A 388,685-nucleotide genomic window follows, 5' to 3' on the forward strand; every position below is an offset into this window, starting at 1 on the left:
CCGCCTCTGGGGGGTCTCGCTCTTTAAACTGGATATTGCAGTCTGCGTGATGTGCGGGAAGCCTTGCTGCATCTGGGGTCTGGCCGTTTGCGTATGATATGACGCGGTGGACTCACCTGATGCCCCAAACAGTGCAAGCCTTCCGCCGGGTGGACCCGACGATGACGATAACAAGATTCGGCAATCTGATCACGCAAAACAGCGACAGGGTGAGGGGCGTCCGACCGGTAAAGTTACCAATGATGTTCAAAATGCGCGAGCCTCTGATATTTATGTTCAGCCTGAAAATGGTAGATTTGTTGTACGTGGACCAGGTGGAAGAGAGCATATTTTGGAAGGGAATGGTGAGCATGTAACTACAGTAACTGGTCGATCGAATTCTGCGCATTTAAATTTGGTGCGAAATGGTACGAGAGTTCCTGCAACTGAGGAGCAGGTAAAATTTGTTAAATCGTTAGTTAGATAGGAATCGCTTTGGATAATTGCGCACAACTATTAGAAATGACAAAGTATGAAAAGTATGTATTAAAGCTGCTTGATACACAGCTAGGGATGTGGCAATCGGTTTGTGATTCCGTCGAGTCTTTAAAATTTCAAATCGATCCTATTGAAAATACGATATATGCATCATGGTTGCCCTCTCCTTGCGGGGAAGATGGATATGTTTTTATCATATTTTATGATATTGAATCAGGCGAAAGCATAACAGCTGAATATAATGCGGGTCGCCTCAGGCGAGCATATTCTCAAGACTGAAACCCGCATCCATAATGTCATTCTGTAGCCTAGATTAGGCCTTATCGCGGCGTAATCCGGGTGCTGGGCGGTTGCCTGTTTCGTGCATAAACCCAGCTCGGTAGGGCGCAATAACCGAAGGGCATTGCGCCATTAACCTTTGTTATTCTATTCAGCCCACCCATTGCATGGCTGGGCGGCTGATTTGGGGCTGGCCGGACTAAATTCCCCATGGAGCACCGCATGAGCGGATACATCACCCTCCAAGACCTGAAGCGCACCGCCAAACACTGCCTGCGCCTCTACTTCGCCCCGCTGACCGGTGCCATCCGTGGAATCGTGCGGGAATATCGCCTGATTGAGCGCGAGGCGCGCAGGGGCGGTTGATTCGGGAGAGATCAGCGCCTGGTTGTCGGTGATCTTGAAGACTTTGGGGGGCTGGGGTGGGTGGTTGCGTGTTTCCTGCATCTTTTCTGCATCCAATGTTGGCTGAGCTGCTTCCGGCATGGCGCATGCATGTACGCCCCAGTTTTGGGGACTTTATCATTCAAAAATGCACACAAGCGAATTTGCGTAGGTGTAAAATGGACAAATTAGCTAATTCATCCATTTGGAGTTGATCATGCGCACCATGACCTCTGCTCACGCCCAGAATCATTTCGGGGAAATGCTCGACGTGGCCAGACGTGAGCCGGTGACCATCACTCGGCGTGGCCGTCCGGTTGCGGTGGTGGTGTCCATCGAGGATCTGCGGGACTTGGCCGCAGGCCGGGCGCTGGATGCGCTGACGCGCTACCGCCAAGCAGCGGATCAGGATCAGCGAGAGGCGATCAGTGAAACCGATTTGCTGGATCTGATTGCGAATGCACACTAAACGCCATTCTGTGGTGTTTGACACCAGTACATTGGTGAGTGCCGCCATCTTGCCGCATTCGCAACCTGCCAAGGCACTGGAGCGCGCCTTCCATGACTGCACCCTCTTTGCATCTGATGCGACGCTGGCAGAGCTGCGGGAAGTGCTGGCACGCGACCGATTTGATCGGTATCGCTCACCGGCATTGCGACAAGCGTTTTACCAGCTGATCAGTGACGCAGTAGAACGGATTGAAGTGCATGAAGACGTCCAGGATTGCCGAGATCCCAAGGACAACAAGTTTCTTGCGCTGGCCAAGGCTGCTGAGGCCGAAGTGATCATCAGTAGCGATGCTGATCTGCTGACGCTGCATCCATACCATGGCATCGAGATACTGACCCCGGCAGTCTTCCTGAACTGGGGTGAATCGGTGGTCTGAAGCGGTTCAAGCCACGCCATATACCTCCATTCTTAGCCGCCTCCGGGCGGTTTGCTATTTGTAGGCCTGTCGGTCGTCCTCGGCGGTCGGATAGCCTGCGCCCATCCTTGATGCAATTACCGCTGTATCCTGCGCGTGTACGTTCGCTTTGGGCGTGTCCGGACTGGTACACTACAAGCCTAAAACCCGCATCAGGGGGTCTCGCTCTTTAAACTGGATATTGCGGTATGCGTGATGCGCGGGAAGCCTTGATGCGTCTGGGGTCTGGCCGTTTGCGTGTGATTGGGCGCAGTGGACTCACCTGATGCCCCAGGCAGTAGAGCGAGTGCTATTCCTCCAAATGGTGGTGATCACGACAAAATTGACAAAAATAGTGATCCAAAGTACACGACGTCCCCTCGGATACATCACCCTCCAAGACCTGAAGCGCACCGCCAAACACAGCCTGCGCCTCTACACCGCACAAAATCCATGACGCCCAAGGCGCCCTCCCATCCAAAACACAATGGGCTACGACAAGTGTTCAATTTTTACCAATTTCGGTGAAAACACTTGGCCGTGATCTGGTGCAACTTTACAATGCGCGGTCCTCTGGACTGCCCGTAACCGGTCGTTCAGAGTCTGTTTCGATCAACCTGATTCACAAGGACTCAAGCGCATCATGTTGCTTTGGTTTGTCATTGCCTACTGGATCATCTCTGTAGCGATTGGTCTGTGGGCTGCGCTGCGTGTCAAAAGCTCGGCTGACTTTGCCGTGGCTGGCCGCCATCTGCCATTTTTCATGGTGACTGCGACCGTGTTTGCGACCTGGTTCGGCTCCGAGGCGGTACTGGGGATTCCGGCCACCTTTATTGATGGCAATCTGAAGTCCATCGTGGCTGACCCGTTTGGTTCTTCGCTTTGCTTGATCTTTGTGGGGCTGTTCTTTGCCGCCCCGCTGTATCGTATGCGATTGCTGACTATCGGTGACTTCTATAAACGCCGTTATGGCCGTAAGGTAGAAGTGCTGACCTCGCTGGCCATTGTGGTGTCCTACCTTGGCTGGGTGGGGGCGCAGATTACCGCACTGGGTCTGGTGTTTAATGTGGTGTCCCAAGGGTCCATCAGTCAGGAAATGGGGATGTGGATTGGTTCGGGTACGATTCTGATCTACACCTTTTTCGGTGGGATGTGGGCGGTAGCCATTACTGACTTGGTGCAAATGGTGGTGATCGGACTGGGGCTGCTGTATATCGGGGGTGAAGTGTCTGGCATGGCTGGCGGAGTCGGGGCTGTTGTTCAGCATGCGTCTGCCGCAGGTAAATTTACCTTCCTGCCCAATATGGATCTGAAAGAAGTGATCGCCTTTACCGCGGCGGCCTGCACAATGATGCTCGGTTCGATTCCGCAGCAGGACGTTTTCCAGCGTGTGCAATCGGCTAAAACTGAAAAGATTGCCGTGTGGGGTTCGGTGCTGGGTGGTGGCTTGTATTTCCTGTTTGCATTTGTCCCCTTGTTCATCGGCTATGCCGCAACGATGATCGCACCCGACATGGTCAAGGGTTTGGTCTCCAATGGAGGAAGCCAGCTGATTCTCCCGCAATTCGTGATGCAGCATATGCCGTTTGTGGCGCAGGTGCTGTTCTTCGGGGCGTTGCTGTCGGCGATTAAGGGCTGTGCGTCGGCCACCTTGCTGGCACCGTCCGTGTCGTTCTCCGAGAATATTCTCAAGCCCATGCTGCCCAAGATGGACGACAAACAGCTGCTAAAGATGATGCGGATTGTGACGCTGGTATTCACCGCGCTGGTGATGACCTACGCCATGAACTCCAAATCCAGTATCTTCGGCATGGTCGAAAGCGCCTACCAGGTCACCCTGGTGGCGGCCTTTGTCCCGCTGGCATTCGGCGTGTACTGGCGTCGCGCCACCAATCAGGGTGCGTTGCTGGCGATTGCTGCAGGCGTATCGGTGTGGCTGGGTATGATGTGGTTTGGCCCGGAGAGTCCGCTTATTCCCGCGCAGTTTGCCGGCTTGATGGCCAGCATCATCGGGATCATTGTCGGTTCGCTGATGCCACAGTTTGTCGAGCACAACCACGAGGTGCACGATCAACTTCATCGCGGCGAGCATGCGCACGAATCGCTGAACTGATTGCGCGTGACGATACAAATATAAAAACCACAGTGACACCAAATCACTGTGGTTTTTTCTTGGATGGCCGCAAGCCGGCTTATTCTGCCTTCAGTAAATCCTTAGGCAAGGAAAACACGACGTTTTCTTCAATGCCTTGTAGCTCGGTCACGGATTCGGCACCAAACGAACGAATACGTTCGATGACTTCCAGTACCAGTGATTCGGGGGCTGACGCGCCAGCACTCAGACCAATGCGTGATTTACCTTCAAACCAGGCAGGATCAAGCTCACCTGCGTTGTCGACCAGATAGGCGGGCAAGCCAAGATTGGTAGCAACCTCGCGCAGGCGGTTGGAGTTGGAGCTATTCTGCGAGCCCACCACGACCACCACATCGGTTTCATGACTCAGCTTTTTGACTGCATCCTGACGATTTTGCGTGGCGTAGCAAATGTCGTCCTTTTTCGGGCCAACAATATCTGGAAAGCGCGCGCGCAGTGCATTGACCACTGTTGCCGCATCATCCACGCTCAGCGTGGTCTGGGTCACATAAGCGAGCTTGGTGTCGGCTGGCACATCAAGTGTGGCAACATCATGCGTATCCTCAACAAGATACATATTTGCCGCACCCTGACCCATGGTGCCTTCTACTTCAGGGTGGCCTTTGTGGCCAATCATCACAATACGGAAACCCTGATCATGCAGGCGTTTGACTTCAAGATGCACTTTTGTCACAAGCGGGCAGGTTGCATCAAATACACGCAAGCCACGCTTTTCCGCTTCCTCTCGCACGGACTGCGGCACGCCGTGTGCAGAAAAAATGAGGGTCGCGCCTTCGGGCACATCGGGCAGATCCTCGATAAAGATTGCGCCCTTTGCGCGCAGGTTTTCTACAACAAATTTGTTATGCACAACTTCATGGCGTACATAGATCGGCGCACCAAAGCGATTTAATGCTTCCTCTACAATGGCAATGGCACGGTCAACGCCGGCACAGAATCCTCGAGGGTTCGCGAGAATGACTTGCTTGTGCATATTCGTTCCTGAACAGTCAATCATGATGACTGACTTTGAAAGTCAAAATAAGAAGGTGATTCTACCTGAGAACCGGTGTAAAGAGATGATATGAAGCTTGTTTGAGGCTGGCCGGAGGCGTAGAGTTCGACGCCTTATCGAGATCTCCCGTGAATGGGAATAACAACGCTAGAAAGCGGGGTGCAGAATGTTCGCCTACTTTAGAGGCTCCTTTATTTTTGCTGCATTGGCTGTTGCCGCAGGCGCTTGGCTGGGTGGTTTGCAGGGCGCATGGATTGTGCTGGTGTTAGCCGCACTTGAAACCAGCCTGAGTTTTGACAATGCAGTGGTCAATGCCAAGGTGCTGGCGGATATGGACCCGATCTGGCGCAAGCGCTTTCTAGTGTGGGGGATGCTGATTGCCGTATTCCTGATGCGCCTGATTTTTCCGCTGCTGATTGTAGGCGTAGTTGCCTCAATGGGCCCGGTCGAGGTGCTGCGGCTTGCCATCTTTGACGAACATAAGTATGCAGCCATTCTGACCAGTGCTCATCCGCAGATTGCTGCATTTGGCGGCACCTTTCTGATGATGGTGTTTCTGACATTCTTTATCGATCAAAGCAAGGAAGTACACTGGCTGGGATTTGTGGAAGATCGTCTCTCGCGGCTCGGCCGGCTTGAATCGATCCAGATGGCACTGACCCTGATGGCGCTGATGGCAGCCTCGACCGCACTCCCGACGGAAACGCGCCTCGCCTTTATCGAGGCAGGCTTGTGGGGGATTGTGACCTATGTTGCTGCGGATGGCGTAGGTGCCTTGCTGGGCGGTGAAGAGGGCGCGGCAGCGGCCGGCAAACAGGGGTTTGCAGGCTTTATGTATCTGGAAATACTGGATGCATCCTTCTCTTTTGATGGCGTGATTGGCGCATTCGCGCTGTCGCACAATCTGTTTGTGATTGCCCTGGGCTTGGGCGTGGGCGCAATGTTTGTACGCTCATTTACATTGATGCTGGTTGAACGTGGCACACTGGGCGAGTATCGCTATCTGGAGCATGGTGCATTCTGGGCGATCGGCGCCTTGGCCATCATTATGCTGGCGGGCGTGACCATGCATATTCCTGAGGCACTCACAGGCAGCATTGGCTTGGCGCTGATTGCGCTGAGTTTCTGGAGTTCACGTCAGGCGGCCAAGGCCGAGTAACTATAGGCCGGTTGAGCAATCAAAAAATAGGATAGATGTCGATGGCAGTTTGGCTGGCGTTAGCGGTGATTGGAACTTTAGGCGGCTGGATCATTGGACGAATGCGGGTGAGTCGGCTGGAGCGTGATCTGGCCGTTACACAAAGCATGCATGCGGATCTTGAGTTGTCCCTTGCCAACGAGCGTGAGCGCGTGGCCGATTCGGTGCGGGAAGCGACGTCTCTTCGAGAGCAAGTGCTGGCGCGCGCCCAGCGAGTGGCTGAACTGGAGACGCGGCTTGCAGGTTTGGATGAGTTGAGTGCGCAACTCCGCTTGCGTGAGGAAGCACTAAAGCAGGTTCAGGAAGAACGTGCCCGTCTGATGGAACGTCAGGGTACGCTGAATGGCGAAGCGAGCGCACGTGACACTCAACTCACCCGCCTGCATAGTGAATTGCAGCAAACTACGCAGCGCGCCAATCAACTTGAGCAGGTCTTGTCTTCGCTTAAAGCGCAGCATGCCGAGTTGCAGGCGATGCGTGATGCAGATCAGCGCCAGTTCGAGGAAAAGCTAGCCTTGCTGCGCGATGCACGCGAGCAAATGGGGGCGCAATTCCACCAGCTTGCCACCCAGATTCTTGACGAGAAATCCAAGAAATTCACGGAACAGAATCAGCAGCAACTGGGTGGATTGCTCGCACCTTTGCAGGAGCGCATCAAGGAATTCCAGCAGAAGGTTGAGGAAACCTATGACAAGGAATCCAAGGAACGCTTTAGTCTCGCCAATGAGGTCAAGAAACTGGCCGATTTGAACCTGCAGATGCGTGAAGACGCCGTCAATCTGACCCAAGCGCTGAAAGGAAATAACAAAGCGCAGGGTACGTGGGGCGAAATTGTACTTGAGCGTGTGCTGGAATCATCCGGTTTGCGCAAGGGACAGGAGTACGAGGTGCAGGCCAGCATGGAGCGTGAAGATGGCGGCCAGCATCGTCCCGATGTCATCATCAATCTGCCGGAAGGCAAGCATCTGATCGTTGATTCCAAAATGACGCTGGTTGCCTACGAGCGTTACGCCAGCGCGGAAGATGATGCACAGCGTGCCGATGCGCTCAAGCTCCATCTTGCTGCCGTGCGGAATCACGTCAAGCAGCTAGGGGACAAACACTACCATACGCTGCATGGTGCAGGCGGCTTGGACTTCGTGCTGATGTTTCTGCCGGTTGAGCCTGCATTCATGCTGTCGGTGACCGAAGATCCCTCGCTGTTTGCCGACGCATTTTCACGCAATGTATTGCTGGTCAGCCCCAGCACCTTGCTGGCGACCTTGCGTACCATTGCCAATATCTGGCGTCAGGAATATCAGAATCGCAACGCCCAGGAGATTGCGGCGCAATGCGGCAAGCTATACGACAAATTCGTGGGATTTGTAACCGATCTGGAAACTGTGGGTCAACGGCTGGATCAAACGCGCACAGCTTATGAGGCCGCTAGAAACAAGTTGGCAAGCGGCCGTGGTAATTTGATTCGTCAGGCAGAGCAAGTACGCAAACTTGGCGTCAGGCCATCCAAACAGTTGCCGGCCAGTGTGCTGGATCTGACAGAAGATGAAGCAGAACAGGATGAGTCTGTAGATGCATAAAAAATGGCCGCACTGATCGCGGCCATTTTTGTAACATTGCATGGAAAGTTACCGCGCATTAATCTGCAGCGCATCTTCCAGCGCATTTTCCAGCTTGGCCAGTGCCGCCGGATCATCCAGATTCGGGCCGGAGACAGTAAAGGTATCCTCGGCGCGATCACCCAATGTAGTGATCTTGGCGGAGTGGATGGTGATGTGGTGTGACGATAGCACACGGGCAATCCTTGATAATAACCCCGGCTGATCCCCTGCAACCAATGACAGTACAAAGAGTTTGTGACGTTCATCTGCACGCAGCATGACTTGTGGCGGCAGCGGGAAATGCTTCAGTACGCGGCTGAGTCGGCCCGAGGCGGGCGGGGGCAGGGGAGCTGCATCACCGATCTGTTTGGCCAGTTCGTACTCGATAAAACCAATCAGATCACGATAGTGTTCGCCACGCCCTTCCGGGATGAATACGTAAAAGCTGTCCAGCGCGTAGCTATTTTTCGTGGTGTAGATTTTGGCATCGAAGATGCTGTAGCCCGAGCGCTCAAAGAAGGTGCAGATACGCGCAAACAACTCTGGCTGATCCGGCGAATACACCAATACTTGCAAGCCTTCTTCGGTATCGGAAACGCGCGCGCGCACAATCGGCTCCGGCTGCCCGAATCGCCCGAACAGCACCCGCGCATGCCACGCAATTTCCCGTGCTTCATGGCGTAGAAAATATACTGCGTCCAGCGTCTGCCAGAAGGCCTTGTGTGCATCATCACGAAGCCCGTACAAGCGCATCAGGCGCAATGCTTCCTCCTGACGCTCGTCCAGCCAGCTATCTGCACTGGCCGCGCCACCATGCAGATAGCGGCGAGTAGCCTGAAAAAGGTCTTCGAGTAATTTGGCCTTCCAGTTGTTCCACACTTTTGGACTGGTGCCGCGAATATCCGCGACGGTGAGCAAATAGAGACTCGTTAGATGGCGTTCATCACCGACTAGAGCCGCGAACTTTGCAATGGTCTCTGGGTCGTATACATCCTGCTTCTGTGCCACACCTGACATAGTCAAATGGTGCTCAACCAGCCAGCTTACCAATGCAGTGTCTTCCGGTAAGAGCGCATGCTCTTCACAGAATTCACGCGCATCCACTTTACCCAGTTGTGAATGGTCTCCACCGCGACCTTTACCGATATCATGGAAGAGTGCCGCAAGGTAGAGCACTTCCGGACGTTCGAATGACTCGATAAGGCGCGAGCACAACGGGTATTCGTGATTGAATGCGGGTGTTGCAAACCGGCGCAGATTACGCAGCACCATCATGATGTGTTCATCCACGGTATACACGTGGAATAGATCATGCTGCATTCGACCCACAATTTCGCCGAACGCAGGAATATAGCGCCCCAGCACGCCATAGCGATTCATGCGCCGCATCACCCGCGTGGTGCCGGAGGGCTGGCGCAAAATCTCCAGAAATAATGCTTTGTTCACTGGATCCTTACGGAACTGCCCATTTATCCGTGGCCGGGCATGCCACATGGCGCGCAAGGTATCGGCCCCGACGCCAGTGAGTTGAGGATGCCTTTGCAGGACGAGAAACGTTTCCAGAATGGCAGAGGGATGACGTTCATACAGCTCGGGATCGTTGATCTCCAGCAGCTCGCCCCGCGCATGAAAATGCTCGTTGATTGGCGTGGACGGCTCCAGCATGTCGCCCCACAGGCAGCGCCGAAACGCCTGAATCAAGATGGGTTGCAACTGTACAATGATCCGAGCCGATAAATAGAACACTTCCATCAACTGCTCGCTGGCACGCCGGCCTGCGATATCGCTGTAGCCAAAACGCTGGGCTAGGGCATTTTGATAGTCGAACAGAATGCGGTCTTCGCGACGTTTGGCCGTGAGGTGCAGGGCGATCCGGAAGGAGCACAGCATGCGTTCAGCACGCACCAACTTGCGCATCTCCTGACCGGTCAGTAAGCCCGCCTGATGCATCTCTTTCCAGCTGCTGCCCTGCTTGCAGGCACGGGCAAGCCACAAAAGCAGATGCAAATCACGTAAGCCACCCGGGCCTTCCTTTACATTGGGCTCAAGGGTATTGATTGATCCCTGATGGCGCTCATGCCTGCGCTGTTGCTCCAGAATCTTGGCATCGAAAAAACGCTGAGGATCGAGTGCAGTGTCGATCGCTACTACGAAGTCGAGATATTGCGCGTGATTACCCGCTAGCAGGCGTGTTTCCAGCAGCGTGGTTTGGACGGTGATGTCCTGCGCAGCTTCCTCAAGGCAATGCGTCAGCGTGCGCACGCTATGGCCGACTTCCAGGCCGCAATCCCAGAGGGTGGTGATCAGGCTCTCCAGTCGAGAAGTTGTATCTTTACAGGCGTCTTCCGGCAAGAGGAAAAGCAAATCGATATCCGATGCCGGAAACAGTTGGCCACGCCCGTATCCGCCAACAGCAATTAACAGGATATTCTCCGGAATGTCCGCTGCTGCCCAGCGATCACGCAAAAAGCCATCAACCAGTGCTGACGTCTGCATCAGAAGGTTCACTGCCTGTTCAGGGTCGTGATAATCCTCATACAGCGCTTGACGCGCCTTTTGCAATGACTGGCGAAGTTCGGTGATATTTTCGGACATGATTAGACTCGATCCGGCTTATGGTCGATTTGATTAACGATGCGCAACGCGCCTTTTAGCAGGCGTATGCTTCACAGGCTTGCCCTTGGCGGCAGATTTGCCCGTGTGCTTCCCTGCGGGCTCGGGCGGGAGCAAATTCGGATCTTCCCAGGCAGCGCGGATTGCGACGGCGAGTTCCTGTACGGCTTTCGCGTATAGCGTACTTCGGTTGTAGCGGGTAATTACATAGAAATTATTCAGACCCAGCCAATAGTCGAACGTGCCAGGCTCCCGCTCCAGAGGCGCCAGGACCGCCTGCGGATCGCCTTGCAGTGGCGCATCTGGGACAACATTAAATTTTGCTAGATCACTTACTCGGTAGTGTAGATTAAACTTGTCCTCCGCCAGTGTCTTCCAGCCGTCGCCGTCTACCTTTGCCGGAATCACCACGGGCGCACCTTGTTGCCAGCCATGCACAGCAAGATAGTTTGCTACGCTTGCTAGAATATCGGCCGTGTTATCCCATACGTTTCGCCAGTTATCGGTTCCCCAGCTTTGCGCGTACGCCCTTACGCTTGAAGGCATAAACTGCGGCGCACCCATTGCGCCTGCATACGAGCCGAGAAAGCTAAGCGGGTCGCGTCTTTCTTCTCGTGCAAGCAGCAGGAATTCGCGCAGTTCCTTCCGGAAAAAATCTGCGCGGCGCGGGTAGTTGAATGCGAGCGTTGTCAGTACATCCATCACGCGGTATCGCCCGGCCTGCTTGCCCCACATGGTTTCGACGCCAAGGATCGTGACCATGTATTCCGGATCGACGTGGTAATGCCGGCTGATTGCTTCGATCAGATCAGCATGTTCTCGCCAAAACAGGACGCCCGCGCGGATTCTGACCGGATTCACGAAGCCGGGTCTGAAGACATACCACGGACGGGATGTGGATGGGCGTTCCAGAATGTCGATGATTTCCAGCCGCTCGTGTACCGATGCAAACACAGCCCTCAGCCATGCCTCATCAAACCCATCTTGCGAAATGAGCGATTGAATAAACTGCTCCTGTGAGACGCCAATGACATTGCTGACCGCAGGGGTGTCTTCTGCGCAGGCAGGGGAGAATCCGGCGGGCAGGACTGCGCATGCGCCCATCAACAGGGCGCTTGCTAGAGTGAAAAGTCGGGACATGGTTCGCTGAATTTCTGATTAGGATCAGCCTTGCTGATGTGACAAGGCGGAAGAAAGTAGTTTTGCCGTGATATCAACGATCGGGATCACGCGTTCGTAGGCCATTCTGGTCGGACCGATAACACCGAGTGTGCCGACAATCTGACCATTGACCTGATAGGGCGCGGTGACGACGGAGCATTCATCCAGTGGATGAATGCCAGCTTCTTGGCCAATGAACAGTTGTATTCCTTCTGCCCGCTGCCCTGAATCAAGCAATTGCAGCAAGGCGGTTTTCTCTTCGAAAACCGAAAAGAGCTGGCGTAGCCGGTCTACATTTGATGAAAAATCATCAACACGTAAAAGATTGGTTTCACCCGCGATAACTACGGATTCGCCTCCCGCATCAAACGGATTGCCACCAGCCTTGATGGCCGCACTCATGAGCTGACCAATATCTGTCTGCAAGGATTCAAGATCCCCTAAAACAGCTGTTCGCAACATGTCCAGGGACTTTCCGGCACAGTGCTGGCTGAGATAATTACTCGCTTCGATCAGCTGGGCTGGCGTGTAATCTCGCTCAGTCAAAATGATACGGTTCTGCACATCGCCATCTGCTGTCACCAGTATCATCAGAATGCGGCGCTCGCTGAGGCGCAAAAACTCGATTTGCATCAAGGATGGTACGCGGCGGGGCGAGATTACGACGCCTGCGAATTCGGTTAACTGCGATAGCAGCTGAGACGCCGCGGTGACCGCAATCGAAGGACTGTGCGCCGGAATTTGATCCTTAAGCTCACGAATTTCCACCTGAGCGAGTGGCTTGATCGTCAGGAGCGAATCGACAAAAAAACGATAGCCCCGTGTCGTCGGAATCCGGCCGGCAGAGGTGTGCGGGCTGGCGATAAATCCCAAATCTTCGAGATCGGCCAGTACATTTCGAATCGAAGCAGAAGAGAGATCCAGCCCCGAAAACTTTGAGAGTGTGCGTGATCCAACCGGCTGGCCGTCGGCAATGTAATGCTCGATCAGCGTTTTGAGAAGGATTTGAGCGCGTTCATTCAGCATAGCTTCAATTCTACCGGCTCATGCGCTGGGAACAAGCGAATTTCGTGGGAAAGTGTGGGTGAAGTGACACGCTTTTTGATGATCTGTGGTTTTTTACTTGTTTCATTGTGGTAATAACGGTACACATATGCATACACAATTATCCTGCAAACAAAGCAGGTTCGTTTCGGTTTACTCAGGGAGATGGTTGATGAAACGTATTTGGGCGGTCTTGTTTTGTCTTGCCTTGAGTGCAGGGTGCCAGGCTAGTGAGTTACGCATCGCAATGGAAGGCATGTTTCCACCTTTCGAAGAGGTCGATGCCAAGGGTAATCTCCGCGGTTTCAATGTTGATCTGGCCAATGCGCTGTGCGAACGCATGAAAGAGAAATGCAAGTTCGAGCGTTTCGGGTGGAATGATCTTGTACCCGCTTTAAATGACAAGAAGACTGATGTGGTGCTGGCCTCCATGCCCATCACTCAGGATCGCAAAAAGCAGGTGGACTTCACTGATCCCTATGCCTTGCCGCCCGCACACTTTATTGGCAAGGAACGACGTTTCCCTTACGTGCGGATTGAACCCCGCCACTTGGAAAAAATGAAGATTGGCGTGACACAGGATACCACCTACGATCGCTATCTGACCGCCCGCTATGAAAAGGGTAGCACCATTGTGCGCTATGCCGATGGACAGAAGATGTATGCTGCGCTGGCGGCGGGGGAACTGGATGCGGTACTGGATGATGGTGTGGTGGCTTACTATAACTTCATTCAGCGTGGCGGCGGCGAAAAGGGATTCAATCTGATTGGTGCACCGCTGGTTGATCACAAGTACCTGGGCGATGGGCTGGGTATTGCAGTCAAGCTGGGCAACACCGAGTTGCGCGAAAAGCTGAACAAGGCCTTGAAAGAGGTCTACGAGTCGGGCGAATACAAGACCATTGCTCAGCGTTACTTTGTGTTTCCAATCTACGATCGCTAATACCAGCGGTTAATTTTGTGAGGGCGGCCTTGAGATTCTGGCTGCCCTTGGTTACATTGGCGTATGACTATGCTATTCAAGAAAGTCGCGCTGGTTGCTCGAGCCAATAGCCAGCGCATTCATGCGCCTCTCCGCTCCTTGGTCGCCTTACTCCAGCGCGATTGCATGTCTGTGCTGCTTGATGCAGCGACAGCGGAAGAATATGCCATTCCCGGCGTTGAGATCGTTGCCCGCGAGAATATCGGCAAAATTGCCGATCTAGTGATCGTACTCGGCGGCGACGGCACGATGCTATCCGTTGCCCGCTTATTGGCACCTTATCGCATTCCACTTGTGGGTATCAATATTGGTCGATTGGGATTCATGACCGATATCCCGATTGATGACATCGAGCATGTCATTCCTAGAATGCTGGGTGGTGACTTTGTGCCGGAAGAGCGCTTCCTGCTGCAGGCGAGAGTCATTCGCGACGATCGTGAAATCCACGGCGCGCTGGCCTTCAACGATGTGGTGTTTAGCCGTGGATCGCTCGGGTCGATGATCGAGTTCGAGATTTTCATTGATGACCAGTTTGTGTATAGCCAGCGATCCGATGGCTTGATTGTCACCACGCCCACAGGTTCAACCGCATACTCGCTTGCATCTGGCGGGCCAATTCTGCACCCAACTGTCCCGGCTATTTCACTGGTGCCCATTTGTCCGCAAACCATGAGCGCCCGGCCTATCGCCGTTTCCGATAGTGCTACGGTAGAATTCATGTTGTTGCGGGGGCAGGAAACTAAAGTCCACTTTGACGGACAATCCCACTTCGATCTGCGGGAGATGGATCGTATTACCATCAAACGCTACCGGAACTCTCTGCGGATACTGCATCCCGTCGGATACAACTACTACGACATGCTGCGACAAAAGCTTCACTGGGGCGAACGCCTGATTTAAGTGTTGGCCGCGCCAGTTTAACGCTGTCGGCAGATGTATCATCTGTCGCTGTGTGTCTTGAATAACTCTTCGTAACCAGTTTCTTAGAAAACGGGACAACCATGCTGTTGACGCTGCGTCTGCGTGATTTTGTCATTGTCGATTCAATTGAACTCCATTTTGCTACTGGCTTCTCGGTTCTAACCGGTGAAACCGGGGCGGGCAAATCCATTCTGATTGATGCGCTTGGACTATTGCTGGGCGATCGTGCCGATGCAGGCGTGGTTAGGCACGGCGCGGAAAAGGCCGAACTCGCAGCCGAGTTTGGCATAGCCGAGGACGATGCACTACATGCGCTGCTGGCAGAGGCCGGTCTCGAAGGGGATGCTGATTTATGCCTGTTGCGCCGGACGATTGATGCCGGTGGGCGATCAAGAGCCTGGGTCAATGGTCATGCCGCTACAACTGCACAACTGAAGCAGATTGGTGAATATCTCGTTGATATTCATGGTCAGCATGCACACCAGCGTCTAGTGCGCCCGGACGCACAGCGTGAACTGCTTGACGCGTACTGTGGCGCAAGCCAACTGACCCGAGCCATGCGTCAGGCATGGCAAGCTTGGAAACATGCGCTGGAAGCCGTTGCCGCCGCTCGTGCAAACGCGGAATCCATGGCAAGCGAGCGCGAACGATTGCTCTGGCAAATTGGTGAAGTTCGCGCGCTTTCACCTCAGTTAGGTGAATGGGAAGCACTGCAGCAAGAGCATGCAAGGTTGAGTCATGCACAGAGTTTGCTCGCAGGCACGCAGAGTAGTCTGGATGCACTGATCGATGGTGAGGAAAACCTGTCGGGCAGACTGGGAACTGTCCTTGCTACCATTACCGACCTGCTTGCCCATGATCCACAGCTAGGTGAGATTCATGATTATCTGCAGGCGGTGGACGCAAATCTGGATGAAGCTATCCACGCGCTGCGTCGCTACGCGGGCAGGGTGGAGTTAGATCCGGAGCGGCTTTCCGAGCTAGATCGTCGCATGGATGATCTATACAGGATGGCGCGTAAATATCGACTAAAGGTGGAGGAGCTGCCGGAAAGCCTCGAGAGCTGGCAACATCAACTGGAGGCGCTTGATCGCGGCGCTGATCTTGATGCACTTGAGCATGCGGTTGTGCTTGCGAAGCAGCAATGGCTTGACATTGCAAAGCGCGTTTCGGCATTGCGGCATGCCGGTGCCCATCAGCTCTCCACGCTGGTGTCGACCGAAATGCAGCAAATGGCAATGGCAGGTAGCCGCTTCGAGACCACACTGCTTCTGCAGGATGAGCCAACCCAGCATGGACTCGAGGCCATTGAATTCCGCGTAGCTCCGCACGCTGCCGCTGAAGCCCGTTCATTAGCCAAAGTTGCATCCGGCGGGGAGCTGTCGCGCATCAGCCTGGCACTTCAGGTAGTTGCCAGCCAGAGTGCGCATGTGCCTACCCTAGTTTTTGATGAGGTCGATGTCGGTATTGGTGGACGTGTAGCAGAAACGGTCGGTCAGTTGCTGGCTCGTCTTGGTGCGCGCCATCAGGTGCTGTGCATTACACATCTGCCTCAGGTTGCAGCCTGCGCGACCCATCAGTTTCAGGTTCGCAAGCAGATGAATGAGCAGGGCGTATCAAGTCATATTGACGCGCTGAATCAGCAGGCGAGAATTGAAGAGATCGCCCGGATGCTGGGCGGTTCCGAAATCACTCACACCGTCCGCCAGCATGCCGCCGAGATGCTTGCGCCTGTTCTGGGTGAGCGATGAGCATCCCGCTTGACGAACATCAGCGCGATATCTGGTTTATGAAACTCGCGCTGGAGCAGGCAGACATTGCCCGCGCAAATGGCGAAGTGCCTGTCGGGGCAGTGCTGGTCTATCAAAATGCGGTGATTGCAACCGGCTCCAACGCCCCGATTCTGATGAATGACCCGTCCGCGCACGCCGAAATGCGGGCGCTCCGCAGCGCAGGGCAGATACTGCAGAATTACCGTATGCCGGGTTGCGAGCTATATGTCACCCTGGAGCCTTGCGCGATGTGTGCAGGCGCCATTATGCATGCGCGTCTGGAGCGCCTCGTATTTGCTGCGCCCGACCCCAAAACGGGCGTCGCCGGAAGCGTCTTAAACCTGTTTGACCTGCCTACCCTAAATCATCACACCCGTGTTGTAGGGGGGGTTCTCCAGGAGGAGGCTGCATCGCAGTTGCGACGCTTTTTTGCGGACAGGCGAGCAGCCACTAAAGCCGCCCGCGCTGAAGCTCAGGGAAAGATGTCTGATATTAAGGGTTAATAGCGCTACTACTGGGCGGCGGCGCATTGTTTGGCCAAATCATCCATACTTCGCCCTTCTGCTTCATTCTGCCGGCTAGCAACCCTGCTTCTGGTCCGAATCCCCAAAAATAATCCAATCTGACCGGACCACGAATGGCGCCGCCGGTATCCTGTGCGATCACCATGCGCTGCAATGGACGGCTATCGTCATTGGGCCAGGTTGATGACAAAAACAAGGGCGCACCCAGTGGCACGTAGCGACGATCGACAGCTACGCTGACTGCATCGGTGAGCGGCACCCCAAGTGCACCCAGCGGCCCCCCGGTTTGCTTGGGAAGCTCACGGAAAAATACATAGCTGGGGTTGGTATTCAGGAGCTCCTTCAGGCGTTCCGGATGTGAGCTTGCCCATGCCTGAATGCCCTGCATGGACGCCTCGGATGCTTTTAATTCCCCTTGCTCAATCAGCCATTTGCCGATGGATTTGTATGGATGTCCATTTTGATCGGCATAACCCACGCGCAGCATCTTGCCATCTTCCAGCTTGATGCGTCCGGAGCCCTGTATCTGTAGAAAGAACAACTCAACAGGGTCGTCTATCCAAGCCAGTACCTTGCTGTTCAGTGGTGCTTTACCTTCCTCGATATCCGCACGACTCCAGTAAGGTACAACCTTATTCCCGACAAGTCTGCCCCGCAAGCGCATATTTTTGAGGTCAGGGTATAGATTGCCAAGATCAATGGTCAGGAGATCATCGGGTACGGCATACAGTGGAAAGCGGCCTTTACTATTTGACCTGCTGCCCGTCAGCATCGGTTCGTAGTATCCAGTGATCAACCCTTTTGTGCCGCTCGGTTCGCTTGAGCTGATCTGCCATGGCTTAAAATTTGCCTCGAAATAGCTCCGCACATCCAGCTCTGTCTTGGGGCTCAGCGCCTTCGCATCACGACAGGCCTGTGTCCAGGCACTTTGCTTCTCCAGTACTTTGCACGACTCTAGCCAGGCGGGCCATGCTGCCAGCAGTCCACTGCCAGTCCAGCCGGGCAATGAACTCCACGCCTGGGCTTCGTATTGGGCAGTCACTGGTTGCGGCTTGACTGGGGGTGGCACGGGTTCGGGGATGTCAGTCATTGGGCTGCGGGTGGCACAACCAAATAGGGTGATAGCCGCGATGCTGGCCAGTGCCAGTCTGATGGAAAAGTGGGGCATGTGGTGTGCATTCAATGCATGCATTTGCAGGCACGTAGAGAGTCGAGAAAGGAGATTCGCAGTATAAAGAAAAACGGGCGAGTCGAGGACTCACCCGTTGATATCTACGTATCGAAACCTGCGCTAGGCAGATTCAGATATTAGAAGTCGTGACGAACGCCAACCGAGAAGATGCTCGGTGTCAGGCCGCCCATTGCCTTTGCTGTCTTCGGATCCAGTGCCAGGTCGGACTTGGATTCCAGGAAGGTGTACTTGCCTGCTGCGCCGTTCTGAATGCGGGTGTAGTACGCAAACAGAGCAGTACGCTTGGTCAGGTTGTATGCCAGCTCAGCGGACAGGCCACGTGCGCCGTCGTCCTTGTTGTCTGCAGTTTCGTTTGCACGAACAAATGCTGCACGCAGATTCAGGGAGTCAGACAGCTTTTGAGCCACGGTGAAGGCCATCACGCGACGCTTGGTAGCGGCGGTGGTTGCGTAGCCATCGGTATCGAACTTGGAGTAGATCACGCCAACAGTTGTGCTGTCGATGGTGTAACCAACGGCACCCTTGATACCTTGCACGCCAGCACCGGCAACCAGTGAATCCGGACGTGTTTCGTAACCCAGACCAGCGTACAGGCCGTTGGCGTTGTACTCACCAGCCAGGCTCAGTTGACGGGCGTTCTTGGTGTTGGACTTGGCTTCATCAGGAGCGAAAGCTGCCTTGAACTGGAAGCCGCTCATGACCGGCGACCAGTATTGAACCGAGCTGGTATAGCGGGTGTGGAAGTTAGCTTGAGCTGCGGTCAGACCTTGAGTCAGAGCGCCGCCACCGTTGTTCACGAAGTTTTCCGAGATGTTGGCGTTGTTGTTACCGCTCACATCCAGGGAGCCACCGACAACCTTGAACGGGGTGTCGTAACGACCCAGCAACACGGTACCAAAGTCGCCACCCAGACCCACGAATGTGTTGCGGGTGCCCAGAGTGTTGCCACCTTGGTCGACGTCAACTTGCTGTTCGACTTGGAACAGAGCCTTCAGGCCATCACCCAGTTCTTCGGTGCCCTTGATGCCGAAGCGGCTCTTGTAGCTTTCCACGCGGGTGGTGGTGATCGCGCCGTTGTCGAAAGCTTCGACGCCAGCATCAATGTGGCCGTACAGGGTGACGGTGTTGTCAGCTGCGAAGGCCGGGGCAGCCAGCGCGCCGAGAACGGCGACAGCAATCAGGTGCTTCTTCATGGAATTTGACTCCAGTCTTGTTGTGAAATCGGATTCTGCCTTGGTTAAGTTGTGGCAGAAGTGACGATACCCTAGGGGCCTCATACGCTTTTATATCGCAACCATGTTACAGAAACATTAGAAAGTTGTATGAGGGCAGGTATGAGTTGCTTCTTAAGCATCTTTTGCGCAACGGTACTGTAGCAATACCTTCTACTCTATGCATTTGCGCAACATTTTTACCAATAACGGTTGCAAATGCAAGTGGAAGAATTTACGCGCTGAATTTGAACAGTTGACCGAGCGTTGTACCTGGTGAAGGTTGACGCATAAATGCTTCTCCAACCAGGAAACCATAGACATCGTGATCCCGCATTCGAAATACGTCCGACTCATTCAGAATGCCAGACTCGGTGATAACAATTTTATCCTTTGGAATCATGGATAAGAGTGATATTGTCGTTTCAAGCGAGACATCGAATGTACGCAAATTACGATTATTGATACCGATCAGGGGCGTATTCAATTGCAGCGCAAGTTCAAGTTCGGCTGCATCGTGCGACTCGACCAGAACTGACATGCCGAGTGATTGAGCCAATTGTTCAAAGGCACGCATTTGCGGGAGATCCAATGCGGATACAATCAGCAAAATGCAATCAGCTCCCATCGCTCGGGCTTCGTAAATCTGATATTCGTCGACAATGAAATCTTTGCGTAAAACCGGCAATGAGCAGGCAGCGCGAGCGGCCTTCAGATAATCTGTATGTCCTTGAAAGTATTGCTGATCTGTCAGGATGGACAGACAGGCTGCACCGTGACGCTCGTAATCTCTAGCAATGTCAGCCGGATCAAAATGTTCCCGCAATATCCCTTTTGAAGGGCTTGCCTTCTTAATTTCTGCGATCACGGCATTTTGTTGGGCGTTGATCCGCTCAATCATGGCCTGAGCAAATGGGCGAATCACCTCACCTTGTTCTGCAAGGCAACGCATGCGCGACAGTGAGATAAGGGCTTGCCCTGCGGCTACTTCTTCAAATTTAGTTGCCAGAATGCGTTTGAGAATATCGCTCATGCTTATGACAGAGTATCCGGTGAAATGTGCAACGATTAGATGAGGTAGCTACGCGATTTTTCAACTAAATCGGTTAACTTTTTTTGCGCTGCACCGCTGCTAATCGCCTGCTCGGCGGCGGCAAGGCCAGCCGCAAGGTCGGGCACAACGTCCGCAGCATAAAGTGCTGCGGCTGCGTTCAGAATGACAATATCCCGACAGGGGCCCGGCTCATTTGCGAGGACTTGAGTCACCTTATGCCTGCTCTGATCTGGGTTGCCAGCAAACAATGCTGCTTTGTCGCATAGGGAGAAACCATAGTCTCTGGGATCAATTTCGTATTCGTGAATCGACCCTTCTTTCAGTTCGGCGACCAGCGTTGGTGCAGTGAGGCTGATCTCATCAAGACCGTCCTTGCCGTTCACTACAAGCACATGCTTGCTTCCAAGCTGCTTGAGTACATGCGCTTGAATGCCAACCAGATCCGGATGGAAAACGCCCAGAACCTGAGAGTCCGCCGCTGCCGGATTGGTGAGTGGACCCAGAATATTAAAAATTGTTCTGACGCCAAGTTCGCGACGAATCGGCGCGACATTCTTCATTAGATTGTGGTGTGCTGGCGCAAACATGAACCCAACACCAATTTCGTCGATACAGGCACCCACCTGTTCCGGCGTTAGATTGAGGTTAACACCCAGTGCTTCCAAGACATCGGCAGATCCGCTGGATGATGAGACGCTGCGGTTGCCATGCTTGGCTACGCGCGCCCCGGCTGCGGATGCCACAAAGGCAGCGGTAGTGGAAATATTAAAGGTGTGCATGCCGTCGCCACCCGTCCCGCAGGTATCCACCAAATGCTCACGACGCTTAACGGCCACCTTGGTAGACAATTCACGCATCACTGTGGCTGCGGCAGCAATTTCTGACACCGTTTCCACCTTCACGCGCAGTCCGATGAGGATGGCGGCAGTTTGCACCGGGGTCATTTCGCCAGTCATGATCTGGCGCATCACCTGAAGCATTTCGTCGTAGAACAGTTCGTTACCGTCAATCAATCGATTGAGCGCGGTCTGGGGCGTAATCATCTGCTTATCTCAGGCATGTGCTTTGAGGAAGTTATCGAGCATGGCGTGGCCGTGCTGAGTCAGAATGGCTTCAGGATGAAACTGAACACCTTCAATCGGCAATGTTTTGTGCCGAACACCCATAATTTCGCCATCCTCAGTCCACGCTGTAATCTCAAGGCATTCGGGGCAGGTTTCCCGTTCAATGGCAAGGGAGTGATAGCGCGTAGCCGTAAAGGGGGAGGGGAGATCCTTGAACACACTCGTATTGGTGTGAAATACGGGCGACGTTTTACCGTGCATCAAGGTTTTGGCATGAACAATTTTTCCGCCAAATGCCTGCCCTATGGACTGATGTCCAAGGCACACCCCTAAGATCGGCAACTTGCCCGCGAAGTGGTGAATGGCCGGTACAGAGATGCCCGCTTCATTTGGCGTACAGGGACCCGGAGAAATGACCAAATACTGTGGAGATTTGGCCTCGATTTCTTCAAGGGTAATCTCGTTGTTGCGATATACCTCAACCTGCTGCCCAAGCTCGCCGAAATATTGAACCAGATTGTAGGTAAATGAGTCGAAGTTATCGATCATCAAAAGCATGGTCTGCGCAACCTCTTGATTTTATTTGGTAATAAATGCCTACCATTGCTTCTGCACGCGCAATTTTTTGTGGTGTGCTTGGATGCATATGGGCTTATATGGGCTGTCGAGATTACCACAGCAGAATGCTGTTGAGGCAAGAATATATAGCTGTTTGCAAAACCTCTCGGATACGGGGGCGCTCGCGCATCGATTCAAATGTAATCATTATTTGCTGCGCTAGACCACCTCGTCTCATGAAGGCCGAATTGCAATGAGCTGGTTCCAGGCGACTGGAAGATGGCGGGCGTCTTCATTTGCCTGCGAGAAACAGGATAGGCGGCATTCATTCATGCTACCTATATGTCTTGGAAACAGAGGTCAAAGCGGCTGAACTCGGTATTTATTTGTTTTTTTCCGTAGGAAAAGCGGTCAAAATGCAGGTTTTGCAGAGGATGATCTGAGTAAGGTCGTGTTAAAAGACTTGATGCGCCGATCAGTTCGGGTTTGGCGTTGGGCGGATGTTGGAGGTTTCTTTGCTACATCGCTGGCATGAAGAGGCGTGGCAGGCATTAATGGCTCAATCGGGTCGAATGCATCATGCGCTGTTGATTACCGGAGAGGCAGGAATTGGCAAGCTGGCCTTTGCACGGCACCTTGCCCAATCGTTGCTGTGCGAATCGAAGGAAGTGCAACCCTGCGGCCAATGCGATGCATGCCATTGGTTTCTGGCGGGGCATCACCCCGATTTTCGTGAACTTACGCCTACTCCAGCGGAGGAGGGCGAGGAAGATGGCAAACTCAAGAAAAAGGCCGCTACCCATATCACCGTCGAGCAGGTTCGTGACCTCGCGCAATTCGTGAACCTAACAGCACATCGAGGCGGCAAGCGGGTCACACTCGTTCATCCTGCGGATGCGTTGAATGTGGCGAGTGCAAATGCCTTGCTCAAGACGCTTGAGGAGCCACCAGAGGGCGCCATGTTTATTCTGGTGAGCAGCCATTGGCAACGCTTGTTGCCTACTATTCGCAGCCGTTGTCGGCGCTTCCCGTTAAGTAAGCCTGTATTTGCCGAGGCTGAGCAATGGCTGGCAGATCAAGGCTTGGAGCGAGCCGCGGCCTATCTCGCTGAAGCTGGTGGTGCGCCATTGCTTGCACTTGAAAGTGCCGATCCGGCGCGACATGCTGCTCGGGACGCATTTCTCGGACATTTGCTGGACGTGCGCAAACTCGACCCTCTGGCGCTCGCAGAGCGGCTAGACAAAGATAAAGTTGAGCCTGCGCGTGTTGCGGATTGGCTTGCGCGCTGGGTATATGATTTATCTAGTTTGAGGCTGACGGGCTCAATCCGTTATCATCCTGATCATGACGCCAGTTTGCGCGCACTTTCTGCGGCACTGGATCCAGTCAAGGTCATGCGATTCCACGACACGCTGCTTGATGCGACTCGTCTTGCGGGGCATCCCCTTAATGCACGGTTGGTATTCGAGCAGTTGCTGATGGCTTATCAGCAAATGGCCCGTTCAGCGACACGATAGGAAACATTGTTAATGTCAGATTTGGCACGCTCAGCCCCCCGCCCAGGCGGTGTCCTGTCATTGAGTATCAAAGAAAAGGCTGCGCTATACGCCTCCTACATGCCGTTTATTGTGGGCGGTGGCGTGTTTATCCCTACGGCTAAGGCTTATGCAATCGGCGATGAAGTCTTCATGCTATTGCAACTCATGAGTGATCCCAATCGGATCGCTGTATCGGGACATGTAGTATGGGTAACACCTGCCGGATCACACGGTAATCGCACGCAAGGTATTGGCGTACAGTTTGCAGCGAATGAGGCAGGCAAGCAGGCGCGTGACAGAATAGAAGGCATTCTTGGCGGTGCGCTCGAACGTAGTCGCGCGACCCATACCATGTAAGTCATATCGATTTTGCGGGTCAGTGCAAAGCATGAATCGCCCGGCTCGGCCGGGCATTTTGTTGTGTCATTTCAGGAGTCGTCATGTACAAGCTTAGGCGCGTAGCGCTTGGCGTGGTTGGTTTGTGTCTAGTGCTGACATTGATTCTTGCGGCACTGTTTTGGGCGGCGCTGCATGCAAGCTTGCCTGCAATTGATGGAACGATAAAGTCTGCGCAAGTCAGTGCTCCGTTGCGTATCGTGCGTGACAGGTTGGGCATCGTTACTGTTGAGGCCGGAAATCGGGCTGATGCGGCCTGGGCGCTCGGGTATGCACATGCGAGCGATCGCTACTTTCAAATGGACTTGCTGCGCCGAAATGCTGCAGGTGAAATATCCGCATTGATTGGTGCGGCGGCGCTGCCAGTTGATCGAGAGCATCGCCTGCACCGACTCCGTGCGCGTGCGCATCAGGCGTGGCTGGGTCTGCCGGCTCAGGAAAAGGCCTTACTTCAGCACTATGCTGACGGAGTGAATGCAGGGTTATCCGCACTAAAGGGACGCCCCTTCGAATATTGGCTTTTACGCAATTCGCCTAAGCCGTGGTTGCCTGAAGATTCGTTACTGGTGATTTACACCATGTATTTTGAACTGCAGGGACATCAGGCTGATCGTGAGTTATCACGCGGCTGGCTGGTTGAGAATTGCAATGATGCTCAGCTGGAATTTCTTTTGCCTGAGTCAAGCAAGTGGGACGCCCCTATAGATGAAAGCATTCAAGCACCGGGGCATGTGATACCGCAATCGGCGCCACTCTGGTGGCGTGGCGCGACGACGCAGGCCGGGCTTAAGCCCCTGCAGGAAAATTTCCCTGGTAGTAATAATTTTGCTGTATCGGGCAAGCGAAGCCTCAGTGGCTCGGCCATTCTCGCTGATGATATGCATCTGGGCATTCGATTGCCCAATACCTGGTATCGGGCTGTGTTGCGTTGGCAGGAGCGTGCTCATGAAGTTGCCCAGATCAGTGGCGTCAGTCTTCCGGGTGCACCCGCTATTGTTGCCGGCAGTAATGGCCGTGTGGCGTGGGGGTTCACAAATAGTTACGGAGACTGGCTTGATCTTGTCAGGCTGGAACGTCACCCGGAAGATCATCTTCGCTACCGTGGGCAGAAGGAATGGGAGCAGCTGGTTCCTCATAAGGAGGTCATAGAGGTTAATCATGGCAATGCCGAAACGCTCACGGTTCTGGAAAGTCGCTATGGTCCTGTTCGGGTGGTGGGGGGCGAAAGTTTCGCTATGCGCTGGGTGGCTCATGACGCCGGTAGAGCAGTCAATCTCGGCCTGATGGGGATGGAACATGTTCGCACCGCAGAGGAAGCGCTGGCTGTGGGGCAGCGATCGGGCATTCCTGCACAAAACTTGCTGGTAGCAGATCAGTCGGGTCATATTGGCTGGACCATTGCCGGCCCTATGCCTAAACGGGTAGTGTGGGGCGAGCGCAATACGGTGCCTCTGGCTGTCGATACGCCACATCTGGGATGGGAAGGCTATCTTGCGCCGACGGCGTATCCGCAATTGCTTGATCCACCTGCCGGCCAGTTGTGGACGGCAAACAGCCGACAGCTGGCAGGAGATCAATATGCACTGATCGGGGATGGTGGCGCTGATTTGGGTGCCCGATCGCGCCAGATTCGCGATGATCTCACCAGCTTGCATCGTGTCACAGAGCGCGATCTATTGAATGTTCAGCTGGATGATCGTGCCTTGCTACTGAATGGCTGGCACGATCGGCTGATTGCCTTGCTGGATGCGGATAGTTTGCGAGGCAAGCCAATGCGTCGTGAAGCGCGTGAGCTGGTTGCTAGTTGGACGGGACGGGCGGCGCCAAGCGATGCCGGATATCATATTGTTCGTGCCTGGCGGGACTCAATTTATCAGGGCATGTTTGGCCGACTGGATGAAGAGTTGCGCAAGGTTGATCCGGATTTGCGTTACAACCTTGCCAATCCGCGCTGGGAAGTGGTGGCGGAAACCTTGCTTGATAAAACGCCTGAGGCATGGTTACCCCTTGGCTATCAGGACTGGCAGCAATTCCAGCTTGCCCAGCTAGATCGGGTGCTGGACACGCTGCTCAAGGAACATAAGCAGCTTAAGCTCGCCACCTGGGGGCAGGCCAATCGCAGTGAAATTGCCCATCCGTTTGTAAGATTTATGCCGTGGATGAAATGGCTACTGGCTACGCCCGCAGATGAACTGGCCGGGGATAAAAACGTGCCTCGCGTGGTGGGTAGTGATTTTGGTGCGTCAGAACGGCTGGTGATCAGTCCCGGTCACGAAGAACATGCCATATTCCATATGCCGGGCGGACAGAGCGGCAACCCTCTGTCACCCTTCTTTTTGGCCGGGCATGAGGCATGGGTGAAGGGAGACCCCTCGCCGCTACTGCCGCAGGGTCGTGCCTATGTCTTTAATATCGAGCCTTCACCCGCCAAATAGGGCGGTTGCCTTGTGCCCGGAAAGGCGCAACTTGGTGTATCGTTGCGCCTTTGTATGCATTGAGTTTGTGTGCCGCCATGTTTATTGATTCGCACTGCCATATTGATTTCCCGGAGCTGGTTGAGCAAATCGACGACCTTCGCCTGAACATGCAGGCAAACAGGGTGACGCATGCGCTTTGCGTATCAGTCAATCTGCCAAAATGGCCAAATGTGGTTGCACTGGCCGAGCGTTTCCCGGAAATCTGGGCGTCAGTCGGCGTACATCCTGATTATGAGGATGAGGCAGAGGCCAGCGTCGACCAGTTGTGCGAGATGGCGCAACATCCTAAAGTCATCGCCATTGGCGAAACCGGTCTGGATTACTACCGGCTGACGGGTGATCTCGAATGGCAGCGCGAACGCTTTCGTACCCATATCCGCGCCGCGCGCCAGTGCAGCAAGCCACTGATCATTCATACCCGCAATGCCGCTGAGGACACGCTGCGCATCATGAAAGAAGAGGGAGCGGATGAAGTGGGCGGTGTGATGCATTGCTTCACCGAGACCCGTGAAGTCGCCGAGGCCGCACTGGATTTGAACTTTCACATTTCCATGTCTGGCATTGTCACCTTCAAGAATGCCAAGCAGGTGCGCGAAGTGGCGACCATGGTTCCCCTTGATCGCCTGCTGATTGAGACGGATTCGCCCTATCTGGCACCTGTTCCGTTCCGAGGCAAGCTCAACCATCCGGCGCTGGTCAAGCATGTGGCTGAGTGTATTGCTGACTTGCGCGGCATTCCGGTGACCGAAGTGGCTGCTGCAACGACAGCTAACTTTGTGCGCCTGTTCAAGCTGGAAGGCAGGCTGGCATGACCGCCGTAGACGTACTGATGCTGGGAGTGGGATCGAGTGGCGGGTCACCCGCCATTGGCTGTCATTGCCCTACCTGTACGTCGACTAATCCGCGAAATGTCCGCACGCGCTCATCCACCGTATTGCGGGTGAACGGACTGACGTTCCTGATTGATACAGGCCCCGATCTGCGCCAGCAATCTTTGCGCGAGGGGCTGACCAGTGTGGATGCCGTGCTGTATACGCACCCGCACGCCGATCACCTGAATGGCATCGATGATCTGCGCGCCTTTTGCTATGTGCGTCGCGCCGGGATTCCGGTATTTGGCAATGCCTTCATGATGGAAGATATCGCCAAGCGATTCTATTACACCATCCTTCCACCCGGCCCGCACTGGGATAAGCCCGTGCTGGAACTGAACACGGTAGAGGGACCGTTTACCTTTAACGGCGTAGACATCATTCCGGTGCCGGTCATGCACGGGAAGTGGCCTATTCTGGGCTATCGAATCGGAAATGTGGCTTATCTGACCGATGTATCCGAGATTCCCGAGTCCAGTTTACCGCTTCTCGAAGGACTGGATATCCTGATGCTGGACTGCCTGCGCAACGAACCGCATTTCACCCATTTCGGGGTGGAGCAGTCGATTGCGGCCGCGCAGCGCATCGGCGCAAAACGTACTGTCTTCTTCCATATGACACACGAGCTGGAGTACGAGGCGCTGTCTGCACGATTACCTGCCGGTATCGAAGTCGGATACGACGGCATGACCCTGCGCAGCGGACCGGCATCTGCCTGATTCATTCGTCCCGCTGATAATCCCTTGTCATCTATAAACAAAGTCCGGTATGATGCTGGACTTTTCACCCTTGCCTCACCGCTCGCATGGCGGGAGGCTTAATGATCCAGAAGGAGATCACATGCGACACTATGAAATCGTGTTCATCGTGCATCCCGATCAAAGCGAGCAAGTGCCCGCCATGATCGAGCGTTACAAGTCGATGATTACCAGCCAGAGCGGTAACATTCACCGCCTGGAAGACTGGGGCCGTCGTCAACTGGCTTACCCGATCCAGAAGATCCACAAGGCTCACTACGTTCTGATGAACGTGGAAATCTCCCAGGGCACCCTGGACGAACTCGAACACGCCTTCAAGTTCAACGATGCAGTTCTGCGTCACCTGACGATCAAGGCTGATCGTGCAGTGACCGAACCGTCACCGATGATGAAGGAAGAGAAGTCCAAGTCGCTGACTCCGGCCGCTGAAGGTCGCGAGGCTGCTTAAGCCCATTGGGCGTGTAACGCCTGGTGTAAAACTTTTTGTGTGAGAACAGCTTGAGTGCCCGCAATACGGTGGTAGCAAGCGGCAAAGCCGGAGAATTCTCCGATCTGCGCTATACCCCGGCAGGCATTCCGGTCTACGAGTTCAGACTCTTTCATGAGTCGGAACAGACAGAATCAGGATTCAAACGACAGGTGCAATGCGAATTCATCTGTCAGGCAATCGGCGAACACGCCGTGGCACTCACGAAGGTCTCCGAAGGGACGACCCTGATCGTGAAGGGATTCATGGCTGCTCGCAGCCGGCGACATCCCGCCAGCCTGGTCCTGCATGTCACGGACTGGAAAATCGATCCTGAGCTTGCACATCACGAATTCTGAATCGAGAGGTCATTATGTCCCGTCATTTGTTCAAGCGTCGGAAATTCTGCCGCTTTACCGCTGAAGGCATCAAGGAAGTTGATTACAAGGATGTCAACCTGCTGAAGGATTTCATCAGCGAAAACGGTCGTATCATCCCGGCACGTATCACCGGTACCAAGGCTCGCTATCAACGCCAGCTGTCCACCGCGATCAAGCGTGCTCGTTTCCTGGCTCTGATGCCTTACACAGACCTGCACTAAGTCGGGCGGAGGAATTTAACTATGCAAATCATTCTGCTCGAAAAAGTTGCTAACCTGGGTTCCCTGGGCGACATCGTTAAGGTTAAGGACGGTTACGCACGTAACTTCCTGATCCCTCAAGGCAAGGCAAAGCGTGCTACTGAAGCCAATCTGAAGGCTTTCGAAGCTCGTCGCGCTGAACTGGAAAAGCAACAAGCTGACATCCTGGCTCAAGCTCAAGCCCGTGCTGAAAAGCTGGAAGGCCTGACCGTGACCGTGGCTCAGAAGGCTGGCGTTGACGGTCGTCTGTTCGGTTCCGTGACCAACCACGATCTGGCTGCTGCTGTTGCTGCTGCTTCGGGCGTGGCTGTTGCCAAGACCGAAATCCGTCTGCCGGAAGGTCCGTTCAAGACCATCGGCGAATACGACCTCGTGGTTGCTCTGCACCATGACGTGCTCGCCAACATCAAGGTCACCGTGGTTGCTGAATAATTCAGTGATCGCTTGATCTGCTGCGATCCTCGGGGATCAGCAGCGTTAAGTTTAAAAAGCCAGTCTTCGGACTGGCTTTTTGCATTTCCGCTGAATCTACGAGTCTGGATATGGGCCTGTCAGACATGCCATTCGGCGAATCATCGGGTGAGATATCCGATGTGAGGCGCGAGTACCCGGATCTCCTCCTATACTGGCTTGGATACATCAAACCGTCAGGTTGAGTAGGTGAGTCATGCATGGTGGGCATAGTCGGGAAGCAGTCGCGCAAGAGGTGATCAATCAGCTGATAGCTGAAGGGATTTCCATATCGCCCGACACCTTTCGTGAGCGCTTCTTTCACCTGATTGGCAGGCAAATGCCGGCACTCGTGCCGTGGTCTGGGCTGATTGAGGCATTAATTCGGCAATGGGATATCCGCAATGCCGGATTTTCCCCTGTGCGTAAGCGAGAAATGCTCAGTTCGATGCTGCGGCGCTACGCGCATGATGCAGAAGGCCTGAATGAAAACCTAAATGGAATGATTGAGCGCTGGGAAGAGGCGGTCAGAACGTCGCGTCCCATCGAAGTCGCTGCAGATGAGGCACCCCAGGTTGAGAAACCGGTGCAATCCGAAGGGTGGCAAGCACTGAGCCTGCGGCTGCTCGACGCCTTTGCGCAAAAGGGTGCTTGTCCATACCCCGAACTTGAACCATTGATTCAATCCCTATTGCAACAGGCACAGCAAGCCATGTCGGCCGAGGATGTGCAGAAAGTAGAGGCGGGGATTTGGGTTATTCTGAAGCGATTAGACCATCTCTTAAGGCAGGATCAGCGGGTAAGCGCATCGATGCGCAATCTATTTGATCTAATGCTGGATAATATCTCTGTCTTATCGGGGAATGATGCCTGGATGGATGGGCAACTGGCCTTGCTCAGGGGCGTACTTGAACCCCCGGTCAAACCGATGCGTTTGTATCATGCCGAACAGACTTTGGGGCAGTTGGTGAATCACCAGCGTGAGCGTCGCCAGGAGCTGGATGCCGCGCAACAGGAAATGAAGTCACTCATTGCCAGCATGGTGGATCGTATCGGGCAAATGGCAGCCTCGACTGGGGGCTTCGGTGATCGGGTACAGCACTATGAAAGGCGTATTGCTGCCGCGCGGGAACTGGCAGATATTCGTGATGTTTTGCAAGATTTATCCGTGGATACCCGTCGCATCCACGGTGAAATTGACCGGTCGCGGGTAGAACTTGATCTGGCGCGCGAGCAGGTACAGCTGTCCCGGGCACGTATCGATGCACTGGAGGCTGAACTAAAGAGCATGAGCGAAAAGGTAAGAGAGGATCAACTTACCGGGGCGCTTAATCGTCGTGGATTCGATGAGGCTTTTGGATCAGAGCTTGCGCGCATGCAGCGCACGAGGTCCAGTCTGACGATTGCCATGCTGGATATCGATAACTTCAAGATGTTGAATGACCGCTTGGGGCATCATGCGGGTGACGACGCATTGAAGCATCTGGTTAAAGTGGTCAAGGACGTACTTCGGCCATCCGATGTGGTTGCTCGCTATGGTGGGGAAGAGTTTGTCATACTGTTACCTGAGACCCACGAGGTTGAAGCTGCCGCCATCATGCAGCGCGTGCAGCGTGATCTAACCCGCAGATTCTTTATGCATAATCGGGAAAAATTGCTGATTACGTTTAGTGCGGGCGTCACGGCATACCGTCCCGGAGAACCGCAGGACGATGCAATAGAGCGTGCGGATCTGGCGATGTACCGCGCTAAAAAGGCAGGTAAAAATCGGGTGTTTGTCGCCGAGCAGCATGAAGGAGGCACGCCTGCCCAGATTGTCGATTCAACGCCTGGCGGGCAACAAGTGCCTGATCAATAAGCGGCTTTATGCTTCTTGCTAAAGCTGGCCACCGGCAAATCCATGCTGACGCCAGGCTTCAAATACGGTAACGGCTGCAGCATTGGAAAGATTCAGGCTGCGATTATCCGGCATCATTGGTAGCTTGATTCGACGATCTTCCGGAAAGCTGTTACGCAGCTCTGCCGGAAGCCCTGCAGATTCGCGTCCGAACAGAAAAGCATCGCCGGGCTGATAGGCGACTTTGTCGTAACGTGTTGATCCATGCGTAGTCATGGCAAAGATGCGCCGACCATTCAATGACTGTGCACAATCTTCCCAGCAATCATGCACCTTCATTTGCGCATATTCGTGATAATCCAGTCCTGCCCGGCGCATCTTCGCATCATCCAATGGAAAACCAAGTGGCTTAACCAAATGTAGCTCGGCGCCCGTATTGGCACACATGCGGATAATATTACCCGTATTGGGCGGGATTTCAGGCTGGAACAGGATAACGGCGAACATGGCAACTTCCGTAATTAAGCGGAGATTTTAGGTGAAATCCGCCCAACTTGCATGGCTATCCTCATACGGACTGTCCGCGCGAGCCAGAACAAGGCAACGAATCTCACCCGCGCCCGCACGACGAAGTGCTGCAGATACGTGCCGCATGCTGCTGCCAGTTGTCAGGACATCATCCACAATGACTACCGATTCTCCCTGCAATGGGCGTGAAACTGAGAAGGCCCCGGCTAATGCACGTATGCGCGCATCTGCTGAGCGGTGCGATTGCATGCCTGTTTGCCGGGTACGTGTCAGTAGCTGGGATTGAGCATGTTTTTTCCACGGTGCAGGGAGGTAGCGAATCAGTTCCCAGGATTGATTAAAACCTCGCTCGCGCTCGCGGCTGCTATGAATGGGCATGGGTACCACGATGTCTGGCAAAGGAAGTCGCCTGGCTGAATTGTGAAGTAAATATCCAAGTGACCTGGACAGGCGAATATCAGGCCCATATTTCCAGTGTTGAATCAGGTTATCCAATGGCCAGCGATAATGGCATGCGGCTTCCGTCGCGATGAATGGCGTATCGAGCTCACCGCAGGCATTGCAGCGCGCATCCTGAGGCATGTCGACCGCGCAGACCGGGCAGGCCGGACCATATTTGCGGGGGATGAGTAGCTGGCACCTGGCACAGAGGCCGTTGCGGGCTTTGGCTGCCTGGCACAGTACGCACTGCTCCGGCAGTAATCTTGACAGGATAGGCGTCATGTAAATATAAAAAATATAAAACGTCATCTTACTGAATTAATGACTGAAAAGTCGTTTAATTTGCAGGTGGTTAAAATTTGACAAGTCTGTAGCTTGCAACCATCATGCGGGTTGTACCCAAATACAATCTAAGCAGAATCCCCATGAGTGAAATCACCACGAGTCAAGCTGTCACCTTTCACAAAAAGTCTGTGCCGCATCCGGAAACTCAGCGCTGGACGGTTGAGGCAATCGAAGCCCTGTTCAACCTGCCATTCAACGATCTGCTTTTCCAGGCTCAGACGGTGCATCGTCAGCATTTCGATGCCAATAAGGTGCAGTTATCGACGCTGCTATCGATCAAGACTGGCGGTTGTCCGGAAGATTGTGGCTACTGCCCGCAATCCGTCCGCTACGACACTGGCGTGGAAAATCAGGCGATGCTGCCGCTGGACGATGTACTTGCCGCAGCACGTGCCGCCAAGGATGCTGGCGCCTCACGCTTCTGCATGGGTGCCGCATGGCGTGGCCCCAAGCAGCGTGATCTGGATGAAGTGAAGAAGATGATCGCCGGTGTGAAATCACTGGGTCTGGAAACCTGCGCGACACTCGGTCTGCTGAAAGAAGGCATGGCTGGTCAGCTGAAAGACGCCGGGCTGGATTACTACAATCACAATCTGGATACCGCACCGGATGAGTACGGCAATATTGTCACGACTCGTGAGTACGACGACCGTCTGGATACGCTGCGCCAGGTGCGCGAAGCAGACATTCATGTCTGCTGTGGCGGTATTGTGGGCATGGGTGAGGAAACCCTTGGCCGTGCTGGCTTGATCGCGCAATTGGCCAACCTTGATCCCCAGCCGGAGTCGGTGCCGATCAACAATCTGGTGCAAGTTGAAGGTACGCCACTGGAGGGTACTGAACAGCTCGACTGGACCGAATTCGTGCGCACCATCGCGGTTGCCCGTATTACGCTGCCAAAGAGCTTCGTACGTTTGTCCGCTGGCCGTCAGCAGATGCCGGAAAGTGTACAGGCACTGTGCTTTCTGGCAGGCGCCAACTCGATATTTTACGGCGACAAGCTGCTAACCACTGGCAATCCGGAAGTGGAAGGCGATAAGGCACTGTTCAACAAGTTGAATATCACACCGCTGTAACGGGCGTATGTGCCTTGTCAGGATAAGGACTGACAAGGCACAGCGTTCTGCGCGCAGCTATTCCTTTTCTAACCGCTTTGCCTCTTCGAGCACATCTAATTTTACCCAATTCTGGGCGCGTGGCGGTGCAGTCATTCGACCTATACCGTACTTCATCATGAGGTCGGTGGTGATTTGAATGTGAGATTCGCTCAGATCAAGCGAGTAGGGTGCATTGGCAATGGCCGCCTCATAATCATCATGGCTGACCTGCCCTTTGAATAAGGTATGACGCACATACCGTTCTGCCATATGCGGATGCTTTTGGAACATGCGTGTCGCACGCACGAAGCATTGCATGAATTTTAAAGCGATGTCGCGTTTCTGATAAAGCGACTCTGTCATGACCAGCGCACGAACCGGTTCGCCTAGCGGCGTGTCGTACGGTTTCATTACCTCTATGCCCAGCTTTTTGTTGATTGCCTGGGCAGAATAGGGCTCTGATTGCATCATGGCATCAATCTGACGTGCAGCTAGCGCCTGATTCAGCTCGGAAAAACCCAGATAAATGATGCGCACATCGGAGCCAGCCTGATCCGACCATGTTAACCCCGCCTGAGCCAGTTCCGCTGCGAGCAGGAGTTCGTGTGCGCCACCGCGTGTCACGCCAACCGTTTTACCCTTTAAGTCGGCAAGTGACTGAATGGGTTGATCTGTGCGAGCGACTAATCGCGCTCCCCCCTTTGAAAAACCCGCCACTGCATAGATCGGTGCGCCGACAGATCGGCCAACAATTGCAGCATCACTTGCACTTGCGGCCACGTCGAGTTCGCCCGCGAGGATGGCGGGTAACATGTCGACACCTTTTGAGAACAATCGCTCTTCCACCCTGAAGCCACATTGCGGCGCAATTTCCTTGATGTAAGACACGGCACCATAGTGCGCAAACTTCAGGTTGCCCAGCCGGATAAGGTCTTCTGCATGTGCTGCTAGGCAGATGATGCTGAGTAAAGTGGATGTGATAATGCGCATGGTATGAGAATTGGATGGGGCAGGCTGCATTATGACGTCATCCTGCCATTTTTTGATAGCGCCTGCACAAATCAAAAAATCAGCGTGAAGCCTGTTCTGCTCCGTCTGCTCATGCGACACTGCGCATTCTCAAACCTCACTCACATCATCGTTATGCAAAGAAACTGGTCTGAATTACTTCACCATTCAATACCCCTCGCGCAGGCCATGCAGGTTGGGGTGGTTGCTGATGAGGATGGACTTCACCTAGTTGCGCCGCTTGAGCCCAATGTAAACGACAAAGGCACCGGGTTTGGCGGGAGTTTGTCTGCATTGGCGACACTTGCCGGCTGGTGCGCCTGCTTGCGCATACTGGATAAGCATGATGCAGGACACGGTGTCGAGATCGTCATTCAGCGCAGTACGATTGAGTACGCCCTGCCGGTCACGGGAAAAATGATCATTGTCCCGCGAGCGATTGATGGAGATGCTCAGGCGCGTTTTGTGCGGATGCTGTCGCGAAAGGGTCTCGGCAGACTGGCGGTTGTTGTCGAGGTGCGCGTCGCAGATGAAGTCTGCGTGACGTTCCAGGGGGAGTATGTTGCGCGCAAAGTTTGATGCGAACTGGCGATGTGTCTGGCTCAATGAGTCCGCTTGTACGCTTGAATGGCTGGGCGTTGTTGAGATCAATGTTCAGCAGCGGATATGGGCGCTTGCAGACGCAATACGCTTGCAATCCGGTGTGCGTGATGTCGTACCCGGTATGAATAATCTAACGGTGATGCTGGATCCGTTGCAGTGTCATGAGCACGAGGTGGAGACTTGGCTGTCCAGCATACGAGACATACAGTGTGATGAGCATGCAAACGGCAGGCTGATTGACATTCCAGTTCAATATGGTGGCGAGTTCGGACCTGATTTGTCTGAGGTCGCAAGTCTTACACGCCTGAGTGAGGCTGACGTCATTCGCCTGCATGGAGAGCCAATCTATACAGTATTCTTTTTGGGGTTTATGCCGGGCTTTGCCTATCTGGGGGGGATGGACGAACGTATATCCTGTCCTCGCCGCGGGACTCCGCGACTGACAGTGCCCTCGGGCGCCGTGGCGATTGGCGGGAGTCAGACGGGGATCTATCCGCTGGCCTCACCCGGTGGCTGGCAAATCATTGGTCGGACGGCTACGCCGCTCTTCGACCCTGCAGCCAATCCGCCTACGTTGCTGCGACCGGGTGATTGCGTCCGGTTTGTGCAGGCGGGCGGGCGAACATGATCACATTACTCAAATCACCCGTGCAAGCGCTGATTCAGGATCATGGCCGGTTTGGATATCGCCACGTCGGTGTCACATCAGCGGGGGCGATGGATGCACTTTCGATGAGGCTGGCGAATATGCTGGTCGGAAATGGCGAGTACGAAGCGATTCTAGAGTTTACGATGCCGCCTTGTGCCATACGGTTCGAATCGCCTGCCACGATTGCCCTGACCGGAGCTGAATGCGGCGCAACCTTGGATGAACATCCCGTTCAGCGTGGCTACACGCTATCTGTTCGTGCCGGACAAATTTTGCGTCTCGGACCTGCCGGCACGGGATGTCGCGCTATTCTTGCAGTCGCGGGAGGGTTCGATGTTCCTGTGTACATGGGCTCGAAAAGTACCGATGTGCAGGCCGGATTGGGGCAGATGCTGAAGTCGGGTGCGCAATTGCGCTTATCGGGCGCTACGTACATGGCCTCCCCCGGAAAAATACGACTGCCAGAGGCTCGCACGGTGCTGCGCGTACTGGAGGGGCCCGAGTGGAATCAACTGGGTACCACAGGGCAGCGCGCGCTTTTGGGCACCGATTGGAAAATATCGCCTCACGCTAATCGGATGGGGTACCGGCTGGAAGGGGCGCAGATCACGATGGTTGACCGGCCTGAGATGCGTTCACATGGCGTGATGCAGGGCGTGATTCAATTGCCGCCTGATGGATTGCCTATCGTACTCGGGGCAGATGCGCAAGCCACTGGCGGATATCCGCGTATTGCATCTGTGATTGAAGCGGATTGGTGGTGCATGGGGCAATTGCGTCCGGGACAGCGTATCCATTTCGAATGTTGTAGCCGCGATTCGGCATTTGCAGCTTTGCGCATGCAGCAACACTGGTTGAATAAATTAGCAAAAGCACTGGCTCGTCCAACATGAATGAACTTCACATGACTTCCCCCCATTCGCCTGACCGTACAATCGACCTGAATGCCGATGTGGGAGAGGGCGCAGGCTATGATGTTCAGCTGCTACAGTATGTGTCCTCGATCAATATTGCCTGTGGCTGGCATGCCGGGAGTGCAATCCAGATGCAGGCGCTGGTTCGTGCTGCGATTCAGGCGGGGGTGGCGATTGGCGCGCATCCCGGCTATCTCGACCCTGAGCATTTTGGTCGCAGGGAGATGCAGCTGCCACTGGATGAAGTACGTGCAGGTATCCTTTATCAAGTAGGCGCGCTGCAGGCGATTGTTAATGCTGAGGGCGGGAGACTCACCCATGTGAAACCGCACGGTGCGTTATACAATCAGGCCGCACGCGACCCCGCTCTCGCGAAATGTATTGCCGATGCAGTCGCGGATATCGATCCGATGCTTGCGGTAACGGGGTTGGCTAACAGTGTCATGATAGACGCGATCGAACATGCAGGGCTGAAGCCTTTGAGCGAAGGATTTGCGGATCGCGGCTATACCGAATCGGGTCACCTGGTACCGCGTAGTCAGCCCGGGGCATTACTGGCATCCGATGAAGCCATGCTGATGCAGATGCTCTGTATGGTGCGGGATGGCTGTGTTCACACTCGGTCTGGAACGGATATACGGTTGCAGATTGATACAATCTGCCTTCACGGTGATGGGCAGCATGCGTTGCAATTCGCACAACGAGCGAAAGACACGCTGCTGGCGGCAGGCATTCGGATCGCGTCCCCGCACGATAAGCGGTAATTCATCTGCCCGCCTTGTATCGGAAATGAAGTGGTTTCCCGCGCATCTTCCGGTAAAGTAGTTTTCGAATGGCAAGATGACACATTCTCTCCATCTTTTTGAGGGGATTGGAACGCGATGCGCATCTCTTCTATGACACAGCCTGTGCACTCACAGGCAATAACACCCCCTGCTTCTCCGGCACCTCGTCCGCATGACGAGCTCACCCGCGCTTTGCGTGCAAGCGTAGTGCAATATGATGCACATGGATTAATGAATGCATCCATGCCTGGAGCGGCGGGCGAGGTGGTAAATGCCGTTCGCTTTCATACAACCGCTTGATGCTTGTCTCGTCAATCCCTTAGCATAAATCTGTCGTTTCATTGGCTTTCAGTGGCTTTACGAATAGGTGCCATTGTCCAAACCAGATAGAATGCGCCCATAAAGCAATCAGGGAGCAGGTTTTGGAGGTCGCAGTCAATTTATGGCCATTGATCGGCATTGTGCTGATCGTGATCGGATTTATTCTCAGGTTTAATCCCCTGCTGGTGGTCGTCACCGCCGGCGTTGCTGCCGGTCTAGCCTCGGGCCTGCCCTTCACCGGCATTCTCGAAGCGCTGGGCAAAGGCTTCACCAAAACTCAGAATCTCACCCTGATTCTTTTGCTGCCACTGGCCGTAACCGGCCTGATGGAGCGCTATGGCCTCCGTGATCAGGCGCGCAATTGGATCAGTAAGATTGCGGGCGCCACCGCCGGACGCCTGCTGGTGGTGTATCTGGCTTTCCGTGAAATCACGGCAGCGCTGGGGCTCACTGGCGTCGCGGGGCACGCGCAGACCATCCGCCCGGTAGTGGTGCCGATGATTGAAGGCGCGACAGAGCGTGCGCATGGCGAGCTAGATGACGCGACCCGTACCCATCTCCGCGCAATGAGTGCGGCGACAGATAATGTCGGCCTCTTTTTTGGGGAAGATGTCTTTGTGGCGTTCGGTGCCGTGATTCTGATGCATACGTTCCTGAAAGAGAGCGGTATCCCAACCAACCCGATGGATATTGCCTTCTGGGGGCTGCCCACGGCCTGTTTTGCCTTCTTGCTGCATGCGGTGCGCTTGCTGCGTATGGACCGGACGCTCGCCCGCATGCAGGGCGGGAAGGGTGGCCAGCCATGATTAAGATCGAATTCTTTTACGTGCTGGCTGGGCTGGCACTCATGCTGGTTGGCGTACTGGCGTGGCGGGATAGCAGTAATCCGAAGCGTCATACCAGCGCACTCTTCTGGGGTGTCTATGGCGCATTGATGGTGTGCTCGACCTGGTTGCCGCCCGCGTATTCGGGTGCGCTGGTCTTACTGCTGGCCCTGCTGGGTGGATTAGGCGGAGTAGGCAAGGGACAGGAGCATGCGCCTGATGTATCGGAGCGTCTGGCTCATGTCGCCCGTCTGGGGAACTGGCTATTTGCACCCTCGCTGCTGATTCCCCTGTTGACTGTTGTGGGTGCGGTACTGCTCAAGGATATGCACTTTGGCGGCAAGCCACTGCTGGATCAGGGTAATCTCACCATGGTGAGTCTGGGAATCGGCTGCCTGATTGCGCTGGCCTGGGCCCACCGCCTGACGGGGGCGCGCCCGGCGCAATCTGTACACGAAACCAAACGTCTGCTCGAAGCCATGGGCTATGCCGTGATTCTGCCGCAGTTGCTGGCCATGCTCGGCATGCTGTTTAACGATGTGGGCGTCGGCAAGGCGGTCGCGCATCTTGCCACCCAGTATCTGCCGATGGACCAGCGCTGGGCTGCCGTCGGCACCTACGCGGTCAGCATGACGCTGTTCACCATGATCATGGGCAATGCGTTTGCGGCTTTTCCGGTGATGACGGCGGGCATCGGAATACCGGTACTGGTGGGCCAGTACCATGGTGATCCGGCTGTGATGGCGGCGATCGGGATGTTTTCCGGCTACTGCGGCACGCTGATGACGCCCATGGCTGCAAATTTCAATATCGTGCCCGCCACCTTACTGGATCTGGAAGACCGCAATGCCGTGATCAAACGGCAGATTCCAACTGCGCTTGGTATTCTGCTGATCAATATTGTTCTGATGAATTTACTGATGTTCAGGAAATAAACCATGCCTCATACCCGACCCGCTACCATCCTGCTGACCGGATTCGATCCATTCGGCGGTGAAACAATCAATCCATCCTGGGAAGTGGTGCGCAGCTTGCACGGTTCGCGCATTGGTGATGCAACTGTCGTCGCGGTACAAGTACCCTGTGTATTTGGCGAGGCTATCCGGGTGATGCGTGAGGCCGTTGCAGCTCACCAGCCGGTGCTGGTACTGGCCATGGGACAGGCAGGCGGCAGGCCGGATATCACGCTGGAGCGTGTTGCCATCAATGTGGACGATGCGCGCATTCCCGACAATGCCGGCAAGCAGCCGATTGACGAACCGGTGAACGCATCCGGCCCGGCCGCCTACTTTTCTACGCTGCCGATCAAGGCCATGGTTGCCGGACTGCGCGCTGCGGGTATCCCGGCATCTGTTTCGCAATCAGCTGGTACCTTTGTCTGCAACCATGTGTTTTATGGCCTGATGGATCTGCTTGCTGGCAGAACAGATTGTCGCGGCGGCTTCATGCACATTCCCTTCCTGCCGCAGCAAGCCTGCCAGCACCCCGGCGCCCCGAGCATGAAACTGGAAGACATGATCGAGGCGGTGCGGGTGGCGCTGAGCGTTGCACTGGTTCAGCGGGGGGATGTGAAGGTTGAGGGCGGGGCGGTGAGTTGAGAACTGGTATCCAACCAGTTCTCACCAATCATTGCTTCAATTTCAAGACCTGGGCCTGTGCACTCATTTCGGCCAAGGAAGGTCACATCGTAAATATTTATCCTATTGCGATGAAGCTTGAGAGCGAATGCGAATTTGTCTGATGCATGACCCAAGCAGTAGCGAAGTAAAGCCAGCTGTTCACCATTCGGTTGGCTACTTTCCAGCACATCCTGAAAATCAAATAGAAATTGAGCCATCTGCGCGACTAACGCTGCATTTGGGTAACGCTTAAAAAACAATGAAGGCCATCGGTCTTTTGGATGCTTAATCTCCAATAACTTCCTTGCGACAACACCGGGCGGCAGTCTGGACTGATAATATGCCCGCAATTCTTGGTGATCGTGGCAACGATGCAATGAATGGCTAGCCTGACAGGCATAGATGGATACACCTGCCAGGAATGTTTCATGTTTGATATGCATGACTTTGGGGATCAGTCGCTTGTAACCAGCCTAACCCCAAATCCACCCCCCGTCGTTTCCAGCGCAATCAGACGATCGATATTGGGATGCTTGCCGGGATGCTGGCGGGCATCTGCCGTGTGTTCGCCATACAGCCACTGACCCAGACGTGCAGCCTTGGGCGTAATCGCACCGAATCGCTGGAACAGGGCATGGTAGACCGCTAGCGAGCCTGCCTGACCGGGCTTGTTTTCGATGACGGCCTCCAGCTTGCCATCGCGCCACAATTGCAGAGCCGATAGCTTGTCCACCTTAGGCAGCGTGCTGAGCACTTCGGCAAAGCTGAGCGCGGGCGGCGCCATCAGCAGGCGTTTGCTGGCTTCCCTGAAATGCGGCGCCTTGGCATCACGTACCCATTCGAACAGCGCCATTTCGCGGGAAATAACGGTGACGCCAGCTGCGCGGGCGCGATCCAGTGCCATCAGGCGATCATCATCGTTGCGGGAGCCAATGGCATCTGCCACCAGAAACACAGCATGACCGGCACTGGCGAGTTCCAGTGCAGTTTGCATCACGCAGACATGCGCTTCCATGCCGCACACTACGATCTGCGGGCGCGACTCCCAGGTTGTATCGGGAATGCATTGCGCAGATACGCAAGAGAAAGCCGTTTTGGCGACAACCTGTGCCTCGGGCGCGGCATTGCGCAGCAGCTGAAGTGTGCCGCCCAGCCCTTGCGGATATTGCTCGGAGAACAGCACGGGGACTTGATTCAACACAGCCGCATCAATCAGCCACTTGACTGCGGCCACCATGCGCGGCGCTTCGTGAATGCCGGGAACGAGCTTGTCCTGAACGTCTACCACCAATAGCACGCTTTGTTCGGCGTGGAGCAACATGGCATTTCCTTGCAGAAAGTCGTGAAGCCCCAATTGTGGCAGACCTCAGGGGAGGTGGGTCAAGTATTCAATCTGCAGGGGTTGCGTGATTGATGCGCTTGATCATGGAGAAGATTATTCCGCCTCATCCATCCAGCAAAGTTGAATCGCCTCGAGAATTTTCTCGCCGCAATGCTTGGCATCGTCCTCGAATCCGTCCAGCTCCATCACCCATTTCATCAGATCGGTGAAGCGTACGGTTTTGGGGTCGATATCGGGGAATTTATCCGCCAGTTCGATGGCGATATCGCGGGAGTCGGTCCATTTCATGATTTACACTTCCCAGTCGCTGTCATGGCCTTCGCGGGCATGATTGATGGTGTACTTGGGGATTTCAACAACCAGATCCTTGTCTGCCACCACTGCCTGACAGGACAGACGCGACAGGGCGGTCAGGCCCCAGGCCTTGTCCAGCAGGTCTTCTTCGTCCTCTGTCGCTTCATTCAGGCTATTGAAGCCCTCGCGCACGATGACGTGGCAGGTGGTGCAGGCGCAGCTCTGTTCGCAGGCGTGCTCGATGCGAATGTAATTGTGCAGCAGGATTTCGCAGATGGTCTTGCCCGATTCGGCATCCAGCTGTGCGCCTTCCGGACACAAGGTTGCGTGCGGCAGGACGGTAATTTTTGGCATGATCTTCCTTCCGGAACCGGGCTTAGCCCAGCTCGCTCAAATACTGGCCCGCCAGGCCGCGACTCACGGCGCGATCCATCCGGCGGCCTGCAAAATCGGTACTGGCCTGATTCAGGGCATCGGTAGCATTACGGATCGCTGCGGCATCATCATCTTGGGTTGCGGCAGACAATGCGTGCATGCTGGCGGCGAGCACATCGGCCTCTGCGTCATTCAGCAGGTCGCGGTCAGCGGCCAGCGCCACTTCAATGGCCTGCAACAGGCTTTGCGCTTCGACGCGCGCTTCAGCCAGCGCACGCGCCTTCATATCGTCAGACGCGTGGCTCATGGATTCCTGCAGCATGCGGGCGATCTCATCATCACCCAGGCCGTAACTTGGCTTCACGGCGATACTGGCTTCGATTCCGGTCGATTGTTCGCGCGCAGACACAGACAGCAAACCGTCGGCATCTACCTGGAAGGTGACACGAATACGCGCAGCACCTGCAGCCATCGGGGGGATGCCGCGCAGCTCGAAGCGCGCCAGTGACCGACAATCGGACACCAGTTCGCGCTCGCCCTGTACCACATGGACAGCCAGTGCAGTCTGGCCATCCTTGAACGTGGTAAATTCCTGAGCACGGGCAGTCGGAATCGTACTATTGCGCGGCACGATCTTTTCGACCAGACCACCCATAGTTTCCAGACCCAGCGATAGCGGAATCACATCCAGCAGCAGCCAGTCATCTTCACCACGATTGCCAGCCAGCACATTGGCCTGCATAGCTGCACCGAGCGCCACCACTTTGTCCGGATCGAGATTGGTCAGGGGCGGCATGCCGAAAAAGTCGGCTACGGCCTGACGCACGTGCGGCATGCGGGTTGCACCGCCTACCATCACTACACCCTTGATATCTTCCTTGCCCAGCTTGGCATCGCGCAGGGCTTTGCGCACCGGGGTAATCGTTTTCTGTACCAGATGCGCGGTGATGTCATGCATCACGGCAGAGGTCAACACCAGATCGATGACTTCACCATCGCTCAGCTTGGCGGTAATGCGGGTTTCGGCGTGATCAGTTAGTGCTTCCTTGGCCTCACGCGCACGTGACAGCAACAGACGCATATCGTGATCATTGACCAGTGACAAACCTGCCTGTTGAATGATCCAGCAGTAGATCCGATGGTCGAAATCATCGCCACCCAGCGAGGCATCACCACTGGTAGCCACTACTTCAAACACGCCACGGCTCAACTTGAGGATCGATACGTCAAACGTACCGCCACCCAGATCGTACACGGCAAAGGTGCCTTCGGCTCCGTTGTCGAGTCCATAGGCGATAGCGGCAGCGGTCGGTTCGTTCAGCAGGCGCAGTACATTCAGACCGGCCAGCTTGGCCGCATCCTTGGTGGCCTGACGCTGGGCATCATCAAAATAGGCCGGAACAGTAATCACGGCACCTGTCAGATCGCCACCGAGGCTGAGCTCTGCGCGCTCGCGCAATGTACGCAGGATATCGGCAGAGACTTCTACCGGACTCTTGTCGCCCGCAACGGTACGCAGCTTGAGCATGCCCGGCGCATCGACAAAGCGGTAGGGAACAGTGGCTGCATCCGGCAGATCATGGACACCACGGCCCATGAAGCGCTTCACCGAGACGATGGTATTGTGCGGATCTTCGGATTGGCGGCGCTGGGCGGCGTGACCCACCGTGATCGTGTTGTCGCGGCCATAGTGCACCACTGAAGGCAGCAGGCTGCGGCCAGCATCATCGGGCAGCACTGTTGCGGAACCACTGCGCACAGTTGCAACCAGCGAATTGGTGGTGCCGAGATCAATCCCCACAGCCAGACGGTGCTGGTGCGGGGCGGCACTCATGCCGGGTTCGGAAATCTGGAGAAGGGCCATTAGCGTGAATTCAAATCATCAAGCCTGCCTGAGCAAGCTTTTGTTTCAGGGAGGCCAGACCACCCTCGTATTCCCAATACATCTGGCGACCAGCAGGACCCGTCACCAGAACGTATTTCTCGGTAGCGGACAAAATGCGGTCAAGCGCCACAACCTTTTCTGCGGGCTGTTCAACCTTTACTTCTTCAATGATTTCCGCATTGTTCTCATCGTAACCATGGAAAATCAGAAAGTTGCCAACAGTCAGTGAGATGAAGCGCATGAAAGGTTGTCCGTAGGGCAGGGGTGCTAGATTTTTGTATCAGTCCAGCAATGCGCCAATCGCATCGCTGATTTCCTGTTCGAGCTTTTCCATAAATCGCAGCTTGCGAACAGTCAGCGCAGCGAGCGCGGCATTATCTGCCTGATTCAGCGCGGCGCCAAGTTCTGCTTCCAGTGATTTTGCGGCCTTGCGAATCGCGGCGGCCAGATCTTCTAGTCCATCAACATCGCCTGTCGAGCGCGCGTCACTGACCGTTTCGCGCCATTCCATCTGCTGCATCAGGAAATCAACCGGCATCGCCGTGTTGGTTTCTTCCTGAGTATCCACGCCACGCAGCTTCAGGATATAGCGTCCGCGAGCCAGTGGAAGCTTCAGTGTTTGCCAAGCTTCATTGACCTGAGTCGCGGCCTGCAGGGCAAGACGTTTTTCTGCGTCACCCAGACTGGCGGCACGATCCGGATGAAACCGGGACTGAAGCTCGCGCCAGGCTGCTTCGAGCTTGCCGGCGTCAATATCGAAATCAACAGGCAGCCCGAACAGCTCGAAATGATTCTGCGAGAAATCAAATTCCATCAGACGTTAAAGCTCTCGCCGCAGCCGCACTCATCCTTGACGTTCGGATTACGGAACTTGAAGCCTTCATTCAGACCTTCCTTGACGAAGTCCAGCTCGGTGCCATCGATGTAGGGCAGGCTCTTGGCATCGGTAAAGACCTTTACGCCATTGCTCTCGAATACCACATCTTCGTCGGCTTGTTCGTCGACGAACTCCAGCTTGTAGGCCATGCCTGAACAGCCGGAAGTTTTGACGGCAAGGCGTACGCCCAGACCTTTACCTCGGCGGGCGATGTAGTTGCTCACATGGCGAGCGGCAGAGGGAGAAAGCGTCAGTGCCATAATGGCCTCCGGTAAATCAGTGCTTGGCCTTGTAATCTGCAACCGCTGCCTTGATGGCGTCTTCGGCCAGAATCGAGCAGTGGATCTTCACCGGTGGCAGTGCCAGTTCTTCAGCGATCTGGGTGTTCTTGATGGCGAGCGCTTCATCCAGCGTCTTGCCCTTTACCCATTCGGTGACCAGCGAACTGGACGCAATCGCCGAGCCACAGCCGTATGTCTTGAATTTAGCGTCTTCAATGCGGCCGTCTTCGCCCACGCGAATCTGCAGTTTCATCACATCGCCGCAGGCCGGTGCGCCGACCATGCCGGTACCTACCGCATCATCACCCTTTTCGAATGAACCCACGTTACGCGGATTTTCGTAGTGATCGATGACTTTATCGCTGTATGCCATTTTTGATGCTCCAGATATTGCTTAGTGTTCTGCCCACTGCACCGTGCTGAGATCGATGCCTTCTTTATACATATCCCACAGCGGGGAGAGGTCGCGCAGTTTGCCGATCTTTTCGTGGACCAGCTTGATAGCGTAGTCGATCTGCTCTTCAGTGGTGTAGCGACCAATTGTAAAACGGATCGACGAGTGTGCCAGCTCGTCCGAACGACCTAGTGCGCGCAGCACATAGGAGGGCTCCAGACTAGCCGAAGTACAGGCCGAACCGCTGGATACAGCCAGATCCTTCAGCGCCATGATCAGCGATTCACCTTCCACGAAGTTGAAGCTGACATTCAGATTGTGCGGAACACGCTGTTCCAGATCGCCATTCAAGTGCACTTCTTCGATGGCGGAAATACCGGCCCAGAAACGATCACGCAGCTTCTTGATGCGGGCGTTTTCGGTGTCCATTTCTTCTGCAGCGATGCGGAAGGCTTCGCCCATGCCGATGATCTGGTGGGTGGCCAGTGTACCTGAGCGCATGCCACGCTCGTGGCCGCCACCATGCATCTGTGCTTCGAGACGAACGCGCGGCTTGCGGCGAACGTACAGGGCGCCAATACCCTTCGGGCCGTAGGTCTTGTGCGCCGAGAAACTCATCAGGTCAACCTTGAGTTCGCTCAGATCGATTTTCACCTTGCCCGTCGCTTGAGCTGCATCAGCATGGAAGAAGATACCTTTGCTGCGGCACAGTTCGCCAATGGCGGCAAACGGCTGAATCACGCCGATTTCATTGTTCACCACCATGATGGAGACAAGGATGGTATCCGGGCGTAGCGCGGCTTCCAGTTCGGCCATGTTGACCAGACCGTTTTCCTGTGGCGCGAGGTAAGTGACCTCGAAACCTTCGCGTTCCAGTTCGCGCATCGGATCGAGCACAGCCTTGTGCTCGGTCTTCATGGTGATCAGGTGCTTGCCCTTATCCTTGTAGAAGTGGGCAATCCCCTTGATGGCCAGATTGTTCGACTCGGTGGCACCACTGGTCCAGACGATTTCCTTGGCGTCGCAGTTCACCAGTGCTGCAACCTGCGCACGGGCATTTTCCACGGCTTCCTCGGCTTCCCAGCCAAAGGCATGCGAACGGCTGGCCGGATTGCCAAAGTGTTCGGTCAACCAGGGAATCATCTTTTCGGCGACACGCGGGTCGACCGGGGTGGTAGCAGAGTAGTCGAGGTAAATCGGCAGCTTCATCGGGTGCTCCATGTGCGCAGATGCGCGTATCTTTCATGCCCTTGGGGCGGTATCAGGCCTGCAGCGCTTCCAGCGGGGTGCCGCGCTTGTCGTGCAGCACGTGGCAGGCGGCGTTTTTCGCCAGCTGCTTGTCCATCAGTTGACCCAAGGTCACCGAGGCGAGGTATTCGTGAATGGTTCGGTTGAGGTCGGACCACAGGTCGTGTGTCATGCAGCGACCATCATCCAGGCAGTTTTCCTTGCCGCCGCATTGGGTGGCGTCCATTGGCTCATCCACAGCGGCAATGATGTCTGCGACGGAAATGATGCCTGCGTCGCGCGCGAGGCAATATCCACCGCCGGGACCACGGACGCTTTCAACGAGCTGATTGCGGCGCAGCTTGCCGAACAGCTGTTCGAGGTAGGACAGTGAAATCTGCTGGCGTTCGGAGATGCCGGCGAGCGTCACCGGGCCTTTGGCCTGGCGCATGGCCAGATCCAGCATGGCAGTAACGGCAAATCGACCTTTGGTAGTGAGACGCATGCGTGCTCTCCAATCAAACCTGAGCCTCAATCATACAATACCCGAGTTTTTTGATCAATTATTTATCCGACTAAAAAACTCGGGTAATTGTGTGGGCTTAATCAATGATGCGATTGAGGTGGCTGGCGTTGAAATTGTCGACTTTGGCACGCTCCTCTGCGCAATTGACCCCGAGTTTTTCGAGGTGCTGCAGAATCAGATCGATACGCTGGTCTATGTTCGCGCTGTGATCAATGAGGCCGTGAACCGCTTTGACCATAGGATCATCCATATTTTCCGAGATGGCGTAGGCAGAAAAGCCCAGCTTTTCGGCTTGCTCTTCACGCGTGAAGGCACTTTTTTCGACCTTGCGCGCCAGATTGGCCACCATGATGGCACCGGCCTCGACATCCTTGATCACCACGGCGTTGGGGCCAATTTTGGCGCCTTCCCCGATGTCGATCGGGCCGATGACTTTGGCGCCGGCACCGACCACCACGCCTTTGCCGAGCGTGGGGTGGCGTTTGCCCGGTTTGGAGGCAAGCCCCAGACCGCCCAGTGTGACCCCATGGTACAGCGTGCAATCATCGCCAATTACCGCATGTTCGCCAATGACGATACCCATGCCGTGATCGATAAAAACGCGGCGGCCGATGGTCGCGCCCGGATGGATTTCGATACCGGTAAAAAAGCGGCTGAGGTGGGAAACAAAGCGCGCCAGCCATTTGAAATTACGACGCCATAGCCCATTGGCGAGCTGGTGGCAGGTGAGGGCGTGCAGACCCGGGTAACAGGTCAGGACTTCCCAGCTTGAACGAGCGGCAGGGTCGCGATCGAACACGACACGAATGTTCTCTCTGAGGCGCGTAAACATGGGTCATCCAGACATAGTGTGGTTGATCATTTTACTCGGTTATTTTGCAGTGCAAAAGAGCGATGTCGCGGGCATAAAAAACAGCCCCGGTTTGACCAGGGCTGTGTATTGAACCACCTGCAAATCATCACTGAGATACCGTCATTACTCGTCAATTGGATGATTCTGTTGGTGGGGGCGCAAAATGGTCACGCTACCTGAACCGAGTTTACTTTGATCATACAGTCGCCAACCCTTGGGGGCTTCAATGTCGATTAACCAGCGAATCGGCTGCAGGCCATGTTCCAGCGTACCTGCATACATTCCGCTACTATCGGGTTTGAGCGTAATGATCTGGTCGCGGCCGGCTGCCGTCGGGTGCGAAAACTTGATCTTGAGCGATTCGGGCTGATCCTTGCCTGCTGTGATAATGGCGTGAATCTGGCGGCTATCATCGCCGACCATCAACTGGATATTCATACCAAGCTTTAATGCCATGTCGTCGCGATGAAAATCCTCTTCAATGGCGAGACCTTGCTTGTAATAGTCATCGGTGATGACACCGTCGTTCGTTTTGGCTGCGACCCACATCAGCATAATGCTAGCGATGACGGCTGTCGCCAGTAAAACCAGCAAAAGCCAGACAAATGGCACGCGGTACCAAAGTACCTTTTCCTGTGTGACTGCTGTTGTCATGGTTGAATCTCTCCCTAGCGGCCGATAAAGGCAGCTTTTTCAGTAATGGTGATGGCAGGATCATCCACTGACGTAATGATCAGTTTGATCTTTTTTGAGCCACGGCTTACGCTTTGCGGATCTGTTTGCAGGCGCAAACCCAGGTTGATCGAGCCATTGCCCGGAATATGGACGGTATTTTTCCCGATTTCGGTATAAAGCTGCAGCGCCGGAATACCCTCGGCTGTGATGGTGTAATCGTGCGGCTTCTCGTCGGTATTCTGAATCTGCAGGCGGTAGGTATTTTCCAGCAAGCCATCGTCGGTTTCGCGAACCAGTACGCTGCGATCGCGGAAGATGTTGGCGGATAAGGGCACCTTCCGATAGAGCGACACGCACACAGACGTCAGCACAATGATCAGGATGGCAATGTATAGCACCACGCGAGGGCGGAAGACATGCTTCTTGATCTCGCTTTCGGGATACTTATGCGCCAATGCATTTTCGGTGGTGTAGCGAATCAGCCCACGCGGATAGTTCATCTTGTCCATGATGGAATCGCACGCATCAATACATGCGCCGCAGGCGATGCATTCATATTGCAAACCGTCGCGAATGTCGATGCCAACAGGACACACTTGTACGCACACCGTACAGTCAATACATTCGCCGAGGCCTTGAGACTTAAAGTCGGCCTCTTTGCGTCGTGATCCGCGCGGCTCACCTCGTTCGACGTCATAGCTGATAATCAGCGTGTCAGGATCGAACATGGCGCTCTGGAAGCGTGCATACGGACACATGTACTTGCACACTTGCTCCCGCATCCAGCCCGCATTGCCGTAGGTGGCGAAGCCGTAGAACAGAATCCAGAAAGACTCCCACGGCCCAAAGTCCAAAGAAGGTAATTTGACTGTCAGTTCGCGGATCGGCGTGAAATAACCCACGAAAGTGAATCCTGTCCAGAGCGCAAATACGATCCATAGTAGATGCTTGGATAGCTTGATCCGCAACTTGCGCGCAGACATTGGCTGCTGATCAAGTTTCATGCGGGTAGGGCGATCGCCTTCTACCCATTTTTCCATCCAGAGGAAGATTTCGGTGTATACCGTTTGCGGGCAGGCATAACCACACCACAATCGCCCTCCAATCGATGTCCAGACGAATAGCCCGAATGCAGAGCAGAGCAGGAGGGCTGTCAGATAGATGAAATCACCTGGCAGGAAAACAAAGCCGTAGATGTAAAACTTACGATTTACCAGATCGAACAATAGCATCTGGCGGTCATGCAGGTCGAGCCAGGGCATGCCGTAGAAAAAAATCTGGGTTGCGACCACCCAGAACCAGCGCCATTTGGTAAAGGTGCCGGTAATCCAGCGCGGATATACCTTCTTCGCAGACTCGTACAGCAGAATCTGCTGTACCTCGGGTTCGTCATCCGGGGTAGGATCAGGTGGAACAACCTTGATCGGAATATGCTTGAAGGTTTTGCTCATGGGAACTCGCTTCAGAAGAGTGCTTTCCGCAATCGGTATATTGATACGAAGAGGTATCTGATACAAGACTGGGGAAAGGCCTCTCAAGGCTTCGCATGACTGATGCCCGGAAAGCATCCGGGCATCAGGGTAGCGTAAGAAAACGGCTGTTTTCTTACCGCAGATTAGCGATCTGCAGCGGGACCAGTGGTATCTGCGCCTTCACCGTGGGAGCGGTTGTACACATAGGCGGTCAGCAGGTGAATCTTTGCTTCGCCCAGTGCATCCTTCCAGGTCGGCATCTTGTTGGTGCGACCGTTGGTGATGGTTTCGATGATGGTTGCCTTGGAGCCACCATACAGCCAGTGCTGGCGATTGGCCAGGTGCGGTGCACCCAGATCCTTGTTGCCGTTACCGGTAGCGCCGTGACAGGCCACGCACACTTGCTGGAAGGTAGACTCACCGCGAACTGCGCGTTCCGGATCATATTCACCCGCACCGACGCCTGCCTTACGGCCTGCAATCTTCAGTACGTAGTTGGCTACATCAGCAACCTTTTCTTCACCAAAGGCAGCACCGAAGGCCGGCATTTGTGCCTGACGACCATTGGTGATGGTTTCCTTGATCTTCTCTGCCGAATTGCCATACAGCCAGCTATTGTTGTCGGCAACGGTCAGATTCGGGAAGCCCTTGGCGCCACGTGCGTCGGAACCGTGACACTGCACGCAGTAGGTCAGGAACAGCGACTGCCCCGTCTTGAGTGCTTCGGTATCCTTCGACAGAGCAGCCACATCCATCTGCATGTACTTGTCGTACAGCGGCTTGATGGAGGCATCCTTGGCAGCTACTTCTTCATCGTACTGGCCATGTGAAGACCAGCCCTTGATGCCGCCAAACGCGCCCAGACCCGGGAAGAGGATGAAATAACCCACACCGAAAAACAGGGTGATGTAGAACATCATCATCCACCATTTCGGCAGCGGATTATTGTATTCCTCCAGGTCGCCATCCCAGACGTGGCCCATGGTCTCTACCTTCTGGCCCTTTGGAACCTTCAGGTGACTCTGTGTGTAGAGCACGTAGCCCAGCCACACAAAAGAGGCCACGACGATGGCAGCGATCCAGTAAGCCCAGAAACTGCTGATAAAGTCGCTCATCATTTACTCCTTTGACGTAGGCACGGTGTTGTCGTCGTCATCCAGCATGCGCTGGGCGGCTTCTTCAAACCGTGCTTTGGTCGATTTTCCGTAAGCCCAGATCAGGATCAGTAGAAAGCTCACGAAGCCTGCCACTGTTACTGCAATCCGGACGATATCGGTTGTATCCATGGTCGCGTCCTAGCGCATGGTTCCCAGTGCTTTGCCCAGCCCTTGCAGGTAGGCAACCACTGCATCCAGTTCGGTCTTACCGTCAGCTTCAGCCACTGCACCAGCGATATCTGCATCGGTGTAGGGGACGCCAACAGTACGCAGAGCCTTCATCTTGGTTGGCAAGATGGCAGCATCGACCTTATTGGCAGCAAGCCACGGGAACGCTGGCATGATCGATTCCGGCACAACATCTCGCGGATTGATCAGGTGGGCACGTTGCCACTCGTCAGAGTAGCGGCCACCCACACGGGCAAGATCCGGACCGGTACGCTTGGAACCCCATTGGAACGGGTGGTCGTATACCGACTCGCCGCCCACGGAGTAGTGACCGTAGCGTTCTGTTTCGGCACGGAACGGACGAATCATCTGCGAATGGCAGACATAGCAGCCTTCGCGGATGTAAACGTCACGGCCAGCCAGTTGCAGTGCGCTGTAAGGCTTTACACCTTCAATGGGCTGCGTCACGGACTTGGAGAACACCAGCGGCAGAATTTCTACCAGCATGGCCACGGAGATCACCATGAACGTAAAGACGATCAGGTAACCCACATGTTCTTCGATCAGTTTCTGAATTTTTTCCATCATGATGGTCTGCTCCTTAGTGGGCCGCTTGTGGCGCCGGAATCGGGGCATCCACAGCCTTGCCTTGACCGATGGTGCGGGCGACGTTGTATGCCATCAGCAGCATGCCAACCAGATACATTGCACCACCCAGTACGCGGATCATGAAGTAAGGCATGCTTGCCTTGACGCTATCGATAAACGCATAGGTCAGCGTACCGTCAGCATTGGTTGCGCGCCACATCAGACCTTGGGTCACACCGGCAATCCACATCGACGCGATGTAGAGCACCACGCCAATCGTTGCAATCCAGAAGTGAGCTTCGATCAGGGAAACCGAGTACATCTTTTCACGGCCAAACAGGCGCGGGATCAGGTAGTAGATGGAACCGATAGAAATCATGGCCACCCAGCCCAGGGCGCCGGAGTGAACGTGACCAATCGTCCAGTCTGTGTAGTGCGACAGCGCATTCACAGTCTTGATGGACATCATCGGGCCTTCGAAGGTGGACATACCGTAGAAGGACAGCGCGCAGATCATGAACTTAAGGATCGGGTCGGTGCGCAGCTTATGCCATGCGCCGGACAGGGTCATGATACCGTTGATCATGCCGCCCCAGCTTGGAGCCAGCAGAATCAGGGAGAACACCATGCCGAGTGACTGGGTCCAGTCAGGCAGTGCGGTGTAGTGCAGATGGTGAGGACCGGCCCACATGTAAGTGAACACCAGCGCCCAGAAGTGCACCACGGACAGGCGGTAGGAATATACCGGACGACCTGCTTGCTTCGGCACGAAGTAATACATCATGCCGAGGAAGGCGGCTGTCAGGAAGAAGCCCACAGCATTGTGACCGTACCACCATTGCACCATTGCATCCACTGCACCTGCGTACACGGAGTAGGACTTGAATGCCGACACCGGGATAAAGGCGCTGTTAACAATGTGCAGCAGGGCAACGGCCAGAATGAACGCACCGTAGAACCAGTTTGCCACGTAGATGTGCTTGATCTTGCGGGTTGCGATCGTGCCGAAGAACACGATTGCATAGCACACCCAGGTCACGGCGATGGCCAGTTTGATTGGCCATTCCAGTTCGGCGTATTCCTTACCGAAGGTAATACCCAGCGGCAAAGTAACAGCGGCCGATACGATGATCAGCTGCCACGCCCAGAAGGTAAACTCGGCAAGTGGCCCGCAGAACAGGCGCACGCCGGAGGTGCGTTGCACAACATAGTACGACGTTGCGAACAGCGCACAGCCACCGAAGGCAAAGATCACTGCATTGGTATGCAGCGGACGCAGACGGCCGAAATGGAACCATGGACCGAAATTCAGTTCAGGCCATGCCATCTGGGCGGCGATAATCACGCCGACCAGCATGCCGACGATCCCCCACACCACGGTCATCACTGCGAACTTCCGCACGATCCCGTAGTTGTAGGTTTCCGTTCCCGAGGTATCGGGACCAAGCACAGAAGTGGCTTGCATGGAAGTCTCCAAGATTGAACAAAAATCACTTTGGCTACCGGAATCCGGTAACCGGGCTATGTCTTTTATTGCTTGGCGGGCTTGAAACACCAGACCACCAGTCAACAATAGCGAACAACGATGACACTTTACTGAGCGTTTGCGCTACTCCGCTTGATGTGAATCAAGTCCAGACGAGGTAGGGCAGGGTGCGTATCCTTTTCGCGGCAGCGTTTATGCGCTGGTTGCATGAGGTAACACCGGAATGGGCAATGTGCTGCAAAGCACAAAATTTTAGCGCCTTTTCTCTGCCCGGAGCAATCATGAAAGACGTGCAAAGCCAAGCTGGCTGCGGACTTGCTCATCTAATTCTCTGACATTGGTTATAGTCGCAAATGTCAAAGTTGTTAATGAACAAATACTTGGCGTGTGATTAATTCGTGAAGATGGCGCGGCAGGCTTCCGCGAAGCGCTTGTGAAAAATTTAGTTGTACACGTGTTGTATATTGATTTTCCGCAAAATTGGCATTATTCCTGCGGCGGCCTGGGATCGTCATCATCTTGCAGGATGCGATGGGCAGGCCCTTCCAAATCATCGAATTGTCCGCTGCGTGTGGCCCACCAGAAAAGCAAAGCGGCGCCGCCAGCAACTAGCAGTGAAATGGGGATAAGAATGTAAAGGCTTTCCATACCTTACCTTTAAGTGAGCTGACGGCTGGTCGTGTGCTTAACGGGAGGCGCAAGTCGGATCGCATTCATCACCACCAGTAGCGAACTGAGTGCCATACCCAGGCTGGCCAGCCAAGGCGTAATCCAACCTGCCATTGCAACAGGAAGGGCAATCGCATTATATAGAACCGCCCAAATTAGATTCTGACGGATGACTTGGCGAGACTTGCGAGCCAGCTGCAAGGCATCTGTAATCATGCCGATACTGCCAGACAGTACGGCATCTCCTGCGGCTTGTGCAGTTTCAGTGCCGGTGCCGATGGCAATGGAAGTATCGGCAGCGGCAAGCACCGGCGCATCGTTGATGCCGTCACCCACCATGAGCACCACGCGACCGTCGTGCTGCAGCCCTTGTACGTAGGCAAGTTTGTCGTCCGGCGTGGCACGCGCTCGCACGTGATCAATGCCCATTGTGGCAGCGAGCTTTGCTACTGCCCCTTCGCTATCACCACTGAGCAAATGTACGCGAAGACCTTGTTGCTTCAATTGCATGATGAGTGCAGGGGTCTCCTGGCGAGCCGTATCCCCAAGGGCAAAGGCAGCAATCCATTCCGATGATGTCCCCAGATAGACGACTGTAGCGTCACTCATCCAATCCGAAAAGGGAAAGGCTGCAGTGCAGGTGGGTGCGACAAATTGAAATGTTCCAAGGCGATAGACAGCACCATCGATGGTGGCCGAAACGCCGCTCCCCGGAATATTGCTAAAGTCTTGCGCATGGAGCGTGGCGGGAGGCGCATGTTGACGAATCGCGTGCGCAATCGGATGCTCCGATGCGGACTCAAGGATTGCAGCCAACTCATGCGCGTATGCCTGGGTGATGCCGGCTCGGACGGAAATCGACTGGATGGCAAGCTTGCCTTCGGTGAGCGTACCGGTCTTGTCGAATACGATGTCGGTCACGCGGGGCAGAGTATCAAGTGTGTGTCCGCGCGTGATTAACAGACCTAGACGTGCCATGTGGCCTGTTGCTGCCGTCATGGCAGCCGGGGTGGCGAGCGAAAGCGCGCACGGGCAGGAGATGACGAGCACGGCAACCGTGATTGGCAAGGCACGATCCGGGTCGATTTGATACCACAAAGCGAAAGTGGCGATTGCAGCCAGCAGTAGCAGCCCAACAAACCATGCTGCAACCTTATCCGCCAAGATTGCTGCTCGCGGCTTTTCGGCGAGCGCTTTATCCAGTAGGCGGACAATTCCGGCCAGGCGCGTGGATTCTCCGGTTCGTTCTATTCGGACAACTAAAGGCGCATCCTGATTCAGTGTACCTCCGGTCACCTCTGCGCCAGCCGACTTATCAATTGGCCGAGCTTCTCCGGTCATCAAGGACTCATCAGCATGACTGGCGCCCTCTAGCACAACGCCATCAGCCGGAAAGGACTCACCCGGCTTGACTAGAATCGTATCGCCGGCAAGTAGACGCGCGACCGGTGTTGCTTCAGTCTCACTTGACCCAGGCCATCGCACAAAGCGATGCGCGAATGCCGGCATCAGTTTGACGAGTGATTCTGCCGCCTCACCTGCGCGCCTGCGTGCAACACCTTCCAGATAACGGCCACCCAGCAGTAGAAAGACAAACATTGACACGGAGTCGTAGTAAATGGCGCCATGTCCGGTCCAGTTGGCGTACACACTTGCGATAAAGGCTGCCAGTACGCCAACGACGACGGGCACATCCATGCCTGCGCGCCCCGCTTTCAGGTCGCGCCACGCACCCTGATAAAATGGCAGGCAGGAATAGAACACCACGGGCAGCGTCAGCACGCAACTTGCCCATTGCATGAGCTGTTCCATTGCAGGCGTGATGGTTTCAGGGTCTGCCATGTAAATTGGCACCGCATACATCATCACCTGCATCATCGACAGACCGGCAATCCATAGTCGCGTAAGGGACTTTTTGCGGGCGGCTTCATGCAATTGCTGGCTTTTGCCCGGATCGTAGGGATGGGCGCGATAGCCGATGGCGGCAATTTGCTCCAGAACAGTAGAGAGCTGAATGCGACCATTATCCCAGCGCAGGCGGGCACGGTGAGTGGTGTAATTGATGCTGATTTCAAGCACACCGGGTAGGCGACTAATGTGACGCTCATTTAACCAGATACAGGCTGCGCAGGTAATGCCTTCAAGGATTAGTGCCGCTTCACGCACATGATCGGCATCAACATGAACAAAGCTGGCTTGTAACTCGGGGGTGTCAAAGAGCTTGAGCGAGGCTTGCAGCTCATCGGGTAGCGCCTCCGCGCGACCGGCAGGCGCTTCTCGGCTTTCGTAATACGAATCCAGTCCTGCATCGATAATGGTTTTGGCGACGGCCTGACATCCTGTGCAGCAGGTCGCGTATTCGGCTTTGCGCCAGCTGACCGGATAGCGTGCCGGGTTCAGATCATCGGGGGCGACAGATTCGCCGCAATGAAAGCAAGTCGTGTTCATGGGGCGGCATTCTAACTGGGAAATGCCGCAGAAGATTTGCGTTGGCGCAATCCGATTGCGTCAAGGCTGATTATTTTGGGGCATTAGCGAGTTTGTAAACCGTTTTGCCTACGAGTGAAAACAGGTGGTTGGCTTGGTACAAGTTTTCCGAATGCCCGACAAATAGCAATCCATGAGGTTTCAGCATGGGCATAAAACGCTGCAGAATATTCAATTGTGTCTGACGGTCAAAGTAGATCATGACATTCCGGCAGAAAATGGCATCCAGCGGACCCCGAACTTGCCAGGTTGCATCGATCAGGTTTTGTCTGCGGAAGGTAATCAGGCTTCGCAGCTCCTGCTTGACCTGAAATTGCCCGTCGGGAAGCACATTGAAGAAGCGCTGCTTTTGCGCGGGTGTAATCTTTTCGAAGCGATCGGCTGGGTAGATGCCTGCTTCCGCAATCTTGAGTACATTGGTATCTAGATCGGTCGCGACGATACGGACATTGGGACGTAATGTATCGAAGGCTTCGCAAGCGGTCATCGCCAGTGTGTAGGGTTCTTCCCCGGTACTGGATGCAGCACACCAGATATTCAGTTGACCATCGCCCTTGTGTGCTTTCAGCAAGTCTGCGAGCACAGGGAAGTGGTGACCTTCACGAAAGAAGGAGGTGAGATTGGTGGTTAGCGAATTAATAAAGGCTTCCCACTCTGCCGCATTTCCACGCTCCAGCATGCTCAGATAATCGGCAAAGGAAGCCAGCTTATGGTGGCGCAGTCGCTTTGCCAGCCGACCGTAAACCATATCCTGCTTGCCGTCACTTAGCGCAATCCCCGCATAGTCGTAAATCATTTTTTTCACCCGATCAAAATCCTGATCGGTGAATTTGAATTCACGAGAGGTCGGGGGAAGAGGGGCGAGCGGAGGAATCTGCAGGCTCGTTAATTTGGGGGGATTATGCTGATCACTCATGGTGCTTTGATCATAGCAAGCAAGAAGAGGTGCGCAAGCGCTGCAAGCGATCATGGCATGTTGCTGGACGAGTGGTATTCGCCAGCCATTCCTTTGCCGCATGCAGTTATGACACGCCCTACTTCATGCAACGAGTCGACAGGCGGCAAACGGTTCAGGCTCGATTTGATGCAAACATGCAATTTGCATGAAATCTATGCCTGGCGCCGCGTTCCGTGGCATTTATACTACGGAGCAAGTGCTTGATTTGTATTGAAATGAGGCATCTGAGGAGGTGAATCTCAATAAATCGGTTAAACGATTGTTTGAAAAACGCATCATTGCTGATACGATTGTCCCATGAACTTGCTGGATGACGGGTCAGTAAGCGTCAAACCCCATCCAGAGTCGATTACAGAGGAGATGTGCATGGCTACGTATCGCGCCCCATTGCGGGATATGCAATTTGTACTGCATGAACTTCTGCAGGTTGAGCAGACGCTGGCGACTTTGCCAGGTCATGAAGAAGTCAACCGTGATCTGATCGACTCGGTACTGGAAGAAGCAGCAAAGTTTGCCGAAGGCGTGCTGTTCCCCCTCAATCGCAGTGGTGATGAGGAAGGTTGCACACTGAAAGACGGCGTGGTGACTACGCCCAAGGGTTTCAAGGAAGCCTATCAGCAGTTCTGCGAGGGCGGCTGGACCGGTCTGGATTGCGATCCGGAATATGGTGGTCAGGGCCTGCCGAAGACGCTGAGTTTTCCGGTTTCGGAAATGAATATCGCCTGCAATATGGCGTGGTCGATGTATCCGGGTCTGAGCCACGGTGCATATGCAGCCATCCATGCTCATGGCTCGCCAGAGCAGAAGGCAACCTATCTGCCGAAGCTGGTAGATGGCACCTGGACAGGCACCATGTGCCTGACCGAGCCGCACTGCGGTACGGATCTCGGACTGCTGAAAACCCGTGCTGAAGCAGCAGGGGATGGTAGCTACAAGATTACCGGCACCAAGATTTTCATTTCGTCGGGTGAGCACGAGATGAGCGATAACATCATTCACTTGGTGCTTGCGCGTTTGCCGGACTCACCCAAGGATATCAAGGGCATTTCGCTGTTTATTGTGCCCAAATTCAAGCTCGATGCTGAAGGCAACGTGGCTGAGCGCAATGCGGTGAGCTGCGGCTCGCTGGAGCACAAGATGGGCATCAAGGCGAATGCCACTTGTGTGATGAATTTCGATGGCGCGACTGGCTATCTCATCGGTGAAGTGAACAAGGGCATGAGCTGTATGTTCACCATGATGAATGCGGCGCGTCTAGGGGTTGGCCAGCAGGGTCTGGCCATCAACGAAGTAGCGTATCAAAGCGCCCTGCAGTACGCAAAAGACCGCCTGCAAATGCGAGGCATGAATGGTGCAGTTCAGCCAGAAAAACCAGCTGATCCGATCATCGTGCATCCGGATGTGCGCCGCATGTTGCTGACGATGAAGGCTTACGCAGAGGCTGGTCGTGCATTGTCGACCTGGCTGGCTGTGTTGCTGGATGTTGAAGAACGCTCGACGGATGCCGAAGCGCGTCAGGATGCGGCTGATCTGGTTGCGCTGCTGATTCCGGTAGCCAAGGCTTTCCTGACTGATAACGGGTTTGAAGCGGCTAATCACGGTGTTCAGGTGTATGGCGGCCACGGTTTCATACGTGAGTGGGGCATGGAGCAGTTTGTGCGCGATGCGCGGATTGCCCTGCTGTATGAAGGCACCAATGGCATTCAGGCACTGGATCTAATGGGTCGCAAGGTGCTGCTGGATCAAGGTGCCAAGCTTCGTAAATTTACTAAGCTGGTGCACAAGTTCTGCGAAGCCAATCGCGACGTAGACGGTATGAGCGAGTTTGTGACACCACTGGCTGCACTGCTGAAGCAGGTGGGCGATGTGACGATGAAGATCGGCATGGCTGCCATGAAGAACAAGGATGAGGCGGGTGCTGCGGCAAGCGACTACCTGCGTCTGATCGGGCATCTGGTGTTTGGCTGGTTCTGGGCACGCATGGCGCTGATTGCGCTGGGTAAGTCTGACGAGCCGTTCTATCAGGCCAAGCTGGCAACAGCACGTTTTTACTTCGCCAGAGTCATGCCCGAAACGCATGCACTGGCAGCCAAGATTGCAGGTGGCGCAGCGCCCCTGATGGCACTGGACGCGGAGTTTTTCGCGTTCTGATTTAACGAATCTCCACCGCCGGCGCGGTAGGCACGTCGTCCTTCGGGATCCAGTGCGTCGACGGTTTTTGGGAACTTGCCAGATTTTGTTCGGGCAGGTTTGACGGTGTGGTTCTGCCTACACTTGGGTACTTGGCGCTCCGGAGCAATCCGGGGCGCATTTTTTTTCGAGAGTTTTGCCCGATTCTCTGAAGGAAGAAGTATCTGCCGGAAACGAAAATTCAACGCATCGCGTTGGAGCAAGGTAAAATCCGGCCTTTGAGAACATGGGCAATGCACTAAGCGGCCCATAAAATCGGTTTAGTGGAGGCATGCATGGCAAAACAGCCTGCACCAAAGAGTTTCGAAACCGCGCTGTCCGAGCTGGAAACCTTGATCGCCGATATGGAACGTGGCGAGATGACGCTAGATGCGTCGCTATCTGCCTACCAGCGGGGCGGTGAACTGGTGCGCTATTGTCAGGGGCAGCTGGAAGCAGCGGAACGCCAGGTAGAAGTGCTAGATGGCGACATGCTCAAGCCGCTCGATACCGCACCTGCTCAGGAGTCGTAAAGGATGCAAGATTTCAAGACCTGGTCGTTTGCCATTCAAAACCAGATGGAAATGACGCTGGGTGCAGTATTGCCTCCGGCCGATCACGTGCCGCAGCGACTGCATGCGGCCATGCGATACGCCGTATTGGGTGGCGGCAAGCGTGTGCGGCCGCTGCTGGTATTTGCTGCGGGTGAAGTGGTGGATGCACCTGTCGAACGGATGCAGTATGCAGGTGCGGCGGTTGAACTGATCCACGCCTATTCGCTGGTACACGATGATCTGCCCTGCATGGATGATGATGTGCTGCGCCGTGGCAAGCCAACCGTACATATCGAGTACGATGAAGCGACTGCCCTGCTGGCAGGGGATGCCTTGCAGACTGCCGCATTTGAAGTGCTGTCAGGTCATCCGGTTGCCGATCGCGCTGAAGATCATGTCCGCATGCTGCAGGTGCTGGCCAATGCCTCTGGCGCGGCTGGCATGGCAGGCGGGCAGGCCATCGATCTGGCTTCTGTCGGGCTGCCGCTGACATTGCCCGAACTGGAGCACATGCACATCCTGAAGACTGGTGCACTGATTCGTGCATCGGTGCTGCTGGGTAGCTATTGCGGCACACCACTGGACACAGATGCACGCCAGCGTCTGGATCGCTTTGCCAAGCTCGTTGGGCTCGCTTTTCAGGTGGTCGACGATATTCTGGATGTGGAAGCGGATTCCGCGACGCTGGGCAAAACGGCAGGCAAGGATGCAGCCAACGACAAGCCAACCTACGTGTCGCTCATGGGCTTGAAGGATGCCAAAGCCCGCGCCAGAGAACTGGAAGAAGAGGCACTGGATTGCCTCACAGTCTTTGGTGACAAGGCGCAGCGACTGCGCGAACTGGCACATTATATTGTTCACCGGGCCAATTAAGCCTAGGTTAACCACGCAAGCGAATTTGAATACCCATGGCATACCCCTTACTTGATACCGTTCATACGCCTGCAGACCTGCGCAAGCTTGATCTGCCCAAGCTCAAGCAACTGGCGGACGAACTGCGTGCGTTTTTGCTGGAATCCATCAGCCAGACCGGCGGCCACTTTGCCTCCAATCTGGGGACGGTCGAGCTGACTATCGCGCTTCATTACGTCTTTGATACGCCGGAAGACAGGCTGGTGTGGGACGTGGGTCACCAGACTTATGCGCACAAAACCCTGACCGGTCGCCGCGAGCGTATGAATACCATGCGCAAGTACGGTGGGCTGGCTGGTTTCCCCAAACGTGATGAGAGTCCTTACGACACGTTTGGCGTGGGTCATAGCTCCACCAGTATCGGTGCTGCGCATGGTATGGCAGAGGCTGCACGAATCAAGGGCGAATCGCGCCGCGCAGTTGCCATCATCGGCGATGGTGCAATGACGGCGGGACAGGCATTTGAAGCACTGAATCATGCCGGTGATAAGACCTCCAACGTGCTGGTGATCCTGAACGACAACGAGATGTCGATTTCGCCGAACGTGGGTGCATTCAACAGCTATCTCGCCAAATTGCTGAGCGGCAAGTTCTATCAGGGCTTCCGGAATACCGGCTCCAAGGTGCTGGAAGGCATCAAGCCACTGCACGAACTGGTTCGCCGCAGCGAAGAGCACGTAAAGGGCTTGTTTACGCCTTCCACGCTGTTTGAAGAGTTCGGATTTCAGTATGTGGGGCCGATTGACGGTCACAATCTGGAATCGCTGATTACCACGCTGCAGAATCTCAAGGCTCTGGATGGTCCGCAGTTCCTGCATATCGTCACCAAGAAGGGGCAGGGCTACAAACTCGCAGTGGACGATCCGGTCAAGTATCACGCCGTGACACCATTTACACCAGCAGATGGTATGGCTGCCAAGGCCGCTAGCAAGCCGACCTACACCCAGATTTTCGGGCAATGGCTGTGTGATATGGCCGAGATCGAGCCCGCACTGGTCGGCATTACGCCAGCGATGCGCGAGGGTTCCGGTCTTGTTGAGTTCGAACGCCGCTTCCCTGATCGTTATTACGATGTCGGGATTGCAGAGCAGAACGCCGTCACCTTTGCTGCTGGCCTTGCCTGCGAAGGGCTGCGTCCGGTCGTGGCCATCTATTCCACCTTCCTGCAGCGTGCATATGACCAGCTGGTGCATGATGTTGCGTTGCAGAATCTGCCGGTCGTTTTTGCGATTGATCGCGCTGGCCTCGTGGGGGCCGATGGTCCGACACATGCGGGCAGCTTCGACATCAGCTTCCTGCGCTGTATCCCCAATATGGCCGTGATGACACCAGCCGACGAGAACGAATGCCGGCAGATGCTCTATACAGCCGCCACCTTGCGTCAGCCCGTTGCCGTGCGCTATCCGCGTGGTACAGGGCCGGGTGTAGCAGTCGAAAAGGCGTTTACTGCCGTTCCGTATGGCAAGGGCGAAATCCGTAGGCAAGGCGAGCGCGTGGCGATTCTGGCGTTTGGTTCGATGCTTGCACCAGCATTGCAGGCTGGCGAAACACTAAACGCAACGGTAGCCAACATGCGCTGGGTGAAGCCGCTTGATGAAGCACTCGTGCTAGAGCTGGCCGAGTCTCATGATCTGCTTGTGACCATTGAAGAAAATGCCGTCATGGGCGGTGCGGGAAGTGCCGTACTAGAGGCAATGCAGGCTGCCGGTGTGCTGAAACGCGTGATTCAGCTGGGTCTGCCGGATCGCTATGTCGATCATGGAGATCCAGCCCGCCAACTGGCTGAATGCGGTCTGGATGCAGACGGTATCATTGCGGCAGTGCGAAAAGTTCGCAACTGACCCGATCGATGGATACTTGAAAAATTGATCAATCGACACCATTAATCAATTCAATCACGTTAGCGCTGATATTTGTTTAGACTAACGTCCATTGAACAAGTCAATTTGAATAGGAAACGCGCCGATTCGACAGGGTCGGCGTAATTCGCAAGATGCCATGCTCGCGCTCGTGGGCATGGGTTTCCCCACAGGAAGTTTTCATGACTGCGCCTCACCCCGTTTCACCGGCCATTGCAGACGTACAGAATACGCCGGACACTCGCAACATTGCGATCAACAAAGTCGGTATCAAGTCGATCCGTCACCCGGTCAGCGTGGCTGACCGTGCCGATGGCGTGCAGCATACGGTTGCTACCTTTGATATGTACGTGTTTCTGCCCAAGGACTTCAAGGGCACGCACATGTCGCGTTTTGTGCAGATTCTGAATAGTCACGAAAAGGAAATTTCGGTCGGATCCTTCGAGCAGATTGCCCGCGAGATGGTCGAGAAGCTGGAAGCGACTTCTGGCTATCTGGAAATGCGTTTCCCGTTCTTTGTGAACAAATCCGCGCCGGTATCAGGCGTGAAAAGCCTGATGGATTACGAGGTCGCGCTGATTGGCGAGATCAAGGATGGCGTGTTTTCGCAGAGCGTGCGCGTATTGGTACCGGTGACCAGCCTGTGCCCATGTTCGAAGAAGATTTCAGCGTATGGTGCGCATAACCAGCGTTCGCACGTGACCATTACTGCACGTATCAATCAGCAAATCTGGATTGAGGAAATTATCCGTCTGGTTGAAGAGGAAGCGTCGTGCGAACTGTTTGGTTTGCTGAAGCGTCCTGATGAAAAGTATGTTACCGAACGTGCTTACGACAATCCGAAGTTTGTCGAAGATATGGTTCGCGATGTGGCCGCCCGGCTAGATGCCGAAACCCGCATCGATGCGTATGTGGTGGAAGCTGAAAATTTCGAGTCCATCCACAATCACTCTGCCTACGCACTGATCGAGCGTGATAAGCAAGTGTAATAATTGCAGGTGCATGGATACAACAAAAAGACCACTTGAGCAGTGGTCTTTTTTTATGCATTCTCCGGAGCTTTCACCTTGCAAGAGCGCACTGGCAAAGATCGGCATGACAGACAATTGGCGACATGTCGCAAAAATGTCGGATGCGTGCTTACTTGGTGAACCCGCAAAATACGTCACGCATCATGCTGACAACTTCAAGTGTTCTGGTATCACCTACGCGGTAGTAAACCCGATTTGCATCCTTGCGGGTACGTAGCACGCCTTTTTCACGCATGATGGCCAAGTGCTGGGAAATATTGCTTTGAGAGGTGCCAACGGCATCCACGATGTCTTGTACGCTAACTTCCTTATCGCCAAGTACGCATAGGATTTTCAGACGTAACGGATGGGACATGGCTTTCATGGCGCGCGACGCTTGTTCGATGTGCTCGTCGTTCTGTATAAGCTGGAAGGGTTGCATTCGATTGTCGATCTTACAAAATTGAATCTGGCCGATGGAACGGCCGCGAAAAAACGAGGATGAAAATGTGTCTAATGAACTGGCTGAAGATGATAGCCATAACTAAGTGGTAGAATCTTAATCGCTGCAGTGAAACCTGTGCAATACCTGCAGCAAATTATCGACTGACTCGTTTCAAGTGAGCACTATGTCTACGGTTACACCTGTCCTATTTCTGATCCTTGACGGATTTGGTCATCGCCTCGAGGGTGACGACAACGCCATTCTTCACGCTAGAAAGCCTAATTGGGACAGACTTGTCGCAAACCATCCATATACAGCGATCAATGCATCCGAGCAGTTTGTCGGTTTGCCCAAAGGACAGTTTGGTAACTCGGAAGTGGGACACTTGAATATCGGGGCTGGACGAATTGTTCAGCAAGATATCAGCCGGATTGATTGTGATGTGGCGGATGGCTCGATGGCCAAAAACCAGGTGCTGGCGGCGGCGATTGAGTTAGCTCGCGATCAGGGAAAAGTGCTCCATGTGATGGGGTTGATGTCTGATGGTGGCGTACATAGCCATGAAAATCATATTCATGCCTTGATACGTGCAGCGCATGCGTCGGGCGTCAAGCAGATTCATGTGCATGCATTCCTGGATGGTCGTGATACCCCACCGCGAAGTGCCGAGCTGTACCTGAGTCGTCTGCAGTCTGTATGTGACGCTTGCCCGGGTGCGCGTATTGTTTCTGTTGTCGGCCGCTTTTTCGTAATGGATCGTGACAAGCGCTGGGATCGCGTGGAGTCTGCATACAAGCTCGTGGTGCAGGGAGAAGGTGCGTTTGTAACCGTTACAGCGCTCGATGCCTTGAAAGATGCCTACGAACGTGGTGAAAATGACGAATTTGTTCAGGCCACCCGCGTTGGTGAGGCTACGTCAGGCATCTGCGATGGTGATGCCGTCATCTTCATGAACTTCCGTGCCGACCGCGCACGTGAGATCAGCATGGCGATCAACGACGATGCCTTTGATGGTTTTGTGCGCGCCAAGCGAGTAAAGCCCGGCATGTACGTGACACTGACTCGCTATGCAGATGCCTATCCTTATCCGGTTGCCTATGAAAAAGCCAAGGTGCAGAACAGCTTTGGCGAATACATAGCAAGTAAGGGTTTGAAGCAACTGCGTATTGCCGAGACTGAAAAATATCCGCATGTCACCTACTTTTTCTCAGGCGGCGAAGAACAGCCGTTTGCTGGCGAAGATCGGATTCTGGTCGCATCGCCGAAAGTCGCAACCTATGATCTGCAGCCAGAAATGAGCGCACCAGAGGTGGCCGACAAGATTATTGAAGCCATTCAGTCGCGTAAATACGATGCAATTATCTGCAATTTCGCCAATGGCGACATGGTGGGGCATACAGGCAGTTTCGACGCCGCCAAGCAGGCGATCGAGGCTCTGGATGCATGCGTTGGACGCTGTGTCGAGGCCATGCGCGCAGCCGGGGGCGAAGTGCTCATCAGCGCCGATCACGGAAATGCAGAAATGATGTGGGATCCGACGTCGGGTCAGCCTCATACCCAGCACACTACTGACCTTGTGCCAGTACTCTATATTGGCCGCCCGGCTCACATTGAAGCGCTTGGCAAGGGGGCGTTGCGCGATTTGGCACCCACACTGCTGGCCATGATGGGGCTGGATCAGCCAGCAGATATGGATGGCAGCTCACTGATCAGGTTCATCTGAACGTGCGTCGCGCTCTGATTCTGATCATGATTGGCGTGTGCGGCCCGGCAGTCTGTGCTGCAAAAGAGCCGCCTGCCAGGCAGGATGTCGATGCGATCCGTCAGAAAATAGACGAGGTCAAGCGCGAGCTCATGGCCAATGAGGCCAATAAGGCTGATGCTAGTGATGCGCTGCGTGAGTCCGAAGTGGCGATTAGTGACGCAAGTCACGCCATGTCGCAGCTCGATAAGGAACAGCAGATATCGCAGGCCGAGCTTTCGCGGATCAATGCGGATATCTTGCGGATTCGACGAAATCTGGATGCAAGTGCGCAGCGAATCAAGCGCATTCTGAAAACCCGATATCAGAATGGCCGGCATGAGGCGATGCGTCTGGTGCTTGAGGGGCGCGCACCTGCACATATCGCGCGTCAGCTCGAATATTACCGGTATATCGCACAGGCTCAACAAAAGCTGGTGAATGAATTAAGCGCTCAGTTATCGAAGTTGAATGAGCTTGCGGAAGCAATCAAGCAAAAAAGTGAGGCGCTTGCGCGACTCGCGGCCGAAAAGCGAAAGCAGAAAGCAGTACTTGAAGCAGGACAAGCAGAAAAGCAACAGGTTCTGAGTCGCTTGTCAGGCGAGATTTCGCAACAGCGTAAGCAAATTGGTAAGTTGCAAGCCGATGAGAAAAGCATGACGCAACTGGTTGAACGCATTATGCGCGAGACCAAGGAGCGCGAGGCGCGTGAAAAGCAAGCGCGAGATGCGCGGCAGGCCGCCACCCATCTGCCCAAGAAGAATGGCGTTACACCCGTGGTCAATGATCGCCTCCCGGATGCCTCGATTCAGGGTGACTTTGCGTCGCTTAAAGGGCGTCTGCGCTTACCGCTCAAAGGGGAAATCCTTGGGCGCTTCGGGCAAGCCAAGGCGGATGGCCTCAACTGGAAGGGTGTATTCATCCGATCAGATGCGGGCAACCCTGTCAAAGCCATTGCTGCGGGACAGGTCGCGGAAGTGGGCTGGATACGCAACTTTGGTAACGTCATTCTGGTCGAACACGGAGGTGATTACATCACTGTCTATGGCGCAGCAGAATCCATTTTGAAGCGAAAAGGCGAAAAGGTCAGTGCGGGCGAGGACATCGCCACGGCTGGCAATAGCGGCGGGAACGCTGAAACGGGCATATACTTCGAACTGCGGCACAGAGGTCAGGTGGTTGATCCGATGACCTGGGTACGCTGACGGATGACATCAAGAACATAAAAGGAATCTCATGCAGCCCAAATTTCAACGTGCGAGCTGGGTATTGGTAGGAGTGAGCTTTGGCGCACTCTTGATGACGGGCGTGCATGCGCTTGCCGAAAAGGAAAGCGTGGATGGCGTTCTGCCAATCAATGAGCTAAGAACCTTTGCCGAGGTATACGGACGCGTCAAACGGGACTACGTAGAACCCGTCGATGACAAAAAGCTCATCGACGAAGCCATTAAAGGCATGATTACTGGTCTCGACCCGCATTCTGATTACATGCATGGCGAAGCCTTCCACGACTTGCAAGTCCAAACCAGTGGCGAATTTGGCGGCCTGGGTATCGAGATTGCAGCCGAAGACGGATTGGTAAAGGTCGTTGCCCCGTATGACGACACGCCCGCTTTCAAGGCTGGCGTCAAGTCGGGAGATCTGATCTACAAGATCGATGACACGCTGGTGCGCGGCCTATCGCTTACCGATGCAGTGAAGCGTATGCGCGGCAAGCCAAAAACCAAGGTTGTGCTGACGATATTGCGCAAGGGCGAAAGCAAGCCGCTGGTGCTGACCTTAATGCGCGACATCATCAAGATTCGTACCGTGCGTTCGCAATTGCTCGAGCCGGGATATGGCTACGTGCGCCTGAGTCAGTTCCAGGAACATTCGGCGCAAGATCTTGCCGTGGCCATTAATGGCCTGTACAAGGAAAACAAGGAGGCTCTCAAGGGTCTGGTGCTTGATCTGCGTTCCGATCCGGGCGGCGTACTCACCACCGCTGTGGGCGTGTCCTCCATTTTCCTCCCAGAAAACAAGCTGGTCGTATATATGGATGGCCGCACGGCTGATTCCAAGGCTAAATTCTTCTCCAATGACAAGCTGTACTGGGGTAGTAAGGATGATCCGTTTAAGCAGGCTAGTGGCGATATCAAAAACGTACCGCTGGTTGTCCTGATCAATGGCGGTTCTGCATCTGCCTCGGAAATCGTTGCGGGCGCACTTCAGGATTACAAGCGCGCGATCATTGTCGGCACCCAGAGCTTCGGTAAGGGCTCGGTGCAAACGATTATGCCAGTCGGTAAGGAAGCGGCAGTCAAGCTGACCACTGCTCGTTACTTTACGCCAACGGGACGTTCGATTCAGGCCAAGGGTATTACGCCGGATATCGATGCGCCGGAACCGATGATTAACGGGATCGATCCAGATACCTACCGCGAACGCGAAGCGGATCTGGAGGGGCATTTGAATAATCCGCAGGGTGGTTCGGAGCGTGGTGCCCCTAAAAAGGCTGCGGCAGACAAGGCTGTCGAGCAGCCCAAGGTTGAAAAGCGCAAACCCGCTGCGGAAGAAACCCCGGATGATGAGGCTGACACCTCACCGGAGCGTGCCAAGCCAAGCATCGTTAACCTGAAGCGTGATACCCAGCTGCAGCAAGGCTTGAATGTATTGAAGGTGCAGCAGGTCATCACACGAAATGCGGCTGCAAAGTGAAATAAAAGTGTATATGGACAGTTAAGACACCTTTGATCGTCCAGACTTGCACACAATGCCCTGCGTTCTATAAAGAGTGCAGGGCATTTTTGTTTTCATGGGGTAGTGCATTTGTACTACCGACATCATGACAACGCGATTTTCCGGGCCGGATCATGCATGACGCCAATCTTGTAATGAATCTGTACAAGTTGCTTGCCGATGGCAAACTCGACAAGCCCAAATTTTGTCAGATGCTGGTAAGAGCACTTGTGCAGGAAAGCGGATCCTCCAGAGCTTCAATCTGGTGGTATAGCGGCGAGCTGCGCGATGAAATTGTCTGCCAGACCTTGTTCGATACCGCGGACAATGCATGGGTAGATGGCGCGGTGCTGCGCGAAGACGAATATCCGGAATACTTCCAGGCCATGCTGGGAGATCGCCGGATTGTAGCGCCCGATGCAAGAAATCACCCAGCTTGCATGTGTTTCAATGAAAACTTTCAGGAACCGCTTAATATCTATTCCCGTGTAGATATGGCCATCGGCGATCAGGATGCCGAATTAGGGATTCTGACCTGCGAAATGGCAGGCTCTCCGAAGATCTGGACGGATACGGATGTGCTGTTTATCCAGCAGGTTGCAGCCATGATTGCCATGGGGTGCCGCAAAGGACTGCTGAACTAGTCCTTTTGAATGGCTGACTTCCTTGGCCGCTTCGCTTACTATGCCCGTTTGCAAGAATCTGGCGGGTTGTCATTATGTCTCGTGATTTGTCTGACGCCGATTTGCTGCGTTATGGCCGTCACATCCTCCTGGATGAAATCGGAATCGAGGGTCAGCGTGCCCTGTTGGATGCACATGTCCTGATTGTGGGCGCAGGGGGGCTAGGCTCGCCTGCTGCGCTATATCTGGCGGCATCGGGTGTAGGTCGTTTAACGATTGCTGATGATGACACGGTGGAGCTATCCAATCTTCAGCGGCAAATTATTCATGCCACTGCAGATCTGGGACGCCTAAAAGTGGACTCGGCGCGCGATCGTCTGCATTCGATCAATGATGCCGTCATTGTTGAAACGATCGCTGAACGACTCAATGGGGAGGCCTTACTCAACCGCATTGCTTTGGCCGATGTGGTTCTGGATTGCTCGGATAATTTTTCGACGCGCCACGCAGTCAACCGTGCATGTGTCGCTACTCAAACGCCACTTGTATCCGGCGCTGCCGTACGATTCGATGGGCAGTTTTCGGTGTTTGACGCACGCCTGGCTGATAGCCCTTGCTATCGCTGCCTGTTTCCCGAAGAGGGCGAAGCAGGAGATGGCCCGTGCGCAACGTTTGGCGTACTGGCACCGTTGGTGGGCATTATCGGTAGTATGCAGGCGGCAGAAGCTGTCAAAATTTTGATTGGTATGCCTGGCACGCCTATTGGGAAACTGGTGACCTTGGATTTGCGCCAGCACGAATGGCGGACGTTACGCTTTAAGCGTGATTCACAGTGTCCGGTGTGCGGGCAGGGCGCAATCCCAGCAAATTAGCAGCGTTTGACGTTGTCACTTGGGCGATTGTCTCGATTGATTCACCCCGCAGCTCTGCAAGCTGCAGCGCGATACGCTCAAGGTACGCTGGTTCGTTGCGTTGCTGACGCGCCCATTCGGGGGGCATATCAGGCGCATCTGTTTCCAGAACAATTGATTCGAGCGGCAAGGCTGCCGCCAGCCGCCGGATGTTCTGCGCACGTGGATAGGTTAGATTTCCGCCAAATCCGAGCAACAGACCCTGCTTGATATACGCATCCGCCTGCTGCGGACTACCGTTAAACGCATGCGCAATCCCCCTGCGAATCCCAAACCGGCGCAATTGCGCCAGCACCTGATCCTGTGCCTTGCGCACATGCAATAGCACGGGCAGGTCAAACGTGCTAGCCAGCTTCAATTGAGCAGTTAACCACTCGAGCTGAGACTGAGCGTTTAAGCCGGTAGCGAATAAATCCAAGCCTATTTCGCCAACCGCATGCGGGCGTTGCGCCTCAATCAGTGCGGCCAGTTCGGAGAGATGTGCCGGGCGATGTGATCTTTCGTAGACGGGATGCAAGCCCAGTGCAATCGGACAGCCGTATCGCTCGCGCATGGCAAGCGTGCTGGCAAAGCTTGCCTGATGCACAGAAGGAACGACAATGGTATTGACGCCCCGATCTCGGGCTCGCTGTAATGCCGCATCGCGATCCACATCGAATTCACCGGCATCCAGATGACAATGCGTATCGATTAAGTGAAGCGATGTGGTGGTAATCATTCGTTGGGTGCGCTAATCAATGCCTGATCATTGGCATCGTACAGGGCAAAGCTGTGTTTGCCACGCTGTTTCGCTTTATACATTGCCATATCTGCATGGCGGCGCAAGGTGGTGGCATCTTCACCGGCGCCGGGGCACAGTGCAATGCCGATGCTGGCTGTGATACGCACTTTGTTTTCGCCAAGCGTGATCGGCGCATCCAGTACAGCAAGCATCTTGTTTGCGATCTGGGTTGCGTCATCCGGGTGCTGCAGGTGGGTTAGCAGCACCATGAATTCGTCGCCGCCCTGACGACTGACCGTATCCGAACTGCGCACGCAATCGACCAGACGGCGTGCGACGATGCGCAGTAAGTCATCACCTGCGTCGTGACCCATACTGTCGTTCACACATTTAAAATCATCTAGATCAATAAAAAGGAGTGCCAGACTCGTATCCGTGCGAGAGCGTAAGCGCAATGCCTGATCAAGTTGTTCGGCGAACAGAAATCGATTAGGAAGGGCCGTTAGCGTGTCATAAAAGGCCAGGTACAGAACCCGTTCTTCATTGCGCTTGCGTTCGGTAATATCGGCAACGAGCGCAAACAGGCTGGTCACCCGGCCATCTTGATCACTGACCGCACTCAGACTGATTTCCACCGTAATGGGGGGGCGGCTGAATGGCAATAATTCAAGCTCGAAACGATGATGCGGTGCAGGGCCCCAGCGAAGGCTTTCCTCTTTGATCTTGGCAATCGATTCCGGACTGAGAATATCTTCCGGCGCAAGTCGGAGCAATTGCTCTTCGGGATAGTTAAGCAGATCGCAAAGCGCCTGGTTAACCTCCAGCAACTCGGCGGTCTGGGCATCGAAGAGTGCATACCCTTCGTTCGCTGCTTCCAGTACACGACGATGGCGCAGATCACTTTCAAGCAGCGCATCTTCATTGAGGCGTCGCTCATGGATATCGACAATCGATACCACGAGGTGATGGCCGTTCCCCGTTTCTACCAGTCGGGCCGCCAGAATCACCCAGACGCGCTGACCGCCGGCCAATAGCAGGCGCGCTTCAAATTGCCGGACGAAGCCATTGCCACGTGCGATGAGCAGAAATTGCCGGGACATACTCGGATTGTCGAAAATGTCGCGCAAATGCGGTGAGTCAGGATCTAGCCCGAGCGTTTCGCGAGCCAGCCTGTTCATAGAGATGATGGCCCCATGCTCTGCCTCGACCAGTAACAGTGGTAAAGGCGCCTGCAAGGCCATCAAGCCGAAATCAATTTCGGGGTCGGATGTGGTCTGAAGTGCAGAAGTGTTCGCGCTGTCCATCCTGTCGTTCCTTTTTACCTTGTCAGCAGCGGGACGGCCTGTAGCCGTCCTATCAATGTAGACTAAGCAGAAAGTATGCCGAAAGGAATGAACGGTGTACGCGGCCTATTTGATACGTTCGTAAACCACAAAATGATAGGTAAACGATTCGTTTTGATGAGTTTGACGACTGGTTTCGCGAAACTGGTCTTTCGGCCAGACTGGAAACCAGGCATCTCCTTCAATCTCGGCGTCAATCTCGGTCAGGTACAGGCGGTCTGCGAAGGCGAGCGCCTCACCGTATAAAGTGGCGCCACCGATTACAAAAATTTCGCCACTGCCAGCCTTGGCAATGGCTTCGTCCAGTGTATGGACAACATCAGCCCCTTCGGCGCGCCACTCAGGGTTCCGCGTAATCACGATATTGTGGCGATTCGGAAGGGGTCTGCCGATGGAGTCCCACGTTTTGCGCCCCATGATGATCGGATGGCCGCTCGTGGTGGCCTTGAAATACTTCAGGTCTTCCGGCAAATGCCAGGGGAGTCGGTTTTCGATGCCAACGGTGCGATTGCTGGCAAGGGCGGCGATCAGTGAAAGCATGTGTATCCCAGAGTAAGTACGCAGAGTGCGGCGTGAAAGCGCAAGTGCGAAGCTTACACCAGGTTGGGCAATGCCTCGCGATATTCGAAGTGTTCGAAAATCGATGAAAGCGAGATCAATACGCCGGGGTGAGGCGCAATGGGCATTTGCTCTGGTAGATAGGCTTGTTGCAGTGCATAGCGCTTAACGCCACGTACGGATAATTCGCGAGCGAGTTCCAAGAGTTCCAGCTCACTGAGCCAGTCTGGATGCCATGTTGTACGGCACTCGAAATTGGGGTGACTATTGATCAGGAGTTCCAGCGCAAAGCCGGTTGGCCAATGTGAGTTGGATTTGCCGGTCAATGAGTCGTGATGTGCAACGGTCGTTTTGATATCCAGCGCAACCCAGTCAAGATGCGCAAGCAGCGGCGCCATTTGCCCCGGAAATATTCCCGCAGTGTGCAAGCCCGTTTGAAATCCCAGCTTCCTTGCGGCGAATAGCATTTCAGGAAAACGCGGGTCACCCAATGCTTCACCACCCGAAAACACAACCGAATCGAGGTGCTGGCGTTGCACTTTGAGCCAGTCGAGCACCTCGCTTCGCTGGTAAGCAACGGTTCGCTGTTGTAGTTGCGGATGACAGCAGTAAACGCATCGCCAGGGACAACCGGATACAAACACAACGGCCGCACGCCGTCCCGGCCATGCGTGCTCGGAGCATGCAAGCAGCGTAGTGACCGCAGCAGCGGGTTGCTGCATGGCAGGCTGATCGGTGTCCGTTCTTGGGACGAAGGAGGCTGGCTTGGACATGGGCCGGTATAAAAATTACAAATCGACAGACAGGCTGTTTGACAGTAAGCGGATGCTATCACCGGGCACGCCGACGGAAAGGGCTAAATGGGAGGGGGTTGATCAGGATCAAATGGGCCACAAGGTCAGCACAGAAGCAAAACGGGGCTGAATAAGCGCCCCGTTTTTGTGCAGTTTACCTGATAGCGTAAACGGAAATCAGCTATCCAGCCCGCGCTGGGCCAGCTCCGCCGCACGCACCACGGCGCGCGCCTTATTCATGGTTTCTTGCCATTCGGATTGCGGGACAGAATCAGCCACGATACCCGCACCGGCTTGTACATACAGCACCTTGTTTTTGATAACCGCTGTGCGAATGGCAATGGCGAGGTCCATATCGCCATTAAATCCGAGGTAGCCAACTGCACCTGCGTAAATGCCGCGTTTGGTAGGCTCGAGTTCGTCGATGATTTCCATCGCCCGAACCTTGGGTGCGCCAGAAACCGTTCCGGCAGGAAAGGTGGCTTTGAGGACATCCAGATTGTCAAAGTTACCTTTTAGCTTGCCTTCTACACTCGATACGATGTGCATGACGTGCGAGTAGCGCTCAATCACGCGGTCGTCGGTCACGCGTACGCTGCCTGTCTCGGCAATACGGCCTACATCGTTGCGACCAAGATCCATTAGCATGACATGCTCGGCTACTTCTTTGGGGTCTGACAGTAGTTCTGCTTCGAGCGCGAGGTCTTCCACTCGATTTTTACCACGCGGACGAGTACCTGCAATGGGTCGCACCGTGACTGTGCCTCGTTCTTGGCGAACCAGAATCTCGGGCGATGCACCCACGATATGCGTATCGCCGAGGTTGTAATAGAACATGTAAGGCGATGGATTGAGCGTGCGCAGCGAGCGATACAGCGTAATAGGTGACTGCTCGAATTTCATCTGCATGCGCTGGCTGAGCACCACCTGCATGATGTCGCCTTCAAGGATGTATTGCTTGGCCCGTTCAACAGCTTGCTTGAAAGCGGTTTCGCCAAATTCGGATTTTGGCGTGGTGTGTGGCGTCGGCTCACAGCGCGGCAGTCTAGCGGGTTCGCGAAGCTGCATGCGCAATTCATGCAAGCGTGAATTGGCTTTGGCAAAGGCATTGGGTTGCGCTGGATCGGCATAAACCACTAGATAGAGTTTGCCGCTCAAATTATCGAAAATGGCAATTTCTTCGGATAACAGCAACTGAATGTCAGGCGCACCAATGACGTCGGCTTTATCACCGCGATCGAGGCGAGATTCGATCAGTTTGATGGTTTCATAGCCAAAGTAACCAACCAAACCGCCCGTAAATCTGGGGAGGCCTTCGTGCGGCGGGACATGGTAGCGCGACTGAAACTGACCAATAAACCCGAGAGGATCGCCTTCGTGTGATTCCACCAAGACCCCATCAGTATGTACTTCTACCGTTTTTCCGCGCACCGTCAGTACTGTTTTGGCGGGCAGACCAATGAAGGAATAGCGGCCAAAACGCTCACCGCCGACAACGGATTCCAGCAGGTAAGTATAGGGCGCATCTGCAAGGCGCAAGTAGGCAGAAAGCGGTGTGTAGAGGTCTGCGAGACCTTCTTGTACAACGGGAATACGGTTATAGCCTTGACGCGCCAGTGCGTCGAATTCGAGTTCGGTCATGATCACTGCTCCAGGTTCAATCGGTTAAATAAAGACGGGGGCGAGCGATCAACGCCATCGCCAGGCCGAGCGAATCTGAAGTGAAATGTGACGCATGTTCAGGAATTTATTGGCTGTTTAACAAAGTGGAGTTCGCATTCTTAACGAATTCGGCGATCTCGACAAGACTTGTCGCCTTTAAATCTGGTGAGAGCGGGCCGATGTCTTCGTATCCGTAGTCGAAAAGCGCACATCGCGCATTCGCTGCGCGTGCCGCATCCAGATCATAGTGGGAATCTCCAACCATCAGCAGCTGACTGGCAGGCAGGCCAAAATGGGCGCAAGCATGCAATAAGGGCAGGGCGCTTGGCTTTTTCTCGGGGAGGCTATCCCCTCCCAGTACTAAGGAAAAATACGATGCAAGCCCGGTTTGTTCGAGTATGGGCACGCTAAAGCGATACGGCTTATTGGTGATGCAGGCCAGTTGAATGCCTTGAGACTGGAGTAGCGCCAACCCCGACTCAACACCCGGGTAGGGACGGGTGGTCGCGGTGAGTAGTCGCGTATAGTGCAGATCGAACGCAGCCATACCCTTATCGTGAGTATCGGGATCGACTTCTCCGTGTCGGCTATCGGTCAGAGCGCGGTGTACCAGTCTGGCCATGCCGCCTCCCACGTAGCTTTCGAGTACGGCTTGAGGCAGCGGAACACATCCGAGATCTTCCCGCATTGCATTGGCCGCTGCGGCCAGATCGCCAATGCTATCCACCAGCGTGCCATCCAGATCGAGTGCGACGAGTGTGATGGACGTTGTCATGCAGAACCGCCCGGAAATGGAGCCCGGATGTCGGCAATGGCATCTTGCCCGAAGCGTGCGTCATGCAGATAGGCAATCAGTTTTTCAGCGCATACTTCCGGGGACGTGAGCTGGCCCGTTTCCTTCATGTTGATGAAGTATTCCAGATTAGGGAATTGATCGGTCGTCGACTGACGGATCTGCGACTGCATACCGGTGTCAATGATGCCGGGGGCAATGGAGACCATGCCAATTCCATCATGGCTGGCTTGTTCCTGTGCAGCCGTCAGGGTAAACATATCAAGCGCCGCTTTACTTGCGCAGTACGTGCTCCATCCCTCGGATGGACGCCGTCCGGCACCGGAGCTGATATTCATGATGCGCCGATCGAAGCGATGCGGGCCAAGATGACGAATAAACGCATTGGTCAGCAGCATGGGTGCAGTGACATTGATCTGGACCAGCCTCACGATCGCCGCATCGTCCAGCGTGCCACTCGGTCCAATGGGATCAATCACACCCGCATTGTTGATGAGTGTCAGCGATTCCCAGGCGATACTGGCGAGCGAGCCAAATACTTCATCGGCAAGATCAGGGAGAGCGTGCATATCGGACAAGTCACAGGCAACGAATCTATAGCCGCGGCCTTGTTCGGCCAGCGCCCTGAGCTCGGCACTCTCGTTGCGTGCCAATGCAATCAGGTGACCACCCTGCGCAATCACGGCTTGCGCAAGCGCGAGCCCAAGTCCGCGCGCAGCGCCCGTGATGACGTATCCCCGCATGATCTCTCCCTTTAATTTGCTCAGACCTTGGCCAGCTCTGCGCGCATGGCGTCGATCGTGGCTTTGTAGTCCGGTGTGTTGTAAATCGCCGAACCGGCAACAAAGGTGTCTGCGCCTGCTCGGGCAATTTCGGCAATATTATCCACTTTGACGCCGCCATCAATTTCAAGCCAGATCTCGCGTCCGGTGCGCTCGGTGTAGGCATCAATGCGCTTGCGTGCTTCGTGCAACTTATCGAGTGTCGCCGGGATGAACTTCTGTCCGCCAAAGCCCGGATTAACAGACATCAGCAGAATCATGTCCACCTTGTCCATGACATAGTCGAGATAGCTCAGTGAGGTGGCTGGATTGAATACCAGGCCAGCCTTGCAACCCTGTTCGCGGATCAGCGAAAGGGAGCGATCTACGTGCTCGCTGGCTTCCGGATGGAAGGTGATGATATTGGCGCCTGCCTTGGCAAAGTCGGGAATGATACGGTCGACTGGCTTGACCATCAGGTGTACATCAATCAGTGCTTCGGTGCAGGGGCGAATGGCTTCGCAAACCATCGGGCCGATGGTGAGATTGGGAACATAGTGATTGTCCATGACATCAAAATGCACAATATCTGCACCCGCAGCAATCACATCCTGAACCTCCTGGCCCAGTTTGGCGAAGTTTGCAGACAGAATGGAGGGGGCAATGCGGAAAGTCGGCGAGCTCATGGCGGATTTTGGGCGGATCAAAAGTATGATTGTAGCGCGAATCGAGACAGGACTTGTCCTCCGCACTAATTTGGCGTGTAATCTGCGTTCGTTTGACGGTGCAGTGAGCCCATGGCTGAATCCACAAAATACGAGATGAGCGTCTCGGTAACAACCCACTACTTGGCCGAACAGTCTGATACTGAGGCGCAACGGTTCGTTTTCGCCTATCAGATCAAGATCCGCAATACCGGTACGGTAGCAGGCCAGCTATTGAGCAGGCACTGGGTGATACGGGATGGCGAGAGTCAGGTACAGGAAGTCCGGGGGATGGGCGTGGTGGGAGAGCAACCCAATATCCAGCCCGGCGAGGAGTTCGAGTATGTCAGCGGCGCAGCACTGACCTCGCAGGTAGGAACGATGGAGGGGAGTTACCAGTTCATAGCAGCTGACGGTGTCGAGTTTCAGGTGATGATCGATCCCTTTGTGTTATCTGTCCCGCGCGTGCTGCACTGAGATTTTTGTGATTTGCAAGTGATCATGATGGAATTTTTCCAAACTTGCACGGTCATAGTTATGGCGTGGCTGGATTCGGTTAGAATCCGTGCTTTCGATATTCAATTGTTGCTCGGAATCGCCCCATGTTGACAGGCAGTCTGGTTGCACTGGTAACCCCCATGTTCGAGGATGGCAGTCTGGATTTTGCCAGCCTGAAAAAACTCGTTGATTTTCATATTGATGCTGGCACGGCGGGGTTGATTGCGGTTGGCACCACTGGCGAATCGGCTACCGTCGACGTGCATGAGCATCTCGACATCATTGCTAAAACGGTTGAGTTTGCAGGTGGCCGCGTACCTGTCATTGCTGGCACGGGCGCCAATTCGACCAAGGAATCAATCGAACTCGCTGCCGAAGCGAAGCGTGCGGGTGCCGCAATGTCACTTTCGGTGGTGCCGTATTACAACAAACCCACGCAGGAAGGCATCTATCGTCACTATAAGGCGATTGCCGAAGCAGTGGATCTGCCGGTCATCCTGTACAACGTACCGGGTCGAACCGTTGCGGATATGAGCAATGAGACGGTGCTGCGCCTGACCGAGGTGCCGGGCATCGTCGGGCTCAAAGATGCAACCGCTGATATTGCGCGGGCAGCTGACCTGTTCAAGCGTGCGCCAAAGCAATTCGCACTGTATTCTGGTGATGATGCAACTGCATTGGCGTTTATGCTGCTTGGCGGCCACGGTGTGATCTCTGTTACCACCAATGTTGCGCCTGCCCTGATGGCCGATATGTGCCGCCATGCACTGGCTGGCAATATTGCTGCTGCACGTGAATGCAATGACCGCTTGCAAGGACTGCACAAGCATCTATTTGTTGAAGCCAATCCGATTCCGGTTAAGTGGGCTGTTCAACAACTTGGCCTGATTGGCGAAGGCATTCGTTTACCTCTGACCCCGCTGTCTGTGAGCGCGCAACCGATTGTTGCTGCCGCCATGCGCGAGGCCGGTCTCTCCGTTTAACCAACAAGCTCCCGACCCTCAGGGCAGGAAAACACAATCTCCATGAATTCGAATCAACGCAAATTGTCGCGTCCGATCGCTGTGATGAGCCTGGCCATGTTTGCGGCCGGTTGTGCGCATATCCCCTTTGTTACCAAGAGCGAAAGCGATGCTGACAAAAATTCGTATCGTCAGTCACGTGAATCGCTGAATCAAAAGCGGCTAGACATTCCGCCCGAATTGACTGCGCCAGAGTCTCGCACAGCGTTTGATATCCCCGGTGTGACATCCAAACAGTTATCGGCAGAAGGCAAGAAAGCCATGGAAGCCGGTACCGTTTCTGCCAAATTTACCAAGGTGAGCCTGCAGTCCGATGGTGCGCAGCGCTGGCTGGTGGTAGACGCGTCTGTCGAGCAGGTATGGGGGCAGGTACGGCAATTCATGCTGGATAAGGGCTTTGAGCTGACTGTCGATAACCCGGTTGCCGGTTTGCTGGAAACTAACTTCGCCCATCGTAAGTCAGCCGTGCCCGATGGCATGTTCCGCAGTGCCATTACGCGTGTGTTCGGGAATGCCTACTCAACTGATTTTGTAGATCAGTATCGTGTACGCGTTGAGCGAAGCGCAGATGACAAGCGTACCGAGGTCTTTATCAGCCATTCGGCAATGAAGGAGGCTGAACTGGGTAGTCTTGAAAACTCGAATGTTCGCTGGATGGCCGTACCCAACGATCCTGAGTATTCAGCCTTTATGCTGAAGCAATTGCTCGTTCGTATTGGCGCAACAGAGGAAAATGCCAGCGCTGTGGCAAGCGATGCAAGCAAACCAGTTGCTGCGCCTGCGCCCGCACAGACAGCCGGTAAGGACGGCGCCAAGAAGCGCGTCCAGGCTGTGAAGATTGATGGTGTGCGTGGTCTGCAACTGTATGAAAGCTTTGATCGTTCGTGGCGCCGCGTTGGGCTGGCTGTTGAGCGTGCAGGTTATGCGGTTGCCGATCGTGATCGCCGTCTGGGTGTGTACTACATCCGCAAGGGTAAGCCAGACGATCTCGCCAATAAGAATGAAAAAGGCTTTTGGGAAAAGCTGGCATTCTGGCGTGATGACAAGGCTGACAAGATCGACAATAACAAAACACCTAAGGGTACAGAGTATCAGGTGGCCGTTTCAGCCTATGGCAGCGATACCTTGGTGAAGGTGACTGGCAAGGATGGCAATACGCTGAATGAAAAGATGACAGAAGAATTGTTATCGAATCTTGAGTCCGAGTTGCAGTAAAGTATCTCGGCCAATCTGGTCAAAGGCCGCCTATTCAGGCGGCCTTTTCATGTATGCAGGATGACCTGCCTTGCGTTTGTTCGCACAGTGTCAGGGCTGGATCTGGACGATTCGAGTATTTAATCCGTCACTCAAGCCAATCTCAAGTCGACCACCTGCAGTGTACGGGACATCAAGCTTTCCGCCGCTCGCGCGTAATGTCATCACCTTTCGCCCCTCTGTGCCCAGTGAAACTACGCTTGCATACGGCCAATTGCCATGATCCCATGTGATGTGTAAGCGATTACCGCTCTTATTCCATTGAATACTGGGCGCTGCAGCTTGCCTAATGGCTGTCAGGCTCAGCATCCGCCCCGGCGCCAGCGCATTTTTCGACTGAATGCGCGAGGCGCTTGACTGGGAAACGGCGATGCGTGCGATGTCTCCTGGATGCGGAATGCGAATGCTAAATGACGCGCGATTGTGCGGGTCGTCCGCAATCGACATGGTTCGGAGCGGGTAAACCAGCGTGCGACCATCTGCGGTTTCAAGTGTGAGCTGATAGCTCCCGCTGACCAGTATGTCCGGCCGTCCTATGAATGCAATACTAGGGAATAGCCGGATGCCTGATTCTGCGATCTCGCCACTCACCTCTAGCAGGGCGATATCTGCAGATTCCATTGCGTTCATCGTTCTGGCCGTATCACCCGAGGCACCGGCTTCGAGCGATTTTTGAATCAGGTTAATGTGGTAGTCCGAAAAATAGCGGCCTTTGCAGTATCCCATCACGTCGGTGTTATCACCAATGTCGGTGGCAATGGCACCGGTTTCGGTGTTGGTGACGGGAATTGGCCCGAGCGTGCCTCCTGCATAGGGGAAGTTGGGATCAGGGTTGCCGGCACTGCCACATGGGGCATGCTCAAGGGATAGATTGTGCCCGAGCTCATGGATGTAGGTATTGACTGCGCCAGCAAGATCCGCGTTAGCCTCCAGTCCAATCGCGGTACTGGCATAGTGTCCGGGTGAGGGAACGTAGCCAAGTCCACCCCAGGCAGGCTTGATATTGCTGGGGCGGGGCACCCAGCCGTAGTAATTTTTCTTTCCAGTTGGATCTTCGGTTCGCCGAAGACTATTGACTTCGGAGAGTGCCTGCGACCAGTTTTCTCCGTCCTCAAATTGGCTAATCAAGGACACATTGCTCATTTTGTACGTATCGCGCGTTGAGACTTTTGCGTTCACCGGGTTCAGGGGGAATCGGCGTACCATTGCATCCTGAACCTGCGCTTCATCGGGACGCTTCATGGGGAGAACCTCAGTCCCAACGGCATCGACCAGGCTGAGGGGAACCTGAACTACATGCATTTGCGTAGCCGAACCAATGACAGGCGAAATCACTTTTTGGTCGCCGGTACTGACCGTATGCGAAGGATCTACCTGGATAGTGAGTGTCAGACCGGATGCGATCCAATTGGGAGGGATCATACCGTTAAACGTGGTGCTGTAGTCACTGTTGCCGGTTGAGGCCGGCAGTTGTGCCGGACCGGTAACCGTGACGTTACCAAGCGGTTTACCTGCATTACTGGCAGTCACTGTGACCGGAGCATCTTTCACCATCTGTGATGAGAGGACATGGATTCGAATCAGTGCCTGCTTACCCGGAACCAATCGCTGACCGCCAGCACCGATGGCTTGCAGATGATTCTGTGCCACCTCAACCTTATTGATCGAAACCACAGGTGTTTGTCCGGTGTTCTGGAAGGTACCCGCCTCTACTGATTGCCCGAGTGGACCCGTCAGAAGAATTTTGCCATTCCCCTTAGCGGGCACCGCAAATCTCAGGGTTGTCGAATCTTGCGATGTAATCGTGGCAACCGTGCCACCAATCGTGACGCCTGTGACGTCATTCATTTCCGTGCCGGTGACCGACAGGTAGGTTCCATCGCTACCACTGGCCTGAAGCGGAGTACTGACAGTAATCGGCAGATAAAGCTTGAGGCTGCCTGCTTGTGTGGCCTCGTTCTTGTCGTCAGTTAGGACAACATTGTAGGTTCCCTTTTTGAAACCCGCAGGCAAACCAGCTTCCAACGATGCGTCGGAGCGGGTGCGAATACTGAGCGTGCTTGAGCCCAGTGTGATTTGCTGAACCTGATTGAGATACGATCCGGTGAGTGTGACGACCCCGTTTACCGCAAGCGCTTCCGATTGCGTACTCGCCAGTCGAGGGTAGGGGGCAATCTGGATCGTCTGAGCCGTTGGAATCTGCAGTCGTTCGCCGTACAACAATTGCAACACGCCATTTAACGCCGTATCCGGCATCTTGACGTCTACGTGGGTATCACTGGCGCTGCTCACTGGGATGCTGACGAGCCCAATCAGGATCGCCTTGACCCCTGATAGATTGCTGCCATCAATGCCCAGTATTTTACCGCCGCGCACAATGGGGGAGGACACGGATGTCACGACGGGATTGCCGAGTACGGTTACGCGCGTGCTAATGGTGATGCTGCTTGAGCCATTGATCTCGATGTTACCTGAGGTGGCATTATCCGGCACAGTCAGTGTGAGTTGCTGGGCGCTCTGAATGGTAAACGTGGCCGCTACGCCATTGAATCGGACAGAGGTCACGCTGTTCAGATTGGTGCCAGTCACAATCAGGACGTCACCCGCATAAACCTTGTCTTTGGATAGCCCTGACACGCTCATCTGTACCACGGGGGCTGAGCTGCTCTCGCTCCCACCACCGCCACCCCCACAACCACCCAGGCCCAACGCGAGCACCACACTTGCGGCAACGAGAATATTTTGGCTCATTGAGCGCCCCCTCTCCTTCAATCGTTCTTAAGCCAACTTGTGGCCATCTGACCTGCGCATCGGCACAGGGATACATTCAATATAAATCCCGATTTTCAGACTGCTCGCTGATTTTTGTGTCAGGCGCTGTCGCGCGCCGATGGCACCCACCCATCCTTGCCGCCCGGATTGCTTGTGCAGGTCATACGCGGCAAATCCTGCCGACCTTCAGGGGTATCGCCACACAGACACCCAGATCTGCCAAGCATTTCCGCTATTGGCATGCAATCTGCTTGAAGGCTTGCGTCAATCAATTTCCATGGCGAACGCAGATCATGCTCTCCAAACTCGACAAGTATTTTTCTGGTACCGAAAAGTCGATGCAGTTGCGCAGCCTTCGTCAGGAAGTGCTGGCCAGCAATATCGCCAATGCGGATACACCGAACTACAAAGCCCGCGATTTCGACTTTGGTTCTGCATACAAGCAAGCATTGACGAGCAAGCGGGCAAGTGGGGACAGCCTAAGTCTGGCTAGAACAGATACCCGTCATATTGCGGCGAATAGCACCAGCTCAAATGGAGAAGGCGAATTGCCATTGCTATATCGCAATGACGTGCAGCCCTCGATTGATGGCAATACGGTCGATATGAATATCGAAATGGGACACTTTACGGATAACGCACTGCGTTATCAGGCAGACATTACCTTCATGCAACAGCGAATCTCGCTGTATAAGGCTGCTCTGCAGAATCAGTAAGATCTGACGAATATTGCCAGACTGGATAATGAACACGGTGAACTGGGGTAAATCATGTCGCTATTCCGCGTATTTGATGTGGCGAGCACAGGAATGACAGCTCAATCCATGCGATTGAATGTCGTGGCCAGTAACTTGGCCAATGCAGATAGTGCAACCAGTGTGAATGGTCAGCCATATAAAGCTAAACAGGTTGTATTTACTGCGACCCCAATCGTTAAAGGTGAGCCGCAATCTGTTGGTGTTGCAGTGACCGCCATTTCTGAAGATCAATCTCCCCCGAAATTGGTATACGACCCCCATAACCCGCTAGCAGATGAAAAAGGGTATGTGGCCATGCCCAATGTCAATCCGGTCGAAGAAATGACCAATATGATTTCTGCATCACGGTCATATCAAACCAATGCAGACATGATGAATACCGCCAAGACATTGATCCAGCGAACTCTATCGCTCGGACAAGCTTGATTGAAGGAGTAAAGCGCCATGGCTACCAGTACTGCATCTAGCTCAACCGCCGGCACAAATCCTTACCAGAATTTGAACCAGGCGGGTCAAGCGACCAAGGCAAATGAGGATGCAACCTCTGCCAGCAACTTGCAGGGACAGTTCCTGAAAATGCTGCTGACGCAGCTGCAGAATCAGGATCCGCTCAACCCGATGAATAGCGCAGAAACAACCAGCCAAATGGCACAAATCAGTACGGTCAGCGGTATTCAACAATTGAATACGACGATGACTGCACTGAGTGCAAATATGACAGCTGGTTACTCATATCAGGCTACTTCGCTGATTGGGCACTCGGTGCTGGATAGCGGAAGTCAGCTGATCAGTGATGGCAAGAGCCAAGCCAGCTTCGGGGTAGATATTCCGGTTGGTACAGCCCGGATGAATATCATCATTAAGGACAGCAATGGCGTAGCGGTGGATGCATTCAGTGTTGATGCCCCCGCTCCGGGTAATCAGCAGTTAATGCAATGGGATGGCAAAGACGGCGATGGAAATTTTCTGCCGGCAGGAAAGTATTCCATTGCCACCAGTATGGTTGGTAAAGACGGTACAACCCAGACGGGTGCGACCTACACATTTAATCAGGTGGCAAGCATCTCATTTGGTGCGAATGGCGTCACCCTTAATTTGGCAAATGGAAATCAGGTTCCATTTACCAAGATCACGCAAGTGATTTAAGCAAAGTACATATAAGAATAGCTGGCAGGAACGGACACAGTAAAAATCGAGCGCATGGAGTAGAGCATCATGGCATTCCAGACAGCACTGAGTGGATTGACAATTTCTTCGGCTTTCCTAAACGTGATTGGCAATAACGTTGCTAACTCAAATACGGTAGGTTTCAAGTCGTCCGCAGCAATCTTTTCGGATATGTTCAGCAGTAATCTGAATGGCAGCTCAATTCAGGTGGGGATGGGGGCCAATACCGCTACCGTTGCACAGCATTTTAATCAGGGATCGAGTACTGCTACCAATAATCCTTTGGACATGATGATTGCCGGAAAGGGTTTTTTTGGGGTGATGACCGGGGTAGGCGCCGATCCTTCCAATCCGCAAACGTCCGCGCAGATGGCGTACACACGTAATGGCCAGTTCCAGATCAATCGTGATGGCTACGTTGTCAATAGTGGAGGGTACCTGCAAGGCTACGGCGTAGATGACAATGGCAATGTATTAAGTGGTGCAACCAAAGCCATCCAGATCACCAGCAATCAGACCATGATTCCAGCTCGCGCTACGGGTGCTTCGACCCAGAACAATGCAGGGTTGAATATGGCACTGAATTTGCCCGCTGATGCGCCAGTCATTAGCCAGGGTACAAAAAATGTCTATATCAATAGCCTGGTTCTGGATCGCAATAGTCCGCCGCCCGCTCCGCCTGCCGCAGCTTACCAAATGCGCGTGAGTGATCCGCTTGGTAATTTCCACACCCTGTATGTCGGGCTGCAACCAAATGCAACAGATACCAATGGCTGGGATGTGTTCACCTCCATTGATGATCCGAATCTGCCTACTACACCAAACGATAGTCTGAAATTTAATGCGCCACCGTCGCCTGCATCCACATCGCCCACATCGGTGACCAGTGCGACCGAGGCACAAAAAATTTCATTCAAAATCGCACCCATTTCGCAGGCCTACGACAATACCACGTTCAACTTTAATTTGAACTTTCCGGCTGCCCAGCAAATTATCCCGGGTGGATCGGGGAGTGCAAATACAGGTTCAATCAGTGGTGATGATAATTCGGCATTGCATACATCCGTCTCGATTTACGGCAATACCTTATCTACCACCAATCAAAGTTTCAATGGCTCGTTTCTTGATCCCAATGGTCAGGTTCACAATCTGACTGTCAACCTCACCTATACCCCGCCGACGCAATCGGGCCCGGGTACCTGGAGTGGTGACTACTCTGTGATTGATCCTGCCACCGGCAATGTCGAATTGGGGCCAACCACCATTCCGGCATTTCTTGCCGGTAATAAATCGCCATTGTCCTTGGTCGCATTGCCGACCATTAATGGCGGAACAGTGGATACCACACTGGATCTGGATGTAAATGGTTTGAGCAATATGGCAACTGGTCAGCAAACTGCGACGATGCTGGTTCGTAATAATCCGCCGGTGACGCTAACAGATGCCAAGACTTTCACGAAGAGCAATCCGGAAACGGTGTACGACTCGCAAGGTAATGCGCAATTGCTCACGCTGTATTACATCAAAGTGGGCACGAATACCTGGGAAGTACAAACCAGTTTGAATGGCAAGCCACCCGTGACCCAGCCAGGTTTCATCACCTTTGGCGCAGATGGGAAGATGACCAAGGTGGGGGTCAATTCGGTACCTGTTCCCGGTACGAATAATGCTAGTACAAATCCATCTTTTTATTTTACGGCACCCAGCCCGGCGGATGGCGCTTCAACCTTGTCATTTAACGTCAATCTGAGTGGCACCATTCAGTACGGTAGCCAGTTTGCGGTGTTGAATGAAAATCAGGACGGGTTTGCAGCGGGGACCATTACCGGTGTATCGGTGGGGAGTGATGGCACGATTCAGGGCAATTACTCCAATGGCCAGACGCGTAATGTCGGTCAGATTGTGCTGTATTCCTTTGTCAATGAACAAGGGCTGGCTTCAATCGGGAATAACCTCTGGACGGCAACATATGCCTCTAATGCGGCAATCGGCCCGGGCATTGCCGGTACGGCGACACTGGGCACCATCAAGTCCAACGCAATCGAAGCATCCAATGTGGATGTAACGCAGGAACTGGTGGCCATGATTACCGCGCAGCGCAGTTATCAGGCCAATGCGGAAACGATCAAGACCGAAGACCAATTGCTGCAGACAATCACCAATCTGCGTTAATGAATTGTCGGTGTGACTGAACTGATTGATTAACCGGGAACACACCGGGGAGTATGAAAAATGGATAGGCTGATTTATGTGGCGATGACAGGCGCCAAGCATTCAGCGTATGAGCAGGCAACGATTGCCAATAATCTTGCCAATGTGAATACGCCCGGGTTCCGCTCGCAATTGACTGCATTCCGGGCCGTACCAACCGAAGGTGGCGTGGGCGTACCGACACGTACCTTTGTAGTAGATCAGACCACGGGCTCTGACTTCACTCAGGGCGCCTTGCAGACAACCGGGCGGAATCTGGATGTTTCCATGACATCCGCAGGCTTTCTGACGCTGCAAACCCCGGCAGGTGAAGCGTATACCCGCAATGGCAGCTTGCAGCTGGATACCAATGGCACGCTGATAGGTACAAATGGCTACCCGGTCATTGGCGATGGTGGCCCCATTGTTATTCCGCCTAACAGTGTTGTGACATTCGGGTCGGACGGCACCGTCACCGCAGCTCCCTCCAATAATCCCGCCCAAACTACCGCAGTTGGCCGTATGAAGCTGGTTCAGCCAGACGAACGACTACTGGATCGGGGTTCCGATGGCCTGTTCCGTACCCGCGATGGTTCACCGGTGGAAGCCAGCCCCAATGCGGCCATGATGAGTGGCGCGCTGGAGGCGAGTAACGTCAATCCGGTCAACCAGCTTGTGTCCATGATCGCCTCCCAGCGGCAATACGAGATGCAGGTACAGTTATTGCAAGAAGCTTCGCAGAACGCCAAGGCGGTCTCGCAGATCATGGTGCTGAGCTAATCATCTCTCGGATCTGAACCAGACGGCGTATGAATGAAACCGATTAATCGGGTGGCGGTGCAAAAAGCCGCCAAGGTACGGGAGTCATCATCATGATGCGAGCTTTATGGGTGGCCAAAACCGGGATGGACGCGATGCAGCTGAACATCGACGTCATCTCCAATAATTTGGCGAACGTCAATACCACGGGCTTCAAGGCTTCGCGGGCGAATTTTCAGGATCTGATCTACCAGACCATGCGTCAGCCGGGCGGCAGTACCACTCAGCAAACCCAACTGCCAACGGGATTGCAGCTGGGTACGGGCGTGATGTCGGTGAATGCCGAACGGATTTTTACGCAAGGTAATCCGCAGCAAACCAATGCACCGCTGGACATGCAGATCAATGGGCAGGGCTTCTTTCAGATCACCATGCCTGATGGCAGCACAACCTATACCCGTGATGGCAATTTTCAGTTGAACAATCAGGGGCAGGTGGTGACTGCTTCCGGTTATCTGCTGAATCCGGCGATCTCGCTGCCGCCAAATGTCACAAAGGTGACGATTGGCACCGACGGCACGGTGTCGGTGAACTTGCCCGGTCAGACCAATCCTACCCAGGTAGGGCAGATCCAGCTGGCTAATTTCATCAACCCGGCAGGCCTTGCCAGCATCGGTAATAACCTCTTTCAGGAAACAACTGCATCTGGTACGCCGCAAGTGGGTACGCCGGGACAAACAGGGCTGGGCAATATCAATCAGTCCTATGTTGAAGCGTCCAACGTGAATATTACCGAAGAGCTGGTGAACATGATTCAGGCGCAGCGTGCCTATGAAATGAATTCCAAGTCGATTCAAACCGTCGACCAGATGCTGCAGCGCCTGACGCAATTGACGTAATGACGCAGCCCGCAGGCGATCGCTAAGAGACTGACAGGAGTCTAATCATGCAAAACAAAATGATCATACTTGCCGCAGTGGCAATGCTTGCCGGTTGTGCCACTCAAGTGCCTCGCACCATTGTGACCGGACCCACGACCGTGCGTCCGGCGGCGCGCTCTGAGACCTTGCCGGCGAATGGCAGTATCTATCAGGCGCGTGCGTCCAGAGGCCTGTTTGAAGACACGCTTGCTCGCAATGTCGGTGATCTGGTCACGGTTCAGATAGAGGAAAGCGTCAACGCCACCACTAAAGCCGACAATTCCGCTGAACGAACCTCGACGGTCAGCAATGCGCTGTCCGCCGGCGCTACCTCCGACACCATTAATGGCCTGATGAAGGGCTTTAATGTAGCCAACTCGGGCAACAACAAGTTTGGCGGCAAAGGCTCAACCACAGCCAATAATTCCTTTAACGGCACCATCACCACGACGGTAAGCGATGTCCTGCCTAACGGAAATTTGCTGATTGCAGGCGAACGTCAGGTAAATATTCGCGGAGAAGTCAGCTACGTGCGTCTTTCCGGGGTGATTAATCCAGCGGACATCAAGAATGGCGTGATCTCTTCAACGCGCGTATCAGAAGCGCGCATCGAAGAAGTGGGGTCCGGCACGGTCGCTCAGGCCAATAAGGCGGGCTGGCTGCAGGATGTGATGATGCGGTTCTTCCCATTCTGAGAGGTGCATCATGCGTAAATGGATCATGCTGTTGGCTGCGCTAATGATGCCGATCGCGCAAGCGCAAAAGATCAAGGAAATTGCCAGTGTCGGCGGAGTACGCTCGAATCAGCTGGTTGGGTACGGGATTGTCGTCGGGCTGGATGGCAGCGGTGACCAGACCGCACAAACCCCGTTCACCGTGCAGAGTGTCATCAATATGTTGACGCGACTGGGGGTTCAGCTACCCAGTAACACGTCCTTGCAGTTGAAAAACGTAGCGGCGGTCTCTCTCACTGCAACGCTACCGCCATTTGCCAAAGCAGGGCAGCAAATCGATATCACTGTTTCATCCATCGGCAATGCGAAAAGCCTTCGAGGGGGCACCTTGCTGATGAGCCCGTTAAAAGGGGCGGATGGTCAGATATATGCCATGGCACAAGGTAATGTGGTCGTTGCCGGAGCAGGGGCATCGGCGGGTGGATCAAGCACGCAGGTGAATCAGTTGTCGGTAGGTCGCGTGCCGATGGGAGCAACTGTCGAACGTGAGGTGCCCGCTAAAGTAGGGGAAGCCGATACGATCGAACTGGCCTTGAACCAGTCTGATTTCACTACTGTCAACAATATGGCGGAGCGCATCAACAAGGATTTTCCGGGCAAGGCACGTGCGGTTGATGCGAGAACCGTGCTGGTTGAAGCACCCGAGGATGTGTTTGCCCGTGTGAAATTCATGGCGAAACTGGAAGAACTGGATGTCACACCCGCGCAGGCAGCGCCCAAGGTCATCATTAATGCCCGAACTGGCTCGGTTGTCATGAACCAGACGGTTTCGCTCGATCCCTGCGCGATTTCGCATGGCAGTCTGACGGTGGTGATTCACGCCAATAACACCATTAGCCAGCCGAATGCGCTCTCAAATGGCAAAACAGAAAAGACCGAGAACGCGCAGGTCGAAATCAAGACAGAAAAAGGCGGCGTGACCACCTTGCCAAAAGCAACCAACCTGAATGATGTGGTGCGGGCATTGAATCAGATTGGCGCCAGTCCGCAAGACTTGCTGGCTATATTGCAGGCCATGAAGGCCGCAGGTGCGCTCAAGGCAGAGCTGGAAGTGATCTAAAATTGCAGGAAACCCGGTCGGTTCAGCCTTCCGGGTACTCCAGATACACCTCAAGAATTGCATCACGGTTGCGGACAAACGCATCAATCACCTGGGGGTCGAATCGGGTGCCCTTGCAGGACAGAATGTAGGCTTCCGCATCTTCAAATATCCACGGTGATTTGTAGCAGCGGTGACTCAGCAACGCATCCAGTACATCGGCTACAGCTACAACGCGCCCAGCCAGACTGATTTCCTCACCTTTTAATCCTAGCGGATAGCCACTGCCATCCCAGCATTCGTGATGTTCACCTGCAATACTGGCACCTAGCCTCAGCATGGGACTGTCCGATTTTTTCAGCATGTCCTGCCCGATTGCCGAGTGGGTTTTCATGATTTCCCATTCGTGTGGATCGAGTTTGCCGGGCTTATTGAGAATGGCATCCGGAATGCCAATTTTTCCCAGATCATGCAAGGGTGCTGCCTGGCGGATAAACTCAACATCGCGAGTGGAGATATCGAAATCAGAAGCCAGAATCGCACTGATTTCACCCACCCTCAGCACATGCACGCCGGTTTCCTTGGATCGCTTTTCCACTGCTTCGCAAATCAGCATAATGGACGTGTGCTGACCGGATTCAATCTCCTCGCGCGCCAGCAAATACTCGTAGGTCATGATCACATTTTCAGCAAAAATGGTTAGGTATTCTTGTGCGATCGAGTCATGCTTAGGGTCAAACACAATATGTAAGACGCCCTCCGCCGAGCCCCCGCAGCTAAAATAGCCGATATAGCGATCCTCCCGCATCATGGTTTGCCGGGAAGCAAAGGCGTGATTGATTTCGGATCGGATCGAATCGGGAAGATGTGTGGGCGCCCCCATGCTATTGGAGCGACTAAACAGCCCATCCGTGAGTGCGATCACCGTCATTTCGCTGTTTCGATCATTGCGTGCAGCAACGTGAGCACTCAGCTGACTTGGACTCGCATGATCCGTTTCAACCCCCAATACATGCTTCAACTGCGTCATCAGTAACGATGCAAAGGAAAACAAGTTCTGTGAGTCGCGGATGGTGGCGATGGCATCAATCGTGCGGCACAGGTTCTGGCGGGCAGATTCGATGCGCATCAAATCGCGATATCCGCGAAACGCCGAAATAAACATGGTTTTCAGCTTGCGTTCGGTCAGCTCGGACTTTTCCTTGTAGTCATTGATATCGTAATCACGAATCACATGCTCTTCGGGCGCATGCCCCGGCTGACCTGTGCGCAGAATAATGCGGGGAAACGCATTTTTCAGATCTCGTCGTAGATAGGAAGCGACGTGCAGTCCTGCATCATCCGTTTCCATCACGACATCCAGCACAATCAGCGAGAAGTCAGGCTCTTGCGCCAAAACCTGTTTAGCCTCGACGCCGCTGTACGCATGCCTGAACGCCAGTGGGCGGTTCTCGAATTCGAACCCTTCCATGACGAGTTCCGTTACTTCATGAACACTCGGCTCATCATCGACAATCAACACCCGCCATGGCGCGCCTTTAGGAGAGTCACATGGCGGCGCCGCTGCGGGATCGTCCTCAATGATCCAGTCATCAGCCGGGTCGTCTGCCCTGGCAGCTGTGTGCTCGGGCTGACGGTTATCAGGCCTGCTGTCCGGATCAATTTGATGTGTCATATGCGCTCCCGCAAGGCGATTCCCGCCTAGTTACTATATGACATCTACTGATTGCTGAAGGAGGGAGTCTGTCCATGACGGACAAGCGGCACGCCTGCACGCAGCCGCTTGCTAAAGTCAGGTGTGTTCGGGTGCATCAGGGGCGACCAGAGGAAGGGTGATCGTAAAGGTGGTGCCGTGCCCCAGTGTGCTTTCGGCCTCAATTTTCCCGCACAGCACAGTGGCGATTAAATTAAAGACAAGATACAAACCCAGACCACTTCCGCCTTGCCCAAGCTTGGTTGTAAAGAATGGCTCGAATATGCGATGGAGCGCATCCGCAGGAATGCCTTTCCCGTTATCGATATATTTAAGGACAACGAAGGTATGCTCTTTGCGAGCCCAGATGGTAATTTGTCCATGTTCAATACCATCAAAGGCGTGAAGCAGGGCATTGGCAACCAGGTTGTCGGTAATTTGCTCGAGTGGCCCGGGATGGCTGTCCATCAGGATGTCAGGTGAAATATCAATGTGAATACGGTGACTGGTCTGTTTCAGACGCGGTGTCAGAATGACGACCATTTGCTCAAGCAACTCTTTCAGATTGAACTGACGCCTGCGATTGCTGGCCTGATCCACTGCCATCTGTTTGAAATGACTGATGAGGTGAGCGGCCTTGCTGCTGTTGTACTCAAGCTGGCGGGAAACCTCGCCGCATAGCCGGTTGAATGATTCGACCTGACTCTTGCGTACGGCACCTTGCTCCAGCGCGTGACCGAATTCGGCGACGCGCTCACCCAGGGTTGAGCTCACCACACGGATATTGCCAAGAGGGGTATTGAGTTCATGTGCCACACCGGCAACCAGGTCACCTAGCGCGGCGAGCTTTTCTGATTGCGCAAGTTGACGCATGGCTGCTTCAAGTTCCAGCGTGCGTTCAGCTACTCGCCGTTCCAAGGCCCGGTTATGCCGGCGAATCGATGTGATGCGCAACCACACGCCCCCTACAAGCAGGCCGATCGAGCCACACAGTGTAAGCACAATAAACCATGGGGCGAGCCAAAACGGAGGATGCACAATGACATCGAGTCTGGCCTCGTGAGGGCTAAAAATACCATCGGCATTGCTGCCCTGAACACGCAGGGTATAGCGGCCGCCTCGCAGGCTGGAGTACCGGCCAAAGGGTTGATTACCTGCCTCGTACCAACCTGTATCCCAGCCTTCTAGCATAAACCGGTATCGATTCTGGTCCGGATGCGTAAAGTCCAGTGCAACCGCACTAAATTCGAAGTAGTTGTGCTGCCAATCCAGCTCGATCGCTTTGATCCGTTCTGGTGCAAGCGTCTGGATGATGGGTTGTCCGCCTTGCGTGATGGCTGTGAAACGGACAGGGGGCTGACGGGGATTGTCGCGTATCTCGCGCGGATCGAATGCGTTGATGCCGTTCCCGCCGCCAAACCAGATACGACCCTGGCAATGCGTATAGGCCGCACCAAATGCTGCCCCCGTCTGAACACCATCACCGGCGCCATATTCCCGAAACTGGCCATTGTCCGGGTTAAACCGGATGATTTTTCCACCCGGTACATTCAGCCACAGATCGCCATCGGCATCTTCCGTCACATTGACCGCTTTATCGTCGGGGAATTTACCGTTCAGTTGGCTGAAGTGGGTAAATCGGCCGCTGTTAGGGTCAAACAATTCAAGGGCACCCCCCTTGGCCATGACCCAGAACTGACCTTTCCTTGTCTGCACAAAGGAATACACGATATTGCTGGCAATACTGTCGGGGTGCGCGTCGTCGTGTCGGTAGCTGGTAAATGTCTCCCGTTCTACGTCGAAACGGATCAACCCGCCACCGGGTGAGGCCGCCCACAGGATCGTCGGGTCTCGAACATCAAACGCAAGCTTCCAGATCACATCGCTGCCAATGCTCTCTGGCCGCTCCGGATCATGCTGATAGAAGGTGTATTGATGCAGCTGAGTGTCGAATCGCGCAATACCGGCCTTTCTGGTCGCAATCCAAACCCAGTCATGATGCCGGGGATCAAGTACCGCACTTTGGTTGGGGCGATCCTTGGGGAATGCCCATTCGCCTCGAATGATGCGCTTGTCCGGATCGTACAGAAACATGGCTTGATGATTCTGCTTTCCTGTCCCACCGCCAAACCAGAATTGCCCATGTGCATCGACAAACATGGGACGGTGCGGCGCATGCGGCTCTGGAATGACGTCGAAGTCATCTGTTTCCGGGCGATATAGGGCGAGTCCGTGTTCAAATGCATCGATCCAGAGTTGCTGGTCTGGAGCACAGTAGAGCGAAGAAACCGAGTTATAGGGCAGGCTATTGGGATTGTCCCGATTGTGCTGATACAGGCTGAATTTACTGCCCAGCGGGTCATACTTGTTGAGCTGACTGTCATAGTCAGCAATCCACATGACCCCATCGCGATCCTGCATGAGCGCGGCCAATTGCCGGCCACGAAGATTGGATTCATCCCCCGAGATCAAGCGCTGATACTGATGGTTTGCGGGGCTCAGAATCGTCAGGTAGCGATCACTGTGAACCATCCAGATCCGATGCTGAGCATCTTCGGCAAGATTGCGAATCCCGATATTGGCGCCCAATGTGGTTGGGTGGACAACTTCATATGCGTCATGCATGAGCACATGACCATCACCATCGAAGTGATAGAGCCCGTTTCGTTCCGTGCCCACCCAGATTGTCTGGTCGGCGGCGAGTAGAATGTCATTGATTCTACCTGCCACAACATGCGTAAAAGTATGACGAACAGGGTCATAGCGATCCAGGCCTGATTCAGTACCAATCCAGGTGTGGTTGTGATGATCGACGGCTATCGTGCTGACCCCATTGGCAATGAGGCTTGCATCGTTCCCGGACTCATGCAGCCAGCAACGGAAGTTTTGGCTGACCTGATCTAGTCTGCACACACCATCTTCGCTGGTTCCCACCCAAATGCCGCCGTTTCGATCTTCCGCAATCGCATGCGGACGAAAGTCCTGCCCCACGTGGTCGCTGGCAAGGCTGGCCGGATTGTTCTGCTGATGTCGATATACCGTGAATTGGTGTGTGGATTTATCGTAGCGATTGAGGCCACCACCTCCCGTTGCAATCCAGATGATGCCTTTACGATCTTCAAGCAATCCGGTCACGCTGAGAGAACTGAGGCCGCTGTTGCGCGTATCAAAAACCGTGAGCTGCTTGCCATCCCATTTACCCAGACCCGCCTGAAGGCCGATCCAGATAAAGCCATCGCGATCCTGAATCAAGCCTGCACCAAGGGCAGGGCGCTGTAGTGGCACATTGAAAAAGCGACTTACCCGAATTTCATCATCGAGACGTCCCCTGGGCAAAGTCGTTCCCGACGCAGCATTGCAGAGCAATAGCGCCAAGCAGTGCAGGTGAAATAGCCAAAGAAATAACGTGCGCGTGTTCAATGCCGACTCCAGATGCGCACAAGGGGGCAATCTGCCTGTCTGCGCAACGCATATTTGTATTCTGGATGATGGGGTTGTAGAAGCTAAATCTGGTGGTGACTCCCCGATAAGCGGCATTGCAGGTGCGACGGATGTGGACTGTACGCACACGCAGCAGAAAGCGTGAAATGCGCATCTAAATGATAAAAATGATAGAAAGAATAAATTTGATGATATTGCCTCGCTCGGTTAGAGTAAAGTCATCTACCGGCCTCTTAATGGAGGTGTGCCATGAATCGCTCAATGCAACTTTTGTTCGACAGCTTGCATGATGGTGTGATGGTTGTCGGACGGCACGGGGAGATGAAATACGCTAATCAGGCTGCCCGAAGCATATTTGGGCATGATGCATCCTCTGGTTTGCAACACCCGGCCATTCTTCGCAATCTGGCAGGAATCGAGTCGGGCTATGTCGCGCTACCGGTTTCTTTGACGCTGGATCGAGAGTTTGAACGCGATCTGGAAGCCAAATTGCTACCCAGTCCGGTCGGCGATGACATCATGGTGGTCATCCGCGATGATACCGATGAGCATCTATACCGAACCACCATACAAAACCTGATGAGCCTGTTCCATCGTGTGTGCCATGATGAAGCTCTTCGCTGTTTAAACGACTGCTCGCTACTGCTCAAATCACCGTCTGAAGCGACCCTGAAAATGGCGGGTGAGAGCTGGGGTCATTTCTCGTCGCAACTGCAAGAAGTGATCCAACTTGCCAGTGTCCATGCGGGGGTACAGATTCAAAATGGAGAGCGCCTCGACATCCCTCGCATTGTCTCCAGATTGACTGAGTCACTGACGCCGGCCTGTCGTCGCTATCAGGTGAGCTTGGCTTTCAATGGGATAGCCAGTGAGCTTCCGCCTGTATACGGCAGCGAAACATGGCTGGTAAATGCACTTGCCGCGCTCTCTAGAGCATTGATCGCGCAAACCCCGAAAGGGGGGGAGATCATGCTGGCTTGCTTACAGCACGGTGCCCATGTGTCGTTCAAATTCACCTCCAACAATATGCCGATTGCAGCACACCTTCGAGAACGAGTCTTCCTGCCGTTTTCGGCCGGGGTGATGGCTGGCGCTGCGTCCGCCGAGCTGCAGCCGAATCTGTTCATCGGTTTTGCACTGTGCAAGGCCATTCTGGAAATGCTGGGTGGACACGTGCGCTGGGCCGATCATGATGCACTCGACATTGTAATCGAGCTGCCAACTGGCGCGCCCAATCAATCCAGTCCGCACAACGAGGTCGATGCCGTGCAGATGGAGCGTTATGCACGGGATCTTGGTCGACTACTCGCATCTCGTGGCTAGCACGAGGCAAGGAGGCATCATGAAACCGCTGATTCTGATCGTTGAAGATCAAGCCGATATCCGAAAGCTCATCCGCATGACGCTGCAATTTGGGCCATACGAAGTACAGGAGTCTGATCATGGCTTGCTGGGTTTAAAGATGGCTCAGGCCAGCCAGCCCAAGCTTATGTTGCTGGATGTAATGATGCCGGGTGAGCTGGATGGCTATCAGGTATGTGCAAAGGTGAAGCAAGATCCTGCGCTAAAAGATACCTGCGTCATCATGCTGACTGCACGTGGTCAGCAGTCCGATTTCGAAGCAGGACGGGCGGCAGGCGCGGATGCTTATCTGACAAAGCCTTTCAGTCCACTTGAGTTGATTGATACCGTTCGCCAGCACATCGGACAGCAACCGGGTTCGGCAATGGCCGCGTGACGGTCGACTCCTCCCGGGTGTGATGCTTCAGGCAATTGGCAAGCCGAATTAGGCAGCGAATGCTGCAGAGGAGATTGCCATGGAAAGAGACGCGATAGCATGGCGCGTGGATGAACTTCCCTGCGAGTCGATTGAGATTGGCTTGCCACAAGCGCCTGTCGAGTGTGACGCAGCTCCACCAGAAAATGTTCGCCACGTGTATGGCCAACTGTTTCGGGTTGTCGAAGATATGCATTCAGCACTGCATGAGCGCGATCAAGCCAGAGCGGCCTTACTGAAAGTACAGCGCGAGCTACTCATCCGGCAAACCATGAAGTCTGACCGGTACCAGCCTGTCCATTATGTTCGCACGGGACTCCTGAGCGCCATGCTGGCCTACTGGCTGGGCGTATCCTCGGATCAATGCGATGCTTTGTTCTGCGCAACACCTGTCTTCGAGGTAAGTTACATCGACCCTAACGGCCGACCAGGCGGCTTGCTTGCAGAGTCAGTTCCCCTTGTCGGTCAGATTGTTGCACTGGTGAATTTCTGCACAGCACTACAAGCGAATCAATCCGGCACGTACTCACCGTTCGGACAAACGCAGCTAGATTCAATTCGACAGCATCGCGGTACGTTATTTGATGCCCAGTTGATTGATACGTTCATTGCCCACATTGATGACATTCATCAAGCCTGTGAGGCAATCGATGCGCTGCCCACAAATACGACCACACTCAACTTACCAAAGGACTTCTGGATGCAGTTTGCCCAGCGGCCTGCATCGCAGATTTTGCGGAGGATGCCATCATGAGCGAAGTAGATAGCTGGCTGCTGGATGATGCCGATGAAAATGGTCTGGCGGACACCCCTGCGGCACAGGCACGCTGGAAGATTGCAATCATTGACGATGAGCCCGACGTGCATCTGATGACTCGCCTCGCGCTGAAGGAGGCGAACTATCAAGGCCGCGGAGTAGAACTGCTTTCTGCCTACTCCGGTGAAGAGGGCTTCCAGCTCCTGCGCAATCATCCTGACACTGCGCTGGTTTTGCTGGATGTCGTCATGGAGTCAGATGATGCCGGCTTGAAGCTGGTCGATCGGATTCGCAACGAGCTGGGCAATCGCCGGGTCAGAATCGTCCTGCGAACAGGTCAGCCGGGGCAAGCGCCTGAACGCATGGTAATCAACCGGTACGATATCAATGACTACAAATGTAAAACGGAGCTTACTTCTGAGCGACTGTACACCACAGTCATTGCCTCCCTGCGTTTGTTTGATTTGCTTCATGAAATCGAGTCCAAGTCGGATCAACTGGCAACCATCATGCAACTCAGTTCGAGTGGTGTTGCCTATTTCGATCCCGAACGCAATCTGGCTTACTGCAATGCATCCATGCTGATGCTTTTCGAGCGGAGAATGTCCGACGTTCAGGATATGCCACTCATGGAAGTATTGAATCTGCTGGTGAGCCGGGGCGCCCGACTCGAACGGACACATCAGCTGCTCAATGCAGGACAGCTTCTTAATCAGGCCGAAGCATCGCCTGAGGGCATCATTCTCGAAGTCTGTCATCCGGTGTCAGCCGTTTTCTCAATTAAGGCAAAAGCGACCCCAGATGGGGGGCTGGCGCTCTACATGCGCGATATGACGCGCGAAAACCAGGTCGAGCGAATGAAAAGCGAGTTCTTGTCGATGGCTGCGCACGAGTTACGCACGCCAATGGCCAGCATTCGCGGATTTTCTGAATTGTTGCTGCATATGGAGATCGATCCCTCGCAAATGCGCGATATGCTGGAAACGATCAATCGTCAAAGCGTTCGTCTGACTCATTTGCTCAATGACCTGTTGGACTTGGCGAAAATCGAGGCCGGGGGTGCCAATGTTCTCAAGCCAGAGGTCTGCAGCATTGATACCTTCATCCAACCTGCCATCGATGCCTCGTTTACACCGGACAAGCGCCCCCGACTGGTTATGCAGCACGCCGCCCGCAGCGCTCAGGTACGGGTTGATATCGGCAAAATGCAGCAAGTGATGCTGAATCTGCTCGGGAATGCCATTAAGTATTCATCCGAGGGCAGCGCAATTGAACTTTCAACGCGCGCCCTGGGTGAAGACGAGGGCGGTGGCGTCAACATCGTCGTGAGAGATCACGGCATTGGCATGAAGCCGGAGCATGTTGCACGTGCATTTGAACGATTTTTCCGTGCGGATGAGTCGGGTCATATTCCGGGAACAGGGCTTGGGCTTTCGATTGCCAAAGAGATTGTCGATTTACTGGGGGGGCACGTGACCTTAAGCAGTGAGTTTGGCAAAGGCACGACGGTGACTGTCTGCTTGCCTGCCGTGTCCAATGGGTGATGTATATGTGACGTAGCAGCCTGATTCGCCGAAGGAGGCTATCATGCTTACGATATCCCGACGTGTAGGTGGTTTAGTTACTCTGGCCGTGGTCGCCATCGGTGTGACCGGCTTGTTTGGACTGATTCAGCTGAACAGAGTAGATAAACAGGTTCGTAAACTGAATCACGAAGCCACCCCGCTGATTATCTCCAGCGCAGAGCTGGGTATAGCTTTCAAAACCATCCCGCCGATATTGATTAGTCAGCTAAACGAGACGGATACGTTTCTCCGTGAAGGATTCAGTCGCAAACTGCATGTAGCTGAGCAACAGCTGCAAGATGCCTTGAATGCCCGCAAACGGCAAACCCATCCGGACGCCATGGCCTCTCATGACGAACTGATGTACCAATTGATACAGCAGTATATTCAGGCCATGCATCAGGCGCTCGAGTACACCAGGGCAGGCAACAGTGCAGATGCCTTTGTTGTGCTGTATTCAACGATACTGCCACTGAACGATAAGATTGACGAGCTGCTGCGCCAGGACAGAGAGGCCGGTAAACACGCACAGCAACAAGGTGAGGCAAATATCGACGATACATTTAATCATGTCATGACAGCCTATCTTGGTATTGGGCTGTTCTCCATGATCATGCTGAGCGTGAGCGGATGGTTGCTGTATCGCCGTATCGTTCATCCGGTTCATGCAATGCAGACCACTGCACTGGATATTGTCAGTTCGCAGGATTTTTCGCGACGGATGCCAGTGTATGAGCTGGATGAGGTGGGTGAAACCAGCCTGGCCTTCAATTGCCTGCTTGATAATGTGGTAGAGGCCAAATCGTCCGCCGAAACCGCGCTGGACGAATTGAAAAGTACGCAGGCCTCGCTCGTCGAAGCCGAGAAAATGTCTTCACTGGGGGGGCTGGTCGCGGGCGTTGCCCATGAGATCAATACGCCTCTGGGTATCGCCCTGACTTGCTCCACCCACCTCCATGAAGCCTCCAAAACCATTCATGACGCGCTCACGGCGGGTAGCCTGCGTAAAGCAGATCTCCAGTCATTTATGGATGATGCACTCGAATCCACCCAGCTCATTCATAACAACACTAACCGAGCAGCGTCATTGGTGCAAAGCTTCAAGCAGGTTGCGGTTGATCAGGCCAGCGAAGCACCACGCATCTTTGATCTTGAGCAGTACCTGCAGGAGATACTAACCAGTCTCGGACCGCGCGTTCGCAAGGCACATGCATGGATTATTCTGCAGGTTGAAACGCCCGTCTCCATCCATAGTTATCCTGGCGCGTTTGCTCAGGTCATCACCAATCTGGTGATTAATGCGCTGGTGCATGGTCTGGATGACAGGGAGGGGGGAGAAATCCGGATCGTGGCAACTCAGTCAGCAGAATGGGTCACGCTGGATGTGAGTGATAACGGCAGAGGCATTCCCCAGGAACATATCGGCAAAATTTTCGAGCCATTTTTTACGACCAAGCGCGGGCAAGGTGGTAGCGGTCTCGGATTGCACATTGTCTACAACATCATGCGCAATCAGCTGGGGGGCGATATAAAGGTAGAAAGTACCCAGCAGGCCGGAACAGTGTTCCACTTAAGCCTACCGGTCACCGCCCCCAATCTTGCGGAAGCTGGCGCTTTTCCCCTTGCTGCATGATAACGGGTGAACGGACGCGATATACATTCAATGAAGCCACGCTGCAGCGTAAACCGTTGTGCATACGCCTGAATGCGTGTGCCTGATTTGGGAGGCGAACATGCGAATCGAACCTGGAAGTACACAGCCCAGCCGAAGACGTGGCACTCAATCCCCGGCGGGCGACCCTGCCATGCTGTTTCAGCGGGCGCTATCCTGCAGTCACAATGGTGTTGTGATCAGCGAAGTGTGCGATGGCCATGAAACCATCATCTTCGTCAATCCGGCTTTTTTGAATATGACGGGTTATCAATCAGCAGAAGTCATCGGTAAAAGTTGCGCCTTTTTACAAGGCCCACTGACTGATCAGGAAGAAATTGCCTACATACGCGCTTCGCTTGCAAAAGGCGAAGGCTGTGAAACCACACTCCTCAACTACCGGAAGGATGGCGAAACTTTCTGGAATCACCTCACCATTACGCCGGTACCTGATGCAGATGGCGTTATTCGCCATTTTGTAGGTGTACAAAGCAATGTCAGCGATATTCATGCCCGGGACGAAATGATTCGCGATATTATCTGTCGACAAGAAGTGATATTTACACTCACGCCAGACGGTTTTGCTACGTTTGATGAAGGTGGGTATCTGAGCTATGCAAACCCGGCCTTTGAACGCATGACGGGATGCATGATCGGAGATCTGTATGGCATTTCAGTGGCGGAGCTCGAGCATAAAATTAACGCATTACTCAGGCCCACCACGAACCAATTAGATATCAGTAACTGGCAGGGACAAGAACAAAAGCTCGCTGTTCTAGAAATGCTGATTCCAAGGCAGCGCTTTATTAAGCCCTATGTGTTAAATGGGGGATCTGCATCAGCTGCGATTGTGCTGCATCTGCGTGATGTTACCCACGAGCATGAAGTTGACCGCATGAAGAGCGAGTTTCTTACAACTGCGGCGCATGAATTGCGAACACCTATGGCATCGATTATGGGTTTTGCCGAGCTGCTCAAGTTGCAGGAATTTCCGCAGGACATGGTGCAAGACATGCTTGATACCATTCACCGGCAGTCGCAACGTCTGACAAGCCTGTTAAATGAATTACTCGATCTTGCCCGGATTGAAGCGCGGCGAGGGGTGGACTTCAAGTGCGTACCGGTTTCGCTTGTTAATCTCATCAATAACACCATTCAGGCATGCCCACGAGAGGATTATCCGGCTCGCATTATTCTGAATGATCTGCCCGATATTCAAGTGTTTGGCGACTGGAATAAATTGCAGCAGGCTGTGATGAATGTGATTGTGAATGCGCTCAAATATTCACCCAGCGGAGGGAGTATCCATATCAGGAGCTGGATCGAAGGGGATATTTGCAGTATCGAAGTGAAAGATCAGGGAATTGGCATGAGCCCGGCACATCTGGAGCGGGTATTCGAACGATTCTTTCGTGCCGATGCCTCAGGCAATATTCCGGGGACAGGATTGGGAATGTGTCTGGTGAAAGAGATTATCGAGTTACATCGGGGCAGCGTACGTGTGAGTAGTGCACTGGGAGAGGGGACAGTTGTATGCTTAACACTTCCCGTTTGTAAACTATCCTCTGTGCCGGGGTAGTGGGTGGCTGGCATAATTCCAAATATTGTTTATGGTATATGGCGTGGTATAGTAATCAACCAACAATAGTGGAGTGCTTTGCGAGTTTATATGCTGAAATACTTAGCCGCTATTTTATTTGGCGTTTCTATGCTCAATTTGACACATGCTGATGAATCTATACGGTTTTTGCATTATGGAATTGAATTGCCAGATGGGTATAACCTTGTCAACAAAACATCGTTCATGATGGAATACGGTTACTTTGAAATATTTGACCCCGGTGGTGTTAAGAAAGCAGGGATGTTTGTAGGTAGGCAATCAGGTTTTCGCTGTGGATTGAATGCATCCGAGTTTGCCCGATTAATGAAACAAGAGGGTTATTGTGATTTCCAGACACCCAACCTTGCATTTCAGGGTTTCAGGATGTTTTCGGGGTTGTCGTACAAATCAAGCCAGGACACACCTTGGGGCACAATCCATTTTTGGATTGAAAAGCGAGGATTGGATGACGAAACGGCGCTTGTCCAGTCTTTCAGGAACATCACAGTGGAAAAACAGCATATTGAGTAACTTTATGCCGCTGAAGCGGCATCTACAAAGCTTGGCTACTTTGAATGCCCTATCCGGCAGCTCCTGAAAGAAAGCACGATACCTGACTATGAACTGGATGACCGACGCCCAACTCGAACTCCTAATTGGCGTCTCAGTTTGCGGCCTGCTGCTAATGGGGGGTGTGGTGGTGCTTTTTGGGGCTGACCGGCTTCGACTGGGCGCAACGCGATGCGCTAGTTCTGCAAGGAAGAAGCGTTCTACAAAGCAGCCCGCCCGTCGCCCCAGGAAAAAGATTGCATGCCGCACACCTTAGTGCGACATGCACCTTTTCATCACGTATTACTGCTCATCACTTTTGCTTCATCCAGTGTTGGATCCGGCAGATCTTCGGTGGCAGACGAGCCGCGTACTGGAATGGTACCTAGTCTGCGCTTGAGTGATGTTTCACCATAGCCAAATGTTCGGGCGTAAAACACAGAATTGGCCATGACTTTTTTGACATAGTCACGGGTTTCAAAAAACGGGATCGTTTCAATGTAGATTGCACCATCCAGCGCGCGCTCGTTGTCCTGCCAGGCTCTCGCCCTGCCGGGGCCAGCGTTATAGGCTGCGGTGGCAAGAACAGGTTGATTCCCGAGACTGCCTAACACATGTTTCAGATAGTAAGTGCCTAGCTGGACATTGGTACCCAGCTCATTAATGGCACTCGGACTCATTGAACCCAGGCCGAGTTTTTTGGCCAGCCACTTGGCGGTAGCCGGCATCACCTGCATTAATCCCCTCGCACCTACGCCTGACTTGGCGGCGCTGACAAAGCGACTTTCCTGACGTATCAGGCCATATACCCAGGCCTCATCAACGCCAGCCTGGCGAGCGTAGACCTGTGTGACATCGCGGTAGGGGCTTAGATAGCGCAGGTTGAAGTCGTGAATGGTGCGCGTTCGCTCTGCCGAGTATATTGCGCGATCGTACCAGCCATTCTGACGGGCGATATCGGCCGCGGCAATAAGCTGACGGTCATCCATGCCGCGCATGGCCCAGTTCCACTCACGAACAGCCTCGGTGCGCCAGTCCAGTGTATAAAGGGCAAGTGCACGCTCGATACTGTGGCGACTGCGCACAGCCTGCAGCTCATCTTCATTTGGGCGGTAACGGCCGGTTGTGACATCGGCGACCGCGCCAAGTTCGTCTCGCGATAACAGTCCGTAATAGTCAAAGCTTCCGGATAGTGAGGCGTAGATAGCATTGGCTTCGAGTCGATGTCCTGTTTCTGCCAGCATGCGCGCTCGCCAGAATTGCCAGGCCGATTCATTTTGCTTTGCAGGCGGCAGGGCATTCAAGGCGTAGGCAACGAACTCCCATTTTCCCGATCGCAGGGCCGCACGTACACGCCATTCTGCGTCCTCGGTTGCTACTTGTGACGCAGGTAGTCCCTTGGCGAACCAGGACAAACTATCTGGCATACGCTGGCGTGCCGCATAAGCGGCGAGTTTGGTGTACATGTACTGGCGGTCGGATTGACCAAGATGCTTTTCGTACTGCAGAAAATGCGACATGGCATCCTGGGCATCTTTTCGCGCAACCAGTATGGTTGCATACATGGCCAATTCTCGGCTTCCTCGTGAGGAAAGATCGAGCTTTGCCAGGAATTTGCTTGTTTTCTGCGTAGCCAAACGCATCCGCTTGACATCCAGTCCATCAGCTCGCTTTAGACGCGGGAGCAAGGCTTCAGCAAAGTCGGCATGATTGGCCGCCAGGGCTAACCTGATACGACTCCAGACATCGTCTTGATCGAGTACCCCTCGAGCAAATAACTGATCAAACAGCGGCGCACACGGGTCAGGCAGACCTTTATCGCTAAACCAGAGTGTTTTGGCGGTCTGGATGGCATCCTGCTCATTATTGGCTAAACCCATTTGCAGGCGGTAGCAATGTACATCCGACCCCACATCCCATTGCTGCAGGCGAGGCCACTCCTGTGCAAAAGTTGGCCATTTACGCTTCATGCCCAGATTGCGCAGCCATTCACCACGCAATTTCTCGGCAAGCCAGCTATCGGGGTAGCGGTCTAGAAACTGACGGATTTCTTGATCAGGCAGGGTGTCGATCTGTAGGCTGACTTGCCAGTATTCAGGGTAGATTGCCAGTGCAGTGCCACGAAGCCGGTTGGCAATGTCATCCAGCCTGGTAATCTGGCGGTTTTGCGCAGCCTCCTTGGCGGCGCTCATATCTTCCAGGACGCTTGCCTGAACAGATGCTAAAGAAAACAGGCCAATTGCAAGCGCGAATGCGGCGCGGAGAAAGGTGCGGTTCTGCATAAATGCGGGTAACTCTTATAATTCCCTCTGAGTTTTGAGCTTAACACATCAGGGAAGGAATGCTGTCAATGCCGGTTTATTCCAGCGTTAAATTTGTCAGCCCACGGCTTCAATCAGAGCTTGAAGCAAAGGCAGAGACAGAAAGTCTGCTAATCGACCTTATTCGGCCTCTGGTGATTGAAGGACAGCTCCCACTATATTGGCGATGCGGGCATGGAACCTGCGGGGCCTGTCTTGTCTATATCGAGCATGCTGGTAGTGGGCATGCTGCGATGCAGTATTCAGGCAAAGAGTACAATGTACTGAAGCGCCAAAATCGCATTGCACCCGATATGGCATCCAATCACCCCTGTGCAGATACGGCAACATTACCCCGTTTGGCGTGCCACGTGCGAATTCCTGCTGGCGACGTGGTCGTGAAGTTTGATTGAATACTCACCACTGAATATGCAGGGTTCGATCCGCAGCAACCGCAATAAAAACGGTCATACCGACATAGTTGTTATCCAGGAATGCGCGAAAGCAATTCTGTCTATCCCGTCCGCGAATGTGCTTGTATTGCAAGGCAATTAGAAAAGCCGCGATCAGCATCCCTGCATACCAGAGCGGACCACTGCGCAACAGGTAACCGCAGATGCCCAATCCAATCAGAAACAGGGCGTGAAAGAACATGACCCATTCAGCATCCCGCTCGCCGAATGTAATGGCCGATGTTTTCATGCCAATTTTGAGGTCGTCCGGCTTATCTACCATCGCATATTCGGTATCGTAAGCAATCGTCCAGCATAAGTTTGCGGCCATCAGAACCCATGCAACGGGGGGGATATTGTTAAGCGTGGCAGCAAAAGCCATCGGAATACCAAAGCTGAACGCGAGTCCGAGCCAGGCTTGCGGAACAGGAAAAAATCGTTTGAAAAATGGATAGCTGGCGGCAATGACAGCAGCCGGAATGGTAAGGAGTAGCGCAAATCGATTTAGCGGCAGGGCGATGAGCAGAGCGCAAAGGGCCAGGCCCGCCGCAAGGAGGAGCGCCTCGGTTCCGCCCACCTCACCGGTAATCAGCGGTCGGTGCCGCGTCCGTTCAACGTGACCGTCGAATTTGCGGTCGGCCCAGTCATTGATCACACATCCTGCGCTGCGCATCAACACTGTGCCTAACACAAATATCCACGCGATCAACCAATCGGGATGGCCACTAGTGGCGATCCAGACGCCCCACAGCGTGGGCCACAACAGCAACAGAATGCCGATTGGCTTGTCCAGACGCGTCAATCGTTCGTATGCGTTTAGTTTGGTTTTCAGCGTGGTCAGATTCATGGCGGCGAATTCGGTTCAGTCCAGTGTGCTTGACTAGTCTGCGTGGTCAATTGCAGGCAAAAATAACTCAGTTACCAGCAGGCGTGCTGCGCCAAGGGTGAAGCAAGAGCGCCGCGCCCACAGTGGCTTGACCAGATCGGGAACGGCATGTTTTGCAGCATGCCAAAGCGGATGACGCGGATCAATCCGGCTGAAGGTTAATATGCCACGCCTGACCTTGGGATTGGCAAATAAAGTGGCACCCAGCGGACGCGTGCCCTGACCCGCAACATGCCTGAATCCAAGACGCAGCGCATCCCTGACCATCACGGAATGTGCAAATACGAGCGGAGTATCCCCGCTCATGAGTACAACATCCCTCACGATTGCAGGTTCACGGGCAGATGCGCTGATCAGGCGGAATTCATCCTCGAATGGATGTCCGACCGTTTGGTGGATGAGCTGAACCCTGAAGGCTGGAAACCGCTGTTTGAGTTTGGCTGTCAGCGAAGCCGGATCGGTTAGCCAATCCTGCATATGGATGGGCGCCCGAAACGCGGGATGAGTCCAGCGGGCCTCATGTTTATGCAACATGCGTCTCACGGAATGTCAAAAACTGGCGGATTATGCCATATGCGCCCGATTTTCCGCGCAGCAATACGATATTTAGTTGTACGCGTGTATGGACGATTGCTGCAACACCCGACGATCTGTCGCTTGTGATGGGGAGGTGGCTGTAATAGAGTCGCTAGCTTAATTCAGGAGAATCGGCGTGAAGACCAACCTGGAGCGCACTGCGCTCGAAATAAGCATTCTGACCTTGTTGTCGGAGCGAGATTGTTACTGGTATGAAATCTATGGCGAGTTGGTTAAACAACATGCCCTGGAGGAACGGCTGATCTATCCCTTATTGAGACATATGCAGGCCGATCTGCTGGTATCGAGTTATCTTGTGAATTCTCCGTCTGGATCGAGGCGATATTTTAAGTTGTGCGATTCTGGGCGAACGCTACTCGGTGAGCAATCCGCCATTTGGCAAAGTGTAGGTATACGTCTAGGCGGTCTGTCTGGAGGAGCAGCATGACAACGGATGATTATTTGCTGGAATTGCGCAAGTCCCTGAAAGGGATGGATCACCATGCCATTGACGACATTGTTGCCGACTACACGCAGTATTTTGCGGATGCGAAAGCGGCAGGGCGTGATGAAAGCGAAGTAATTGCGTCATTTGGCCCGGCGGCTTCACAGGCCGCACTTTTTGCAGATATCAAAGTCCCTGCATCCAGAATAAATGAGTCAGATCAGCAGGATATCGGGATTTTTCGCACCATCATCGCCGTGATTGGCATGGGTACACTGAATGCGCTATTGGTATTACCCATATTGTTAACGGTGGTGATGCTTGTGGTGACATTATGGTTTGGCGCTGCAGTCACACTTTTTGTCGGGCTGTCAATGTTGCTTTTCCACGTGGCGGACTTGAATTTAGGACAGTATATTGTAATTGATATTGGCGGTACCGTTGTCGAGAGCGGCCCTTTGCTGAGCGTGCTGGGGTTCGGCTCGCTGTGTATGGGTCTCGTTTGGCTTTGGTTAAACTACCACGTCACCCGCTGGATTTCCCGCGGAGTTGCGCGCTATGCACAGATAAACCTACGTATCGTGACACGCAAATCAACTCTAACTTCCTGAATACCTTTTCGCGGTGATACAGATTGCCAACCCCTCCCTGCCTGATTCCGATCTGATTGGTGAAATTGCCGATCAGATCGAATGGGCGCTTGCAGGCCGGATGTTGGGGGCTCAGGCACGTGATTGCCTAGTCCCTTACTGGACGGCGCTTTTGTGCGCGGCAGCCAAAAAAATGGGAGAGTACCCCAAGGCTTACGCGCTTGCCGTATCCAACATGCTGTCATTGATTCGCATCATCGAAGAGCGTGACGACTATTGTCCGGTTGATGACATCATTACCCAGATCAGTGCGGTGTTCGAGCACATGCAGGTGCTGGCGGAACTGGTTGATGTCAGCATCCCAGATGCTCGCCAATTGCTGAGGCTCATGATGCGGCAGTGGGCCTGCGGGCAGGGTGCTTCAATGCTCCGGCGAGAACGAGCCGGGCAGTGGAAGTACGGTAGCTACGCGTCCGCAGCCCTGGGGCAACTGTCGGTTGGCGTCATTGCCAGGTTGAATGAGCACGGTACTCAACGTGTGCTGGAGCTGGCCTGGCATGATGAGTCCGGTGAATTATTTGTATTTGCGGATTGTGTCAGGTTGTCATTGGTTGCATTACACGCTGAACGCATTCTGACATTATTCAAACTAGGCGCATTGTTAATTGAGCAGCATCCCTCAGCAGAGTCGTTTACTCACCGTGCGAAGTAGTTGCGCAAGGTAAAACGTGCACCTATTTTGATTTTGCCGCCAGTCTATCGAGTACTTCGGTCATTCGCGCCGACTCACCCATAAACATCAGCGTATCGCCTGCTTCAAGCCGTGTATCGCCGGGCGGATTAAATAGATGCGTCTGGCTTTGTGCCCGCTGTAGTGAAACAAGTGCCACGCCAGACATCGACTGAAGTCCCAGATCGGAAATACGCTTTCCGATATGAACGGAATCGTGTGGCAGGCCAATTTCCTCCGCACGAACAGATTCACCATGCGAAGGCAGCATCATATCCAGCAGGGTAACAAACGAAGGACGAACGAGTTCCGACACCATTCGTAAACCGCCGATAAAGTTTGGCATGACCACACCATCTGCACCAACGGTACGCAGTTTTTGGCGAGACGGCTCTTCAATCGCCTTGGCAATGATGCGCATGGTGCCATTTAGCGCCTTGCCGGAGAGTACGACAAAGACGTTGTCAGCATCGGTATGCAATGATGCAATGAGCCCCTTGGCGCGCTTTACGCCAGATGCCAGCAAGCTATCGTCAACTGTGGCATCACCCTCGACACACAATACATGACGTTCCCGCAATTCACGTAACTTGGTCGGGTCTGTTTCAATCACTACGAACGGTGTGCCTGTCTTGAGCAGTTCTTCCACCACGTAACGACCGGTCGATCCATACCCGCACACGATGACATGGTCGGTCAGACGATCAATCACGGTTTGCATGCGTATCTTTCTCCATTCGTCTGCCAGCTTACCTTCTACAATCACCGCGGTGAGTGCTGCGATGGCGTAAAGCACTACACCGGTACCGAACAGAATGAGCAGCATCGTGAACATTCTGCCGGCATGCGACAGCGGGTGAACCTCACCATAACCAATGGTGGCAACGGTAATGACGGTCATGTACAGGCCGTCAAACCAGTCCCAGCCTTCGATCATCATGTATCCGACCGTACCAAAGCAGAGCGCCAAAAACACCAGCAATGTTAGATTGACGATCTGTTTGATGATGCGCTGCATCGTACGTTCCGCAGTAGGGTGAAGGGTAGATAGACTTAGTGTCTGGTATCGTTTGCCGAGACCGGAGTGGTGGCAGTAAAGAGATGCGCAACATCTACCGCATCAAAGCCATAGTGCTGATTGCAGAAATCGCAATGGATATCCACCGACCCGCGCTCTGCAATGATGGCGTCAGCCTCTTGCTTGCCAACCATTTTCAGCATATCACCCACTTTTTCACGGCTGCAGCGACAGCCAAAATGGGGATGATCTTCGGCCATCACCCGAACGGTTTCCTCGTGGAAAAGTCGGTGCAAAAGATCCAGCGGCGGCAGGGAAAGTAATTCATCCGGCTTGATGGTGTCGCCCAGAATCGTCAGGCGGTTCCACGCATCCGGGTCTCCCTGTCCGGCAGGCAATTTCTGCAGCATGAAGCCGGCGGCGGTATCGTTATCGCAAGCGAGCCACAGGCGTGTATCAAGCTGCTCGGATGTCTGCATATAGTGCTCGATAATCGCTGCGATACTGGTGCCGGATAATCCGACGATCCCCTGGTAGGTCTGACCGCCATCACGCGGATCAAGCGTAATCACGAACTTTCCATCGCCCAGTAATTGTGCGAGTGGCAGGTCGGGAAAATCTTGCTCCTCATCCCATCGGGCAGTGGCGCGGAGCGTCAGATCTGACTCGCATTCAACAACCGCCAATTTGAGATGACCGTTGCCATGCAATTGCATGACGATGGAACCATTGAATTTCAACATGGCAGACAACAATGCGGCAGACGCCATCAGTTCGCCCAATATGGTTTGCAGGGGCTGTGGATATTCGCGCCGACTTTGTACTGCCTGCCAGGCAGATTTGAGCTGGACAACTTCTCCACGCACCGGGGCAGAATCGAACAGAAAGCGTTGCAGGGTATCGTGAGACATGAGGACTGAACCTGTAGCGGTGTGTGGTGATAATCAAAGTTTAATCGAGTTCGCGCCTTGCGCTGCCTCAATCGTGCGCCTGAATGACGGCGATTTCGTGCAGAGTCATGGGCAGAGATGAGCTGACATCGAATACGCAGCCGGTTTCAACGCCTGCGCGGGCAATCGAACTTGCCGTTGAATCTGCAAGGTGGTAGACGGCGTGCATGGCACCTATGGCGTAATCGCGGCCGCTGCCAATCGCCCAGTATTGCTTGTATTCATACACTTCACGCATCGAATACACGCCAAATATCCCGTGAGGGTTGGCGATCAGTACGGTCATCTGACTGGATTCGTACGGGTCGTCCTCTTCCTCTTCGGTTTTGAGAAAGTAATCTTCCTTCAGCTTGGCGTGTAGTTTGCGGAAGCTCTCGAAGATGGCGGCGCGACTGCTGAAATCAAGCCCGCGCGTTTTGCCGAGTATCGATTGCATCACCAGATCGTGCGCGGCTGAGCCTGCAATCGCAAAGAAGCTGCCGTGTGATTCAAATATTTTGTTCGGGCACGCGTCAAATGCATGACTCATACGCGTTTCGCCGAATGTAGACTGCGTGTCGCCACAAATGGCGATTTGATCGTGTTTGCGCACGACAACAATAGTGGTCATTCAGCCTGCTTCCTTTTGTGCGAGGGCAATCAGGGTTGAAAGCGCGTGATGGATGGTTGCGGTACGGACAGCATGACGTGACCCCGGAAACTGCAGAGTTTCACAATAGGCATGCGTTGGGGTGACAAATCCGAAGCAAACGGTGCCGACCGGTTTGCTTGGCGTGCCGCCACCCGGCCCCGCAATGCCGGAGACTGCAACCGAAAAGTGTGCACCACTGAGCCGTTGCGCAGCGCCCGACATGGCGGCGACCACGGGTTCGCTGACCGCGCCATGCTCAATCAGCACATCTTCCGGTACACCCAGCATCGCGGCCTTGGCTGCGTTGGAGTAGGTCACCCAGCCTGCATCGAACCAAGCCGAACTGCCAGCTGTTTCGGTGATGGTCGCCGCAATGCCGCCACCTGTACAACTCTCGGCTGTCGTTACCCGCCAGCCTTTCGCGCGCATATGGTCGCCAAGTTGTGCGGACAGGACCAGCAGGTCGAGTGATGCCTGATCGCTCATGCCATTTCCGATTAAGCGTGAATAAAATGCTCGCGGTAGTATTTCAGCTCATTGATGGATTCATATACATCGGCCAGGGCTTCATGCTTGCCATGCTTGGTGACACCCTTGGCAATGGCGGGAGCCCAGCGTTTGCACAGTTCCTTGATCGTGCTGACATCAATATTACGATAGTGGAACCATGTCTCGAGTTCGGGCATCCAGCGCACCATGAAGCGACGATCCTGATGGATGGTATTGCCACACATCGGAGAAACACCCTTCGGGCAATGTGCAGCGATGAAGTCAATAACCTGCTGCGCTGCCTGCTGCTCGGTCAGTGTGCTGGCTTTGACTCGGCCAATCAGACCCGAATTGCCATGCGTCTTTTTATTCCAGTCATCCATTGCATCCAGTACGCTGTCTGGTTGATGGATGACCAGCACGGGACCTTCCGCGACTGTTTCAAGCTGAGAGTTGGTGATCACCAGCGCAATTTCGAGAATGCGGTCGGTGTCGGGGTTGAGGCCGGACATTTCCATATCCAGCCAGACAAGATTGTTTTGGTCTTGTGCCATAGCGTCCATCACTGTGCGAGCGAGTCCTGAAAAAGGTTCAAGACAGTTCAAAGTGTAATTGTACACGGCAACGATCACGAAAACGAAAACAGGCCGCGTATACGGCCTGTAAACTCGGCGGATATCCGATTAGCCGATGCTATTTTTTGATTGCGGGTGCCTGAGCAGGCATCTCCAGAATCTGAATAGACTGGCCGTTTGGCATGTCGAGCGGTGCACCGGCGGAAGATCCGCCTGTGCTGGCCGTGAATCCTGCGGCGTCTGCCGAGAATTGGTAGTTTTTGCAGACTTCATTGTGATCCGGCGTATATACACCGTACCCCCAACCGGAGGTAATCGACGAAGTTTGACCTGTCGCTGCATCGCGATATCTGATATTGCTGAAGTGAGCCGTACGTGTTGCGGTCTTCAGGCAACTGGATTGTCCATTACCATAATCCTCAACGAAACTATTCGCGCCCAGCATGGCATATGGTGATGAGGGCGTATAGCGCATGGTTGCTACTTTGAAGCGATTAGCACTGCCTGAGGTGTCTGTAACGTAGATACTGACGTCCAGCATGCCGTTGGCTGCGGCCCGGGTTTCTGCGTCAAAGTGGTATGTCACTCCCGCCTTGGGTTTGTAAGGTGTAAAACATTGAATCCCGGTGCCTTCGCCGCCAAAGCCCTGACATGTCGAGCCTGCCTTGTCGATGACGATCGGATCTACACCGTTGATCGCCCAGATTGAAAACAGGATGCGATCGGGCTGGATGCCGGAGTAGCCATCATTCCAGCCGATCGCCATGTAGTAGGTACTTGCAGGAAAACTCTGCGGCGTGACATCTATTGAAAAGCGATCCCAGCTTGGCGAGTAGTAACCGATATGTACCGAGTTGGCACGCGTGGTATGCGCGGCAACATTACCCTGAATCATGGCAGTCGATGTCGTGCCATTGGCGCGGGTCATTGTTGCATTGATCGCCTGCCAATTATTCGAACCCGCAATCCACCATGCACTAACGGTGCCATCTTCTCCGGTTACCGGGCTGTCCGGGTAGACCCAGCCTGATGCGGCACTGCCGTTTGAGGGCGAAAAATTCACGGCGCACCCGACCACCGCCTGGCCGCGCGCACTGACCCTTACTTTGATTTTCTGAGGGTTGTCCGTTGTGTTGTTACTTGAATAAGCCGGGTTGTACAGCGTCGAACCAAATGCTGCCCCCATTCGTGCCCAACCGGCTTGCGGGGTGACCGCAGTGAGCGTGGCATTGTTCGGGCAGGAGGCAGCAGCTCGCACGGGAGGCGCATACAGTCCCGACAGGCAGGCAAGCAGAATGCTGGCGTGAAACGAGTAGGAGCGAATTCGGGCTATGAGATGCTTCATGTGCGAACCTATTTGTTAAGCGAAACGATTCGACAGTTTTAACATGGGATAAAACGAAATGAAAAAGTGAACTTGTATAGAATATAATTTTGGTTGCATTGTCGCCACCGCAGCACACACGCCGGATGATGCGCCGTAGGGCGCGGTTGAATGTCTAATCGTGTATAGTCGCGCGTTCGAGGCGTTTTCATGCCTGTGCTGATAGGCTTGGTCCCTTAGTCTGCTTCATGGAACCTAATGATTTTATGGATGTAATGCAATTCACCCAGATATTTGTTGGCGCGGTGGCCATCAACATATTGCTGCAACTCTGGTTAAAAACCAGGCACATCCGGCACATCAGTGCACATCGGGAGGCTGTTCCCGTTGCCTATGTCGGCAGCATCGATCTCGAACAGCATCAAAAGGCGGCAGACTATTCCATTGCAAAGGCAAGGTATGCCCGACTCGCGCTGGTCTGGGAATCCGCACTTCTGATTGCCTTTACACTGGGCGGGGGGATTGCCTGGCTCGATAATGTGTCGCGTAGCATGCTGGGTGACGGGATTGCGGGCGGACTCGGGCTATTTGCGCTTCTGGGGCTGGCCAATGGGCTGCTGGATTTGCCGTTCTCTCTTTATCAGACATTTGTGCTTGAGACTCGATTTGGCTTTAACAAAGTTACCCCGGCATTGTTTGTCACCGACTTGATCAAAGGGACTTTGCTCGGTGCAGCAATCGGCCTGCCTTTGCTCTCGGTCGTACTCTGGCTCATGAGCCAGGCAGGCTCGACATGGTGGATCTGGACCTGGGGAGTGTGGACGGGATTTGGCCTGCTGATGATGGCCATCTATCCAAAGTGGATCGCCCCCATATTTAACAAATTCTCGCCACTTGAAGATGCATCGCTCAAAACCCGTATTGACGCATTGCTGGTTAAGTGCGGTTTTCAGTCCAATGGCGTATTTCTGATGGATGGCAGCAAGCGCTCCAGTCATGGAAATGCCTATTTCACCGGCTTCGGTAAAACCAAGCGAATCGTATTTTTCGATACCCTGATCGAACGACTGACGCCAGTCGAAATCGAGGCTGTGCTTGCACATGAGCTGGGACATTTTGCCTGCAAGCATATCGTGCAGCGTATGGTCGTGTCGTATGTGCTCGGGTTTGTAGTGCTTGCCCTGATGGGCTGGATGAAAGATGCAAGCTGGTTTTATGCTGCGCTTGGCGTACCGCACCCGTCAACGGCCGCTGCACTGGTCTTGTTCTTCCTGGCCTTGCCGGTGTTTACCTTCCCGTTTGGCTGGATCGGCAGCTTTATGTCGCGCAAGCATGAATTCGAGGCGGACGCGTTTGCGGTTGCCCATTCGGATGGCGCAGCGCTGGAAAGTGGGCTGATCAAGCTCTATCGTGACAATGCATCCACGCTGACGCCTGATCCGCTGCATTCTCTTTTTTATGATTCCCATCCGCCTGCATCGCTGCGTATTGCGGCGCTGCGCGGAAGCAAACAATAAAGCACAGGAGCGTACCTATGTCTTTGGTAAATGAACGTTGTGGCGCTGTCGTACCGGCACTGGATCAGGCTGGCATTGAAGCGTTACTGAAGGAAGTGTCCGGCTGGGCGTTCGAAGGCGGCAAAATCGTCAAAACTTTCCGTTTTGCCAACTATCACGAGTCTGTGGCCTTCGTGAATGCAGGCGCATGGATTGCCAACAAGGAAGATCATCACCCCGAAGTCTTCCTGACCTACAATACTGTGCGCGTGGCGTTTGATACGCACTCCTGCAATGGCATCAGCCGCAATGATTTCATTTGCGCCGCCAAATACGACGCACTGGTAGCTTGATCGTGTCAGTGGTGCGTGCGCGGGTGGTAGAAGGTCATGGTAAGTCCTTTATCGTGGAAGTGGAGGGCAGCACGCGCTACATCGCGACTGCTCGCAAGAAAAAGACCGACTTTGCAGTGGGTGATCATGTCGAAGTACTGATTTCTAATGCAGAGCAGGCTGTCATCGAGTCGGTGCTGCCGCGCACCAGTCTGCTCTATCGCTCCGATGAGTTTCGCGAGAAGCTCATCGCCGCCAATGTGACCCAGATCGGGATTGTGCTGGCTGCCGTGCCTTCATTCTATGAAGAGCTGCTGAGCCGCTGCCTGATTGCCGCCGAAGATGCGGGCATCCGTGCACTCATCGTATTGAATAAGTGTGATCTGCCCGAGACAGAAGCAGTGCGTCCTTTGCTGGCACCCTATGTGGCTATGGGCTATCCATTGGTTGAGATCAGTGCGGCGCAAAATATCGACCCCATCCTGCCGTACCTGAAAGATCAGGTCACCGTGCTGGTTGGACAAAGCGGGATGGGTAAATCTACGCTCATCAACGCCTTGCTGCCCGAAGCGTGTGCCCGGACGAACGATATTTCCGTCGCGCTCGATTCCGGCAAGCACACCACCACGCATGCGACCCTGTATGGGCTGTCTGCGGGCGGCGAGCTGATTGACTCGCCCGGTTTGCAGGCATTCGGTTTGCGCCATCTAAAGATTCAGGACGTGATTCACCTTTTCCCTGAGTGCCGAGAGCTGGCTGGCGGGTGCCGTTTTTCCAATTGCCGCCATGATCGCGAGCCTGACTGTGCCGTGATTGCTGCGGTCGAGCAGGGCAGCCTGCTGCCGCAGCGTCTGGCGCTGATCCGCGCACTGCAGGCCGAATCTGGCGATAACAAGCGCTACTGACAGCAAGGGGTGTGCTACATGCCTGATCGAAAAATCAGGCGCTTGCACATCTTCTGTCGGTCTGCGAGTCCTTGATTTGTCAGCAAAAAGAAAAGCGTTGTATAATCGTGGTTCACTCGGGCATCCGCCCGAATTTTTTAATAACCTTTCTTTTAGAAAGTAGGATTGATATCCATGCCTAGCGTACGCGTCAAGGAAAACGAGCCGTTCGAAGTGGCCATGCGCCGTTTTAAGCGTTCTGTGGAAAAGACTGGCCTTCTGACCGAACTCCGCGCTCGCGAGTTCTACGAAAAGCCAACCACCGAGCGCAAGCGCAAGCTCGCTGCGGCCGTGAAGCGTCATTACAAGCGCCTGCGCAGCCAACAGCTGCCGCAAAAGCTGTACTAAGACGCTTCCCGCGTAACTTCGCACACAAGGCCGCGCAAGAGTCATCTTCGCGGCCTTGTGCTATTAATGCCTGCTTCCGATTCGCGATTGTGACCACATAGAGTGTGGCCATTGTTGCCGGGGCAGTGAAAGCGCTATCATCAGACGTCTTCTGACACTCGGGCTGACCGTCATCTATCGGTCGGCCTTTGCTTTTGCAATCAAATGCGTGTGTCCGAGCCTCTTCTTCCATTCCGAGTATTCACGAGAATCGCCATGAGCCTGAAAGAACGAATTACCGAAGACATGAAATCCGCCATGCGTGCCAAAGATACCGCGCGCCTGGGTACCATCCGCCTGCTGCTGTCGGCCATGAAGCAGCGTGAAGTGGACGAGCGGATCGAGCTGTCCGATGCGGATATCGTTGCGATTGTCGAAAAGGAAGTAAAGAAGCGTCGTGACTCGGTGACGCAATATGAAGCAGCAGCGCGTCAGGATCTGGCTGACATTGAAAAAGCGGAAATCATCGTACTGCAGGATTACATGCCGCAGCAAGCTGATGAGGCTGAAATTGCTGCTGTGATTGATGCAGCGGTGGCTGCACATGGTACGACCGTGGCCGTGATGGGCAAAATCATGGGCGAGGCAAAGGCCAAGCTTGCCGGTCGAGCTGATATGTCCAAGGTGTCAGCTGCGATCAAGGCACGCCTGAGCTGATTGCATGGCCCGTTTGCCGGAAGACTTTGTTCAGGATCTACTTCATCGAGTCGACATTGTCGAAGTGGTGGAGCGCTACCTGCCGCTTAAGAAGGCAGGGATGAACTATGCAGCGTGCTGTCCGTTTCACAAGGAAAAGTCACCTTCTTTCACGGTCAGTCCAACCAAGCAGTTTTATCACTGTTTTGGCTGTGGCGCGCATGGCTCGGCAATTGGCTTTGTCATGGAGTACGAGGGCATCGGTTTTCAGGATGCAGCCCTCAAGCTGGCCGAACAGGTGGGCATGCAGGCGCCGAAAATGGAGACTTCTCCTGATGCGCCGCGCCAGCATGCGCGCCATGCCAGCCTGGTTGACCTGAATCGTGAGGCTATGCAGTTTTACCGCAACTCGCTTAAGGCATCGCCCCGCGCAATTGATTATCTGAAGCGACGGGGATTAAGCGGGCAGATTGCTGCGCGATTCGGCCTGGGGTTCGCCCCAGAGGGTTGGCATCCACTTGCTCAGGTTTTCTCCGACTATGCAACACAGCCGGCATTGGCTGAAGTAGGGCTGGTGATTGACTCCGAGGATTCCGGTCGGCGCTACGATCGCTTCCGCGACCGAATCATGTTTCCGATCATTGATGGCAAGGGTGTTGTGATCGGCTTTGGCGGGCGCGTCATCGATAAGGGGGATCCGAAGTACCTCAATACGCCTGAAACACCACTGTTCCATAAAGGCTATGAATTGTACGGCCTGCCACAGGCACGTCAGGCGATCCGCGAAAAGGGACGTGTGATGGTGGTGGAGGGTTATATGGACGTGGTAGCCCTGGCTCAGTTAGGGGTTGAATACTCGGTGGCCTCGCTGGGGACAGCCTGCACGCCGGATCACATCAAGAAATTACTGCGTCTGGCAGATGAGGTGGTGTTCTGTTTCGATGGCGATGCTGCTGGCCGTAGGGCTGCGTGGCGCGCACTGGAAAACAGCCTGGGTCAGGTGAATGATGGCAAGCAACTGAATTTCCTGTTCCTGCCGGCCGAGCATGATCCCGATAGCTATATCCGTGCATTTGGAAAGGATGCGTTCGAGTCCTTCATGGCGGAGCAGTCGGTGGGGCTCGTGGCATTCCTGACGCGAGAGCTTGCTTCTCAGTACGATCTGGGAGGGGATGCCGGCAGGGCGCAATTTCTGCATGCATCCAAGCCATTGGTCGAGCAGGTAAAGGCCCCGGCTACCCGTCTGTTACTGCGTAATCGCATTGCCGAAATGGCTGGTTTGGCCGGTGAGGATGCGGGTGAGTTGCTTGGTGTGCGCGCACCTGCAAGATCAAAGGAATCGTCGCGATCGCGCGAATATGAGTCCGGCGGCGGTAAGTTTAAGGGCAAGAAAAAGCGCGACGGAGATCGCCCCCAGTGGGTGGAGCGTCGGCCGCGCACATCGACCGATTTGGGGCGTGAGCTCTTGCAGTTGCTTATGTTTGACCCCAACTATGCGTGGCAGATGCCTGAAATGGATGTGCCTGCGGAGTTAATGACGTCCAATATCGATGCACTCTGGCAGGTGGTTGATCGTGTGCATCAACTCGGGCGCGCACCGCTGGGATCGCACCTGCTGGAAAGTTTCCGGGATGATGATGTGTATTCTCTTCTGGAGCAGGCGCTGAGTACCGGTGATGAGCACTACAGTAAGTCTGACGCAAAAGATGTAGCAAAGGCCTTTGCGGATGGATTGCAGCGTTTTCTTCTCCAGGTGGAGCGGCATATGGGCGAAATCCGCCGTCGCGAGCTGGAAGAAAAGGGCATTGCAGCCATGAGCGATGCTGAAAAAGATGAATACCGTCGCCTGGTCTTCCTTGCAGTTTCGGGGTGACGCTGGTCAGGTCGCACTGTACCTGAATTCAGGCCGGGGCTACGCTGAATTCCATGCGAGTGACGGGAACAAAGTGGTGTGGATGTGGGTCAAAGCAGAACAACGCTTTGCTTTTCCACGGATTTTCAACCGGGAAATACCATGAGGATTGGTTTTGTGCTAATATTCACGGTTTACCCGTCTCAGCTTTCGAGAAAGAGATATGGCGGCTGATCAAGAACTCGATAAGTCCAAATCCGACACCAAGAAGGGCGATGGAGAACTTCGCCTGGATACTGAAGCGCGCAAGGCTCGCTTCAAGACACTGATCGTGCTCGGTAAAGAGCGCGGCTATCTGACATACGCCGAGATCAACGATCACCTTCCCGAAGATATGCTCGATGCAGAGCAGATCGAAGGCGTGATCAGCATGATCACCAATATGGGCATTCAGGTTTACGATGAAGCGCCTGATGCCGAGCAGTTGCTCATGTCCGATGCAACCCCGGCGGTTGCAGATGACGACGCCGTTGAAGAGGCGGAAGCAGCACTGTCCACTGTGGACTCCGAATTTGGCCGCACCACTGATCCTGTCCGCATGTACATGCGCGAAATGGGAACGGTTGAGCTGCTGACGCGCGAAGGCGAAATTGAAATCGCCAAGCGTATCGAAGACGGCCTGAAGCACATGATTCAGGCGATCTCCGCATGCCCCACAACCATCTCCGATATCCTGGCGATGGTCGATCGTGCGCTGCTCGACGAAATCCGTATCGACGAAGTGATCGATGACTTCATCGACCCGAATGCGGTCGAAGAAGAAGAGCCTGTCGATCTGCCCGATCCGGAAGCTGAGGACGATGAAGCGATCTCCGATGGCGCGGATGAAGAGGAAGAGGACGAAGATGGCGGCGCTGCTGCGTCGAATGCCAACCTCGAAGAACTCAAGGCCAAGGCTGCCGAACATTTTGCGGTGATTCGCCAGTTGTTCGAAAAGGCTGTTGCTGCGCTGACTAAGGACGGCGTGCAGTCCAAGGAGTATCAGGAGCTGCAGGCTCAGATTTCAGCCGAGTTCTTGAAGATTCGCTTCTCTGCCCGTCAGGTTGAAAATCTGTGCGACAAGCTGCGTAATATCGTCGATGAGATTCGTGGCTTCGAGCGCGAGATCATGGACATCTGCGTGCAGAAGGTTCGTATGCCGCGGGAACACTTCATCAAGGTGTTCCCCGGTAACGAAGATAACCTGGACTGGGTGCGTGGCGAAATTGCTTCGGGCAAGGCTTATGCAGTTGTCCTTGAGCGCTACCAGCACGCCATCATGGAGAAGCAATCCAAGCTGGCCGAGCTGCAGAAAAACGCACTGATCCCGATTCGCGATCTGAAGGAAATCAACCGTCAGATGAGCACGGGCGAAGCGAAGGCTCGCCGTGCAAAGCGCGAAATGATCGAGGCCAATCTGCGTCTGGTGATTTCCATTGCCAAGAAGTACACCAACCGTGGACTGCAATTCCTGGATCTGATTCAGGAAGGCAATATCGGTCTGATGAAGGCCGTGGACAAATTCGAATATCGTCGCGGTTACAAGTTCTCGACCTATGCCACCTGGTGGATTCGTCAGGCCATTACCCGCTCGATCGCCGATCAGGCACGCACCATCCGTATTCCGGTTCACATGATCGAAACGATCAACAAGATGAACCGGATTAGCCGCCAGATTCTGCAAGAAACCGGTGTCGAGCCGGATCCGGCAACGCTGGCTGAGCGCATGGAAATGCCGGAAGAGAAAATCCGCAAGATTCTCAAGATTGCCAAAGAGCCAATCTCTATGGAGACGCCGATTGGTGATGATGATGACTCCCATCTGGGCGACTTCATCGAGGATCAGAACAATATGGCTCCGGTTGATGCGGCGGTCTATGCCAGCTTGCGCGATGCAACTCGCGAAGTGCTGGATACACTGACCACGCGCGAGGCCAAGGTGCTGCGGATGCGTTTCGGTATCGAAATGAATACGGATCACACACTGGAAGAAGTCGGCAAGCAATTTGACGTGACGCGTGAGCGGATTCGTCAGATTGAAGCTAAGGCGCTGCGTAAGCTGCGTCACCCGACTCGTTCCGAGCGCCTCAAGAGCTTCGTGGACAGCCAGGGCGGCGGGGAAAGCTAGTATTTCAGGTGTTTGGCCATTTGATTTGCTTATGGCCTTCTGATATATTCCTCCCCTTCCTGTATGGGCCTGTAGCTCAGTTGGTCAGAGCAGAGGACTCATAATCCTTTGGTCCAGGGTTCAAGTCCCTGCGGGCCCACCAGTAGATTAAGCATTTAACCCGGTTCACTCGACCGGGTTTTTTGCATTTCGACGGACTGGTTTGTGCAGCGTTCTGTGGTGATAATCACTGCCTATAAAACAAATCAGGCGCATTCCTGCTGGAAGTGCGCCTGATTGATATCGGATGTCACCGTCTGGATTGCTTGACTGTGTACTAGCGGTAAGACTGCTGTCGAGCGACCCCTAGAATGGGAAGTGCCTCGATTGCACTGTGCAGGATTACCCGCGACTCATCGTGGCCTTTAACTTTTGTGAGCGCCTCAGTCAGGGCAAGCAAAGCCTGGCGCAGTTCGACTTCCGTATCTGCGTTGCCAATTCTACGGCGGAGTAGCATGCCTTTCAGGCCAAGATGCTGCTCGACGATGTTGCGCATGTCCATTGCAACTGCCTGCAGATGTTCCGGTAATTTGCTGGATACTTTGGATGCGGGGGTGGCAAGCTCTTCGTTGCTCGCAATGGTGTCTGCAATATCCATCTGTGCAGGCATCAGTTGCGTAGGCTCCCCCTCGGCAAGGATGGTAGGGGCATCATTGCCGTCAGAGACAAGCTCAATGAACTGCTGGCTGATCAATTCGTCTACCAGGCTCTCATTGTTTCCAAGTGAGACTGAGAGAGTCTTGATCTCTTCAAGGGACTTGCTGCCGTCGATTTGCAGCAATAAGGTGCGCTTTCGCATTGGCAGCTTGTGTTCGCCCTCGCGAACTTGTAAAGCCGCAATTCCAGCATCGGTTTTGCGGAGCATGGTACCCACCTTCATTCTCCCCTATATATCTTGTATTGTTACGTAGCCGCCAACATTAGCACAAAAGCATACTCCCGCTGTGAAATATTGGACAATAGGCGTAAAACTCGGCGCTTGTGTTGCAATGCGACAAACAATGCTGAAGGGTTTGATTACGGCAGGTACAATTCAAGAATGAATCATCAATTCACATCTGAAATGAAATGGCATGACTAGGCAGATAGTGCTCAGTAATTCGCCACGCATTCTGGTCTTTGCTACATACCATTTGGGTCAGCTCATCCATTCGGTCGTGTCCGCCCATGCGCCCCGTGTTGTGCTGAAGGTCGTGAAAGCAACAGCAGACGAGTTGCAGCAACGCATGAAGCTGGAAGCGGATACATTTTTGCCTGACGTAGTGCTGGCTGCAGGAAGAGGGGCTGATTGGATTCGGGCGCATGCGGCTGTGCCGGTCGTGGTGATTGAGGCGGGTAGTTTGGCGTTGCTGGAAGCAATCGCCAGAGCACGCCAGAGCCACGCCAAAGTTGTCGTGGTTGGTCGCGAGCGGCTGCATACCCAGTTCCAGCGGCTTGCCGGATTAATCCCCGATGAGGTGGCGTATTTCCGTTACGAGCTAGATTCGGATGTAATGGAGATGCTGGCGTCGCTTGAGTGCGCGACTGATGTGGCAATTGTAGGCTCAAGCCGAATTGTCGAGCTTGCTGGCGCACATGCGTTGCAGGGCGAGCTGGTGTATTCGATTGAATCGGTGATGCGGGCATTGCAGAGTGCTTTGGAGCTGGTTCGTCTAGCGCATCTTGAAAAGGCGCGTCGCGAACGAATCGATAGAATTCTCGAAGGGTTGGCTGAAGGGGTTGCTGCGGTAGACATGCAAGGGCGTCTTCAGACCGTGAATCCTGCATTGGCCCGCCTGCTTGGTACTACACCAGCTTGGGCGGAAGGCAGAATCTTGTCAGAAATGGCAAGTGATCTCGCGATGGATGCAGTATTGCGCACAGGTGATCCAGTACGTGATACCGTGGTACAGTTGTCTGGAAAGACATTACTGGCACAAAAAATTCCGCTCTACGAGGCTGGCGTACAGGTGGGCGCCGTCCTCACCTTGCAGGCGACTGCCTCGATTGAGCGCGCAGACCGAAGTTTAAAGGCAAGACACAGGACAAACCGGTTCCGCGCCAAATATACACTTGATCAAGTGGTGGGAGAGTCTGCTGCCATCAATCAAGCCAAATCATTGGCAAGATTGTATGGCGATAGTGATGCGTCCGTGTTAATTATTGGCGAATCAGGTACGGGCAAGGAATTGTTTGCTCAGGGAATCCATCGAGCTTCCGCACGCTGTAATGAGCCATTTGTTGCGGTAAATTGTGCTGCCTTCCCCGAAACGCTGCTCGAATCCGAATTGTTTGGGTACGAGGAGGGCGCATTTACGGGCTCAAGACGTGGCGGTAAGCCTGGATTATTTGAAGTCGCAGAGGGTGGAACGCTGTTTCTCGATGAAATAGCGGATATGCCGGTGACGCTGCAATCCAGATTGTTACGCGTATTGCAGGAGCGTGAAGTGCTGCGTTTGGGGGCGACAGACCCCGTGCCCATTGATGTACGCATTATTGCCGCAACGCATGCCAACTTGCTGGATGCAGTACTGGAAGGTACATTTCGCCGGGATTTGTATTACCGGCTAGCGATTCTGACGCTTCACATTCCGCCGCTTCATGCGCGTGTCGAGGATATTCCGCAGATCGCCCGGGCCATGCTGAACGATATTCAGTCTCGCTTGGGCAAACAGTGGCAAATGGCGAGATTAATTCAATGGTTAACCGAAAATACAGCACATTATATGTGGCCTGGCAATGTTAGAGAGCTTCAGAATATTTTGGAGCGATTGTCTGCCTTTGCTGCTATCCATGGTGACATGGATGAATCCCAATTCCGTTTGTTAGTGCCGGAAATCGAAAATCATGAAGCAGTTGAAGGTGTGCTTGCCGGTAAAATCAATCAATTACGGCGCGATGAAGCGATGAGTATGGTCGCACTGTGTGGTGGTGACCGAGTGGCAGCTGCAAAGCGGCTAGGCGTATCGCGTACGACACTTTGGAGACTTTTGCGATAGTGGTATTGGCGAGTGCGTCTTGTTCCGTTAAGCTCCGTCATGAACGATTGTGCATCCACAATATGCCCCATGCATACTTCTGAAGATAGTTTTAAATGAGTGAATTTCATCTGATTACCCTAGGCGTGGCGCTGGCAATAGTAGCAGCCGTATGGGGCTTCAATATTTGGCAGGAGCACCGTTTTAAAAAACGTGCCGCTGCTGCGTTTTCGCGCAATCATCCCGATGTTTTGCTCGAAACGCCAAAAAACAACGTACGGCCAGGCGAGTCTGTCAGGCGCGTGGAACCGTCTATGGGCGCTGGCCAGGCTGCAATAGAAGCATCCAATGTCCCTGTGCTGAACGACCAAATTTCAGTTGTGGCAGACATGGTAGAGGTGGATTCGCCTCTGGCAATCGCTGCAGCCATGCTGGATCCTGCATATGACTTCATTGGTGACGTGCATTTCGGCGAGCCAGTCTCTGCCAAAGAAATCCCTGCGTTTGAGCTGGGGCGCCGCGTATGCGTGCTCGGCCTGTCCGAACGAGACGAGTGGGAAATTGTCAGTACTGAGGGGCGATATGAAGATTTGCGCGTGGGCGTACAACTCGTAGATCGTCAGGGTCCTTTGAATGAAGGGCATCTTGCAGTGTTCTGCGAACAGGTTAATGCATTCGCTGAAAAGCACGGCGGCGTTGCCACCTTTCCTCGCCGCGAAGACAAATTGCGCATTGCTCGCGAACTGGATCGCCTGTGCGCACAAATGGATGCCATTATTGGATTAAATGTGGTGTCCAGCCGTAATCCGTTTCCGATCTCCCGCGTGCAGGCATGTGCCGAAGGTGCGGGTCTGAAAATGGAATCCGATGGCGTGTTTTATGCCAGAACCGAATCAGGGCGTAAGTCATTTGTGCTGATGGATAGGCATAATCGTCCGCTTGATTCGCTTGAGGATACGCCTTCCGTTACGCTGCTTCTGGATGTACCTCGCGTCGCTGGCGGACAGGACGCCTTTGACAAGATGACGGATCTGGCTCAGCAACTGGCTCTCACGCTTGGCGGTGACCTGGTTGACGATGAAAGCCGTTCGCTCAATCCTTCGGATTTGGCTAGTATCCGTAAAAAGCTCGGACAGATTGAAATCATGATGGATGAGCATGGTATGCCATCTGGTGGGGTGGTTGCCTGCCGCTTGTTCAGTTAGCTTGGTTGTTAAATGTTAATTTTGAGCGGTGCCGCAATACTTGCTGCACCGCTTTTCATTTGGATGTGATGAATGGCCTCTCCCGCTGAATTGATCGCTGCCTTGTCTGCGCAATTGAATCAGTATGCCCACGAGTATTACGTACTGGATACACCGTCGGTACCTGATGCCGAGTACGACCGACTGTTCAATCAGTTGACTGCACTAGAGGCGGAATACCCCGAACTCAAGCGGCCGGACTCGCCGACACTGCGTGTCGGTGGCAGGGCATTGGATGCGTTTGCTCCCGTCACCCATGACATCCCGATGCTGTCGATAAGAACGGAAACCGATCATGGCCCGGAGGGCGCGCGGCAATTTGATGCACGTGTTCGCAAAGAGCTCGGCGTGCAATCGGCCGATCTACTGATTGAATACGCAACCGAACTCAAGTTTGATGGCTTGGCGATTAGCCTCCGCTACGAGTCCGGGGTGTTGGTGCGCGCAGCGACACGCGGTGATGGCCAAACCGGCGAAGATGTAACACACAATATTCGTACCATTGGCCAGATTCCGCTTCGCCTAACCGGCGTGACTTGCCCTGTACTGGAAGTAAGAGGTGAGGTTTACATGCGTCGCGATGACTTCGATCGCATGAATGCCGCACAAATTGCAAAGGGCGAAAAGACATTCGTTAATCCGCGCAATGCCGCGGCAGGGGCTGTACGCCAGCTGGATCCCAAGATTGCGGCCACGCGACCACTCAGTTTCTTTGCATATGGATTGGGCAAAGTAGAGGGGTGGGATGTGCCTGCCACTCATTCCGGCATGCTGGATGCCCTGCAAGCGATGGGGATGCCGGTATGCGCTGATCGAGCTGTCGTGCAAGGGGCTGACGGTCTGATTGAATTCCATCAGTGTATTGCTGGCAAACGTGATGAGTTGCCATTTGATATCGATGGCGTGGTCTATAAGGTGAATCGGCGAGACCTGCAAAATGAGCTTGGGTTTGTTAGCCGAGAGCCTCGCTGGGCTGTGGCTCACAAATATCCTGCACAGGAAATGCTTACCGAGGTTGAGGCCATCGACATTCAAGTCGGTCGGACAGGGGCGTTGACACCGGTTGCCCGCCTCAAGCCTGTATTTGTGGGGGGCGTGACGGTGACAAATGCGACCCTGCACAATTTAGATCAAATCGAACGCTTGGATGTGCGCGTGGGCGACACCGTCATTGTACGACGGGCGGGAGATGTGATTCCTGAAGTTGTGGCTGTCGTATTGGAAAAGCGACCCATGGTAGAAGAAGTCATTGATTTGGTGACCTCTCGTTCTGTGCCGCAATATTCGCCGTTTGTGATGCCAACGCATTGTCCGGTCTGTAATTCGCATGCTGTGCGCGAAGAAGGTGAGGCAGCTTTTCGCTGTCAGGGCGGGCTGGTATGTCCTGCGCAGATGAAGCAGGGCTTAATCCACTTCGTAGGCAGGCGCGCCATGGATATCGAGGGGTTGGGCGACAAACTGGTCGAGCAACTCGTAGATGCCGGCAAGGTGGGTTCCCCTGCAGACTTCTATTCTCTTGGCATGATGGATTTGCTAGGCCTTGAGCGCATGGCGGAAAAGTCGGCTGCCAATGTCCTTGCTGCGATTGATAAAAGTCGTCAGACGAGCCTGCAGCGACTGATTTATTCGCTGGGTATCCGCAATGTAGGGGAGGCAACGGCGAAAGATCTAGCTCGGCATTTTGGTTCGCTGGACGCTATGGTTCAAGCTGCTACCGGTATCGACGAAGAAGCCGCAGTGCTTGCGCTGCAGGCAGTACCGGATATCGGCCCCATCGTTGCGCACTCGATTCGTGATTTCTTAATGGAGCCGCACAATATTGCCATCCTTAATGCTTTGCGGGAGAGAGGGGTGATCTGGGCGGAAGGCGAGCCTGCTGCGAGTGCTTCGGGGGCGTTAGCTGGTAAGACATTTGTATTGACCGGGACATTGCCAACCCTGTCGCGGGATGATGCGACTACTTTGATTGAACGGGCTGGTGGCAAAGTAACAGGGTCAGTCTCGAAGAAAACCGATTTTGTGGTGGCAGGCGAGGCGGCTGGTTCTAAACTAGAGAAGGCAAATACCCTTGGCGTACGTGTATTGGACGAGACGGCATTTCGTGAATTATTAGGGAAATGATGCGGCTGATACTTATATTTGCCACGTTTTTCCAATAAGATGTGCCGGATGTCGAAAATCGACAGATTCAGAACGACAGGGAATTTGAACAACCTCGTCTACGTTTGAAAGTAGACGTACATGGCTAGATGGAATTTGGATAAGGATGCAAAACGTCATGCGTAAGGTTACTAAGGCGGTTTTTCCGGTAGCAGGTCTGGGAACTCGTTTCCTGCCGGCCACTAAGGCCAGTCCTAAGGAAATGTTGAATGTTGTAGATAAACCTTTGATTCAATATGCTGTTGAAGAAGCTGTTGCAGCCGGTATTACCGATCTTATCTTTGTGACTGGTCGGAACAAGCGCTCCATCGAAGATCACTTCGATAAGGCATACGAACTGGAAAACGAACTCGCCGCTAAGAACAAGCAGGCGCTGCTCGACATGGTGCGCAATATCATCCCGAAAAACGTAACATGTGCGTATGTCCGCCAATCTGAAGCCCTGGGCCTGGGGCACGCCGTGCTGTGTTCACGTCCTTTGGTGGGCGATGAGCCATTTGCGGTTATTTTGGCTGACGATTTGATCGATGCCGATGTGCCGGTCATGCGCCAGATGGTTGATCTCTACCATGACACCCATAGTTCGGTGATAGGGGTAGAGGAAGTGCCGCACGAAGATACAAGCTCATACGGTATTGTTTCCACAGAGCTGAATGACAAGGGGCTGCAGAAGGTTGTTGGCATCGTCGAGAAGCCAAAGCCAGAAGAAGCACCTTCGAATCTGGCTGTGGTTGGCCGTTATGTGTTGTCGCCCCGCATTTTCAGGCATCTGATCAATGCCAAGCCGGGTAAGGGGGGCGAAATCCAGCTGACTGATGCAATTGCAGCACTTCTGGAAGAAGAACGTGTCATTGCACATCCATTTGCTGGACAGCGCTTTGACTGCGGCAACAAGCTAGGGTACCTTCAGGCTACGCTGTCTTACGGGTGCAAGCATCCGGAAATCGGCACTGAGTTTTCAAACTTCCTCAGCGATTTCTGCCGCACCCACGTGCTGTAAACGCGGTTATCCCCGTTTCCCAAACCCGCGTCAGGCTGCGTGCCTCACGCGGGTTTTTTATGGGGACTATCAATTTAACCGTTCATGAAAGAGTATTCGAATGCTGGCAATTTTGGGAGGCACTGGCCTCGCACGATTAAAAAACCTCAATATTACGCATCGTCAGGTAGTGCGGACGCCGTATGGCGAGCCCTCTGGCGCACTGACTTTTGGTGAAGTAAATGATCACCATGTGGTATTCCTAGCTCGACACGGCTACGGACATACCATTCCTCCGCACCAGATTAACTATCGCGCCAATATCTGGGCGCTTGCCGATCTGGGGGTGAAGCGCGTCGTCTCCATTTGTACGGTGGGGGGGATTCGTGAAGATTTGGCACCGGGTACGCTGGTGGTACCCGATCAACTGATTGATTACACATGGGGACGTGCGCACACCTTCTTTGACGGTGGCGAAAAGCCGGTGACACACATCGACTTTACCGAACCCTATTGCCCTAAGCTCCGTGCGCGAATTTTGAAGGCTGCACGCGGTGCACATCAACGCGTGATGGATGGTGCGGTATATGCGGCAACGCAAGGTCCGCGTCTTGAGACGGCCGCTGAAATCAACCGGTTGGGACGCGATGGCGCAGATATCGTCGGGATGACTGCAATGCCCGAAGCCGGTCTGGCGCGCGAGGCAGGTTTGAGCTATGCGGCGATTGCCGTCGTGGCAAACTGGGCAGCTGGTCGTGGCGATAGCCGTCAGCATGTTGACCTTGGCGCAGCTGAATCAGTCTATGGTGAAGCCATGGAAAGTGTTCATAGCATTCTCGATTTATTGGTGAAAGTCGATGGCGATTAAACCTGTCACCCGCATGGGGGCTGCGGTATTAAGAGAAACGGCAGCACCGGTTACACAGTTTGGCTCTGATGATCTCCTGGCGATCGTTCAGGATCTGAAAGATACGATGGCTGCTGAAAATGGAGCAGGCATTGCTGCGCCACAAATTGGCGTGGGCATCCAGCTTGTGATATTCGGTGGCTTCAAAAGTAGTCGCTATCCAGATGCCGAAGACATCCCATTTACTGTTCTATGCAATCCAACCGTGACACCACTCGATAATGATATCGAAGAGGCATGGGAGGGATGCTTGAGCGTGCCGGGTATGCGTGGTCTGGTACCACGTCATGCCAGCGTGCGCTATCAGGGCTTTGATGAGTTCGGGCAGGTAATCGATCGCACCGTAGCGGGATTTCATGCGCGTGTGGTTCAGCACGAATGTGATCACCTTTTTGGTATGTTGTATCCTATGCGGGTGCGCGATTTGCGCAATTTCGGCTACGAGCAGGAATTGTTTCCGCTCCGCTGATATCGTTGATTCATGATTGGTTCACATTCACCGGCGTAAATTCTGTCTCTAATGTCGACAAAGCCGAACCAAAGGGATTTGCGTCAATCTAAACAGACGTAGGTTGCCATCTTGGCTGACTTGAAACGCGTCAGGAGGACTCAATCATGAATCGCAGCAAAGTATGGGCCACACTTGCTGGTGTGGCGCTCGCTTCTTCGGCATTGTCGGCGCATGCTGCCCACTGGCATGGCCATTTTCATCATCGCGATGTCACAGTCTGGCGGGGTGGATACTGGCACCACGGGCCGCACCTTGGGCGGGATGGATGGTGGTGGGTAGTGGGGAGTGGCTGGTATCTGTATCCGGATCCAGTGTACCCCTATCCGGATTTTTATCGCCCACCTGTAGTGGTTGAGCGCGTTCAGATTGAATCCCAGTCGCAATCGCCATCTCTGCTTCCGCAGCAGCAGTATTGGTATTTCTGTGAAGATACCAGGCAATACTATCCCTATGTGTCGACATGCAGTAGCGGGTGGAAGCCTGTTCCCGTGACGCCGCCTGTAGCTGTCGATACGCCAGCAACACCCAATACAAACAAATGATGTAAATCTAAGGGAGGAAAACTAGATGAAACGATTAATGGCATGTATTCCTGCAGCGGCTATCATGCTGGGCGGCTGTGCAACGCCGCGTGTGCCGACAGGCCCGACTGTTGCAGTGATGCCCGCGCCTGGCAAACCTTATGAAGTTTTCCAGGATGAGGAGCGGCAATGTCGCTCCAATGCATTAAGTGCGGCAAATGGTATGCAGAATTCGGGTGCCGATGAAAAGGTCGCAGCATCGATGATTGCGGGCGCTGCATTGGGCGCTGCGGCTGGCGCGCTGATTGGCGATAACCACCAAAGTGCAGGTGCAGGGGCGGGTGTGGGTATGCTAATGGGTGCTGTCAGTGGCGGGTCGTCGATTAGTCAGTCAAATCACGATGCGCAGTGGCAGTACAATAATACGTACAAGCAATGTATGTATGCGAAGGGGAATCAGGTACCGGGCTATGCCGCACCCGCGTTGCCGCCGCCCCCACCGCCAGCAGGGCCTGCTCCAAAGCCTCCCGCTACACCACAATAATCATGACATTGTTGTGACGTAATGCAGACAACGCCGGATATCCTCCGGCGTTTTTTCTTGTTGAGTCGATTGCTGCTGACTATGGTAAATCATAAGGCCAATTGAACATACAAACAGGCTAATCGATATCGAGGGAAGTTTTTCAACTAGCGGTGATTCTCCCACTGCGTCTTTCCCGCCTATCTGATTGGTCTGGCCTGAATATTGCTAAAGAACTTTGGGCGGCGCGTTTTGCCGACTGGTTTGAATAATGCGACGGGAAGACAAGCATGAATAATCTGGGTCAGGCGGTCATCAAACGAATTGAGGCGACATATCAGGCCAATTATCTCTGGCTGGAATCAGCCGCACCAGAGGTGTTTCAGGCCTTGGAACATCCATCTCAGCGTACGGTCGACTTGGCACCGGATGAGAAAGGGACAATTCAGATCGTACTGAATGATCCCGATTTTGGTCGTGTGGATGTACCCCTTGCGGCATTATGGGGTGCAACCGCCATCCAGATTAAAGAGATGGAGGGTCCGCTGCGCTCTGTCGTTCGTGTTAATAGCACATTCGATGTGAACCCTGATGAAGCTTCTACAGCGAATGGCGGCAACCGCGAGCGCTCGTGGCTCGAAAACATATATGGTCAGGATATCTCGCGCGGGCCAACTATGGCATTGCGACAGGCGTTCGCAAAAATTCGCCCGGATGAAATACCCACTTACCCTCAATTTGGGAAGGGATTTATCCCGATTTTAATCGTGATCGGCGTGGGCGATGGTTGGCAACTGGAACGGCTGATTGACCGTTTTGATGTACGCCATCTGATCGTTGCAGATTACGATCCAACCGGCATGAAAATGGCGATGTGTTTTACCGATTTTATCGGACTGGCTGATCGTTGTGCTGCAGAGAATCGTCAGCTGACCTTGATTCTTGAGCGCAGTCCAGAGCAACTGGCGCACAATATTACCAGTAGCATTGTTAAATACTGGCCGCCCTATTTTGTACATGGAGCAGCATTCTTCCATGGCGTTCAGGTGCTTGAAGATACCGAACAGCTTAAGAACCGTCTGGGTGATGCCATGCGTATGGTTCACATTGGCTGGGGCTTCTTTGAGGATGAATTGGCTTCGCTGCGCCACTCGTGGTTTAACTTGCGTAAAAATCAGTTCCCCATTTGCCGCAGGGTTGAAAAAAGCGGCAAAGCTTGCCGGGCAATTGTCTGCGGGGCAGGGCCCTCGCTTGATTACATGATTCCCTTCATCAAGGAAAATCAGGATGAAATGGTGGTTATTTCGTGCGGCACTGCGCTGAGGGCGCTTTACCGGAACGGTATCAAACCAGATCTCCATATTGAAATTGAACGACCGGCTAGCCAGATCGACACCTTTAAGCAACAGGCGCCACTCGACTATTTAAAATCACTGACAGTGGTGATACCGCCACTGCTCTATCCGGAAATCGCTAATGTCGCAGGTGAAGTGTTGATGCTTGGTAAGGCCAAGGACACTGCATCTCACGCCTTGCTTGGGGATCAACTGCAGTTTGTGACCGGACCTACCGTCACCAATGCAGCAATCTCGCTCTGTTCTGCGTTCGAGTTTGCCGAAGTAGTGCTATGTGGTGTTGACTATGGCTGGATTGATGCGGACAAGCATCATGCTGACGATACGATCTACCACAACGATGAGCAGTACCAATACGGTAAGCAAGGGGCGACCATGAATATGGCCAAATGGAAGCCCGAGGAATCGAGCATCCCGGTAAAGGGAAACTTCCGCGATCAAGTTATGACCAGTGTGGTATTCGATGCTGCGCGGCGTACAGCTGAATCGGTGATGGTGAATTGCCCTGCAACGCGATTCTTTAATACGGCGGATGGTGCTGCGATGACAGGAACATATCCGCTGAAACTCGATAATCCAGGTATTAAGTTACGCTCGCTCGGCGGAGATAAGTCGGCATTCATGGCAAGTTTCCGTAGCTGCTTCGAGCAAATGGACGTTGAAACGCTAGATCAGCGATCGGTCGCATTTACCCATAATGTCGATGCCTACATTGATTATTTGCTATCACAAATCCCCGAGCAGATTGATTCGCGAGAGGATCTTCTGGGCATGCTTGCGACACTGCGGGTAGATCGGGAGCCGGATAACCCTGAATATCGTGCGGTCTGGGTTGCAATCAGCGGCAGCCTGCTGGTTTATTTCAGATTGGTATATGCAATGAGTTGCGGGTTGGAAGAGGAGGCAAAGATTCGGGAGTTGGCAGTAGCAGCCATCGAGAATCTCAAGCTTTTCCTATCCCGCATGAAGGAAGAGCTGAAGCACTGGGAAACATGGCCAGAAGGCTTCGAGCCTCAAATCGAGCATGCTGAAGAGGGTCTCGCATATGTTTGATAATAAATCGATTCTCGTCACTGGCGGCACGGGCTCATTTGGACGTCGTTTTGTCCGGCATATGCTTGAGCGATACGATGTGCGCAGACTCATTGTATTTTCTCGCGATGAACTCAAGCAATATGAGATGCAGCAGGAGTTCAATGCGCCATGCATGCGCTATTTTATTGGCGATGTTCGCGATGGCGAACGCTTGCGTTATGCCATGCGAGATGTGCAGTTTGTAGTGCATGCCGCTGCGCTAAAGCAGGTGCCTGCTGCGGAATACAATCCGACTGAATGTGTTCGTACGAATGTGACAGGCGCGGAGAATGTTATCAAGGCAGCAATTGAAAATGGCGTAGAGAAAGTCATTGCCCTGTCTACAGATAAGGCTGCGAGCCCGATCAATCTATATGGCGCGACTAAGCTTGTTTCGGACAAATTGTTTGTTGCAGGCAATAATATTGTTGGCGCACATAAAACACGGTTTTCGGTGGTACGTTATGGCAATGTGGTCGGATCACGCGGATCTGTCGTGCCATTTTTCCGAAAACTGATTGCCGAAGGGGCGCGAGAGCTACCGATTACCGATGAGCGTATGACCCGATTCTGGATCACCCTGGATCAGGGCGTGGAGTTTGTCATCAAGAATTTCGCTCGGATGCACGGTGGCGAAACGTTTGTGCCCAAGATTCCGTCCGTGCGTATTACGGATCTCGCCCGTGTAATGGCGCCTGATTTGCCATTTAAGCTAATCGGGATTCGTCCCGGCGAAAAGCTGCATGAATTGATGGTGCCGGTTGATGCGGCGTTCCAGACCTTGGAGTTTGATGATCACTATGTCATCAAGCCTACGATCCAGTTTTCCGACCGAGTCAATTATCTGTTGAATCAGATTGGGGAGCGGGGTGTGCCCGTCGATGATCAGTTTGAATATAGCTCGGCGACAAATGCCTGGTTTTTGAATGACGACGAAATTCATGCATTGAACGAGTCGCAAAAATGATTCCCTATGGCCGGCAATCAATTGATCAGGCAGATCTGGATGCGGTGCGTGCCGTTCTGGAAAGCGATTTCCTGACCCAAGGGCCGGCGGTACCTAGCTTTGAACATGCACTCAGTGCACTCTGTCAGGGGGCGCATGCTGTTGCGGTCAATAGTGCGACATCGGCGTTGCATATCGCTTACCTCGGATTGGGCGTTTCGCCCGGCAAGCGGGTCTGGACGAGTCCGATTACATTTGTGGCCACAGCAAATGCAGCGCTGATGTGCGGGGCAACGGTAGATTTTGTGGATGTGGACTTTGCTACGGGCAATCTATCTGTCGAGGCGCTGACTCAAAAGCTTTCGCAAGCCGAAGTAAATGGCACGCTGCCGGATGTGGTGGTGCCGGTACACTTTGCAGGCGTGCCATGTGATATGGCGCGCATTCACCAGTTGGCACTTAGGTACGGGTTTAAGATTGTTGAAGATGCATCGCATGCAATCGGGTCAAGCGATACACGTGGCCCCACTGGCGCCTGCTGTTTTTCTGATGCAACCGTATTTAGCTTTCACCCTGTGAAAATCATTACAACGGGTGAAGGTGGCGCTGTGCTGTCACGGGATCGTGGCTTGACTGAGCGAATGGCAAGTTTGCGTAGTCATGGCATTACCCGCGATGCCAATCTCATGCGGGGCGAACCTGATGGCGCGTGGTATTACCAGCAACTGGAATTGGGTTACAACTACCGGATGACAGATATCCAGGCGGCACTCGGCCTTAGCCAGATCAAGAAAATAGATACCTTTCTAACCCAGAGACGGTTTTTGGTTGAGCGCTATCATCGATTGCTTAAGCAATTGCCTGTGCAATGTCCGGCCATCGAAGGGCTGAATCAATCCGCCTGGCATCTCTACACTGTTCAGTTGCATGATGCATCCATTCGAGGGAAAACTTTCGAGGCACTTCGACTGGCTGGCATAGGGGTAAATGTGCATTACATACCTGTATATTTGCAGCCGTATTATCAGGATTTGGGATTCAGGCCAGGGCATTGCCCGGTCGCCGAGCGCTTTTATCAGGCCTCGATTACGCTTCCGCTTTTTCCGGCCATGACCGAGTCCATGCAAGATCGCGTGGTTGCAGCGCTCAAGGCTTCTTTAGACACCGTGCCTGCTTAGTTTCATAGTCAGTTAAACCGCGCCAGATTTTTATTGTCGGCAAACCTGTGGACGGTGAACGCAATGTCCCATGTCGCGATTATTCCTGCTCGAGGCGGCAGCAAGCGGATTCCCCGCAAAAATGTTCGTCTGTTTCATGGTAAACCCATGATTGTGTGGTCAATAGAGGCGGCAAAACAAAGCCACTGTTTTGATCGAATCGTGGTATCAACGGATGATGAGGAGATTGCCGGGATTGCGTTGCAGGCAGGCGCTGAGGTACCTTTTTTGCGGCCTTCCCATCTGGCCGATGATCATAGTGGAACGGTTCCTGTTGTAGCGCATGCCATGGCCGAGCTTGGCAATTTGCCTACTGATGCGCTGATCTGCTGCATCTATGCAACCGCGCCCTTCATCCTGCCGGAAGACCTGAGACAAGGCTGTGCTTTAATGCTCGAACGCCAGGCAGACTATGCATTTCCGGTGACGACATTTCCTTTCCCAATTCAACGTGCACTGAGGCTTGATCCGCAGAGCGGTGCAAGCATGTTTTGGCCGGAGCATGCCGGAACGCGATCTCAGGATTTACCGACTGCGTGGCATGATGCCGGACAATTCTACTGGGGTACCCAGCAGGCATGGACAAGCGGGATTCATCCGTTTCAAGCGAATGCGGTTGCCGTACCCATTCCCCGCCATCGTGTGCAGGATATTGATGTGCCAGAAGACTGGAAAAGAGCAGAGGTACTGCATCGGGTACTTGCGGATATGGATACAGTGGGAGTACCGGACTGATGAGCATGCGCATTGCCATTCGCGCGGATGCGTCCGGGTGGATAGGCACCGGGCATATCGTACGGTGTGTCACGCTCGCTCAGGTGCTTCGCGCGCGCGGACATGTTGTGGCGTTTGTCTGCCGAACGGATATGGGGCATCGTTGCGACTGGATCGAACAAGCCGGCCTGGCGGTTTATCGTTTGCCCAGCCCAGCACTCAATGGTGATTGGGTCATCGGATCTCCGCAGTCTTTAGACTGGGAGACGGATGCACGCCAGACGATTGACGCACTGCGAACCTTTGCCCCTGATGTGCTGATTGTGGATCACTATGGACTGGATGGGCATTGGGAGTCCGCTGTCAAAGGTGCTCTGGGGGTATCCAATCTCATGGTTCTGGATGATTTGGCCAATCGCCCACATGCATGCGATCTCTTACTTGATCAAAACTTGCTGGATGATCAGAACTCCCGCTACATCAAATTGGTTCCAGAGGCGTGCCAATTGTTGCTCGGCCCACATTTTGCCATCCTGCACTCCGACTATGTGCAATGTCGTCAGCAGCGACAAAAACGCATGAAGGAGCGGCGCCAATCAGATCCTCTCCAGATGATGGCTAGCTTTGGCGGTACAGACCGGTGGCATCTCTGTCTGAAGCTGGCAAAGGCATACGCTGAACTAGCGCCATCCAGTTTACAGATGGATATCATCCTGTCCCCGACTCATGAGGACTGGGCTGTGCTTCTTGAACTGTCTGAACATGTTCCCGGATTGAATCTTTTGCCGCCACAAGCAGGCTTGGCACACATAATGGCCGCATCTGATGTGGCGATTGGAGCGGGCGGAACCACTACATGGGAACGGCTTTGTATGGGATTGCCGACACTGGTGGTTACGGTGGCGGAAAATCAGAAAGTGATTGCAGCCTGGCTAGACAGGCTAGGGCTGATCAAACTGCTTGGTTCGGCAGATGAGGTAAGTGAAAAAGATTGGCAAGTAGCACTCACTGCCATTCGCGATACGCGCGGATTAATTCTGAGTCACACGCCCGAGCAGCTTATGGGTGTAGTGGATGGGCTGGGTGCTGAGCGTGTAGCGTATGCGCTTGAATCAGCATGCGCCATATCGCTTGAACAGGTGCGCTAGCTTGGCACGAGGAGGAAGTATGCGGATAGGGACGCGACAGATAGGCTCAGATCATCCCCCCTTTATCATTGCGGAGATGAGTGGAAATCATAATCAATCGCTCGATCGAGCGCTGGCTATTGTCGATGCAGCAGCGGCGGCTGGTGCACATGCGCTCAAGCTGCAAACCTATACAGCCGACACCATGACGCTTGATCTGGACGAAGGTGAGTTCCATATCAGTCAGGGCGATAGTCTGTGGAAGGGGCAGTCGCTTTATTCGCTATACCTGCAGGCATATACCCCTTGGGAATGGCATGCACCCATATTCGAGCGCGCCAAGTCATTAGGCATGCTGGCGTTTTCGACGCCATTTGATGAAACGGCCGTCGATTTTTTGCAGAGTCTGGATGTACCTGCCTTCAAGATTGCCAGTTTTGAAAATACCGATTTACCGCTTATTCGTAAAGTAGCGGCAACGGGTAAGCCCATAATCATTTCCACTGGTATGGCGACGGTTGCCGAGCTGGATGAGTCTGTTCGAGTCGCTAGGCTGGCAGGCTGTGAAGACATCGTACTGCTTAAATGTACCAGCACGTATCCGGCCTCCCCTGTACACACCAACCTGCGAACCATCCCTCATCTACGCGAATTATTTGGGTGTGAGGTCGGTCTATCTGACCACACCATGGGAGTAGGGGCATCGGTCGCGGCTGTCGCGCTCGGCGCAAGCGTGATCGAGAAACATTTCACACTAAATCGAGCCGATGGGGGAGTCGATTCAACCTTTTCACTTGAACCGCAGGAATTATCCGCACTGGTCACAGAGTCTCTTCGTGCGTGGGAGGCGATGGGCAAGGTGGTGTACGGTCCGACATCGGTAGAAAAGGCTTCTTTGGCCTATCGCCGCTCACTGTATGTCGTTAAGGATATTGCTGCGGGAGAGACCGTGACGGCGGATTGCGTGAAGGCGATCCGTCCCGGACACGGATTACCGCCGGGGATGATTGAAATGGTACTCGGTAGAAAGGCTGCGCGCGCGATTAGGCGCGGCACACCCGTCTCATGGGACTTATTGAGCTAAGCACTCTCGCGATATCTAGGTACGCATCCTCTGGCGAGCCGCACTGTTGTGCGGCTCGAGTCATTTAAGGGCGGCAAAGGCTTCCATGCCGGACGGCAAAAATGACCATTGGTCGGATTGAAGCCCTCGACGGTAAAAATTGCCGCTCTGCGCCTAAAGTTTGCCGCCCCACTGACGATAAGTGGCCTAGGAAGTGGTCTGAATGGCCACCCGTTGAAAGGTCCAGGCAGGCAATCATTGCCGACCCGAATTCGACAGGTAGCGCAGAACATGGATTTACTGGCTCCGGACAGGCAAGTCGAGCCTTCACACTCAGGAGATTGTCATGGCTTTAGTGCTTAACACCAATATTGCCTCCCTCCAGGCACAGTATGCGTTGAACAGCTCGCAGATGGGGCTGCAAAAATCCCTTCAACGTCTGTCAACTGGCCTGCGTATCAACAGTGCGGCTGATGATGCTGCCGGACTGGCCATTTCGGATGGGATGACTGCACAAATAAACGGCTTGAACCAAGCCGCCCAAAACGCCACAGATGGTGTGTCGCTGACACAGACTGCAGGTAGCGGCCTGCAATCGATCGGCAACATTCTGCAACGTATGCGTCAACTGGCTGTTCAGGCATCTAACGGTACCAACACCGACTCGAACCGTCAGGACATCCAAACAGAAATTTCCCAGCTCTATTCGGAAATCGACCGCATCTCGAGCTCCGCGCAGTTTAACGGGATTAACCTGTTTTCTGGCACCACAGCGACCAAGCCGATTACCTTGCAAGTAGGTGCAAATGCAGGACAGCAAATGAGCTTCACGATTGGTGAAGTCAGTACTAAGACATTATCGCTGAATTCCACCATTAGCTCTGGATCACTGACCTCCGGCCGCCTGGGTGCCTTCTCTCAAGGTAGCACACTGGGTATCGTGCTGAATGGTATTCAGGTATCGTTCTCTTCCAATATTGTGGGCGGTGGTGGTCAACCGGTTGTCTCCAATATTGTGTCGCAGATCAATGCCTACTCAGGACAGAGTGGTGTGACCGCTTCAGCGTTTAACAACGTGCAGGGCGCAACCGCGACTGTATCGGTTAATTCGACTGTCAGCGGGCTGCAAATCAAAGTGGGTGGCGGCACTGCAACCACCATCAACAATGCGTCTACCCTGTCGCAATTGGTTGATAATATCAATCAGCAAGTGGCGGGTGTGACGGCAAGCATTGGCCAGAACGGCAACCTGGTGCTGAATAACACCACGGGTGATCGAATTGAAATTGGCGGCAATGTTGCTAACTCCGGTATGACCGCCGGCACATACGAAGGCTATCTCTCCTTCAAGAGCGCAGGCGGACAGCCGATCTCTGTTGCTGCAGGTATCAATCCTTCCTCGGGTAGTTCGAGCAATGTAACTGGCAAGGACAGCCTGAACGCTCTGGGTCTGAATCAAACTGCAGGCAATGGGGTGGTAGTGACAGGGTCGCGTGTCTTCAAGGAAGGTTCTGGATACACTATCTTCTCCAAGAGCTCCGGTGGCTCTGCTGTATATGACCCGACAAAGAACACCACTGATATCGTCAAGATTAATGGGGTACTGGTTGGTGCCGCCAATACTCGTGCAGCATCTGACATGGCACAGGCAATTAACCAGATATCCGGTCAGACTGGTGTCACTGCATCGGCCTCTACTTCGGTTGCGCTGAGCTTGCGTCTGAACAAGTTGTCTGGTGGTATCACCATCAACGGCAACAAGATTGCGTTCTCGGCGATGTCTACCGACCACAGCGATCTGGCAAAGGTTGTTCAGAAGATCAACAATTCCGGTCTGGCTGGTATTGTGGCAAGTGCAGATCAGACATCCGGTCGTTTGGTACTGACTTCGTCGTCCGGTGTGGATATCAAGGTGCAGAATACCTCTACCAACTCCGGTATTACAGCCGCTTACCGCAAAGCGTCTGATACGACCGCCATGGTGTCCGGTATCACCAGTACCTTCGTCGTGATTCGCGGCGAGATCTCGCTGAAGGGTGTAAATGGTCGTTCGGTTCAGATTGATGGCGCAGGCACCGAAGGTACCTTCAGTACCTTCTCCAAGGCTCTGTCGATTCTGTCACCCTACAACAACAGTGGCTTGAAGAAGTTTGGTCTGGTGTCGGAAAACAGTCAGTCTGCAACGGGTGTGGGTTCGGCAGCTGCTGGCTTGAGTGTGACGACAGTGGAAGGTGCAAACGCTGCCCTGACTGCCATCGATAATGCAATCAAGATTGTCGATACCAAGCAGTCTGAGCTGGGTGCACTGCAAAACCGCCTCACAGCAACAGTGTCTAATCTGCAAGTCACTTCGCAGAATATGGCCAAGGCACGTAGCGGCGTACAGGATACCGACTTCGCATCGGAAACTGCAAACATGACTCGTCAGCAGATTCTGCAACAAGCCGGTACGGCAATGTTGGCTCAAGCCAACTCCCTGCCAAACAGCATCCTGAGCCTCTTGAAGTAAGCTGAGCGGGGCTAGGGTGACAGGTCCCTGACCGCTGGTAAGGGAAAGGGACCAAAAATGTAACTTCAAAGCCCCGGTACGTTAAACTCGTATCGGGGCGAAGTTGCGAGGAGTAAAAACCATGCAATTAAATGTCAATGGTGTCGCTGCGGTCGCAGCAACTCAGGATCTGGCAAGCAAGAGCGGGACTGCAACAGCACAAACGGGTGCCAATATTGCAAACCAGCTTCAGGAAGCATCGGCTTCCGCGCATGCAGAGGCCAGTCACCGCACAGGTAGTGCGGGCGCTACGGAATCCGCCACGTCTGGCGCGGTGAATGAAGCTGTATCCAAGCTAAATAGCATGACATCGGCGCTGAATGTCAGTTTGAAATTCTCGGTCGATCCAGAGTCCAAAAAGAATATTGTCCGGGTGGTGGATTCAGAGAATCAGCAGGTGATTCGGCAAATTCCCTCGGAGGAAGCGGTGTCTATCGCCAAGGCGATTGATCGCTTCCAGGGGCTGTTGATTCGTAGTCAGGCTTGATGGCGCACAAATTGCTTGCATCGAGTCCAGTTTAGCTGCTGGAGAAAGCATCATGACTACTTCGTCTACCGGATCAACAAGTTCAAGCACGTCTAGCTCGGTTGCAAACACCCTTGCATCCAATCTTATTTCGAGCTTGTCAGGCAATAGCTCGTCCAGTTCGGGCCTCATTCAAGCCCAAGGGATTGGTTCAGGCTTGGATATCGGCAGCATCATCAGTAAATTGATGACGGTTGAGAGCTTGCCACTGACCATGATTCAGCAGAGATCCAGCGAGCTCGTGAAAAAGAATCTTGCTTACACCGCTATTCAAACAGCGGTCGCATCATTCGAGAAGGCTAGTACCGCCATGAGTGCGACTAGTCTGTATCAGAATTATTCGGCAACAGTAGCAAATAGCTCATTAGCCAGTGTGACCGCCACCTCTGCGGCGAATATCAATTCGTTTTCGCTTGAAGTCAACTCATTGGCCACCTCGCAACAATTAGAGAGCGGCGGGTTTGCAAGTGCCAATGCAACTGTTGGAACGGGAACCCTGAATATTTCGCTGGGTACCACAACGGGTACTTTGAATAACGGACAATATAGCGGTGGCGCGTTCACCGCCAATGCGAATGCCAATACTATCTCAATTAAAATTGACAGTACGAATAACTCATTAACGGGTGTAATGAATGCAATTAACGCCAGTAATTCTGGCGTGAAAGCCAGTATTCTGTATGATGGTAGTCAGTATCACTTGGTGATGGCGAGTCCCACTGGTGGTAATAATTCTATGAAGATTTCTGCGCTCGATAGTAATGGTAATGCGCTGACGAGCGGTAGTAATTTATCGCAAATGGCTTTTGATCCAACTGCTGCAGTGGGTAGCGGTCAGAATATGTTGCAGAACACTTCAGCTGCCAATGCCGCCCTAAAGATTAATGGCGTACCCGTGAGCTCTGCTAGTAATACGGTATCGAACGCATTGTCAGGCGTGACCATTAATTTGCTACAGGCATCGACGGGTAATCCTACAACGGTTTCCATTAGTCAAAACCAGACAGCAATTACGACTGCAGCGCAGAATTTTGTCAGTGCTTATAATAATGTCGTGAGTGTGATTAACCAGTATTCATCATTTGATGGCGCCACTGGTACGGCGGGAATTTTAAATGGTGATTTTTCGATCAAGCAAGTGCAAAGCCAGATTTCATCTGTCTTGAATACCTATAACGGTAGTGGCTCTTATAATTCGTTTGCAACTTTGGGATTCAATCTGGATGACCAGGGTAGTGGTCAGATGACGCTGGATACGGCTGCCTTTAATGCTGCACTGAGCAAAGACCCTAAATCAGTTGCATCTGTCATGTCTCAAGCGGGGAGCACCAGTACGACCCAACTTCAGTACATGAATGCATTGGCTGGTGTCCCAAGCGGAAGCTATCCGGTAAACGTCACGCAGCTGGCTACCCAGGGCAGCATTTCCGGCGGGGCTATCCCGAGTACAACTTTCGATAAAGATGGTTCTGGCAATCCGCTTTCATCCATTACAGTTCCGGCAAGCGGCCTGTCATTCGCGATCAATGTAAATGGTGTCAATTCAGGCACGATAAATATGCCAGGCGGTACGCATTATAGTGACGGAAATGCGCTGGCCAGCGATTTGCAGTCTAGAATTAATGCTGATTCTGTCTTGCAGGGAAATCTCGCAAGTGTGCAGGTCAGTTGGGATAGCGGGACTCAGGCACTCAAGTTTACTTCTAATTCGTACGGTACAACATCGGGCATCTATTTTCCATCCATTAATGGTCAATATTCAGCGTTTGCCAACATGCTTGGGCTCGCTAATCCAACACGGGTAAATGGTGTGGATGTGCAGGGAACAATCAATGGACTGGCTGCCAAGGGAGTGGGGCAGGTGTTGACGGCCTCAAGTGGTAATATTCAAGGTTTGCAGGTTAGAGTGTTAGGCCCTGATACAGGATCGGTTGGTTCCGTTAGCTATAGTGGCGGAACAATGAATCAATTGTCAAAATCACTGCAAGGTATGCTTTCAAAATCGGGCATCTTTGCAAATGCAACAAACTCCATCACTGATCAGATTAATCGTTTGAAAAGTGATGCGACAGATTGGCAAAGCAGATTGGCTAGCATAAAGTCAAACTACGAAAAGCAATTCACTGCGATGGATACTCTGGTATCGAAACTGCAAGCGACAGGAAATCAGCTAACACAAGCGATCAGTAGTTTAAATAAATCAAATAGCTAACAGAGCGGAGCACGCTGATCCAGACTTTCTGGAAAAGGACTTGACCAATATGCGCAATGCGGCAGGACGATATGCGGAAGTAGAATTGGCTACCCGGGTGGCCAGTGCGAGCCCTCATCAGCTCATTATAATGTTGTATGAGGGAGCCATTCAGTCTGTCATGCAGGCCAGGACTCATATGCAGGCCGGGCAACAGCAGGAAAAGGGATTGGCGATCAAACGGGCGATGTCTATTATCGAAGAGGGCCTGAGGCTGTCTCTGGATAAAAATGCCGGTGGCGAAATTGCGCAGAACTTGGACGACTTATATACATGGATGACGTTTCGTCTATTCTTTGGCAATGCTCAGAACGATGAAGAAAAGCTAAATGAAGTGTTAACTTTACTGGGGACATTGAAAAGTGCCTGGGAAGAGCTTGATTCTCGAGAGAGCAAAGAAAAAAACAAATCGCTTGACCAGATCATGGATTTGATCCCACCAGTTGAACGAAGTAGTCCAGCCAAAACATGGGGGCATGCCTAAATGTCGCTGCCGACCAAAAAATGCGCCATTGGCGCATTTTTTGCTTATAAAGCATGGGATTAGCGTGCTCGAGGATCATCATGACTCAGGATGTACAGACAGTAATGGATACCTGCCAGCGCTTGCTGGAAATTTCCCGCGAAATGATGGAAGTTGCGATGTCGGAAAAGTGGCAAGAATTGCCGGTTCTGGCGGAAGCTCAGGCAGAATTGTTGTCACAACTTAGATTGACGGATGCAGATATCGCCGAAATGCCCGATTCTGTTAGGCAGGAGATACAGGGTATTCTGTTTAAGATCAATGATGTGCATATAGATGCAACGCGTCGGGCAACCGCATGTCGGGCAGCATTGGCGGAAACGCTTGTTGAGATCGATCATTCATCTACAAGGAACCGTCGCTTGGGTATGACCTATCAGACCCGCTAGTATGAATACAGCGGGCCTGCTGTCCAGGCGCAATATGAGATCGAGGTAAGACATGAGTGCAATCGTGATTTCCTGGACGCAGTTGATCGTGCTGGCGGTAGTATTGGTGGCCGTGTACGTAGCGGAGGGATTGTGGTTCGCCAATCGAATGAATCGCCGCTCCAGTACGGATGTAAAAGTACAAAATGGTTCGCATGAGCTGATGCGGCAAGAGCTGAATGCGCTGCGCAAAGAGGTTCAGCAAATCAAGTCTGGACTCACGCCTGTTTCCATCGGCGTACATCATCAGGAGTCAGCCAAGCTGACTGAAGAACCTTCAGCCTACAATCAGGCCATTGTGCTGGCGAGACAAGGCCTGGATCCTGCAGCAGTGGCTGCAGGGTGTGGCATCTCCAGAGGAGAGGCTGAACTGATTATCGCGTTATATCGTTCAACGCGCTCATCCTGATCCGGGAGCCGACTGGCTCCCTCACTGGAGCTATAGGCATGATCCCGCAAACAACTCAAAGTAACTTGCTTCAAAGTATCGTTGAGCCTGTTCAGCCTGTTCCCGTTAAGGCTGATGATGATACCAGTGCCCAAGTTCGCCAATTGTTCTCTGTAGGGGAACAGTTGCATGCCATCGTCACGGGCCAGCTCCCCTCCGGCAGATTTTCTGTTCAGATCAAAGATCAGATACTGGATATGAATTTGCCACCGGATACGCAAAGCGGCGATCAACTTCAGCTTCAAGTCACCGAGAATGGGCGCGGCTTGGGATTTGCATTGCAATCGCGTATGCAAATCACTCAATCCGGTGCCATGGCTTTAGCCGAGCAAAGTCAGGCGTTGTTAAGCGCTGAGGGTTCCATCATTGGCCAGTTGTTGGATCATGATACGCCTGACATTCAGACTGGCGTCATGCAACTCTATGGCGGGATGCCGGTCATCCAGACCGGCAAAGAATTGTCATCCCAAATAGCCGGCGTATTACAGCAAGCGCTTGAGCAAAGCGGTCTGTTTTACGAGAGTCATCTTGCCCGTTGGATATCGGGAGGCTATAGCCAATCTGACCTGTCTAAAGAGCCTCAGTATGCATTCAGTCGTGAACTGCCGAACGCCCTGCCAGGAGAAGAAGCTAAGACATCATCACAATGGTCAAGCATCCAGGCGCCGCGCACAACTCAGGTGGGCGATCATTTAGGTAGACTTGTGCCTGATTCATTTGCGCCGCACGAGAACGCATCGGTAGAGGAATTACCGATGTCAGAACAGCCTCATGTGGCATTGCCGCCAGATGGTCATACCGAATTTACTGTGCAGAGTCATGCGGCTCTGAATCCGTCCAAACTAACCCAGAGTTACCAACCGGCATCGAATTCGAATGCTGCTCTTATTTTGGCACACACGAATTCAACACCAGATTCACCGGCGCAAGCGGGTGTAGAGCCATTGATTGCATTTTTGCCGCAGCACGCGGAAATGGCGGAAAGTATTGCCATTGCAACGGGCACTGAGTCACAACTGAATAGTGCGCCGCCAAGCGTATCCCCGCGGGCGCAGTCATTCGTGCATGAGCAAATGGGGCACGCCGAGAGTGGGCATGAATCAAATGGCCTGCGTAGCAGCTCGCCCGGCAAGGACGATGTGCGCGTGAGGGCACTCGAGCAAGGCATGGTGCGCGGCAGCGGCGTTGACGAAAGCGGACTGGATGCCAAGCATGTAACCGATAAGCAACCGCTTATCGCACTCAGCGAAATCTCACGTCCCATTGTGCAGCGGCAACTTGACCAGATTGATCAGCAGCGCCTGGTTTTTCAAGGTCAAGCATGGCAGGGTCAACCCTTCGAATGGCAGGTTGCGCGCGATGGAAAACACGAGCACGCCGAGGCAACTGAGCACGATGCATGGTGGAGCAAAGTTCGTTTGACGATGCCTGTGCTGGGTGAGGTCAGTGCAACCGTGCGTTTGCAGGGGAATCGGGTTAGTGTCCATTTTGCGTCGGTTAACGATGAGACAGCTCATACGATACGCGAGGCCGTTGAGCAACTGCAGCTCAACATGCACGCTGCCGGACTGGAGCTAGCTGGCTGCCAGATTCGTTCGCAGTCCGAGGGATAAACATGGATAAAGTACGCAGACCCCCGGAACTTGAAGTGTCCAAACCCTACAAGCCTACTCAGGCTGCAGTTGCACTAGCCTATCATGATGGTCTCAATGCGCCACGGGTTGTTGCAAAGGGTAGGGGATTGATTGCCGAAAGCATTATCGAACGGGCAAAGCAATCTGGTGTCTTTGTGCATGAGTCTGCTGCATTAGTTGCCTTGTTGATGCAGTTGAATCTGGATGAGCACATTCCCCCGGAGTTGTACCGTGCAGTGGCTGAGGTGTTAGCTTTCCTGCACTCGCTCGAAAAAAAGTCAGGCCAGTCGGATGTATTGAGCCAGTTAAAGCTGCCTACCTCCGCCGGAAATAGCCCTGAATAGCATTCCTCCCTCTCGGCAATGTCTGCCGCCTGATTGTTCATATTTTGCCGCGCGCAATCGATTTCTCCGGAAAATGGCTAGAAATCAGCCTTTTACACAGAAAAGTCATATTCAAATCCCTGTTTTACAGTTGGCACGCTTAATGCTTTGATAGTGGCGTCCGAATGCCTGCAAGGCGACTCTCTAATGGTGTATCGAGGATCGATGGGCAGGGCCGGTGGCGGCATTGCATGGAAACCCCGGTGTCGGCGAACGCGCGTAAAGCGTGAGTATGTTCGCGTGATGCAAGGACCATGTGCGTGGTGGGCCGCGTACATGACCGGGTCAGCTGGATTCGTCCGGATTGAGCCGGTCGAGACTGACCTGAACATCGGGGCCAAAGTACAGGAGATGAAATCATGCTTGTAATCAATACCAATATCGCGTCCCTGCAAGCGCAACAGGCGCTGAATTCTTCGCAGGGATCTTTGCAGACCTCGTTGCAACGATTGTCAACCGGTCTGCGCATCAACAATGCTGCGGATGACGCTGCGGGCCTTGCGATCTCTGACGGTATGACCGCACAGATCAATGGCTTGAATCAGGCCGCCCGGAACGCAAATGACGCCATTTCCTTAGCCCAGACGGCGGAAGGCAATTTGCAGAGCATCGGAAACATGCTGCAGCGGATGCGACAGCTTGCAGTGGAGGCCGCGAACGGTACAAACAGTACCAGTGATCGAGCCAATCTGCAGAACGAAGTCGATCAGATTTACTCGGCCATTGATCAGGTTGCACAGAACGCACAATTCAATAATGTGCCATTGTTTACCGGGCCAACCGCAGCATCTCCGTTTAGCTTCCAGATCGGGCCAAATGCGGGTGACTTCATTTCATTTACAACAGGTGAAGTGAATACCCAGACGTTAGGATTGAACTCTAATGTTCCACTGGGGACGATGGTGTCTTCCCGCATGGAATTGGCATCCATGTTCGGATCTGCAAGCGGACCCAAGGCTGGTGATCTGGTAATTAACGGGATTCAGATTGCAGGGATGTCTGCGGCGGTGTCCCTGTATGCGGCCGGCCAGTACTCGCTGAACAAGCTGTTTATGTCCACGCTGGTGACGGCAATTAATACCGCATCCGGGCAGACAAATGTCACTGCCACTGCATACAACAATTTGCAGGGTTCGCCTGCGACTGTTGACGCGTCGCACCCGATTACCGGCTTATCGATTGCTGTCGGGACGACTGCGCCTGTGACGATTATTACGTCGAGCAGCCTCACGCAGCTTGTGGATAATATCAATCAGCAAGTCGCTGGCCTGACCGCTACCATTGGCTCGAATGGCAATCTTGTTCTGTCCAACAATACGGGGCAGCCTATTACCATTGGCGGCACGCCTGCCAACTCTGGTTTGGTGACCGGGACATACAACGGATACCTGGCGTTTTCGTCGTCTAATGGACAACCCATTAATTTTGGGACGTCGACCAATACGCCAGCAGCCAATCTGCACAAGCTCGGACTGAATCAGGCAAGTGGTTCTACCATCGTGGTGGCCGCTGGTGTGATTTATACTGGATCGGCGGGGGGTACCTATTCCACAATGAGTGCCGGTAGCCAGTACAACCCGGCGAATAACGCGAATGATGTCGTCCGGATCAATGGCGTAATGGTTGGCACCTCTGCCACGCGCCAAGCCGCAGACATGGCCGCAGCAATCAATGCGGTACAAACCCAGACAGGGGTGACTGCCACCGCATCGACCACACTGGGGCTGACGCTTTCGCTCTCCTTGATGGCCCCTGCAACCAATGCAATCGCCTTCACCGTGAATGGTGTGGCTGTGCAGTTCTCGACACAGCCAAGCGATCTGGCTGCAGTGGTGGCGAAAATCAACTCGACCGGTATCGCGGGGGTGGTCGCAACAGCCGATACAACCACAGGTCGACTGGTTTTGAGTTCGACTTCAGGCGTCGATATCCAAGTCAAGAACAGCTCATCAACACCCGGCTCTGTGGTAGGTGCCTACCTGTCACCGACTCAGCTGACCCCGACGATCACAACTGTGGGTACGCAGATTATTGCCCGCGGTACGATTCAGTTGCAGGGCAAGGACGGGAAGTCTATCTCTGTGCAGGGTAATGGTTCGCCAAGCAATGGAACCGGCCTGACCAAGTTCGGATTGGCTGGTCAGAATGAAGAGGCCACCAAGGGAACTGTTGGCTCGGGGATTAGCATCATGACTGCTGCTAGCGCGACAGCTGCGATGACGGCAATTGATCATGCGATCAAGGTCATTGATAACCTGCGCTCGAAATATGGCGCCATCGAAAATCGCTTCACCGACACCATTTCAAATCTGAATACGACGTCGACCAATGTGTCGGCAGCGCGTAGCCGGATTCGTGATACGGACTTTGCATCGGAAACTGCAAATCTGACGCGCTCGCAAATCTTGCAGCAAGCAGGTACTGCAATGCTGGCACAAGCCAATCAGGTTCCGAATCAGGTGCTGGCTCTACTCAAGAGCGGCTAATAATGATCCTGTCGCTGCTGCGCAATTCGGAGTTTCCGTTCATCGTGCGGCAGTTTTGTGGCCGGCAAGTCAGACTTGCCGGCCTTTTTTATTGCTGTATCAGATGCTTATTCGTAACGCAGTGCTTCGATCGGATCCAGATTGGCCGCCTTTGATGCCGGCATAATGCCGAATACCACACCAACAAGCGCACAAAACAATGCGGAGCCTACCGAAATCCAGATTGGAACTGAGGCAGGTGGGAAGTCTGGGATCAATGACGATATTCCATGTCCAAGCCCAATCCCCAGAATGATGCCAATAACACCGCCAATCAGTGACAGAAGAGATGCTTCGATCAGGAACTGAATCAAAATGTCACGGCGGGTGGCGCCAATGGCCTTCAGGATGCCTATTTCACGTGTACGCTCGGTTACGGATACCAGCATCACCGTCATAATACCAATCCCACCTACCAGCAGTGAAATACTGACAATCCCGCCCAGTACTGCCGTTCCGGTGTTCGTAATATTCGAAATCATCTTGGCGACCTCCTTGGAGGTCTCAATTTCGAAATCATCCTTATCCGGATTGGTAATGTGATGCGCTTGCCGCATGACTCTGCGGGCGCTATCCAAAGTGGCATCCATTTTGTCGGGGTCACTGATTGCAAAACGCACCAGGAAGTTGGCATTTTCCTCACCGGTGAGGGACATGCCTACCTCAAAGGGGACATAAATCAGATCATCCTGACTCATGCCTAGGAAGTCACCGCGTTTATCGAGCACGCCAACGATTTTGAACCAGTTATTGCCGACCTGAATAAATTCACCGATCGGATTGGCAGGCAAATTCAGATCGGCCCGCAATTTATCGCCAATCACGGCAATATGGCGACCGGTTATGTCGTCATTGGCTGTTAGAAATCGCCCTTGTGCTGTGAAGCGTGTTTCAACAAAAGAAATTTCATGCGTGGTGGCCAGAATCTGAGGTGTCGAACTCTTGCCTTTGTAAGAGACTGCACCAAAGTTTGCATACAGAACGGGTGAAACATGCGATATTCCCGGCACACGGTAACGCAGCAGATCGATATCGGCGCGCTTGAGCTGATTCCATTTGCCGGTACGCCAGTTGCTGCGATCATTCTTGGCATTCAAACGAGCAGATGAACCCCCGAAGTCGGATAGTTGCCCTTTAATGGAGTCACCAAAGCCATTCATCAGTGCGACTACAGCAACAACCGATGCGGTGCCAATCAAAATGCCCAGCATGGTCAGTGCGCTACGCAGGCGGTTAGCCAGAATGCTGGCCAGTGCCGATCGAAACGCCTCCAGAATCACGTAAATCATGTCGCGGCCTCCAGTACAGGCATACGGCGGTGCGGATTCTCTCCATCGTGAACGATCTTTCCGTCATGCAGGCGCACGCTTCGATGGCAGTAGGCGGCAATATCGGGCTCATGGGTCACCACGATTACGGTTTGCCCCTCAGCGTGCAGTTCGTCAAACAGCGCCATGATTTCTTCCGATGTTCTGGAGTCCAAATTGCCTGTTGGTTCATCGGCCAGGAGAATGGATGGCTTGCCGACCAGGGCTCGAGCAACTGCAACCCGTTGGCGTTGGCCGCCGGAGAGTTGATTCGGTCGGTGATTCAGCTTGGTACCCAATCCGACACGCTCGAGTGATTCAGCCGCAAGGCGTCTGCGGTCCGATGGAGACATGCCCCGATAAATCAAGGGTTGAGCCACGTTGTCTAGTACTGACATACGCGGAAGCAGATGAAAACTCTGAAACACAAAGCCGATTTCCCGATTGCGAATACGTGCCAGTTCGTTATCGTTCAGGGTGGCAACATCAGTACCGTTGAGCAGATATTGCCCACTTGTTGGCGTGTCGAGGCAGCCGAGTAAATTCATCATGGTGGACTTGCCGGAACCCGATGGACCGAGCAGGGCAACATATTCATTGCGCTGTATAGTTAGGCTGACATCATCCAGCGCCATGAATTCAGCCTCGCCCATGACGTAGCGTTTACGAATATGGATGAGGTCAATCATGCGCTATGTCCTGTCGTTGCAGCGCTGCTCACTTGAACGGTGACGCCGGATTTATCGCTCTTGCCCACCTCGCGCGGTTTGGTTTTTACCGCATCACCTGCTTTCAGTTCGCGCAAAGATTTACCAGGACCAGCAATCACTTGTTCATCTGCTTTCAGACCGGTTTCAATCGCCTGCCAGCGATCATCAGCGAGACCTGTTTTAACAACGCGCTTTTCAGCTTTTCCACCGGATGCAATCCAGACGTAGGTTTCAGGCTGCTTCTGGCCTGACTTTTCCTCCTGCATGACCGCTTCAACAGGGACGGCCAGCTTTTTCTCGTCATTCCCCAGCATGATTTCCGCGCGGCAGCTCATGCCTGAACGCAATTGCACCTCCTTGCCCGGCTCGAGCATGACGGTTACTTTATATGCGCGGGAGGTTTGAGTCGGGTTGATGATCGGAGCAAGCGCGATGGTGCTGACCTTCCCGGTGAGTGGCTTATTAGCGTATGCAGCGGCAAAGATTTCGACGCTCTGTCCCAAGCTAACGTGCGAAATATCACCCTCATCGACCTTGAGTTCGGCTTTGATGGCAGTGGTGTCCGCAATGGTTAACAGTTGTGCGCCGGCCATGCTTTGCATGGACGGGATAGCGGTTTCACCGATCTTGATCGGCAGCGCCACCACGCGACCCGCGATGGGCGCGCGAATTTCGGTACGTGCGAGATTCTTGCGGGCATCCTTCAATGCACTGTCGCTGCGCAGAATGGCTTCCTCGCTGGATTTGAGTGCAACTTCCGCCAGTGTCAGCTGGCTTTTTGCGTTGTCATACTTGGAGCCATCGATCATCTTTGCTTCATAGAGGCGCTTTGTACGATCAAACTCTCGGCGTTGCAGCTCGAGTGAAGCCTTTTTCTGTTCGATATCCAGACGAGCCTGGCGAAGGCCAGCCTCATTGAAATCAATGGCATTGCGGTAGTTCTCAGGCTCGAGCTTGATCAGCACCTGGCCTTTATCAACCATATCGCCTTCTTTGACCAAAATATCCGCTACCTTTGCGGTTAATTCCGAGCGGAGGTCGACCTCAGTACCAAACGCTAGCGTACCGGATGCAAGAATGGTTGGGTGAATGGTTCGCATCACCACTTTATCCGTTTCAACTTCGCGTCCGGCTTCACGGGTATTGGACTTAACAACAACGGGAATGCCGATGATGCCTGCAATCAACACCAGAACCAGCCACTTTTTCTTGCTTTTCAATGCCATGATTTCCTGCCTCTATTGAGTCATGTACTACGCGACTCTGATGATGAATTCAGTTTGATTTCAATGCTTTGCCACGATGACGGCTGCCCAGACTCCGTAGATGACAACATATGGAAGCGCGCATACCACGATTGCAGTCATCCGACTGCATCGGGTCCAGACTTGCAATCCTATTGTGCTCAATGCGATAGACCATATGCTCATCAGGTCAGCTGCGCCTGCAAAGGAGCGCCATGGAGAATCGATCGGCAGATGCAATACCAGAGCATCGACAGTGGTGACCCGGAGTGTTTCCATTGCGGTTTGTGGCGACATTGTCACCACGGCGACAATAGCAGCAATGGAACTGATCACAGCCGGCATCGATGCCCACGCTGAAAAGTTGAACCACTGCTTAAAGCCCTGATTGGCACCGATGAGTTTGCCTGCCAGCAAGAGATAGATAGCGGAAAGTGCAAACAGAAGTGCGACGCTGATCGGCGCACCAATGATTCCGCCATATTTCATGCCGGTGATCGAAGCTTGCATTTGTTCTACAGTAACTTTGGATGCGCCAGAGGTGCTGGCTTGTCGTACCAGTTCCTGCGCCAACCACTGCGAGTCAACGTTGGAGAAATACAACCAAGATGATGCGACACCTAGAATCGAAACGAGCAACCAGGGCAGCCAGCCCTGTCCCTTATCTTGAATGCGTTCAAAGACTGCGCGCGGTTCCGTGAAAATTTCGATGATGTTCTGCACGACGTTCTCCCAGGATAATTCTATTTGTATGGTTTGCTGCATAGCGAATGACTGATGCGTAGCCAGTATCCTCCGGCTAAACGCAGATTTGAAATCGTAATGCGATGAACCCCGCGAAACGTGGGTTGAAAACAGATTTTGGATGGACTACCCGCAACAAACTGCTTACTGTTTGCGCGGCGCAATCCCCATCCAAAGCAAATCTACGATACGTGGCATGATTTCCGCCATCCGTACATGTAGCGGGTTGACAATCCAGGCCATGATCAATCCATCCATCAGGGCGCTCCAGAAAATCGCCATGAGTTCGGTATCGGCAGGTGGTTCGTCACCTCGCACGCGATACATATGATCAATGAGTTGAGCGGACATTTTGTAGGATGCTAGATAGGCATCACCCAAGCGCCTGCGCACTTCATTTTCCCTGGCCTGACCCATAAACTCCAGCAGGAGACGGGGCCAATCCGGGTCATGTTCCAGACGATCAACGACGCCTGACAGTAGATCGAGCAAAGCCGCTTTGGCATCAGCATTTGCATCGTGCGCTTCAAGTTCGGTCGGTAGCAGTTCCTCGAATTGTGTTTTGAAGCGTGAGTCTAGCAGCGCAAAGAAAAGTTCATTTTTGCTGTCAAAGTGCCAGTAGACGGCGCCTTTGGTCATGCCTGCGTCAGCAGCCACTTCATCGAGCGTTGCGGACAAATAACCCTTACGCGCAAAAACACGTGCCGCGCTTTCAATGATACGATCACGGGTGTCCAGTGGCTCCGGCGTGTTGTCGTCCAGCCAAATGTTCAGCTGTTCACGCGGGCCCAGTACCCGCTTGATGGTTTGCCAGGGTAAACCTGCTTCGGTGGCAATATCACCGTAGTTTATTTCTGCAAGAGGACGCTTTTCTGCCAGCACGCGAAGTGCCTGAACGGCAAGTTTTCGCATGGCGGCTGGATCTTCCTTCTGGGTTTGAGCTGCAGCCTTCAATTTGGGTCATCCATCAATTGACATACTGATTGGTATTTTATTTGGCTTTTGCCAGATTTGCAAAGTATGCTGACCTTAAGTCGTATTCTTGCGACGGATGGCTCACATTGTCACTGTATTGACATCTTATCCCGCTAGCGTGCGACCACATTAATCAAGAATTGAGTGGGGTCTTGCGTGCGGATTCTGATGGTATCGGATGTCTACTTTCCTCGTGTCAACGGGGTATCAACCTCTATTCAAACTTTCCGCCGCGAATTGCCGCGATTAGGCGTGGAAGTCGATCTGATCTGTCCTGAGTATCCGACTGACTACGCCGAAGGTGGCATTACCCGGATTCGTTCGCGCTATCTCCCGTTTGATCCGGAAGACCGGTTGATGAATCGGCGTGATCTCATGCTGCAACTGCCCTCGCTTGCTGCGCGAAATTATGATTTGGTACACGTTCAAACGCCCTTTGTTGCGCACTACTCAGGCATCAAGTTAGCGAGACAGTTAGGTGTCCCGGTGCTGACGACCTATCACACGCTTTTTGAGGAGTACGTCGAGCACTACGCCAAAATGATTCCATCAGGGTGGACTAAACCCATCATGCGCAATTTATCGCGTTCGCAATGCAATGCTACTGATGGCGTGGTGGCGCCTAGCGTGCCCATGAGAGATACCCTATTAAAGTACGGTGTGACCGCACCCATCGATGTCATTCCCACGGGGATTCCGCTCCAGCAGTTCTCATCCGGACATCGCACCGCATTCCGAGCGAGGCATGACATCAGCGAAGAGCGCATCGTAGCGCTATTTGTGGGGCGTGCGGCGCACGAAAAGAACATTGATTTGCTGATTTATGCTGCAGACCGCATTCGTCATGTGCATCCAAACTTCCTCTTATTGATTACCGGGGAAGGTCCTGCGGAAGACCATCTACATACGCTCGTGAAGCGCCTCGATCTGGATCACCATGTGCGGTTTCTTGGTTATCTCGATCGCAATACCGAGTTGCCGGATTGTTATGCTGCCGCAGATATCTTCACATTTGCATCGTTGACCGAGACACAGGGGTTGGTTGTCATTGAGGCCATGGCGGCAGGCTTGCCTGTGGTCGCTATTCCGGCGATGGGCGTGGCGGATATGGTGGATGGATGCGCAGGCGCATTGGCATCCAGCAATGATCCAGAAGCATTTGCGTCGAGCGTGCTTTCCGTCATTGCATCTAAAGAACGATTATCCTCCATGTCAAAGGCGGCGGCAGCACATGCCCAGGCCTGGGGGGCTGAACTGAATGCCGAAAAGCTGCTCCGCATGTATCGGCGCACCTGCGAGGGGCGTCGTTCATTGAATACAATTCAATCTGACGCTTCTTGATGCGGCTCAATGTCTCGCGTTTAAAACGCTGTCAGACTGCATGCCAATTTTGATAAAAGGCGGGGCAGACTATGTGGTATCGACAATTGCAGTTGGCAGGCAAAGAAGTGTTGCCAATTGTGCAGGGTGGAATGGGCGTTGGTATTTCCGCTCACAAGCTGGCTGGGAGCGTCGCAGCTCAAAATGCTGTCGGTACTATCGCAAGTGTCGACCTCCGTCATCACCACGATGATCTGGTCGAACGAACCAAGCGTTGTCGTGACAAAGCCACTATCGATGCCGCCAATCTGGAAGCGCTGGATCGCGAAATCGTTGCTGCGCGCAGGTTAAGCAATGGCAACGGCCTGATCGCCGTTAATGTCATGAAAGCGGTGGGCGAGCATCAGGCGCTGGTGCGCCAGTCCTGTGAAAGCGGCGCCGACGCGATTGTAATGGGCGCAGGCCTGCCGCTTGACCTGCCGGAAATGACTGCCAATTTCCCGAAAGTAGCACTCATCCCGATTCTGTCCGATGCGCGTGGTGTGGGCGTGGTACTCAAGCGCTGGATGAAAAAGGGACGCCTGCCCGATGCGGTGGTAATCGAACATCCGGCGCATGCGGGTGGTCATCTGGGCGCTGCACAGGTGGGCGATCTGCGTGATGAGCGTTTCGATTTTGCCCGTGTGCTGGATGAAGTAAAGACCCTGTTCCGCTCGCTCTACCTGCGCGAAGACGAAGTACCGCTGATTCTGGCTGGTGGCATTGATAGCCATGAAAAGGTACGTCACTGGCTGGGGGAAGGCGCATCCGGCGTGCAACTCGGCACCGCCTTCGCCGTAACGGAAGAAGGCGATGCGCATCCGGCGTTCAAAAATGTGCTGGCAGGCGCCAAGCAGGAAGATATTGTTGAGTTTGTGAGCGTGGCTGGTCTGCCTGCGCGCGCGGTCATGACGCCTTGGCTGAACAATTACCTGAATCGCGAAAAATCGCTGCAATCCAAGGCTCAGGCCGATCCGCGCCGTTGCACTCAGCGGATGGACTGTCTGGGTACCTGCGGCCTGCGTGATGGTATCGCGCGCTTTGGCCAATTCTGTATCGATTTGAAGCTGGCTGCCGCTGTGCGTGGCGAAATCGACAAGGGTCTGTTCTTCCGTGGTAATGGTTCGCTGCCGTTTGGCACTTCCATCCGCCCGGTCAAAGAGCTGATCGACTACCTGCTAACGGGGCAACGTCCGGCATTGGCCTAATCTCGCCTCATCAAATCGCCCATCCCCAAGTCCATTCTCTGTCTGTATCATCAGGGGATGGACTTTCTTCATCGCCTTCACGCACTGCTTCCGGCAGATGCGATTATCACCGCCCCTGACAAACTGGCATCCCGCCTGCAGGATGAACGCAAGCGCTTTCATGGGCAGACGCTGGCAGCTGTTTTGCCGGATTCTGCGCAGCAAACCGCAGCGGTGGTGAAGCTCTGCCGCGAATTTAAAGTGGCCATCGTGCCTCAGGCTGGCAATACCGGTTTGGTAGGTGGCGCGACCCCGCTTGCGCATCACTCCATCATCATCTGCATGGACAGGCTGAATCGCATTCGCAGCATTGATGCAGCAGGGTATTCCGCGATCGTGGAGGCAGGCGTGATTCTGTCTGAACTCAAGGAGCAAGTGGCGGCACAGCAGCGCCTGTTTCCGATGTGGTTGGGCTCGGGGCAGAGTGCCCGTATCGGCGGACTGATTTCGACCAATGCGGGTGGATTGCAGGTGTTGCGCTACGGCAACATGCGTGAACTTGTGCTTGGGCTGGAGGCCGTAATGGCGGATGGCTCGATTCTGAACACGCTGTATGCACTGCGCAAACGCAATGCGGGTTACGATCTCAAGCAACTGCTGATTGGCGGAGAGGGGACATTGGGCATTATTACCGCTGCCAGCCTGCGGCTGATGCCGGCAGAGCGCGGGCGCGCTACGGCCTTGGTCACTGTCTCCGATGTACATCAGGCATTGGCATTGTTTGAACACGCACGGACTTGTGCGGGCGAAGTATTGACAGCGTTTGAACTGATCACCCAGGCAGCCATGCAGCTGATGGTGTCGCATCATCCCGAAGTGCGCATGCCATTCGAGTCAGCATCCAAAGTGACGGTATTGATTGAATTGGCCGGTAGCGATACTGACGAAGTGCTGGCGCAAAAGCTATCGGAAGTCCTTGATTTTTATGATGTACAGGATGGGGTAATTGCTCAGGATGTTGCTCAGGCCGAAAATCTGTGGGCGTTACGAGAGCGAATTCCATCAGCACAGCGTCGTGCAGGGCCATCCATCAAACAAGATCTCGCCTTGCCCATTTCTGCCATCCCTGATTTCCTGATTTCGGCCGAAGATGCCATTCGCACTGCGATGCCCGATGTGATGCCGATTGTGTTCGGGCACATGGGAGATGGCAATCTGCATTACAACTTGACCCTGCCACATGCGCTCAAGTCTCGCTTTGCCGAGCTGGAAGCGCAGTCAAACGACATTCTCTTCCCCCTGGCCAGGCAATTTGGCGGCGATATTTCCGCCGAGCATGGTATTGGCCGCCTACGTGTTGCTGCGGCTGATCAGTATCATGATCCGGTCGAACGTAGTCTAATGCGCGCAATCAAACAGGCACTTGATCCGGATGGACTGTTCAATCCCGGTGTGACGGTCTGATTTTCGTTACAATCTGGCTGGTCATTTCCAATCTCATCCTGAATCAAGACAACCTGCATCGTGCGCCTCACACATATCAAGCTTGCCGGATTTAAATCCTTCGTTGATCCAACGCACATCCCTGTCCCCGGCCAGCTTGTTGCCGTGGTCGGGCCGAATGGGTGCGGCAAGTCGAATGTGATTGATGCCGTGCGCTGGGTGCTGGGCGAGTCCTCTGCCAAACAATTGCGCGGCGAATCGATGCAGGATGTGATTTTTAATGGCTCGAATACCCGCAAAGGCGCTGCGCGCGCCTCTGTCGAGCTTATTTTTGATAATGCCGAAGGGCGTGCTGCAGGGCCGTGGTCGCAATACGGCGAAATCAGCATTAAACGGATTCTGACCCGGCAGGGGGAGTCGTCCTACCATATCAACAATCAGCAGGTGCGCAAGCGCGACATTGCCGATCTGTTCCTGGGAACCGGCGTAGGCACGCGCGGCTATGCGGTGATCGAGCAGGGCATGATCTCGCGCATTATCGAGGCGCGTCCCGAAGAACTAAGGGCGTTTCTCGAAGAGGCGGCAGGCGTCTCCAAATACAAGGAACGCCGCCGTGAAACAGAATCGCGCATGGGCGATACCCGCGACAATCTGATGCGGGTGGATGACATTCGCCGCGAACTCGATGCCCAGCTGGAAAAGCTGTCTGCGCAGGCTGAGGTGGCGGAGCGCTTTAATCAGATCAAGGAATCGATCAGCCAGAAACAGAATCTGCTGGCCTTGCAGCGCAAGCTGGATGCCGAGCGCGAAAGCAATAAATGCCGCGAGGAAATCACCGCAGCGGAACTGGCGCTGGAATCGCAAACGTCCCGCCTGCGCGAGACTGAAGCGCAGATCGAATTGCTGCGGGAGGCCAACTATACCGCCTCTGACGATGCCCAGCTGGAACAAACCCGTCTTGCCGATGCCGCTGCAACGGTGGCGCGGCTCGAGCAGCGCCTGCTGCACCTGAAAGAAACCCGCCAGCGTCTGCAGAACCAGATGAATGAGGCCAAAGCCCGTCTGGACACTCTGAACAGACAGGCTAGCGATCTGGCGCATGAGCAGACAGAGTGGCAGTTACAGCTCGAAGAAGCCGGGCTGGCACATGAAGATGCCGTCATGTGCGTATCGGAAGAAGAGGGCGGTGTACCTGAGCTGGATGTCGCGGCAGAGCAGGCCAGCGCGGCGCTCGAAGATGCGCAGCTCGCGTTCTCTCATGCGCGGCAAACGAAACAACTGGCCGAACAGCAGGCCCAGCATCTCGATCGCACGCTACATACCATGCGCGCACGAGCAGAACGCCTTGAGCAAGACCTGCGCGGCGTCGATCAACATGATGATGACGCGCTGGACACTCTTCAGTTAGAGCTGGAAACACTGTCCATGGCGGTGGAGGAGCTGCAGGTATCGCTCGAATCCCACGAAACCGCCATTCACGATCGTGAAAACGAGCGAAATGACGTTCGCCATCAGCTTGATCAGGCGCGTGCGCAAGAAGTCAGCCTGCTGGCGCGCAGGGATGTGCTGAAGCGTCTGCTTGCCAGCATCGGGAGCGATAAGGCGCTAGACCAGTGGGTAAAATCACAGGGGCTGGAGGGCGCGGAGCGTGTATTTCAGTATCTGCGGATCGAATCCGGCTGGGAGCGTGCGCTTGAATCCGTGCTGCGGGAACGTATGCATGGCTTGATTGTCGATTCGCTGCCAAAAATGCCTGCGCCGGCGCGTCAGGTGGTGGTGTTCGGGTCGGGCAGTCAGTTCAGTGCTTCAGCGAACAGTCTGCGGGCTAAAGTGCGCAGCGAGCAGTCAGCGGTCGAATCAGCACTCGATGCGTGGCTGGCGAACGTCGTGTGCGTGGAAGACGATATAGCGCTGGATGAATTGCAATCGCCTGACGGACAGACGATCTGGGTGACGCGATCCGGACATCTACGTACAGCCAATAGTTTGATCTGGTTTGCGCCGGACCAGGCAGGGGGCGTACTTGAACGGCAGCAGGAGCTGGAAGAAATTGAGTCCGCGCTTGCGACAACACAGCCTGAAATCGAATCGCTTCGTGCAAGGCTTGCCAACGTCGAGGCGCAACTGGCGCAGGCGCATGGCGAGCTGCGACATATCCGGCAGCGACTTGATGCCACCCGTCAACAGCGCGGCAGTAAGCAGGTCGAACTGGCGCGTCTGACGCAGGCCAGAGATGAGAAATTGCGCCGTCAGACTTCACTTGCGTCTGATCTGGAAGAGCTGACCGCGCAGATCGCTGATGCGGTGATGGAGCTGGAAGCTTCAAAAATCGAGGCCAGCGAAGCAGCTGCGCAGATGCCGGTACTGGAAGAGACCGTACAAACCGCGCGCCTCAACAAGGCGGAGGCCGAAACAGCCCGTGACGTCCATCGCAGCCGTCTCGCGGAGGCGCAACGTGCAGCGCAGGCGGCTGGTTTTGCAAGGCAGCAAGCTGAATCGCGCTTGGGCGAAATCGAACGCCGCCGTGAAGCGCTTGGCCAGCAGCAGGAAGAAGTGCGGATGCGCTTCGAGGAAGCGGCATTTGACCTGGAAAATGTCGATGAAGGTGAGTTCGACATAGGGTTCCAAGATGCACTCGATGCCCGTGCTGCATGTGAGCGTGCCGTTGCTGCTGCGCGCGACCGATTTAATGCATCGACCAATGCCTTGCGTGAAAAAGAGCTGGAGAAGAGTCAGATCGAGCAGGGCTTCGATCCGGTGCGCGATCGCATCGGCGAGTGGAAACTGAAGGAACAGGAGGCACGGCTGTCGCTGGAGCGCTTTACGCAGGAGTTGATAGAGGCTGGTGCTGATGAGGAATCCTTACGCCCTCTGCTGGGTGAAGGGATGAAGGTACAGAGTCTGGTTGGGGAAATCGGCCGCCTCACCCAGCAGATCAATCAGCTTGGCGCCGTGAATCTGGCTGCGCTGGATGAACTGAATACCGCACGTGAACGCAAAGGCTTTCTGGATACGCAGGCCGATGATTTGAATGCGGCGCTGGAGACACTCGAATCGGCTATCCGCAAGATCGATCGCGAAACGCGTTCTATGCTGCAGGACACCTTTGATAAGGTAAATAACAGTCTGCAAGAGCTTTTCCCGACCTTGTTTGGTGGCGGTCAGGCCGAGCTGATTCTGACCGGAGACGAAATTCTGGATGCCGGTATCCAGATCATGGCACGTCCGCCCGGCAAGAAGAACAGCACGATCCACTTGCTTAGCGGCGGCGAAAAGGCGCTGACGGCGCTTTCGCTGGTGTTTTCATTGTTCAGGCTGAATCCCGCGCCATTCTGCTTGCTGGATGAAGTGGATGCTCCGCTGGATGATGCCAATACCAGCCGTTTCTGCGAGATGGTGAAGCGAATGGCGGAGCGTACTCAGTTCCTCTACATCAGCCACAACAAGCTGACGATGGAAATGGCAGATCAATTGGTGGGGATTACCATGCAAGAGCAGGGTGTCAGCCGCTGCGTGGCGGTAGATATTGCCGAGGCGCTGGAGATGAGAGAAGCGGCACCTGCGTAACGGGATGTACTAGAAACGGAAACGCCCCGACAAAGCGGGGCGTTTGAACGGAAGCTCCGGTCAATCAGGCGCCGTTGCGATCCAGTTGATCCAGCTTGCCTTTCACTGAAGCCCACTGCTCGTGATCCGGCAGCGGCTCTTTCTTCTGAACAATCGGCGTCCACTTCGGCGATTTGGACAGATCGGCATTCAGCTGGATGTAGGCTTGCTGATCGGCAGGCACATCATCTTCGGCGTAAATGGCTTCGACCGGACATTCGGCGACGCACAGGGTGCAGTCGATGCACTCGTCAGGGTCGATCACCAGAAAATTCGGGCCTTCGCGGAAGCAATCGACCGGACAGACGTCCACACAGTCGGTATATTTACACTTCACGCAGGCATCAGTCACAACGTAGGTCATTTCAGATTCCTCAACAATGCGGCGACAGCAATAAATGCAGCATTGTAGCAGACCGAGAGGCATCTCCGCGCACACCATGGCTATTTCCATATATCCCGAACATCTGACAGATTCGCGCAAATATCGAGGGCGCTTTGCACCCAGTCCGACCGGTGCGCTGCACATTGGATCACTCCTGGCTGCCGCAGGTAGTTACCTCGATGCCCGCTTCCACCAAGGTGAGTGGCTGGTTCGAATGGAGGATCTCGACCCGCCGCGAGAGCAGCCCGGCGCGGCGGATGACATCCTGCGAACCCTTGAAGCATTCGGGTTTGAATGGGATGGAAAGGTGATCTACCAAAGCGACCGGCTTGATGCATATCAAGATGCGCTCAATGAGCTGATCCGGATGGGTGCGGTGTATGGATGCGGATGCACTCGAAAGGAGATCGCTGATTCGTCTATTCGCGGAATTGATGGCCCGGTATATCCGGGCACATGCCGGAACGGCCTGGCGCAGGGCCGCGTTGCGCGTGCATGGCGAATTCGCGTGGAAGAGGGTGAAATCACCCTGTATGACCGTTTACAAGGGATATACCGTCAGGATATGGCGCGGGATGTCGGTGACTTTGTATTGCGTCGTGCCGACGGCTTTTTTGCCTATCAATTGGCTGTGGTGGTGGATGATGCCTGGCAAGGGGTAACGGATATCGTGCGTGGTTCCGACCTTCTGGATTCAACGCCGCGACAAATGTATCTGCAAAAACAATTCCTTGCGCCTCTCCCTCGCTATTTGCATTTGCCGGTTCTTGTTAATGAAAATGGCGAAAAACTCAGCAAACAGACGCTCGCTCAACCAATATTCAAACAAGGACAAAGCGAGAGAGTGGAGCAATTGCTCATTGTCTTTACTTGCCTTGGAATGGCACCGCCGATTTCACTGCTGAAAGAAGATTTAAAGGCAGTTTGGATGTGGGCTATACAGCACTATCACCCATCGCATATTCCTGCAAAAAGAATGTGCTCGGTGCAAGAGTGATGTATTGACGCAAATGCTGGAAAGCGTGGATTTTACGCCAATGTCATGTATCATCTTGAAATTCAAGCGAGCGTTTGCGCTAAATGGAAACACGTAACCAACACGACCCATTGGCGCATGGTGTGCTCGCTTGCTTCCGGATAAGTCCGGATGCTATTTTGTCGGTCGAAATCAAATTTGCCTATGAAGGTGGAAGCTGTGCGGATGAAATCTAAACTCAAGGCCTGCGCAATTGCAGTATCGTTAACAGCACTGCCGCTGTTTGCCGAATCTGCGGGTCTCGGTCGACTCAATGTCCTGTCTGGGCTGGGTCAACCGCTCAGGGCTGAAATCGATCTGGTTTCAGTTCAACCGGGTGAGGTGGAGTCCCTCAACATTGCCATGGCGTCTCCTGAGGCCTATCAAGATGCACATGTTGACTATCCTTCATCTTCCCTCGGCATCAAGTTTGCACTCAACAAGCGCGATGACGGCCAGTACTACATTGCCGTGCGCTCGTCGCAATCAATTAACGAGCCTTTTCTCGATTTCCTGATTGAAGTGAAATGGGATGGCGGTCGCGTGTTGCGTGAGTACACCGCTTTGCTCGATCCAGTTGGATATACCCCGGGCAAGACAATCGCGCCAATTGCTGCGCCTGAGGCCGCCAAGCCGCGTGAAACCAAACCTGTTGTGACCACGCCGGCACCGAAGCCTGTCGAAGCGCCGGTTAGCAAGGTAGAAACACCCAAGGTTGAAGCGCCTGTTCGTAAAGAAGTGGCAGCACAGCCCAAGAGCGATACGACAGGCGAGTATACGGTCAAGAAGGGCGATACCCTCGGAACGATTGCACGCAATCAAAAGCAGGATGGCGTGAGCGTTGAACAGATGCTGGTAAGCCTGTACCGCAATAACCAGGATGCATTTGACGGCAACAACATGAACCGTCTGAAAGCCGGTCGTGTGCTGAAGGTGCCGGGTAAGGATGAAGTCGCCAGCATTTCTGCCGGTGAAGCGCACAAGGAAATCGTTGCGCAGGCGGAAGACTGGAAGGCCTATCGCGATCGTCTGGCCAATGAGGGTACGACACGGCCCGTTGATCATGACAAGGCCGCATCCCAGGGCAAGATCACAGCCAAGGTAGAAGAACCCAAGCCGGCAGGTGCAGCTGAAAACAAAGAAAAGCTGCAATTGTCAAAGGGTGAAGGCAAGAGCATCCAGCAAAAGATGCAGGCTCAGAAGGAAGAGTCGTCTGCTCGCAAGAAGGCACTGGATGATGCACAGCAACGCGTGTCTGACCTTGAGCAGAACGTCAAGAAGATGGAAAAAGTGCTGGCGATGAAGTCGCAGCACGGTAACGATATGCAAACTCAGGCAGAAAGTACCAAGGCCTTGAGAGAGCAAGCAAAGGCACTGGAAAAATCAGGTGCAAAGGAACCTGTCAAACCCGTTGAGCCGAAGCCAGCGCCCGAAGTGAAGGCGCCAGAGGCCAAGCCGGTAGCGGATAAGTCTGCGGAACAGGCAAAGGCACCCGAAAAAGAGGTTGTAGCCGCGAAGGAGGAGCCTAAGGTTGCGGCGCCTGAGCACAAGGAAGAGCCAAAAGCCGAAAACAAAGCGGCAGAGCATCCGGCAAAGCCTAAAAAGCCGAAATTTGAACTGCCTCCTGAGCCGAAGGAAGAGTCACTGCTTGATAATCCGCTGGTTCTGATTGGTGGATTGGCCGCGGTTGTTGCAGGGATTGGCGGCGGCTTGCTTGCGTTCCTGCGTCGCCGTAAGGGTGGATTCCAGGATAGCATCATTACGGGTTCAGATCTGAAATCCAACACCGTACTCGGGAATACCGGCGGTGGTGTGATTAGCACCGGCGTCACCGAGAATTCATTCCTGACCGACTTTAGTCGTGAAGGTCTGGGCACGATCGATACGGATGAGGTAGACCCGATTGCCGAAGCCGAGGTCTACATGGCCTATGGCCGTGACGCTCAGGCCGAAGAAATTCTGAAGGACGCCTTGGCTCGCGACGGCAGTCGTCAAGAGGTTCGCCTTAAGCTGCTCGAAATCTACAATGGGCGCAAGAATGTGTCTGCGTTTAATTCGGTTGCTCAAGATCTGCATTCCGCCACTCAGGGCGCGGGCTCGCTGTGGTCTGCTGCTGCGGAAATGGGTCGCTCCCTGGATCCGGAGAACGCGCTCTATCAGGGCACCTCTGCAATTGGTGACACCGTGCCCAATATGGCGGGTGTAGACGATGATATTCTGGCGACCGCACCGATCGACACCGAGAGTGCTCCGGAATTGGAAATCGAACCGCCTGCAGAGTTTGAACTTCCGCTAGACGAAATTGCTTCGGCTGATGGCGGTGTAGATGATGCAGTTCGCCAGGCAATTGCTTCGCAACTGGATGAGCCGCTGACTCTGGATGTCGAGCCCGCCGTCCCTTCGCTGGATGCCGCGCCTACCGAGGAGACGAATGAGGCTCCCGAGTTTGCGCTCGACTTCGATGTACTGGGTGATGTGGCTGATGCCGGTAGCGAAAAAGCCGTGGACGTAGCAGAAGAAGCCGCAACGCTCGACTTTGATGTCCAGCTGGATCTGGATTCGCCTGCGGCGGAAGAAAAGCTCGATTTTGAGTTTGAATTGCCTACTGAAGAAAAGCCTGCACAGGTCGCCGCAGAAGAGGTAGCGCCGTCGCTGCCTGAGCCGGACTTTAGCCTGGATCTCGAAGACCCGATTGATATTTCGGTTGAAGATACGCCACTGGACTTTGAGCAGGATATTGATGATCCCGTCTCTACCAAGATCGACCTCGCACGTGCTTACATTGACATGGGCGACAAGGAAGGTGCGCGTGAAATTCTGGAAGAAGCGCTCAAGGAAGGTAATGAGGAGCAGCAGGGCATTGCTAACGAGTTGCTGAGCAAGATTTGACGGTATAATCCGCGAATCGTGGTCAAAGGGCTGTCCACCGGGACCGCCCTTTGTTTTTTCTGAGCTGATATAAGCAGGCGGGTATGACGCGGATAGCGATTGCGCTTGAATACGATGGCAAGGCCTTTCTAGGGTGGCAATCGCAGCCCCACGGACAGTCCGTACAAGATGTATTAGAGCACGCGCTGATGCGATTGGGGGGCAAGCCCATTCGGGCACATGCTGCGGGACGTACGGATGCGGGTGTGCATGCAAGCAAGCAGATCGCTCACTTTGACGTGGATGTCAATCGCCCCATTACTGCCTGGGTACGCGGTGTAAACAGCTTCCTGCCCGACGGCTTGGCCGTACTCTGGGCGAGGGAAGTGCCCGAGACTTTTCATGCGCGATTTTCAGCCATGGCACGGCATTATCGCTACATCCTGCTGAATCACTCGGTTCGACCGGGCATTCAAGCAGGCAAGATTGGCTGGCATCACACGCCGCTGAATGTGGAAAACATGCAGGCAGCGGCAAACCATCTGCTGGGAGAACATGATTTCTCGAGTTTTCGCGCTGCAGACTGTCAGGCGAAAAGTCCGATCAAAGTCATGCATCAATTCGATCTGCAGCGGGTAGGGGATTTAATCATTTGTGACACCAGTGCCAGTGGTTATTTGCATCATATGGTGAGAAACATCATGGGGACGTTGGTGCATATTGGCAAAGGTGCACAGCCTCCAGAGTATATGAAACAACTCATTGCCGTGCGAAATCGAACCATTGCACCGCCAACTTTTATGCCGGATGGATTGTATTTTACGGGGGTGACTTACCCGGACAGCTTTGATCTGGACACATTGCCGACATTCAGGCATGGTTTGATCTGATTGTTGAAAGTCTGAAATGAACTCAAGCAAGTCGTTTTGCCGCATTAAAATTTGCGGCATCAAAGATCCGCAAATGGCGGTCGACGTCGCAAGGCTCGGGGCGGATGCGATTGGTTTGGTATTTTATCCGCCAAGCGTCAGAAATCTGGACGTGGGACTGGCGCGGGAAATTGCTTTGTCAGTGCCGCCATTTGTGTCTGTCACAGGCCTCTTTGTTAATGCCGCAGCAGACACGATCGGCTCAGTATTGCAGCACGTGCCGCTCGATGTATTGCAGTTCCACGGTCAGGAGTCCAGGGACGAGTGTGAACGCTGGGGAAGGCCATATCTCAAAGCTGTCAGCGTCAAACCCGACCTGAATTTGGTAGAATATGCTCGGCGGTATCCCTCTGCACGTGGACTTTTGTGCGATACACCGTCAATTGTGGCACCGGGAGGAACCGGCGAATGCTTTGACTGGGGCCTGATTCCTGATGATCTGCCCTTGCCTTTGATCTTGTCCGGGGGATTGCACCCCGGCAATGTAGGGGATGCGATTGCGCAAACCCGACCCTGGGCGGTAGATGTGTCAAGTGGAGTGGAACGCGTCAAAGGCGTCAAGGATATTTCATTAATTGCCCGCTTTATTGAGGCGGTGCGCCAATCCTGAATGAGTGGTGGCCGATTGGCCGCATAATTCCGAGAGATTTTCAATGCAAGCTGCTGACCTGCAGATTCCTTCGCAATACGATTTGCCAGATGCACACGGACATTTCGGTCCCTATGGCGGCACGTATGTAGCTGAAACCCTGATGGCCGCGCTGGACGAATTGCGCGACGAATATCTCCGTGCAAAGGCTGATCCGGCATTCATGGAGGAATACCGGTACGAGCTACGGCATTATGTCGGGCGCCCCAGCCCGATTTACCATGCGAAGCATTTGTCCGAGAAGGTAGGTGGCGCGCAAATTTTCCTTAAGCGGGAAGACCTGAATCACACCGGCGCTCACAAAATCAATAACACTATTGGCCAGGCCTTGCTTGCTCGGCGGATGGGCAAGAAGCGCGTGATCGCAGAAACCGGGGCAGGTCAGCATGGCGTGGCATCTGCAACGGTTGCGGCTCGCTACGGTATGGAGTGTGTGGTGTACATGGGCTCGGAGGACATAAAACGTCAAGCTGCCAATGTATATCGCATGAAACTGCTTGGTGCGACTGTCGTGCCTGTAGATAGTGGCAGTAAGACGCTGAAAGATGCGCTGAACGAGGCGATGCGCGATTGGGTCACCAATATCGATTCCACATTCTACATACTGGGGACGGCTGCAGGCCCACATCCCTATCCGATGCTTGTGCGCGATTTCCAGGCAGTGATTGGCGAGGAATCCAAAGTACAAATGGTCGACCTGGTGGGGCGACAACCTGATGCGGTTGTGGCATGTGTGGGCGGTGGCTCGAATGCAATCGGTATGTTCTATCCCTACATTCAGGTACCAGGCGTTCGTTTGATTGGAGTCGAAGCTGGCGGCTCAGGCATCGAATCCGGCAAGCATGCTGCGCCGCTCAGTGCGGGTCGTCCCGGTGTGCTGCATGGCAACCGTACTTACCTGATGCAGGATGCCGCAGGGCAGATTATCGAAACCCACTCCGTTTCGGCAGGTTTGGATTATCCGGGTGTCGGGCCGGAACACAGCTACCTGAAAGACATCGGCCGTGTTGAATATACTGCCGCAAATGATGATGAGGCTCTGGCAGCATTCCACGAGTTGTGTCGTCTTGAAGGGATTATTCCCGCACTGGAATCCAGTCATGCAGTTGCTGCAGCGCGCAAGCTTGCGGCAGGCATGTCAAAGGACCAGATTGTATTGGTGAATTTGTCGGGTCGCGGTGACAAGGATATCAATACCGTCGCTCAGGCATCTGGTATTGAGCTGTAAGCCTGAGAATATCGAGGAAAGCATTCGACATGACACGCATTGAAGACACATTCTCCAGGTTGAAGTCGGCAGGCAGGCAGGCGCTGATCCCATTCATTACCGCTGGTGACCCTCATCCGGCGGCAACGGTCGGGCTGATGCATGCTTTGGTGACGGGGGGCGCAGATATCATCGAGCTGGGTGTTCCTTTCTCGGACCCGATGGCTGACGGACCAATCATCCAGCGTGCCGGTGAGCGCGCACTGGCGCACGGCGTGACCCTGACTGACGTGATCGGGATGGTACGCGAATTCCGTCGCCGCGATACAACGACACCTGTCGTGCTGATGGGCTATGCCAATCCCGTAGAAGCAATGGGCTACACGGTCTTTGCCGAGCAATCGGCAGCGGCAGGTGTGGATGGGGCGCTTCTGGTTGATTTGCCGCCAGAAGAAGCGGGTGATTTGTCCGCTACGCTCAAGGCTCACCAGCTTGATTTGATTTTCTTGCTGGCTCCGACTACGCCCGACCATCGAATCAAACGGGTGTCAGAGCTTGCGACCGGCTATGTTTACTACGTCTCCCTTAAGGGGGTGACCGGGGCTGCAACGCTCGATCTGTCCGATGTATCGGTTCAGCTCGATCGCTTACGCTCGGTGGTTACGCTTCCTATCGGTGTGGGTTTTGGCATTCGCGATGCGGCCTCCGCTCAGGCGATCTCTCGCATGGCCGATGCTGTTGTGATTGGCTCACGCTTGGTTCAGGAAGTTGAGGAGCACGGCGCGGATGCTGCACCAAGACTGGTAGCACTTTTGCGCGAAATCCGTACTGCAATGGATGCTGGTGCGAAGTAACGCGTGTCACCCGATCATTGATGAAACGGGATGCGTTCGGGTAAGCTGTCGGGTTCAGAGCATAAACAAATCATGATGCAGCCCGATTCATCGAGGTAAAAGCATCAAGCATGTACCCGCGTGCCACACTACGATCAGGCATAGTCTGATCGCCAGGAGAAGTTGATGAGTTGGTTTCAGAAGCTGTTGCCGCCAAAGATCAAGGCCAAGTCAAGCGGCCCATCGAAGTCGGTGCCAGAAGGTTTGTGGAGCAAGTGTCCTGCCTGCGAGGCAGTTCTGTATCGCACAGACCTCGACAATAATCTGGATGTCTGCCCCAAGTGTAGTCATCACATTGGCATTAATGCCCGTCGTCGTCTTGATGTATTGCTTGATCAAGAAGGGCGTTTTGAGATCGGTGCCGATGTGCGTCCGATCGATATCCTGAAGTTTAAGGATTCGAAGCGTTATCCCGACCGTCTTGAGCATGCTCAGGAAGTGTCTGGCGAAGATGATGCAATGGTTGTGATGCAGGGCGCGATTCATACACTCCCCGTTGTTGTCGCTGCATTTGAATTCAAGTTCATTGGCGGTTCGATGGGGTCGGTAGTTGGCGAGCGTTTCGTGCGCGGCGTGAAAGTTGCCATGGAAAATCGCTGCCCCTTTATTTGCGTAGCTGCATCTGGCGGCGCGCGGATGCAGGAAGGCCTGACCTCACTGATGCAGATGGCCAAGACATCCGCTGTGCTGGCAAAGTTGGCTGATGAAAAGCTACCGTTTATTTCCGTCCTGACTGATCCGACCATGGGTGGTGTGTCAGCGTCATTTGCTTTCCTGGGTGATGTGGTTGTGGCTGAACCCGGTGCATTGATTGGTTTCGCGGGTCCGCGAGTGATCGAGCAAACCGTACGCGAAACGCTGCCAGAAGGCTTTCAGCGTGCCGAGTTCCTGCTTGAAAAAGGCGCGATTGATATGATCATTGATCGCCGCGAAATGCGTAAGCGACTCGCCGGACTGATTACCTTGCTGAGTAAGCAGCTCTCTGTAGCCTGATATTGGCGTATTGTGATCGTGAACATGCCTTGATAGTGGAAGCTGTCAGGGCATGTGCGCTTTTGGTACGTCCGAATTGCCTGAAATTCTGCTCGAATGAAGTCCGCTGCCATGAAAATCGAAAACCGCATGACGCTTGCTCAATGGCTAACCCATTTGGAAGCCATCCATCCGATTACCATTGATATGGGACTCGAACGAGTCCGCCGTGTGCGTGATGTCATGGTACTCAGTCCCGCCTTTCCGGTGGTCATTGTTGGCGGCACCAATGGGAAGGGATCAACATGTGCCATGCTGACTGCCATCTTCAGGGCAGCTGGCTACAAAGTTGGGACATACACCAGCCCACATCTCATTCGATATAACGAGCGCGTGTGTATTAATGGCTTACCTGCTGGCGATGAAGACATCGTTGAGTCATTTTCCGCGATTGAGGAAGCGCGTGGCGAGACTTCGCTGACCTACTTTGAATTCGGCACACTGGCGGCGATGCACCAATTTGTGAGCGCAAATGTCGATGTTGCAATTCTCGAGGTCGGGTTGGGCGGTCGGCTGGACGCCGTGAATATCTTTGAGCCGGATGTTTCTGCCGTGGTCAGCGTCGACCTCGATCATCAAAGCTATTTGGGCGATACGCGTGAGGCGATTGGCTTTGAAAAGGCGGGCATTTTCCGTTCAGGTAAGCCTGCTATCTATGGTGAGCCACATCCACCCGCGACCTTGGTTGCACATGCCCAGTCCATCGGCGCCGATCTGTGGTGTATCGGACGTGATTTCGGTTTTGTGAACGAAACAACGCAGTGGCGCTGGACAAGTAAAAATGGCAACAAACCGGGTTTGCCATTCCCGGCATTGCGGGGTGCGTTCCAACTGGGTAATGCAAGTGTCGTGATTGCCATCCTGGAGCAATTGCGGGATCGTGTTCCAGTCTCAATGGGCGATATCAAACGTGGACTGGTTGAAGTGGAATTAGCGGGGCGTTTTCAGGTATTGCCGGGTCGGCCATCCGTTGTATTGGATGTTGGCCATAATCCGCACGCAGCCAAGTCACTCGCAAACAATTTGCTCAATCAGGGATTCTTTGAATCGACCCGTGCCATTTTTGGTGCGATGGCCGACAAGGATATCGCTGGGGTCATCGAACTGCTCAAAGACCAGATTGATATCTGGCATCTTGTTTCACTACCCATGCCTCGTGCGGCCTCAGCGCAGGCAATTGCCAGCGTCTTGGCTGCTTCGGGGGCAAAGGGCAGGGTGATTTTGCACGATAATATGAGCACAGCATGGGAGGCAGCCTGTAAGGATGCCGGCGAAAATGATAGAATCGTGGTATTTGGGTCATTCGTGACTGTTGCAGAGGCAATGGTTGCGCGTGGTCAGGGCTAATTGATTCATTATTTTCCGGGATTGACTTGCTGATGGCCGAAGCACCGATCAGTGAAGAACTCACACTGTTGAAAAAACGCGCGAGACGCCGTCTGGTTGGCGCTTTCGTGCTGATGCTTGCCGCGCTTGTCGTGCTATGGACTGTCCTGGACGATAAACCCCCTCAGGCTCTGCTCAATCAATCCGTGTCCATTTTGAGCAGTAAACCGCTGGTGAGTGCGGGTCATAATGCCACATCCGATCAGCCAGCTACTCCTGGTGCCGTGGATCGTGCACAGGCTGCCGCACGTAACGCGCCTTCTAACTCGCCTGTTGAAGTGACAGATCAGCCGAAAGTGACGCCCGCCGTGCTACCTGCCACGGCTGCGCTGCCTGCCTCCGAAGTGAAGCAGGCGCCTCTGGTAGCTGATAATAAGCCTGCCGTTCAATCCAGTCCGGCGGTTTCAAAGCCGAATATCGATGCCAAGCCGGTCGATAAGCATGATGCTAAAATCGATGTGAAGCGGGATGTGAAGCCACATCAGGACGTCAAACCATCTCACGATGATGAGAAGGCACGCAAAGCAGAGCGTATTCTGAATGGCCTGGGTGACGTTTCAGCAGCAGCCGCTCATAAAGACGCAAATGCACATCCTTCCGTGGCTGCTGATTCTGTCAGTTCGGTTTTCCTGCAGATTGCGGCCTTTGCTGATAAATCCAAAGCATCAGCGCTTGCTGATAAAATGAAATCAGCAGGCGTTCATCCAGTCATGGCGACCGTCGAAAGTGAACACGGCACCTTGACGCGATTACGTGCCGGGCCTTTTGCATCCAAGGATGCCGCCCAGTCAGCCAAGTCTAAACTGCAAGCCATCGGCATCAGCAGTCAGATCGTCGGCGCTAAATAATGCATGCAGGGAGGAGGCCAAGATGACAATGTTTGATTATGCGGTGCTTGTCATCCTCGGGCTGTCTGTCCTTCTCTCTGTTATCCGTGGCGGCGTGTCTGAAATGATCTCGCTGGGGGCGTGGCTGCTTGCTTTTGTGCTCGCACAGCATTTTGCGGCGCCACTATCAGCTCATCTTCCTCAGGAAATTCCCACTGAACCCCTGCGTATTGTTGCGGCGTTCGTCGGGATCTTCCTGGGTGTCTGGTTTTTTTCTGCCATTGTAAGAATCACTCTTGCGCAATTTATCAAGGCAAGTGGTCTTGCACCGCTTGATCGCTTGATTGGCGCACTGTTTGGTCTTGCAAGAGGTTGTCTATTGTGTGTGGTGCTCGTGATTGTTGCGGGTATGACCAGCCTGCCCAGACAGCCTGTGTGGCGAAATGCAATGTTCAGCCCGCCTTTGGAGGCGATGGCGACTGTGATCAAGCCTGTCTTGCCTGAAGCACTTTCGAGGCAGGTCAGGTACGAATGACTCTTTAGCAAGGAAGCAACATGTGCGGCATTCTCGGTGTGGTTGCGAAAACACCTGTCAACCAACTTCTCTATGACGGACTGCTGGTACTGCAGCATCGTGGGCAGGATGCTGCCGGTATTGTGACAGCGCAAGAGACTGGCGTTATGCATATGCATAAAGGGCAGGGGCTGGTCAGCGATGTGTTCCGCACCCGCAATATGCGGAGCCTGATGGGTCATGTCGGTATCGGTCACGTTCGCTATCCGACTGCGGGCTCTGCATCTTCCATGGCTGAAGCACAACCGTTTTATGTCAACAGCCCCTTCGGCATTGTGCTGGCACACAACGGTAATCTGACCAATCATGTGCAACTGAAGGAGCAGATGTATCGCAATGATTTGCGGCACATTAACACCAACTCCGATTCGGAAGCGCTGCTGAACGTCTTTGCCTATGAGTTGCAGCAGCGAACTCGTGGTTTCGAGCTGGCTCCGCAAACCATTTTTGATGCGATTGCCGCAGTGCATCGACGTGTCAAGGGTGCGTATGCTGTCGTCGCGATCATCGCAGGTTACGGGCTTGTGGCATTCCGTGACCCGAATGGTATCCGGCCGCTGGTATTGGGTGAGCACGAAACTGCTGACGGCACTGAATTCCTGCTGGCCTCTGAATCGGTGGCGCTCGATACGCTGGGCTTCAAGATGACCCGTGATGTAGAGCCGGGCGAAGGCATCTTTATCACTTTCGATGGTAAGTTCCACAGCAAGCAATGTGCTGATAAGCCGAAGCTCGTCCCCTGTATTTTCGAGCATGTGTATTTCGCACGGCCAGATTCGGTGATGGATGGCATTTCGGTGTATCAGGCACGCCTGAATATGGGTGATAACCTGGCCGATAAGATTCGTTCGGAACTGACGGATTTTGACATCGATGTGGTCATTCCGATTCCGGATACCAGCCGACCCAGCGCATTGCAGCTCGCCGAACGTCTTGGTCTGCCATATCGTGAGGGCTTCCAGAAGAATCGCTATATCGGCCGGACATTTATCATGCCGGGTCAGGCGACGCGAAAGAAATCCGTTCGCCAGAAACTGAATCCGATTGCGATTGAGTTTGCAGGCCGCAATGTTCTGCTGGTGGATGATTCTATCGTGCGTGGTACGACATCCAAGCAAATCGTTACCATGGCGCGTGAGTCTGGTGCAAAGAAAGTCTACTTTGCCTCTGCTGCTCCGGCTGTACGTTTCCCGCATGTGTATGGCATTGATATGCCAACCCGCGCCGAGCTGATTGCTACCGGCCGCAATGAAGCCCAGGTCGCAGAAGAAATCGGTGCGGATGCCGTATTTTACCAGGATCTGGATGCGCTCAAGCGGGCGGTATCGGATGCCAGTAATGGCAAGGTCAACGAATTCGAGGCCTCCTGTTTCTCGGGTGAATACGTGACGGGTGATGTGGATGAAGCCTATCTTGATGCCATTGAAAACCGTCGATCCAGCCCGCTGTCTAAAGGCGGAGAGGCAGGATCAGTGGTCGACCTGAACGTCGGTGTGGCGGAACAAAACCTGATGTAAAGCGGGTTCTCGCACTGGCAAATTGAAACCCTGCTTGTCAAAGGCAGGGTTTTTGCTTATGGTGGCTAGAAAATATATATCTGCAGCCACCCAAGTCAATACAGCATATCGCCATGTGCATGGGTACCAAGCCCCTGCATCGCAGAACAAGGAAACATGATGTTTGAAAATCACGGATACGATCTGGATACCCTAGCCATTCGTGCAGGCCAGGAACGCAGTCAGTTTGGTGAACACGCCGAAGCCATGTATCTCAGTTCCAGCTTTGTCAGTGAGAGTGCCGAACAAGCTGCTGCGCGTTTTATTGGGCAGGAGCCCGGATTTATTTATTCGCGTTTCAGCAATCCGACCGTGACCTTGTTTCAAGAGCGTTTGGCTGCGCTTGAAGATGCAGAAATGTGTATTGCTACCGCCTCGGGCATGGCCGCCATTCTATCGCTCTGCATGGCGCACTTGAAGGCAGGCGATCATATCGTAGCGTCAAATGCCCTGTTTGGCTCGACCATCCAGTTCTTTAACAACTATCTTGCGAAGTTCGGCGTGACAGTGACCTATGTGTCGCCAGTGGATTTGTCTGCATGGCAAAGCGCGGTCAAACCGGAAACCAAGCTGTTTTTCCTGGAATCTCCGTCTAATCCACTTACCGAAATCGCTGATATCCGCGCCATATCGGATATCGCCCATGCGCATGGTGCACTGGTCGTGGTTGATAATTGTTTCTGTACACCGATTTTGCAGCAGCCATTGAAGCTTGGCGCAGATTTAATTGTCCATTCTGCAACCAAATATATCGACGGTCAGGGGCGGGTGTTGGGGGGGGCAGTGCTGGGCGCAAAAGCACTGGTTGATCCGGTGTACATGTTCTTGCGAACAGCCGGTCCGACCATGTCAGCTTTTAATGCATGGGTACTGGTGAAAGGTCTCGAGACACTCAAGCTGCGTATGGATGCACATTGCGCAAATGCACTGGAGTTGGCGACATGGCTTGAAAGCCGCCCGGAAGTCGAGCGCGTGTATTACCCCGGATTGCCTTCCCATGCGCAACATGAACTGGCGATGCGGCAGCAGCGTGCCGGGGGTGGGGTGGTAAGTTTTGTGGTGAAGGGTGGGCGTGAAGCGGCATGGAAGTTGATTAATGCCACGCAAATGTTGTCCATTACAGCAAATCTGGGTGATGTTAAAACGACCATTACGCATCCAGCCACAACCACACATGCACGTGTTACACCGGAAGCACGCGCCGCTGCGGGTATTGTTGAAGGATTGATTCGAATTGCAGTTGGCATCGAATCCATACAGGATATCAAGCGCGATCTGCTACGCGGATTCTGATTTAGTACACATGAATGTGCGCTCAATGCGCATACCTCAAGGGATTCAGAGGGATGTATGATATAGTCATAGACCTCTGACTCCCCTACTTGCCTCTTGCCAGCCTGATTCATGAAGTTCTCATCGATCTCTTTAGTATCTCCTCTGTCGCGCCCAGCGTTGTTGACTTTTATTGCACTGAGTACTTGGTCGATTTACTGCCGTTCAGATGATGCACCCGCTATGCCTGCGCCTTATGAAATATCGGCAGGGGCAATTCAGTTTGGCGGGCAAAATGGCCACCTAGGTATCGGTTATCAAAATGGCGGACACTTCCGCCTTGAGGGGATGGGCGTGTTTGCTGAAAGTAAACGCTCGGCCTGGACCCTCAATGGCTGGTTGGGTGATCGTGCGGGTGGTGGTGTTCAGCTGGGCTATCAATGGCTGCCTGCCGGTCAGACCGACTCGGTCTGGAAGACGTTCGCGGCGTTTGATCGTAATGCCAGCGGATTTGCAAAGGCAACATTCGGGGCGGGCGTAGAACGCGAACAGTGGTCGGCTTCACTTGCGCTATCCCATAGCGTTTCCGGTAGACAATTGACTGCAGAATCGACAGTAGTCGACAGTGTGTCAGTCAATGGCAATTTGGCAACAGGACAGCCATTTATTGATACGACTACCACACTCACCACCACCCGTGCTTTTACTCAGGCATATGAGCAAGGGGTTGGTGCGCGAGTCGGACGGTTCGATCCTTCCACACTGATTCGATTGAGTGGTGGGCTGGATTATGAATGGGGAAAATCCGCCAACCATCAGGTGACTGCATCAGTTGATCTAGAAAAATACTTTGAGCAGTCACCGCATAGTCTGGCATTGCATTGGGAGTTCGGGCGTAAGTCTGGCGAGTTTGTAGAGCATACATCCGAGCACCGCGCACAACTGGTTTGGCGTTATGCACTCGGCGGCCATGGATTTGCCCGCCAAAAGCAGATTCGTATGACGCCTTACATCGAGACCGTACCGGCACGCATGGGTTCTAAGCCGGAGACAGTGCTGGTCAAGCACGCGATTACCATCAATACAGATGCATTCTTCGATTACGGAAAATACGTGCTCCGTGACGATGCGCTGGCGTCCCTTGCCAAGTTGACGCAGTCGCTTAGAAAGGCACAGCTCGACGGGATGGTCAAAATTACGGGGCATACCTGTGATCTGGGATCGGACAAGTACAATCTTGCGCTCTCAAAGTATCGCGCGGATCGAATCAAGCAGTTCCTGATCGAGGCACTGGTGGTTCAGCCTGATCAGGTGATGACCGAGGGGAAGGGTAAGCGCGAGCCGAAATATCCATCGGATAAAGATCATCGCCATTTAAATCGTCGCGTCGATATTGAGTTTGTGACGGTAGAGCCGCGCGAGGAGTTAAGGCAGGTTGACGTACCTGTTCCGGCGCAGACCCACATTGCGTGGCGAGAGGAAGAAATCGAGACACTACCTACGTGGGCTCGGCAATCCTTACGGACAAGTGTTTCATACAAGCAATCTGTGGATACGTATGTGACCAAGGAGGTCAGTTCATCGTCGTCCACCACGCGTAAGTGGATCTACCTGCCACCTCAGACATCGAGCAAGACATTTGCAGTTAAGCAGTCGAGTGTGACCTCTCTGGATGTTTTGCAAAGTGTGACAGACCCGAACGGCGATACGGTAAAGTTGGTATCAGTGTCGCCTGCCGCGCGGGGCACCATTGAATGGTCGGGTAAGCAGGTTGTATATACTGCCCCTGACGCCTATCTAGGCTCGGATAGTTTTACCTATGTGGTTGAGAATGCACATGGCAAGCAGGCCACTGGCCTTATTTATCTGGATGTCACTGCTAAGCCAAAGCCTCCGGTAGCGAATGAGGATGCGGGTACGACTATGGAGTCGCAGCCGAAAGATGTAGCCGTTCTGGCAAACGATTCAGACCCGGACGGGGGCACACTGCTAATTACATCTTTATCGACTCCAGCACATGGACAGGTCAGCATTGCTAACGGAAGCATGGTGCGTTACACCCCAGCAGCAGGTTTCACTGGTACGGATGAGTTTACATACACTATCCGGAATGGCGATGGCATGACCGCTTCTGCCAAAGTACTGATGAACGTAATTGCTAATCCGGCGCTCGGTGAGTTGATGGCGCGTAATGATCTGTATTATGTGCCTAGCACCCGTCCGAGTACGCTCAATGTTCTGCTAAACGATCTTAATTCAGGGCAATTTCCGCTTCGCATTGTGGCCTTGACTCAACCGCAGGCAGATTTAGGTGCAGTATCCACGGATGGGCAAACGGTGACGTTCACGCCAACGGGTAAAGTGTTCACCAGTGATGTTTTCACCTATACCATTCGCGATAGTAACGGCCGCACCTCGACTGCGACCGTTACGCTGATTGATCCATGAGTGAGGCATTAGCGAGCGCTGAACCAGACACTATCGCTTGAGCCACCGATGACCCGCTTTTGGGTGATACGCGCCATTGCGTGGAGAACCAACGCGCCAGCAAGTGCTGTGGCTTCTATTGCAACGCTGGAAGATAAGGCATCTGGGTATGTAATCAGGGTACTTAGAAGCCACGTGATTGGAATGGCCGCAGTCAGCCACGCTGCAAGGTAGAGTAGTTCAAAAGCCGCCCGCGCAGCGCCTCGCCAGAATGCCCAGCCAATACAGGCGCAGAAGGCGCCATAGTAAAGCCAGTCATGCAGATGGACTGCACCACCCAGGATGCTGGGTAGCCATTTGCTACCCAGCAGCATAAATGAAATGCCGCAGATGCATCCGAGACAGACGCCAATGGTTGCGGATGCGATCAGCAGCGTGTCGCGGCGCTGAGCCGGATTAGACTGATCTTTACTTGCCCGTTTGCGACGACTTTCAATCCACAGCAGATTGCCACTGTAGAACAACCACGCACCGGCCAGCGCGAGCAGGAAGTAGAGCCATTTGATTGCCATTCCTCCGAACGATGCCATGTGCAGGGCAAAGAAGCTACTGATCACGAGGTTGGCTGTTGGCTGCTGTCCGGGGAGAAAGTCGCGATTGCGCTCTTTGCCTGTATAGGGATCAAACGCAATAAAGCCACCACGTGCACGTGGATTGACAGCTGTCGGATCTTCGCCCCAGATGCGGACAATAGATCGGGGTTGACCAATCTGCTGAAATTGCAAGCGACTGACATGCAGGGAGGGTGCGACTGCGTGCGCCTGCTTCAGCAAGGTTGCAAGGGGAATCAGCGTGGAAGCCAGGGCAGGCGTGGGCGTAGGCTTGTGGCCGCCGCGTTCTGAATGCTGGCGGATACTTTGATTGTGCAGGAGATGATCTTGAGCCGCATAGATGACGTCATGAAACGCAAATACGGCGGCGGTGATGGCCATCACCAGGTGAAATGGCAAGCTGAATAGCCCGACAACATTGTGCGCATCCAGCCACATGCGCTTGAGATTCTTGCCCATGCGCAGGGCAAAGCAATCCTTGATGAGCGTGGGTAGCAGAACAATCACGCCGGAAATCAGCGCCAGCGCATACAGCATGGCGATGATACCCATGATCCAGCGAGCAGGATCGTTATCGACAGGCAGGCCGATTACTCTATGAAGCGTATCAATAAAGTCTGCGACCGGAGAGGGGTGCATCGCCTCGACCTGGAGTCGGCCCTGAGCATCGAACGTACTGATCCATTGTGATTTGATTCCCGATTCCTCTTCCTCTTCGTCAGTGGATGCAGCCCAGCGCAAGGCTGCAATCTTGTCCTGATCCTCTGACAATTCGATCATAAAGTCGCGAGCAGCATCAGGACGTGCAGCTAGCGTCTGATGAATCAGTTCGGGTGCTGCGGATAGCGGAACGGCCTGAATGTGCGAAGGTGGACTGAGCCAGCGTGCAATCGGCTCCTTGAATACGGTAAAGGCCCCTGCGTAAAACGCGATGAACAGAGCCAAGCCGGCAATGATGCCGGTCCAGGTATGCAGTGTTTTATACAGCCGCAGAATATCCGAGCGAATCATTGGGAAAATACCTTACAGATAGCGAAGTAGTGCGCACAGTGCGGCGAGGACGGCATTGATAGTACTGAGCCAGAGCCATGCGCTGCGTCCGTTTTGAAATAAATAGCTTGTGCTTAGTACGATGATCCAGACCGGTACAACCATCCACATACACAGTTGCGAGCGTGTGGAAAGCGGCATGCCGGTGGCGAGGGTGTTGAAGATCGCACTGACAGCCAATGCGGCCCCCAGTCCAAGCAGCGTGCCTGCCAGTGACTTGGATAGCCAGTCGCGCTGTATCGGAGTAGCTGCAGCTTGACGCATGTCAGGCCTCCTGTGGGCGCGCAAAAAGATAAACCGGAGCAATCAGTCCAACCATGGTGGCGGTGAGCCATGTGTACACCGCAGTGGCGGGATGCATGCTCAGGCAGAAGCACATCAGACTGACCAGCCATATCATGAGTGCCAGGCAGCGCAAGGGCCGGGCAGGGAGTTGCGTGTGGCGGACACGCTGGTGCGGGGACGCGAGATAGGCGATAAAGCAGGCCACGCCGCTTAATGCGAAGCCGGTAAAAATATGAATCAGCATGCGTGTGAACCTGTCTAAAAGAAAAAGCACCGCCAGCAGAATGGTTCCGCCGGCGGCAAAGTGCGAAGCTTAGAAGTTCACCGTGGCTGAGGCCGTTACACTACGTGCGGGGCCAAGTGTGGCAATGGGCGTGCTGTCGCTGAAGCTACCCGAGTAGAAGTGGCGGTCAAACAGATTGCTGATATTTAGCCGCAGGACAACTTGATTCTGATGGATGCGCATGTTGTAACGCATACCTGCATCAAACTGGCTCCATCCGGGAATGGACTGTGTATTGGCTGCATCGACATATTGGGCGCTGGTTGCGGTCAGACGACCATCAAGCGTCAGCCCACTCACCCAGGCTGTATCCCATTCAGCGCCAAGTGTGCCCTGCCAGCGCGGTGCACCGACGGCATCCTTGCCGTTGTAAAGGTTGTAGGCAGTTCGGGTTTGCTCACCACGACTATAGGTGGCACCCGCTAGTATGCGCATACCGGGATGTATTTCGCCCGCGCTGGCCCATTCCAAACCACGTACTTGCTTTTCACCGTCATCCGAATAAGTGGGCTTCGAACTACTACCGAGGGCAATCAACGTCGGTTTGCGCAAATCAAACAGGCTGAAAGTATGCTGAAGCGCACCGTCCTGCCACTTCACGCCAATCTCTTTCTGGCGGGTCTGGTATGGTTTGAATACCTGCTGGTAGTTGGTGGCAGCCGTATCGGTGACCGTCTCTCCGGGGCTGAGTCCTTCGACTGCGTTGGCGTACAGCGAGATGTCTGATCCAAATGGCTGGTAGACCAGCGCCAGTGCAGGTGTCAGGCGCTGTTCGTCGTAGCTGGCGGTAATCTTGCCAGCATTGAAGCTTGTGGTTTTCACCTGTTGCTGGCGAGCGCCCAGCGTCACAGACAGTTGCTTGTCTTCCGTGGAAATCGTATCAATCAACGCGAGGCTGCCGAGTCGGTTTTCCCCCGTTTTATCTGCCGGCGCGGGGATAGCCACCATGCCGGCTACGACTGGACGGTAGATGTTTGAAGTAAAGCGAGCCCGATTCACATTGGTGCCGCTTTCCTGATTCAGGCGTGAAGCATGAACCAGCAACGCATGCCGTATGCCTGCGGTTTGCAGTGACGCGCGCAAGCCAGCTTCGGCCGATACGCTGTCCTGATACCCGTTCTGGCCAACCATGACGCCCCAGAAGTCGCCATTGGCCTGAATTTCACGTGCATGCGTACCATTGATAAAGCCACTGAAGGTGTGCTTGTGTGCTCCCGCGCCAGCAAATACGGACACCTGCTCGTTTAGCATCCAGTCTGCACGGGCAATGATTGCGTCCGACGTAAGATTGCCGTATCCGGCGCGAAAAGGATTGAGACGAGGATCCGGTGCGGCAGGCACTGGCGTACTGGCAAACCAGTACATGGCGGGCGTACCCCCTTTGAATGACTCGTTGCTGTGGTAAGCGTCTACTGTCGCGAGCAATTCTGCACTGCGATAGTCAAAGGCGGATGAAAGAAATTGCCGCTGCTTGCTTTGACCATCCAGCGTGGTGTCGCCATTGCCGGTTGCAGCATTGATGCGTAATCCGTACGCCTGATTGTCGCCGAAGCGACGCCCGACATCGGCGTGCGTAAACACGTGCGCATCGGATTGGATACCCAGTGTGAATTGCGTGACTGGATCATCCTTGGCGCGCTTGGGTACGATATTGATGACGCCGCCTACGCCACCGGCGGGCGGCATGCCGCTGAACAGTGCGCTCGGGCCCTTTAACAGCTCTACACGTTCGATGAATTCAGCGGGCACATGTCCAACCGGGGTCAGGCCGAACATGCCATTCAGTGATATGTCGCCTGCATTGACATCGAAACCGCGAACGCGGAAGTTTTCATACATGTGGCCGTTACTGGTCGTGAATCTGACGGAAGGGTCTGCTGCGAGCACATCTGCCACTGTGCGTGCCTGTTTGTTCTGGATGAGATCGGCAGTGTAGGCAGTCACGCTGAACGGGATCTCCATGACATCCTGATTACCCTTGGCGCCAAGTTGTGCGCCACTTGCAATCTGACCACCCGCCTGTGCTTTCGAGAGATCGGTCGGCGAATCTGATTTGGCCTTGATCCTGACCACCGGCAGGGTTGAAGACGTATCCGGTTCGGCTTCGTCTGCATATGTTACGTGGGAAATTGAAGCCAGGCTCAGGGCCATGGCCAGCGGGGTCATGCGCAGCTTCATTTGTTACTCCGGTTCTGAATAACACTGGCTGGCGACGGCTGGCTTGTGTGCTGTTTACGTACTCAGGTATGCCCTGAGCTTGAGAGTGTGACATATTGTAAATGGGAATCATTATCATGAAAAGTAGGCAAGTTATGTGCAGAGGTGTGACAACAAACATATTGCAAATACGAATCGTTATCATTTAGTATGTGCGGATGAATACATGGACGATTGATGAAACCAAAGAGCAGTGTGCCCAAAGCGCTCATCTCGCCAGAAGCAACACCAGTGGACGCACTCCGCGCATAAACAGTGATTGCTTGCTGGGTGCGGACGGTATGCTGGAGATTATGCACAACGGCAGTGTGTACCAGCTTCGGCAAACGTCGACCGGCAAACTGATTCTAACCAAATAAACGATTCCTAAAAGCACAAGCCAGCCATCGCCAGCCAGTGCATGTATCCGGAGAGATTGACATGCGGCTGTCGCCCATTGCGCTGGCATTGAGCGCCCATATTGTGTCTGCAGACCTGATGGCAGCAGACATACCGACCGAGCAAGATACGCAGCAAGCCGATGTCGTGGTAAGTGCCACGCGCGGCAAGCGAGAATTGCAGCGAGCCCCGAACACTGTTACATCCAAAACCGGAGAAGTTGCATCCCGCACGGGGGCTACAACCCTTAAATCCCTCGTGGATGATGAGGCTGATCTTTCGGTACGTGAGTCGGTTGTGCGATTCACGGCAGCAGGTACCGCCACCGGACGCGCCGGCTCTGAAGGCTTGAATATTCGAGGGCTGGAAGGGAATCAAGTGCTGATGCTGCAGGACGGTATCCGTCTACCCGCTGCATTCAGTTTTGGTGCCTTTGCTACAGGGCGCGGGGACTATCTCGAACTCGAAGGCATGAAGGATGCCGAAATCCTGCGTGGACCGGCATCTGCGCAGTTTGGCAGTGATGGTCTGGCAGGCGGCATCAGTCTTCGCACGCTGGAACCGGTCGATATTCTGAAAGGGCGCGATCTGGGCGGGTTTGTACGGGGGCGTTATAACAGCCTGGATCGCGCCTGGACGGAAACGGGCGCAGTCGCAGCCAGTGAGGGCGCCTGGCAAGGACTGGTACTCGGGAGTGTGCGTCAGGGGCATGAAACACAGAACCACGGTAGCAACGACAGTCTGAATGTCGACCGCACCACGCCTAATCCGCAGGATGTGCGAAATCGCTATCTCCTGGGTAAGGTGAGTTATGCACTGGACCCTTCAGAGACCATTGGCGCAAGCCTGGAGGTGCTTCGCAGAACCAATGATACCGAGGTCTACAGCGCGCGCAGCAAATCACCGCTTGTATCGACGAGCACGCTGGATCTGGATGCGCACGATACTATCAAACGGGATCGCGTCTCACTGGACTATCTCCTGAATGATCTGAATGGCGAGTGGGTGCAACGTGCAGAAGTGAAGGTCTACTGGCAGCGCGCACAGGTCGCGCAGCATGCCGTCGAGGATCGAAACACAGCTGCCGACCGCATCCGGCACAATACTTATGACACCGATAGTACAGGTATCTCGCTTCTGTTTGGCTCCAGCTTTGCTGGTGTATTTAGCCAGCGCCTGACCTATGGCGTGGATTGGCATCGCGATCAGATCAGTACCTTGCGTGATGGCACTGTACCTTCTCCGGGCGATACCTTTCCAAGCAAACCCTTTCCGGATACCCGATACGATCTGACGGGTGCCTTTCTGCAGGATGAGATCGATCTGGCCAGTGTCAGCGTCATACCCGGCCTTCGGTTCGATCACTTTTCACTCAAACCCGATGGGGCGGGCTTCACCGGTAAGACAGTCAGTCTATCCGATCATGCAATCTCGCCGCGTCTAGGGGGCGTATGGCGGGTAACGGAGTACTTTGCGCCGTATGCTCAATGGGCAAAAGGCTTCCGTGCGCCATCGCCAGATCAAGTGAACAACGGATTCACCAACTTGACCTCTGGTTACATGAGTATCGGCAATAACGCGCTCAAAGCGGAAAGTGCTGATAGCTTTGAAGTAGGCATTCGCGGTCGCGTCGATACAGTGCGATACGCGCTGACCACTTATGACAATCGGTACAAGGATTTCATCAGCCAGCAAATGATCAGGGGTACAGGCACGCCTGCCGATCCGATGGTCTTTCAGTACATCAATTTGAGCGATGCCCATATTCGCGGATTCGAAGCGCGGCTTGACTGGTCGTTTGCCTCTACCTGGCTCGCAAGTGCATCGTTTGCACAGGCAAGTGGCGACTCGGAGACTGCAGGCAAACGCACGCCGCTCGATTCTATCAATCCGCGCAAATGGGTGGTCACGCTGCGACATGATGCTGCTTCCCTGAGCGGGTTTGCGCGTTTAATACATGCCAATGCCAAAGACAGTGACCGCATTGCTCCGGCCGCCGTGAAGCCATTTTCCGCGCCTGCCTGGACGGTGCTGGATCTTGGCGCGACCTGGAAGGCGGGCAAGGCAATGGATCTCAATCTGACCCTGAATAACGTATTTGATCGCCACTACTGGCGTTGGTCGGATGTGCGGGGGCTAGCCGAGAGTAGCGCAGTGAAAGATGCCTACACCGCGCCGGGTCGAACGATGCAGATATCCGCCCGATATAGCTTTTAACCGATCCGAACCCATTGACGGAAGGGGAAATTGATGTCCGATACCACAGTGCAATTCGATGCAATCCATGCGGATGCGCGTGCGTTTCCAATGCAGTTCAGCACGCTGCATCTGGCCACCAGCAACGCGCAAGGACGAGCCGAGTGCAGCTATGCGTCCTTTATAGCGGTAGAGGGAGACTTCCTTATCTACGTCAGCGAACTGGCAGCACATACTGCAAATTTGCTGGAAACCGGCCTGTGTTCGGCCATGTTTATCGAGAGCGAGGCCGATGCGCGCCATCTCTTTGCTCGTAAGCGCCTGACACTGCAGTGTGCCGCCGAAGAATGCCTGCCGGCTTCCAAGGAATATACGCAGGTGATGACAGCGTTTACTGATCGATTTGGCAGCGTGATGGATATCTTGAAGGGATTAAACGATTTCCATCTCATCCGTTTGCGTCCTTTGCGCGGCAACTTTGTAACCGGGTTTGCCAAGGCATACACACTAGAAGGCGATGAACTGGCGCAAGTTCGCCACCGGAATGAAACCGGGCATCGCGGTACTCCCGCGAGCGTCGAGCCAATGCAAGAGGGCGCGCTGCAATGAATACACCAATGAGATCTTTTGTGGAGATCAGGCAGGCGTTTACGCTTGCCAGACAAGAACAGGGGATGCGGCATCGCGAGATCGCGACCATGCTCGGAATCGGCGAGGGGCAATTGATTGCCGCGCATGCGGGGCCAAATGCCGTATCCCCTGGCTGTACGCTCACAGCTATCCGATTGCGTAGCGAATGGCCGGCGCTCATCGCATCACTTTCTTCACTGGGAAGCGTGATGGCGCTGACACGTAATCACGGCTGCGTACATGAGAAGGAGGGCGTATATGCGCCAGTCAGCTCAAGTGGCGAGGTCGGATTGGTGCAGGGTACGGACATCGACTTGCGCTTGTTCTACGCGCAGTGGGCGGCAGGATTCGCAGTCGAAGAGCAGACAAGCAAGGGTAAACAACTCAGTTTGCAGTTCTTCGATGCACAAGGACAAGCTGTGCATAAGGTGTTTTTGCGGGAACAGAGCAATATCACTGCTTGGACGCAGCTGCTGGAACAATTTGCTTCCGATGATCAGACGCCGGGCATGGTTGTACGGGCACGAACGGCCAGATCCCGGCCTAATGACGATGCTGCGGTAGACATTAGCCAATTGCGCGCTGCCTGGGCCGCCTTGCGCGACACCCATGACTTTCACGATATGTTGCGCGATCAGGGTGTAGCGCGATTGCAGGGATTGCGGCTGGTCGGGCAGGACTTTGCCCAGCCTGTAGACATCTGCAGCGTACACGAAGTGCTGACATGCGCCGCTCAGGCAGGATTGCCAATCATGGTGTTTACCATGAATCACGGCGCAATCCAGATCCACTCCGGCATGGTCAGGCGAATTGTAGTGACCGGCCCATGGATCAATATTCTGGATGCGGGCTTTAATCTGCATCTGCGTGAGGATGCGATTGCCAGTGCCTGGATCGTACGCAAGCCTACAGTAGACGGCATGGTGAGCTCGCTTGAATTGTTTGATTCAGAGGGCGAATTGCTGGCCATGCTATTTGGTGTCCGTAAACCAGGGCGGCCCGAGCAGTGCGAATGGCGTGCGCTACTGGATGCACTGCAGCCGGAGGTTACGCCATGCGCAGCATGAAAAGCCCGGATACGCCACACACGCTCTTCCGGCCTGATCGTCGACGGATGATGGTTCAGATTGGCGGATTGGTGGCTGGTCTGATAACCGCACCCGCCTTGGGTGGCGCTGGTCAGGGTAAGCGCATTGTGTCAATTGGCGGAGCTCTGACCGAAATTGTGTATGCGCTGGGCGGACAGGCGACGCTGGCGGGTGTGGATTCCACATCCTTGTTCCCCGAAAGCGCGACGCGATTGCCGAACGTGGGCTATGCAAGGAGCCTGTCAGCCGAAGGCATCCTGGCGCTCGCCCCCACGCACATCATTGTAACGGAAGACGCAGGTCCGCCTGCAGTCATGCGCCAGCTGGCGCAGGCGGGTATTCCACTCTCAGTGCATCCCGGCAATCATCGTTTTGAAGGACTACTCGAGCGTGTCAGCAGCGTAGGATCGGTAATCGATCGTCAGCCACAAGCCGCCGAACTTGTTGCCAGTCTAGGTGCACGCTGGCAAGTCGCTCAGCAGCAGATCGTCGCATTTTCGCAGCGACCCAAGGTCTTGTTTGTGCTCTCGCACACGCAAACACAGATCATGGTCAGTGGCTCGGCCAGCAGCGCTGATGCAATGTTGACCTACGCGGGTGCAAGTAATGCCGTGAAGGGATTTTCAGGTTTCAAACCGCTGACCCCCGAGGCGGTGATTGCGGCTGCACCGGATGTTGTACTGTTCACCCGGCAGGGACTGGAAGCCATCGGGGGCATCGAGGGCGCATTGCGTCTGCCGGGTATCGCCCAGACACCTGCAGGGCGTGCCCGACGCATCATTAGTCATGAAGCCATGTTCTTGCTGGGATTCGGCCCGCGCCTGCCAGATGCCCTGATTGCATTGCATGCATCCATCCGGGGAGCACTGCAGACATGAGCACCCTGGCGATGTCACAACAATCCGTGCGTGTCCGGAGCTGGTTACGTAGCAACCCTCTGCATGCGCTTGTGCTTGCCTTGCTTGGACTGACCTTGCTTTCATTGCAAGCCGGGGCTGTACCGATCGGGCTTTCAGACTGGCTTGCGCCTTTTCGCCAGCAAGACGATGCGACGCTGACTGGCGGCGCCTGGGTGCTCTGGCACCTGCGCATGCCCCGCCTGCTGCTGGGCATATGCGTGGGCGCGATGCTGGGTGCATGCGGCGCGCTGACTCAGGGACTGTTTCGCAATCCGCTCGCTGATCCCGGCTTATTGGGCGTGCAAAGCGGTGCCGCCTGTGCCGTGGCACTGATTCTGGTGGGCTTGGGCAGCCTGGGGCTGGCTCTGCCTGACTCTGCCCGATTCTGGACCATCCCCGCAGCTGCATTTACGGGTGGACTAGCGGTATGCGTGTCGCTGGATCGCCTGGCGCGCTGGCTGACGGCGGGTTCGATTGCAGGGTTGCTGCTCACTGGTGTTGCACTGAATGCCATTGCTGGGTCGGTCATTGGCCTGTGCACGTATCTGGCCACTGATGAACAGCTTCGCAGCCTCACCTTCTGGACGTTAGGATCACTGGCGGGTGCAAACTGGCACATCACCCTGCTCGGCATCGGACTCTTGCTTGCAGCGATGTTTCTCATGCGCGAACTGGCCGGGCATTTAAATGTGCTGGCACTGGGCGAACAGGTTGCTGCGCATGTAGGGGTAGATGTGCGCATGATCAGGCAACGTACTGTGCTCATTGTGGCGCTTCTGGGCGGATTTTCGGTGGCGAGCTGCGGCATGATCGGATTTATTGGCCTGATTGCGCCCCATATTGTGCGTACCTTGTATGGCGCGGATCAGCGCGTGGTGGTGCCTTTGTCCATGTTGCTTGGTGCATGCCTGCTGTTGACTGCAGACACACTCGCGCGCGTGGTGGCTGTGCCTGCCGAAGTACCCGTCGGCATTTTCACGTCGCTGATGGGCGCACCATTTTTCCTCTTGCTATTGCAGCAAATGCGAAAGGCGGGTTGGGCATGATGACCGCATCATCCACGGTGCTGGCACTGGATGCCGCGCAAGTTCGCCTGGGAGAACGCGTTTTTGGTCCATTCTCAGTGCAACTTTCTCCGGGCGAGCGTTTGGCTATTCTGGGGCCAAGTGGCGCCGGCAAGTCGACCTTGCTGAAGCTCATGTCAGGGGAAGTGCGACATCAGCGGGGCGAAATCAGGCTGGACGGACGCGACCTGCGCAGCCGGTCGATGTCAGGTCTGGCCATGCGGCGGGCAGTATTGCCGCAATCGCATGAAGTAGCATTTGGTTTGCCTGCCGAGCTGGTGATCCGACTTGGACGGGCAGCACGACTGCGTGATGCCGGCGTGGATCGCATCATTTATCTTGCTGCGACGCTCGCACAGGCAGAACATCTGCTGGAGGCACGCTTTGATTCGCTCTCTGGCGGCGAACGTGCGCGGGTGCAATTGGCGCGAATATTTGCACAGATGTGGGATGTGGCAGCGGGCGTCATTTTTGTGGATGAACCGCTCGCAGCGCTGGATCCGGGGCTGCAATTGCATCTGGCTTCGGCAATCGATGCGTTTGCACGTGCACGCAATCACGCCGTAGTAGCGGTCATACATGATCTGAATCATGCGCTTGCCAGATTTGATCGGCTTTTGCTAGTCAAAGACTGCCAGCAGGCGGGATTACTGAATGCCGATATTAAGGCGATTCCGGCACTGGAACAGCTGTATGGCATTCGATTACATCATACGCAGGTAAGCGGCCGTCCGGTGGTAATGAGTGTGGGTTTGCAGGCAGCATGATGGGACATGACATAATTCGCCCCTCCACTCGTCAAATGACGGCAATCGTCGCGGGTAGCTGTGCTGCACATATTGCCGGCGTGATGCTCCTGCTGGCTCACAGCGCACCGGCGCTGCCATCCGGTAAACACCTGAAGATGTCCTTCCGTATGCTGGACGCGAGCGAATACAGATCCCACCCGAATAGGGATGCTGATTCCGAGCCGGTCTTAACCTGTTGCCAGCATGATCATGTAGTTAAGCGCGCGCGTGACAAGCCCGATCACCCTCAAGACAGGGGACATGATGCAACCCGTGGCGAGGCATCAGGCGTGTCGAGCGAAGCAGATATTTCTGCGGCAAATCATATGATGCCCGCAACGCCAGATCATGGCGACGATGCGACTCCTCGCACCTCTTCCACATCTGAGAAGGTGGCTGATCTACAACCTCGGCTAATCGAACACGCGCAGCCTGTCTATCCCTCGATGCTGCGAGAGCAAGGCATTGAGGGACGTGTCATCTTATTGCTGGAAGTGGATGAGGCAGGGCGGGTAAAGACCGTCAGTATTACTCAGTCGAGTGGCTACCGACTATTTGATCAGGCCGCACTTCAAGCGGCACGGCATTGGCGGTTTCAGCCCGCCAGACGCGATGGTTTACCCATTCAGGCCCGTACAACCGTACCGGTCAGATTCGAACTCGGCGATCCTCAGGCGGGCTAGTTGCCCACCCGAACCTCTCGCTCGCCACTGACGATGCCGGTAATGGTCGATCCGGACTGCGTACGCACGGTGACACTCTGTCCCTTACTGGCATTGCCGAGCGATCTCCCTTCGGACGTAATCTCGAATCCCGCGCTGACATTCAGGATCTTCACGGTTTCATTGGCTTTTACAAGCCAGGGCGCCCGCAAATGATCGGCATTTAACGGCACACCTGCCATTTCTCCCGCTAAGGTGACGCGACCAATAGCATCTTCCGGCTTGCTGACGACCGAGCTTGGCAGGGCCGCAGCATCACCTGATTCCTCGCGAATATCTGTTGCATCAATGGTGTGATTGGGCGGCAATACTTTGGTGGTGACCCAGTAACTCACCGTCAGACGAATCGTGGCGGGCACCATGACAGTCCAGCGCGCGGCATCTTCGCAACGTACGCGAATCCATGTTTGACCCACCAGCCGATTGCCTGGCGGCAGGCTGGCAGTCAGGCGCTTGCATGGCGCCAGTTTATCGAGTGAGGCGGGCGTACCCATCTCAAATGAGGCGCGCTCACCGTGATCTGCAAGCTTTGCACTGAGAAAGTCGTACGCGGATCTGACCACAACATGCATAGCCGCAACATCCTGTTGCGCGATTGCGTGCTCTATGGGCAGCAATGCAACAAGCAATGCGATCTGCCTGAATTTATTCATCAACATGGTGACTTGTGTATCCGCTGACTAATATGAAAACACAACGAGGGAAAGCATCAGTACCACAAATCGTGCCTATCGCACTCCCTCCCTTCATATTGCTTCAAGTTGCGCGGGTAGACAAACATGATCGAGTCTATGTTCGGCATTGTGACAATTGTGGTCCTTTTAGCCGGTATCGTGATTTTGCAGCGGATGGGTAGCCTGACTGCTGCCATGCGCTTGATGGCCGACCAGCAGGCGCAAACTATGGAAAATCAGTACCGCCAGATGCAGAATGAACTGCGAGCGGGTCTGGAGCGTCAGATGGAAAGCATGGGCCGCGGCTTTGGCGAGCAGGGCGACCGCGTGCGCGCAGCGATTGGTGAATCTGGCGATCGTTTAAGGGATAGCGTCGGGAGCTCGTTCGATCGATTGCGTGAGTCGATTGCGGGCGAGCTTGCCAATACACGCAATGGTTTGGAAGCCTTGCGGCATGCGCATCTGGAATCCGCTCAGGCTTTGCAGATTTCGATTTCCGGCGCATTAAGTACCATGCAACTGGCACAAACAACCGCGCTTGCCGATAACCGCGAAGCGGTGGTCAAACAGCTTGGCGAGATTTCTCTGGCCGTTCAGGAAAAACAGGACGAATTGCGCAACGAGATCCTGCAGACTGTTGAGCGACTGCTGCGTGAACAAGGCGAGAATAATACGGCTGAATTGCGTCAGGCACTGAAACGTACCAGCGACCAGTTGACGATCGCAATGGGCAAATTGATCAAAGTGGTTGAAGCCCGGCTCGACCAGATTTATGGCAAGGTCAATGAGCGACTTGATGAAGGCTTCCGCAAAACCAATGAAACCTTCGCATCCGTGATGACCCGTCTGGCAACCATTGATGACGCGCAGCGCAAAATCGACAACCTGGCCAGCAATGTAATCAATCTGAACGAACTGCTGGACGACAAACGCACCCGGGGTGCAATCGGGACGGTGCAACTGGAACAACTGGTTTCAAACATGTTGCCGGAAGGCAGTTTCAAGCTGCATACCATGCTGGGTAACGGCGTCCGTGCCGACTGCCTGTTGCGGCTGCCTGAGCCAACGGGTCTGGTTGCAGTGGACGCTGCGTTTCCGCTGGAGGCCTATCAGGAATATCTTGCAGCAGGCCGAACCGAAGCCAAGCGGGAGGCTGCGAAACGCGCATTCCGCGAGGCGGTGCGTAATCATATCGACCGGATTGGTGATCACCTGATCGTCGAAGGCGAGACATCAGATGGCGCGCTGATGTTCCTGCCGTCAGAAGCCATGTTTGCCGATATTCATGCAGGTCATGCCGATCTGGTACGTCATGCCATGGAGCAAAAGGTCTGGATAGTGTCGCCAACCACAATGATGGCCGTGCTCAATACCGCTCGCGCAGTCATCAAGGATGTGGAAACCCGCCATCAGGTCAATATTATCAAGTCAGCCATTGGTAAACTGAGCGAGGATTTCCGTCGTTTCGATCAGCGTATGCGCAATCTGGCCGATCACATCAAACAGGCTCACGAAGACGCGCAGCAAGTGCAAATGAGCAGTGAGCGCATCAGCAAGCACTTCGGCGAGATCGAACATGTGCGCCTAGTACCGGGAAAGGTGCAGATTCCCGAGTTGCAGGCGGGTTAACACACATCAGGCAAATTTGCGGCGGCTGCGCATGATCTTGCCTTCCGCTGCACGTTTCCTGCGAATCTCTTTGGGGTCAGCAGTGAGCGGGCGATAAATTTCGATGCGATCGCGGTGACGCAGCCGTGTATCGAGCTTGCAGGGATGACTGTATATACCGACACGATTCACGCCTAGATCGATTTCCGGGAAGCGTGTCAGGATGCCGCTGAGGCGAATTGCAGCTTCTACTGTTGTACCCGGTTCGACTTCCAGCGTCAGTACACATTGCGCATTAATCGAGGCATAAGCCACTTCGATGCTTAGCTTCTCGCTCATTTCATGATCCTGTCGGCCTGCTTGACGAACGCATCGACAAATGTCGAGGTGATCTTGTTGAACACTGGCCCGACCAGTGTCTCCAGGGTTTTACTGGAAAACTCGTAATCGAGCTCGAATTCGACCTTGCAGGCGTCGGTATCCAGCGGCGTGATGCGCCAGATGCCATTCAGACTTTTGAACGGACCATCTTTAAGATGCATCTGGATTTCGCCGCCGATTTTGCGGTTTTCGGTGCTGAAGCTGGACTTCACCCCTAGATAGTCGATGCCAATGGAGGCATGTGTCCATTCATCATTCCGAAGGTGGACTGTGCCGTAACTGCACCAGGGCAGGAAGTCAGGATAGTGTTCCACCCCGTCGATCAGATCGAACATGGCTTGCGCGGGATGGAGGACGAGAACGGATTTGCGTATTTGCTGCATGTAAGTACCGCTCAGAGAGTAGAATACACCCTTTGTATCCCAGACTCCGGCCTGTAAAAAATGACCGACGATCGTACCCTTGAGTCGCCCGATGTGCAACTCGACTCCATCCGCACCCCGCCTCACTCGATGGAGGCAGAGCAATCCGTTATTGGCGGCTTGCTAATTGATAATGGTGCATGGGACCGCATTGCCGATATCGTCAATGATGCCGATTTCTACCGTGATGATCATCGCGTTATTTTCAGGCATATCTCCAAGCTGGTGGAATCCGGGCGTCCCGCAGATGCGGTGACGGTGGGCGAGTCGCTCGATAATGCAGGGCAACTGGGGTATGTGGGCGGCCTCGCTTATCTGGCGATGCTGGCGCAGAACGTGCCGAGTGCGGCAAATATCCGCCGCTACGGGGAAATCGTCCGCGAACGGTCGGTGATGCGGCAACTGGCCGCGATTGGTAACGAGATTGCCGATCTTGCCTACAACCCGGCTGGCCGTGAGGCAGCGGAATTGCTGGATGCGGCTGAAGCGCGGGTATTTGAGATTGCGGAACAGTCTGCGCGTGGCAAGCAGGGCTTTCTGGATATGCCGGGCTTGCTCAAGCAAGTCGTTGAACGGATCGACGAGTTATATAGTCGTGATAACAATGCGGGTATTACCGGTGTGCCAACTGGTTTTGCCGATCTGGATGCGCGTACGTCCGGTTTGCAACCGGGTGACATGATCGTTGTGGCGGGTCGCCCATCCATGGGTAAAACCGCATTTAGTGTGAACATTGCTGAAAACGTTGCCATTGACGCCGGTTTGCCCGTTGCCATCTTCTCTATGGAAATGGGTGGCGCGCAGCTGGTGATGCGGATGGTGGGCTCTGTCGGACGTCTGGATCAGCATAAGATCAAGACAGGCAAGCTGGAAGATGATGATTGGCAGAAGCTGACCTATGCCGTGGGCAAACTCAGTGAGGCCAATATCTTCATCGACGAAACGCCCGGCCTGACGGCGCTTGAGCTGCGCGCCCGCGCTCGTCGACTGGCCAAGCAGTTTGGCGGTCAGCTTGGCCTGATTGTCATCGATTACATCCAGCTGATGCAGGGTAGCGGTCGCGATCAGAATCGCGCGACCGAGCTGGGTGAAATCTCGCGCTCATTGAAAAGTCTGGCCAAAGAATTGAAGGTGCCGGTGATTGCGCTGTCTCAGCTGTCGCGGACAGTGGAGCAGCGCCCCAACAAGCGCCCGATGATGTCTGACTTGCGGGAATCCGGTGCGATCGAACAGGATGCTGACTTGATCATGTTTCTGTATCGCGATGAGTACTACAACCCGGACTCACCCGACAAGGGCCTGGCGGAAGTCATCGTGGGTAAGCACCGTAACGGTCCGACCGGCGTGGTGAAGCTGACCTTTATCGGCCATTTCTCGCGCTTCGAGAACGCTGCCGTAGGTGGCTGGGCGGATTTGGAGTAATTACTCCCGAACAATCTGGCGGCCGAGTTTCATGGACAGGCCGCCAGCGCCGCCACCATTTGTTACATGGGTATATCCCATCTGCACCAGCAGATTCCTGGCACTACCCGATCGCATGCCGGATGCACAGCACAGAATCAGCGCCTGATCCTTGTCTGGACATGCCTGCGCAATACGATGCTGCAGCACATCCAGCGGTATATTTGTTGAGCCTTCAATGTGGCCACCAGCGTACTCGGCAGGCGAACGCACATCGATGATAACGGCGCCCTCTGCCAATTCAGGCGTATCAGGTGCAGATTCCTGACCAAATAACCTACCTAACCAGTTCATCTTGCTTGCTCCCGAGTCTTCATTGACGATACTTGAATCTATTATTTGCATATGTATGCAAATTGTCAATGGTGGCTTGCATGGGCGATGCGTACTCGGGCATAGTGGGGCGCATTGCTGATAGCCGGGAGATAAAAATGACAAGGGGTATACATGTGCTGGCACGCTGTCTGGCCATGGCCGGGCTGATGTTGGGACTAAGCGCACCAGTCAGCGCAAGCACCGCCGAAGATCAGGTACGCACGATGCTTGCCACTCAGCAGCTTGCCTGGAATCGTGGTGATATCGACGGTTTTATGCAGTTTTACATGCGCAATGAGTCATTGCGCTTCGCAAGCGGCGATCGTGTGCGGCTGGGATGGCAAGCGACGCTGGACGGCTATAAGCGAGGATATGCTGACGCTGCAAAAATGGGTCAGCTGGACTACAGCCTGATCGAGGTGAAGGAATTTTCAGCGGACATGGTGTATGTGTTTGGTCGCTGGCATCTTGCCCGTGCTAACGAGTCGGAGAGCGATGCGCCACGTGGCCTGTTTACGCTGATTGTCGAGCGGAAGGATGGGGAATGGGTGATTACCCGTGATCATACGTCCGCAGCAGACAAGTAAGGCATGAGATTCACGTAGTACAGACATGAAAAAACCCGGCCAGAGCCGGGTTTTTCTCATCAACGCAATTAAGCAGGCTTGATGTTCGATGCTTGCTTGCCCTTCGGGCCGGTGGTCACGTCGAAGGTAACCTTTTGGTTTTCAGCCAGCGACTTGAAGCCGTTGGATTGAATTTGGGAGAAGTGTGCGAACAGATCGTCACCACCATCATCCGGCTTAATAAAACCAAAACCCTTAGCGTCGTTGAACCATTTTACGGTACCGGTAGCCATGTTACTGCTCCAAATAAATTGATTTGTAAAGTGCTGACGATCAACCAAAGGAGAGGCGAATCGGAAAAACCGCAAAGGGCACGAAAACAACCGTACTGCCTTGATGAGTCGGCAATCGCGTTTATACACCACTTACACAGGGGGAGCAAGGAATGAATTGAAATAACGGGTATAATCGCCACATTACAGGGTGTGTGTTACATCTAAAATCAAGCAGTTGCGAGTTTCCTAATCGGCATTCGTCTTCTGAAAGTCTTTATCTATCAAGGTCTTGGGTCTCAATGTCCATTATTGATAACAAAAAAGCATTCCACGACTACTTTATTGAAGAGCGCTTCGAGGCCGGACTGGTGCTTGAAGGCTGGGAAGTGAAGTCCATCCGGGCGGGTCGTGTGAATATCAAGGAAAGCTATGTTCTGTGGCAGAAGGGTGCCTTCTGGCTGATTGGTTGCCATATTACGCCGCTGAACTCCGCTTCGACCCACGTATTGCCGGATCCGACCCGCTTCCGCAAGCTGCTGCTGAATCAATCCGAAATCAATAAGCTGATTGGCAAGGTCGAACGGTCAGGTTACACCCTGATGGCTTTGAACCTGCACTACAAGGCGGGGCGCATCAAGGTGGATATCGGCCTTGCACGCGGCAAGAAGCAGCACGACAAGCGTGATACCGAACGTGCACGTGATGCTGATCGTGAAATTGCCCGCGCAATGCGAACCAAGCAAAAGGGCGACTAGTGTGGAAGGCGGGTGAAACGTGAAATGTGGCGCGCATCTTTCACCGATCACATTTCACGAATCACATTGCCTGTTTCACACTCAAAGTATTTCCGCTGCATGATCGGCGAGGCGTGAGCGTTCGCCGCGTTGTAGCGTGATGTGGCCGGAATGCCCCCAGCCTTTGAATCGGTCAACCACATAGGTCAGGCCGGAAGAGCCTTCGGTGAGGTAGGGGGTGTCGATCTGGGCGATATTGCCCAGGCAGACAACCTTAGTCCCCGGGCCTGCGCGGGTGACGAGTGTCTTCATCTGCTTGGGCGTAAGGTTCTGCGCTTCATCAATGATGAGATATTTGTTGAGGAAAGTCCGGCCGCGCATGAAATTGAGCGATTTGACTTTGATGCGTGAGCGGATCAGGTCCCGCGTGGCAGCACGCCCCCATTCGCCGCCTTCGCCATCAGACTGATTCAGTACATCCAGATTATCTTCTAGCGCGCCCATCCAGGGTGCCATCTTTTCTTCTTCCGTACCGGGCAGGAAACCGATGTCCTCACCAACAGGCACCGTGACGCGCGTCATGATGATTTCGGTGTAACGCTTTTCATCCAGCGTCATAGCAAGGCCAGCCGCGAGCGTGAGGAGCGTTTTGCCGGAGCCCGCCTGTCCCAGTAGCGTGACAAAATCAACATCGGGATTCATCAGCAGGTTCATCGCAAAATTTTGCTCGCGATTGCGCGTGGTAATGCCCCAGACCGAGTTTTTGGGATTGCTGTAGTCCTTGATGCTTTCCAGTACTGCAGTTTTGCCCTTAACTTCTTTCACCATTGCCATGAAGGGCTTGTCGCTGTCTGTCTGGTACAGCATCTGATTGACCAGCAGGCCGGGGCAATCATTCCCCTTTACACGATACAAAGCGCGGCCGCCTTCCTGCCAGCTCTCCATATCCTTGCCGTTGCGATCCCAGAAGGCGGTATCGATTTCACGGGTGCCGGTGTAGAGCAGATCGGTATCTTCGAGAACCTGATCATTGAAATAGTCTTCGGCAGCCATGCCAAGCGCACGGGCCTTGATGCGCATATTGATGTCTTTCGACACCAGAATAACCTGCCGCGACGGGTGAATATGCGCCAGATGCATGACCAGGCCGAGAATCTGGTTATCCGCTTTGCCAACTGGAAAGCTGGCCGGCAACTCGTTGCTTGCGCCTTGAGTTTGCAAAAGCAGATCGCCGGTGGCAATGCCCTTGGACGGACCTTCGAGTTCAATACCGTTGCCGATTTCTGCTTCCCGATCTGCCACGATTGAGTCGAGCAGGCGGCTAACCTGGCGCGCGTTGCGTGCAACCTCGCTCATGCCTTTCTTGTGGTTGTCGAGCTCCTCCAGCGTCACCATCGGCAGGAAGACATCATGCTCTTCGAAGCGGAAGAGCGAAGTCGGATCGTGCAGCAGCACGTTGGTATCGAGGACAAACAGCTTGGTGGTCTTAGCTTTACGAGCGGCCATGTGTGTATTCCCGAAATGACATCCACAAATGAAAAACGCCCGCTGAATAACGGGCGTTCGCTTTGCTTTACTGACGCTTTAGTGTCCTCACATAGGTGAGTACTTCCTCAACGTGGCCGGGCACCTTGATCCCGCGCCACTCCTTGATGATTTCCCCTTCAGTGTTGATCACGAATGTACTGCGCTCAATGCCGCGCACTTGTTTGCCGTACATGTTTTTCAGCTTCATGACGCCAAATGCTTCGCACAGGACTTCTTCAGGGTCGGACACCAGATCAAAGGTGTAACCCTGCTTGCTACGGAAATTCTCGTGGGATTTGATGCTGTCGCGGCTGGCACCGAATACCTGCACGCCTTCGTCCAGAAAGCTGTTCAGGTGATCGCGGAAATCGCCGCCTTCAACGGTACAGCCGGGTGTGCTGTCCTTGGGATAGAAGTAGAGCACCCATGTTTTGCCTTTGAGTGCCGCGGTGTCGAATTGCTTATCACCGGTCATATTGAGCTGGATTGCAGGTACGCTCATCTGGCTCTCTCCTCGTTATCCTGATTTTGTTGAAAACCACCGGCAGCCACAAGCGGTGATACCGATGAAATTACTAAGTTGCTGATTCATATGGTTATGGGCTGTGGCACATCTGCACCAGAAGCTTACCCACGATGCATTACCGTAATTCGTTCAGCAATTCCTTGACGCGTACCGCCCGCATGACCGGTTCGGCCAGTGTGATCTCCACCCTGAGTTTGTCCTGACCCGCCAGCTTGTAGTTCCGCTTGGTCTGGATCAGCTGGATGATTTTGATCGGATCGATGCTGTTCTGTTTGGCGAATTGCAGCGTAATGGCCTGATCCGATGCATCCAGCTTCTGCACACCCAGCGGTTTGGCGATGAGACGCAAGCGGTGCGAATCCAGCAAGACTTTGGCAGGTGGCGGAAGCAACCCGAAGCGGTCGATCAGCTCCTGCTGCATATCGTCCAGCTCGTCATCGGTTTCGCAGTTCGCAAGTCGCTTGTAGATGACTAGTCGTTCGTGCACATCCGGGCAGTAGTCTTCCGGCAAGAGTGCAGGCGCGTGTAGATTGATTTCCGTGGCGACACCCAGCGGCGCATTCAGATCGGGCTCGATGCCCTTTTTCAGCGATTTAACCGCTTCGTTCAGCATGGCGGAATACAGGCTAAAGCCGATTTCCTGCATCTCGCCTGATTGAGAGTCGCCTAGCACTTCGCCCGCCCCACGGATCTCAAGATCGTGCATGGCCAGATAGAAGCCGGAACCCAGTTCTTCCATCATCTGGATGGCTTCCAGACGCTTTTGCGCGGCAGGTGTCAGGCCTTTCAGATCCGGTACCAACAAGTAGGCATAGGCTTGATGGTGGCTGCGACCGACGCGGCCACGCATCTGGTGTAGCTGTGCCAGACCAAACTTATCCGCGCGGTTCATGATGATGGTGTTGGCGTTGGGGATGTCGATGCCGGTTTCGATGATGGTGGTACACAGCAGCACATTGAAGCGCTGCTGGTTGAAGTCTCGCATCATGTGTTCCAGTTCGCGCTCGCGCATCTGGCCGTGCGCCACGCCTATGCGGGCTTCCGGCAGCAGTGCGGCGAGCTTTTCGCGCATGTTCTCAATGGTGTCGACTTCGTTGTGCAGGAAGAACACCTGTCCGCCGCGCTTCAACTCGCGCAGTACGGCTTCGCGGATGATGCCGTCGCTCCAGTTAGCGACGAAGGTCTTGATCGCAAGGCGGCGCGATGGCGCAGTAGCAATCACCGAAAAGTCTCGCAGACCTTCCAGACTCATCGCCAGCGTGCGCGGAATCGGTGTCGCGGTGAGCGTCAGCACATCCACTTCGTTGCGCAGTGCCTTGAGCTGTTCCTTGTGGCGCACGCCGAAACGGTGTTCTTCATCGATGATGACGAGACCAAGATTGGCGAACTTCATGCCATCCTGCACCAGCTTGTGCGTGCCGATCACGATATCGATCGTCCCTTCGGCCAGCCCCTTGAGCGCGGCGTCGATTTCCTTCTTTGAGCGGAAACGGCTCAGTTCGGCGACTTTTACCGGCCAGTCGGCAAAGCGGTCGGAGAAATTCTGGAAGTGCTGCTCGGCGAGCAGGGTAGTCGGCACCAGCACGGCGACTTGCTTGCCATCGGCAACCGCGACAAAGGCGGCACGCAGCGCAACTTCGGTTTTACCAAAGCCCACATCGCCACAGATCAGGCGATCCATTGGCTTGCCGCTCATCATGTCCGCTACCACAGCCTGAATTGCGCCTGCCTGATCCGCCGTTTCTTCAAAGCCGAATCCTGCGGCAAAGGCTTCGTAATCATGCGGATCGAGCTTGAAGGCATAGCCTTCGCGGGCGGCGCGGCGTGCGTACAGGTTGAGCAATTCGGCGGCGGTATCGCGCACCTGTTCGGCAGCCTTGCGCTTGGCTTTGTCCCACTGACCGCTGCCCAGCTTGTGCATGGGGGCACTATCTTCGGCGCCACCAGCGTAACGGCTGATCACATGCAGCTGCGCGACGGGTACATAGAGCTTATCGCCACCGGTATACTCAAGCAGCAGCATTTCCGTCATGCCTTCGCCCAGATCCATGCTCACGAGGCCCTGATAACGGCCGATGCCGTGCTGCTCGTGCACCACCGGATCGCCTACCTTCAGCTCCGATAAATCACGCAGCATGCCTTCGCTATTGCTGCGCTTTTGCTGCTTACGGCGAGCATTGGTGGTGAGCTGGCCGTAGAGGTCAGATTCAGTGATCAGTGCAATATTGGTTTCGCGCGCAATAAAGCCGTAGGCCAGCGGCCCCACACCCAGTACCACGCGGGCACTTTCATTGCGGAAATCCTCCCATGTCTCGCACATCGGTACAGAGAGGCCGTGGCTGGAAAAGTACTGCGACAGTGTTTCGCGACGACCGAGCGATTCAGCCAGCAGCAGAATCCGCCCTTTGAAACTATCGATAAAAGCCTGCAGACGGGCAATGGGATTCTCGGCGCGGCGATCAACACGAATATCAGGGATTGCCAGAATGCCGTCACGCCATGCCGCTTCGGATGCGTCGGCAACCTCGGGCGTGCTGCCCTTGAGCTCGACACGGCGGTAAGGCTTCATCGCGCCGAAGAAGGTCTCGATGGTGACAAAGAGGCTCTTGGGCGGCAGCAGCGGCCTGTCCTTATCACCCGCCAGCATGGTGTAGCGACTCTGCGTATCCGCCCAGAATTGCTCGCAGGCGGCCATCAAGTCGCCGTGCTGCACCAGCAGGGTTTCTTCGCCAATGTAGTTGAACAGCGTGGCCGTCTGATCGAAAAACAAGGGCAGGTAGTATTCGATACCCGGCGGAATCAGTCCGTTACTAATATCCTTGTAGATACGCGACTTGGACGGATCGCCTTCGAATTCTTCGCGGAAACGCTGGCGGAACTTGGTGCGACCACCGTCATCCAGCGGGAATTCGCGCGCAGGCAACAGGCGGATTTCCGGCACTGGATAGATACTACGCTGAGTGTCGACATCGAACGTGCGAATCGTCTCGATTTCGTCATCGAATAGATCGAGACGATAGGGCAGGGTAGAGCCCATCGGGAAGAGATCAATCAGCCCGCCGCGGATCGAAAACTCGCCCGGACTGTAGACCTGTGTCACATGGCTATAACCGGCAAAGGTCAGATCACTGCGCAGCTTTTCCACGTCCAGCTTGGATTTAGCCTTGAGGAAGAAACTGTAAGCAGTCAGGTATTCCAGCGGCGGTAGCGGCATCAGCGCGGTTTGCACCGGCACAATGATGACGTCGGCCGCCTGATTGCGAATCTGCCACAGGGTGGCAAGACGTTCGGAAATTAGATCGTGATGCGGTGAAAAATTGTCGTAGGGCAGGGTTTCCCAGTCCGGCAGCAGGGCGACGACCTTTTCAGGCGCAAACCAGGTGATTTCATCCTTCAGGCGGCTGGCTGATTGTGCATTGGCCGTGAGAATGGCAAGCGGACGAGATTGCCCAGTCAACCAGGCAATCACTGCCGCATCTGCTGACCCCGGCGGCATGGCGCGCTGGGTGCGTTGAGCAGGCTTGGGCATGGGCAGATCGGGCAGCAGGGACATGGGTACACGCCAGACAATTCGTCATGAAGTCGGTGATTATAGCGACTCTTGCGCGGAACCGTTTGTGCGCAATTGCACGCGATCTACATGAATAATTCGAGCAAGTGCTAGAATGAATTATTGGCCGTCATACTTTTACTTCTTCAACCCTCCGGATTCTGTCGTATGAACAAGCAGTTACCCTTGCATTTCAGCCATGCCAATGGCTTTCCTGCCGGCAGCTACCGCAAGTTTCTGCGCGCGTTCGAGGCAGATTTCGACATCGGGTGTATCGACAAGTTGGGGCATGACCCGCGTTTTCCGGTCACCGATGGCTGGCCGCATCTGATTACCCAGACAATTGAATTCATCGAACAACGCTACGATCAGCCTGTCATCGGGCTTGGGCATTCGCTAGGCGGTTTTTTGTCGTTTCTGGCGGCGATCAAGCGGCCAGACTTGTTTCGCGCGGTGGTGATGCTGGATGCGCCCGTGTTCAGCAAGCGCGTCTCCACGATGCTGTGGTTGTCCAAGCGCATTGGTATCATCGATCGCATCACGCCCGGACATGGCACACTGACGCGCCGAAGTGCTTGGGCAAACAGAAAAGAGACTCTGGCGCATTTTCAGGCCAAGCGTAATTTCTCGACGTTTGATCCGGATTGTTTGCGCGACTACGTCGACTCCGTTACCCGCGAGACGACTGACGGTGTGGCGCTCAGTTTCGAACCTGTGGTGGAACATGCGATTTATTGCGGCCTGCCTGATTATTTCCCGCAATTGCGCGGCCAGTTGAAGACGCCAGCGGCTTTTATCGGGGCGACAGGCTCGACCTATGTGCGATCAGCCGATATCGAGCATATGAAGCGGCACTTTGGCATGAAAGTGTCGATGTTTGAAGGCGGGCATTTGTTTCCACTGGAGAAGCCAGAAGCGGCCGCAATAGCTGTCCGAGCGACGATTGATGATTTGCTTGGTGCCAATGGCAAAGTACACTGTCCGGATTGAACAGACAGAAGACCTGTGTGACGACACCACTTCCCATTCGCGATGGCATTGCGCCCAGTTTTGTCAATCTGCCTGCCGGAAGCTGGCGGACGTTGGGTGAGTTCCTGACTGCGCGATTCCCGCATCTGCCTGCAGAGGCTTTGCTGGATAAACTGACGCGTGGCGAGATTATAGACGATATCGGGCAGACGCTTGCGCCTGAGCAACCCTATCAGGCTGGCGGACGACTCTGGTATTACCGCGAAGTGCCGCCTGAGATACCGGTTCCCTTCGAGGCCACCATTCTGTATCGCGATGATCGGATTGTGGTGGCGGACAAGCCGCACTTTCTGCCGACGACGCCGGGTGGGAAATACCTCAAAGAGTCTCTGCTATACCGGTTGCGCAACGAACTCGGTTTACCTGATCTAACGGTTTTACATCGACTGGATCGTGAAACGGCCGGGATTGTGGTGTGTTGCATCCATCCCGAGCATCGGGGCGCGTATCAAACACTTTTTGAGTCGCGAGCAGTACAAAAAACCTATGAGGCCATTGCACCTCTGCCTGACCATGGACGGGATGAATGGACTCGCCGAAGCCGCATTGAGACTGGCGACCCTTTTCATGTCATGCGTGAAGTCGATGGAACGCCCAATGCCGAAACACACTTCAAATTGATCGAAGCGGATGCTTCAATGGGCCGATACCAGTTATCGCCATTGACCGGTAAAAAACATCAGCTACGGGTTCATATGGCGGCCAGCGGAATTCCGATATTGCACGATAGTCTATATCCAGATGTGTTGTATCGAGAGGACAGTGATTACTCACAGCCATTGCAGCTGCATGCGTGTTCAATTTCATTCAAAGACCCATTTAACGGGGTATTACGTAATTTTGTAAGTATGTACAAATTACCGCCCATCTAATTCATCTGGCATTAATATAAGTAACTCATGTAATAATTCTGGATTGGTTTTCCGGATGACTGCCTGCGTCTGCGATTTTGGAACGCGGGTGTATGTCATGTTTGTACTAATTTACAGTTTTAGGCTGCATCATGAAAAGAATGCCGGGCATCGCATGGATTATTCCTGTACTTCTGTCTTTGATTACATTCGGCCAAGTAAGTGCTGAAAGTGGCATTACAGAGAATGAAATTATTCTCGGCCAGTCCGCGGCACTCACCGGACCGGCAGCAGAACTTGGCAAAGGTGTATCCAGAGGCGCGAAGGCCTATTTCGATTGGATTAATCAGAAGGGCGGTGTAAATGGCCGTAAAATCCGATTAATCAGCTTTGATGATGGCTATGAACCAGAGCGGGCTGAGGCAAATACTCGCCGTCTCATTGAGCGGGATGGCGTATTTGCGCTATTTGGCTATGTGGGGACCCCAACTTCAAATGCATCCTTGCCGCTGGTTAATCAGGAAAAAATTCCGTTTATTGGGGCGTACACAGGTGCGGATAGTCTTCGCAATCCCTTCAATAAATACATCTTTAATGTTCGCGCGGGATATAAGGATGAAGCCGTACATGTGGTGAATTCGTTGATACAAATGGGTTTGAAGTCTGTCAATGTCTTCTACCAGAACGATTCCTACGGTAATGCCGGATTAAAAGCGATTCAGTTGGCAGCTGTCGGGAAAGATGTGCAGATCAATGCACTTGCAACCGTGCAGCGTAATAGTGTCGACGTCGCAAAGGCGATAGATGAACTGATTGTTAAGCGACCCGCTCAGGCAGTTTTCATGGTGAGCTCGTACAAGTCATGCGCTGCATTTATTGCAGCCGCTCGCGCAAAAAACTTTATCGGCCCATTTTACAATGTCAGTTTTGTGGGAACGGAAGCGCTGATTGATGAACTGCATAAGGATACCAGTGGTGTGATGGTAACTCAGGTGATGCCGTCGCCTTATAATCCGACGCTGCCCATCACCATTGAATACAAAAAAGTATTGGCGGCTGCCGGAATGACCAAGGTCGACTACATGAGCCTTGAAGGATTTATTGCCGCAAAAGTAATGGTTGAAGGATTGAAGCGATCGGGCAGAGGGGTGACACGTGAGCGCCTGATTTCTGTCATGGAAACCTTATCAGACTACGATCTTGGCGGCTTTCGCATAAAGTTCTCCAATTCCAATCATAATGGATCGCAGTATGTGGATTTCACCATTCTGGATAAGGATGGACATATCCATAGTTAATAAGTTGCTGTAGTTATCGTGATCGCTGCAGTGCGTGTCCGGAATCAATTGAGATCTGCTCGTTGTAACGCATGATAAATATGAAAGCCCTGAATCAATCAGGGCTTTTTAATGCGCTTATGGCGCAAGCTACATCAATTCAATCAGCCAAATAAAGCCAGTGTCTTGATGATGGTTTGCTTGATGCCCCATGTGAGCGGGGCGAGTACCAGCAGCCACAAGACCAGTCCTTTGAGATGTCGACTCATCATACGTTCTCCGATGAAACATGACGGGCATGCACTGATTTAACGCATGCATTGCAGATACAACCAACCAGCAGTAACCCCGCCATTACGAACATGGTGGTGTTATAGGCTTGTGCTTTGGCAACGCCCTGAGCAAGTTGATAATCGCGCATGTAATTGACAATGACCGGGCCAAGCACCCCGGCAAGCGACCAGGCAGTCAACAGGCGGCCGTGAATTGCGCCCACAAATCGTGTACCGAACAAGTCGGAAAGATAGGCGGGAATACTGGCAAAGCCGCCGCCATACATAGATAGAATCAGTGCATACAGACCGACAAACAGGGCAACATTACCCGAAGCACCGGCACCTGGTACCAGTGCATACAAGGCAGCACCCAGCACAAAGAAGATCATGTATGTCGATTTGCGCCCGATTTTGTCAGAGAGACTCGACCACACGAAGCGACCACCCATATTGAATAATGAGAGCAAACCGACAAAGCCCGCAGCGGCCGCAGCCGTCACAGTGCCTTTGAACACTTCCTGAATCATCAGCGAAGCCTGTCCCAGCACACCAATGCCAGCAGTTACATTCAGGCAGAGTACGCACCATAACAGCCAGAACTGTGGCGTTTTGTGTACATGATCGACATGCACGTAATCGGTATGCGTCAGCTTGTTGGTTTCCACCTTTGGCTCAAAGCCGGCTGGCTTCCAGCCTTCAGCGGGGATTCGCACCGTAAACGCACCAATCACCATATAGACGGTATAAATGAGACCCATGGCGATGAAGGTTTCGATCATGCCCGGATGATCAGCGGACTTGAAATGGTCCATTAGCATGACTGCAAGCGGCGCCCCGATCATTGCACCACCGCCAAATCCCATGATGGCCATGCCTGTTGCCATACCGCGACGATCCGGAAACCACTTAATCAGCGTGGAGACAGGAGAGATATACCCCAGTCCAAGACCAATCCCACCCAGTACGCCATAACCGGCATACAGCAGCCACAGTTGCTTCAGGTGCATGCCGAGTGCAGACACCATAAAGCCGCCACCAAAGCAGAGTGCAGCAAGAAACATGGCTGCACGGGGCCCGACTCGTTCCAGCCATTTACCGCCAACTGCTGCAGATAAACCCAGAAAAACAATGGCAATCGAAAAAATCCATCCCAAATCGGGTATAGACCATCCGAATGCTTTATTAAGCGGCGAATTAAACACTGAAAAGGCATAGGCCTGTCCAATGGAAAGGTGAATTGCCAGCGCAGCTGGTGGAATAAGCCAGCGATTAAAATCGCTGTCGGCAACACTGTGCCGTTTGTCGAGTAAGGCAAACAGAGACATGAGACAATCACTTATGATTTTTTGATTCAGCAAACGGACGTACAGGGAAGCGTTCCCTGACTATCCCCAACCGCTGACAGAGATGCCAGCGTGGGTAAGCATATCCAAATATCTGTGATTGAGGATAATCTAATATTTCAATTGCCACATTCCTGCGACATTTGACTTAATTCCCGTACAAATGTACGCATAAATGCAGATTATTGGATAAATGTAATAATAATGAGTGGCTAGGCTTGAAAGAGTCGGGATGCCTTTCCTGATACGCATATTATATTTGTAATTGTGTACAGGAAAGGCCTTGAGACTGTTAATCCATCTCTTTGATAACGTCCAGATAGGCATCAACCACGAGTGGGTCGAATTGTTTGCCTTTACGCTCGATCAGATAGGCTGTCGCATCTTCCTTTGACCATGGCTCTTTATATGGGCGCTTATTAATCAAGGCATCGAACACATCGACTACCGCCACGATTCTGCCGGACAGCGGAATATCGTTACCTTTTAGTCCGGCAGGATAACCATTTCCATCCCAATGCTCATGATGGGTCTGGGCGATTTCAGCACCTAAACTCAGGTATGTGGTTCCTTCGACCATTTGTGCGGCTTTGCTCAGAATATGGCCGCCAACGCGCGAGTGTTGCTCCATGATTCTCCGTTCCTCCGGATCATGTTTGCCCGGCTTGAAGAGAACATGGTCAGGCGTACCCACTTTCCCGACATCGTGCAATATGCTGGCTGTGCCCAGCAGATCTATATAACCTGGCGTCAGAATATGAGCATAGTGCCCATTTTCAAACAATTTGCGCGCGGTCAGGCTGGTCAGTGTTTTCACGCGCAAGACATGTTCGCCGGTATCAGTATCTCGATATTCTGCTAAATCTGCGAGGGCAATCACGGTGGCTTCAAGTGCACTCAGCATTTGCGAATGGAAAAAGAGATTATCAAATGCGGCTGAAATGCGGTCGCAGAATATTTCAAGCAAATGCTTGTCTACTTCTGAGATGGAGGTTTGACAATTAAAATATACGACAAAGTTTTTACCCGCTTTCGTCGATAGATAAAGCACCTCGTGTGGATAATTAAAAGTTGAATGCTGCTTTTCGAGTCCATCCAGCATGGGATTATAAGCTGGGTGATGAGCGGGAATCAGATCACATTCCTGCAGCCCGTTATATACGCCTGTTGCTGCGAGTACCTTGAGATTAACATGTTGCCCGATATCCGTTTCCGTAACGCAGATGATCCCCTGTGTCCCTACATTCAATAATGCACTGACCTGATCGAGTACCCCCGAAGCAAATTCTTTCAATGAATGATGCTGATATAGATTACTTGTACCTTCCAGTATGCAATTCAGGCCACGACGGTTGCGTTCAATGGCGACCATGCTTTCATAGGAGCGCAGTGAGGCAATGACGCTAGTAAACAGCTTCTGCACAGATAGCTCTGTCTTGGACTTGTAGTCGTTAATATCGTATGACAGGATGACATCTTGTTCGGGCGCCTGTCCGGGTTGACCCGTCCGCAGGACGATTCGCACCAGATGATTCTTCATTTCCTCTCGGATCACTTTGACCAGCCTGAGTCCCGAGTCATCCTTTTCCATGACCACATCAAGCAGAATCAAGGCGACATCGGGTAGCTCCCGCAATTTTGCGATGCATTCGGGCTCGTTAAAGGCAGAATGAAGGCGAAGTTTACGGCCTTTGTACTCAATGCCACTAATCGCCAGGCGGGTGACGTCATGGACGCCGGGGTCATCATCCACAATCAGCACATCCCAGCCGGCCTTCACTTCACCGACGTCTGCTTTGTCGGTGCTGTCATCTTCGAGCCAATCTTCATCATCGCCAGATGCTTGGGATTCGCCGGTTTTCTTTTTGAGGAAGTTGGCCATGTTGCACCTCGAATAGTGTGTAGGCAGACTGGCTACGCTGTCGCCGGCATGGTGATGGTGAACCGGGTGCCATGCCCGGGACTCGACTCAACGGCGATGTGACCACCCAGTTGTTTGGTCACAATGTTGTAGACAATGTGCAGCCCCAAGCCACTGCCACCTGCATTACGTTTGGTGGTAAAAAAAGGCTCAAAAATCTTTTTCAGGTTTTCCGAAGGGATGCCGCATCCGTCATCACTGACGGATAATTTGATGCGTTCGGCTTCTTGCACGCCGCATAAGGTCAGATTGCCTGATGCATGATCATCAAATGCATGCATGCTGGCATTGACCATCAAGTTGGTAATGACTTGCGCGATGGCGCCCGGATAACTGTCCATATGGATGCTTTCTTCGCACTCAATATGTACGTTGATCGGCAGCTTTTTGAGTTTCGGCCTGAGGCTTTCAACCACTTCGTGCAGATATTCATCAAGCAGAAATGCTCTGCGCATCTCGCTGGTTTGATCAACCGCCACTTGCTTAAAGCTTTGAACAAGCTGAGCGGCTCGCTCTGTGTTGAGTGTGATGAGCCGCGTTGACTCTGCAAACGTGCTTAACACGTGTTCCAAATCTGATTTTTTTAATTTGCCACTTGTCATGGATGCCTGAATTTCATCCAGACTTTTTTGCAGTACGCTCGCGCTGGTGAGGGTAATTCCAAGTGGCGTGTTGATCTCATGCGCTACCCCTGCAACGAGGCCGCCCAGCGCAGCCATTTTTTCGTTTTCAACCAGAATGTCCTGCGCTTGCTGAAGGTCTGCCAATGCTTTACGCAATGCTTCCTCACTGGCAATCCGGTGCTGGATATCGCCTTCCAGCCGCTTCGCAATGACATTCACCGATCGCCGCAGGGCACTGAACTCGTTATCCACCTCGTCCTCAAGCAGTTCAACGTGTCCACTGGTAATGCGGGCGTTGTCGTCGAGTGCTTTGCCAAAGCGCCGAAGTGGCTCAAACACCAGTTGTTGCATGCTGATGTACAGCGTGAACAAAATCAGTACATCCAGCAGCGCAATCTCAGCAACCTTCTGCATCACGGCATCGCGAAGTTGAATATCCCGTGCCAGATAAGACATCGCAAAGTGTACGTCGCCGATTGCTTCGGCGCCCTTGCTGGTTGTGTAATGTAGCGGAAAGCGATACCAGTAGATGTGCTCAGCATCAGCCTTGGGATGCTGACCTGCATGAATTCTGGCCTGCGCCGCTGTGAGCTTGACTTCAATCGCGACGATATCTGCTCGAATTTCCGGCGCAATAATTTCCGCAACAGTTTGGGTATCCAGCTCCCATGCTGGAAGGATCAAACTCTTTCGGAGACGCTCGGTCAGATCATGCTTGGTGCGCAGGTATTCTGCTTCAAGTCGACTGGAGGTCTGGTAGTAGGAATACCCACCCGATAGGCCAAGCGACAGGCTGATTACGGCCAAAAAGATGGCATACAGCCTGTACTGAATCTTTCCCGTCATCGGTGTTACCTGTGCTGGAAGGATCGCGAAATCAAAAACGATTATCAGTCACAGGTATAGTGAAGGAAGAGATGCATCGCCAGTGTGCGCTGCCAGACGGACAGCGCCAAAAGCCACATGGTTAGTAGGATTATTTTGAGGCTGTGAGTACTGCGACCATTTGATCTGTAGTCACGCCCCAGCCTTCGTGAAAGCCCATTTACATATGTGCAGCGCGACTTTCTGCCGTTGCATGTCTGCATCAGGCATGTTCAAGTATCTGCCTATAAAATCGTCCGCCTGCCTGTAAATCAATCAGGCACTAATCCGCGCCATATGGTTCTGGGCAGACCGGTTTGGCAAGGATGTCGGGGTAGTCCCATGCTTGCCTGATGGAGCATTTGCTGACTGGCGAGATTCCTGACTGCATGAGTCGATGGCCATGCGCTGGATCAAACCCTGTATTCCGGAGGCAATGTACCCTAATGGGGTACTTGGATTGGAAATAACTCGCTTCGAGGTGGTACGTATCCTGCGCAGGCGAAAGGGATGGATGATTTTTTGAAGGTGCTGCAATAACGAAGGGTGAACAGCATGGCAAATCAATATCATCTACTACCCAAAGATCTGGCCGCCCTGAATCAATTGGTGGCGGATGGCATTGTCGGCATGACGGATGTGGTTGAAGCCATGCATTGCGCCATCTCTCCGGCGCAATCGCTTCGATCTACGCCGTCGACAAATGCGTCCGGCATCACGGGGCTGGTTTACCACTCCGTGCGTGGGGTGAGCCGTCTGGTGGCAGGTGCAATCAATGTCCTTGCCCATCCGATTGCTCGTTATCTACCCGAACCCGCATCTAGCTATCAACGTGAAGCCGTGGTGGCCGCGATGAATGGCGTGCTGGGCGATCATCTCGACGCAACCGGCAATTCGCTGGCAATCACGATGCAGCTTCGTGCAAATGGCGTAGTGATAAGCGATTTTGCAGGTTTGAACGATCATCTCATGGTGTTCATTCATGGCTTGTGCATGAACGATCTGGCCTGGCCCCGAGATACGCACTGTGCGGCTCTTGCAGCTGCCTGCGGCGCTTCCCCGTTATATTTGCACTACAACACGGGTCGGCACATATCTAGTAATGGCCAAGCGTTCGCATCCTTGCTTGAGGCGCTGACGAAGCATGGGCGCCCGCCAGTCAAACGCATTACGCTGGTCGGCCACAGTATGGGAGGGTTGGTCGCCAGAAGTGCCGTATATGCGGCTAGAGTCCAAGCGTTCATCTGGCCTGAATTGCTGAGCAATATGGTGTTTCTGGGCACGCCCCACCATGGTGCTCCGCTAGAACGGGGTGGCAACTGGATTGATCTGCTGCTGGGCCGCTTTGCCTATACCGCCCCTCTGGCGAGACTCGGGCAACTGCGAAGCGCAGGCATCACCGACCTCCGTCATGGAAACCTCTTGGATGTGGACTGGCAGGGCGCTGGCCGGTTTGAACACGCGCACGATCAGCGTCAACCTGTACCATTACCTGAAGGCGCTGATTGCGTTGCGATTGCGGCTACACTTGGTCGTGAAAACTCACCCGATCTCTATCATTTACCGGGCGATGGACTGGTACAGATTGATAGTGCTTTGGGCAGGCATACCGACCCGACCAGGCATCTGGCAATAGCGGATGATCATTGCCGTCTGTTTTATGGCATGAACCATTTTGAGCTGATGCGGGATGAGCGGGTGTTTGGGTGGATAACAGATTATCTCACACAACAGCATGCAGAGCGGTTTTGCTCAAATTGAGCTTACCCGGCACTGCCACCGCAGATGAGTGCCGAGGCGTCTACGCTCCTGCCATTTTCCTTGGATGTCCAAAGCGCTAGAAAAGTTCGATGCGGCTGCCGCTATCCAGTGACGCCTCGCTGGCACCCTGCAATTCCTGCTGTAGCATGGCATCCATGCCTTCACCAAGTGATTGCATGATGGAATCGGTTTCAACAAATTCCTTATTCAGCGTCTGCGCCTGTCCGATTGCATCGCGCGCCAGCTTTTGTAGCTGCAGTTCTTGGGTTTCGCTCAATCCCATGTAGACAAAAGCATCCTCAATATCGTTGACCAACTGGTTCAGGATATTTTCGCTGGCCTCCCGCTGGCGTCGCTGGCGTTGCTCGATGTCGCGCAATGCGGACGCGCTGCGATGCACGATATTAAGTAAATCATCCCCGCGTTTAATCGTATCAAAGGTAAAGGTCAGCGACTGCATGTGCAGCTCGATGATTTCCACCACGATGGCGGCGTTATCTTTGACTCGGGCGTACTCCATGGGGTCATCGCGTGGCATATTGCGGATGATGATGGTTACATGTGGAAAGTTGAACGCGGAACGCTTTCCCAGATCGACAATTCGGCCGCAGGTGGCCATATTGGAAAGCACCTGTTCTTCTAGTGGCGAACAGATTCCTTTAATCGTCTTCGACAAACATCCTTCATGAGACCGGAGTTGGATACTGGCATCGAGACCTGCATCTTCAAATAGTCGCAAGCTGGCTTCGGCGATATCACTGTAGCCGGTGACACTTACCGTATCGCGCAGAAAGGTGAGAATCCGGCCTACATCACCGAGATTAATCAATGCGGTCATGGCCGTTTTGGAGGCTGCTTGAGCCTTTTCTTCTAGCGACCGCTTTTCTTCAAGGAAACGCAGGAAGATGGTGATCTTCCGTCGAAGCAATTTGGGATCGAAGGGTTTGACAATGTAGTCAGCCCCCCCACAGTCATACCCCTTCAGAATGCTATCCGGATCATCGTTTGCTGAGATGAAGATTACCGGTAGATCGGCAGTGGCGGGATCGCTTTTGAGGATGCCGCAGACCTCATAACCATCCATTCCACTCATTTCGACATCCAGTAAGATGAGCTGGGGCTGAATGGCGTGCGCCATTTTCAAACCTTCCTGCCCGCTGTCTGCATGCTTGACCTGAAAGAAGTCTCCCAAAACGGCAGTCATCAGGCTGACGGTATACGGATCATCGTCAATGATCAGAATGGACTTGCTCATGATATTCGCTTCCCGACGTCAATAGCCTGATTATAGAAATCGAACTGAAAGATTGAAGCAGTCGAGCGTGCCTTTTGTCTGCTCAGGTATGCCACTTTTGAGCAAACGCAAGTGCAAACTATTTTGTTCTGAAACTTGGACGTTGCGCTGGCTTTACCGCTAAGGCGGGTCTATCTCTAATGAAGGACGACGATGCAGTAGCAATCGACGGAATTGTTCTCGCTTTCATTCAGGTCGGTCAGGAACCGGTCAGCCCAAGAAGGAGCAGCACCGATGGCACTCGTGAAAAAACAGACCCCTGTAGCAGCGTCTGCTGCACCGGCTGAGGCAAAAACAGCCAATGCTCAGGCTGCTCGCGATGCAGAGGCACAGCGCCGCCGGGCGCGTACGCTGGGTAAGCAGCAGCAGGCCGCTGAACGTATCGCTGCGGCAACGGGGCAACTGTCATCGGGGATTGCTGAAGCTGCTTCGGCTGCAGAAGAGCTGAAACGTGCATCGGACCAGATTGCGACGGGTGCAGAGCAGGCATCTGGCGCCGCACAGGAGTCGCTCACCGCATTCAAACTGGTGGGAGACAATATCACCCGCCAGCTGCAAGGTGCCGACGTTTCGCAGACCAAGGCGGAAGCGGCTCAAGGCTTGGTTGCTAGAACCGGAGCGGACATCGGGCTACTCATTACCAACGTCAGTGTGGCCATGCAACGCCAGACTGCATCGGTTGAAATGGTGAGCGAACTGGAGCGGCAGGCCGCCAGCATTGGCGATATCGTAAAAGCCGTGGCCCGGATTGCGGATCAGACCAATCTGCTGGCATTGAATGCTGCCATTGAAGCCGCCCGTGCCGGGAAGCATGGCAAAGGCTTTGCCGTGGTCGCGGATGAGGTCCGTACACTGGCAGAAACGTCGGAAAAGAGCGCCAAGCAGATTTCCGATCTGGTTGGTCAGATTCAGCGCGAAGTGAAAGTCATTGCGGATGGTATTGGCGACTCAGCTAAAACCATCGGTGGCGAGGTGGAAAATGGCAAGACGATTACTGCTCAGCTTGAGCAGATCAGAAAAGATGCCATCGAGATTGTAAAAGGCGTACGCGAGGTGGCGAGTGGTGCGCTGCAGTCTAATACGGCGGCTCAGCAAGCCCTGAAGGGGGCTCAGGATATTGCAACTGCTGCCGAACAGCAATCGGCAGCGGCCGAAGAATCGGCTAAAACAGTTGCAGAGCAATCGCAGGCGCTACAGGAAAGTGCGCAGGCCGCACAGAATCTGTCGGAAATCGCCGACGAGCTGCGAAGCTCAACCGATGTAGCCAAGAGCGCGGAAGAGGTGGCACTGGCTGCAGAGGAATTGTCTTCTGCAGTTCAGGAAATCAATCGCTCAGGTGCGCAGATCATGGCTGCCATCGAGCAGATTCGTCGTGGTGCCGAAGTTCAGTCTGCAGGCACCGAGGAATCTTCTGCCGCAATTTCCCAGATCGAAAAGGGTCTGGAACTTGCACAATCCAGAGCCACAGCCGGGGTCGACCGGGTGATTTCTATCAAGGAGCTGCTGGGTGTCAATAAGGTTGCGGTAGACAGCCTGATTGCCGGGATCACCTCATCGACTGAAGCATCTCGCACCAGTATCAAGCAGATCAAGGATCTCGAACTGATTTCCCGTCGTATCGACAAGATTGTCGATGCCATTACTACCGTCTCGATTCAAACCAATATGCTGGCAGTGAATGGTTCGATTGAAGCTGCACGTGCGGGTGAGTTTGGTAAAGGTTTCGTCGTGGTCGCAACGGATATCCGCAATCTGGCTCATGATTCGGCTGAAAATGCGGATCGCATCAAGGATATGGTGAAAGGGATTCAGGATCAGATTGGCGTAGTCGGCCGTGATCTGGACGAAATCCTAGGTGCAGCCTTGAGCGAGGTAGAGAAAGCCAAGGCCAGTACGGCTAACCTGGTAACAATCGAAACGGACGTCAACGACCTGGAAACAGGCATGAAAGACATTCTCGCTGCTGCAAACGAAATCGCCGCCGCCATCGCACAAGTGAAGAAGGGCGTGGAACAAATCGCATCGGCGGCAACAGAAGCAGACAAGGCCGCATCCGAGGCAGCCTCTGCCGCCAAGCAGCAATCGCAGGGTGCGGAAGAGCTTGCCGCTGCTATTGAAGAGATCGCTTCACTTGCTGATGAACTGCAAAGTGCTTGATGAGCGGCCATCAGCGAGGAGTGTGCGATGAGTAACGAGGTGATGGACAAGCCGTCTGCTGACGGTGCGATGGATGAAATTGAATCGGATACCCGGCAGTTTGTGACTTTTATTGCCGGAAATGAAGTGTTTGCAGTGGATATGGCCCCAGTTCAGGAAATCATCCGGGTGCCGGATGTCGTGCGTGTTCCGCTCGCGCCGCGCTCGCTGGATGGGCTCGCCAATCTGCGGGGCAAAGTGCTGCCGATCATCTCGCTGCGCCGCATTTTTGCCTTTGGTGAACACGAGTATGACGATGCAACGCGGGCGCTGGTGATCGATATCGGGCAACCACTGGGGTTTGTAGTGGATCGGGTCGCCAGTGTGATCGGTGTGGAACCCGGGCAGATCGAACCCGTGGAAACAATTAGCGGCACCGTACGCACAGACCTACTCTCCGGGATTATCAAGGATGCAGGCGGCCACGCCATGATCATGGTGCTGGATTTTGCCCGGTTGATCGAGCAGGAATTCGCCGAGATCGGTGCAATCGCCCGTCAGGCTGCGGCCGGCAGTATTGCGCTCGATGAAGCGTCAGATACGGAGGCAGATAGCGATGAACTGCAGCTGGTGAGCTTTGATGTGGCCAGCCAGGAATACGCCATCGCCATCGAAGATGTGCAGGAAATTGTGCAGGTGCCCGAGCACATCATACACGTGCCACGTGCCGAATCACACGTGCTGGGCATCATGACCCTGCGAAACCGCCTGCTGCCTCTGGTGAGCCTGCGGCGTATGTTCTCGCTGCCCGAGCAAAGCGCAGATGAACATAGCCGGATTGTGGTGATCGCACTGGGGAGCGCTTCGGTCGGCGTCGTCATGGATAACGTGAACGAGGTACTGCGCGTACCGAAGACGCTGGTTGATGCGATGCCGGGCTTGCTGGTACGCGATGGCGATCTGGCCGAAATATCACAAATCTGCCGGCTGGAAGAAGGCAAGCGGCTGGTGTCGATTATCACGGCGGCCAATTTGTTTGACCATGCCGCCATCAAGGAAGCGCTGAAGAGTGTGGAGCAATCCGTGGACAATGATATTGATCAGGACAGCGCCATTCAGGATGCTGATGCCAGCGATGACGACGAACAGGTCGTGGTTTTCCGTCTGGATAAAGAGGAATTCGGTGTTCCCATCGAAAGCGTTCAGGAAATTGTGCGTGTGCCAGACGAGCTAACCCATGTACCCAAAGCACCGCCGTTCGTAGAAGGCGTGATCAATCTGCGCGGATCAGTCCTGCCCGTGGTGGATTTACGCCGGCGTCTGGGGTTGGATACGGTCGAGCGCTCCGACCGGCAACGGGTCATGGTGTTTCTGATCAATGGCGTACGCACCGGCTTTATCGTGGATTCGGTAGCCGAGGTGCTGAAAATCCACAAGAGCGCGATCGAACCTTCTCCGCGCCTGTCGGCTGATCAGGCGAAATTGCTGGCCCGTATGGCCAATCTGGAGAAGCTCAAACGCATGGTTCAGTTGATCGAGCCGGCCTGCCTGATCGAGGGGGCTGAGCTGGATGCACTGGCGAAGGTTGCGGCCTAGCGCAGAAAGGGCGAGACATGATCAGACTCCTGATAGTCGATGATTCCGCCCTGATGCGCCGGCAGTTGTCTCAGGTGTTTCAGGCAGAAGGCGATTTCGAGATTCGGATGGCCCGTAACGGGCGGGAGGCGGTGAACGAAAACCGGGATTTCCAGCCCGATGTGGTCACGCTGGATATCAATATGCCCGAAATGGATGGGCTCACTGCGCTGTCTCTGATCATGGCCGAGCGAGCAGTCCCGGTGGTCATGGTGTCGTCCCTGACAGAAAAGGGAGCACTGGCCACATTTGAAGCACTGAATCTGGGTGCGGTTGACTACGTAGCCAAACCTGGCGGCACGATTTCCCTGTCGATCGACGACATCCGGCAGGAAATGATCAGCAAGGTGAGAGCGGCTTGCAAAGCACGTTTGAAACAGGCATCGCAGGCAAAGGGTCTGACCAGACGGATTCGCGAGGATCGGGAAAAAGCAGTCAAACAGCCGCCTGTTTTTCGTCGTGGCGCGCAGGGTGAAGGCGTCGTACTGATTGGCGTATCGACCGGGGGCCCCCGTACGCTGGAGGAAATATTGCCGGAGCTGGATCCGGCGCTCCCGTGGCCGGTGCTGGTTGCCCAGCATATGCCGGCGGCGTTTACCCGGTCGTTCGCCGAACGACTGAATGCGGTGTGTGAGTTGAATGTGCTGGAAGTAGCTGGCCCCATGGAGATTGAATGCGGCAACATTTACATTGCCAAAGGGGGCGCGGATATGGTGGTGGTTCAGCGTGGCGCACGGTTGAGTGTGATTCCCCGCCCGGAAGCAAAAGAATATATCTGGCATCCATCCGTTGAATTACTAGCACGCAGCGCACTGGAGCACTTTGATCCGGCGCGGATCATCGGGGTGATGCTGACCGGGATGGGATATGACGGTGCGGATGCCTTTACTGATATCCGCAAACGGGGTGGACGGACAATAGCCGAATCGGCGGAGACCGCAGTGGTATTTGGCATGCCAGCAGAGCTGATCGAACGAGGTGGCGCATCCGTCACTTTGCCGATGCAGAAAATTGCGGTACAGATTAATCACTGGGCAGGACGATAGGAAGCAACATGACATTGATCCGCAAGCAGCTTCAGGATACCAGCTCGTCCAGCGAAGAACGCAAGCAGCCACGGGATTGCGCCTCACTGGTGATCAGCCTTGGCGATACGGAATCCAATGCGCGCCGCTGGGCCGCGCGTGATCTGGTGGATTGTCCGGGAGCCTCTATTCATCTGGTTGATCGGCTCAAGGTGGAAGCAGACCCATCCGTGCGCGCGATCATTTTTTCCTCACTGACCTGTATTGGCGATGCCGTTGCGGTGGATGGGCTGGTGGAGCAGTTGCGCAGTGAGGATGCCAATCTGCGCAACGAAGCGATTGAAGCAATGAAGCAACTGCCCGAGCAGGTTGCGCCGATCATGAAACAGCTGCTTCATGACGCAGATGGCGACGTGCGCATCTTTGCCGTGAATGTGCTCGAATCGCTACGTCACCCGGAAGTGGAACATTGGCTGATCGACGTGATCGAACAGGATCCGGGAGTCAATGTATGCGCCACGGCGGTGGATTTATTAGGCGAGGTAGGCTCAAACAGTGCAAAGGCTGCGCTGCAAGGATTGAAACAGCGTTTTGCAGATGAACCCTATATCCAGTTCGCAGCTGACCTGGCACTTAAACGCATCGCGGAAAACTGAGCGCATCATGGCCGATCACCAGATCAGCAGTGAAGAGTTCGAGAAGTTCCGCGAATTCTTTTACCGGAAGACTGGCATCCAGTTTGATGCCAGCAAACGGTATTTCGTGGATAAGCGCCTGATCGAACGAATAGAAGCCACGAAGAGTGATAGCTTCCGTTCCTATTTTACGCTTCTGCGCTTTCAGGCTTCCGGTGAAGAACTGCAGTTGCTTACCAACCTGATGACCGTCAATGAGACGTACTTCTTCAGGGAAGAGTATCAATTCCAGTGCCTGGTCGAGTCCATTTTGCCGGAAATGGTCGCAAACAAATCGGATAAAAAGCCCATCCGTATCTGGATTATTCCCTCGTCCTCGGGGGAAGAAGCCTACTCAATCGCCATCTACCTGATGGAAAAATGGCCGGGCATCAATGACTGGGATGTAGAAATCATTTCATCCGACATCGATACGCAGATTCTGGGGAGGGCGCGGCAGGGGCTATATTCACAGCGCGCAGTTCAGGCGCTACCGGCACCTTACCTCAAAAAGTACTTCGTCCGGCAGGGTCTGGAATATCAGATATGTGATGACTTGCGTAGCGCAATCGAATTCACCCGGGTCAATCTTGCCGAGCGTGCGGATACCCGTCCGTACCGGAATTTTGACGTGGTGTTTTGCCGTAACTTATTGATCTATTTTGATGATCTTTCACGAAAAACGGCTGCAGAAACGTTTTTCGATGCACTCAATCCCGGTGGGTTCATCTGTCTTGGACACTCCGAATCCATGAGCCGGATTTCTTCCCTATACCGGATCCGGAAATTTCCGACAGCCATCGTCTATCAGAAACCGGGGGAGTCCAAATGAAACGCATATTGATCGTTGACGACGCCGCTACGGTACGCATGTTTCACCGGGCCATTCTGGAACAGGCCGGATACGAGGTAGACGAGGCGGTGAACGGCATAGAGGCGCTCGAGAAGGCGCTGCTTGATCCATTCGACCTGTATCTTGTGGATGTAAATATGCCCAAGCAGGATGGATTTGGTTTCCTGCGTGCGCTCAGGGAGCAGGATTTACAGCAGGCACCCGCCATCATGATATCGACGGAAGCAGAATCGGCAGACCAGATGCAGGCCTTCGAGGCCGGAGCCAATGCCTACATGATTAAACCGTGCAAGCCGGAAGTGCTCTTGATGAATGTGCGCTTGTTGATTGGCGAGATAAACGCATGAATCCATTACTGGAACAATTTCTGTCCGAGGGACGGGATTTTCTGCAGGGTATCGGCGAAAAGCTGATGGCGCTGGAAAAGGCGCCCGATGATGCCAGTCTGATGACCGAGCTGTTCAGGTTGGTTCATACCTTGAAGGGGAATAGCGGACTCTTTGATTTTCCTGCGATGACGCTGGTTCTGCATGCTGCAGAAGACCTGATGGATGATGTGCGCAGCAGTAAAGTGTCTTATTCGCAGACACTGGCTGACCGTCTGCTGGATGCAATGGATTTTGTATCCATGCAGTGCGATGAAATCGAGGCATCAGAGGGAATCGCCAGTCCGCACAGCGATCACGCACGGCAACTAGCCGAATCGCTTCGGGCATTGCGGGGGCAAGGAACCGCAACCGTACAGGCACCAGAGTCCGCAGTCAGTGTATCGGCTGGTGCGGATATGTCTGCTTGGGATCGAATCCCGACGGATCAGCATGCCTTGCTGGAAGATGCACTCCGGTCAGGCATGTCGGTTTACCTGATTGAGTACCTGCCTGACGATAACTGCTTCTTTAGTGGTGAAGATCCACTGTTTCAAGCCATCCAAACCCCTGGTGTCATCTGGCGCACTGCGTTCGCACGGCACCCGTGGCCTGAATTGGCGAAGATGGATGCGTATGCCTGCAACCTTGGCTTTTTGATGGCGAGTACCGCAGCACGCGCGGATCTGGACGAGCATTACCGATACATGCCTGACACGGTCAAGATGATTGCGCTGCAGGCTCGCGCATCAGTTAGCCAAGCGACTGCTGTTGTGACACTGGACGCCGTCCGCGAGCAGGCGCTTCGTCAGATTCTGGACGTGCAGGCGCGTATTCTGGCTTTGCCCGTTTTAAACGAATCCCATCTGGGACGATTGCGTGCGGTCAGCAATACCCTGGCGGGGTGTCTTCGTGCATCCGGCCGTGAGGGTGAGCTGGGCGCACTGATGGCCGCCACCCAGCGGGCGATCGATGAAACGTCCGGAGACGTCCTGCTTACAGGCATGCACCGGCTGTTTGCCGACCTGCTTCCCGACATTGTCCCGATTGCGCAAAGCACATTGGATGCAGCACCTGATGCCGATCAGGAAGTCAGATTCGGGCGACGAGCCGAAGATAGCAGTGGCGCATCCCGCAGCCTGAAGGTGGATCAGGTCAAGGTGGATCGCCTGATGAATCTGATCGGCGAAATTGTCGTTGCCAAGAATGCCTTGCCTTATCTGGCCGCACGTGCGGAAAACCAGTTCGGCGTACGTGAACTGGCGCGTGAAATCAAATCCCAGTATCAAGTGATTAACCGGATCGCGGAGGAAATGCAGGACGCCATCATGCAGGTACGCATGATGCCCGTTTCCTTCATTTTCCAGCGATTCCCGCGCCTGGTGCGCGACATCTCCCGCAAGCTGGGCAAGGATGTGCATCTTGTCCTTGAAGGCGAGGAAACCGAAGCCGACAAAAACATCATCGAGTCGCTGGGGGATCCGCTTGTCCATATCGTCCGGAACAGTCTCGATCATGGATTCGAGCTGCCTGATGTACGCAAGGCGGCCGGTAAACCTGCTGCAGGTACCCTGACCATCCGGGCGCGACAGGAATCCGACCGGGCCGTCATCGAGATCATCGATGATGGTAAAGGCATTGATCCTGAAGTTGTGAAGCGAAAAGCACTGGAAAAAGGTCTGATCGACGAAGCTGCGTTGACGCGTCTGTCGGATCAGGAGGCCGTTAATCTGGTTTTTGCACCCGGCTTTTCGACTGCAGAAGCGATTTCCGATCTCTCGGGTCGCGGGGTCGGCATGGATGTTGTCAGAGCGGCGATCGAGCGGGTGAACGGTGCGGTTGCGCTTGAAAGCGTGAAGGGGCAGGGGACACGCATCCGTTTATCCCTCCCGCTGTCGATGGCGGTCACCACAGTGATGATTGTTGAATCGGATAACCAGCTATTCGGTGTACCCATGGAGTGTGTTGTAGAGACAGTCCGGGTGCCGAGTGCAGATATTCGGACTATAAAGAAGAGTATGACAACCGTTCTGCGAGGCCGGATTGTGCCGCTCCGGTCGATCAACCGGTTGCTGGGCCTGGATGCCCCGCCGCTTACCAATGAGCAGGACGAATACGCCGTGCTGATTGTGCGGCTTGGCGACGAAATCCTCGGCCTGCTAGTAGATGATTTCCGGGAAACCATGGGGATCATTCTCAAGCCGCTCTCGGGCGTGCTGGCGGGATTGGCGGGTTATTCAGGGTCAGCGCTCATGGGTGACGGGACTGTACTGATGGTGCTGAACGCGAAGGAGCTGATCTGATGCCGATCGAATTTCGCAGAAATGTAGCGGTGGTAACCGGTTCAGCGACCGTAGAAGAAGCGGAAGGCCTGCGCGAATGGTTGCAGAAGAAGAAATCTGCCAAGGTCGATCTTGCAGCCTGCACCCATCTGCACTCGGCAAATCTGCAAGTGCTGATGGCCGGTAAGCAGGTGGTGACTGCATGGCCAGAGCGACTCGAACTGGCTGTCTGGTTAAGGGCGGCACTTGAGTAAGCGGCATCAGGGTGTCTGACCGCACAGGTAAATGATTGATCTGGATTGGCGCGGGTACGCGATATCAGGAGAACGTAATGAGCAAGACCATTCTCATCGTTGATGACTCAGCCACGATGGTGCTCAGTGTGAAATCCACACTGGAAATGAACGGCTTTAACGTCGAAAGTGCCAATGATGGTGTGCAGGCGCTGGCCAAGCTGACTGGCGGGCTAAAGCCGGATTTGATCATTACCGACATCAATATGCCCAATATGGATGGTCTGGAGCTGATCAAGCAGGTCAAGGCCTTGCCCGCTTTCCGGTTTACGCCGATTCTGACACTCACCACCGAGAGCCAGGCAGCCAAACGTGACGAGGGCAAAAAGCTCGGCGCGACAGGCTGGCTTGTGAAACCTGTATCGGGCGGTGATCTCGTTCAGGTACTGAAAAAAGTGCTCCCGGGAGCCTGATCATGGGATCGAGTGCGCCCGAAGAGGAATCGCAAGCCGCTGTGAACGGCATCGACGAAGCGCGGGATTGTATCCGGGTGATTGAACGTCAACTGGATCGCGCTCGGATGGATGCGACGCAGCGGATTGCTGAAATTATTGCGGCGCTTGACCTGGCGCAAAAAGCACTGAAAACAGAGCTGGGTGCATCCAATCCCAATCCGCATCAAACCATGCACCACCTAGCTAATGCGCTTGGGCTTCTGCAGTTCGAGGATGTGTTGCGACAACAGGTCGAACACGTTCAGGAGGCGCTGGTGGAGCTGGATGAGCATCTTGGCGAATGTAATACCGCGATGGGGCACGATCAGGTTAAAGATATGCCGTCCTTTCGCGTCAAAATTGAATCGCATTTCGACCGCTATGTGACCGATGCGCAGCGTGAAGTACATCAGTCTGTACTGGGCGGCAAAACAGACGATGATGATCGCCCTCCCATTGAGTTGTTCTGATCATCCATAGCAGGATACTGAAAGCAGCCATCCCATGAAACGGACTGTCCTGATTGTTGATGATGATGACCTGATCGCGATCCAACTTGAGGCCATTCTGGGTCAGGATTTTGATGTACTGCATGCATGCAGTGGCAAGGAAGGCATCGATCAGGCCGGCGTTGCCAGGCCGGATCTCATTCTGCTGGATATTCAATTACCTGATCTTGATGGCTACAGTGTCTGTCGCCAGCTCAAGGCGGACGAGGCGTTGGCAGACATCCCGGTGATTTTCGTGTCTGCCAATATACGTGTGGAAGATCGTCTTGCTGCTTATGAGGTAGGCGGTGCAGCCTATGTCACCAAGCCGTTTATTCCGGATGAACTCCGTCATCGCGTAACCGCAATTGATGGCCTTACCCAGCGCAGCCGCGAGTTGGAGGAAACCGTTCGTGAAGTATCGCAGACCGCCATGGCAGCCCTTGCTGCTGTCGGGGATGCTGGCCGGATTCTCGAATTTCTGCGGGAAATCGTGACATTTACCGGGTTTGGCGAAATCGCGGATGCCAGTTTCCGTATCCTGAGTGAATTCAATCTGGAAGGCTCGATCCAATTGAGATCGCGCAATGGGAAGTTTTCACGTAGCAATAGTGGTATGTGTTCACCTCTGGAGGAATCCGTGCTGACCACCATGGCCGATTGCGACCGGATTGTCGATCTGGGACCACGATCGGCGTTTAATTACGAACACGTCAGCATCATTATCAACAACATGCCCCGGCAACACCCCGAGCAATATGGCCGGATTAAAGATAATGTAACCATCATTGCAAATGCAATCGACTTGCATATGTGCTCGCTGGATTTATTGCTGGAGTCAATAAATCGTGGTGACACATTGCTCGGCTTGCTCCGCAAGAATGCAAAATCGATGCAGGATATCGAGGTACATCACCGCGAGCAGCGTGAACAGAGTGCCGCGATTCTGAATAAGCTGGTCAAGGATATTGAAGACTCGTTTATCCATATGGGGCTGACCGATCGTCAGGAACTAAAATTACAGAATCTGGCCAGAGATGCAGTGGCTAAGGCTCAGGCCCTGTACGAGCAATCCATTGAAATGGAATCGCTGATGGAATCTCGAGCGATCATGGAATCGCTTGGTGAGGGATTGGCCGATTCACTGCAGCAGGAACTTAGCGGTGCTGCAGATTCCAGTGTGAATCAGATCGAGTTGTTCTGATGTCCAAGCATCTTCCTGGCATGCACATCCTGCTGGTAGAGGATGATCCTTTTTCCCGCTTAGTCACAGAGCTTTTGCTGAATGAGGCAGGCTGCCATGTTCAACATGCAGTTCATGGCCGCGCAGCAATTGAATTGCAATCTGGAACTCGATTTGATCTTATCTTGATGGATCTGGATCTCCCTGAAATGAATGGGTTTACCGCTACCCGTTTTATGCGGATGCAGGGAGAGCAGCCAGCCATTCCAATTATCGCACTGACAGCCAATGAGAAAGTATCCAATCGCGAGCAATGTATGCTGGCAGGTATGGATGATGTACTCATCAAACCAATTAATATTCATTTGTTAGATTCGGTGTTTGGTCGCGTCTGTGCGGAGCGGGAAAATCATCAGTCAGATTTAGCCAAGCAAGTACCCGCAATTGATCGAAATGCAGGCCTTAAGAGTGTGGATGGGCAGGAAGAATTTTATCGGCGGATTTTGGAAAGCTTCCGAAAACGGCAGACAAATGTGATGGGTGAGTTTGGTGCAATGCTGGCGGATGGACATCTAGCTGAAGCGCAGCGAATCATGCATACATTGAAAGGGAGTGGCGCCACCATCGGTGCATCGACACTAAGTAAACTCGCTGGGGATTTTGAGGTGGCAATCCGTGAAAATTGGCAAGATCAGTTTGCGCAACAACTAGACTTGGTCTCTGCAGAGTTGTCGCGGGTGATTGCTGAGATTGATCAAACGCTCAGGCTATAATATGTCACTGCCTATCCCGGATGTTAATTCAATCACTTCATTGCTTGAGCATTTGGGCGAGGGCGTGGCAGTGATTGATCGCTCAGGTCATATTTCTTATTATAATCCTGTATTTAGTCAGATTCTGTCTCTTCAGGCTATGCAGGATATTGATGATCTGTTTTCGCAGGTTAATCATGTGGATTTCAATGTATTAAAGCGTTCAATTGAAAACTGGCAGCCTTGCGATGTATTAATTGATCATGAATTGGAAGGTGAATCGCTAGTATTGCTGTGTAAATTTATTCCCATTCATTCACTCAGTGCAGTATGTGGATTTCTGTATGTGACTGACTTAACGGCTGTTCATCATTTTGCTAGGCAACTCGATGTGATGGATGCCCGCCACGAAGGACTGAACTCGCTCGTTCGCGAGCATTTTATATTTTCAATGACGGATATAAACGGGACGATAGTAGAAGTGAATCAAAAATTCTGTGATCTTTGCGGGTATTCACAGGAGGAATTGCTAGGGCAGAATCATAGAATTGTTCGGTCAGGCGCCCATGATGCTGCGTTCTGGCAGGAAGTATGGGCGACGATCCTATCGGGTAGGAAATGGCGTGGGGATATTTGCAATCGCGCCAAGGACGGTCGGGAATACTGGGTGAATACATCCATTATTCCGGTGCCGGATGAGCGGGGGGTATTTACTCATTTCATCTCCATTCGGTTCGATATAACTCAGGTCAAGCTGGGCGAAGCAGCATTGCTTAACGCCAAGAAAATGGCTGAACAGGCGAGTGTCGCAAAAAGCCAGTTTCTAGCTAATATGAGTCATGAAATTCGGACGCCGATGAATGCTGTATTGGGGATGCTGCAGTTATTGCAGAAATCCTCACTTCAACAAGAGCAGCATGCGTATCTGGATCGTGCATCCGGCGCCGCGCGAGACTTACTCACCATTATTGATGATATTCTGGATTTTTCTAAAATTGAAGCCAATGAGCTATCGATTTATCTGGAAACATTTGACTTGCAGAAATTATTGCGCGATATATCCGTTATTGTCGCACCTCAAGTTGGAAATAAAGAGATTGAGTTTGTTTTTGAAATCGATCCGGCCATGCCCGCTTCGCTGATTGGCGATGAAGTTCATTTACGTCGTGTGCTGATTAATTTGTGCTCGAATGCTATTAAATTTACCGAGCAAGGGTGTGTAGCACTGAAGATAGAGGTTGTTAGCTGGATTGATACATCTGTACTGGCTCGCTTTACCGTTGAAGATACCGGAATTGGCATAAGCGAAACGCAACTCAATCGGCTATTCAAGCCATTTTCACAAGCAGAAGCCAGTACGACCCGGCGGTTTGGCGGCACAGGCCTTGGATTGGTGATCTGCCAGCGCTTGGTTCATCTGATGGGCGGGGAGATTAGTGTAATCAGTATGCCGGGTAAAGGGAGTGCCTTTTCGTTTACATTGGATTTCCCTGTCAATCATGCCAGCGAAGAACATAGTGAGCATCATGCAGTTTCTACGCTCACCAGACCGCATAAGGTTTGCCTACTTGATCCTCATCCGAGAAGTCGGGCGTCGATAGCTGACATGCTGGGGCAGCTTGGCTGGCAGGTGATTGCCTATGAGGCCTGCGAGCAACTCCTTGATCTACTTTCAACGGACAGCAAACAGCCGCCCGTTGATTTAGTCATTGCGGATGACTCACTGCAGACTGGTACTTCTATGGAGATGTGCTGGAAAGTTCGCCGAAGTTGGGGGCGTGACCAATTACCCATTCTCCTGATGCAGTCTGGATCTGATCGCATGACGCATCCTTACGGTGCAATGGATCGCGGATTGATCCAGGGAACGATTGCACGACCCGTTTGTTACATGACACTGAGTGAAGCCATTGAGTCACTTGCATCTCCGCAGGTACTTACGCCCGAGCCCAGCAAACCGCAAAACGAAAGTGTTGGCCGATTAGACAATGTAAGCATCCTGTTGGTAGAGGATAATGTGACCAACCAATTGGTCGCAGAAGGATTGCTGCGAGGAGAAGGTGCGCACGTTACGACAGCGGGGCATGGTGCAATGGCGCTCGATATCTTGGCTGCGGGACAAAGTCAATTCGACATTGTTCTGATGGACTTGCAGATGCCGGTGTTAGATGGATTAAGCGCAACGCGCGAGATTCGCGCAAGCGGCATGGCGGCACTCCCGATTATTGCGATGACAGCCAATGCGATGAGTCATGATGTTGAGGCCTGTCTGAGTGCAGGAATGAATGACCACGTGGGCAAGCCATTTGAACTGGATACACTGGTTCGAACGATTCTCAAGCATCTTGATCGAAGCGCACACTCTCCCTTGTCTGAGATTACAATCTTAAATGTCATACCACACAGTGGATCAGATTTGATTCAGCTTGACCGTGCGATCAGTGCAATGGGATGTGATCTGGACTTTTACATCGAACTGGTTGAGCCTTTTATCGAGAACGCTCGTAACACGCTCACTTATTGCACAAGCGCGCTAGGCAGAGGGGAGCAGGCAGATGCGCTGAGGCATGCACATAGCTTAAAGGGCGCAGCACGCACCATGGGCGCGTTTAAATTAGCAGATGCGGCGGGGAGGCTTGAGCAGGCTTTGCGTGATCACCCTGCAGCCATGCCGGATGGTGGACTACTGGAATCGGTGACCGCCCTGTTGAACGACACCATTGACGCCCTGCGCCGCCTCTTTTGACGTAAACGTCAAGTAGCCTCAAACTGCACTGTTGTAAGGGTTTCACTGCGCACAGAAAGCACACGCCGCGCGGTATAGTATCGCCCTGAGCAAATCTCATGCAAAACACCCCTCGATGCAAGACGGAGACAACCATGACAGAACAATTGCGCCTTGAACGCAAAGGCCACACCGCCATCATCACCATCAAAAATCCCCCGGCCAATACCTGGACAGAAGAAAGCCTGCCCGCCCTGCAGGCCATGGTGGAAGAACTGAATGCAGATTCAAACATCTATGCGCTGGTGGTGACCGGCGAAGGCCCGAAGTTTTTCAGTGCCGGTGCCGATCTGAATGTGTTCGGTAGCGGTGACAAAGCCCGCGCACGCGGCATGATCATGGCCTTTGGCCGCGCATTTGAAACGCTGGCGCAATTCCGTGGCGTATCGATTGCTGCGATCAATGGCTATGCAATGGGTGGTGGACTGGAAGCCGCGCTGTCTTGTGATCTGCGCATCGCCGAAGCACATGCTGTGATGGCTTTGCCGGAGGCTTCGGTGGGTCTGCTACCGGGCGGTCTGGGTACCCAGCATCTGCCGTGGGTCGTGGGCGAGGGCTGGGCCAAGCGCATGATTCTGTGTGGCGAGCGCGTGGATGCCGAAACGGCCCTGCGCATCGGCCTCGTGGAAGAGGTCGTCCCCACTGGCGAAGCACTGGCCAAGGCCCTGCAATGGGCTGAAAACGTGGCCAAGCAGAGCCCGAGCTCGGTGAAATCCTGCAAGAAACTGATCATGGCCGCACGCAAGCAGCCGATGTGGACAGCACTCACGCAGGAGCGCGAAGCCTTTGTTGATCTGTTCGACACCGAAGATCAGCAGGAAGGCGTCAGCGCGTTTCTGGAAAAGCGCAAGCCCGAGTGGAAGAATCGTTGAGCGAGCCAGACATGACTGATTGCGTATTGTTTGAGTTTGTCCCGACGGCCAATGGTCGCCAGATCGCTATTCTGACCCTGAACGCCGAAAAGTCGCACAATGCTCTGACGCTGGACATGATCCGCGCCATTGCCCCGAAGTTCGAAGCCTGGCGCAGCGACGACAGCATTGCCGCCATCGTGTTGCGCGGGGCAGGCGAGAAGTCCTTCTGTGCGGGCGGTGACGTGGTGTCGCTGATGCATGCCATCAAGGCGGGCAATGTGGCAGTCTGCGATACCTTCTTCAGCGAAGAATACGATCTGGATCACGCCATCCATACCTATCCCAAGCCTATCGTGGTGTGGGGGCATGGCATTGTGATGGGCGGCGGACTGGGCCTGATGGCGGGTGCCAGCCACCGTATCGTCACCGAGCGCAGCCGCATTGCCATGCCGGAAATCAGCATCGGCCTGTTCCCGGATGTGGGCGGTTCATGGTTCCTCAATCGACTGCCGGGTAAATTGGGCATCTATCTTGGTTTGACAGGCGCATCGCTGAATTCGGCGGATGCACGTTTTATCGGTCTGGGCGATGTGGCGCTGCCGTCTACCTGCTACGCCGCGATGCTGGCAGAAATGGCCGACGTCGAGTGGAAGCTGGATGGCAAGGATCACCAGCGTCTGTCTGGCGCATTGCGCGAGCTGGCTCGGGTCAACCCTGTCACGCTGCCGGATTCGCCTGTGCGTGCGCACTACGATGCCATTCAGGCACTCACCGAGGAAGACGATCTGGCCGAGATGGTGTCGGTGATTGCCTCCTACGATGGAGAGGATGAATGGCTGAAGTCCGGCGCTAAAAAGCTGGCACATGGCTGTCCGGTGTCCATGCATCTGATCGTGGAATCACAGCGCCGAGCACGGCATATGTCGCTGAAGGAAATCTTCGAGATGGAATATGCGCTGGCCCGCCAGTGCTGCCGTCATGCCGATTTCGCAGAGGGCGTACGTGCGCTGCTAGTAGATAAGGATCACAGCCCGAACTGGGTGTACAAGTCGGTGGCGGATGTGCCGGCTGAGTATATCGAGGCGCATTTTGTGGCGCCGTGAGGTGGCATGAACCAGAGCAAAGCGGGCGATTGCCCGCTTTTTTCAGTACCTTATTTGCGTCTGATGTGTTAATCGCGATTGTGATGTGGAGCTTTAACCCCAAAGCGCCGACAACTTTTAGAATGGTGGCACGCCCCTTTTTGGCTGGGGGCGGTGATGAAGCGGACATCCAGTGGCGTTAGCCCTCAGGGCGGGGTAGGGTGGCGGTTATCGGCCAAGAGCGGACGGTGGATGGATGCGCTGCATAGCAGTCATCCGGTTCCAACGTGCCCGCAGGAAATCAGTACAATTGCGCAACCCGGCATTATTCGCTGAGTCTATTGTTATACTGGCGCAGCTCTGCCAAGATCAAGACGTGGCGCGGGTTTATGAGCGATTGCCCGACGCTTTTATAATAAGGTTATAACTGACCGATGGGTCGTTTTATTTAATATTGGGCATCATGAGCAATCAGCCGTCAAAGCTTGTAATTGAGCAGCGAATTGGAAACCGGATATTCGAATACTTGAACGGAGTTATTGAGTACGAGGTTAAGCCTGACGCATGGAATCTGAATGAACTAGTAAATGACTGGGAATTCAATGTCAGTGACACATTTACACCAAGCGACTATCCATACCCAGCGTTCACTGATAGCGAAAACAAAGCAATGTCTAATGTTCATGCGGCTTGGCTAATATTTGCAAATGCAACGCCACAAACAATAACTGACGAAGCTTTGGCTCGCTCCTTACCTGAGTGGAAATTCTTTTTAACCGCATGCTCCTTCGCTGTAGAGGTATTTAGTCAAAGAGGTTATCTTGACGAAAATAGTGAGATTGGATAATGCCCAACAAAACACTCAAGTTCGCTTCACTTCGTTCCGCTGGCCCCTTGTTGCGTTAGCCGAAATTATATGGACCAGTGGACTAGATACCTTTTTGAGTCGCACCCCGAAGAAATTCTGCGCTCCTGGGCAAAGAGGCTTCGGATGTTTCGCTTTTTCAGGGCGCACGGCGGGCACGCCAATGATGCAGATTCGCTTGACGTTGCCTTCCGGTACAGCAGCCCTGAAGAGTTGGAAGCATTCTTTTCCTTCCTTGGAATGGGGATGGTGCGGTTTGCAGAAAAGCCACAGCAACCCGAGCAGGGTGTTTCCTATCTAGGCTCGGAGTACGAGAAGTTCCCATCGCTCATTGATGGAACAAGCTGGATTCAGCAGCCAGGGCATCGTGAACTCGCAGGGGAAAAGGTTTTCATTTGGTGTGAGACGGGAAAGATCACCCTCTCAGTCGGCCTAAATTACGAAGTTACTGAAGAAGATGTTCAGTCGGCAGAGGCCATCGAGAAAATAATTGCATCCTGTCCCTTAGAGCGCATTGACCCGCCTAGAGACACGAAAAACTACATATGCCCAAAATACTATCCAGCATATTTCGGCTAATAATTCGCTGCAGGGTCAATGGTGCTATCGACCCTGAGCGGAAGTGGAAGTTCGAACTTGAAAAGAACGGACATTTAACGATTAGCTAACGGGCAGGCAAAAGCAAAGCTTTTGACTGTCCGGCGAACGAAGTGAGCGAAGTTAAGCGCCTTGTTAGGTTTAGAAAAAATTCTCTGGCCATAACTTTTTAGGCAAATGTTTTCTTATTAAATTAGCTTCAGCGGTAAAACCGAGACGATCCACCTCACGTAGAAAGTATGGCCAAGGTGGGATATTACTTGAATAAGGCTCTGAATCTGCACCCGTATACATACCGCCACCAGGGCCAGCGTAAAGACCACCACCAACACCTGTATAGAGGCCTCCCCCCACACCTTGGTATAAGCCACCACCTACGCCCTTATATAGGCCGCCGCCAACTCCTTGATACAAACCACCGCCGACGCCTTGATACATGCCCCCACCAACACCAGCATATAAGCCACCTCCAACGCCTGCGTATGCACCACCACTTACTCCTTGATACATTCCACCGCCAACACCTTCGTATAAGCCGCCACCAACGCCAGCATATAAATTCCTTGGCCAAACATTTTTAGTCATTTGTTTCTCCTTGTGTGAGCCTAACGCCAAAATAAGCGGCGTCGCGTAGCGACGTCCGGCGCCGAAGGCGCGAACTTGATTGACGTGTTATGCACGATTTAACTCCTGAGCAAGTTCTGGATGGCCGCAATTGATCAAGTGCGCTTTTAATGCTGCCAAGTATTTTTCCTCGGAAAGCTGAATAGCATTGAATGAGCCGTCCCAAAAACTTACCTCAACAAAACCCTCTGGAATATATTCGCCTTCAACTTCTTTCTGATATTCGTCGAGATCGCCTGGATAGGTGACGCCATAGTATCCGTCATCACCCATATAGCCATGACGCTTCTTTGCGTACTCCACTAACTCATTTGGAGACGGCCATCGATTATCGAATACTTGTGAAAATATCTCAGACTCAGTCATGTGCATAACATTAAATATAACGATCCATAGGTCAGTCATAACATTTATTATAAGAGCGTCGGATTATATCCTTCAAACCCGCGCCACGCCTTGATCTTGCCAGAGCTGCGTCAGTATAACAATAGAGTCAGCGAATAATGAAGGACTGCACAATAGTTCTGATTTTCTGCCGGAACGTTGGAACCGGATGACTGCTATGCAGCGTATCCATCCATCGTCCGCTCTTGGCCGATTTTTGCCGTACTGGAGTGCGAGATGAACCAAACGGCTCGTATCTAACCCAGCCTGCATTGTCCGTCCTCTTTGCAATGGCGGACCTACTTGTTGGTAAATGCCCAGGCTGTTTATGCAGTCCGGGCACACACTCATCGACCATTTGCCCAGATCTATCGTACAGTTTGGCTCGTTCATCTCATGCATGCTCCCCAATGATTCGTCCCACTCATAGGATTCCTGAGGTCAATGTCGACAATCAAGGAGTCTGGAAGATGCAAATCAAAGCTTTGCTGGCCTGTCTGGCTGTTGCTACCGCATTAAACGTGAAACTATCTGCCACCGAATTTCCCGGTGTGCCGCATGGCTGGATAGCATCGCCTGCAGTAGGCGTTCAGTATCAGGCTGGATACGATTCGGAGATGCAGGCCGCCTTTTTGTCCAGTCAATCCGCGTCAGATCAGCTCGGTGCCCTGACGCAAACTGTGGATGTTCAACCCTACCTGAACCGGCATCTCACTTTGTATATCGAAGCTAGAAACGATGGTTTCGAGGGTAAGGCTGAGTTTTTCCTGCAGGCCAAGGGCGGAGGCAGCACACATAGTACTTCGGCCAATATCGAGGCCAAGCCGGGTGTCTGGCAGAAGTTGCACATCGCAATGGGCGTAGAAACCGCTAACGGCTTCAAATCGCCGCTCAAGACCCTTGAGCTAGGCGTGGTCGCTAGGGGCAAAGGCAGGATCTGGTTCCGCAATGCAGCGCTCGAAAGCCAGAGTCTGGAAGCCGCACGGAAGCTGTATGAACAACCGATCCATTCCAAACTGCCCGACCAAGAAGCAGGTTCGGCACTGAACAATCTCGAATTTAAGCCCTGATGCAATCTGTACCTCATCCCTTTCAGATATTTGACGAGAGAGCCGTGGCTGGCGTTGTGCTCGCATCGCTGGCTACAGGAATAATCCGCTGGATGATGCCTTCCGCGCTTATCACGGACTTTCTGGTACTCGTGCTCTGCTATTCGGGCATGGTGGTCTGGCTATGGGGAGGTCGTCAATTGACGACCCCGCGCCTCAGCGCGTTGTATGCGGTTGCCGGCCTAGTGCTGACCAGTGCGCTCTCTGTCCCGCTATTAAGACTACATACCGGTCCAATGAGTGCACGATCGTGGCTGGCACAGGTATCCATCGTCATTACCCTGAATGGGGTATTGCTGCTGCCGGGGCTTGTTAAACGCTGGCTGGCCTGGCGGGAGCACAGTGTGCTCGCAGAACAAGCGCGGCAGCATGCAATCGAGCGCACGCTGCTTCAGGCCCGGTTAGCTGCGCTGCAAGGTCAGATCGAACCGCACTTTCTGTTCAATACCCTCGCCAATGTGCGTTATCTCGTCGAACGGGACAGCGCTAAAGCCAATACCATGCTGGCACATCTGATCGATTATCTGCGAGCAACCCTGCCTGAGCTGAGGCAGGGTGAGGCAACACTTGGGCAAGAGGTTGCTCGGGTGAAGGCCTATCTGGATATCATGCAGATCCGCATGGGGGAACGCTTGCAGTACCACATCGATGTGCCCGATGAGCTGTCGCCACTGCCAGTGCCGCCACTCTCGCTGGCCACATTGGTTGAAAATGCGCTAAAGCACGGCATTGAACCCAAACAAGGTGCAGGTGAAATCAACATTCAGGCAAGTCGACAGGGCAATGTGCTGCACATTCTCATTGAAGATGATGGGGCCGGCTTTTCTGAAACGGGCGGTGAAGGCGGCGTAGGGTTATCAAATCTTCAGGCCAGACTACATGGCTTGTATAGGGGTAAAGCACTGCTGGAACTCAGCGCGAGACCAACCGGCGGTGTGTGCGCGCGCATTGAGATTCCTGTGGAATGAGGAAGATGAAAACAACTGCACTGATCGCCGAAGACGAGCCCCTGCTGCGCGCCCACCTGAAAGAACTTCTGGCGCTTTACTGGCCTGATTTGAGCATTGTTGCCGAGGTCGATAATGGCGTGGATGCGCTGGCTGCCCTGGTGAGTCATCGCCCGGATGTTGCCTTTCTCGACATTCGCATGCCTGCGCTCAGTGGTCTTGAAGTAGCCAGCGCCGCTGCAGGGCACTGTCATATTGTCTTTATCACTGCATTTGATGAATATGCTATCCGCGCATTCGATCGCGGTGCAGTGGACTACCTGCTTAAACCAATCGATCCGCCACGGCTCGAACTCGCACTTAATCGCCTCAGGCAACGATTGCAGTCTATACCTGCCGACCTGACCGGTATCCTGAGTCAGCTGAACGAGCCGCAAAAGGCACCGCGCCTGCGCTGGATTCATGCCGCAACCGGCTTGCAAACGCGCATCGTTTCCGTCGAGCAGATCGGCGCTTTTGTTGCCGAAGCTAAGTACACCCGCCTGGTGGGCATTGGTACAGACGCGCATATCCGCAAGACGATCAAGGAGCTAACACAGTCGCTCGATCCTGAACAGTTCATTCAGGTCAGTCGTGGTGCAATTGTCAATCTGGCTCGTGTTGAGCGTATTTCGCGTGATGGAAGCGGTGGCATGAAAATCTGTGTGGACGGGATGGATATTGCAGTGAGCCAGGCGTATCAACACCAGTTCAGGCAGATGTAATTTCATGTTGGGCATGGGTTAACGTCTGGAGTCAAATTGGTGAATACTGCTCATTCTGGTTTCGGCCAGTAGCGGACGGTGAACAGATGTGCTTCATAGCAGTCATTCAGGCATCAACGTACCTGCTGAGTATCAGCACTATTGTGCAAAACATCACTATTTACTGAGTCTATTGTTTTACTGACACAGCTCTGTCAAAATCAAGGCGTGGCGCGGGTTTGAAGGGTATAATCCGAAACTTTTATAAAAAATGTTAAGGTTGACCGATGGGTAGTTATATTTAATGTTAGGCGAATATTTCGTGACAGCATATAAAGCAGAAGTTGAAATGCGTTACATCAGGAAATGAGTGAAATATGGTAAGAACTACCGCAACTGACGCATCTGAGCAGAAAGTACTTGATGATGTCAAAAATTACGGTTGGCACGTCGTTGGAATACTCGAAGATGAACAGGGCCCTCCTTATAATTTTTCCGTAGGCTTTTGTGAAACACTTAACCATCCAGAAGTGGTAATTGTCGGATTGCCCAATGCTACTGCTCATCACCTAATAAACGATATTGGCGAATTGATCCGTGCTGGAGGGAAATTTGAACATGGCAGTATTTCCTCAGAAATTATAAATAATTACGATTGCCAGTTCATTGAAATAGCGCCCGAAAATAAACGAGCATATTTAGGGTACGCATGCTGGTACAATGAAGGTGATATATTCCCAGCATTGCAATGCGTTTGGCCATCAAAGTTGGAAAAATTCCCGTGGGATCCTGACGCAAACTCTGAATTCAAGGAATTGCAATTTCTGCTTGGTGATCCCGCTTAGAGGTTGCTGATAACAAAATCGTAAAAAATACGCAAGATCATAAACTTATGACCATAAAAACTCTGCTCTTTACAAGAATTCGCCTAGCAGTGCCGTACAGCGGAGACATAAAGCCTGCGGCTTTGTGTTCACTCCCTTCGGTCAGTCCCAATAACGGCTGGTGTTAGGCTACTCTTTTAACCGCCACCAGTTGAATTCACTAGGCACAAAAAAACAATGGGCAGTAACCTCAATGAAGACAGCTACATGGAATGTGTGGTGCATGGAGTCCGAAAGCCTGCACTGATATGTAGGCACCTTCACCGTGGCAAAAATCTTGGCTTCTTTGAGGAAGCCACAGCCGATCTGCCTTGGCTGCAGCAAGCGATATGCAGAAGGTGTGAAATGGTCTCAAATTCGATTTGCAGAATTCCGCTAATCGGCTACAGCTTGTACGTCCGATATTCAAAGCCTTTGTTCGTTTGCGAAGGCTGTTTTGAAGTCACTCGGAAACGCAACCTGCTTCCAACCCAAATCGGGCGTTAATCCGCTCAATGCTTGCAAGTCAACATGCCTACAACCTAGTGCCTATGGCGGCCACAAAAGAAGGCAGGCGGCGAAATGCTAGGGCTAGCCAAATACTGGCAAGGCTCCCGTGGCCCCAATCATTTCCAATACGCCCTCCAGCCTTCGGCTTTCGGCACCGGTTAATCTGGGAGTTAAACGTCTGCTCTTTCCAAGCTCGAACTTCCGCATCGGGTCGTTTCCAGCCAGCCACCATTTCAAAGATCGACACCTTCCCATCTCACACCGCTGAACGGCACTGAGCAAGGGCTGGTTCGTTAACTGATCAGGATCAGCACCAGCCCGATGGCCGCCGGTAATCCCTGAATAAAGAGAATCTTGCGACTTGCAGTGAGCGAACCATAGATGCCGGCGACCAATACACACGCAAGGAAAAACAGTTTCACTTGCGTCCCAGCATCGCCAAGCAGTAATCCCCACATCAGGCCTGCAGCAAGGAATCCGTTATACAGGCCCTGATTGGCCGCCAGTACTTTGGTGGCCTCGGCCTGTTCTGCACTGAGGCGGAAGGCTTTGCGTCCGGCTGGCTTAGTCCACAAGAACATTTCCAATACGAGGATGTAGACGTGCAGCAATGCGACGAGGGCTGTCACGATGTTGATGGCAAAAGTCATGCTTGATCCTTATGTCGAGCCGAGAGGGCTATTAGCCTAGCCATCCGTCGGCATCAAATTTTTCACAGGCGCCAGCTTAAACCACCGCAGCCCGCACTTACGTGCAATCTTTCCGGACGCGGGCTGAATAGCAACAGGCAATACCAGGTCTGACCACTTATGTTCGCTAAGTGGGCCAAAGTATTTGACATTCTTTCATGTGTAAGATAAAACTGACACATGAAATCGATCCTTGAAACCCCGTCCGGGGATCAACTGCTCGCCATGCTGGCGGCATTGGGCAACCCCCATCGGCTGCGTATCGTGGCGGCATTGGCGAGAGGTGGGCGAAACTACGTCAGCCAATTGGCGCGTGAACTCGGCATCAGTCGGCCGCTGCTGCACTTGCATCTGCAGAAGCTTGAAGACGCGGGCTTGGTTTTCAGTCAGATGGAGCTATCAGCGGACGGCAAGGCACTTAACTTTTTTGACGTGACACAGTTCGGGTTCATGCTCACACCGCAAGCCATTGCGGAGGCTGCCCAGACACTGAGCACGAACCAGGATGAATATGAGGGAATATGTCTGAGTCGGTGTATTTTTTGACAATCGGATTGCCGCTACTGACTGTTTTGCTGGTGTTTGGCATGAAATATTTTGCAGCGATACAGCAGGCAAAAGCGAGTCAGGCACGAGAAGAAGCCTATCGGCTGCTTGCACTCGACATTGGCCAAACGCAACAGCAAGTTGTTGATGGCTTGAGCAAGACGCAAGCGGCAGTGGAAACGCTGAACGCACGTCTGGCCGAGATCGAACGCATCCTGAAACAGGTTGAATAAGCCCTGTATTTACAAAAATAATTCTTTGGAGGAGGTCGCATGCAGCATGTTTCGTTATTCCGATTGAACTGCTTGAGAGCACTGTATCTATTTATCAGCATTGGGTTTGGCGCCTTCCTGCTTCCCGGCATCCTGAGCCCACACGCACCTTCTTCTCCGCCTACCGCGACGGTGGTCGACCACATGCTGCTGGCCTTCTGGCTGTTGTCCCTATTGGGCATACGTTACCCGCTACAGATGCTGCCCGTATTGCTATGGGAAATCATCTGGAAAACGGTGTGGGTGGCACTTGTCGCGATTCCCCAATGGCGTAGTGGACACATGGAGCACTTTACCGAAGCCAATTTGAGTTGGATCCCATTGCTGGTCATTTGCTATGCCGCTGTGCCGTGGCGCTATGTATTCACGCACTATCTACTTAAAGCATCCGAACCATGGCGCAAGCAGGTGGGTACGCAAGGCGGTTAGTGCAAACCTTGCGGCAGGCGCCGCAGTGATGCGCTGGCTGCCTACTGTTCAGTGACCGCAGTACATAAATATTGCGAATCTGCCTGATATCCTAAGCGAATGACTCGCGTTGTTAAGCATTGGTCTTCGGCCTGATTGGACGTTAGGGGGATCAGAATTCGGCAGCAATTGGATCGATTGCTGCCGTTTTGTGCGGAAAATCAGATGCTTACAGCAAGTGATCCAGCAACTCGGGTCCGAAGACTTCGCGGTGGATACGCTCGGATGCAACGCCTTTTTCAAGTAGTGCCTGCCATTGCTGCTGCATGAATCCTAGCGGCCCGCAGAGATAGAATTCAGCATTTTGCATCTCGTTGTTCCAGAGCGTATTCAAATCCAAACGGCCTTCGTGCCAGATACCTTTGCTCATTCGATCGTCGGAGCGCGGTTGTTCGTAAAAGATGGCCGTCCTGAGTTGGATCAGTTGGATATGTGCTGCAGCCAGATCATCACGTAGAGCGTGGCGTCCACCGTGCTGGGTCGCATGTGCAAACAGGATCGGACGGGTGGAACCGGTGGCGGCCAGATTGTTGAGCGTCGAGATCATGGGGGTAATACCGACACCGGCAGAGAGCAGTACGATCGGGTGGCTGGCATCCAGGTCCGGTGTAAAGTCGCCGCACGGTGCGCTAACCATCAATGTACTGTCCGGACGCAGATGGGTATGCAGCCAGTTTGAGACCCGCCCAGCCGGCGTCATCGAGTTGCCATCTTCACGCTTGACCGAAATTCGCCACCAGGGTTTGTCGGGTGAGTCTGACAGACTGTACTGGCGCAATTGGCGCAATCCTTCATCTGCAAAGTCTACGGCTACGGATACATACTGGCCCGGGTTAAAGCGACCCGGCGAAGTACCGTCAGGCGTTTGCAAATACCAGGAGCTTACGTCTTCGCTCTCCTTGCGTTGCTCGATCACTTTCAGGGTACGCAATTCACCGGGCGTTCTGCCAATGCGCATACCGAGTCGTGCTTCTGCGGCGATCAGCTCGCCTGCCAGCAACCAGTAGGCCTCATCCCAGGCAGCGAGCAAAGGGGGAGTAGCGGCGTCGCCCAGCACTTCAGCAATTGCAGCAATCAAGTGACGGCCTACGATGGGGTAGTGCGCAGGTGTGATGCCCACCGAAACGTGCTTGTGCACAATACGTTCCATGACGGGGGCCAGTGCAGCTGCGTTGTCGATGTTGGCAGCGTAAGCAAATACCGCAGCCGCCAGGGATTGCTGTTGCGATCCATTAGCCTGATTGCCCAGATTGAATAGATTGTTCAATTCCGGATGGGCCGCAAACATCCTTTGATAGAAACAACGGGTAATGGCAAGGCCATGCTCGCGCAGTACGGGTACGCTGGCGGCGATAAAGGGTCTGGATTGACTGGAGATCATGGTTTTCTCATAAGTGGTAAATAAAATGCAACTTTTATGGCGAGGTAATTAGCGGGGCAGCGTGTGTTTGACGCTCCACGTTGTGTTTACTTAGCTCGGCGTCTTCGGCTGCGAGTCGTAATACATAGCCCAGCTTGAACAGCGCTGGTCCAATGATCAATAAAAGGTGGCCGCCGACCTGGATCGGGATGCTGAGTCGCGTGGCGATCAGATAGGCACTGTACAGTCCGGACAGACTCAGTGTGGTTCCCAATGTGATGAGAGACGCTGACCAGCGACGGCATAGTATGACGGATGGCATATCAATTTCCTTTCGGATGAAGCGAAACAAATTGCCGATGCAATGTAATGATGGCGTCTCCGGTATGGCTTTTGCAGACGTCTGCCAGCGTGAATTCGTCCATCTTGCGGTAAAAGGCGTCTAGACCCGCATTGAGGGCAGCTTTCAGCAAGCAATCCCGGCGCAGCGCGCATGGCGGATCATTACAATCGATCAATTCACTTACCTCCTCCAGGCCTTTCAGTATCTGACCTAGCGGCAGCTGAATAGCATGGGCGCCAAGCCTGAGCCCTCCGTTCCGACCCCGGATTGCATCCACCCAGCCCAGCTTGCCGAGCCTGTTCACCACCTTGACAAGGTGGTTGTGTGGTACCTGGAATTGTTCGGCAATTTCTGCGATGGTGATTGGATCCGCGCGCTCATGCTGACTTAGGTACATCAGTACGCGCAGGCCAAGATCAGAGAATCGGGTGAGCTGCATATTGGGCCTCTGCTAATGCGGCGTATCTTATATAACATGCATATAAAATGCAACATTAAATGTGCTGGCGGACGGGCTATGTGCAAATTATCCTGCCATTTCATCTCTGATGGCTGCCATCGGGTTCTTTTCGACTAATCGAGCCGTCGAAGGGTGAGGTCGCCATTCACTACCCAAGTACCAGAAGGTCACAGCGGCATCTCATGAGTGACGGAATCCTCCTCTCGAACGGCGTAGACTATTCTCTAGAGAATGGCGCAACCAGCATGAATTATCAGGCCCAAAGGAAAAACAATGAGCATGAATCGGCGGACATTTCTGTTTCATACCAGCGCAGGCATGGGTTCGATGCTGTGGGCGGCTTGTAGTGAAAGCCAGGGAAGTGATGCAATCAGTTCGCCGCAATCGCCCAATGGGCCGGGGGGCGCAAAAACCAGCAGCGACGTCATCATCATTGGTGCAGGAATCGCCGGCCTGGCAGCGGCGAAGAAGCTACGCGAAGCCGGCAAGACGGTGATGGTTCTGGAGGCGCGCAACCGTACAGGCGGGCGAATTTTCACTCATCCAACCTGGAAGGATGCGCCTGTAGACCTCGGCGCAAGCTGGATACATGGCGCGGGCGATAGAAACCCCATCGCCCAGCTTGCGCATCGCATCGGCGCTCGGCTGGCGAACACCAGCTATGACAACGCAGTCAGTTTTGATTCCAATGGAGTAAAGCTGGATGATGCTGCATCGGCGCAGATCGATAGCTTGCGAAGTCGTCTCAAGTCGGTGCTCAAGGCAGCACAATCTGCAGACGCTGACCAATCGGTGCAGGATGCCGTACGCAAAGGGCTGGACTATGCAAACCGCTCGGCCACTGACAAAGAACGCATCGACTTTCTGGTCAATTCGACCATCGAACAGGAGTATGCCGGAGAGGCCTCGCGCCTTTCTACTTACTGGTATGACAGTGATGCGGTGTATGACGGCGAAGAAGCCATATTCCTTGATGGCTACCAAGTGCTGATCGATTATCTAGCGAAAGGACTGGATATTCGTCTCGGACACGAGGTCCGCGCAATCGCTTATAGTGCAAACGCCGGCGTGACGGTGAGCACGGGTCGGGGCGATTTCACCGCCCGGCAAGTCGTTATTACCTTGCCGCTTGGCGTGCTGCAAAGCGGTTCCGTGCACTTTTCGCCAGCGCTTCCCAGCATCAAACAGACGGCAATCGACAAGCTGGGCATGGGCGTACTCAATAAGTGCTATTTACGCTTCCCCACTGTGTTTTGGGATGGTGATGCCGACTGGATCGAGCACACGCCCAAGAGCGGGCAGTATGGCCGGTGGGCCGAATGGGTCAGCTTTGTGCGCCCCAGTGGTCAGCCTATATTGCTGGGCTTTAATGCCGCAGCCTTCGGCAAGCAGATCGAGGCCTGGAGCGATAAAGAAATCGTCGACAGCGCCATGGCCGCCTTGCGTACGATGTATGGTAACAACATTCCCAACCCGACGGATTGGTCAATTACCCGCTGGAATGCCGACCCATACTCACGCGGGAGTTACTCCTGCAATGTGCTGGGGTCAACGCCGCAGATGCGGACCGATCTGGCCAGCAATGTGGGTGGCCGATTATTCTTCGCGGGCGAAGCCACCGAGAAGCAGTACTTCCAGACCGTTCACGGCGCCTATCAGTCTGGACTGCGAGCGGCAAGCGAAATTCTAGGGGCATGATTCGCACCGGGATCTCAGGGCACTACTGACCCGTAATAGGGCAAAAGGTGGATCTGCGACATTATGGCAAGCAAAACGCAGCTTTGGTCGTGTTACTTTGGAAGGACGTCTAGCAGGTTTGGGAGTCGTACGGTCGCTCAAACGGCAGGTGTGGGTGATTTACGAGCGGCTGCAATCAGCCGGGAGCGGTCCTTCCTATAAGTGTCTCCAAAGCTGCCTGTCAGCCAGGAAATCACAGCTTGTACCGTTATCTAGTCACGCATATTGAATAGCCGTGTTGTTATACGGACCCTGCACGACAAGAATCGAGGCTGTATGCGGGTTGTAGTGATATAGTCTGACGCTTTCATAATAATTATTATGCTGACCGATGGGTCCGTATAATCACTGTTCGGCGTCTCAATCATGACTCTCTCCGCTACATCCGCACCTGGCGAGATGGACAAACAAGGCCGCACCGACCTTCACTGGCATTGCTTCTACGGCAATACGTCAGCCGTTCGTGCTTGCCTGAAGAATGGCTACGATCCAAATGCCCAAGACTCAAGTGGCTACACCCCACTAATGTGCTTGGTTGAAATGCATGACAACGCAGCCTATCGCTCACGCAAGAGAATGTTTCGCTACCTCATTGCTGCTGGCGCAAACATCTCCCTGCCCGACACTATTGGCGCAACCCTTAAGGATCATGTCCGCCACGACCAACGGGGAAGGCTCAGGTCCTTCGTTCGCTCGGAAATCTCACGCCTTCTCAAGAGGGGAAAACGGTGAAGGGCCAGAGACGCCGAACCCATCATTCCACCGGACCTGCGCGAAAAGCCGCGCAGGCCGGTGAATTCAGACATTAGGCCGCAACAAGCCGTGGAAGACCAAAACCCAATCCCAACTCGCCTGTACCGCGTAAAGCCCGCGGTTGTCGTTCCTGGATCGCTGATACTGGTTGCGCTCTGGCTCACTGCGGTCACCGCCCCTTGGGCTTCGATCGCGGTTCCCTTCATCATTTTGGGGTCCATATGCTCCGCGCCGAACCTCAATCTGGCCGATGGATTTCTGGCGCTTGCGGCCGTTGTTGTCGGCCTGTTTGTCGCAGTGAGCCATCCAGAAGCTGGCTCTGCGATCTGCTTAGGAACGCTAGCGAGTTGGGTACTCTCCGCGTTCGAGAAGCGCATAAGGGCAGTTGTACTAGATGAGAGCGAGTAGCGTGAGCGCGGCCGAACTTCGCCATCGGCGCAGCCGGTCGCGGCCTAACAGCTCCGTCAAGGGGACCGGCCCGCGGCCGGCCCCTTATGTCGAACGTTAAACGCTCGTTCTTTTCAAGTTCCAACTTCCGCTACGGGTCGATAATACGCATTCATCCGCGACAAAAGTGAACACTGACCCGCGCTTCGCCTCGTAGGGATGGTTTGCACCTACTGCAGCTCAGACCGAGGACCTGCCCCCGGCGCAAACACCTACCGCCTCACCTCAATGCCCCACCCGATAAACCCGCCCGCTATGCACACCTTCCACGCTGCGCCGATACGCCATGGCCGCGCTTTTCGCGGGGACACCTTCGTAGCCGGGAAAGTACGGTGCGAACCGGTCCATGGATTCGATCAGTACAGTCGGGCTCACCACATTGATGCGGATATCGCGACGGAAATCGCATGCAGCTGCACGCACAAATCCTTCAATGCCAGCATTGGATGCAGCGGCATGGGTGCCTTGTGCAATCGGATCATCAACTGCGATGCCGGACGTCAGGGTAATAGAGCCTCCGTCGTTCAAGTAATGCTGGCCAATTAACGTGACCCGCACCTGACCGAGTAATTTGTCCTGCAAACCTTGAAGGAAATCGGCAGGTGTCATTTTTTCGATTGGACTCAGCAGGACATTGCCGGCTGCAACCACAATTGCATCGACCCGGCCGATCTTTTCAAATAGGCCGCTCACGCTTTCATCGCGGGTAATGTCCACCTGATGATCGCCTCGGGTACGGCCCACTCGGATGACGTCATGTTTTCCTTCACGCGCAAGTTCTTCAGCTACAGCACGACCCACATCTCCAGTGGCACCGATGACGACGACTTTCATAAAGCACTCCTTGTCTCATTCAAATTGGAACGTCGTCATTCTTATGCAAACCAAAAGCATGATAAATGTGCTTTAATTTCGGTGACTACAAACTAAAAGTTAGCAATATGGATAGGCTACGAGCCATGGAAACCTTTGTCGCGGTTGTGGAGGCGGGTAACTTCACCGAAGCCGCGCAGCAGATGGACATCTCGGCGGTGATGGTTGGCAAATATGTGCGTGAACTGGAAACGCATCTCGGAGCGCGTTTGCTGGAGCGTACGACCCGGCGCCAGAGTTTGACCGATGCTGGCCGAGCCTTTTATGAAGATGCCAAGCGTGCCATTGAACACATGCGCATCGCCGAAACGTCAGTTGAGCGACTACGGGCATCTCCATCGGGGACCTTGCGAATCAGCGCGCCTGTGACTTTTGGTGCCTGTGTTGTTGCACCGCTCGCTGCAACTTTTCAGCAAGCCTATCCACTGGTTCGCGTGGAACTGGAACTGAGTAATCGCAATGTCGACCTGATTGAAGAGGGGTTTGATCTGGCGATCCGGATTGGTGAACTGGGTGATGCTGACCTGATTGCCAAGCCACTGACCCTGTACCGCATGGTGATGTGTGCGTCGCCGGCTTATCTCGCTCAATTCGGACATCCTCAATCGCCTCAGGACCTGAAGGATCATCGCTGTCTGTCCCATACCGTATGGAATAGCCGGAGCGGATGGCAGCTAGGCGGGGAAGGGGGCGAGCGCTTTGCAGTGGACTCGGCGTTCTCCTGCAATGATGGCAACGGCTTGCGTATGGCGGCAATCGCGGGCGCGGGACTGTTACTGCAACCGGAAGTGCTAATCGCCGACGATCTGGCAAGTGGAAGGCTAGTGCAAGTAATGCACGACTATTCGCCGACACCCCGCCCGGTTCACATTGTCTATCGACATGATCAGCGACCGCTTCCAAAGCGTACGCACTTTGTAGCGCATTTGCTTGAGCATGTGGCAAAGCGAGATGCATCCAGGCTAGATGTTGCTGGAGGGTGAGCAGAAAAACAGTGTTAACGCCTTCTGCTTCTGAACAGGGAAACGCCACGAAAAAAAGCCCCGGATATCCAGCCGGGGCTTTTGCTATCGGATGACGGTCAGATCAATGCCCGTCCACCAGCACCTCATCCTTGTGCACATGTTCGCTAGCCAGCCACATATACATGGCAGGCACCACAAACAGGGTGAACAGGGTACCGATCGACAGACCAGTAAAGATCACCAGACCCATCGCATGGCGGCCAGCAGCACCGGCACCGGAGGCGATCACCAGCGGCACCACACCGAATACCATCGCGGCGGTAGTCATCAGGATCGGGCGCAGACGCTGTGCCGACGCACCGACAATGGCATCCAGTTTGCTGGCACCCTTGTCGCGCAGCTCGTTCGCCACTTCCACGATCAGAATCCCGTGCTTGGAAATCAGACCCATCAGCGTGACCAGACCCACCTCAGTATAGATATTCATCGTGCCGAAGCCGGTAAAGATGAACATCATGGCACCGAAGAGCGCGAGCGGCACGGTGATCAGAATCACTACCGGATCACGGAAGCTCTCGAACAGGGCGGCCAGCGACAGGAACACCACCACCACCGCAAACAGCATGGTGATCATGAATCCGCCGGATTCCTGCATGTACTGACGTGACTGACCTGCATAGTCCACGGAGTAGCCGGATGGCGCCACTTCCTTCACGGTATCGCGCAGGAACTGCAGCACTTCACCTTGCGATACGCCAGATACGCCGGAAATCGTCACCGAATTCAGCTGCTGGAAGCGCGAGATGGATTCCGGTACCACCTTGGAGCTCAGCGATGCAACGGTACCGAGCGGAATCATCGTGCCTGCAGGCGTCTTGATTTGATAATCCATCAGTTGCTGCGGATTCAGGCGATCAATCTGCTGAACCTGCGGCATCACCTTGTACGAACGACCGTCAATCGAGAAGTAATTGACGTAGCCGCCACCGTAGGCTGCAGTCAGTGCCTGACCAATGTCCTGCTGGGTCAGACCCATGGCCGTGGCCTTGTCGCGATCCACTTCCACCGTAGCTTGCGGGCGATCCACCTTCAGGTCGACGTCCACAAAGTAGAACTTGTTGGATGCGCGTACCTTATCCATTACCTTTTCAACCACCTGGCTGAGGTTCTGGAAAGGCTCGGTGGTGCCGATCACAAACTGCACCGGCAGACCAGACGAACCGGGCAGGGCAGGGAACTGGAAGGCTGCTACACGGGCACCGGCGATCTTGTTCCAGCGCTCCTGCAGATCCTTCTGGATTTCCTTGGCGCTACGGGTCCGCTCGCTCCATGGCTTCATCAGCACGCCACCGATACCTGCATTGGTGGTTGGCACGCCGGTGATCTGGAACATCTGCTTGTATTCGGGCATGGATTTACCCACCTCGAATACTTGCTCGGCGTAGGTCTGCATCTGGTCTGCCGTGGCAGTCGGCGAGCCGACAACCTGCGACAACACAATACCCTGATCTTCTTCTGGTGCCAGCTCGGACTGCGACATCTTGAGCATCAGGGCCAGCAGAACAAACAGAATCACTGCCATGACAACGATCACCGGCCAGGTTCTGAGCAGGCTGACTAGCGAGGTATTGTAGCGATGGCGCACCTTTTCGAACGTGCGGTCAATTGCCTGCACAAACTTGCCGTTATCCTGCTCGGGCGTGAAGAAGCGCGAACACATCATTGGCGACAGCGTCAGCGCCACCACGCCAGATACTGCCACGGAAGCTGCCAGCGTAAAGGCAAACTCGGTAAACAGCGCACCGGTCAGACCGCCCTGGAAACCAATGGGCACGTACACGGCAATCAGCACCACCGTCATCGCCAGAATCGGGCCGCCCAGTTCGCGTGCGGCGAGAATGGCAGATTCGTAAGGCGACTTGCCTTCCTTCATGTGACGATCGACGTTTTCCACGACGATAATCGCATCATCCACCACCAGACCGATGGCCAGCACCAGCGCAAGCAGCGTGAGCAGGTTGATCGAGTAACCCAGCAACAGCATGATGAAGAAGGTGCCGATCAGCGACAGCGGCATGGCAATCACCGGCACCAGCACGGCGCGGAAGCTACCGAGGAACAGGTAGATCACCACGGTCACGATCACCAGCGCTTCCACCAGCGTCTTCACCACCTCGTCAATCGACGTGTTGATGAACTCGGTCGAGTCATAGACGATCTTGCCGGTCAGGCCTTTTGGCAACTGTCCCTGAATGTCAGGAAAGGCCGTACGCACGCGCTGCGCGACATCCAGAATATTCGCCTCAGGCGCCACCTTGATCCCGACAAACACCGACCGCACGCCGCTAAACGCCACGTTAAAGTCATAGTTTTCGGCACCAAGCGTCACATTGGCTACATCTTCCAGACGCACAACCGCATCACCCGAGCGCTTGACTGCCAGCTTCTTGAACTCATCCACGGAGTGGAGGTCCGTCGCAGCCGTCATCGGCACGGTCACCATCTGGCCTTTACTCTGGCCCACGGCGGTGAGGTAGTTGTTGGCGCCCAGTGCAGCATTGACGTCTGCAGCGGTTACACCATGTGCGGCCATGCGCGAACTGTCCAGCCAGGCACGTAGCGCAAATTGGCGCGCACCCAGAATTTCAGCGGTTTGCACACCTTGCACCGAGTCCAGCTTCGGCTTCACCACCCGCACCAGATAATCGGTGACGTTATTGGTGGGTAGCGAATCACTGTAGAAGCCCATATACATGGCAGCAGTGGTCTGGCCAGTTTGCACCGTCAGCACAGGGGTCTGTGCCTGTGGCGGCAGCTGGTTTTTCACCGAGTTGACCTGAGTGTTAATCTGGGTCAGGGCTCGGTTAGCGTCATAGTTCAGACGCAGGGTAGCGGTAATGGTAGACACGCCGCTGGTGCTGGAGGACGACAGGTAGTCGATCCCCTGCGCTTGTGCAATCGCACTTTCCAGTGGCTGGGTTACAAAACCGGCCACCGTTTGCGCATCGGCACCGTAGTAAGCGGTAGAAACGGTCACGACCGAATTCTGCGTGCGCGGATACTGGTTAATCGGCAAGCTGAACAGCGAGCGCAGCCCCAGCACCACGATGAATAAACTCACCGTGGTGGCCAGCACCGGCCTGCGAATAAAGATATCGGTAAAGTTCATTGCCACCCCTTAGTGTTCTTGCGGCGTCGGGTTGGGGTTGTTGGCGGGCACGATCTTGTTGTCGATCACGACAGGCGTACCGTTCTTGAGCTTGATCTGGCCAGTGGTGACCACCTGTTCGCCTTCTTTCAGGCCGCTGGTAATCGCAACTTGATCGCCACGGGTTTCGCCGGTGGTCACGAAGGATTGCTGTACTTCCAGCCCGCCCTTGTCAGACTTCTTCACCACAAACACAGTCGAACCGTACGGGTTGTAAACCACGGCGGTTTGCGGCAGAGTCAGATAGCGCTGAACCGAGCCGACGTCGACCGCAGCATTCACGAACATCCCCGGCAGCAATTGACGCTTGGGATTGCTGATTGTGGCCTGAATCTGCACATTGCGGGTGGCCGGATCAACCTTCGGATTGATTGCGGTTACCTTGCCGGTAAATTCCACGCCTGCAAATGCATCTGCACGTGCAGTAATCTTTTGGCCGACCGACAGATTTGCGACCTTGCGCTGCGGCAGGTAGAAGTCAACATAGACCGGATCAATAGTCTGTAGTGTCACAATCTTGTCGCCCGGATTCAGATACTGACCCGGATTGACTGCCGTAATGCCCACGCGGCCAGAGAACGGCGCGCGGATGGACTTCTTGGCGATCAGTGCTTTTTGCTGTTCGACCTGAGCAGTTTTGGCCTTCAAATCGGCTGTGTCCGCATCAACCTGAGCCTGGCTGATCCCTTGCACGGCCAGTTGCGCCTGATCGCGCTTCAGGGTAGTGGCAGAGAGTTCGGCCGCGGCTTCCAGTGCCTTCAGCTGTGCCAGATCGGAATCGGCATTCAATTCCACCAGCAGTTCGCCCGCCTTTACATCCTCGCCGGACTTGAAGCGAACCTGACGCACCTGTCCGGCAACTTCGCTAGAGATCTCCACACCTCGAACGGCCGACAGTGTACCAATAGAAGCCAGTTGCGGTTGCCAGGTCTGATTGGTGGCCGTGGTAGCCGTTACCGTCTGCGGGCCGGGCTTGGGCGCATTCGCCATCATCTGCTTGATGTGCATGAAGAATCCGCCCGCCAGTGCGACGATGAGGAGCAGAACGCCACCCAGCATGATCAACATTCGTTTAGTCATTTTGTACTCTTTGGAAAATGGTTAGCCCATTCATTCAGCACACTAACTGCTGTGCCGATGTCCTTATTGCTTATTGATGCTTGGCACCGTTCCCGGTCGCGCCTGCGGTATCCCACCAGCCGCCACCCAGCGAGGCAAACAGCGCAGCGGTATCGGCATAGCGCGCACCTTGCGCATTGGCGAGATTCAGCTGGCTTTGCGCATAGGCCTGCTCGGCACTGAGTACGCTAGTGAGGCTGACTGCACCGGCAGCATGCTGCTTGCGAACGATATCGCGGGTCTGGCGGGTCTGGGCTGCGTTATCAGCCTGCGCCTTGAGCACATCGGCATCGCTTTCCAGTGCACGCAAATTGTCCGCCACATTCTGGAAGGCGCTCAGTACCACGGAACGATACTGGGCTTCGGCTGCGTCGTAGTTCGCCTGCGCCGCATCCTTGCGTGCACGCAGTGCACCGCCATTGAACAGCGGCTGGGTCAGACCCGCACCGATATTCCACAGGGTACTGCCTGCGCCGCCCGCACCTGTTTCCACCCGGCTATAGCTAAAGCTACCAGTGAGATTCAGTTGCGGATAGAGATTGGCGGTGGCTAAGCCTAGATTGGCAGACGCCTGATGCAGCAGGGCTTCGCTGGCCTGGATGTCCGGGCGCTGGCGTGCCAGGGCAGAGGGCAGGGCCACCGGCAGGCGTTCCGGCAATTTCACGTTGGCCAGTGTGATGGCGGGCACAGATGTATCCGAAGCCGGCAGACCCAGCAGCGTATTCAGTGCGTGGCGGGACTGTCCGGCGGATTTCTCCAGTGGCGCGATCTGTGCTTCGAGCTGATTGACGGCGTTGCGCTGATTCAGCACAGCGGTCAGCGGAATGGCACCCAGTTGCAGCTGCTTTTCCTGAATCTGCAAGACATTACGACCCGCATCCAGCGCTGTTTTGGCAGCCTGCAGCTGATCGCGCAAGGTGGCCTCGCGGATGGCGGTGGTCACCACATTGGAAACGAGCATATTGCTTGCAGCCAGATGCTGAAAGCGCTGGTAATCCACCGTGGCAGCCAGCGATTCCAGCTGGTGTTTGTTTGCGCCAAACAGGTCAATCGAGTAGCTCACGTTCACGCCAGCGTTGTACAGGTTGTACACACTGGGCGTTGCGCCGGCCATCTGGCCACGTTGACGCTGTGCGCCAAGCTGACCATTGACTTGCGGATAGCTCAGACTACCCGTGGTGGCACGCAGATTATCCTGTGCGGCCTCCAGAGTGTGCTGTGCGGCCTGCAAACCGGGGTTGTTCTTGAGCGCAGTGCGGATCATCTGGTCCAGCTCGGGCGATTGGAACAGTGTCCACCACTGAGCGGGTAAAGATTGTCCGTAGTCTACTTGCTGGGCAACCCCCGCCTGACGGTTGTCGTGCGTGGTTGCATCATGGGTTTTGCTGACGGCATTGCCCGAGACATAGCGATCAGACACACCCTTGGCAACATCTGGTGCCTGAAAGGCAGGGCCCGTTGCGCAACCAGTCAGCATCGTGCCGATCAATAGCGGTATCGCACGGTGTGGAAGTGTTAAATGCACCGTTTGCTCCTTTAAATGGAACGGCTCCGTTTAAGAGTCGGAGCCTGGTCATCGCGACGCATCTGCGCATGACGCCCTGCAACATGCGTTACATCATGTTATGCAAGGGATGCGTTTACGTCCATGTGATTGTATCGCAGGCGTTTGAAAAATGGTTAATAAATGAACTTTTTTATTTTCAATGAAGCGGCTTGAAATCTGATTGGAATTGTGTGCAATCAGTAATCGAAAGAAGCGGCGTTTGGACGAAAGCGTGTTAGAGCATGCCGGAATACACAAATGTCATGAATGTACAGTTTGAAGTGTTGCCATGTTGCCGTACAAAAAAAGCCCCGCTACACACCTTGTGTGCACGGGGCGAGGAGAAGTTCAGAGAAAACGGATTACTTCAGGTACGGCAACCATGGCTGTTCGGCACGGATAGCGTAGGTGTTTCCACCGAAGTTCACGGTGTAATTGGCCGGCCCTGAGGCAGGCAGGGAGTGATTCAGTTTGATGGCCGTGCTTGCACCGGGCGCCAGTGAGCTCCAAGTTGGAATCTTCACAGAAACACGATGCATATCACCCTTCAGACCGCCAATATTGTTGCCGGTATGGCCGGCGGTGATGACCTTGGTGCCATAGCCACTTTGATCGGATACCGTGCCCGGTGTCGAGGTCGGCAGGTCGAATTGGAATTCGGTGCCACCCGGCAGCGTCTGTGTCGAGTTATTAGTGACGGTCAGTGTAGGTGTAATGGGGTAGTTGCTGTCACCCAGTGCATATCCGCTCAACGCAAATTTCACATCAATCGCGGCAGTCGGCACCGCACCTGTTGCGCGCTTATTGTTATAAGGCGCAGCCTTGGCAAAGGCAGTTTGATAGATGCTGGTCAGCGTGGTACCCATAAAGTATTCGCCTGCACCATTGTTGCGTGATGCGTTCCAGTCATAATCGCCGGCCAGTTCCCAGATCATCACGCCGCCGACGCCATGATCAACAATCCACTGTGCCTTCTGGGTGGTGGATTGCTCATCTTCGGTCGACAGGAAAACCTTCTTGCTGGCATTCCACAGCCACGGTGCCACCAGTGTGCTGTTGTAATAGCGCGTGTAGGTGCCGGACAGTGTGTCTGCTGGGTTAGCACCCGGCTTCAGGCCGTATGCGGCCAGATAGCTACCCGCCAGCCCCTTTTCCAGATTCTTGGCATGCCACATCGGGTTACCGCCGCCCGGAATTTCCTTACCCGCAGCATCCAGATCACGCCAGACATTATCGATGCCTACCGCCCCATTGCCGCAGGTTTTCAGACCATTCGGGCAGTTGCTGCCTACAGCAGTACCCCATAGCCCGTTTGTGCCACCGCTGACGTCCTTGAAGCCTCGGGTGTAGTAAGGCACACCCATATTGATGCGACCAGATTGCATCGCACCCCGGAAATAGTGGTAGGCCCAATCAGTGTTCAGATAGCCGATGCCGCCGTACTGTGCCGAGGTGTAAACGCTCCACTTGGTGAGTTCGGCATCTTTGCCATCGTCGTATAGGGCAGCGTTGGGACCAACGAATTCGTTCCAGGCACCATGCAGGTCATAGGACATGACGTTGACGAAGTCGAGATATTGCAGTGAACTGTAATTCTCCATACCACGCAGGATCCAGCCTGACGCGGTTGCGGCAATACTGAGCTCGTAGTACTTACCATCCTGTGCGGCGGCAGTATCGAGCTGCTGACGGAGTGTTTTAAGCAGTGCGCTGTAGCTGGCAACCAGGCCGGCTTTACGTGCATTGGCTACAGTGAAATCATCAGGATTACCCGCATCTTTCATTGAGGTTGGATATTCGTAATCAATATCCACGCCATCAAAATTATATTTGCGCAGGAAGGCAACCACCGAAGAGGCAAATGTATTAATGCCGGCGGTATTAATCGAGCCATCTGCATTGGTTGTCAGCGAATAAAATCCACCGGAGGGAACACGCTTTCCTGCGGCATCAAAGTACCCACCCGTTTCCGCCCAGCCGCCGACTGAAATGAGCGTCTTGACGCCGGGATTCAGTTTTTTGTACTTATTCAGCAGATTGAAATGGCCAGTATAACTATAGCTGCTATCCATTTCTGCACCGCTTACGCCAGGCCAGGTCATATTGGTGGATGAATTATTAGCGGCCGCCGGATCGCCAATCGAAATCTGATTGTTGCCGTCAATATGCGCGAAGGCATAATTGATATGGGTAATCTTGCCCCACGGAATATTATTTACGAGGTAGGACGGGCTGCCATCCTTGCCTGTGCGCCAGCTAGTGAAATAGCCGACGATGCGGCGTTTCAGATTTGGCAGTATTTCGCGGCCATCGGTGCCGTAAACTTTGCAATAGGGCGGCGTGACCGTGGCGGTAGTGACCAGACCATCCGGCTTGCAGAGCTGGTCGCCGGTAGGCTGAGTGGCGGGTGTCAGAACGACACCGCCGCCGCCCCCACCACCGCCTCCACCGCTGCCATCACAGGCACCTACAAGTGTCCAGGGGCTGTTGGCTGAGCCAGGCGTATTCCCCTGGGTCCACCACTTGGCTGACCAGAGCTGGTTTTGGTAAGTAACTTGTGCGCCGCCGTTATAGGCAGTCGTGGCAGACCATGCGGGCGCTGTACATGCCGCTGCAGCGCGAACACCTGATTTGAATGGGGTAGCGGGACCTGCGGCTTGAGTAAAGCTGCCTGCTACAAACAATGCAGCAGGTACAAGCAATTTGATAGATTTCATATCTGTGCTCCCAGATTGAATGACATGGTCACGGCGTGACCGCTTGTTGCAGATCAAGTGGAAGACAGGTTTGAAGTTTTATATAACCACTGATCAAATGGCATTCTAGTGGTTTGTTTGCTAGAGGTCGGAATTGAATAAAGGCGTTGATATTTGTCTGTAGGTCACTACATAGCTGGTCTTGATACCACCTATCTATGTTGATTTGAATGATTCCAGATACTCAGGCTGTCTTAAAGCCACATTTATCAAGTGGTCTGCATTATCTATTTAATGAGCGAGTGCTTGACTGTATCTAAAAAATTACAAAATGATGAAAGTGGTCGCTGGAAATAAAATGGGCGGCAAATGACCGCCCATCGAATTGACTGAAATGCTTGAGGCTTAATTGGCTGTGGCGGCCTTAACTGCGGAAACTGCATCCACAATGCCTGATCCGCATCCCGGGCAGTTACCCGGGGGGGTGCGTGTCGTTTTAATCAGAATATTCCGCACCTGAGCCGGTGTAAGCTTCGGATTGACTGACAGCATCAGCGCGGCAACCCCTGAAACATGCGGAGCAGCCTGAGACGTGCCAACCATCGTGCCATATGTGGTGTCGTCAGGTTTGGCGTTATCTCCGGAGGGGAGGGTGGACGTAATGGTGCCCAGCGTGCCGCCACCGCCGCCCGGTGCTGCAACCGCTACCGTTGCACCGTAATTGGTATAGCCGGCGCGCCCCCCTGTATTATCGGTGGATCCCACCGCAATCACGCCCGGACAATTTGCGGGCGAGAAGGCCTTGGAATCCATCCCGTCGTTACCGGCAGAGACCACTACGACGCTACCTTGACTCAGTGCAAATTTGATCGCTTCTGCCTCGGTATGCGTACATGCACCCGCACTACCGAGTGACATATTAATCACGTTAGCTTTATTGGGATTGTCCGGGATTTTGGTCGCCTTTGCGCGATCCACCCATGCCGATCCGCCAGCAGCCCACACAATGGCGTCGGCAATATCCGAGGAGGTGCCACCGCATTTACCCAGGGCTCTCAGGGGTAGAACCTTTGCATTGAATGCTACGCCGATGATGCCTGCAGCATTTCCGGCTGCAGCGACAATTCCGGAAACGTGGGTGCCATGCCAGGAGCTGGAGCCGCCATTACAGCCATAATCACCCAAATCAATGCCATCCGGACCCCGCACGCTGCCGGAAACTGCACCTGCATTTGCAATATCGGCGCTCGTAATGAAGTTGTAGCCGTAATGTCCCGCGACATTGTCAATTGCGGGGGTTAAGTTAGGCGTGAGATCGGGATGCGGACGATACCCCGTGTCGATGACGGCAATAACAGTGTTCTTGCCTGTCGAAATATCCCAGGCTGCTGGCAGGTTGAGGCCGCCGGGCTGGGATGCGCTATCCTTCATATCCCATTGTGTCCCATCTGTATACATCGGATCACTCGGGGTGTAAGTGATATGGCGCATGTAATCCGGCTCAGCGTATTCAATCGAGCGATCCATCTGCACCAGTTTGCTGGCCAGCGTTTTCATCTCCCGGATCGATACGGGTTTGTTTGTACGATAAACCCAGCTACCCGTGGCCATTTGCCGTACGTGCTGAACACTCAATCCTTGCGCAGTGGCGGCACGCTGGACGGCGGAGAGATGCGTGTTGATGGTAGCTGCAGCCGCTTGCACTGAACCGGCTGTTTGAGCGGATTGCATCGTGCCTGCGCCGGGTTCATTTCTGAACTTGACGATCAGCTGAGATACGCTGGGTTGATTGAACGACAGCGGGCGATTACGAATCTGTACGGCACCTTCCGCTGTATTGAGCATGAGGGTCGCTGCCATGCAGATGGCCAGTGCCGACAGCTGGAATGGGGCATGATGTTTCATGTCGGAATTCTCCGGTAAGAACAGTGACTGGTTTAAGCGTGATAAGGAATGGTGGTCAGGCTAGCAGGTGTGCTTCCGCCCCCGGCCCACTTGTCGCCCCATGTCACGAAACTGCCATCCTTTTTGATTGCGATGTAACCACCCAGTGAGGTGGCATAGATGGCTCTTACGCCAGTAAGTTGTGCGCTAACGCTGCTACTGTCACCACCCTTGCTTGCTACGCCCCATGTCACCACGGTTCCATCCGACTTTAATGCGGCAAACGAATATTTATTGGCCACGATATTCAACACGCCAGTGAGTTTGCTCGTAACAGCACTGCTATCTCCACCCGTATTGGCGTCACCCCAGGTGACGACTGTTCCGTCGGATTTCAGCGCTGCAAATGCATAATCCGTGCTGTAAAGCGCGGATACGCCAGTTAGCGAAGATTGAACCGCTGCCAGGCTGCTACCCATCCGCTGTGAATCACCCCAGCTGACGACGACGCCATCTGACCTCAGGGCTGCAAAGGCCGTTTGCGTGGCCTTGACCGATTTCACATTCACCAGTTTGTCAGCGAGGCTTGAAGAGTCGGCAGCTTCTACATCGTTCGCATAACCAAAGGCTGTGACCTTGCCTGTCGCATCCAGTGCCGCGCCAACGAAGCCATTGGCGGTGATCGAGCGGACATTCACCAAGGCATCTGTGCCGGACGCCCACCCAAACGCGCCATTCGGATCAGCGCCGACAACGCTTCCGGGATGCTCCGTATCCTTGTTGTAGATGGCGATAAAATCATAATTGGTGCCTACGATCTGTTGGACACCAGTAGGCGTAGCCGACCATGCAGTGAATTCACCCCCCGCTTCGGGATCGCCGAAAGGGACAACAGTTTGATCCGACAACAGCGCGGCATAGGCGCCTTCTGTCGAGGCAATGGACACCACATTCTTCAGCGCTGCAATTTTACTTGCCGTGAGGCCTTTTTTCGCATCATTCAAGTTGACGAAGTTGCCATCCTGATTCAATTCACGGTAGGCACCCCATGCAACAAACGAGCCATCACTCTTGATACCAAAGTAAGCGGTTCGACCTGCAATGAGTCGAGCAATACCTGTCAGCGAACTGGTCGCAGAGCTTACTTTTTCCGGATCTGTCACCGCAATAATCGAACTACCCCAGGCACGCACGCTTCCATCCTGTAACAGGGCGGCAAAGCCGCGTTCGGATGGGACGATCTGGGCAATATTCTTGATCGCTTCAGCTGCAGTCGTTTGTCCGCCCCACACGGTACTTCCCCATGCTGTGGCTGTGCCGCTATTGAGGACTGCGAAGGCCGATGTCGACGCAAACACATTTTGTGCCACAAGGGTTTCGCTTGCAGTTGCAGTCGAGCAGGAGGCGACGGCGGTCACCGCAACATTGGGTGAACTGTCGTCAATTGAAGCGCCACTACCTAATACCGCACCAGATGCATCTTTCCAAGAAATAGAAGGTGTCGCAGCGCAGTTTGCCGAAGTCACGACTGCGGTGAGCGAACCGCCCCGTGCACCGAACACGTCAATGGTGACCGATGCCGGTGGCGGAACCGGTGTGGGTGTTGGGATGGGTGTGCTGCCCCCCCCTCCGCCCCCCCCACATCCATAAAGAATGGCGGTTGCAGCTGTAATCATCGCGGCAGTAAGGGGGACAGGCTTGACCTGTTTGATTATTGTAAGTTGCTTGCGGATTGGCATAACTCTCCTCTTTCACACAGAACGGCCACTTGTTAGATGGTAGTGGGCAATGGCCGAGAATGGGCTAATTGCGACAATCAATTATTCGCTTTTCAGCATTGTGTGTTCCGGATGAAACAGATTTGTGGCGACCAATGCCTTTGGATCGAGCAGCAAAACCGTGTAAAATCCGTTTTTTGCAAGAGAGCCGCCGCAATGGACAAAATCCTCATCCTCGATTTCGGTTCCCAGGTTACGCAGCTTATCGCCCGTCGTGTGCGTGAAGCCCATGTGTACTGTGAATTGCACCCATTCGACATGTCAGTCGAAGCTATCAAGGCATTCAATCCAAAGGGCATTATTTTGTCCGGCGGCCCGAATTCGGTGTATGAGGACGAAACCTACCTGGCCGATAAGGGTCTGTTCGACCTGGGTATTCCGGTGCTCGGTATTTGCTACGGTATGCAATGGATGGCGCAATCGCTCGGCGGCAAGGTAGAAGCCGGAGAAAAGCGTGAATTCGGCTATGCAGCCATTCAGGCACGTCACCACTCCAAATTGTTCGAAGGTCTGAGCGATCACGTTGATGCGGCTGGCAATGCTTTCCTCGATGTCTGGATGAGCCACGGTGACAAGGTCACCCAGATGCCTGCAGGATTCCATGTCATCGCCGACACGCCATCTTGCCCGATCGCCGCCATGGCCGACGAAGACCGCAAGTTCTACGCGGTGCAGTTCCACCCCGAAGTCACCCACACCAAGCGCGGCACCGAAATGCTGCATCGCTTTGTGTTGCACGTCTGCGGCGCACAGCCGTCGTGGACCATGCCGAATTACATCGACGAAGCCGTCAAGAAGATCCGCGAACAAGTGGGTAGCGATGAAGTGATTTTGGGTCTGTCTGGCGGCGTGGATTCGTCTGTTGCTGCTGCCCTGATTCACCGCGCGATTGGCGATCAGTTGACCTGTGTGTTTGTCGATCACGGCCTGTTGCGCCTGAACGAAGGCGAAATGGTCATGGAAATGTTTGCGCGCGGTCTGGGCGTGAAGGTCATCCATGTCGACGCCACTGCGCAGTTTATGGGCCATCTGGCCGGCGTGACCGATCCCGAGCAAAAGCGCAAGATCATCGGCCGCGAATTCGTTGAGGTCTTCCAGGCCGAATCCGGCAAGCTGGTGAACGCCAAGTGGCTGGCGCAAGGCACGATTTATCCGGACGTGATCGAATCGGCCGGTGCCAAGACCAAGAAAGCGCACACCATCAAGAGCCACCACAATGTGGGCGGCCTGCCGGAAGATATGAACCTGAAGTTGCTCGAGCCGCTGCGCGAGCTGTTCAAGGATGAAGTGCGCCAGCTGGGCGTGGCGCTGGGCCTGCCGGCCGAGATGGTGTACCGCCATCCCTTCCCAGGTCCGGGTCTGGGCGTGCGTATCCTGGGCGAAGTGAAGCGTGAATACGCCGAACTGCTGAAGCGCGCCGATGCGATCTTTATCGAAGAGCTGCGCAACACCGTCGACGAAAAGACCGGCAAGAACTGGTACGACCTGACCTCGCAGGCATTTGCTGTCTTCCTGCCGGTGAAGTCCGTCGGCGTGATGGGCGATGGCCGCACTTACGAATGGGTGGTGGCACTACGCGCTGTGGTTACAAGCGACTTCATGACCGCGCACTGGGCCGAACTGCCGTACAGCCTGCTGGGCAAGGTGTCCAATCGTATCATCAACGAAGTACGCGGCATCAACCGTGTGGTGTACGACGTGAGCGGCAAGCCGCCTGCGACGATTGAGTGGGAATGATCTGAGCGGACGGTGAATCGAAGGGTTCACTCGCCGGACTGATTTAAATAGCGGCTGCACTGTGTGCGGCCGTTGTTGTTTCTGGTGTTGCTTAGCGGGAGGTCGATGAGGGTACGATTGAGCTGTGACGGGTTTTTTTGCGGGTATGATGTTTGGAGCGACTTTTTTAGCGTGCGATAGGTTGCGATTGTTTGTGTAGCCGGTGGTGCCTTTAGAGAGGCGCTGGGGAACTCGGCGATAAGCCGGTCGATCCCTGCGCGAAACGCTCACGATATGCCACGTCTTGCGGGTATGATCAGCAAACCCAAAACACAATTACACTACGATTTCTCTATGAATGTTCAATATGCGCCTCATGTCTGAAACCAACTGCAGCAAGGGTCTGGGCAGGCGATGTTATCGCTGATATTGATCGCCGCTGCGGGGCAGGGCTTGATTCTCTGTGCATGGTTGCTGTACGAGCGCAAAGGGAATGTGCAGGCCAACCGCCTGCTGGCCGGGCTGCTTGGCGTATTTATCCTTCTGATGCTCCACGCGCTGGCTGAAGAGCGGGGGGTCTTTGAATTGTATCCGCACCTGATTCGGTCGGTTGCGGCATTTCCTTTGCTTATCGGTCCGTTGAGCTGGTTATATCTGGGTTGCCAGCTTGAAGGACGGCAATTGAAACGCCGTGATCTCGTGCATGGCCTTCCTTTTGCGCTGTTCTTCATTGCATGGCTGCCGCTCATGCTCGGGTCACCGGGCCCACGACCGGGGCTTGCCGGGGTAATTGGTGCGGCCGCACTATTGAAGGTTGTTCATCTGGCGAGTTATGCGCGTGCGGGATACGACATCCTGCGGCGCGTTCGTTCTCCAGGATTGAATCGACTGTCTGCGTGGTTAGCCGGGGGACTCGTGCTGGATGCGCTGGTTTTTGTGGTCGAGCAAGTCTCACCGTCCATGCCCATATGGTCAGACAAGCTGGGTGCGCTCGTGCTAACCGGTTTTGTGTACGGGCTGGCTGTGCAGTCGCTCCGACTGCCTGAACCGGATAAGCGACGCTACGCATCGAGCACACTCGACGATGCTCTGCGCAAGCCATCCATGGAAGCACTTATCGCCAGTATGGAGCAGGGTCATCTCTACAGGGACGGGGAGTTGAGCCTGGAGTCGCTTGCCGAACAATTGGCGCTGACCACACACGAGCTGTCACAGTTAATCAATCAGTCCTGCGGCGTCAATTTTCAGGAATTCCTCAATGGCTATCGGGTAGAGGCGCTGAAGCGTGCGCTGTCCGATCCGGCTCGTTCAAAGGTGACCATACTTGAACTTGGCATCGAGGCAGGCTTTAACAGTAAGAGCGCGATGAATCGTGTCTTTAAAAAGCATACGGGGCAGACGCCTACGACATTTCGCCGCGAATGAAACGGCGCAAATCATAAGTTGGCACGCGCCACACCCTGTAAATCCGCATGCTGGGGCTTGTTTTTAGTCGATGAAAGATGCCCCATGTCCCGATGTTTCCTCGTTACTCTGCTTTCCTTCATTTTTACACTGGCAGGTGCCACCACACCTGCGTGTCCCGAGGGGGCCAACGCACCCATTCATGAGCACGCTTTCGTACCCATTCGGGGGATCGAGCAGTGGGTGACCATAGATGGCGAGCATTGTGGCAATCCGGTGATCTTGTTTGTGCACGGCGGTCCCGGCAATCCTTTGAGCCCATTCGCCGATGCACTCTTTGGTGACTGGCAGAAAGATTTCACGCTGGTGCAATGGGATCAGCGCGGGGCGGGACGGACCTATACGCGCAATAACCCCCATGAGGACTTGACTGTCCGTGGCATGGCTGATGATGGCGTCGCAGTGGCAGAACATGTGCTGACACGCCTCGGTAAGTCGAAACTCATATTGTGGGGCAGTTCCTGGGGGACGGTGCTTGCCCTGAATATGGCGGCGTCACGTTCTGATCTGTTTCACGCCTACATGGGCGTCTCGCACATGGTAGGGCAGCGCCAAAATGAAGCGGCCAGCTTTGCCGCGACGCTGACACTTGCACGTGCTGCCAATGATCGTGATGCGTTAGCCGCGCTTGAATCGATGGGGCCGCCACCCTGGACCAATCCACGACATTTAGGCGCTCTGCGACGTGTGACGCGGAAATACGAGGCGATGGTATCGGATGCGGCGCCTAAGCAATGGTGGCAAGCGGAGCAGGGGCCCGACTTTGACGAATCGGAAGCGTATGCTTGGCTGCAATTTGTCGGCATGCATGGCGACGGCATGTTTAGAACCGTGGATATGGAACGCGATGTGCAGCGTCTGGATTTGCCTGTCTTCATCGTTCAGGGTGAGGCGGATTTGGTGACTCATCCTGCGGTGACTCGGCGCTGGTTTGATGCCCTGAATGCACCGGAAAAGCAATTTACGGTCGTGGCGCGGGCCGGTCACGACCCGAACTTGCCGATGCTTGAGGCGCAATGGCTGCTGCTCAAGTCACGTCGCTGGGAGTGAAATTTCCAAATCGCTTGACGGTCAGAATCAGCTTCGTGGGTCTAGCCCGTAATGTGCGCGCTTTGCTTTCAGTGTATTTGCAACTGCTAAATCTGGCAAATGTATTGGCGGTGCAACATTGCGGCACCACATTAAGGCTGGATGAAAAATGTTGCGATAAGACCACTGATTCGTCAAAGAATTTTCGAATCTACTGTCTGTTCTGACGGGGTCATCAAATTGTCACAAAGTGTACGTCTGTACTGGATTTTGGGCGTATTTATATGACGATGTACTTAATTAAAATCATGTCGAATCGTCACAAATAATAAAATTATCTATTTATTTGTCATGCCTTATCGCGCAATCCTGATAGCACAGTCGGTCAGGGGGCGATCTGATGCAGATCAGATACGGAGCTGTTTATGTGTACCCCCGTCTGATTGTCCAGATACTAACCGGTCTGGGTTGGGGGCGCGTGCAAGGGATCCTTGCGCGCAATTGAACTCGGGGACCACCCCGAAAGTCACGCAAATCAGGAAATCATCCATGAAAAAAACCACGTTCAGCATGTATCGTCCTGCTGCTCTAACGCTGATGGTGCTGGCAGCCTGCCAGACCATGGGCGCAGAACGCCACGACCTTGCCAATGGCATGCCTAAAGATGTCACACAAGGTTTTGCAACGACGAGTTTTGCCGGACAACTGGGTCTGAGCGACTCAGAGTTGAAGACAGTCCACGCAGTCACACTGCCGAATGGCGTTACCGTGACCCGCTATCAACAAATGCATAACGGCGTACCGATTCGCGGCGAGGCCATTACTACCGCTAATGGCGCCCAGGGCTTTGCCGCATCCGGAACCGATAGTGTTCGCGGCAATCTAATTCGCAATGTTGCCAAGGATCTGCCATCTACCAAGGCTACGCTGAGTGCTGATTCCGCGCTACGTATTGCCAAGGCCAAGGCTGGCGTATCCAGCACCAGCAAGGACAATGCCAAGCTGTTCGTTCAACTGGACAAGAATGATGTAGCCCAACTGGTTTATCAGGTTGATTTCCTGACGAACAGCCAAGGGAAGCCTTCACGTCCGAGCTTCCTGATCGATGCCAATACTGGTGCAGTGCTGCAAAGCTGGGAAGGTATTACCCACGTTGATGCATCCGGCCCCGGCGGTAACGCCAAGACTGGCCAATATATGTATGGCCCGGCTGGCAGTGGCGCCAAGTACGGCCCGCTGGTTGTGACCAGTGCCTGCGCAATGGATAGCACCGATGTGTCGGCCGTGAACCTGAACGGCAGCACGGGTTCCAGCACCACACCGTACCAGTTCACATGCCCGACTAACACGTACAAGTCAATCAATGGCGCATACTCGCCGATCAATGATGCCTACTACTTCGGCAATGTGATCGTAAACATGTATCGCGACTGGATGGGCTACAAGCCCCTGTCGTTCAAGCTGGTCATGCGTGTGCATTACAGCACCAGCTACGAAAACGCTTTCTGGGACGGTAGCACCATGTCCTTCGGCGATGGCGCCAGCACCTTCTATCCGCTGGTATCTCTGGATGTGTCCGGCCACGAAGTTAGTCACGGTTTCACGGAACAGAATTCTGGTCTGCAATATACCGGCCAATCAGGCGGCATGAACGAAGCCTTCTCTGATATGGCAGGTGAGGCAGTCGAGTACTACTCGCGCGGCAAGAATGACTGGCTGGTCGGCTCGGAAATCTTCAAGGCAACCGGTGCACTGCGTTACTTCGACAAACCAAGCAAGGATGGCAAGTCGATTGACAATGCATCGCAATACACCAGTAGCCTGGATGTTCATTACAGCAGCGGCGTGTACAACCGTGCTTTCTACTTGCTGGCAAACACCGCAGGCTGGAATACACGTAAGGCATTTGAAGTGTTCGCCGATGCCAATAAGTCCTACTGGACGGCTACCAGCACCTTCAACAGCGGCGCTTGCGGCGTACAAACCGCTGCACAAAACCGTGGCTACTCTGTGACCGACGTGACCAACGCCTTCGCAACTGTGGGTGTTTCATGCTCGACCACCCCGCCGAGTGGCGGCACTGTACTGACCAGTGGCGTAACCAAGACTGGCCTGAGTGGTGCGAAGAGCTCCAGTACCCTGTACACCATCGTTGTTCCGGCAGGCAAGACATCGCTGACCGTGAAGACCTCTGGCGGCACTGGCGATGCTGATCTGTACGTGAAGTCTGGTGCAGCACCGACTACGACTACTTACGACAAGAAGTCGGCAGGTTCGAGCAACACTGAAACTGTGACAGTAACTTCGCCTAAGGCTAGCACTTACTACATCATGGTGTACGGCTACAGCGCTTACTCCGGTATGAGCATTACCGCCACTGTACAGTAATACTGAATCCGTTGATTCAATCAAAATGGCTCGGGAATCCGAGCCATTTTTTAATTTAGAAGAGCAAAATCTAGGGCTACGAATGCGGATTACTTGTCCTTCAGGCTGGCGAATCTCTGGTATGCCGTGGTGGGAAAGGTCAAAAGTACCATCCAAGCCGCTGTCATTTCTTCTGCTGGAGTGCTGCCAACCCCGCAATCACAGCAAAGATCGACAGTGCGCTCACACTGCAGGCAACAATGCGTAATTGACCGAATGCTTCATGCAGAGGCGATATGCAGAGCATGAGCACGAAGCCCAGCAGTGCGCCTGTGTTCGGAAGGTTATTAAAGTACTTGAGTGCATCCGGATGAATAGCTGCAAGCGTACTGACTTGCTGCCGCCAGGCGAGCATGTAGATCGCAAATACGCATCCAAGCAGAATGGCAGACAGAAACCAGACATACAGCGGCATCGCTTTCATGATGACGAGCATCGCCATGAGCACTGGCAACATCCAGGCCGGAAGAAGAATCCAGCGCTCGTTCAGCTTGAGCCGGAATATACCCAGTGCAAACGTAAATAAAACCGCACTGGCATACACTGCACTGACGACAGCACCACCGAGAAAAATAGCGTGCTGTCTGCCAAATTGCTGTTGCAGCAGATACACCGCATTGGCCGCCAGCAGGCAATACGCAGCATAAATCAGCCTGACCGCCCACTCATTCAACTTCCAGTCGATCGTGAAAGCTGGCGTTACTTGCGAACTTGAGGCTGGTGGAATGGGCATCCAGTTCAATGTTGCCCAGCGCAATGTCACGACGATCAATAAGGCGACTGCAAAGACTGCCCAAGCGGGCAATCCTCCAATCAATATTGGTCCCAGAAGCATGCCCGCGAAGCGCAGACCAGTGCCCACTCTGTCATTCGCAATTTGCCCATCGCGACCAGCATGAGCAAATGCCTGACAATCTACATAGAGCGTCAGCGCATTGATCAAAAAGCACATTAAAACATGGACGCATAGATAGGCAGCAGGCTGGCCGGCAAGGCTAAACGCCAATACGAGGAACAGGCCCGGCACTAGTACAAGTCTCTGTAAGAAGTGGACGGGCAACTGCTGAAATCTTGAGCCGTAATGCACCCCGGCAATTGATGCAAGCGCGCCGCCCGCAAGTGTTATCCCCAGCCATACAGCACGCTCTGTCGCAGCAAAACTGATGAGGACATATTGCGGCAAGACATTCATCAATGCAGATGAAAGCAGGGAAAAGCACAGAAAGGGAATGTTAAATCTGAATAGGGATCGCATTACACAGGCCGATCCACATGGAATGGCGACTGGTCCAGATCATGCACGCTAGAATCAGTTGGGAAACTCATTTAGTACGCCAGATATATATAAAACCAGAAAACAGGCACCACAAAGATCAGGCTATCGCAACGATCGAGCAGTCCACCCTGTCCGGGCAGGAGCGTGCCACTGTCCTTGACGCCGGCTTCTCGCTTCCAGGTACTTGCGACCAGATCACCGAGCGTGCCCAGCATACAGATGCAGCAACCAACAATGGCACCTTCCCATGCTGGACGCTGCATGAGCCCGGGGAAAATGGCAGCGCCAAGCAAGCTGCACACGGTGATGCCAAACAGCAGACCTTCCCGGGTTTTCTTGGGGCTGACCCTTGGGATCAAGGGATGTTTCCCTAGCAGCTTTCCACCCAGCCACTGCATGCTGTCCGAGATCATGGTGATCAGAAAGCAGGTAAAGGCAGCGCCTCTACCCGAATACGGGCCGGGTACTTGCATAAATACGAGTGCCGTCGAAAAACCGGTCAATCCGATTGAGGTAAATAGCACCCACTGAACGGGCGCAACTTCGATAAACATTCCTTCAGCACCCACGATCAGCATGCGTGCTGAAGGTAACACTATCAGCAGTGCCAGAAGCATGACAATCAAAGCAAGGGGCGGAGAATACACAACGCTCGCTGGTACGAGTATTGCCAATAGCGCTCCCAGTATCTGATATCCGCGCTCACGCTCGGCAGGCAGGTTCAGCAATCGGATTGCCTCGCCAGCCAGTGCTGCGCCGAGAATGGAATACACCAGGATGCTGACGGATGGCCCGATCAGCGTGCCCAGCGCCACGACGATCACCACAGGCCACCAGGACTGGATCGCGTCACGTGTAGGTCGATGATTGCGTGATTTCGGATGGAGTATGGCTAACAGGTTGACTGTACCGATAAACAGCAGGACATACCCCAGCGCGATACACAAGCCACTTTGTAGCCATGTGCTAAAAATGAAGTTTTTCATCGTCTGGGATGATAGATGGATATTGGGTTGAATCAAATTGGTTTGCGTGCATTCAAAGCATAAGGTGTTGCTTTTGATAAGCAGGAGGCATGCCGGCTTTGTGTCTACCCATCGACGCAGCCTGGTTGTCGTTACATCTGACTGGACATCATGTCACTGTTGTCATTCAAATAAGTTCGACTGAACGATGAGGGTCGATAGACAGTCTGAATGCACAAAAAAATCGGGCCGCATCAAGCGGCCCGACCGTAAAAATGTTGTCTTAAATGTTGTCATTTCGTGGCTGAAACCATACGAAAACTGCAATATTTAAGACACCATGAAAACAATAAGTGCTTGATTTTCATGGGTTATGTTGGTGGAGGCGGCGGGGATCGAACCCGCGTCCGGAAGTCCTCTACAGTGAGTTCTACATGCTTAGTCTGGCCAACTTGAGTTTAGGTGCTGGCACGCCGACCGACAGGCTTGACAGCAACGAGTCACCTTAAGTTTAGCGTCCGATCAAGTGACCCGACCGTACGCGATCCTGCTGAGAATGACGCTGCTGCAGGTTACCCTGCCACACCGACAGGCCAGTGTGTGCAGCGACCGGCTGGATTAAGCAGCCAGTGCGTAAGTTTCGTCGTTTGCGACTATTTCTGTTCAGTGTTTTACGGGGTGACTGAGATCCCGGCATGCCCTCATCCGCTTCGCAACCCCCGTCGAAGCCATGTCGCCCCCGGTGGTGATTCGCAGAATCAGCAACCTAACTATACCACAGATGCACCTAATAGGTCGAGCAAAGCAAGCGGCTGCGGGATACGTACGTCCGCGCCCCATTGGTCTGGATGCTCCTCTGGTGCGATATAGCCCCAGTCCGCCAGCACGGTTTGCATGCCGGCATTGCGGCCTGCCTCGATATCACGCTCGGCATCGCCCACATACCAGCATTGCTCGGGCGGGATACCCAGCAGCGATGCTGCGTGGAACATTGGCTTGGGGTCAGGCTTGGGTACGCCTACCGTATCGCCTGACACAATCGCGCCTGGCTCGCTGATAAAGCCGAGTGTCGGCACCAGCGGATCGGTGAAGCGCATCGGCTTGTTAGTGACGATGCCCCAGCGAATGCCCATGCGATCCAGCCCTTGTAGCATCTCGTTCACGCCGTCGAACAGACGGGTGGCATCGGCAAAGCTGAGCTCGTACAGATCCAGAAAGCGCTGACGCAAGCCATCGAATTCAGGATGTTCGCGATCAATTCCGAATCCCAGTCGAATCAGTCCGCGAGCACCATGACTGGCGATCGGACGGATGAGCGCATGATCAACCGGCGCGCGGTCATGCTCGGCCAGTAAACGATTCAATGCAGCACCGAGATCTAGTGCGGTATCGGCCAAAGTGCCATCCAGATCGAACAGGACGGCACGTGGGCGCGGGGAGGGCGTGGCCATCATGCTTCGAGGCGCCTGCAGGCAATCATGTAATTGACCGAGGTATCCTGCGTCAGTGAGTAGGTTTTGCTCAGCAGATCGTAGCCCAGGCCCGCCATGGATTCGAGCGACATGCCGGCGTTGCGGGTCATGCGGATCAATTCCGATGGTTTGATGAAGCGAGCATACTCGTGCGTGCCACGTGGCAGCAGACCCAGCACATATTCAGCACCGATCACGGCTTGCAGATAGGCCTTGGGATTGCGGCTGAGTGTGGAGAAGAAAATCCAGCCACCCGGCTTGACCAGTGTAGCGCAGGCGCGCACCACGCTTTCCGGATCGGGTACGTGTTCCAGCATTTCCATGCAGGTGACCACATCGAAGCTGGCTGGTGCTTCAGCAGCCAGCGCTTCAACGGCGACCAGCCGATACTGCATCTTCACCCCGGCTTCGAGTGCATGCAGGCGGGCGATTTTCAGTGATTTGTCGGCAAGGTCGATACCTGTGACATCTGCACCTTTACGCGCCATGGATTCGGCCAGAATGCCGCCACCACAGCCTACATCCAGCACAGTTTTGCCACTGATGCTGGCATGGTCGTCAATATAGCCAAGGCGTAGCGGGTTGATTTCATGCAGCGGCTTGAACTCGCTGGTCTCATCCCACCACTTGTGCGCCAGTTCGGCAAATTTGGCCAGTTCGGCCTGATCGACATTCTCGTCGCGACGGGTATCGCTGATCACTTCACTCATGAGTGCACCCGAATCCGGATTGGCTGGAAAAACGCTATTTTACGCTGCAACGCGATAATCAGGAACCGCGAATGCGATCTCCCCACCAGCGCGCCTTGTCGATAATCTGACCTTGATCAAGGGTCTTTGGTTGACGGCTGTCCAGCACTTGCCGGCCCGCCACCCACACATGTTGTACTTGCTCACGGCCTGCGGCATAGACCAAGTGTGAAATCGGATCATAACAAGGCGTGGTTTCCAGTTCGTCGAGCTTGATGGCAACCACATCGGCGAATTTGCCCGCTTCAAGCGAACCAATCTTATTCGCCAGACCCAGCGCAGTCGCACCGCCCAGCGTGGCCATTTCCAGCGCTTCCCAAGCTGGAATCGACTCGGGATGCTGGCTTTGCACTTTGGGTAGCAAGCCGGCGAGACGGGTTTCTGCAAACATATCCAGCTTATTGTTGCTGGCTGCCCCATCCGTGCCGATACCCACATTGATCCCGGCTTGGCGATAGGCGGTGATCGGCGCAATGCCTGAAGCTAATTTCAGATTCGAGGTGGCATTGTGCGCGACATGCACGCCGTATTGGCGCGTGAGGGCGATCTCTTCTTCATTCAGATGCACCATGTGCGCAGCAATCAGGCGCGGGCTCAGCATGCCCAGTTTCTCCAGTCGTGCCAGCGGACGCACGCCATGATCCTTGAGGCCGCCATTTACTTCATCCATGGTCTCGTGGATATGGCAGTGGATACGGCAATCCCATTGCTCGGCCAGTTCCACCACGCGGCAGAAGGTATCATCGGCGACCGTAAAAGGGGCATGCGGCGCGAGGGTGAATTGCACCAGTGACTCGCCCTTGAATGCGTTGCGAGCTTCAATGGCGCGTTCAATATAGGCGCCGGCATTGGCTGCATAGGGGGTCGGAAATTCCAGAATCGAGCAGCCGACTGCGGTTCGCATATGCGCTTTGATGGCAGAACGGGCAACCGCCTCATGCTCAAAATACATGTCATTGATGGTGGTCGTGCCGCTGCGGAACATCTCCAGCATGGCAAGTTGGCAGCCATCGAATACAAACTCGTCCGAGACATGCTTGGCCTCGGCTGGCCAGATGTGATTCTGCAACCAGTCCATCAGCGCCAGATCATCAGCCAGTCCACGCAACAAAGTCATGGCGGAATGGCCGTGCAGATTCACAAAGCCGGGCATCAGCACATGGCCGGGCAGTTCGCGGTGTTCGGCATCGGGGTAGCGGGTACGTGCCTCAGCAGCGGGCAGGATGGCTTCGATGCGCTCGCCTGTGATAACCAGCGCGTGGTGTTTCAGGGATTGATTGCGTGGAACAACCGGGACAATCCACTCGGGGTATAAAATCGTTGTAGTCATATTTTTTGCCTGAAATGTAAACGGTCATGCGCTGCACGAATTCATTGCTTTGCCAGATGGCAGCGACGTTTCAAATAGCAAATCGGTCTATTCTCCGCCTGATCGATTCATCTTGCAAATGAAAGGCATTCACTAAAACGTGTAAGCAATTACATGTGTCAGCTTAGCTGATCCGGCCCCATAAAACGGGATGGATCAATCGCGCGCGCCAGATCACGCTCAATCGGCCAGGGCTCATGCTCGATCTGCGCCGCAAGCAATTCTGCCATCAACCCTGACCACACCAGTCCACGCGCGCCAAATCCGTTGATGGCATATAGACCTGCCTCCCGCTTGAGTAAGTGCGGACTGCCGATATGTTTGGGCTGGAAAGCGGTGACATCAGCGAGTTGGCCTACAACGGGCATGCGATCAATGGTGCGCGGGCGTTTGCAGCGACGGCCTGCCACGGGTGTCGAAATATTTTGCTGCTCAAGCATCTCTTGCATTAGGCCAAGATTGGCTGCATGCGCAATGGATTCGTCCGCATCAATCGGGCTGGAACCCATACAGGCTAGGCCGCCCACCGAGGGGGTTAGGTAGCCTTTGCGGCAGACGACCAGCTTAGGGAGTGTGACTTCACCGGCGGGCAGATGAGAAACATAACGCTCGTCTGCGCCAATCTTAAGCTCGGGGCGCAGGCGGGTGGCGTCGGCGGCATTGGCCAGAATCAGGACGGGGGCGCTGGCGATGATCTGTCCGACTGCGTCTAGTGCAAGCCAGTTTTCGCCCTGCCGTTGAATTCGCTCGGTGCGCGTACCTGTGACCAAGGTGAGCGCGTTACCGCATGCATTCGCCAGTGCCTTGACGAGTAAGGGGGGCTGAATCCAGGCAGCCAGAGGGAAGTGCAGGGCACCTGCGTTTAATGGTAAACCTGCAAGCGCACTTGCCTCATCCTGCTCAATCCAGCGGGCATAGTCGTGTTGCCAGCCTTGCTGGGCAGCAATGCGGCGGAAGCGTTCTGTCTCTTCTGTATCGCGTGCAAGTTGTAAAGCGCCGGTCATGTTGTGTGCGGTGCCGATTGCTTTGAGCCGACGTAATCCATACAGGAAACTGGCGCGAACCAGTCTAGCCTGCAGATTGTCATCCGCGCTAACGACAGGCCGAAAGGCGCCCACATGGTTGCCGCTGGCTTTGCGAGCAAGGTCTGTTTCGGACTCGATCAGGGTGACACGCCAGCCGCGCGAGCACAGTCGCTCTGCTGCGCTTATACCTGCAATGCCACCGCCAATCACAATGACATGGCGATCCGTTGGCTCGACTGGAGTGGGGCGCGGACTGCGGAAGTGGCCCGAGAGCATTTGTCGTTTGCGTCCGAACCCTTCGCGTTTTTCAACCAAGAAGCCTGCCGCGATTAGTCCTCTGCGTACATCACCGGCTACGGTGTAGGTCGCCAATGTTGCACCTGGGCCGCTCAAGCGGGCGAATTGTTTGAATAAATGCGCCTGCCAGAGCTGCGGATTCTTGGCGGGCGCAAATCCATCCAGATAAAACGCATCGGCAGACGCCTGCAGTTGCGGCAACTGTTCCAGTGCATCGCCCAGCATCAGGGTAAGCGTGACCTTGCCGCTATCCAGATTCAGACGATGGAATCCATCCATCAGCAGGGGCCAATGAGCATTCAGTTCGCCTGCTAAAGCCGCCAGTTCCGGCGAGTCTGCAAATAGGCGAGCATGCAGAACACGCAAGTCATCGGCAGAAAAGGGAAAGAGCTCCACGCTGGCAAAATGCAGAAATTCACTGCGCTCCGGATCATTGCGCCATGCCTGCCAGGTCACCAGAAAATTCAGCCCCAGCCCGAATCCGGTTTCAACAACGGTAAAACGGCGTCGATTGCGCCAGCGTTCCGGCAAGCCATTTCCCGCCATAAAGACATGCTGAGCCTGATCGAGCCCGCCATCCTTGCTGTGATAAATATCGTCAAAGGCGGCTGAGAAAGGAATGCCTTCAGGCGTGAATTCAAGGCGGGCAGGGGTGATGGGCATGGAAATTCAATAACTTGGTGATATGATGGGTGTGTAATACAAAACGTACTACGTTTTGTCATCAAGGTGGAGAATGTTTAATGCGCTCAACTGGTTCTTTGGCTGACAAGCCTATGCTCAATGCCCGCATTCCAGCCGAACTTGCCTCAAATCTGGCGAAGCTGCAACAAGCTACAGGCCGTAGTAAAACCGAACTGACGATTGAAGCCTTGAGCCGCTATGTTGAGGCTGAAAGCTGGCAGATTCAAGAAATTCAGTCAGCTATTGTCGAAGCTGATCGCGGAGAATTTGCGCCCGATGATGAAGTAAAGGCGCTATTTGGGCGCTATGCAGATTAAGTGGGCTAAACGCGCGCTTCGTTCGCTTGCTGCAATTGCAGAGTATATCGAACGGGACAGCCCATCACGTGCACGCTCGTTTGTTCAGGACATTTGGCAACAAATTGATCTACTCACTATGCAGCCTGCTGTCGGCCGTCCGGGGCGCGTGATGGGTACACGTGAACTTGTCGTCCATGCAAACTATATCGTGGTCTATCGCGTAAAGGCGAGTGAGCTACAGATCTTGACCGTTCAACATGTCGCTAAGCGCTGGCCTGATGTATTCGACTGAGCCAGCGATTCAACACGCACCGATACAAAAAAGCCCGGCATTCACCGGGCATGTCTGTGCGATTGGACTAGATTAGTCCTCGCGGCGCATCTGCGGGAACAGAATCACGTCACGGATCGACGGGGCATCGGTCAGCAGCATGACCAGACGGTCGATACCGATACCGCAGCCGCCTGTCGGGGGCAGACCATGTTCCAGTGCGCGGATGTAGTCTGCATCGTAATGCATGGCTTCTTCGTCGCCGGCATCCTTCTGGCGAACCTGATCCAGGAAACGCTCGGCCTGATCTTCGGCATCGTTCAATTCCGAGAAGCCGTTGGCCAGTTCGCGGCCTACCACGAACAGCTCGAAGCGCTCGGTGATGGACGGATTGCTGTCGGATGCACGTGCCAGCGGAGAGATTTCCACCGGGTAATCAATGATGTAGGTCGGGTCCCACAGCTTGGTTTCGGTGGTTTCTTCAAACAGCGAGAACTGCAGACCGGCTACGCCATCGGTCACCACCAGCTTGCCGCCCAGACGCTGAATTTCTTCCTTCAGCCACACGCGGTCGTGCAGTTGCGCTTCGGTGTACTGCGGGTTGTACTTGAGGATGGCCTGCACCACGGTCAGACGCTCGAAGGGCTTGGACAGATCTACAACCTTGCCCTGATACTCAACCACTGCATGGCCCAGCACCTGCTTGGCACAGGAACGAATCACGCCTTCGGTGAGTTCCATCATGCGGCGATAGTCAGCGTAAGCCTCGTAAAACTCCATCATGGTGAACTCAGGGTTGTGGCGTGTGCTCATCCCTTCGTTACGGAAATTGCGGTTGATTTCGAACACGCGTTCGATCCCGCCGACCACCAGACGCTTCAGGTACAGTTCCGGCGCAATACGCAGGAACAGTGCCATGTCCAGCGCGTTGTGATGGGTCACAAACGGCTTGGCAGCGGCACCGCCCGGAATCGGGTGCATCATCGGGGTTTCGACTTCGAGATAGCCTTCACCGCTCATGAATTCGCGGATGTGCTGGACGATCTTGGAGCGCTTCACGAAGGTGGCGCGGCTCACATCATTGGTAATCAGGTCCAGATAGCGCTGACGGTACTTGGTTTCCTGATCGGTCATGCCGTGGAATTTTTCCGGCAGCGGACGCAGGGACTTGGTCAGCAAACGCACTTCGCTCACCAGCACCGACAGCTCACCAGTCTTGGTCTTCATCAGGGTGCCGTTTGCAGCAATGATATCGCCCAGATCCCATGTTTTGAAGGCGGCATAGGCTTCTTCGCCCACTTGTTCCTTCGATACATAGAACTGAATGCGGCCCGAGCCATCCTGAATGGTTGCGAAGCTGGCTTTGCCCATCACGCGTTTGAGCATCATCCGGCCGGCCACGCTGACTGTCACATTCGCGGCTTCCAGGGCTTCCTGTGTCAGCTCGCCATGTTTGGCGTGCAGATCGGCAGCGAGGTGCTCGCGTTTGAAGTCATTCGGGAAGGCAATGCCGCCTTGCTTGCGGATGTCGCTCAGTTTGGCACGACGCTCGGCGATGAGCTGATTGTCGTCCAGCGGAAGGGGAGTGGCTTGCTCGGTCATGTTGGGAACCCGGTTTGATGCCTGATGATGAAAAGTGTACGACTAACAATGATACAGCGTATACGAGTTTCGCATACGCTGCCTCTTGCAATTGCGAACGGATTAGACGCCCTGTTTCAGGCTGGCCTCGATAAAGATATCGAGATCGCCGTCCATCACGCCCTTGACGTTGCCCACTTCGACATTGGTACGCAGATCCTTGACGCGGCTCTGGTCGAATACGTAGGAACGGATCTGGTGACCCCAGCCGATGTCGGACTTGCTGGCTTCCAGCTGCTGCTGCGCTTCCATACGGGCACGCAGCTCGCGCTCGTACAGCTTGGCGCGCAGCATCTGCATGGCTTCGTCACGGTTGCGGTGCTGCGAACGGTCGTTCTGGCACTGCACCACGATACCGGTCGGATTGTGGGTAATCCGGATGGCGGAGTCGGTTTTGTTAATGTGCTGACCACCAGCACCGGATGCGCGGAAGGTATCGATACGCAGGTCGGCCGGATTGATTTCGATCTCGATAGAGTCGTCCACTTCCGGATACACAAACACGGAGCAGAATGAGGTGTGGCGGCGGGCGTTCGAATCGAACGGCGACACACGAACCAGACGGTGCACGCCGGTTTCGGTACGTAGAAAGCCGTAGGCGTAATCACCGGTCAGCTTCAGTGTGCAGCTAGTAATCCCGGCCACTTCGCCTTCGGACTCTTCCATGATTTCGACGTTGAAGCCCTTGCGCTCGGAATAGCGAACATACATCCGCATGAGCATGCCGGCCCAGTCCTGAGCTTCGGTACCGCCCGCGCCGGACTGAATGTCGATAAAGCAGGCATTCGGGTCCATCGGGTTGGAGAACATCCGGCGGAATTCGAGGTCGGCGACCTTCTTTTCCAGCGCTTCGATGTCGGCGGCGACTGCTTCGACGGTGTCCCAGTCTTCTTCGGACTTGCCCATGTCGAACAGGTCTTTGCTGTCGCCGCATACGCTGGCGATTTCTTCCAGCACCAGCACGACGGCTTCTAGTGCCTTACGCTCGCGACCGATTTCCTGAGCACGCTTGGCGTCGTTCCAGATATCCGGGTCTTCATTCAGACGAACGACTTCTTCGAGCCTATCCTTTTTGCCAGGATAGTCAAAGATACCTCCGCAGTTCGTCGCCGCGTGAGGCGAGGTCTGCAATGGCGTTTTCAATCTGATTGAGGCGTTCGGCTTCCATGGTCCGTCCCGATACTAATGCGGAAAACCCGACATTATACCGGTGGATAGGGGGAGCTGTGTAGTCTCGTTGTTTCGAATGCAGCGGGTAAATGGTCCGAATCAAATCGACCGTTAAACTGAGGATGCGATAGTGCCAAGCTTAACTCTTGCATGGCCCGCTCAAGCGAAAGCACCAGACTATCGATTTTACTGCCTTTCATCCCAGCATTGATTTCATCTTCCAACTGCTCTGCGATACGGGATACGCGGTGAGCGCCAATCAGGCTGGACACGCTTTTCAGCGTATGTGCCTTTCTGGAGGCTTCGGCCGGATGCGTGCTAACCGTATCAAGAATGTCTTCCCCGGTCATGGCTTGTTCTGCCAGGAAGCGTTCGATCAAGTCGAAATACAAAGACTCGTCGCCGAGTGTGCGCTTAAGACCCTGACTAACCAGTAGTTCCGGTAAGTCAGCTAGTTCCGGACTGTAGTCGTTGGACACCAATTGTGAGGCCTGGGAGTCTTGTGAAGTAGTACGTTCGGGAGGGCTAACCCACTTGCAGAGCGTGTCGTACAGCTGCTTTGGCTCAAAGGGCTTGGCCAGTACATCGTTCATGCCGATCGTAACAAACGATTGCTTATCGGAAGCGCTGGACAGAGCAGTCATCGCGATAATTGGCAAGGAGGCAAAGGCTGGGTGACGACGAATAGCATGCGTTGCTGCTGTTCCGCTCAACCTTGGCATGTCGATATCCATGAGCACGAGATCATAGGCTTCCGGCCCACGCTGAAGAACGCGCTCAACAGCTTCCTGTCCGTCCAGTGCAAAATCTACTGCAGCACCTGTATCCGACATGAATTCTTCAAGAATCTGAATGTTGATATCGTTATCTTCGACGAACAGGAAAGATTTGCCTGAAAAATCAGGGAGGTGCGACTGGGGCACGGGCTGGTTTGCGCCCCGGCCTTTATCCAGTGAAGCAGTTGATACAAGCGGCACCGTGAGTCGTGAGAGCGTGCCTTGTCCGGGCTCACTGTCAATCACCACTTCTCCTTCCATTAAGCGTGCAAGACCCCGGGCAATGGGCAAGCCTAATCCCGGTCCATGTTTGAATGATTGCTCGGAGAGTGTAAAGGGCTCGAAAAGGTCCGGCATGGAAGATGGATCAAATCCGGCACCACTATCTTTTACCGAAAAATGCAGGATCACCTCAGGTCGAACCGAGCTGGACACACCGCGAATCCCAAGTTCAACGGAGCCTTGAGAGGTGTGTGCGAATGCATTGTCGATTAAACGGGACAGAGCCTGAGCAAGTTTGTCGGGGTCGCCCAGAACGGATGTCGGAAGATCGCCTTCAATGTTCAGATGAAACTGAATGGACGCCTCGGATGCCAGAAGTGCATAGCGTTCGCATAGTTCATGCAGCCAGTCATGAAGGTTGAAGCTGCGAGTTTTCAGGGTAAGCATACCTGCATCTAGATTGGCACATTCAACCAAGTCGCCGACAACATCGAGCAGGCCATTTGCGGCAGACTGCATATGCTGCAAGTATCCGCGCTGACGCGCATCAAGCTGGGTCGCAAGCGTTAAATGAGCCATGCCCACGATCGCATTCATCGGCGTGCGAATTTGGTGACCGAGACGGATCAGGAAACGGGATCGCATTTCTACTGCCAGTTCGGCCTGTCTGCGCACTTCATAGGCTTGCTGCAGGCTGGCAGCATAGCGCCGGCTCTCATCGATGATGTCCCGGGCCTGCGTCTGGGCGCGGGAGAATTCGGCGAGATACTGGCGTTGATGCACGAGCGCGGGTGCAAGCAAACCGCGTTTCTCGAGGAGATGGCTCAGTTCGTCTAGCACACGCAGTGTGATCCATGTCCAATCTCCCTCGGTCCGGTTATTGAGCAATGCGATATAAAGTGATTCTGCAAGATCATTTTGTTCTGATATCGATGCGAGTCTCGCGCTCAGGAACTGGCTCAGTCGAAGTAGCTGACGCCTGTTAAGCGACGTCAGGAGTGCGCCCGCTCGACGATGCAAGGCTTGCGCCAGGGCGATGTCGCCATTTTCCAAATGCGCCAGTGCTTTGCATAACAGACAGTAGACGCGGGACGCATCGTTTGGGAGGTGAAGCAAGCAGCTATCCGGCAGGAACTGCGTGGCAACTTCCAGGGCACCTGGCGCATTGCCAAGCGCAACTCGCGTGATCACGAGTTCTGTTGCAATGTAAGGGGCGAGCCATGACTCCTTCGAGCCAACCACCAATTGAAGCGAATCAATCAGCAGCAATTCCGCATCCGGTATATGTCCGACAGCAAAGTACAGTTCGGCAAGATTCAGTGCGATGTGTGCTTCACGTTCCGTATTGCCCAATGTGCGCGCCATCGCCTGTGCAGCAAGGAACAGGCGTAACGCTTCCATCATGTCTCCGGCTTCCTGGGCGGAAACCCCGGCACTGTTCAGTACTTGTAATGCCGATATGCTTGCGTGTGTTCTGTTTACCAGTGGTAAGGCGTTGTCCTGTGCATATCGCCATGCCGCATCGAAATCGCCAAGAGCATGAAGATTCACAAGTTGCGCAAACTTGCAGGCAAGAGCTGCATCAAGCGGGCCGTGTACACTAAACCACCGGTCAGCCGCATGTAGAGGAGCCAGGTTGGCAGACTGCTTGCCTTGCAGTCCATCAGCCAGTGCCGTGATCAAACTGCCGTAGTATGTACTTTCGCCAGTGCTATCTTCTTCTTCGAGCAAGGCCTCGCCCAAATGGCGCGCCATTTCAGGGTCTTCGCGCAGGAGCTCTTGTGCCCGCAGCAATAGGTCAGACCAATGGGGGGAGTGCTGGGGAAGTGTACGGGCGGACTGAAAAGGCATGCGAATACCCCTCAATCATTCGTATCAAGCGAGTGCTTGATATTTAATTCGCAGGCAAGTGGATGCCACGGATGCGCACACGTGCATAGCGCATGCGGAATCGAATAACGCATTTCAAATTATCCCTCGGCACGCAGCCCATTCTGATGGCCGTCATGAACCAATGTCTTGCCAGCTTTCAAAAGTATGCTGGCGATAAATAGTCATTTACTACTGAAATTGTATGGTTGATGTGCAAAAACAAACGTACATCATATCGTCGCTGAGGTTAAACAGCAAAAAGAAAACGGGCAACCTGTTTAAAGGTTGCCCGTTGCTGGATGTCTACAGTCTGAACAAATGTCTTGACTGAGGTTTATGCGGCCAGACGATTACGCAGTTCGCGCATTCCTGCTGAGATCATGGCCAGATCAGGTGTGGTGGCGCGCAGCTCTTCCAGCGTACGGTTGCAGTGCTCAAGCGCCGTTTGTCGGGCGCTGAGCCATGCATCCGTAGCTGCATCCATCGAGTTGCCACCAGCCTGTGCAATGACACGCCCAACCAGTCCCGCATGCTCGCGATACAGTTCGTCGCGGAACGCAGCGCGGGCGAGGGTTTGCCAGCGATTGTCGCGCGGCAGGCCATCGATCACATTGCGCAGCCACGCAAACTGCAGCGCATCTTCCAGACGGAAGTACACCTTGGCCACATCCGCGACCGCCACGCTATGTGCATCAGCCAGACCTGCAATATCCAGTAGAGACAGGACTGCATCAAGGTGCACTGTGCGGGCAGCGAGTTCTGCCGGAACATTTGCGGAAACCAGCTTGGCTACTGCGGCTTGCGCATCCGCCTTGTCTTGCAGCCAGCTTCCCAGCTGCGGCAGCAGTTGTGGAATGTCGGCTGCAAAGTGTGCCAATTGTGTTTCTGCATTGGCTTCAGTCATCTGAACACGCAGCACCCAGCGGGCAACGCGTTCCAGTTGCTTGCGGATTTCCAGCATCAGACCGTACTGAACCGTGCTGTCGACCTTATTGTCGAGCGCTTCCAGTTCGGACCACAGTGCATCAGCGCGCATCAGGCGGCTGGCAATACTCCAGGCACGTACCACATCAGCCGGTGACGCATTGGTTTCTTCGGTCACGCGGTACACGAAGCTGATCCCCATGCGGTTGACGCACTCATTAGTGAGGACCGTGGCTACGATTTCGCGCTTCAGCGGATGGCTGGCCAGCTTGTCGCCATACTGCTCGGCCATCTTGACCGGGAAGTAAGCCTTCAGCAGATCATGCCACTCTTCGCTACCCGGCAAGCTCGTTTCCAGCAGCTGATCGAACAGAACCAGCTTGGCGTAGGCCAGTAGAACGGCCAGTTCCGGACTGGTAAGACCCTGACCCGCTTTCTGGCGCTCGGCGATTTGCGCATCGTTCGGCAGATATTCGATCCGGCGGGACAACTTGCCAGCTTTTTCGAGGCTCTGCATCAGGCGCTGATGCACAGACAGCAGGGAGCTGGCCTGTTGCAGTTCCAGACTGATCGCAGCGGTTTGCAGGTAGTTGTCGCGCAGCACCAGCTCGCCCACGTTGTCGGTCATGTCGGCCAGCAGCGTGTTGCGTTGCTTCAGTGTCATGTCGCCTGCCTGAACCATACGGCCCAGCAGAATCTTGATGTTCACTTCGTGGTCGGAACAATCCACACCAGCCGAATTGTCGATCGCATCGGTACAGATGTGACCGCCATTCAGTGCGAACTCCACACGTCCCAGCTGGGTTGCGCCCAGATTGCCGCCTTCGCCCACCACCTTGGCGCGGATATCGCGGCCATCGATACGCAAGGCATCGTTGCTGCGATCGCTGGCTTCGGCGTGAGTCTGGGTGCTGGCCTTGAAGTACGTACCGATACCGCCGTTGTACAGCAGATCGACCGGCGCCTTCAGGATGGCGCGAATCAGGTCATTCGGGGCCAGTGCTTCGTCTTCAATACCCAATACGGCACGGACTTGCGGAGACAGCGGAATCGACTTGGCCGAACGCGAATAGATGCCACCGCCTTCGCTGATCGTGCTCTTGTCGTAGTCTTCCCACGAGGAGCGCGGCAGATTGAACATGCGCACGCGTTCCTTGAAGGACACGGCCACATCGGGGGTCGGATCCAGGAAGATGTGCAGGTGGTTGAAGGCTGCAACCAGTTTGATCTGTTCGGACAGCAGCATGCCGTTCCCAAACACGTCACCCATCAGATCGCCCACACCGGCAACGGTGAACGGCTGGGTCTGGGTGTTGTGACCCAGTTCGCGGAAGTGGCGCTTGACCGATTCCCACGCACCCTTGGCGGTGATACCCATCTTCTTGTGGTCGTAGCCCACCGAGCCACCGGATGCGAACGCATCATCCAGCCAGAAGCCGTATTCCTGCGACACACCATTGGCAATATCGGAGAAGGTTGCGGTTCCCTTGTCGGCAGCCACCACCAGATAAGGATCGTCCGGATCGCGGCGATGTACGGACTTCGGCGGTACAACCTTGCCATCGACCAGATTGTCGGTCAGATCCAGCAGGCCGCTGATGAAAGTCTTGTAACAGGCGATGCCTTCGGCCTGATAGGCTTCACGGCCTTCCGGCGCCTGTTTGACCACAAAACCGCCCTTCGAGCCAACAGGTACGATGACGGTATTCTTGACTTGCTGTGCCTTCACCAGACCCAGCACTTCGGTGCGGAAGTCTTCCTTGCGGTCGGACCAGCGCAGGCCACCACGGGCAACCTTGCCGAAGCGCAGGTGAATCCCTTCCACGCGTGGCGAGTACACCCAGATTTCGAACAGCGGCACCGGTTGCGGGGCGTTCGGGATCAGCTTTGATTCGATCTTGAACGACAGATAGGCCTTACTTTGACCATCTGCTGCTGGCTGGAAGAAGTTGGAGCGCAGCGTGGCGCGAATCGCATGGAAGAAGCCCGACAGAATGCGTTCATCGTCGATGCTCGGCACGGCAGCCATGGCGTCCTTGATCTTTTCGATCAGACCATCCACTTCACCTGCACGCGATTGCTCTGGCGATTGCTGTGCCATGAACAGACTGACCAGATCGCGGGTGGTGTCGCGGAAGAAGGCCAGACGATCCGCAATGTGATCCACGCTATAGCTCAGATTCACCTGCTTCAGGTATTTGGCGTATGCACGCAGCAGCACGACTTCACGCCATTCCAGACCAGCCAGTACGATCAGTTTGTTGAACTTGTCGTTTTCGGCGCGACCTTCAAATACTGCTGCAAAGCCTTCCTGGAAGGCTGCACGACGTGTTTCGCCATCAAGCAGGCCTTCGGCAGGCACCTTTACCGCGACATCCGTGATCCAGCCCTGACCACCATCTGCAAATCGAGCGGTGTAAGGTTGCTCTTCGATGACGCGCACGCCCATATTTTCCAGAACCGGCAAGCTGTCTGACAGGGCAATCGGGTGCTCGCGGAAAATCTTGAAACGGTGCAGGGTAGGGTCAGCCAGACTGGCGTCCATCAGGCGCATGGTCAGACGGTTGCTCGACAGTGCTGTTTCAACCTTTTCAATGTCGGACACAGCTGTGCGCGGGTCGTAATCAGCATAGTAAGCGGCCGGGAAGGCTCGCGCATACTTGCTGTACAGCGCCATGCCACGCTCTTCACCGGCAGATGCCAGTAGATTGGCTTGCAGATCGTCGATCCAACGGCGGCTGGCCTGGGTGATTTGTGCTTCGATATCACGCGAATCGTAGTCTGGCAGTGTCGAACCGGCCGGTGTTCGCACAATAAAGTGCACTCGTGCCAGCACGGAGTCAGACAGCATCACGGTTGCTTCAGCAGTTTCGCCGCCAAATGCCTTCAGCAGGATCTGCTCGATCTTCATGCGGACATCGGTGTTGTAGTTGTCACGCGGAATGTAGATCAGCGTGGACACGTAGCGACGATAGATGTCTTCACGGATGAAGACGCGCACACGCGAACGCTCTTGCAGATTTACGATGCCCAGCGAGATTTCCTGCAGCGCGGATTCGCTGATTTCCAGCAGTTCTTCGCGCGGATAGGTCGACAATGCATTCAGCAGCGTCTTGCCCTTGTGGCTATCCTGATCAAATCCGGAAGCAGCCATCACCGCTTCAATCTTGCGGCGCAAGACTGGAATCTGTGTCGGCGGGGTGTTGTAGGCGTTGGCGGTATACAGGCCGATAAAACGGCGCTCGCCAATGACTTCACCGTTGTCGTTGTAACGCTTGATGCCGATCGTATCGAGATAGGCATTGCGGTGAATGGTGGAGCGGGAATTGCTCTTGGTCAGCAGCAGCGTGCGTGCGTGGCGGGCCTGAGCACGGATGTCTGCGGGCAGGGCACCAAAGCTGGCGGAATGTGCACCGCGGGCCATGCCGCGCAGCATGCCCAGTCCGGAGTCCGGCACGATGGTCAGCTGAACGCCGTCATCGCCATCGGTCAGGTTGTAGTCGCGATAGCCAAGGAACACAAACTGATCTGACTTCAACCAGTCGAGATAGGCAATGTCTTCTTCCCATGCAGCCTTGTCGCCAACCGGGGTGCGATTTGCCAGTTCGTCGCGCACTTCATGCAGGCGACGGGTCATATCCTTAAAGTCGACAACGCAATCACGCAGCTGCGCCAGAACAACTTCTAGCTGGGTGCGGATTTCTTCGAACTTTGCAGGATCGCTGATGCGGTCGATTTCAACGTGAATCCAGGATTCCCGATGGCCATCAGTGATAGAGGTCAGCTGGCCTGCATCATTGCGGGTGACATTGAAAATCGGATGCACGATCAGGTGGATGGCATAACCCAGGCGCGACAGCACCAGGCTGACAGTATCCACCAGAAAAGGCATGTCATCGTTGACCAATTCCAGCACGGTGTGCGTGGTCTGCCAGCGATGATCATCGAAATTGGGATTGTAAACGCGCAATACAGATTCACCGGCTTTGCGGTGAGCTGCGAGCTTTGCGTGCGCAAGCGCTGCGCCAAACCAGTCCTGTGCTTCGCGTCTGGCGAGGTCGTGGGGATCGACATCGGCGTAGTAGCCTTCAATCAGGGCGTCGGCGCCCAGCGGCACGCGCTCACCGGCGTCTGCCTGACGCAGAATGTCACCGATGAGGCTCGAGTGGAACGATTGCATTTGTTATGTCTCCATGTGGCACGTGGCTTCAGGGGTGCACGCTCGCAATAGCAACCGGTGCAAATCTGGGGAAAGGTTGCCTGTGTTGAACGTGCCACAGATCAAAGGGCTGAGATGCCGTTTGTCTGATCGGTCCGCCTTGGGTGGTGCGGATTGTACCCCTTTGGTACTGCCGTCAAGTTTCGGTAATGCGACGCTTTGTTATAGTCGCCGGGCAGAATTTTACGCCCGGAAATTTATATAGGCGAGCCGAAAATCCGACGAAAACGAAGCTATTCATAAGAAACTCGCCTTGACAAACGAGGGAATCAATGAATTTTTACGGAATGATCTGTACGTCAATGTCGCCTTTGGAATATCTTCGCATGCGGCCTTCACATACAATGTCCGTTGGAGACATATGCTGATGTCGTGCAAGCTTGCTGGTTTCTTCTATCAAGACGCGCGGCACAACTGATAAAACAAAGCTGAACAGATGCGAATCGTCAATCATACCTTGTCGGGCAGCACACCCGGATCATCAAGGGTTATCACTAGCCTGCATTTCGGCACCGCTGGATCTGGCAAAAAAGCCTATCTGCAGGCAAGTCTGCATGCAGATGAACTGCCCGGCATGCTGGTACTGCACCATTTGCGTACGTTATTGCTCGAAGCCGAATCGCACGGGCGCATGAAGGGCGAGGTGGTGCTTGTGCCGGTGGCCAATCCGATTGGACTGGCTCAAACCGTCTTGCGCGGACGGATCGGACGGTTCGATCTTGACTCCGGTCAGAACTTCAATCGTAGCTATCCGGACTTTTTTAGCGATCTGAAATCCGCCCTTGAAGGTCAATTAGGCTCAGATGCTGAACACAACGTTACATTGATTCGTGAGTGCGTGAAATCATCGGCGGCAGACTTGCCGGAGCGAACAGAGTTGGATGCGCAGCGTAAGCAGCTCATACAGTTGTCGTGCGATGCCGACATCGTGCTGGATCTGCATTGCGATGCCGAGGCTGTCGTGCATGTATATACCGAATCACCTTGCTGGCCACGCGCAGAGGCCTTTTGCAGGTTAATTGGTGCACAAACCATTTTGCTCGCAAAGGGAAGCGGTGCTTTATCTTTCGATGAAGCACATTCCGAATATTGGTGGCATCTGGCCGAAGCCTATCCCGATGCTGTGATTCCACAAGCCTGCTTTTCGGCGACTGTCGAATTGCGCGGGCAGGCCGATCTGGATCATTTCACTGCTCGTCTGGATGCCGAGTCTATTTTCAAGTTCCTGATACTTGAAGGTGTGGTCGATGGGCCGGATATCGATCTGCCAGACCTTGAAGTTGCGCCGACGCCGCTTGCAGGTTCGGAGACATTGTTTGCGCCGGTTTCCGGGCTGATGGTGTTTCGGCGTGCGCTTGGCGACATGCTGGAAATTGGTGATGCGGTAGTCGATATCATCGAACCGGTTCATGGCACGCTAACTACGGTGCATGCAGGCGTGGCAGGCCGCCTGTATGCGCGCGAAAACAGGCGATTTGCTACAGCGGGCATGGAGCTGTGCAAAATTGCGGGATCAGTACCGTTTCGGTCTGGCATGTTGTTAGGTGTGTGATCGGAATCGCTGATGTTTGAATATTCGGATGGCGGCGAATTTGCGCTCGATATTGTCTTGATGCCGGGTTTTGCCGATGGTGACCTGGGTCTTTTGTTGGATTGCGTTGCTGCCTGCAATGCATATGCCGGTCAAACGATCTGTCCTGTCAGGTTGATTTCGGAGCAGGGTACGGCAGTGCCTGCTGCCAGTGGACGTGACTACGGCGTCGATTGTGCCTTGATTCAGGAAGGCGGGCAGGGAGCCTTGCTGTGGGTGTTGGCCGGTGCAGTCGAGGCGGATATCGATCAGCAGTCGCCGTTGAATATTGCGCTGGCTAGATGCCATCATGGCGATCGAATGGTGGCGGCTAGTTTTGGCGGCGCGTTTTATCTTGCACGGGCGGGTTTGCTGGATGGTGTCCGTGCATCTGTTCACTGGACGCTTCACGATCTGTTTGCGGATCGCTTTCCCAATGTCATTGCTTCGCCATCGCTGTACGAGATCGAGAGTCCCTACGCGACCTGCGGTGGCGGGCTGAGTACTGCTGAACTCTTTATTCACTTGATGGCGACGCGCTTTGGTAATGAGCTTGCCGCATCGCTCAGTGACCGGTTGCTGCTTGAACGTGTGCGAACAGGGGATGTGCGGCAGCGCGTGCCCCTGCAGGCGCAGCTGGGAGCCAGCCAGCCTAAGCTGACTCAGGCTGTCAGTCTGATGGAGGCGAATCTGGAGGAGCCGCTGACAACAGATGAAGTTGCTTCTCTGGTCGGCATTTCTCGCCGTCAGCTGGAGCGGCTCTTCAAGCAGCATCTCGATCGTGTGCCGTCACAGTACTACTTGGAACTGCGCTTGAATCGTGCGCGCCAGCTGCTTAAACAGACCGCCAAATCCATCATACAAATTGGACTTTCGTGCGGCTTTTCGTCCGGCCCGCACTTCTCGAGCGCATATCGTAACCACTTCGGTATGACCCCCCGAGAAGATCGCCAGAGTGTTCGTCGCGCGCCTGGCGGTTAATCCGCGCACTGACGGTAAAATTCCTTATATTTCCAGTGTTACGGTTTGCGCAATCATGCGAAAATCACCTGCGCGCACGAACAATGTAGTGTGTGCTGGCATGTAAGAGCATGTCGCAATCCGGGAATTATCTTTCCCGTTCCCTCCCTACAATGCATATCAAGTAATTCAACGGCGAGAGCCGTGTGAAAGGAAGACCCATGTCGCAAGTAAGCCGAGCCGATTTTGACCGAGTCATGGTCCCGAATTACGCACCCGCGAGCTACATCCCGGTGCGAGGCGAGGGCGCGCGCGTATGGGATCAGAATGGCAATGATTATGTAGATTTTGGCGGCGGGATTGCCGTAAATGGTCTGGGGCACTGCCATCCTGCACTGGTGAAGGCGCTGGTCGAGCAGGGCCAGAAGCTGTGGCATGTATCCAATGGCCTGACCAACGAACCGGCGCTGAAGCTGGCCGCCAAACTGGTAGAAGCGACATTTGCCGACAAGGTCTTCTTCTGTAATTCCGGCGCCGAAGCGAACGAAGCGGCTTTCAAGCTGGCACGTCGTTATGCGATTGATACCTTTGGTGCAGATAAGCACGAGATCGTGTCCACCACCAATTCCTTCCACGGCCGCACTTTCTTTACGGTGAGCGTGGGTGGTCAGCCGAAGTACTCCGATGGTTTCGGCCCGCGCCCGGGCGGTATTCACCATGTTGAATACAATAATCTGGAAGCCCTGCGCGCCGTGATGTCCGACAAGACTGCTGCTGTGGTTGTCGAACCGATTCAGGGTGAGGGCGGTGTGATGCCAGCCTCTCAAGCCTATCTGGAAGGCGTGCGCGCACTGTGTGATGAATTCAAGGCCGTGCTGATTTTTGACGAAGTGCAGTGTGGCATGGGTCGTACTGGCCATCTGTATGCTTACATGCACTACGGTGTTGAGCCGGACATTCTGACGTCGGCCAAAGCGCTGGGCGGTGGCTTCCCGATTGGCGCCATGCTCACCCGAGACCATATCGCCAAGCATTTTGCCGTCGGTACCCATGGCTCGACTTACGGTGGTAATCCGCTGGCCTGTGCTGTGGCGCTGGCAGCTGTCGATGTCATCAATACGCCGGAAGTGCTGGATGGCGTGAAAGTACGCTTCAATACCTTCAAGTCCGAACTCGAACGCATCGCTGCGTCCACCGGCATCTTCAAGGAGGTACGTGGCAGTGGTCTGCTGATTGGTGCTGTGCTGAGCGACAAGTTTGCCGGTAAATCCAAGGACGTGGTGACTGCTGCAGCCAAGGAGCGCGTGATTGTGCTGCAGGCAGGTCCGGACGTGGTGCGCTTCGCGCCGAGCCTGGTCATTAGCGAAGCCGAAATCGCTGATGGTATTGCCCGCCTTGAGCGTGCAATCGCCACGGTGACGGCCTGATTCTTATCAACCCTGTTTGAGTGAACCATGTTCCTGTTCCGAGCGAGTCGATTGTCTGATCTGCCCCAGGTGGAAATCCTGGCCAGAGAAAGCCCGGTAGGCATTACCAGCCTGCCGGATGATCGCGACGTGCTGTATCGCAAGATTCAGACGTCGGTCGATTCGCTTGGCGCAGACGTGTGCTTTCATGGCGAAGAAAGCTATTTCTTCGTGCTGGAAGACCTTGAGCGAGGTACGCTTGCTGGCGTGTCCGGACTGGTCGCATCGGCGGGCTTTAACGAGCCTTTCTACAGCTACCGCAACGAAACACTGGTGCACGCCTCTGCTGCACTCAATATTCATCACAAGATACATGCGCTGTCGCTGTGCCACGATCTAACAGGTAATTCGCTGCTGACCTCTTATTATGTCAGGCCGGATCTGGCCTATAGCGCGGAATCGGATTTGCTCTCTCGCGCACGTTTCCTGTTCATGGCCAATCACCCGGAGCGTTTTGCGGATCACGTGGTGTCTGAAATGGTGGGTGTGGCGGACGAACAGGGCAACTCGCCCTTCTGGGATTCGGTTGGCCGGCATTTCTTTGGTATCGACTACCACGAAGCCGAGCGCATGTGCGGTGTGCATGGGCGCAAATTCATTACCGAGCTGATGCCCCATCACCCTGTTTATGTCCCCCTACTGACGGATGAAGCCCAGTCGGCTATGGGACAGGTGGGGCCTGCATCCGAGATCCCCTTTGACGTACTGGTGCGCGAAGGCTTCGAAGCCGAAAACTATATCGATATTTTCGATGGCGGACCGGCGCTGCATGCATCGGTCAATCATATCCGCTCCTTTGTACAAAGCCGAAGGCTGACTGCAAAGGCCGGAAACGCCCGGGCAGGCGCTCGCTGGCTGGTTGCCAACCAGAGTCTGGATGATTTCCGCGCGGTGGTCGCAGAAGCCACACTGGAATCCGGCCAGCTGGAAATGACGGCCGAGGTGCTGGATGCACTCGGCATTGCATCAGGCGATGCAGTCAGGGCGGTGCCGCTGTGAGTCAGATCGAGTTGAATCAGATGAGTCCTGTGATGAGAGTGCGGCCGATCCGTACCAGCGATCTGTCATCGCTGATGTATATGGCGCAGAATGCCGGTGTCGGCGTGACGACACTGCCTGCTAATGAAGAGCGATTGGCTCGCCGCATTGCCGGATCGATTGCCTCATTCGCCTCGCCGCCTACGACGGATGAGTCCAGCTTTGTATTTGTGATGGAAAGCCCGAATGGCGAAGTCGTCGGCATCTGCGGTGTTGAAGGTGCAGTCGGGATGGATGAACCCTGGTACAACTACCGGGTAGGGTTGTCTGTTCATGCCTCGCGCGAGTTCAACCTGTATCGCCGTCTGGAATCCCTATTCCTGACCAATGACATGACCGGTTCGGCAGAGCTGTGTTCACTATTCCTGCGCGCTGACTGGCGTCGTGACAACAATGGGGCTTTGCTGTCCAAATCACGCTTTCTGTTCATGGCCGAGTTTCAGGAACGCTTCAATAGCAGGGTGATCGCGGAAATGCGCGGCGTCTCCGATGCCAATGGCCGCTCGCCGTTCTGGGAAAGTCTGGGTAGACACTTTTTCCGCATGGAATTTTCCGAGGCGGATTATCTGACCGGTCTGGGTCAGAAGGCTTTTATTGCCGAGCTGATGCCGCAACATCCGGTGTATACCGCCTTTCTGTCCGAAGAGGCGAGAGCAGTGATCGGTGCTGTGCACGACAATACCCGTCCGGCATTGGCGATGTTGCAGGCAGAAGGTTTCCGCTATAACCAGTACGTGGACATTTTTGATGCGGGGCCGACAATCCAGTGCGAACTGTCACTGATCCGCGCCGTACGCGACAGCCGGACCTTTACTGCGATTCGCGAGGATCAGACCTCGGGCCGCAACTGGCTGGTGTCCAATCGCAAGTTCGACGATTTCCGTGTGTGCCTGGTGCAATCCGAGCCCGTACTGAACGGATTCCCCTTGTCACCAGAAGTTTTCGATCGCCTGGAAATCAGTCCTGGCGACAGTATCCGCGTCGTGCCCTTGTCCGCACGCGCCTGATTCTTGGAGTAAACGCATGAGTCATTTGATTGCTGCCAACTGGGTGGCAGGACGCGGTGCAGCCTTCGCATCCAGAAATCCGGTCACACAGGCCACCATCTGGTCGGGTCAGGCTGCAGATGCTGTGCAGGTTGACGAAGCGGTGAAGGCGGCGCGCGCTGCATTTCCTGCTTGGCGCAAGGCGGGGTTCGATGCGCGGGTGGCGATTGCCCGGCGTTTTGCCGAGCTACTCGGACAGCACAAGGATGAACTGGCTGCGCTGATCGGGCAGGAAACAGGTAAGCCACGCTGGGAAGCACTGACAGAAGTGCAGACTATGGTTGCCAAGATCGACATTTCGGTGAAGTCCTATCAAGAGCGTACGGGCGTCAAGCAAAGCGAAATGGCCGATGCACAGGCCATGCTGCGTCACCGGCCGCATGGCGTGGTCGCAGTATTCGGTCCATACAATTTCCCCGGCCATCTGCCGAATGGCCATATCGTTCCGGCGTTGATTGCGGGTAACTGCGTGGTATTTAAGCCCAGCGAGCTTGCGCCCATGGTTGCGCAAAAGACAGTCGAGCTGTGGCAATTGGCGGGCCTCCCTGCTGGCGTGATTCAACTAGTACAGGGCTGCAAAGATACGGGTATCGCGCTGGCCGGGCACACTGGCATTGATGGACTGTTCTTCACTGGCTCATCCGGTACAGGGCATGCACTGCACAAGCAATTCGCCGGCCATCCAGACAAGATTCTGGCACTGGAAATGGGCGGTAATAATCCATTGATCGTGCAGGAGGTGGCCGATATGGATGCAGCGGTATTCCAGACCATCCAGTCGGCATATATCTCCGCAGGTCAGCGCTGCACCTGTGCACGCCGCCTGCTGGTGCCGAAGACCCCGGCTGGTGATCAGTTTCTTGAACGGCTGGCCGATGTCGCATCCCGATTAAAAGTTGGCCGCTGGGATGATGCCGAGCAGCCTTTTATGGGAGCGGTTGTGTCTGTCGTGGCGGCGGATGCTTTGCTCAAGGCACAGTCTGATCTAATTGCACAGGGTGCAGTCGCCATTCTGGAAATGAAACGACTGGAAGCAGGCACAGCCTTGCTGTCTGCAGGTTTGTTGGATGTCAGTGCAGTAGCAAACTTGCCAGATGAAGAACATTTTGGCCCGATGCTGAAAGTCCAGCGTTATGACACCTTTGAACAAGCGATCGAACTGGCCAATGCAACGCGCTATGGGTTGGCAGCAGGTTTGCTGTCTGATCGTGCAGAACTGTTCGAGCAATTCTGGGAAGCCTCACGGGCAGGCATCGTGAACTGGAATAAACAGCTGACCGGTGCATCCAGTGCCGCACCGTTTGGCGGTGTGGGCGCATCCGGCAATCACCGCGCGAGTGCTTACTATGCAGCCGATTACTGTAGCTATCCCGTTGCCGGACTGGAAACCGGCACCCTGACCAAACCCGCACAGATGCCGCATGGCATGACGATGTAAAGGAACGACCATGAACGCATTTGAAGCCAATTTCGACGGACTGGTCGGCCCGACGCACAACTACGCCGGTCTGAGCTTTGGTAATGTGGCCTCTACGGGCAATCAGAATGCCGTGGCGAATCCTCGCGTGGCGGCCAAGCAGGGATTGGCCAAGATGAAGGCGCTACATGATCTGGGCTACAAGCAGGGCGTGATCGCCCCACATGAACGGCCTAGCATTGAAACGTTACGGCAGTTGGGATTCGGTGGAACGGATGCGGATGTCGTATGTGCGGCAGCCCAGCAGGCGCCTGCCGTGCTGGCTGCATGTTCATCTGCTTCTACCATGTGGACGGCCAATGCGGCGACAGTCAGCCCATCCGGCGATACCGCCGATGGCCGCGTGCACTTCACGCCAGCCAACCTGAACAACAAGTTCCACCGTTCCATTGAACATCCTGTGACGGGCCGCATTCTCAAGGCGATGTTTGCCGATGATCGCCACTTTGCACATCACGATGCCTTGCCCGCTCAGATGCACTTTGGGGATGAAGGCGCGGCCAATCACACCCGCTTTTGCGGCGATTATGGTGGTCCGGGGGTAGAGTTCTTCGTATTCGGTCAGGCAGCTTTCGACTCACGCTATCCGCGCCCGCAGCGCTTTCCCGCGCGCCAGACACTGGAGGCGTCGCAAGCCATTGTCCGCCTGCATGGCCTGAGCGCCGATCGTGTGGTCTATGCCCAGCAAGACCCGAATACCATCGATAAGGGCGTGTTCCACAATGATGTGATCTCGGTGGGCAATGCCAATGTGCTGTTCCATCACCAGTTTGCCTTTACCGAGCAAGATCGTGTACTGGGTGAGTTGCGTGACAAACTCGCCAGGATTGGCGTGGACTTCAAATCCATTGAAGTGCCGGAGCATTCGGTTAGCGTCGAAGATGCTGTCGGGTCCTACTTGTTTAACAGTCAGTTGCTGAACAAAGGCAATGGCAAGTTGCTGATCGTAGTCCCTGAGGAGTGCGCTAAGAACCCGCGTGTACAGACTTACCTGGATGACCTCACCGGGCAGGGTGATCTGATCGATGAGTACCGGATTTTTGATTTGAAGCAGTCCATGCAAAATGGCGGCGGGCCGGCATGTCTGCGCTTGCGTGTTGCCCTGACTGAAGCAGAACTGGCAGCAGTTAACCCTACGGTACTCATGAATGAGACGCTGTTTACTAAGCTGAACGACTGGGTGGATCGCCATTACCGTGATCGACTGAATGGCGAGGATCTGATGGATCCCCAACTGCTTACTGAATGTCGTACTGCACTGGACGAACTCACCCGCATCCTGAATCTGGGTTCGGTCTATCCGTTCCAGCGGGGTTGATATGACGCCCTGGCTGCAGTCACTTCTGAACGGAACGGCCACGAACCTACCCGGCGAGCTGCCGGATGGCGTAACCCTGCGCATACTGGCGCCGGGCGTGCTTGCGTTTGAGCCTAAGTTGGCTCCCCTGGGCGAGATGCTTCTTTCCTGCGGTATTCACGGCAATGAAACAGCGCCCATCGAGTTAGTTGACCAATTGCTGGCAGATCTCCTGAATGGCACCCAGACTTTGGGGGTACGGCTGCTGATGGTTTTCGGTAATCTGGAAGCAATCAGGGTAGGCAAGCGTTATCTGGATGATGATTTGAATCGGCTATTTGGCAAGCCAGTTGGTTCGGAGTCTGTGTCTGCCCGTCATCGCATTGATGAAATTGAATCAGCGTGCCGTGCATTTTTTGGCACACATGGCTCGTGCTTGCAGCGATTTCATTATGATCTGCATACGGCCATTCGCGATTCAGCCATCGAGCAGTTTGCGATTTCCCCGTTCCGTACATCTGGGCGTCCCGCACTAGCCGAGCTTCAGCGCTTGGGTGCCTGCGGCATTCGAGCCGTTCTGCAACAAGGTCAGCTGTCCCCGACTTTTTCTTGCTGGACGGCCAATACCTTTGGCCTGACCGCCTTCACGCTTGAGTTGGGTAAAGCAAGGCCATTTGGTCACAATCAGTGTGTGAATCTCACACCATTGCATACTGTCCTTGTGAATATGCTTTCGGGAGACTTTAGGATTAATGTAGCGTCTCCGATGCCTGAACGATTTCGAGTGGTGTCAGAGCTCATCAAGCAGTCGGAGCAATTCAGGTTGCACTTACCTGACGATGTAGCGAACTTTTACGAGCTTCCCAGCCACTATCTGCTGGCTCAGGATGGTGAGCATAGCTGGCGTACCGATCGTCCAGGTTTACGCATTATCTTCCCGAACGCACATGTTAAGCCTGGCTTGAGGGCAGGTTTACTGATTGAACAGAGTGATCACGAGTAAGCGCTGAGGCAAGGGTGAATCGGCAATATCGGTATTTGGTAAAAACCCAACATGTGATCTTCACTCTTCCTGTGGTGCTTGTGTGACGAATGACGATTTAAAAGCAGTGTCGCAACTGTTCTGACTGATTTAGGTGAGAATACTTGCGACACATCAATCAGTTATTGTCCTTAAACAATTAGACCGCTAACCTTTGGTTGCCTATGAACGGTATCAGCAAAGCGCTGGGGTAGATGCTGGTGTCCTCGAGACTTCTGAGCAAGTGGGTCCATTGAACCCACAACAGGAAACGAGCCAAGGTGTACAACAAGCCATAATCAACAATAGACGTCCAGGGAGGACTGAAGGCGGCAGTGGAATGGATGCACACAGTCGTCGCGGATAGTGAGCGATCCGCACGAGGTAACAGATAGCTGCCGCTCTGATTGACACCCCAATTTGGGGTGTTTTTCTTTGTCCTTTTCCGTATTTGATGCAAAATTCAGGATTGAGTCTGTTTGAAAGATTGCCCGCATGATCAGCAACGATATTTTGCGCAGTGTGCGTTTCATGCTGAATATCAGCGACCGCCAGATTGCAGCCATCATTCAGGAGGGTGGCATGGAGGTGGGTCTGGTTGACGTCTTGCCGTGGATGAAGAAAGAGGATGAGGCAGGCTTCCAGATATGCGACGACACTGTACTTGCGCGTTTTCTCGATGGCCTGATTATTTTCAAGCGTGGTCGCCAGGCCGATCGTCCCCTGCCGCCGCTGGAGCTACCTGTTTACAACAATCAGGTATTAAAGAAGCTGCGTGTCGCCTTTGAATTGCGTGACGACGATATTATTGCCATTCTTGAGACGGTGGATCTACGGGTGAGCAAGGCTGAACTGGGTGCATTCTTCCGCGCTCCTGATCACAAGAACTATCGACGCTGCGGAGATCAGTTTTTGCGGAACTTCCTTAAGGGACTCACCTTGAAGTTGCGTCCCGGTGTAGATGCTTAAAGTAAACCGAACCCGATCAATAAGCCGCACCTGATCAAAACGGGCTCACGTAAGCGGAGCCCGTTTTGATTTAGTACACCTCGTTTAACATTAACGCTTAGTCACCATGACCATGTCCATGCGCGGATGTCACAACAGGCATACTGGCGTTGCCATCTCCTTCAAAGAACAATGGTTGACGGTTACGTTTACGAGGCGCCACTTCATTCATGGTTGCGCTGTCGTATAGACGTCCATTTACCATCACCTGAGTGATGCGATCAGATTGTCGAATATCCTTCAGCACATCACCCTCAATCACCACAAGATCAGCCAGCTTGCCCGCTTCTAGCGAACCAATGTCCTTTTCCATGCCCAGATAGTGCGCAGGATTGGCAGTGGCCGCCCGAATCGCCTCAAGCGATGACATGCCACCCATGGCAAACATCCACATTTCCCAATGTGCGCCCAAGCCTTCACGCTGGCCATGTGCGCCAATATTGACCTTTACACCAGCGCGGCTGAGTTCGGTAGCCGTCTTGGCGACCCTCACTACATTAAAGTCTTCTTCCGGTGCTGTTTCGCGGCGAATGGAGCGAGGTTCCAGCACGCTGCGAGGAACATACTTCGATAACAAGGGATGACGCCAGACATCTGTACGGGCATACCAGTAATGCTCGCCATCCAGTCCACCGTATGCCACGTTCAGCGTAGGGGTATAACCAACCTGAGTGTGCGCCCAGAGTTGTTTAACGTCGTCATAAGCGCGCTCGACCGGTATGGCGTGTTCTACCCCGGTATGACCGTCTACCACCATGGTCATATTGGTTTGAAACAGCGAACCACCCTCTGGCACCACCATCATGCCGGTTTTCTCTGCGGCGGCAAGCACCTGTTGACGCTGCTCGCGACGAGGCTGATTGTAGCTCTTTACGCTAATGGCACCCTCAGCCTTTTGCCGCTTAAGGTGCCCCTGCGCATCCTCTTCGCTGTTAATGGTGGCGGTGAAGGGCGCTTTTGCGCCGTACAGAATCGTGCCAGTGGAGAATATACGCGGCGCAACCACTTCACCTGCCCGTTGCATTTCTGCGTGGGTAAAAATCTCCGTGGTCTTATTGGATGGATCATGCAGGGTGGTGATGCCAAATGCCAATGATGCAAAGTCTACCCAGCTTTGTTGGGGAATGATTTCATCTTCACCCATACCACCGTGCCAGTGTACATCGATCAATCCTGGAATAATGGTTTTTCCTGTCGCATCAATCACTTGAGCGTTTTTTGGTGCATCCACGGTGTCAGCGGCGCCAATTGCAGCGATGCGGTTTCCCTTGATCACAATGGTGCCATTTTCAATGACTTCATCGCCGCGCATGGTGACCAAACGCGCACCCTTGATGATGATCGTGCTATCAGGTTTGTCGGCCTGCTGCTTGAAGCCGATTCTAGTGCCATGTTCAGGGGGCTTGGGCAGCTCTTTGGGTGCACCTGCCACAAAGTCAAACGCCTGCTTCAGCTCAGTGGTGAACAATTCATCGCCCAAGTTGTAGTACAGCTTCGTGCTATCTCCAGACCAATGCAGTGCGTGACCTGCGATTGCATCCAGCTGGCGAACCGGTAAGGCATCCATCTTGCCGGAAATTTGTATCGGCTTATTGCTGGCAGGGAAGGGCGTGACATAGCTATGGAAGCGCTCGCCGAATGCTAGCCATTTCCCATCCGGGGAAATGCTGAAATTGGATGCAAACTCGCCTTTCGCTACTTCCTGTTCACGATTGTGGTCGCTCAGATCAATGCGAACCAATTTGCTATAGAAATCAACTTCGCCCTCCTGACCGCCTCTAGTGACAAAAATCTCATGATTATTGAGGCCGAACTGAGGTGCCTCACCGTCCTTGGTAATCAGAACGGGTTCGGATTTGCCATCAGCCGAGACAGCGTATACACCGGTCTCCAGTCCATTCCAAGGTGAGGTCAGCTCTCCGCCGCGGGATTTGCTGTAGACCACCGTTTTCCCGTCGGGTGAGAAGCTGGGTTCAAGGTATTTACCTGGCTGCTTGGTCAGCACCGTTTCTTTGCCTGAATCCAGATTCAGCTTGACCACACGACCCTGCTCCTGGTCCTGCCAGGAGATAAACACAATGTCTTTGCCATCTCGGGAGAAAGCGGGGTAGTACTCAAAACGGTTGCTCGCTTTACTGATGCGAGTGGGTGTGCCATCCGGCAGATTACGGATGTAAAGATGGCCGAGCGCAGAGTAGACAACGCGATTGCCCGCCGGTGAAACATTCACCCAGCGTAGCTGTTTGACATCGAACTGATCGGGTGCGACTTCCGTTTGGAAACGAACGGCTTTGCGTACCTCCCGGGTATCCTTCACATGAAACGCGATTTCTTTACCCGACTGCTTGAAAGGATCGACTCGCCAGAGCTTACCCTGCGCCCAAACCACAATTTCCTTGCTGTCTGGCAGCCATGTAAAGGCAGGATAAACGCCTTGTACAGACCACGCCTCCTGCATATCCCGCTCGAGATGTTCCCAGGCTGGAAATTCACGGCCGCTCTGCAAATCCTTAAGGAACAGCGTGCTCTGATTGCGTACGCGACGAACGAAGGCAAGAAACTTTCCATCGGGTGAGGGGGTTGGACGTACCGCTCCGCCCGGGCCACTTACAAATGATTCTGTTTCATTTGTCCTGGTATCCAGCCTGAAAATCTGGAAAATTTGTTTATTGCTGTCCTTGTTGTACTCGAAGGATTTGCCCCCTGTCGTATCGCGTGAAAAATATACATAGCGGCCGTCCGGGGAAAAGGCGGGCTCACCCAGATCTTTTTGCCAGTTAGGCTTTTCATTGAGTTGCAGACCTTTGCCGCCACCCGTGTGATACAACCAGATTTCACCTGAGCCGAGCGAGCGGGAGCCGGTAAAATGCTTACGTGCGGCAATATACTGCCCGTTTGGATGCCAGACTGGATTGTTTAATAAACGGAAGTCTTCTTTGGTAATAGCATGGGTCGCACTACCATCCGCATTCATCACCCAGATGTTATCGCCGCCACCTTCGTCACTGACATAGGCAATTTGCTTGCCATCAGGTGAGAAGCGCGCCTGCATTTCCCAGGCAACAGAATGCGTAAGTGGCTTTGCCTCACCACCCGCTATCGGGAGGGTATATAAATCACCCAGTAAATCAAACACCAATGTTTTTCCGTCCGGACTCACATCCACGCTCATCCACGTACCATTTTGCACGTCGATATTGACCGTGCTTGCCTCGCCCGGTGGCGCATTGACATTCCATTTCGGTGGCGAGTCTTGCTTGTCTTTGGGGGCTAGATCTGCACAATAAGCATTCGAACCAAGTGCTAGGGCAATCAATAGTGCCGAACTGCGCATGGGAAAGTGCATGAAGTGTGTCCTCACGATTTTGTTTTTGCATGGCGGATAGAATACAAACCAATATATTGGCCGCCGATCGCAATTAACAGCCACAGTTATCGCGGCAGATTCAAACTGTATCTGCCTGAGCTCGTTCGCTATTCCGGGAGTCGCTGTCTGAGCTCTTCGATAACAGGTTGAAGCTTGATGTCGAGGTCGGCAATCAGTGCTTCAATATCTCCATGCTCCACTCCCTGAATCGCCAGCCCAAGGGTATGCTCGAGTTGTTCTGCAGATGGCTGAATATGCAGAACACCCATGCTTGCCGCCAGACCCTTGACGGTATGAATCCGTCGCTGAGCATCTTCAAATGAGCCCAGAGAAACAAATGCGCGCAATTCCTCGCATAGATTGGCTTCTCCATTCAGGAAGCGCTTTAACAGGCGGATATACAGTGTCCGTTTTCCACCCATATAGCGCATGCCAACCGAGGTATCGATATGGGTAAAGTGATCAAGCACCACATCTTCAGAGATGGTTTGTTGGGGTTGCACAGTTGAAGGTGCGGTAATCATCTTATTTGGCTTTTCCTGCTCAATCCAGCGATCCAGCAGAACAAATAACTCATCCGGCTGAATAGGTTTTGTCAAATAGTCCTGCATACCACCGGCTAGACAGCGATCGCGTACCTCGCCAATTGCATGTGCAGTTAATGCAACAATCGGGACATGAGCAAGCGAAGCAAGTTTCCGGATTTCGACAGTAGCGCCATATCCATCCAGATTCGGCATCTGCAGATCCATTAAAATGAGCGCATACCGGTCTGCAGGCTGTTGACTTGCCATTCGCACCGCTTCCAATCCATCCTGCGCAACGTCAACAGCGATCCCTCTTGAAGCCAGCAATTCGCAAGCAATTTGCTGATTGATTTCATTATCTTCTGCAAGCAGAACGCGTGCATTTGCGAATTTCCGGGCAGGCGGGCGTATTGAAGCCACCTGCGCAGCGTGCGTTTGCGTATCCGTATGCTGCCCAAGCAACGCCTGGAATAGGGCATGTTCGCTGACCGGCTTGTACAGAATGGCATCAACTTCCTGATGTCGAGCCTGTTCCGCGATTTCCTCGCGACCGTAAGCTGTCACCAGAATAAAGGTATGCTTACGGCCATCCGTTTGAATCTCGCGAATTTTTCGCTCAACTTCGAATCCATCCATTTCCGGCATTTGCCAATCGCACAAGACGGCATCGAATGGCTGGGTGCTGTGAATGACAGCCTGAATTGCCTCTGGTCCGGATGAAACCGATGTGACAGAAGCCCCGCTTGCCTTCAGCATGCTTTCCAGTACGAATCGGGCGCTGGGATTGTCATCCACGACAAGTACCCGCTTGTTGCGCATCTGTCCGGATGTTTGCCAGTCCGGAGGCGTAGCAGGCATCAGATCAAATGGCAGACTCAGCACAAAATCAGAGCCCTTGCCCGCCTCACTGGTCACGCTAATCGCGCCACCCATTAGGTCTGCGAGCTTACGGCAGATGGATAGTCCAAGCCCGGTTCCGCCATATTTCCGGGTGGTTGAGCCATCTGCCTGCGTAAATGGCTGAAAGAGCTGAGCCTGCTGAGCCGGCGTCATACCAATGCCGTTATCCCGTACTTCAAACGCTAGCGTGACACGCTGGCTATCAAGCTGCGTCTGACGAATGCGCAAGGCAATCTCGCCACCCTTATGGGTAAACTTGACCGCATTATTAATCAGATTGATCAGAATTTGGCTGAGCCGCAGCGGATCTCCCCTAAGCTGGCGAGGGGTGTCACTAGGCAGATCAATCAAAAATTCGATTTCTTTCTCGAACGCTTTCTGGCCGGTAATCGTTGAGACATTGGAAAGCACTTCGTCGAGCGAGAAACTGGTGGTTTCGATGTCGAGTTTGCCTGCTTCAATCTTTGAAAAATCGAGAATGTCATTGATCAGGGCGAGGAGTGACTGACCGGCCTGATGAATTTTGCTCACATAATCATGCTGCTTGAGATTCAATCGGGTTTGCAGGGCAAGATGTGCAAGCCCGATGACTGCATTCATGGGTGTTCGAATTTCGTGGCTCATATTGGCCAGGAAATAGGATTTGGCGCGGGTCGCCTCTTCGGCACGATCACGGGCAATCATCAGCTTGATTTCATTCTCGCGCCGCTCGGTGACATCCTGAATTACCCATACCTGTCCAGCTTCCGGATGCTCTGGATGAATATCACGTGCCTGCACAAAGCACCAGAATTCGCTCCCGTCGGCTTTTTTGCACGGCACATCTTCCGTCAGCAGTCCTTCAGCGCTGGCTTTTGCGCCTTGAGCGATGGTCTGTGCGCGTTCATAAGTTGCCTCATCAGGGAACAATACCTTGGGCAATTGCCCGACAATGGCATCAAATGGATAACCAAACATGCGCACCAGACTGTGGTTGCATCGCATGATCCGGCCGCCATAGATGAAAGCCACACCGACACTGACGTTATCAAGGATGGCGCGTTGTTCGTCGTTGGCAATACGGAGTTCGGCGGTTCGTTCCAGTACGCGATTTTCGAGTTCAGCATTTCTGCGTTTGAGCGCATTGACCCGGGCAAGGTAGGCGAGCAGGGCGGATGACAGCAATGTCAGTGTGACAAGCGTGCGGAACCACCAGGTTTGCCAGTAAGGCGGGGTGACGATAATGTCGAGCGACACACCGGTCTCGTTCCAGATGCCGTCAATATTTGCCGCCTTGACTCTGAAAGTATAGGTGCCTGGATCGACATGTGAATAGTTGGCAACACGTTCACCCGCTGGCACCTCGATCCAGTTATGATCCAGCCCCTCAAGTTTATACAGCACCTTGTTGTGAAGGGAGTCAGAAAACTGCATCGCAGCAAACTCTATGCTGAATGCTGAATCGGTATGGTTTAAAGTAACTTTAGGTGCAAACTCGATAGACGAACTTAAGCCAATCCGCTTCGCGATATCAGCTTGTCTGACAGACTGATTGAAAATCTTGAAATCAATAATGGCAACGGCAGGCGCAACCGGATCATCGAGAATCTTGTCTGGGTTGAAGTAGGTCAGCCCACCGTTATCCGCAAATGTGATGGTACCGTCCGGCATACGGATTGCGTTGCCCCACGCATAGCCATTTGCTAGCAGACCATCGGCCTCACCATACAGCCGCCATTTGCCGCTTTCGGGTTCCAGACGTATGAGTCCAAGGCCGTTTCCTGTCCAGATATTGCCCGCGTTATCCTCAATCAGGGCGTTGATATTTGAACCGGGCATGTCTAGATCGGATAAGTAAACTCGAGATTCAAATACCTCGGGAGATCGCTCTGATATTCTGACCAGTCCATTGGTTGTGCTGATCCAGATAGCACCATCCCGTGTGCGGGAAATCCGGTTAATCTGCTGACTGGGCAGCTTGATCTGAGCAAAAGGGTCGGACCCATCTTGCCCCGCTCGGTAGAATACCTGCTTGTTGCGATCAAAAATATTCAGGCCATCCCAAGTTCCCACCCACACCCGTCCCGCATTATCAAACTGGACGCTATTGCTTAAATTATTGGAGAGGCTAGCGACATTTTGTGGGTCGTGCGTGTAAAGCTTGTTCTTGCCAGTTTGCGGGTCGAATACATTCAGGCCAAAGTTGCTCGGCGCCCACAGTTTCCCCTGAGGATCAATCTGTAAAGATTGAAGCTCGTTCGATTTCGGCATCCGCTCGCTGAGTGGCACTGCAGTTGCAGTTCCATTTGTTGCATCAAATTTCGCAAGCCCGTTAAGGCCGGTAATCCACATTTGATTTGAACGATCGAATGCCAGTCCAAGCAGTCGCGTTGAGGATTGATTCGCAACTTGCTTGTCAGCATGCTGGTAGGACACAAGCTTTCCGGACGACCAATCCAATTTGACCAGACCAAGTTGACTGGTCAGCCAGACAGCCTTGTTATCCGGTGTAGCTCCGATGTTATAAAACATCCGGGATAACAATTTGCTTTGCGACGATACACCTGTAAATCGATGAAAGTGCTCCCAGCGTGGAGGCAGGTAATGTAATCCACCTGGTTCTGTTGAAATCCAGATTACGCCAGACGCATCTTGAAATAACGCACTGACCTTTCCTTCGCTGATACTGTCAAATTGAACGTCGGAATGGACGATTTGCTGATTGGCGGCGCTGCCTGCCAAATCTTTAACGATCACACCCTGTGTCGCGGTACCGATCCACAGCCGATTATCTCGGTCAACCATCAGCGGGGAAATGGTTTCTAGCGGAATGCCTTCGGACGTACCATGGTGCGCCCACACCTGTTGAGGCGAGTGAAGTGACAAGGAATACAGCCCCGCATCCGTGCCCGCCCACAGCTTGCCTTCCTGATCAATGACCAGGCTGCGAATATTGTTTTCAGTAATGGCCTTCGGATTGTTCCCCTGTTTAAGGTGAACAATCTTCCCGTCCACCTTGATCAGGTCGACCCCCCTAGTCGTTGCAACAACAGCACCGCCATCCTTGAGGGGCGCGACCACGGATACGAAGTCAGACAGCAGTGAGCTTGGATCACTCGCACGATGCTGCCAGCGGATAACGCGCTTGCTTCGCGGGTCAATCTTGGCCAGTCCGGATGATGAGGCAATCCAGAGCGCGTTATCACTCGAAACCCTAATTTGCGTAACGGTAAATTGATTTTTATCGAGCTCGAATCTGGTAGATTGACGTGTCTGGGGATGGTAGGTGAACAATCCATTGTTAGTACCAATCCACAGCAAGCCATCGCGATCCTGTGCGACAGAGTTAACCCATAAAGGCTCACTTTTTTGCCCGATTGGGATACTTAAAAACTGCTTCCCATCAAATCTGGACAGGCCTTTATCACCGCATAGATAAATGAAGTGCCGATTGTCCTGAAAAATACAGGACAAGATATCACTCTGAAAGCCGTTGGCTTTGCTGACCTTTGCGAAATGCCACTCTGTAGGAGGGCTGGCCCAGAGTGAAACTGCCAGCATCAACGTTGCAGTCGCGCGCATCACGAGGGACATCAAACGTCCGGAAAAGGCTGTCAAGATTACGCCCATTGGGAAAGTAAAGATGGAGTACGTGTTTGAGTCCGCATGAAGAATAGCGATCAAGCCGAGTAGTGGTGTGAATGAACTGGGTCAGCATCGTGTGCAATCACGCCTTGGCGTGCTGAGCCTACGCGAGTCGGCAAACGAGTGCTAGGAACCAGTGTGTGTAACACTATAACATGCCGCTTGCATGGGAAACCTGTATCGAATTCGCTACTTTGGTAGACTGTGTACATGAGTCCTGATAGCGTTCGCTTCTCGGTTTATCTACGTATTCAATCACAAGACGGTATGACATTATGGCCAAAAAAACATTGCAACAAGAAATTACAGCGCTGCGTGCGCAGTTTGAAAACAACAGTCGCCTTCGACTCGAATTTCTCGGGCAGCTGTCGAGCTTGCTGAGAACCCATCAAATTGATATTTCCAATGAACTGTTGCGTAGTCTCGTGCTGGCCATTGGGGACGAAAAGGGAAGCATTTCCGGCTCGCCAACGCCGACACCCACGCCTGTGAATGTGCCGCCCATCGCAGCAAAAAGCACCAGCCGCAAGTCTCCGACACCCACCCCAACTCCGGTAAATGTACCACCGGTAATGGCACGTGCTGCATTTGGTGGCCCAACCCCCACGCCGACGCCTGTGAATGTACCACCTGTTATGTTGAAGGCTGGCGGACCAACACCGACTCCCACACCGACGCCGGTGAATGTGCCGCCCGTTGCACTGAAGGCCAAGGCAAAATCCAAGGCTGCCAAGGAAGATGATGGCGAAAAGGCGAAGAGTAAGAAGCCTGCAGCCAAGCCAAGCACAAAGAAGAAATAAACGGATCAGGTATGCAACTGTCGCTCATGTTGACGTGGGCCTGCGACATTCGTTGTGCCCATTGCAGCCAGGCGCATCTGAAAACACATCTTGATCTTGAGCTTTCTACCCGGTTGATTCGGGATATGGTAGAGCAGGGTGTCGTTGACAGGATAGGGTTCACCGGGGGTGAACCCTTTTTGCGCTATAGGCAAATGCTTTCGCTCGCAGAGGTATGTGCCGAATTGGATATGCCGTTTGGCGTGGTCACAAATGCCCGCTGGGCGCTCAAACGCGAACAGGCGGTTTCGCGTATCGAGACGCTTGCACGGCTGGGACTCACAACCGTGGTTATTAGTTACGACCCATATCACGCCGAACATGTACCGGATCAAGCCATTCAGAATTTGGTAGATGTCGCGCAGTCAAATGGCTTGGTACTCACCTTCTTTTATTCACGGGGAGATAACAAGCCTGTCCCGGAGCTGCAAGCTGAAGTGGCCTCGCGATTCGGCATTTTACCGGAGCAGGTCATCTATCGTGATGTTGTACCCGTTGGATTTGGTAGCCAGATTAGTCGTTCCCCTATGGCGCAATCATATTGGGAGATCGACAAAGCGTGTCCGGTACTGGATGAATATGTGGTCTGGCCGGATGGCAAAGTCGTGCCTTGCTGTACATCCGGTACGCATGAGCATTTGGAAATTGCCAATATCCATGAGCATACCGCCATGGAAATCATCGCACTCCGCCGCAAACACGGCGTGATGCGCCGACTCGCCACTCAAGGCCTGGACGACATTGTGGCGCACTTACCGGAAGCGCATCAGCAACGTATTGCCTCGCAAACCTATGTTTCCACTTGCCATCTGTGCCATGAAATCATGGGCAATGACGAGGCATTCAGGGTGATTTCCGAGCTGCCATACGTGCGCATGGACTTGGTAGACCAGTTATTGCTAACGGATTCAGTTTCCGGGCAATTAAAACAAACCCAGCAGCCAGCCAGATCCTGGAAGGGACCACCACTTATATTGGTGAGTGAAATATGATCAATGTAGACATAGAGATTATCAGCGTATCGGACCTAGGAAACCATCCTGCTGGCATATTTGGCGTAGAGGTACTGAGTCCTGCAGAATGTGACGAGATCATTCGCCGATTTAGCCAGAAAGATTGCTGGGAGGACGCGCGTGTAGCAACCTCAGACTATCCGGTTTCTGGCGAGATCCGCGACGACTATCGTAAAGCAATGAATGCAGGTATTGATTGCGATAGTAAACTTGGGCGCAAAATTAATCAGCGCCTGCGGCAAACCATGTTCCCCGTACTGAGTGAAGCATGGCATACACCAATTGAAGCTGTTCACGAAATCAGCGTGGTGTACTACAACCGCGGCGGCCACTTTGAGTGTCACACCGATAACGATGATGATTTTCAGTATCGACGTCACACTATCGTGATTTATCTGAATGATGTGAAGCAGGGGGGGGAGACAGCGTTCCCTGATCTTGATTTACAGGTTCAACCCAGAAAGGGATGGGCTGTCGCTTTTCCATCTGGGTACCTGCATCGCGCGCTACCGGTGACGAGGGGGGAGAAATATGTGCTCACCTGCTGGTCATGGGGTGAGCCGCCCATTCAATGGATTTGATGGTCGTTTGCGAAGTAAAAAGGAGGGCGATTTAAACATCGCCCTCCTTTGCGTTGCAAATGCAGATTGCTGCTGGCAATCAGGTTGGTCTACCCCTTGGCAGCACGTACGGCAGCAGCGGCATCCACGATCCCTGCACCACATCCCGGGCAATTATCCGGAGCAGGGCGAGCTGTTTGAATAAGCAGATGTCTGACTTGGGCTGGCGTTAGCGCGGGATTGATGGAAAGCATTAATGCTGCGACCCCTGCGACATGGGGGGTTGCCTGTGAGGTACCCGCCATCCCGCCATACGTTGTATCGTCTGTAGAAACGGTACGCCCCATCGGCAGCGTAGAGATAATCACATCCGTGCTCGTCAGGAAACCACCGCCAGGCGCTGCGACTGAGGCGGTTGCACCATAGTTGGAGTAGGAGGCACGACCTCCTTTGATCGAGGTTGCGGCAACAGCGATGACCCCAGGACAATTAGCAGGCGTAAAGGCATGTGCATTCATATTATCATTGCCTGCCGCAACGACTACAACCGTCCCCCTGTTGAGTGCTTGCTGAATGACGGCGGCTTCTGTGCGGCTGCATGATCCGGGGCCGCCCAGTGATAAATTGACGACGTTCGCCGGTGAGGTGTTGTCGTAAGGCACATTCGGCACACTCATCCCGCTCGCCCAGGCAATTGCATCCGTAATATCTGAATTGGTCCCACCGCATTGTCCAAGCACGCGCAGCGGCAGCACCTTCGCTTCAAATGCCGTACCGATCATGCCTTTACCGTTTGCGGCAGCTGCAATGGTGCCCGCTACATGTGTGCCATGCCATGAACTGCTGGAAGGATAGCATTGGCTTCCATCTGACCAGTCACCCAGATCGATGCCATCTGGACGGCGAGCATTGCTGCCGGGTTCGCCCACCCTCGCACTCGTCGGGCTAGATACAAAATTATATCCGTAGTGACCAGGCACACCATCCGGTGCGGGCACCAAATTGGGAAGTAAATCGGGATGCGGGCGGTAACCCGTATCCAGAACAGCCACCACTGTATTTTTTCCCGTGGAAAGATCCCATGCTGCGCCAAGATTCAAGCCGCCTGGCTGGGCGCTTCGCTCCATCAGATCCCATTGCGTGCCATTCGAATAGAGCGGATCAGTAGGAGTAAAGGCAATTTTGCGGATGTAGTCTGGCTCGGCATATTCGATGGTCGCATTGCCAGCTTGTAGACGCAATGCAAGTTTGCGCATGTCCTTGAGGGGGAGGGCTTTACTGGCGCGGTATACCCAGGCACCTGTGGCAATCTGCCTGAGCGTGCTCATCTTGACGCCATATGATTGTGCAACTTTTTGCACTTCGCTTAGCCGCTGCGCCTTGATTGCGTCGCTGATGCCAAATGTCGCGCCACTTCGCTGGGCGTAGCGCATGGATTTTGCAGACGTATCATCTGTACGATATTTGATAATAAGCTGTGAAAGTGGTTCCTGAGTGTGCGGTGGTGCCTTTTCAAGTACAGATGCATGTGAGCTGATAGCAAAGGCAGATGCAGTGAGTGTAGCAAGCACGGGAAAGCGGCGAGAAATGGTCATAATCGTTCTCTGAGGGCAGTTGACGGGTTACTGGTCGTAGGGAATCTTGGTCAGCGAAGCCGGAGCCGTGCCACCGCCTACCCATGGGTCACCCCATGTCACAAAGGAGCCGTCTTTCTTAACCGCTAAAAATGCACCAAATGCCGTTGAGTAGATCGCCCGGACATGGTTCAGTTTGCTCGCAACGGGTGAACTATCGCCGCCTTTGCTCGCCATCCCCCATGTCACTACCGTTCCATCCTTTCGTAATGCAGCGAATGCATAATGATTGGCCGTGATGGACACAACATCGTACAAATTGGGCGCAACCGCACTGCTATCACCACCCAGCTCCGGATCTCCCCAGGTAATCACGTATCCATCTCTACGCAAGGCAGCAAATGCATATTCGGTCGCCTTAATCGTCTGAACATTCGCCAGGATTTTCTGCATTTTGGCAAGGCTGTTACCCATGCGCGGATTGTCGCCCCAGGCCAGTACCGTGCCATCTGTTTTGAGGGCGGCAAAAGCTGTTTGTGTGGCAGCGATATCCTTCACGCCAGTCAGGTAGGGAGCAAGTGCCGAGGTATCTGCGGCCTCGTTTTCGCCAGCCTGACCAAATGCCATTGCGGTACCATCCGCCTTGAGCGCAACGCCAACGACGCCATTGGTAACAACCTTTTTGACTTGGCTGACAAACTGGAAATCGCCCGGATAGGTGTAGCCAAAGCCCCATGTAGAGACAATATTGCCATCAGCCTGGACTGCCACAAGGTCGAAGTTTGTTGCTGCAACTTGGGTGACTTGCGACGGACGCGAAGCCCATGCATCCTCTCCGCCGCCATTATAAGTAGACCCGAATGGCACCACATCACCGGTTTCCGTGATACCTGCGTAGGCACCATCATTGCCGACTACATCTTTTGCATTTTTCAGTGCGGCAATTTTAGTGGCAGACAGTCCGAACCACGCATCATTTACCGGTGTTTCATAGCCTTCATCGGTCATGTCCCGGGTATAGCCCCAAGCAGCAAAGGAGCCATCCTGTTTCAATGCGAAATAGGCTGTTTTGCCCGGGATAATCGTTTTGATGTTTGTGAGCGGACTGGTAGCGGTGTCGACATCCGACGGGTCGGTGAATGCGATATATCCACTTCCCCACGCCCGAACCGAGCCATCCTTTAGCAAAGCCGCAAATCCACGCTCACTGGGATATATCGACTTGATTTGGCTGATGCCTGCTGCAACCGAGGTTTGTCCACCCCAGACAGGATTCCCCCAGGACAAGACGTTCCCGTTTTGCAGGACAGCAAAAGCTGCTTGTGATGCATAGACTGATTGCGGTGCAATCGTTTGGCTGGCATGGGCTCCGCCGCAGCTGACCGAGACGGTGATGGGTGTGAGCGGCTGGACATCGGTTAAGGCTAGCGCCGTGCCTACTGTCGATCCATTATCCAGTGACCATGTCACACTAGGCTCGGTGTGGCAGTGTTCGGTTTCAATCACTGCGGTGAGGATATCGCCACGTGCCCCGTACACCTCGACTGATACTTTAGGGGGCGGCGGCGCATCACCCTGACAGCCAGCCAGTAAGCCTGTACATCCAATAGAAACCAGCGCAAGTATCAGCTTTTTAATGCTGCCACGGCTGGTGTTTAAATCGACCTGATCCAATGCTTTTCTCCTGGCGAGGGAGGATGTTTGATCATGTGAGATCGGCTGCGTGTCACCCTCGATATGATTATTGTGATTACGCTGCCAGAACACGCCTCATCAGCAGCGTGGAGGATTATGCGCGCTCATATTCTGTGCTTGAATCAGGAGAGGATTAGTGGTTGTTTATATGCAAATAATCCAGTGCGAGTGATGCTTTTATGCAATTTCAATCATGCTGGGTTGAAATGTGTTGACCACACCTATGTGAAAGATGGCTGATCCGGGTGATTGCCAATAAAAAACGCCACCTTGTGAAGGTGGCGTTTGGGGCGAGTCTGGATGCGCAATAATTAGACGTTGACGTCCTTGGCAACTGCGGCAAACTCTTCGATCTGATCAAAGTTCAGATACTTGTAGATGTTCGCAGCATCCTTGTTCACCACGCCCACGGCTTCATGGTATTCAGCCACGGTCGGGATGCGACCCAGCTTGGAACACACGGCTGCCAGTTCGGCCGAGGCCAGGAACACGTTGGTGTTCTTGCCCAGACGGTTCGGGAAGTTACGTGTGGATGTGGACACCACGGTCGCGCCTTCACGCACCTGTGCCTGATTACCCATACACAGCGAGCAGCCCGGCATTTCGGTGCGCGCACCGGCGGTACCGAAGGTGGCGTAGTGGCCTTCCTTGATCAGTTCGTTCTGGTCCATCTTGGTCGGCGGAGCCACCCACAGCTTAACCGGGATATCGCGTGCGCCGCCGAGTACCTTGGCAGCAGCACGGAAGTGACCGATGTTGGTCATGCACGAACCGATAAAGGCTTCGTCGATGGCGGTGCCAGCGACTTCGGACATGAACTTGGCATCATCCGGATCGTTCGGACAGCAAACGATCGGTTCCTTGATGTCTGCCAGATCAATTTCAATGACCGCTGCGTATTCGGCATCGGCATCGGCTTCGAGCAGGCTCGGATTGGCCAGCCAGGCTTCCACGGACTTGATGCGGCGTTCCAGCGTACGAGCGTCGGCGTAACCATCGGCGATCATGTTCTTCATCAGCACGATGTTCGACTTCAGGTACTCAGCTACCGGTTCCTTGTTCAGCTTGATGGTACAGCCAGCTGCTGAACGCTCGGCGGAGGCGTCGGACAGTTCGAAGGCTTGTTCCACCTTCAGGTCCGGCAGACCTTCGATTTCCAGAATACGGCCGGAGAAGATGTTCTTCTTACCCTTCTTCTCGACGGTCAGCAGGCCTGCCTTGATGGCGTACAGCGGAATGGCGTGCACCAGATCGCGCAGGGTCACGCCTGGTTGCATCTGGCCCTTGAAGCGCACCAGCACCGATTCAGGCATATCCAGCGGCATCACGCCGGTGGCGGCACCGAAGGCCACCAGACCGGAACCGGCCGGGAAGGAGATACCGATCGGGAAGCGGGTATGCGAGTCACCACCGGTACCCACGGTATCCGGCAGCAACAGACGGTTCAGCCAGGAGTGGATCACGCCATCGCCCGGGCGCAGTGCCACGCCGCCACGATTGCTGATAAATGCTGGCAGTTCCTTGTGCATCTTCACGTCCACAGCCTTCGGGTAGGCGGCAGTGTGGCAGAACGATTGCATGACCAGATCGGCGGAGAAGCCCAGACAAGCCAGATCCTTCAGCTCGTCGCGGGTCATCGGGCCGGTGGTGTCTTGCGAGCCCACGGTGGTCATCTTCGGTTCGCAGTAGGTGCCCGGACGCACGCCCTGACCTTCGGCCAGGCCACATGCGCGACCGACCATCTTCTGTGCCAGGGTGAAGCCCTTGCCGGAATCAACCGGTGCCTTAGGCAAGCGGAACAGCTCGCTGGCTGGCAGACCCAGTGCTTCACGTGCCTTGGCAGTCAGGCCACGGCCGATGATCAGGTTGATACGACCACCTGCGCGGACTTCGTCCAGCAGCACGTCGCTCTTCAGCGCGAATTCGGCAACGGTTGCGCCGTTCTTTTCGATCTTGCCATCGTAAGGGTAGACGTCGATCACGTCGCCCATTTCGAGGCCATTCACATCCACTTCGATCGGCAACGAGCCAGAATCTTCCTGTGTATTGAAGAAGATCGGGGCGATCTTGCCGCCCAGTGTCACGCCACCGAAACGCTTGTTCGGCACGTAAGGAATGTCTTCACCGGTTGCCCAGATCACGCTATTGGTAGCGGACTTGCGGGATGAACCGGTACCCACCACGTCGCCCACGTAGGCAACCAGATGGCCCTTCTTCTTCAGGTCTTCGATGAACTGCATCGGACCACGCTTGCCATCTTCTTCAGGCTTGAACGCAGCATCCGGACGGGTGTTCTTCAGCATCGCCAGATAGTGCATCGGGATGTCCGGACGGCTCCATGCATCCGGTGCCGGCGACAGATCGTCGGTATTGGTTTCGCCCGGTACCTTGAATACGGTCACGGTGATTTTCTTGGCGACTTCCGGGCGGCTGGTGAACCACTCGGCATCGGCCCAGCTTTGCAGCACGGCCTTGGCGTTGGCATTACCCTTATCGGCCAGTTCCTTCACGTCATGGAAGAAATCGAATACCAGCAGAGTCTTCTTCAGGCCTTCTGCTGCAACGGTGCCAACTTCGGCATCACCCAGCAGGTCGATCAGCGGCTTGACGTTATAGCCACCCACCATGGTGCCCAGCAGCTTGGTGGCGTGCGCGCGGTCGATCAGCGGGGACTTTACTTCGCCTTCGGCCACTGCGGCCAGGAAGGATGCCTTCACCTTGGCGGCATCATCCACGCCCGGCGGTACACGGAAGGTAATCAGGTCGACCAGCGTCTGTTCTTCGCCTGCAGGCGGGTTCTTCAACAGTTCGACGAGCTCGGCAACTTGCTGGGCGGAGAGGGCCAGGGGCGGAATTCCAAGAGCAGCGCGTTCGGCGGCATGCTGGCGGTAAGCTTCTAGCATGGCTTCGACCTTTCTATCTAAGGCGTTAGACGGGGAGGGAGGGGTAGCGACGCCCGACCGACCAACAATACAGATGCGGCAGGTAAGCCTTCTGCATGTGTGCCGACAAACATAATCGGGAAGCTTGATTCGACCGATTTTATTCGTGCGCCGCAAAACTTTCTTATTCTACCGCTGATGCGGCAGTCGCGAAAGGCAGCTGCAGCGCCTTTGTACAAGGAATTTCCGGATATGGTGCAGTGCATCTTCATCATGTTTCTGAGTGGCTTCCGGGCATACCTTGTTTGATCAGACAAATTAGTGCATTCGATCAATCGCTTATACATTCTATGCTGCCTTGCAGCTAATTGCAGATACGTCTGGCAGCCCAGGGAAAAACGCAAGCCCGTGCTGTCCCCTGCACGTGTTGTATTTGCCCATCCAGATGAGTGACGTTTATCCGGATTCGTTGCATGAACATGACATTTTCCGTTCAGCGTCTATCCTTCAGATGGTGGATGTGTGTCTGCGCAGGCGGACTTACAGTGGTACATCTGTAACATAAACAAGATACCGTTCAGCCGTGCCGCGGGCATGATCGTGCAGGCGGCGAGGACCTAGGGGATTAAACCATGATCACGGATACGGTTCTGGGCGAATTCGCCGAGCCGATGTCACTGCTTTTGGCGACGCATGACAAGATGCGGCGCATGTGTGCAGTGATATATGGGCTGATGGACCATCTGTCGATGGTCGGCATTGATGAAAGTGCGATGGCTGCTGCTCGTGAAGCGCTGGATTTTATTGATCATTGCGCGGTAATGCACCATGACGATGAAGAACTGGGGCTCTTTCAGGCACTGCGTGAACTGGATGCTGGCTTGCTGAGTAGAAGCATTGACCGGCTTGAATCCGAACATAGGGCAATTGAATCGATCGCCCGGCCTGTTTGTAAATGGCTGGAGCAGGTTGCTGCCGGACTGGCTGCTGCGCCGATGCGTCACGCAGTAGAAGCGCTGGTGACCAGACTGCCTGCGCACATGGATGAAGAAGAACGTCTGCTATATGGCCATGCCTGCCTGATCGAACCAGCTCGCATGGCTCAGCTGGCGGCCGATATGCACAAGCGTCGCAGCGAGCAGCGGGTGCTTCTGCTCGATGCCGCCTGATGAAAGGAATAAGCCTTTCTTACTGATTCTGATCGGGGCGCGCCGGGACAGCATCGTCGATGGCGCGTAGCAGTCCGCGCAAAATGTCGACCTCCACTTTTTCCAGTTGAATGCGGCCTAGCATGCGCCGCATACGGGGCATCAGGCGCTTGGGGTTGTCCGGATTCAGAAATCCAATCCGGATCATGGATTGTTCCAGATGGGTGTACATGCGTTCCACATCGTCATGCGTGGCAAGTTCGTGGAATTCATTAAGGCGTGACAGGTCGGTATCAAGCGCCATGCGTAATTCATAGGCGATCACCTGCACAGCCTGGGAGAGATTAAGCGATGAGTACTCTGGATTCGCAGGAATGGACACTATCCGGTTGCAGCGCCGGGCTTCATCATTACTCAAGCCGGACATCTCTGTCCCGAATAGCAATGCAACTTCTTCGCCTTGGCTGCAGCGCTCGATCAGAAATGGTGCCAGCTCGCGCGGGTTCTGTACGGGCACGGTCAGCTCGCGACGTCTGGCCGAGAGCGCGACGACCTGTGTGCAGCCTTGCAGCGCCTCATCCAGGTCGCCGCAAACAATGGCATGGTCGAGCAGATCTGTCGCACCCGATGCCAGTGTGACGGCTTCCGGATCGGGAAAGCTGCGCGGATTAACCAGATACAGGCGTGATAACCCCATGGTTTTCATGGCGCGTGCCACCGAGCCGATGTTGCGCGGTAGGGATGGATGGGAGAGCACCACGCGAATGCGATCAAGGGAAGAGTCTGCTGGTTTATTCATTTGATAACTTCAGGTAAAATACGACGATTCGGCGATTTCCTGCCGCGAAACCCTGTTTCCGGCAAGCGCCACTGATCTTTGCTTCCTGCTGCATCGTGTATACGGCCTCGGCATCTTTGCCGGGCTTTGCCTATGCTTGGCAGGTAGCCCGCAACTGTCACGAGGACCGTCATGCATCCGATGCTCAATACTGCCGTCAAGGCAGCCCGCCGCGCCGCTTCCGTTATCCAGCGCGCATCCAACAATCTCGATCTGATCCGTCCTGAGCGTAAGGACCACAATGATTTCGTGAGTGACGTGGATCGTGCGGCGGAAGCAGCCATCATTGAAACGATTCTCGATGCCTATCCGAAGCACGCCATTCTAGCAGAGGAGGGCGGTGCCAGTGGTGACTCCGAATACGTGTGGATTATCGATCCGCTCGATGGCACCACCAATTTCCTGCATGGCTTCCCGCAGTATTGCGTCTCTATCGCACTGGAGCATAAAGGTGTGGTGTCGCAGGCGGTGGTATATGACCCGACCCGTAACGACCTCTTCACTGCCAGCCGTGGCGCAGGTGCATTCCTGAACGATCGCCGTATCCGCGTGTCGCGCACGCGTGATCTGTCCGAAGGCCTGATCGGTACCGGTCTGCCGTTCAAGGATTTCAGCCGCATTGAAGAATACATGGACATGCTGAAGGCTGTGATGCAGAAGTCCTCCGGCATCCGTCGTCCGGGCGCTGCTGCACTGGATCTGGCCTATATTGCCTGTGGCCGTCTGGATGGCTTCTTCGAGCAAGGTCTGCAGCCGTGGGACATCGCAGCGGGTAGCCTGCTGGTACTGGAAGCCGGTGGCCTGATTACCGATTTCGCGGGTGAATCCGGCTTTATGGAAAGTGGCGATGTGGTTGCAGGTACCCCGAAGGTGTTTGGCCAGTTACTGCAGACATTGCAAGGTGCCAAGGGTTAATCCGGGCATCTTCCGGAAGACATGAAAGCCGCGCTCTTGCGCGGTTTTTTGTTGCCTGCTGTTATTGATTTACAGTGCAGCAGGTGCAACTTATGCCACACAACAAAACATTGCAACGAGGGGCCTCATGGGAAAGTGGCTGGACGACATCAAAATGTTGCTGGGTCTGGCTGCGTCGCCACCACTAAAAGTTCTGGACTTCGGGCAAATCGAACGATTGCACCTGACTCGTGCCTCGGATTGCGAGCAGATCATCGACGACCAAACCTGGCACGATCTCGACATGGCAGATCGATTTGCCGACATGGATGATGCCGTTTCGCCACTCGGCCAGCAGATGCAGTACCACACGCTTCGGTCCGCACCTCAGGCTCGTCAGGCCGGATGGCTCCCCATCATTCGGTCGATGCAGGCAGACCGCTCTGCGCATCAGATCATCCGGACCTTGCTTAAGCCGCTGGCGAGTGATGCGGCCTTTGCTATGCCCGCATTCCTTCGTGATTTTAGAGGTCAGTCTGTCCCCTCAACATCAAGGATCGCCATCCATGCAATCCTTCCCCTGCTTTGTCTGGCCGGACTGACCTTGTCATCGTGGTTTGCGCCGTTGTTGCTGATCAGTCTGGTGGCGAACTTCATGCTATCCAAGGTGTATGAGCGGCGTATCCGGATCGATTTCCGGCGGCTTGGATATCTCAATACCATGGCAACTGTTGCGAGCAGGCTCAATCGAAGTGCTGCACTCAAGCGCCTGCCTGCACTTTTCGATGCATGCGCCTTGAATCAGGCCATGCCGTCACCGGATATCCGCGTCAGTGTACTGACCTATGATCTGGGCGCATCAGATACGCAATTCAATCCGGTTGGCATGCTGATCACTTATGCCAATCACTTTTTTCTGCTGAATATCCTGCAATACACCAGTTTCGCACGACGAGTCGACCGGGAAAGATCCCAATATATTTCATTGATGGATGCACTGGCACGGGTGGACATGCTGCAGGGGCTGGTTGCCTATGTCGATCGATTCGATAGCTTATGTGCACCAGAGATGAATGATGTCGATGAAGTGCTGACGCTAGAGGAGGCTTACCATCCTGCACTCGCTAATCCGGTACCAAACGACATCAGATTGAAAAGGTGTGTGGCAGTGCTGACCGGCGCCAATATGGCAGGGAAGTCCACCCTCATGCGAGTCATTGCACTAAATGCCCTGCTCGCACAAAGTCTGGGATTCTGTCATGCGCGCCGGGCACGGCTGCCGCTATTGGTGGTGCGTACTTCTCTGTCACTTAGAGATTCAATTCAGGATGGCGCCAGCTATTTCCATAACGAAGCCCGGCGGATGCGGGAGATGCTTGCTCGCATAGAATCAGGTGAGCGCGCGCTGTATCTGATTGATGAGCCATTCAAAGGCACAAATCGCCCCGAACGACTGGCCGCACTCATTGCACTGGGGAAGTGGTTGCACGGTAAGGGCATTGTCATCCTGGCCACTCATGATACAGAGCTGTGCGGACACCTGCCGGATGCAATGCCGCTGCAACTTACTTCATCAATTCATGCCGATGGCGAATTGCGCTACGACTATCTGCTTAAGCCTGGAGTGAGTGACGATCGCTATGCGCTGCATGTGATGTCCTGTTTGGGCTTCCCGGCAGAGATTATTCAACAGGCGAAGTCGCACCTAGATGTGGATACAGCTATAGCGACATGAAAGCGCGGTTATAGCGTGTATCGCATCGGGATACAGTCAAGGTCATACCCTGCAGGCGAATGATAGGTGGAAATTTCATGCCCAATAAAGCCGCATGATTGGTAAAAGGGTACGGCATTTAAGGTTGCTTCTAGTGTCAGATGGGTCTTGCCAGATGCTCGGGCGAACTGAAAGATATGTTCCATCAGTTGCCTCCCGATACCTTGGCCAGATCGCGCTGGATCAACAAACATCGCATCAATGTGAGATGTTTCTAGGTTCAGTGCAATGCACCCCCAAATGGTCTCGCCATCTGACATAACATGAAAATGTTGCTCGGAGTGGTCAGCTAAAGCTTCTGGTTCGGCTGTGCCGGTCCATGCCATCAAGATATCTGCAGGATAATACCCTGCTGCCCCCTGACGTAAAGCGATTCGTCGCAGCTCCCATAAACGAGAAGCGTCAGATGACCGGCCTCTTCTGATTTGCATGTTTCCTCCCTTAGATGCGTATACGTCCAAAAATGGCATTCAACGTAACGTTGGCCTGTAAGTCAACAATCGACAGCACGCATAAAGCACACCATAATCGTACTCAATCCCCCACCGATTTCACATAGCCGGATACACAATGAAAAAAGCCCTGGCCATACTGACTGCCTGCTGCCTGATCACCCAAGGGGCCTACGCTAAGTCTGATCCTCATGTGCTTACTTTCTCACCGCAAGGCAAAGTCAGCGCGGTGCAGCAGGTTAGGGTGACGTTTTCCGAGTCAATGCAGCCATTTGGCAAGATCGATGCGCCTGCACCGTTTGAAATTGACTGCGCGCTCAAGGGCAATCCGCACTGGGTGGATGACAAATCCTGGGTGATGGATATGTCCGAGCAAGTGCTGAACGGGCAGCGTTGCCTGTTCAAGCTGAAAGCGACACTCAAGACGCTCAGTGGCGCCGCAATCACAGGCCAGCAGGTGTTCTCGTTTAGTGTGCCCGTACTGACAGCTGCGGCCATCAATAGAATCGAAGAAGCTTTACCCAACGATGTGATCAAGGAGAACCAGACCTTTATTCTCCGTTTTAAATCGCCGCTGACAAGTGAGATCGCGTTAGCGTGTCAGGAGAATGGGCAGGCAGTTGGCGCAGCGATTCGATTAGGTGCAGACGAACGTAAGTCGGCGATGGCGGATGATCTGCCGTGGGCAATGGAAAATCAAACCTACGAGGCTTTCCGTTGTCCCAAGCCATTTCAGGCTGGTTCGAAAGTGAATCTGGTGATGTCGCGCGGCACGTTGAAGCCACAGGTACTAAACTATCAGGTTCGTGAATTGCCCGAAGCCAGTTGGGACTGTCCGCGTTTGCCCGGCAAATCGGCATGCGTGGCTGGATTGCCCCTTTCGTTGCGCTTCAATGCTGCAATGGATGAACAGCAGCTTGCGGCAATCAAAATCGAGACCCCCTCCGGCAGGGTGGGCGGTAGGGTGGAGGTGGATCGGGGGAATGTCTATCGGCAGAGCAGCAGCGTATTGACCTTTGACCGCACCTTTCCCGCCTTTGCGCCGTTGAGTGTGCTGTGGCCAGACGGCTTGCAGGACATCGATGGGCGACCACTTGCGTTAAAGCGTCGTCCTGCAAAGCTTGAAACGAGTCCCACCATACCGCTGGCGGTTATCGCGGCACCTATCCATCAAGTGCTGAAAGCCTCGACCCCAGAACGGACTCTCCCCGTGCTCATGTCGGGCGGGCCTGCGCTGCATGCCTCAGCACGTGTCGCTACGCTGGCAGGATCAAATCAGGCGATTGATGAGTCCACTTGGCTGGAGGCGTATATACAGTCCAGAAAGGATGGTCAGCGATTTACCTGGGGCATAGCGGCAGAAGCAAAGCCGCTACTGGCGAACAAACATTCGCTGACACGCGAGGTGACGATATCGCCTCAAGCCCCGCAGGCAGACGAACCGCGCTGGCAAATACCGCTGAATGGCAAGGGTCTGCATATTGCCGAGGTTACGACCGCTGATACGCCAGTGCCAACTGGCGTGCTGCGAGACAAGGTGTCTGTGCTGGTCACCAATATGGCGCTGCACCTGAAACTGGCCCGAGAAAGCAGTGCGGTGTGGGCGACGCGCATGGATACAGGTGAACCCTTTGCGGATGCGCAGATTACGGTATTCGATTGTCACGGCAAGCGACTCTGGCGTGGCCGTACTGCCAGCGATGGCGTTGCGCTGATCAAGCAGTCAATCCGTCAGGATTGCTGGGACAACCAGCGGCAACATGGCATGGTGGTGCTGGGGCGTCATGGCGACGATGTGGCCTTTTCCTCGGATCGGGATACTCAGCTTTTAAATGATGGTGATTGGTTTGTACCGGGTAGCTGGCGGTCGGACAAGGTCTTTAAAGCCACGACGGTATTTGATCGGGTGCTATTTAAGCCCGGTGAAACGGTCTCGATGCGCCATCTCTTGCGCGTCGAAAATACCGAAGGGCTGGGCTTGCCAGACAAACAGCGCATGCCGGACAAGCTGGTGATCCGTCACGGTGGCAGTAATAAGGAATGGACCTTGCCACTGAGCTGGGACGATGGCGAATCTGATAGCACTTTCCCGATTCCGGCGGATGCGCCACTGGGTGTGTACAGCATTCGGTTTGAAGGCGGTGACGTCAACCGTCGACAGTTCTCGGGGAACTTCACGGTTGCTGCCTTCCGCCTGCCACTCATGCTGGGTGAGCTGAGCGCTGGCCAGTCTTTGCTGACGTTTGGTGATCAACCGCGCATCAAACTGGCGCTGCATTATGCCGATGGCGGGCCCGCCGTGCGCTGGCCGGTTTCATTGACTGCGACATTGCAGGGTGGGGCGGAGCGCTTTACGGGTATTCCAGACGGGTTTACCAGCAATGATGTGGATGCCAGCAGACGCGCCGCCATCTGGCCGGAAACGCAGAACGATCTTTCCCTGCTTGAACAAAAGCTGGAGCTGGATGCGCAAGGCGAGGCGACGCTCACATTGCCTCAGATGCCACAGCACCCCTCTGGCTATACGCTGCATCTGGAGGCTACCTATGCCGATCCGTCTGGTGAAATGCAGACCTTGAGCGAGGATATTGCCGTACATCCTGCCAAAGCCGCGCTAGGCGCACGAATCGTAGGCGGCAGTAGCTTGGAGCGACCAATGGCGCTGCAATGGGTTGCGGTGAATGAGGCAGGTAATCGAGCAGGCGATATGCCTGTGACGGTGACCTTATCCCGATACGACCTGCCTCGCTGGCAGCAGGCTGAATCTGACCCCAAACCTGCTGAAGTGCTTCAGGTATGCACGGTCCAAACCAATGGCAATGGGCTGGCGTCGTGCGCGTTTACACCGAAAATACCGGGCAGACACGTCTTCCGTTTTGAGTCCCGCGATGCACAGGGACGTCCTGTTCGTACAGAAGTCGAATCATGGATAAACGAGCGCGAATATGGTGCACGCCCGCTGTTTATCAGTGCGGATAAGCTGGAATATGCCGCAGGGGACACCGCGCATCTCACGGTACAAGGCTTGCCCAAGCAATCGTCCATCTGGCTGACACTGGAACGCGAAGGCATCATGCTGTCCCGCGTATTTGTGAATGCAGATGATAGCGGCAAGATCGATTTGCCGGTCGATGAGCGCTGGGGCCCAAATGTGGTGGCATCCATCATGGCGACCGCTGCGGGAGATGCAATAGCTGTCGATAGCCTGCCTGACGTGTACGCAGGCATGGTGAATCTTAAAGCGACGCTGGACGGACATCGCATCCGGGTCAGCATCAAGCCGGCAAAAGTGCGATACCAGCCGGGTGAGCATGCACAGGTCAAGCTGCATCTGACCATGCCGGATGGTCAGCCTGTGCCGGAAAATGCCCGCCTGAGCTTTGTTGCGGTCGATGAATCGCTGCTCAGCTTGAAGGCGAATCCAACCTGGCAGGTGCTCAATGCATTGCTGCAGGCGCGTGATCATCGGGTAATGGCTGTTAGTTCGATCAAGCAAATGGCGCCAATCAGCAATGTGGTGCTTCAGAATCAGACATTGGCCGGATTGATTGCGGCGGTGCAGGGGGGCGGCGTCGGGCAAGCTAGGAGTGGTAACAGATATCGACGGGTAGTTGCAGGAAAAGTGGCGCCGGTTGCGACTGCAATGCAAGCTGAAATGGCTCCGCCACCTCCGGCAGAAGCACCACCTCCTCCTAGTTCCCCAGTCATGATGGCAATGACCGCTGCTGCAGATGGCAATGATGGATTGCAACGTAAAGTCGAAAGAATCGAAGTCACCGGTTCCTCGATCAAACCAGAAGATGTAGAGGCACCGACTAAAGCATCCGCCACCCCGCGCACCTTGCTCGATACCCTGCTCACCTGGCAGGCCGATGTACCGGTTGATCGCGACGGTAATGCCAAGGTGATTTTTCCGGTTAAGGATGCTTTGAGCCGGTTCAAGCTGGTGGCAATCGTCAGCGCTAATGAAGCAGACTTTGGTACAGGCGAAGCCTATATCGACGTGGTACGCGACGTGCAGATCAGCAGTGGCTTGCCGCTCCATGTGCGAAATGGCGATGCCTTTGATGCCATGGTGACCGTGCGTAATGCAGGTGATCAATCCCTGAAGCTGCAGGTAAGTCTGTCTGCTGACAAACTCGACAAACTGCCCACAAAAACCATCACCCTTGCACCTGCATCATCCGAAAAGGTCGTCTGGCCGGTGAAGGTGCCGGCTGGCGTGAACCAGATCGCCTGGCGCATGGAAGCTACGCAGGTGGACCAGTCCGGCAATGGTGACGTACTGGAGGTGCGCCAGCAGGTCGAGCCTGCCATTCAGCCGCAGGTACAGGCGGCTACTTTGGAGCAGGTAAACGGCGAGTATCGTCTGCCTGCATTCGCAATGGATGGCGTCTTGCCGGGCAGCGCTTCCGTGCAGGTCGATCTGAGTAGTAGTCTGGCCGGTAATCTTGGCGGCGTGCGCGATTGGCTGTCCGCATATCCCTTCCGCTGTCTGGAGCAGCGAGCCTCACGAGCAGTGGGTATGCGCGATCCGGCCGCATGGAAGGCGCTGATGGCGGATCTGGCCAACTATCAGGATGATAACGGTCTACTGACTTACTTCCCGCGTGATAAATCCGCTTCCGCATCCGGTAGCGACATGCTCACCGGCTATTTGCTGCAACTGGCTAAGGCTACCGGATGGGAGATCCCTGGTGAACAGCAAAACAAGATGATGGTTGGTCTCGCCAAAATGGTTGCCGGGCAGATCAAGCAACAGTCTTGGTCACCGCGTGACGATGCTTTGGCTCGCAAAGTGGCGGCAATGGCAGCGCTTGCACTATATGGCAAGGTGGGGCCGGTGAACGTGCAGGCTGTACGCATTGATCCGGACGAGTGGACAAGCGCCATGCTGATCGACTGGCTGGATGTGTTGCGCCACACGCCGGATCTGCCGGACGCTTCTTCGCGTATCAGAATCATAGAAAATGAGCTGCGTGCTCGCCTGAGCTATCAAGGCAAGCGCATGATCCTGTCCCGCGAAAAGCAGGACTACTGGTGGTGGCTGATGCGCAATGGGGACGTGGATGCCGCACGCCTCTTGTATGTCACCAGCGACTTGCCGGGTTGGAAGCAGGATCTGGGCAGGATGGTAAACGGGCTGCTGGCGCGTCAGGCGCATGGTGCCTGGCTGACAACCAATGCCAATGCATGGGGTACGTTAGCAGTGAGCAGATTTGCCGCGATCAATGAAAAAACGCCGGTTGTAGGCCAGTCCCGCATTGCACTGGGCACCGCCACGCAGACGGTAGACTGGAGTAAGGCCGATCAGGCTCGCGCAGAATTCAATTCTGTGAAGCCTGCTGCCGCACTGACGATTCGTCACGAAGGCGCTGGCAAGCCCTGGGCGGCAATTCAATTCAAAGCTGCCGTTCCGCTCACTCATTCACGCTATGCAGGCTACACTGTAAAGCGCACCATCCTACCGGTAAAGCAATCCGTGCCGGGACGCTGGCATGTGGGCGATGTGGCGCGTGTCCATTTGGAGGTGGATGCGCAGTCCGATATGACCTGGATTGCCGTCAATGATCCGGTACCGGCAGGCGCCAGCATTCTCGGCGGTGGCTTAGGGCGGGATTCGGCCGTGGCTACTTCAAGTGAAACGCGCGAAGGCTGGGTCTGGCCGTCGTATGAGGCCCGTGACTATCTGACTTTCCAATCGTTCTATCACTATGTACCCCGCGGCAAGTTCACGGTGGAATACACGATTCGCCTGAATAATCCGGGCAGCTTTGCCTTGCCACCTACGCGCGTCGAGGCGATGTATGCACCCGAGGTATTTGGCGAACAGCCGAACGAAACGCTGGTGATCGAACCTTGATCGCCATATTCAGTATGAAAAAAACGCCGGCATGATCCGGCGTTTTTTCTTGGGCAGAACGAATCAAATCAGCACGCTGAAAAACATCACACCCAGCACAAGGAATAGCGCAATCCAGTGCAAAGTTGCCAACGTAGCTGCGCGCAGGATTGTGCTCATCCACCCACCCTGATACACGCGCTTGAGTGCAAAAAGGGCATAGAGATTTGACCAGATCCACAATGCAAAGGAAGGCCAGAAATACTGACCCGCTGTTAATCCGACAAGTAGGCATAGAAACCAGAACGCATGAACATGCAGGGAAAAAACGAAGTGTGCGCCGTAGGGGATTTTCCGGCGGAGATAGATCAGAGCCAGAATCCCTGCAAATAAAGGCTGCAGCGCCAAAATAGCGTAGGGCAAGTTGTTGATATAGAGATTAACAATGCGCGGAATTTCCCGCTCGGGATGTTCAGATGCTTTTAGGAAATACGCGGTCAGGCGCTTGCCCAGCCAAGAGTTGCCGAATGTAAGATTCAAGTCGATACGATTTTGCTCATCAAGCAAGGCTTTTTGCTCTTCAGTCAGCTTCGCCACCTCCGCCATTGTAGGTGGCGCTTGTTTGCCGGATTTAATGGCATCGATATCGATTGGTTTGGTTTCGCCTGCCTTGGGCTTGGATAGATAGGTTGCGTCAGCAATGGCTTGATTCAGGCTGACCGGATCAAAGCCGGAAAATTTGAAGCAGATGAAAAAGATGAAACTGAGTGTCAGAAATAAGCGAAGTGGCAAAACGAAATACTGTTTTTTGCCTTCAAGATAGGCGAGGGTAAGTTTGCCCGGATGAAGGGCTAGCGCCGCCAGACTCCGCCACAGCGAACCCTCTAGCGCGATGTAATGATTGACGAACTCATGCACGAACTCCACAAAGGTAGGCGGTTCGTCGTGCGTTTCCTGTCCGCAGGCGGGACAGTACTGGTAGTCGGCATGCAATTCACAACCGCAATTTCGACAATGGGTGTGCGTAAGGGCGTGATCTGTCATGGTCTGGAGATGAATATGAAAAAGGCCGACACATTGTCGGCCAGAGCATACGTGGAGTGACATGTACATGCCACCCCAACTCGCTGTGCGGTCAGGCTAAAGTCATTAGCCCAGCAGATGTGCAACACCGGCGCGCTCTTCTTCGAGCTCGGCCAGGGTGAAGTCCATACGTTCGCGGGAGAATGCGTCTACTTCCAGACCGGTCACGCGGGTGTATTCGCCGTTGGCACAGGTCACCGGCACGCCGTACATCACGCCTTCCGGAATACCATAGGTACCATCGGACGGAATGCCCATGGTCACCCACTTGCCATTGGTACCCAGCACCCAGTCACGGATGTGGTCGATGGCAGCATTGGCAGCAGAAGCAGCCGAGGACAGACCGCGTGCTTCAATGATCGCTGCGCCGCGCTTGCCAACCTTGGGAATGAAGGTGTCTTTGTTCCAGGCTTCGTCGCCAATCTTGGCCTTCAGCGACTCGCCGTTCACGGTAGCGAAGCGGTAGTCAGGATACATCGTCGGGCTGTGGTTGCCCCACACGATCAGATTTTCGATGTCTGCAACGGCAACGTTTGCCTTGGCAGCCAGTTGGCTCAGCGCGCGGTTGTGATCCAGGCGCAGCATGGCGGTGAAGTTCTTGGCAGGCAGATCAGGAGCCGACTTCATCGCGATGTAGGCGTTGGTATTAGCTGGGTTGCCAACAACCAGCACCTTCACGTCACGGCTGGCGACCTTGTTCAGTGCTGCGCCTTGAGCGGTGAAGATCTTGGCGTTTTCCAGTAGCAGGTCCTTGCGTTCCATGCCCGGGCCGCGCGGACGGGCGCCAACCAGCAGGGCAACATCGGCGTCCTTGAATGCCACTTCGGCGTCATCTGTGCCGACCATGCCAGCCAGCAACGGGAATGCGCAGTCTTCCAGCTCCATCATCACGCCCTTCAGCGCGGCTTGAGCCTTCTCCATCGGCAGTTCCAGCATTTGCAGGATCACGGGCTGATCCTTGCCCAGCATCTCGCCGGATGCAATGCGGAACAACAGGCTGTAACCAATCTGGCCAGCGGCGCCGGTAACGGCAACGCGAACGGGCTTCTTCATCGTGAGGCTCCTAGCGGAATTCATGGGGGTCAGAGTAGATGGTTTACGGGGCCATCCAGTCAGCTCGCACCGGACCGCGAAATCGCAATGACGCAGTGCAGCGAAACTGTAGCAGTTTAGCACCTGACTCCACCGAAATCACCTATGAATGTAGTGTACGCAAATAAATGTCGTATCAAAACTTATGTCTTATATAAGACCTGTCTAGACACCGCACTAAATCAGGCGTATAAAGCGCAACAAGCCGACGAGCGGCAGTGTGTATCCAGTACTCCCGGCTCTGACAGAACGGCGAACTGCATGTTAACCAGAACGCAGTTTGGATAATGCCCATTACAGCTATTCGTGATCTTTACGCCCGTCCGGAACGACAGCCCCTGTACATGCAGGTGCGGCAGCTCGTGCTGGAAGGTATCGAGCGCGGCGAATGGGCAGCTGGCAGTTTGCTTCCCAGTGAATTCGAGCTGGCTGAGCGCTTCCGGGTCAGTCAGGGCACTGTCCGGAAAGGATTGGACGCACTGGTGGGCGAACAGGTGCTGCGGCGCCGTCAGGGGCTCGGGACCTTTGTTGCCGAAATGGAGTCCGACTGGGGGGCTGTGTGCGCGCCGATGCAAGGGCGGAGGCTGGAGGCTGCAATCGAGTTACTCAGCTGTACGCGTACGCACGCGAGTGACGAGATTGTCGAAATGATGGGTCTGCGGCGAGCTGCCCAGATGTTCATGATTAGACGATTGGTGCGCGCCGAGGGCGAACCATTCGCGGTGATTGACAGCTTTGTCCCCGCAGATCGATTCCCTGATCTGGATGCCAGAAGGATTCGTCAGGGTGGGCTCTCGCTACGCGAAGTCTGGGTAAAAGAATATGGTGTGCGGTTGTTCGGGCGTTCGCCTGTATACCGTTCGCTGATGGCGGGCAGAGATGATGCCCGCTTGCTGAATATCGGTGTGGATCGCCCGTTGCTGGAAGTGCTGCGGGTGGCGGAATCACCGGATGGTGAGGCGCTGGAGTGGTGTAGCGTCCGCTGTCGTACCGATCACTTTGGCTATATGGCCTGAAGCTGTGCTGAAACCCGCTGGCGTGCGGGTTGTCTGGTTTTCAGGTCTGCCGGTGAAGCGAAAATGCTTTGCTACAATGAATGCACTTGCGAGTCCGTCAGGATGCAGCGTCTGTGTGGTGGCAGGGTTGCTGTAAAGCGTTTGTATAAACAATGGGTTGTTTGCCTGAATGAATGGGTGGCAATCCGTCTTACCTAGGAAAGAGTCATGGAGAAAACACGCCCCAAGCATCTTGACTTGCCCAAGATCAGGTTACCGATTCCCGGCATTGTCTCGATCTTGCATCGTATCAGCGGCATTCTGCTGTTCATCGGTATTCCGGTGTTGCTGGCCTTCCTGCAAGGCTCCCTGAGCCACGAAGCCGCATACGACAGCTTCCGGGCCTGTATCGCCCATCCTCTGACCAAACTGGTTCTGATCGGCTTCCTGTGGGCATTCCTGCACCATGCCATCGCCGGTATCCGCTTTCTCGCGCTTGATATGCACAAGGGCACCGACCTGCAGACAGCCCGTCTGACTGCCAAGCTGGTCATGGTCTTCAGCCTTGCGCTCACCGTTATCATCGGAGGTGTCCTGTGGTAAATCGCCAAGTAGTCGGCGCGCATTACGGTCTGCGCGACTGGATCATGCAACGTGTCACCGCGGCGGTGATGCTCGTTTATGTAGTGGGCCTGATTGCTTTTCTGCTGGCCGCACACGGAGCCAGCTTCGAAGGCTGGAAAGCCCTGTTTGCCTGTAGCTGGGTGAAGGTTTTCTCCACTGTTTCTGTGCTGGCATTGTTGCTGCACGCCTGGGTGGGTGTTCGCGATATCTGGATGGACTACCTCAAGGCCGCAGGCCTGCGTCTGACCATGCATGTGCTGACCATCCTGTGGCTGGTGGGTAGCTTTGTTTATGCCGTTAAAGTGTTGTGGGGTGTCTGATGGCGACTGTCGCAAAACGTCAATTTGATGCAGTGATCGTCGGTGCTGGTGGTGCCGGTCTGCGCGCTGCACTGCAACTGTCCGAAGCCGGCCTGAAGACTGCCGTGCTGTCCAAGGTGTTCCCGACACGTTCCCATACCGTTGCCGCGCAGGGTGGTATTTCTGCTGCGCTGGGCAATGTGCAGGAAGACAAGTGGGAATGGCACATGTTCGACACCGTCAAGGGTTCGGACTGGCTGGGTGATCAGGATGCGATCGAATTCATGTGCAAGAACGCACCTGAAGCTGTGATCGAACTGGAACACTTCGGCATGCCGTTTGACCGTGTTGATTCCGGCCGCATCTATCAGCGTCCGTTTGGTGGTCACACAGCCAATTTCGGTGAAAAGCCGGTGCAACGTGCTTGCGCTGCTGCTGACCGTACTGGCCATGCACTGCTGCACACGCTGTATCAGCGTAACGTTCGTGCAAACACCCAGTTCTTCGTTGAATGGATGGCGCTGGATCTGATTCGTGATGCAGACGGCGATGTGGTGGGTGTGACTGCGCTGGAGATGGAAACCGGCGAAGTGTACGTCCTGCACGCCAAGGCTGTGCTGTTTGCTACCGGTGGTGCTGGCCGTATCTATGCTGCATCTACCAATGCCTTCATTAACACCGGCGACGGCCTGGGTATGTGTGCCCGTGCCGGCATCCCGCTAGAAGATATGGAATTCTGGCAATTCCACCCGACCGGCGTGGCCGGTGCAGGCGTGCTGATCACCGAGGGTGTGCGCGGCGAGGGTGGTATCCTGCTGAATGGCAATGGCGAGCGTTTCATGGAACGCTATGCCCCGACCCTGAAGGATCTGGCCCCGCGTGACTTCGTGTCCCGCTGTATGGCGCTGGAAGTGCTGGAAGGTCGTGGCGCCGGTAAGAACAAGGATCACGTGCTGCTGAAGCTGGACCACCTGGGCCCGGATGTGATCAACCATCGTCTGCCGTCGATCCGTGAAATTGCCATCAAGTTTGCCGGCGTGGATCCGATCAAAGAGCCGATTCCGGTCATCCCGACCACGCACTACCAGATGGGTGGTATCCCCACGAACTATCTGGGCGAAGTGATTGTGCCGCAGGGCGACAATCCGGAAGTGCGCGTGAACGGCTTCTACGCTGCTGGCGAGTGTGCCTGTGCATCCGTGCACGGCGCAAACCGTCTGGGCACCAATTCGCTGCTGGATCTGGTGGTGTTCGGCAAGTCGGCTGGCGACAGTATGATCGACTTTATCCGTCGCGAGCGCCCAACTCACAAGCCGCTGCCGGCGAATGCCGCTGACTTCAGTCTCGCCCGTATCAACCGTCTGGAAACCCAGACCAATGGCGAAGAAGTCAACGACGTCCGCACCGATATGCAATCGACTATCCAGAAGCGTGCAGGCGTGTTCCGTAACAGCGAAAACATGGCGCTGGGCGTGAAGGAAATCGCCGAAGTGGCCGAGCGCGCCAAGCGTACCCAGATCAAGGACAAGTCCAAGGTCTGGAACACCGCCCGTGTCGAAGCGCTGGAACTGGACAACCTGATCGAAGCTGCCGTTGCAACGATGGTTGCTGCCGATGCCCGTAAGGAATCGCGTGGCGCCCATTCGCACGACGATTTCGAAAAGCGTGACGACGACAACTGGATGAAGCACTCGCTGTTCTACTGCAACGAGCGTCGCCTGACCTACAAGCCGGTCCACACCAAGCCCCTGACCGTGGATTACATTCCGCCCAAGGAACGTACGTTCTAAGCGCGCCCGGAGACAGCCCTATCATGAAAATGAAACTGAAGATTTATCGCTACAATCCGGATGTCGACGCCAAGCCGTACATGAAGGATTACGAAGTCGAACTGGAACCGAGCGACAAGAAGCTGCTCGACGTGCTGGTTCGCCTGAAGGTTGTGGACGACTCGCTGTCCTTCCGCCGCTCATGTCGCGAAGGTGTGTGTGGCTCGGATGCCATGAACATTAACGGCAAGAACGGTCTGGCCTGCGTGACCGACATCGTCAGCCTGAGCCAGCCGGTGGAAATCCGCCCGCTGCCGGGTATGCCGGTGATCCGCGATCTGATCGTGGACATGACCCAGTTCTTCAAGCAGTACAACTCGATCAAGCCTTACGTGATCAATGACACGCCGCCGCCCTCGCATGAGCGTCTGCAAAGTCCGAAAGAGCGCGAGGAGCTGGATGGTCTGTACGAATGTATTCTGTGCGCCTGCTGCTCCACATCCTGCCCGTCGTTCTGGTGGAACCCGGACAAGTTTGTGGGTCCGGCCGGCCTGCTCGCCGCTTACCGTTTTATCGCGGACACCCGCGACACAGCGACCAACGAACGTCTCGATAACCTCGAAGACCCGTATCGTCTGTTCCGCTGCCACACCATCATGAATTGTGTGGACGTATGTCCGAAGCATCTCAACCCGACCAAGGCCATCGGCAAGATCAAGGATCTGATGCTGAAGCGGGTGGTGTAACAGATGTATACCGACGGCGATAAAAGCCGGATGCGCTGGCGTTCGCGCCGTGGGCTTCTGGAACTGGATCTGGTTTTTGCACGATACCTCGAGCATGACTTTGATCGCATGACCGAAGCCGAGCTGGTTGTATATGACGATTTGCTCAATACACCTGATATCGAGTTACTCGAATGGGTGGATGGCAAGTCGCAACCGACCGATCAGCGGTTTTCGCCGCTGGTAGAACGCCTGCGCCACTGGCAAGCGCCGGATAATCAACAATAATGCGGTAAACGATACGGCCTCGCGATGGCGCGGGGCCGAACGCAACGACGACGGAGCGCTCTCATGTCCAAAGTATCGCTTAACCTGAACGACGGTCAATCCATCGACATGCCGGTGCTGAAGGGTACCCTCGGCCCGGATGTGGTGGATATCCGTACTTTCGGCAAGACCGGGATGTTTACTTATGACCCGGGCTTCCTGGCTACCGCTTCGTGCGAATCGAAGATCACCTTCATTGATGGTGACCTGGGCCAGCTGTACTACCGTGGTTACCCGATCGAACAACTGGCCGAGAAGGCTGATTACCTCGAAGTCTGTTACCTGCTGCTGAACGGCGAACTGCCGACCGCACAGCAGAAGAAGGATTTCGACTACATGGTGCTGCGCCACACCATGCTGCACGATCAGATCCTGTCGTTCTTCAAGGGTTTCCGTCGCGATGCTCACCCGATGGCCGTGATGGTGGGTGTGGTGGGTGCGCTGTCGGCCTTCTACCACGATTCGCTGGATATCAATGATCCGCGTCATCGTGAAGTGTCCGCTTTCCGTCTGATCGCCAAGGTACCGACCATTGCTGCCCAAGCCTACCGCTACAGCAAGGGTCTGCCGTTCAGCTATCCGAAGGCTGGCCTGTCGTATTCCGAGAATTTCCTGCACATGATGTTCTCGACACCTGTATCCGAGTACAAGGTGAACCCGGTTCTGGCACAAGCGCTGGACCGCATCTTCACCCTGCACGCTGATCACGAACAGAATGCATCGACCTCGACCGTCCGTCTGTCGGGTTCTTCGGGTGCAAATCCGTTTGCTTGTATCGCCGCCGGTATCGCCTGTCTGTGGGGCCCATCCCACGGCGGCGCCAACGAAGCCGTGCTGAAGATGCTGGATGAAATCGGTTCCGTCGAAAACGTGCCGGCCTTTATGGAAGGCGTGAAGAACAAGACTCACAAGCTGATGGGTTTTGGTCACCGCGTCTACAAGAACATGGACCCGCGCGCTGCGATCATGAAGGAAACCTGTGATCAGGTGCTGAATGAGCTCGGCCTGCACAATGATCCGAAGTTCAAGCTGGCCATGGCACTGGAAAAGATTGCGCTGGAAGACCCGTACTTCATCGAGCGCAAGCTGTACCCGAACGTGGACTTCTACTCCGGTATCGTGCTGTCTGCCATTGGTATCCCGGTGTCGATGTTCACCCCGATCTTCGCGCTGGCCCGTACCGTGGGCTGGATCTCGCACTGGGCGGAAATGATTTCCGATCCGGGCATGAAGATCGGTCGTCCGCGTCAGCTGTACACCGGCGCCGAGCGTCGTGATTACGTCGACGTCGAAAAGCGCGGCTAAGCAGTTGCAATAAGGCAGGCGAGTGCGTCGGACGGCGCACCGCCTGATCTCACGAATAACCGTCCGTGACCCAGTTGGCAGTATGCCGAAATCGTCTCGCACACAGGACGATGAAGGAAAGAAGGTTCGCTCAATGATGCAAGCGTTCAGAAACCAATCCTACCTCTTCGGTGGTAACGCACCGTTTATCGAAGAGTTGTATGAAAGCTATCTCGCTGATCCGCAATCGGTATCAGCAGAATGGCGGGACTATTTCGACAAGCTGCAACTGCAGCCGGGCAATGTCGAACGTGACATTCCCCGTGCCGGTATCGAAGCCTCGTTCGCACAGATGGCCAAGCAGCCACGTCGTGCCTCGGGCGGTGTCGATGCCGAACTGATGAAAAAACAGGTGGCAGTGCTCAAGCTGATCACCTCCTATCGCGTGCTGGGTTCGCGTTCCGCGAATCTGGATCCTTTAAAGCGTATGGATGTTGCACCGATCCAGGAACTGGACCCGGCCTATCATGGCCTGTCCGCTTCCGATATGGCGGTGACATTCGATTGCGGCTCACTGGGCGGTGGCCCCGAGCGCGATACGCTGGCCAATATCATTGCCCGTCTCAAGCAGACCTACAGCGGCAATATTGGTCTGGAATACATGCATATTGCTGATTCGGTTCAGAAGAACTGGGTTCAGAAGCGTTTTGAAGAAATTCGCTCTACACCTAGTTTCAATGCCGATCGCAAAAAGCGCATTCTGAAGCAGATTACTGCAGCCGAGACGCTTGAACGCTATCTGCATACCAAGTACGTCGGCCAGAAGCGCTTCTCGCTGGAAGGCGGCGAAAGCTTGATCGCGGCTATGGACCATCTGGTTCAGGCATCGGGCGAGCAGGGCGTGCAGGAAATGGTGATCGGTATGGCCCACCGTGGCCGTCTGAATGTGCTGGTCAACACACTGGGCAAGCGTCCGGCTGATCTGTTCTCCGAATTCGAAGGCAAGTACAGCTACGATCTGCCGTCTGGTGACGTGAAGTACCACATGGGCTTCAGCACCGACATCCCGACCGCAGGCGGGCCGATCCATGTGTCGCTGGCGTTCAACCCGTCGCACTTGGAAATCGTGAATCCTGTAGTCGTGGGTTCGGCCCGCGCACGTCAGCAACGTCGTGGCGATCGTACCGGTGCACAAGTGCTGCCGGTGCTGTTGCACGGTGACTCGGCCTTTATCGGCCTGGGTACCAACCAGGGTACGTTCAATCTGTCGAATACCCGTGGCTACGGTGTGGGCGGTACGGTTCACATCGTGATCAACAATCAGATCGGTTTCACCACCTCTGATACCCGCGATACCCGTTCGACACTGTATTGCACCGACATCGCCAAGATGGTCGATGCGCCGATTTTCCACGTAAACGGCGATGATCCCGAAGCCGTGTGTCTGGTGATCCAGGCTGCATTGGACTTCCGCATGGAATTCAAGAAGGATGTGGTGATCGATCTCGTCTGCTTCCGTAAGCTGGGTCACAACGAAGGTGACGACCCGATGCTGACGCAGCCGATGATGTACAAGAAGATCGCCAAGCATCCGGGCACCCGCAAGCTGTACGCTGACCGCCTGGTGGCTGAGGGCGTACTGAAGGCAGAAGATGCCGACGCTCAGATTGCTGCCTACCGTGCCGCGCTGGATAAGGGTGAACATGTCGAGCAAACCACGCTGACCGATTTCAAGCGTAGCTACGCCATCGATTTCTCGCAGTACAAGGGTACGCACTGGGCACATCCGGTGGATACCAGCCTGTCTGCTGCCGAGATCGCGCTGCTGGCTGAAAAGTCCGTGCGTCATCCGGAAGGCTTCAAGCTGCACCCGACCGTCGAAAAGGTCATGAAGGCACGCGTTGAAATGGGCAAGGGCACCCAGCCGATCGACTGGGGTATGTCCGAAATCCTGGCTTACAGCTCGCTGCTGGAAAAGGGCTATGCTGTCCGTATTTCCGGGGAAGATTCGGGTCGCGGTACATTCAGCCATCGCCACTCTGTGCTGCACGATCAAAATCGTGAGCGTTGGGATGCCGGTTCCTACGTGCCGCTGCGCAATCTGAGCGACAATCAGGGTAACTTCCTGGTCATCGACTCGATTCTGAATGAAGAAGCCGTGCTGGCCTTCGAATACGGCTACGCATGTTCCTCACCAGACGAACTCGTTATCTGGGAAGCCCAGTTCGGTGACTTCGCCAATGGCGCGCAGGTCGTGATCGACCAGTTCATTACCTCCGGTGAAACCAAGTGGGGCCGCTACTGTGGTCTGACCATGATTCTGCCGCATGGCTACGATGGTCAGGGTCCGGAGCACTCATCCGCACGTCTGGAACGTTACCTGCAACTGTGTGCCGAGCATAACGTGCAAATCGTGATGCCGTCGGAAGCCAGCCAGATGTTCCACGTGCTGCGCCGTCAGCAGCTGCGTCCGTATCGCAAGCCGCTGGTGATCTTCATGTCCAAGCGCCTGCTGCGCTATAAGGACTCGATGAGCCCGCTGTCACATTACACCGAAGGTCAGTTCCGCCCGGTGATTGGTGATCCGGATCAACCGAATCCGAAGAATGTGAAGCGCGTGGTGGCCTGTTCCGGTCAGGTGTTCTATGACTTGCTCAATGCACGTCGCGAACGCAAGATCGACGATATCGCCATCGTCCGGATTGAACAGCTGTATCCGTTCCCTGCTGATGAATTCAAGGCTGAACTCGGTAAGTACACCGGCGCCAAGGAAGTCATGTGGGTTCAGGAAGAGCCGCGCAACCAAGGTGCATGGAACCAGATCCGTCATCGTCTGGAAAACAGTATGGGTCCGAAGCAGACACTGCTCTACGCAGGTCGTCCGTCCTCGGCCTCGCCAGCGGTTGGCTACATGAGCAAGCACGTAGCACAGCTGAAGGCGTTTGTGGATGAAGCCATGACGCTGAGCAAGTAAGTTTTAGGCAGAGGTGTCAGGGCCGGTACATGCGTACCGGCCATTGGCGCTCTTGTGATACCCAAGGCAAGCAAGCCAATAAGGCCGAACAACGGAGCCGAATCAATATGCTGATCGAAGTCAAAGTCCCGCAGCTCCCAGAGTCTGTATCTGAAGCAACGCTGGTGGCATGGAAAAAGAAGGTGGGCGAAGCTGTTGCCCGCGACGAAAACCTGATTGATCTGGAAACAGACAAGGTCGTGCTGGAACTGCCAGCCCCGCAAGCCGGTGTGATTGTTGAAATCCTGATGGCTGATGGCGCAACCGTCACCAGCGGCCAACTGATTGCCAAGATCGATACCGCAGCTGCTGCCAGCGCTTCCGCACCAGCCGCCGCACCAGCCGCCGCACCAGCCGCCGCACCGGCTCCGGCCGCGGCACCTGCTGCTGGTGCCGCCGCCATGCCAGCCGCCAAGAAGGCCGCTGCAGATCTGGGCGTGGATACCGCCACCATCGCCGGCTCTGGCCGTAATGGCCGTGTACTGAAGGAAGACGTGATTGCTGCTGCGCAAAAGCCAGCAGCCGCACCGGCTCCTGCAGCGCCTGCCGTGGTGATTGCCGCTGGCGATCGTCCGGAACAACGCGTACCGATGTCCCGCCTGCGCCAGCGCGTGGCTGAGCGTCTGGTTGAATCGCAATCCACCGCTGCGCTGCTGACGACATTCAACGAAGTCAACATGAAGCCGGTCATGGATCTGCGCAACCGCTACAAGGACAAGTTCGAGAAGGATCACGGCGTGAAGCTGGGCTTCATGGGCTTCTTCGTGAAGGCTGTGGTCCACGCACTGAAGAAGTTCCCGATCGTGAACGCCTCGGTTGACGGTACTGATATCGTTTACCACGGCTACTACGACATCGGCGTGGCAGTGGGTAGCCCACGCGGTCTGGTGGTGCCGGTGATCCGCAATGCGGACCAACTGAGCCTGGCCGACATCGAGAAGCAGATTGCCGACTTTGGCAAGCGCGCGCAGGAAGGCAAGCTGGGCATTGAAGAGCTGACCGGTGGTACTTACACCATCTCCAACGGTGGCACCTTCGGCTCCATGATGTCGACCCCGATCGTGAATCCGCCGCAATCCGCGATTCTGGGTATGCATGCCACCAAGGAACGCGCAGTGGTCGAAGGCGGTCAGGTTGTCGTTCGCCCGATGATGTATCTGGCGCAATCCTACGATCACCGCATCATTGACGGCCGCGAAGCCGTGCTGAGCCTGGTGGCCATCAAGGAAGCGATCGAAGATCCAGCGCGTATTCTGCTGGACCTGTAATTCATGTCTTGGGGATGCATGACGCATCCCCTCCGGTTTTCTGGTGACGGACTCAATCCGTTACTCCATAAATGGGTGTAATCATGTCCCAACAATTCGACGTCATCGTGATTGGTGGTGGTCCAGGTGGCTACGTCGCCGCGATCCGCGCCGCACAACTCGGTTTCAAGACCGCCTGTATCGACGCAACCACAAGCAAGGATGGCAAGCCCAGCCTGGGCGGTACCTGCCTGAACGTGGGTTGTATCCCGTCCAAGGCGCTGCTGCAGTCGTCCGAAAACTTCCATAACGCCGAGCACAGCTTTGCCGATCATGGCATCAGCACTGGCAAGGTGAGCATGGATGTCAGCAAGATGTTGGCCCGCAAAGACGATATCATTGCTAAGAACACTGGCGGTATTGCCTTCCTGTTCCGCAAGAACAAGGTGACCTCCTTCCATGGCGTGGGCGCATTCAAGGCCAAGGCTGGCGACAAATATGTCATCGAAGCGAAACTGGCGGATGGCAAGGTAGAAGATCTGGAAGCGACCCACGTGATCGTGGCAACCGGTTCCAGCGTTCGCCAGCTGCCGGGCGTGACCATCGACAACCAACTGGTGCTGGACAACGAAGGCGCACTGGCCATTCCTGAAGTGCCGAAAAAGCTGGGCGTGATCGGCGCGGGCGTGATCGGTCTGGAAATGGGTTCCGTGTGGAAGCGTCTGGGCGCGGAAGTGACCGTGCTCGAAGCCATGCCGACTTTCCTGGGTGCCGCTGACGAACAGGTTGCACGCGAAGCCCTGAAGTTCCTGACCAAGGAAACTGGCCTGATCATCAATACCGGCGTGAAAATCGGTGAGATCAAGTCGGGCAAGCAGGATGTGACCGTCAATTACGTTGACGCCACCGGTGCCGAGCACAAGGCTGTATTCGATAAGCTGATCGTGTCGATTGGTCGCGTACCGAACACCAAGGGTCTGAACCCTGAATCGGTGGGGCTGAAGCTGAACGAGCGCGGTCAGATCGAAGTGAATGACGACTGTCAGACCAATCTGCCGAATGTCTGGGCGATTGGCGACGTGGTACGCGGCCCGATGCTGGCACACAAGGCCAGCGAAGAGGCCGTTGCCGTGGCCGAACGCATCGCCGGTCAGCATCCGCATATCGACTTCGGCGTGATTCCGTGGGTGATCTACACCAATCCGGAAATCGCCTGGGTCGGCAAAACCGAGCAACAGCTCAAGGCTGAAGGCGTCGAGTACAAGAAGGGTCAATTCCTGTTCTCCGCCAATGGCCGTGCGCTCGCACTGGGTGAAGCCAAGGGCTTCGTCAAGATGCTGGCTTGCAAGAAGACCGACCGCATCCTCGGCGTGCACATCGTAGGTCCGTTCGCTAGCGAACTGATCTCCGAAGCCGTGGTGGCGATGGAATTCTCCGCCAGCAGCGAAGACCTGGCGCGCATCGTCCATGCTCATCCATCGCTCAGCGAAGCCCTGCATGAGGCTGCACTGGGTTGTGATGGCCGGACGCTGCATAGCTAATACCCGTACCCAAGTGAAACGTGAAAGGTGAAAACTTTCCACGTTTCACGTTTCACTCATTGATCAAACAGAGGAAACGTAACAATGAACCTCCACGAATATCAAGCCAAGGACCTGCTGTCCAAGTATGGTCTGCCGGTGCAAAAGGGCGTTTTGGCCACCACTCCGGAAGAAGCAGCCAATGCTTACCGCGCACTGGACGGCAAGTTCGCTGTTGTGAAGGCACAGGTCCACGCAGGTGGTCGCGGCAAGGCTGGCGGCGTGAAGGTCGTCAAGAGCGCTGACGAAGCAGCCGATGTGGCAAAGAGCCTGCTGGGCACCCGTCTGGTGACCTATCAGACAGACGCCAAGGGCCAGCCATGCGGCTCCGTACTGGTCTGTGAAGACATGTACCCGGTTCAGCGCGAACTGTACTTCGGTGCCGTGGTGGACCGTTCCACCCAGCGCATCGTCTTCATGTCCTCCACTGAAGGCGGCGTGGAAATTGAAGAAGTAGCACACAACACACCGGAAAAGATCATCAAGACTGTGGTCGATCCGCTGGTGGGTCTGCAACCGTTCCAGGCTCGTGAAGTTGGCTTCCAGCTGGGTCTGGACGACAAGCAGATCAAGCAATTCACCGGTCTGATGATGGGTGCGTACAAGGCATTCGTTGAAAACGATTTCGCCCTGTTCGAAATCAACCCGCTGGCCATCCGTGGTGACGGCAGCCTGTGCTGTGTGGATGCCAAGATCGGCATCGACAGCAACGCAGCATTCCGTCTGCCGGCACTGGTTGCACTGCGCGACAAGTCGCAGGAAAACGAGCGCGAACTGAAGGCCTCCGAATTCGACCTGAACTATGTTGCGCTCGAAGGCAACATCGGTTGTATGGTGAACGGTGCCGGTCTGGCGATGGCCACCATGGACATCATCAAGCTGAAGGGTGGCCAGCCGGCTAACTTCCTGGATGTGGGCGGCGGCGCAACCAAGGAACGCGTGATCGAAGCGTTCAAGCTGATTCTGGCTGACGAATCCGTGCAAGGCGTGCTGATCAATATCTTCGGCGGTATCGTCCGTTGCGACATGATCGCTGAAGCCATTATCGCTGCCGTGAAGGAAGTGCAAGTCACCGTGCCGGTAGTGGTGCGTCTGGAAGGCAATAACGCCGAACTGGGTGCCAAGATCCTGGACGAGTCCGGTCTGAAGCTGACCTCGGCTCAAGGCCTGAACGACGCAGCCGAGAAGATCGTTGCTGCAGTCAAGGCCATTGCCTAATCAACCACGCACTGTAAAGGAAAAACCATGAGCGTTTTGGTTAACAAAAATACAAAGGTGCTGGTGCAAGGTTTCACCGGCAAGAACGGTACCTTCCACGCCGAGCAGGCGCTGAAGGTCGGTACCAAGGTGGTCGGTGGCGTGACACCGGGCAAGGGTGGTTCCGAGCATCTGGGTCTGCCAGTGTTCAACACCATGCGTGACGCGGTTGCCTCGACTCAAGCCGATGCATCCGTGATCTACGTGCCGGCACCGTTTGCCAAGGATTCCATTCTGGAAGCCATCGACGCAGGCGTGAAGCTGGTGGTATGTATCACCGAAGGTGTGCCGACCATCGACATGCTGTACGTGAAGAAGGCCGTGGACGAAGCAGGCATCCGCCTGATCGGCCCGAACTGCCCGGGCGTGATCACACCGGGTGAGTGCAAGATCGGTATCATGCCGTGGCACATCCACAATCCGGGCCGCATCGGTATCGTGTCCCGTTCCGGTACCCTGACATACGAAGCTGTGGCACAAACCACCGCACTGGGTCTGGGTCAATCGACCTGTATCGGTATTGGTGGCGACCCGATTCCGGGTACCAGCCATATCGACGCACTGAAGCTGTTCCAGGACGATCCGGATACTGACGCGATCATCATGATCGGTGAAATCGGTGGTTCCGCTGAAGAAGAAGCAGCCGAATTCGCCAAGTCCTACGTGACCAAGCCGGTTGTCGGTTACATCGCGGGTGTGACCGCTCCGAAGGGCAAGCGTATGGGTCACGCCGGTGCGATTATCGCCGGCGGTAAGGGTACTGCAGAAGAGAAGTTTGCTGCCTTCGAAAAGGCTGGCATTGCTTACACCCGCAGCCCGGCAGAAATCGGCAAGACCATGTTCGACCTGCTGAAGAGCAAGGGCATGATCTAATCAGCCTGATTGCGCTGATCACCAAAACGCCACCTCCGGGTGGCGTTTTTTTCATTGCACCGTGTAGCAGGAAACCTTGGCAATGGGGTTGGTATTGCTTACAACTAAAGGAGGATTCGAGGTCTCAGCGTACTCGACATGACTGAAAGGCGGGCGTGATGAAGTCTTGGCTGAACAATGTGATGCTGTCGCAAAAGCTGGGTGCCATGGTGTTGATTGCCATCGGGCTCTTTAGTGTGCCTTCCATACTTGTGTGGGAGAAGCTGAAGGAAGAGCGACAGATTACTTTGAATGAGCGTGCTGGCATGGGTGTCATGGCTCAAAGTGCAAAGTTAATGGCGCTGGTGGAAAATCAGCGGCGTGAATTGAGCGGCTCTAATCCATCCGATTCAGTATTGAAACAAATTACAACGCAGGTGGACGAGGCCGCTTCCAAGATCCGAAGCGATCCCGTTATCGGGGAGGACAAGGATTTAAAGGCGTCGCTCGACGACATTCTCAAGGCGCAACGCACCGGTGTTGCAGCGAAATCAGGATTTGAAGGCTTCCTCGCCAATACACGCGTAGTAGATGAAGTACTCGGCTTCCAAAGTGCGCTGGCAAATAAAACTGGCATGTCACTTGATCCAGAGGCAACTAGCTACTATCTGTACAATGCCGCGTATGTTCAAATGCCCTTACTGATGGAATCGCTGTCACGCGCACGTGATGCATTCGGGGGGGATTTGTACGCCAAAATCAACGAGTCTGCCCTGTATTTGAACGCAGTAGATGCCTATTTTCTACAGCTAGATTCTTCGATGCGGCAGATGTCGGACATGATCGATTTGGCAGCCCGGGCACAATCTGCGTCGAATGACGAAGAAATGGCCGGGCAACTACAGAAACTTAAAGAATCTCTGGCTAAATCAATTGAGCATATTTCCGGGAAATATGCAGCACTTAAGCAGGGAAAGGTCTCTAGCGAAGATGTAAAGTCATATAACACATCGATCAATGAAACCGTCCAGCTTGCAGCCAAGGCAACCAGTGAAATTCAAGAATTGCTGGATGGTGAGTTTCAACAACGACTGGATGACAATACCAAGAGTGCCACCAAAATTTCGTTGATGATAGGCATCATGTTTGCCCTCATGTTGGCGGTATCCTATTTTATTGGCGTGTCCATCAGTAAACCCATCAGATCTGCAGTCAGTGCGGCATCCCGCATTGCCTCTGGTAATCTGGACGATGCCAGAATCAGGCAGGAAGGGCGTAATGAAATCAGCAAGCTGCTGCAGGCACTGGATGATATGCGCATCAAGCTGGCCGAATCCCTCTCGAGAGAGCGGGCGGAAGCACTGGAAAATGCCCGTATCCGCACCGCGCTGGATTGCTCAAGCGCAGCCATTATGATTACCGATCTTGATCGCAGAGTGGTGTATCACAATCAAGCTGTTACTGATATGTTTGCAGTCCACGAAGCAGACATTCGTACCGCGTTGCCGCAATTCCGCGCTGACGCCATTTTGGGCAAGCAAGTCGAAGAGTTCCATCACGATCGCTCCGCCATGCTATCTGCAATTTCCAATATGGCTGGAACATTGCGTTCCCAACTTCAACTTGGCAGTAGACGCTTCCAGATTGCGCTGAATCGCGTTATCAATGCCAATGGAGAGTCGCTGGGCGTATCGGTTGAATGGGTTGACGAAACGGAAAGCCTGCTGGAAATCGAACGTGAGCGCGAACGTGCCGCTGCTCAGGCACGTGTTTTGACAGCGCTCGATAACGCCAGTGTCAATGTGATGATTGCAGATACTGAAAATTGCATCATTTACATGAATGGCGCAATGCGGAAAACATTGAAAGACGCGGAGTCCAATATTCGCAATGTAATGCCAACCTTTGCCGTAGATGACATCATCGGCTCGAGTTTTGATCGCTATCACGCCAACCCCTCAAAACAAGCCAATATGATTGGCAACTTGACATCAAAGCACGAAACAAAGATGCATTTAGCGGGACATCATTTCAGGCTTGTGGCTAATCCGATTCATGGTGAAGATGGCATTCGGCTGGGAACAGTTGTCGAGTGGAATGAGGTTACACGAGAAGTTGCAATCGAAAACGAGGTCGAGTCGCTAATTCATGCTGCCAATATGGGTAATTTTGGCATGCGCCTCTCTACGACTGATAAGGATGGATTCTTTAGATCACTTGCCGAGTCGCTCAATAATCTAATGGGCGTGTGTGAACGTGGATTGGCGGATGTCATTTCCATTCTTAGCGCGTTGTCAGAGGGCGATCTCACTGTGCGCATGGAAGGCGAATATCATGGTGACTTTGCCAGATTGCGCGATGACAGCAACGCTACAGCGGAACGCCTGGCGGCGATTATTGACCAGATCAAAACAGCATCCGATACGATTAGCGTCGTGGCACATGAAATTGCAGATGGCAATCAGAACCTGAGTCGTCGCACCGAAAGTCAGGCGGCGAACATCGAGGAAACAGCTTCCAGTATGGAAGAGTTTACTGGCACCGTTAAGCAAAATGCAGATAACGCCAAGGAAGCAAACAAGCTTGCACGTGGCGCGAGAGATATTGCCGAAGCAGGCGGTCAGGTGGTCGGTAAAGTGGTAGAAACCATGCAAGATATTAATGAATCGGCACGAAAGATTGTCGACATTATTTCTGTGATTGATGGGATCGCCTTCCAGACAAATATTCTGGCGCTCAATGCTGCCGTTGAAGCAGCCCGAGCAGGGGAGCAAGGCCGGGGATTTGCCGTTGTGGCCAGTGAGGTGCGCAACCTTGCACAACGGTCTGCTGCCGCCGCAAAGGAAATCAAGTCGCTCATCAGTGATTCTGTTGGCAAGGTCGAGGTGGGAGCCAAGTTGGTTGACGACGCAGGTAAGCAGATGCAGCAGGTCGTCAACGCAGTGAAAGGTGTAACGGATATCGTCAGTGAGATTTCTGCAGCATCTGCGGAGCAAAGCACCGGCATTGAGCAGGTCAATCAGGCCGTGATGCAAATGGACGATATGACACAGCAAAATGCCGCCTTGGTTGAAGAGGCTGCGGCCGCTGCGCAAAGCATGGCGGATCAGGCTGTTACACTGTCGCAATCGGTGGCGGCATTTAGATTGCCGCAGACTAAAGTGGTGGATCCGAAATTAGTGCATGCCATACCGGAGATTCGCAGTGCATCGCCAAAGCGTGTGACTAGCCCATCAAATTCCGGCCCTGTGTTGCCGCGGAGCATGAATGATCAGGATGACTGGGAAGAGTTCTAACGGGCTGACAGTACCTGTACGGCCGCCACACCTGTCTATTGAAAATGACAGCGAGTCGGTGCAGTATCGGTACGATCATTCATATTGGAGTTTGTCATGCTACGCCGTACCTTTCTGAGCTTGCTGGCCTGTGCTGCACTGTTTGCATCGGCAGAAGATGCGACACAGCCTTATGACGAGGCCGCCGATGCTAAGGCCGATATCCAGAAGGCGCTGCAACAAGCGGCCAAAGACAAGCAAACAGTTCTCGTGGTATTTGGTGCTAATTGGTGTGGCGATTGCCGCGCATTGGACAAAACGCTCAAGGCAGAAAAAAGCAGTGCTGTGGCCAAGCAGTTTCGCGTGGTGAAGGTCAATGTGGGTCGTTACGATAAAAATCAGGACATCGCCAAGATGTATGGCGTACCACTCAATAAGGGCATTCCTACAGTCGCATTGCTCTCTCCCAGAAGTGATGTCCTGTACACTACTCAGGCAGGTGAATTGGCCGACGCACGGAAAATGAGCGATGCTGATGTGTTTGCTTTCTTCGATAAGTTAGTGAAGGCACATCCCGTCAATTAAGCACTAATTAGATGAGTCTCATGTAAAAAAGCCGATCACACTCGATCGGCTTTTGATTTGATATTTAATGCGATTACTCTACAGTGTCATTGATAGGTCACCGTCCAGTTGACTGGAACAAACACGGTCCCGGCGGTAGGTGAAAGGCTATCCGACCCGATGTAGACATTAAACAGCCATTTATTGGTGATGCCGCCGGAAAGTGGTAATTTAAACGGTTCATCGGTGCGTATGCTTGGCGTGGTTTCATTTGCCGTGCTAAATGCCAGATATACCGGGGTGGCTGCGCTACTGACATTTCCGTTAGCGAATCGCGTTCCATTGCTTCCTGCGGGGCCGGAAAGCAACATAACCGCATTGGTGGAAATACTGCAATTGATACTGGCCGAGAAGTTTGAGACCCTTACAAAAGTACCAGCAACATTGCCGGTATTTACTGTTGGCAGGGGTACGGTTGGGCCACCGGAGCCTTGTACTGACACCGCGCATGCGTTGCTCGATTGAAATCCCACAGAAATATTCAAACGCATATTGATATTGAGGCAGTTTTGCGAGATTGACACACTACAGCGCGTGTCAGAAATACGGGCGTCTGCCGTAATTGCCCCATTAAATGAAGGCGTACTGCCTGATGCACCTGTATAAATAATCTCGAGTACTTGATTGAGTGATTGGGCATTGATTGCAGGTGTCTGGTATATACCAGTTGCCGCGCCATCACCATACCAGTAGCCAAATTGCGGGATACCCAGTTTCAGATATAAATCCGGATTGATTTGAACGCTGCCATCGGACGCAAATGTTAAACCATTACTACGCCCCGCAACACTGACATTGAGCCATTTCAACTGGATCGTACTTCGATTAGTGCAGTTGAATGAATAGGGTACAGTCCAGAAAAGTGTTGCGATCACTGCACCTTTTTGTGCACTCCCAGAATAGGATATCAAGCCATTATCAGAGCTGACATAAGTGCCCCATGGCGCGTTGCTCGTGCAATCTGCCTTGCACTGAATGCAAAGTAAACTGATGAATGAGAATAGTATAAGTTGAAAACGGACAATCGTAGATTGAGTGGTCATGTATTGCTGCACTTTTGTACCGCAGAATATTTAAATTTCGCGCATTGACTAATCTTTCGAGATTATTGTATTGACTCAAAATTTGCAAATTAAATATATACTATTTTTTCATGCACAAATGTGCACTATCAGCGATAGCGAAAGAAAATAAAGGTGAATGGATGAACAAAGCAGTTGAATTAATCTATTCAATGCTTCTGAGTTGAAGAATAAGCTTTTTGTGTGAAAGACGAGGGAAATGTTAGATGCCGGAGTAAGCATCTAACATGTTTGATCAGCTAAGCACGCACCGGTAGGTGCGTGCAGGTGCCCGGAGGGGGCATACTATGTTGGTGCGCCTTCCAGAATAATCTTCCAGTTGCTGCCCGAACGATTCCAGTAGAGCCTTTTTTGCATGCGATTGCTGAGATTATCACTTTGATAATTCTGAACAAAATTCGCCATCAACATAGCGCCAGTTGGGGTAGGGTAGGCAAACAGGCTGACCTCTTCCAGCTGGACTTTGACCCAGCGTTTACTGGCATTGACCTGAGCCTTCTGGGTTCGCCACTGAGCCAGGTTCAAACTGCCAGAGGTAAACTGTTCGGCGTAATGCGACAGATAGCGTGTCGTATCAAGGCTTTCCCAATCCTTACGCCAGCTCTCCAACTCGGCTCGAGCGGCATCGCGCCGCATCATCCAGTCTTCCTTACTGATCCATTCAACCTTGGGTGAAATGACAACCGGCGTACCTGTCGTGAGATAGGTGGCGAGGGTTCCCATATCCGGATTGGTCAACACCACGCATCCATTTGAAGCTTGTGGCGCTCTGCTATAGGTATCCGCAGGTGATCCGTGAAGCCAGATACCGTGGCCTGTGCGGCCTTCCCGTCTATCCCAGTCATTGGGATAAGATAATGGCCAGGCGCCAACGCCATACAAATCGGCTTGGGCGCCGTAGGTTTTATCAAGCTGCTCACGCGGTAATTTTCCGGTGACGAAATAGACTCCTACAGGCGAACGCTGATCGCCCTCACGTGACTTGCCAAACCCGAGTTTGCCGATGGTGACATAGAAGTCAGTAATATACTTGGGCGTACCGCCGTCGTTGCGATATACAAATATGCGGGAACGGCTTGCATCCACTACAACTGCGTATGTTTGTTTCTCTGCCAGATAAAGCAGATTGGCAGGGATTTCATTGACGGGAGGAGGTGCCTGATAGCGTTCTAATCGACGCATCGCCTCCAGCCGTAAATCATTGAGTTTGTCGGTCGGGCCATCGGCATTACCCATTGCTGTAATAGGCCGAACCTGCGCCATGAGCAGATCGCCTTTAACCAGATGCGCTAAACGATAGTTCGGCTTGCTCGCAATGAGGGTGTCGATAATACGTGTGGCATTCTCGAGTTGACCGCCCCGAATTGCGGTGAGTGCAGCAACCATCAGTTGCTCTGGATGATTACCCGCAGCAGAAATCAGTTGCTGCACATTGTCGCGAGACGCAGTGACGCCATGCACAGCTGCACTGTCGCCACTACTCGAGGCAGGGGCAAGAAGCGCTATCAGCGATAAACTGATAGCGGGCTTAAGCCAGGATCGTATCTTCATACTATTAACCTACACGCTCTTCGCGGATCAGCCAACGGTCACCGATACGTTCAAGCACCAGTGTCTTACCAGTTGACGTATCGAGCCGGTCAGAGCGGTACTTCTGAACGAAATGGACTGTTGCGCGATCGCCCTCAATCTTAACTTTGACGCCACTCACCTTAACAACAATCTTGCGCGCGCCTTCGATGCGCTCACGACGCTGCTTTTCCCACTCGGTGCGTGACATCCCTGCTGGCTTGAACGACTTGCTGTAGTAGGCGAGATAGGCCGAAACCTTTTTCGATTCCCATGCATCTGCCCAGGCATTCACGGCATGGACGATGTCCTGCTCCATCCGATGCGCCGCCTCAGGCTTTGCAGGTTGCGGTGTTTGTGCAGTTGCTGCGGGTGGCGGCGCGGGAGTTGGCGCCGGCGTCACGGCAGATGGTTTGCCGGTGACGGCAGGTGTCTCGCTTGGTTTGGGCTTCGGCTTAGCCGCTGCTACTGGTGGCAAGGTCGGTGTGGGTGTGGGCGTCGCTGGCTTGGTAGCGCTTACTGACGGCGCCACACTTGGTGCGGGCGCTGGTGGCTGAACAGCAGCCGGAGCCGGACTTGGTTTGATCACCGTGGTGGGCGAAGGCGGAGGCGTCACGTTATTGCTAGCAACAATGGTATTGCGGCTATACAGATCACGAACCAGGGCTAGCTTCGGTTGCTGTGCGCCTGCCGAGCTGCTTCCCCGGTCAATCTGCAGTGCTTTATCGTAAGCTTGTGCAGCCAGCCGGCTGTAGACATCGGCAAGGTTGGCGTGCGCGGTGGCATAAGCCGGATTGGTCTGGATTGCCATTTGCAGCGCCTGACGCGCACGATCAAGCTGGCCCTGCTGAGCATACAGCGCAGCGAGGTTATTGTAAGGTTCGGGCAGATTAGGATAGTCCTTGGTAAGGGACAGAAATGCCTGAATCGCCTCGTTTGCTTTCCCTAAATCTGCAAGGCCGCAGGCTTTCAGGAAACGGATGCGAGCATCCCTTGGCGCTTTAGCCAGAGCAGCATCGGCGCGCTCTACCGCTTCACGTGGCTCGCCTTTGCTGATCAGACTGGCAATATCGCCGGCCTCATCTGCCATAGCAGGCAACATCAACAGGGTGGCCATCAGGGCGGGCATGAAACGCTTGCTTGGCATGGTTAGACTGACTGGCAATGTAAAAACGACCGGCGATTGTAGCAGGCAGGCGGGATGGCGTGTTTATTTCCTCGCAGTTCGCTGGAAATGTCTGCTTCATGCTGCGTCTGACCTGAATGGCACACGGGCATATTTTAGGTGGTACAGGCAAACGAAAGTGGACTGAAATGCGATAGAATCGATAGATTGCACAATTTCTACCCATCGCGATACATGACTCAAGATACTTCCGCCGCGTCGACACCGGCAGCGTCAAACTTTATTCGTTCCATCATTGATGCCGACCTTACCTCCGGCAAGCATCAGCGTACTGTCACGCGCTTTCCGCCGGAACCTAATGGCTATGCGCACATCGGCCACTGCAAGGCGATCTGCATCAACTTTGGTATCAAGGAAGACTACAAGGCCAAGGGTCTGGCTAGCGAATGTAATCTCCGTTTCGACGATACCAATCCGGAAAAGGAATCCGAAGAGTACGCACTTGCCTTCCAGGAAGACGTACGCTGGCTGGGATTCGAGTGGGACGGCGAGGTACGCTGGGCATCGGACTACTTTGATCAATTGTATGCATATGCCGAAGAACTGATTCTGGCGGGCAAGGCATTCGTGTGCGAACTGAATGCCGAAGAGATGCGTGACTATCGTGGTGATTTCGTGAAGCCGGGCCGTAACAGCCCCTTCCGTGATCGCACGATTGAAGAAAATCTTGATCTGTTCCGCCGCATGAAAGCGGGGGAATTTGAAGACGGCAGCAAGACACTGCGTCTGAAAATCGATATGGGTTCGCCCAATCTGAATCTGCGTGACCCGGTCATTTATCGAATCCGCCGCGCACACCACATTCGCACGGGCGATAAGTGGTGCATCTATCCGATGTACGACTACACCCACTGTATCTCTGACGCGATTGAAGGCATTACGCATAGCCTGTGCTCGCTGGAGTTCGAAGATCACCGTCCGCTGTACGACTGGGTGCTCGATAACATCACCATCGCCAGCCATCCGCAACAGATTGAATTCAGCCGTCTCGAACTACTGCATGCCATTACCTCCAAGCGCAAGCTGAACCAGCTGGTGGTGGAAAACAAGGTTACCGGCTGGGATGATCCGCGCATGCCCACTATTTCCGGCATGCGTCGCCGTGGCTACTCGCCAGCCGGTCTGAAGTTGTTTGCGCAACGCTGCGGTGTGTCCAAACAACCGAATGTGATCGACTACAGCATTCTCGAAGGCGCTGTGCGTGAAATGCTGGAAGCCGAAGCGCCACGCGTCATGGCTGTACTGGATCCGATCAAGGTTACCCTGACCAATTTCGAGCCGGGCGTCACCTCCAGCCGCAGCGCGCCATTCCATCCGCATCACCCCGAATTTGGTGAGCGCGATGTACCAATTGCGCCAACGCTCTATATCGAACGTGATGATTTCGCCGAAGTGCCGCCAGCAGGCTGGCAGCGTCTGACGGCCGGTGGCGAAGTGCGCCTGCGCTACAGCTATGTGATCAAATGCGATGAAGTGATCAAGGACGCATCCGGCAAGGTGGTCGAGCTGAAATGTTCAATTGATCCGGCCACGCTGGGGCAGAATCCGGTCGGCCGCAAGGTGAAGGGCGTGATTCACTGGGTGAGCGCAGAGCATGCACTGGAAGCCGAAGTTCGCCTGTACGACCGACTGTTTACGGTCGAGCGTCCGGATGCAGTGCGCCGCGAAGATGGCCAGTACGAAGACTTTGTGCAGTTTGTGAACGAGCAATCATTGACTGTTGTAAAGGGCTATGTTGAAGCCTGCGTGCGCGATGCCGCGCCGGAAACACGCTATCAGTTTGAACGACTGGGCTACTTCGTGACCGACCGCAAGGATCATCAGCCTGGCAGCAAGATCGTGATGAACCGCACGGTTGGTCTGCGCGACGCATGGCAGAAATGAGCAGCTGATGGTCAGCCTGGATCAGCAACTCAACTTCCTGCTGGAAATTGATCGACTAAAACTCGTTGCGCGCCGCACCCGCACGGTGGGTGGTGCGCGCGCCGAGAACAGTGCCGAGCATTCCTGGCATGTAGCCATGATGGCGATGACGCTTGCGCCGCATGCTAGCGAGCCGATTGACATCGACCGTGTTATCAAGCTCCTGCTGGTGCACGATATTGTCGAGATCGATGCCGGTGATACGTTTCTGTACGATGCCGCAGCATCTCAAGACAAAGCCGAACGGGAAGCTGCGGCTGCAGATCGCATATTCGGCTTGCTACCGGCCGATCAGGCGGCTCGGTTGCGGGCGCTGTGGGATGAGCATGAAGACAAAGCCACGGCCGAGTCCCGTTTTGCGCATGCCTGTGATCGCGCAATCCCCATGCTGATTAACCTGACCAACGAAGGGATCAGCTGGCAGGAAAATTCGGTGCGCTTCGAGCAAGTGATTGCGCGCAATCAACCGGATATCGAGTCGATTGCGCCTGCATTGTGGCAGTGGTTGCTGCCACGTCTAGAATCCGCCCGGGATCGTGGGTGGCTGCGTTGAATGTGAGCCCCGTGCTAACGTAGTTAGCAGGGCTCATTTTCTACATGTTCGCACAGCTTTATCTCCGGTGACATGCGGGAAGTAGGGCTTGCGTCAACTTCATGGCTATTCGACACAATCCGGTTCAGCTGATCCTGCAACGCAGTTAGACTGGCAATCATTGTCATGATTTCTGCATTAGCTGCGAGTTGGTATTCGGCGACCGCGCGGGACCTGATGAACTCTGCCCGCATCAGCGCCGTCGAAATTCTCGAGTCGTTAATCGTATTGCTGGTGCCGATGTAAACCATACGATTGGTAGGTCGTTTCCCGAATCGAGGGATGGTGACGCCGAAGCTTACTTCGGTCACATCTCGGCCGGATCGTTTTCTATGGATCGGCCCTGATATCCCCGCGGGGAGATTGGTCTGCTTGTTTTGATTACGATGTTTTCGTAATCCAGTCGGGGCGTCCAATAGACGGATTCGTTGCTTTAGTTCCACAACGGCCAATAATAAAGACTGAATTGCGCCTGCAGGTGTGTGCTGTTTGTCTGAAAAAAAGACCCATTTTCCGTACCGGAGCTGCCATCCATGAGTGCGAACATCATCGATGCGCTGTATATAGGCCGGGCAGGGGATCGCTTCTCCAGCGTATGGGCTGACGATGCGGATCTTTTCAGATGAATGTGCTGTTTTCATAATTGATTATATATAAAATATTAATGTCACAACTTATCACATCGAATTTCCGCCTGCAAACTTGCGCAGCCTCAACTCATAGCCAGTTCTTGATCAATTGGATGAAAGACATCGGCAAAGGGGTGGCATAATGCCGGGGTACGATTATCTTGCACACGAATCATTGCCTGCTGGACACGCCGATGACGCAATTGAAAAATGACACCTTCCTGCGCGCGCTATTGCGCGAGCCCACTGAGTACACGCCACTCTGGCTGATGCGCCAGGCCGGGCGCTACCTGCCCGAGTACTGTGCCACACGTAAGCGTGCGGGCTCTTTTCTAAATCTTTGCAAATCTCCGGAAATGGCGACAGAGGTTACATTGCAGCCTCTGGAGCGATATCCGCTGGATGCAGCGATTCTGTTTTCAGACATTCTCACCATTCCCGATGCTATGGGGCTTGGGCTGTATTTTGCTGAAGGAGAGGGGCCGAAATTTGAACGTCCGCTGCGTCACGAAGCAGACATTCTGAAGCTATCCGTGCCCGATATCGCCGATACACTGGGCTATGTGACCGATGCCGTGAGTTCAATCCGCAAGGCACTAGATGGCCGCGTGCCGCTCATTGGATTCTCGGGCAGCCCTTTCACGCTGGCGTGTTACATGATTGAGGGCGGTGGATCGGATACATTCAGTCGTGTCAAAACGATGATGTATGACCGTCCCGATCTCTTGCGCCATATTTTGGACGTAAATGCCCGCACCGTCACCGAGTACCTGAATGCACAGATCGAATCCGGCGCGCAGGCAGTTCAGATTTTCGATACCTGGGGCGGAGCCCTTGCCTATGGTAAGTATCAGGAATTCTCGCTTGCCTACATGAAGCAAGTGATTGCCGGACTCAAGCGCGAACATGAAGGCCGGAAAGTCCCCGTCATCGTATTTACCAAGGGTGGCGGTTTATGGCTTGAAGAGATTGCCGACAGTGGCGCGGATGCACTCGGTCTTGACTGGACCATGAATCTGGCGGACGCGCGCCGCCGCGTTGGGCATAAGGTTGCATTGCAGGGTAATTTTGATCCTAATGCCCTATTTGCCAATCCGGTAGCAATCGAAGCAGAAGTGGCTCGCTTGCTGGGAGATTTCGGCCATGGCGCGGGACATGTATTTAACCTTGGTCACGGGATTTCCCAGTTTACGCCCCCTGATCATGTGACAGCATTAGTGGATGCGGTACATCGCTTGTCGCGTACCTACCACAACTAGCCAACATCAGCACCAAAGCGGTGCGAGTTGCCTGAGCTTGATTATTTCAATCAATATCAGGGACTTGCACCATTTTTTTCATGTCCGTGCTGCGATTGCCGCTCTAACTTATGCACAAAATTTGACAGCGCGAATTTTATTCTTGTCAAGCGCAAGTGCGTTTGTACAAAAATAATGCATCAATAGTATCTTGTTGATTTTAAAAGGATAAATTTTCGGCCTATTTTTTAGGCACTTCAGAAAATTGCTAGGTAGAACGGGGATTTAGCAAAAAATCGCGTAAATACCCACATAGTTATCCACAGCTTCTGTGGGCAACTTTGCAACTGGTTGAAACACAACACAATCGGCCGATAATCGGCTGCGTAAGGCGATGAAAGAGCATGACATTCTTTGTTCAGGTTGCGCTGGATGTGCCACTGGATGGTGCATTCGATTACACCGCAGAGCAGGTGTCCGCTGCAGATGTTGGCCGCAGAGTCGTGGTGCCTTTTGGCAACCGTAAGTTGGTGGGAATTATCCTTGGCGTCAGTGCCCAGCCGAGCAACCCGGAGATCCGGCATAAAGCCATTATCGCCATTCTCGAGGATATGCCCGCGCTGCCGGTAGATGTGCTGGCGATGCTCCGTTTTTGTTCTGCTTATTATCACCATCCGCTTGGGCAGGTGATTCAGACCGCATTACCGACCCGCCTGCGTGATCCTGCACCGTTCAAAGTGGTTGAGTCGCTGAATTATCAGTTACGTGATGCTGCTGCACTCAAGGCGATGCTGCCCGCTCGGGCAGTGATGCAACATCGGCTGGCAACGTTTCTATCGGAACCACGTACTGAGGATGAAATCCGCGCGCTTTCGCCCGGCGCGTGGAAGCTCGTGCAAAGCTGGCTAATCGAAAAGGTGGCATACGCGGTCAAGCAGCATCCGCCGATCATTTCCGCCAGCGGTGCGTTGCAGCTTAACGCAGACCAAGCTGCAGCAGTTGAGGGCATTGCTTCATCTGCTGGCTTTGCGCCTGCCTTGCTCATGGGGATTACCGGGAGCGGTAAAACAGAGGTCTATCTCCAGGCGATTGCCAGTATGCTTGCGAAAGGTAAGCAAATACTGATTCTGGTGCCAGAAATTAACCTTACACCGCAGCTCGAAGCCCGATTTCGTGCCCGATTTGCTGGCATTGCACTGGTTTCGCTCCATTCTTCAGTAGCTGATGGTGATCGTGCGCAAGGCTGGATGGCAGCAGCCCGAGGTGATGCAAGGATTGTTCTGGGTACCCGTCTGGCTGTATTTACGCCCATGCCATCGCTGGGGCTGATTGTCGTCGACGAAGAGCATGATGCCAGTTTCAAGCAGCAGGAAGGCCTGCGCTATTCCGCACGTGACATGGCGGTATGGCGGGCAAATCAGCGCAATGTACCTATTGTCCTGGGTTCCGCTACGCCCAGTCTGGAGACGTGGCATAACGTACGGACAGAAAAATATCGCTTGCATCTTTTAAGAGAACGCGCAGTATCCGGTGCAAAGCCACCACAGATCAGCCTGGTGAATACCCGGCGCCAGAGTCTGGTGGAGGGTTTGCATCCCGGGGTGCTTCAGGCTATTCGGGATCGGGTCGCACGAAAGGAGCAGGTACTTGTCTTTATTAACCGACGAGGTTATGCGCCTGTTGTGCATTGTGGCGAGTGTGGCTGGATGGCGGCGTGTACGCGCTGTGCCGCAAGGCTAACCGTACACCTGCGCGAGCGTACCCTGCGCTGTCATCATTGCGGACTTGAGGAACGTCTGCCCGCACGTTGCCCTGGGTGTGGCAATCAGGATGTTCGCCCTGTCGGACAGGGTACGCAGCGCATTGAAGAGTTTCTGTCGAGCCAGTTCGCCCATGCAAAGGTGATCCGGATTGATCGGGATAGTACGCGTCGCAAGGGCAGCTTTGAAGCCGCGCTTGAGGATATTCATGAAGGGCGAGCCGATATTTTGATCGGCACGCAAATGCTGGCTAAGGGACATGACTTCCCGAATCTGACACTCGTTGTGGTTGTTGGCGCAGATAGTGGACTATTCAGCGCGGATTACCGCGCAGCCGAGAGAATGTATGCATTGCTTGCGCAGGTTGCCGGCCGGTCTGGGAGAGGGGATAAACCCGGCACTGTACTGATCCAAACCGATTTCTCCGATCATCCCTTGTTTCAATCATTGATTCGTGATGATTACGCCAGCTTTGCCGATGCCGAGCTTGCGCAAAGGCAGACCGCACAATTTCCACCGGTATGTGCTCAGGCCATTCTCCGCGCAGATGCACTTGTCCTCGCAGACGCGTTAGCATTTCTTCGCCAGGCACTTGCCTTGGCGCCAGTAACGCCCGGCATCGTCGTTTATGACCCAGTGGAAGCCTCGATGGTTCGGCTAGCCAACCGCGAGCGTGCTCAGGTACTTGTGCAGTCCAGCCATCGTGGCGCATTGCGTACTTGGCTTGCGCAGTGGATGCATGCATTGCGTCAGGTACGGCACGCCAAAGTGCGCTGGTCACTTGATGTCGACCCGCTAGAGGTTTAGCGCATATTCCCGTCGCAACTGATCGCAGAATTTCCGCGGCTTGTCTCTGAATAGCCGCAGTTCAGCCCCCTGCAAATGCACGTTGCGCGCTATCGCTGATAGGATGACTCTTATCAAACAACAAGTCACGATAGGCGAACGGAGGCGTGCATGATCGAGGTTAAATCGCTAGCCAAGCGATTCAAATTACCCAAAAAGCGCAAAATTGTGCCAGGTACCATAGATGAACGCGAAGTAGACGGTTGGTTTGAAGCCGTCCGTGACGTTTCATTTCATGCAGCGAGTGGCGAGATCCTAGGCCTGCTTGGACCCAATGGCGCAGGCAAGACAACATCTTTGCGCATGCTATCCACTGCCCTTGCGCCCACACAGGGAAGCGTGCTGGTCGATGGCGTGGATCTGGTCAGCGACCCATTAGCCGCACGTCGCAAAATAGGCTTTCTGTCTGGTGCAACTGCATTGTATGGCCGACTGACCGTTCGCGAGAATATTCGCTATTTTGCTGACGTACATGGCTTGTCTGCGTCAGATGCCGCAAAGCGTGTTGATTCACTGCTCAAGCGTCTGGAGATGGAGCAATATGCGGATCGCCGCGCAGATTCACTGTCCGCAGGGATGAAACAGCGCGCACTGATCGCGCGTTCGGTTGTGCATGCGCCACGTGTATTGGTGCTCGATGAACCGACTACCGGCCTCGACATTCTGGGCGCTCAGCTGGTGCTGTCATTTATGCAGGAATGCCGAAAAGATGGTGTTGCCGTGGTGTTTTCTACGCATCACTTGCACGAAGTAGAGACCCTCTGTGAGCGGGTCGCGGTCATTGATGTGGGTACAAGCCAATTTGAAGGCACAGTATCATCTCTGCGCGATGCCGGTCAGGGCGATCTGGCAAGGGGGTATCTATCCTGTCTTCGTTCCACCCGGCAAGGAAAGGGCGCGTAATCATGTGGACGATTTTCCGTAAAGAATTGCTCGAAGTATTCCGCGACCGGCGTACGCTGATTTTGATGCTGGTTGTGCCCGGGCTGATTGTGCCGCTTTTGATTGGTGGATTCTCCTTTCTAGCCAAGAGTCGCCTCGAGCAAGAGTCTCGCCGTGTGTACAAATATGCGGTCTTTAATGCGCCTGATTCGCCATCCTTTGATCAGCGTCTGTCGGCCATGCCGCAAATGCGCCGCGTAGAGTGGGCTGATCCAGCAACGACCGCCAAGGCAATCAAGGAAGAAAAGCTCGATTTTGTAGTCACCATTCCTAAAGGTACGGAACAGCGCATTGCAGGGGGCGACCAGGTCAACATCACGTTGCAATATAACGCGGCAACGTCTGCTGACATCATCGGGAAGCGCATGAAGGCGCTGATTGCCGACTGGGGAGACGAATTACGTAGTCAGGCACTGGCTTCCCGCGGACTGGATCAGCATGCGCAAAAGGTACTCGCCAAACCGGTTACCCTGACCATCAATAGCACGGCCAATGATCGTGAACGGCTTGGCGAGATGGTCGGAGCGATGCTGCCTTACTTTCTGCTCATTTTTGGCATTCAAGCAGCAATGGTATGCGCCATGGACATGGGGGCAGGTGAAAAGGAGCGGGGTACACTGGAGTCATTGCTCTTATTGCCTGTGCCACGGAGTCAACTTGTGCTGGCCAAGTTCCTGGCGGTCGGTCTTGTGGGTTGCGCAACCAGTCTGTTTACCGTGATTTCACTCGCACTATGGGCAACTGGTTTGCTCAGGGGCAGCGGTATGAATGACCTTGTGGCCATCATCAGTTCAATCACCATGACGGATTTTGCACTGATTGCGATGCTGATTCTGCCCGCAATGGCCATTATCTCCTCCTTGCTGCTTGTGCTGTCGTTCCATGCTCGCAGTGTGAAGGAGGCCAGTACTTACGGTGCTCAGGTCATGATGCTGGCAATTGTGCCGATCATGCTATCCATGCTGCCGGACATGCGCCTCGATGCTGGCTGGGCATGGGTGCCGCTAACCAATATCTCCTTGGCAGTAAAGGAAATCATTAAGGGCACGCTGGGCGTAAAAGAATTGGCGATTGTGATGTCATCAACCGTACTGGTTGCAAGTGCGCTCCTCTTTGCCTGCAAACGCTGGTGCGAGCGCGAGGAAGTATTGTTCCGGAGCTAATCTGCACCATCTTTTCATGACGAAAATATGAACGCGCCAGCCCTGCACAGGCTGGCGTTGTTATTTTGTGCCGTGTGCATGTAAAGCGATGTTTTTACACTTTGATCTGAAAGGAGATTGTCTATTCTCAATACTGGGCGAACTGGCGTCAGCCCGAACAACATATAACGAGGGAATCATGCGCCTACAGATTATTTCCTTATTTGCACTTGGGCTGACTGCCTGTGGCGGAGGCTCCTCCTCATCATCCTCATCCGGCGGCGGGGATACATCCGGCTATGTGATCAGCGGAACGATTGTTGGGCTCAACGGGAACGGGCTCACGCTCGTGAACGGCAAGGAAACGCTCACCATCAAATCGTCGGACACCAGCTTTGCCTTTGCCACCAAGATCGCAACAGGCGCCACCTATGCGGTCACAGCCGGGAGCAACCCGTTCTGGCAAAAATGCACCGTTGCAAATGGAAGCGGGACGGTCGCAAGTGCAAATATCTCCAATGTAGCGGTGACATGCGTGTCTGCAACGGTGACGGTCAAGACCGTCGCGGGTGGTACCACGGTAGTGGCGACGCCTGTCACGGGGAACACCGATGGGACGGGCACCAAGGCACTATTCAAGAATCCCAAGGGACTCATTGTTGCGCCAGATGGCAATATCTACATCGTGGATACTGGCAATAACCTGATTCGTAAAATGACGTCAGCCGGGGTGGTAACCACATTTGCGGGAAGCGGGTTCTCCGGCTTTCTGGATGGCACAACCTATACAGCGAATTTCAATGCACCAACCGGGATTGCTGTCGATAAGAATGGCAATCTTTACATCGCGGATACGGGTAATAACGCCATCCGCAAAATTACAAAGATGGGCGAAGTGACTACGCTGGCGGGCTCTTCCACAGCAGGCGCTGAAGATGGCTTAGGTGCGGCAGCCACCTTCAATGGGCCAACGGGGCTCGCGGTTGATGGCGACGGAAATGTGTATGTGGCGGATGCTGGCAATTTTTCGATACGCAAGATTACGGCAGGCGGCCTCGTGAGTACGCTGGCAGGTGGTTCGCAGGGATATGTTAACGCGACTGGCAGTTCGGCGCAGTTTTGTTCACCGAATAGCGCGGTGCTCAATAAGGACGGCAATATACTGGTTACCGACCAGGGCGCTGGTGCAGTCCGGATGATCACACCCACGGGTGTTGTTACCACTTACGTTGGCATCAGTGCGGCGTCTAATCCGGGCTGTCTGGGTGCAACAAAGGGCAATATTCTGTTTGCAGGTATTGCACTGGATAGCATGGGTACCGCATACGCAACCAGTCCTTTAAATGGAACAACGGTCATGAATCAAATTTTGCTGATTACCCCGGGTGGATCCATGATTACCCTGGCTGGTGGCCTTGGGGCAGGTGTGACGGATGGTACAAGTGCGAAGGCATTGTTTGACGGGCCGCAATCCATCTCTGTTGATACCAATGGAAACCTGTATGTGGCAGATTCCCTGAGCAGTAATATTCGTTACATCTCTCACAACTAATCGCACCGAGCGAGGTGATCGTGTTGCATTCCTATCAGCACGATTGCCCGTTTTACTGCTGTAGTTAATACAAATTTGCTACCACTTATGCATGTGTTTACTCTGGCACGTTTTAGGACGTGCTATCGGAGATGCCTATGCATCAGGTGTTTAAGCAAATACTTGCGTCAATGGTTGGATTAGTGGCGTGTAGCCATGTGGATGCGGCTGAACCGTTCAAGGTTGCGGCGTATTACACGAGTTGGTCGTCTGAGGCGCGACAATTCCCGGTCTCCTCCATTCCCGCTGATAAGCTGACTCATGTTATTTTCGCATTCGCACTGGTGAAAGAGGGGCAAGTTGTCCAAATGTCCCCGGAGCACGATGCACGGGGTGCCAATTTGTTCAAGCAACTTCGAATGCTTAAATCTGCGCATCCGCATCTTAAAACATTGATCTCAATTGGGGGCTGGACTGGCTCGGCAACTTTCTCTGACGTAGCCGCAACGCCTGCTTCACGCGCGCGTTTTGCCCGATCTGCCGTTCAATTTATGCGGCAATATGGCTTTGATGGTATCGATATTGATTGGGAGTATCCGGTTGAAGGTGGGATGGAGGGTAATCATCATCGCCCTGAGGATCGCGATCACTATCCGCTGCTGCTCAAAGCCATCCGGCAGCAAATGGATCGGGTAGGGCACGGTGCAAACACACAGTATTTACTGACCAGCGCAACATCTGGCGCACATTATCTTAAGCATGCGGATATTTCGGCTGCGGCAAAGTACGTCGACTGGTTCAACCTGATGGCGTACGACTTTGCCGGACCGTGGAGTAAAACGGCTGGGCATGTAGCTTCGCTGGCAATCGATCCCTTACAGCCCGCTTATGATGGTGCAGCACCGGAGAGCGTGCAATCGATGGTGTCTGGCTACCTTGCTGCACATGTTCCTCCGCAAAAACTGGTGGTTGGCGTGCCGCTTTATGGGTATCACTGGACAGGCTGCAAATCTGAGCAACATGGCTTGTATCAAGCCTGTACGGCCATCGGAAAGGGCAGTTGGGAGCGCGATATGGGGTCGCTGGATTTAAGTGATATCGAATTGCACTACACCTCGGCACAAGGTTTCACGCGTTACGAGCATGAAGCAACCGGGGCAAGCTGGCTATTCCGTGAGTCGGATGGTGCCATGGTGACATTTGACTCTGTGACATCCGTTCAACAGAAAGTCGCCATGATTCGCGCTCAAGGCTTAGGTGGCGCCATGATGTGGGAGCTGAGTGGTGATAGGCAACACACGCTGATCAATGTGTTATCCGAGTTGCGTCAGCCTGCAGTGACGCCCAATTAGTCGAAAGATACAGCCAAAATAATGGCACCCTCACGGTGCCACTATTTTGACGCGCTAACCATTCCGGCAGATTATTTTCCGCCGTTATTGCGGGCGATCAATGCTTTCACCAAGCCGTCAATCCCACCCTTTTGTACAGTTTGATTAAAGTCGGTGCGGTAGTTGGTCACCAGGCTGACACCTTCAACGGCTACGTCGTACACCTTCCAGCCGTCTGCTGTCTTCAGCATGCGATAGTCGATGGCAACACTCTGCCCGGATGCCTGATTGACGGAGGTGCGTACCAGCACACGGTCGTCACCATTGTCGGCCTGAGCCGGTTTGACATCGATGGACTTAATCTTGGTTGAGGTCAGGGCTGAGGTATAGGTGCGAACTAGCAATGCCTTGAACTCTCGAACCAGAGAGGCTTGTTGATCTGGACTGGCATCACGCCAGTGCTTGCCAACTGCCTGTGCGGTGATACGGGTAAAATCAAAGTTTGGCAGCGCCTTGTTTTCCACCAGATCCAGAAGGCGCTTGTCACCTGCTGCGTAAGAATGGGCATTCAACGCTGAAATGATATCGGAGCTGGTATTCTTGACCAGGCTGTCTGCACTCGCGCCAGAGTCCGCCGCATACAGATGCAGGGTTGTGGCGAGCAGGAGGGTGGAGAGCAAGCGGCGCATTCGCGTTTCCTTCAAGTTTTTGATTGTATGTCAGGCAGATACCCAAGCTTGTTACTCATGAGCATAGCTTAGAGATGCTGAATGAAACATGTACAGCCATCATGTTATGGATGATGTAGGGTATTAAAAATGATAATTATGTCAATGTAATGCAGTTGTGCGCAACTGGAAGAATTAACAATTAGATAGTAACAAAATTAACTATTTTTGCAAAGCGGTCCTCCCTGCTCGCCGATTATCGTCAAACGAAACAATTGTGTACCGTTCATCGGTCAGACACTTGCGTTCTGGAAAAATTCCCGTGTCCTTTCAATACTTGAAGTTGAGTACACGTGGAGATTAAACCATGGAACGAAGTGGGAGAATCCTTGGCCCATTGCTATGCACACTTGCAATGGTGTCCGTTCAGGCCGATGTGGTAACCGATGAACCGGCCGTTACGCCTTATCGGCCCAGTGCTGCCACCCCTGCCGCACTGTCCGCGCCCGGATGGCTTGAACTGGAAGGCGGCGGATTTAAGCTCGCGCAGCATGATCACAGTTCGCAGGTAACCATCCCATATGCTGTGAAGCTGGCCTTCTCGGAAGACTGGGGCGTCCGGCTTGCAGGAAACTCATGGGTTGAAAATAAGGATGAATCGGGAAATGTCGTTACAGGGCAGGGTGACACCGGCATCATTGTTAAACGACGCTTTGCACTGGATGACAAGTCCGCATTTGGGCTTGAAGCTGGCATCGTTTTTCCCACGTCTAAGGCAGGGCTGGGATTGAGTAAACGCGCGTGGGTCATCACCGGCATATATAGCGCGGAATACGGAGCGTTCCACTCGGATGCCAATCTCTATCTGATGCATACCGCACTTGAGGATGCGCCTGAAGGCGCCGGTAGAATGACAACGGGCTGGGCGTGGGCGCTCTCTCGGCAACTGAGTGAAAACTGGTCTGTTACGGGCGAATTCTCAGGTACCCGCCAAACGGGCGCTCCGAGTACGAGTCAATTCCTGATGGCGGGCGCATATACGCCGGTTCGCTCATTTTCTCTGGATTTTGGTGCGGCATTTGGGCTGAATAATCAATCGCCTAAGTGGTCAATATTCGGTGGCGTGACCATGCTGGGCATGAAGTTGTTCTAGCAAGGGGGCAGGGATAAAAGACGGTACAAAAATACAAGCATTTGCTTGATTGCAGCGCACTGCCCAGTGGTTTGCAATTGGACATCCGGCAGATCATTGCCGCCCCCCGCGTTCGCATGTTAAGTTTGCGGTCTCACGAGGAGAGACAGCAACAACATGGCGCACACCCTTTACGACAAGCTCTGGCAAAGTCACGTAGTTCATCAGGAAGCTGATGGTACCGTATTGCTGTATATCGACCGTCATCTCGTCCACGAGGTGACCAGTCCGCAAGCCTTCGAAGGCCTGCGTCTGGCCAATCGCCAGCCCTGGCGCATCGGTTCGATTGTGGCCACTGCCGACCATAACACCCCCACAGATCATTGGGAACTGGGCATTCAAGACCCCATTTCCCGTCAGCAAGTTGAAACCCTGGATGCCAATATCAAGCATTTTGGCGCCAAGGCTTACTTCCCGTTCAAAGACAAGCGTCAAGGCATTGTGCACGTGGTGGGCCCGGAAAACGGTGCAACCCTGCCTGGCATGACCGTTGTCTGCGGTGACTCACATACTTCTACCCATGGCGCATTTGCGGCACTGGCGCATGGTATCGGCACATCCGAAGTCGAGCACGTCATGGCCACACAGACACTGGTGGCCAAGAAGTCCAAGTCCATGCTGGTGAAAGTGGATGGCGAACTGGGGCGTGGTGTGACCGCAAAGGATGTCGCACTGGCCGTGATTGGCCGCATCGGCACCGCTGGCGGCACCGGCTACGCCATCGAGTTCGGTGGTTCGGCGATCCGTTCGCTGACCATGGAAGGCCGCATGACCCTGTGCAATATGGCCATCGAAGGCGGTGCCCGCGCAGGGATGGTGGCGTTCGATGCAGTCACCGAAGCCTACTTGAAAGACCTCGAGTTCTCCCCTAAGGGCGAGCAGTGGCCGCAGGCTGTGGCTTACTGGCGTACCCTTGTGTCCGATGAAGGCGCACAGTTTGATGCCGTCGTTGAAATCGACGGTGCAACCATCGCTCCGCAAGTGACCTGGGGTACTTCGCCGGAAATGGTGGTGACGATTGCTGATCGCGTACCGAATCCGGCCAATGAATCCGATCCGGTGAAAAAGTCCGGTATGGAACGTGCGCTGGCCTATATGGGTCTGACCGCCGATACCCCGATTGATCAGATTCCGGTGGACAAGGTGTTCATCGGATCGTGTACCAATAGCCGCATTGAAGACCTGCGCGCTGCTGCGGGTGTCGTCAAGGGCAAAAAGAAAGCTGACAGCGTCAAGCAGGTGCTGATTGTGCCGGGCTCCGGTCTGGTCAAGGCACAGGCAGAGGCTGAAGGCCTGCATACCGTGTTTATCGAAGCGGGCTTCGAGTGGCGCGAGCCGGGGTGTTCGATGTGTCTGGCGATGAATGCCGACCGTCTGGAACCGGGCGAGCGCTGTGCCTCGACGTCCAACCGTAATTTTGAAGGCCGTCAGGGGCAGGGTGGCCGTACGCACCTGGTGAGTCCGGAAATGGCTGCAGCAGCAGCGATTGCCGGTCACTTCACTGACGTGCGCCACTTCAACTGAAAGAGAGCAATATGAAACGCAAGGCACTGATCCTGATGATGATTTCCGCTGTATTTGGCCTCACGGCCTGCAATACCATGCGTGGTATTGGCGAAGACATCAAGAAGGGTGGCGAAGCCATCGAGAAGGCCGCCAAGTAGCCTTCCGTATCCATCCATTGCGAGGCGTAGCCGCTTTTGTGCGGCTGCCTTCCTGAGAGAGACACACCATGCAGGCTTTTACCCAGCTGAACGGGCTGACATGCCCGCTTGATCGCGCCAATGTCGATACCGATGCGATCATTCCGAAGCAATTTCTGAAGTCCATCAAGCGTTCCGGCTTTGGCCCGAACCTGTTTGATGAATGGCGTTATCTGGACCACGGCGAGCCGGGCATGGACAACAGCGTCCGTCCGGTGAATCCTGAATTTGTGCTGAACTTCCCGCGCTATGCCGGTGCACAAGTGCTGCTGGCGCGCGAGAACTTCGGCTGCGGCTCCAGTCGCGAACATGCGCCTTGGGCCCTGGAAGACTATGGCTTCCGCGTGATCATTGCGCCGTCGTTTGCCGATATCTTCTTCAACAACTGCTTCAAGAATGGCTTGCTGCCGATCGTGCAACCGGCTGAAGTGGTGGATCTGCTGTTCCGCGAAGCAACTGCTACCGAAGGCTATCGTCTGAATGTGGATCTGGCGGCGCAAACCGTGACCACACCGTCGGGCCAGTCGTTCAGCTTCGAGATTACCGCGCACCGCAAACATTGCCTGTTGAATGGCCTCGATGAAATCGGTCTGACGCTGCAGCACGCAGACAAGATCAAGGCATTTGAAGCCACTCATCGTGCCGCACAGCCCTGGCTGTTTGCTTAAGACCGGATAAAGAGAGACAACACATGAGCATGCATATTGCTATCCTGCCGGGTGACGGCATCGGCCCGGAAATCGTGGCGCAAGCTGTGCGCGTACTGGAAAAGCTGCAGTCCGAAGGGCTGGAGATGAAGCTGGAATTCGCCCCGCTGGGCGGCGCGGCTTACGATCAATATGGTGATCCGTATCCGGAATTCACCCAGACTCTGGTACGCAAGGCGGATGCCGTGCTGCTGGGCGCTGTCGGTGGCCCGCAATACGACACCCTGCCACGCGACAGCCGTCCTGAGCGTGGTCTCCTGCGTATCCGCAAGGATCTGAATCTGTTCGCCAATCTGCGTCCGGCCATCCTGTATCCGGAGCTGGCCAAGGCCTCGACCCTGAAGCCGGAAGTGGTGGCGGGTCTCGACATCATGATCGTGCGTGAACTGACGGGCGATATCTACTTCGGCCAGCCACGCGGTATTCATGTGAACGCGGCAGGCGAGCGCGAAGGCTTCAACACCATGCGCTACAGCGAATCGGAAATCCGCCGCATCGCCAAGGTGGCCTACGGTATTGCGCAGAAGCGCGGCAAGAAGCTGTGTTCGGTGGACAAGGCCAATGTGCTGGAGTGTACCGAGTTCTGGAAAGAAATCTTCACCGACGAGGCGAAGCAATATCCGGACGTACAACTGTCGCATATGTATGTCGACAACGCCGCCATGCAGCTGATCCGCAATCCGAAGCAATTCGACGTGATGGTGACCGGCAATATCTTCGGTGACATCCTGAGCGATGAAGCCTCGATGCTGACCGGTTCTATCGGCATGCTGCCCTCGGCCTCGCTGGACGAGAACAACAAGGGTCTGTACGAGCCATCGCATGGTTCTGCACCGGACATCGCTGGCAAGAACGTGGCCAATCCGCTGGCCACGATTTTGTCGGTTGCCATGATGCTGCGCTACACCTTCAATCGCGAAGATGTGGCTACCCGCATCGAGAACGCCGTGAAGGCCGTACTGGCCAAGGGTCTGCGTACCGCTGATATCTATGAGGAAGGCTGCGAGAAGGTCAGCTGTTCCGGCATGGGTGATGCGGTGGTGGCTGCGCTGTAACGATTCATATCGCGCACAAAGGGCGGGCATAGCCTGCCTTTGTCATTCCAGACTTTGCCATTTAGATTCGCAATAGAAATTATTGTGCATCGCGGTATTCCCCAAAGACGTCTCTTGCGGCACACTGTGACCCATGAGACGTCTTTTGTTTTGCGTACAGGTCAACCTCTTCATTTGAGCGTTGTACGCAAGTACAAGCTTCTCCCGACTGGCTTTGCGAATGAAATGCCGTGCGCTGTTCGCAAGCACTGCCCACTGATGTCGGAATCAACCCTCTCGTATTTGTAAGGTGATCGTATGTTGAAAGTTGGTCTGGTTGGTTGGCGCGGCATGGTGGGCTCTGTGCTGATGCAGCGCATGCGCGAAGAAAATGATTTTGCACTGGTGAACCCAGTGTTTTTCACCACCTCCAATGTGGGTGGTGCTGCGCCGGACGTGGGTCATGGCCCGTCCGCGCTGCAAGATGCCAAGTCCGTTGAAACACTCAAGGGCATGGATGTCATCATCACCTGTCAGGGTGGCGACTACACGACCGAGATTTTCCCGAAGTTGCGCGCCGCGGGCTGGAATGGCTACTGGATTGATGCTGCCAGTACGCTGCGCATGGAAGACGATGCTGTCATCGTGCTCGATCCGGTGAATTTGGATCTGATCAAGGGTTCGATCGCCAAGGGTGGCAAGAATTTCATTGGCGGCAATTGCACCAACTCTATCATGCTGATGGGTGTGGGCGGTCTGTTCAAGGCCGGTCTGGTGGAGTGGGTATCGTCGATGACCTATCAGGCTGCATCTGGTGCCGGTGCGCAAAATATGCGCGAGCTGCTGAACCAGATGGGCGCACTGAATGGTGCGGTATCGCATCTGCTGGCTGATCCGGCTTCTGCCATTCTGGATATTGATAGCCGCATCGCCGACACCATGCGCAGCGCAGATTTCCCGACTGACAACTTTGGTGCACCGCTTGCTGGCAGCCTGATCCCGTGGATCGACAAGCAGCTGGAAAATGGCCAGAGCAAGGAAGAGTGGAAGGGTCAGGCCGAAGTGAACAAGATCCTCGGTACAGCCAGCACGATTCCGGTGGATGGCTTGTGCGTGCGGATTGGCGCGATGCGCTGCCATAGCCTGGCGCTGACCATCAAGCTGAACAAGGATCTACCACTGTCCGAAATTGAAGCCCTGATCCAGTCCAGTACCCCGTGGACCCGCTTTGTACCGAATGATCGCGCCACCACGGTGCAGCAGCTGACCCCGACAGCTGTGACCGGCAAGCTTGATATTGCGGTGGGCCGTGTGCGTAAGCTGAATTTTGGTCCGGATTATGTCAGTGCATTTGTCTGTGGTGACCAGCTGCTGTGGGGCGCTGCGGAACCGCTGCGTCGTGTGTTGCGGATTATTCTGGACAAGTAAGACTGCCTGTAATTCCGTAACTTATAAAAAGCCATGCGCCAGCATGGCTTTTTGCATATCAACTCACAAATCTCAATGTCACCATTCCCCACCTGCCGGTATGCTTGCGTATCTCGAGTTGCAGGCACCCAGCGCAACAGTGTGCAGATCTCCACCAGTCAGTCGTTGATTGGCGGAGATCGCGTTAGTCATGCGCTAGCGCCAGTCGCCCCTCATCTGGCGGACAGTTTGTTCGAGTGAAACGGCCGTTACTGCGTCCGCAGCAACCGACTCACCAATCACGAGCTCTATTCTGGCTCGAAAACGGCGCGGTAACTTCAGCATGGCTTCTCCATCCTTTCGGCTGAAAAAGCTCCCCCATAGTCCCCGCAAAGCCATAGGTATAACCGGAACAGGTGTTCGATTGACGATTTCCTCTACACCGCTGCGAAACGGGTTCATCTCGCCATTCCGGGTAATCTGACCTTCCGGAAAGATACATACGACTTCGCCCTGTTGCAGGTATTCGGCAATACGATCAAACGCTTTTGCCTTCATGGCCGGGTCTTCCTTTGCTGACGCAATTGGAATCGCACCGGCTGTTTTAAAGATAAAGTTAAGCACTGGCACCTTAAAAATTCGGTGATCCATCACAAAGCGGACGGGACGACGAATCGATCCTGCGACAATTAAGGCGTCCATAAAACTAATATGGTTACATACGAGAACACAGGGACCTTCATCCGGAATATGTTCGATATTTGAGAGCCGGATGCGATACATCAGACTGGTCATGATCCACACCAGGAAGCGCATCAGGAATTCCGGAATCAGGCGGAAAATATAGATGCAAACCACCGCGTTCAGCACTGCAATCACCATGAATAACACCGGAATACTGATCCCCTGCGACAGCAATAGACCACTAAAACCTGCAGCAACTACCATAAACAATGAGTTGAGGATGTTATTGGCGGCAATGATGCGCGAACGATTTTCCGGCTCGCTTTCAATTTGAATCAGCGCATACAAGGGCACAATAAAGAAGCCGCCGAAGAGCCCAATCATCGCCAAATCAAACATCACGCGAATCACAGACGCGTGCTCAAACACTTGGTGGATCGTCAGTCCGGCAATGGGGTGCGCAGGAACGGCGAACATGATATCGGCGGCAAAGAGCGTCAATCCGATGGAACCGAACGGCACCAGCCCGATCTCGACCTTATGCCCTGACATTTTTTCACATAGCACCGATCCAAGCCCGATACCGATCGAGAAAATGGCCATCATCAGCGTATAGACTTCAGGATTTCCGCCGAGAATATCTCTTGAAAGAACAGGCAGCTGGGTTAGGAAAACTGCGCCAAAGAACCAGAACCAGGAAATGCCCATCAGGGAATTGAAGACCGTCGGATTGTTTGAGGCGTGCTTGATAATGGTCCATGTACCAGACAATGGCGCAATTTTTACATCCTTGGCCAGTGAAGGTGCCTTGGGCATGGTCAAGCTGGTGGCGAAACCCAGTATCGCAACCCCCACGCAGATGGATGCAATTAGCCATCCGTTACTACCGGCATGTTCGACCAGCAAAGTCCCGCCAATTTGGCCTAGCAGAATGGCAATAAAGGTACCCATTTCCACCATGCCATTGCCGCCGAGTAATTCATGCTCACCCAGATATTGCGGCAAGATGGAATATTTGAGCGGGCCGAACAGGGCGGAATGCACCCCGAGCAGGAACAGACACACCATCAGGATGCCCGCCTCATGCAGGATGAAGCCCGCACCGGCCAGCAGCATGATTCCGATTTCCAGGAGCTTGATCATCTGGGCCAGACGCGCTTTGTCGTACATTTCGGCAAGCTGGCCGGCAATCGCCGAAAATAGGAAGAACGGAAGGATAAAGACGCCAGCGGCAAGGTTGACCAGCGTTTGCGCATTTTGACCTGCAAAGCTCAAACCAAAGAAGGTAATCATTACCAGCATGGCGTTCTTAAACAGATTGTCGTTGAACGCGCCGAGGAACTGCGTGAGGAACAGGGGAAGAAAACGGCGCGTGCCAAGTAATGCAAACTGGTTGGGCGTTTCGTGAGGAGCGGGTACAGACGTCTGTTTAGCATTCATAGGGTTGACCGGCTGTCTTTTGTGATTGGCACAAGACTACCAGTTACTTACCGTTCGTCGCCAGTTTCAGACGAAAATCTTGCTGCACTGTGCTTAGGCAGGCACGCCAAGGCGGTGTAAAATGGAGCACTCTATCCCAAATGCAAACCCCGCACACAGCACATGACGGGGACACCCAAGGAGTCAGCATGACCCAAGCCTTTCTTGCCCACCTCGAATCCGAGCTTGCCGCAGTGAAAGAAGCGGGCTTTTTCAAGCCTGAACGTGTGATTGCCAGCCATCAGCGCGCCGATATCAAGTTGCGTGATGGCAAGGAAGTCCTGAATTTCTGCGCAAACAATTATCTCGGTCTGGCAGACGATCCCCGTCTGATTGCTGCCGCCAAAAAGGGCGTAGATGACTATGGCTATGGCGTGGCGTCCGTCCGTTTTATCTGCGGTACGCAAACTGTTCATAAAGATCTGGAAGCGGCGATTTCCGGCTTTCTGAAAACCGAAGACACCATTCTGTATTCCAGCTGTTTCGATGCCAATGGCGGTGTGTTCGAGACGCTGCTTGGCGAAGCCGACGCAGTGATTTCAGACGAACTCAATCACGCTTCCATCATTGATGGCGTACGGTTGTGTAAAGCACAGCGTTATCGCTACAAAAACAATGACATGGCCGATCTGGAAGCGCAGCTGATTGCTGCGACGGAGAAGGGTGCACGCTTCAAGCTGATCGTGACCGATGGCGTGTTTTCCATGGATGGCTTTATTGCCGATCTGAAATCCGTTTGCGATCTGGCCGATAAATATGGTGCGCTGGTCATGGTGGACGATTCCCATGCGGTGGGCTTTATCGGTAAAAATGGACACGGCACGCCTGAACATTGCGGCGTAGAAGGCCGCGTGGATATCTATACAGGCACGCTGGGTAAGGCACTGGGTGGTGCGTCCGGCGGGTATGTGTCCGGCCGCAAGCAAATCGTCGAATGGCTGCGTCAGCGCTCACGTCCCTATCTGTTTTCTAACTCACTGGCACCTAGCATTACGGCCGCGAGTCTGGAAGTGTTCCGCATCCTCGAAGCAGATGGTGCCCGTCTGCGCGCCAAGCTGAAGGCCAATGCCGAACTGTTCCGCAGCAAAATGAGTGCGGCCGGCTTTACGCTGGCTCCGGGCGAACACGCCATTATTCCCGTGATGCTGGGCGATGCGCGCGTAGCTGGTGAAATGGCGGCCAAGCTGCTTGATCATGGCATTTATGTGATTGGCTTTAGTTATCCGGTCGTACCGAAGGGCAAGGCTCGTATCCGCACCCAGATGAGCGCTGCGCATGATCCGGAACATATCGAACGTGTCGTAGCTGCATTTATCGCAGTGGGTAAGGAATTAGGCGTCATTCCGGCGTGACCTGTGAAATATGAAAGGTGGGACGTGCTGACTGTGCACGTTTCATCTTGGAAAGAAGAGATCGCAACATGAAAGCATTGGTAAAGGCAGAAGCCGCTCCGGGATTAACGCTGCAACGCGTCAAGAAGCCGGAAGTAGGGCACAACGACCTGCTGATCAAGATTCGCAAGACCGCCATCTGCGGCACGGATATCCATATCTGGAAGTGGGACGACTGGGCGCAAAAGACCATTCCGGTCGGCATGCACGTTGGTCACGAGTATGTGGGTGAAGTTGTGGGCATGGGCTCGGAAGTACGCGGTTTTGCTGTGGGTGACCGTGTATCAGGCGAAGGCCATATCGTGTGCGGCTACTGCCGTAACTGCCGTGCCGGACGCGTGCATCTGTGCCGAAACACGACCGGTGTAGGTGTAAACCGCGAAGGCGCATTTGCAGAATATCTGGTGATTCCAGCGTTCAACGCCTTCAAGATTCCTGACGATATTCCGGATGAAATTGCATCGATTCTCGATCCGTTCGGCAATGCAACCCATACGGCGCTGAGCTTTGATCTGGTGGGCGAGGATGTACTGATTACCGGCGCCGGCCCGATTGGCATCATGGCTGCGGCGATCTGCAAGCATGTTGGTGCACGTCATGTGGTGATCACGGATGTGAACGACTACCGTCTTGATCTCGCCAAGAAGATGGGCGCCACGCGCGCGGTCAATGTCGCAAAGGAAAATCTTCAGGATGTGATGGCCGAACTGAAGATGACCGAAGGCTTTGATGTAGGTCTGGAAATGTCCGGCAATCCACAAGCCTTCCGTGGCATGCTCGAAGCCATGAATCACGGTGGCAAGATTGCGCTGCTGGGTATTCCGCCTGGCGATACCTCGATTGACTGGAATCAGGTGATCTTCAAAGGCCTGATTATCAAGGGTATCTATGGTCGTGAGATGTTCGAAACCTGGTACAAGATGGCCGCGATGCTGCAGTCTGGTCTTGATTTGAGTCCGATGATTACGCATCGTTTCCCGGTGGATGAATTTGAGGCCGGTTTTGCAGCGATGCTGTCAGGGCAGTCAGGCAAGGTCATATTAGACTGGTCCTGATAATCCAAGGCTGTGTTTGAAAACTAAGAAGAGTGCACGTGTGTGCGCTCTTTTTTCATCTGATTACGTATACCTCAGCATTTCGCGGTGCTGGCGCAGTGCCATGACTGGGCCATGCAACGCAACACTCTAGAAGCTACCAGAAGTGCGCATAATTTACATTATGTAAGTAGATGTTCATTCATCAATCAAACCCCTATCCCTGATGACGTCTGTTTAACTAAAACTGTACGCATTTTTAAACTAATTTTGTACTTCCTAAAGAAATATTGTGCGTAGCATCTACGGCAAAATTCTAACTAGCGCTTTGAGTTTCTTCTGTGTGCAACGTTAGGCTTTCGTTCTTTCGCACCAATATGTGCGTATCCTAAGGTCACTTGTAGGCTTTCAGCAAGGACTCGGGCATTATTTTCAGGTTACCCCTCGCCGGGGGCATGGCTTCTTATTGCGCGTCTCAGTGTTGATGCATTGGAAACCCCACTGTACCAAGCCTTCACATTGCTGGGATTCAGGACAATACATACATCTTGGTATCGTTCGACACCCTTTGATGCGCCCCAGTTTTGAGAAAAGCAGCCGTACTTAGGGTTCCCGTACTTTACCTGCAGGATTTGGCGGTTTCTCTGTGTGGCCGCCAATCAGTCCATAGATTCTTGCTCAGTAATCTTTAGCAGTGTCTCCTGGATGCTGATCACACCTTGAAGTCGATGTTTTTCAGCCTCGCTGTCTCGAAGTTGAGTTTTAAGTGACTCGATTGTGTTCTTGTCTTCTTTCCGAGCTAGTTCAAGCCGCTGCACCTCACCGGTTAATGCAATGGTGGAGGCTTCTATTTCCAGCAGCCGCTTGTTAAGGTTTTCGTGGGCCTTTTGCAACTGCTGCCGATCCGCATCAATCCGGCGCTGCCCTTTTTTCTCTGCCGCCAATTCGGCGTTGATTCGCGCTAAATCTTGATAAGCTTGTGTGAGTTCGTTTTGCTTACTCAGCAAGTTCTGGCTTATCGCACGGTTTTCGGATTGCAATTGTTGAAGTAGGCCTTCATGGCGGCGTTGCTCGATGTCACGCTGTTCCTTGATCGATTGGCGATAGTGTTCAAGCGCTTCTCGTGCGTGCTTGTGCTTTTCTTCTAGCGAGATCTTGTGAGCTTCGTTATCTCTCAGCCGCTCGTTCAAATCTAGTACTTGCTGCGTGGTTCGATCCAGAAGTCGCTCCTTTTCGTAGAGCGCGTGTGCTGTCGTCTCATGAGCAGCTTGCTCAGCTTCCAGTTGCGTTTCGCACTGTGCTAGCCGTTCTTTGAGAGTCGAATTCTCAGCTTGTTGTTGCGCAAGCTTGGCGTTCAATGCATCCATCTGGGCTACGTGCTGTGCCTTTACTTCGACAATCTTCTCATTTGCCTCTTCCTTAAGCCGCGCAGCCAACCTCTCTACCAAGTCACTCAAAACTTCACTCACAGCCACGCACCCAGGCGAACCAGACCCCTCTTCTTCTTCAAGCTCTTGTAAGTAACGGTGAATCGTCGACTTGGAGCCTGTATTGCCTAGTTCAATTCGTACGGCATCTATAGATGGATTGATGCCACGCGAGATCAATGCGTTACGTGCTTGACTGACCTCTGACTTGTAGATGCCTGCGCGTGCCATGATGGCTCCTTAGTGAAATAACGTACTAATTACATACTACGAATGTACATACTAAAAATCAATATATTGAAACAACAAAATCGCCAAAAGTTAACCCATGATAATTGTGAATTATCATGGGTTAGATTGAATTCAGCTTCAAAGGTGATGCCCATTTAGTACGATTCCAGTCAGCTCTAAGGACATCAACCGCGTCCGAATGCAAACCAGCGTTGTTCAAGGCACTCGCCGCTGACAGCCATAAGCTGAGGCAGCAATTTAAGAAATCAAAAATGCACTTGATCTTCCATAAATCAATGGCCTGCGTAGTGATGGCGAACAATGGTAAACATTAGCTGTAGCTTGAACTTGAGCATCGCTATCAAATCATGATCCGGCCACGTTGATCTGCGTTTGACTCGTTCTGATGGCAGTAATCGAAACCCGAATAAGTCAGTTAGTAACGTCAAATTTACAGAGGAGCAGCAACTTTCTCCTCCAAACCCCTATCCAAGATCAAGGCGCCAGATTTCAAGGGGGCTACTATATGCACTCTTGAATTGACCACCAAGGTAACTGAAAGTGGATAACCAAACCTACATCTTTGACGCACGCGGCGTCGCTAAGCGATTTCGACATGCGGCTATTTTTGGCGCGCTCGAATCGCTATCGCGCGGCGAAACCATGCGTTTTGTAAACGATCATGATCCGCTGCCGTTACTACAGCAGTTACAAACTCGCTATGGCAACCAAGTAGAAATTCAGTACATCGAACGCGAACCAGGTGCGATTACTATCGACTTTGTCGTTCGGCCACAGCATCGAACCGAAGAAGTAGCTCAAACGTCCTCAGGCGGTTGTGGCGGTGGCGGAGGTTGCGGTTGCTCTGGCGGCTAAATCAGACTTGATGACCGAATCAAGGTAGCATTAAGCAATCAGGCCGGATTATCCGGCCTGACTTATGTTTCAATTTTGACTCAGGATAAGTGCGTTAAAGCCGACATTACCGGCCACTCCACACTATCCAGCCAGTTTTTGACGATCAGACCCAAATCCGTGTCCCCAGCAATCTTCAAGCGGCGCTGAAAAAACAACGTATCCGCGTCAGCGGTACCTCGAACCAGTCGAAGGAAATCCATTGCAGGCGCAGTAATTTCCAGATCTACCGCCATGCCCTCGGCCGTTAACACGAATTGCCCGCGCATGCAGCTAAAACGCGCTCGCAGGTTCAGGTCACTGACTAGTATGCTGAAATGATGGCCGTCGAGTTCCTCGGGCGGTGTCAGCACATTCAATTTTCGAGCGACTTCCAAGGCTGATAGCAGCGGCAGTGTCGTCAGCACTACGGGAAATTTATCAATTAGGCTTGCAAGGAGCGGTTTCATGGCGAATTTCCTTTATTACGCATGCGCATGTAATTGAATGCCTGGGGTGCCATGCCAGTATCCATCGCAACGGTTGATCCCCGATGGCGGGCTGACTTTCGAAGCAGCGCGCTGATAACGGATGGCGTCCAGTGCTGCAATTGCTTCTAGAGTCCCGCTTGAGTGAGGGCTGACGCGTAAGACGTCTACATCCATCGCAGCTAATTCTGTGGCGTAAGGCAGCAGATCAAGACATTGTCCAGACTGCGTCTGTATCCCGTTGATAGCTAGAAACTGATCGCCCTCCTGCGTATTGACAACCAAACCGTCCGGATGATCGATACATTTGAATGCGCAGGCATCTTTATTGAGCCGGTAGTGGCGGGCGGTAAAGCATCTGGAAGAGAACGCAAGTGGCATGCGTCCCCAGACCATCACTTCGATATCAAGCCCTGCCGGACACTCCTGCATAAGCGCATGTACCCCATCTCGAGACAGTTCGACGGGTAATACGGTACGGACGCAGCCCATGCTGTGCAGCCAGGACAGGGTGTCGCGGTGATAGGCATTCAGATGCATGCCGCCTACGAAGGGCCGACCGGACATCAAGCGAATTGCGCCCGTATCACCCGCCTCAAACATGGCGGCCTCCAGTTGGCACCAGCGCTTGAGTAAATTGGCATCTGAATGCGAGTCAATCAATGTTTGCGTAGACAGGATCACCCGCTTGCCAGCTTGTTCTAGTTCCGCGGCGAGGCCTAGCCAGTCAGCAGTTCTAAGCTCATGGCGACGACTGCACACCGTTTCGCCCAGATAGATAATATCGGCAGCGGACTGTGAAATCTGTTCATAAAAATCGATCACCTGCTGCTTTGGCCAGTAATACAGCAATGGACCAACCGATACGTCAAACAATTTTGGTTTGAGATTCATTTCCATGGGCGGTCATACGCTCCCTGTGTCACTTGTTCTCCTTCAGCATGGCGAGACAGTGCCTGATGCCAGGTACTGCGAGCGGCATAGCGGGCGGGGTCTCGTTTGAGGGCGTCGATGGCTGCACGCAGTGTAGACACCACCTCCTTCACATAGGCCGGACTTCGCTGCCGACCCTCGATCTTCAGGGCACTGACGCCTATTTCAAGCAAGCGAGGCAATAGATCCAGCGAGTTCAGGCTGGTTGGGTTTTCCAGTACATGGTCTACCTCACCTTCGACCTCGAAACGACCTTTGCACAAGGTGGGATAGCCTGCAGATTCACCTGGACCATAGGCATCGATCATGATGCCGCCGAGCCGGGCTTCCAGCGTGTTACCTTTATCCAGCCAGCGCACTGCGTGAGCAGGTGAACACACCCCTTTGTTATTGGGAGAATCACCAGTGGCAAAGGAGGACAGCAGACAGCGTCCTTCAGCCATCACGCACAGGCTGCCAAAGCCGAATACCTCGAGCGGCACGCTGGTGTGCTGAATCAGGCGCTCGATATCTGCAAGCGCCAGTACCCTGGGTAATACCGCCCGTACAATGCCAAACTGCTCGCGCATCAATTCAATTGCGTCTGCGTGGGTAGCAGAACCCTGTACCGACAGGTGTCGGTTCATTGCCGGATAACGATCAGCCGCGTAAGCCAGCAAACCCGGATCTGCAAGGATAACGGCATCCGCCCCGAGGGCATGGGCCGCATCCACTGTGGCACGCCATTCGCCTGCCCTGCCTGCTTGCGGAAATGTATTGATTGCCACCATGACTTTCCGCTTGTGCTGCCTGGCGTATTGAATACCGCTCCTGATGTCCGCTTCCGTAAAATTCAAACCGGAAAAATTGCGGGCATTGGTGGCGTTTTTTAGCCCGATATACACTGCATCCGCCCCTGCATTGACGGCAGTTTTGAGAGCCAGCAGATTGCCCGCCGGCGCAACGAGTTCCATATCAGCATCCTCCGGTCAGCGTGCCACGCATCACTGACGTACGGTGAAGTGGGTAAATTGCTGTGCGAGCTGATTCAGCATGTCGGACGACAGCGCCTGTCCCGCACGGGCCCAGTTGTAATGACGCATGTATTGCAGCGAAAACGCCTTCACTCCCCGCTGGGCGAGATCGCTGCCAAGCTGGCACAAGGCCTGTTCATCAAACAGCGCCCGATCCCAGGTCGTACGGCATTCAAATGGCACATCCGAGTTCAACAGCAACTCCAGACTGGTCAAGGCAGACAGGCTGCTGTGCTTCCGGCCGGTAATGTCGTCATACCGGCCTTCGGGCGCTTTAATGTCCAGTCCTATCCAGTCAAGCACCGGCAAAATCCTCGCAAGCCGCGCGGGATAGATGCCTGCGGTGTGTAGTCCGACCTTAAAACCCATCTGCCGGACAGTACGGATCATGCTGTCAAGTTGCGGCTCACTGCAGGGCTCTCCGCCTGAAAAAACAACGCCTTCCAGCAATCCACTGCGTTGCGCCAGAAAATCGGTGATATCAGTCCAGCGCATTGTGTGATGACGGTCCTGTAGATGCGGATTGTGGCAATAGCTGCACCGCCACGGACACCCGCTGATAAACACTACCGCGCACAACACGCCCGGCCAGTCGACCGAAGAATACGGCACCATGCCGCCAATGGCTGGCGCCGATTCGAGCTTGATTGGAATGTATACGCTATCCATGCATGCCCTGCCCGATCCCCGGCTCCTTGAAAAAGGTACGTTCGTTGAACTCGCCCTTCTTGCCGGTATTGAATGATGCAACCGGACGGTGATAGCCCATGACCCGGGTCCATACCTCGCAGCGTGTGCGCAGGTCTGGATCAATGTGTTCAGGAAAGCTCGACTGAATCTGGCTCATGCTGTGCTCCTTGTGTAGTTGAACTGGCGGGTGCGGGAAAACGGGCAATCAGCTCCGCATCGCAATGCGGGCAGAATTCGTGGTGTCCACTGAGATAGCCATGCTTCTGGCAGATCGAGAATGTCGGTGTGACGGTGATGTAAGGCAGACGGAAATTGCTCAGTGCGCGCCTGACCAGCGTCTTGCAGGCAAATGCAGAGCTAATGGCTTCATTCAAATACAGATGCAGCACGGTGCCGCCTGTATAACGCTGCTGCATGGGGGTTTGCCGCGACAGTGCTTCAAAGGGGTCATCGGTATACCCGACAGGTAGTTGACTGGAATTGGTGTAGTAAGGCTGCTCGGCTGTGCCTGCTTGCAGAATGTCCGGCCAGCGCTTGCGATCTTCTTTTGCAAAGCGGTAAGTGGTACCTTCGGCCGGCGTCGCTTCGAGGTTGTACAAGTGACCGGTTTCGGCCTGAAAGTCCGTCATGCGCTGGCGCACATGGTCAAGCAGCCTGATTGCGAATGATGCACCGAATGGCGAGGTGATATCGTCGGTATCACCGGTGAAATTGCGGATCATCTCGTTGATGCCATTCACCCCCAGCGTGGAGAAATGATTGCGCAGGGTACCCAGATAGCGTTTGGTATAGGGGTATAGCCCCTGATCCATATAGCGCTGCACCACTTTGCGTTTGACCTCGAGCGAATCGCGCCCGATATCCAGCAAGGCATCCAGCCGTGCAAACAGCCGCGCTTCATCGCCCTTGTAGAGGTAGCCCAGCCGCGCACAATTAATGGTCACCACGCCAATGCTGCCCGTTTGTTCGGCCGAACCGAACAGGCCATTGCCGCGCTTGAGCAGCTCACGTAAATCCAGCTGCAGGCGGCAGCACATGGAGCGCACCATATGCGGCTCCAGTTCGGAGTTGAGGAAATTCTGGAAGTACGGCAGGCCATATCGCGCCGTCATCTCGAACAGCAGATCAGTATTGGGATGATCCCAGTCGAAATCCGGCGTGATGTTGTAGGTGGGGATCGGAAAGGTAAAAACGCGCCCAAGCGCATCGCCCGCCATCATCACTTCGATATAGGCACGATTGATCAGGTCCATTTCGGATTGCAGATCGCCATAGGCAAATGGCATTTCTTTGCCGCCGATATAGGGAATCTGTTCTTTCAGATCAGCCGGACAGGTCCAGTCGAAGGTGAGATTGGTAAAGGGGGTTTGCGTGCCCCAGCGGCTCGGGACATTGAGGTTGTAGATCAGTTCCTGCATGCATTGCTTGATGCTGGCGTAGTCCATATTGTCGACACGGACAAAGGGTGCCATGTAAGTATCAAACGATGAAAACGCCTGCGCACCTGCCCACTCGTTTTGCAGGGTGCCCAGAAAGTTGACGATCTGGCCGATGGCCGCCGACATATGTTTGGGTGCAGTCGCTTCGATTTTGCCCGGTATGCCATTGAAGCCCTCTGTCAGCAGGCGTCGCAGCGACCAGCCCGCGCAGTAGCCGGACAGCATATCCAGATCATGGATGTGGATGTCACCCGAACGATGTGCCTGCCCTGCTGCGGGATCGTACAGTTGGTCGAGCCAGTAATTTGCAGTGACCTTGCCCGCCACATTGAGAATCATGCCGCCGAGGCTATAGCCCTGATTGGCGTTGGCATTGACGCGCCAGTCGCGCTGCTCCAGATATTCATCCATCGAACTTTGCACATCGATCAGCGTGCCTCGCATATTGCGTAACTGCTTATGGCGTTCGCGGTAGACAATATAGGCGCGGGCGGTTTGCCAGAAGCCGGCGTCCACCAGCACTTCTTCAACGATGTTCTGGATCGTTTCGATGGCGGGACAATCGATTTTCCGCAACCGGTGCGTGACCGTCTCGGCTAGTGACGCTGCAATATCTTCTTTAAAGGCGCCCGTTGCAGTGCCCGCTCGCGCAATGGCCTGAGCGATTTTTTCTGGCTGGAACCGGACGTGTTCTCCGCTGCGCTTTTGAACCTGACTTGCCATCTCCGTCACCATATTTAGTATTGATGTGGCAATCCTACTACTAGATGTTGTTAAAAAACGGATGTACAGGTAGGATTTTTGGAATGATTGACGTGAGTCAAGCGGGGTGTGGTGAGTTGCACAAATCAGCCCATCTGGTGCACCGTACCACCCAAGAATGCCAGATCCTCGGCATCATGCGATACCAGAATCACCGGCATGGCCAAAGCCTGCACATGTGGTTTAAGTTCATTACGGACATGTTCGCGCAAGGCAGGATCGAGCGCCGAAAATGGTTCATCGAGTAGCAGCATATCAGGCTGGCTCATCAGCGCCCGGGCCAGGGCCGTGCGTTGCCGCTGGCCACCGGAAATCTGATGCGGATGGTGATCGGCTAACTGCGTTAGTCCGAAAGTAGATAGCCAGCGATCAAGTTCGGGTGATTGCCATTGCCTGCCGGGATTGCGCCAGCCGGATTGTGCTGCAAAGGCGATGTTCTGGCGTACCGTGAGATGCGGAAACAAGGCATAGTCCTGCTGTACATAACCAATGCGCCGCGCTCTGGCGGGGAGATTGATTCGCTGGCCTTGATCAAAAAGCGTCTGCCCGTTGATACGGACATGCCCAGCGTCAGGACGGAGCAAACCGGCAATGCAGCGCAACAAGACGGTCTTGCCACTGCCGGATGGCCCCATGATGGTGAGCCTGCCGGATTCGCTCTGCAGATGCTCGTTCAGGGTAAAGCTGCGCCCTGCGGCCTTGAGCGTGATGCGGATGGATACATCGATTGTCAGCCTGTCCGGACTCATCTCACAGCCTTTCCGGCATGCGCAAGCTTGCGGCTTAATACCAATGCAAGCAAACAGACCATCGAAATCAGGATGACCAGCAGATTAGCCAGCGCATCATTTCCCGCCTGCACCGCTTCATATACCGCCAGCGAGAGTGTCTGGGTTTCGCCGGGAATGCTGCCTGCAACCATGAGCGTGGCACCAAATTCGCCGAGTGCGCGTGCAAATGCCAGCGTCACGCCGGAGAGAATGCCTGGCCATGCCAGGTGCAGGGTGACGCGCCAGAAAATTGCTGCGCCGGTGAGTCCGAGGCTGCTGGCCGCGTCTTCCAGATGGGGGTCGACCGATTCGAATGCTGCACGTGCGGGCTTTAGCACTAGCGGTAAGACAACAATGGCCGCGGCCAGCACGGCGCCTTGCCAGCTGAACACCAGTCGTATGCCGAACCAGTGCTGTAAATGGGAGCCAAGTACGCCATGCGCACCCAACACCACCAGCAGGTAATACCCGAGTACCGTGGGAGGCAACACCATGGGCAGCGTGAGACAGGCATCCAGCCATTCACGCCCCGGAAAACGGGTGCTCGCCAGCACCCATGCCAGACCGGTACCGAACAGGCTGGCCATTAGTGTCGCCCAGCCAGCCACTTTCAGCGATAGTAACAATGGGGTCAGCGCAGATGCCTCAGTCACGCGCATGGACCTTAGGGCTGCGTAAATCCATAGCGGGCAAGAATGGCCTGCCCTTCGCCGGACAGGAGAAATTCTTCGAAACGGTGTGCATCGGTGGCATCGCAAGCTTGTCTAGTCAGAGCAACGGGATATCGAATCGGGCGCGTGGTGCCGACTTTAATGGCAACACGCACCTTGTCGGCGGCGGCCTTTGCATCCGTGAAATACACAAATCCGGCATCTGCCTCGCCGCGTGCCACGTAATCCAGCGACTGACGCACATTGAGCGTCATAACTGATTTAGCCTTGAGTGCGGGCCAGAGCTTGGCCTGAGTCAATGCATCGACTGCGTAATGCCCCACTGGCACACTGTCCGGATTACCAATGGCAATCCGAGTAATCGCAGTATCGGTCAATTGCGCCAGCTGGGTCAGCCCCTTTTTACTGTCTACAGGCTGTACCAGCACCAGCGTATTGCTTGCAAATGGCTTGATAGAGGCGGGACAAACGAGCGATTGTTTCCGCGCTTCATCCATTGTCTCGACATCGGCACTGGCAAACACATCGACCGGTGCGCCATGGCTGATTTGCTGCAGGAGCACGCCGGATGCCGCGACATTCAGCTTCACATGGATGGCTGGTTGGCGCTGTTCGAATGTCTGTGCGACATCCTTCATTGCTTCGGTTAGGCTGCTGGCGGCGGAAACAGTGATGTCGCCTGCGAATATAGCATTTGTCAGAAGCATCGTAACAATACAGCACAGGAAATCGCTTCGAGTGAGATTAGTCTTCCCGATCTTCAATTTAGACTTCCTACTCCATTTGAACTGCTATCTGGCAGCAATATACAATTTACTTGGTCACCGGATTGGAGGCTTTGCCAAGGTTCGCAGCGCAGCAAACAATTGGCTGCAGCGAGACTTGAAACCTCAGCAGAACCTTGTTGCTCCAATATCTGGACCACGATTTCACCTGATCGCACAAGCCATTTGGCCCTCAAATAGACTGGCCTTGCATCGCGATTTCTAAATGCAGCCTCCAGGCTTGCTGGTATGAGCATACTATCCGCCTGACGCAAACCTGATCTTTTCAGTAGCCACGGGCGCGCCAAGATCTGCAAAGTGACAACAGCGGCGACTGGATTTCCTGGTAAGGCAAAGAATGGTACGCCGGCTACATGACCATAAGCAAAGGGCTTGCCCGGCTTGATCGCTACGCGCCAGAACGCAATCTCGCCTTGCGCCTGCACTGCATCGCGCACATGATCCGCCTCGCCCACCGATGCCCCGCCGGAACTCAGGATAACGTCCACTATACTGGCTGCAGCCTGCAAACCAGTCCGTGTTCGCTCAGCATCGTCTGGAATACGACCCAGATCTATTGCTTCACATCCCAAATTGCGTAGCAACGCCAGCAATTGAGGACGGTTACAATCGTATATCTGCCCTGGCAATAGAGTATTACCCGGTTCAACCAGCTCGTTGCCAGTGGATAGCACGCCCACGCGCAATCGCCGGTAAACCGGTATCTGTATGTTGCCTTGGGCAGCCAGCAGGCCGATGTGCAGGGGCTGTATGCGCTCACCAGCGGATACAAGCTGCGCACCGGTAGACAGCTCAGATCCGTGCGCTCGTATATGCTGACCTGCGCGCCCCGCCTCACTAAAGCTCACTTCAAGCCCACTCTGCGTCGCATATTCCTGCATGACCACACGATCTGCACCGGCTGGGACCGGCGCCCCCGTAGTGATACGCATAGCCTGGCCAGGCAACAGGGCTGCTGGCTGACCATCTCCGGCCAGAACAGAACCCACAAATTGATAAGGTCCTAGGTCGCCATCGTGGACTGGTGCAAGTGCATAGCCATCCATTGCACTACGATCGAGATCTGGCATGTCAAACTGGGCGTATACCGGCTCAGCGGCAATGCGTCCGACCAGCCGGTCCAGCGATACCATTTCGACTGCCTGCTGCGGACATGTTATCGAATCCAGATGAGCCAGCACCTCTTCAATCGTCATAAAGAAATCATTTTCTTGCTTGCCCATTCTGCTTAGCCCGTATCCAGTTCAATCCACAACATGATAGCGGCGGCGTGTATTTTCATGGCGGTGCATATGAACTAGTCCTTATGCAGTAGGCGGATGGGCCATCCGGCGAATAGCCGTACTGGTCTCATGGGCATAGCCTCAGGGTGTCTAGTTTTATCTCAACCCGGGAGGTCGTTTATGAGTCACCCCGACTTCAATCGAAGATCGATATCCGTACTCGCATCGAGTACGCTGGCATTCACGATCTGTTTTGCAGTGTGGATGATGTTCGCAGTGATCGGGATTCCGATCAAGAAACAGCTTGGCCTGAATGAAACCGAGTTCGGCATACTGGCGGCCATGCCGGTCCTGTCCGGCTCGCTGATCCGTGTGCCGCTTGGCATTTGGACCGACCGCTTTGGCGGCCGCATCGTATTGTTTTCCCTGATGCTGTTGGCCGTGGTACCTGTTTGGTTGATCAGTTATGCCTCCGAATACTGGCAGTTCCTCTGCCTGGGCCTGCTGGCAGGCTTGTCTGGTGGCTCCTTCTCCGTAGGTACACCCTATGTGGCACGCTGGTTCAGCAAGCAGCATCAGGGTCTGGCCATGGGCATCTTTGGTGCAGGCAATAGCGGTTCGGCGCTGAATAAGTTCGTGGCCCCGGCGCTGATTCTGTCGGCTGGTAGCTGGACGGTAGTGCCAAAGGTGTATGCCATCGGCCTGTTGATCACCGCCATCCTGTTCTGGCTGTTTTCCGCGGCCAATCCTGCGCATCAGGTGAAGTCGAAGGCGTCTCTTGGCGAGCAATTGCGGTTGCTGAAAGATCCCAAGGTGCTGCGCTATTGCCAGTACTACTCCGTGGTGTTTGGCGGCTATGTGGGTCTGGCGCTGTGGATGACCAAGTACTACGTGCAGGAATACGGCTTCACCATGCAACTGGCTGCCTTGCTGGCCGCATCCTTCTCGCTGCCGGGTGGTGTATTGCGCGCACTGGGCGGCTGGATTTCAGACAAGTTCGGCGCCTACAAAACTACCAAATGGGTACTGTGGGTGTGCTGGGTGGCCTTCTTTATCCTCAGCTATCCGCAAACCGACATGATCATTCAGGGCGTAAACGGCCCGGTGAGCCTGCACATTGGCCTCGGCCCGGTTGCCTTTACGGTCATACTGTTTGTGGTGGGCGTGGCCATGGCGATCGGCAAGGCATCGGTCTTCAAGTTCATTTCCGATGACTACACCGACAATATCGGCGCAGTTTCCGGTGTGGTGGGCCTGGCAGGGGGGTTAGCAGGCTTTTTCCTGCCGATCATGTTTGGTGCGCTGGTCGATCTGACTGGTATCCGCAGCTCCTGCTTCATGCTGCTGTATGGCACCATATGGGTGGCACTGATCTGGATGCAGTTCAAGTTCCGTCCCGAAATCGTGGCCGACGAACAGCAAGCCATTGAAGACATTCGCCTGCTCACGCACTGGACGCCAGAAGATCAGGGGTTCTGGAGCAAGGTGGGAGAACGCGTGGCATGGCGCAATCTGGCGATCTCCATCCCGGCCCTGATGCTGTCATTCAGCGTTTGGATGCTGTGGAGCGTGGTGGTGGTGAATCTGGATAAAGCGGGCTTCCAGCTCTCCAAGGGCGAGATGTTCTGGTTAACTGCCCTGCCCGCACTGTCTGGCGCAACCTTGCGGATTTTCTATTCCTTCTTGATCCCGATTTTTGGCGGACGCCGCTGGACCACTCTCTCGACTGCATCGCTGCTGATTCCGGCCATTGGCATGGGCTTTGCCCTGCGTGATCCGAGTACCAGCTATCCCACACTGCTGGGTCTGGCTCTGCTGTGCGGTCTGGGGGGCGGCAACTTCAGCTCGTCGATGTCCAATATCAGCTTCTTCTTCCCTAAAGCCCAAAAAGGCATGGCCACGGGCCTGAATGCAGGTATCGGTAACCTGGGCGTATCGCTGGTGCAGTTTGTAGCGCCCCTGGTGATTTCATCCGCCGTATTCGGCACGATGGGCGGCGAAGGCCATACCTATGTAAAGGACGGCATCGAAAAGTCGATCTGGCTGCAGAATGCCGGTTTTGTCTGGGTGCCATTCATTATTGCAGCATCGATTGCGGCCTGGTTTGGCATGAATGATATTGCCGATGCCAAGGCTTCCTTCGCGGATCAGGCCATCATCTTCAAGCGCAAGCACAACTGGCTGATGTGCTGGCTGTATATCGGTACCTTTGGTTCCTTTATCGGCTTCTCCGCTGGTCTGGCGATGCTGACCAAGTCACAATTCCCCGGCATCAACCCCACTCAGTACGCCTTCCTTGGCCCACTGGTCGGTGCACTTGCACGACCGATTGGTGGCTGGATATCCGACAAGCTGGGCGGCGCCCGTGTCACGCTGCTGGTCTTCATCGCGATGATTGGCGCTGTGATGGGCGTCATCCACTACCTGCCGCATGGTGGCGTGGGTGGCGACTTCCAGCACTTCCTCGCCATGTTCATCGTGCTGTTTGCGCTGACAGGCATTGGCAATGGCTCGACCTTCCGCATGATTCCGGTGATTTTCCTGACCGAACGTCAGCGGGATGCAGCCGGTAAAGGCACTGCGGCTGAGAAGCAGGCCCTGACTGACGCCGGCAAGGAATCCGCCGCGGTTCTGGGCTTTTCGGGTGCGATTGGTGCCTATGGCGGCTTCTTTATCCCGATGAGCTTTGGCGCCTCACTTAGTGCCACTGGTGCGGTTGATGCGGCTCTGCAATGCTTCATCGCCTTCTATGTGAGCTGCCTGCTGATTACCTGGTGGTTCTATGCACGGCCGAAGGCAGAGATTCACTGCTAATGGGTTGAATCCTTCAAGGAAAAGCACTCGCGGAAGCGGGTGCTTATTTCATTGCCAACCCCTTGATTTACAACAAGGAATACTGGCCGCTACTCAGCGAAAATTTCCCCCATTCCGAGTGGCTCACCCATGCATCATGGCCAAAAAATTCCCGATTCATCCCACCCATCCCGAACGTATCTGCTGGGGCTGCGACAAGTATTGTTCAGCCGATGACCTGCGCTGCGGCAATGGCTCCGACCGGACGCAACATCCGATCGAGCTGTGGGGAGAAGGATGGGATACCTGGGGACAGGAAGATGCCGGCAGGACAGACGCCCAGACAGAGGCCGACAGAACGCACATCAGGCCCGTGTATTGATCAGCGTGCCCAGCATTTAGATGGCAACTTTGACGTCTTTGGCGGAGGCAGAGTAGCCATTGCGGTATTGCAGCTGATTCACCATTTCGGTATTCAGATCAGTCCCACTGCCCAGACTCAAGCCCCCAGCCCCGCTCTGCCCTTGTCTGACGCTAACGGTCGAGGTGTTTTCTCTGAACTGTGCTTCCTGCGGCTTGATCCCCTTGGTGAGCGCATTAGCGACATTGTGTGCCGATACATTCATCGCGTTCTGGTAGCTTTGCACGCCGGATAGGCCAGTGCTGAAGGCGAATGTACTCATGGCGGGGTGCCAAGATACGAATCACGTCTAATGTAATCCCGGAATGGCCATGTCCAGCATGGCCTTCCCCCATCCTCCTAAAGAACTACGCCGCCTGCATCATCTTTCCCCCTCCTTTGGTCAATGGTCGCCCGTTGTCGCCTCGCGCACACTGCGGATCAGACGGGGCGCGTTTGCGCCTGCCATGGAGATACAAGATGAGT

At 54.2% G+C, this 388,685-nt stretch carries 334 protein-coding genes, 1 tRNA gene, 1 other RNA gene and 1 pseudogene; 207 read left to right on the forward strand and 130 right to left on the reverse strand.

The genetic code is table 11. The features are described 5' to 3' along the window. The first annotated feature begins 501 nt into the window (after positions 1-501). Complete coding sequence (locus KSF73_14980) at positions 502-756, forward strand: hypothetical protein (protein MBV1777021.1); 255 nt, start codon at positions 502-504, stop codon at positions 754-756. A gap of 147 nt (positions 757-903) precedes the next feature. Here KSF73_14980 and KSF73_14985 read toward each other — a convergent pair whose 3' ends face one another. Beyond that, positions 904-1,242 carry a hypothetical protein gene (locus KSF73_14985; GenBank protein ID MBV1777022.1) on the reverse strand — a complete coding sequence of 113 codons (339 nt, stop codon included), beginning with the start codon at positions 1,240-1,242 and terminating at the stop codon, positions 904-906. A gap of 115 nt (positions 1,243-1,357) precedes the next feature. Between KSF73_14985 and KSF73_14990 the strand changes: the two genes are divergently transcribed. From KSF73_14990 to KSF73_15000, 3 genes are all read left to right on the forward strand, one after another. Beyond that, entirely contained in the window at positions 1,358-1,609 is a 252-nt protein-coding gene (locus KSF73_14990) for a type II toxin-antitoxin system prevent-host-death family antitoxin (protein MBV1777023.1), read from the forward strand. Next, the gene (locus tag KSF73_14995; protein ID MBV1777024.1) at positions 1,599-2,027 is read left to right on the forward strand and encodes a putative toxin-antitoxin system toxin component, PIN family; all 429 of its coding nucleotides are present in this window, start codon (positions 1,599-1,601) and stop codon (positions 2,025-2,027) included. Before KSF73_14990 ends, KSF73_14995 begins: the two co-directional genes overlap by 11 nt. 661 nt (positions 2,028-2,688) lie before the next feature. Continuing rightward, on the forward strand, positions 2,689-4,158 hold the full coding sequence (locus KSF73_15000) for a sodium:solute symporter family protein (GenBank protein MBV1777025.1): 1,470 nt from the start codon (positions 2,689-2,691) through the stop codon (positions 4,156-4,158). 79 nt (positions 4,159-4,237) lie between these two features. On the opposite strand, the gene ispH is transcribed toward KSF73_15000, so the two are convergent. Next, positions 4,238-5,173 carry a 4-hydroxy-3-methylbut-2-enyl diphosphate reductase gene (gene ispH / locus KSF73_15005; GenBank protein ID MBV1777026.1) on the reverse strand — a complete coding sequence of 312 codons (936 nt, stop codon included), beginning with the start codon at positions 5,171-5,173 and terminating at the stop codon, positions 4,238-4,240. Between the two features lie 187 nt (positions 5,174-5,360). Here ispH and KSF73_15010 point away from each other — a divergent pair, with 187 nt between their 5' ends. Together KSF73_15010 and rmuC (KSF73_15015) are read left to right on the forward strand one after the other, a co-directional pair. Beyond that, positions 5,361-6,353, forward strand: coding sequence for a DUF475 domain-containing protein (locus KSF73_15010; protein MBV1777027.1), 993 nt, complete (start codon positions 5,361-5,363; stop codon positions 6,351-6,353). Positions 6,354-6,394: 41 nt separating this feature from the next. After that, complete coding sequence (gene rmuC, locus KSF73_15015; protein MBV1777028.1) at positions 6,395-7,969, forward strand: DNA recombination protein RmuC; 1,575 nt, start codon at positions 6,395-6,397, stop codon at positions 7,967-7,969. Between the two features lie 48 nt (positions 7,970-8,017). Here rmuC (KSF73_15015) and KSF73_15020 read toward each other — a convergent pair whose 3' ends face one another. The 3 genes from KSF73_15020 to hrcA are packed head-to-tail and all read right to left on the reverse strand — an operon-like array spanning position 8,018 to position 12,787. Further along, positions 8,018-10,585, reverse strand: a complete 2,568-nt coding sequence (locus KSF73_15020) for a [protein-PII] uridylyltransferase (GenBank protein MBV1777029.1) — start codon at positions 10,583-10,585, stop codon at positions 8,018-8,020. Between the two features lie 33 nt (positions 10,586-10,618). Beyond that, a complete protein-coding gene (gene mltB / locus KSF73_15025; GenBank protein MBV1777030.1) occupies positions 10,619-11,743 on the reverse strand; it encodes a lytic murein transglycosylase B in 1,125 nt (374 codons plus the stop codon). A 24-nt stretch (positions 11,744-11,767) separates the two neighbouring features. Then, positions 11,768-12,787, reverse strand: coding sequence for a heat-inducible transcriptional repressor HrcA (gene hrcA, locus KSF73_15030; protein MBV1777031.1), 1,020 nt, complete (start codon positions 12,785-12,787; stop codon positions 11,768-11,770). A 193-nt stretch (positions 12,788-12,980) separates the two neighbouring features. Here hrcA and KSF73_15035 point away from each other — a divergent pair, with 193 nt between their 5' ends. From KSF73_15035 to tadA, 4 genes are all read left to right on the forward strand, one after another. Continuing rightward, on the forward strand, positions 12,981-13,751 hold the full coding sequence (locus KSF73_15035) for a transporter substrate-binding domain-containing protein (protein MBV1777032.1): 771 nt from the start codon (positions 12,981-12,983) through the stop codon (positions 13,749-13,751). 63 nt (positions 13,752-13,814) lie between these two features. Continuing rightward, entirely contained in the window at positions 13,815-14,690 is an 876-nt protein-coding gene (locus tag KSF73_15040; protein ID MBV1777033.1) for an NAD kinase, read from the forward strand. Between the two features lie 101 nt (positions 14,691-14,791). Beyond that, positions 14,792-16,462 (forward strand): DNA repair protein RecN, encoded by a 1,671-nt coding sequence (gene recN / locus KSF73_15045; GenBank protein ID MBV1777034.1) that lies wholly within the window; start codon positions 14,792-14,794, stop codon positions 16,460-16,462. Continuing rightward, complete coding sequence (gene tadA / locus KSF73_15050; protein ID MBV1777035.1) at positions 16,459-16,986, forward strand: tRNA adenosine(34) deaminase TadA; 528 nt, start codon at positions 16,459-16,461, stop codon at positions 16,984-16,986. The genes recN and tadA overlap by 4 nt, the downstream gene beginning before the upstream one ends. Here tadA and KSF73_15055 read toward each other — a convergent pair. The 5 genes from KSF73_15055 to KSF73_15075 all read right to left on the reverse strand — a co-directional run bounded on the left by KSF73_15055 (position 16,976) and on the right by KSF73_15075 (position 22,086). Then, the gene (locus KSF73_15055; protein ID MBV1777036.1) at positions 16,976-18,175 is read right to left on the reverse strand and encodes an MltA domain-containing protein; all 1,200 of its coding nucleotides are present in this window, start codon (positions 18,173-18,175) and stop codon (positions 16,976-16,978) included. The genes tadA and KSF73_15055 overlap by 11 nt on opposite strands. 140 nt (positions 18,176-18,315) lie before the next feature. After that, entirely contained in the window at positions 18,316-19,392 is a 1,077-nt protein-coding gene (locus tag KSF73_15060) for a porin (GenBank protein ID MBV1777037.1), read from the reverse strand. Between the two features lie 253 nt (positions 19,393-19,645). Continuing rightward, positions 19,646-20,443 carry an indole-3-glycerol phosphate synthase TrpC gene (gene trpC / locus KSF73_15065; GenBank protein MBV1777038.1) on the reverse strand — a complete coding sequence of 266 codons (798 nt, stop codon included), beginning with the start codon at positions 20,441-20,443 and terminating at the stop codon, positions 19,646-19,648. Positions 20,444-20,478: 35 nt separating this feature from the next. Beyond that, positions 20,479-21,507 (reverse strand): anthranilate phosphoribosyltransferase, encoded by a 1,029-nt coding sequence (gene trpD, locus KSF73_15070; GenBank protein ID MBV1777039.1) that lies wholly within the window; start codon positions 21,505-21,507, stop codon positions 20,479-20,481. 9 nt (positions 21,508-21,516) lie between these two features. Continuing rightward, a complete protein-coding gene (locus KSF73_15075) occupies positions 21,517-22,086 on the reverse strand; it encodes an aminodeoxychorismate/anthranilate synthase component II (GenBank protein MBV1777040.1) in 570 nt (189 codons plus the stop codon). A gap of 500 nt (positions 22,087-22,586) precedes the next feature. On the opposite strand from KSF73_15075, the gene holB reads away from it, so the two are divergent. From holB to KSF73_15125, 10 genes are all read left to right on the forward strand, one after another. Next, complete coding sequence (gene holB / locus KSF73_15080) at positions 22,587-23,603, forward strand: DNA polymerase III subunit delta' (GenBank protein ID MBV1777041.1); 1,017 nt, start codon at positions 22,587-22,589, stop codon at positions 23,601-23,603. A gap of 12 nt (positions 23,604-23,615) precedes the next feature. After that, entirely contained in the window at positions 23,616-23,981 is a 366-nt protein-coding gene (locus KSF73_15085; protein MBV1777042.1) for a PilZ domain-containing protein, read from the forward strand. A gap of 83 nt (positions 23,982-24,064) precedes the next feature. Further along, a complete protein-coding gene (locus KSF73_15090; protein MBV1777043.1) occupies positions 24,065-26,455 on the forward strand; it encodes a penicillin acylase family protein in 2,391 nt (796 codons plus the stop codon). A gap of 77 nt (positions 26,456-26,532) precedes the next feature. After that, entirely contained in the window at positions 26,533-27,309 is a 777-nt protein-coding gene (locus tag KSF73_15095; GenBank protein ID MBV1777044.1) for a TatD family hydrolase, read from the forward strand. Beyond that, complete coding sequence (locus KSF73_15100; GenBank protein ID MBV1777045.1) at positions 27,306-28,088, forward strand: MBL fold metallo-hydrolase; 783 nt, start codon at positions 27,306-27,308, stop codon at positions 28,086-28,088. The genes KSF73_15095 and KSF73_15100 overlap by 4 nt, the downstream gene beginning before the upstream one ends. Before the next feature lie 121 nt (positions 28,089-28,209). After that, positions 28,210-28,575, forward strand: a complete 366-nt coding sequence (rpsF, locus tag KSF73_15105) for a 30S ribosomal protein S6 (protein ID MBV1777046.1) — start codon at positions 28,210-28,212, stop codon at positions 28,573-28,575. 50 nt (positions 28,576-28,625) lie between these two features. Then, positions 28,626-28,952: a primosomal replication protein N gene (gene priB, locus KSF73_15110; GenBank protein ID MBV1777047.1), complete on the forward strand. Its 327-nt coding sequence runs from the start codon at positions 28,626-28,628 to the stop codon at positions 28,950-28,952. 14 nt (positions 28,953-28,966) lie between these two features. Beyond that, complete coding sequence (gene rpsR, locus KSF73_15115; GenBank protein MBV1777048.1) at positions 28,967-29,194, forward strand: 30S ribosomal protein S18; 228 nt, start codon at positions 28,967-28,969, stop codon at positions 29,192-29,194. 21 nt (positions 29,195-29,215) lie between these two features. Beyond that, positions 29,216-29,665 (forward strand): 50S ribosomal protein L9, encoded by a 450-nt coding sequence (gene rplI, locus KSF73_15120; GenBank protein MBV1777049.1) that lies wholly within the window; start codon positions 29,216-29,218, stop codon positions 29,663-29,665. Between the two features lie 235 nt (positions 29,666-29,900). Next, complete coding sequence (locus KSF73_15125; protein ID MBV1777050.1) at positions 29,901-31,541, forward strand: GGDEF domain-containing protein; 1,641 nt, start codon at positions 29,901-29,903, stop codon at positions 31,539-31,541. A gap of 18 nt (positions 31,542-31,559) precedes the next feature. Here the strand turns inward: KSF73_15125 and trmL are convergent, their stop codons facing one another. Beyond that, positions 31,560-32,027: a tRNA (uridine(34)/cytosine(34)/5-carboxymethylaminomethyluridine(34)-2'-O)-methyltransferase TrmL gene (trmL, locus tag KSF73_15130; GenBank protein MBV1777051.1), complete on the reverse strand. Its 468-nt coding sequence runs from the start codon at positions 32,025-32,027 to the stop codon at positions 31,560-31,562. Positions 32,028-32,054: 27 nt separating this feature from the next. Then, positions 32,055-32,771, reverse strand: a complete 717-nt coding sequence (locus tag KSF73_15135; protein MBV1777052.1) for a ComF family protein — start codon at positions 32,769-32,771, stop codon at positions 32,055-32,057. A gap of 143 nt (positions 32,772-32,914) precedes the next feature. Here KSF73_15135 and bioB point away from each other — a divergent pair, with 143 nt between their 5' ends. Next, positions 32,915-33,910, forward strand: coding sequence for a biotin synthase BioB (gene bioB / locus KSF73_15140; protein MBV1777053.1), 996 nt, complete (start codon positions 32,915-32,917; stop codon positions 33,908-33,910). A gap of 57 nt (positions 33,911-33,967) precedes the next feature. Here bioB and KSF73_15145 read toward each other — a convergent pair whose 3' ends face one another. After that, positions 33,968-34,921 (reverse strand): ABC transporter substrate-binding protein, encoded by a 954-nt coding sequence (locus tag KSF73_15145; protein ID MBV1777054.1) that lies wholly within the window; start codon positions 34,919-34,921, stop codon positions 33,968-33,970. 153 nt (positions 34,922-35,074) lie between these two features. On the opposite strand from KSF73_15145, the gene KSF73_15150 reads away from it, so the two are divergent. From KSF73_15150 to pcp, 7 genes are all read left to right on the forward strand, one after another. After that, entirely contained in the window at positions 35,075-35,518 is a 444-nt protein-coding gene (locus KSF73_15150; GenBank protein MBV1777055.1) for a thioesterase domain-containing protein, read from the forward strand. After that, complete coding sequence (pxpB, locus tag KSF73_15155; protein ID MBV1777056.1) at positions 35,499-36,170, forward strand: 5-oxoprolinase subunit PxpB; 672 nt, start codon at positions 35,499-35,501, stop codon at positions 36,168-36,170. The genes KSF73_15150 and pxpB overlap by 20 nt, the downstream gene beginning before the upstream one ends. Next, positions 36,167-37,084, forward strand: a complete 918-nt coding sequence (locus tag KSF73_15160; protein MBV1777057.1) for a biotin-dependent carboxyltransferase family protein — start codon at positions 36,167-36,169, stop codon at positions 37,082-37,084. The genes pxpB and KSF73_15160 overlap by 4 nt, the downstream gene beginning before the upstream one ends. A gap of 11 nt (positions 37,085-37,095) precedes the next feature. Next, entirely contained in the window at positions 37,096-37,869 is a 774-nt protein-coding gene (pxpA, locus tag KSF73_15165) for a 5-oxoprolinase subunit PxpA (protein ID MBV1777058.1), read from the forward strand. A gap of 443 nt (positions 37,870-38,312) precedes the next feature. Continuing rightward, positions 38,313-39,017 carry a DUF969 domain-containing protein gene (locus KSF73_15170; protein MBV1777059.1) on the forward strand — a complete coding sequence of 235 codons (705 nt, stop codon included), beginning with the start codon at positions 38,313-38,315 and terminating at the stop codon, positions 39,015-39,017. Then, the gene (locus KSF73_15175; GenBank protein ID MBV1777060.1) at positions 39,014-39,970 is read left to right on the forward strand and encodes a DUF979 domain-containing protein; all 957 of its coding nucleotides are present in this window, start codon (positions 39,014-39,016) and stop codon (positions 39,968-39,970) included. Before KSF73_15170 ends, KSF73_15175 begins: the two co-directional genes overlap by 4 nt. A gap of 3 nt (positions 39,971-39,973) precedes the next feature. After that, positions 39,974-40,633 carry a pyroglutamyl-peptidase I gene (gene pcp / locus KSF73_15180; GenBank protein ID MBV1777061.1) on the forward strand — a complete coding sequence of 220 codons (660 nt, stop codon included), beginning with the start codon at positions 39,974-39,976 and terminating at the stop codon, positions 40,631-40,633. On the opposite strand, the gene KSF73_15185 is transcribed toward pcp, so the two are convergent. The 21 genes from KSF73_15185 to KSF73_15285 all read right to left on the reverse strand — a co-directional run bounded on the left by KSF73_15185 (position 40,591) and on the right by KSF73_15285 (position 58,326). Further along, entirely contained in the window at positions 40,591-41,097 is a 507-nt protein-coding gene (locus KSF73_15185; protein ID MBV1777062.1) for a hypothetical protein, read from the reverse strand. The two genes, pcp and KSF73_15185, sit on opposite strands and share 43 nt — an antisense overlap. Before the next feature lie 11 nt (positions 41,098-41,108). Further along, on the reverse strand, positions 41,109-41,975 hold the full coding sequence (locus KSF73_15190) for an isochorismatase family protein (protein MBV1777063.1): 867 nt from the start codon (positions 41,973-41,975) through the stop codon (positions 41,109-41,111). Positions 41,976-42,089: 114 nt separating this feature from the next. Next, positions 42,090-42,284, reverse strand: a complete 195-nt coding sequence (gene iscX, locus KSF73_15195; protein ID MBV1777064.1) for a Fe-S cluster assembly protein IscX — start codon at positions 42,282-42,284, stop codon at positions 42,090-42,092. A 3-nt stretch (positions 42,285-42,287) separates the two neighbouring features. Beyond that, positions 42,288-42,644 (reverse strand): ISC system 2Fe-2S type ferredoxin, encoded by a 357-nt coding sequence (gene fdx / locus KSF73_15200; protein ID MBV1777065.1) that lies wholly within the window; start codon positions 42,642-42,644, stop codon positions 42,288-42,290. Positions 42,645-42,666: 22 nt separating this feature from the next. Beyond that, on the reverse strand, positions 42,667-44,529 hold the full coding sequence (hscA, locus tag KSF73_15205; GenBank protein MBV1777066.1) for a Fe-S protein assembly chaperone HscA: 1,863 nt from the start codon (positions 44,527-44,529) through the stop codon (positions 42,667-42,669). Positions 44,530-44,539: 10 nt separating this feature from the next. Next, positions 44,540-44,791 carry a hypothetical protein gene (locus KSF73_15210; protein MBV1777067.1) on the reverse strand — a complete coding sequence of 84 codons (252 nt, stop codon included), beginning with the start codon at positions 44,789-44,791 and terminating at the stop codon, positions 44,540-44,542. 39 nt (positions 44,792-44,830) lie between these two features. Further along, positions 44,831-45,364: a Fe-S protein assembly co-chaperone HscB gene (hscB, locus tag KSF73_15215; protein ID MBV1777068.1), complete on the reverse strand. Its 534-nt coding sequence runs from the start codon at positions 45,362-45,364 to the stop codon at positions 44,831-44,833. Further along, positions 45,364-45,687: an iron-sulfur cluster assembly protein IscA gene (gene iscA / locus KSF73_15220; GenBank protein MBV1777069.1), complete on the reverse strand. Its 324-nt coding sequence runs from the start codon at positions 45,685-45,687 to the stop codon at positions 45,364-45,366. The genes hscB and iscA overlap by 1 nt, the downstream gene beginning before the upstream one ends. 16 nt (positions 45,688-45,703) lie before the next feature. After that, positions 45,704-46,081 (reverse strand): Fe-S cluster assembly scaffold IscU, encoded by a 378-nt coding sequence (gene iscU / locus KSF73_15225; GenBank protein ID MBV1777070.1) that lies wholly within the window; start codon positions 46,079-46,081, stop codon positions 45,704-45,706. A 21-nt stretch (positions 46,082-46,102) separates the two neighbouring features. Continuing rightward, positions 46,103-47,311: an IscS subfamily cysteine desulfurase gene (locus KSF73_15230; GenBank protein ID MBV1777071.1), complete on the reverse strand. Its 1,209-nt coding sequence runs from the start codon at positions 47,309-47,311 to the stop codon at positions 46,103-46,105. A 52-nt stretch (positions 47,312-47,363) separates the two neighbouring features. Further along, positions 47,364-47,834, reverse strand: coding sequence for a Fe-S cluster assembly transcriptional regulator IscR (gene iscR, locus KSF73_15235; protein ID MBV1777072.1), 471 nt, complete (start codon positions 47,832-47,834; stop codon positions 47,364-47,366). A gap of 97 nt (positions 47,835-47,931) precedes the next feature. Further along, positions 47,932-48,687 carry a serine O-acetyltransferase gene (gene cysE / locus KSF73_15240; GenBank protein MBV1777073.1) on the reverse strand — a complete coding sequence of 252 codons (756 nt, stop codon included), beginning with the start codon at positions 48,685-48,687 and terminating at the stop codon, positions 47,932-47,934. Between the two features lie 144 nt (positions 48,688-48,831). Then, positions 48,832-49,362 (reverse strand): FixH family protein, encoded by a 531-nt coding sequence (locus KSF73_15245; protein ID MBV1777074.1) that lies wholly within the window; start codon positions 49,360-49,362, stop codon positions 48,832-48,834. 14 nt (positions 49,363-49,376) lie between these two features. Then, on the reverse strand, positions 49,377-50,834 hold the full coding sequence (gene ccoG, locus KSF73_15250) for a cytochrome c oxidase accessory protein CcoG (GenBank protein MBV1777075.1): 1,458 nt from the start codon (positions 50,832-50,834) through the stop codon (positions 49,377-49,379). Positions 50,835-50,998: 164 nt separating this feature from the next. Beyond that, positions 50,999-51,970: a cytochrome-c oxidase, cbb3-type subunit III gene (gene ccoP, locus KSF73_15255; GenBank protein MBV1777076.1), complete on the reverse strand. Its 972-nt coding sequence runs from the start codon at positions 51,968-51,970 to the stop codon at positions 50,999-51,001. A gap of 3 nt (positions 51,971-51,973) precedes the next feature. Beyond that, on the reverse strand, positions 51,974-52,141 hold the full coding sequence (locus KSF73_15260) for a cbb3-type cytochrome c oxidase subunit 3 (GenBank protein MBV1777077.1): 168 nt from the start codon (positions 52,139-52,141) through the stop codon (positions 51,974-51,976). A gap of 9 nt (positions 52,142-52,150) precedes the next feature. Further along, entirely contained in the window at positions 52,151-52,765 is a 615-nt protein-coding gene (gene ccoO, locus KSF73_15265) for a cytochrome-c oxidase, cbb3-type subunit II (GenBank protein ID MBV1777078.1), read from the reverse strand. 16 nt (positions 52,766-52,781) lie between these two features. Next, on the reverse strand, positions 52,782-54,233 hold the full coding sequence (gene ccoN / locus KSF73_15270; protein MBV1777079.1) for a cytochrome-c oxidase, cbb3-type subunit I: 1,452 nt from the start codon (positions 54,231-54,233) through the stop codon (positions 52,782-52,784). Positions 54,234-54,740: 507 nt separating this feature from the next. Continuing rightward, positions 54,741-54,902, reverse strand: coding sequence for a cbb3-type cytochrome oxidase assembly protein CcoS (ccoS, locus tag KSF73_15275; protein ID MBV1777080.1), 162 nt, complete (start codon positions 54,900-54,902; stop codon positions 54,741-54,743). Between the two features lie 9 nt (positions 54,903-54,911). Continuing rightward, complete coding sequence (gene cadA, locus KSF73_15280; protein ID MBV1777081.1) at positions 54,912-57,371, reverse strand: cadmium-translocating P-type ATPase; 2,460 nt, start codon at positions 57,369-57,371, stop codon at positions 54,912-54,914. A gap of 70 nt (positions 57,372-57,441) precedes the next feature. Continuing rightward, positions 57,442-58,326, reverse strand: a complete 885-nt coding sequence (locus KSF73_15285) for a chemotaxis protein CheR (protein MBV1777082.1) — start codon at positions 58,324-58,326, stop codon at positions 57,442-57,444. Positions 58,327-58,734: 408 nt separating this feature from the next. Here KSF73_15285 and KSF73_15290 point away from each other — a divergent pair, with 408 nt between their 5' ends. The 5 genes from KSF73_15290 to KSF73_15310 all read left to right on the forward strand — a co-directional run bounded on the left by KSF73_15290 (position 58,735) and on the right by KSF73_15310 (position 64,851). Next, positions 58,735-60,519 (forward strand): acyl-CoA dehydrogenase C-terminal domain-containing protein, encoded by a 1,785-nt coding sequence (locus KSF73_15290; protein MBV1777083.1) that lies wholly within the window; start codon positions 58,735-58,737, stop codon positions 60,517-60,519. A 314-nt stretch (positions 60,520-60,833) separates the two neighbouring features. Then, a complete protein-coding gene (locus KSF73_15295; GenBank protein MBV1777084.1) occupies positions 60,834-61,070 on the forward strand; it encodes an exodeoxyribonuclease VII small subunit in 237 nt (78 codons plus the stop codon). Between the two features lie 3 nt (positions 61,071-61,073). After that, positions 61,074-61,964: a polyprenyl synthetase family protein gene (locus KSF73_15300; protein ID MBV1777085.1), complete on the forward strand. Its 891-nt coding sequence runs from the start codon at positions 61,074-61,076 to the stop codon at positions 61,962-61,964. A 35-nt stretch (positions 61,965-61,999) separates the two neighbouring features. Next, positions 62,000-63,844 carry a 1-deoxy-D-xylulose-5-phosphate synthase gene (gene dxs, locus KSF73_15305; protein ID MBV1777086.1) on the forward strand — a complete coding sequence of 615 codons (1,845 nt, stop codon included), beginning with the start codon at positions 62,000-62,002 and terminating at the stop codon, positions 63,842-63,844. Between the two features lie 200 nt (positions 63,845-64,044). Next, positions 64,045-64,851 (forward strand): GTP cyclohydrolase I FolE2, encoded by an 807-nt coding sequence (locus KSF73_15310; protein MBV1777087.1) that lies wholly within the window; start codon positions 64,045-64,047, stop codon positions 64,849-64,851. Between the two features lie 151 nt (positions 64,852-65,002). Here KSF73_15310 and KSF73_15315 read toward each other — a convergent pair whose 3' ends face one another. After that, positions 65,003-65,314 (reverse strand): metalloregulator ArsR/SmtB family transcription factor, encoded by a 312-nt coding sequence (locus KSF73_15315; GenBank protein MBV1777088.1) that lies wholly within the window; start codon positions 65,312-65,314, stop codon positions 65,003-65,005. Positions 65,315-65,501: 187 nt separating this feature from the next. Between KSF73_15315 and gpmI the strand changes: the two genes are divergently transcribed. The 5 genes from gpmI to KSF73_15340 all read left to right on the forward strand — a co-directional run bounded on the left by gpmI (position 65,502) and on the right by KSF73_15340 (position 71,271). Then, positions 65,502-67,040, forward strand: a complete 1,539-nt coding sequence (gene gpmI / locus KSF73_15320) for a 2,3-bisphosphoglycerate-independent phosphoglycerate mutase (protein MBV1777089.1) — start codon at positions 65,502-65,504, stop codon at positions 67,038-67,040. A 2-nt stretch (positions 67,041-67,042) separates the two neighbouring features. Next, on the forward strand, positions 67,043-68,263 hold the full coding sequence (locus KSF73_15325; GenBank protein ID MBV1777090.1) for a peptidoglycan DD-metalloendopeptidase family protein: 1,221 nt from the start codon (positions 67,043-67,045) through the stop codon (positions 68,261-68,263). Between the two features lie 31 nt (positions 68,264-68,294). Beyond that, a complete protein-coding gene (locus tag KSF73_15330) occupies positions 68,295-69,755 on the forward strand; it encodes a S41 family peptidase (protein MBV1777091.1) in 1,461 nt (486 codons plus the stop codon). 155 nt (positions 69,756-69,910) lie between these two features. Continuing rightward, entirely contained in the window at positions 69,911-70,420 is a 510-nt protein-coding gene (locus tag KSF73_15335) for a GAF domain-containing protein (GenBank protein ID MBV1777092.1), read from the forward strand. 86 nt (positions 70,421-70,506) lie between these two features. Then, positions 70,507-71,271: a HesA/MoeB/ThiF family protein gene (locus KSF73_15340; protein MBV1777093.1), complete on the forward strand. Its 765-nt coding sequence runs from the start codon at positions 70,507-70,509 to the stop codon at positions 71,269-71,271. On the opposite strand, the gene KSF73_15345 is transcribed toward KSF73_15340, so the two are convergent. The 8 genes from KSF73_15345 to rpe form a co-directional block, all read right to left on the reverse strand. Beyond that, positions 71,216-72,028, reverse strand: a complete 813-nt coding sequence (locus tag KSF73_15345; GenBank protein ID MBV1777094.1) for a TatD family hydrolase — start codon at positions 72,026-72,028, stop codon at positions 71,216-71,218. The two genes, KSF73_15340 and KSF73_15345, sit on opposite strands and share 56 nt — an antisense overlap. Beyond that, a complete protein-coding gene (locus KSF73_15350) occupies positions 72,025-73,335 on the reverse strand; it encodes a sensor domain-containing diguanylate cyclase (protein MBV1777095.1) in 1,311 nt (436 codons plus the stop codon). The genes KSF73_15345 and KSF73_15350 overlap by 4 nt, the downstream gene beginning before the upstream one ends. A gap of 105 nt (positions 73,336-73,440) precedes the next feature. Beyond that, positions 73,441-73,920 carry a dihydrofolate reductase gene (locus KSF73_15355; protein ID MBV1777096.1) on the reverse strand — a complete coding sequence of 160 codons (480 nt, stop codon included), beginning with the start codon at positions 73,918-73,920 and terminating at the stop codon, positions 73,441-73,443. A 47-nt stretch (positions 73,921-73,967) separates the two neighbouring features. Next, positions 73,968-74,705, reverse strand: coding sequence for an anaerobic ribonucleoside-triphosphate reductase activating protein (locus tag KSF73_15360; GenBank protein MBV1777097.1), 738 nt, complete (start codon positions 74,703-74,705; stop codon positions 73,968-73,970). A gap of 198 nt (positions 74,706-74,903) precedes the next feature. Beyond that, complete coding sequence (gene trpE, locus KSF73_15365; protein ID MBV1777098.1) at positions 74,904-76,367, reverse strand: anthranilate synthase component I; 1,464 nt, start codon at positions 76,365-76,367, stop codon at positions 74,904-74,906. A 106-nt stretch (positions 76,368-76,473) separates the two neighbouring features. Next, positions 76,474-77,163 carry a phosphoglycolate phosphatase gene (locus KSF73_15370; GenBank protein ID MBV1777099.1) on the reverse strand — a complete coding sequence of 230 codons (690 nt, stop codon included), beginning with the start codon at positions 77,161-77,163 and terminating at the stop codon, positions 76,474-76,476. Beyond that, a complete protein-coding gene (locus KSF73_15375; protein ID MBV1777100.1) occupies positions 77,160-77,924 on the reverse strand; it encodes an SDR family NAD(P)-dependent oxidoreductase in 765 nt (254 codons plus the stop codon). Before KSF73_15375 ends, KSF73_15370 begins: the two co-directional genes overlap by 4 nt. A gap of 20 nt (positions 77,925-77,944) precedes the next feature. Next, positions 77,945-78,628: a ribulose-phosphate 3-epimerase gene (gene rpe / locus KSF73_15380; GenBank protein ID MBV1777101.1), complete on the reverse strand. Its 684-nt coding sequence runs from the start codon at positions 78,626-78,628 to the stop codon at positions 77,945-77,947. Positions 78,629-78,739: 111 nt separating this feature from the next. On the opposite strand from rpe, the gene apaG reads away from it, so the two are divergent. The 3 genes from apaG (at position 78,740) to bamC (ending at position 81,381) form a co-directional block, all read left to right on the forward strand. Next, on the forward strand, positions 78,740-79,123 hold the full coding sequence (apaG, locus tag KSF73_15385) for a Co2+/Mg2+ efflux protein ApaG (GenBank protein ID MBV1777102.1): 384 nt from the start codon (positions 78,740-78,742) through the stop codon (positions 79,121-79,123). A 125-nt stretch (positions 79,124-79,248) separates the two neighbouring features. Continuing rightward, positions 79,249-80,127 carry a 4-hydroxy-tetrahydrodipicolinate synthase gene (gene dapA, locus KSF73_15390; GenBank protein ID MBV1777103.1) on the forward strand — a complete coding sequence of 293 codons (879 nt, stop codon included), beginning with the start codon at positions 79,249-79,251 and terminating at the stop codon, positions 80,125-80,127. Between the two features lie 42 nt (positions 80,128-80,169). Beyond that, on the forward strand, positions 80,170-81,381 hold the full coding sequence (gene bamC / locus KSF73_15395) for an outer membrane protein assembly factor BamC (protein ID MBV1777104.1): 1,212 nt from the start codon (positions 80,170-80,172) through the stop codon (positions 81,379-81,381). 90 nt (positions 81,382-81,471) lie between these two features. On the opposite strand, the gene KSF73_15400 is transcribed toward bamC, so the two are convergent. Beyond that, a complete protein-coding gene (locus tag KSF73_15400; GenBank protein MBV1777105.1) occupies positions 81,472-84,171 on the reverse strand; it encodes a hypothetical protein in 2,700 nt (899 codons plus the stop codon). Between the two features lie 314 nt (positions 84,172-84,485). Here KSF73_15400 and flgB point away from each other — a divergent pair, with 314 nt between their 5' ends. From flgB to KSF73_15440, 8 genes are all read left to right on the forward strand, one after another. Then, positions 84,486-84,908, forward strand: coding sequence for a flagellar basal body rod protein FlgB (gene flgB / locus KSF73_15405; GenBank protein MBV1777106.1), 423 nt, complete (start codon positions 84,486-84,488; stop codon positions 84,906-84,908). Between the two features lie 54 nt (positions 84,909-84,962). After that, positions 84,963-85,376 carry a flagellar basal body rod protein FlgC gene (gene flgC / locus KSF73_15410; protein ID MBV1777107.1) on the forward strand — a complete coding sequence of 138 codons (414 nt, stop codon included), beginning with the start codon at positions 84,963-84,965 and terminating at the stop codon, positions 85,374-85,376. Positions 85,377-85,394: 18 nt separating this feature from the next. Continuing rightward, entirely contained in the window at positions 85,395-86,096 is a 702-nt protein-coding gene (locus KSF73_15415; GenBank protein MBV1777108.1) for a flagellar biosynthesis protein FlgD, read from the forward strand. A 69-nt stretch (positions 86,097-86,165) separates the two neighbouring features. Then, on the forward strand, positions 86,166-88,289 hold the full coding sequence (locus tag KSF73_15420) for a flagellar hook-basal body complex protein (GenBank protein ID MBV1777109.1): 2,124 nt from the start codon (positions 86,166-86,168) through the stop codon (positions 88,287-88,289). Between the two features lie 60 nt (positions 88,290-88,349). After that, positions 88,350-89,087 carry a flagellar basal-body rod protein FlgF gene (gene flgF / locus KSF73_15425; protein ID MBV1777110.1) on the forward strand — a complete coding sequence of 246 codons (738 nt, stop codon included), beginning with the start codon at positions 88,350-88,352 and terminating at the stop codon, positions 89,085-89,087. Between the two features lie 92 nt (positions 89,088-89,179). Continuing rightward, entirely contained in the window at positions 89,180-89,965 is a 786-nt protein-coding gene (gene flgG, locus KSF73_15430) for a flagellar basal-body rod protein FlgG (GenBank protein MBV1777111.1), read from the forward strand. Between the two features lie 47 nt (positions 89,966-90,012). Then, the gene (locus KSF73_15435; GenBank protein MBV1777112.1) at positions 90,013-90,681 is read left to right on the forward strand and encodes a flagellar basal body L-ring protein FlgH; all 669 of its coding nucleotides are present in this window, start codon (positions 90,013-90,015) and stop codon (positions 90,679-90,681) included. Positions 90,682-90,691: 10 nt separating this feature from the next. Beyond that, entirely contained in the window at positions 90,692-91,780 is a 1,089-nt protein-coding gene (locus tag KSF73_15440; protein ID MBV1777113.1) for a flagellar basal body P-ring protein FlgI, read from the forward strand. Between the two features lie 22 nt (positions 91,781-91,802). Here the strand turns inward: KSF73_15440 and KSF73_15445 are convergent, their stop codons facing one another. Both KSF73_15445 and KSF73_15450 read right to left on the reverse strand, forming a co-directional pair. Then, positions 91,803-93,434 carry a DUF3369 domain-containing protein gene (locus tag KSF73_15445; GenBank protein MBV1777114.1) on the reverse strand — a complete coding sequence of 544 codons (1,632 nt, stop codon included), beginning with the start codon at positions 93,432-93,434 and terminating at the stop codon, positions 91,803-91,805. Positions 93,435-93,551: 117 nt separating this feature from the next. Then, positions 93,552-96,788: a hypothetical protein gene (locus KSF73_15450; protein ID MBV1777115.1), complete on the reverse strand. Its 3,237-nt coding sequence runs from the start codon at positions 96,786-96,788 to the stop codon at positions 93,552-93,554. Positions 96,789-97,142: 354 nt separating this feature from the next. Between KSF73_15450 and KSF73_15455 the strand changes: the two genes are divergently transcribed. The 7 genes from KSF73_15455 (at position 97,143) to KSF73_15485 (ending at position 104,774) form a co-directional block, all read left to right on the forward strand. Beyond that, a complete protein-coding gene (locus tag KSF73_15455; protein ID MBV1777116.1) occupies positions 97,143-98,216 on the forward strand; it encodes a PAS domain-containing protein in 1,074 nt (357 codons plus the stop codon). Between the two features lie 19 nt (positions 98,217-98,235). Then, the gene (locus KSF73_15460) at positions 98,236-98,631 is read left to right on the forward strand and encodes a response regulator (GenBank protein MBV1777117.1); all 396 of its coding nucleotides are present in this window, start codon (positions 98,236-98,238) and stop codon (positions 98,629-98,631) included. A gap of 79 nt (positions 98,632-98,710) precedes the next feature. Next, positions 98,711-99,424: a hypothetical protein gene (locus KSF73_15465; GenBank protein MBV1777118.1), complete on the forward strand. Its 714-nt coding sequence runs from the start codon at positions 98,711-98,713 to the stop codon at positions 99,422-99,424. Continuing rightward, a complete protein-coding gene (locus KSF73_15470; GenBank protein ID MBV1777119.1) occupies positions 99,421-100,971 on the forward strand; it encodes a hybrid sensor histidine kinase/response regulator in 1,551 nt (516 codons plus the stop codon). The genes KSF73_15465 and KSF73_15470 overlap by 4 nt, the downstream gene beginning before the upstream one ends. Before the next feature lie 43 nt (positions 100,972-101,014). After that, positions 101,015-102,625 (forward strand): HAMP domain-containing histidine kinase, encoded by a 1,611-nt coding sequence (locus KSF73_15475; GenBank protein ID MBV1777120.1) that lies wholly within the window; start codon positions 101,015-101,017, stop codon positions 102,623-102,625. Between the two features lie 100 nt (positions 102,626-102,725). After that, entirely contained in the window at positions 102,726-104,222 is a 1,497-nt protein-coding gene (locus tag KSF73_15480) for a PAS domain-containing protein (GenBank protein ID MBV1777121.1), read from the forward strand. Positions 104,223-104,312: 90 nt separating this feature from the next. Beyond that, positions 104,313-104,774, forward strand: a complete 462-nt coding sequence (locus KSF73_15485; protein ID MBV1777122.1) for a hypothetical protein — start codon at positions 104,313-104,315, stop codon at positions 104,772-104,774. Between the two features lie 314 nt (positions 104,775-105,088). On the opposite strand, the gene KSF73_15490 is transcribed toward KSF73_15485, so the two are convergent. Continuing rightward, complete coding sequence (locus KSF73_15490; GenBank protein MBV1777123.1) at positions 105,089-107,074, reverse strand: lytic transglycosylase domain-containing protein; 1,986 nt, start codon at positions 107,072-107,074, stop codon at positions 105,089-105,091. Between the two features lie 59 nt (positions 107,075-107,133). On the opposite strand from KSF73_15490, the gene KSF73_15495 reads away from it, so the two are divergent. After that, positions 107,134-107,505, forward strand: a complete 372-nt coding sequence (locus KSF73_15495; protein ID MBV1777124.1) for a 2Fe-2S iron-sulfur cluster binding domain-containing protein — start codon at positions 107,134-107,136, stop codon at positions 107,503-107,505. 4 nt (positions 107,506-107,509) lie between these two features. Here the strand turns inward: KSF73_15495 and ubiA are convergent, their stop codons facing one another. Together ubiA and KSF73_15505 are read right to left on the reverse strand one after the other, a co-directional pair. Then, a complete protein-coding gene (ubiA, locus tag KSF73_15500; GenBank protein MBV1777125.1) occupies positions 107,510-108,391 on the reverse strand; it encodes a 4-hydroxybenzoate octaprenyltransferase in 882 nt (293 codons plus the stop codon). Positions 108,392-108,424: 33 nt separating this feature from the next. After that, a complete protein-coding gene (locus KSF73_15505; protein MBV1777126.1) occupies positions 108,425-108,964 on the reverse strand; it encodes a chorismate lyase in 540 nt (179 codons plus the stop codon). Between the two features lie 178 nt (positions 108,965-109,142). On the opposite strand from KSF73_15505, the gene KSF73_15510 reads away from it, so the two are divergent. From KSF73_15510 to KSF73_15520, 3 genes are read left to right on the forward strand one after another with little or no spacing between them, the layout of a single operon-like run. Beyond that, positions 109,143-109,454, forward strand: coding sequence for a PadR family transcriptional regulator (locus tag KSF73_15510; protein ID MBV1777127.1), 312 nt, complete (start codon positions 109,143-109,145; stop codon positions 109,452-109,454). Continuing rightward, the gene (locus KSF73_15515; GenBank protein MBV1777128.1) at positions 109,451-110,062 is read left to right on the forward strand and encodes a DUF1700 domain-containing protein; all 612 of its coding nucleotides are present in this window, start codon (positions 109,451-109,453) and stop codon (positions 110,060-110,062) included. The genes KSF73_15510 and KSF73_15515 overlap by 4 nt, the downstream gene beginning before the upstream one ends. Positions 110,063-110,075: 13 nt before the next feature. Then, the gene (locus KSF73_15520; protein MBV1777129.1) at positions 110,076-110,753 is read left to right on the forward strand and encodes a hypothetical protein; all 678 of its coding nucleotides are present in this window, start codon (positions 110,076-110,078) and stop codon (positions 110,751-110,753) included. A gap of 22 nt (positions 110,754-110,775) precedes the next feature. Here the strand turns inward: KSF73_15520 and KSF73_15525 are convergent, their stop codons facing one another. From KSF73_15525 to KSF73_15550, 6 genes are all read right to left on the reverse strand, one after another. Beyond that, complete coding sequence (locus KSF73_15525; protein MBV1777130.1) at positions 110,776-111,789, reverse strand: potassium channel protein; 1,014 nt, start codon at positions 111,787-111,789, stop codon at positions 110,776-110,778. Between the two features lie 35 nt (positions 111,790-111,824). Then, the gene (gene hslO, locus KSF73_15530) at positions 111,825-112,700 is read right to left on the reverse strand and encodes an Hsp33 family molecular chaperone HslO (GenBank protein MBV1777131.1); all 876 of its coding nucleotides are present in this window, start codon (positions 112,698-112,700) and stop codon (positions 111,825-111,827) included. 67 nt (positions 112,701-112,767) lie between these two features. Next, positions 112,768-113,349, reverse strand: coding sequence for an MFS transporter (locus KSF73_15535; protein ID MBV1777132.1), 582 nt, complete (start codon positions 113,347-113,349; stop codon positions 112,768-112,770). Beyond that, positions 113,350-113,856, reverse strand: a complete 507-nt coding sequence (locus KSF73_15540; GenBank protein ID MBV1777133.1) for a nicotinamide-nucleotide amidohydrolase family protein — start codon at positions 113,854-113,856, stop codon at positions 113,350-113,352. Positions 113,857-113,867: 11 nt separating this feature from the next. After that, positions 113,868-114,413, reverse strand: a complete 546-nt coding sequence (gene orn, locus KSF73_15545) for an oligoribonuclease (protein ID MBV1777134.1) — start codon at positions 114,411-114,413, stop codon at positions 113,868-113,870. 139 nt (positions 114,414-114,552) lie between these two features. Continuing rightward, complete coding sequence (locus tag KSF73_15550; GenBank protein MBV1777135.1) at positions 114,553-115,779, reverse strand: DUF3472 domain-containing protein; 1,227 nt, start codon at positions 115,777-115,779, stop codon at positions 114,553-114,555. Between the two features lie 245 nt (positions 115,780-116,024). On the opposite strand from KSF73_15550, the gene KSF73_15555 reads away from it, so the two are divergent. From KSF73_15555 to KSF73_15590, 8 genes are all read left to right on the forward strand, one after another. Then, positions 116,025-117,275, forward strand: coding sequence for a M48 family metallopeptidase (locus KSF73_15555; protein MBV1777136.1), 1,251 nt, complete (start codon positions 116,025-116,027; stop codon positions 117,273-117,275). A gap of 17 nt (positions 117,276-117,292) precedes the next feature. Continuing rightward, complete coding sequence (locus tag KSF73_15560) at positions 117,293-117,607, forward strand: 4a-hydroxytetrahydrobiopterin dehydratase (GenBank protein ID MBV1777137.1); 315 nt, start codon at positions 117,293-117,295, stop codon at positions 117,605-117,607. Positions 117,608-117,609: 2 nt separating this feature from the next. Then, positions 117,610-118,491, forward strand: coding sequence for a ribosome small subunit-dependent GTPase A (gene rsgA, locus KSF73_15565; GenBank protein MBV1777138.1), 882 nt, complete (start codon positions 117,610-117,612; stop codon positions 118,489-118,491). A 174-nt stretch (positions 118,492-118,665) separates the two neighbouring features. Beyond that, positions 118,666-118,878 carry a 30S ribosomal protein S21 gene (gene rpsU / locus KSF73_15570; protein ID MBV1777139.1) on the forward strand — a complete coding sequence of 71 codons (213 nt, stop codon included), beginning with the start codon at positions 118,666-118,668 and terminating at the stop codon, positions 118,876-118,878. A 255-nt stretch (positions 118,879-119,133) separates the two neighbouring features. Further along, the gene (locus KSF73_15575; protein MBV1777140.1) at positions 119,134-119,574 is read left to right on the forward strand and encodes a GatB/YqeY domain-containing protein; all 441 of its coding nucleotides are present in this window, start codon (positions 119,134-119,136) and stop codon (positions 119,572-119,574) included. A 4-nt stretch (positions 119,575-119,578) separates the two neighbouring features. After that, positions 119,579-121,426, forward strand: coding sequence for a DNA primase (dnaG, locus tag KSF73_15580; GenBank protein ID MBV1777141.1), 1,848 nt, complete (start codon positions 119,579-119,581; stop codon positions 121,424-121,426). Between the two features lie 202 nt (positions 121,427-121,628). Beyond that, positions 121,629-123,572, forward strand: a complete 1,944-nt coding sequence (gene rpoD, locus KSF73_15585) for an RNA polymerase sigma factor RpoD (protein MBV1777142.1) — start codon at positions 121,629-121,631, stop codon at positions 123,570-123,572. A 65-nt stretch (positions 123,573-123,637) separates the two neighbouring features. After that, positions 123,638-123,714: transfer RNA gene (locus tag KSF73_15590), tRNA-Ile, on the forward strand. A 174-nt stretch (positions 123,715-123,888) separates the two neighbouring features. Here KSF73_15590 and KSF73_15595 read toward each other — a convergent pair. Beyond that, positions 123,889-124,476 (reverse strand): hypothetical protein, encoded by a 588-nt coding sequence (locus KSF73_15595; GenBank protein ID MBV1777143.1) that lies wholly within the window; start codon positions 124,474-124,476, stop codon positions 123,889-123,891. Positions 124,477-124,684: 208 nt separating this feature from the next. Between KSF73_15595 and KSF73_15600 the strand changes: the two genes are divergently transcribed. From KSF73_15600 to KSF73_15710, 23 genes are all read left to right on the forward strand, one after another. Then, the gene (locus KSF73_15600) at positions 124,685-126,589 is read left to right on the forward strand and encodes a sigma 54-interacting transcriptional regulator (GenBank protein ID MBV1777144.1); all 1,905 of its coding nucleotides are present in this window, start codon (positions 124,685-124,687) and stop codon (positions 126,587-126,589) included. Between the two features lie 95 nt (positions 126,590-126,684). After that, positions 126,685-127,773, forward strand: a complete 1,089-nt coding sequence (locus KSF73_15605; GenBank protein MBV1777145.1) for a hypothetical protein — start codon at positions 126,685-126,687, stop codon at positions 127,771-127,773. A 72-nt stretch (positions 127,774-127,845) separates the two neighbouring features. Next, positions 127,846-129,933, forward strand: coding sequence for an NAD-dependent DNA ligase LigA (gene ligA, locus KSF73_15610; GenBank protein MBV1777146.1), 2,088 nt, complete (start codon positions 127,846-127,848; stop codon positions 129,931-129,933). A 157-nt stretch (positions 129,934-130,090) separates the two neighbouring features. Further along, positions 130,091-130,972 (forward strand): UTP--glucose-1-phosphate uridylyltransferase GalU, encoded by an 882-nt coding sequence (gene galU / locus KSF73_15615; GenBank protein MBV1777147.1) that lies wholly within the window; start codon positions 130,091-130,093, stop codon positions 130,970-130,972. Positions 130,973-131,072: 100 nt separating this feature from the next. Continuing rightward, on the forward strand, positions 131,073-131,819 hold the full coding sequence (locus KSF73_15620; protein MBV1777148.1) for an S-methyl-5'-thioinosine phosphorylase: 747 nt from the start codon (positions 131,073-131,075) through the stop codon (positions 131,817-131,819). Continuing rightward, on the forward strand, positions 131,809-132,327 hold the full coding sequence (gene def / locus KSF73_15625) for a peptide deformylase (GenBank protein ID MBV1777149.1): 519 nt from the start codon (positions 131,809-131,811) through the stop codon (positions 132,325-132,327). Before KSF73_15620 ends, def begins: the two co-directional genes overlap by 11 nt. A gap of 146 nt (positions 132,328-132,473) precedes the next feature. Beyond that, positions 132,474-132,911, forward strand: coding sequence for a hypothetical protein (locus KSF73_15630; GenBank protein MBV1777150.1), 438 nt, complete (start codon positions 132,474-132,476; stop codon positions 132,909-132,911). A 25-nt stretch (positions 132,912-132,936) separates the two neighbouring features. Then, on the forward strand, positions 132,937-133,434 hold the full coding sequence (locus KSF73_15635; protein MBV1777151.1) for a hypothetical protein: 498 nt from the start codon (positions 132,937-132,939) through the stop codon (positions 133,432-133,434). A gap of 269 nt (positions 133,435-133,703) precedes the next feature. Beyond that, entirely contained in the window at positions 133,704-135,821 is a 2,118-nt protein-coding gene (locus tag KSF73_15640) for a DUF115 domain-containing protein (GenBank protein ID MBV1777152.1), read from the forward strand. Continuing rightward, complete coding sequence (pseB, locus tag KSF73_15645; protein MBV1777153.1) at positions 135,814-136,809, forward strand: UDP-N-acetylglucosamine 4,6-dehydratase (inverting); 996 nt, start codon at positions 135,814-135,816, stop codon at positions 136,807-136,809. Before KSF73_15640 ends, pseB begins: the two co-directional genes overlap by 8 nt. Then, positions 136,806-137,966 (forward strand): UDP-4-amino-4,6-dideoxy-N-acetyl-beta-L-altrosamine transaminase, encoded by a 1,161-nt coding sequence (gene pseC / locus KSF73_15650; protein MBV1777154.1) that lies wholly within the window; start codon positions 136,806-136,808, stop codon positions 137,964-137,966. The genes pseB and pseC overlap by 4 nt, the downstream gene beginning before the upstream one ends. Before the next feature lie 63 nt (positions 137,967-138,029). Next, entirely contained in the window at positions 138,030-138,740 is a 711-nt protein-coding gene (gene pseF, locus KSF73_15655) for a pseudaminic acid cytidylyltransferase (protein MBV1777155.1), read from the forward strand. Next, the gene (gene pseG, locus KSF73_15660) at positions 138,740-139,867 is read left to right on the forward strand and encodes a UDP-2,4-diacetamido-2,4,6-trideoxy-beta-L-altropyranose hydrolase (protein ID MBV1777156.1); all 1,128 of its coding nucleotides are present in this window, start codon (positions 138,740-138,742) and stop codon (positions 139,865-139,867) included. Before pseF ends, pseG begins: the two co-directional genes overlap by 1 nt. Positions 139,868-139,886: 19 nt before the next feature. Continuing rightward, positions 139,887-140,930, forward strand: a complete 1,044-nt coding sequence (pseI, locus tag KSF73_15665) for a pseudaminic acid synthase (protein MBV1777157.1) — start codon at positions 139,887-139,889, stop codon at positions 140,928-140,930. Between the two features lie 325 nt (positions 140,931-141,255). Then, the gene (locus KSF73_15670) at positions 141,256-143,418 is read left to right on the forward strand and encodes a hypothetical protein (GenBank protein ID MBV1777158.1); all 2,163 of its coding nucleotides are present in this window, start codon (positions 141,256-141,258) and stop codon (positions 143,416-143,418) included. Between the two features lie 121 nt (positions 143,419-143,539). Continuing rightward, positions 143,540-143,944, forward strand: a complete 405-nt coding sequence (locus tag KSF73_15675; GenBank protein ID MBV1777159.1) for a flagellar protein FlaG — start codon at positions 143,540-143,542, stop codon at positions 143,942-143,944. Between the two features lie 52 nt (positions 143,945-143,996). After that, a complete protein-coding gene (fliD, locus tag KSF73_15680; GenBank protein ID MBV1777160.1) occupies positions 143,997-146,195 on the forward strand; it encodes a flagellar filament capping protein FliD in 2,199 nt (732 codons plus the stop codon). A gap of 40 nt (positions 146,196-146,235) precedes the next feature. Next, complete coding sequence (gene fliS, locus KSF73_15685; GenBank protein MBV1777161.1) at positions 146,236-146,718, forward strand: flagellar export chaperone FliS; 483 nt, start codon at positions 146,236-146,238, stop codon at positions 146,716-146,718. An 80-nt stretch (positions 146,719-146,798) separates the two neighbouring features. Further along, positions 146,799-147,146 (forward strand): hypothetical protein, encoded by a 348-nt coding sequence (locus KSF73_15690; GenBank protein MBV1777162.1) that lies wholly within the window; start codon positions 146,799-146,801, stop codon positions 147,144-147,146. A 52-nt stretch (positions 147,147-147,198) separates the two neighbouring features. Continuing rightward, the gene (locus KSF73_15695) at positions 147,199-147,594 is read left to right on the forward strand and encodes a DUF2802 domain-containing protein (protein MBV1777163.1); all 396 of its coding nucleotides are present in this window, start codon (positions 147,199-147,201) and stop codon (positions 147,592-147,594) included. A gap of 38 nt (positions 147,595-147,632) precedes the next feature. After that, on the forward strand, positions 147,633-149,246 hold the full coding sequence (locus KSF73_15700; protein ID MBV1777164.1) for a flagellar hook-length control protein FliK: 1,614 nt from the start codon (positions 147,633-147,635) through the stop codon (positions 149,244-149,246). A gap of 35 nt (positions 149,247-149,281) precedes the next feature. Continuing rightward, a complete protein-coding gene (locus KSF73_15705) occupies positions 149,282-149,611 on the forward strand; it encodes an EscU/YscU/HrcU family type III secretion system export apparatus switch protein (protein ID MBV1777165.1) in 330 nt (109 codons plus the stop codon). A gap of 398 nt (positions 149,612-150,009) precedes the next feature. Next, entirely contained in the window at positions 150,010-152,136 is a 2,127-nt protein-coding gene (locus KSF73_15710) for a hypothetical protein (GenBank protein MBV1777166.1), read from the forward strand. Between the two features lie 107 nt (positions 152,137-152,243). Here KSF73_15710 and KSF73_15715 read toward each other — a convergent pair whose 3' ends face one another. The 5 genes from KSF73_15715 to KSF73_15735 all read right to left on the reverse strand — a co-directional run bounded on the left by KSF73_15715 (position 152,244) and on the right by KSF73_15735 (position 157,092). Next, on the reverse strand, positions 152,244-153,464 hold the full coding sequence (locus tag KSF73_15715) for an ABC transporter permease (protein ID MBV1777167.1): 1,221 nt from the start codon (positions 153,462-153,464) through the stop codon (positions 152,244-152,246). After that, a complete protein-coding gene (locus KSF73_15720) occupies positions 153,461-154,171 on the reverse strand; it encodes an ABC transporter ATP-binding protein (GenBank protein MBV1777168.1) in 711 nt (236 codons plus the stop codon). The genes KSF73_15715 and KSF73_15720 overlap by 4 nt, the downstream gene beginning before the upstream one ends. Continuing rightward, positions 154,168-155,418 (reverse strand): efflux RND transporter periplasmic adaptor subunit, encoded by a 1,251-nt coding sequence (locus KSF73_15725; GenBank protein ID MBV1777169.1) that lies wholly within the window; start codon positions 155,416-155,418, stop codon positions 154,168-154,170. Before KSF73_15725 ends, KSF73_15720 begins: the two co-directional genes overlap by 4 nt. A 60-nt stretch (positions 155,419-155,478) precedes the next feature. After that, complete coding sequence (locus KSF73_15730; protein ID MBV1777170.1) at positions 155,479-156,159, reverse strand: YIP1 family protein; 681 nt, start codon at positions 156,157-156,159, stop codon at positions 155,479-155,481. A gap of 165 nt (positions 156,160-156,324) precedes the next feature. Then, positions 156,325-157,092 carry a TetR/AcrR family transcriptional regulator gene (locus KSF73_15735; protein ID MBV1777171.1) on the reverse strand — a complete coding sequence of 256 codons (768 nt, stop codon included), beginning with the start codon at positions 157,090-157,092 and terminating at the stop codon, positions 156,325-156,327. A 219-nt stretch (positions 157,093-157,311) separates the two neighbouring features. Here KSF73_15735 and KSF73_15740 point away from each other — a divergent pair, with 219 nt between their 5' ends. The 4 genes from KSF73_15740 to smc all read left to right on the forward strand — a co-directional run bounded on the left by KSF73_15740 (position 157,312) and on the right by smc (position 164,711). Continuing rightward, on the forward strand, positions 157,312-158,496 hold the full coding sequence (locus tag KSF73_15740) for a glycosyltransferase (GenBank protein ID MBV1777172.1): 1,185 nt from the start codon (positions 157,312-157,314) through the stop codon (positions 158,494-158,496). A gap of 71 nt (positions 158,497-158,567) precedes the next feature. Further along, positions 158,568-159,722, forward strand: a complete 1,155-nt coding sequence (locus KSF73_15745) for a nitronate monooxygenase family protein (protein ID MBV1777173.1) — start codon at positions 158,568-158,570, stop codon at positions 159,720-159,722. Positions 159,723-159,779: 57 nt separating this feature from the next. After that, positions 159,780-161,165: an FAD-binding oxidoreductase gene (locus KSF73_15750; protein ID MBV1777174.1), complete on the forward strand. Its 1,386-nt coding sequence runs from the start codon at positions 159,780-159,782 to the stop codon at positions 161,163-161,165. Positions 161,166-161,225: 60 nt separating this feature from the next. Then, positions 161,226-164,711, forward strand: a complete 3,486-nt coding sequence (smc, locus tag KSF73_15755; protein ID MBV1777175.1) for a chromosome segregation protein SMC — start codon at positions 161,226-161,228, stop codon at positions 164,709-164,711. A gap of 64 nt (positions 164,712-164,775) precedes the next feature. On the opposite strand, the gene KSF73_15760 is transcribed toward smc, so the two are convergent. Further along, the gene (locus KSF73_15760) at positions 164,776-165,114 is read right to left on the reverse strand and encodes a ferredoxin family protein (protein MBV1777176.1); all 339 of its coding nucleotides are present in this window, start codon (positions 165,112-165,114) and stop codon (positions 164,776-164,778) included. A 76-nt stretch (positions 165,115-165,190) separates the two neighbouring features. Here KSF73_15760 and gluQRS point away from each other — a divergent pair, with 76 nt between their 5' ends. From gluQRS to KSF73_15825, 13 genes are all read left to right on the forward strand, one after another. Then, positions 165,191-166,132: a tRNA glutamyl-Q(34) synthetase GluQRS gene (gene gluQRS / locus KSF73_15765; GenBank protein ID MBV1777177.1), complete on the forward strand. Its 942-nt coding sequence runs from the start codon at positions 165,191-165,193 to the stop codon at positions 166,130-166,132. Between the two features lie 204 nt (positions 166,133-166,336). Next, positions 166,337-169,039 (forward strand): LysM peptidoglycan-binding domain-containing protein, encoded by a 2,703-nt coding sequence (locus tag KSF73_15770; GenBank protein ID MBV1777178.1) that lies wholly within the window; start codon positions 166,337-166,339, stop codon positions 169,037-169,039. An 83-nt stretch (positions 169,040-169,122) separates the two neighbouring features. Then, positions 169,123-169,908 (forward strand): tRNA pseudouridine(38-40) synthase TruA, encoded by a 786-nt coding sequence (truA, locus tag KSF73_15775; GenBank protein ID MBV1777179.1) that lies wholly within the window; start codon positions 169,123-169,125, stop codon positions 169,906-169,908. Between the two features lie 16 nt (positions 169,909-169,924). Continuing rightward, positions 169,925-170,557: a phosphoribosylanthranilate isomerase gene (locus KSF73_15780; protein ID MBV1777180.1), complete on the forward strand. Its 633-nt coding sequence runs from the start codon at positions 169,925-169,927 to the stop codon at positions 170,555-170,557. Between the two features lie 43 nt (positions 170,558-170,600). Further along, the gene (gene trpB, locus KSF73_15785) at positions 170,601-171,824 is read left to right on the forward strand and encodes a tryptophan synthase subunit beta (protein MBV1777181.1); all 1,224 of its coding nucleotides are present in this window, start codon (positions 170,601-170,603) and stop codon (positions 171,822-171,824) included. Positions 171,825-171,853: 29 nt separating this feature from the next. Further along, a complete protein-coding gene (trpA, locus tag KSF73_15790; GenBank protein MBV1777182.1) occupies positions 171,854-172,657 on the forward strand; it encodes a tryptophan synthase subunit alpha in 804 nt (267 codons plus the stop codon). Between the two features lie 165 nt (positions 172,658-172,822). Continuing rightward, a complete protein-coding gene (gene accD, locus KSF73_15795; protein MBV1777183.1) occupies positions 172,823-173,689 on the forward strand; it encodes an acetyl-CoA carboxylase, carboxyltransferase subunit beta in 867 nt (288 codons plus the stop codon). Positions 173,690-173,818: 129 nt separating this feature from the next. Next, positions 173,819-175,075 (forward strand): bifunctional tetrahydrofolate synthase/dihydrofolate synthase, encoded by a 1,257-nt coding sequence (gene folC, locus KSF73_15800; protein ID MBV1777184.1) that lies wholly within the window; start codon positions 173,819-173,821, stop codon positions 175,073-175,075. Between the two features lie 32 nt (positions 175,076-175,107). Beyond that, entirely contained in the window at positions 175,108-175,962 is an 855-nt protein-coding gene (locus KSF73_15805) for an SPOR domain-containing protein (protein ID MBV1777185.1), read from the forward strand. A 22-nt stretch (positions 175,963-175,984) separates the two neighbouring features. Further along, positions 175,985-176,476, forward strand: a complete 492-nt coding sequence (locus tag KSF73_15810; GenBank protein ID MBV1777186.1) for a CvpA family protein — start codon at positions 175,985-175,987, stop codon at positions 176,474-176,476. 20 nt (positions 176,477-176,496) lie between these two features. Beyond that, positions 176,497-178,032 (forward strand): amidophosphoribosyltransferase, encoded by a 1,536-nt coding sequence (gene purF / locus KSF73_15815; protein ID MBV1777187.1) that lies wholly within the window; start codon positions 176,497-176,499, stop codon positions 178,030-178,032. A gap of 159 nt (positions 178,033-178,191) precedes the next feature. Then, a complete protein-coding gene (locus KSF73_15820; protein MBV1777188.1) occupies positions 178,192-179,364 on the forward strand; it encodes an O-succinylhomoserine sulfhydrylase in 1,173 nt (390 codons plus the stop codon). Between the two features lie 222 nt (positions 179,365-179,586). Then, positions 179,587-181,791, forward strand: coding sequence for a tandem-95 repeat protein (locus tag KSF73_15825; protein ID MBV1777189.1), 2,205 nt, complete (start codon positions 179,587-179,589; stop codon positions 181,789-181,791). 8 nt (positions 181,792-181,799) lie between these two features. On the opposite strand, the gene KSF73_15830 is transcribed toward KSF73_15825, so the two are convergent. From KSF73_15830 to KSF73_15845, 4 genes are all read right to left on the reverse strand, one after another. Then, positions 181,800-183,389 carry a PepSY domain-containing protein gene (locus KSF73_15830; protein ID MBV1777190.1) on the reverse strand — a complete coding sequence of 530 codons (1,590 nt, stop codon included), beginning with the start codon at positions 183,387-183,389 and terminating at the stop codon, positions 181,800-181,802. 15 nt (positions 183,390-183,404) lie between these two features. After that, a complete protein-coding gene (locus KSF73_15835) occupies positions 183,405-183,695 on the reverse strand; it encodes a hypothetical protein (GenBank protein MBV1777191.1) in 291 nt (96 codons plus the stop codon). A gap of 1 nt (position 183,696) precedes the next feature. Then, complete coding sequence (locus KSF73_15840; protein MBV1777192.1) at positions 183,697-183,960, reverse strand: hypothetical protein; 264 nt, start codon at positions 183,958-183,960, stop codon at positions 183,697-183,699. Between the two features lie 69 nt (positions 183,961-184,029). Next, positions 184,030-186,177: a TonB-dependent siderophore receptor gene (locus tag KSF73_15845; protein MBV1777193.1), complete on the reverse strand. Its 2,148-nt coding sequence runs from the start codon at positions 186,175-186,177 to the stop codon at positions 184,030-184,032. 197 nt (positions 186,178-186,374) lie between these two features. Between KSF73_15845 and KSF73_15850 the strand changes: the two genes are divergently transcribed. The 8 genes from KSF73_15850 (at position 186,375) to KSF73_15885 (ending at position 193,942) form a co-directional block, all read left to right on the forward strand. Next, positions 186,375-186,575 carry a hemin uptake protein HemP gene (locus tag KSF73_15850; GenBank protein ID MBV1777194.1) on the forward strand — a complete coding sequence of 67 codons (201 nt, stop codon included), beginning with the start codon at positions 186,375-186,377 and terminating at the stop codon, positions 186,573-186,575. Positions 186,576-186,636: 61 nt separating this feature from the next. Then, positions 186,637-188,811, forward strand: a complete 2,175-nt coding sequence (locus KSF73_15855) for a TonB-dependent hemoglobin/transferrin/lactoferrin family receptor (protein MBV1777195.1) — start codon at positions 186,637-186,639, stop codon at positions 188,809-188,811. Positions 188,812-188,844: 33 nt separating this feature from the next. Then, the gene (locus KSF73_15860) at positions 188,845-189,399 is read left to right on the forward strand and encodes a pyridoxamine 5'-phosphate oxidase family protein (protein ID MBV1777196.1); all 555 of its coding nucleotides are present in this window, start codon (positions 188,845-188,847) and stop codon (positions 189,397-189,399) included. Next, positions 189,396-190,487 (forward strand): hemin-degrading factor, encoded by a 1,092-nt coding sequence (locus tag KSF73_15865; GenBank protein ID MBV1777197.1) that lies wholly within the window; start codon positions 189,396-189,398, stop codon positions 190,485-190,487. Before KSF73_15860 ends, KSF73_15865 begins: the two co-directional genes overlap by 4 nt. Continuing rightward, positions 190,484-191,386 (forward strand): ABC transporter substrate-binding protein, encoded by a 903-nt coding sequence (locus tag KSF73_15870; GenBank protein MBV1777198.1) that lies wholly within the window; start codon positions 190,484-190,486, stop codon positions 191,384-191,386. Before KSF73_15865 ends, KSF73_15870 begins: the two co-directional genes overlap by 4 nt. Before the next feature lie 11 nt (positions 191,387-191,397). Next, positions 191,398-192,453 carry an iron ABC transporter permease gene (locus KSF73_15875; GenBank protein MBV1777199.1) on the forward strand — a complete coding sequence of 352 codons (1,056 nt, stop codon included), beginning with the start codon at positions 191,398-191,400 and terminating at the stop codon, positions 192,451-192,453. Beyond that, complete coding sequence (locus tag KSF73_15880) at positions 192,450-193,238, forward strand: ATP-binding cassette domain-containing protein (GenBank protein MBV1777200.1); 789 nt, start codon at positions 192,450-192,452, stop codon at positions 193,236-193,238. Before KSF73_15875 ends, KSF73_15880 begins: the two co-directional genes overlap by 4 nt. Then, entirely contained in the window at positions 193,238-193,942 is a 705-nt protein-coding gene (locus tag KSF73_15885) for an energy transducer TonB (GenBank protein MBV1777201.1), read from the forward strand. Before KSF73_15880 ends, KSF73_15885 begins: the two co-directional genes overlap by 1 nt. Here KSF73_15885 and flgA read toward each other — a convergent pair. Next, complete coding sequence (flgA, locus tag KSF73_15890) at positions 193,939-194,640, reverse strand: flagellar basal body P-ring formation protein FlgA (protein ID MBV1777202.1); 702 nt, start codon at positions 194,638-194,640, stop codon at positions 193,939-193,941. The two genes, KSF73_15885 and flgA, sit on opposite strands and share 4 nt — an antisense overlap. A 120-nt stretch (positions 194,641-194,760) precedes the next feature. Here flgA and rmuC (KSF73_15895) point away from each other — a divergent pair, with 120 nt between their 5' ends. Further along, the gene (gene rmuC / locus KSF73_15895; protein MBV1777203.1) at positions 194,761-196,284 is read left to right on the forward strand and encodes a DNA recombination protein RmuC; all 1,524 of its coding nucleotides are present in this window, start codon (positions 194,761-194,763) and stop codon (positions 196,282-196,284) included. Between the two features lie 6 nt (positions 196,285-196,290). On the opposite strand, the gene KSF73_15900 is transcribed toward rmuC (KSF73_15895), so the two are convergent. Together KSF73_15900 and KSF73_15905 are read right to left on the reverse strand one after the other, a co-directional pair. After that, a complete protein-coding gene (locus tag KSF73_15900) occupies positions 196,291-196,602 on the reverse strand; it encodes an RnfH family protein (protein ID MBV1777204.1) in 312 nt (103 codons plus the stop codon). Next, positions 196,599-197,027: a type II toxin-antitoxin system RatA family toxin gene (locus KSF73_15905; GenBank protein ID MBV1777205.1), complete on the reverse strand. Its 429-nt coding sequence runs from the start codon at positions 197,025-197,027 to the stop codon at positions 196,599-196,601. The genes KSF73_15900 and KSF73_15905 overlap by 4 nt, the downstream gene beginning before the upstream one ends. Positions 197,028-197,087: 60 nt before the next feature. Here KSF73_15905 and dnaB point away from each other — a divergent pair, with 60 nt between their 5' ends. Then, positions 197,088-198,488 carry a replicative DNA helicase gene (dnaB, locus tag KSF73_15910; protein ID MBV1777206.1) on the forward strand — a complete coding sequence of 467 codons (1,401 nt, stop codon included), beginning with the start codon at positions 197,088-197,090 and terminating at the stop codon, positions 198,486-198,488. Here the strand turns inward: dnaB and KSF73_15915 are convergent, their stop codons facing one another. Further along, the gene (locus tag KSF73_15915; GenBank protein ID MBV1777207.1) at positions 198,489-198,821 is read right to left on the reverse strand and encodes a rhodanese-like domain-containing protein; all 333 of its coding nucleotides are present in this window, start codon (positions 198,819-198,821) and stop codon (positions 198,489-198,491) included. Between the two features lie 137 nt (positions 198,822-198,958). Between KSF73_15915 and KSF73_15920 the strand changes: the two genes are divergently transcribed. Beyond that, on the forward strand, positions 198,959-199,429 hold the full coding sequence (locus KSF73_15920; protein ID MBV1777208.1) for a nuclear transport factor 2 family protein: 471 nt from the start codon (positions 198,959-198,961) through the stop codon (positions 199,427-199,429). Positions 199,430-199,497: 68 nt separating this feature from the next. Here KSF73_15920 and KSF73_15925 read toward each other — a convergent pair whose 3' ends face one another. Next, positions 199,498-199,701, reverse strand: a complete 204-nt coding sequence (locus tag KSF73_15925; protein MBV1777209.1) for a cold-shock protein — start codon at positions 199,699-199,701, stop codon at positions 199,498-199,500. A gap of 281 nt (positions 199,702-199,982) precedes the next feature. On the opposite strand from KSF73_15925, the gene smpB reads away from it, so the two are divergent. Next, positions 199,983-200,438 carry an SsrA-binding protein SmpB gene (gene smpB, locus KSF73_15930; protein MBV1777210.1) on the forward strand — a complete coding sequence of 152 codons (456 nt, stop codon included), beginning with the start codon at positions 199,983-199,985 and terminating at the stop codon, positions 200,436-200,438. An 81-nt stretch (positions 200,439-200,519) separates the two neighbouring features. Here smpB and KSF73_15935 read toward each other — a convergent pair whose 3' ends face one another. The 3 genes from KSF73_15935 to mfd all read right to left on the reverse strand — a co-directional run bounded on the left by KSF73_15935 (position 200,520) and on the right by mfd (position 206,023). Continuing rightward, on the reverse strand, positions 200,520-201,923 hold the full coding sequence (locus KSF73_15935) for a PhoH family protein (protein ID MBV1777211.1): 1,404 nt from the start codon (positions 201,921-201,923) through the stop codon (positions 200,520-200,522). Between the two features lie 67 nt (positions 201,924-201,990). Continuing rightward, entirely contained in the window at positions 201,991-202,446 is a 456-nt protein-coding gene (locus KSF73_15940; GenBank protein ID MBV1777212.1) for a peroxiredoxin, read from the reverse strand. Positions 202,447-202,585: 139 nt separating this feature from the next. Then, on the reverse strand, positions 202,586-206,023 hold the full coding sequence (gene mfd / locus KSF73_15945) for a transcription-repair coupling factor (GenBank protein ID MBV1777213.1): 3,438 nt from the start codon (positions 206,021-206,023) through the stop codon (positions 202,586-202,588). 165 nt (positions 206,024-206,188) lie between these two features. Here mfd and KSF73_15950 point away from each other — a divergent pair, with 165 nt between their 5' ends. From KSF73_15950 to KSF73_15960, 3 genes are all read left to right on the forward strand, one after another. Further along, positions 206,189-207,010 carry an alpha/beta hydrolase gene (locus KSF73_15950; protein ID MBV1777214.1) on the forward strand — a complete coding sequence of 274 codons (822 nt, stop codon included), beginning with the start codon at positions 206,189-206,191 and terminating at the stop codon, positions 207,008-207,010. Next, the gene (locus tag KSF73_15955; protein MBV1777215.1) at positions 207,007-207,921 is read left to right on the forward strand and encodes a pseudouridine synthase; all 915 of its coding nucleotides are present in this window, start codon (positions 207,007-207,009) and stop codon (positions 207,919-207,921) included. The genes KSF73_15950 and KSF73_15955 overlap by 4 nt, the downstream gene beginning before the upstream one ends. Before the next feature lie 140 nt (positions 207,922-208,061). After that, positions 208,062-209,198, forward strand: a complete 1,137-nt coding sequence (locus KSF73_15960; GenBank protein MBV1777216.1) for an ABC transporter substrate-binding protein — start codon at positions 208,062-208,064, stop codon at positions 209,196-209,198. A 143-nt stretch (positions 209,199-209,341) separates the two neighbouring features. On the opposite strand, the gene KSF73_15965 is transcribed toward KSF73_15960, so the two are convergent. From KSF73_15965 to KSF73_15980, 4 genes are all read right to left on the reverse strand, one after another. Then, positions 209,342-209,449, reverse strand: a complete 108-nt coding sequence (locus KSF73_15965; GenBank protein MBV1777217.1) for an oxalate:formate antiporter — start codon at positions 209,447-209,449, stop codon at positions 209,342-209,344. Then, positions 209,446-210,777, reverse strand: coding sequence for an OFA family MFS transporter (locus KSF73_15970; GenBank protein MBV1777218.1), 1,332 nt, complete (start codon positions 210,775-210,777; stop codon positions 209,446-209,448). Before KSF73_15970 ends, KSF73_15965 begins: the two co-directional genes overlap by 4 nt. 310 nt (positions 210,778-211,087) lie before the next feature. Further along, positions 211,088-212,677, reverse strand: coding sequence for a DUF3369 domain-containing protein (locus KSF73_15975; protein MBV1777219.1), 1,590 nt, complete (start codon positions 212,675-212,677; stop codon positions 211,088-211,090). Between the two features lie 32 nt (positions 212,678-212,709). After that, a complete protein-coding gene (locus KSF73_15980) occupies positions 212,710-214,185 on the reverse strand; it encodes a HAMP domain-containing histidine kinase (GenBank protein MBV1777220.1) in 1,476 nt (491 codons plus the stop codon). 573 nt (positions 214,186-214,758) lie between these two features. On the opposite strand from KSF73_15980, the gene KSF73_15985 reads away from it, so the two are divergent. Beyond that, positions 214,759-215,964, forward strand: coding sequence for a GPI inositol-deacylase (locus KSF73_15985; protein MBV1777221.1), 1,206 nt, complete (start codon positions 214,759-214,761; stop codon positions 215,962-215,964). Between the two features lie 76 nt (positions 215,965-216,040). Here KSF73_15985 and KSF73_15990 read toward each other — a convergent pair whose 3' ends face one another. Continuing rightward, positions 216,041-217,219, reverse strand: a complete 1,179-nt coding sequence (locus KSF73_15990; protein ID MBV1777222.1) for a response regulator — start codon at positions 217,217-217,219, stop codon at positions 216,041-216,043. A gap of 273 nt (positions 217,220-217,492) precedes the next feature. Here KSF73_15990 and KSF73_15995 point away from each other — a divergent pair, with 273 nt between their 5' ends. From KSF73_15995 to KSF73_16075, 17 genes are all read left to right on the forward strand, one after another. After that, positions 217,493-219,415: a methyl-accepting chemotaxis protein gene (locus tag KSF73_15995; GenBank protein ID MBV1777223.1), complete on the forward strand. Its 1,923-nt coding sequence runs from the start codon at positions 217,493-217,495 to the stop codon at positions 219,413-219,415. A gap of 27 nt (positions 219,416-219,442) precedes the next feature. After that, the gene (locus KSF73_16000; GenBank protein MBV1777224.1) at positions 219,443-220,990 is read left to right on the forward strand and encodes a chemotaxis protein CheW; all 1,548 of its coding nucleotides are present in this window, start codon (positions 219,443-219,445) and stop codon (positions 220,988-220,990) included. A gap of 17 nt (positions 220,991-221,007) precedes the next feature. After that, positions 221,008-222,075: a chemotaxis-specific protein-glutamate methyltransferase CheB gene (cheB, locus tag KSF73_16005; protein ID MBV1777225.1), complete on the forward strand. Its 1,068-nt coding sequence runs from the start codon at positions 221,008-221,010 to the stop codon at positions 222,073-222,075. 8 nt (positions 222,076-222,083) lie between these two features. Then, the gene (locus KSF73_16010; GenBank protein MBV1777226.1) at positions 222,084-222,710 is read left to right on the forward strand and encodes a HEAT repeat domain-containing protein; all 627 of its coding nucleotides are present in this window, start codon (positions 222,084-222,086) and stop codon (positions 222,708-222,710) included. Between the two features lie 7 nt (positions 222,711-222,717). Next, entirely contained in the window at positions 222,718-223,560 is an 843-nt protein-coding gene (locus tag KSF73_16015; protein ID MBV1777227.1) for a protein-glutamate O-methyltransferase CheR, read from the forward strand. Further along, positions 223,557-223,928: a response regulator gene (locus tag KSF73_16020; protein MBV1777228.1), complete on the forward strand. Its 372-nt coding sequence runs from the start codon at positions 223,557-223,559 to the stop codon at positions 223,926-223,928. The genes KSF73_16015 and KSF73_16020 overlap by 4 nt, the downstream gene beginning before the upstream one ends. Further along, on the forward strand, positions 223,925-226,249 hold the full coding sequence (locus KSF73_16025) for a chemotaxis protein CheA (GenBank protein ID MBV1777229.1): 2,325 nt from the start codon (positions 223,925-223,927) through the stop codon (positions 226,247-226,249). The genes KSF73_16020 and KSF73_16025 overlap by 4 nt, the downstream gene beginning before the upstream one ends. Next, positions 226,249-226,482 carry a hypothetical protein gene (locus KSF73_16030; protein MBV1777230.1) on the forward strand — a complete coding sequence of 78 codons (234 nt, stop codon included), beginning with the start codon at positions 226,249-226,251 and terminating at the stop codon, positions 226,480-226,482. Before KSF73_16025 ends, KSF73_16030 begins: the two co-directional genes overlap by 1 nt. 77 nt (positions 226,483-226,559) lie before the next feature. Further along, positions 226,560-226,934: a response regulator gene (locus tag KSF73_16035; protein MBV1777231.1), complete on the forward strand. Its 375-nt coding sequence runs from the start codon at positions 226,560-226,562 to the stop codon at positions 226,932-226,934. Positions 226,935-226,936: 2 nt separating this feature from the next. Continuing rightward, a complete protein-coding gene (locus KSF73_16040; GenBank protein MBV1777232.1) occupies positions 226,937-227,425 on the forward strand; it encodes a hypothetical protein in 489 nt (162 codons plus the stop codon). Between the two features lie 34 nt (positions 227,426-227,459). Beyond that, positions 227,460-228,647 carry a response regulator gene (locus KSF73_16045; GenBank protein ID MBV1777233.1) on the forward strand — a complete coding sequence of 396 codons (1,188 nt, stop codon included), beginning with the start codon at positions 227,460-227,462 and terminating at the stop codon, positions 228,645-228,647. After that, positions 228,647-229,399, forward strand: coding sequence for a response regulator (locus tag KSF73_16050; GenBank protein MBV1777234.1), 753 nt, complete (start codon positions 228,647-228,649; stop codon positions 229,397-229,399). Before KSF73_16045 ends, KSF73_16050 begins: the two co-directional genes overlap by 1 nt. A gap of 1 nt (position 229,400) precedes the next feature. Further along, a complete protein-coding gene (locus KSF73_16055) occupies positions 229,401-232,124 on the forward strand; it encodes a response regulator (protein ID MBV1777235.1) in 2,724 nt (907 codons plus the stop codon). Positions 232,125-232,222: 98 nt separating this feature from the next. Further along, positions 232,223-233,035: an enoyl-CoA hydratase gene (locus KSF73_16060; GenBank protein MBV1777236.1), complete on the forward strand. Its 813-nt coding sequence runs from the start codon at positions 232,223-232,225 to the stop codon at positions 233,033-233,035. A gap of 11 nt (positions 233,036-233,046) precedes the next feature. Continuing rightward, on the forward strand, positions 233,047-234,120 hold the full coding sequence (locus KSF73_16065) for an enoyl-CoA hydratase/isomerase family protein (protein MBV1777237.1): 1,074 nt from the start codon (positions 233,047-233,049) through the stop codon (positions 234,118-234,120). Between the two features lie 442 nt (positions 234,121-234,562). Continuing rightward, positions 234,563-234,946, forward strand: coding sequence for a hypothetical protein (locus KSF73_16070; protein MBV1777238.1), 384 nt, complete (start codon positions 234,563-234,565; stop codon positions 234,944-234,946). A 69-nt stretch (positions 234,947-235,015) separates the two neighbouring features. Next, positions 235,016-235,543 carry a hypothetical protein gene (locus KSF73_16075; GenBank protein MBV1777239.1) on the forward strand — a complete coding sequence of 176 codons (528 nt, stop codon included), beginning with the start codon at positions 235,016-235,018 and terminating at the stop codon, positions 235,541-235,543. A gap of 159 nt (positions 235,544-235,702) precedes the next feature. Here KSF73_16075 and KSF73_16080 read toward each other — a convergent pair whose 3' ends face one another. Continuing rightward, complete coding sequence (locus KSF73_16080) at positions 235,703-236,146, reverse strand: hypothetical protein (protein MBV1777240.1); 444 nt, start codon at positions 236,144-236,146, stop codon at positions 235,703-235,705. 87 nt (positions 236,147-236,233) lie between these two features. Next, positions 236,234-236,551, reverse strand: coding sequence for a hypothetical protein (locus tag KSF73_16085; protein ID MBV1777241.1), 318 nt, complete (start codon positions 236,549-236,551; stop codon positions 236,234-236,236). Between the two features lie 488 nt (positions 236,552-237,039). Here KSF73_16085 and KSF73_16090 point away from each other — a divergent pair, with 488 nt between their 5' ends. The 4 genes from KSF73_16090 to KSF73_16105 all read left to right on the forward strand — a co-directional run bounded on the left by KSF73_16090 (position 237,040) and on the right by KSF73_16105 (position 240,213). Further along, a complete protein-coding gene (locus KSF73_16090; GenBank protein MBV1777242.1) occupies positions 237,040-237,639 on the forward strand; it encodes a hypothetical protein in 600 nt (199 codons plus the stop codon). A gap of 44 nt (positions 237,640-237,683) precedes the next feature. Beyond that, a complete protein-coding gene (locus KSF73_16095; GenBank protein ID MBV1777243.1) occupies positions 237,684-238,646 on the forward strand; it encodes a sensor histidine kinase in 963 nt (320 codons plus the stop codon). Between the two features lie 5 nt (positions 238,647-238,651). Further along, entirely contained in the window at positions 238,652-239,389 is a 738-nt protein-coding gene (locus KSF73_16100) for a LytTR family DNA-binding domain-containing protein (GenBank protein MBV1777244.1), read from the forward strand. Positions 239,390-239,745: 356 nt separating this feature from the next. After that, on the forward strand, positions 239,746-240,213 hold the full coding sequence (locus KSF73_16105) for a DUF4262 domain-containing protein (GenBank protein ID MBV1777245.1): 468 nt from the start codon (positions 239,746-239,748) through the stop codon (positions 240,211-240,213). Between the two features lie 821 nt (positions 240,214-241,034). Here the strand turns inward: KSF73_16105 and KSF73_16110 are convergent. Then, positions 241,035-241,391 carry a DUF1304 domain-containing protein gene (locus tag KSF73_16110; protein MBV1777246.1) on the reverse strand — a complete coding sequence of 119 codons (357 nt, stop codon included), beginning with the start codon at positions 241,389-241,391 and terminating at the stop codon, positions 241,035-241,037. Positions 241,392-241,610: 219 nt separating this feature from the next. Between KSF73_16110 and KSF73_16115 the strand changes: the two genes are divergently transcribed. The 3 genes from KSF73_16115 to KSF73_16125 are packed head-to-tail and all read left to right on the forward strand — an operon-like array spanning position 241,611 to position 242,677. Further along, complete coding sequence (locus KSF73_16115) at positions 241,611-241,976, forward strand: winged helix-turn-helix domain-containing protein (protein MBV1777247.1); 366 nt, start codon at positions 241,611-241,613, stop codon at positions 241,974-241,976. A gap of 41 nt (positions 241,977-242,017) precedes the next feature. Further along, on the forward strand, positions 242,018-242,209 hold the full coding sequence (locus KSF73_16120; protein MBV1777248.1) for a hypothetical protein: 192 nt from the start codon (positions 242,018-242,020) through the stop codon (positions 242,207-242,209). A gap of 39 nt (positions 242,210-242,248) precedes the next feature. Further along, entirely contained in the window at positions 242,249-242,677 is a 429-nt protein-coding gene (locus KSF73_16125) for a hypothetical protein (protein MBV1777249.1), read from the forward strand. Positions 242,678-242,885: 208 nt separating this feature from the next. Here KSF73_16125 and hmpA read toward each other — a convergent pair whose 3' ends face one another. The 3 genes from hmpA to KSF73_16140 are packed head-to-tail and all read right to left on the reverse strand — an operon-like array spanning position 242,886 to position 244,858. After that, positions 242,886-244,097 carry an NO-inducible flavohemoprotein gene (gene hmpA, locus KSF73_16130; GenBank protein ID MBV1777250.1) on the reverse strand — a complete coding sequence of 404 codons (1,212 nt, stop codon included), beginning with the start codon at positions 244,095-244,097 and terminating at the stop codon, positions 242,886-242,888. A gap of 34 nt (positions 244,098-244,131) precedes the next feature. Continuing rightward, positions 244,132-244,398, reverse strand: a complete 267-nt coding sequence (locus tag KSF73_16135) for a hypothetical protein (protein MBV1777251.1) — start codon at positions 244,396-244,398, stop codon at positions 244,132-244,134. Between the two features lies 1 nt (position 244,399). After that, a complete protein-coding gene (locus KSF73_16140; GenBank protein ID MBV1777252.1) occupies positions 244,400-244,858 on the reverse strand; it encodes an Rrf2 family transcriptional regulator in 459 nt (152 codons plus the stop codon). Between the two features lie 300 nt (positions 244,859-245,158). Between KSF73_16140 and KSF73_16145 the strand changes: the two genes are divergently transcribed. Then, on the forward strand, positions 245,159-246,577 hold the full coding sequence (locus KSF73_16145) for an FAD-dependent oxidoreductase (GenBank protein MBV1777253.1): 1,419 nt from the start codon (positions 245,159-245,161) through the stop codon (positions 246,575-246,577). A 405-nt stretch (positions 246,578-246,982) separates the two neighbouring features. Continuing rightward, entirely contained in the window at positions 246,983-247,348 is a 366-nt protein-coding gene (locus tag KSF73_16150; protein MBV1777254.1) for an ankyrin repeat domain-containing protein, read from the forward strand. A gap of 693 nt (positions 247,349-248,041) precedes the next feature. On the opposite strand, the gene KSF73_16155 is transcribed toward KSF73_16150, so the two are convergent. Then, on the reverse strand, positions 248,042-248,650 hold the full coding sequence (locus tag KSF73_16155) for a short chain dehydrogenase (GenBank protein ID MBV1777255.1): 609 nt from the start codon (positions 248,648-248,650) through the stop codon (positions 248,042-248,044). A 107-nt stretch (positions 248,651-248,757) separates the two neighbouring features. Here KSF73_16155 and KSF73_16160 point away from each other — a divergent pair, with 107 nt between their 5' ends. After that, a complete protein-coding gene (locus KSF73_16160; GenBank protein ID MBV1777256.1) occupies positions 248,758-249,672 on the forward strand; it encodes a LysR family transcriptional regulator in 915 nt (304 codons plus the stop codon). Positions 249,673-249,775: 103 nt separating this feature from the next. On the opposite strand, the gene KSF73_16165 is transcribed toward KSF73_16160, so the two are convergent. From KSF73_16165 to KSF73_16190, 6 genes are all read right to left on the reverse strand, one after another. Then, positions 249,776-252,823, reverse strand: a complete 3,048-nt coding sequence (locus KSF73_16165) for an efflux RND transporter permease subunit (GenBank protein MBV1777257.1) — start codon at positions 252,821-252,823, stop codon at positions 249,776-249,778. A gap of 9 nt (positions 252,824-252,832) precedes the next feature. Beyond that, on the reverse strand, positions 252,833-253,942 hold the full coding sequence (locus KSF73_16170; GenBank protein ID MBV1777258.1) for an efflux RND transporter periplasmic adaptor subunit: 1,110 nt from the start codon (positions 253,940-253,942) through the stop codon (positions 252,833-252,835). A 70-nt stretch (positions 253,943-254,012) separates the two neighbouring features. Further along, the gene (locus KSF73_16175) at positions 254,013-255,506 is read right to left on the reverse strand and encodes an efflux transporter outer membrane subunit (GenBank protein MBV1777259.1); all 1,494 of its coding nucleotides are present in this window, start codon (positions 255,504-255,506) and stop codon (positions 254,013-254,015) included. Positions 255,507-255,889: 383 nt separating this feature from the next. Then, positions 255,890-257,890: a chitinase C-terminal domain-containing protein gene (locus tag KSF73_16180; protein ID MBV1777260.1), complete on the reverse strand. Its 2,001-nt coding sequence runs from the start codon at positions 257,888-257,890 to the stop codon at positions 255,890-255,892. 738 nt (positions 257,891-258,628) lie between these two features. After that, positions 258,629-260,128, reverse strand: coding sequence for a S8 family serine peptidase (locus KSF73_16185; GenBank protein ID MBV1777261.1), 1,500 nt, complete (start codon positions 260,126-260,128; stop codon positions 258,629-258,631). Between the two features lie 32 nt (positions 260,129-260,160). After that, positions 260,161-261,783 (reverse strand): hypothetical protein, encoded by a 1,623-nt coding sequence (locus KSF73_16190; GenBank protein MBV1777262.1) that lies wholly within the window; start codon positions 261,781-261,783, stop codon positions 260,161-260,163. A 258-nt stretch (positions 261,784-262,041) separates the two neighbouring features. On the opposite strand from KSF73_16190, the gene guaA reads away from it, so the two are divergent. The 4 genes from guaA to KSF73_16210 all read left to right on the forward strand — a co-directional run bounded on the left by guaA (position 262,042) and on the right by KSF73_16210 (position 268,482). Continuing rightward, positions 262,042-263,622 carry a glutamine-hydrolyzing GMP synthase gene (gene guaA, locus KSF73_16195; GenBank protein MBV1777263.1) on the forward strand — a complete coding sequence of 527 codons (1,581 nt, stop codon included), beginning with the start codon at positions 262,042-262,044 and terminating at the stop codon, positions 263,620-263,622. Positions 263,623-264,015: 393 nt separating this feature from the next. Further along, on the forward strand, positions 264,016-265,026 hold the full coding sequence (locus KSF73_16200) for a helix-turn-helix domain-containing protein (GenBank protein ID MBV1777264.1): 1,011 nt from the start codon (positions 264,016-264,018) through the stop codon (positions 265,024-265,026). Positions 265,027-265,110: 84 nt separating this feature from the next. Next, the gene (locus KSF73_16205; protein MBV1777265.1) at positions 265,111-266,115 is read left to right on the forward strand and encodes an alpha/beta hydrolase; all 1,005 of its coding nucleotides are present in this window, start codon (positions 265,111-265,113) and stop codon (positions 266,113-266,115) included. Positions 266,116-266,664: 549 nt separating this feature from the next. After that, positions 266,665-268,482 (forward strand): M4 family metallopeptidase, encoded by a 1,818-nt coding sequence (locus KSF73_16210; protein MBV1777266.1) that lies wholly within the window; start codon positions 266,665-266,667, stop codon positions 268,480-268,482. A gap of 163 nt (positions 268,483-268,645) precedes the next feature. Here KSF73_16210 and KSF73_16215 read toward each other — a convergent pair whose 3' ends face one another. From KSF73_16215 to mnmC, 7 genes are all read right to left on the reverse strand, one after another. Beyond that, on the reverse strand, positions 268,646-269,713 hold the full coding sequence (locus KSF73_16215; GenBank protein MBV1777267.1) for a hypothetical protein: 1,068 nt from the start codon (positions 269,711-269,713) through the stop codon (positions 268,646-268,648). 134 nt (positions 269,714-269,847) lie between these two features. Then, a complete protein-coding gene (locus KSF73_16220; GenBank protein ID MBV1777268.1) occupies positions 269,848-270,783 on the reverse strand; it encodes a phosphatidate cytidylyltransferase in 936 nt (311 codons plus the stop codon). Positions 270,784-271,139: 356 nt separating this feature from the next. Further along, positions 271,140-271,503, reverse strand: a transfer-messenger RNA (tmRNA) gene (gene ssrA / locus KSF73_16225). Between the two features lie 29 nt (positions 271,504-271,532). Then, positions 271,533-272,213: an HAD-IA family hydrolase gene (locus KSF73_16230; protein MBV1777269.1), complete on the reverse strand. Its 681-nt coding sequence runs from the start codon at positions 272,211-272,213 to the stop codon at positions 271,533-271,535. Beyond that, positions 272,213-272,944, reverse strand: coding sequence for a bifunctional 2-polyprenyl-6-hydroxyphenol methylase/3-demethylubiquinol 3-O-methyltransferase UbiG (ubiG, locus tag KSF73_16235; protein ID MBV1777270.1), 732 nt, complete (start codon positions 272,942-272,944; stop codon positions 272,213-272,215). Before ubiG ends, KSF73_16230 begins: the two co-directional genes overlap by 1 nt. 58 nt (positions 272,945-273,002) lie before the next feature. Next, entirely contained in the window at positions 273,003-274,313 is a 1,311-nt protein-coding gene (locus KSF73_16240) for a TRZ/ATZ family hydrolase (GenBank protein ID MBV1777271.1), read from the reverse strand. A 158-nt stretch (positions 274,314-274,471) separates the two neighbouring features. Further along, positions 274,472-276,337 carry a bifunctional tRNA (5-methylaminomethyl-2-thiouridine)(34)-methyltransferase MnmD/FAD-dependent 5-carboxymethylaminomethyl-2-thiouridine(34) oxidoreductase MnmC gene (gene mnmC / locus KSF73_16245; protein MBV1777272.1) on the reverse strand — a complete coding sequence of 622 codons (1,866 nt, stop codon included), beginning with the start codon at positions 276,335-276,337 and terminating at the stop codon, positions 274,472-274,474. 80 nt (positions 276,338-276,417) lie between these two features. On the opposite strand from mnmC, the gene KSF73_16250 reads away from it, so the two are divergent. Continuing rightward, a complete protein-coding gene (locus tag KSF73_16250; GenBank protein MBV1777273.1) occupies positions 276,418-276,675 on the forward strand; it encodes a hypothetical protein in 258 nt (85 codons plus the stop codon). Next, on the forward strand, positions 276,665-276,949 hold the full coding sequence (locus tag KSF73_16255; GenBank protein ID MBV1777274.1) for a type II toxin-antitoxin system RelE/ParE family toxin: 285 nt from the start codon (positions 276,665-276,667) through the stop codon (positions 276,947-276,949). Before KSF73_16250 ends, KSF73_16255 begins: the two co-directional genes overlap by 11 nt. A 72-nt stretch (positions 276,950-277,021) precedes the next feature. On the opposite strand, the gene lysS is transcribed toward KSF73_16255, so the two are convergent. The 4 genes from lysS to KSF73_16275 all read right to left on the reverse strand — a co-directional run bounded on the left by lysS (position 277,022) and on the right by KSF73_16275 (position 287,713). Then, on the reverse strand, positions 277,022-278,530 hold the full coding sequence (gene lysS / locus KSF73_16260; GenBank protein ID MBV1777275.1) for a lysine--tRNA ligase: 1,509 nt from the start codon (positions 278,528-278,530) through the stop codon (positions 277,022-277,024). Positions 278,531-278,632: 102 nt separating this feature from the next. Further along, positions 278,633-279,737, reverse strand: a protein-coding gene (gene prfB / locus KSF73_16265) for a peptide chain release factor 2 (GenBank protein ID MBV1777276.1) whose coding sequence is annotated in 2 segments (ribosomal slippage) — positions 278,633-279,655 and positions 279,657-279,737 — 1,104 coding nt in all. Because the reading frame shifts where the segments join, the coding sequence is not laid out codon by codon here. A gap of 34 nt (positions 279,738-279,771) precedes the next feature. After that, positions 279,772-282,492, reverse strand: coding sequence for a response regulator (locus KSF73_16270; protein MBV1777277.1), 2,721 nt, complete (start codon positions 282,490-282,492; stop codon positions 279,772-279,774). 451 nt (positions 282,493-282,943) lie between these two features. Further along, positions 282,944-287,713, reverse strand: a complete 4,770-nt coding sequence (locus tag KSF73_16275) for an NAD-glutamate dehydrogenase (protein ID MBV1777278.1) — start codon at positions 287,711-287,713, stop codon at positions 282,944-282,946. Positions 287,714-288,188: 475 nt separating this feature from the next. Here KSF73_16275 and KSF73_16280 point away from each other — a divergent pair, with 475 nt between their 5' ends. The 9 genes from KSF73_16280 to KSF73_16320 all read left to right on the forward strand — a co-directional run bounded on the left by KSF73_16280 (position 288,189) and on the right by KSF73_16320 (position 298,596). Then, positions 288,189-289,304: a succinylglutamate desuccinylase/aspartoacylase family protein gene (locus KSF73_16280; protein ID MBV1777279.1), complete on the forward strand. Its 1,116-nt coding sequence runs from the start codon at positions 288,189-288,191 to the stop codon at positions 289,302-289,304. A 60-nt stretch (positions 289,305-289,364) separates the two neighbouring features. Continuing rightward, positions 289,365-290,303 carry a GlxA family transcriptional regulator gene (locus KSF73_16285; GenBank protein MBV1777280.1) on the forward strand — a complete coding sequence of 313 codons (939 nt, stop codon included), beginning with the start codon at positions 289,365-289,367 and terminating at the stop codon, positions 290,301-290,303. A 200-nt stretch (positions 290,304-290,503) separates the two neighbouring features. Beyond that, positions 290,504-291,709: an aspartate aminotransferase family protein gene (locus tag KSF73_16290; GenBank protein MBV1777281.1), complete on the forward strand. Its 1,206-nt coding sequence runs from the start codon at positions 290,504-290,506 to the stop codon at positions 291,707-291,709. A 27-nt stretch (positions 291,710-291,736) separates the two neighbouring features. Then, complete coding sequence (locus KSF73_16295) at positions 291,737-292,747, forward strand: arginine N-succinyltransferase (protein MBV1777282.1); 1,011 nt, start codon at positions 291,737-291,739, stop codon at positions 292,745-292,747. A 32-nt stretch (positions 292,748-292,779) separates the two neighbouring features. Next, positions 292,780-293,793 (forward strand): arginine N-succinyltransferase, encoded by a 1,014-nt coding sequence (gene astA / locus KSF73_16300; GenBank protein ID MBV1777283.1) that lies wholly within the window; start codon positions 292,780-292,782, stop codon positions 293,791-293,793. A 16-nt stretch (positions 293,794-293,809) separates the two neighbouring features. Further along, positions 293,810-295,270, forward strand: coding sequence for a succinylglutamate-semialdehyde dehydrogenase (gene astD, locus KSF73_16305; protein ID MBV1777284.1), 1,461 nt, complete (start codon positions 293,810-293,812; stop codon positions 295,268-295,270). 10 nt (positions 295,271-295,280) lie between these two features. After that, positions 295,281-296,627: an N-succinylarginine dihydrolase gene (gene astB / locus KSF73_16310; GenBank protein MBV1777285.1), complete on the forward strand. Its 1,347-nt coding sequence runs from the start codon at positions 295,281-295,283 to the stop codon at positions 296,625-296,627. A gap of 1 nt (position 296,628) precedes the next feature. Continuing rightward, a complete protein-coding gene (gene astE, locus KSF73_16315) occupies positions 296,629-297,609 on the forward strand; it encodes a succinylglutamate desuccinylase (protein MBV1777286.1) in 981 nt (326 codons plus the stop codon). Positions 297,610-298,122: 513 nt separating this feature from the next. Beyond that, the gene (locus KSF73_16320) at positions 298,123-298,596 is read left to right on the forward strand and encodes a DUF1456 family protein (protein MBV1777287.1); all 474 of its coding nucleotides are present in this window, start codon (positions 298,123-298,125) and stop codon (positions 298,594-298,596) included. Positions 298,597-298,693: 97 nt separating this feature from the next. Here KSF73_16320 and KSF73_16325 read toward each other — a convergent pair whose 3' ends face one another. After that, entirely contained in the window at positions 298,694-301,981 is a 3,288-nt protein-coding gene (locus tag KSF73_16325; GenBank protein ID MBV1777288.1) for an amidohydrolase family protein, read from the reverse strand. Positions 301,982-302,109: 128 nt separating this feature from the next. Then, positions 302,110-307,002: a response regulator gene (locus tag KSF73_16330; GenBank protein MBV1777289.1), complete on the reverse strand. Its 4,893-nt coding sequence runs from the start codon at positions 307,000-307,002 to the stop codon at positions 302,110-302,112. A 326-nt stretch (positions 307,003-307,328) separates the two neighbouring features. On the opposite strand from KSF73_16330, the gene KSF73_16335 reads away from it, so the two are divergent. Genes KSF73_16335 through KSF73_16345 form a run of 3 tightly spaced genes read left to right on the forward strand, consistent with a single transcriptional unit; the run spans position 307,329 to position 309,486 of the window. After that, complete coding sequence (locus KSF73_16335) at positions 307,329-307,853, forward strand: hypothetical protein (protein MBV1777290.1); 525 nt, start codon at positions 307,329-307,331, stop codon at positions 307,851-307,853. A gap of 11 nt (positions 307,854-307,864) precedes the next feature. Beyond that, the gene (locus KSF73_16340; GenBank protein MBV1777291.1) at positions 307,865-308,884 is read left to right on the forward strand and encodes a radical SAM protein; all 1,020 of its coding nucleotides are present in this window, start codon (positions 307,865-307,867) and stop codon (positions 308,882-308,884) included. Beyond that, positions 308,881-309,486, forward strand: coding sequence for a 2OG-Fe(II) oxygenase (locus KSF73_16345; GenBank protein MBV1777292.1), 606 nt, complete (start codon positions 308,881-308,883; stop codon positions 309,484-309,486). Before KSF73_16340 ends, KSF73_16345 begins: the two co-directional genes overlap by 4 nt. 89 nt (positions 309,487-309,575) lie before the next feature. Here the strand turns inward: KSF73_16345 and KSF73_16350 are convergent, their stop codons facing one another. The 3 genes from KSF73_16350 to acnB all read right to left on the reverse strand — a co-directional run bounded on the left by KSF73_16350 (position 309,576) and on the right by acnB (position 315,637). After that, positions 309,576-311,060, reverse strand: coding sequence for a S8 family peptidase (locus KSF73_16350; GenBank protein MBV1777293.1), 1,485 nt, complete (start codon positions 311,058-311,060; stop codon positions 309,576-309,578). A gap of 27 nt (positions 311,061-311,087) precedes the next feature. Next, entirely contained in the window at positions 311,088-312,713 is a 1,626-nt protein-coding gene (locus KSF73_16355; protein MBV1777294.1) for a hypothetical protein, read from the reverse strand. 332 nt (positions 312,714-313,045) lie between these two features. Further along, a complete protein-coding gene (gene acnB / locus KSF73_16360) occupies positions 313,046-315,637 on the reverse strand; it encodes a bifunctional aconitate hydratase 2/2-methylisocitrate dehydratase (GenBank protein MBV1777295.1) in 2,592 nt (863 codons plus the stop codon). Between the two features lie 611 nt (positions 315,638-316,248). Here acnB and KSF73_16365 point away from each other — a divergent pair. Then, positions 316,249-316,785, forward strand: a complete 537-nt coding sequence (locus KSF73_16365) for a hemerythrin domain-containing protein (protein MBV1777296.1) — start codon at positions 316,249-316,251, stop codon at positions 316,783-316,785. Positions 316,786-316,804: 19 nt separating this feature from the next. Here the strand turns inward: KSF73_16365 and KSF73_16370 are convergent, their stop codons facing one another. Continuing rightward, complete coding sequence (locus KSF73_16370) at positions 316,805-317,563, reverse strand: RNA methyltransferase (protein ID MBV1777297.1); 759 nt, start codon at positions 317,561-317,563, stop codon at positions 316,805-316,807. Positions 317,564-317,734: 171 nt separating this feature from the next. Here KSF73_16370 and KSF73_16375 point away from each other — a divergent pair, with 171 nt between their 5' ends. Beyond that, on the forward strand, positions 317,735-318,517 hold the full coding sequence (locus KSF73_16375; GenBank protein MBV1777298.1) for an inositol monophosphatase: 783 nt from the start codon (positions 317,735-317,737) through the stop codon (positions 318,515-318,517). Positions 318,518-318,644: 127 nt separating this feature from the next. Next, entirely contained in the window at positions 318,645-320,231 is a 1,587-nt protein-coding gene (locus tag KSF73_16380; GenBank protein ID MBV1777299.1) for a hypothetical protein, read from the forward strand. Positions 320,232-320,239: 8 nt separating this feature from the next. Here the strand turns inward: KSF73_16380 and KSF73_16385 are convergent, their stop codons facing one another. Further along, the gene (locus KSF73_16385) at positions 320,240-320,701 is read right to left on the reverse strand and encodes a GNAT family N-acetyltransferase (GenBank protein ID MBV1777300.1); all 462 of its coding nucleotides are present in this window, start codon (positions 320,699-320,701) and stop codon (positions 320,240-320,242) included. Between the two features lie 139 nt (positions 320,702-320,840). Between KSF73_16385 and KSF73_16390 the strand changes: the two genes are divergently transcribed. Continuing rightward, positions 320,841-326,585 (forward strand): hypothetical protein, encoded by a 5,745-nt coding sequence (locus KSF73_16390; GenBank protein ID MBV1777301.1) that lies wholly within the window; start codon positions 320,841-320,843, stop codon positions 326,583-326,585. 63 nt (positions 326,586-326,648) lie between these two features. Here the strand turns inward: KSF73_16390 and KSF73_16395 are convergent, their stop codons facing one another. Together KSF73_16395 and KSF73_16400 are read right to left on the reverse strand one after the other, a co-directional pair. After that, complete coding sequence (locus KSF73_16395; GenBank protein ID MBV1777302.1) at positions 326,649-327,608, reverse strand: DUF3667 domain-containing protein; 960 nt, start codon at positions 327,606-327,608, stop codon at positions 326,649-326,651. Positions 327,609-327,713: 105 nt separating this feature from the next. Beyond that, entirely contained in the window at positions 327,714-328,700 is a 987-nt protein-coding gene (locus KSF73_16400) for a malate dehydrogenase (protein MBV1777303.1), read from the reverse strand. Positions 328,701-329,026: 326 nt separating this feature from the next. Here KSF73_16400 and KSF73_16405 point away from each other — a divergent pair, with 326 nt between their 5' ends. The 14 genes from KSF73_16405 to KSF73_16470 all read left to right on the forward strand — a co-directional run bounded on the left by KSF73_16405 (position 329,027) and on the right by KSF73_16470 (position 346,571). Then, positions 329,027-329,755, forward strand: a complete 729-nt coding sequence (locus KSF73_16405) for a GntR family transcriptional regulator (GenBank protein MBV1777304.1) — start codon at positions 329,027-329,029, stop codon at positions 329,753-329,755. Between the two features lie 207 nt (positions 329,756-329,962). Then, positions 329,963-330,337, forward strand: a complete 375-nt coding sequence (sdhC, locus tag KSF73_16410; GenBank protein MBV1777305.1) for a succinate dehydrogenase, cytochrome b556 subunit — start codon at positions 329,963-329,965, stop codon at positions 330,335-330,337. A 44-nt stretch (positions 330,338-330,381) separates the two neighbouring features. Beyond that, on the forward strand, positions 330,382-330,678 hold the full coding sequence (sdhD, locus tag KSF73_16415) for a succinate dehydrogenase, hydrophobic membrane anchor protein (GenBank protein ID MBV1777306.1): 297 nt from the start codon (positions 330,382-330,384) through the stop codon (positions 330,676-330,678). After that, positions 330,678-332,447 (forward strand): succinate dehydrogenase flavoprotein subunit, encoded by a 1,770-nt coding sequence (gene sdhA / locus KSF73_16420; GenBank protein ID MBV1777307.1) that lies wholly within the window; start codon positions 330,678-330,680, stop codon positions 332,445-332,447. The genes sdhD and sdhA overlap by 1 nt, the downstream gene beginning before the upstream one ends. Positions 332,448-332,470: 23 nt before the next feature. After that, positions 332,471-333,172: a succinate dehydrogenase iron-sulfur subunit gene (locus KSF73_16425; GenBank protein ID MBV1777308.1), complete on the forward strand. Its 702-nt coding sequence runs from the start codon at positions 332,471-332,473 to the stop codon at positions 333,170-333,172. Positions 333,173-333,175: 3 nt separating this feature from the next. Beyond that, entirely contained in the window at positions 333,176-333,439 is a 264-nt protein-coding gene (locus tag KSF73_16430; GenBank protein MBV1777309.1) for a succinate dehydrogenase assembly factor 2, read from the forward strand. Positions 333,440-333,502: 63 nt separating this feature from the next. After that, positions 333,503-334,783 (forward strand): citrate (Si)-synthase, encoded by a 1,281-nt coding sequence (gltA, locus tag KSF73_16435; GenBank protein ID MBV1777310.1) that lies wholly within the window; start codon positions 333,503-333,505, stop codon positions 334,781-334,783. 136 nt (positions 334,784-334,919) lie between these two features. Then, on the forward strand, positions 334,920-337,736 hold the full coding sequence (locus tag KSF73_16440; GenBank protein MBV1777311.1) for a 2-oxoglutarate dehydrogenase E1 component: 2,817 nt from the start codon (positions 334,920-334,922) through the stop codon (positions 337,734-337,736). Between the two features lie 107 nt (positions 337,737-337,843). After that, the gene (gene odhB / locus KSF73_16445; protein ID MBV1777312.1) at positions 337,844-339,043 is read left to right on the forward strand and encodes a 2-oxoglutarate dehydrogenase complex dihydrolipoyllysine-residue succinyltransferase; all 1,200 of its coding nucleotides are present in this window, start codon (positions 337,844-337,846) and stop codon (positions 339,041-339,043) included. Positions 339,044-339,126: 83 nt separating this feature from the next. Continuing rightward, positions 339,127-340,563, forward strand: coding sequence for a dihydrolipoyl dehydrogenase (gene lpdA / locus KSF73_16450; protein ID MBV1777313.1), 1,437 nt, complete (start codon positions 339,127-339,129; stop codon positions 340,561-340,563). Positions 340,564-340,647: 84 nt separating this feature from the next. Further along, a complete protein-coding gene (gene sucC / locus KSF73_16455) occupies positions 340,648-341,820 on the forward strand; it encodes an ADP-forming succinate--CoA ligase subunit beta (GenBank protein MBV1777314.1) in 1,173 nt (390 codons plus the stop codon). Positions 341,821-341,847: 27 nt separating this feature from the next. Beyond that, positions 341,848-342,732, forward strand: coding sequence for a succinate--CoA ligase subunit alpha (gene sucD, locus KSF73_16460; GenBank protein ID MBV1777315.1), 885 nt, complete (start codon positions 341,848-341,850; stop codon positions 342,730-342,732). A gap of 158 nt (positions 342,733-342,890) precedes the next feature. Continuing rightward, positions 342,891-346,007 carry a PAS domain-containing protein gene (locus tag KSF73_16465; GenBank protein ID MBV1777316.1) on the forward strand — a complete coding sequence of 1,039 codons (3,117 nt, stop codon included), beginning with the start codon at positions 342,891-342,893 and terminating at the stop codon, positions 346,005-346,007. A gap of 96 nt (positions 346,008-346,103) precedes the next feature. Next, the gene (locus KSF73_16470) at positions 346,104-346,571 is read left to right on the forward strand and encodes a thioredoxin family protein (GenBank protein MBV1777317.1); all 468 of its coding nucleotides are present in this window, start codon (positions 346,104-346,106) and stop codon (positions 346,569-346,571) included. 86 nt (positions 346,572-346,657) lie between these two features. Here the strand turns inward: KSF73_16470 and KSF73_16475 are convergent, their stop codons facing one another. From KSF73_16475 to KSF73_16485, 3 genes are all read right to left on the reverse strand, one after another. After that, positions 346,658-347,653 (reverse strand): hypothetical protein, encoded by a 996-nt coding sequence (locus KSF73_16475; protein MBV1777318.1) that lies wholly within the window; start codon positions 347,651-347,653, stop codon positions 346,658-346,660. 324 nt (positions 347,654-347,977) lie between these two features. Beyond that, positions 347,978-349,243, reverse strand: coding sequence for a L,D-transpeptidase family protein (locus KSF73_16480; GenBank protein MBV1777319.1), 1,266 nt, complete (start codon positions 349,241-349,243; stop codon positions 347,978-347,980). A gap of 4 nt (positions 349,244-349,247) precedes the next feature. Next, positions 349,248-350,390, reverse strand: a complete 1,143-nt coding sequence (locus tag KSF73_16485) for a tetratricopeptide repeat protein (GenBank protein ID MBV1777320.1) — start codon at positions 350,388-350,390, stop codon at positions 349,248-349,250. Between the two features lie 231 nt (positions 350,391-350,621). Between KSF73_16485 and KSF73_16490 the strand changes: the two genes are divergently transcribed. After that, a complete protein-coding gene (locus KSF73_16490) occupies positions 350,622-352,331 on the forward strand; it encodes a glutamine--tRNA ligase/YqeY domain fusion protein (protein MBV1777321.1) in 1,710 nt (569 codons plus the stop codon). A gap of 7 nt (positions 352,332-352,338) precedes the next feature. Beyond that, positions 352,339-352,923 (forward strand): HD domain-containing protein, encoded by a 585-nt coding sequence (locus KSF73_16495; protein ID MBV1777322.1) that lies wholly within the window; start codon positions 352,339-352,341, stop codon positions 352,921-352,923. 23 nt (positions 352,924-352,946) lie between these two features. On the opposite strand, the gene KSF73_16500 is transcribed toward KSF73_16495, so the two are convergent. Next, positions 352,947-353,603, reverse strand: coding sequence for a hypothetical protein (locus KSF73_16500; protein MBV1777323.1), 657 nt, complete (start codon positions 353,601-353,603; stop codon positions 352,947-352,949). Positions 353,604-353,785: 182 nt separating this feature from the next. Here KSF73_16500 and hemE point away from each other — a divergent pair, with 182 nt between their 5' ends. The 6 genes from hemE (at position 353,786) to KSF73_16530 (ending at position 362,402) form a co-directional block, all read left to right on the forward strand. Then, on the forward strand, positions 353,786-354,850 hold the full coding sequence (gene hemE, locus KSF73_16505) for a uroporphyrinogen decarboxylase (GenBank protein ID MBV1777324.1): 1,065 nt from the start codon (positions 353,786-353,788) through the stop codon (positions 354,848-354,850). A gap of 383 nt (positions 354,851-355,233) precedes the next feature. Next, complete coding sequence (locus tag KSF73_16510; GenBank protein MBV1777325.1) at positions 355,234-357,396, forward strand: primosomal protein N'; 2,163 nt, start codon at positions 355,234-355,236, stop codon at positions 357,394-357,396. Between the two features lie 150 nt (positions 357,397-357,546). Beyond that, the gene (locus KSF73_16515) at positions 357,547-358,338 is read left to right on the forward strand and encodes an ATP-binding cassette domain-containing protein (protein MBV1777326.1); all 792 of its coding nucleotides are present in this window, start codon (positions 357,547-357,549) and stop codon (positions 358,336-358,338) included. A 2-nt stretch (positions 358,339-358,340) separates the two neighbouring features. Beyond that, on the forward strand, positions 358,341-359,540 hold the full coding sequence (locus tag KSF73_16520; GenBank protein MBV1777327.1) for an ABC transporter permease: 1,200 nt from the start codon (positions 358,341-358,343) through the stop codon (positions 359,538-359,540). A gap of 178 nt (positions 359,541-359,718) precedes the next feature. Further along, entirely contained in the window at positions 359,719-361,071 is a 1,353-nt protein-coding gene (locus tag KSF73_16525; protein MBV1777328.1) for a hypothetical protein, read from the forward strand. 137 nt (positions 361,072-361,208) lie between these two features. Then, positions 361,209-362,402 (forward strand): glycoside hydrolase family 18 protein, encoded by a 1,194-nt coding sequence (locus tag KSF73_16530; GenBank protein MBV1777329.1) that lies wholly within the window; start codon positions 361,209-361,211, stop codon positions 362,400-362,402. Positions 362,403-362,473: 71 nt separating this feature from the next. On the opposite strand, the gene KSF73_16535 is transcribed toward KSF73_16530, so the two are convergent. After that, the gene (locus KSF73_16535) at positions 362,474-363,070 is read right to left on the reverse strand and encodes an ABC transporter substrate-binding protein (GenBank protein MBV1777330.1); all 597 of its coding nucleotides are present in this window, start codon (positions 363,068-363,070) and stop codon (positions 362,474-362,476) included. 346 nt (positions 363,071-363,416) lie between these two features. Here KSF73_16535 and KSF73_16540 point away from each other — a divergent pair, with 346 nt between their 5' ends. From KSF73_16540 to asd, 6 genes are all read left to right on the forward strand, one after another. Continuing rightward, complete coding sequence (locus KSF73_16540; GenBank protein MBV1777331.1) at positions 363,417-364,202, forward strand: transporter; 786 nt, start codon at positions 363,417-363,419, stop codon at positions 364,200-364,202. A 156-nt stretch (positions 364,203-364,358) separates the two neighbouring features. Continuing rightward, the gene (leuC, locus tag KSF73_16545; protein MBV1777332.1) at positions 364,359-365,765 is read left to right on the forward strand and encodes a 3-isopropylmalate dehydratase large subunit; all 1,407 of its coding nucleotides are present in this window, start codon (positions 364,359-364,361) and stop codon (positions 365,763-365,765) included. A gap of 11 nt (positions 365,766-365,776) precedes the next feature. Continuing rightward, complete coding sequence (locus tag KSF73_16550) at positions 365,777-365,905, forward strand: entericidin A/B family lipoprotein (GenBank protein MBV1777333.1); 129 nt, start codon at positions 365,777-365,779, stop codon at positions 365,903-365,905. Between the two features lie 68 nt (positions 365,906-365,973). Continuing rightward, a complete protein-coding gene (gene leuD, locus KSF73_16555) occupies positions 365,974-366,612 on the forward strand; it encodes a 3-isopropylmalate dehydratase small subunit (GenBank protein MBV1777334.1) in 639 nt (212 codons plus the stop codon). A gap of 23 nt (positions 366,613-366,635) precedes the next feature. Further along, positions 366,636-367,706 carry a 3-isopropylmalate dehydrogenase gene (gene leuB / locus KSF73_16560; GenBank protein MBV1777335.1) on the forward strand — a complete coding sequence of 357 codons (1,071 nt, stop codon included), beginning with the start codon at positions 366,636-366,638 and terminating at the stop codon, positions 367,704-367,706. A 297-nt stretch (positions 367,707-368,003) separates the two neighbouring features. Beyond that, positions 368,004-369,113 carry an aspartate-semialdehyde dehydrogenase gene (asd, locus tag KSF73_16565; GenBank protein ID MBV1777336.1) on the forward strand — a complete coding sequence of 370 codons (1,110 nt, stop codon included), beginning with the start codon at positions 368,004-368,006 and terminating at the stop codon, positions 369,111-369,113. A gap of 195 nt (positions 369,114-369,308) precedes the next feature. Here asd and KSF73_16570 read toward each other — a convergent pair whose 3' ends face one another. Further along, positions 369,309-371,216 carry an MFS transporter gene (locus KSF73_16570; GenBank protein ID MBV1777337.1) on the reverse strand — a complete coding sequence of 636 codons (1,908 nt, stop codon included), beginning with the start codon at positions 371,214-371,216 and terminating at the stop codon, positions 369,309-369,311. Between the two features lie 188 nt (positions 371,217-371,404). On the opposite strand from KSF73_16570, the gene KSF73_16575 reads away from it, so the two are divergent. Both KSF73_16575 and tdh read left to right on the forward strand, forming a co-directional pair. Next, positions 371,405-372,607: a glycine C-acetyltransferase gene (locus KSF73_16575; GenBank protein MBV1777338.1), complete on the forward strand. Its 1,203-nt coding sequence runs from the start codon at positions 371,405-371,407 to the stop codon at positions 372,605-372,607. Positions 372,608-372,675: 68 nt separating this feature from the next. Further along, positions 372,676-373,701, forward strand: coding sequence for an L-threonine 3-dehydrogenase (tdh, locus tag KSF73_16580; protein ID MBV1777339.1), 1,026 nt, complete (start codon positions 372,676-372,678; stop codon positions 373,699-373,701). A 638-nt stretch (positions 373,702-374,339) separates the two neighbouring features. Here tdh and KSF73_16585 read toward each other — a convergent pair. Beyond that, positions 374,340-375,338 carry a DNA-binding protein gene (locus tag KSF73_16585; protein MBV1777340.1) on the reverse strand — a complete coding sequence of 333 codons (999 nt, stop codon included), beginning with the start codon at positions 375,336-375,338 and terminating at the stop codon, positions 374,340-374,342. A 555-nt stretch (positions 375,339-375,893) separates the two neighbouring features. Here KSF73_16585 and KSF73_16590 point away from each other — a divergent pair. Continuing rightward, a complete protein-coding gene (locus KSF73_16590; protein ID MBV1777341.1) occupies positions 375,894-376,214 on the forward strand; it encodes a DUF2249 domain-containing protein in 321 nt (106 codons plus the stop codon). An 80-nt stretch (positions 376,215-376,294) separates the two neighbouring features. Here KSF73_16590 and KSF73_16595 read toward each other — a convergent pair whose 3' ends face one another. The 10 genes from KSF73_16595 to KSF73_16640 all read right to left on the reverse strand — a co-directional run bounded on the left by KSF73_16595 (position 376,295) and on the right by KSF73_16640 (position 385,006). Beyond that, the gene (locus KSF73_16595; GenBank protein ID MBV1777342.1) at positions 376,295-376,702 is read right to left on the reverse strand and encodes an SCP2 sterol-binding domain-containing protein; all 408 of its coding nucleotides are present in this window, start codon (positions 376,700-376,702) and stop codon (positions 376,295-376,297) included. 15 nt (positions 376,703-376,717) lie between these two features. Next, complete coding sequence (locus KSF73_16600) at positions 376,718-377,614, reverse strand: U32 family peptidase (GenBank protein ID MBV1777343.1); 897 nt, start codon at positions 377,612-377,614, stop codon at positions 376,718-376,720. Further along, the gene (locus KSF73_16605) at positions 377,611-378,606 is read right to left on the reverse strand and encodes a U32 family peptidase (GenBank protein ID MBV1777344.1); all 996 of its coding nucleotides are present in this window, start codon (positions 378,604-378,606) and stop codon (positions 377,611-377,613) included. Before KSF73_16605 ends, KSF73_16600 begins: the two co-directional genes overlap by 4 nt. A 30-nt stretch (positions 378,607-378,636) precedes the next feature. Beyond that, positions 378,637-379,335, reverse strand: a complete 699-nt coding sequence (locus tag KSF73_16610; GenBank protein MBV1777345.1) for an anaerobic ribonucleoside-triphosphate reductase activating protein — start codon at positions 379,333-379,335, stop codon at positions 378,637-378,639. Continuing rightward, complete coding sequence (locus tag KSF73_16615; GenBank protein ID MBV1777346.1) at positions 379,328-379,513, reverse strand: anaerobic ribonucleoside-triphosphate reductase; 186 nt, start codon at positions 379,511-379,513, stop codon at positions 379,328-379,330. Before KSF73_16615 ends, KSF73_16610 begins: the two co-directional genes overlap by 8 nt. Further along, on the reverse strand, positions 379,485-381,518 hold the full coding sequence (locus KSF73_16620) for a ribonucleoside triphosphate reductase (GenBank protein MBV1777347.1): 2,034 nt from the start codon (positions 381,516-381,518) through the stop codon (positions 379,485-379,487). The genes KSF73_16615 and KSF73_16620 overlap by 29 nt, the downstream gene beginning before the upstream one ends. A 125-nt stretch (positions 381,519-381,643) precedes the next feature. Beyond that, on the reverse strand, positions 381,644-382,291 hold the full coding sequence (locus tag KSF73_16625) for an ATP-binding cassette domain-containing protein (GenBank protein ID MBV1777348.1): 648 nt from the start codon (positions 382,289-382,291) through the stop codon (positions 381,644-381,646). Between the two features lie 11 nt (positions 382,292-382,302). Then, complete coding sequence (modB, locus tag KSF73_16630; GenBank protein ID MBV1777349.1) at positions 382,303-382,986, reverse strand: molybdate ABC transporter permease subunit; 684 nt, start codon at positions 382,984-382,986, stop codon at positions 382,303-382,305. A 5-nt stretch (positions 382,987-382,991) separates the two neighbouring features. Further along, positions 382,992-383,705, reverse strand: coding sequence for a molybdate ABC transporter substrate-binding protein (gene modA, locus KSF73_16635; protein MBV1777350.1), 714 nt, complete (start codon positions 383,703-383,705; stop codon positions 382,992-382,994). A gap of 53 nt (positions 383,706-383,758) precedes the next feature. Beyond that, a complete protein-coding gene (locus KSF73_16640; protein ID MBV1777351.1) occupies positions 383,759-385,006 on the reverse strand; it encodes a molybdopterin molybdotransferase MoeA in 1,248 nt (415 codons plus the stop codon). A 180-nt stretch (positions 385,007-385,186) separates the two neighbouring features. On the opposite strand from KSF73_16640, the pseudogene KSF73_16645 reads away from it, so the two are divergent. The 3 genes and pseudogenes from KSF73_16645 (at position 385,187) to KSF73_16655 (ending at position 388,181) form a co-directional block, all read left to right on the forward strand. After that, a pseudogene (locus tag KSF73_16645) lies at positions 385,187-386,407 on the forward strand (NarK/NasA family nitrate transporter). Then, positions 386,384-387,820: a NarK family nitrate/nitrite MFS transporter gene (locus KSF73_16650; GenBank protein MBV1777352.1), complete on the forward strand. Its 1,437-nt coding sequence runs from the start codon at positions 386,384-386,386 to the stop codon at positions 387,818-387,820. Before KSF73_16645 ends, KSF73_16650 begins: the two are co-directional and overlap by 24 nt. A 136-nt stretch (positions 387,821-387,956) precedes the next feature. Continuing rightward, entirely contained in the window at positions 387,957-388,181 is a 225-nt protein-coding gene (locus KSF73_16655) for a DUF3079 domain-containing protein (GenBank protein ID MBV1777353.1), read from the forward strand. Between the two features lie 16 nt (positions 388,182-388,197). Here the strand turns inward: KSF73_16655 and KSF73_16660 are convergent, their stop codons facing one another. Next, complete coding sequence (locus tag KSF73_16660) at positions 388,198-388,482, reverse strand: hypothetical protein (protein ID MBV1777354.1); 285 nt, start codon at positions 388,480-388,482, stop codon at positions 388,198-388,200. Positions 388,483-388,685 lie beyond the last annotated feature (203 nt).

This window comes from Burkholderiaceae bacterium DAT-1, from assembly GCA_019084025.1.
Taxonomy (GTDB): domain Bacteria; phylum Pseudomonadota; class Gammaproteobacteria; order Burkholderiales; family Chitinimonadaceae; genus DAT-1.

Bases quoted from the DNA above. Each gene is read 5' to 3' on its own strand.
- KSF73_14980 (MBV1777021.1), top strand. From the start codon at position 502: ATGACAAAGTATGAAAAGTATGTATTAAAGCTGCTTGATACACAGCTA.
- KSF73_14985 (MBV1777022.1), bottom strand. From the start codon at position 1,242: ATGCCGGAAGCAGCTCAGCCAACATTGGATGCAGAAAAGATGCAGGAA.
- KSF73_14990 (MBV1777023.1), top strand. From the start codon at position 1,358: ATGCGCACCATGACCTCTGCTCACGCCCAGAATCATTTCGGGGAAATG.
- KSF73_14995 (MBV1777024.1), top strand. From the start codon at position 1,599: ATGCACACTAAACGCCATTCTGTGGTGTTTGACACCAGTACATTGGTG.
- KSF73_15000 (MBV1777025.1), top strand. From the start codon at position 2,689: ATGTTGCTTTGGTTTGTCATTGCCTACTGGATCATCTCTGTAGCGATT.
- ispH (MBV1777026.1), bottom strand. From the start codon at position 5,173: ATGCACAAGCAAGTCATTCTCGCGAACCCTCGAGGATTCTGTGCCGGC.
- KSF73_15010 (MBV1777027.1), top strand. From the start codon at position 5,361: ATGTTCGCCTACTTTAGAGGCTCCTTTATTTTTGCTGCATTGGCTGTT.
- rmuC (MBV1777028.1), top strand. From the start codon at position 6,395: ATGGCAGTTTGGCTGGCGTTAGCGGTGATTGGAACTTTAGGCGGCTGG.
- KSF73_15020 (MBV1777029.1), bottom strand. From the start codon at position 10,585: ATGTCCGAAAATATCACCGAACTTCGCCAGTCATTGCAAAAGGCGCGT.
- mltB (MBV1777030.1), bottom strand. From the start codon at position 11,743: ATGTCCCGACTTTTCACTCTAGCAAGCGCCCTGTTGATGGGCGCATGC.
- KSF73_15035 (MBV1777032.1), top strand. From the start codon at position 12,981: ATGAAACGTATTTGGGCGGTCTTGTTTTGTCTTGCCTTGAGTGCAGGG.
- KSF73_15040 (MBV1777033.1), top strand. From the start codon at position 13,815: ATGACTATGCTATTCAAGAAAGTCGCGCTGGTTGCTCGAGCCAATAGC.
- recN (MBV1777034.1), top strand. From the start codon at position 14,792: ATGCTGTTGACGCTGCGTCTGCGTGATTTTGTCATTGTCGATTCAATT.
- tadA (MBV1777035.1), top strand. From the start codon at position 16,459: ATGAGCATCCCGCTTGACGAACATCAGCGCGATATCTGGTTTATGAAA.
- KSF73_15055 (MBV1777036.1), bottom strand. From the start codon at position 18,175: ATGCCCCACTTTTCCATCAGACTGGCACTGGCCAGCATCGCGGCTATC.
- KSF73_15060 (MBV1777037.1), bottom strand. From the start codon at position 19,392: ATGAAGAAGCACCTGATTGCTGTCGCCGTTCTCGGCGCGCTGGCTGCC.
- trpC (MBV1777038.1), bottom strand. From the start codon at position 20,443: ATGAGCGATATTCTCAAACGCATTCTGGCAACTAAATTTGAAGAAGTA.
- trpD (MBV1777039.1), bottom strand. From the start codon at position 21,507: ATGATTACGCCCCAGACCGCGCTCAATCGATTGATTGACGGTAACGAA.
- KSF73_15075 (MBV1777040.1), bottom strand. From the start codon at position 22,086: ATGCTTTTGATGATCGATAACTTCGACTCATTTACCTACAATCTGGTT.
- holB (MBV1777041.1), top strand. From the start codon at position 22,587: ATGTTGGAGGTTTCTTTGCTACATCGCTGGCATGAAGAGGCGTGGCAG.
- KSF73_15085 (MBV1777042.1), top strand. From the start codon at position 23,616: ATGTCAGATTTGGCACGCTCAGCCCCCCGCCCAGGCGGTGTCCTGTCA.
- KSF73_15090 (MBV1777043.1), top strand. From the start codon at position 24,065: ATGTACAAGCTTAGGCGCGTAGCGCTTGGCGTGGTTGGTTTGTGTCTA.
- KSF73_15095 (MBV1777044.1), top strand. From the start codon at position 26,533: ATGTTTATTGATTCGCACTGCCATATTGATTTCCCGGAGCTGGTTGAG.
- KSF73_15100 (MBV1777045.1), top strand. From the start codon at position 27,306: ATGACCGCCGTAGACGTACTGATGCTGGGAGTGGGATCGAGTGGCGGG.
- rpsF (MBV1777046.1), top strand. From the start codon at position 28,210: ATGCGACACTATGAAATCGTGTTCATCGTGCATCCCGATCAAAGCGAG.
- rpsR (MBV1777048.1), top strand. From the start codon at position 28,967: ATGTCCCGTCATTTGTTCAAGCGTCGGAAATTCTGCCGCTTTACCGCT.
- rplI (MBV1777049.1), top strand. From the start codon at position 29,216: ATGCAAATCATTCTGCTCGAAAAAGTTGCTAACCTGGGTTCCCTGGGC.
- KSF73_15125 (MBV1777050.1), top strand. From the start codon at position 29,901: ATGCATGGTGGGCATAGTCGGGAAGCAGTCGCGCAAGAGGTGATCAAT.
- trmL (MBV1777051.1), bottom strand. From the start codon at position 32,027: ATGTTCGCCGTTATCCTGTTCCAGCCTGAAATCCCGCCCAATACGGGT.
- KSF73_15135 (MBV1777052.1), bottom strand. From the start codon at position 32,771: ATGACGCCTATCCTGTCAAGATTACTGCCGGAGCAGTGCGTACTGTGC.
- bioB (MBV1777053.1), top strand. From the start codon at position 32,915: ATGAGTGAAATCACCACGAGTCAAGCTGTCACCTTTCACAAAAAGTCT.
- KSF73_15145 (MBV1777054.1), bottom strand. From the start codon at position 34,921: ATGCGCATTATCACATCCACTTTACTCAGCATCATCTGCCTAGCAGCA.
- KSF73_15150 (MBV1777055.1), top strand. From the start codon at position 35,075: ATGCAAAGAAACTGGTCTGAATTACTTCACCATTCAATACCCCTCGCG.
- pxpB (MBV1777056.1), top strand. From the start codon at position 35,499: ATGTTGCGCGCAAAGTTTGATGCGAACTGGCGATGTGTCTGGCTCAAT.
- KSF73_15160 (MBV1777057.1), top strand. From the start codon at position 36,167: ATGATCACATTACTCAAATCACCCGTGCAAGCGCTGATTCAGGATCAT.
- pxpA (MBV1777058.1), top strand. From the start codon at position 37,096: ATGACTTCCCCCCATTCGCCTGACCGTACAATCGACCTGAATGCCGAT.
- KSF73_15175 (MBV1777060.1), top strand. From the start codon at position 39,014: ATGATTAAGATCGAATTCTTTTACGTGCTGGCTGGGCTGGCACTCATG.
- pcp (MBV1777061.1), top strand. From the start codon at position 39,974: ATGCCTCATACCCGACCCGCTACCATCCTGCTGACCGGATTCGATCCA.
- KSF73_15185 (MBV1777062.1), bottom strand. From the start codon at position 41,097: ATGCATATCAAACATGAAACATTCCTGGCAGGTGTATCCATCTATGCC.
- KSF73_15190 (MBV1777063.1), bottom strand. From the start codon at position 41,975: ATGTTGCTCCACGCCGAACAAAGCGTGCTATTGGTGGTAGACGTTCAG.
- iscX (MBV1777064.1), bottom strand. From the start codon at position 42,284: ATGAAATGGACCGACTCCCGCGATATCGCCATCGAACTGGCGGATAAA.
- fdx (MBV1777065.1), bottom strand. From the start codon at position 42,644: ATGCCAAAAATTACCGTCCTGCCGCACGCAACCTTGTGTCCGGAAGGC.
- hscA (MBV1777066.1), bottom strand. From the start codon at position 44,529: ATGGCCCTTCTCCAGATTTCCGAACCCGGCATGAGTGCCGCCCCGCAC.
- KSF73_15210 (MBV1777067.1), bottom strand. From the start codon at position 44,791: ATGCGCTTCATCTCACTGACTGTTGGCAACTTTCTGATTTTCCATGGT.
- hscB (MBV1777068.1), bottom strand. From the start codon at position 45,364: ATGGAATTTGATTTCTCGCAGAATCATTTCGAGCTGTTCGGGCTGCCT.
- iscA (MBV1777069.1), bottom strand. From the start codon at position 45,687: ATGGCACTGACGCTTTCTCCCTCTGCCGCTCGCCATGTGAGCAACTAC.
- iscU (MBV1777070.1), bottom strand. From the start codon at position 46,081: ATGGCATACAGCGATAAAGTCATCGATCACTACGAAAATCCGCGTAAC.
- KSF73_15230 (MBV1777071.1), bottom strand. From the start codon at position 47,311: ATGAAGCTGCCGATTTACCTCGACTACTCTGCTACCACCCCGGTCGAC.
- iscR (MBV1777072.1), bottom strand. From the start codon at position 47,834: ATGCGTCTCACTACCAAAGGTCGATTTGCCGTTACTGCCATGCTGGAT.
- cysE (MBV1777073.1), bottom strand. From the start codon at position 48,687: ATGTTTACGCGCCTCAGAGAGAACATTCGTGTCGTGTTCGATCGCGAC.
- KSF73_15245 (MBV1777074.1), bottom strand. From the start codon at position 49,362: ATGACAACAGCAGTCACACAGGAAAAGGTACTTTGGTACCGCGTGCCA.
- ccoG (MBV1777075.1), bottom strand. From the start codon at position 50,834: ATGAGCAAAACCTTCAAGCATATTCCGATCAAGGTTGTTCCACCTGAT.
- ccoP (MBV1777076.1), bottom strand. From the start codon at position 51,970: ATGAGCGACTTTATCAGCAGTTTCTGGGCTTACTGGATCGCTGCCATC.
- KSF73_15260 (MBV1777077.1), bottom strand. From the start codon at position 52,141: ATGGATACAACCGATATCGTCCGGATTGCAGTAACAGTGGCAGGCTTC.
- ccoO (MBV1777078.1), bottom strand. From the start codon at position 52,765: ATGGAAAAAATTCAGAAACTGATCGAAGAACATGTGGGTTACCTGATC.
- ccoN (MBV1777079.1), bottom strand. From the start codon at position 54,233: ATGCAAGCCACTTCTGTGCTTGGTCCCGATACCTCGGGAACGGAAACC.
- ccoS (MBV1777080.1), bottom strand. From the start codon at position 54,902: ATGGAAAGCCTTTACATTCTTATCCCCATTTCACTGCTAGTTGCTGGC.
- cadA (MBV1777081.1), bottom strand. From the start codon at position 57,371: ATGAACACGACTTGCTTTCATTGCGGCGAATCTGTCGCCCCCGATGAT.
- KSF73_15285 (MBV1777082.1), bottom strand. From the start codon at position 58,326: ATGAGTGATCAGCATAATCCCCCCAAATTAACGAGCCTGCAGATTCCT.
- KSF73_15290 (MBV1777083.1), top strand. From the start codon at position 58,735: ATGGCTACGTATCGCGCCCCATTGCGGGATATGCAATTTGTACTGCAT.
- KSF73_15295 (MBV1777084.1), top strand. From the start codon at position 60,834: ATGGCAAAACAGCCTGCACCAAAGAGTTTCGAAACCGCGCTGTCCGAG.
- KSF73_15300 (MBV1777085.1), top strand. From the start codon at position 61,074: ATGCAAGATTTCAAGACCTGGTCGTTTGCCATTCAAAACCAGATGGAA.
- dxs (MBV1777086.1), top strand. From the start codon at position 62,000: ATGGCATACCCCTTACTTGATACCGTTCATACGCCTGCAGACCTGCGC.
- KSF73_15310 (MBV1777087.1), top strand. From the start codon at position 64,045: ATGACTGCGCCTCACCCCGTTTCACCGGCCATTGCAGACGTACAGAAT.
- KSF73_15315 (MBV1777088.1), bottom strand. From the start codon at position 65,314: ATGCAACCCTTCCAGCTTATACAGAACGACGAGCACATCGAACAAGCG.
- gpmI (MBV1777089.1), top strand. From the start codon at position 65,502: ATGTCTACGGTTACACCTGTCCTATTTCTGATCCTTGACGGATTTGGT.
- KSF73_15330 (MBV1777091.1), top strand. From the start codon at position 68,295: ATGCAGCCCAAATTTCAACGTGCGAGCTGGGTATTGGTAGGAGTGAGC.
- KSF73_15335 (MBV1777092.1), top strand. From the start codon at position 69,911: ATGCATGACGCCAATCTTGTAATGAATCTGTACAAGTTGCTTGCCGAT.
- KSF73_15345 (MBV1777094.1), bottom strand. From the start codon at position 72,028: ATGATTACCACCACATCGCTTCACTTAATCGATACGCATTGTCATCTG.
- KSF73_15350 (MBV1777095.1), bottom strand. From the start codon at position 73,335: ATGGACAGCGCGAACACTTCTGCACTTCAGACCACATCCGACCCCGAA.
- KSF73_15360 (MBV1777097.1), bottom strand. From the start codon at position 74,705: ATGTCCAAGCCAGCCTCCTTCGTCCCAAGAACGGACACCGATCAGCCT.
- trpE (MBV1777098.1), bottom strand. From the start codon at position 76,367: ATGACCGAACTCGAATTCGACGCACTGGCGCGTCAAGGCTATAACCGT.
- KSF73_15370 (MBV1777099.1), bottom strand. From the start codon at position 77,163: ATGACAACGTCCATCACACTCGTCGCACTCGATCTGGATGGCACGCTG.
- KSF73_15375 (MBV1777100.1), bottom strand. From the start codon at position 77,924: ATGCGGGGATACGTCATCACGGGCGCTGCGCGCGGACTTGGGCTCGCG.
- rpe (MBV1777101.1), bottom strand. From the start codon at position 78,628: ATGAGCTCGCCGACTTTCCGCATTGCCCCCTCCATTCTGTCTGCAAAC.
- apaG (MBV1777102.1), top strand. From the start codon at position 78,740: ATGGCTGAATCCACAAAATACGAGATGAGCGTCTCGGTAACAACCCAC.
- dapA (MBV1777103.1), top strand. From the start codon at position 79,249: ATGTTGACAGGCAGTCTGGTTGCACTGGTAACCCCCATGTTCGAGGAT.
- bamC (MBV1777104.1), top strand. From the start codon at position 80,170: ATGAATTCGAATCAACGCAAATTGTCGCGTCCGATCGCTGTGATGAGC.
- KSF73_15400 (MBV1777105.1), bottom strand. From the start codon at position 84,171: ATGAGCCAAAATATTCTCGTTGCCGCAAGTGTGGTGCTCGCGTTGGGC.
- flgB (MBV1777106.1), top strand. From the start codon at position 84,486: ATGCTCTCCAAACTCGACAAGTATTTTTCTGGTACCGAAAAGTCGATG.
- flgC (MBV1777107.1), top strand. From the start codon at position 84,963: ATGTCGCTATTCCGCGTATTTGATGTGGCGAGCACAGGAATGACAGCT.
- KSF73_15415 (MBV1777108.1), top strand. From the start codon at position 85,395: ATGGCTACCAGTACTGCATCTAGCTCAACCGCCGGCACAAATCCTTAC.
- KSF73_15420 (MBV1777109.1), top strand. From the start codon at position 86,166: ATGGCATTCCAGACAGCACTGAGTGGATTGACAATTTCTTCGGCTTTC.
- flgF (MBV1777110.1), top strand. From the start codon at position 88,350: ATGGATAGGCTGATTTATGTGGCGATGACAGGCGCCAAGCATTCAGCG.
- flgG (MBV1777111.1), top strand. From the start codon at position 89,180: ATGATGCGAGCTTTATGGGTGGCCAAAACCGGGATGGACGCGATGCAG.
- KSF73_15435 (MBV1777112.1), top strand. From the start codon at position 90,013: ATGCAAAACAAAATGATCATACTTGCCGCAGTGGCAATGCTTGCCGGT.
- KSF73_15440 (MBV1777113.1), top strand. From the start codon at position 90,692: ATGCGTAAATGGATCATGCTGTTGGCTGCGCTAATGATGCCGATCGCG.
- KSF73_15445 (MBV1777114.1), bottom strand. From the start codon at position 93,434: ATGACACATCAAATTGATCCGGACAGCAGGCCTGATAACCGTCAGCCC.
- KSF73_15455 (MBV1777116.1), top strand. From the start codon at position 97,143: ATGAATCGCTCAATGCAACTTTTGTTCGACAGCTTGCATGATGGTGTG.
- KSF73_15460 (MBV1777117.1), top strand. From the start codon at position 98,236: ATGAAACCGCTGATTCTGATCGTTGAAGATCAAGCCGATATCCGAAAG.
- KSF73_15465 (MBV1777118.1), top strand. From the start codon at position 98,711: ATGGAAAGAGACGCGATAGCATGGCGCGTGGATGAACTTCCCTGCGAG.
- KSF73_15470 (MBV1777119.1), top strand. From the start codon at position 99,421: ATGAGCGAAGTAGATAGCTGGCTGCTGGATGATGCCGATGAAAATGGT.
- KSF73_15475 (MBV1777120.1), top strand. From the start codon at position 101,015: ATGCTTACGATATCCCGACGTGTAGGTGGTTTAGTTACTCTGGCCGTG.
- KSF73_15480 (MBV1777121.1), top strand. From the start codon at position 102,726: ATGCGAATCGAACCTGGAAGTACACAGCCCAGCCGAAGACGTGGCACT.
- KSF73_15485 (MBV1777122.1), top strand. From the start codon at position 104,313: ATGCTGAAATACTTAGCCGCTATTTTATTTGGCGTTTCTATGCTCAAT.
- KSF73_15490 (MBV1777123.1), bottom strand. From the start codon at position 107,074: ATGCAGAACCGCACCTTTCTCCGCGCCGCATTCGCGCTTGCAATTGGC.
- KSF73_15495 (MBV1777124.1), top strand. From the start codon at position 107,134: ATGCTGTCAATGCCGGTTTATTCCAGCGTTAAATTTGTCAGCCCACGG.
- ubiA (MBV1777125.1), bottom strand. From the start codon at position 108,391: ATGAATCTGACCACGCTGAAAACCAAACTAAACGCATACGAACGATTG.
- KSF73_15505 (MBV1777126.1), bottom strand. From the start codon at position 108,964: ATGTTGCATAAACATGAGGCCCGCTGGACTCATCCCGCGTTTCGGGCG.
- KSF73_15515 (MBV1777128.1), top strand. From the start codon at position 109,451: ATGACAACGGATGATTATTTGCTGGAATTGCGCAAGTCCCTGAAAGGG.
- KSF73_15525 (MBV1777130.1), bottom strand. From the start codon at position 111,789: ATGCAGCGCATCATCAAACAGATCGTCAATCTAACATTGCTGGTGTTT.
- hslO (MBV1777131.1), bottom strand. From the start codon at position 112,700: ATGTCTCACGATACCCTGCAACGCTTTCTGTTCGATTCTGCCCCGGTG.
- KSF73_15535 (MBV1777132.1), bottom strand. From the start codon at position 113,349: ATGACCACTATTGTTGTCGTGCGCAAACACGATCAAATCGCCATTTGT.
- KSF73_15540 (MBV1777133.1), bottom strand. From the start codon at position 113,856: ATGAGCGATCAGGCATCACTCGACCTGCTGGTCCTGTCCGCACAACTT.
- orn (MBV1777134.1), bottom strand. From the start codon at position 114,413: ATGGCACAAGACCAAAACAATCTTGTCTGGCTGGATATGGAAATGTCC.
- KSF73_15550 (MBV1777135.1), bottom strand. From the start codon at position 115,779: ATGAAGCATCTCATAGCCCGAATTCGCTCCTACTCGTTTCACGCCAGC.
- KSF73_15555 (MBV1777136.1), top strand. From the start codon at position 116,025: ATGGATGTAATGCAATTCACCCAGATATTTGTTGGCGCGGTGGCCATC.
- KSF73_15560 (MBV1777137.1), top strand. From the start codon at position 117,293: ATGTCTTTGGTAAATGAACGTTGTGGCGCTGTCGTACCGGCACTGGAT.
- rpsU (MBV1777139.1), top strand. From the start codon at position 118,666: ATGCCTAGCGTACGCGTCAAGGAAAACGAGCCGTTCGAAGTGGCCATG.
- KSF73_15575 (MBV1777140.1), top strand. From the start codon at position 119,134: ATGAGCCTGAAAGAACGAATTACCGAAGACATGAAATCCGCCATGCGT.
- dnaG (MBV1777141.1), top strand. From the start codon at position 119,579: ATGGCCCGTTTGCCGGAAGACTTTGTTCAGGATCTACTTCATCGAGTC.
- rpoD (MBV1777142.1), top strand. From the start codon at position 121,629: ATGGCGGCTGATCAAGAACTCGATAAGTCCAAATCCGACACCAAGAAG.
- KSF73_15595 (MBV1777143.1), bottom strand. From the start codon at position 124,476: ATGCTCCGCAAAACCGATGCTGGAATTGCGGCTTTACAAGTTCGCGAG.
- KSF73_15600 (MBV1777144.1), top strand. From the start codon at position 124,685: ATGACTAGGCAGATAGTGCTCAGTAATTCGCCACGCATTCTGGTCTTT.
- KSF73_15605 (MBV1777145.1), top strand. From the start codon at position 126,685: ATGAGTGAATTTCATCTGATTACCCTAGGCGTGGCGCTGGCAATAGTA.
- ligA (MBV1777146.1), top strand. From the start codon at position 127,846: ATGGCCTCTCCCGCTGAATTGATCGCTGCCTTGTCTGCGCAATTGAAT.
- galU (MBV1777147.1), top strand. From the start codon at position 130,091: ATGCGTAAGGTTACTAAGGCGGTTTTTCCGGTAGCAGGTCTGGGAACT.
- KSF73_15620 (MBV1777148.1), top strand. From the start codon at position 131,073: ATGCTGGCAATTTTGGGAGGCACTGGCCTCGCACGATTAAAAAACCTC.
- def (MBV1777149.1), top strand. From the start codon at position 131,809: ATGGCGATTAAACCTGTCACCCGCATGGGGGCTGCGGTATTAAGAGAA.
- KSF73_15630 (MBV1777150.1), top strand. From the start codon at position 132,474: ATGAATCGCAGCAAAGTATGGGCCACACTTGCTGGTGTGGCGCTCGCT.
- KSF73_15635 (MBV1777151.1), top strand. From the start codon at position 132,937: ATGAAACGATTAATGGCATGTATTCCTGCAGCGGCTATCATGCTGGGC.
- KSF73_15640 (MBV1777152.1), top strand. From the start codon at position 133,704: ATGAATAATCTGGGTCAGGCGGTCATCAAACGAATTGAGGCGACATAT.
- pseB (MBV1777153.1), top strand. From the start codon at position 135,814: ATGTTTGATAATAAATCGATTCTCGTCACTGGCGGCACGGGCTCATTT.
- pseC (MBV1777154.1), top strand. From the start codon at position 136,806: ATGATTCCCTATGGCCGGCAATCAATTGATCAGGCAGATCTGGATGCG.
- pseF (MBV1777155.1), top strand. From the start codon at position 138,030: ATGTCCCATGTCGCGATTATTCCTGCTCGAGGCGGCAGCAAGCGGATT.
- pseG (MBV1777156.1), top strand. From the start codon at position 138,740: ATGAGCATGCGCATTGCCATTCGCGCGGATGCGTCCGGGTGGATAGGC.
- pseI (MBV1777157.1), top strand. From the start codon at position 139,887: ATGCGGATAGGGACGCGACAGATAGGCTCAGATCATCCCCCCTTTATC.
- KSF73_15670 (MBV1777158.1), top strand. From the start codon at position 141,256: ATGGCTTTAGTGCTTAACACCAATATTGCCTCCCTCCAGGCACAGTAT.
- KSF73_15675 (MBV1777159.1), top strand. From the start codon at position 143,540: ATGCAATTAAATGTCAATGGTGTCGCTGCGGTCGCAGCAACTCAGGAT.
- fliD (MBV1777160.1), top strand. From the start codon at position 143,997: ATGACTACTTCGTCTACCGGATCAACAAGTTCAAGCACGTCTAGCTCG.
- KSF73_15690 (MBV1777162.1), top strand. From the start codon at position 146,799: ATGACTCAGGATGTACAGACAGTAATGGATACCTGCCAGCGCTTGCTG.
- KSF73_15695 (MBV1777163.1), top strand. From the start codon at position 147,199: ATGAGTGCAATCGTGATTTCCTGGACGCAGTTGATCGTGCTGGCGGTA.
- KSF73_15700 (MBV1777164.1), top strand. From the start codon at position 147,633: ATGATCCCGCAAACAACTCAAAGTAACTTGCTTCAAAGTATCGTTGAG.
- KSF73_15710 (MBV1777166.1), top strand. From the start codon at position 150,010: ATGCTTGTAATCAATACCAATATCGCGTCCCTGCAAGCGCAACAGGCG.
- KSF73_15715 (MBV1777167.1), bottom strand. From the start codon at position 153,464: ATGATTTACGTGATTCTGGAGGCGTTTCGATCGGCACTGGCCAGCATT.
- KSF73_15720 (MBV1777168.1), bottom strand. From the start codon at position 154,171: ATGATTGACCTCATCCATATTCGTAAACGCTACGTCATGGGCGAGGCT.
- KSF73_15725 (MBV1777169.1), bottom strand. From the start codon at position 155,418: ATGGCATTGAAAAGCAAGAAAAAGTGGCTGGTTCTGGTGTTGATTGCA.
- KSF73_15735 (MBV1777171.1), bottom strand. From the start codon at position 157,092: ATGCGAAAACTTGCCGTTCAGGCACTTCGCGTGCTGGCAGAAAAGCGT.
- KSF73_15745 (MBV1777173.1), top strand. From the start codon at position 158,568: ATGTGGTATCGACAATTGCAGTTGGCAGGCAAAGAAGTGTTGCCAATT.
- KSF73_15750 (MBV1777174.1), top strand. From the start codon at position 159,780: ATGGACTTTCTTCATCGCCTTCACGCACTGCTTCCGGCAGATGCGATT.
- KSF73_15760 (MBV1777176.1), bottom strand. From the start codon at position 165,114: ATGACCTACGTTGTGACTGATGCCTGCGTGAAGTGTAAATATACCGAC.
- gluQRS (MBV1777177.1), top strand. From the start codon at position 165,191: ATGGCTATTTCCATATATCCCGAACATCTGACAGATTCGCGCAAATAT.
- KSF73_15770 (MBV1777178.1), top strand. From the start codon at position 166,337: ATGAAATCTAAACTCAAGGCCTGCGCAATTGCAGTATCGTTAACAGCA.
- truA (MBV1777179.1), top strand. From the start codon at position 169,123: ATGACGCGGATAGCGATTGCGCTTGAATACGATGGCAAGGCCTTTCTA.
- KSF73_15780 (MBV1777180.1), top strand. From the start codon at position 169,925: ATGAACTCAAGCAAGTCGTTTTGCCGCATTAAAATTTGCGGCATCAAA.
- trpB (MBV1777181.1), top strand. From the start codon at position 170,601: ATGCAAGCTGCTGACCTGCAGATTCCTTCGCAATACGATTTGCCAGAT.
- trpA (MBV1777182.1), top strand. From the start codon at position 171,854: ATGACACGCATTGAAGACACATTCTCCAGGTTGAAGTCGGCAGGCAGG.
- accD (MBV1777183.1), top strand. From the start codon at position 172,823: ATGAGTTGGTTTCAGAAGCTGTTGCCGCCAAAGATCAAGGCCAAGTCA.
- folC (MBV1777184.1), top strand. From the start codon at position 173,819: ATGACGCTTGCTCAATGGCTAACCCATTTGGAAGCCATCCATCCGATT.
- KSF73_15805 (MBV1777185.1), top strand. From the start codon at position 175,108: ATGGCCGAAGCACCGATCAGTGAAGAACTCACACTGTTGAAAAAACGC.
- KSF73_15810 (MBV1777186.1), top strand. From the start codon at position 175,985: ATGACAATGTTTGATTATGCGGTGCTTGTCATCCTCGGGCTGTCTGTC.
- purF (MBV1777187.1), top strand. From the start codon at position 176,497: ATGTGCGGCATTCTCGGTGTGGTTGCGAAAACACCTGTCAACCAACTT.
- KSF73_15820 (MBV1777188.1), top strand. From the start codon at position 178,192: ATGTTTGAAAATCACGGATACGATCTGGATACCCTAGCCATTCGTGCA.
- KSF73_15825 (MBV1777189.1), top strand. From the start codon at position 179,587: ATGCCTGCGCCTTATGAAATATCGGCAGGGGCAATTCAGTTTGGCGGG.
- KSF73_15835 (MBV1777191.1), bottom strand. From the start codon at position 183,695: ATGCGTCAAGCTGCAGCTACTCCGATACAGCGCGACTGGCTATCCAAG.
- KSF73_15840 (MBV1777192.1), bottom strand. From the start codon at position 183,960: ATGCTGATTCATATTTTTACCGGCTTCGCATTAAGCGGCGTGGCCTGC.
- KSF73_15845 (MBV1777193.1), bottom strand. From the start codon at position 186,177: ATGAAGCTGCGCATGACCCCGCTGGCCATGGCCCTGAGCCTGGCTTCA.
- KSF73_15850 (MBV1777194.1), top strand. From the start codon at position 186,375: ATGAATACATGGACGATTGATGAAACCAAAGAGCAGTGTGCCCAAAGC.
- KSF73_15855 (MBV1777195.1), top strand. From the start codon at position 186,637: ATGCGGCTGTCGCCCATTGCGCTGGCATTGAGCGCCCATATTGTGTCT.
- KSF73_15860 (MBV1777196.1), top strand. From the start codon at position 188,845: ATGTCCGATACCACAGTGCAATTCGATGCAATCCATGCGGATGCGCGT.
- KSF73_15865 (MBV1777197.1), top strand. From the start codon at position 189,396: ATGAATACACCAATGAGATCTTTTGTGGAGATCAGGCAGGCGTTTACG.
- KSF73_15870 (MBV1777198.1), top strand. From the start codon at position 190,484: ATGAAAAGCCCGGATACGCCACACACGCTCTTCCGGCCTGATCGTCGA.
- KSF73_15875 (MBV1777199.1), top strand. From the start codon at position 191,398: ATGTCACAACAATCCGTGCGTGTCCGGAGCTGGTTACGTAGCAACCCT.
- KSF73_15880 (MBV1777200.1), top strand. From the start codon at position 192,450: ATGATGACCGCATCATCCACGGTGCTGGCACTGGATGCCGCGCAAGTT.
- KSF73_15885 (MBV1777201.1), top strand. From the start codon at position 193,238: ATGGGACATGACATAATTCGCCCCTCCACTCGTCAAATGACGGCAATC.
- flgA (MBV1777202.1), bottom strand. From the start codon at position 194,640: ATGTTGATGAATAAATTCAGGCAGATCGCATTGCTTGTTGCATTGCTG.
- rmuC (MBV1777203.1), top strand. From the start codon at position 194,761: ATGATCGAGTCTATGTTCGGCATTGTGACAATTGTGGTCCTTTTAGCC.
- KSF73_15900 (MBV1777204.1), bottom strand. From the start codon at position 196,602: ATGAGCGAGAAGCTAAGCATCGAAGTGGCTTATGCCTCGATTAATGCG.
- KSF73_15905 (MBV1777205.1), bottom strand. From the start codon at position 197,027: ATGCAGCAAATACGCAAATCCGTTCTCGTCCTCCATCCCGCGCAAGCC.
- dnaB (MBV1777206.1), top strand. From the start codon at position 197,088: ATGACCGACGATCGTACCCTTGAGTCGCCCGATGTGCAACTCGACTCC.
- KSF73_15915 (MBV1777207.1), bottom strand. From the start codon at position 198,821: ATGAACTGGTTAGGTAGGTTATTTGGTCAGGAATCTGCACCTGATACG.
- KSF73_15920 (MBV1777208.1), top strand. From the start codon at position 198,959: ATGACAAGGGGTATACATGTGCTGGCACGCTGTCTGGCCATGGCCGGG.
- KSF73_15925 (MBV1777209.1), bottom strand. From the start codon at position 199,701: ATGGCTACCGGTACCGTAAAATGGTTCAACGACGCTAAGGGTTTTGGT.
- smpB (MBV1777210.1), top strand. From the start codon at position 199,983: ATGTCCATTATTGATAACAAAAAAGCATTCCACGACTACTTTATTGAA.
- KSF73_15935 (MBV1777211.1), bottom strand. From the start codon at position 201,923: ATGGCCGCTCGTAAAGCTAAGACCACCAAGCTGTTTGTCCTCGATACC.
- KSF73_15940 (MBV1777212.1), bottom strand. From the start codon at position 202,446: ATGAGCGTACCTGCAATCCAGCTCAATATGACCGGTGATAAGCAATTC.
- mfd (MBV1777213.1), bottom strand. From the start codon at position 206,023: ATGTCCCTGCTGCCCGATCTGCCCATGCCCAAGCCTGCTCAACGCACC.
- KSF73_15950 (MBV1777214.1), top strand. From the start codon at position 206,189: ATGAACAAGCAGTTACCCTTGCATTTCAGCCATGCCAATGGCTTTCCT.
- KSF73_15960 (MBV1777216.1), top strand. From the start codon at position 208,062: ATGCCGGGCATCGCATGGATTATTCCTGTACTTCTGTCTTTGATTACA.
- KSF73_15965 (MBV1777217.1), bottom strand. From the start codon at position 209,449: ATGATGAGTCGACATCTCAAAGGACTGGTCTTGTGGCTGCTGGTACTC.
- KSF73_15970 (MBV1777218.1), bottom strand. From the start codon at position 210,777: ATGTCTCTGTTTGCCTTACTCGACAAACGGCACAGTGTTGCCGACAGC.
- KSF73_15975 (MBV1777219.1), bottom strand. From the start codon at position 212,677: ATGGCCAACTTCCTCAAAAAGAAAACCGGCGAATCCCAAGCATCTGGC.
- KSF73_15980 (MBV1777220.1), bottom strand. From the start codon at position 214,185: ATGACGGGAAAGATTCAGTACAGGCTGTATGCCATCTTTTTGGCCGTA.
- KSF73_15985 (MBV1777221.1), top strand. From the start codon at position 214,759: ATGGCAAATCAATATCATCTACTACCCAAAGATCTGGCCGCCCTGAAT.
- KSF73_15990 (MBV1777222.1), bottom strand. From the start codon at position 217,219: ATGAGCAAGTCCATTCTGATCATTGACGATGATCCGTATACCGTCAGC.
- KSF73_15995 (MBV1777223.1), top strand. From the start codon at position 217,493: ATGGCACTCGTGAAAAAACAGACCCCTGTAGCAGCGTCTGCTGCACCG.
- KSF73_16000 (MBV1777224.1), top strand. From the start codon at position 219,443: ATGAGTAACGAGGTGATGGACAAGCCGTCTGCTGACGGTGCGATGGAT.
- cheB (MBV1777225.1), top strand. From the start codon at position 221,008: ATGATCAGACTCCTGATAGTCGATGATTCCGCCCTGATGCGCCGGCAG.
- KSF73_16010 (MBV1777226.1), top strand. From the start codon at position 222,084: ATGACATTGATCCGCAAGCAGCTTCAGGATACCAGCTCGTCCAGCGAA.
- KSF73_16015 (MBV1777227.1), top strand. From the start codon at position 222,718: ATGGCCGATCACCAGATCAGCAGTGAAGAGTTCGAGAAGTTCCGCGAA.
- KSF73_16020 (MBV1777228.1), top strand. From the start codon at position 223,557: ATGAAACGCATATTGATCGTTGACGACGCCGCTACGGTACGCATGTTT.
- KSF73_16025 (MBV1777229.1), top strand. From the start codon at position 223,925: ATGAATCCATTACTGGAACAATTTCTGTCCGAGGGACGGGATTTTCTG.
- KSF73_16030 (MBV1777230.1), top strand. From the start codon at position 226,249: ATGCCGATCGAATTTCGCAGAAATGTAGCGGTGGTAACCGGTTCAGCG.
- KSF73_16035 (MBV1777231.1), top strand. From the start codon at position 226,560: ATGAGCAAGACCATTCTCATCGTTGATGACTCAGCCACGATGGTGCTC.
- KSF73_16040 (MBV1777232.1), top strand. From the start codon at position 226,937: ATGGGATCGAGTGCGCCCGAAGAGGAATCGCAAGCCGCTGTGAACGGC.
- KSF73_16045 (MBV1777233.1), top strand. From the start codon at position 227,460: ATGAAACGGACTGTCCTGATTGTTGATGATGATGACCTGATCGCGATC.
- KSF73_16050 (MBV1777234.1), top strand. From the start codon at position 228,647: ATGTCCAAGCATCTTCCTGGCATGCACATCCTGCTGGTAGAGGATGAT.
- KSF73_16055 (MBV1777235.1), top strand. From the start codon at position 229,401: ATGTCACTGCCTATCCCGGATGTTAATTCAATCACTTCATTGCTTGAG.
- KSF73_16060 (MBV1777236.1), top strand. From the start codon at position 232,223: ATGCAAAACACCCCTCGATGCAAGACGGAGACAACCATGACAGAACAA.
- KSF73_16065 (MBV1777237.1), top strand. From the start codon at position 233,047: ATGACTGATTGCGTATTGTTTGAGTTTGTCCCGACGGCCAATGGTCGC.
- KSF73_16070 (MBV1777238.1), top strand. From the start codon at position 234,563: ATGAGCAATCAGCCGTCAAAGCTTGTAATTGAGCAGCGAATTGGAAAC.
- KSF73_16075 (MBV1777239.1), top strand. From the start codon at position 235,016: ATGGACCAGTGGACTAGATACCTTTTTGAGTCGCACCCCGAAGAAATT.
- KSF73_16080 (MBV1777240.1), bottom strand. From the start codon at position 236,146: ATGACTAAAAATGTTTGGCCAAGGAATTTATATGCTGGCGTTGGTGGC.
- KSF73_16085 (MBV1777241.1), bottom strand. From the start codon at position 236,551: ATGACTGAGTCTGAGATATTTTCACAAGTATTCGATAATCGATGGCCG.
- KSF73_16090 (MBV1777242.1), top strand. From the start codon at position 237,040: ATGCAAATCAAAGCTTTGCTGGCCTGTCTGGCTGTTGCTACCGCATTA.
- KSF73_16100 (MBV1777244.1), top strand. From the start codon at position 238,652: ATGAAAACAACTGCACTGATCGCCGAAGACGAGCCCCTGCTGCGCGCC.
- KSF73_16105 (MBV1777245.1), top strand. From the start codon at position 239,746: ATGGTAAGAACTACCGCAACTGACGCATCTGAGCAGAAAGTACTTGAT.
- KSF73_16110 (MBV1777246.1), bottom strand. From the start codon at position 241,391: ATGACTTTTGCCATCAACATCGTGACAGCCCTCGTCGCATTGCTGCAC.
- KSF73_16115 (MBV1777247.1), top strand. From the start codon at position 241,611: ATGAAATCGATCCTTGAAACCCCGTCCGGGGATCAACTGCTCGCCATG.
- KSF73_16120 (MBV1777248.1), top strand. From the start codon at position 242,018: ATGAAATATTTTGCAGCGATACAGCAGGCAAAAGCGAGTCAGGCACGA.
- KSF73_16125 (MBV1777249.1), top strand. From the start codon at position 242,249: ATGCAGCATGTTTCGTTATTCCGATTGAACTGCTTGAGAGCACTGTAT.
- hmpA (MBV1777250.1), bottom strand. From the start codon at position 244,097: ATGATCTCCAGTCAATCCAGACCCTTTATCGCCGCCAGCGTACCCGTA.
- KSF73_16135 (MBV1777251.1), bottom strand. From the start codon at position 244,398: ATGCCATCCGTCATACTATGCCGTCGCTGGTCAGCGTCTCTCATCACA.
- KSF73_16140 (MBV1777252.1), bottom strand. From the start codon at position 244,858: ATGCAGCTCACCCGATTCTCTGATCTTGGCCTGCGCGTACTGATGTAC.
- KSF73_16145 (MBV1777253.1), top strand. From the start codon at position 245,159: ATGAATCGGCGGACATTTCTGTTTCATACCAGCGCAGGCATGGGTTCG.
- KSF73_16150 (MBV1777254.1), top strand. From the start codon at position 246,983: ATGACTCTCTCCGCTACATCCGCACCTGGCGAGATGGACAAACAAGGC.
- KSF73_16155 (MBV1777255.1), bottom strand. From the start codon at position 248,650: ATGAAAGTCGTCGTCATCGGTGCCACTGGAGATGTGGGTCGTGCTGTA.
- KSF73_16160 (MBV1777256.1), top strand. From the start codon at position 248,758: ATGGATAGGCTACGAGCCATGGAAACCTTTGTCGCGGTTGTGGAGGCG.
- KSF73_16165 (MBV1777257.1), bottom strand. From the start codon at position 252,823: ATGAACTTTACCGATATCTTTATTCGCAGGCCGGTGCTGGCCACCACG.
- KSF73_16170 (MBV1777258.1), bottom strand. From the start codon at position 253,942: ATGACTAAACGAATGTTGATCATGCTGGGTGGCGTTCTGCTCCTCATC.
- KSF73_16185 (MBV1777261.1), bottom strand. From the start codon at position 260,128: ATGAAACATCATGCCCCATTCCAGCTGTCGGCACTGGCCATCTGCATG.
- KSF73_16190 (MBV1777262.1), bottom strand. From the start codon at position 261,783: ATGATTACAGCTGCAACCGCCATTCTTTATGGATGTGGGGGGGGCGGA.
- guaA (MBV1777263.1), top strand. From the start codon at position 262,042: ATGGACAAAATCCTCATCCTCGATTTCGGTTCCCAGGTTACGCAGCTT.
- KSF73_16200 (MBV1777264.1), top strand. From the start codon at position 264,016: ATGTTATCGCTGATATTGATCGCCGCTGCGGGGCAGGGCTTGATTCTC.
- KSF73_16205 (MBV1777265.1), top strand. From the start codon at position 265,111: ATGTCCCGATGTTTCCTCGTTACTCTGCTTTCCTTCATTTTTACACTG.
- KSF73_16210 (MBV1777266.1), top strand. From the start codon at position 266,665: ATGTATCGTCCTGCTGCTCTAACGCTGATGGTGCTGGCAGCCTGCCAG.
- KSF73_16215 (MBV1777267.1), bottom strand. From the start codon at position 269,713: ATGAATGTCTTGCCGCAATATGTCCTCATCAGTTTTGCTGCGACAGAG.
- KSF73_16220 (MBV1777268.1), bottom strand. From the start codon at position 270,783: ATGAAAAACTTCATTTTTAGCACATGGCTACAAAGTGGCTTGTGTATC.
- KSF73_16230 (MBV1777269.1), bottom strand. From the start codon at position 272,213: ATGGCCACGCCCTCCCCGCGCCCACGTGCCGTCCTGTTCGATCTGGAT.
- ubiG (MBV1777270.1), bottom strand. From the start codon at position 272,944: ATGAGTGAAGTGATCAGCGATACCCGTCGCGACGAGAATGTCGATCAG.
- KSF73_16240 (MBV1777271.1), bottom strand. From the start codon at position 274,313: ATGACTACAACGATTTTATACCCCGAGTGGATTGTCCCGGTTGTTCCA.
- mnmC (MBV1777272.1), bottom strand. From the start codon at position 276,337: ATGCCCATCACCCCTGCCCGCCTTGAATTCACGCCTGAAGGCATTCCT.
- KSF73_16250 (MBV1777273.1), top strand. From the start codon at position 276,418: ATGCGCTCAACTGGTTCTTTGGCTGACAAGCCTATGCTCAATGCCCGC.
- KSF73_16255 (MBV1777274.1), top strand. From the start codon at position 276,665: ATGCAGATTAAGTGGGCTAAACGCGCGCTTCGTTCGCTTGCTGCAATT.
- lysS (MBV1777275.1), bottom strand. From the start codon at position 278,530: ATGACCGAGCAAGCCACTCCCCTTCCGCTGGACGACAATCAGCTCATC.
- KSF73_16270 (MBV1777277.1), bottom strand. From the start codon at position 282,492: ATGGCGCGCCATTTGGGCGAGGCCTTGCTCGAAGAAGAAGATAGCACT.
- KSF73_16275 (MBV1777278.1), bottom strand. From the start codon at position 287,713: ATGCAATCGTTCCACTCGAGCCTCATCGGTGACATTCTGCGTCAGGCA.
- KSF73_16280 (MBV1777279.1), top strand. From the start codon at position 288,189: ATGCGAATCGTCAATCATACCTTGTCGGGCAGCACACCCGGATCATCA.
- KSF73_16285 (MBV1777280.1), top strand. From the start codon at position 289,365: ATGCCGGGTTTTGCCGATGGTGACCTGGGTCTTTTGTTGGATTGCGTT.
- KSF73_16290 (MBV1777281.1), top strand. From the start codon at position 290,504: ATGTCGCAAGTAAGCCGAGCCGATTTTGACCGAGTCATGGTCCCGAAT.
- KSF73_16295 (MBV1777282.1), top strand. From the start codon at position 291,737: ATGTTCCTGTTCCGAGCGAGTCGATTGTCTGATCTGCCCCAGGTGGAA.
- astA (MBV1777283.1), top strand. From the start codon at position 292,780: ATGAGAGTGCGGCCGATCCGTACCAGCGATCTGTCATCGCTGATGTAT.
- astD (MBV1777284.1), top strand. From the start codon at position 293,810: ATGAGTCATTTGATTGCTGCCAACTGGGTGGCAGGACGCGGTGCAGCC.
- astB (MBV1777285.1), top strand. From the start codon at position 295,281: ATGAACGCATTTGAAGCCAATTTCGACGGACTGGTCGGCCCGACGCAC.
- astE (MBV1777286.1), top strand. From the start codon at position 296,629: ATGACGCCCTGGCTGCAGTCACTTCTGAACGGAACGGCCACGAACCTA.
- KSF73_16320 (MBV1777287.1), top strand. From the start codon at position 298,123: ATGATCAGCAACGATATTTTGCGCAGTGTGCGTTTCATGCTGAATATC.
- KSF73_16325 (MBV1777288.1), bottom strand. From the start codon at position 301,981: ATGCACTTTCCCATGCGCAGTTCGGCACTATTGATTGCCCTAGCACTT.
- KSF73_16330 (MBV1777289.1), bottom strand. From the start codon at position 307,002: ATGTCCCTCGTGATGCGCGCGACTGCAACGTTGATGCTGGCAGTTTCA.
- KSF73_16335 (MBV1777290.1), top strand. From the start codon at position 307,329: ATGGCCAAAAAAACATTGCAACAAGAAATTACAGCGCTGCGTGCGCAG.
- KSF73_16340 (MBV1777291.1), top strand. From the start codon at position 307,865: ATGCAACTGTCGCTCATGTTGACGTGGGCCTGCGACATTCGTTGTGCC.
- KSF73_16345 (MBV1777292.1), top strand. From the start codon at position 308,881: ATGATCAATGTAGACATAGAGATTATCAGCGTATCGGACCTAGGAAAC.
- KSF73_16350 (MBV1777293.1), bottom strand. From the start codon at position 311,060: ATGACCATTTCTCGCCGCTTTCCCGTGCTTGCTACACTCACTGCATCT.
- acnB (MBV1777295.1), bottom strand. From the start codon at position 315,637: ATGCTAGAAGCTTACCGCCAGCATGCCGCCGAACGCGCTGCTCTTGGA.
- KSF73_16365 (MBV1777296.1), top strand. From the start codon at position 316,249: ATGATCACGGATACGGTTCTGGGCGAATTCGCCGAGCCGATGTCACTG.
- KSF73_16370 (MBV1777297.1), bottom strand. From the start codon at position 317,563: ATGAATAAACCAGCAGACTCTTCCCTTGATCGCATTCGCGTGGTGCTC.
- KSF73_16375 (MBV1777298.1), top strand. From the start codon at position 317,735: ATGCATCCGATGCTCAATACTGCCGTCAAGGCAGCCCGCCGCGCCGCT.
- KSF73_16380 (MBV1777299.1), top strand. From the start codon at position 318,645: ATGGGAAAGTGGCTGGACGACATCAAAATGTTGCTGGGTCTGGCTGCG.
- KSF73_16385 (MBV1777300.1), bottom strand. From the start codon at position 320,701: ATGCAAATCAGAAGAGGCCGGTCATCTGACGCTTCTCGTTTATGGGAG.
- KSF73_16390 (MBV1777301.1), top strand. From the start codon at position 320,841: ATGAAAAAAGCCCTGGCCATACTGACTGCCTGCTGCCTGATCACCCAA.
- KSF73_16395 (MBV1777302.1), bottom strand. From the start codon at position 327,608: ATGACAGATCACGCCCTTACGCACACCCATTGTCGAAATTGCGGTTGT.
- KSF73_16400 (MBV1777303.1), bottom strand. From the start codon at position 328,700: ATGAAGAAGCCCGTTCGCGTTGCCGTTACCGGCGCCGCTGGCCAGATT.
- KSF73_16405 (MBV1777304.1), top strand. From the start codon at position 329,027: ATGCCCATTACAGCTATTCGTGATCTTTACGCCCGTCCGGAACGACAG.
- sdhC (MBV1777305.1), top strand. From the start codon at position 329,963: ATGGAGAAAACACGCCCCAAGCATCTTGACTTGCCCAAGATCAGGTTA.
- sdhD (MBV1777306.1), top strand. From the start codon at position 330,382: ATGCAACGTGTCACCGCGGCGGTGATGCTCGTTTATGTAGTGGGCCTG.
- sdhA (MBV1777307.1), top strand. From the start codon at position 330,678: ATGGCGACTGTCGCAAAACGTCAATTTGATGCAGTGATCGTCGGTGCT.
- KSF73_16425 (MBV1777308.1), top strand. From the start codon at position 332,471: ATGAAAATGAAACTGAAGATTTATCGCTACAATCCGGATGTCGACGCC.
- KSF73_16430 (MBV1777309.1), top strand. From the start codon at position 333,176: ATGTATACCGACGGCGATAAAAGCCGGATGCGCTGGCGTTCGCGCCGT.
- gltA (MBV1777310.1), top strand. From the start codon at position 333,503: ATGTCCAAAGTATCGCTTAACCTGAACGACGGTCAATCCATCGACATG.
- KSF73_16440 (MBV1777311.1), top strand. From the start codon at position 334,920: ATGCAAGCGTTCAGAAACCAATCCTACCTCTTCGGTGGTAACGCACCG.
- odhB (MBV1777312.1), top strand. From the start codon at position 337,844: ATGCTGATCGAAGTCAAAGTCCCGCAGCTCCCAGAGTCTGTATCTGAA.
- lpdA (MBV1777313.1), top strand. From the start codon at position 339,127: ATGTCCCAACAATTCGACGTCATCGTGATTGGTGGTGGTCCAGGTGGC.
- sucC (MBV1777314.1), top strand. From the start codon at position 340,648: ATGAACCTCCACGAATATCAAGCCAAGGACCTGCTGTCCAAGTATGGT.
- sucD (MBV1777315.1), top strand. From the start codon at position 341,848: ATGAGCGTTTTGGTTAACAAAAATACAAAGGTGCTGGTGCAAGGTTTC.
- KSF73_16465 (MBV1777316.1), top strand. From the start codon at position 342,891: ATGAAGTCTTGGCTGAACAATGTGATGCTGTCGCAAAAGCTGGGTGCC.
- KSF73_16470 (MBV1777317.1), top strand. From the start codon at position 346,104: ATGCTACGCCGTACCTTTCTGAGCTTGCTGGCCTGTGCTGCACTGTTT.
- KSF73_16475 (MBV1777318.1), bottom strand. From the start codon at position 347,653: ATGACCACTCAATCTACGATTGTCCGTTTTCAACTTATACTATTCTCA.
- KSF73_16480 (MBV1777319.1), bottom strand. From the start codon at position 349,243: ATGAAGATACGATCCTGGCTTAAGCCCGCTATCAGTTTATCGCTGATA.
- KSF73_16485 (MBV1777320.1), bottom strand. From the start codon at position 350,390: ATGCCCGCCCTGATGGCCACCCTGTTGATGTTGCCTGCTATGGCAGAT.
- KSF73_16490 (MBV1777321.1), top strand. From the start codon at position 350,622: ATGACTCAAGATACTTCCGCCGCGTCGACACCGGCAGCGTCAAACTTT.
- KSF73_16495 (MBV1777322.1), top strand. From the start codon at position 352,339: ATGGTCAGCCTGGATCAGCAACTCAACTTCCTGCTGGAAATTGATCGA.
- KSF73_16500 (MBV1777323.1), bottom strand. From the start codon at position 353,603: ATGAAAACAGCACATTCATCTGAAAAGATCCGCATCGTCAGCCCATAC.
- hemE (MBV1777324.1), top strand. From the start codon at position 353,786: ATGACGCAATTGAAAAATGACACCTTCCTGCGCGCGCTATTGCGCGAG.
- KSF73_16510 (MBV1777325.1), top strand. From the start codon at position 355,234: ATGACATTCTTTGTTCAGGTTGCGCTGGATGTGCCACTGGATGGTGCA.
- KSF73_16515 (MBV1777326.1), top strand. From the start codon at position 357,547: ATGATCGAGGTTAAATCGCTAGCCAAGCGATTCAAATTACCCAAAAAG.
- KSF73_16520 (MBV1777327.1), top strand. From the start codon at position 358,341: ATGTGGACGATTTTCCGTAAAGAATTGCTCGAAGTATTCCGCGACCGG.
- KSF73_16525 (MBV1777328.1), top strand. From the start codon at position 359,719: ATGCGCCTACAGATTATTTCCTTATTTGCACTTGGGCTGACTGCCTGT.
- KSF73_16530 (MBV1777329.1), top strand. From the start codon at position 361,209: ATGCATCAGGTGTTTAAGCAAATACTTGCGTCAATGGTTGGATTAGTG.
- KSF73_16535 (MBV1777330.1), bottom strand. From the start codon at position 363,070: ATGCGCCGCTTGCTCTCCACCCTCCTGCTCGCCACAACCCTGCATCTG.
- KSF73_16540 (MBV1777331.1), top strand. From the start codon at position 363,417: ATGGAACGAAGTGGGAGAATCCTTGGCCCATTGCTATGCACACTTGCA.
- leuC (MBV1777332.1), top strand. From the start codon at position 364,359: ATGGCGCACACCCTTTACGACAAGCTCTGGCAAAGTCACGTAGTTCAT.
- KSF73_16550 (MBV1777333.1), top strand. From the start codon at position 365,777: ATGAAACGCAAGGCACTGATCCTGATGATGATTTCCGCTGTATTTGGC.
- leuD (MBV1777334.1), top strand. From the start codon at position 365,974: ATGCAGGCTTTTACCCAGCTGAACGGGCTGACATGCCCGCTTGATCGC.
- leuB (MBV1777335.1), top strand. From the start codon at position 366,636: ATGAGCATGCATATTGCTATCCTGCCGGGTGACGGCATCGGCCCGGAA.
- asd (MBV1777336.1), top strand. From the start codon at position 368,004: ATGTTGAAAGTTGGTCTGGTTGGTTGGCGCGGCATGGTGGGCTCTGTG.
- KSF73_16570 (MBV1777337.1), bottom strand. From the start codon at position 371,216: ATGAATGCTAAACAGACGTCTGTACCCGCTCCTCACGAAACGCCCAAC.
- KSF73_16575 (MBV1777338.1), top strand. From the start codon at position 371,405: ATGACCCAAGCCTTTCTTGCCCACCTCGAATCCGAGCTTGCCGCAGTG.
- tdh (MBV1777339.1), top strand. From the start codon at position 372,676: ATGAAAGCATTGGTAAAGGCAGAAGCCGCTCCGGGATTAACGCTGCAA.
- KSF73_16585 (MBV1777340.1), bottom strand. From the start codon at position 375,338: ATGGCACGCGCAGGCATCTACAAGTCAGAGGTCAGTCAAGCACGTAAC.
- KSF73_16595 (MBV1777342.1), bottom strand. From the start codon at position 376,702: ATGAAACCGCTCCTTGCAAGCCTAATTGATAAATTTCCCGTAGTGCTG.
- KSF73_16600 (MBV1777343.1), bottom strand. From the start codon at position 377,614: ATGAATCTCAAACCAAAATTGTTTGACGTATCGGTTGGTCCATTGCTG.
- KSF73_16605 (MBV1777344.1), bottom strand. From the start codon at position 378,606: ATGGAACTCGTTGCGCCGGCGGGCAATCTGCTGGCTCTCAAAACTGCC.
- KSF73_16610 (MBV1777345.1), bottom strand. From the start codon at position 379,335: ATGGATAGCGTATACATTCCAATCAAGCTCGAATCGGCGCCAGCCATT.
- KSF73_16615 (MBV1777346.1), bottom strand. From the start codon at position 379,513: ATGAGCCAGATTCAGTCGAGCTTTCCTGAACACATTGATCCAGACCTG.
- KSF73_16620 (MBV1777347.1), bottom strand. From the start codon at position 381,518: ATGGCAAGTCAGGTTCAAAAGCGCAGCGGAGAACACGTCCGGTTCCAG.
- modB (MBV1777349.1), bottom strand. From the start codon at position 382,986: ATGCGCGTGACTGAGGCATCTGCGCTGACCCCATTGTTACTATCGCTG.
- modA (MBV1777350.1), bottom strand. From the start codon at position 383,705: ATGCTTCTGACAAATGCTATATTCGCAGGCGACATCACTGTTTCCGCC.
- KSF73_16640 (MBV1777351.1), bottom strand. From the start codon at position 385,006: ATGGGCAAGCAAGAAAATGATTTCTTTATGACGATTGAAGAGGTGCTG.
- KSF73_16650 (MBV1777352.1), top strand. From the start codon at position 386,384: ATGCAGTTCAAGTTCCGTCCCGAAATCGTGGCCGACGAACAGCAAGCC.
- KSF73_16655 (MBV1777353.1), top strand. From the start codon at position 387,957: ATGGCCAAAAAATTCCCGATTCATCCCACCCATCCCGAACGTATCTGC.
- KSF73_16660 (MBV1777354.1), bottom strand. From the start codon at position 388,482: ATGAGTACATTCGCCTTCAGCACTGGCCTATCCGGCGTGCAAAGCTAC.